Consider the following 392,448-nt stretch of genomic DNA (forward strand, 5'->3'; position numbering starts at 1 on the left):
GCGGTTCGGCCAGTTCATGTACGGCTATTACCCGCCGGAACTGCGCTGGCGCGTGGACCTGACCGTGTGGCTGGCTGTCATCGGTGTGGCCCCGCTGTTCATCTCGCGCTTTCACCACAAAGCCGTGTATGGCCTGAGCTTCCTGGTGTTGTACCCGATCATTGCCTACTTCCTGTTGCATGGCGGCATCTTCGGCCTGACCAACGTGGCGACCAGCCAATGGGGCGGCCTGATGCTGACCCTGGTGATCGCCACCGTCGGTATCGCCGGTGCGCTGCCGCTGGGGATTATCCTGGCGCTGGGCCGTCGTTCGAACATGCCGGCGATTCGTGTGGTCTGCGTGACCTTCATCGAATTCTGGCGCGGCGTACCGTTGATCACGGTGCTGTTCATGTCTTCGGTGATGCTGCCGCTGTTCCTGCCTGAAGGCATGAACTTCGACAAATTGCTGCGGGCACTGATCGGCGTGATCCTGTTCCAGTCGGCCTACGTGGCCGAAGTGGTGCGCGGCGGTCTGCAAGCGATCCCTAAAGGTCAATACGAAGCGGCCGCGGCGATGGGCCTGGGTTACTGGCGCAGCATGGGCCTGGTGATTCTGCCGCAAGCCCTGAAGCTGGTGATCCCCGGTATCGTCAACACCTTCATTGCGCTGTTCAAGGACACGAGCCTGGTGATCATCATCGGCCTGTTCGATCTGCTCAACAGCGTCAAGCAAGCCGCCGCCGACCCGAAATGGCTGGGCATGGCCACTGAAGGCTATGTGTTCGCTGCCCTGGTGTTCTGGATTTTCTGTTTTGGTATGTCCCGCTACTCCATGCATTTGGAACGCAAGCTGGACACAGGCCACAAGCGCTAAGTCGCTACCTATTTAGGAAGTTTCCCGATGAGCGAAGCAATCAAACAGCCTGTGAGCCCTGAAGGCATTATTCAGATGCAGGGCGTGAACAAGTGGTACGGCCAGTTCCACGTGTTGAAAGACATCAACCTGAACGTCAAGCAGGGTGAGCGTATCGTTCTGTGCGGCCCGTCGGGTTCCGGCAAGTCCACCACCATCCGCTGCCTCAACCGTCTGGAAGAACACCAGCAGGGGCGCATCGTGGTCGATGGCACGGAACTGACCAACGACCTCAAGCAGATCGAAGCGATCCGCCGTGAAGTCGGCATGGTGTTCCAGCACTTCAACCTGTTCCCGCACCTGACCATCTTGCAGAACTGCACCCTGGCGCCGATGTGGGTGCGCAAGATGCCCAAGCGCAAGGCCGAGGAAATCGCCATGCACTATCTGGAACGCGTACGCATTCCGGAGCAGGCGCACAAGTACCCGGGGCAACTGTCCGGTGGTCAGCAACAGCGTGTGGCGATCGCCCGCGCGTTGTGCATGAAGCCGAAAATCATGCTGTTCGACGAACCGACTTCGGCGCTCGACCCGGAGATGGTGAAGGAAGTGCTCGACACCATGATCGGCCTCGCTGAAGACGGCATGACCATGCTCTGCGTGACCCACGAAATGGGCTTCGCCCGCACCGTGGCCAACCGCGTGATCTTCATGGACAAGGGCGAAATCGTCGAACAGGCCGCACCGAACGATTTCTTCGACAATCCGCAGAATGATCGCACCAAGTTGTTCTTGAGCCAGATCCTGCATTGATCGGCACTTGGCAATGAAATAAACCCGGACGCTGTTCCGGGTTTATTTTTGCCCGCGATTCATGCCAGCGCACGAACCCTGTAGGAGCGAGCCTGCTCGCGAAGAACCTGGGAGCGCCGCAGGGAATCAGGTTACCCGCGTTATCGTTGACGACCATCGTCGGAACGCCGCCCGGAGACATGCAGGCTTCTACATATTTGTCACTGTTTCGTGCTCTTTGTGCACCGTATGCGTGAATCCCCTCAAATCTGCCCCTTCACCCAGTGACTTCGCCTCGGCCAACAAATACGGGTAGCGATCCAGAAGGCGCATCAGTAGCACCAGTGTTTTCGGAGGAAGTACTTCTCCGCGTTCGTAACGGGAAAATGCGTTATGCCCACCGCCGGACAGCAGTTGCACTGTTTCCTTTTGCGTCAGATGCAGTTTGCGGCGGATTCGTTTCATTTCCTCGCCGATCATCCGTCTTGCTGCCATGACCAGTTCGTCACCCGCCTGCGAATGTCGGTCTGAACAACAGTCGTCCAGTTCGACCTCCCCACACATCTGGCATTCCCAGCCGGATAAATCATCCACGCGTCGTTGCATTCCGTTGACACTCATGGTTTCACTGCGACCTTCAAAATGTCGCATTCCTTCTCTGGCTCCACAGCTGAAACATTGCTGGGTGTTCATTGGCATTTCTCCTTGAAGGAGATCACGGGCGGGCCACCGCATGGGCGATAGGTCACCTTGATGTAAATCTCCAGACCGCATGATTTGATGTGATACACGTCTTGCCAAACGCGATGGTCGTCATAAGTGGTCATGGACTTGTAAAGCATCTTTGCCTGGAGTTCGTATATGACCGCTCGCATTTCTTCGAGGTTGAGGCCGAGAGTCCTGCCGAATGCTTTTGCTGTACTGGTGAATGCTTTGTCTCCAAGTCGTCTGACGTCCGTCTTGATCATCGCCAAGTTGTAATGGGGCGTATTCTTTTCCATAAGAGCCCTTAACCCTGTCCCTGAAATTACCCTTAAAGGGTAATTTTGACTAATCGAAAATACCGCTCCTTTTCCCGCTCCTGACCGTAGGCGGTTGCCGTCCTAGACGAAGCTGATTAACCTGTCAGAAAATTCATCCTATGATTGGATGAAAGGGCGAATTCAATGTCAGACATTTCTCCATTAGTGAAACGATCCCTGGTCGATCAGGCCCTGGATCAGTTGCGTCAGCGCATCAATCAAGGCGTCTGGGTCGTTGGCCAGCGTTTGCCCACCGAACCCGAGCTGTCCGCCGAACTGGGCATCAGCCGCAATACCGTGCGCGAAGCCATGCGGGTGCTGGCGTTTTCCGGGTTGATCGAGATCCGCCAGGGCGACGGCAGTTACCTGCGAGCGGTGGTCGATCCGCTGGACACCTTGAAAGTGTTGTCGCAGTGCTCCCTTGAACAGGCCCGCGAGACCCGGCACATCCTTGAGGTCGAGGCGATCGGCCTGGCGGCAACGCGCCGCACCGAGGAAGACCTGGTGGCCTTGCGCGAGGCGCTGGGTGTCAGCGGCAGCCACTATCACGGCGATCTCGACACCTACATCGCCTGCGATCTGGTGTTCCATCGCCGCTTGGTGGACGCCGCGCACAACCCGACCCTCAGCGAGTTGTATCGCTATTTCTCCAGTGTCGTTGGTGCCCAGTTGCGTCACTGCCTGAACATCACGCCGCGCCGCCAGGAAGTGTTCGACCTGCATATCGAGCTGCTCGATGCCGTCGAGCAACGCGACCCGGAACGGGCCAAAGCCCTGTCGAGGCAGTTGATCAATGAACCTTGAAACCGAGAACGCCATGTCCAGCAGTAACCGCCAGATCACCGAAGCCCAACGCAAGGCGGAGCTCGAGGAGCTGCTGATCGATGCCGAAGCCGACGACGAACAGGTCCAGCAAAGTCATCCGGTCCTGCGGCGACCATGGCTGTTGCTGTTGGGGTTGATTCTGGTGGCGCTGAACTTGCGTCCGGCGCTGTCGAGCATGGCGCCGATGCTCAGTGAAGTGTCGAAAAGCCTGGGGTTGTCGGCGTCGCAGGCCGGTTTGCTGACGACACTGCCCGTGCTGTGCCTGGGGTTGTTTGCGCCACTGGCGCCGGTTCTGGCCCGACGGTTCGGTGCCGAACGGGTGGTGCTGGGTATCCTGCTGACACTCGCTGGCGGAATAATCCTGCGCAGTTCGTTCGGTGAAATCGGCCTGTTCGCCGGCAGCGTGCTGGCCGGCGCGAGCATCGGTGTAATTGGCGTGCTGCTGCCGGGCATCGTCAAGCGCGACTTCGCCAAACAGGCCGGCACCATGACCGGCGTCTACACCATGGCCCTGTGCCTGGGGGCGGCGATGGCGGCGGGTGCGACCGTGCCATTGAGTGAGCATTTCGATAAGAGCTGGGCAATGGGTCTCGGCTTTTGGGTGATTCCGGCACTGGCCGCCGCGGTTTTCTGGCTGCCACAAGTCGGCCAAAAACACGGCGCGCATAACGTTGCCTACAAAGTTCGGGGCTTGTTGCGCGATCCACTGGCGTGGCAAGTCACGCTGTACATGGGGCTGCAATCGTCCCTGGCGTACATCGTGTTTGGCTGGTTGCCGTCGATCCTGATCGGTCGCGGCTTGACGCCGACCCAAGCCGGTCTGGTGCTCTCGGGTTCGGTCATTGTGCAGTTGGCAAGTTCACTGGCCGCACCGTGGCTGGCCACCCGGGGCAAGGATCAGCGCCTGGCGATCGTGATCGTCATGGTGATGACCCTTGGCGGTCTCTTCGGTTGCCTCTACGCACCGATCGAAGGCCTGTGGGGCTGGGCGATCCTGCTCGGTCTGGGACAGGGCGCCACCTTCAGCCTGGCGTTGACCCTGATCGTCTTGCGCTCGCGGGACTCGCACGTCGCGGCCAACCTGTCGAGCATGGCCCAGGGCTTCGGCTATACCCTGGCGTCCATGGGGCCGTTCGCGGTCGGCATCGTGCATGACTGGACTGGGGGCTGGAACGCGGTGGGCTGGATCTTCGGCGTGATCGGTCTGGGCGCGATCATCGCCGGACTCGGTGCCGGACGGGCACTGTATGTTCAGGTGCTCAGCGAAAAAGTCTGAACTACAGGTAAACAACATCCAGTGTCGCCGAGCCGTCGAGTTGCACGTCGGCGCTCAGGTCCAGTTCGGATGTGGGTGCGATGACAGTTTCGAGGGTGACCCGGCTTGAAAGGTTCTGGATGGCCACCGGGCCGGCGCTGCTGCCGGCCACGTCGGTGAAACCCAGGTAGCTTCTGGCACCAATCGGAATGGAACGGCCGCTCGAGGAACTCCAGGCCACGCCACCGGTGGTGGAGTCGGTGCGATACACCTGCGACCACCCATCGACCACGGTGCTGGCGGGGTCGAAATTCAGCGAGTACAGGCCGATTTTGTTGCCGCTGTTGTCGAGGTTCAGGCCGTAATAAATCTCGCTGTTGACGATGGCCGAGCCGTCGCGGTTGTCGCGCATCAGCAGGGCGAACCGCGCGGGACCGTTGCACTGCAAGCTAAAGTCCAGCGTCTGGTCGCGCAGTTGCGTGCGCTTGTCGACGCTCAGATCCTGCCGCGAGATTTTGCCGTAGTCGACCAGGCCGTTATTCGACAGGCTGGGTGTGCAGGCGACAGGGGTGATGAGACCTTTGACGCTCAAATCCACCACGGACGCGGCGAGGACGTTGGGCGTGGCGCTGATCAATAGCATTGGCGCGAGTACGGCGAGGTGATTTTTCATCGCGTAAATCCTTTTCATGGGATTACTTTGTCGATTGCCGACGTTGCCCGGGGCATGATTCCGGGCACCATCGTTCGGCTTTACAGGTACTTCATTTCAAGTGTTGCCGACCCATCGATTTTGACTTCGTTGGTCAAATCCAGCCCGTCGGCCCTGTAAATGTAAGTTTGGAGTGCCAATTCCAGGGTGAGGTCCTGAACGCTGATCGGTTGGCTGAAATCATCCCGGGCTGCCACCGAGGCGTAGTCTCCCGGCATCCAGAGTAAATGACCGTGCCAGCCGGTTTGTCCGTCCTTGGATTTGATGGGCTGTGCGGCGACTCCGTCGGCAACAGCACTCATCATCAACACCGCGAATCTGCCGATGTTTTGAGTGCCGTTGATTTTGCCCAAGCCGAACATCGAATTCAGATTGCTCGAACCGATGCGATTGTCGATACCCTTGAGTGCGAACGTAGTGGTGGCGTCGCATTTCACCGACAGGGTCACAGTGCGATCTTCCAATCTGGTATTTGTGTCTTGATTCAAGTCTTTTGCCGAGATCTTGCCGTAATCCACCACTCCGTTACCGGATAAGGTCGGTAAACAGGCGTTTGGAATGATGGTGCCGGTGACAGTCAGGTCAGTGCTCGAAGCCGCCATGGCGAAAGGCGCGACACTGATCAGAGCGGTGACAGAAACTGTTGCAAGGTACTTTTTCATTTTCTTACTCACTTCTATGGTTGTTTTCCAGCCTGGCCCACGGCATTTCGCCCCGGGTTCAGCAGAGGGTTCAGGTGTTACAGGTAAATGATCTCGATCGTCCCCGCGCCGTTGAGGTGGATGGCGGAACTCAAGTCCAGGCTGTTGGTGGGGGCGATAACCGCGTCGACGGTGACGGTGGTACTGAGGTTCTGGATCATCACCGGGCCGGCGCTGCTGCCGGCGTTGGCGGTAAAGCCCAGGTAACTCTTTTGACCAATGGGAATCGGGCTGGCGCTGGACGTGCTCCAGGCCGTGCCACCGGTGGTGGAGTCGGTTCGATAGAGGCGCGCGAAGTTGTCGGCGTTGGCATCCGCCGGATCGAAGTTCAGCGAGTACAGGCCGATCTTGTTGTTTTGGCTGTCCATGCCCAGGCCGTAATAAACCTCGCTGTTGACCGTCGCCGAGCCCGAGCGGTTGTCGTGCATGATCAAGGCGAAAGACGTGGGCGCATCGCAACCGACCCTTAAGGTCAAGGATCGGGCTAGCAGGCGCGTGCTCTTGTCGGCATTCAAATCGCTTTTGGACAGCCTGCCGAAATCGACCACGCCGCCGTTGGAAAGCACCGGCTCGCACGCTGCGGGGGCGAAACGGGCGCGCAATGTTGCTTCGCGGCTGCGCCCGGCAGCGACGGCGTCGAACACACCAAGCGCCTCCCAAGTCACCGCGTCGCGCACCTGCATCCCTTGTTCCTGAACCCACGCCGTCACCTCCAGCTGCGCCGAGAAACTGCGGCCCTGCGATGGCACACCCGCTTTTACCGGAACAATTCCGTGATCCGGACGCCAGATCAGGGTCGATGCGGTGTGCGCAGGGGCTTGGCCGACTCCGGCAATCAAGCCGATTTCCACCGACTGACCGTCGAGCACTGCGTCGCGAATCCGCACTTGGTAGGTGCCGCGCTCGGCGAAGTGGAAGCGATTGGCCGTCGACGCCATGGCGCGATAAAACAGGCTCATGTCGATGGGGGCTGAACAACTCAGGTTCAGACTCAGATGACGTTCGCCGAGGTTTCGCTCCGGGACCGAGTCGGGGCGAATGGCGCGGTTCATCAGCCCGTAATCGAGCACCGGTTGGCTCAGGTTGAACTGACAGTCGTCGGCCGACGCCCAGGCGAACGGCGTGAATACGCTCAGCACCAAGGGAGTGAGGGTCACCATCAAATAGCGGGACAGGTTCATGCAATCATCCTCAAAGGGCTCGGCACTTGGCGGGGGCGGTTTCGTAATAGGCGTTGGTGTCGGCGTCCGCCGGCAGTTCGAAACGCAATTCGCAGCGTTCCAGCCCCGGCGCGCTGATCCACAACGCGCGGGTGTCGAGCACATTGGGCAGAAACACCAGGCCGCCTTCCTGTACCAGGGTGACGAAGTCGCCATCCTCGGTATTCACGGAGGCTCCGCGCCGCAGCGGGGCACCGTTGGCGGTGGTGACCTTGAGCAACACCCGACGGGTCATGGTGACGCCGAACTCGACCCTGTCGACGGCGCCGCGCCCGGCAGAAATCACCGCCAGGCCGTTGCTGATATCGGCATTGCGCGGCAGGGATTTGGTGTCGACTTCCACCGGGCTGCGACCGTAGGCCGATACCTGCGGGACCACCGCCTGACCTTGCCAGTCAGTCCACACCGGACCGCTCGGGGTCGAGACTTTGATCGCGCCCATGTCACCGACTGAAAGCAAAGCGAAGGTGTCGCTGACCGGATAAGGCGACAGCGTCAGGCCGCCGCCATGCAGCACCGCACCGCCTCGGGCACTGGCTTGATAGCTGGACCGATCGGCATCGGAGCGGGTGTAGTTCAGGTCCAGTTGGGTGTAGCGCGGCAGCATCGAAACGCCGGCTGTGGTTTGCACTTGCCTGTCACGGGTGTCGTGCTCGACGCCGACCCGGTAAGCCAATTGATCGTTGATCTGCTCACTCAAGCCCACGCCGCTGCGGTGATCGCCATCGGAACTGCGCACCCAGGTACGCGCCCGACGGTTCTCGCCCAGGGGAATGCTGAGGTTTACATACACGCTGTCGTCGTTGCGGTTCGCGCCGCTGACCTGCCATTCGGCGGTCGCGGAAACCGACACGCCGCGAATGTTGGTGCCCCAGGAGGCGAGGGCGCGGCTGCTGTTCTGGCCATCGAATGAATTGGACTGGCTGAAGCCGCCGCTGAAGGCTCCCAGCCATGGGTGGGACCAGGACAGCCCGGCGCTCTGCTGGTCGCGGTAACGGGATTTACTGTCGTCGGTCGTGTTGTCGAATACCGCATCCTCCAGCTCGCGGTAACCCAGGGTCCGGTAGGAGCTGCCGGCATTGAACGCCCACCGTTCGCTCAAACGGTGCGACAGGCTCAGGTCGGCCTGAAGTCCCTGGCTCGATTGCCGGCCGCTGGCATCCGCGCCGGTCAACGTGGATTGAACCTGAGTATCAGACGATGGCAGAAAACCCAGTCCCGCACCCGCCGCGCGATAGTCTTCGGCACCGGTCATGCCCGCACTGAACAACACCTGTGGATGGATCGCACCGCTCCAGCCAGCGCTGATAACCCATGGATCGCTGCCCTGTTCATCACCGATGTTGCGCACCCGACCCGCCCCCAGCGAATAACCGGGCGCTGGCAAACCGATGCCGAGCATGGCCGCCGGAATGGTGAAGCTGCGCTGGCTGCCATCGGCTTCCTTGATAGTGACTTCGACGTCGGAGCGGGTGTTGAGGCGTCGCACGTTGGTAAGTGCAAACGGGCCGGCGGGCACCACGGTGGAGTGGATCAGCGAGCCGTTCTGCCGAACCTCGACCTGGGCCTGGCTGTTGGCGATGCCTTCGATGACCGCGCTTTGCCCTTCGATTTGCAGTGCCTGTTCATTGAGTACTTGCACGCCAGTGATTTGCGTGCCGGCCAGCACCGGGTTGTAGAGGTTGATCTGGCCGGCCTGCAGTACCGCCTCAACGCTGGCGAAGGTGCGTTGGGCGTAGGCGGCGATGTGCGTCGTGCGTGAGACGTCGTCCTGCCAGGTTTGCACCTGCCGGCTGCGCACGATCCAGTCGCCGGCATTGAAGCCCAGCTCGGTGTTGGCCGAGGCGTAGCGGCTGGACTGATCACCATATTGGCTGTGCAAACCGGTGACGTCGTAGTTGAGCATCCCGGCGATGCCCCCGGTCTGATAGCCGGAAAAGTCCCGGGTGACAGGACGTATCGCATCGGTGGGAACGATCAGCGACAAAGCCAGATTGGAGGGATCCGGATCGATGACGGTTTGCGGCGAAGCGGCCAGAAAATCGTGACACGGGCCATCGCCCAGCATCTGGTCAGGCACATTCAGGTTGGCCGCGTCGAGCAGTGGGCGATCGAAACACAGTGCGCCCTCGCGATTGAACGCGACATCCACACGGCCCCGGCGCTGGCCATTGACGGAGAGCGTCACCGGGTGCCTGCCCGCGGTAAATCTCGGTGCTTGCATCAGCGAGGTCGCCAGTGCCGGATCAATACCGCGCTGCAGCAGCGTGTTTTTGTCGAACGCCGCCAGCAACAGGGCCTCGCCACGGGCGTCAGGCACCAGCAGTGTATTGGCCAGCAGCAACACCAGGGTGGCGCGCCGACGCAGCAAGCAGGGGCGAGCGGTCCGAATGACGGGCACGGCTTCGCCATCACGGTAAATCGATACTGTGTTCATGGGGTTCACTTGGGGTATGCCGGCGTCTGGCCGATGGGCTGTGGGTCAGACTTGCCTGTGGCAACGGTCGCACGACCGTCGCCTGAAAACTTTGGCGCTCAATGTTCCTTCACGGCGCTGTCAGGGTCGGGTTCAGGATTTGATCGGCGCCTCGTAATGCGGCACCGCGAAACCATAGACCGTGGCCGGTTGCAGCCGCACGGTGGTTGCGGCGGCGCCGTTGGTGGTCACGCTCAGGGTTTCCCCGGGCAGTACGTAAGTGCGCGGCAACAGCGCCGAACCGTTGCCTGGCAGCAACAGCAGTTCCTGGGCCAGACGCACCACATATGGCGTCGGGTTATGCACGCTCAACTGATTTTGTTCCAGGCGCCAGGTCAGGCCTGTCCAGGGTGTGCGGTTTTGCGCCAGGCCTTTGGGATGAATGATCACGGGAAGGTTTTGTCGCACGGTCACACCCACCCGCGCATGCCCGGCCTGAGCCGCCACGCGATCCTGGGGCATGCCTTCGAAAATCACCCGTTTCAGGCGTTGTGTGGTCAGGGGCGTAGACGATTGCAAGATGAACCGCACCAGTTGGCTTTTGGACGGTTCGACACGGGCCAGCGGCGGCGTGACGAACAACAGCGGTTCCTTGTCTTCGGGAATGTCTTCGAGGGTGACGTGCAGCAAAGCGAGGCTCGTGTCGGTATTGGTCACAGACACCGAGGCTTCGCCGTCGGCTTCGTTGACGATCACTACCGATGTGTCGGGTACCATGCCGTCGGCCTGCGCGCGACCGCACAGCACAAGGGCCAAAGTGCCCAGGCAAAACATCAGGCGACGAACGCCTTTGGAAAGGGTCATGGTTAAGGCCTGTATGGAAAAGGAAAAAATCAGCATGACTACAGGTATCTCAGATCCAGCACGATGGCGCCGTCCAGCGGCACTTCCTGATTCAGGGTCAGGAAGCTCGCGGCGTTGATTGAGGTGTTGATTTGCAGCGTGGCAACCAGCAGGCGATGGGGTTCCGGCAGCAGGGTGCCGGGCTTGGCAAAGCCCATGTAGTTATTCGGATAGGCATTGGCTTCCGGGAACCACGTCAGGCCCTGATTGCTTGAAGCCAGCACCAGCGCCGGTTGACCGTCGGCCACTGCGTTGCGAAAGGCGAGGCTGATCGTGCCCAGGCGTTCGTCCGGCGCATGGACGTTCCATCCCAGGCCATAATAAAAGCCCGGCCCCAGCGACGACTCTGCCCGGCTGTCCACGCCCACCAGCACAAACAGCAGCGGTTCGTCACAGCTCACGCTCAGGTCCAGTTGTCGGCCGGGCAAGGGGCTCAACTCGTATTGATTGAGCGTGCGGGCCGGCACCTTGCCGTGGTCGACCATGCCGTTGTCCGACAGCAGTACGTCGCAGGCGTTGGGAGTGATCTTGCCCACGACATTGAGCTCGACATCGGAAGCGGCCATCGCCGGCTTGCTGCTCAGCAGACAAAGCAGGGCGAGGAGGTGTGGCGTCGTTTTCTTCATTTCGGCCTGAGGTCCTTTTCAGCGCGGTGCGGGTGAGGGCGGAAAGGGCTCGCAGTCGTTGCTGCATGCCTTTCCGCTCTCCGGTTTATCGGTGAATCAGAGGTAACGCACGGTCAGGGTGACTGAGCCGTCGATGGAGACTTCGTTGGTCAGGGTCAACTGGTTCGCAGGTGCAATGCGTGGTTGAACGACCAGGTCGGAGGTAAACGACTGAACGGGTCTGGGTACCACTGTTCCGGTGTCGGCGACTGAAAGAATGTTGGTGCGGAACAGATAACGTTCGTTGTACCAAGTAGAACCGCCGTCTTCAGATGCGATGGTTGTGACCGATACGCCGTCGGCCAGGGGGGATAGCAGTTTCAACTCCATAACGCCGAGCTTTTCGCTACCGTTGATGAGTCCCAAGCCAAAATTATACGTATCGTCATCAAAGGCCGAGCCAGCGCGGTTGTCCTTGGACTCCAGAGCCATCAAGGTCGCTGCGTCGCAATTGACGTTCAGTTGAACCTGTTGTGCTGTCAGATAGGTTGGCAGGTCGGGTTTCAGATCCTTCGCGGATATTTTGCCGTAGTCCACCGTCCCGCCCTTGCTCAGGGTCGGGGTGCAGGCGCTTGGCGTAATGATCCCTGTTACGGTCAGATCAACGCTGGAAGCGGCGAAAACGCTGGCACTGCCGGTCAGCAACATGGCGCCCAGCAGGGGGGTGAGCATCTTGTTCATGGTGTAGCTCCTGTGTATGGAAGTGGATTGATTTACAAATACTTGAGTTGCATCGTGGCGTGGCCGTCGATGGGCAACTCATCGAGCAGGGTCAGGTCGCTGGCCGGTGCAATGATGGTGAAAGCCCGCAGGCGAGCATTCAGGTCTTTGATGGCGATCGGGGTGCGCGGATCGCCGGGGGCGGCAAACGATGTCAGCCCGGCGTGGCCCAGGTACGAAGAGGGCGCCCAACTGGCGCCACCGTCGCGGGACATGATGGTCAGCACCGGAACACTGTCGGCCTGTGGCTCGAACACACCGAACGCCACGCTGCCAAGCTTCTGGTCGTCGTTGACCACGCCCAGACCGTGGAATGCCGGATTGATCGCCGAGGTGCCTGCGCGGTTGTCCACCGTGGTCAGGGTGAAAAAGGTGGCGCCTTCGCAGTGAACCTGCAGCTGCATTTCACCGGCAGGCAGTCTGGTGGGCAGTAGCGGGTCCAGATCCTTGGCTGTCAATTTGCCGTGATCGACGATACCGCCGTCCGACAGTGTCGGCGCGCAGGCGCTGGGGGTGATTGTGCCTGTGACAGTCAGGTCGGTGCTGGACGCGGCGAACGTGGATGATGTTCCAGTCAGCAGCAACGCAGCAGTCAGAAGGGATAAACGTCTATTCATGTCTTGGCTTCTTTCCTTGAAGGATGATTGTTGGGGCAGCCCTTAACGACGAGGGCGCAATCTATCCATCGAAGTAACCAAGTGAAATGCAACTAATACGAAAACTAACGGGTTGATGTAAGAAAGCGCATCACCGTTTGCGAATCATCATCTTTCGTAACGTTGTCTGTAGTCCTTCTGCGTGACCTGCGTAGCTCAAAAGAGTAGGACTGTTCTGTTTGTTTTATAGGAGAAATACGAAGCGCCCGCAGGCGTGGGTCGGTGCGGTTTTGCGCTTGATTTTGGTCGTTGTGGTGGCACCGGGACAGCGCTATTTTTCGGACATTCCACTCATCAAACAGGATAAATCCGACAATGCGCGTAATCATCGCTGACGACCATCCTGTCGTTCGTATCGGCCTGCGAATGCTCATCGACCTGAACCGCACCTGCCACATCGTGGGTGAGGCCGATGGCCCGGACAGCCTGTTGAACCTGCTTTCCACCACGCCTTGCGACCTCTTGATCACCGACTTTTCCATGCCGGGCAATCAGCACTCCGACGGGCTGAAGATGCTGGGCAAAGTGCGGCGTTGCTACCCGGCGTTGCCGATCATTCTGGTCACGATGTTCTCCAACACACCGACACTGAAGGCGGCGTTTGCTGAGGGGGTGATGGCGATCATTGCCAAAGGTGCGTCGGCGAAGGAGTTGCCCATGGCGATCAAATCAGTGAGCGAAGGACGGCGCTTCACCAGCGAGTCTTTACGTGCGTCGCTGCTTCAGGCGAACGCTGCGGTAGCGTCCGGTCCTGCTGTGTTATCCGCCAAGGAACATGAAGTGGTGAGAATGCTCGCCAATGGCATGACGGTCAGTGAAATTGCCGGCTATTTCAAACGCAGCGTATCGACGATCAGCAAACAGAAAAACATGGCCATGCAGCGGCTGGGAATTTCCACGGATGTGGGGCTCTTCGCTTACGCCCGTGAAAACGGCATGGCGCATTAGGCTCCAGTGTGCCTGAGGGTATTCCCGCCACGAATGCCGGTAGTGTTCCTGGCATTTGTTGATTATCGTGCTGGCAATCTGCCGAAATGATTTTTTGAAAGCAGTCTTCAGAGAAAGTGAGCAACCCAGGGAGCTTTTATGAGTGATGCCCACAACGCAGTGATCACCCGATTCTACGAGGCGTTCCAGCGGCTGGATGCCGAAGCCATGAGCGCCTGCTACACCGACGACGTAGTGTTCAGCGATCCGGCGTTCGGCGAACTGCGTGGCCGTGATGCCGGCGACATGTGGCGCATGCTCACCACCCGGGCCAAGGATTTCTCCCTGACCTTCGATCATGTGCGCAGCGACGAGCGCACGGGGGGCGCCCATTGGGTGGCGACTTATCTGTTCAGCCAGACCGGTAATATCGTGGTCAACGACATTCAGGCGCGCTTCGTTTTCCGCGATGGCAAGATCTGCGAACACCACGATAGCTTCGATCTGTGGGCCTGGTCGCGTCAGGCGCTGGGTTTCAAGGGGCTGCTGCTGGGTTGGACGCCGCTGGTACGCAATGCCGTTCGCGCACAGGCCCTGAAGGGGCTGAAGGCTTTTCAGGCAGGTCGCTGATAAGATCGCGGCTTGTTTCCTTTCAAGTCTTGATCGTTGCATGAGCCCCCACAACGAAAATCCTGCCGACGCCGACCCTGCGCTGAGCAAACCCTGGTTCGTTTACCTCGTGCGCGCGGCCAATGGTTCGCTCTACTGCGGAATCAGCGACGACCCCGTGCGCCGGTTCGCCAAGCACCAAAGCGGCAAAGGCGCGCGTTTCTTCCTTTCCAGCCCGGCTGTGGCACTGGTTTATACCGAAGCATGCCGCGACAAAAGCGAAGCGCTGCGTCAGGAGCGGCTGATCAAAAAACTCAGGAAGAGCGCCAAGGAATGTCTGGTGGCCAGTGCTGCCCCGGCATTATCAAGCTGATTGATCGGTTTCCATCAGGCAGATCCGTATTCTGCCAATCGATTGCGCGCTAAGCTGCTGATACCTTTTGAGTGCGACGGAGCCGAGCATGTCCGAGTTGATTCTTCATCATTACCCGACGTCCCCCTTCGCCGAAAAGGCCCGATTGCTGTTGGGCTTCAAGGGCTTGTCCTGGCGCTCGGTGAAGATCTCGCCGGTGATGCCAAAACCTGACCTGACGGCGCTGACGGGGGGCTATCGCAAGACGCCGGTGTTGCAGATCGGCGCGGATATCTATTGCGATACGGCGCTCATCGCCCGTCGCCTGGAGCAGGAAAAAGCCTTGCCGGCGTTCTTCCCCGAAGGCCAGGAAATGATCGCCGCGACCTTCGCCGCGTGGGCCGATTCAGTGGTGTTCCAGCATGCAGTCAGCCTGGTGTTTCAGCCGGAATCGGTCGCTGTGCGTTTCGGCAATTTGCCGCCGGAAGCGATCAAGGCTTTCCTGGCCGACCGTGCGGGATTGTTCAGCGGCGGCAGCACTACAAAGTTGACCGCTGAGCAAGCGCGGCACCAATGGCCGACGATCATGGCGCGCCTGGAGCAACAGCTGCAGCGCGAGGAAGGTGATTACCTGTTCGGCGAGCCATCGATTGCCGACTTCGCCATGGCGCATCCGCTGTGGTTCCTCAAGGCGACGCCGGTGACATCACCGCTTGTGGATAACTATCCGGCGGTGTCGGCCTGGTTGGCGCGGGTTCTGGGTTTTGGCCATGGGGCGCCGAGCGAGATGACCTCGGAAGAGGCATTGGCGATTGCGCGCAACGCAACGCCGGCTGCATTGCCGGATGAGCAATTTATCGACCCGAACGGATTCGAAGCTGGTCAGCAAGTAGTGATCGCCGCGACCGACTATGGCGTCGATCCGGTGGCGGGGGCGTTGATGTTTGCCGGTGGCGAAGAGCTGATCCTGCGCCGCGAAGATCCGCGCGGCGGTGTGGTGCATGTGCACTTTCCGCGGTTGGGTTTTCGTATCGAGGCCCGCTGACACTGTGGGAGCAAGCGATGCGGCGACCCGACTTGCTCCCACAGGTAGGGTGTGACCGGATTAATTATTTCAACGCAGCCAGAATCGCATCCGGGTCATACCCGCGAATCAGCGTCCCGTTCACATCGATGAACGGGATCCCGCCGCCGCCCAACGCTTCGTAGGCCTTGCGCGCCTCGGTGTCTTTCTCGATATCGAATTCCTTGTACGTAATGCCTTTCTGATCGAGAAAACGTCGGCTCAGTTTGCAGTAGCCACACCATTCGGTGCTGTAGAGCACGACATTGGCCGTGGCCCGGGACTGCTCGGACAGCATTTGCGAGGGATTGAACACTCGCTCGATCTTGCCCCAGTGCTGGTAAACCACCACCACCAGCAGGATCAGCAGGCATTTCTTCAGTACGTTACCCAGCATCAATTGCGGCGCTTGAGCTGGTCGGTGAGCGAGGTCGGCAGGCCTTTGATGATCAGGGTACCGGCTTCTTCGTCGTACTCGATCTTCGAGCCCAGCAGGTGCGCCTCGAAGCTGATCGACAGGCCTTCGGCACGGCCGGTGAAGCGGCGGAACTGGTTCAGGGTGCGTTTATCGGCCGGGATTTCCGGCGAGAGTCCGTAGTCCTTGTTGCGGATATGATCGTAGAAAGCTTTTGGGCGTTCTTCGTCGATCAGTTCCGACAGCTCCTCAAGGCCCATGGGCTCACCGAGCTTGGCCTGGCTACTGGCGTAATCCACCAGGGTCTTGGTTTTTTCCCGGGCAGACTCTTCCGGCAGGTCTTCGCTTTCGACGAAGTCACTGAAGGCCTTGAGCAAAGTGCGGGTTTCGCCGGGGCCATCGACGCCTTCCTGGCAGCCGATGAAGTCGCGGAAATACTCCGAAACCTTTTTACCGTTCTTGCCTTTGATGAACGAGATGTACTGCTTGGATTGCTTGTTGTTCTGCCACTCGGAAACGTTGATCCGCGCCGCCAGGTGCAGCTGGCCCAGGTCCAGGTGACGGGACGGGGTCACGTCCAGCTCGTCGGTCACCGCCACGCCTTCGCTGTGATGCAGCAGGGCGATGGCCAGGTAGTCGGTCATGCCTTGCTGATAGTGAGCGAACAGTACGTGACCACCGACCGAAAGGTTGGATTCTTCCATCAGCTTTTGCAGGTGCTCCACCGCCACGCGGCTGAACGCTGTGAAGTCCTGTCCGCCATCGAGGTATTCCTTCAACCAGCCGCTGAAGGGAAAGGCGCCGGACTCCGGATGAAACAGACCCCAGGCTTTACCTTGTTTGGCGTTGTAGCTTTCGTTGAGGTCGGCAAGCATGTTCTCGATGGCGGCGGACTCGGTCAGTTCAGAGTCGCGAGCGTGGAGAACTGCGGGTGTGCCGTCGGGTTTTTTGTCGATCAGGTGGACGATGCAATGACGGATCGGCATGGGCTTCTCGGCTGATTGGAGAGAGCAGGGCGAGCTCCCCGAAAAAGCGCCCAGTGTACCGCAACCATTGGTTTTGGCGCGGGACGAAGGGCAATTCCCGAGTGACCGGCGGCGCTTATGCGTTTTTTTGCCGATTTAGAGCAATAAAGCTGACCAAATGGGTAGCTAGAGGCGGATATTTCCCCGTCTCTGTGCTAGTTTTGCCCGGTCTTGCGCGAAGTCACTGCGTTAAGCGTGCAGTCAGCAAATGTCAGGTCGAACCAAACCCTGATTTCGGCATCTATAACCCGACTCGTCGCGGTTATCGCCGAGGGTGCCGGATCCAGAAGATCGGGCTCGATGGCTGACACTGCACTCTGCAATCCATATGAATTTGATAGGGAAGGAACACTAAATGGCTCTTACTAAAGACCAACTGATCGCCGACATCGCTGAAGCTATCGACGCGCCAAAAACCACCGCGCGTAACGCTCTGGACCAACTGGGCCAAATCGTTGCCGATCAGCTGGAAAACGGCGGCGAAATCACTTTGCCAGGCATCGGCAAGCTGAAAGTGACTGAGCGTCCTGCCCGTACCGGCCGTAACCCTTCGACTGGCGCTGCCATCGAAATCCCTGCCAAGAAAGTGATCAAGCTGGTTGTGGCCAAAGGCCTGACCGACGCTGTGAACAAGTAAGACGCAGTGAAAAAAAACCGTGCGCCGGAGCAATCCGGGCACGGTTTTTTTGTGCCTGCTATTTGGCGATATTCTGCAAGCCACCTGATCCCATTGTGGGAGCGAGCCTGCTCGCGAAGGCGGTGTGTCAGTCGCTGAAGAAGTTGGCTGATCCACCGCTTTCGCGAGCAGGCTCGCTCCCACAGGGGATCTGTGTCGGTTACTCGGTTTTGCGCGCCCAGCGCTCGCGCCAGGCCTGCTGCTGGGCTGGAGTCTGGAAAGTCCACGCCACGAAACGGCTCTGCTTCTGGCCTTGGGACATTTCCACCACCTGGCTTTGCAGTGCGCCGGCCTTTTTCAGCGCCGTCTGGATCGCCGGCAGATTCGACGCTTTGGACACCAGGGTACTGAACCACAGCACCTGCTGACCTACCTGAGCGCTCTCGCCGATCAATTGCGTAACGAATCGCGCCTCGCCACCCTCGCACCACAACTCGGCCGCCTGACCGCCGAAATTCAGCACCGGCAATTTTCGTTTCGGATCGGCCTTGCCCAGCGCGCGCCATTTGCGGCTGCTGCCGCGTGTGGCTTCTTCCAGGGACGAGTGGAACGGTGGGTTGCACATTGTCAGGTCAAAGCGTTCGGTGCTCTCCAGCAAGCCCAGCAGGATCTGTTTGCGGTTGCCTTGCTGGCGAATCTGGATGGCCTTGTTCAAGCCATTTGACTGAATGATGGCCCTGGCTGCGGCAATGGCGGTGGCGTCGATTTCCGAGCCAAGGAACTGCCAGCGGTAGTCGCTGTGACCGATCAGCGGATACACGCAGTTGGCGCCCATGCCGACGTCCAGCACCTTCACTGCCGCCCCACGGGGGATCACGCCGTCATTGCCGCTGGCCAGCAGGTCGGCGAGGAAATGTACGTAGTCCGCCCGACCCGGAACCGGCGGGCACAGGTAGTCGGCGGGAATGTCCCAATGGGCGATGCCGTAGAACGACTTGAGCAGTGCCCGGTTGAACACTCGCACCGCATCCGGGCTGGCAAAGTCGATACTTTCCTTGCCATACGGATTGATGATCACGAACGTCGCCAACTCCGGCGTGCTTTTGATCAGCGCCGGGAAGTCGTAACGACCCTGATGGCGATTGCGCGGGTGCAGGCTGGCCTTTTCACGCGGTTCCACGGCTTTGGCCGGAGTCGCGGTGTCAGGCTTCTTGCGCGCAGGTTTGGGTGTACGAGGGGTGTTCATGGGCGTGGTCGATTCGGGCATGGCTGAAAGTGGCGGGCATTGTCCCACATCCTGCCGTTGTGAACCCAATCCCGCGGACGACCCATACCTACTGTGGGAGCGAGCCTGCTCGCGAAAGCGGTTTGTCATTCAACATTGATGTTGGCTGACATGGCCTCTTCGCGAGCAGGCTCGCTCCCACAAGGGAATTGTGGTGATAGGGCAATAGAGGCAGGCACAAAAAAGGGAGGCCACTTGGGCCTCCCTCTTTCATTGCGATTTGCCGTTACAGGCTGGCAATCCGCGCATGTTGCTCGGCCAATTTGCCCAAAGCCTGTTCGGCCTCGGCCAGTTTGGCGCGTTCCTTGTCGATGACTTCGGCCGGCGCCTTGTCGACGAAACCGGCGTTGGACAACTTGCCACCCACACGCTGCACTTCGCCTTGCAGACGCTGGATTTCCTTGTCCAGGCGCGCCAGTTCCGCACCTTTGTCGATCAGGCCGGCCATCGGCACCAGCACTTCCATCTCACCAACCAGTGCGGTGGCGGACAACGGTGCTTCTTCGCCGGCAGCCAGGACTGTGATCGATTCGAGGCGTGCCAGTTTCTTCAGCAATGCCTCGTTTTCGGTCAGGCGGCGCTGATCTTCGGCGCTGACGTTCTTCAGGAACAGCGGCAGTGGTTTGCCCGGGCCGATGTTCATTTCGCCACGGATGTTGCGCGTGCCGAGCATCAGGCCCTTGAGCCATTCGATATCGTCTTCGGCGGCCTGATCGATGCGCGCTTCGTTGGCCACTGGCCAAGGCTGCAGCATGATCGTCTTGCCTTCGATACCGGCCAGCGGCGCAATGCGCTGCCAGATTTCTTCGGTGATGAACGGCATGAACGGGTGCGCCAGGCGCAGGGCTACTTCCAGTACGCGAACCAGGGTGCGACGGGTGCCGCGCTGACGTTCGATTGGCGCGTTTTCATCCCACAGCACAGGCTTGGAGAGCTCCAGGTACCAGTCGCAATACTGGTTCCAGATGAACTCGTACAAGGCTTGCGCGGCCAGGTCGAAGCGGAACTGATCGAGTTGACGAGTCACTTCGGCTTCGGTGCGTTGCAGTTGCGAAATGATCCAGCGGTCGGCCAGCGAGAGCTCGTAGGCTTCGCCGTTCTGGCCGCAGTCTTCGCCCTTGTCCAGCACGTAGCGCGCGGCGTTCCAGATCTTGTTGCAAAAGTTGCGATAGCCTTCGACGCGGCCCATGTCGAACTTGATGTCGCGACCGGTGGACGCCAGCGAGCAGAAGGTGAAGCGCAGGGCGTCGGTGCCGTAGCTGGCGATACCTTCGGCGAACTCGTCGCGGGTCGCTTTCTCGATCTTCTTCGCCAATTTCGGCTGCATCAGGCCCGAGGTGCGCTTCTGCACCAGGGTTTCGAGCTCGATCCCGTCGATGATGTCCAGCGGGTCCAGGACGTTGCCCTTGGACTTGGACATCTTCTGGCCCTGGCCATCACGCACCAGACCATGCACGTAAACGGTCTTGAACGGTACTTGCGGGGTGCCGTCCTCGTTTTTGATCAGGTGCATCGTCAGCATGATCATCCGGGCAACCCAGAAGAAAATGATGTCGAAGCCGGTGACCAGTACGTCGGTGGAGTGGAATTTCTTCAGGAACTCGGTTTTTTCCGGCCAGCCCAGGGTGGAGAAGGTCCACAAGCCCGAGCTGAACCAGGTGTCGAGTACGTCGTTGTCCTGCTGCAGCGCAACGTCCGGACCGATGTTGTGCTTGGCACGTACTTCGGCTTCGTCGCGACCCACGTAGACTTTGCCCGACTCGTCGTACCAGGCCGGAATCCGGTGGCCCCACCACAGCTGACGGCTGATGCACCAGTCCTGGATGTCGCGCATCCAGGAGAAGTACATGTTTTCGTACTGTTTCGGCACGAACTGGATACGGCCATCTTCAACGGCGGCAATCGCAGGCTCGGCCAATGGCTTGGTGGACACGTACCACTGGTCGGTCAGCCACGGCTCGATGATGGTGCCGGAACGGTCGCCTTTCGGCACTTTCAGGGCGTGATCGTTGACGCTGACCAGCAGGCCGGCAGCCTCGAACGCGGCGACGATCTGCTTGCGCGCTTCGAAACGCTCGAGGCCGGCGTATTCGGCCGGGATCTTGCCGTCGATGCTTTCGTTCAGCGTACCGTCGAGGTTGAACGCCTGGGCGGCCGGCAGGACATTGGCGTTCTTGTCGAAGATGTTCAGCAGCGGCAAGTTGTGGCGCTTGCCGACTTCGTAGTCGTTGAAATCGTGGGCCGGGGTGATTTTCACGCAGCCGGTGCCGAATTCAGGGTCGCAGTAGTCGTCGGCGATGATCGGGATGCGGCGGCCGACCAGCGGCAGCTCGACAAACTTGCCGATCAGGGCTTTGTAGCGTTCGTCGTTCGGGTTAACGGCCACGGCGGAGTCGCCGAGCATGGTTTCCGGACGCGTGGTCGCGACGATCAGGTAATCGTTGCCTTCAGCGGTCTTGGCGCCGTCGGCCAGCGGATATTTCAGGTTCCACAGGAAGCCCTTCTCGTCGTGGTTTTCCACTTCGAGGTCGGAAATCGCCGTGTGCAGCTTGGTGTCCCAGTTGACCAGACGTTTGCCGCGATAGATCAAGCCGTCTTCGTGCAAGCGTACGAAGGCTTCTTTAACAGCTTCGGAAAGGCCGTCGTCCATGGTGAAGCGCTCGCGGCTCCAGTCCACGGACGAGCCGAGGCGGCGGATCTGACGGCTGATATTGCCGCCGGACTGATCCTTCCACTCCCAGACTTTCTCGAGGAATTTGTCGCGGCCCAGGTCATGGCGATTCTGGCCCTGGGCTTCGAGTTGACGCTCCACCAGCATTTGCGTGGCGATACCCGCGTGGTCGGTGCCCGGTTGCCACAGGGTGTTGCGACCCTGCATGCGGCGGAAACGGATCAGGGCGTCCATGATCGCGTTGTTGAAGCCGTGACCCATGTGCAGGCTGCCGGTGACGTTCGGCGGCGGGATCATGATGGTGTAGGACTCGCCCGCGCCTTGCGGGGCGAAGTAATTCTCGGACTCCCAGGTGTTGTACCAGGAAGTTTCAATGGCGTGCGGCTGGTAGGTCTTATCCATGCGCGGCGGGACCCTATTGGCATTTATTCAGGAAAAGCCGATGAGTATAGCGGGGATAAGTTGTTACGCGTAGAGCGAGGGGCCAATGGATGGGGGAAAATTCGCGACTGGTCGGGGATGTGTTTTGCCGGTCAAGACGCCATCGCGGGCAAGCCCGCTCCCACAGGGGTCGTGTCGATCACAAAATAGTGATACGACCTCAATCCTGTGGGAGCGGGCTTGCCCGCGATAGCTATCTATCAGGCAACCCGATTCAAATCGTTATGCCGCGTTTCCTTCAAGCACAGCACCGCCATCAAGCTCAGCACCGCCGCCCCGGACACATACCCACCCACATAGCTCAAACCCCCCATCGCCACCAGTTTCTGCGCGAAGAACGGTGCCGCCGAAGCGCCGACAATCCCGCCCAGGTTGTAGGCCGCGGATGCGCCGGTGTAGCGCACGTGGGTCGGAAACAGCTCGGGCAACAGTGCGCCCATCGGTGCGAAGGTCACGCCCATCAGAAACAGTTCGATGCACAGGAACAGCGCCACGCTCCAGGTCGAGCCCTGGGTCAGTAGCGGTTCCATCAGGAACCCGGAGAGAACCGCCAGCGCGCCACCAATGATCAACACCGGTTTGCGCCCGAAGCGGTCGCTGGCCCAGGCCGACAGGGGCGTGGCGGCGGCCATGAACAGTACGGCGAAACACAGCAGGCCGAGGAAAGTTTCACGGCTGTAGCCGAGCGTCGCCACGCCATAGCTGAGCGAGAACACGGTGGAAATGTAGAACAGCGCGTAACACACGACCATCGCACCGGCCCCCAGCAACACGGGCAGCCAGTATTGGCTGAACAACTCGACCAGCGGGATCTTCACTCGCTCCTCGCGAGCCACGGCATTGGCGAACACCGGCGTTTCGTGAAGCTTGAGGCGTACGTACAGGCCGACCATCACCAGTGCGGCGCTGAGCAGGAATGGAATGCGCCAGCCCCAGGAGCGAAACTGTTCGTCGTTCAAGGTCATGGCCAGCGTCAGGAACAGGCCGTTGGCCGCGAGAAAGCCGATGGAGGGGCCAAGCTGCGGGAACATGCCGAACCAGGCGCGTTTGCCCTTGGGCGCATTCTCCGTGGCCAGCAACGCCGCGCCGCCCCATTCGCCGCCCAGGCCAAGGCCCTGGCCGAAACGCAGCACGCAGAGCAGGATCGGCGCCCAGGCTCCAATACTGTCATAGCCCGGCAGCACACCGATCAGCGTAGTGCACACGCCCATCAGCAAGAGGGAAGCCACCAGCGTCGATTTTCGGCCGATGCGGTCGCCAAAGTGACCGAACAGCGCCGAACCCAGGGGGCGGGCGAGAAATGCGATGCCGAAGGTGAGGAAGGCTGAAAGCATCTGCGCCGTGCCGGAGGTCTGCGGAAAGAACACCGGACCGATGACCAGCGCTGCGGCAGTGGCGTAGACGTAGAAATCGTAGAACTCGATCGCAGTGCCGATGAAACTCGCCGTGGCCACGCGGGTGGCGGAGTTGGTCGGTTGTGCGGGTGTGGAATCGCTGTAAGTCGTGCTGGTCGTCATGCGGTTATCCCTGACAGTCATGTGCCCCAGTGGAGCGAATTATTATGGTCGAACACCCAGGGATGTGGGTTTGAAGCGGAGTGCGGGTAGCACGGGAGGGGGGGGCTGGGTAAGCGGCTCGATTATGCCACGACCATTGGCTCCCGCAGGGTGGCGATTTCAGGCGACGGTTTTTGCAGTAGCGTTATGCCAGATCAATACCCGGGTCACACGATTTTCTTCTGTCTCAAGAATTTCCAGTCGATAGCGGCCGATCTTCAGGCAGACCGCGCTATCGGGAATGGTTTCCAGCGCTTCGGTCACCAGGCCGTTGAGGGTTTTCGGCCCATCGCTTGGCAAATGCCAGCCGAGGCTCTTGTTCAGGTCGCGGATCGACGCGGCGCCATCGATCACCAGGCGCCCGTCGGCCTGTGGATGGATATGCGGGTTGTTCAGGCTTTGCTGGCTTTCGAACTCGCCGACGATTTCCTCGAGAATATCTTCCAGGGTCACGATGCCTAGCACTTCGCCGTACTCGTCGACCACCATGCCCAGGCGTCGCTGCTGTTTATGGAAGTTCAGCAATTGCAGTTGCAGTGGAGTGCTTTCGGGGACGAAGTAAGGTTCGCGGCTGGCCTCGACCAGTGCTTCCAGGGTCAGGCTGGCATCGGGGAGCAAATGGCCGATTTGCCGGGTGTTGAGCACCGCTTCGACCTGGTTGATATCACTGTGGAACACCGGCAGCCGTGTGCGCTTGTTATGGCGCAGTTGCTCGATGATTTCTTCGATAGGGTCGTCGAGGTTGATCCCGTCGACTTCACTGCGCGGGACCAGAATGTCGTTGACCGTGATGTTGTCCAGCGCATGGATGCCAGGCAGCGAGTGCGGGCGGCAGACGGCGGGTTCCTGATCGTCCTGCCGTTCCTTCGGCGCTTCGTCTTCGCTCTGTTGCACCACTTTGACTTTGCGGGCCAATGGTCGCATCAGCAGTTGGCTGACGGCATTGAGCAGCCAGGCGGCCGGATAGATGATTTTCAAAGGCACGGGAAGCAAGGTGTTGCCCAGGGCCAGGATCGCATCCGGGTGGCGGACGGCAAGGGCGCGGGGCAGGTAGTCGGCGAACACCAGCACAATGGCACCTGCACCGAGACAGGCAACCCACGGACCATTTTCGGCCCAGGTGAAAATCGCCAGCAAGGTACACAGGACGACAACCAGCGTGCGGCACAGGGTATTGCAGAAGATCAGGCTATTGAGCGGGAAGCTCAATCGGGCCAGCGGCTTGTCGCTGGATCGCGAAGCCACGCGTTTGGCCAGCAAATGCTGGTGCGCGGATTCAATGGCGGAAAACAGGCCCGACCACAAAATCAGCAAGACCACTACAGCGAGCATCGGCCCTAAGGGCAAGTCGTCCATAAATGCCGCCCGTCAGATGTGCAGGATGTATTCACGGACCAGCTTGCTGCCGAAATACGCCAGCATCAGCAGGCAGAAACCGGCAAGGGTCCAGCGAATGGCTTTGTGACCGCGCCAGCCGAGACGGTTACGCCCCCAGAGCAACACGCTGAAGACGACCCAGGCCAGGCAGGCCAGCAAGGTTTTGTGCACCAGGTGCTGGGCGAACAGGTTGTCGACGAACAACCACCCCGAGATCAGCGACATCGACAGCAGGGTCCAGCCGGCCCAGAGGAAACCGAACAGCAGGCTTTCCATGGTTTGCAATGGCGGGAAGTTCTTGATCAGCCCGGAAGGGTGCTTGTGCTTGAGTTGATGGTCCTGAACCAGCAGCAGCAAGGCCTGGAACACCGCAATGGTGAACATGCCGTAGGCGAGAATCGACAGCAGGATGTGGGCGAGGATGCCGGGCTCCTCGTCAATGATCTGCACGGTACCGGCAGGGGCGAATTGGGCCAGCAGCACCGTCGCGGCTCCAAGCGGGAACAGCAGGACCAGCAGGTTTTCCACCGGGATGCGTGAGCAGGCCAGCAGGGTCAGGGCGATGACCGCAGCGGCAATCAGGCTGGCGGCACTGAAGAAATCCAGTCCCAGGCCGATCGGCGTCATCAGGTGGGTGACCAGGCTGGCGCCATGGGCCAGCACGGCCAGTACGCCCAGCGTGACCAGCAGGCGTTTGTTCGCCTTGGCGCAGGCGGCCAGACGCGTGCCTTGATAGAAAGTCGCAGCGGCATATAAACAGGCGGCGGCGAGGGTGGTTAGCAAACTCGGTGACAAGGGGAGCATAAGTCCTGTTAGGCAAGCCCGAAAGGCGCTGAGTTTGGCATAGAACCCACGCGGCACGAAAGACCAGACAAGCTGACGGCGAGGTGTCCGCCAGACGCAGTCTTCGCTATAATCCGCGACCTGCCCACGCCGCAGGCTCGCCGAGCACATGTTTAGTCCGGTTCGGGCCGCCATTATCCCGGTCTACACAGGGCCTGAAAGGATCGCGCAATGTTTGAAAACTTAACCGACCGTCTCTCGCAGACGCTGCGCCATGTCACCGGCAAGGCCAAGCTGACCGAGGACAACATCAAAGACACCCTGCGTGAAGTGCGTATGGCGTTGCTCGAAGCCGACGTCGCCTTGCCGGTGGTGAAGGACTTCGTCAATTCGGTCAAGGAGCGCGCCGTCGGCACCGAGGTGTCGCGTAGCCTGACGCCGGGCCAGGCCTTCGTGAAGATCGTCCAGGCCGAACTCGAAAGCCTGATGGGCGCGGCCAACGAAGACCTGAACCTGAGTGCCGTTCCACCCGCCGTCATCCTGATGGCCGGTTTGCAGGGCGCCGGTAAAACCACCACCGCCGGCAAACTTGCGCGCTTCCTTAAAGAGCGCAAGAAAAAGTCGGTCATGGTCGTGTCCGCGGACGTGTACCGTCCGGCGGCGATCAAGCAGCTGGAAACCCTGGCCAGCGACATCGGCGTGACATTCTTCCCGTCCGACCTGAGCCAGAAGCCGGTCGACATCGCCCAGGCAGCTATTAAGGAAGCAAAACTCAAATTCATCGACGTGGTCATCGTCGATACCGCCGGTCGCCTGCACATCGATGAAGAGATGATGGGCGAGATCAAGGCCCTGCACGCCGCGATCAACCCGGTCGAAACCCTGTTCGTGGTCGACGCCATGACCGGCCAGGACGCCGCCAACACGGCCAAGGCCTTCGGTGACGCACTGCCATTGACCGGTGTGATCCTGACCAAGGTCGACGGCGATGCCCGCGGCGGTGCCGCCCTGTCGGTTCGCGCCATTACCGGCAAGCCGATCAAGTTCATCGGTATGGGCGAGAAGAGCGAAGCGCTCGACCCGTTCCACCCTGAGCGTATTGCTTCGCGCATTCTCGGCATGGGCGACGTGCTCAGCCTGATCGAACAGGCGGAAGCGACCCTCGACAAGGACAAGGCCGACAAGCTGGCCAAGAAGCTGAAGAAGGGCAAGGGCTTCGACCTCGAGGACTTCCGCGATCAGCTGCAACAGATGAAGAACATGGGTGGCCTCGGCGGCCTCATGGACAAACTGCCGAACATGGGCGGTGTGAACCTGGCGCAGATGGGCAATGCCCAGAGTGCGGCAGAGAAGCAGTTCAAGCAGATGGAAGCCATCATCAACTCCATGACCCCGGCCGAGCGTCGTGACCCTGAGCTGATCAGCGGTTCGCGCAAGCGTCGTATCGCCATGGGTTCCGGCACTCAGGTGCAGGACATCGGCCGCTTGATCAAGCAGCACAAGCAGATGCAGAAGATGATGAAGAAATTCTCCGCCAAAGGCGGAATGGCCAAGATGATGCGCGGCATGGGCGGTATGTTGCCCGGCGGTGGCATGCCCAAGATGTAAAGAATCCGCGCCGGTCATCGTACCGGCGCAGACCCGCAAGGAAGCGGGATCTCCAGCAAACCCGCACTTGGCGGGAGCTGACCGGCCGTTTTTACCGACGGCTCTATAGCAAATCTGGATGGCCGCCGAAAGGCAGCCGGAAAAAGTCATTTGCAAAAGTCCGGATATTCCTTAGAATATGCGGCCTTTCGGGCACCCATGCCCGCTGTGCCTTTAGATTTGCAGCACCGACTACAGGAACGATGTTCACATGCTAACAATCCGTCTTGCCCTTGGCGGCTCCAAAAAGCGCCCGTTTTACCACTTGACCGTAACCGACAGCCGCAACCCGCGCGACGGTTCGCACAAGGAACAGGTTGGTTTCTTCAACCCTGTTGCTCGTGGTCAGGAAGTCCGTCTGTCCGTGAACCAAGAGCGCGTTGCCTACTGGCTGAGCGTTGGTGCACAACCTTCTGAGCGCGTTGCTCAGTTGTTGAAGGAATCTGCTAAGGCTGCGGCCTGAGCAATATGAACGCGACGCCAGCTGTTGCTGATGATTTGATCGTTATCGGCAAAATTTACTCTGTTCACGGCGTTCGCGGCGAAGTGAAGGTGTATTCCTTTACTGATCCGATTAAAAACCTGCTGGACTACAAAACCTGGACGCTCAAGCGTGACGGTAATGTAAAGCAGGTAGAGCTGGTCAGCGGACGTGGGAACGACAAGTTCCTGGTCGCAAAGCTCAAGGGTCTCGATGATCGCGAAGAAGCTCGTCTTCTGGCCGGTTATGAGATCTGCGTGCCGCGCAACCTGTTCCCTGAACTGACCGACGGCGAGTACTACTGGTACCAGCTGGAAGGTCTCAAGGTCATCGACACCCTCGGGCAACTGTTCGGGAAGATCGATCACCTGCTGGAGACCGGCTCGAATGATGTAATGGTGGTCAAGCCTTGCGCTGGCAGCCTGGATGATCGCGAACGCCTGTTGCCCTATACGGAGCAATGCGTGTTGGCTGTCGACCTGGTCGCAGGCGAGATGAAGGTGGATTGGGATGCGGACTTCTAAGCGTGGCTAACTTGCGCGTAGAAGTGATCAGTTTGTTTCCCGAGATGTTCTCCGCCATCAGCGAGTACGGCATCACCAGTCGGGCGGTGAAACAGGGGCTCTTGCAGCTCACCTGTTGGAATCCGCGAGACTACACGACGGATCGACATCACACTGTGGATGATCGCCCATTTGGCGGTGGTCCGGGCATGGTGATGAAGATCAAGCCCCTGGAAGATGCTCTGGTTCAGGCCAAGGCAGTCGCCGGGGAGGGCGCGAAGGTGATTTACCTGTCGCCCCAAGGCCGCCAGCTGACTCAGTCGGCGGTACGCGAGTTGGCGAATCTGGATGCATTGATCCTGATTGCCGGCCGCTATGAAGGCATTGACGAGCGTTTTATTGATGCTCATGTCGATGAAGAGTGGTCGATTGGCGACTATGTACTGTCTGGCGGCGAGCTGCCGGCGATGGTCCTGATCGATGCGGTTACACGACTGCTGCCTGGAGCTTTAGGGCATGCGGACTCCGCCGAGGAAGATTCCTTTACGGATGGTTTGCTGGATTGCCCGCATTACACCCGACCGGAGGTGTATGCGGATCAGCGTGTTCCCGACGTATTGCTAAGTGGCAATCACGCGCACATCCGGCGTTGGCGTTTACAGCAGTCCCTTGGTCGGACCTATGAACGACGCGCCGATCTTCTGGAAAGCCGCTCGCTTTCTGGAGAAGAGAAGAAGCTGCTCGAGGAATACATCCGCGAGCGGGACGATAGTTAACAACGTATCGATGGTAGATCCGACGATTTACCTTAGGAGCACAGCATGACTAACAAAATCATCCTTGCACTCGAAGCAGAGCAGATGACCAAAGAGATCCCTACCTTTGCCCCGGGCGACACCATTGTCGTTCAGGTGAAAGTGAAGGAAGGCGACCGTTCGCGTCTGCAAGCGTTCGAAGGTGTTGTTATCGCCAAGCGTAACCGCGGCGTAAACAGTGCATTCACCGTTCGTAAAATCTCCAACGGTGTTGGCGTAGAACGTACTTTCCAGACCTACAGCCCGCAAATCGACAGCATGGCCGTTAAACGTCGCGGTGACGTACGTAAAGCCAAGCTGTACTACCTGCGTGACCTGTCTGGTAAAGCAGCTCGCATCAAGGAAAAACTGGCTTAAGTCCAGCTTCCCGATGCAGAAAAAAGCAGCCTACGGGCTGCTTTTTTGTTGCCCGCGATTTGTCCCGCCCCCTGTAGGAGCGTACCGTCAGGCACCACCGTTCTGGGGTTGAATCAACGCCAGCAACGTCCATCCCGCCCCAGGTTTGTGCGTGCTATCCGGCGTCACCACATGCACCCAGCCGTTGTTGTCACGCATGAACAGCAACGTCGCGCGAACACCATGCAGTGCCTGATAATCGTCCCAACCGAAGCCTTCCTTCAGTGTTGTGTTGTACAGCTCGGCACCCTGACTCAGTTGGCTGGCGAATTTCCCGTAGCTCAGCGCCTCGCTGCCCAGTTGATTGCCGCGATGCTCCAGGCTGGTTCGATGCTTGTCCGAGCGACGGCTTTCCTGGCCGCTGGCCAAACCGAACATTCGTTGATGGCCAAATTCGTGACGAAAGCGCATCAATGCCAGGGTGTTCATTTCGCCTGAAGGAGACAGTGCCAGCAAATGGCCAAGCCCCACCAGGTCCAGATGTGCGTCGGCATGTTGTGAAGCCGGATTACCAAAGTAGGTGGGCAACCCTTCCATGCGCGCCGCCCGGATATTTTCCCAGCTCGAGTCGGTCAGCAGCACCCGAATGCCCAAATGCTGCAACGCCTTGCCCAGTGTCCGTGCAGGGCCATTGGCGCCGATGATCAGAAAGCCGCTTGGCGCCGGTTCGGCAACGCTCAGCAGGCGCGCCAGTGGTCGCGCCGTGGCGCTTTGCAATACCACCGTGCCGATGATCACTGCAAAGGTCAGGGGTACCAGCAGCAGCGCCCCTTGGTGCCCCGCCTCATCCAGGCGAATGGCGAAGATGGCCGATACCGCAGCCGCGACAATGCCGCGGGGCGCAATCCATGCCAGCAGTGCCCGCTCGCGCCAGCCCAGGCTGGAGCCGGCCGTGCACAGCAACACGTTGAGGGGGCGGGCAATGAACTGAATGATCAGAAGCAGAATCAGTACAAGCGGCCCGAGAGCGAGCAAGGCATTCAGGTCCAGACGCGCTGCCAGCAAGATGAACAACCCGGAAATCAGCAGGACGCTGAGGTTTTCCTTGAAATGCAGGATATGCCGCACGTCCACGCCTTTCATGTTGGCCAGCCACATGCCCATCAAAGTCACCGCCAGCAGGCCGGATTCATTCATCGTTTCGCTGGCCGCAATAAAGATACCCAGTACAGCCGCGAGCGAAGCCAGATTGTGCAGATACTCCGGCAGCCAATGCCGACGAATGATAGTGCCCAGTACCCAGCCGCCAAGAATGCCGAACAGGCTGCCGCACAGAATCACCCCGCCAAAGGTCAGCAGGCTTTGCGTCAGGCCGTTACCCTCGGCGCTGGCAATGATGAAGCTGTAGACCACCACCGCCAGCAGGGCGCCGATCGGGTCGATGACAATGCCTTCCCAGCGCAGGATGTTGGCAATCGATGCTTTCGGGCGCACGACTCGCAGCATTGGCACGATGACGGTCGGTCCGGTGACCAGGGTCAGGCTGCCGAACAAAGTGGCCAGCATCCAGTCGAACCCCAGCAACCAGTGAGTGGCCAGGGCGATGACCACCCAGGTCGAGAGGGCGCCCAGGGTGACCAGGCGACGAACCACGCTGCCAATCTCGCGCCATTCCGACAAATGCAGGGTCAGGCTGCCCTCGAACAGAATCAGCGCCACCGCCAGGGATACCAGTGGCATCAGCAAGGGACCGAACATTTCCTGTGGATCGAGCCAGTGCAAAACGGGACCCACCAGAATGCCGGTCAATAACAGAAACAGAATCGCCGGCAGCTTCAAGCGCCATGCCAGCCATTGGCAGCCCAGCGCTGCCGCACCTATACCGCCAAACGCCAACAAAATCTGCTGTTCGCTCATTGCCGTTCCCTGTTCCTTGAAATAGCGGGCTATGAAAGACTAGCGGCCGTTTCTACCGTTCACGTTGATTTTTAGCGCGCAGTATCAAAGCTGCGCGCCCTGAGTGCCCATGCCTGCCATCGATCATCCTTTGATAGACCAGTTCCTTGACGCCCTGTGGCTGGAGAAAGGTCTTTCCGACAATACCCGCGATGCCTATCGCAGTGACCTCGCGCTGTTCCACGGTTGGTTGCAGGAAAAAGGCCTGGAACTGGCCAGTGCGGGTCGGGAGTTGATCCTCGATCACCTGGCCTGGCGTGTGGAGCAAAACTACAAACCCCGTTCAACCGCGCGATTTCTCTCGGGTGTGCGGGGGTTCTATCGCTACTTGTTGCGAGAAAAGTTGATCGCTGTCGATCCCACCCTTCGCGTTGATATGCCGCAGCTTGGCAGGCCGTTGCCCAAGTCCTTGTCGGAAGCGGATGTCGAGGCCTTGCTGGCGGCACCGGATTTGAGCGAGGCGATCGGGCAGCGTGATCGGGCCATGCTTGAGGTGTTGTACGCCTGCGGTTTGCGGGTGACCGAGCTGATCAGCCTGACACTGGAGCAGGTCAACCTTCGCCAGGGCGTGCTGCGAGTGATGGGCAAGGGCAGCAAGGAGCGGCTGGTGCCGATGGGTGAGGAGGCGATTGTCTGGGTCGAGCGTTACCTGCGCGATGGCCGTGGCGAGCTGCTCGGCGGACGCCCCAGCGATGTGCTGTTTCCCAGCCAGCGCGGCGAGCAGATGACCCGCCAGACGTTCTGGCACCGGATCAAGCATCAGGCCAAGGTCGCGGGGATCGGCAAGTCGCTGTCGCCGCACACCTTGCGCCATGCCTTCGCCACGCACCTGCTCAATCACGGCGCCGACTTGCGGGTGGTGCAGATGCTGCTGGGGCACAGCGATCTGTCGACCACCCAGATCTACACCCATGTCGCCCGGGCGCGGTTGCAGGATCTGCACGCCAAACACCACCCGCGCGGTTGAATGGAGATCCTTATGGGAGCGAGCCTGCTCGCGAATGCGGTCTTTCATCCAAAACAGATGTTGACTGTCAGATCGCCTTCGCGAGCAGGCTCGCTCCCACAGAAAAGCACCACAAAGTGCCTTGTATCACCGGCATTCGGCCCCACGGGCCTTATGTGGTAGGCTTTGCCGGTTTGCACGATGGGCGGTTATGACCCGGTGTTCCGGTGTCGGCGTTCTGATCGTCCCATTTGTCCGCCTTCAGGAGTTCTCATGCGTCTGACCCAGATTTTCGCCGCCGCCGCCATTGCGTTGGTCAGCACCTTTGCCGTCGCCGATGACGCGGCTGACAAAGCCATTCGTAAAAGCCTGGAAAACCTCCAGCTCGAAGTGCCGGTAGAGTCCATCACCGCCAGCCCGCTGCCGGGCCTGTACGAAGTCAAGCTCAAGGGCAGCCGGGTGCTGTACGCCAGTGCCGACGGCCAGTACGTGGTTCAGGGCTATATGTTCCAGCTCAAGGACGGCAAACCGGTCAATCTGACCGAGAAGACCGAACGCCTGGGCATCTCCAAACTGATCAACGAGATTCCGGTCGCTGAAACCGTGGTGTATCCGGCCATTGGCGAAACCAAATCGCACATCACGGTGTTCACCGACACCACCTGCCCGTACTGCCATAAGTTGCACGCCGAAGTGCCCGAGCTGAACAAGCGCGGCATCGAAGTACGTTACGTGGCGTTCCCGCGTCAGGGCCTGGGCTCGCCGGGTGACGAGCAACTGCAAGCGGTGTGGTGCTCCAAAGACAAGAAAGCGGCCATGGACCAGATGGTCGACGGCAAGGAAATCAAGGCCGCCAAGTGCGATAACCCGGTTTCCAAACAGTTTGCCCTCGGCCAGTCGATTGGCGTGAACGGCACACCGGCCATCGTTTTGGCTGACGGTCAGGTCATTCCGGGCTACCAGCCTGCGCCACAAGTCGCCAAACTGGCGCTGGGCGCGAAGTAAATTCGCATCGTCACGGCCAGCCTTGACGATCATGGTCCGGCAGCGACATCGCCGGGCCATTAATAGAGAGCCGCGAACCTGCGGCTGTTTTCACGGCCGGCCTCGAGTCGGCCGTTTTATGGGGAGTTCACAGTGAAACCGGTCAAAGTAGGCATCTGTGGGTTAGGGACCGTCGGTGGCGGTACCTTCAACGTACTTCAGCGCAACGCCGAGGAAATTGCTCGTCGTGCCGGGCGTGGAATCGAAGTGGCACAAATTGCCATTCGCACGCCAAAGCCTCAGTTCCAAACGACCGGTATTGCGATTACCAACGATGTCTTCGAAGTGGCCACGAACCCTGAGATCGACATCGTCATAGAGCTGATGGGCGGCTACACCGTTGCCCGCGAGCTGGTACTCAAGGCCATCGAGAATGGCAAGCATGTGGTCACCGCGAACAAGGCGCTCATCGCTGTTCACGGTAATGAAATTTTTGCCAAGGCACGCGAGAAGGGCGTGATCGTTGCGTTCGAAGCGGCCGTGGCCGGTGGCATACCGGTGATCAAGGCGATCCGTGAAGGTCTGTCAGCCAACCGCATCAACTGGGTCGCCGGCATCATCAACGGCACTGGCAACTTCATTCTCACGGAAATGCGCGAGAAAGGCCGGACCTTCGAAGACGTGCTGGCTGAAGCCCAGGCTCTGGGTTACGCCGAAGCCGATCCGACCTTCGACGTCGAAGGTATCGATGCGGCGCACAAGCTGACGATTCTGGCGTCCATCGCGTTCGGTATTCCGTTGCAGTTCGACAAGGCCTACACCGAAGGCATCACCAAACTGACCACCGCTGACGTGAACTACGCCGAAGCATTGGGCTACCGCATCAAGCACCTGGGCGTGGCGCGCAGCACCGCGACCGGTATCGAGTTGCGCGTACACCCGACGCTGATTCCGGCCGATCGCCTGATCGCCAATGTCAACGGCGTGATGAACGCAGTGATGGTCAATGGCGACGCCGCCGGTTCGACCCTGTTCTACGGCGCTGGCGCCGGCATGGAACCGACCGCTTCGTCGGTGATCGCCGACCTGGTGGACGTGGTTCGCGCCATGACTTCCGACCCGGAAAACCGCGTACCGCACCTGGCCTTCCAGCCGGATTCGCTGTCCGCCCATCCGATCCTGCCGATCGAAGCCTGCGAAAGCGCTTACTACCTGCGCATTCAGGCCAAGGATCACCCGGGCGTACTGGCCCAGGTGGCGAGCATCCTGTCGGAGCGTGGCATCAACATCGAGTCGATCATGCAGAAGGAAGTCGAGGAACACGACGGCCTGGTGCCAATGATCCTGCTGACCCATCGCGTGCTGGAGCAGCGCATCAATGATGCAATCGCCGCCCTGGAAGCGTTGGCGGGCGTGGTCGGTCCGGTTGTACGGATCCGCGTCGAGCATCTGAACTAAGCCGTTATCGTTCACCGGGCCCGCGCGCGGGCCCGGCTTTACGAACACTGTCCATTGGAGTCAGTCATGCGTTACATCAGTACCCGCGGCCAGGCACCGGCCCTGAATTTCGAAGACGTCCTGCTGGCTGGCCTTGCCACCGACGGCGGTTTGTACGTCCCGGAAAACCTGCCACGTTTCACCCAGGAAGAAATCGCTTCCTGGGCCGGCCTGCCGTATCACGAGCTGGCTTTCCGCGTCATGCGCCCGTTCGTCACCGGCAGCATTCCGGATGCCGATTTCAAAAAGATCCTTGAAGAAACCTACGGTGTGTTCGCCCACAGCGCCGTCGCGCCGCTGCGTCAGCTGAACGGCAACGAATGGGTTCTGGAGCTGTTCCACGGCCCGACCCTGGCGTTCAAGGACTTCGCCCTGCAACTGCTCGGTCGCCTGCTCGATTACGTGCTGGAAAAGCGCGGCGAGCGCGTGGTGATTGTCGGCGCCACCTCCGGTGATACCGGTTCGGCCGCCATCGAAGGCTGCAAGCACTGCGAAAACGTCGACATCTTCATCCTGCATCCGCACAACCGTGTGTCCGAAGTGCAGCGTCGGCAGATGACCACCATTTTCGGTGAGAACATCCACAACATCGCCATCGAAGGCAACTTCGATGACTGCCAGGAAATGGTCAAGGCGAGCTTCGCCGACCAGGGTTTCCTCAAGGGCACACGCCTGGTGGCGGTGAACTCGATCAACTGGGCGCGGATCATGGCCCAGATCGTTTATTACTTCCACGCGGCCCTGCAACTGGGCGGCCCGGCGCGTTCGGTGTCGTTCTCGGTGCCGACCGGCAACTTCGGCGACATCTTCGCCGGTTACCTGGCGCGCAACATGGGCCTGCCGATCAACCAGTTGATCGTCGCCACCAACCGCAATGACATCCTGCACCGCTTCATGAGCGGCAACCAGTACGTCAAGGAAACCCTGCACGCCACCCTGTCGCCATCCATGGACATCATGGTGTCGTCGAACTTCGAGCGCCTGCTGTTCGACCTGCACGGTCGCAATGGCGCGGCGATTGCCGGTCTGATGGACAGCTTCAAGCAGGGCGGTGGCTTCAGCGTCGAGCAGGAGCGCTGGACCGAAGCACGCAAGCTGTTCGACTCGCTGGCCGTGGATGATGCGCAAACCTGCGAGACCATCGCCGAAGTCTACGAGCAGACCGGTGAAGTGCTGGATCCGCACACCGCCATTGGCGTCAAGGCCGCACGCGAATGCCGCCGCAGCCTGGATATCCCGATGGTGATCCTCGGTACGGCCCATCCGGTCAAGTTCCCGGATGCCGTAGAGAAAGCCGGTGTAGGAAAAGCACTGGAGCTCCCTGTGCATCTTGCCGATCTGTTCGAGCGCGACGAGCGTTGCACTGTGCTGCCGAACGACCTCAAAGCGGTGCAGGCTTTCGTCAGCCAGCACGGTAATCGCGGCAAAGCGCTTTAAGCTGCGATAGCTAAACATCGCGAGCAGCCTTGCAAACCCTGTGGGAGCGAGCCTGCTCGCGAAAGCAGTCTTTCATTCAAAAATGATGCTGACTGATTCACCGCCTTCGCGAGCAGGCTCGCTCCCACAAGGGCGGCTGCTCAGCGAACCCGACAAACGCGACACCACTGTTTTTTCCCTGTCATCTTTGCCATGCATGCTCAATCAACCAGAGACGCAGCTTTCAGAACTTTCTTCTCGGGCCGGCGGTCATTTACTGTAGACACGCCCCAGGCACTTCGTTTTCGGACTATTGAGTGGTGATCGAGATGGAAAGTATCAGTCTCTTGCTCGGTGAGGCTCTGAGCCCGTACCAGGTGACATTGACCCCGTCAGGCCTTCACGGTGAATGTCGGGTGACATTGAAGAACGCGACCGGTGTAGTGGTCGTCGATCGGGAGTTCAATCAGGCGCAGTTGACCGACAAGCGTTCGCTGACCGATGTGGTCGATGGCTTGCATCGCGACGTGCTGATCGCGGAAGGACGCCTGGAACCCTGTGTCATCGCGGCCTTGCGCAATGCCGCGCAAGGCAAGCAACTGGCCAGCCGAAATTGAAGTGTCATTTGTGGGAACCTTCCTGCAGCCAGATCAGTCAGACCCTTTAACAGCAGGATCAAGCATTGTGCTCCGGTGCTTGTAGCTTGCTGCTACGGGTCTTTAGGTAGACCACGTTTAACCCCGAGTCGTCTCCCCACTTCTCGGGGTTTCTTTTTGCCTGGAATGTGTCAATTCCCGGCCTGCTGCTCGAAAAACTCCCTGGAGGCCTCAAGGTACGCGCTTCGACTTTCCGGATCGAGCCAGGCGGCATAGGCTTCGCTCAGGTGATCGCGGGGCAGGGTGCGCAGCAACCGGTTGATCTCGATGATTGCCTGCCGGCCTTGGGGTGTGTCGGTGCAGCCGATGTAGCCGGACAGGTATTTGCCCGTGCCGCGAATCGGGTAGAACCGCAATTCATCCTCCGCGATGCCTTGCTGCTGGGCCTGGTAGCGGATTTCCGGGCGATAACCCAGCAGCAACTGCAAGCGCCCCAGCCGTTGCATCTGCAACAGGCTGCCCAAGGCATCGCTGCCATAGTGGCGTGTCAGGGTGTTGGGGGAAGCCTGCGTGAGCAGCGTGTCGAGGTACTCGCCATAGTTGCGCTCGGCGACGATTCCCAGCGTCACGCTACCGGTGGCCAGCAGGGTCGCCAGGTCCACTTCTCCATCCTTGATGAAAGGCGCCAATACTTCGCGATCGACCCGCCGCACGGCCAGGCCGTTGCTCATGGCGCGAAACACCGGAATGGAGAACGCGATCCAGGTTTCGCGTTCCTTGCTCCAGTTCAGCGCCGCATCGCAGGTGAGGGATGGTTCATGGAGCATTTGCAAGCCGCGCGCACGATTGACCTTCATCACACTGTGCTGGTACTGAGGCATGCCGGCGATCAGCTCCGTCAACAGTTCATCGATGACTCCCTGGCCCTTTTTCGGACCTTCGAAAATGAACAGCGGCGGCAGATCGCGCTTGAGCCAGATGAGCGTGTCCTTGGGGTGCGCCCACGTCTGGGGCGCCAGTGCGAAGATCAGAAACAAACCCAGCCAAGTGCACAGCGCCCGTCCGTTGCCTGACAGGCAGCATTTGATGGATCGCGCCATCGGACGCTTTAGCTCAGATGGCTCCGTCTTTGCGTAGCTGAGTGATCTGCGACGCGTCATAGCCAAGTCCCTGGAGTACCTGGGCGTTGTGTTCACCCAGTTGCGGCCCGACCCATTCACAATCACCGGGTGTCTCAGAGAGTTTCGGCACGATTCCCGGCATCTTGAAGTCTTTGCCATCGGGGAGTTTGGCCTGCAGGAACATTTCCCGGGCGAGGTATTGCGGATCGCTGAACATGTCTTCGGCACTGAAGATCCGGCTGGCCGGCACGTCGGCCTTGTTCAGGTGTTCAAGGACCGTGTCCAGCGGCAGCGAGTTGACCCAGCGATCGATGACCCCGTAGAGCTCATCGCGACGGCTGTCACGGCCATCATTGCTGGCCAGCACCGGGTCATTGGCCAGGTCTTCGCGGCCAATGATCAGCATGAAGCGCTTGAAGATGGCATCGCCATTGGCGCCGATCTGCACATGTTTGCCGTCGGCGCTGGTGTGGATCGAAGAAGGCGTGATGCCGGGCATGATGTTGCCGGTGCGTTCACGGATGAACCCGAATACATCGAACTCCGGGACCATGCTTTCCATCATGGCGAAGATCGCTTCATACAGCGCCACGTCCACCATCTGCCCCTGGCCGCCATTGACCTCGCGGTGACGCAGGGCCATCAACGCACCGATCACACCCCAGAGCGCGGCGATCGAATCGCCAATCGAAATGCCGGTGCGCACCGGTGGTCGGTCTTCGAATCCGGTGATGTAGCGCAGGCCACCCATGGATTCACCGACCGCGCCAAACCCCGGCTGATCTTTCATCGGACCGGTCTGGCCGAAGCCCGAGAGCCGCACCATCACCAGTTTCGGGTTCAGTGCATGCAAGACATCCCAACCCAGGCCGAGTTTTTCCAGGACGCCCGGGCGGAAATTCTCGATCAGGATATCCGCCTCACTCAGCAGTTGTTTCAGAATCGCCAGGCCGTCCGGATGCTTCAGGTTCAGGGTCAGGGACTTTTTGTTGCGCGCCTGCACAAACCACCAAAGCGAAGTGCCTTCATACAACTTGCGCCATTTGCGCAGCGGATCGCCACCGTCCGGGGATTCGATCTTGATCACCTCGGCCCCGAATTCAGCGCAGATACGCGAGGCGAACGGGCCGGCAATCAAAGTGCCCAACTCAATGACTTTCAGACCTGAGAGCGGTTTGGCAGTGAACGGCATACGGGATCCTGTAGGAAGAGAGGTTGAGCGATTACAGACTTTTAACATAGCCGACTGTCAGCCGCTCACGGTAGATCGCCATCAATTCGATGATTGCCTGTCGCATCGGTTAGACTTGCCGCCTTTCCACGTATCAAGAAGCCCGTTCATGGCCCAGCCGTCCACGACCTACAAGTTTGAACTGAACCTCACCGACCTCGACCGCAGCGTCTACGAGAGCGTCAAGCAGACCATCGCCCGTCACCCTTCGGAAACCGAAGAGCGTATGACCGTGCGCCTGCTGGCCTACGCCCTCTGGTACAACGAGCAGCTGTCTTTTGGCCGTGGCCTGTCAGAAGTGGATGAACCAGCCTTGTGGGAAAAAAGCCTGGATGACCGTGTCCTGCACTGGATCGAAGTCGGCCAGCCGGATGCCGAGCGCCTGACGTGGTGTTCCCGTCGTACCGAACGCACCAGCCTCCTGGCCTATGGCAGCCTGCGTGTCTGGGAAGGCAAAGTGGTCCCGGCGGTGAAAAATCTGAAAAACGTCAACATTGCCGCAGTGCCCCAGGAAGTCCTGGAAACCCTGGCCAAAGACATGCCCCGCGTCATCAAGTGGGACGTGATGATCAGTGAAGGGACGATTTTCGTCACCGACGACCGTGGTCAGCACGAAGTCCAGTTGCAGTGGCTGGCCGGCGAACGCGGCTAATCATTCGCCGCCAGGCCGCGTCATCCGGATTTATCCTACGTATTGAAGAGAAGCTCCTGTCACCCCATGCGCATCGAACCTCGCCTGCTGCCCGATACCCTGCCATTCCTCGGTGATATTCCACCTCTGTTGACCCGCCTGTACGCGGCGCGGGGCGTGCAGTCCGAAGCCGAACTGGACAAAAGCCTGGCGCGGTTGATTCCGTACCAGCAGCTCAAGGGCATCGATGCCGCGGTGGATTTGCTGGTGATCGCGCTGGAGCAACGGCAGCGAATCCTGATCGTCGGCGATTTCGATGCCGACGGCGCCACGGCCAGTACCGTGGGGACGCTGGGCTTGCGCCTGCTGGGCGCTGCGCATGTCGACTACCTGGTGCCCAACCGATTCGACTACGGCTACGGCCTGACGCCGGAAATCGTCGCGGTGGCGCTGGAGCGCCAGCCACACTTGTTGATTACCGTGGATAACGGCATTTCCAGCGTCGAAGGCGTAGCGGCGGCGAAAAAGGCCGGGCTCAACGTGTTGGTCACCGATCACCACTTGCCCGGTGATGAACTGCCTTTGGCCGATGCCATCGTCAATCCGAACCAGCCCGGTTGCGCATTTCCGAGCAAGGCGCTGGCCGGTGTCGGGGTGATTTTCTATGTACTGATGGCCTTGCGCGCGCGCTTGCGCAGCCTGGGTTGGTACGAAAGCAAGCCGCAGCCGAATATCGGTGAATTACTTGATCTCGTGGCCCTGGGGAGTGTCGCCGACGTGGTGCCACTGGATGCCAACAACCGTATTTTGGTGCATCAGGGCCTGGAGCGAATTCGCGCCGGACGTGCCCGACCTGGCATCAAGGCGATTCTCGAAGTGGCCAAGCGTGACCATACGCGCATCACCTCGACCGATCTGGGGTTCATCGTCGGCCCGCGCTTGAATGCGGCGGGGCGTCTGGATGACATGAGCCTGGGCATCGAATGCCTGCTCACCGAAGATGCCGGCCTGGCCCGGGAAATGGCCGCGCAGCTGGACGGCATGAACCAGGACCGCAAATCCATCGAGCAGGGCATGCAGCGTGAAGCCCTCGCTCAGCTCAAGGACTTGCCGGTGGAATCGATGCCGTTCGGTTTGTGCCTGTTCGATCCCGAGTGGCACCAAGGTGTCATCGGTATCCTGGCGTCGCGTATGAAAGAGCGTTATTTCCGTCCGACCATCGCTTTTGCCGATGCCGGAGACGGCCTGCTCAAGGGCTCCGGGCGCTCGGTCCAGGGCTTTCATATTCGCGATGCCCTGAGCGTGGTGGCGGCGCAGCATCCGAACCTGATCACCAAGTACGGTGGCCATGCCATGGCCGCCGGCCTGACGCTGCCGGAAGCGAACTTTCCCTTGTTCGCCGAAGCCTTTGATGCCGAAGTGCGTCGCCAAATGCGCGAAGAAGACCTGACCGGGCGCCTGCTCTCGGACGGTACTTTGGCGGTCGAGGAGTTTCACCTGGAACTGGCCCGTGCACTGCGCCATGCCGGCCCCTGGGGGCAGCACTTCCCGGAACCGCTGTTTCACGGGGTGTTTCAACTGGTCGAGCAGCGCGTGGTCGGCGAACGGCACCTGAAGGTGGTGCTCAGAAGCGAGTGCGGCTCGGTCAAGCTCGATGGCATCGCTTTTGGTATCGACCGCGATATCTGGCCGAATCCGACCATCAAATGGGTGGAGTTGGCCTACAAGCTCGACGTCAACGAGTTTCGCGGCAACGAGACTGTCCAGCTGATGATTGCCCACATCGAACCGCGTTGATCCCTTCGCGAGCAGGCTCGCTCCCACAGGATTTACGCGAACCCTGTGGGAGCGAGCCTGCTCGCGAATGCAATTTCCCAGGCACCGAATCCTTCGGAACCCTGCACTGTTCCTTGATGTCGGCTAGGCTCTAAACACTGCTTGATAATCCTTGTGACGTCTTGTCGAATTTTTTGCCCGCGGGGGCGGGTGCTGTACCTTTTTCCTGTCACTCGTCGACTTTCAAACAGAACCCTGGAGCCTGCCCACTGATTCGAGAGGTGCCCCATGAGTCTGCTGCTTGAACCCTATACCCTTCGCCAATTGACCCTGCTCAACCGCATCGCGGTATCGCCGATGTGCCAGTATTCCAGCGTCGATGGCCTGGCCAATGACTGGCATCTGGTGCACCTCGGCAGCCGTGCCATCGGCGGGGCGGGGCTGGTATTTACCGAAGCCACGGCCGTCACTGCTGATGGGCGCATTACCGCGCAAGACCTTGGTTTGTGGAACGACGAACAGATCGAACCCCTGCAACGCATTACTCGCTTCATTGCCGCTCAGGGCGCTGTGGCGGGCATTCAATTGGCCCATGCAGGGCGCAAGGCCAGCACTTATCGGCCATGGCTGGGCAAACATGGCAGTGTGAAACCTGCAGATGGCGGCTGGCTACCGGTGGGCCCGTCACCGATCGCTTTCGACCCGGAGCACACTAAACCCACGCAACTCGACGACGATGCAATCGCCGCTGTCATTCAGGCCTTCGTCGACTCAGCCAAACGTGCGCTGATTGCGGGTTTCAAGGTGGTCGAAGTCCACGCGGCCCACGGCTATCTGCTGCACCAGTTTCTTTCGCCACTGAGTAATCAGCGGCGTGACCAGTACGGCGGTTCATTCGAAAATCGCATCCGTCTGGTGATGCAGGTTACCGAAGCGGTACGCGCCGTGTGGCCTGAAGAGTTGCCACTGTTTGTCCGGGTCTCGGCCACCGATTGGGTGGAGGATGGTTGGAATCCCGATGAAACGGTTGAACTGGCACGGCGTCTGAAAGCTCTGGGCGTGGACCTGATTGATGTCTCGTCGGGCGGTACGGCGGTGAATGCGGAAATTCCTACCGGGCCCGGTTACCAGACTCGCTTTGCCGAGCGTGTGCGCAAAGAGGCGGAGATCGCCACCGGCACCGTAGGCATGATTACCGAGCCCGCACAGGCTGAGCATATTTTGCGTACCTGTCAGGCAGACATCATTTTCCTGGCCCGAGAGTTGTTGCGCGATCCGTATTGGCCGCTGCATGCGGACGACGATCTCGGTGGCCACAAGGCCGTCTGGCCGGCGCAATATCAACGGGCGACCCATCGCGAACAGCCCATTCATGAATCGGACCTGCGCGACTGAACGCCGTAAAAAAGCCCCTGAATCGTGAGATTCAGGGGCTTTCATTTTTCCGGATATCCGATCAGGCCGCTTCGATCTTGCTGCGGTTCTGCTCGACCTTGTGCAGATAAGCCTTGAGCTTGTCCTGTTCCGCGGCCGTGGTGAACAAACCGAGCTTGCTGCGGCGCCACAGGATGTCGTGCGCGGTGGTGGCCCATTCTTCGCTGCACAGGTAATCGACTTCGCGGGTGTAAAGGCCGCCGCCGATGTGTTCACCCAGATCGCTCAGGGCTTGCACGCCTTCGAGCATGCGCCAGGTGCGACTACCGTAGGTAGTGGCCCAGCGACGGGAGATTTCGGTGGGAATCCAGTCAAACTTGTCGCGAATCTGCGAGCTCAGCGCTTGCGGCGTGGTCATGTTTTCGCCGCCCGGCAGGGTTTCATTGGCCGTCCAGCTCGGCTTGATGTGCGGGAAGTACGGTGCCAGTTGCGCCAGTGCCGATTCAGCCAGCTTGCGGTAGGTGGTCAGCTTGCCGCCGAAGACCGACAGCAGCGGTGCTTCTTCACTGCCGCCCGACAGTGCCAGGGTGTAATCGCGGGTGACGGCCGACGGGTTGTCGGATTCGTCGTTGCACAACGGACGCACACCGGAATAGCTGTGCAGGATGTCGTCGCGGCTGATCTGCTTTTTGAAGTGGGCGTTGACCACGTTCAACAGGTAATCGGTTTCGCCTTCAGTGATCGCCACTTTTGCTGGATCGCCGGTGTACTCGCGGTCGGTGGTGCCGATCAGGGTGAAGCGGTTCAGGTAGGGAATGGTGAACACGATGCGCTGATCTTCGTTTTGCAGAATGTGCGCGTGTTCACCTTCGTACAGCTTCGGCACGATCAGGTGACTGCCCTGGATCAGTCGGATGCCGTACGGCGATTCCATTTTCAGGTCATCCCGAATGAACTTGGCGACCCAGGGGCCGGCCGCGTTCACCAGCGCCTTGGCGCGGATCGAAAACAGGCTGCCATCGGCGCGTTCCAGATTCAGGTGCCACAGGCCTTTGCTGCGACGCGCACTGACGCAACGGGTCTGGGTGTGGACGTGAGCGCCTTTTTCCCGGGCCGTCATGGCGTTCAACACCACCAGTCGCGCATCGTCGACCCAGCAATCGGAGTATTCGAAGCCTTTGGTGATTTCGCTTTTCAGGGCGCTGTCCGGACCGAACTTCAGGCTTTTGGAGCCTTTGAGTTGTTCGCGTTTGCCGAGATTGTCATAGAGGAACAGGCCCGCGCGGATCATCCAGGCCGGCCGCAGGTGCGGGCGATGAGGCAGCACGAAGCGCATTTGCTTGACGATGTGCGGCGCCTTGGCCAGCAGCACTTCGCGCTCGGCCAGGGCTTCGCGCACCAGGCGGAATTCGTAATGTTCGAGGTAGCGCAGGCCGCCGTGGATCAGCTTGCTGCTGGCTGACGAGGTGTGGCTGGCCAGATCATCCTTTTCGCAAAGGAACACCGACAGGCCGCGGCCGGCTGCATCCGCTGCGATCCCCACGCCATTGATCCCGCCACCGATGACGGCGATATCGTAGACCTCGGCAAGAGGGGGCGCAGGCAAGGTAGAAGTGGGCATTGGCTGTGGCCTCGGAATTCTTTTATATTGAATTCGAACATTAATGTTCATTTGCGAAAATCTTAGCCCATAAAGACGCGCACGACCAGCCGGCCACGATTGAAAAAACTCATCGAAGGGGTGTGAAAGGAAAATATTCGAACATTCTGATGCGCGTAGAGGCGCAAAGGGGAGTGTTTTTGAGATCGCTTTCGCGAGCAGGCTCGCTCCCACAGGTTCAGTGTGATCCTTGTGGGAGCGAGCCTGCTCGCGAAGGCGTCAGTACAAATGATGAAAATTTACGACGGTTAAACAACCTCCAGCCGAACCTTGTGCTGATTGAGCAACTGCGCCAGCGCCGGGGAAGGTTGCTGATCGGTGACCAGGCAATCGACCAGGCTGATCGGCCCCAGGCGGATCATGGCGTTGCGCCCGAATTTGCTGGAGTCGGCGGCGAGGATCACTTTGCGGGCGTTGGCGATGATCGCCTGGGATACCCGCACTTCCTGATAATCGAAATCCAACAGGCTGCCGTCTTCATCGATGCCGCTGATACCGACAAGGGCGAAGTCGACCTTGAACTGATTGATGAAATCGACACTGGCCTGCCCGACCACCCCACCGTCACGTCGCACGTTGCCACCGGTCAGCAGCACGTCGAAATCGTCCTTGGCGCTGAGCATCGAGGCCACATGCAGGTTGTTGGTGATGATCTTCAGGTGATTGTGATTGAGCAGCGCGCGGGCTATGGATTCGGTGGTGGTGCCGATGTTGATGAACAGCGAGGCGTGATCGGGGATCTGCGCCGCAATGGCTTCGCCAATGCGTTGCTTCTCATCGCGCATCTGGTCGGCGCGCATCGCATAGGCGGTGTTTTCGACACTGGAATCGTAAGCCGCGCCGCCGTGGTAGCGACGCAGCAGATTGGCTTCCGCCAACTGATTGATATCGCGGCGGATGGTCTGCGGAGTAACAACGAACAGCGTGGCCATTTCCTCGATACTGACATAGCCGCGCTCGCGGACCAGTTCGAGGATTTGCTGCTGACGGGGAGGCAGATTCATGGGGCGTCCTTTGGGCTGCCGTGCAAAATTTGCCCATGATGCCGCAGGAACCTGTTCCCTGCCAGTTACATACAGATACGAGTAAGCAGGTCGGCTTACTCGGCGCCTTCCTGGGGCTCCCAATCGCGTGTGCGACTGACCGCTTTTTTCCAGCCGGCGTAGAGTTTTTCCTTCGCCGTTTCGTCCAGCGCCGGTTCGAATCGGCGCTCGATCACTGCCTTGCCGCGCAACTCTTCCAGGCTGCCCCAGAAACCGCAGGCCAGGCCTGCCAGGTAAGCCGCGCCCAGCGCCGTGGTTTCGCGCATTTGCGGGCGCTCGACCTGGGTACCGAGGATGTCGGCCTGGAACTGCATGAGGAAGTTGTTCGCGACCGCGCCGCCATCCACACGCAGGGCCTTGAGGCGTTCGCCCGCATCCTGTTGCATGGCATCGAGCACGTCGCGGGTCTGGTAGGCAATCGACTCCAGCGCGGCGCGGATGATGTGGTCCACGCGCACGCCACGGGTCAGGCCGAACAGCGCGCCACGGGCATAGGGGTCCCAGTACGGTGCGCCGAGGCCGGTGAAGGCGGGGACCAGGTACACGCCGTTGCTGTCCTTGACCTTGTTGGCGAAGTACTCGGTGTCGTGGGCGTCATTGATGATCTTCAATTCGTCGCGCAGCCACTGCACGGTGGAGCCGCCGTTGAACACCGCACCTTCCAGTGCATAGGCCACTTCGCCACGGGGGCCGCACGCGATGGTGGTGAGCATGCCGTGCTGGGATTTCACGGCTTTGTCGCCGGTGTTCATCAGCAGGAAGCAACCAGTGCCATAGGTGTTTTTTGCCTGACCGGCTTCGACGCACATCTGGCCGAAGAGCGCCGCCTGCTGGTCACCGGCAATACCGCCAATGGCGATGCCGCTTTTGGTATGGCCGTAGATTTCCGATGAGGATTTCACCTGCGGCAGCATTTCCCGCGGGATATCCAGCACCTCCAGCATCTTCGCGTCCCACTCCAGGGTGTGGATGTTGAAGAGCAGGGTGCGCGAGGCATTGGTGTAGTCGGTGACGTGCACCTTGCCGCCGGTGAATTTCCAGATCAGCCAGCTGTCGACGGTGCCGAACAACAGCTCGCCGTTGCGCGCGCGTTCACGACTGCCTTCGACGTTGTCGAGGATCCACTTGAGCTTGGTGCCGGAGAAGTATGGGTCGGTGACCAGGCCGGTGGTTTCGCTGATGTACTGTTCGTGGCCATCGCGTTTGAGCTGCTGGCAGATCTCGGTGCTGCGTCGGCATTGCCAGACGATTGCGTTGTAGATCGGCCGGCCGGTGTTCTTGTCCCAGACCACGGTGGTTTCACGCTGGTTGGTGATGCCGATGGCCGCGACCTGGTCGTGGTGCAGGCCGGCTTGCGCCAGGGCCTCGACCATCACGGCGCTCTGGGTGGCGAAGATTTCCATCGGGTCGTGTTCGACCCAGCCGGCTTGCGGATAATGCTGCGCGAACTCGCGCTGTGCAGTGCAGACCACGTTCGCGTCGCGGTCGAAAATGATCGCGCGGGAACTGGTCGTACCCTGATCGAGGGCAATGATGTAGTTCTTATTCTGAGTGTCGGTCATGTCGATTGCCTTGGACGAAAAAAGGGAGTGAGGTCTGGCGCGCGATCAATTTGGCAGGATCATGCGCCAACGGTATCAAGAAATTCGCGGTTTGCCGTCAACGGCCGGTGCTGTGTCCTGCGTAGCCGCTGCGGCGTTCGGCAGATGGCGGGCGATAACCCCGCGGTACGCCGCGGCACCGAGGCAGGCACCGACAATCGGTGCAAAAACCGGAATCAGGAAGTACGGAATATCGCGCCCGCCGGTGAAGGAAATGTCACCCCAGCCGGCGAAAAAAGTCATCAGTTTAGGACCGAAATCACGGGCCGGATTCATCGCAAAACCGGTCAGCGGCCCCATCGAACTGCCAATCACCGCAATCAGCAGGCCGATCAACAGCGGGGCCAGGGGGCCATTGGGCAAGCCATTGTTGTCGTCCGTCAGGGACATGATCACGCCCATCAGGATGGCGGTGATGATGACTTCGACCAGAAAGGCCTGGGACGTGGACAGGCTTGGGTTGGGGAAGGTGGAAAACACGGACGCCAATTCAAGGCTGGCTTCGGTGCCGCGAACCATGTGGTGGGTTTGTTCGAAATCGAAGAAAAGAGTGCTGTACAGCGTGTACACCAGCAAGGCACCGCAAAAGGCCCCCGCCACCTGGGCGCAAATATAGAACGGCAGTTTGCGCTTTTCGAAGTCGGCGAAAATGCACAGTGCAATGCTGACGGCAGGGTTGAGATGAGCACCCGAAATCCCGGCTGTCAGGTAGATCGCCATGCTGACGCCAACACCCCAGATGATGCTGATTTCCCACAGGCCAAAACTGGCACCCGCGACCTTGAGCGCGGCAACGCAACCCGTACCAAAGAAGATCAGTAGTGCAGTGCCCAGGAACTCGGCCATGCATTGGCCCGAGAGCGACGGTTGTTGTAGAGCAGTTGTCATTGAAACCTCTTTGTTTTTCTTGTCTGGCGCTTGCATTCCAGTGTGGTCAAAGCGCGTTTTTCACCGGAACAGAATCCCCATCCTGTCCCGTTTTACAGCAGGGCACTGCAGTAAGACTTTTCGTACAGTTTCAGAAACGAAAAAATATAGACAAGAAACACTGCTGTCAAAGGTCGAAAGTGAACCGTTGGTCACAAATAAACTATTAGTTCCATGAATGATCGCGTTGCCGAGCAATCGAAATCGGCTCAAATGAACGCGGCTGACATTTTGTAACGGGTGTGCGATAGAGCCTTTTGCGGATCAATGTCCTAGAATCCGGCGCAGTATTTTTTACTGCCGCCAAGTCTGGAGCTGTCATGACACCCGCATTGGATTTGCTGAAAAAGGTTCGCGCCGAACACCGAGTGCACAGTTACGAACATGACCCGAAGGCCGCGTCCTATGGGTTGGAAGCGGCGGAAAAGCTGGGGCTGGACCCGGCGCAGGTGTTCAAGACGTTGCTGGCGGCCAGTGAAAAAGGCGAGTTGCTGGTGGCGGTGGTGCCGGTGGGCGGAACCCTGGATTTGAAGGCCCTGGCCCATGCGGCCGGAGTGAAAAAAACCGAAATGGCCGACCCGGCTGCGGCGCAACGTTCGACGGGATACCTGTTGGGCGGGATCAGTCCGTTGGGGCAGAAAAAACGCCTGCGCACCTTCATCGATAATTCTGCCCAACCCTTCTCCAGCATTTTTGTGAGCGCCGGGCGACGCGGCCTGGAAGTGGAATTAGCTCCGGCGGTGCTGGCCGAACACACCCAGGCGAAGTTCGCCGATATCGGCCGAGCCTGAGGGAGACACATTGTAGGAGCGAGCCTGCTCGCGATGGATTCAAGAACACCGCGGGGAACCAGAATGCCCGCGTTATCGTTGACGACCATCGCGAGCAAGCTAGCTCCTACAAAAACAAAGGGAGAGTGTTATGCAACTTGAGTTTCATCAGGTCGACGCGTTCAGCGATCGCCCTTTCAGTGGTAACCCGGCGATGGTCTATAAGCTGGATGCCTGGCTCGCCGATGAGTTGATGCAAAAGATCGCCGCCGAGCACAATCTCGCCGAAACCGCCTTCCTGGTGCGTGAAGGGCAGGGCTGGCACATCCGCTGGTTTACCCCGACCACCGAGGTGCCGTTGTGCGGTCACGCGACCCTGGCCAGCGCTTACGTTTTGTTTGAAATCTACAAGGAGCCGGTCGAGCACCTGGCGTTCACCTGCAAGTCCGGCCCGCTGAGCGTGAGTCGTGAGGGGGGACGTCTGTGGCTGGATTTTCCGGCGATCGTCGCCTCGGAAGTGGGCGTGACCCTGGACGTCGAGCGCGCGCTCGGTGTTCAGGCCGTCGATGTGCTGGGTTCGAATGAGTTGTTTGTGGTGCTGGAGTCCGAGCAGGCCGTGCTCGACTGTCAGCCAGACATGGCTGCCCTGGCGAAGCTGCCATGGCTGGGCGCCATCGTGACCGCCCGTGGCAGCAAGCAGGATTTCGTGTCGCGCTACTTCGCGCCGGCCATTGGCATCAATGAAGACCCGGTGACCGGATCGACCCATTGCAGCCTGATTCCGTACTGGTCGAAACGTCTGGGCAAATCGAGCCTGACGGCCTACCAGTGTTCGGCGCGGGGCGGGGAGTTGTTCTGTCGGCTGGAAGGGGATCGGGTGAAGATTGGCGGGAGTGCAACGCTGGTGGCCAGCGGCACTTTGATGTTGAGTTAACGCAAAACACCTGTAGGAGCGAGCTTGCTCGCGATGGTCGTTAACGATAACGCGGGCATTCTGATTTCCCGCGGTGTTCTTGAATCCATCGCGAGCAGGCTCGCTCCTACAGGGGGCGTGATTTCAGTTGGCGGTGCTGTAACGCCGGACACCGGATTCGACGACCGGAATCTGCGCCGCCGTGCTGCCGGAAGCCTGGAACAACACCAGGTGTTCCGCCGCGACACGAATACCCACCTGCGCACCGACCTGATGATCGACATGACTCGGGAAGATCGACTCCAGCTGCGCGCCGGTCGGCATTTGCAGGCGATACAGCGTGGACGCACCCTGGAACGACTTGCCGACAATCCGCGCCCTCAAGGCACTGTCCGGCGCATAAACGATATCGTCCGGACGCAGCAGCACGTCCACTGCGCCACCGACCGGCCAGGTGTAGGCACGGTTGCCGCGCAATTCACCCAGTTCGGTCTGCACCGACTCCGGGCTGCTCAACTGGCCACGGATGAAATACCCCTGGCCGATGAAGCTGGCCACATAAGGCGTCAGCGGTTCGTGATACAGGTTGTAGGGCGTGTCCCATTGTTCCAGCCGGCCTTCCTTGAATACGCCGACGTGATCGCTCACCGCGAAGGCTTCTTCCTGATCGTGGGTGACCAGAATCGCGCTGGTGCCACGGGCCTTGAGAATATCGCGCACCTCGTGGCTGAGCTTGCGGCGCAACTCACCATCGAGGTTGGAGAAGGGTTCGTCAAGCAGCAGCAGTTGCGGTTCCGGCGCCAGGGCGCGAGCCAGGGCGACACGTTGCTGCTGGCCACCGGAAAGCTCATGGGGGAAACGCTTGCCGAGGTTTTTCAGGTTGACCAGTTCCAGCAATTCTTCGACAACGCGCTCCTTTTGCGGATGCTTGCGGATACCGAAAGCGATGTTGTCGGCCACGGATAAATGCGGAAACAGCGCGTAGTCCTGGAACACCATGCCGATCCGGCGTTTCTCCGGTGCAAGGGTGAAACCGGCGCTGGAGATCGTCTCGCCCGCCAGCTGGATATCACCTTCGTGCACCGGCTCGAAACCGGCAATGGCGCGCAGGGTGGTGGTCTTGCCGCAGCCGGAAGAACCCAGCAGGCAACCGATGTCGCCGGCATTCAAATGCAGGTTGAGGTTCTGCACCACGCGCTGGTCCTGATAGCCACAGGCGAGGTTGCGCAGGTTAAGCAGTAATGGCTGGCTCATGCGTGGTGATACGCCGGCGGAACGAGAAACTCAAGCAGGGCTTTTTGCGCGTGCAGGCGGTTCTCGGCCTGATCCCAGGCGACCGAACGCGGGTCGTCGAGCAGGTCGACGCTGATCTCTTCGCCACGGTGAGCCGGCAGGCAATGCATGAACAGCACGTCGCTGGCGCCCAGATCGAGCAGGGCGCGGTTGACCTGGTAGGGGGCGAACAGCTTCAGACGCTTGGCGGTTTCTTCTTCCTGGCCCATGGAGGTCCAGACGTCGGTACTCACCAGATGGGCGCCGCGAACGGCATCTTTCGGATCGCGAACGATGGTCACCCGATCACCGGCCAGGGCCAGGAACTTGGGGTTCGGCTCGTAGCCTTCAGGGCAAGCGATACGCAACTGGAAGTCGAACTGGATCGCCGCTTCTATATAGCTGTTGCACATGTTGTTGCCGTCACCGATCCAGGCCACCGTCTTGCCCTGGATGGAGCCGCGGTGTTCGAGGTAGGTCTGCATGTCGGCCAGCAGTTGGCACGGGTGCAGATCGTCGGACAGGCCGTTGATCAGCGGGACGCGCGAATTGGCGGCGAATTCGGTCAATGTGCTGTGGGCAAAAGTACGGATCATCACCACATCGAGCATGCTCGACATAACGACGGCAGCGTCGCTGATCGGCTCGCCCCGGCCCAGCTGGGTGTCGCGCGGCGACAGGAAGATCGCCTGGCCGCCGAGCTGGATCATGCCGGCTTCGAACGAAATGCGGGTGCGGGTCGAGGACTTCTCGAAAATCATCCCCAGCACGCGGTTTTTCAGGGGCTCGAACAGTACGCCGCGGTTACGCAGGTCCTTGAGCTCAACGCCTCGACGGATCACGCTGACCAGCTCTTCGGGCGTGCAATCCATCAGGGAGAGAAAGTGCCTTGCGCTCATCATTGACTACCTTTTTGCTACAAACCGCAGATGCTCAAAGCCTTGTCTAACGGAACAACGGGCGAGACCTGCGGCGTAAGCCGCACGGGGCGACGAAATAGGGGAAGGCGCGATCTTATAATTAAATGTCGCGTCTTACCAATAGGGCTACGGTTTTTAGGGGAGTTCAGAGGAGCTACGGGAGATCCGCAGTAGCGCTTTTGAAGCCTGTTTCCTGACGGCAGCCAAGCATTTGTACACCGTGCCCGCGCAGCTTGGCAATCGAGCGGGGCGGTGGCGGCGCGTTGACGGTCGGTTCCTGACCTGGCGTTCGCGGTCTTCGCAGGCGGTCTGCTCCATCTGAAACATTTGCTAATGCAAAGTGCTGGGTTATAAATAAATCACCCGCGACGCAGGAAGCTTCGACAATGGAATCGAAAGAACAGCAGCTAATGGAATTGCTCGGCCTCACGGCTCGCTCCCTGACACACCTGACCGCCTCCATGACGTCGATGTCGTTTGAACTGCTGCGCAGCAACGACCCGGTGACCCGGGACGCCGGTCGCCGCATGATCGATCGCATGGCCACCATCAGCACCGGGCTCGACGAGCACTGGCGGCTGATCGGCGAACTGACCGGCGTCCATGTCGCCCACGAGCAGATCGAAACCATCCAGGAGATCCAGCTGCAGGCGCCACCCAGGCTGCCGTCGAACTGATCATGAGGAGCCATCGGTTGGCCTGATGGTCACCAATTCACAGGACGAACGTCGCTGGCGCACTATCGGGGCAGGCGCCATAGTTTTGTTCCCGCGGCCTAAATCGCCCGCCCAGAACAAGACAGAGACTGGCCATGACCAAGACTCTCCACCACCGTGCCTGCCACCTGTGTGAAGCCATCTGCGGCCTGACCATCGAAACCACCGAGGTCGAAGCCGGCAATGTGCAGATTACTTCGATCAAGGGTGATCCCCTGGATACCTTCAGTCGCGGGCACATCTGCCCCAAGGCTGTTGCCCTGCAAGACATCCAGAATGATCCGGATCGCCTGCATCAACCCATGCGGCGCGTGGGCAACGAATGGCAGCCCATCGAGTGGGAAGACGCCTTCAACCTGGTTGCCGAACGTCTGGCGGAGATTCAGCAGCGTCACGGGCAAAACGCGGTGGCGGTCTATCAAGGCAATCCCAGCGTGCACAACTATGGGCTGATGACCCATAGCAATTATTTTCTCGGTCTGTTGAAAACCCGTAACCGTTTTTCCGCGACGTCGGTCGATCAATTGCCCCATCACCTGACCAGTCATTTGATGTACGGCCATGGTTTGTTGCTGCCGATCCCGGACATCGATCACACCGACTTCATGTTGATCCTGGGCGGCAATCCGCTCGCGTCCAACGGCAGCATCATGACCGTGCCGGATGTGGAAAAGCGCTTGAAAGCGATTCAGGGCCGGGGCGGCAAGGTCGTGGTGGTCGACCCGCGTCGCAGCGAAACGGCGGCCATCGCCGACCAGCATTTGTTTGTTCGCCCGGGTGGCGATGCGGCATTGTTGTTTGGCCTGCTCAACACGTTGTTTGCTGAAGGATTGACCCGCGACGGTCATTTGCCGGTGGAGGGGCTGGACCTGGTGCGCGAGGCGGTTGCGGATTTCACTGCCGAGGCCATGAGTCCGTTGTGTGCGGTGCCGGCCGAACAGATCCGCCAATTGGCGCGGGACTTCGCCGCTGCACCGAGCGCGGTGTGTTATGGCCGGATGGGCGTCTCGACCCAGGCATTCGGTACGCTGTGCCATTGGCTGGTGCAGTTGATCAACCTGGTCACCGGTAACCTTGACCGCGTGGGCGGTGCATTGTGCACCGAGCCGGCGGTGGATCTGGTGGCCTCCACGTCGGGTGGGCATTTCAATTTGTGGCAGAGCCGGGTGTCCGGGCGCCCCGAATACGCTGGCGAATTGCCGGTGTCGGCGCTGGCCGAAGAGATGCTGACCGAAGGGGAAGGGCAGGTACGCGCACTGATTACCGTGGCGGGCAACCCGGTGCTGTCCACGCCGAACGGCCGTCAGCTGGAACAGGCACTGGACGGGTTGGAATTCATGGTCAGTGTCGATTTGTACATCAACGAAACCACGCGATACGCCGACCTGATCCTGCCGTCCACCTCGGCGCTGGAAAACGATCATTACGACACGACATTCAATATGTTCGCGGTGCGCAACGTCAGTCGTTTCAACCGGGCAATTCTGGCCAAGCCCCAAGGCGCGCTGCACGACTGGGAAATTTTCGTCGGGTTGGCCAAGGCATTTGCCGCGAAGACCGGTAAGGAGCTGAAGCCGACTATTGCCCCGGCACAGATGATCGACCGAGGCCTGCGCATGGGGCTGTATGGCGATGCCTCGGAGCACAAGCTGTCGGTGGCGACGCTGTTCGACCATCCCCATGGTGTCGATCTCGGGCCGCTCAAGCCCAACCTGGCGCGGCGTCTGAAAACCGCCAATCAGCATGTCCAGGCTGCCCCCGCCGCCATCCTTGCCGACCTGGCGCGGTTCGCGGCATTGCGGGCACCGGCTGCCGATGAGTTGTTGATGATCGGCCGCCGGCATGTGCGTAGCAACAATTCGTGGATGCACAACTACCACCGTCTGGTGAAAGGTAAACCGCGTCATCAGTTGTTGATGCACCCGGATGACCTGGCCAGTCGCGGGCTGAGCGATGGGCAGCGAGTACGGGTGAGCTCGCGGGTCGGGGTGATCGAAGTTGAAGTGTTGGGCAGCCTGAATATGATGAAAGGCGTGGTCAGCCTTCCGCACGGTTGGGGGCATGCGAGGCCGGGTGTGCAAATGACCATTGCCAGTGGTCAGCCGGGATCCAGTGCCAATGACCTGACAGACGAATGTCAGCTCGATGAACTGTCGGGGAATGCGGCGTTGAATGGCGTTCCGGTAACCGTGGCGGCGGCTTGATCGTATCTGACGGAGAGACCGAGCATGGCCCTCGGCTTTCCGTTACAATGCGCCACCGTGCCGACCCATGAGTCGGAAAGTTCAGCCGAGGTGCTCCATGGATATCATCGAAACGATTAAAGAGCAGATTGCCAACAACACCATTCTGCTTTACATGAAAGGCTCGCCGAATGCCCCGCAGTGCGGCTTCTCCGCGAAAGCTGCGCAGGCTGTGATGGCTTGTGGTGAAAAGTTTGCGTACGTGGATATCCTGCAGAACCCGGAAATCCGCGCCAACCTGCCAAAATACGCCAACTGGCCAACCTTCCCGCAACTGTGGGTCGCTGGTGAGTTGGTCGGCGGTAGCGACATCATGACCGAGATGTCGGCTGATGGTTCGTTGCAGGCGCTGATCAAAGACGCTGCCGCAAAAGCTGCAGCTGCAAAAACCGAAGCCTGATCTGCTTATGTAGGAGCGAGCCTGCTCGCGAATGCAGTCTGCCAGCCACTATAGATGTTGACTGACACGACGTCTTCGCGAGCAGGCTCGCTCCCACAGGGATTTCGGCCAATGCGGAAATCCGGGCAATCAAAAAGCCCCGCCTCTTCAAAAGAGAGCGGGGCTTTTTATTGCATCGAAATTAATGGCGTAGAAGTTATTCGTCTTCGCCCATCTGCGATTGCAGGTAGTTCTCGATGCCGATCTTGTCGATCAGGCCAAGTTGGGTTTCAAGCCAGTCGATATGTTCTTCCTCGGACTCGAGGATATCTTCAAGCAGTTCACGGCTACCGAAGTCGCCAGCCGTTTCGCAAAAGGCGATAGCCTCTTTAAGGTCTTTGTGGCCGGCTTTCTCGATACGCAGGTCGCACTCAATCATTTCCTTGGTGTGCTCGCCGATGTGCAGCTTGCCCAGGTCCTGGACGTTCGGTAGGCCTTCCAGGAACAGGATTCGCTTGATCAGCTTGTCCGCGTGCTTCATCTCGTCGATGGATTCGTGGTATTCGTGCTTGCCGAGCTTGTTCAGGCCCCAATCTTCATACATGCGTGCATGCAGGAAGTATTGATTGATTGCGACCAGCTCATTGGCAAGGATCTTGTTGAGATGCTGGATGACTTTAACGTCGCCTTTCATGATGGGGTCCTGCCCTTTGTTAGCCGTCTATTAGGCAGAGTTTGAGCCGCGCAACTAAGGGTGTCAAACTTAAGTTATTGAATAATATATGAAAATTAATCGGAATAAGAATGTTTGTGTTCCGCGTCTAGAGTCTAAGCAGTTGATTTTCAGGCATAAAAAAACCGGACATCAGTCCGGTTCTTTGAATAAGTATCTTTTTATGCCGCTGTAAATTCTGCAGGAAAGGGAATCGCAGCCTGGGCTGTCTGCAGTGAGGTCAGGGTCTCGCGGACCACTTCCTTGGCGAGGCAGGCACATTTACCACATTGACTGGCAACGCCGGTGGCCTGGCGGACTTCCTTGTAGCTGCAGCATCCTTCATAGATCGCATCGCGGATTTGGCCGTCGGTGACGCCAGTGCAGAGGCAAACATACATAAGTGAAGACCGTCGCTTGTTTATGTCTCGAATGCGATGGATCTTAATGTTAACGAGAATGATTGTCAAAGTGCTTTGAAGCGGCTTTTTCCGAGGGCTGACGAACGGTACTCTTCAGTGAGGGCAAGAAACGAAATCCGCTCGGGGATTTTTACCTCTGCGGGAAAAACCGTTAAGGACAGGCCAAAAACGCAGTGTATGATGGCCGGTCTTTGCGAAACGGGTTCGTGTCACAGGGCTGTCGCCTGAGGGTGGCAGGCTGGCGCAAACCCGGTTTTTCACGTTTCTACACCAGGAGATATCCAATGAGCGTACTCGTAGGCAAACAAGCCCCTGACTTCACCGTACCGGCCGTACTCGGCAATGGCGAGATCGTTGACAGCTTCACCCTGTCCTCGGCTATCAAAGGCAAATACGGCCTGGTGTTCTTCTACCCACTGGACTTCACCTTCGTTTGCCCATCCGAGCTGATCGCTCTGGACAACCGCATGTCGGAATTCAAGGCCCGTAACGTTGAAGTGGTCGCTGTTTCGATCGACTCGCACTTCACCCACAACGCCTGGCGTAACACCCCGGTCAACAATGGCGGTATCGGCGAAGTCCGTTACACCATGGCTGCCGACATCAAGCAGGAAATCATGAAGGCCTACGACGTTCAGTCCGCTGACGGCGTTGCTTTCCGTGGCGCATTCCTGATCGACGACAAAGGCGTTGTTCGCTCGCAGATCATCAACGACCTGCCACTGGGCCGTAACATGGAAGAGTTGCTGCGCCTGGTCGACGCTCTGCAATTCCACGAAGAGCACGGCGAAGTCTGCCCTGCCAACTGGAAAAAAGGCGACAAGGGCATGAACGCTTCGCCAGAAGGCGTTGCGGCTTACCTGACCGAGCACGCTGCCGCGCTGTAAGGCACGCTCCAGGTACAAAAAAACCGGCCCTCGAGGCCGGTTTTTTTATGCGCGGTATAAACCTGGAACTCTGAACCTCTGTAGGAGCGAGCTCGCTCGCGATGGATTCAATAACACCACGGGAAACCAGGTTGCCCGCGTTATCGTTCACGACCATCGCGAGCGAGCTCGCTCCTACAAAGAACATTCAGTCGTCGAAGTCTTCCCAGCCGCCCATCTGTTTCCAGCGATTGACGATGCCGCAGAACAGCTCGGCGGTCTTCTCGGTGTCGTAACGAGCCGAGTGGGCCTCGCGACCATCGAAATCGATATCGGCAGCCTGACAGGCTTTGGCCAGCACCGTTTGGCCATAGGCCAGGCCGGCGAGGGTGGCCGTGTCGAAGCTGGAGAACGGGTGGAACGGATTGCGCTTCATGTCCAGGCGCGCAACGGCGGCGTTCAGGAAGCCCAGGTCGAAACTGCTGTTGTGACCGACCAGAATCGCACGTTTGCAACCATTGGCCTTGAGCGCCTTGCGTACGCCACGGAAGATATCGTTCAGGGCCGACTCTTCACTCACGGCCATGCGCAGCGGGTGATCGAGCTTGATCCCGGTGAACTCCAGGGCTGCCGCTTCGACGTTGGCGCCTTCGAAAGGCTCGACCCGGAAGAAGTAGGTGTGATCAGGGTAAACAAATCCCTTTTCATCCATGGCGATAGTGGTCGCGGCGATTTCCAGCAAGGCGTCGGTGGCCGAGTTGAAGCCACCGGTTTCTACGTCGACGACAACGGGCAGGTAACCACGGAATCGGGCGGCCATTGGATGACGGGAACCGCCTCCGCCGCCTTGACCTTCCTGTTCGTCGTCGAAATGGTCTTCACTCACGCGTGTTCCTCCAGCAGGCGCCAGCGCAGTTTTTCACCGGCGCGCAGCGGGATAACGGTCAGCTCGCCAAACGGCAGGCTGCTTGGGGCGGTCCACTCTTCGCGGACCAGGGTGATGCGATCGGTGTTGGCCGGCAGGCCATAGAACCGAGGCCCGTTAAGGCTGGCGAAGGCTTCGAGCTTGTCCAGCGCATTGCGCTGTTCAAAGGCTTCGGCATACATCTCGATCGCAGCAAAAGCGGTGTAGCAGCCGGCACAGCCGCAAGCGGCTTCCTTGGCGTGCTGGGCGTGGGGCGCCGAGTCCGTGCCGAGAAAGAACTTTTCACTGCCGCTTGTAGCGGCATCGAGCAGGGCCTCCTGGTGCGTGTTGCGCTTGAGAATCGGCAGGCAATAGAAGTGCGGCCGAATCCCGCCCACCAGCATGTGGTTGCGGTTGTACAGCAGGTGATGCGCGGTGATGGTTGCGCCAACGTTGGCCGAGGCCGAATTGACGAACTGCACGGCGTCAGCGGTGGTGATGTGTTCGAACACCACTTTGAGGGTCGGGAAGCGCTCGACCACGCGACGCATGTGCTCATCGATGAAGATTTTTTCGCGGTCGAACACGTCGACATCGCCGCGGGTGACTTCACCGTGGATCAACAAGGGCATTCCGACTTCGGCCATGGCTTCCAGGGCAGGGAAGATCTTGTCGATGCTGGTGACGCCAGAATCCGAGTTGGTGGTCGCGCCGGCCGGGTACAGCTTGGCGGCGTGAATGAAACCGCTGGCCTTGGCCTCGCGAATTTCTTCAGGCTGGGTGCGGTCGGTCAGGTACAGGACCATCAGCGGTTCGAACTGGCTGCCGGCCGGGCGGGCAGCGAGGATCCGCTGGCGATAGCCGTCGGCCTCAGCCGCATTGCGGACCGGAGGTACCAGGTTGGGCATGATGATGGCGCGACCAAAGGTGCGCGCAACATCCGCGACGGTATTGGTCAACACAGCACCATCGCGAAGATGTATATGCCAGTCGTCGGGACGCAGCAGGGTCAGGCGGTCGGACATGAGGGGATTCCAGGCGGGTCAAACTGAGGGGAATGCTACCGGAAAAGACTCTTGCAGGCACTCGCTATCAAGTTTTGCGGCAAGCTTCCGATATCCAACAGGTATGCCGTAAACATCTGTGTGTCGGTCTTTTTGTTGTAGAAGCCAGTGGAGCCTCCCGTGCGCCAGCGTTATTTAGCCTTGCTCAGTGTGTTTGCCAGCCTTCCTGCAATGGCGCTCACTTTCCAGACCCGTCTGGAGAGCATTGAGTGGACGGTCGAAGGCGACAAGTTCGAGTGCCGCCTGACCCAGCCGATCACCGACTTCGGCTCAGGGCAGTTCGTGCGTCGTGCAGGCGAACAGGCGACGTTTCGTCTGAATGCCTACAACGCCATGATGGGCGGAGGTTCGGCCACCTTGCTGGCCGCCGCCGCGCCTTGGCAGCCGGGACGGGGCGATATCAATCTGGGCACGGTGAGAATCGGCAGCGGCAACGTGTTGTTCAACAGCTCACAGGCCCAGGCCGGTCGTTTGATCAGCGGCTTGATGGATGGGCGCAGTCCGGTGGTCCGCCATTCCTCGGGCGATGGCCGGGTATCGGAAGTGCGCCTGTTACCGGTCAGGTTTAACAAGGCGTTTGCCGACTATCAGGGGTGCGTAGCCAAGCTGTTGCCGCAGAATTTCGATCAGGTGAAACAGTCGGAAGTCGGCTTCCCCGGCGGGGGTATCGAACTGGATGCTGCCGCGAAAGCCAGGCTGCAGGTGATGCTTGAGTACATGAAGGCCGATCCGACGGTCAATCACATCGAGCTCGACGGACATTCCGACAACAGCGGCAATCGCCTGACCAACCGCGATCTGTCACGCCGCAGGGCCCTGGCGGTCATGGAGTTCTTCAAGGCCAACGGCATCCAGGAGTCGCAGATCACGATGCGCTTCCATGGCGAGCGTTACCCGCTGGCGCCCAATACCAACAACGCCAACCGTTCGAAGAACCGCCGGGTTGCGGTGCGTCTGGAACGAGGTGCGCCACCGGAGCAAGTGGCTCCCCAAGCCACGAAGCCGGGTACCTCGGCAACGACATGACGTGTTGGTCATCGTCGCGCCCTCGACAGAATCTGTCGCTTCGTCGTCATAAGCTGTCGCGCCACTGTAAATTATCCTGCATGAGCGGTAGACTTCACGGCTTTCCGTAGAACCCCGTGGAGTGATGGCATGGCGGACGTAAACAAGGTTGTTCTGGCGTATTCCGGCGGCCTGGACACTTCGGTGATCCTCAAGTGGCTGCAGGATACTTATAACTGTGAAGTGGTGACCTTCACCGCTGACCTGGGTCAGGGCGAAGAGGTCGAACCGGCACGCGCCAAGGCTCAGGCCATGGGCGTGAAAGAGATCTACATCGACGACTTGCGCGAAGAATTCGTGCGCGATTTCGTTTTCCCGATGTTTCGCGCCAACACCGTTTATGAAGGCGAGTACCTGCTGGGTACTTCCATCGCTCGTCCGTTGATCGCCAAACGCCTGATCGAAATCGCCAACGAAACCGGCGCTGACGCCATTTCCCATGGCGCCACCGGCAAGGGCAACGACCAGGTTCGTTTCGAACTGGGCGCCTACGCCTTGAAACCCGGTGTGAAAGTGATCGCTCCGTGGCGCGAATGGGACCTGCTGTCCCGTGAGAAGCTGATGGATTACGCTGAAAAGCACGCGATCCCGATCGAGCGTCACGGCAAGAAAAAATCCCCGTACTCGATGGATGCCAACCTGCTGCATATTTCCTATGAAGGCGGCGTGCTGGAAGACACCTGGACCGAGCACGAAGAAGACATGTGGCGTTGGACCGTCTCCCCGGAGAACGCTCCCGACAAGCCGCAGTACCTGGAACTGACCTACCGCAACGGCGACATCGTGGCACTGGACGGCGTCGAAATGACCCCGGCCACCGTGCTGGCGACCCTGAACCGTATCGGTGGCGAACACGGTATCGGTCGTCTGGACATCGTCGAGAACCGTTACGTGGGCATGAAGTCCCGTGGCTGCTACGAAACACCTGGCGGCACCATCATGCTGCGCGCCCACCGTGCGATCGAATCGATCACCCTGGACCGCGAAGTGGCTCACCTCAAGGACGAGCTGATGCCGAAGTACGCCAGCCTGATCTACACCGGCTACTGGTGGAGTCCTGAGCGTCTGATGCTGCAACAGATGATCGATGCGTCGCAGGCTCACGTGAACGGTGTCGTGCGTCTGAAGCTGTACAAGGGCAATGTGATTGTCACGGGCCGCAAGTCCGACGAGTCGTTGTTCGACGCCAACATCGCGACTTTCGAGGAAGATGGCGGCGCCTACAACCAGGCCGATGCGGCGGGCTTCATCAAGCTCAATGCCTTGCGCATGCGCATTGCCGCGAACAAAGGTCGCAAGCTGTTCTGATCGCTTTGAACCTGTAACGGATGTGTGGCCTCGTCTTCGACGGGGCCACACATTTGAAAAGGGCATTTCAGGTCCGGGATTGTGATATAGCGATTTACATTTAAGCTGTTTGTTTCCTTCCTTCTGTTTCTCACTGATAAAACCTTCCTCACTGCTGATTGCCATGTGTCAGTTGGCAACGCTGATCCATGACCGTCACCCCTTGTGAACTCAAATTGTAAGCAACCCAGGAATGGGCGCTGCCACGTTTCTTTGTCTGTTTGAAATATTTGAGTACGCTGTCTTTCAGTAGCTTTTCCGATTCTGTCCCGGTAAGAAACAAAAAGACGTGTGCCCGTTTTTCCTGTGGTTTTTGTATCTTCCCCAGCAGAGTGCCGAGTTCCATTTTGTTTTTCATACAGCGTGTATCGATGATGCACAGATCCCTCAGTAATTCGGGTAAGCGAATCTGATGCTTAACCGAAAGGGAAGGCCGTAAGCCAACCTCGTCTGGAGGAGCCTGAGCCCCGGAGGGAGAGGCGGCTGGGTGCGAATCATCATCGTCCATGGCTTTCAGGAAGTGCTCGTCCTTTTCAAAGTCCGAAGGCGAGTAAAGCGATCGGTAATTGAAGTTGAGTGTGGCGAAGAAAAGGAACAGCAAATAAAAAGGGAAGCTGATCAGGAACCAGACATAGATTTCTCTTTCATCGTTGTCCAGGAATGGCAGAGAAATGGCGGCTGATGTCTCAGACAGTGTTGCGAATATCGCGATTATTGTCATGGGATTGGTGATTCTTTTTTTTAGTTTGATCATGTGTATTACTCATCGTATTTTATCTTTGCTCGTTGGGGTTGAGATGCTGGTGTCGTTTGTTGAAAGTTATGTTACGCCATACCTGTATTTCGATGTTTGTATGTAGGCTGTGGTTATTGGTTTTTTTCGATTGCGGTGTTCGTGGAGCCGTTTTTTAGTTTGATGCTGTTAATGATTGTGCATGTGGAATTTTTTGCTGTAAGAGCAAGTGGATGCTCGGTGTGTGATATTTCTGGCGTGAATTTTTTATTGGAAGGTGCCGCTTGCGTTTAACGGAGAATGCTCTGAAGTGAGGTGTTTCTTATAAGTATTAAATTTTATTTGGCAGTTTAAGTTGGCGAAAAAAATGTTTCACATCGTAATGCGTTCACATGGGTGCCATTTTTAATGGGCTGTATTCGGGGATGTTTTGTAGGACTAATCCGCGATTTTTGTAGGGAATGTCTCTCGGTGCGGGTCGTTGGGGGGGGCGGCATGCCATGGGTGAAACGACTAGGCTATTGTGCGGGCTCTAAAAATTCGAACAGCGAAAATTGGACTTGCCCATGAATAAAGTGCTGATCGTGGATGATCACCCCGTCATTCGTCTTGCGGTACGTATGCTAATGGAACGTCATGGCTACGAAGTTGTAGCTGAAACAGATAATGGCGTGGATGCATTGCAACTTGCTCGCGAATACATGCCGGACATCGTCATTCTGGATATCGGGATCCCGAAGCTTGATGGGCTGGAAGTTATTGCTCGACTTGCCTCGACAGCCTTGCCCATGAAAGTGCTGATATTGACTTCTCAGGCTCCCGGGCACTTTTCCATGCGTTGCATGCAGTCGGGTGCCGCCGGGTATGTCTGCAAGCAACAGGATCTCACTGAATTGCTCAGTGCAATAAAGGCAGTGTTGTCCGGTTACAGCTACTTTCCCAATCAAGCCTTGCATACCGTGCGTGCCAGTCTGGGGAACGCCAGTGAATCCGATATGGTGGATCGACTGTCAGGACGGGAAATGATGGTCTTGCAACAGCTGGCCAGAGGCAAGACCAACAAGGAGATTGCCGATGGGATGTTTCTCAGCAACAAAACCGTGAGTACTTACAAGACGCGCCTGTTGCTGAAACTCAATGCGCGCTCGCTGGTCGATTTGATCGAGCTGGCTCAACGCAATGGGTTGGTGTGATTGTATCCGGGGTGACGATGCGCGATGAACGGGCATTCATCGCGGCTCGCACAAAATAAAAAGCCTCCGTTTCGGGAGGCTTTCAGGTGTCATAAATCAAAATCGTAATCGGCCAATTGCTTTTGCAGTCGGCGCTCCTCCAGAAGATTGTCGATGGTACGGCGCTTGCTCAGGTTGGTTTTTGCTACCTCAACCACAGGTTCGGCATCATCAGCTTCAACGGGGGTGAAGTCGTCTTCTACGTCCAATTGCTCTTTGCCAGTGCTCATTTAATTACTCCAGGCTAAGAAGGCCTTTGGGGCTCCTTATATCGACAATCTCCCGATGGGTAAAAAAGATTTTTTCAATCGATGAATCAATAAATCCTATAGTGCCTCAATCGTCCGACGTCTTGTGCTTGTATTCGCACAAGTCTTCAATCCGGCAACTGCCGCAGCGAGGCTTGCGGGCCAGGCAAACGTAGCGCCCGTGCAGTATCAACCAGTGATGGGAGTCGAGCAGGAACTCCTTGGGCACGAACTTCATCAGCTTTTTCTCGACCTCGACCACATTCTTGCCGGGCGCAATGCCGGTGCGATTACTGACCCGGAAAATATGGGTGTCCACGGCCATGGTCAATTGACGAAATGCGGTATTGAGCACCACGTTGGCAGTTTTGCGCCCAACGCCGGGCAGTGCCTCCAGTTCCTCTCGAGTTTGCGGTACTTCGCCTGCATGGCGCTCCACCAGCAAGCGACAGGTCTCAATCACATTCTTCGCTTTGCTGTTGTATAGACCGATGGTCTTGATGTATTCCGACAGTCCCTCGACCCCCAGGGCATGGATCGCCGCGGGGGTATTGGCTACCGGGAACAGTTTTGCGGTGGCCTTGTTGACGCCGACATCGGTCGATTGCGCCGAAAGAATCACCGCAATCAGTAATTCAAACGGTGAGGAATAGGCCAGTTCGGTCTTGGGCTCCGGATTGTCTTCATGCAGCCTGCGGAAAATTTCCAGACGTTTTGCGGCATTCATGGGCGATGCATTTCCTAGAAAACTGTCAGTGTGTAGAGGGGGCGCGCTGTCGGGCCTGCCATGCGGCGACCAGCAATCCCAGGAGAATGAAACCACCCGGGGCCAGTGTGGCCAGGCGCAGGCCTCCGTCGGTGGTCAGCACCCAGCCCTGCCAGTCCGCTTGCGTCGCAGCCAGCAGCCACGGTAGATGACTACCGAGTGTCCCGTTACCCATGAGCTCGCGCAGCAAGCCCAGGCCCACCATCAATGCGCCGAACAGCCCACACAGGCGCAGGCGATCTCGCCAAGCCCTTTGGAAAAACCCAGCCTGCTCAAGCACGACACATTGCAAGGCGATCAACGCTGTATAGATTCCCGCCTGTTGATGCCATTGCAGTGACCAGACTTGCAGGCCGAGTTCCGCGCAACTGGTCAGCGTCGCGGCCAGCAGCACGCTGGCCAGTAGGTGCGCCCCCGGGAACAGGCGTGAGCGCAATGCATTCATGCCCAGGCCAAATACACTGATCACCACGATGAACATCAACCACAGGCCGAGGGCTGTCACCAGTGAGCCGGTGGCGCCGATGAGCGGTGCGAGCATCAATGAGTTCTGTAACAGCGGTGGTTTACTCATGGGAAGGACTCCCGAGCAGTTGTTGCCGGTGTTCGTCGAAGTAACGCAGCGCATCGTGGGTAGCGTTTATCACGGCTCTTGAGGTGATGGTCGCTCCGGCGATCTGGTCGAATTGTCCCTGATCCTTTTTCAAGGCCCAGCCTTTGTCGTCCGGATCGGTTCGGGACTTGCCGGAAAACATTTGAAGCCAGGCATTGGGCCAATCGGCAATTCGCCCGCCAAGCCCCGGGGTTTCCGCCTGCTTGAGGGTTTTGACGCCAATCAGCCTGCCGTTGAGGTCGATGGCGATCATCAAGTCGATGGCGCCCTCGTAGCCCAGGGTCTGGCTGCGCAGTAGCACGGCATAAGCATTGCCGGCCTTGGTCGCCCGGTAACCTGCCAGCAGTGTGCTGTTGCCCAGTGCCGTGTTTTCAAGCGTGAGCGGTTGTTCCAGCGGCTGATTGTCGTAGCTGTCGGGCGGTAGCAGGTCCAGTAGCTTTCGACTGTCGATCAGGCGCTGCTCAGTCGCGATCCGTGGCGCGCTGCTGTGCTGCACGAGCCAGGTCAAGCCGGTTCCGAGACTGGCCAGTAGTGCCAGGATGGCGACGCTGGAGGCGCGCTTCATGATGCAACTCGCTTTTGTCTGGCCGCGACAAATCGCTCCAGCGCCGGTACACAGAGGTTCATCAACAGCACGGCAAACGCCAGACCGTCCGGATAGCCGCCCCAAGTACGAATCAGATAGGTCAGCAGCCCGACACCCACGCCGAACAGCAGCTTTGCGCCGGGGCTTTTGGCGCCGGATACCGGCTCCGTCACGATGAAGAACGCTCCCAGCATGCTGGCACCGGTGAGCAGATGAAACAACGGTGAGCCATGGGAGTCGGAGCCCGTACCGTTCCAGCACAACAGGCTGATGACGAACAAGCTGGCAAGCATGCCCACCGGTGCATGCCAGCTGAATACCCGTCGTTGCAGCAGAAACACGCCGCCCGCGAGAAAGGCCAGGTTCGCCCATTCCACGCCGCGACCGCCGAAATGGCCAAACGCCGGATTGGTCGAGAACAGTTCGTCCATGGTCAGGCTTTTATTGATCCGCAGGCTGTCCAGTGCTGTGGCGCGGACCCAGGCATCCGGATTTGAACCGAAACCGAATACTTGCTGTACGCCACCCGACAGATCCATGCCGTGGGATGCCGGCCAGTGGGTCATCTGTTGTGGAAACGTCACCATCACCAGGGCGAAACCGAGCATCGCCGGATTGAACGGATTGCTGCCGACACCGCCATAAAGATGCTTGCCGAACAACATGGCGGACGCAGCAGCACTGACCGTCAGCCACCACGGGCAATAGGGCGGCAGGGCCAGGGCCAACAGGGTTGCACTGACCAGGGCGCTGCAGTCGCTCAAGGTTGGCTTGAGGGGGCGCTTGCGCAATTGCAGCACCGCCGCTTCAACGCCCAGCGCACTGGCGCCTGCCAGCATCAGGTTGATCAACACCCCCCAACCGTAGAACCAGAACAACGCCAGCATTCCTGGCAACGTCGCCAACAGAACCCATTTCATGGCCTGCTGCAGGCGCTCATCGACCGATTCAAGGGGCGGCATAGGCATTTACCTGGCGTTCGGCTTCGCTCAGTGCGCGCTCCAGGGCTTCGATCTGCTCGGCGGGCGCTTCGGCGGTCTGGGCTTTTTTGAGTTCGGCGCGGCGCATGGCCAACTGGATCTTCGCCCGATTCAGGTCGGCATTTTTCGCCGGCGCAGCAACGGGCGCCGGCACCGGGACGGACGGCACCGAATTTTCCAGCTGTGCCAAGGCTTGCTCGGCGGCTTCGTACTGCTGTTGCAGGACAATCAATTGCGACTGCTGTTCGAAGGTCGGCGGATGGCCAAACGCCTTGAGTGATTTGGTCAGTTGCGCCCGGCTCATCGCCAGATCGATTTTGGCTTTTTTCAACGCCGCATCGGCGTTGGCGGCTTTTTGTGCGCGGACGCGTTCGAGGGCCGCCTGCACCGGGTCGAGCGTCCCTTCACCGGGCTTGGCAGCGCGTTGCGCACGGGCCTGGCGCTCGGCGGCTTTTTGTTGCTCTTCGCGCTGCAAGCGGGCGTTGCGTTGCTCGAAACGGCGCCGTGCATGATTGCGTTTGGCGGCACGGGCCCGTTGCTCTTCAAGGCTGAACGCCATACCGCCGACAATTGGCAGCACCGTGGCTATCGGCAAGGGATGCATTTCGATGCAGTCCACAGGGCAAGGCGCCACGCAGAGGTCGCAACCGGTGCATTCGTCGATGATCACCGTGTGCATCAGCTTGGCCGCGCCGACGATGGCGTCTACCGGGCAGGCCTGGATGCATTTGGTGCAACCGATGCACTCGGCCTCGCGGATGTAGGCGATCTGCGCCGGAGCCGAGCCTCGGCTGACATCCAGCTCCAGCACTGGCACCTTCAGCAGCTCAGCCAGGGCGTTAATGGTTTCATTGCCGCCCGGCGGGCACTTGTTGATCGGCTCGCCGTTGGCGATGCCTTCAGCGTAGGGCTTGCATCCGGGGTGACCACACTTGCCGCATTGGGTCTGCGGCAAGAGGGCGTCGATGCGTTGAATCAGACTCATGTTTTGATCAGTCCACTGAATCCGAGAAAGGCCACTGCGATCAGACCGGCGCCGATCAGGTCGATCGGCAAGCCGCGAAAGGGCAGGGGAACATCGTTATCACGTGTGCGCTGGCGCAGGTCATTGAACAGACCCAGCACCAGCCAGAAACCCAGCCCGGCCCCCAGGCTCAGGGCTGCGGCAGCAAAGAATCCGTTGTCGCCCTGAATATTGAGAAGCGCCACGCCGAGCACACCCGCGTTGCCCAACAACAGTGGCCAGAGTCCTTCAAAGCACAGCGTCGAAAACACCCGTGACAAACCGTTCAGCAGCGGGGCGATCAGCAGCACGCTCAGGGGAAGGAACACGAACAGGCGCAGCGACGTCAGTTCCAGCGGGATGAGCAACCAATGATAGAGCGTGTAGCCCAGCAGGCCGACGATCAGCATCAGGCAGGTTGTCGCTATGCCCAGGGCATGGACTTGCCGACGCTCGGTGCCCAGCAGCGGATCGACACCCAGCGGCCAATGCAACACGAGGTTGTTGATCAGGGCGGTGCTGATAAGCGTAAGCAGTGTTTCGGTCATGATCGAGCCGACTTTTGTAGGAGCGAGCTTGCTCGCGATGAACCCAAGAGCGCTGCGTTCAAAAAAGCTTAGGCATTATCCGGCAAGGGCGGAGGGTGGGCCAGACATGAAAATCCCACAGTCGCGTCAGGCACGACTGTGGGATCGGTTTGCCGCCGTGCCTTACTTGATCCGCTGACCAGGCTTGGCGCCGCTGTCCGGGCTCAACAGGTAGATCTCTTCACCGCCAGGACCGGCCGCCATCACCATGCCCTCGGAGATACCGAATTTCATTTTGCGAGGCTTGAGGTTGGCGATCATCATGGTCAGCCGACCATTGAGCTTGGACGGGTCCGGATAAGCGCTCTTGATCCCGGAGAAGACGTTGCGTTGCTCGTCACCAATGTCCAGGGTCAGGCGCAGCAGCTTGTCGGCGCCTTCCACGTGTTCGGCCTTGACGATCAGCGCGACGCGCAAATCGACTGCTGCGAAGGTGTCGAACTCGATTTCCGGGGACAACGGATCCTTGGCCAGTTCGCCATTGCCGGCAGGTGCCGCTTCGCCGGTGTCGGTCTGGCTCGCAGTCAGGTCTTCTTTCGAAGCGTCGGTCATGGCCTGCACCTTGACCGGGTCGATCCGGGTCATCAGCGGCTTGAACTCGTTCAGCTGATGGTTGGCGAGCCAGAGGGTGTTGTCGTTCCAGGTCAATGGCGCGACGTTCAGGAACGCTTCGGCATCGGCAGCCAGCAGTGGAAGCACCGGCTTGAGGAAGATTACCAACTGGCGGAACAGATTGACGCCGGTGGCGCAGATGGCCTGGACTTCATCCTGCTTGCCTTCCTGTTTGTTCAACGACCACGGTGCCTTGTCGGCGATCCAGGCGTTGGCGCGGTCGGCGAGGGCCATGATCTCGCGCATGGCGCGGGCGAAGTCGCGGGCTTCATAGGCGTCGGCGATGCCAGGCGCGGCGGCCAGGAAGGCTTCGGTCAGCTCCGGCGCGGCGTTGGTGTCGACCATCACACCGGCGTTGCCCTTATGGATGAAGCCGGCGCAACGGCTGGCGATGTTGACGACTTTGCCCACCAGGTCGGAATTGACCTTCTGCACGAAGTCTTCGAGGTTCAGGTCGAGGTCGTCGACGCCACGGCTCAGCTTGGCCGCGTAGTAGTAGCGCAGGTATTCCGGCGACAGGTGATCCAGGTAGGTCCGGGCCTTGATGAAGGTGCCGCGGGACTTGGACATTTTCTGGCCGTTGACGGTCAGGTAGCCGTGCACGTTGATGCCGGTCGGCTTGCGGTAACCCGCGCCTTCGAGCATCGCTGGCCAGAACAGGGCGTGGAAGTTGACGATGTCCTTGCCGATGAAGTGGTACAGCTCGGCGGTGGAATCCTTGCCCCAGAACGCGTCGAAGTCCAGCTCCGGCGTACGGTTGCACAGGTTCTTGAAGCTCGCCATGTAGCCGATCGGCGCATCCAGCCACACGTAGAAGTATTTGCCCGGCTCATCGGGGATTTCAAAACCGAAGTACGGCGCATCGCGGGAGATGTCCCACTGTTGCAGGCCGGCGTCCAGCCATTCGGCGATCTTGTTGGCGACGGCGTCCTGCAGGGTGCCGCTGCGGGTCCAGGCTTGCAGCATTTCCTGGAAGTCCGGCAACTTGAAGAAGAAATGCTGGGAGTCCTTGAGCACCGGGGTGGCGCCGGAGATCGCCGATTTCGGATCCTTCAGGTCGGTCGGTGCGTAGGTCGCGCCGCATTTTTCGCAGTTGTCGCCGTACTGATCCTCAGTGCCGCATTTCGGGCAAGTGCCCTTGATGAAGCGGTCGGCCAGGAACATTTTCTTTTCCGGGTCGAAATACTGCGTGATCGAGCGCGTGGCGATGTGCCCGGCGTCGCGCAGCTTCAGGTAGATCTGGCTCGACAGCTCACGGTTTTCTTCGGCGTGAGTGGAGTGGAAATTATCGAAGTCCACCAGGAACTCGGCAAAGTCGGCGCTGTGTTCAGCCTGGACGTTGGCGATCAGTTGTTCCGGGGTGATGCCTTCCTTTTCCGCGCGCAGCATGATCGCCGAGCCGTGGGCGTCGTCGGCGCAGACATAAATGCATTGGTTGCCGCGGTGCTTCTGGAAGCGCACCCACATATCGGTCTGGATGTATTCCAGCATATGGCCGAGGTGAATCGAACCATTGGCATAGGGCAGGGCGCTGGTGACGAGGATCTTGCGTGGCTCGGACATGGGGCTCGGCTACTTGATGAAACGGAGGTCGGCCACTATAAAGCGCCGGCACATATTTTTCACCCTGTGAGCCTGTTTCATTGGATGAGTAACGGCTGATCGCCATTTTTTGAGCATCCCGCCGAACGCTCATAACAGGTACGATATCCGCCATCATTCCAAGACCTGTTTTCGGAGTTGCCCATGAGCGCCGTCAATCGCGCAGCGGTGGAAGCCGTCCTTCGCCAATACACCGACCCTTATCTGAACCAGGACCCGGTCAGCGCCGGGTGCGTACGCAACATCGATATTCAGTGCGAGCGCGTCAGCGTTCAGCTCGAACTGGGCTATGCCGCCGGTCTGTTCAAGAGCGGCTGGGCACAAATGCTGCAAATGGCCATCGAAGGCCTGGACGGCGTGACATCTGCCCGCGTCGACATCACCAGCGTGATTGCCGCGCACAAGGCCCAGGCGCAGATTCCGGGCCTGGCCAACGTCAAGAACGTGGTGGCCGTGGCATCGGGCAAGGGCGGTGTGGGCAAATCCACCACCGCCGCCAACCTGGCGTTGGCCCTGGCCCGCGAAGGCGCCAAGGTCGGCATTCTCGACGCCGATATCTACGGTCCGAGCCAGGGCATCATGTTCGGTATCCCCGAACGCACCCGGCCAGAAGTCAAGGACCAGAAATGGTTCGTTCCGCTCAAGTCCCATGGCGTGGAAGTGATGTCGATGGCGTTTCTGACCGACGACAACACACCGATGGTCTGGCGCGGGCCGATGGTCTCCGGTGCCCTGTTGCAACTGGTCACCCAAACGGCGTGGGGCGACCTGGATTACCTGGTGATCGACATGCCGCCAGGCACCGGTGACATCCAGCTGACCCTGGCGCAGAAAGTCCCGGTGGCCGGCGCTGTCATCGTCACTACGCCACAGGACCTGGCCTTGCTCGACGCGCGCAAGGGCGTGGAGATGTTCCGCAAGGTCAACATCCCGGTGCTGGGCGTGGTGGAAAACATGGCCGTGCACATCTGCTCCAATTGCGGACATGCCGAGCATCTGTTCGGTGAGGGCGGCGGGGTGAAACTGGCCAGCCAGTACGGTGTCGAGTTGCTGGCCTCGTTGCCGCTGTCGATGGTCATCCGCGAGCAGGCCGATGGCGGCAAGCCAACGGTGATCGCCGAGCCAGACAGCCCGATTGCGATGGTTTACCAGGAACTCGCCCGTCATGTCGGCGCGCGGATCGTGTTGCAGGAAGCGGCAACGCCGGCGATGCCGAACATCACCATCAGCGACGATTGATGGTCTGAAATGCGATCCATTGTGGGAGCGAGCCTGGTCGCGAAAGCGGTATATCAGTCACCATCGGTGGTGGCTGACCGGGCCTCTTCGCGAGCAGGCTCGCTCCCACATTGGTTTTGTGCCGGGCCTTAAATGCGCAACCCGCCATCCATTTCCAGAATCCGGCCGGTGTAATAGTCGTTCTCGAAAATGTACGCCGCCGAATGGGCAATCTCTTCCGGCTTGCCCATGCGCTTGAGCGGAATCCCGGACGTCATCTTCTCCAGCGCCTCAGGCTTCATGCCCAGCGTCATCTCGGTTTCGATGAAGCCCGGTGCAATGCCCGCCACGCGGATGCCATAGCGCGCCAGTTCCTTGGCCCAGGTCACGGTCGCGGCGGCGACACCGGCCTTCGCGGCGGAGTAGTTGGTCTGGCCGACGTTGCCGGCGCGGGAAATCGACGAGATATTGATGATCGCGCCGCTGTTCTTCAGCTCAACCATTTTTGCAGCGACTTCACGGGTGCACAGGAACACGCCGGTCAGGTTGACGTCGATGACCGCCTGCCACTGAGCCAGGCTCATTTTGGTCATTTCGCCGTCCTTGACCTTGAGCAACAGCCCGTCGCGCAGGATGCCGGCATTGTTGATCAGGCCATGGATCGCGCCGAAGTCTTCAGCGACCCGGGCGACCATGTGGGTCACTTGCTCTTCATCGGCCACGTTGCACAGGTAAGCACGGGCTTCTGCGCCCTTGGCCTGGCAGGCTGCCACGGTGTCATCGAGCTTTTCCTGATTGAGGTCCACCAGCGCCAGCTTCGCGCCCCTGGCGGCGAAATACTCGGCCATGGAACGGCCCAAACCCTGGCAACCGCCCGTGATAATGATTACTTTGTCAGTGAGTTGCATTCGCATGCCCCCGGTAGCAGGTCTGAGTGGTTTCCTTGAAGAGAGCCTCTCGATCTGCACCAGATGTGGCTTGGCTGCACATGAGAACTGCCCCGATGGCATGCTGGAACTATCACCAGCAGCCCGTCCGTTTTTTTGACGGATTCTATTTAAGGAGTCATAAATTGAGCGTTGAAGCAGCTAAGCATGCACGAGAATTGCTTCTCAAGGAATACCGTGGAGTGCTCTCGACGCACTCCAAATCGATGCCAGGATTCCCGTTCGGCTCCGTGGTTCCGTACTGTCTGGACGAGCTGGGCCGGCCGCTGATCCTGATCAGCCGCATCGCCCAGCACACCCACAATTTGCAGAAAGACCCGAAATGCTCGCTGTTCGTGGGCGAGCGTGGGGCGGAAGATGTCCAGGCCGTTGGTCGACTGACCTATCTGGCCGAAGCGCAGCAGCTTGAAGACGAAGCCGCCATCGAAAGCGCTTGCGAACGGTACTACCGCTACTTCCCGGAGTCGCAGGGCTATCACCAGGCCCACGATTTCGACTTCTGGGTGCTCAAGCCTGTACGCCACCGCTACATCGGCGGTTTTGGCGCGATTCATTGGGTCAACGACCTGAACCTGGCCAACCCCTTCGCCGGCAAGGCAGAAGTGAGCATGGTCGAACACATGAATGCCGATCACACCAAGGCCATTGCGCACTACGTCGACCTGGCGGGACTGCCGAACACCACACCAGCACAAATGGTCGGGATCGACTCCGAAGGCATGCATTTGCGCATTGGTCAGGGGATCTACTGGCTACCTTTCCAAGCCCCGTGTAATACGCCGACACAAGTTCGCGAGGCCTTGGTTTTCCTGGCCCACGCCGAACATTGGCCGAAAAATGCAGGGGCCGGCGCTTGAATTCACGAAACGGCGACGTCATCTAAGGTGAACTGGCAAGGCTTTCTTGCGTTGAGGAACCATTTGATGCGCCCTTTTTTGTTGCTCTTTCTGCTGTTTCCGGTGTTGGAGCTGTTCGTATTCGTCAAGGTGGCAGGGGCTATCGGGTTTTTCCCGGCCCTGCTGCTGATCATTCTCGGCTCGATGTTCGGTGTGTTCGTGCTGCGGATCGCCGGCCTGGCCACCGCGTTGCGTGCCCGTGAAAGCCTGAACCGCGGCGAGTTGCCCGCCCAGACCATGCTCGAAGGCCTGATGCTGGCATTGGCCGGTGGCCTGCTGATCCTTCCGGGTTTCATCAGCGACGTGATCGGCCTGATCATGCTGCTGCCGATCAGCCGCCGTCTGCTGGCCAATAAAATGCGCCAGCGCGCCGAGGAACAAGCGATCCGCCAGCGTGCGTTCGCCGATGACCTTCAGTCCCGTGGCGGCCCCGCGCCGCGTGAACCCCTGGGTCGTGAGCCCAATGTGATCGAAGGCGAGTTCGAACATCGCGATACCAAGTAACACCATGACCACACGGCACCTTCGGGTGCCGTGTTCGTTTGGGGGGCATCGGGATGAAAAATTTTCGATCCCCGCTCTTGTAATAAGCTTATGCGCCCTTATGTAACGGTCACCGCAAGGTTTCTGGCGATCACGCCAGACAGACTTCCGCGTCTCGCTCGTCGAGCCGCACCCGGCACCGCCGGACTTTGTTAAACCCGCCGGGACTACACCGGCCGATGAAAACCACAATTAGGAGAGATCGACAATGAAGCTTCGTCCTCTGCATGACCGCGTCGTCATCCGTCGCAGCGAAGAAGAAAAGAAAACCGCTGGCGGTATCGTCCTGCCAGGTTCGGCTGCTGAAAAAGCCAACAGCGGCGAAATCCTCGCTGTAGGCACCGGCCGCGTACTGGAAAACGGTGAAGTGCGTGCACTGTCCGTCAAAGTGGGCGACAAGGTTGTGTTCGGTCCTTACTCCGGCAGCAACACTGTGAAAGTCGACGGCGAAGATCTGCTGGTAATGAGCGAGAACGAAATCCTCGCTGTTATCGAAGGCTGATTCCCCGCTCATTTTCCCGTTACTACAAAGTATTTAAGGAATATCGATCATGGCTGCTAAAGAAGTTAAATTCGGCGATTCCGCCCGCAAGAAAATGCTCACCGGTGTCAACGTCCTGGCTGACGCGGTAAAAGCGACCCTGGGCCCGAAAGGCCGTAACGTGATCATCGAGAAGAGCTTCGGCGCTCCGACCATCACCAAGGACGGCGTTTCCGTAGCCAAGGAAATCGAGCTGAAAGACCGTTTCGAAAACATGGGCGCGCAGCTGGTCAAAGACGTTGCCTCCCGTGCCAACGATGACGCAGGCGACGGTACCACCACCGCTACCGTTCTGGCTCAGTCGATCGTCAACGAAGGCCTGAAAGCCGTCGCTGCCGGCATGAACCCGATGGACCTGAAACGCGGTATCGACAAGGCGACCATCGCCATCGTCAAAGAGTTGAAAGCCCTGTCCAAGCCATGCGCTGACACCAAGGCCATCGCTCAGGTCGGCACCATCTCCGCCAACTCCGACAACTCCATCGGCGACATCATTGCCGAAGCCATGGAAAAAGTCGGTAAAGAAGGCGTGATCACCGTTGAAGAAGGCTCGGGCCTGGAAAACGAACTGTCGGTTGTTGAAGGCATGCAGTTCGACCGTGGCTACCTGTCCCCTTACTTCGTCAACAAGCCAGAGACCATGACTGCCGAGCTGGACGGTCCGCTGATCCTGCTGGTCGACAAGAAGATCTCGAACATCCGCGAAATGCTGCCAGTACTGGAAGCCGTTGCCAAAGCCGGTCGTCCACTGCTGATCGTGGCCGAAGACGTTGAAGGCGAAGCCCTGGCGACTCTGGTTGTGAACAACATGCGTGGCATCGTTAAAGTCGCAGCCGTCAAGGCTCCGGGCTTCGGCGATCGTCGCAAGGCCATGCTGCAGGACATCGCCGTTCTGACCGGCGGTACCGTTATCTCCGAAGAGATCGGCCTGAGCCTGGAAAGCACCACCCTGGAGCACCTGGGCAACGCCAAGCGCGTCACCCTGTCCAAGGAAAACACCATCATCGTTGACGGTGCTGGCGTACAGGGCGACATCGAAGCACGCATCGGTCAGATCCGTGCCCAGGTTGCCGAGACTTCCTCGGACTACGACCGTGAAAAACTGCAAGAGCGCCTGGCCAAGCTGTCCGGTGGCGTTGCAGTGATCAAGGTTGGCGCTGGTTCCGAAGTTGAAATGAAAGAGAAGAAAGCCCGCGTTGAAGACGCCCTGCACGCTACCCGTGCAGCCGTTGAAGAAGGCGTGGTACCTGGCGGCGGCGTGGCACTGGTTCGTGCCCTGCAAGCCATCAGCGAGCTGAAAGGCGACAACGATGACCAGAACGTGGGCATCCAGTTGCTGCGTCGCGCTGTTGAAGCTCCACTGCGCCAGATCGTTGCCAACTCCGGCGACGAGCCAAGCGTTGTTGTCGACAAGGTCAAGCAAGGCGCGGGTAACTTCGGTTACAACGCTGCGACTGGCGAATACGGCGACATGATCGAAATGGGTATCCTGGACCCGGCCAAAGTGACCCGTTCGGCTCTGCAAGCGGCTTCGTCGATTGCCAGCCTGATGATCACCACCGAAGCCATGATCGCCGAGATCAAGGAAGACGCACCAGCTGGCGGCGGCATGCCAGACATGGGCGGTATGGGCGGCATGGGCGGCATGATGTAAGCCAGCCTTATCCCGTACGTAAAAACCCCGCCTGCGAAAGCAGGCGGGGTTTTTTATTGCCCGTATTCCGCGGGCGCCTCGATCCCAGAGTAGGAGCGAGCCTGCTCGCGAAAGCGGAGTGCCTATCAACCTATGCGATGAATGTTAAACCGCCTTCGTCGGAACGCCGCCCGGAGCCAGCCCGCTCCCACATTTTTGACCTGTGTTTCAGGCGTTGACCGGCTGTGCTTTGGCCATTGCTTCGGCTCTGGAAGCGGGGCGGTACAAAATCCAGTAATACGACCCCAGGCAAATCAGCCAGCAAAACACCGCCGTCCACACGTTGTGCGAGAAGAAGTGTGCGCCTTGCATCATCCGGCCGATGGAGAACACCGAACCCAGGGTAAAGGCGAAGACGAGCGCCGCCCTGGCCAGTCGTGGGCGACGATCGCGCAGCACGAAAAACAGCGCAAACAGGGTGAAGCCGGTCGCGGCATGGCCGCCTGGCCAGCAGCGGCCCGGTTTGTCAGAGTGCGGTCGATGGCTCAGCAATTCACTGTAGGTCTCATGGCCGCCGAATTGCTCCAGGCTCCACGGACACTGCACCGCCGTTACCGCTTTCATGGGGGTGACAAAAGACGTCGCCAGGCCCAGGGACAGCACCAGGCAGCCCAGTTCCCGTTTGAATGGCTTGAGCCTGGCCATGAAGAAGGAGCTGACAAAACCGAGGATGGCAAACACCGAGAAGGCGATGACCACTTGCTTGGCGCGGGTATGCAGGACGGTTTCGAGGAAGTAACTGTGCCGCCCGATAAAGCCTCCAGCGGCCGGGTCGTAGAACAGTTTGGCCAGGTCCATATCCAGTGAGGTCAGTTCGAGCAGTACGAGAATAATCGCCACAGCGGCGGGTACGCCCAGGAACACCCAGAAGTTGAGTGGGCGCGGGGCAGGGCGGACAACGGTTGATGACATGGTGGATCCTGAACAAAGGAAAACGCCCCGGGGCATCAGCCCGGGGCGATTCGGTTTTCATTCGCTGACTTTGGCTGTGCCCTCCATGGGCACTTTCCAGCCAAGCAGCTGTTGCTTGAAGCCATAACTGGCTGTTTGGTAGTACGTGATCGCGCGGGCGATCAACGGGTCACTGGAGTCGGAGCGGTACTCACGACTTTCGGTCAAGGCATCATCGTGACGACGCAAGCCCTGGCGGGGGCTCAGGATCGCAAGGTCTTTGCCATCGAACAACCCCAGGTGCTGATAATTACCAACGACCACTCGTGGAGGCAGCGGGTTGTCCTGCAACAGGTTACGCCCAAAGAACGTCGACTGGTAATCCAGGTTCAGCAGGCCCAACAGGGTTGGCGCGAGGTCGATCTGGCTGGCCAGCTGTGCAGTCTCGCGGGCTTCAATCAACTTCGGTGCATAGATGAACAGTGGAATCTGGTAGTTGCTGATTGGCAGGTCTTCCTTGCCCGCACTGCCGGCGGTGTGGTCAGCGACAAACACGAAAATAGTATTATCGAACCACGGTTTCTGACGCGCCTGGGCGAGGAACTGACCAATGGCGTAGTCGGTGTATTTCACCGCACCGTCACGCCCGTTGCCGGACTTGATATCGATCCGATTGTCCGGGTAGGTATAAGGACGGTGGTTGGACGTGGTCATCAATTGCAATAAAAAGGGTTGTTGCTTTGCATGGTCGGCGTCGGCCAGCTTGAGTGTCTGGTTGTAGAGATCCTCATCAGCCATGCCCCAGGCATTTTTGAAATGAATCTCTGACTCTTCGACACTGCTCTGGTCTACCACGCGGTAACCGTTGCCGCTGAAGAAGGCGTTCATATTGTCGAAGTAACCGCGCCCGCCATAGACAAACACGCTGTCGTAACCCACGGCGTTGAGTTGCTGGCCAAGGCTGGCAAAACCACTTTCGCGGCCCACACGCTTGACGATCGAACGTCCCGGCGTGGGCGGTATGGCCAGGGTTATGGCTTCCAGACCCCGATCAGTACGGGTACCGGTGGCGTAGAAATTGTTGAAGTACAGGCTCTGCTTGCGCAAGGCATCCAGATTCGGTGTCAGGTTGCGCTCGTCACCGTTGCTGCCCATGTACTTGGCGCTGAAGCTTTCAATGGTGACCAGAACAATGTTGGGCTTGCGTGGCTGGCCCGGATTGTCGATTTGGCGACGGATGTCTTGCGGGTCTTCGCCGATAAAGCGGGCATTGGGTTCGTTCAGCTCGGCACGAATCTGTTTTGCGACAACGGCCGATGGCAGGGTGCTGTAGAACTGCGGGTAGTCCAGTTCATTGTTACGAAAGGCGGCGAAAAATTGATACGGGCCATTGCTCGCCAATTCATTCTGGTAAGCATTGCCGCCCTGGCTGCGTGGCGCATCCTGGCTGAGCAACTGCAGGCTCAGGCCGGCGGCGATCAACAGGACCAGCGCATTCAACAGACGCCCGCGCAAGGGTGGCAACGGTGCATCGAGCGCGGCATTGAAGGGTTTGCGCAACGCGAAACTCAGCACCACGGCCAGCACGGCGAGAATCGTCAGCAGCGTGCCGATCGGGTACGACTCGAGCAGGTTGTTCAATACTTCGTCGGAATACACCAGGTAGTCGACGGCGATAAAGTTGAAGCGCACGCCGAACTCATCCCAGAAAAGCCATTCGGCCACCGAGGTGAACAGCATTGCAAACAGGCTGACCGTCAGCAGTCCCTGAAGAAACCAGCGATGCCCGCGACGACGCCAGAGGGCCGGTGGGCAAAGCAACAGATAGAGCCCCATGGGGAGCGCCGCGTAGGCAAGGAAGCCCAGGTCGTAGAGCACACCAATGCCGAAGACAGACAGGAAACCACTGCCGGCCTCATCCAGATGAGTCAGGAGTAAAACCGTTCGTGTAAGAAGAAAGATAACCAGCCATGAGCCGGTTACCAACAGCAAAAAGCGCATTGGCGCCGTCTTCAAATAGTCCATTGTCGACATTCCTTATAGCAATCGCGTGTCAGTCTCGACTGACCGCTGTAATCAGGGTGTGATTCGATAGTGAAAAGCTTGTAAAACCGGGCCGTTGGTAGAGCGGATTGATCTCCGCGTGGCCTTCCCCTAGCCGTGAGCCACACTTGGCCTTAAGCTGCGCGGGCCATGACGGCCGTTACTGTATACGGAGCAGATGCCCATGCGAATTTTATTGGTTGAAGACAACCGCGATATCCTGGCCAACCTGGCCGATTACCTGGGGCTCAAAGGTTACACCGTGGATTGTGCGCAGGACGGTTTGTCGGGCCTGCACCTGGCGGCCACCGAGCATTACGATTTGATCGTGCTCGACATCATGCTGCCCGGCATCGACGGCTACACCCTGTGCAAGCGCCTGCGCGAAGATGCCCGGCGTGACACGCCGGTGATCATGCTTACCGCTCGCGATCAGCTGGATGACAGGCTACAGGGTTTCAAGTCCGGTGCCGACGATTACCTGATCAAACCCTTCGCCCTGTCTGAACTGGCGGCTCGGGTCGAGGCAGTCATGCGCCGGACCCAGGGTGGCGGACGCCGCACCTTGCAAGTCGGCGACCTGAACTATGACCTCGACACGCTGGAAGTCACCCGCGAAGGCAAATTGCTCAAGCTCAACCCGGTGGGCCTGAAGCTGCTGGCGGTACTGATGCAGAAAAGTCCCCATGTATTGCGCCGCGAAATACTCGAAGAGGCGCTGTGGGGTGATGACTGCCCGGACAGTGACAGCCTGCGCAGCCACGTCCATCAGTTGCGCCAGGTGATCGACAAACCGTTCGCCAAACCGCTGCTGCACACCGTCCACGGTGTGGGTTATCGCCTGGCCGAGGGGCGCAATGGAGTTTAAACAGAGCCTTGCTCAACGGATCATCATTGCCTTTGCGCTGATGAGCGCACTGGTGGCGGGCGCCTTTGCCATGGGCATTGTGGCGACCGTGCACCTGGTGGAAGAAAAGCTCATTTCCGCAGGTCTGGGCGGTGATTTGCAGCGACTGTTGCTGATGGATAACGTCTCGGACTGGAGCCATCGCCCTGAACCGGACCAGTTATTCTATTTCAGCGGGGGGCGGGGGGATTTTGAGCTGCCCAAGGATTTGCGGAACCTTGATGCGGGTTTTCACGAGGTATTTCGCGAAAATCTGTCGTACCACGCCATTGTCGAAATCGTCGACGGACGGCGCTATGTGCTGTTGCAGGATCAAAGCGATTTCGAAGAGCGTGAACGGGTGCTGTTCGCCGTGGTGCTGGTGGGCTTCGTACTGAGCCTCGCGTTGGCGGTTTTCCTCGGTTGGGTCCTGGCGCGCAAGGTGATGGCACCGGTTGTACGGCTGGCCCGCCAGGTGCGTCATCGCGATCAGTTGCTGGGTCTGGCACCGCCTCTGGCGCCGGATTACGCTGCCGATGAAGTGGGCGAACTGGCGGTGGCCTTCGACGCGACCCTGGGGCGCCTGCGTCAGGCATTGACCCGGGAGCGTTTGTTCACCAGTGACGTCAGCCACGAATTGCGTACACCCTTGATGGTGCTCGCCAGTTCCTGCGAGTTGCTGTTGGAAAACCCGGGTATCGATCAGCGCGGCCGTGCTCAGGTAGAGCGAATCGCCCGCGCCAGTGAAGAAATGCGCGAACTGGTGCAAACCTTCCTGATGCTGGCCCGCGCTCAGCGTGAAGACGCCAGCATGTCGCCGCAACAGACGCTGAGTGAAGCGGCCGGCGGGCTGCTCGGGCTGTGGCGCACACCGATCGAGGAAAAGGGGCTGAAGTTGATTTTTGAGCCAGGCAAACCAGAAAGTACCCGGTACAACGCAACGTTCCTGCACGCGGTCATGGGTAATCTCCTGCGAAACGCACTGCATTACACCGAACAAGGCTTTATCCGCCTGACCTTGTCTGCCAACGGATTCGTGGTCGAGGACAGTGGTGTCGGCATACCTGAGGATAAGCGCGAAGCGATGTTCGAGCCTTTCGTGCGCGGCAACGAAAAACGCGGAGAGGGCCTGGGCCTGGGATTGTCGCTGGTGCAACGAATCTGTGAGAACCAGGGGTGGTGCGTCAGCCTGACCAACATGGAACCCAATGGCTGTCGTTTTGAGGTGGAATTGCAGACATCCAAGGGTCGCTGAGCGGCCTGAAATCGGGCATTTCGGCGCTCGTTGCAATCCTTGATGCCTCGAAACCATTCCAGGTTTTGCATCACGTTTTTTTCACAAGGGCATAACCTGACACTCACATGGCGCTACCTAAGGTGGTCGTTATCAGAAGTGCAGGAGGCCTCGATGAAGCCTGACCCGATCAAGCTTGATTTTTCCGAAAAGTACGCCGATGTGCACACGCAACCATGCCTGCTTGAACATCAGGATGGCGTCAGTCGAAAACTATCCCATTGGCGTTACGAGCAACTGGCGCGAAAAGCACTGATGCTGGCTGGCGAGCCAGGCCTGGTGCTTGATCTGCCATGCGGTGCGGGACGCTTCTGGCCGGTGCTGGCGGAAAAACTCAACCGGGTGATCATCGGCGCCGACAACGGCGAGTCGATGTTGAAGATCGCCATGCAGGCGCAGCCCGCTGACGTGGTAAAACGGGTACAACCCTTGCAGACATCTGCATTCGACATTGCCCTGCCTGATAACGCGGTCGACAGCATTTTTTGCATGCGCTTGCTTCAGCACATCGGTGAAGCCGAGCATCGAATGACCATTCTGCGCGAATTCGAGCGCGTTACCCGTGACAGCGTGATCCTTTCACTGTGGGTGGATGGCAATTTCAAGGCCTGGAAACGCAAGCGCCTGGAGAAAACCCGTGAGCAGGAAGGTTACCAAAATCGATTTGTGTTACCGGCTGCTACGGTAGAGCAGGAGTTTGAGGAGGCGGGTTTCCATATTCAGGAACGTTTGGACTTTTTCCCGCTCTATGCCATGTCGCGGGTTTATGTATTACGCAAGAGGTAACAGGATGGTCGATCTGGAGACATACCGTCAGCGCTTGAGCGCCAGACAAATGGCAGTCCATGACATAACGCCAGTGTTTCGCCACTCGTCGTTCCGCCCGACGAACCGGGGAAAACTCGACTACTTTTATAGGACGGCGTTTGGCAGCGCTATCAAAGGTTTAAAGCAATGAAACTCGAAGTTGCGCGAGGTTTGTTTCTTGTAGGAGCCTTGGCTGTTGCTTCACTGGCGGTGGCTGCGTGGGAGCAACCCCGCACACAAGTTCTTAGTTCAGAGCATGGCGATCATTGCCCATTACCACGGGTCGCCAAGGCTTCGGTGGCTACTCAACCCGATCATGATTTATTGCTGTTCATTTTCGGAATGTCGCAAGGATTGAGGCCGCAAAGTTGAAAAAATTGAAGCCCAAATAAAAGGCCTCGCTGATGCGAGGCCTTTTTTGTTGCCGCTAACTGGAATCTTGCACAAATCACTTTAGGGGCGAGCCTGCAACATAGAATCTCCCACAAGGTTGATCAGTGTTGTTTGGTCTTATCGGGTTTGCCAGCTGGGTGTACACACACGGCAACACAAACAACGTAAACAGCGTACCAATCGACATCCCCGTCGCGATTACCGTGCCGATATCGAACCGACTGACCGCACCAGCGCCCGTGGCGATGATCAACGGCACCATGCCGAACACCATCGCGGCGGTTGTCATCAACACCGGACGCAGACGGATGGACGCGGCTTCCTCCACAGCCTCGCGCGGTGACAGGCCTTTGTCTTTGCGCAACTGGTTGGCAAACTGGACGATCAGGATCCCGTGCTTGCTGATCAGCCCGATGAGTGTCACCAATCCGACCTGGGTGTAGATGTTCATGCTTGACCAGCCGAGAAACAGCGGAAGCAATGCGCCGCAGATCGACAGCGGTACGGTTACCAGAATCACCAGCGGGTCGCGGAAGCTTTCGAACTGGGCAGCCAGCACCAGGAAAATGATTGCCAATGCCAGGGCAAAGGTGACCCACAACGCGCTGCCTTCCTGCACGTATTGGCGCGACGCGCCGGCGTAGTCGAAGGCAAATCCCACCGGCGCTTCTTCCCGGGCGATCTGGCGCACGGTGTCGATGGCTTCCCCCATGCTGACCAGCGGCACCCCGGAAAGAATCGCCGAGTTGAGTTGCTGGAACTGGTTCAATTGCCGCGGCCGGGCCCGGTCGGTCACTGTAATCAGGGTCGACAGGGCCAGCAGTTCACCCTTGGTGTTCCTGACATAGTAATTGTTCAGCCAGTCAGGGTTATCACGATAGGGCCGTTCAACCTGCGCAATGACTTTGTAACTGCGGCCTTCGATGGTGAAGCGGTTGATCTCCGCCTCACCCAGCAAGGTTGCCAGCGTTCCGCCCAGGTCCTGCATCGATACGCCCATCTGTGCCGCCTTGGCTCGATCGATATCCACCACCACTTCGGGTTTGTCGAAGGCCAGGTCGACATCGATGAACGCGAATTTGCCGGACTCCAGCGCGCGTTTTTTCACCCGGTCCACCACTTGCAACAGCAACTCGTAATCGTTGGCGGTATTGACCACGAACTGAAAGGGCAGGCCCTCGCCGGTACCCGGCAACGAAGGCAGGTTGAAGCCGAAAATCTGCAACCCCGCGATGCTTTCCAGCTTGGCTTGAACATCGGGCAGGATCTGCATCTGGGTCCGGCTGCGTTCGTTCCAGGGCTTGAGCAGGAAACCGCCGATACCTGATTGCACACCGTTGAAACCGTTGATCTGGAACGATGAGTAGTATTCGGGAAACGTCTTGAAGATCGAGACGAACTTGTCGGTGTAGGTGTTCAGGTAATCGAGGTTGGTCGGTTGCGGGGCGTTGGCCATCATGAAAATGACGCCCTGGTCCTCATCCGGCGCCAGTTCCGATTTGGTGAACTTGAGCAGTACCGGAATCAGGCACAGCACGATGACGGCAAACACCAACACCACCGGTCGGGTGTTCAGGGTGCCGTGCAGCAGCTGTTGGTAACGGTGCTTGAGGCCTTCGAAAATCAGGTCGAGGCGGTGGGCCAGGCCGGTCGGGTTTTCATCGTGACGCAGCAGGAAGGCGCACATCATCGGCGACAGCGTCAGGGCAACGATACCCGAGATCACCACGGCCCCGGCCAGGGTCAGGGCGAACTCCTTGAACAGTGCCCCGGTCAGCCCTGTCAGGAAACCGATCGGGGCATAAACGGCCGCCAGGGTGATGGTCATCGATACCACCGGCATGGCGATTTCCCGGGCACCTTCAATGGCCGCGTCCAGCGGTGTCTTGCCTTCCTCGATATGACGGTGGATGTTTTCCACCACCACAATGGCGTCGTCCACCACCAGCCCGATGGCCAGCACCATCGCCAGCAGAGTCAGCAGGTTGATCGAATACCCCATCATCTGCATGAAGAACATCACGCCGATCATCGACAGCGGGATGGTGACCACCGGGATCACCACCGACCGCAGTGCACCCAGGAACAGGAACACGACCACGATCACGATCAGCACGGCCTCGAAGAGGGTTTTCACCACTTCGTCGATCGAAGCCTGGATGAACAGCGTGGCGTCATAGGCAATTTCACCCTTGAGGTTCGGCGGCAGCTGGGCCTCAAGATCGGGCATGATCTTGCGCACCTCCCTGATCACGTCCAGCGGGTTGGCACCGGGTGTGGCCTTGATGCCGATATACACCGAGGGCGTACCGCCGAAGGAACTGATGGTGTCGTAGTTTTCCGCCCCCATCTCAACCCGCGCGACGTCACGCAACAGCACACGACTGTCGCCCTCGACCTTGAGCGGGATCGCCGCGAAAGCTTCGGCGGATTTGAGTTCGGTACTGGCGTTGATACTCGTGACCACGTACTCGCCCTTCACTTCGCCGGCAGCGGAGAGGAAGTTGTACTGGCGCACCGCATTGGTCACGTCGCTGGCACTCAGGCCGAAACCGGCGAGTTTCACCGGGTCCAGCCACAGGCGCATCGCAAACACCTGGTTGCCGAGAATTTCGGCTTCGGCCATGCCCGGCAGGGTTGCCAGTTTCGGCTGGATCACCCGCGACAGGTAGTCGGTGATCTGCGGGTTGCTCAATTCCTCACTGAAAAAGCTGATGTACATCAGCGCCGAGGCGTCGGCGGCTTCCTTCTTCAGGACCGGGTCTTCGGCGTCCTGGGGCAACTGGTTCTTGACCTCGTTGGCCTTGGCCAGGAGTTCGGTAAACAATCGGTCGCTATTGGCGCCGATGCGTGCGTAGATCGAGATCACCGAAAAGTTCTGGCGGCTGACCGAGGTCATGTAGTCGATGCCCTCGGCGCTGGCCAGGCTCTGTTGCATCGGCTGGGTAATATAGCCCTGGATGGTTTCGGCGTTGGCCCCGGGGTAGGCGGTGGTCACCGTGATCAGGGCGTTTTCCATTTGCGGGTATTGGCGCAACGGTAACTTGCTCCAGGCCTGGAAGCCCAGCAGCACGATCAGCAGGCTGACCACGGTGGCGAGCACCGGGCGACGGATGAACGGGTCGGTAAAGGCCATTGGGGGTTCCTTGATCAGTCAGCGCGTGGCCGGCTGTTCTTTTCGGACAGCGTCTTGTCGTCGCTGATGGCGATGTGCGCACCGTTGTCCAGTTTGATCTGGCCGGCAGTCACCACCGTTTCGCCGTTCTGCAGGCCTTTGGTGATCATCACCACGCCCGTGCGGCGCTCGCCGGTTTCGACGAAACGTCGCTCGGCGATCAGGACAGGTTGGCCCTTGTCGTCTTTTTCCACGCTACCGTCTTCGGCTTTCTTTTGGACGGCGACATAGACCGAGTTGCCGTAGAGCGTGTAGGTGATCGCGCTTTCAGGCACGACGATGCGCCGCTGCGGGTCGGGCAAAATCACCTGCAGGCTGGCGAACATCCCGGGGAGCAATTTGCCATCGGGGTTGGCCAGGGTTGCGCGGACCTGCACGTTGCGCGTGCTGTTCTCGACTTTCGGGTTGATCGCACTGATGGTGCCGGGGAATTCCTCCGTCGGAAACGCCGCGACGATGATCTGCACCGGCTGGCCAACGGCGATCTTCGGCACCGATTGCTCGGGCACGAAAAAATCGACGTAGAGGCTGCTGAGGTCTTGCAGGGTAGCGATCATGGTGCCGGTGGCCACGTAGTCGCCGACATCGACCTGGCGAATGCCGATGGTCCCGCTGAAGGGCGCGAGGATGCTTTTTTTGCCAAGCGCAGCCTTGAGCTGGTTGACGGTGGCCTTGCTCTTTTTCAATACCGCCGAGAGTCGGTCGAACTCGCCTTTGGAAATGGCCTGGCTGCCCACCAGTTGACTGCCGCGGGTGTAGTCCACCTGGGCCAGCCCGAGGTCGGCGAGGGCGGTTTCGAGCAGGGCACTTTCCACGGCGCTGTCGAGCCGGACGATGGGTTGGCCGGCCTTGACCTTCTGTCCCGACTCGAACTGCACATCGACGACGGTGCCATCGGTCTCCAGGCTCAGATCCACACCTTGCAGTGCCTTGAGGGTGCCAACCGTAGGCAGGCGCGCCTGCCACGGCTGTTCGGTGGCCGTGGCCACGGCGACACTGATCGGTGGTTTCGGCTTGGAGAAGCCTTGGATCATCGTGTAGATGGAGAAGGCTTTGTACCCGGCCAGCACCAGCACGATCAGCAGAACTACCCCCAACATGATCAGCATGCGGCGACGCAGCATATTTCCAGTTCCTTGGAGTAAATCAGGTGAGACAGAGGGGCACATTACCGCGACTGGGAAGGGGAATCCAACTGGCACTTATTACAGGCAGATGCCAAATCTGTAGGAGCAGCCGGTCGACGCTCGATTGCTCGCGATAGCGGTATTTCAGTCAACACGATGTTGAATGTGCGGCCGCCATCGCGAGCAAGCGTTGCTCCTACAAAGAGCGAGTTGTTCAGATCAGGTGCAAATGGTTGTCCCAGAGCCCCGCCGGCAGTTCCAACGGTTTTGCAACCAGATTTGTCTGGCGGCAATCGTAGTACCGGCAGCGTCCCTGTCCCGAGGTCACGACAAAACCGTCGGCCACCGCGCCCACGCCGGCGCAATCGGGAAGTGGCGCGTCCAGGCGCACTTCACCGCTGTCCATATCCCAAATGAAAAAGCGGTTGCCCCGTGGCGCGGTCAACGCCACCAGGCGCAAGTCGCTGTGCACGGCGACGCTCGCGGTGTAGTGCCCCATGGCCTGCAACTGATGCTCGGGCACCGGGAACGCCACGAAGGGCTGACCGGGACGCTTGATGGCCAGCAGCTCCGAGCGCTCGTGCGATGCCCCCATGAATTGCTGGCCGGCGACGATGGTGCCGTCGCTGGCAATGCCCAGGTGACGCACGCTGTTCATCTGTTGGGCGAGGGTTTCCTTGCTCAGCAATGTTCCGTCGCGTTGCATCAGGACCAGGCTCGGCTCCATGGCGTCGAGGTTCATCTCGACACGGCTTTCAGCCTCGGTACGAATCCCGCCGTTGGCCACCACCAGGGTTTCGCCATCGGGCATCCACGACACCTGATGCGGGCCGATGCCGTGGGTGGAAATCTCTCCACTGTGGACCAGGCGTTCGCCTTCGAATTTGTATACGCCGAGCAGGCCGCGACCCGGATCTGTCGTGTCGTTTTCGGTGGCGTACAGCCAGTCGCCGCTGTGGTGAACCACCGCGTGACCGTAGAAGTGCCGGTTCGGCTGCGACGTCACGGTTTGCAGCAACGTACCGTCACGCAGGTCGATCAGGTAGCTCTCGGTGCCCGGTCGCCGGGCGACGAACAGCGCGATCGGCAGCGTCGGGTGGTTGATGATGTCGTGGCAGCGCTGGCCGACCCGGGTGGCAAATACCCGGGTGCCATCCAGCCGATAACCGACGGCATAGTGCTTGCCGTCGGTATCGTCCCGCGCTGACAGCAGCAACGGGCTTTGATCCTTGCGCTTGAACAGCGTCCAGCCGCCCAGTGTCACTGCTCCCAGCAGCAAACTACCTAAAGTCAGAGCCTGACGTCGCAGCATGGAAGTCGCCCTCATCAGTCACCGTCATTGGCGTTGAAGCCCAGTTGGATGCCCAGCGCCTTGGCCAGATCGCTTTCGTGCAGGCGGTGGACGACGTTAAGGCTGTCGTAAAGATCGTTGAGTTGCTGGCGACCGGCGTCGTCATTGAGCATTTCGGTCAACGAGCGCTGGTTGCTGGCAAACAGTTTCAACGATGCGGCATAAGCGGCGTCGATCTTGTCGGCCAGTGGTTTCTGGTCGCTCGGCAACAGACCGCGCAGACCTTTATTGTCGACACCTTCCCACACTGTTCTGGCGGCGGCGAGACTGGCTTCCATGCCCGTCAGGGACGATTGGCTGCGCCACGCGTCGGCCTGGAACGGTTGCGGCACACCCTTGGTCTGACGGCCCATCGGCGTGCCGAGTTTTTTCTTCAAACTGTCGAGGGCAGTGACCTGCACACGCAGCAGATCGGCGATCGCTTCGTGGGAGTCGGCATAGCGCTGGTTCGGGAATTTGCTCAACTGCGCGAGCATGCCGTCGGTGTTGTTCCAGGTTTGCAGAATCTCTTCGGCCAATTGTTTCTGACGCTCGCCGATGGCGATCAGCAGCGGGCAGTACTTGGCCTTCTGCTCGGCGTTGGTCACATCAGGCTTGCTGTCGAACAGAATGTATTCGTAGGCCGACAGGCCCTGAACCACAACGCTGGACTTGGCCAGCGCGGCGGCGTCGATCTGTGGCTGCGCGGCAACCAGTTGTTCGACCTGACGGCCGACAAGGTTTTTCTTGTCTGGCCAGAATTGTACCTGCCACGAACGGTTGCCTTCGGCCAGTGGCCCGATCAGTAGCGGTTGCAGCTCGGCCCAGGCTTTCTGCGCGTGCAGGAAATCGGCGCGGGCGGTTTCCAGGGTTTCCTTGCCTTCGCAATAGGCGAGGGCGCTGACGGCCAGTTGGCGATCGGCCTCAACCCAGCGGGTATAGGTCGGCAGAATCACCGACTTGGCGATGGCCGCCGAAGTGACGGCCTGCGGGTCTTGCGGCGAGCAGGCGCCCAGGGCGAGCGCGGCAAGGCTGGTGAACAATAATTTGGGACGGAACATGTCGGGCTCCCGCTGGAGTGCGAATTAAAGGGAATTCAAAAACGCCAGCAACGCAGCGCGCTGCCCGGCATCGAAAGACAAAACCTGTTGACGCGCAGCCGCAGCTTCGCCGCCATGCCAAAGCACGGCCTCGAGCAGGTTGCGGGCGCGGCCATCGTGCAAAAACTGGGTGTGACCACTGACCGCTTGCGTCAACCCGATGCCCCACAACGGCGGGGTACGCCAGTCGCGGCCACCGGCCTGGAATTCGCTGCGGTTGTCGGCCAGACCGTCGCCCATGTCGTGCAGCAGCAGATCGCTGTACGGCCGAATCACTTGATTGGCCAGTTCAGGTTCGGCGGCGTTGGCGGCGGTGGTGTATTTCGGTGTGTGACAGGACTGGCAACCGGCCTGGTAAAACAGGTTCTTGCCGGCCAGCACTTCAGGCGCGTTGACATTGCGGCGCGCCGGTACGGCAAGGTTGCGGGTGTAGAACAGCACCAGACGCAGGATGTTGTCGCTGACTTCCGGCTCGCCATCGGGACCGGCGCCGCTGGGTGCCTGTTTACAGGCGGTTTGTGCATCGGTGCAGTCATCAAAGGGTCTGAGGCGGGTCGTGAGGCCCATATCCCCGGAAAACGCGTGAACATTCTGTTGATTGAGATTGGGTTGCCCGGCTTTCCAGCCAAATCGCCCGAGGACGGTTTTCTGCTGGGCGTCATCCCAGACCCGGTTCGGGCGTCCGGTGATGCCGTTTTTCTCGTTCGCCTGGGCCTGGGCGTTCGCCAGAATGGCCTCTTCAGGGATGGCTTCCAGCAAGCCCAGGCCGATCATGGGTGGTGCAACCCGCGCCGAGAAACGTGTGTCGGGGTGCATCGGGCCGTAGCCTAGCTGGGTGATGTTCAAGGTCGGCTTGCGCAGCTCGACTTCGGTACCGTCCTTAAAGCGAACCGGCACCGGTGTGTAATCGACCCGCACCTTGCCTTCCGGGGCGACGCCGGGCACGGCCATGTCCTGGAATTGCCCGCCGTAGACCGGTTCGGGCACCACGCCCTGCTGCTCGATGATTCTGGCGTAGGCCGGGGTATCGGGGATCGACAGGCGCACCAGCATCGACACGGCGTTTTGTGCACCCGGCGCCGGCGGGTGACCGCGGCCGTCCTTGATATGGCAGCCCTGGCAGGCATTGGTGTTGAACAACGGGCCGAGGCCGTCACGGGCGGTGGTGGTCGACGGGGCGATCACCCAGGGGCTGCGAAAGAAGCTGTTGCCGACACTGAAATCCACGCGCCGCGATGGCGGCAGGTTGGCTGATGGCAGCGAGAAAGCGTTCTGGTCAGTCTTGCGCACGGTCGTACCGCCCCCGGAGCGGGCTTCACCGGGTTCTGCCTTGGTAAAACGCGGGGCGTCATCGCAGGCACTCAGGCCCAGGGCCAGAAACAGTGCGGACAAGCGAAGAAGCAGCGGGGGCATCAGACATCCTGCAAGACGAGTAAAACGGGGGCGCAAAGTCTAACAGGGGATGGGAATTTGAATAAGAGGAATTATCGTTTGCTTGATGTGGGGCAGGGTTTGAGATCGTGTCGCGGCCATCGCGGGCAAGCCACGCTCCCACAGGGATTGAAGGTGCTCACAGATGATGTGATCAGCACGGATACTGTGGGAGCGGGCTTGCCCGCGATGAGGCCATCAGCATCACCGCAAATATCAGGCATGAAAAAGGCGACCCGGAGGTCGCCTTTCTTGTTCACTCAGCCCGCGTTGATCAGAATTCGTGATCAGCGTTGTCCGGGTTCAGGTCGGCGATCCCCAGTTTGCCAGCAGCGGCTTCGATCGAACCGGTCTGCTTGACCAGCGAAGCAATGGCATCACGGACGATCTGGTTACCAGCGGTGTTGCCCGCGGCGATCAGTTGGTCGTAGTGCTCACCCTTGTTGGCGTGATCGACGATGACCTGCAACTTGGCTTCAGTCGCGGCCAGGTCGGCTTTCAGCGCGGTGTCGGCCGCCGGGTCGGCCTTGGCCACCAGCGACGACAGGCTGGCGCCGGTCATTTTGCTGCCGTCGGTGCGGGTGTACTCGCCCAGGTACACATTGCGAATGCCCTTGGCATCGTAGAAGTGCGAGTTGTGGGTGTTGTCGCTGAAGCAATCCTGCTCGTCTTCAGGGGAGTTGGCTTCCAGGGAAACCTTCATGCGCTCGCCTGCCAGTTCGCCCAGGGACAAGCTACCCATGCCGAACAGCATTTTGCGCAGGCCGCTTTCAGCCGGTTCGGCTTCCAGGGTGGCGCGGTAGTTGTCGGCCACGTTCGGCTTCCAGTTGCCGACCATTTCTTCCAGGTCGCTGACCAGCAGTTGGGTCACGGCTTTCAGGTAAGCGCGACGACGATCGTTGTGGCCGCCGGTGGCACCTTTGCCTTCCAGGTAGTCCGAAGCTGGACGGTTGCCGGCGCCTGGGCCGGTGCCGTTCAGGTCCTGGCCCCAGAGCAGGAATTCGATGGCGTGGTAGCCCGTGGCGACGTTGGCCTCGGAACCGCCCAACTCGTTCAGGCTGGCGAGTTTTTCCGGGGTGATGTCCTTCACGTCGACCTTGTCTTCGCCGATCTGGATTTGGGTATTGGCGATGATGTTAGCGGTGGCGCCCGGGTTACCCAGCGCGTGCTCGTAGGATTTGTCGACGTAGTCGATCAGGCCTTCGTCCAGTGGCCAGGAGTTCACCTGTCCTTCCCAGTCGTCGATGATGGTGTTGCCGAAGCGGAACGCTTCACTTTGCAGGTAAGGAACGCGGGCCGCGATCCAGGCCGCCTTGGCGGCTTTCAGGGTGTCGGCATTCGGCTTGGCGAGGAAGGCATCGACGGCGGTTTGCAGGGTTTTCGCGGTGGATTCGGCGTCGCTGTAAACCGCGAAAACCATGTCGGCATAGTGGGCGACAACGGCTTTGGCAGCGGCTTCATCGACTTTACCGGCCGCGGCAGGTGCAGCCGGGGCCGCAGCGGTGCTGGCAGCCGGCGCAGGTACGGCAGCTTTTTCCTTGTCTTTGCCTTCACCGCAACCGGCGAGAGAAATTGCGATGGCCAACAGACTGGCGGTAGCCAGAGGCATACGAATCATGGCGAACATCCTGCTTCGAGAGGGGTTGAATGGCGCGCCCGGCGCGCAAAGTGCCACATAATGCAAATCTTTCGCATTATGTGTAAAGAGTTGTTCTTGGAAATATTTCTTATTCGCGGGACGGATAGCGCGGATAAAAAAAACGCCGCCGTCTTTGCCCTCTGTAGGAGCGAGCTTGCTCGCGATGGGCGTGAACGATGACGCGGGCTTTCTGGAAAAACGCGTCACCTTCAAATTCATCGCGAGCAAGCTCGCTCCTACAGGGGGGCAAACGCGGCGGCAGTCTTTACATAATCGCGGCGTTGCTGCGCTGGGCCTGCTTCAGATAAGCGCCCAGCTCCCTTGCGGGCAGTGGTTTGCTGTAGTGATAGCCCTGACCTTCATGGCAGCCTTCGGAGATGATGTAAGCCTCCTGTTCGGCGGTTTCCACGCCTTCGGCGATCACCTGCATGCCCAGGCTCTTGCCCAGCTGGATGATGGCGCGAACGATGGTCGCATCGTCGTCGTCATCGAGCAGGTCCTGAACGAAGCTCTTGTCGATCTTGATCTTGTCCAGCGGCAGGCTTTTCAGATAGCTCAGCGAGGAATACCCCGTACCGAAATCGTCGATCGCGATCAGCGCGCCGGAACGACGCAGGCTGAGCAAATGCTGGGCGGCGGTGCTGATGTCTTCCATCAGGCCGGTTTCGGTGACCTCCAGCTCCAGGCTGCGCGGTGGCAGGCGATACATTTGCAGCAGGTTGTTGACCACCCTTGGCAACTCGGCGTGGTGCAGTTGCACGGTAGACAGGTTCACCGCCATGCGCAGGTCGCTGAAGCCCTGGTCGTGCCAGTCGCGCAACTGCTTGCAGGCCTGATCCAGTACCCACTCGCCGATGGCGATAATGGTGCCGTTCTGCTCGGCCAGCGGGATGAACAGGTCCGGTGGAACCAGCCCGTGTTCCGGGTGCTGCCAGCGAATCAATGCCTCGACGCCGACTACCCGGTGATCGCGGTAGCTGATCTGCGGTTGGTAGACGAGGTAGAACTGCTCGCGGGCCAGGGCGTCGCGCAGGTCTTTTTCCAGCTCGCGACGGCGGCGCATTTCGGTATCGACGCTGGCGATATAGAACTGATAGCGATTGCGCGAGCGGGTCTTGGCCAGGGTCATGGTCTGCTCGGCTTTTTGCAGCAGCTTCTCGGTGCTGTCGCCGTCTTCGGGGAACAAGGTGATGCCGATGGTGGCGCGCAGGCGGATTTCCTGATGATCGAGGGCAAACGCCGCTTCCAGGTCATCGAGAATGCTTTGGGCCAGTTCGGCGGCTTCGTAGGGCTGCTCGATATCGGCCTGGACCAGGGCGAACTGGTCGCCGCCGAGGCGTGCAAGGGCGCCGAGGCGTCCGCTATGCGCCCGCAGGCGATCGGCCAGGGCCAGCAGCAACTGGTCGCCGGTCTGGTAGCTGAATTGTTCGTTGATGCCCTTGAAGTCGTCGAGGCCGACGCACAGTACGGCAACCCGGCGTTGCAGTTTGCCGGCATCGACCAGAATCTTGTCCAGTTGCGTTTGCAATTGTTGGCGGTTCGGCAGGCCGGTGAGGAAATCGTACTGGGCCATGCGCAACAGGCTGTTTTCCGCTTCGTGGCGCAGATGGGTATTGCGTTCGATGGACTCCAGCAATTGGTTGGCGGTGTTGATCCAGATCCCCAGTTCGTTTTTCTCGTGGCCCTTGAGCAGCGGAATCTTGTGTTCGCTGGGACGATCCGGATTGATTTCGGTCAGGTGCTCGATGATCCGCGACAGGGGTTTGGTCAACAGCCAGTGATAAACCAGATACAGCACCAGCCCCATCGCCAGGGCGCGCAGCACGCCGGAAATGAAGATGATCACCGAACTGACGATAAAGCCTTGTCCGTAGGTGGCCGTGTCGAGGGTGATGCTCAAGTCACCGTAATACTCGCTGTACGGGCCGCGACCCACCAACTGGGTGGTGAACGTGCGTTCCTGCCCTAGGATCAGGTCGGTCAGCCAGCGACTGTTGGACTGCTGCAATTCGCGGGATTTTTGCGCGAGCATGGCTTCATTGGGATGGCCGATGGAAGCCTGGCGTACGGCGTCGTCCTGAAACAGGCCTTCGATAACCTGCATGCCCATTTCCCGGTCCAGGCTGTAGACGGCCTGGGTCGAGGGGTCACGAAACATGTCCAGAATGCGTTCGGCATCGCCGGCGACGGCCTGGCGTGTTTTATAGGCATCGAAAACGATCTGCGCGCAGCTCAAGACCACGCCGACGATCAATGCCGACAGGAGCACGACCCGGAGCAACTTCACCGACAAGCTGTTCTTGAGTTCCAGCTTCAAAAGGCTATTCCTTGTTCCGTGCGGGTAGCATCAAGTTGCCATGAGTATTGGCAATCCCGTGATGGCAGTCAAAGGGACAATCATCCTTGCGGGATTTTGCCTGCAGCTTGGCCGATAGGGTCTTGACTGGGGTAATTGTCCGATTAGTACTGTGTCGGTTGTCGAGTCCTTCAACTTGAGGGGGGAGGTGGAGATATTTTCCTTCTGGTTGATCTTAGACGGCTGTGGCGGGGGGGCAAGGGGGTGAAGGCTCGTTTCATCCTGGGGAATGGACCCGCTTTGTGTATTGGCGCGATTTTCCTGTAGGAGCTGGCTTGCCAGCGAAGACGGCCAAACAGCCGACCTGACCTTGTTGACTGAGTACATATCCGTTGCTGCGGTAACGGCCACTTGCGGTTTCGCCCTTACGGCGAGTCACTTGGAAAAGCCCCAAGTAACCAAGGGCTCTTGCCCCTTTCGTTCGGTGCCTCGCTAATGCTCGGCATACCCTCGTTCCGGTCCTGCTCCGTGGGCCCGCCGCGATCGGCCATCCCTGGCCGGGCGCGGCTAACCCGGCATCCATGCCGGGTTGCCCACTGCGCAGAACCTCCACTCGGCCTCTCGAGGTGGCAAGAAGATCAAAAGCCAAAGCAACGCGAGGCGGCCTTATAGCCGACCTGGCTTTCTCGGATGTACCCGTTCCCCTGTAGGCGCTGGCTTGTCGGGTCGCCGCATCGCAGCGATGACGGCCGAACAGTCGACCTGATTTTCGTGGATGTACCGACTCCCCGTGGGAGCTGGCTTGTCGGGTCGCCGAATCGCAGCGATGACGGCCGACCAAGCGCCACAACTCTTCGCTCATTACCCGGCCCATAAAAAACCCGGCATAAAAGCCGGGTTTTTTGACTGGCATCGAGCTTAAGCGGTGAAGGTCTTGCCTTCGAACTGCTCAGCCACGAACTTCCAGTTGACCAGGTTCCAGAACGCTTCAACGTACTTAGGACGCAGGTTGCGGTAGTCGATGTAGTAGGCGTGTTCCCAGACGTCGCAGGTCAGCAGCGGGGTGTCGCCGTTGGTCAGCGGGTTGCCGGCGCCGATGGTGCTGGCCAGGCCCAGGGAACCGTCAGCTTTTTTCACCAGCCAGCCCCAGCCGGAGCCGAAGGTGCCGATGGAGGTCTTGCTGAACTCTTCCTTGAACTTGTCGAACGAACCGAACGCAGCGTTGATGGCTTCAGCCAGTTTGCCGGTTGGTTGACCGCCAGCGTTTGGCGCCAGGCAGTTCCAGTAGAAAGTGTGGTTCCAGACCTGAGCGGCGTTGTTGAAGATACCACCCGAGGAAGTCTTGACGATCTGTTCCAGGGTCTTGCCTTCGAACTCGGTGCCTGGCACCAGGTTGTTCAGGTTCACGACGTAGGTGTTGTGGTGCTTGTCGTGGTGGTATTCCAGAGTTTCCTTGGAAATGTGCGGCTGCAGTGCATCGTGTGCGTAAGGCAGTGGCGGCAATTCGAAAGCCATGGTGGATCTCCTAATCAGGTCAGTTGCGGTGGGCGCAAGGCCGATCACGGGCGGCCAGACAAGCGCCGGGGAGTTTTATACTCTTTGCGGCGCAGGTGTCGGATCATAGCACCGGGGGTGCGGCATAACCACGCAACAACTGTGTGGAATAGAGGTTCCAGAGCCTTTTGGAATAAATCAGCCAGCCATGATCAGTTGCAGCGCTACAGCGAACATCATGACAGCCACCAGCAGATCGAGGATTCGCCAGGTACTTGGCCGAGCCAGCCACGGAGCCAGCCATGCGGCACCCAGTGCCAGCGTGAAAAACCACAGCAACGAGGCACTGGCCGCACCGACCACATAAGCGCCGGGCTCGGTTTGTTGCGCGCCAAGGGAGCCGATCAGCAAAACGGTGTCCAGATACACATGGGGGTTGAGCAGGGTCACGGCCAACGCACTGAGCATCACTGCCCGCAACGAACGAACGGTCTGATTTTCCCCCTGTTGCAGGCTTTGTTTTGAAAACGCCCGGCGCAACGCCTGACTGCCATACCAGATCAAAAACACCGCGCCCCCCCAGCGGGCGACCGCCAACAGGGTCGGGTTCTGCGCCAGCACCGTGGCCAGGCCGAACACACCAGCGGCCACCAGAATCGCATCGCACATCACGCACAGTGCCGCCACCGGCAGGTGATGCTCACGTCGCAGGCTTTGCGCCAGCACAAACGCGTTTTGCGTGCCGATCGCCATGATCAGGCCGAAGGCCACCAACAGGCCATTTACGTAGCTTTGCCACATGAGGGTTACTCCGCGTTCGCTGCCAGGTCGCGCAGCACTTGCATCGCGCGTTCGGCGTCGGCCTGGCCGACGAACAAATGGTCGTGGTAATAGCCCGCGATCACATTGCAGCTGATGCCCGCCCGGCCCAGCGCCGTGGCGAACGCGGCGGTCAGGCCGACGGCCTCGAGGGCCGAGTGCACGTTCAAAGTGATCCAGGCCGCGACGTAGTCGAAACTGAAACCGGCCCGTTCAGCGTGGGACCGTTCAAGAATGACCGTCAGGCCTTCCTGCTCACGGAAGCTGCCGACGATGTCCAGGCCTTGCGGCAATTGCCCGTCGCGCAGAGTGCAGAACACGTATTCGCCGGCATTGAGTTGCGGGCTCATGCTGCGCAGCAGCGTTGCCAAAGATGTTTCGCCAGCCATGTCGGTGTTTCCTGTTCAAGAGTTCTTGCTGGCCATTCTCTGGTACATCGCTGTATAAGAAAAACCAATAATGCTGATCGCTCATTAGGAAAACTGATGTTCGACTATAAATTGCTTTCTGCCTTGGCCGCGGTGGTCGAGCAGGCGGGTTTCGAACGGGCTGCGCAGGTCCTGGGTTTGTCGCAATCGGCAATTTCCCAGCGCATCAAATTGCTCGAAGCGCGGGTTGGCCAGCCGGTGCTGGTACGAGGTACGCCCCCGTCTCCAACCGAGATTGGCCGGCGTCTGCTCAACCATGTGCAGCAGGTGCGCTTGCTTGAGCGTGACTTGCAGAGCCTGGTGCCTGCGCTGGACGAAGAAGGTGTGCCGGAACGCCTGCGCATCGCGTTGAACGCCGACAGTCTGGCGACCTGGTGGGCGCAGGCCGTGGGGGATTTTTGCGCGGATCAGCATGTATTGCTGGACCTGATCGTCGAAGACCAGACCGTCGGCCTCAAACGTATGCGCGCAGGGGAAGTGGCGGCCTGCCTGTGTGCCAGCGAGCGGCCGGTGGCCGGCGCCCGCAGCGTGTTGCTGGGGGCGATGCGCTACCGGGCATTGGCCAGCCCGGCCTTTATTGCCCGACATTTCCCCCAAGGCGTACATGCCGGGCAGTTGGCCCGAACGCCGGCCCTGGTATTCGGCCCGGATGACTTCCTGCAGCATCGCTACCTGGCATCCCTGGGCGTCGATGGCGGATTCGAACACCATTTATGTCCGTCGTCAGAAGGCTTCATCCGACTCACCGAAGCTGGGCTCGGCTGGGGGCTGGTGCCGGAACTACAGGTACGCGAACAACTGGAACGCGGCACTTTGCTGGAGCTTTTGCCAGATAAACCGATCGATGTGCCGCTGTACTGGCATCATTGGCGCAATGGCGGTCAGTTGCTGGGTCTGCTCACCGATCAGTTGGTACGCGCGTCGAAGCAATGGCTGGTGCCGTTGGACTGACGGGCAGCGTCAAGACCTCACGCAATACGCAAAAAGAAATATTCGGAGCAATACATGAAAATTCTGGTCACCGGCGCAAGCGGTTTCATCGGCGGGCGCTTTGCGCGTTTCGCCCTGGAGCAAGGCCTGGACGTGCGGGTCAACGGTCGCCGGGCCGAGGGGGTGGAGCATCTGGTGCGGCGTGGCGCCGAGTTTATCCAGGGCGACTTGAGCGACCCGCAATTCACCCGCGAGCTGTGTTCCGATGTCGAGGCCGTGGTGCATTGTGCCGGCGCCGTCGGCCTATGGGGGCGTTATCAGGATTTTCACCAAGGCAACGTCCAGGTCACCGAAAACGTGGTCGAGGCCTGTTTGAAACAGCGGGTTCGGCGCCTGGTGCATTTGTCCTCGCCGTCGATCTACTTCGATGGCCGCGATCACTTGGGCCTGACCGAAGAACAGGTGCCCAAACGCTTCAAGCATCCCTACGCCGCGACCAAATACCTGGCCGAGCAAAAGGTGTTCGGCGCCCAGGAATTCGGCCTCGAAACCCTGGCACTGCGTCCGCGTTTCGTCACCGGTGCCGGCGACATGAGCATTTTCCCGCGTCTGCTCAACATGCAGCGCAAGGGCCGACTGGCAATCATCGGCAACGGCCTGAATAAAGTCGATTTCACCAGTGTGCAAAACCTCAATGAAGCGTTGCTCAGCAGTTTGCTGGCCAATGGTTCAGCCCTGGGCAAGGCTTACAACATCAGTAACGGAACGCCGATCCCGTTGTGGGATGTGGTCAATTACGTCATGCGCAACATGGAAGTCCCACAAGTTACGCGCTACCGTTCCTACGGTTTGGCCTACAGCGTCGCCGCCCTCAACGAAGGCGCGTGCAAGCTGTGGCCGGGTCGCCCGGAGCCGACCCTGTCGCGACTGGGCATGCAGGTCATGAACAAAAATTTCACCCTGGACATCAGCCGCGCCCGGCATTATCTGGATTACGACCCGAAGGTGAGCCTGTGGACCGCCCTCGATGAGTTCTGCGGCTGGTGGAAGGCCCAGGCTATTCGCTGAACAGCCCACACTGAACCGACTCCGGGGTTGAGGGTCAATCGGTGCGACTGTGGGGGTTATACTCGCCGCATCAAGCCATCACCGTTTCACAAAGGTTGACTCAATGTCCATGCGTAACGATGCCAACGACGACTTCGATGATGTACCGAGCCTGCGTGCCGACAGCCTCGACGACGATGACTATGTACCCACCGCGCGTACCACCGTGCATTCGCGCACCACACCTGTGGTCAAGGTCAAGAGCCCGAGCACCGGGCCGTTGTGGGCGCTGGTGGGCGCGTTGTTCTTTGCGTTTGCAGGCCTGGCCTGGTGGAGCTTCCAGCAGATTTCGCTGATGGAGCAGCAACTGGTGGCGACCCAGGAAAGTTTCGCGCGCATCAGTGAGGAAGCGGCGGGGCGCCTGCAGGACATTTCCGGCAAGGTTGTGGCCAGCCAGACCAACGTCACCAGCGACAGCGAAGCCTTGAAGCTGCAAATCAAGCAGCTGGAAAGCAAGCTGCAGGATCAGGGCAAACAGCAGCAAGGCGTGGCCGGTCAGGCTTCGGACCTGGACAAGCGCCTGGCGCAGATGACCGCGCAAACCACCGAACTGGACAAGCATCTGGCGCAGATCACGGCCCAGAACACTGAGCAACAGACGGCCACCATTCAATTGCAGGCTCAGGTCAAAGTCTTGAACAGTGATGTGGCCACGCTGAAAAGCGCCCCGGCGGACACGGAAAAATTCGACGCCCAGCTGAAAAGCCTCGGCGCCGACATCACCGCCTTGAAGAAACAAGGCAACCCGACCGCCGCCATCGATCGTCTGGAACAGGAAGTCGTCATCCTCAAGAGCCAGCAGGACAATCGCCCGGCGACCTCCCAAAGCTCGGCCAACATCGCGGAGTTCGACGCCTTCCGTGGCCAGGTCACCCGAAACATCAATACCCTTCAGGCGCAAATCCAGAACCTGCAACAGCAACTGCGCGCCCGTCAGTAAAACCGAGGGTATTTGTAGGAGCGAGCTTGCTCGCGATGGTCGTCAACGAAAACGCGGGGTTACAGGATAAGCGCGGCGCTCTTTAGTCCATCGCGGGCAAGCCCGCTCCCACAAGGACCGTGCAAATCCTGTGGGAGCGGGCTTGCCCGCGATGCAGGCGACGCGGTCTGGCTACCGAACTTTGTCCTCCCGCCCCCGCAGCAACCTGTTCGGCATCGCAATCGCCGCGGCCAGTCCCAGCAGCGACACCGCCGTGCTGACCATCAGCAAATGCCGGAAGGTCAACAGCAGTTCGGCGCGCAAGGCGTTCTGCGCATCCCCCGGTACGGCGTTGAGGCCGTCCAGCAGGACATTGCCCGAATGCCCTTCGTTGATCAGCGACGAGCCCGCCAGGTGCGCGAAGCTGGAGTCCTGCAACAACGCCAGCAAGAGTGCCGACATCAATGCCACCCCCACTGCACCACCCAGCGAACGGAACAGGTTGGTGGTGCTGGTGGCGACGCCGATGTCGCGCTGTTCCACCGAGTTCTGCGTCCCCACCAGCGAAGTCGGGAACTGCATGCCGCCGGCGATGCCGCTCAGTAGCATGAACAGGCTGCTCAGTAAGGTGGCGTTGGGTGGGCTGAAGGCCATGCCGAGAATCGAAATCGGCATCAGGATCGCGCCGGTGAGAATCTGCGGTTTGTAGCGACCGGTCACCGAGGTGCGACGGCCGGCGAAATAAGCGCCAATCGGCAGCCCCATGGCCAGCGGCAGCAAATGCAGCGCAGCGCTGTCGGCCCCGGCGCCGGTGACGCTCTGAAAGCGCAACGGCATCAGTACGATCAGCGAAATGGCCTGGAAACTGGTGAAGAAAATCGTGCACCAGCACAGCAGGGCGTTGCGGTTGGCGAACAGGTGCATCGGCAGCAATGGCTCCCGCGCGCGACGTTCATGCCAGACGAACACCGCCAGCACCATCACCGCGCAAGCGAACAGACCGAGCACTTCGCGGCTGCGCCATGAATGTCCCTGGCCGACCTGAGTGATCCCGAGCAACAGCGCAGTCAGTCCGATAATCATCAGCAGTGTGCCAAGGTAGTCGATGACCGGTTTGCGTTGCGGAATCGGCAGCCCCACCAGATTGCGGTTTGCCACCAGCCACGCGCCCAGCCCCAGGGGCAGGTTGATCAGGAACACCCAGCGCCAGGACAGGTATTCGGTCATGTAGCCGCCGAGTACCGGACCGGCCACGCTGGCCACTGCGTACATGCTGCTGAAATAGCCCTGATAGCGACCGCGCTCGCGCGGCGGCACGATATCGCCAATGATCGCCTGGCTGACCGAAATCATTCCGCCCGCGCCGATCCCCTGAAGGATCCGCGCCAGCACCAATTGCTCCATGCTCTGGGCCATGCCGCAGAACAGCGACGCCAGGGTGAACACGCCCATGCCGAACAGCATCAACTTGCGCCGCCCGTACAGATCGCCCAGTTTGCCGTAGATCGGCACCGCCACTGTCATGGCCACCATGTAGCCGGAAATCACCCAGGCCAGCAGGCTGACGTCCTTGAATTGCGCGGAAATGGCCGGCATCGACACGGCGACAATGGTCTGGTCCAGCGCGCCAAGAAAGATCGCCATCATCAAGGCGACCAGTACGCTGCGAATGGCCGGTTTGGACGTTTCGGGATGGTTGAGATTGGTCACGGGAGAACCTGCGGGCAGTGAGGGTCCCGCAAGGGGCATGGGCGAGCGGGGATGCTCGCCAGTGTAAGTCGGTAGGCAGCTATTCGATAGCCTCATAAGGAAGCCCGACGTAATTTTCTGCAATGGTTTTCCGGCCAGCCTCGGAATCGATGAAGTACTCCAGCTCCGATTCGGCAATACGCTGGCTGAAGGCATCGTGCTCCTCGAAACGGTGCAGCATCGAGGTCATCCACCAGGAAAAACGCTCGGCTTTCCATACCCGGCGCAGGCAGACCTCCGAGTATTTCTCCAGCAAATCGACACGGCCTTCGCGATACACCTTCAGCAGGATATTGAACAAGGTACTGACGTCGCTCGCCGCCAGGTTCAAGCCCTTGGCCCCGGTGGGCGGGACAATGTGCGCGGCGTCGCCGACCAGGAACATCCGCCCGTACTGCATGGGTTCCACCACGAAGCTGCGCAGTGGCGCGATGCTTTTTTCGATGGACGGCCCGGTCACCAGGTTTTCAGCCAGTTTCTCCGGCAGGCGAGTCTTGAGCTCATCCCAGAAGCGCTGATCGGACCAATCCTCGACGTTTTCATCGGCCGGCACTTGCAGGTAATAACGGGTGCGGGTCGCCGAACGCATGCTGCACAGGGCGAAACCGCGCGCGTGGCGGGCATAGACCAGCTCTTCGTGAACCGGCGGGGTGTCGGCCAGTATTCCCAGCCAGCCAAACGGGTAGACCCGCTCGAACACCTTCAGGCACTCGGCGGGAATCGACTGCCGCGCCACCCCATGGAAGCCGTCGCAGCCGGCGATGTAGTCGCAATCGAGGCGATACTGCTCACCGTCCTTCTCAAATGTGACGAAGGTTTCGTCGGTTTTCATGCCATGGGGAACGACATTGCCAGCCTGGTAAATCGTCTGCGCGCCGGCCTCCCGACGAGCGGCCATCAAGTCGCGTGTGACCTCGGTCTGGCCATAGATCATCACGGTTTTACCGCCCGTGAGGGCTTGCAGATCGATGTGCACCTGGCGCCCGTCGAGGGCCAGTTCGAAACCGCCGTGGACCAGGCCTTCGGCATCCATGCGCTGCCCCACACCGGCCTGGCGCAACAGCTCTACCATGCCTTGTTCAAGGACGCCGGCACGGATGCGCCCGAGTACATAATCCGGGGTCTGGCGTTCGAGAATCAGGGTGTCGATACCGGCTTTATGCAGCAACTGACCGAGCAAAAGGCCGGAGGGACCGGCACCGATAATGGCGACTTGGGTTATCAGCATTTTCATTGTTTTTAGGACTCGCAAGCTCCACGCGACCAGGGTCGGTGAATGATTTTTATGGATCGAGTGCTTGCATTTTTCCCTTGCGGGTCTGTCAATTGAAGGTGAAAACTGAGCCGATACCTGTACATTCTGCCAATCGGTGCGATTATCGCCCGTCATCTATTCCGAGGCCTGGATTGAAGTGATGAACAAGCCTGACGTGCCTTCGATTCCGGTGTTCAAGCTCTACGGTGAAAGCCTGGATTGGCCCACCCCGGACTTGCTGCACTGTGAAACCATCTCCAAACGCAGCCGCGAACATCAATGGGAAATCAAACCCCACCGTCATGCCGATTTATGCCAGTTGCTCTTCGTATTCAAAGGTCAGGCAGAGCTTGAAATCGAAGGCAAACGTACGCAACTGGATGAACCGTCGATTCTGGTCATGCCACCGTTGTCGATTCATGGCTATCGTTTTTCCGAAGACGTCGAAGGGTTCGTCGTGACCCTGGCCGCGCCACTCGTCGCCCATCTGCAAGCGCAATTGGGTAACTCGGTGAATGCCCTGGCCCAGGCCGAAAGTTACCCGGCCGGCAAGGACAGTGAGTACCTCAACAGCCTGTTTGCTGCCTTGCAAACCGAATACACAGGTCACCAACCGGCGCGGGAAATGCTCATGCATTCGCTGGTCAGCGTGATTATGGTGTGGGTCAGCCGTCAGGTGATCCAGCGACGTTCAGCCTCACAACGGCCACAGCGTGCCCGGGAATACCTCAACGGTTTCATTCAACTGGTGGAAGAGACCTATCGCCAGCACGTCAAGGTCGAGGATCTGGCCCATCGGCTGGGCATTTCCGTGTCCCACCTCAACGGCACCTGCCGCGAGCTGGCGGGGCAACCGGCGTTGCAGATCATGCACGAACGGCAACTGCTGGAGGCCAAGCGCTTGCTGACCTACACCAGCATGACCATTTATGAAATGTCCGACGTATTGGGGTTCTCGGATCCGACCAACTTCACGCGCCTGTTCCGACGCCGGGTGGGGATTTCGCCCAAGGCTTTTCGCGACCGCTTGAAGGCCGACCAGGACAATCAGGCCTGATCAGCTATCCCCCAACGGCATTCGTCAGCGCAGGGCGTTGAGGGTGGCGTTGTGGGGGATGCAACGTTCGAAATTGCAGCTGGCGTAATCACGGGGCAGGTTGCGCAACTGCTCCACACGCCAGGCTGCCGCGCCATACAACCCGAGCGTCACCGCGCAGGTGATGAAAATGGCGAGGTACCTTCTTGTTTTGATGCTCATGGCGCAGACCTCTGAACGAATACCCTTGGGTACTACCTTGAGCATAGGTCAGCGTCAGTGAGTTGCCAGCACTGATCACCCTTGTAGGAGCTGGCGTGCCAGCGAAGGCGGCCTCGAATCTTGCACCATTTTTCAGGGCCCCTTCGCTGGCAAGCCAGCTCGTACAGGGGCGGTGTTTACAGGCCAGCGTCCCACGCGGGTTCTTCAGGAAACCTCTCCACCAGAAAATCCAGCAAGCTGCGCAACGCCGCCGGCATGTGTTTGCGCGAGGCGTACACCGCGTACACGTTCATCCGCCGCGGTTCCGCCCGGGGCAGCAGGCGGACCAGTTCGCCATTGTGGATATGCACCCCGGCCTGATACGTGGGCAACATCGCCACCCCGGCACCGGCCATGGCTGCGCGCAGCAGTGTGCTGGCTTCGTTGGCGCTGATGTTCCCTTGCACGGGCACCGAGATCTGTTCGCCGTCCTGTTCGAAATGCCAGAGGCTCTTGCCGAAGTAGGAGTGGGTCAGGCAATTGTGCTGGCTCAAATCCTCGACCCGCTGCGGCGCTGGATGTTCGCGCAGGTAAGCGGGGGAGGCGCAGATCACCGAGCGACAGACCGTCAGCCGGCGGGCAATCAGGTTGGGGTCCAGGTCGTTACTGGTGCGGATCGCCAGGTCGATGCGCTCATCCACCAGGTTTACCGTGCGGTCGAGCATCTGCATGTCGATGCTGACGCCGGGGTAGCGCTTGACGTACGCCGCCATGGCATCGGCCAGTTGCGCCTGGCCGAACGAGGTGCTGACGCTGATGCGCAACAGGCCACGGGGTGCCTCGTCCGGCTCGCTGACGGCGGCTTGCAGGTCGTTGCACAGTTCCAGCATCTGTCGGCACCGGGGCAGGGTTTCGCTGCCGGCGGCGGTCAGGCTCAACTTGCGGGTGGTGCGGTGCATCAGGCGCGCGCCGACCCAGTCTTCCAGTTCCGCCAGGTACCGGGAAACCACCGGCCGCGACAGCTCAAGATGATCGGCGGCGGCCGATTGGCTGCCGAGGTCGACCACCGTGACGAACACCCTCATTGCTTGTAGACGATCCATGATTTGCCCGCTTTCAGAAACAAACTATGTTCAAGCATCGCATTTTTTGTACTGACCCATGCAACTAAGCTCTGCTTCCATGTACTTCTGTCCAACTGTGGGAGCGAGCCTGCTCGCGAAGGTCGTCAACGATAACGCGTGCAGACAGGGTTGAACGCGTTGCCCTTGCGACCATCGCGAGCAGGCTCGCTCCCACAAGGGGCGGTTTTTTCATTCCGATAACGGTGTAAAAAATGATCGGCTTCACCTCACTCAAACGTGTTTTCCTCGCCACCGCCCTCGGGTTTGCCGCCCATGCCAGCGCTTCGACGCTGACGCTGGACGTCTACAATCCCGGCGACAAGGCCATTTTCCCGGTGACCTCGGTGCTGGTCAGCGGTGAAAAAGACGCGATCCTGGTGGACGCGCAATTCGGCAAGTCCCAGGCCGAACAGGTGGTGGAAAAAATCCGCGCCAGCGGCAAGCAACTGACCACCATCTACATCAGTCACGGCGATCCGGATTATTACTTCGGCCTCGACACCCTGACCGCTGCATTCCCCAACGCCAAGGTGCTCGCCTCGCAACCAACCGTTGATCACATCAAGCAGACCGTCGAGGGCAAACGGGCGTTCTGGGGACCGAAGTTGGGGGCTGACGCACCGGCCAAGACCATCGTGCCGGACGTGCTCAAGGGCGACAGCCTGATCCTCGAAGGGCAGAAGTTGCAGGTGGTGGGCCTGGCGGGCAAGCAACCTGATCGCAGCTTCGTCTGGATTCCATCGATCAAGGCTGTGGTGGGGGGTGTGGTCGTCGCTGAAAACATCCACGTGTGGATGGCCGACACCCAGACCCCGCAGTCCCATGTCGATTGGTTGGCTACGCTGCATTCGATTGAAACGCTGCATCCGAAAACCATCGTGCCGGGACACTACCTCGGCGAGAGCACCCGGTCCCTGGCGGCGGTGCAGTTCACCGCGGATTACATCAAGGCCTTCGACGAAGAAACCGCCAAGGCCAAGGATTCCGCGGCGTTGATTGCTGCAATGAAAAAACGCTTCCCGGCATTGGGCGAAGAAAGCTCCCTTGAGCTGAGCGCCAAAGTCGCCAAGGGCGAGATGAAGTGGTAAGCCGCCATATCTGACACTGAAGAAGCTTTTGTGGCGAGGGAGCTTGCTCCCGTTCGAGTGCGTAGCAGTCGCAGGATTTTTGGGGCCGCTGCGCAGCCCAGCGCGAACAAGCTCGCTCGCCACAGGAAAGTTATCGAGTCATCCACAACTGGAGAACGTCATGAGCAAAATCGCAATCATCGGTGCCACCGGTCGTGCCGGTAGCCAACTGCTGGAAGAAGCCCTGCGTCGCGGTCACAGCGTCACCGCCATCGCCCGCGACACGTCGAAGATCGTTCCGCGTAGCGGTGTGGTGAGCCAGGCTGTCGATGCGCTGGATGCCGCCGCGTTGCAAGCGGCAATTGCCGGTCATGAGGTGGTGATCAGCGCGGCGCATTTCTCGACGCTGCCTGCCGCCGCCGTGATCGGGCCGGTGAAGCAGGCCGGGGTCAAACGCCTGCTGGTGGTGGGCGGTGCCGGTTCGCTGTTGTTGCCGGACGGCACCCGGGTGATCGACAGCGCAGGCTTCCCAGAGGCGTACAAGGCAGAGGCCGGCGCCGGTGCCTTGTTTCTTGAAAACCTGCGTCAGGAAAAGGTGCTGGACTGGACCTTCTTGTCGCCGTCGGCGGAGTTTGTCGAAGGCGAGCGCAGCGGGAAATTCCGGATCGGCAAGGACGACTTGCTGGTAAGCAGCGAAGGGCGCAGCTGGATCACGTTTGCCGATTATGCGATTGCGATGCTGGATGAAGTCGAAGCGCCGAAGCATTCACGGCAGCGATTTACTGTCGGCTACTGAGAACACAGTTCACCTGTGGGAGCGAGCCTGCTCGCGAAGGCGGATTTACATTCAACAGAGATGTCGACTGTCAGACCGCTTTCGCGAGCAGGCTCGCTCCCACAGGGTTGCAAGCCAGCCTTCGGAATCACCGTGACTGCGCCTGCTCCACCAACCACCCCGTCAATTCGCGCAACTTCGGCGAAGGTGCAGGTTTTTCCGGGAACACCAGGTAATACGACAGCCCGGTTTTCACCTTCAATTCAAAAGGCATAACCAACCGCCCGGCATTCAGGTCATCGCCGATCAACGACCAGTCGCCAATCGCCACGCCTGTTCCTTGGGAGGCCATCGACATGGCCAGGTCCAGCGTTTCGAAATGCTGACCCTTGCCGACATTGGTCAAGTGCACATCCGCGGCTTTCAGCCAGGTTTTCCAGTCCCGTTCATCGCGGGTGGGGTGCAACAACAAGTGTTGTTGCAGGTCGGCCGGCGTCTGCAGGGCCAACGATCCTTCCAGCATTGGCCGCGAACACACGGGTGTCAGTTGTTCATCAAACAGCAGGCACGACACCAGGGCACTGTCCGGTGGCGCACCGTACATCACTGCCGCATCGAATTGTTCGCGATGAAAATCCACGCCGTGCTTGACCGTGGTCGTCAGTTCCACCGGCACGTCCGGTCGTTCCTTTTGCCACTGCAACAGCCGCGGTAACAGCCAGCGCATGACACAGCTCGGTGCCTTGAGCTGCAAGGTTTCGCGCTTCTCGCCGATCTGTTCCACCGCTTCGTCGATCAGGCCGAAAATCTGCTGGACCCGCGGCAGCCACTCCCGCCCTTCGGCGGTCAGGTCCAGCCCTCGGGCCTGGCGGATGAACAGTTCATAACCCAGATGATCTTCCAGCCCGGCGATCTGTCGGCTCACTGCGCCTTGGGTGATGTGCAGTTGCTCGGCGGCCCGGGTGAAATTGCAGCACTGCGCGGTAATCAGAAAAGTGTGCAGCGCCGGCAGGGGAGGCAGTCGTTTCATTGGGATCCAAGGTATGACGTGAAGACATGGCTAGTATGACTTTTTATCCATTGTTGCGGCTACGTGTCGCCCGTTCCAATGAGGCCATCCCTGGACCTGCGAATCCATCATAAACATTGCACAGGTCCGGCGTCTCAATCGAACAAGAAGGGCAATGACATGGCGACGTGCGGCGAAGTATTGGTCAAGTTACTCGAAGGTTACGGGGTCGAGCAGGTGTTCGGCATTCCCGGGGTTCATACCGTGGAGCTGTATCGCGGGCTGGCCCGTTCGAGCATCAACCACGTCACGCCGCGTCACGAACAGGGCGCCGGCTTCATGGCCGACGGCTATGCCCGCACCAGCGGCAAACCGGGCGTGTGCTTCATCATCACCGGCCCTGGCATGACCAACATCACCACCGCGATGGGTCAGGCCTACGCCGATTCGATCCCGATGCTGGTGATCTCCAGCGTGCAATCGCGCAGCCAGTTGGGCGGCGGTCGCGGCAAGCTGCATGAGCTGCCGAACCAGGGCGCACTGTGTGCCGGTGTCGCGGCGTTCTCCCACACCCTGATGTCGGCGTCGGAATTGCCGGGCGTTCTGGCCCGCGCCTTTGCGCTGTTCCAGGCGGGTCGTCCGCGTCCGGTGCACATCGAGATTCCGTTGGACGTGCTGGTTGAAAACGCCGATGACCTGCTCGCCAGCGTTCCGGTAAACATCGACCGTGCCGGTGCTGCTCCGGCCGCCGTGAGCCGCATGACCGAGTTGCTGGCCGGCGCCAAGCGTCCGCTGATTCTTGCCGGTGGCGGTGCCATCGATGCTGCTGCCGAGTTGACCGAACTGGCTGAACTGCTGGACGCCCCTGTCGCCCTGACCATCAATGCCAAAGGCATGCTCGAGTCCGGCCACCCGTTGTTGATCGGTTCGACCCAGAGCCTGGTCGCGACCCGTGCACTGGTCGCCGAGGCTGACGTGGTGCTGGCCATCGGTACCGAGCTGGCCGAGACCGACTACGACGTTACCTTCGCCGGTGGCTTCGAGATTCCGGGCCAACTGCTGCGCGTTGACATCGACCCGGACCAGACCGTGCGCAACTACCCGCCGCACGTGGCGTTGGTGGCCGACTCACGCAACGCCGCCCAGGCTTTGCTCAGTGCGATATCCCACAAGTCGCTGGCCGAGCGCAGCAACGATTGGGGCCAGGTGCGTGCCGCCCGCCTGCGCGAAGAGTTGGCCGCCACCTGGGATGCGCCGACCCTGGCCCAGACCCGCTTCCTGGAAACCGTGTTGCACGAATTGCCGGACGCCGTATTCGTCGGCGATTCGACCCAACCGGTGTACACCGGCAACCTGACGTTCAACCCTGAGCGCCCGCGCCGCTGGTTCAACTCGTCCACCGGCTACGGCACCCTCGGTTACGCCTTGCCGGCCGCAATTGGCGCCTGGCTCGGTGGCAGCGTGGAAAGCGGTACGCGTCCACCGGTGGTGTGCCTGATCGGTGACGGCGGCCTGCAATTCACCTTGCCGGAACTGGCCAGCGCCGTTGAAGCGCGCACCCCGGTGATCGTGCTGCTGTGGAACAACCAGGGCTACGAAGAAATCAAGAAATACATGGTCAACCGCGCCATCGAGCCGGTTGGCGTGGACATCTACACCCCGGACTTCATCGGTGTCGCCAAGGCCCTGGGCTGCGCCGCCGAAGCGGTCAGTGACGTCGAACATCTGCGCCGCGCCCTGCGCGTGGCCGCCGATCGCCAGGGCCCGACCCTGATTGAAATCGATCAGACGGCGTGGACCAAGGCGGTGTCGAAATGAGCTTCTCTTTGACGTTGCCAACCACGCTCGACGGGCTGTTCATCGACGGTCAATGGTCCGCCGGCACCGAACACCTGCGCGTGATCAACCCGGCTACCGAAGCGCTGCTGACCACGGTCGTGGGCGGTGATGAGCAAGCGGTCGACCAGGCTGTCAGCGCGGCGACCCGCGCGTTTGCCGACTGGTCGAAAACCACCGGCGCCGAGCGCGGTGCGATCCTGCGCAAAATCGCTGCGGGCGTGCAGGCCGGTCGTGACCACCTGATGCATTTGCAGTCGAGCAACAACGGCAAGCCACAGTTCGAAGCGGCCATCGACGTCGATGACGTGATCGCCACCTTTGAGTACTACGCGGGACTGGCCGAAGGCCTGGACGCGAAACAGGACAGCGCCGTCGAACTGCCGAGCGATGACTTCAGCGCCCGCCTGCGCCGCGAACCCTGCGGTGTGGTCGGCCTGATCGTGCCGTGGAACTTCCCGATGGTCACCACCGCGTGGAAGCTCGCCCCGGCCCTGGCCGCGGGTTGCTGCGTGGTGCTCAAACCTTCGGAAGTGACGCCGCTGCCGGAACTGGAACTGGCGGCAATCATCGCGAACGCCGGCTTGCCTGCCGGTGTGTTGAACGTGGTCTGCGGTACGGGCCTGGCCGTTGGCGCGCCGCTGTCGGCGGACCCGCGCATTGCCAAGATTTCCTTCACCGGCAGCAACGCGGTGGGGGTGCAGGTCATGCAACGGGCGGCGGAAACCGTCAAAGGCGTGAGCCTGGAACTGGGCGGCAAATCTTCGCTGCTGGTGTTGGCCGATGCCGATATCGAACTGGCGGTGGACGTGGCCTGCGGTGGCGGTTTCTTCAACGCCGGGCAAATGTGTTCCGCCACCAGCCGCGTGCTGGTCGCCGATGAGTTGTTCGACGATTTCCTGAGCCGCTTGAAGGCCCGCGCCGAAGCCATTCGCGTGGCCGACCCGTTCGACCCGAACGTGGAAATGGGCGCACTGGTCAATCAGGCGCAATACCAGCGCGTGCTCGGTCACATCGATCGCGGCCTCAGTGCCGGTGCCACGCTGATTTGCGGTGGTAATCGTCCCGCCGACTTGCCACGCGGATATTTTTTGCAGCCGACGGTGTTCACCGACGTGCCCCTGGACAGTGCGCTGTGGTGTGAAGAGATCTTCGGCCCGGTGATCTGCGTGCGTCGCTTCAGCTCCGAATCCGAGGCGATTGCCCTGGCCAACGACAGCCAGTTCGGCCTGGTGGCCAGCGTGGTCAGTACCAGTGCCGAAACGGCGGATCGCGTCGCCAACGCTTTGCAGGCGGGGCTTGTGTGGATCAACGCGCCGCAGGTGATCTTCCCGCAGACCGCCTGGGGTGGCTACAAACAGAGCAGCATCGGCCGCGAATTGGGGCCGTGGGGCTTGCAGGCTTTCCAGGAAATCAAGCACGTGATCCGGGCTGTCTGAAGGCACGAAAAAGGTGAGCGCATGCCTCGTGTTGAGGCATGCACTCAGGTCATGGCTTCAATGAGTTTTTATCGATAGTCAGGTGTTTTACACAACCTCAGGATGAACCCGTCGGCTCAGTTAACACCCCGTAAATAAGGGGTTCCAAGCAGATCCGGCCGCGCGGATGCAACAGTTTCGACCAGCCTCATACCTACAAAAACAAAGGGAGTCCGTAATGGGCGAGCACGATCTGAATAGACGTCAATTCATCAAGACCGTGGGCGTAGCCTCGGTTGCCGCGGCGGCCATGAGCATGCCGTTCATCAAGGCCAATGCCAGCGATACACGTTTTGCCGGCAAGACCCTGAAACTGCTGACCTGGTCCGATGACACCGGCCTGGCGGCGTTGCGCAACATCGCTGCGACCTTCGAAGACAAGTACGGTTGCAAGGTCGTCGCCGACCGCACCGGCAGTACCTCGGAAATGGTCGCCAAACTGAAGGCCGGCGGTGATCGTCCGCAGTACGACATCATCACCCTGGCAGGCGTCGGCGCCGAAGGTCTGGCCGCCGCAAACCTGCTGGAAAAACCCGACCTCAACCGCATTCCCAACCTGGTCGACGTACCGGAGAAATACCGCACCGGCGCCAATGGCCACGGTATCGGTTACCTGCTGTGGTGCAACAGCCTGGTCTACAGCACCCGCACCCAGAAACAAGCACCGGACAGCTACGCGGCCCTGTGGGACCCGGAACTGGCCCCGAACATCTTCCTGCCGCCGCCGAACTGGACCGAGGCCATGGACCTGATCATCATCGCCGCCAAGCTGGCCGGTGGTGACGAGCACAACATCGAGCCGGGCTTCAAGAAACTCGCCGAGTTGAAAGATCGCGTGGTGACCCTGGGTGAAAACCCGAACCAGATCGCCGAACTGTTCCGCACCGGCTCCCTGGACATGGGCGGCCTGTACGCACCCGCATTCTTCCCGAAACAGATCCGTGATCCGAACTACGGCCTGGGCGCCACCTTCGGCATGAAGGAAGGTTTCTACACCGACCTGATGCTCTCGGTGATGCCGAAGAACCGTCCTGGCGACACCGACATGGCCTACGCCTTCATCAACCACTCTCTGGATCCGCTGGTGCAGGGCAAAATGGCCGAGGACATCTACAACGGTCCGGTCAACGCCAAGGCGATCATCTCCGCCGAAGCGCGCAAGAGCCCGTACATCCTCACGCCGGAACAGATTGCCGAGAAAGCGATCATGCACGACAACGCCTTCCTGGCCACCGTGCATGACCAATGGATTCGTCGTTACACGGAAATCTTTTCTTCCTGATTGAGTGACGTACACAGGCTTTTAGAACACCGCAACACTCTGTGGGGCGGCGGTGCGACGATTCGACTTGCCCGCGATGACGGTCTTCGTGTCGGCAAAGATAAATGACAGATCGCTTTCGCGGGCAAGTCGAATCGTCGCACCGCCACTCCCACAGGGTTTGTGGTGGTTTTCAAGGTTGTGTTTGTCAGCTGCTTTCCATTGACGAGACCCTTTGCTATGGAACACCAACCTCTGACCCATCCGGTGAGTGTCGCCCCCGTGCGCGCTAATCGGGGTGTTTCGCCCACGGCGCGCGCCTGGTTTTTCCTTTCGCCGTCGATGCTGTTTCTCGGCGTGCTGATTGCCGCCAGCCTGTTGGTACTGCGCATGAGCGTGGGCACCAAAGGCGCGGAATGGTCCGGGTTCAGCCTGGCCAGTTATGCCCAATTGCTGGAACCCTATTACCTCAAATCGCTGATCCTGACCCTGCGCCTGGCGCTGATCAGTGCGGTGATCGCGGTGCTGCTGGCAATCCCGGTGGCCTACACCATGTCGCGCCTGACTTCGCCGTTCGTACGCCGGATCTTCCTGGCCGCGGTGCTGCTGCCGTTGCTGGTCAACCTGTTGCTGCAAAGCTACGGCTGGCTGGTGATCCTCGGCCCGGGCGGGATGCTCAACCAGACGTTGATGGGCCTGGGCCTGATCAAGCGTCCGATCATGCTCCTCTACAACCAGAATGGCGTGTTGATGGGCCTGGTGCAAACCGCTTTCCCACTGGCGGTGCTGCCGATTGCCAGCGCCATGCGCGGTGTCGCCCGCAGTTACGAAGAAGCCGCCGCGACCCTGGGCGCCAGTCGCCTGCAGGTGTTTCGCCAGGTGGTGTTGCCGATGAGCCTGCCGGGGATCATCACCGGTGCGACCCTGGTATTCGCCTACAACGCCAGCAGCTTCGTCGTGCCGCTGCTGCTCGGTGGCCGTCGCGTACCGATGCTGGCGGTGATGGTGCATGACCAGATCGCCCCGCTGATGAACTGGCCCGCCGCATCCGCTGCCGGTGTGGTGCTGATCGTGACCACGCTCGCCATCATGACCTTGTCCGAATACATCACAGGCCGTCGTCGGCGCATGCTGGAGGCTTCGCAATGAGTTCCCTGACCAAGAAGCGCCAGTCGCTGCTGCCGGGTGAAACCGGCAAGTTCGCCGGCATCCTCTCCGGCTTCATCCTGTTGCTGGCGGTGTTGCCGATCCTGACCATGATCGTCATGTCCTTCAGCGGCTCGTCGAACCTCGACTTCCCGCCAAGCAGCTACAGCCTGCAATGGTACAAGGCGGCCTGGCACACCTTCGTGTCGCCGGATGCCAGCGATGTGCTGAGCCTGGGCAAGGCCATGACCACCAGCCTGATGGTGTCGTGCCTGACCATGATCTTCGCCACACTGATCGCGGTGCCGGCGGCCTATGCGCTGACCCGTTGTGAGTTCCGTGGCAAGGCCGTGGCGCTGCAATTGATGTCGCTGCCCCTGGTGTTCCCGATGGTGGTGCTGGGCCTGGCCTTGCTGCTGGTGTTCGACAGCCTGCCGTTCCAGATGACCACTTCGCGGCTGGTGATTGCCCACGTGATCCTCGCGTTGCCGTTCGTGGTGAAAAACTGCACGGCGGCGATGCTCTCCATCGGCAGCGAAGTCGAAGAGGCCGCGCAGATGCTTGGTGCTTCACCGCTGCGGGCGATTGTCGACGTGGTGGTGCCGTTGATGAAGTCGGGGATCCTGGCGGGAATGCTGCTGGCGTTCATCGTCTCGTTCAACGAGTTCACCGTGACCTATTTCCTCTACACCATCGACGTGATGACCGTGCCGATCTGGATGTACAGCCGCACCGTGTCCTCGCTTGACCCCACCGTATTCTCGTTTGCCGTGCTCATCGTGCTGATCGACTTCGTGCTCATTTGGGCGCTGGAGAAGTTGGTGGGTGAAGGCGGCGTTTCGTTCTGATTTCTTGAGGTGATTCACATGTCTGGTCTGATTCTGGAAAACGTCGAGAAACATTACGGCTCGGCCTGCGCGGTAACGGATGTAAACCTGCATTTGCCCGAGGGCAAACTGGTGTGTTTCCTCGGCCCTTCGGGCTGTGGCAAAACCACGTTGCTGCGCATGATTGCTGGTCTTGAAACCCTGACCGGCGGTGAGATCCGCCTGGATGGCGAGGACATCGGCAACACCCCGGCGCACCTGCGCAACTTTGGCATGGTGTTCCAGTCTTTGGCGCTGTTCCCGCACATGACCGTGGGCGAGAACATTGCCTATCCGCTGAAACTGCGCGGGGTCAGCAAGGCTGATCAGCGGGCGCGAGTGGTGGAGTTGCTGGAACTGATCCAGCTGCAAGCGATGATCGATCGCCCGGTGGCAAAACTCTCCGGCGGCCAGCGCCAGCGCGTGGCGATTGCCCGTGCGATCGCCAACAACCCGAAAATCCTCCTGCTCGACGAACCGCTGTCGGCGCTGGACGCCAAGCTGCGCGAGTCGATGCAGGTGGAAATACGCCAGCTGCAACAGCGCCTGAACATCACCACCATCATGGTGACTCACGATCAGCGCGAGGCCATGACCATGGCCGATATCGTCGTCGTATTGGGTGAACATCGGGTACAGCAGGTGGGCACGCCGATCGAGATCTATCGGCATCCGGCCAACGAATTCGTCGCCGACTTCATCGGCTCCGGCAACATCTTCCCGGCCACCGCGCTGGGCAACGGCAAGGTCAGCCTGCCGGGTGGCGATGCGCTGCAAGTGCCGATCTGCACGAGTATTGCGGCAGGGGAGAAGGTGAAGATGCTGATTCGCCCTGAAGACCTGCAACTGTCGCCCGCGCAGGCAACGGCGGGCAACCGCTTGCTGGGCAAGGTGACGTTCGTGCGTGATATCGGCGCAACTATCGAGACCACGGTTGAGTGTTCCGGGGTTTCGTTTACCGCGCTGAGCACGCCGTGCCAGGGGATTGGCTTGAGCATCGGGCATCCGGTGTCGGTGACCTTGCCGGCGGAGGCGTGCCGCGTTCTCGGCGCCTGATCGGATTTGATGGTGGTTTTGCTGGCCTCTTCGCTGGCAAGCCAGCTCCTACAGGGTTCGTCGGTGTTCACACAATTTTGTGATCACCCACAGCCCCTGTGGGAGCTGGCTTGCCAGCGATGAGGCCGGTACAAACAACACAAAACTTTGCTAGACCGACAGTCGCAACCGCGCCAAATCCCGCAACGGCGGCGCCCCGAACAACCGGCTGTATTCCCGGCTGAACTGCGAGGGGCTTTCATAGCCGACCCGGTAACCCGCCGCCGAAGCCTCCAGCCCTTCCGCCAGCATCAAGCGCCGAGCCTCCTGCAGGCGCAGCTGCTTCTGATATTGCAATGGACTCATCGCCGTCATCGCCTTGAAACGGTGATGCAGCGTCGAGACGCTCAGGTTCACTTCCTTCGCCAGATCATCGATGCGCAGCGGTTGCTCAAAGTTGCCATTGAGCCATTTGATCGCCTGGCTGATGCGATGGCTCTGACTGTTGGCGATGGCGATTTCGTACAGCCGATGGCCCTGCGGGCTGCGCAGCAACCGATAGAGAATTTCCCGTCGAATCAGCGGCGCGAGCATGGCGATGTCTTTCGGTGTGTCGAGCAACCGCGCCAGACGCAGCACCGCGTCGAGCATCGCGGTGTCGATGCGTTCCACATACAGGCCGCGCCCGGCGGGTCGGGTCGGCACGCCGATGGGGCCGGCATCGGCGATCAGCGCGGTGATTTCCGCCGGATCGATATCCAGCCGCACCGCCAGGATCGGTTCCTCGGACGTGACATTCACCACCCGACCGCTAAGAGGCATCGAGACCGATACCACCAGGTAATTCAGCGGGTCGTAATTGAAATACTCGTCAACCAGCCGAACTTCCTTGCGTCCCTGAGCCATGATGCACAGCGCGGGTTGCGCCAGCACCGGGGCGAAATCGTGGTTTTGGCTGTGGCGCGACATGAACAGCGAATCGACGGCGGTGGCATAACTGCCATCTTCGCCGGTGTTGCGACGAATGATTGCCGCCAGTTCAGCGCGCTGCTTTTCCATCTCGGCATCCAGCGGGTCTGGCTGCTGTTGAGAAAAGTGATCGAATGACGACATGCAAGGCATCCTCGCAAGGGCAGAAGTGATGGGGCAGAGCATATGTTTGTGCAAGCGGCAGCGGTAGACACATCCTGTCGAATGCTTGCCTGATTCTGCACGGGGTTGTTTTTTCACCCTGACAAGGCAGAGAGCAGGCGGGAAAACTTGCTTGAAACTCGTATGACAGTACCGTGACAGCGTTTTACACCTTGTTACAGCCGCACACTGCAGTCTCGCAGGATTGTGCAACGCACCGGCAGGAATCGACTAACGACACAGGCGTATCGGCCCTTAACCTTTGATCCTGTCGCAGCCCGTCCCAGGCTGCCACGCGACTCCCCGGGAGGGTTGAACATGTCAAAGCAAATCCCCGTCAGTCATATGGCCTTTGTCCGAGCGCGTGCCGGGCGTTCGCAAGAGCTGGGTGTGCGCCTGAGCGCGCTGATCGAACCGTCCCGCGCGGCGCCAGGTTGCCTGAACTTTGCCTTGCAGCAGTCGCAGTGCGATCCAGAGCTGTGGCTGGTGTCCGGCTTCTGGGTCAATCAAACAGCCATGACCGCCTACTTCAGTACCCCGGCCATGGAGATTTTTGCCGAGCTGGTGCAGGAACTGGTGGTCAACAGCCTGGATTTCCACACATTCAAGGAGGTGTCGGCGGCGCAGGCCCTCGGCCAGTCCGGGGTAGCGGTACACAAACTGGCCGGTTGAGGGTTTAATGGCAGCATTCTCAACCAGCCAGGATGCTCAACATGGCACGCAAAGCCTTTGAAACCTTCGAAGCCGTATCGGCCGTAGTACCCGGCGAGGGTGGTTACCATGCCGCCATTGCCGTCAAAGCGTTGGGTGGCTCCGGCGCCCCGCGTTTTCACAAGGTGCTGGAAGGCCAGATTTTCAAGACCGCCCATGATGCCGATCTGGCGGCCGCCAAAGAGCTGACCCGTCTCAAGAACGTCAAGGAAGATGCCGACCTGCTCTGGTGATCATTTGACCGCCCCCGGGCGATACATCTTGAACAACGCCTCAGGCCCCAGCTGGAAATAGTCCGCCGGTCCGCCGCCGCGCAGAATCGGTTCTGCCGCGGCGGTGTCGTACACCCCGTCCTTCAACAGCCACTTGGCGATATGCACGGCGACCACTTCGCCGAGAATCAGCCAGCTCGGCACCACATTCCCGTCCGCGCGCTGCAGCTGGATGATCTGCGTGACCTTGCACTCGAAGGACACCGGGCTTTCGGCAACCCGTGGCACCGCAATGATTTTCGAGGCAGCCGGGGTCAGTCCGGACAGCTCGAATTCGTCCACCTCTGACCCGACCATGGCGCTGCTCTGGTTCATCTGCCCGGCCAATGGCCGTGTGGCCAGGTTCCAGGCGAACTCACCGGTCTGTTCGATGTTGTTCAGGCTGTCTTTACGTCCGACGCTGGAAAAACCGATGATCGGCGGAATGTAGTTGAAGGCGTTGAAGAAACTGTAGGGCGCCAGATTCAAGCGGCCGTTGGCATCCTGTGAAGAAATCCAGCCAATGGGACGCGGGCCGACGATCGCGTTGAACGGATCGTGGGGCAGGCCGTGGCCATTGGCGGGTTCGTAGTAGTGGATGTCGTCGGGCATGGCCAGTCTTCCTGAAGGCTTGAATCGGAGGGGAGCCATAGTGCAAGGACGCGCCGCTGATTTCCACCCGTGGGCATAACCACCGCACTCGTGATTAATCCGCTCTTTTGCCTGTGTGACAGAATTTTCATAAAGCGCTTACCCATTTTTCACTGCCTCTGCTCCAGTCTGCGCCCCCGCGGCATAAGCCGAAGAAAATGCTTGTCATGACCACTGGAGCTCTATTGCCCGATGAATAAACTTCCTCAAATCACCCTGGCGTTCTGGGTGATGAAAATCTGTGCGACCACCTTGGGTGAGACCGCCGGGGACCTGCTGTCGATGACCCTCAATGTCGGTTACGCCGTCAGTTCGCTGCTGTTGATCAGCGTGTTCGTGCTGACATTGATCACGCAACTGATGTCGAAAACCTACAAGCCGGTGCTGTACTGGCTGGTGATTCTGTCGACCAGCACGGCGGGCACCACCATGTCCGACTTCATGGATCGCACCCTTGAACTGGGCTATGCCACCGGCTCGATGATCCTGATTGCGATCTTGCTGGGGATTTTCGCGGCCTGGCGCCTCAGTGGGGATTCGCTGAACGTGACCAAGGTCCAGACCTTCCGTGGCGAGATGTTCTATTGGACGGCCATTCTGTTTTCCAACACGCTGGGTACTGCCCTTGGGGACTACCTGGCCGATGATTCGGGGCTTGGTTTTGCCGGTGGCGCATTGCTGATCGGCTCGACCATTGCGCTGGTGGTGCTGCTCAAATACTTCACGAAGATTTCGTCGGTGCTGTTGTTCTGGGTGGCGTTTGTGCTGACACGACCGTTCGGTGCAACCTTGGGCGATTTCCTGACCAAACCCCATGCAAAAGGCGGCCTGGATTTCGGCACTATCGGTTCGTCGCTGGTGTTGGCGGGGGTTCTGGTGGTGATGATTGCGGGGGCTTCGTACGTGCAGAACAGGTTCGGGAAACAGGCGACTGCCGAGTTGACTTGATACCGAGGTGAACCCATCGCGGGCAAGCCCGCTCCCACAGGTTTCTGTGGCGTGCACAACATTTGTGACCAACGCCGAATACTGTGGGAGCGGGCTTGTCCGCGATGAGGCCAGTACAGCCACCCTCAAATGTGACTATTAGTCCGTCACAATCCGCGAATGCTTGCGGGTGTCTTTCATGGTGACGTACACCAGCAACGACACGGCAATACACGCGGTGACATACCAGTAGTAGCCGGTTTCCATGCCGATGCTCTTGAACCACAGGGCGATGTATTCAGCGGTGCCGCCGAAGATCGATACGGTCAGTGCGTAGGGCAGGCCGACGCCCAGGGCGCGGATTTCGGTCGGGAACAGTTCGGCTTTGACCACCGCGTTGATGGAGGTGTAGCCGCTGACGATGATCAGCGCCGCCATGATCAGGAAGAACGCGCCCCACCAGGTCTGGATGGTGTGCAGGGTCATCAGGATCGGCACAGTGAAAATCGTGCCCAGCACGCCGAAGGCGATCAGGATCGGGCGTCGGCCGATCTTGTCCGACAGGCCGCCGATAATCGGTTGCAGGCACATGAACAGGAACAGCGTGGCCGCAGAGATAGTGGTGGAGTCGGAAATGCTCATGCCGACGGTGTTCACCAGGTATTTCTGCATGTAGGTGGTGTAGGTGTAGAACGCCAGGGTACCGCCCATGGTCAGGCCGACCACGGTCATCAGTTCCTTCGGATGACGCAGCAACGTGCGCATCGCGCTTTCCTTGGCCTTTTCCTTCTTGGTGAACGACTCGGTTTCTTCCATGCCGCGACGCAGGTAGAGCGCGACCACGGCACACAGCGCGCCGATGGCGAACGGGATACGCCAGCCCCACGCATACAGCTGTTCGGTGGTCAGGGTTTGTTGCAGAAGGATCAGTACCCCCAGCGCGATGAGTTGGCCGGAGATCAGTGTCACGTACTGGAAGCTGGAGAAGAAGCCGCGACGTTCCTTGGTCGCCATCTCCGACAGGTAGGTGGCGGAGGTGCCGTACTCGCCGCCGACCGACAGGCCTTGCAGCAGTCGGGCGAACACCAGGAGGATCGGCGCGCCGATGCCGATGGTTTCATAGCCAGGGCTCAGCGCGATCAGCAGCGAGCCAAAGCACATCAGGTATACCGAGGCCATCAGCGCCTTTTTGCGTCCGACTTTGTCGGCATACAGGCCCATCAGCCAGCCACCGATCGGGCGCATCAAAAAGCCCACGGCGAAGATCGCAGCGGTGTTCATCAGTTGCGCAGTGGAGGAACCGGCGGGGAAAAAGGTCTTGGCAAAGTACAGGGAGAAGGCGGCATAGACGTACCAGTCATACCACTCGACCATGTTGCCGACAGAGCCGCTGAAAATCGATTTGATGCGGCTGGCAGTGGTTCTTGGTTTGGCCGTCACGGCAGCCGACCCAAGGGGCAGGGCGTTGGAGTTATCCATTGAAGGATCCTTCGTTTAATTGTTTTTGTGGAGCGCGGTTAAACGCAGCCTGCGGGGGCTATAGCAGGAGCTGTGCCAAGAGGGAGAGGGCCGGTTTAGAGGGGGTAGGACGTTCTGGTGAGCGGAAATCCGCTTATTCAGGATTGGGTGTGAGCGGAAAGTCGCTCATTCGGCTCGGGAGTTTTGTTGGATGTGCGGGCCCCATCGCGAGCAGGCTCGCTCCCACAATGGTAAGGCGTACACCGATCCACTGCAGGAGCGAGCCTGCTCGCGAAGAGGTCCGTCCAGACGCTACAGAAACATCTCCCGTGTAAGCCCATGCCGCTGCATCTTTTCATTGAAGGTGCGACGCGGCAGTTGCAGTTCTTCCAGCACCGCCTTGACGTCGCCCTTGTGCCGGGCCAACGCCGCGCGCAGACATTGCGCTTCAAAGGCTTCCTGCTGCGCCGCCAGTGACTGCCCGGGTTCGATACCCGCAGGGACAGGTTCACCCAGCCCCAGCACCTGGCGCTCGGCCGCGTTTGCCAGTTCCCGCACATTGCCTGGCCAGTCGTGGCTCAGCAGATGGCTCAATTGCGGCCCGCTCAACGGTGAAAAGGAACGACCCAGGCGCTCGGCGGCCTGTCGGGCGAAAGACTCGTACAACAGGGGAATGTCTTCGCGACGGTCGCGCAACGGCGGCAGGCGCAGTTCGGCGACGTTCAGGCGATAAGCCAGATCCTCGCGAAAACGTCCGGCCCGTGCTTCGTCGAGCAGGTCCGGTTTGGTCGCGGCGATGATCCGCAGATCCACGCGAATACTCTGGTTCGAACCCAGGCGTTCCAGCTTCTGCTCCTGCAACACCCGCAGCAATTTCACCTGCTGGGCCAGGGGCATGCTCTCGATTTCGTCGAGAAACAAGGTGCCGCCATCGGCGTATTCCAGTTTACCGATGCGCTTGCCCTGAGCCCCGGTGAACGCGCCGCTTTCGTGACCGAACAGCTCGGCTTCAAACAGTTGCTCGGGAATGGCCGCGCAGTTTAATGCGACAAAGGGTTTGTCGGCGCGCGGCCCGAAGTCGTGCAGGCAGCGGGCAACCAATTCCTTGCCGCTGCCGGTTTCGCCACGGATCAGTACGTTGACTGGCAGCGCCGCCAGGTCCAGCACTTGCCCGCGCAAGGTTTGCAGGCTTCGGGATACGCCGAGCAGCGTGGCATCGAGCTTGGCGCGGTTGTCGGCCTGTTCGTGCAGGGCACGGTTTTCCAGGACCAGCCGGCGCTTGTCCATGGCCCGGCGCAGGCTTCCGAGCAGGGTTTCGGGGCTGAAGGGTTTTTCCAGAAAATCGTAAGCACCCTCGCGCATGGCGTCGACGGCCATGGGGACATCGCCGTGACCGGTCAGCAGGATCACCGGCAGGTCGGCATCGCGCCGTTGCACTTCAGCCAACAGCTCCAGCCCGGTCATGCCCGGCATGCGCACATCGCTGAGAATCACCCCGGCAAAATGCTTCGGCAGTTGTGCCAGGCACTCATCGGCACGACTGAACAACTGCACTTCGAAACCCGACAGGCTCAGCCATTGCTCGACGGCGCTGCGGATGCTGCTTTCATCGTCGACCACCATCACTGAATTGAGCATGAGCCATGGGCCTCCAGATCGATGGGCAAGGTCAGGGTGAACACTGCACCGTTGGCGTGATTGTCGGCCGTCAGGCGCCCGCCCGATTCGTGAACGATAGCGAAAGAAACCGCCAGGCCGATACCCAGGCCATCGCCCACGGGTTTGGTAGTGAAGAATGGATCGAACACCTTGGGCAGATTCTCTTCCGAGATGCCGCTGCCGTTGTCGATGACGCTCAACCGCCACAGTTGTTCCTCGGCTTCGAGGCGGATTTCCAGGCGCTTGCAGGGTTTGTCCTGCATCGCATCCAGCGCGTTGCGCAACAGGTTGATCAGCACCTGCTCCAGGCGAATCGCATCGCCGCGTACCCAGGCCGGACGCGTCAGATGCAGCACTGTGCTGACCTGCTCGTCGCGCAGTCGCGTGTCGAGCAATTGCAGCGACTGGTCCACCACCGCCGCCAGGTCCAGGCGTTCGCGCAAGCCGCTGGGGCTTTTGCGGGCAAAGGTTTTCAGGTGGCCGGTGAGGGCGGCCATGCGTGTGAGCATCTCGTCCACGGGTTTGAGCGCCTTGTAGGCATCATCGACCCGGCCGTGATCGAGCAGCAGCCTCAAGGTCGCCAGCTGCATGCGCTGGGCTGTCAGCGGTTGATTGATCTCGTGGGCCAAGGCGGCCGACATCTGCCCGAGGGCGGCGAGTTTGGCCGATTGCACCAGTCCGTCCTGGGCCGTGCGCAGGTCACGGGTACGCTCTTCCACCAGTTGCTCAAGCTCCTCGCGACTGCGCTGGCGCAGTTTGGCCAGGCGCCAGCGCTGGTTGAGAAACAACAACAGAAACACCAGGGCCAGCCACAACCCGGCTGCCGCGAGTGCCGCGTTGCGGCTGTCTTCGAAGGCAACCTGGGGACGCCGGAGCAGGTGCAGGGTCCAGCCTTCGGCGGCCAGCGGCAAAGATTCCCATAGATAGTCGGCATTGCCGTCCGGACCCTCGACCCGTGCCAGTTCGCTGTTGTCGTCAAAGCGGCGCAACGATTGGAATTCAAGCGGCGTCAACGGTTGCTTGTCGTATTGGCGGGTGGTCTTGAGTTCGGCGTGATCGCTTTCGCTCAGCGGTTTCAAGTGGCGATAGCGCCAACCCGGCTGATTGGCGATGAAGATGATCCCGCGGGCGTCGCTGACCAGCAGCGTGTCGTTGCCCTGGCGCCACTCGCGTTCCAGTTCCGGAAACTCCAGTTTCACCACCATGGCGCCGAGAAACTGTCCGTCGTCATCGGTCACGGCGCTGGACAGGAAGTAACCCGGAATTCCACTGGTCACGCCTACGGCATAAAAGCGCCCGGTGCCTTGGGTGCGGGTCTGATTGAAATAGGGACGGAAGCCATAATTGTGGCCGACGTAGCTGCTGGGCAAACGCCAGTTGCTCGCGGCCACGGCGAGACCGGTGCGGTCGAGCAATTCCAGGGTCGAGGATTCGGCGGCGCCGTTGATCTTTTCCAGTTTTCGGTTCAGCAGCTCCTGTTGCTCGGGGCTGACCGGGCCTTTGAGCGCATCGCGCAATTGCGGATCCAGCGCCAGCACCGAGGGCAGGGCGCGGTAGCGTTCGATGAGGGTGTGCAGCGATGTGGCGTACAGCGCCAGTTGCTGGTTGGCCCGGGCCGCGTCTTCGACCATGGATTGGCGCACGGTATGACGCATGGCCAGGGTGGCCGCGAGGGCGGCACCGGCGATGATCAACACGGTATACAGCGTCAGGCGCAGGGAGCGGGAAGACAAGAACATGCAGGGCTTACACAAGGAATACGGAGGGGCCGCACGATAACATGAGCTTCCCCCTTCCCTGTAGGAGCGAGGCTTGCCCGCGAAGCTTTTGGCTCCCTCGAGGGACTCTTCGCGGGCAAGCCTCGCTCCTACAGGGAAGGGGGAAGGGTGGGCAATAAAAAAGGCGACAGGGGTAGCCCTGTCGCCTTTGCTTGTTCAGTCGAGGTGCTTACTGCACTTCCACCGCCAAACTTTCACTGATCTTTTTCTGCCAGATGGCAGGACCGGTGATGTGTACCGACTCGCCCTTGCTGTCGACTGCAACAGTCACTGGCATGTCTTTGACGTCGAACTCGTAGATCGCTTCCATGCCCAGTTCGGCAAACGCCACGACGCGGGATTTCTTGATCGCTTGCGCCACCAGGTAAGCCGCGCCGCCCACTGCCATCAGGTAAACGGCTTTGTGGTCCTTGATCGCGTCGATGGCGGTCGGGCCGCGCTCGGATTTGCCGATCATGCCCAGCAGGCCGGTTTGCTCAAGGATCTGACGGGTGAATTTGTCCATCCGCGTAGCGGTGGTCGGGCCGGCAGGGCCAACCACTTCTTCGCGAACCGGATCAACCGGGCCGACGTAATAGATGAAACGACCTTTCAGATCCACCGGCAGGGTTTCACCCTTGTTCAGCATCTCGACCATGCGCTTGTGCGCGGCGTCGCGACCGGTGAGCATCTTGCCGTTGAGCAGGACGGTTTCGCCCGGCTTCCAGCTCTGCACTTCTTCCGGGGTCAGGGTGTCGAGGTTGACGCGACGGGCCGAAGGACCGGCTTCCCAGACGATTTCCGGGTAGGCGTCCAGCGGTGGCGCTTCCAGCGAGGCCGGGCCGGAACCGTCGAGCACGAAGTGCGCGTGACGGGTGGCGGCGCAGTTCGGGATCATGCACACCGGCAACGAAGCGGCGTGGGTCGGGTAGTCCATGATCTTCACGTCGAGCACGGTGGTCAGGCCACCGAGGCCCTGGGCGCCAATGCCCAACTGGTTGACCTTCTCGAACAGCTCCAGGCGCATTTCTTCAATGCGGTTCTGCGGGCCGCGGGCTTTCAGCTCGTGGATGTCGATGGATTCCATCAACACTTCCTTGGCCATTACCGCGGCTTTCTCGGCAGTACCGCCGATGCCGATGCCGAGCATGCCCGGTGGGCACCAGCCGGCGCCCATGGTCGGAACGGTCTTCAGAACCCAGTCGACGATCGAGTCGGACGGGTTGAGCATGGCCATCTTCGACTTGTTCTCGGAACCGCCGCCCTTGGCCGCCACGTCCACTTCCACGGTGTTACCCGGAACGATGGAGTAGTGGATAACGGCCGGGGTGTTGTCCTTGGTGTTCTTGCGAGCACCCGCCGGGTCGGCGAGGATCGAAGCACGCAGGACGTTTTCCGGCAGGTTGTAGGCGCGACGCACGCCTTCGTTGATCATGTCGTCCAGGCCCATGGTCGCGCCATCCCAGCGCACGTCCATGCCCACGCGGACAAACACGGTCACGATGCCGGTGTCCTGGCAGATCGGGCGGTGGCCGGTGGCGCACATGCGCGAGTTGATCAGGATCTGCGCCATGGAGTCGCGGGCTGCCGGCGATTCTTCACGCAGGTAGGCCTCGTGCATCGCCTGGATGAAATCCACGGGGTGGTAATAGGAAATGAACTGCAGGGCGTCGGCAACGCTCTGAATCAGGTCGTCTTGCTTGATCACGGTCATGAGTCGCGCTCCTCTAAAAGACGGGAACATTCAATAAGGTGCTTGCAGCTTGGGTGCATCGGTCGGTTGCAAGCACCTTTCAAGGCACGCCGGGCATGCTGGCGCGACGCTAAAAAGGCGCGGCAGTATACCGCGCCTCGCTCAAGGGCACACGCGCCGGTAGTCAATCGTTGGTCGCATAGATACGCATAACCTCTTGTAGGAGCTGGCTTGCCAGCGAAAGCGACCTGACAGGCGATACAGTTGTCGTCTGACACGCCGTCTTCGCTGGCAAGCCAGCACCTACAAGGACGTGGGGGCCAGAAAATCGATGGTCATTTATCGGCCACGCCACTAAAGTGACATACGGTCTGTAGAGTAGGACGCTCTGTCAGTCTCCTTTCATTCGGTGAGTCAACGATTGACCCATAACGCCATCCAGCGACTGTTGCTCAAACGTTTTGCCCTTGCGGCCGGCACCTATGCCTTGGCTCTGCTGTTGCTGTGGCTGGCGTTTTTTACCGGTCACTTTCAGGACACGCTATCGGGCGTGGCCATTGGCAGCGCGCTGGTGGTGATCAGCCAGGCAACGCTGTTCGCAATATTCTATTCCGGCTGCAACCTGCGCTTCGCCGACCCCAGCCTGACCGAAACCCAGGTGTTGCTGGGGCTGGGTTGGCAAACCTGGCTGATTGCCCATCTGAACGATGCGCGCGGGGCATTCCTGGTTTTTTATGTATTGATCCTGCTGTTCGGGTTGTTCCACCTGTCCCGTCGCTCATTCCTGCGATGCGCCTTACTGGTGTTTTTCAGTTTCAGCGCGATCACGCTGTGGGAGGGCTATCACTTCCAGCTGCCCGACCCGGCCCTGGCGGCGTTGCAGGTGTGCGTGCTGTTGATCGTGCTGGTCTGGCTGGTGCTCTATGCCGGTTATGTCCAGGCCTCGCGCCACCGCATGCGCCAGCGCCGTTTTGCCTTGCAGGCTCACCAGGACACATTGCGCGGGATGATGCGCCAGCTCGAAGACCTCGTGGCCACCGACGAGTTGACCGGCCTGTTCAATCGCCGGCATTTCCTGCGCCTGGCCTCCCGCGAGCTCAATGCCATGGAGACCGGCGTTATGCATGGCCTGGCGCTGATCGATCTCGACCATTTCAAACGCATCAACGACCTGCACGGTCATGCCGCTGGCGATCAAGTGCTGCAAGCCTTTGCCGGCGTGGCCACCGCTTGCTTGCGCGAAGGTGACGTCCTGGCCCGCTACGGCGGCGAAGAGTTCGTGGTGCTGCTGCCCGACTGCGATGCCGACAGTTTGACCTTGTGCTGCGAGCGGTTGCGCATCGCGTTCACCGATGTCGAGTTGATCGGTCTGAACGTACGCAATCTCAGCCTGTCCGCGGGCATGACCCTGCTGGAGCCGGGCGAGGATCTCGACGAAGCCTTGCAGCGGGCCGATCAGGCGCTGTATCGCGCCAAGCGTGACGGGCGCAACCGTTGCGCGGCAGCGTGGGAAAACGTCGATGCCTGAGCTGCGTGTCGGCGAGCGCCATTGGTCGGTGGCGGTGGGCAGCAATTTGCTCGATGCCCTGAATCAGAACGGTGTGGCAGTGCCCTACAGCTGTCGCGCCGGCAGTTGTCATGCGTGCCTGGTGCAGTGCGTACAAGGGCTGCCGAGCGACAGCCGCCCCGATGCCTTGAGTCCGGAGCAACGCCAGCAAGGCTGGCGCCTGGCGTGCCAGTGCCAGGTGGTCGAGGACTTGCAGGTGCACACTTTCGACCCGCAACAGGACGGCCGCCCGGCCGAGGTCGCGGCCGTCGATTGGTTGAGCGACAGCGTGTTACGTTTGCGCCTGACCCCACAACGTCCTTTGCGCTACAGCGCCGGCCAGCATCTGGTGTTGTGGGTGGGTAATGTGGCGCGACCGTATTCCCTGGCCAGCCTGCCGGAAGACGACCGCTTCCTGGAGTTTCACCTCGATTGTCGCCTGCCGGGTGAATTCAGTGATGCCGCGCGTCAGCTGAACATCGGCGATCCGATCCGCCTTGGCGAATTGCGCGGCGGGGCCTTGCACTATGACCCGGACTGGCATGATCGACCGTTGTGGCTGATGGCCTCCGGCACGGGGCTGGGGCCACTGTTCGGTGTGCTGCGCGAAGCGTTGCGCCATGATCACCGGGGCGCAATTCGCGTCATTCACCTGGCCCATGATGGCAATGAGCATTATCTGGCCAAGCCGTTGCAAGCCATGGCTGCCAGCCGTGCGAACCTGAGTATCGAGCTATGGACCGCGGCCGAGTTGCCAGCGGTTTTGGCGCAACTGCGCCTTGTCTCCCGGCAAACCCTGGCCCTACTCTGCGGAGCCCCCGACAGCGTTGACGCCTTTGCCCGGCGCCTGTATCTGGCGGGACTGCCGCGCAATCAACTGCTGGCCGATGTCTTCCTGCCCCGTGGTTGAGCGCTGAATTCCAGACGCGAGACCGACCATGACCGATGCCATCCAGATTGAACGCGAACGCGGCCTGCTGACGCTGCGCCTCAATCGCCCGGAAAAGAAAAACGCCCTGACCCGTGCGATGTACAACCATCTGGCCGAAGCGCTGAAGCAGGCCGATAGCGACCCTGAAATCAACGCCGTGCTGATCACGGGCTCCAGCGAGTGCTTCACCGCCGGCAACGACATTGCAGACTTCATCCAGCAACCACCGAACAACCTCGACAGCCCCGTGTTCCGCTTCATGCTCAACCTGCTTGAATGCCGCAAACCGGTGATCGCCGCCGTGGCGGGCGCTGCCGTGGGGATTGGCACGACGCTGCTTCTGCACTGCGATCTGGTATACGTCAGCCGGGATGCGCGATTACGCATGCCGTTCGTCAACCTTGGCCTGTGCCCGGAATTCGGCTCCAGCCTGCTCCTGCCGCGTCTGCTTGGGCAGGCCAAAGCGGCGGAATTGTTGCTGCTGGGCGAAGGATTCAACGGTGAACAGGCTGCGGTATGGGGCATTGCGTCCGAAGCCTTGGGCAGTGGCGAAGAGGCGTTGGCCAAGGCTCGGGAGATGGCCCTGCGCTTTGAGTCTTTGCCACCTGAGGCGGTGCGGATCAGCAAGCAGTTGATGAAAGCCCCGGATCGGGAATTGTTGCGCAAGGTAATAGAAGAGGAGGGGGCGTTGTTTACCCAGCGATTGCGTTCGCCGGAGGCGATGGCGGCGTTGTCCGGGTTTATCAACAGGCATTGAAGTCTATGGTGACTGGGCCTCCCTCTTCGCGAGCAGGCTACGCCGTACCATTGTGGGAGCGAGCCTGCTCGTGAAAGCGTCAGCCCAGGCAACACAGCACCAGGATCAGAAAGCAAAAAGCCCCGCCATTCACATGGCGGGGCTTTTGTCTTTCAGCAACCGGTCACTCAGACCATCGGGTCGCCGACATGCAGGATTTTCATGCCGTTGGTACCGCCGGTGGTGTGGTAGCTGTCGCCCTTGGTCAGGATGACCCAGTCGCCTTTCTCTACCACGCCGCGCTTGACCAGCTCGTCGATGGCTTTCTGGCTGACTTCATTGGGTGCCAGCGAGGCCGGGTCGAATGGAACGGTGTACACGCCACGGAACATCGCCGCGCGGGCCTGGGCTTCGCGATGCGGAGTGAACGCATAGATCGGCACCGAGGAACGGATGCGCGACATGATCAGCGGGGTGTAGCCGCTTTCGGTCAACGCGATGATCGCCTTCACGCCCGGGAAGTGGTTGGCCGTGTACATGGTGGCCAGGGCGATGCTTTCGTCGCAGCGCTGGAATTCCTTGCCGATGCGGTGGCTGGAGGTCTTGCTGGTCGGGTGCTTTTCAGCGCCGACGCAGATGCGTGCCATCGCCTGTACGGCTTCCAGCGGGTACAGACCAGCGGCACTTTCGGCCGAGAGCATCACGGCGTCGGTGTAGTCGAGCACGGCGTTGGCTACGTCGGACACTTCGGCGCGGGTCGGCATCGGGTTCTGGATCATCGACTCCATCATCTGGGTCGCCACGATCACCGCCTTGTTGTGGCGACGTGCGTGCAGAATGATTTTCTTCTGGATGCCCACCAGCTCGGCGTCGCCGATTTCCACGCCCAGGTCACCACGGGCCACCATCACGGCGTCGGATGCGTTGATCAGGCCATCGAGGGTTTCGTCGTCAGCCACGGCTTCGGCGCGTTCGATCTTCGCCACCAGCCAGGCGGTGCCGCCAGCCTCGTCGCGCAGTTTGCGCGCGTATTCCATATCGGCTGCGTCACGCGGGAAAGACACGGCCAGATAGTCGACCTGCATTTCCGCGGCGAGCTTGATGTCGGCCTTGTCTTTTTCAGTCAGGGCCGGTGCCGTCAGGCCGCCGCCGCGACGGTTGATGCCTTTGTGGTCCGACAGCGGGCCGCCGATGGTCACGGTGCAGTTCAATTCGGTGGCGGTGGCGGTGTCGACGCGCATTACGACGCGACCGTCGTCGAGCAGCAGCTCGTCGCCTACACCACAGTCCTTGACCAGGTCCGGGTAGTCGATGCCGACTACTTGCTGGTTGCCTTCGGTCAGCGGATGGCTGGTGGAGAAGGTGAATTGATCACCGATCTTCAGCTCGATGCGCTTGTTGGCGAATTTGGCGATACGGATTTTCGGACCTTGCAGGTCACCCAGCAGGGCGACGAAGCGGCCGTGCTTGGCGGCCAGGTCACGCACCAGCTTCGCGCGAGCCTTGTGCTCGTCGGGGGTGCCGTGGGAGAAGTTCAGGCGGGCGACGTCCAGGCCAGCCAGAATCAGCTGTTCGAGAACTTCCGGCGAGTTACTGGCCGGGCCAAGGGTAGCGACGATTTTGGTACGACGGACGGACATGCAAAGACTCCTGAGTTCAAGCGCTGAGTGAGGCTACTATGGTCTCGGGGTGTAGTCATTGTTCGTTTGCACTACTTTTTTCTTTCTTTATTGAACGCGCAACTTTGTGCCAGGTGGCCTGAAGATTTGCGCCCTCGGGTCGATACAGCGTTCAAGACAGGAGATTTCCCATGCGATTCGTACACATTGCTGCCCTTGCCCTTAGTGTTGCAAGCGTCACGGGCTGCACCCGTTTTGCCATGAACCATCATTTGAACAATGCCTACAGCGCCTACGACCGTGGCAATTGCGAGCAGGTGATGCTCGAGTTGTCCAAGGTCGAGCGTGACAGCCGTGCACGGCCTTATGTCTGGCCGGAAGTGTCGATGATGCGCGGTCAGTGCCTGGAGCGGCAGAAAATGTTCATCGACGCCGCCCAGACCTATCAATTCATCATCGCTTCCTATCCACAAAGCGAATACGCCTACCGCGCCCGCGCCCGTCTGGAAACCTTGCAGAGCCTGGGTCACTACCCCACCCGCAGTGCCGCAGCGGTGCGCCCGACGCAGTTTTGATTCGGGTTGCCCTTCAATAGCTGGCCGACCGGCGGCGGTGAGCTATAGTCGAATAGACCAGTTTAGAGCCTAGTTTCTAAACTGACGTAACACCTGTGATCGGCAGGCGTAAGCGGCAGCGGTTGATGGACTGTCGCACCGGGAACGGGGAGAGCGGGCGGTTTATGCCTGGGTATCAGTAGGCTGGCCTGTTCCGAAGCATTAGTGCGGTCCTGCTTAAGGGCCTTGCGTAGCGAATTCAGCATGTTCACCGACCGCCGGATCGAGCGGCATCAACTGCCGTATTTTCTGAAAGTGTTCAACAGCATCACCGACAAACCCATCGGCTATCTGGGCAATGTCTCCGAAGACGGGCTGATGCTGATCAGCCAGTTGCCAATGATGATCGGCGCGGACTTCGATTTGCGCCTGAAGATCCCGGCCAGCGATGGCTGCCAACAGGTTATTGACCTGCGGGCGTGCTGCCTGTGGTGCCATGAAGACGCCACCCCCCGCCACTATGACGCCGGGTTCAGCCTGCAACAGGCGCCGCCGGAATATGCACAATTGGTGGGGGCGTTGAAGCAGTACTTCAGTTTTCAGACATTGCCGGCTTCGGCCTGAATGAGCTTCGCGAGCAAGCCCGCTCCCACAGTTGATCTATGTGTTCGCAAATACCATGTTCACTGAAGATCCCATGTGGGAGCGGGCTTGCTCGCGAAGGCGCCAGTGCAGACGATGGGCATCCAGCAGGCAGATCAAACACTCCCACTACGCTTCCAGCTCAAATACTGCGACACCAGTTTCGTACCCAACTCTCCGGGCCGCGCATCCAGCACCGGCACCCCATGTGCACTTAACCGCTCATGCAGTTCAACCCGTGCATTGAGGTAATCCACCGTGCCGCAATAGGCCAACGCCTCGGGCAAGGTCTGCACCGGTGATTCCCGAAGGTGGTCGAGCACGTTTTCGCGCAAACTGGCGACCAGTACCCGATGATGCTTGCCCAATCGTTTGACGGCCGTGAGCAGCTCTTCATCGTCCTCATCGCGCAGGTTGGTCACCAGCACCACCAGCGCCCGGCGTTTTTGTCGGGCGAGCAATTGGGTGATGGCCGCTTGATAGTCGGCGCTGCGCTGGCTGCTGCTGAGGTCGTAGACGGTGTTGAGCAGGACGTTGAGTTGGCCACTGCCCTTCACCGGGGCGAGGTAGCGCGGTTGATCGCTGGCAAAAGTGCTCAGGCCCACCGCATCGCCCTGGCGCAGCGCGATGTAACTCAGCAGCAGGCAGGCATTGAGCGCATGATCGAAATGCGCCAGCTCATCGTCCTGACTGCGCATGCGGCGGCCGCAATCGAGCATGAAAATGATCTGCTGGTCGCGTTCATCCTGATACTCCCGGGCAATCGGCGTACGTTGGCGGGCGGTGGCTTTCCAGTCGATTTGCCGCAGGCTGTCGCCCTCGCGAAACTCGCGCAGTTGATGAAATTCCAGCCCCTGTCCGCGGCGCTGGCGTTGGCGTACGCCAAGTTGGTTGAGCCAGTGGTCCACCGCCGACAGTTGGCCGCCATACAGGCGGGCGAAGTCGGGATAGACGCGCGTTTGGTCCGGTACCTGCAGCAAGCGTTTGTCGGACCACAGACCCAACGGACCAGGCAGGTTGACTTCACAGTGTTCGAAACGGAAGTGACCGCGTTTGAGCGGGCGCAGGCGATAACCGCTCAGGCAGCGTTGGCCGGGTTGCAATGACAGCGTCAGCGGCAGGTTTTCGAAGCCCAGGCCGTCCGGTACATGGTCGAAGAGTTTCAGGTCCAGCGGCTGAACGAAGTCATGTTCAAGCTCCAGTCGTACTTCCCCCCAGCGTCCCAGCGACAGGCTGCCGGGCATGTGCCGTCGCACGCGGGGTGAGGGCAAGCGTTTGAGGCGGATGGCATCGATTAGCGCTAGCGCGAGAAGCGCCAACAGCAGACCCCAATTGATCCGCGACAGGTAAGACGGCAGCGCAAAATCCAGTGCCTGCAAGGCGCCCAGCACGATGCCGATGACCAACAGCAGGGCCAGCCAGAGCAGCAGCAGGCGCGATGGTTTCACTGGCGCGGCGCCGGCACTTGATCGAGCAATTGCCGCAGCACCTGATCCACCTCCAGCCCCTCGATGTCCAGATCCGGTGCGATGCGCACGCGATGGCGCAGCACCGACAGCGCACAACCTTTTATGTCATCCGGAATCACGAACTCGCCACCGCGCAACAAGGCCCGCGCCCTTGCGCAACGGACCAGTGCAATCGAGGCCCGGGGCCCGGCACCGAGGGTCAGGCCTGGCCAGCTCCGGGTGGTGCGGGCCAGGCGCACGGCGTAATCGAGCACCTGTTCATCCATCGGCAAGTCACTGGCGATGCGCTGCAAGGCCAGCACATCCTTGGCCTGCAACACTGTGCGCAGCGGCTGCACGTCGAGCATGTCGGCGCGGGTCGAGCGGCTGACCTGGCGCACCATGTCCAACTCCTGCCCGGCGTCGGGATAGTCCATGCGCACCTTGAGCATGAAGCGATCCAGCTCGGCTTCCGGCAACGGGTAAGTGCCTTCCTGTTCGATGGGGTTTTGTGTGGCCAGCACCATGAAGGGTTGCGCGATGGGCAGGGCGCGACCTTCCAGGGTGATTTGCCGCTCCTGCATGGCTTCGAGCAACGCGGCCTGGGTTTTCGCCGGGGCACGGTTGATCTCGTCGGCCAGCAACAGGTTGGTGAACAGCGGACCCTTGCGCAGTTTGAATTGCTCGGTCTGCAAGTCGTACACCGCGTGCCCGGTGACGTCGCTGGGCATCAGGTCCGGGGTGAACTGGATGCGTGCGAATTCGCCGCCGAAGCAGCGCGCCAGTGCCCGCACCAACAGGGTCTTGCCCAGCCCCGGGACACCTTCGAGCAACACATGGCCGCCGGCAATCAATGCCGTGAGCACATCGTCGATCACATTGATCTGGCCGATCACGGCTTTTTGCAGTTCACCGCGTATGGCTTGCGCCAACTGGCTGGCGCGTTGTCGTTGCGCCGCGGCGTGACTGGCGGCGTCGGGCTTGATCGGTTCACTCATAACTTCCGGAACCCTGCTAACAGTTACATGTGTTTTATCTTCCATAAATCAGTCACTTACCTAATCTGACTTTTTTAACTTATTTTTTACGCGTGGAACGGGTGAACGACTGCCAATCTGCCTCATTGCAATCTCATGGCAACCCCTCACTTAAGCGTTCGTCAGAGGTGGAGGTTAGTCTACGACGGACAATGATTCAGCTGGGTCTATTCAGCCTTCGGAGCAAACGAAGCACTGAAGAATGTGAACCCCAGATTGCTCAGGGCTTTGCTGGCTCGCACCTGCCAGCTCGTGCGGACCGACATCCCCGGAAACCCTATCCAGATCGATTACAAAGTGCTGGCCAACGTGACGAAAGCCGAGGGGGGGTTGGCGCTGAAACCACTGGGATCGATATCAGATTCGACAATAAGTATCACTGCGCGATCATGAACGGTGCAGAAGTCCAATCGCACCGTTATTCAGACGCTTGCAAAGAGCTCTTGGAAAAGGTGCGATCGGTAGAAGCGTACATTCAGGAAGTGGAGAAGGAGGTGGAGGCCAAGGGCCAGCGTAACTGAGCACCTTCAATGAGGAACCTGCTATCGGGCAAGTTCCTTCGCTCACTAGACCAGGCTCAACAACATCTGGCCCGATTCATGGATGAGGTGGATAAACATCATGGGATGTAGATCTATCGCTGCTGGCCCCAGTAGATGCACCTTTGAAGATTCGGTCACCCTCTTTTTTGTCGATGGTTCAAAGCAAATAAAGGATGGCAATGGTAAACAACAAACCGATGCTGAAGATGATCGTCAGGAAGACAATCGTACGCATCAAGATGTGAATCCACATGACACTAGACTCCCATTACCGTTCTTTTATTTTAGGGTTTGGCAACATTTTGGGAGCTTCGAAACTCAAGAGCTCGTAGGAGTCCTAACGCAATAATTAAGCCATTTAAGTGAAGGCTGCCTGGATGCAAGCCTTGGACCTGTAGCGCGGCGTTCCAGGCGACTGCTTTCAGACGAAAACTGTCCCCGAGTTCCCCCCCAAAAAAATGAGGCTCCCCCGCCTATGGGGGGAACATGTGTTCGGACGCCACCCAGCGGGATTGGAATGCTAAGTCAACGCTTTGCCGCTGGGGGCACACGGCAGAGATGCTCCTGGGTCTAAACCGTCCTTGGTGGTTTCTATCCTGGCCTCCTATCGTCATCAAGGTAGGGCATAGAGCTTGAACAGCATCCGGGATGTATCGTTGACGCCTCCCAAATGCTTGTCGTATGCCCGTTCAATCGCTCCAGTACGGTACATTTCGCTTAGGGCGCGATCGACCAGCAGACGGAAGTTTTCATCGTCTCGATTGACCATCATTGAGGTCGTTGCGTACTCGAAAATGCGATCGAGCAGCACAAGATTCCCGGTGGCGTTGTTGTCGGCGAGTTCATGTTTAAGCATCGTGCGTTCGGCGAAGAAGACATCTGCCTTGCCTTCGGCAACGCGTTTGAGACCAGCGCCAGTGTCTTGCACCGTGACGAGCGTGGCGACCACCCCCAAGGATCGCATTTGTTGATTGATCCACTGCTCGGTGACACCGCCCGCGATCGTGGCATAAGTCATGTTGGCCAGTGCGCGATTGATGTCTGTGCGCCAGGTCGGGCCGGTTTTGGCCACTTCACCTTTCAGGGCAATAAGTAGCGAGTTAGGCGCTTTTTTGTTGACTACAGCCGAGAGGCCGGCCGTGTAGACAGGAATTGAGTAGCTGACTGTTTTACGACGCTCCAGAGTTACTGGCGTCGGCGTGCACAGAATGTCGACTTTTCCAGTACTGACGGCGCTGGTTTCTTCGCCCAACTGAACTGGCTGATAACGAACTTGCAATGAGGGCAGGTTCAACTCGGTTTTTATTGAGTTGAAGATGTCCTGACAGAGGTCGATCGCATATCCGCTGACCTTGTCACCCGCCTGGTTACTGAACGGTGCGAAGTCAGGCACATACCCCAGAACCACTGAATGACTGTTGCGCACCCGTTCAAGCGTGTCGGCTCCCGCGACTACGGGTACCAGGGAAAGTAGGCAGACAAGAAGCAGGTTGGCGGCTTTGATCGGTTGAGCGCTCATTTCTCATTCTCCCGTCTCGTATTTCTTTTGATAGGTGGTGAACCATCATTCAAATTATTTCTGGCGATACCACCCACACGCTGCAGGGCATCTTGTACAGCAGATGTTCCACGGTGCTGCCCACTAACCGCTCCATGGCGCGGTGACCTATGCGACCCATGACAATGACGTCAGTGTCATAAGCCCCGGCATAGCTGGAAAGCACCTTGGCCGGATTGCCCATAATCATGTGCTGGTGCTCCGGCGCAATCCCGTTGCGCTCCGAAAGCTCGCCGAACGCTTCAGCTTGAGCGTCGAACAGGGTCTTGGCTTTGCTCGAAGAAAAGAATGCGGAGCCATTACTGAAACCGAATTCATCTGCGCTGATGGATGAAAGGTCATGGGCGTAGATCACATCGAGCTCGGCGTTGCAGGTGGCGGCCAGTTTGGACGCCTCGCGCAGAATCCTGTCGTTGAAACCTTCGTATTGGTCATCACGATGAAAAGGGTCCACTGCGGCGACGATTTTGCGCGGCAATGCATGGTGCATATGACTGACAAAATGCAGCGGCACCGGGCATTCGCGCAGCAGATGGATATCCAATGGGGTAAACATCAGGCGTGACAGCAGGGATTCGTGTTCCAGCGCCTTGATCAATACGGCCATCGGCTGTTCTTTGAGATGAATGAGGATTTCCTGCAAGGGGTTCTCCACCCAGACCACTTCAGTGGTGACGTGAACCCCGATTTTGCGCAACGGTCTAGCCTGGTCCTCAAGCCATTGACGATGGCGCTCGACATAGCCCAGCCGCATCTGTTCCCGCGCTTGTTCGTTGACCATCCCGGCAGTCGCCAGCCCTTCGAGGTAATCGAACGCTACGATGTGCAGTGCCGCGTCCGAAGCCTTGGCCAGTGCGGCAGCCCGGTCGAAGGCAGGGCTGTTTTCCATCAACGGCGAGACAACCAGCATGAAACGTGATTGATCAGACATGGGAGGTCTCCAGTAGGTAAACGCGCAATGGCTTGCCGCAATGGCTGCGGTACTGGGCAATGAAGCCTTGCACTTATCCTGCTTTCGACTGGGGACAGAAGGTTGACATTTGTCAAATGGAATGGGGACGGATGATGTGGCCCGACGTGCGGTTGCCCGGGCCTCGTCCAGTGACGAAATTGTTGACCATTATCAATTTTTCGTCCGTCGCCCCGGCGCAGTCTTTAGGCGCGTGCTGAACGTTGGCTTGCGCAGGCAAAGGAGGGATCACCATGGCAACCATGAAAGCGGCTGTTTTCGTTGAACAGAACCGGATCGTGCTGGAAGACAAACCCATCCCGGAAGTCGGGCCGCAGGATGCATTGATCCGTATCACCACCACGACCATTTGCGGCACCGACGTGCACATCTTGCGCGGTGAATATCCAGTGGCCAAGGGCCTGACCGTGGGCCACGAGCCGGTGGGCATCATTGAGCGTCTCGGTTCGCAGGTGCGCGGCTTTGTCGAAGGACAGCGGGTGATTGCTGGTGCCATCACGCCCAGCGGGCAAAGTTATGCCTGCCTGTGTGGTTGCGGGTCACAGGATGGACCAGATACCCGCCATGGTTTCCGTGCCATCGGGGGCTGGAAGTTCGGCAACATTATCGACGGCTGCCAGGCCGAGTACGTGCTGGTACCGGATGCCATCGCCAATTTGTGTCCGATTCCCGACGGACTCAGTGACGAGCAGGTGTTGATGTGCCCGGACATCATGTCCACCGGGTTTTCCGGGGCAGAGCGGGGTGAAGTGACCATCGGCGATACGGTAGCCGTGTTTGCCTTAGGGCCAATAGGCCTCTGTGCGGTGGCGGGTGCACGACTCAAAGGCGCGACGACGATCATTGGTGTCGATGCCGTGGCTGAACGGATGAGCGTCGCACGACGGTTGGGCGCGACCCATGTCGTCAACTTCAAGGACGGTAACGTGGTCGAGCAGATCATGGCCCTGACCGATGGTCGGGGTGTCGATGTGTCCATCGAGGCACTGGGAACCCAGGGGACGTTCGAATCCGCGCTGCGGGTATTGCGCCCGGGTGGTCGACTATCCAGCCTGGGTGTTTACTCCAGCGATTTGCAAATTCCCCTCGATGCCTTTGCCGCAGGGTTGGGCGACTACAGCATCGTCACCACCCTATGTCCCGGCGGCAAGGAACGCATGCGCCGCTTGATGGCGGTGGTCCAGAGCGGTGGCGTGGACCTGTCGCCGCTGGTGACTCACCGTTTCAAACTTGATGATATCGAGGCGGCTTATGAGTTGTTTGCTCACCAACGGGACGGTGTGATGAAGGTCGCGATTACGCCGTGAGGGTATGCAGGGCGAATCTAGATGTCGAACGGAGGTATTTATGATCATTGATATCACGGAGAAACCGACATGCCATTGTTGGGTCGTGCGCATGGATGCCCTGCAAGTGAACTTCAATAGCCTGGGAGAAGCACAGGCTTTCGTTGGCCAACTCAAGGCACGCATCGAAGCGCCGCATGTCTGGCCAACTCCTCCTTCCCCGGTAGCGTTCACCAGACGGATGCCTGGCCCTGGGGCTCGGGCCGACCTCGTGGTGTAACCCTTTGGGCCAGCACGGGAGCCGCACGGGTTTGCTGATTGCGATCAGCAGCTATTCCATCAGCCAATCTGTGGTGGCGTGGGTCAGCGCTGGGTGATGGTTCGGTTGCGGACCAGATGTTGCTAACGCCGGCGATGTGGGGGGGCTGACGGACATCGCACGCGTAACTGACAAAAATCAAGTGGTCAGAACAGGTAACAATTAATCTATGGCTCTACTACCGGATTGAAATGAACGCGTGCGGAGGTGTCCCATGTCGCAGACTCAGCGTTTACTCTTGATCGCCCCTTCAGCCATGACTCGTACCCCGGCATTCGACCGGGCCGCGGCGTTGGCGCTGGCGATGCATTTGCCGTTGCACATCGTGGCGTTCGACTATTCACAGGCCTTGGCGGTAGCCGGGATGTTCGCCCCGGAACAGTTCAGCCTGGCCCGGGACGGCTATCTGCAAACCCATCGGCAATGGCTCGCGGATCAGGCCGGTTTGATGAGCAAGCATGGCGTGGAAGTCACCAGCGAGGTGGTGTGGGTTCAGCAGGCGTACGAGGAAATCCTGGCGTTCATTAATGAAATGCCGCTGACGCTGATCATCAAGGACGCGCAGGAAGAGTTGGCGTTAAAGCGCGTGTTTTTCACGCCGCTGGATTGGCAGTTGCTGCGCGACTGTCCAGTGCCGGTGCATCTGGTGACCAATTCCCTGAATCCCCGGCCACGTAACGTACTGGCCATCATTGATGTGTTGCGCGATGAGGAGCAGGACCGTGTGTTCAACGACCAGATTATCGACTCAGGGGCGAAACTGGCCGCGGTCTTTGATGCCAACCTTGAATTGCTGCACGTGTATGACTGGACAGCTGCATACGTGCAGGAGATGGGCTTTGCCTCGTTTGCGCTAGCCTCCGAGATCAATGAAGTGTTGGGGACGGCCCAACACGAGGCGTTCGCGGCCATCGCTGCACGCCACGGCGTGCCTGTGGAACATTGTCACTTCAAGGAAGGTGCCCCCGTGGCGAGTATTTGTGAATTCGCCGCCGAGCACGGCACGGATGTCATCGTCATGGGCACGGTGCAGCACAAGGGGTTGAGCAAACTTTTAGGTACCACGGCCGAGCAGCTCTTGCATCGGGCGCCGTGCAGTGTGCTGGCGATCAAGCCGGGACGAATGCTGCAATCCTGAGGGCGGGAATTGCCCCGCGATGGACCGTTGGCCGGAACATCGCGGGGCAATTTTTACAGGTAAAGACTATGGATGACCTGACGGGTGTCGTCGGGATCATTGTGCGTCTCGAAACCCAGTGCCTTGGCCAAGTCGCGCATTGGCAAATTACTGGAGGCGTCCACCGAATACATCTGGCGAAAGCCGTTTTTCCGGGCTGCCTTGATCAAATGGTGCATCAGTAATGTGCCTAGCCCCAGGTGCGTCCATTCGTCGGCGACCGTAACAGCGCATTCACAAACATGGTCGCCAATCGCCGCATAGCGGCTGACGCCTATCTCGACCAGTTCACCGTTGTCGTGAACCAGGGCGATGTAGGCTAGGCGCAGACTGTCGTCGGTATCCATCAATTGATTGAGCATCGCATCGCTGGGTTCGCTGAACTGCGCGAGAAAGCGCATGTGCCGGGATTCGGGCGAAAGCCGTTTGATGAAGGCATATTCACGGTCGCGATCCTTTTCCGTCAGCGGCCGGATCAGCACGTGGCGGCCGTCCCTGAGCGCTTCGATCCAGTATTGGCCGTTGACCGCAGCGTAGACGGCCGCTGCCCGATCATTGTGGTCTTTGACGGTGAGCATGGGGTATTCCTCCAGTGCGGTTTAAAAGGTGATCGGGCGGCAAAACGCCGCGATTGATTCCTTTTTTACGCCGCTGTCTGCGCTGGAATTTGATCTGGATCAGAGACGGGTGTCTGGGGCGTCAATTCGTGCCGGTTTGATGTAAATCAACCTGCTCGAAGTATCAGAGCGCAGTGTGGAAGCATGCCGGCAGGTGATGACCGGGTCGAACGGAGGTGTGTGATGAGTCAATATCAAAGGTTGCTGCTGATCGTCGATCAAAGCCTTCAGCAGTCCCCGGCGGTGCAGCGTGCCGTCGCGCTGGCCAAGGCCGCCGGGGCAGTTCTGGACGTGCGGGCCTTTGTAGAGCCGACGCCGGTGGTGCATTTGTGGGAGGAAAAAGTCGACGATGCAGAGCAGCAGCGCTATTTGCGTCGCTACCGCCGCTGGGAGGCCGAAGAGTTCGATCGGCTCAGCGACCTGGATCTGGAGGTGACGGTCAAAGCCGTCTTCACCACCCATCCGCTGCTGGATATTTTGAGGACGGTCGAAGACCTCAAGCCCGACCTGTTGATCAAGGATGTAACCCTTGAACCTGTGCTCAAGCGGGTGTTTATTACCCCGCTCGATTGTCACTTGTTGCGTGAGTGCCCGGTCGCCGTGCACCTGGTCAACCACGTCCAGTACAGCTTGCCCCACCGGATCGTGGCGGCAGTGGACCCGTTCGATCCGGCAACTCAAATCAGCGGTTTGAATGACACCATCATCCAGACCGCCAATGCCCTGGCACTGCAATGTGATGCGCCGTTACACCTGTTGTTCGCCTATGACTTGTCGCCCCTCTTCAACAGCGACGCGCCACTGGCCGGGGGAGGTTGGGGTGTGGACTTCATCGAGGAGATGCGTCAATCCTTGCACCAGGCGTTTATTACACTGGCGCAGCGTTACGGCGTGCCGCCTGAACGACGCCATTTCGTCATGGGGCTGCCGGTGCCGGTGATCAGTGGATTCGTCGAGGAATTTTTGGCCGATGTGGTGGTGATGGGCACTGTGCATCGGGTGGGAATCGACCGGCTGATTGGCAGCAATACAGAGCGGGCGCTGTATTCTGTGCCGGGGAGCATTCTGGCGGTCAGGCAGCACGTCAGGGAGTGAGCACGATTGCGCCGTTGAACTGGCCGGTCCGTAACCGTTCCAGCGCCGGATTGGCATCGTTCAGGGAAAGACGGGTGATGCCGCAGTTTACTGTCCGCGTCCACGGGCGATCTGGATGGCCAAGTGTGCCGCGCAGGCCAGGACGTTGATCAATAGTTGCCGTGAGCCAAGCGTTGGAATAGGGCGCTCTTGCGGTTGTAACGGCTGGCCGGGACGATGCAGGACCATGGCGCGCATGAAGATTCTCCAGGCGTCACTTCAGGTGACGTTGGCAGCCCACGATCAGTTGCTTGAGCCCGTCCAGGTCCATGATGTTGACGTCGCGTCCGGTTATTGCCACCAGTCCTTGGTCACGCAGGTGCGCGATGCCCCGACAGATGGTTTCGAGGCGCAGGCCCAGGTAGGAGCCTATTTCCTCCCGACGCATTTTCAGCACAAAGCTGCTGGACGAATAACCCCGCGTATTCAAGCGTTGTGACATATTCAGCAAAAAAGCGGCCAGGCGTTCATCCGAGTTCATGTTGCCCAGCATCATCAGCATATCGTGATCGCGAACGATTTCACGGCTGAGGATTTTGTTCAGGTTGTGCTGCAATGAAGGCAGTTCTCGGGCAAGTTTTTCCAGGTGAGCAAAATGGATGGGGCAGACCTCGCTGTCCTCCAGAGCTACCGCGTCGCAGGCATGTAGATCGGTGCTGATGGCGTCCAGACCGAGTATTTCACCAGAAATCTGGAACCCAGTGACTTGCTCGCGACCATCGATTGAAAGCACGCTGGTTTTGAACGAACCGATTCGGACGGCATAGAGCGAGCGCAACGGATCGCCTGCACGGTAGAGTGCTGCGCCTCTTTTGACCTTAAGTCGTTGCATGATCAGTGTGTCCAGACGCTCGATTTCCACACCGGTCAGGCCTAGTGGTAGACACAATTCCAACACACTGCAATTGGAGCATGCAGACTTGAGGTAGTGACTTTGAGACGGCTTGGCGTCCGACATAATCTGCATGCCCCGGGTAATTGGAATAAGCATAGGTGCTCTAATTGCCCAGCTTTTCATTAGATCCAACTTAATGTGGATGTAATAGACGAACGGGTCGGAGCGCCGTTCCGTTGGCAAAATGCTCCTTGGACGCCAGCGCCATTCAACTTAAACGCAATCTTTGAGAGTTGATGTAAATTAAGTCATGAACGCTTCAGGCTCTCAGAATCGAGGAAAGCTTCGATGCCAATGTTCCGGCTAAGCCTCATCAGGCGCCGGGATCTCGATCTGGCAGGCAGCATCGAGCGATGATTTGCCGACGTTCAGGATCGCAGCTTGCTTGAAATGATGATCTGACTGGAGTCCCATCATGAGCCAGTATCAACGGTTGTTACTCATTCTTAACCCTGTCCTGCGCTATTCCTCAGCCATGAACCATGCGGCAGCGCTGGCCAAGGCCAGCGGCGCGAGTTTGCATATCGCGGCGCTAATCCCCTCTTTCAAATGGTTATCGCTGCTTGAAGAAGGTGATCGAGAACCGGCTCGGGAGCGCTACCTTCAGGACCATCGCGACTGGCTCAAGACGCAGGCAAAAAGCCTGCGGGATAGAGATATTGACGTGACCACCGAGGTGGTTTGGGCCGAGGATATGAAACAGGACATTCTTGACCACGTTGTGGAGCTGCAACCCGACCTGTTGATCAAGGAGATTCAGCATGAGTCGGCGCTCAAACGGGCCTTTTTCACACCTTTGGACTGGCATCTGCTGCGCCATTGTCCGGTACCGATTTTTCTGGTGGGTGGCAGCGGCTTTGTGTTGCCGCGCAAAGTGGTGGCGGCGGTTGAGGTGTCAGACAATGAGTCAGCCGACAACGAACTGAATGAGCGGATTATCAAGCAGGCCTCCAGCCTTGCCATGCAGTGTGAAGCCGAGTTGCATTTATTGTACGCCTGCGATGTTGCGGCAGATTATCTGGCGGACATGGGTGGCCTGAAGCTCGCTGACCTTACCAAAGCGCTACGCAGGGACTTGGAAAAGTCCTTCCTGAGGTTGGCCTTCCACTTCGGCGTGCCCTCTGATCGTCGACATTTCATTCTGGGGCATCCGGTCTCGGCGCTGAGCGAGTTCGCTAATCAACACCACGTGGATGTGATCGTGATGGGCAGGGTCCAGTCCCATGGGGTGCACAAGCTTGTGGGCAGCACGACCGAGCATATCTTGTATCAGGTGCCATGCTGCGTCCTGGCGGTATAGATCGAATCGGTACGGGGCTTGATGTCACACCGTCAGCTCGACAATTTGTCGATAGCCTGCTCTTAGCGGCCGACAGTTGAATCTGATATGGATTGAAAAGGGATTATTTTCGTTTCCAGTACTTCTGCATTTCCAGAAACAGAAAGGATGCGGTCCACGTGATGAGTACCAACCCGGTCAGTGCTTGCAGGCCGGTCAAGTATTTGAGGTTGCCCACCGGCGAAATATCACCGAAGCCGATCGTCGTGTACGTCGTGAAGGAAAAGTAAACGCAGTCCATCAGCGAACCGTCGAAGTTGCCCGTCAGGCTACCCCAACGACCGGAGTGCACCATCAGGTAGTAGACCAATGCGAAACACCAGACCTCTGTGGCGTGGGCCAGCAGTGCGCCGAATACCCCAACGACAATTCTAAAACGGCTCCACAGCTTGAGTCGGGGCAGCCAATCATTCAGGCGCAGCAGACATTCGTAATGGATCACTACGACGATGATGACCACGAGCGTATTGATCAGCGTGACTGCCAGCATGGCGGATCTCCAGCGGTGTCGGGCTGGAATTCAAGCTATTCCAGACTGGTTTTACGCAGGCTCAAGTCGCTCATGATGACCTCCACTGTAAGGTCCGAGGGTTATGGCGAACTGTCATTGCCGGTCTGTGTTTTCTACGCCTGAGAACGGGAAAGTCGTTGAGGTAAATCAACAATGGTTTCATGAGCCGAAAGGAAGCGGTATTGCCAGCAATAGCCAACGATTTAATTGATAAAAATCAGTGTTCCCGCCGGATTACGCAAGATACTCGAACCACAGGTTTCCAGTTGCGATAGTCCGAGGGTGAAGATCATGAGCAAGAGTTTGTCCATTACATTGCTGGGCATTCTGCTGGCGACGACTGTCGGTTGCAGTCACAAGTACGCCCAGGAGATCGACGCACGTCTGGAGTCCGCCGAAAACAATGCTGCAACGGCACGACTCAGGGCCGATGAGGCATTCATAAAGGCGGAGCAGGCAACGGCAGCGGCCGCACAGGCGCAAAGCACCGCCGATGAGGCGAACGAACGTGCCAGGCGGATGCTGGAGAAGGCGAATCGCAAGTAGCAAGGGTTGCCTCGGGCCCAATGAAAGAAAGTCGGGCTTGCAAGCAGACAGGTCAATGGTTTCAGGGGGCGGTGTGTGATGCTCAAACTCAAACGCATTCTATTGATAGCCCCTAGCGAAATGACCCTGACTCCGGCGTTTGAGCGTGCGCGTGCCTTGGCTTGTGCAACCGGTGCGTTGCTGCACATCGTCGCGTTCGATTATGTTCCGGCGCTTGCGGTGGCCGGTCTGCTTGACCACGATGCGATGGCCCAGGCACGGGAAGGTTATCTCCAGGTACACCGGCATTGGCTGGAGCAGCAAGCCCGGTTTCAACGATGCACCGGCATGCAGGTGACCACTGAAGTGGTCTGGGCCCGGTCGAGCCTGGCGCACCTGCTGGAGTATGTGAATGACTTTCTTCCGGATCTGGTGATCAAGGATACCCATTACGTGCCGGCACTCGACCGGGCCTTTCACCGACCTTTGGACTGGCACTTGCTGCGCGAGTGTCCGGCCCACTTACACCTGGTGACCAGTGCTGCCAACCCTAAACCATTGAAAATTCTTGCTGCGATCGATCTATCCCATCTGGAAGAGATGACCCGGGGATTGAACGACCGGGTACTCGATCTGGCCTCTACGCTAGCGGCGGGCTGCGGTGCTGTACTGCACATGCTCAACGTCAGTCGTTGGTCTGTGATGAGCGATACGCCGATGAGCGTGCCGACAGGCAGTCTGGATGACAGTTTGAGAGACGCGATTGAGGATGCCCAGCAAGAGGCCATGGATGCGCTTGCCGAGCGCTATTGCATCAAGAATACACGCCGGCATTCACTGACGGGCATCCCCCACAAAGTCATCGGGCTTTTCGCTCAACAGAATGCCTTTGACATGGTGGTGCTGGGCACGGTTTATCCTCACGAACATAACCGGTTTATCGGCAGTACCGCTGAGAGCGTGTTGAACCGGGCACCGTGCAGTTTGATGATCGTCAAACCATTACCGCCACCAGATTGAAAGGGGCTCTGTTGAGCCTGCGGTTGATAAAAATCAATTGGCCCTGAACCAAAAGGAGCGATCAATAGCGCTCCCCTTGCCATGGCCTTGCCGCCACTGGCATCCACATGCACAAGGAAGTCCGCTTCGCGCTTGACGGTGCGCTCTTCATGGGGGAAGGGCAGACGCTCCACCCACCCCTCCTTCAGCGCGTATTCATAGAACGTGCAGATGTATGGAAATCGTACAGTGCGCGTCCGGTACTGGGCCAGGAACGCTTCGAACCCAATCCCATTCACGTTGACTGCGCTGACCCGTTAGGGCATGAATTCGCCCCTAAAGCGCATGAGCTTCTAAGTGACTGTTTCTAATCACAGCAATCCAACGCCTTCCAAGTGCCAGATCATAAGGCGTTCCTCAAGGTTTGCAGATGGGCGACCTGGCGACTGAATTCGGCGCTGGACAGTCGCTGCTTCGGTCGCGGGCCCATGGCCTGGCTGATGGCGAGTGTGGGTTGGCCGGTCAGGCGCGAAAGCACCCGCCATTGTTCGGCGACGCCGAGTTGGTCATAACCGGGATGGCGACGACGGACACGGCGCAGAATGTCTTGCTGCAACCCTTGCAGCAGGCTGTGCTGACCGCTGCGGCGCAACATGAAGTCGGCGCTGGCACGTAGGTGCTCCTGCAACTGCCGACGTGCTGTCGGTACCGGTTGCTGCATTGGCCCGTGGCGCACCCCGGCATGCCAGAAGCCCAGGCCGATCAGGGCCAGCAAGGCGACCAGTGCCTGGGGGAAATTGCGCAACAGCAGTGTCCACAGACTGTCGTGTTCGGTGTCATATAGCAGGGTCACGCTCGTGTCCGCCGTCAGGTACCAGAGCAACCACGCGTTGTCGTACTGGTCGATGGCCGGGGTTTTCCACAGGTCGGCATCGGTCACCACGATGATCGAACCGAGCCCATGGTTGAGTTGCATCATGTGCGTGGCCTTGCCGCTGTTGGCCCAAGCCTGGGCCAGGTTTTTCGGGTCTTCCAGATGGAACGCAGGATCGAAGCTGGCGTAGGCCGGCGCGTCTTCGTTTTCCAGGTACAGCTTGGTGAGATTCGGATAGGGATCGCTTTCATTGTCCGGCGGTGGCTCCTTCAGATCCTTGCTCAAGAATTGGTGCAGCTGTACCCGGTCGAGCAGCCGGTCATTGCTTTGCCCGGTCTTTTCATCCCACAACGACTGGGCGACGAACAGCAGCCGCCCACCGGCTCGAGCCCAGTTCATCACTTGATCAATTTGCCGTGGCGTCATGTTGTAGCGGTCCCCCAGCAACAACAGGCTGTGCCGATGCGGCTCCAGGCTGGGCAGTATGTCGAGGCTGTCGGCATGGTTGACGTTCAGGCCTTGCTTGCGCAGGAAGTGTTCGGCGGCCAGGTAGGGATTAGCCTGGGCTTGCGGCGAGGGGCCGTGATCGATTTCCACCGGATAGGGCGTAGCCTTGAGATACAGCCAGACACTCAGCGTACCCAGCAACACGGCGATCAAAGCGCCGAGCATCACTGGCCAGGCGCGCCGATTCAACGGCTTGTCCCCGGGCCGAACAAGGCACGCCAGCCGTCACACAGTTCCTGCTGCAAATGCGCGGGGGGCAGTCGGTGCCCGTAGGCCATGTTCTGCCAGTGACGGGTCAGGTTTTGGCTGAAAGCCAGCAAGGCCGGTTGTTGCAATTCTTCGACGCGTTCCAATACCTGGCCTTCGGTGTCGGCGGCTTTCAGTGCGATGTCGAAGTCGTGCAGCAAGTGGCTGAGCAGGGCGCGATAGAGCAACCCAAGCGCTTCCCGGGGGTGAGTTTGCCAGAGGTTTTCGGCGCTGGTGGCAATGTCGGTGGGCAAGGTTTCGCGGTCGATATCCAGGCCGAATGCCTGTTGCGGCACCGGTCGCGCGGCTTGTTTTCCAGGGCTTGGCCGACGACTGACGTAAGCCTGTAGCCAGTCGCGGTAATGCCAGATCAACAGACCGGCGGCTGCGATTACGGTGCCCCACAGCAAAGCCTCGATCAGCGTGGCCACGGCACCGAAGCGCTGGCTGCCAAACAGCTCGAACAACGCCCTGAGCCATTGCGGTGTGTTGCCATCTTCCGGGGTTTCGGTCGTGGCATTGTCCGTACCAAAGCGGTAACGGGTGACCGTCTCCCTGTTTTTAAACGGCGGCTGATCGAGGATTGCCTTAATGCTGTCCCGGGAGGCCTGACTGGTCAGTGGCTGCTCCAGCAACCGCGGGCTGTCGGGTGTAATGGCCGGCTCGGTGGCCCAGACGCTTTGTGCGGGCGGCATCAGCAGGATCACCGCCAGCAATAACGCGACGGCTGCGCTGCTCAGGCGTTGGCGCAGGCGACGGAACACCAGTTCGATGTCCCAGGCTTCCAGCACTGTGCGCCGGTTCAGATAAAGGCTGAAGCCGCAGGCCACGTAGATCGGTTCCCAAATCACCAGTACCAACGCATAGAAGGCATTGGTCAGGTGTTCCAGCCAGCGCCAGTCCTGGGTGGCGGCGCTCATCAGCGACTGCCAGTTCCAGTCGAGGGCCACCTGTTGCGGCAGGAGCAGATAGAACAGCACCATCAGCCCGATCCACAGGGCGGTTTCCAGGTGCACACCTATCAGCGTCAGCCATCGAGCCGCGCTGGCGTCGCGCTGCAACAGCACCTGCAATCGCTGTTGCCGAGCCTCACCCGACAGACCTTCGAGCTGCACCACCGGCAGCAGGAAGCTGCGACAAAGGCTCAGCCGTCGCCAGGTCAGACTGGCCAGCAGCTGCGGCTGGAGCAGTCGCGGCCATTGGTAAAGCGCCTGTTTCAATGTGGGCGTTTCACCGAACAGGGCCTTGGACAGGATATACAGCGGCAGGCGTTCGAAGGCCGGTTTCAGCCACCAGAAAATGAACACGGCGAGGGAGGGTGACTCCCACAGCAGCCAGGTCAGTAGCGCAAAGACCGGCAAGGTCACCATGGCCCAACTGGTCATCAGCAGGCGCCGGTGGCGCTGGCTCAGCAGCACTCCAAGGTCCATGGCTTCCCAGGTGGGGCGCGGGCGGATCACCACACTGGCGTCACTCAGGCGCATGACGAACCCGCCCCGCAAACAGCAGATAAACCGCGACCGACAGCCAGAGCGCCGTTCCGACCAGGTATTTGGTCATGGGTGCCGGTGTCGTCAGCGACGACCAGTACGCCTCGATGAACGCCGCAATCAGCAGAAACAGCATGACCCCGCAAATCAGCAAAACACTCTTGCGCGCCGCCAGACGCAAGGCCTCGCCACGTGGCAGGCGTCCTGGCGCAATCAATGCCCAGCCCAGTTGCAGGCCGGCGGCTCCGGCCAGGGCAATGGCGGTCAGTTCGAAGGCACCATGGCCGATCACGAAAGACCAGAAGGTGTGCCCGTAACCGATCTGTGTCAGATGCCCGGCCACCGCACCAATGGTCATGCCGTTGAAAAACAGGAAAAACGCACTGCCCAGGCCAAACAGCAAACCGCTGGCGAAGGTCTGAAAGGCGATGCCGATGTTGTGCATGATGTAGTAGCCGAACATCACCCAGTCTTCGCTGGCCGCCCGTTCTGCCGAGCGCCCCAGGTGACCGGCGTCGGGGTCGTACATGCTTTGCATGTCGCTGACCTGTTCGGCCGGGATCAGGTTGTAGACCAGGTCCGGAAACAGATAAACCAGCAGCGCGATACCGATCAGGCTGCCGAAGAACATCAGGCTGGCGGCAACCACGAAGCGCCACTGTTCGCGCACCAGCCGGGGGAAGTCCGCGAGGACGAACGCCAGCAAATGGGCGCCCGGTCTGCTGCGATGGCGATACAGCTGTTGATGCCCGCGCAGGACCCGTTGCTGCAACGAGTCGATGAGAAAGCTGCTGTAACCGCGTTCCCGCGCCAGTGCCAGGTGTTGACAGACACGCCGATAATCGCCGGGAAAACCCTCGACCCCGGTGGCGTTCCTGTTGCGCTCCAGGCGTTCCAGCAGGCCGTCGAATTGCTCCCATTGGGCCATGTGCCGATGTTCGAAAAAACTTTGCTTCATGCCGGACCCAACAGGCCATGGGCGATGCCGTTGAGTTCCGCCACGGCCTGCGGCGCGGGAACCTGTAGCGGCTGCGCGAGGATCGATGCCAGCTCATAGACCCTGGCATCGGAGAGCTCAGCCTGGCGTTCGGCAAAACCGAGGATGGCCCGTTGCTCGGCCAGTGTCGGGGTAAAGGCCGGGCGACGAGGCTGGGCGGGTGGGAGTTGCGGTCGGGTGAGTGGTTGTTCGCGGTAAATCACCAGGGTGCCGGCGGCGATGTCGCCGAGGCGCTTGAAATTGGAGTGTTGCAGGCAACTGATGGCCCCGAGGAAGTAACCGAAGGGCAGCAGGTCGACAAAGCGCAACAGGTTGCGCAACAGTGACGCAGACCAGCCAATGGGGGTGCCATCGTCCTGCACCACGCGCAGGCCCATCCATTGCTTGCCCGGTGAGCGCCCCTGGTTAAGGACCTCGAACAGCACCATGTACCACCAGCTCACGACGAAGATCAGCAGCGAGCCGAGTCCCGCACCGAGTTTTCCCAGCATCGCCAGGACGATGAACAGCACGCCGAGGATCAAGCCACGCATCGCCAGATCAATGGAAAACGCCAACGCACGAACCATCAGCCCGGCCGGGCGCAGAGGCAAATCGATGCCTTCCGGCGTTTCGACCTGATACCGCGTATCCAGTGGCGGGAACAGCGTCGCTTTCCGTGGCAGTGCTGTGGTCTCGAGCATGGGCAACCTGATGATGTGGCCTGATCGGGATTGTCTTGTCTCTCGATGCTAGCAGTCTCGCCGGGGAAAACGACATAACTCTGTATTGCGCGGTAATAAGGCAGGGGCGATTGAATGACAAGATTGCTGGCCGGAGCAGGACATGAACGCCTAGACTTCGCCGATCTTCAGTTCAGGATTAGCCCGTGACCTCCATCTTCTGGTACGACTATGAAACGACGGGCATCAACCCCCGTTGCGATCGCCCACTGCAAATGGCGGGGCTGCGTACTGACTTCGATCTCAATGAAATAGACGAGCCGGTCAACCTCTATTGCCAGCCCAGTGACGACATCCTGCCGCACCCGGCGGCCTGTGCGATTACCGGCATTACACCTGTCCGCTTGTCTGAGCAAGGCTTGAGCGAAGCCGATTTCATGACCCGGGTACATGCCCAACTGGCGGCTCCGGGCACCTGCGGCGCGGGATATAACACCTTGCGTTTCGACGACGAGATGACCCGCTACAGCCTGTACCGCAACTTTTTCGATCCCTATGCGCGGGAATGGCAGGGCGGCAACAGTCGCTGGGACCTGATCGATGTGGTGCGTGCCGCGTATGCCTTGCGCCCTGACGGAATTACCTGGCCAACGGATGACGAGGGGCGGGTGACGCTCAAGCTTGAACGCCTGACGGCCGCCAACGGTATCGATCACGGCAATGCCCACGAAGCGCTGTCGGATGTTCGCGCTACCATCGCCCTGGCGCGGTTGATTCGGGAAAAACAGCCGAAGTTGTATGACTGGCTGTTTCAGTTGCGCAGCAAACAAAAGGTGCTGGATCAGATCCGCCTGCTGCAACCCATGGTGCATGTGTCCGGGCGTTTTTCCGCGGCGCGTCATTACGTCGGCGTGGTTCTGCCTTTGGCATGGCACCCGAAGAACAAGAACGCCTTGATTGTCTGTGACCTGCACCTCGATCCGCAGGGCCTGCTGGACCTGGACGCCGAAGCCCTGCGCCAGCGCTTGTACACCCGTCGCGATAAGCTGGCCGAGGGTGAATTACCGGTGCCGCTCAAACTCATTCACATCAATAAATGTCCGGTAGTGGCACCGTTGTCCGTACTTCGCCCGCAAGATCAGCAGCGTCTGGGGCTGGATATGGCGCTGTATCAGCAGCGTGCACTGCGGCTAAGTGACGCGCCAACAGTCTGGCAAGATAAAGTTCAGGGAATTTACGCCCGCGAGGAGTTTGCCTCCAGCGAGGACCCTGAACAGCAGTTATACGATGGTTTTATCGGCGACCGCGATCGACGGCTATGCGAACAAGTCCGAACGGCCGACCCGCAGCAATTAGCGCAAGCGCATTGGCCTTTCGATGACGAACGTTTGCCTGAATTATTGTTTCGATATCGCGCACGCAACTTTCCCAATACGTTGAGTTTCGACGAGCAAGAGCGTTGGCGAATATTCTGTCAGAAACGTTTGTCAGCCCCTGAGTGGGGAGCGCCCAATACCCTGGAAAGTTTCATAGAGGCCGCAGCCCAATTGACCCTTACTGCGACATCGTTTCAGCAACAGGTGCTTGAGCAATGGCAGGTGTATATCCAGGACTTGCGCAAACGTTTGAATCTTTGAAATCGAAAACGAACGGAGGCTAAACTCCGGGCATAAAAAAACGCCAGCGCAATGCTGGCGTTATTTTTTGTCGCAGATTTATCTGCAACAAGCACTGTGGCTTAGCCCAGCAGGGTAGCCCAGCCTTCAACCACGTCACCGCCCCACTTGGCTTTCCACTCTTTCAGAGTCTTGTGGTTGCCACCTTTGGTTTCGATGACTTCGCCGTTGTGCGGGTTTTTGTATTGTTTAACTTTGCGAGCACGCTTGGTGCCGGTAGTTTTTACTGCGCCGCCGCGTGGTGCCTTGGTTTTGGATTCCGGATCCAGCAACGCGATGATGTCACGCAGGGACTTGGAGTATTCGCCCATCAGGGTACGCAGTTTGCCTTCGAACTCCAGCTCGGTTTGCAGTTTGTCGTCTTGGGACAGGTTCTTCAAACGGGCTTGCAGCTCTTTGATAGCTTCTTCGGTGGCGCGATATTCGTTGATCAAGGACATGATTACTACCTTATGCAGGAAACAGGATGGCAGGGACAGTGCGGCAATAATAGTCAGGGTATTTCATCAAGTAAACATTAAACCGGAGTTTATTTAATTTAAGTACGATGAGTTCGGTCTACATTGGATGAGCAGTTAAATACTTCGAAGCTTGCGCTGCAAATATTCACAATTGAATGCTGCTTGAGGGTTAACAACACTGCCAAGGCTAGCGCCTTGAGGGCTGAAAGAACCTGGCCGCCGGCCGTCGGGCAAGGCCTGGCATGATTCGATACTGCAGTTTTGCTGCGCAATCGCTAGAATGGCGGCCTTTGCGAAGTTCTGGAGTTTCCCCCTCATGCGCACCTTTCGGCTGGTGATCTCTTGCCCGGACCGCGTCGGCATCGTTGCTAAAGTCAGTAACTTTCTGGCGTCACATAACGGCTGGATCACTGAAGCGAGCCATCACTCGGACAATCTCAGCGGCTGGTTCTTCATGCGTCACGAAATTCGCGCCGACTCGCTGCCCTTTGGTATCGAAGCCTTTCGCGAAGCGTTTGCGCCCATTGCCGAAGAGTTCTCGATGGACTGGCGCATCACCGATACCGCGCAGAAAAAACGCGTGGTGCTGATGGCCAGTCGCGAATCCCACTGCCTCGCGGACTTGTTGCATCGCTGGCACAGCGATGAACTGGACTGTGAAATCGCCTGCGTGATCTCCAACCACGACGACCTGCGCAGCATGGTCGAATGGCACGGCATTCCGTATTACCACGTGCCGGTCAATCCGCAAGACAAGGAGCCTGCATTCGCCGAAGTCTCGCGCCTGGTCAAACAGCACGATGCCGAAGTGGTCGTACTGGCTCGTTACATGCAAATCCTGCCGCCTGAGCTGTGCAGCGAATACGCGCACAAGGTCATCAACATTCACCACAGCTTCCTGCCGTCGTTCGTCGGCGCCAAGCCGTACCACCAGGCGTCCATGCGCGGTGTGAAGTTGATCGGTGCCACTTGCCACTACGTGACCGAAGAACTGGACGCCGGTCCGATCATCGAGCAAGACGTGGTGCGCGTCAGCCACAGCGACAGCATTGAAGATATGGTGCGTTTCGGTCGCGACGTCGAGAAGATGGTACTGGCCCGCGGCCTGCGCTATCACCTGGAAGACCGGGTGCTGGTGCACGGTAACAAAACCGTGGTGTTCTGATCCCGTCACGACACGGTTGAAATTCGAAGGGCCTGGGCGTTCAATCGCTGCAGGCCCTTCGCCGTTTCTGCACTGAGGAAATCATCATGGCCGACCCACTGGATAAAGCGACTTCCAAAGCGCCCGCCACATTGGGCGAGGGCTGTTTGAGCCGGTACGACCCGGATGACATGAGTGCGGAAGATGGCACGGAGTTTCCGGGTGCCGCCGAGTTGTGGGAGCAGTTGCAGCAAGAGTCCGACGATAAGTCCAAGGATGCCGACCTGTAGGAGCCGGCTTGCCGGCGAAGGGGTTTCTGAGCCTTGCATTGATCTTCGACCGCCTTCGCTGGCAAGCCAGCTCCTACCAGGGGGGGACGATCAGGCCTGCTTGAGTTTCAACAGCTTCTTGAGCAGCGGTCGGCCCAGCATCAACAAAAACACCGGCCCGCCCACTAATAGATAGAAGTAATAGGTCACCGCCCGCCAGATCAGGATCGCCGCGGCCGCCGTGGATTTTCCCACCATGGGTGCCAACAGCGCCGCTGACGTCAGTTCTGCCGCCCCGGCCCCACCCGGTAACAGGCTGAATTGGCCTGCACTCAGTGACAGCATCTGGATCAGAAAGCTCCAGGCCCACTGCAAATCCGCGCCAAGCCCTCGCAATGCCAGATACAGCACGCTGTAACGCAAGATCCAATGCAGGCAGGTCAAGGCAAACACCGTGATCAATGTCTGGAAGGGCAGCTTCAGGGTGTCGGCAAACGCCGCCAGAAAGTGCAGCAGTTTTCGTGCCCAGCGCATACGCGTGGTGGATTGGACGTTGAAGCGATTGAGCAATCGGCCGCTCAGCCGAATCAGCAAGCGGTGATAGCGGGCCACCACGACGCAACAGACCAGGCCGCCGAACATCGAGATGGCGCTGACGATCAGCAGCCACTCCATGCGCTGGCTCAGGTGCTGGAACAGCGCATAAATCAGGATCGCGCCAAGCGCGCAAAGGAAAAACAACAGATCGCTCAACTGATCCATGGCGAACACGGCACTGCCTCTGGCCGGACGCACGCCGTTGCGCGCCAGCAATGCCATGATGGTCAGTGGTCCGCCGCTGCCGCCGGGGGTGGCGCAGTAGGCAAATTCGGCGGCCATCACCACACCGAGACTTTTGACCGGGCTTACCTTTGTGCGCTGGTCTCCCAGCAACAGGCGCAGGCGCAGGGTATTCACCACCCAGCACAGCAGGATCATGGCGAACATGACCAGCAGCCAACTCAGTGGAAAAGCGTTCAGTCGCGACCAGGTTTCGCTGCCACCCAATAACCAGGGAATCAGCACTGCGGCGAACAGGCCGATCAGCAATAGAATCCCGCGGCTCATGCGGCACGATCCCGGCGGTCGCCTTGCAGTGCCAGCCAGTGCGCCTTGGTCATCGGCACCCGGCCCTCATCGAGCAGGCGCCTGAGGGTATTGAGCCAATAAGTACGTGAAAATTCGTGTCGCATATCCACCGGGTGCAAGCCAAGGCGAATGACCGGTGCCTGCTGCCAGCGTTGTTCAAGTTGATCGCTGACCAGTTTCGACAAGCCCCGGCGCCACGCACTGCGCGCACTCCAGACCAAGCCGGGTGCATCGACGGTTGAGAAGTCCGGCAGGCGGTAGAGATGTTGTGCATCACTGGTGTAAGCCAGGGGAAGTTGGCGCAAGGCCTGGCGCGTGCCTTCGCTCATCAGCCAGGCCGGAGCGACGAAGCCCTGCAGCGGCCACTGATAACGGTGGAACATTTCGATACCGGCGCGCAGACGGGTGAGTGCGGCCTCCCGGGACAGGCTGTAGAACTCACCTTCGTGGGTGTAGATCCGGCGCATGAACCAGTCTCGGGGATTGCTCGCCATGGGTCCGTCATCGCAATGAAAATAGCCGTGCAACGCCAGTTCATCGCCGCAGGCTAGCCGTTTGTCGAGCCGGTGGCGAAATTCCGGGTGGGCTTGCAGGGCGTTGCACTTGTGGAAATCCGGCACCACCAGCCAGGTGATCGGCACAGTGCCGAGTGCGTCGACGGCTTCGACAAAGGGCTGGTAATCGACCCAGGTTGGCGGCGCGACATCGTGCAGCACCAGTAACAGGCTGGGTGCATTCATGGGCTCAACCATTGGCCGCCCGCGGCCATTGATTGCCGAGTACGGCGTGATAGTGGCCGAGCAAACTGTTGACCACGGTATCCCAGGCGTAGTGCCGCTCGACATGGTGTCGCGCTTGCTGGCCGAGGGCTGCACTGCCCTGGCTGAACAGTTCGCGCACGGCATTGGCCATGGCCAGCGGATCGTTAGGGGCACACAACACGCCACATCGATCGGTGATGATTTCCTCGAACGCGCCAGCTGCCACGGCCACCACCGGGATGCCGCAGGCCATGGCTTCGAGGACCACCAGGCCAAAGGTTTCCTGATCGCCGGCGTGCAATAGCGCATCGGCACTGGCCATCAGACGGGCAATCTGCGTGGCGGGACAGAACTCATCGATGACGGTGACATTGCCCGGCACGGTGGTCGGCATCGACGAGCCCACCAGCAACAGGTGATAGCGGCGGCCCAGGCGTTTCATGCAGGCGAGCAGGACCGGCAGGTTTTTTTCCTTGGAACCGCGCCCGGCGAAAATCAGCAGGTGAGTGTTTTCGTCGAGTCCCAGTTCGGCCCGCAGGCCGGTATCGCGAGCATCGGGATGGAACATCTGCAAGTCGACGCCCAGGGGTTGCACGAAAACATTCTTGACCCCCAGTCCGGTCAGCTTGTCAGCCATGACCCGGCTCGGCGCCAGCACCCGGTCGAAGTTGCCGTAGAGTTTGCTGACATAGGCTTCGACGTTGGGGGTAACCCAGTTGCCCATGCGGTTGCTGACCAGCAGCGGCAGATCCGAGTGATAAAAGCCAATCACCGGCACATCCAGTTGCCGGCGCGCATCCAGGGCGGCCCAGGCCGTGAGGTAAGGGTCGCCGACCTCGATCAGGTCAGGTTGCAGATCGTGAAGGACATTGCGCCAGGGCGCGAGACGCAACGGAAAGCGATAACCTTTGCCGAAGGGCAGGGCGGGAGCAGGAACGGTGTAGATGCCATCCTGTTCGCCGAAGGATGGCCCGGGAACCAGCAAACTATGGCGAATGCCCGGCCTTGTGCACAGGCGATGATGTTTGGCGTCCAGATACGTGCGCACGCCACCGCTGGCAGGGGCGTAGAACATGGTTATGTCCGCGATATGCACGATGAACATCCCTCCGGTCCGTTGATCTCCTTGGTTGACCTTAATGAAGAATAGATGTTCGGCTGGGGTTTTGCGGGTGGGGTGTCAGGAAGGTTTTGCGGGGTTTTACAGACCGCCTTCGCGAGCAGGCTCGCTCCCACATTTGACCGAGTTCTTCCAGTAGAACCGCGATTAAATGTGGGAGCGGGCTTGCTCGCGAAGGGGCCAGTTCAGGCGCTAGATACGGAAACTGCCTACCAATTGTTTGAGGCGCGCCGCCTGCTGCTCAAGGTCGGCACAGGCACGCAGGGTCGACTGCAAGTTTTCCACGCCCTCCTGGTTCAATGTGTTGATTTCGGTAATGTCGACATTGATCGACTCCACCACAGCCGTCTGTTCCTCGGTCGCCGTGGCCACCGACTGGTTCATGCCGTCGATTTCGCCGATGCGCAGCGTCACGCTGCTCAGGCGCTCCCCGGCAAGATTGGCGATTTCCACACTGTCCTGACTGTGGCGCTGGCTATCGCTCATGGTGCTGACGGATTCGCGGGCACCGATTTGCAGCTCCTCGATCATGGTCTGCACCTGTTGCGCCGACTCTTGCGTGCGATGTGCCAGGTTACGCACCTCATCGGCCACCACCGCAAATCCACGCCCGGCTTCGCCCGCCCGGGCCGCTTCAATGGCGGCGTTGAGGGCCAGCAGGTTGGTTTGTTGGGAGATGCTGGTGATCACTTCCAGAATCTGCCCGATATTCACGGTTTTGCTGTTGAGCGATTCAATGTTGCTGCTGGAAGCGCTGAGCATGGTCGACAACTGATTCATCGCGACAATGCTGCGATCCACCACTTGTTGGCCATCTTCTGCAAGGCTGCGGGCATCGCTGGCCTGATTCGAGGCTTGCGCGGCGTTGCGGGCGATTTCCTGGGCGGCAGCGCCGAGCTGGTTGATCGCCGCAGCCACGCTGCTGGTGCGCGAGGCCTGTTGGTCGGAGTTGAACATCGACGAGTTGGAAGCGGCCACTACGCGCAATGCCACTTCGTTGACTTGCCCGGTGGCGGAAGACACCTCGCGTATCGAGCCGTGGATGCGGTCGACGAAGCGGTTGAACGCGGTGGCGAGGATGCCGAACTCATCGTTGTTCACGATGGTCAGGCGTTTCGTCAGGTCGCCTTCACCATCGGCAATGTCAGCCATGGCGCGGGTCATGATGTTCAGGGGCTGGATCAGGATGCGGATCAGCATGCCCAGCAGGGCGATGATGATCGCCACGGCAATAATGGTCGCAATGACTGCCGAGGTGCGGAAGTCGCTGAGCATCGAGAAAGCTTTTTCCTTATCGACAGACAGACCGATGTACCAGTTGACCGACGACAGCCCCTTGATCGGGGTGAAAGTCACGATACGGGTTTTACCGTCAACCTGGATTTCGCTCATTTCGCTGCTGATGGCAGGCGTGTCCTGTGGGTAGACGTCCTTGAGCGTTTTCATCGCCAGTGCTTTGTCGGGGTGCACCAGGATCTTGCCGTCCGAGCTGACCAGGAAGGCATAACCCATGCCGTCGAAGTCCAGTGCGTTGAGGCTGTCGGCGATCACTTGCAAACTCAGGTCGCCGCCGACGACACCGATGTTTTGTCCGTCCTTGATGACACTGTTGACGATGGAAATCACCAGTTGGCCGGAAGCCAGATCCAGATAGGGTTCAGTCAAGGCCGAACCGCTGGTGCCTTGCGCGCTCTTGTACCAAGGGCGAGCACGGGGGTCGTAGCCGTCGGGCATCTTGCTGTCCGGGCGAATGATGAACGAACCGTCCTTGCTGCCCAGGTAGGCGCCCATGAACGATGAGGTCACGGCTTTTTGTACCAGCAATTTGGAAACGTTGTCGGCGTCGGAATTCAGGGCAACGGATTGTGAAAGGTTTTCAATCAGCAAGCTGCGCCCGTTGAGCCAGGTCTGGATATTGTTGGCAGTGACTCTGCCCATTTCCTGCAGATAATTGTCCAGGTTTTCGCGAATGGCGTTGCGCTGCAAATAGTCGTTGTACAGCGTGAACGAGGCAAAGGCGGCAATGACGATGAGGGCGGCGGCAAGCAGGATTTTATGGCTGAAACGTAGATTTTTGTTCATGGCTTGGGGTTCCGCTAAGGTCTTAATGCCCATCGCGTGCTTTTATAAAGGGACGCAATATGAGCAAGGTTGAAAGCAAGTGATATTTCCATCGCTCCTTAAGGGAAATGTCCGACCAGGTTGTGTCTGTCTGCTTTGTACTCATTCCTATCGGCCGTGCAGCACCAAAGATTAACCATGGGTGACCAAATGCCTGATTTATCGCAACTTGTTATCGGCGCCGACCTTTCAGGGCAGCCGATTGCCCAGGCCATGCGCCTGGCCAACCGTCACGGTTTGATCGCAGGCGCTACGGGGACCGGCAAGACGGTCACCTTGCAACGTATGGCCGAAGCCTTCAGCGATGCCGGCGTGGCGGTGTTCGCCGCCGATATCAAGGGTGACCTGTGTGGTCTGGGCGCCGCGGGAAACCCGCAGGGCAAGATCGCCGAGCGGATCGCCGGTATGCCGTGGCTGAACCACAAGCCGGCGGCGTATCCGGTGACGTTGTGGGACATACACGGTCAGTCCGGTCATCCGTTGCGCACCACCTTGAGCGAAATGGGGCCATTGCTGCTGGGCAGCCTTCTGGAACTGACCGACAGTCAGCAGTCGGCGCTGTACGCCGCCTTCAAGGTCGCGGACCGCGAAGGCCTGTTGCTGCTGGACCTCAAGGACCTCAAGGCACTGCTCAACCACCTCAAGGACAACCCGCTACTGCTGGGGGACGATGCCGCGCTGATGACCACCGGCTCCAGCCAGGCCCTGTTGCGGCGCCTGGCGACCCTTGAGCAGCAGGGCGCCGAGGCACTGTTCGGCGAACCGGCGCTGCAACTCGAAGATATTCTGCAACCGACCGCCGAGGGGCGGGGGCGCATTCATTTGCTCGACGCCAGTCGTCTGGTGCATGAGGCGCCGAAAGTCTACGCGACCTTTCTGCTGTGGCTGTTGGCCGAGCTGTTCGAGCAGTTGCCGGAACGTGGTGACGCGGATAAACCGCTGCTGGCGCTGTTTTTCGACGAAGCGCATTTGTTATTCACCGGCACCCCCAAGGCGTTGCAGGATCGTCTGGAGCAGGTGGTGCGATTGATCCGCTCGAAAGGCGTGGGCGTGTATTTCGTCACCCAATCGCCGGGTGATTTGCCGGATGACGTGCTGGCACAGCTCGGGTTGCGGATCCAGCATGGTTTGCGCGCGTTCACCGCCAAGGAACAGAAATCCCTTCGGGCGGTGGCTGACGGCTTTCGGCCGAACCCGGCGTTCGATACCTTGTCGGTTCTGACTGAACTCGGTATCGGTGAAGCATTGGTCGGCACCTTGCAGGACAAGGGCACGCCGGAGATGGTCCAGCGGGTGTTGGTGGCACCACCGCAATCACGGATCGGGCCGTTGACCGAGACCGAACGCACGGTGCTGATCGCCGGTTCGCCGTTCAAGGGGCGATATGACAAACCGATCGATCGTGAGTCGGCATACGAAGTGCTGATGGGGCGCAAGGGGCTGGCGCCGGAGCCCGACGCGGCGCCAGGCAAACCGGCACCGCAAGAGCCGAGTTTCACCGAGCAGGCCGGGGAGTTTCTCGGTACGGCGGCGGGGCAGGCACTTAAATCGGCGATGCGCCAGGCAGCGAATCAATTGGGGCGACAGTTGGTGCGCGGGTTGATGGGGTCATTATTAGGCGGCAGCAAACGCCGCTAGCGTAAAAACTGTGGGAGCGAGCCTGCTCGCGATGGCGGTCTGCTATTCAACGAATATGTTGACTGATAGTCCGCTTTCGTCGGAACACCGCCCGGAGCCGGCTCGCTCCCACAGGGGGGCTGTGTCAGGCCTTGGGTCTGGCATGGGCCGCCAACCGCTCCAGCGCCGCCCGCAGATTCGGATCGGTTATTCCGTCGGCCGTGGCCTGAATGGTCGCCGCCGCATCGTTGGACAAATCCATGGTATGCCCGGCCGCGCCTTGCCGAACGGTGGGCGGCTGCACTTTGAACAGGATTCGCGTGAGGTTGGTGAACTCGTCGAACATTTGCAGTTGCCGTTGCAGGCGCTTTTGCTGGTAGCGCAGGCGGGTGGCCCAATGACCGTCGGTGACAATCAGTAATAAACTGCCTTCGCGCCACGACGCCACATGGCAGTGTTCGCGGGCGGCGGGCTGCAATTGGCTTTCCAGCAGGCGTTGCAGATGGCCCAGGCGTTGGGCATGCCCGAGTATGGCTTTGAGCGGCTTGGCTTCACGAAGCAGGACGGCGGGTGCTCTGGCCGTAAGAGGGCGAAATGCCATGATCAGACACCTGAAGTAACAGAGCCGCCATGGTAGCAGAAAGCACCGGATGCGCCCGACCCATTGCTTTGCGCGCGCTTTACCCATTAAATCAACGAGTAGCTTCTGCCTTGTATGGCTTGAAGTTCAGCAATTTGCCCCTATTTTAAGTGAGCCCCGTCAAAGCGCTGTGCCAGCATCGTGGAATAACGCCACTTTCCTCACCATCGTTTCCGGGTAGAATGCTCGTTCGCATGCGGCCATGAGGGCTGCTCGGGCGACTCACGGGGCCGCCCTCCATCCCTTTAGTGTGGAAGATCCTGCCGATATGTTTGCGCCTTTGTTAAAGAAACTTTTTGGAAGCAAGAACGAGCGTGAAGTCAAACGCATGCTCAAGACGGTGCAACTCGTCAATGCCTTCGAAGAGCAAATGGTGGCCCTTTCGGACGATCAATTGCGTGCCAAGACAGATGAGTTCAAGGCCCGCATCGCCAAAGGGGAAAGCCTCGACAAGCTCCTGCCGGAAGCCTTTGCGGTCGCCCGTGAAGCGGGCAAGCGCGTCATGGGTATGCGCCACTTCGATGTCCAGTTGATCGGTGGCATGACCTTGCATGAAGGCCGCATCGCCGAAATGCGTACCGGTGAAGGCAAGACCCTGGTGGGAACACTGGGCGTTTACCTCAACGCGCTGTCCGGCAAGGGCGTGCACGTGGTCACGGTGAACGACTACCTGGCCCGCCGTGACGCCAACTGGATGCGTCCGCTTTACGAGTTCCTCGGCCTGACGGTTGGCGTGGTCACACCCTTCCAGCCGCCGGAAGAGAAGCGTGCAGCCTACGCTGCCGATATCACCTACGGCACCAACAACGAATTCGGTTTCGACTACCTGCGCGACAACATGGCGTTCAGCATGGAAGAAAAATTCCAGCGCGAACTCAATTTTGCCGTGATCGACGAAGTCGACTCCATCCTCATCGACGAAGCCCGTACTCCGCTGATCATTTCCGGTCAGGCCGAGGACAGCTCCAAGCTGTACATCGAGATCAACAAGCTGATCCCGCAGCTGGAGTTGCACGTCGAAGAAGTGGAAGGCGAAGTCACTAAGGCCGGCCACTACACCGTCGACGAGAAGACCCGCCAGGTCGAACTCAACGAAGCCGGTCACCAGTTCGTCGAAGACGCGCTGACCCGTCTCGGCCTGCTGGCTGAAGGCGAGAGCTTGTACTCGGCACACAACCTGAGCCTGCTGACTCACGTTTACGCCGGCCTGCGCGCGCACAAGCTGTTCCATCGCAACGTCGAGTACATCGTGCAGGACGGTCAGGTCGTACTGGTCGACGAACACACCGGTCGTACCATGCCGGGCCGTCGTTTGTCCGAGGGGCTGCACCAGGCCATCGAAGCCAAGGAACACCTGAACATCCAGGCCGAAAGCCAGACCCTGGCATCGACCACGTTCCAGAACTACTTCCGCCTGTACGAAAAGCTTTCCGGCATGACCGGTACGGCTGACACCGAAGCGTTCGAATTCCATCAGATCTACGGCTTGCCGGTCATCGTTATCCCGACCAACAAACCGCTGGCCCGTAAAGACTACAACGACCTGGTGTTCCTGACCGCCGAAGAGAAATACGCGGCGATCGTCAATGACATCAAGGAAAGCATGGCCGCTGGTCGCCCGGTACTGGTGGGTACTGCCACCATCGAAACGTCCGAGCACATGTCCAGCCTGCTCGTGAAGGAAGGCATCGAACACAAGGTTCTGAACGCCAAGTTCCACGAAAAAGAAGCCGAGATCATTGCCCAGGCCGGTCGTCCGGGTGCGCTGACCATCGCTACCAACATGGCCGGTCGCGGTACGGACATCCTGTTGGGCGGTAACTGGGAAGTGGAAGTCGCTTCGCTGGAAAACCCGACCCCCGAGCAGATTGCCCAGATCAAGGCCGACTGGCAGAAACGTCACCAGCAAGTGCTCGAATCGGGCGGTTTGCAGGTGATCGCTTCCGAGCGTCACGAATCGCGCCGTATCGACAACCAGTTGCGTGGTCGTGCCGGTCGCCAGGGTGACGCCGGTTCCAGCCGTTTCTACCTGTCGCTGGAAGACAGCCTGATGCGCATTTTCGCCTCTGACCGGGTGAAGAACTTCATGAAGGCCCTGGGCATGCAGCCTGGCGAAGCGATCGAGCACCGCATGGTGACCAACGCCATCGAAAAGGCTCAGCGCAAGGTTGAAGGCCGCAACTTCGACATTCGTAAGCAACTGCTCGAGTTCGACGACGTCAACAACGAACAGCGTAAAGTGATCTATCACATGCGTAACACGTTGCTGGCTGCCGACAACATCGGTGAAACCATCGCCGACTTCCGTCAGGACGTGCTCAACGCGACCGTCAGTGCGCACATTCCGCCGCAATCGCTGCCTGAGCAGTGGGACGTGGCCGGTCTGGAAGCCGCATTGCAGAGCGACTTCGGTGTGGCGCTGCCGATCCAGCAATGGCTCGACGAAGACGATCACCTGTACGAGGAAACCCTGCGCGAGAAGCTGATGAAGGAGCTCGTGGCGGCGTACAACGAGAAAGAAGACCAGGCGGGCGCCGAAGCGCTGCGCACCTTCGAGAAGCAAATCGTTCTGCGCGTTCTGGACGACCTGTGGAAAGACCACCTGTCGACCATGGACCACCTGCGTCACGGCATCCACTTGCGCGGCTATGCCCAGAAGAACCCGAAGCAGGAATACAAGCGCGAGTCGTTCACGCTGTTCTCCGAGTTGCTGGATTCGATCAAGCGCGACTCGATCCGTGTGCTGTCGCACGTTCAGGTGCGCCGCGAAGATCCGGCCGAAGAAGAGGCACGCCTGCGCCAGGAAGCCGAAGCACTGGCCGCGCGCATGCAGTTCCTGCACGAAGAAGCCCCTGGCCTGGAGCAGCCGGAAGCATTGGGTGAAGAGGTCGATGTGGCCCTCGCCACCGCTCCGGTTCGCAATGAGCAGAAGCTGGGCCGCAACGAGCTGTGCTACTGCGGTTCGGGCAAGAAGTTCAAGCATTGCCACGGGCAGATCCAGTAAAACCCGTTTCATACGCTGAAATACCCGCGCCGCGACCGGCTCCTGCCGTCGCGGCGTTTTACCATTCAAACCACCGCTCTTGCTGAAGCGGTGCAGACATCATCTATAAAGGAGCGCATTCATGGCTGTTGGTCTTGGTCCTTTGCCAACGTTGCACCCGGTTGCCGGTTTTGAACTCGGTATCGCCTCGGCCGGTATCAAGCGCCCGGGGCGCAAGGATGTCGTGGTCATGCGCTGCGCCGAAGGTTCCACAGTGGCTGGCGTGTTCACCCTGAACGCCTTTTGCGCCGCTCCCGTGATCCTGGCCAAGCAGCGTGTGCAAGGCCCGGTGCGTTACCTGCTGACCAACACCGGCAATGCCAATGCCGGTACCGGCGAGCCAGGCCTGGCCGCCGCCGAGCGCACCTGCGCCAAACTGGCTGAGCTGACCGGCGTGGACGCCAGCCTGGTGCTGCCGTACTCCACGGGTGTAATTGGCGAACCGCTGCCGGTCGAGAAAATCGAAGGCGCGCTGCAAGCGGCCCTCGACGACCTGTCGGTCAACAACTGGGAAGCGGCCGCCACTGGCATCATGACCACCGACACCCTGCCCAAGGGCGCCAGCCGCCAGTTCCAGCATGACGGCGTGACCATCACCGTCACCGGTATCAGCAAGGGCGCGGGCATGATCCGTCCGAACATGGCGACCATGCTCGGCTACATCGCCACCGATGCCAAAGTCTCCCGCGACGTGCTGCAAAACCTGTTGCTGGACGGCGCCAACAAGTCGTTCAACCGCATCACCATTGACGGCGACACCTCGACCAACGACTGCTGCATGCTGATCGCCACCGGTCAGGCTGCCCTGCCGGAAATCACCCGTGCCGAAGGCGAGCTGTTCGCCAAGCTCAAGCAAGCGGTGTTCGAGGTGTGCATGGACGTGGCCCAGGCCATCGTTCGCGATGGCGAAGGCGCGACCAAGTTCGTCACCGTTGAAGTCAATGGCGGCGGCAATCACCAGGAGTGCCTGGACGTTGGTTACACCGTGGCCCATTCGCCGCTGATCAAGACTGCGCTGTTCGCTTCCGACCCGAACTGGGGCCGCATCCTGGCCGCCGTTGGCCGTGCCGGCGTACCGAACCTGGACGTGAGCAAGATCGACGTGTTCCTCGGCGAAGTGTGCATCGCCAGCCGTGGCGCCCGCGCCGCGACTTACACCGAAGCCCAGGGCGCGGCCGTGATGCAACAGGAAGAAATCACCATCCGTATCGAACTGGGCCGCGGCGATTGCAGCGAAACCATCTGGACCACCGACCTGTCCCACGAATACGTGAAGATCAACGCCGAGTACCGTACCTAAGACCGAGTTGACCCATTCGCGAGCAGGCTCGCTCCCACACCGGATTTGCATACACCTCAAACCACTGTGGGAGCGAGCCTGCTCGCGATGGCGATTTGTCAGTCACCCGCTAGACTGGCTTGTCCCTATATTTAAAGGTCCCGAACATGTCCTTGCACCTGATCATCGGCGACAAACTGCTTTCCTCCTGGTCCCTGCGTGGCGCCCTGGCCCTCGATCTGACCGGCGCTGCCTATACCGAAGAACTGATCAAGCTGAACCAGCCGGATACCCGCGATCGCCTGCTCAAGCATTCGCCGACCGGCAAAGTCCCACTGTTGAAGACAGAACACGGCACCATCGCCGACTCTTTGGCGATTGCCGAGTACCTGGCGGAACAATTTCCCGACGCACAGCTGTGGCCCAAGGACATCGCGGCCCGTGCCCAGGCGCGTTCGGCGTGTGCGCAGATGCACAGCGGCTTTTTCGCCATGCGCGGCAACATGCCGTTCGACCTGAGCCACGACGCACCACTGGTGTCGGTCCCGGCGGATGTTCAGGTCGATATCGAGCGTATGTCGGCGTTGTGGGCCGAGTGCCGCGCCGCAGCCACCGAAACCGGTCCGTATCTGTTCGGTCGTGTATCGCTGGCCGACGTCTTCTTTGCACCGATTGCCGTGCGTCTGCGTACCTATCAGGTGAAGTTGCCCGCGATCGACGAAGCCTATATTGAAACCCTCTACCAATGGCCGGCATTCAAGGCCTGGCAGAAGGCCGGACTGGAGGAAATCGAGCGGTGAAACGAGTACACGTAGCGGCTGCCGTTATCCGTGACAACAGCGGCAAGATTCTCATCGCCCGCCGTGCCGACACACAGCACCAGGGTGGTCTGTGGGAATTTCCCGGTGGCAAGGTCGAGACCGATGAATCGGTAGAAAACGCACTGACCCGGGAACTGCAGGAAGAACTGGGTATTACGGTCAGTGCCGCGCGCCCGTTGATCAAGGTCCGCCACGATTACCCGGACAAGCAGGTGTTGCTGGATGTCTGGGAAGTCTCGGCGTTTACTGGCGAGCCTCACGGCGCCGAAGGCCAGCCATTGGCTTGGGTGTCGGCGCGTGACCTGTCGGGTTATGAATTCCCCGAGGCCAACCGGCCAATTGTCGCGGCTGCACGCTTGCCTGAGCAGTACCTGATCACTCCCGAAGACCTGGAAACCCCGGCGTTGCTGAAGGGGATTCAGAAAGCCATCGCCGGCGGTATCAAGTTGATCCAGCTGCGCGCGCCGAACGGTTACGACCCCAAGTATCGCGATCTGGCGGTGGATGCAGTGGGCCTGTGTGCCGGCAAGGCGCAGCTGATGATCAAGGGGCCGTTCGAGTGGCTGGGTGATTTCCCGTCCGCGGGCTGGCACATCACCTCGGCACAGTTGCGCAAATACGCGGCCGCCGGTCGGCCGTTGCCCGCATCGCGCTGGTTGGCAGCGTCCTGTCATGACGCCGAGGAACTGGCGCTGGCCGAGGAGATGGGCGTGGACTTCGTGACCTTGTCGCCGGTTCAGCCGACCCTGACGCATCCGGGGGCTCAGCCATTGGGTTGGGAGCAGGCTTCGACTTTGATCGAGGGGTTCAGCAAACCGGTGTTTCTGCTCGGTGGCGTTGGCCCTGCGGAAGTTCAGAAGGCTTGGGCGGCAGGTGCCCAGGGTGTGGCGGGGATTCGGGCGTTTTGGCCTGATTCTTTGGTGTAGCTAGTGATCCTTTCGCGAGCAGGCTCGCTCCCACAGTGGACCGCGTTTTTTCAGAAAAACAGCGATTAAATGTGGGAGCGAGCCTGCTCGCGAAGGCGGCTTGGCAGGCGCCGACTAAACCTCAGGTTTCGCAGCAGGCTGCCACAAAATCTCCGCAACCCCCTGGCGCCGGGCAATCACCCGTGCCACGACAAACAACAAATCCGACAACCGATTGATGTACGCCAAACCCACTCCGGCCAACGGCTCCAGCGCATTCAGATGCTGGCAGCGGCGTTCGGCGCTACGGGCCAGGCTGCGGCAGACGTGAGCCTGGGCAATCAGCGGCGAACCGCCCGGCAGAATGAAATTCTCCAGTGGGCCCAGTTCTTCATTCCACACATCGATCGCTGTTTCCAGGCGTTCGATCTCTGCGGTGTTCAATGCCTGATATTCCGGCATCGCCAGTTCGCCGCCGAGGTCGAACAGCCGATGCTGACAAGGTGCCAATACATCGATCACTTCCCTCAGCCCCGGATGCGCGACGCTTTCTGCCGCCAGTCCGGCCAGCAGCACACCCACCTGACTGTTCAGCGTATCGACCTCGCCGATGGCCTCGATCCGCGGGTGATCCTTGGGCACGCGGCGACCGTCGCCCAGGCCGGTTTCGCCTTTGTCGCCGGTGCGGGTGTATATCTTCGACAAGCGAAAGCCCATGGATTACCTCGATAGCTGGTTGAGTTCTTGAGAGACGAGCGGGGTGCCCGCCAGGGGCAGGCGCAAGGTGAAGCAGGTGCCTTGACCCAGGGTCGATTGCACTTCCATCTGACCCTTATGGTTGTTGGTGATGATGAAGTACGACACCGACAGGCCCAATCCGGTGCCCTGGCCAATTTCCTTGGTGGTGAAAAACGGTTCGAACGTACGCTTGCGCACGCTTTCGCTCATGCCGATGCCGTTGTCCTCCACCTGGATTTCTGCCCAGGGCGGATTGAGTCGGGTGCGCAGAATGATTCGCCCGGGTTCGCGGTCGTCTTCACGCTGGTGAATGGCTTGGGCGGCGTTTTTCAGCAGGTTGAGCAGCACCTGTTCCAGTTCGTTGGCTGTGCCGGGCACCGGGCCCAATGCAGGATCGAACTGGCGAATGATGGCCTGGCCCTTGAAGTCGAAACCGATCGCCAGGTCGAAGTCGTTGCTGGCGATTTCCACCGCTTGATCGATCAGCGCCGGCAAGTCGCACGGGGCCATTTGCCGGGTGCTGCGGCGACTGAAACTGAGCATGTGGGTAACGATTTTTGCCGCCCGGGCGCCAGCCTGTTGAATGCCATCGAGCAATTGCGGCACCTCCCGTGCTTGCAGGTAGTCGTTGACCGTCGACAGTTCGACGCCGACCTGTTCGGCCTGTTCGAGGTTCTTCGGCAGATCGGGGGACAGCCGGCGGCGAATGTTTTGCACGTTGTGCAGGATCGCCCCCAACGGGTTGTTGATCTCGTGGGCCATGCCGGCGGCGAGGCCGCCGACCGAGAGCATTTTCTCCGACTGCACCATCATCTCTTCCAGGGACAGTCGCTGGGTGATGTCGTCGATCCGGATCACCACGCCACGCCCGGCACCGCCCATCAGTGGGTAGAAAGTCAGGGCGTAATGCCGGGGGTCATCGTCCTTGACCCAGGTGACACGCTCGATCTTGGCCACCGTGTGCTGCTCGACAGTTTGCTTCAGTTGCGGAAGAAACGGCTTGAGCGGCTCGAAGGCGAGGAAAATCGGTTGATTCAGGGCTTCGTCCAGCCGAGTGCCGGAGAGGGCGCTGGCTTCCTGGTTCCATTGCGTCACGTACAGCTGTTCGTCGAGGGCGATCAGCGCGGACGGCATGGAGTCGATGATGCTGTTGAGGTAATTCTGGAACCCGGTGAGTTTTTTCTCGATCTTGCTGCGCACCTGGACTTCGAGTTCCAGTTTGCGATTGGTGTGGCGGGTTTCTTCGGCCAGGCCCTGTGCCTGGTCAAAAGCGGCCTGGGAGTCGTCCCGCGCCCGTTTGAGTTGCTGCTCCCGGGCTTCGATGCGTGAGAGCATGGTGTTGAAGGCTTCGGCGAGGCTGCCGATCTCATCGTGGTTGCCGCGGGAGGCGCGCAGGGCATAGTTTTCTTCCCGGGTCACTTGCCGGGACAGCTCTTCGAGTTGATGGATCGGCCTTGTGATCAGACGTTTGATCTGCCGGGCGATCACCAGCCACAACAGCACGCTGAAGATCAGGATGCCGAGACTGGCGGTCAGGGTCCCGGTATAGAACGCCATGGGCAGTTCGCTGCTGGCCACCAGCAAAAGATGCCCGGAGGCGGCGCCCGGACGGGGCAGGGTGATCACCTGATTGCTGCGAAACTCGGTGGCTTGCCAGGCTTCCATGTGCCGGTAACGCTCCGGCAGGTTCAGATGATCGCCATGTTGCAATTGCGCCAGGCGATCGCCCTTGCCGTCATACAGGGCGGCGGCACGCAGCGGCGAATAGCTGTTGAGTTCATCGAGCAGGCGCTGGGCGCTTTGTGGCGATGCCAGGGCTTCGGAGATCAGGCCCGGATTGGAGACCAGCCGGCCGATGGTTTGCAGGGCCTGGGGCGCCATGCTTTCCTGGGAGATGTAATACGCGGCACTGATAAAAGTCAGGTTGGCGACCAGCAGGACGGTGGTCAACAGCACCAACAGGGCGGCCAGCAGTTTCTGGCCGACAGGAAGGTTTTCAAGACGCTGGCGCAATGGCATCAGGTTTATCGCTACAAAGGAACAAGTGGCCAGCGTAGCCGCTGCTCAGTCGCTGGGCAATCCAAGGCTGTGCAGGCGGGCGATCAACCTGGACTCAAGCTGAGTGAGGTGCGGCAGGTTCAATTGATGGCGAGCGGCGACTTTGCAGGCATGGCCCAGCAGGTAGCTGATTTCGGTGCGGCGCCGGTGGCTGACATCCTGGTACATCGACGAGTAGTTGGCGGCGGTCGCATGGATCACCCGTTCGACTTCCTGTTGCAGGTTCTCGGCGGCAGCAGGCTGGCCACAACGTTCAAGCAGTTCGGTCAGTTCGCCGCAGAGGGTGGCGACTTCACAATGATGTTCCTGCAAACCGCCATTGCGACAATCGTGCAGCACCGTTAACGGATTGATCGCGCAATTGAGCGCCAGTTTGCGCCATAGTCGGGTCAGGATATCGGTGGTCCACTCATGGGGAATGCCGGCAGCGTCCAGGTCATCCAGCCAGATCGGGGCGACGGGATGGCTGGCGTCCCCCAGCCAGGTGAACCCGTGGCCGGCAAACACCACCCGCCAGTCGCCATCGCGAAAGGCACCTTCGGTGCTGGAGGCATACATGCAGCGCGCCTGGGGTACCTGCGCCGCCACGGCGTCCTGACTGCCGAGACCGTTCTGCAACAGAATCAGTTCCGCGCCGGGGGCCAGGCGGGGTGCCAATTGCGCCACGGCGTGTTCGGCGTCGTAGGCTTTGCAGGCGACCAGCAGGCGCTGGATGGGCGCTTGGCTGTCGGCTGTTTCGGCAGGCACCGGATAATGCTGTGCTTCGCCGTGTTCGACCAGCGTCAGGCCGCCAACCGCCTCATACGCCTGCAAGCGCATGGCATCGCGCACGATCAGTCGCACCGGCACTCCGGCCCGGGCCAGGCGGGTGGCCCACAATGTGCCGAGACTGCCGGCGCCCAGGATATGCCAGGTGATGGCCATCAGCTTTTTGCTCTGTTTAACGCGCGCATGGACGGCTCGCAGTGAATGATGGGAAAGACCCGTTATAATCAGCGCGGATTTTTACCGCAAGCCAGGCGTGCTCCATTGGTGCGCCTTTTATTTGGAGAGATTACATGCCGTCGTTCGACGTGGTATCCGAACTGGACAAACACGAAGTCACCAACGCGGTCGAGAACGCCGTCAAGGAACTCGATCGTCGCTATGACCTGAAAGGCAAAGGCAGCTTCGAGTTCAAGGAAAAGGACCTGACCGTCAACCTGACCGCTGAAGCCGATTTCCAGCTTGAAGCGATGATTGAGATCCTCAAGCTCTGCCTGGTCAAGCGCAAGATCGATGTGCAGTGCCTTGAGGTCAAGGACGCTTTTGCTTCGGGCAAGCTGATGAAGCAGGAAGCCGTGCTCAAGGAAGGTATCGACAAAGAGCTGGCCAAGAAAATCGTCGCTCACATCAAAGACGCCAAGCTCAAGGTCCAGGCCGCCATTCAGGGTGAGCAAGTGCGCGTCACCGGCAAGAAGCGTGACGATCTGCAGGAAGCCATTGCGGCACTGCGGGCCAAGGAATTCGGCATGCCGCTTCAGTTCAACAACTTCCGCGACTGACGTGGAACCTCTCGGCGTTTTCGGCGTCCGAGGCCCAAGCAACGGTAGAAACGGTTGACCCCGCGATAAGGGCTCGATCTTTTCTACCGTTTATTTTTCGCGTGCCGGATGGCCGGAAATCAGGAGAACGTAGATGGATTTGAATGCAGAAGTAGATAACCTGGTCAGGGTGTCCCAGGCCTGGATCCCGATGATCATGGAATACGGCAGCCGGGTGCTGCTGGCAGTGATCACCCTGGGCATCGGCTGGTGGCTGATCAACAAGGTCACGCAAAAGCTCGGTGGCCTGATCGCGCTGCGTAACGCCGACCTGGCGCTGCAAGGGTTTATCAGCAGCCTGGCGAACATCATTCTGAAGATCCTGCTGATCGTCAGCGTGGCGTCGATGATTGGCGTGGAAACCACTTCGTTCGTGGCGGCAATCGGTGCGGCGGGTCTGGCCATTGGCCTGGCCTTGCAGGGCAGCCTGGCGAACTTCGCCGGTGGCGTGCTGATTCTGCTGTTCCGCCCTTTCCGTATCGGTGACTGGATCGAAGCCCAGGGTGTTGCCGGCACTGTCGACAGTATCCAGATCTTCCACACCGTACTGCGCACCGGCGATAACAAAACCATCATCGTGCCAAACGGTAACCTGTCGAACGGCATCATCACCAACACCAACCGTCAGCCGACTCGCAAGGTGGTGTTTGATGTAGGCGTCGATTACGAGGCGGACTTGCAGAAGGCCCGTGAAGTGTTGTTGGAGTTGGCCAAGGATCCACGTGTATTGGCCGATCCGGCACCTCAAGCGGTGGTTTCTACGCTGGGTGACAGTTCGATCACTCTTTCGCTTCGAGTGTGGGTGAAGACGGCGGATTATTGGGATGTGATGTTCATGTTCAACGAACAATCCCGTGATCGTTTGAAAACAGCTGGTGTTGATGTCCCGTTCCCACAGCGGGTTATTCGCGTGGTTCAGGAATCCGCGGTGCAGTAAGCAACAAAAAAGGCCCATCCGAAGATGGGCCTTTTTTTATCGCAACGTACTAACTTTCGGCAATTACAGAACCGACAGCGGGTAGTCGACGATCAGACGGAACTCGTCAACGCTACCTTCGAACGCGTCGTCATGGTTGGCGCGGTGCCATGCTTGACGAATACGGAAGGACAGATCTTTAGCTGGGCCAGTTTGAACGACGTACTTGGCTTCAACGTTGGTTTCGTGGTGCTTGCCATCTTCACCGTAGAAGCCGGTGTAGGCGCTGCCCGCTGGAGTGTTGGTACCGTCGATGTCCCAACCTTTCACGTAACGGGTCATGAAGCTCAGACCAGGTACGCCGTATTCGGCCATTTTCAGGTCATAACGGACTTGTACCGATTTCTCGCCTGGGGCGTTGAAGTCAGAGTACTGGATGGAGTTGGCGAGGAAGATCGAGTCGCCACCGCGGTTGTTTTTACCCACGCCGACATAGTCGAACGGAGTATCGCCATTCACTTTCTGGAAGCCCAGGGTGACGGTGTGTGCTTTCAGGAACGAGTAAGCAGCGGCCAGCGAGTAGGCGGTGTTGTTGATTTCGCCTGCTTTAGCGCTACCGGTGTCCCGGGTGTTGTAGATGTTACCGTCGAAGTTGATCGAGTTGTCGCCACCCAGTGCCAGGGTGTAGTTCGCGTTGGCGTAGTACTGGTTCCAGATGTCTTCCAGTTTAGCGCCGTACAGCGAAACGCTCAGGTCCGGGGTGATGCCGTACTTGCCACCGAGGTAGTCGATGGAGTTGGCTTGCACGCCAGCGTAGTTAGCCCACAGGTCGCCGTTACGGGCGTTGCTGTCCTGGCTGGTCGCCGAGTAGAAGTGGCCGCCTTCGAGGTCGAGATCTTTGACTTCACTGCTCTGCAGTTGGATACCGCTGGCAGTTTGGTGAAGGATACGGGAGCCGCCAACAGCGAACACTGGAGCAGTGCTTGGCTGCATGTCGCCGACTTTCAACTCGGTCTTGGAGATGCGGAACTTGGCGGCAGCGCCGGCTTTGCCCTGGCTGTTGTTGACTTCGCCATCATTGCCAACGGTCATGTTGCCCGAGCCGGCATATTTGTCGGAGCCGTCCAGTTTAATGGCCAGTTGACCCCAAGCTTCAACGCCAACACCGATCAGACCTTGGGTGTAGCCCGAGCTGAACATGCCCTGGATCCCTTGGGTCCAGTCTCTGTCGTCGGTTGCGCCGTCTTTCTTGTTACGGTTGTAGTAGTAGTTGCGAACCAGCAAGTCCAGCTTGCTGTCTTCAACGAAACCTTTGGCTTCTGCCTGGTCGCTTACGAAAGGTGCGGCTACTGCCAACTGAGTACTGGCTGCTGCTGCAACTGCCAGTGCGATCATGCTCCACTTCATCACGCGCATCGTGATTTGCTCCTTTGGTTTTAGAAGAGTACTGCCGTCCCACCTGTTTTATTATCTGGGCGGCTCTTTCTTTTTGTGTCGGCGCAAACTTATATCACGCCGACAATGTTGGCGATACTTGCGCATCTAACCTTTCGGCATCTTTACGACCCTGTCGTAAACAGCTTGCTAGATGTCGCAAATTTACAGCCTGGATGCAACCGGGCCGACAACGTTAGTGCTGTTTTTTGGGGCTGGTGCATCGCTAAAAAGAGTCCCTGGTGAAACGTTTGAATCTCCATCGGGCGATCCTGCCACTGTTTTATTCAGTCTTGAGGCTCTCACTTCCAGCGATGCCTCATAGACGATGTGGGTGTTAATGCAACAAACGTGCACAAATCAGAAGGATTCCTGTTTTTTTTTCTGATGGGCCGCCTGACACTGTAAAAGCCTCATAAAATCGGGGGGATCATCCTGTTGGTATTTGGGCTTGACGCCATTCCTTGCATCGTGTTGACCCCTGTTGTTACCGCCGGGTGACACCCAAAAACGTTACCGCTTCACCCCGCCAGTGAGTAATTGGCGGATGTTCGAAGCAATCAGCGTAGACGCACTGTTCGGTTTTGGTGCAAAAATTTTTTAACGTTGTACTGAATTCATACAGTTCGACGTTTTTCGACGTTTGAACGAATCGTTGTCTGTCGGTCATTTAAGCGGTTTTCCAGGCCAAGCTGGTGCCGTATTGGTGCGTTTTGGCGGTGGTTGTCACATCTCGGGGCGGATGTGTGGCCGCTTGTCGGTCCTGTGGGTAGGCTTGAACCGTGGTTCCTCGTGAAGGCGTCTGCGTTCGCAGGTATGCTGCCTTCCTGTCGCTTGGCGCGCGATCTCTATGGATGGGCGCTAAGCTGAAAATGATGACCTGGCGGGAGTGCACGCAGTGTTCGCTTTAGATTCACGACTTCAACAAGACACCTTGCCGATCGGTGATTTCCCGCTATGTCGGTTGCTGTTGTCCAACGATTCGAACTATCCCTGGTTCATTCTGGTACCTCGTCGCGACGATATCAGCGAGATATTTCAGTTGGATGTCGCCGATCAGCAGCAGCTATGGCTGGAAACGACTGCGTTGGCAGAAACGCTCAAGGATTCGTTTGACGCAGACAAATTGAATGTCGCGGCGCTGGGTAATGTGGTCAGTCAGCTACATATGCATGTGATCGTGCGCAAAAGGGAGGATGCCGCCTGGCCGGCTCCGGTCTGGGGCAAACACCCGGCCAGGCCTTACACGGCCGAGCAGATTGCCGTGATTCGCGAGCGGCTGCGTCTGGTGTTGACCGATGACTTCACATTTCTGGAGGGTTGAATCATGAGCCTGGAAGAACGCGTTACCGATTTGGAAAGCCAGCTGGCGTTTCAGGATGACACCATCCAGGCATTGAATGACGTGCTGGCGACGCAGCAGCGGGTCGTTGAGCGCCTGCAGTTGCAAATGGCTGCGTTGCTCAAGCGCCAGGAAGAAATGGCCGGTCAGTTCGAGTCTTTCGAAGAAGAGGCGCCACCGCCGCATTACTAATAGACAGGCATTAAAAAACCGCGAACAGCCTGGCTGTTCGCGGTTTTTTTATGGCTTCGAATCAGCGTCGCGGCAGGGCGGCGATCACATCTTCGGCTTGCAGGCCTTTGTCACGATTCATGACGGAGAACTCCACGCGCTGGCCTTCGACCAGGACGCGGTGACCTTCGCCACGAATGGCCCGGAAGTGCACGAAGATATCGTCGCCGGAGTCACGGGAAATAAAGCCGAAGCCTTTGGAAGTGTTGAACCACTTGACGGTGCCGGTATCGCGGTTGCTCATGTCATAGCTTGGCGTGGCGGCGGCCGGAGACGATTTGTAGAAGCTGATGGCCAGATGAAGAACAACGGCGATCAGGGCTGCGACCAGGCTGAACAGTACGGCAGGTTGAGCGGCAATGACAGGCATCGGTGCGAGCAGCGTCAGGATTTGCAGAACCACAGCCAGGATCAGCAACGCGCTGACGAGGTTTTGCAATTGATGGCGCGGGCCTTTGTTCCAGTTGGGGATCACTGGAGCGAGGGTGAGGTTGAGCAGGCCGAACAAGGCCAGGTACAGCGCATCGGGTTGTTGCAGGTACGGTACGGCTTCGGTTCGCAGGCTAGGGATGAAGGACAACAGCAAGGCTGCTGCGCCCATTAGCAGGTGGACGATTTTCAACATTTTGAGTAACTCACGTTAAGACGGATCACAAGGAAGAGCTGATGAGGCACGGTTCGCTTCAGAACAATAAGAGGCGTTGAGCACGTACCCGATTATCAGCCTATGCGCAGTGCCCGGAAAATATGGGCGCCAGCGACACACTGCCTATTTAACAGCAAAGCTTGTGGCTACTCAAATCAAGGAGTCCAGCGGTGCATCGGGGGCAATTTGTCGCAGGTCGAGGTGGTATCCAGGGCAGAAGCGTGGCGACAGAATTGCCAGGACCGCAAGTCCATCGTCAACAGACTTTCGTGTCTGCTGTCGGACACTTATGTGCTTTATTTGAAGACCCATAATTTTCATTGGAATGTCACCGGTTCCATGTTTGAGCTGTGAATGACGCCCTGTGGGTGCTGTTCGCGCGTTGTCCTTGTCCTCGCGAAAAACACCTGTTTATTGAGTGAATTTTCGCCAGTCAGAGTAGGGAAAGTTCGGGCGTAGGACGCTCTCCATGATCTGCCTTCAGTTGTTGGCTTCTCCTACGCGGATGGTCAAAAAGTCATCTGGATATAACTTTGCTCTCGCGGTTCTATAAGTGAACAGGCTCTTATGGAAACCAGGGATGGCAAAGGAGTGTCAACGGTATGCTTTATGAAAACAGGCGAAAGGAGGTCAGGATCGGTCCACTCAAGAACACAAGGATTGATCCGTTTGTCAGTGAATTCGATATGGGGCTGGCTCAGCCCTTGTCCCGGTCGGTGCGCTTGAATGGCTTTGCGACCTGTTTGCGGCTTGAGCAGGTTTATTGGGACATTCTGGCTGAAATGGCCAAGGTTAATTGTTGCTCGGTCAGTGCATTGTTGTCTTACGTGGATCGCGAAGTGCATCTGCGTCATGGCGGGGTGAAGAATTTCAGTGGGCTGGTGCGGGTGGTTTGCGTCGTTCACAGCCTCAAGGAAGGCGGTTGTGTGGCCATGGCACCGTCCCGGCAGTGAAAGGGCAGCATGTCGATCTGTGCAGTCTTACGGCTGCACAGGCTGCATTTAATGGATATAATCCCGCTCTTTGCCGCAAAACCCAGCGTGCGCGGTAGCAATCTGATCGCCGAGACAACCCCCATGCCGATGTACGATTACCAATGTGCTTCCTGTGGTCATCAGTTGGAAGCCATTCAAAAGATCAGCGATGCACCGCTGGTCGACTGCCCTGCGTGCCAGGCAGCAGAGCTCAAGAAGATGTTGTCCATGCCGGGTTTCCGCCTCAGCGGTACCGGCTGGTACGAGACCGATTTCAAGACCGGATCCAAGAAGAACCTGGCTGGCGGCGACAAAGCTGACTAGGGTCCATGCTCTGGGCCGGGAGCCTTGAACTGAACCACACACGCGAGCGCTTGCATCCTCGGCCAGCCGATGTACGCAAGGTCTCCAACCGAATGACGAATTACGAGAAGTGAATCCACGACCATGATGCGCAGCCATTATTGCGGCCAACTGAACGAAAGCCTGGAAGGCCAGGAAGTTACCCTTTGCGGATGGGTCCACCGTCGCCGTGACCACGGTGGGGTGATTTTCCTCGATATCCGTGATCGTGACGGTCTGGCCCAGGTGGTGTTCGACCCGGACCGCGCTGAAACTTTCGCCGTCGCCGACCGTGTGCGCAGCGAATACGTGGTTAAAGTGACCGGCAAGGTGCGCCTGCGTCCGGCCGGCGCCACCAACGCCAACATGGCGTCGGGCATGATCGAAGTGCTGGGCTACGAGCTGGAAGTGCTGAACGAAGCGGAAACCCCGCCGTTCCCGCTCAACGACTACTCCGATGTCGGCGAAGAAACCCGCCTGCGCTATCGCTTCCTTGACCTGCGTCGTCCGGAAATGGCCGAGAAGCTGCGTCTGCGTTCGCGCATGACCACCAGCATCCGTCGCTACCTGGACGAGAACGGCTTCCTCGACGTCGAGACGCCGATCCTGACCCGTGCGACCCCGGAAGGCGCCCGCGATTACCTGGTGCCAAGCCGCACCCACGCCGGTTCGTTCTTCGCCTTGCCGCAATCGCCGCAGCTGTTCAAGCAACTGCTGATGGTGGCCGGCTTCGATCGCTACTACCAGATCGCCAAGTGCTTCCGCGACGAAGACCTGCGTGCCGACCGCCAGCCGGAATTCACCCAGATCGACATCGAGACCAGCTTCCTCAATGAAGAAGACATCATTGGTCTGACCGAAGGCATGATCCGCAACCTGTTCAAGGAAGTGCTGGGTCTGGAGTTCGGTGAGTTCCCGCACATGACCTTCGAAGAAGCCATGCGTCGTTACGGTTCGGACAAGCCGGACCTGCGTAACCCGCTGGAACTGGTCGACGTTGCCGACCAGCTCAAGGAAGTCGAATTCAAGGTGTTCAGCGGCCCGGCCAACGACCCGAAATGCCGTGTGACTGCACTGCGCGTACCGGGCGGGGCGAGCATGCCGCGCAGCAAGATCGACGACTACACCAAGTTCGTCGGCATCTACGGTGCCAAGGGCCTGGCGTACATCAAGGTCAACGAGCGTGCCAAAGGCGTCGAAGGCCTGCAGTCGCCAATCGTCAAGAACATCCCTGAAGCTGCCCTGAACGTGATCCTCGATCGCGTGGGTGCGGTCGATGGCGACATCGTGTTCTTCGGTGCAGACAAGTTCAAGATCGTCAGTGAAGCCCTGGGCGCACTGCGCATCAAGGTTGGTCACGATCTGAACCTGCTGACCTGCGAATGGGCACCGATGTGGGTCGTCGACTTCCCGATGTTCGAAGAGAACGACGACGGCAGCTTCACTGCCTTGCACCACCCGTTCACCGCGCCGAAGTGCACGCCGGCAGAGCTGGAAGCCAATCCGGCCACCGCACTGTCCCGTGCCTACGACATGGTCCTGAACGGCACTGAACTGGGTGGCGGTTCGATCCGTATCCACCGCAAGGAGATGCAGCAGTCGGTGTTCCGTCTGTTGGGTATCAACGAAGCGGAACAGGAAGAGAAGTTTGGCTTCCTGCTCGACGCGCTGAAATACGGCGCACCGCCGCACGGTGGCCTGGCCTTCGGCCTGGACCGTCTGGTGATGCTGATGACCGGCGCCCAGTCGATCCGTGAAGTGATCGCCTTCCCGAAAACCCAGAGCGCGGCGGATGTCATGACTCAGGCGCCGGGTCAGGTGGATGCCAAGGCATTGCGCGAATTGCACATTCGTCTGCGCGAAACGCCTAAGGCCGAGTAAGGCCGACCTGAAGGGCGCATCTTCGGATGCGCCTTTTCTTTATGGATAGGGTCGATATTTTTGTTTGCCGGCTGGCGCATCATGGCGTGGCGGGCAATGTTTCAAAGAGAATTCGGAGCGAGTTATGGCAGGTCATTCCAAGTGGGCGAACATCAAGCACCGCAAAGAACGTCAGGATGCCAAAAAGGGCAAGATTTTCACCAAGTGGATTCGTGAGCTGACCGTCGCTGCCCGTCAGGGTGGCGGCGATCCAGGCTCCAACCCGCGTCTGCGCCTCGCGCTGGACAAGGCCCTCGGTGCAAACATGAGTCGTGACATCATCGACCGCGCGGTGGCCCGTGGTGCCGGTGCTGCCGATACCGACGATATGGTTGAGCTGTCCTACGAAGGTTACGGCCCTGGCGGCGTGGCGGTGATGGTCGAGTGCATGACCGACAACCGAAACCGTACCGCGGCGGCTGTCCGCCATGCGTTCAGCAAGTGTGGCGGCAACCTCGGTACCGACGGTTCTGTGGCGTACCTGTTCGAGCGCAAGGGGCAGATTTCCTTCGCGCCCGGCGTCGATGAAGATGCGTTGATGGAAGCGGCCATGGAGGCCGATGCCGATGACGTCGTGACCAACGAAGACGGGTCCATCGACGTGTTCACATCGTTTGCCGGGTTCTATTCCGTGCGTAACGCGCTGGAAGCGGCCGGGTTCAAGGGCAATGACGCGGAAATCGTCATGTTGCCGACCACCAGCGCCGAGCTGGATCTGGAAGGCGCGGAAAAAGTCCTCAAGCTGATCGACATGCTCGAAGACCTGGATGACGTGCAGAACGTCTACTCCAACGCGGATATCCCGGAGTCGGTGGCCGCCCAGCTCGGTTAGGAGTGATTACGATCCAATGTGGGAGCGAGCCTGCTCGTGAATGCGGATTTTCAGGCAGCATCGTTGCTGAATATGAACCCGCTTTCGCGAGCAGGCTCGCTCCCACATTTGTCATTCGCTGTTTTTAATATCGTGCATTTACTTAACCCACAGGCGTTATGACTTTAATTCTTGGTATCGACCCCGGTTCGCGCATCACCGGGTATGGCGTGGTACGCGATACCGGGCGTGGCTGCGAGTACGTGGCCTCCGGCTGCATTCGCACCGGTGCCGGTGAGCTGCATGAGCGCCTGCAGATTGTCTATCGCGGGGTTCGGGAGATCATTCAGACCTACAAGCCTGTGACCATGGGCATCGAAAAGGTGTTCATGGCGCGCAACGCCGATTCTGCCTTGAAGCTGGGGCAGGCCCGCGGTGCCGCCATCGTGGCGGGCGCGGAGGAAAGCCTGGAGATTGCCGAGTACACCGCGACCCAGGTCAAGCAGGCGGTGGTTGGCACGGGGGCCGCCAACAAGGAACAAGTGCAAATGATGGTCATGCACATGCTGAAACTGACCAGTAAACCGCAAATCGATGCCTCGGACGCCCTGGCCATTGCCATTTGCCATGCCCACACCCGTTCCAGTCTGTTGCCCCATGGCCTGGGTTCGGCACGCAGTCGTGGCGGGCGCCTGCGTCTCTGATAGCATCGGCAGTCAATTTTATGGGATGAGGATTTGCGCCTGTTTTGTCGGCGCGCAATCCCTGCTCTGTCAGTCGCCGGCCTTGTGCTGGCCAACGCTCAAGGATCTGTAACGTGATTGGACGCTTGCGCGGCACACTGGCTGAGAAACAGCCGCCGCACCTGATTCTGGATGTAAACGGCCTGGGGTATGAGCTTGAAGTGCCCATGACCACGCTTTATCGCTTGCCGTCGGTCGGTGAACCGCTGACATTGCACACCCATTTGGTCGTGCGCGAAGACGCGCAGTTACTCTATGGCTTCGCCGGCAAGCGCGAGCGAGACTTTTTTCGCGAGTTGATCCGTCTCAATGGTGTGGGGCCGAAACTGGCCCTGGCCTTGATGTCGAGCCTTGAAGTCGACGAACTGGTTCGTTGCGTGCAATCCCAGGACACTTCGGCGCTGACCAAGGTGCCAGGCGTGGGCAAGAAAACCGCCGAACGCCTGTTGGTGGAGCTCAAGGATCGCTTCAAGGCGTGGGAAACAGTACCGGCCATGTTTGCCCTGGTACCGAACCAGCCGGACGGACCTGCGCCGGTCAATACCGCCGAGAACGACGCGGTCAGCGCGCTGATCTCCCTGGGCTACAAGCCGCAGGAAGCCAGCAAGGCGATTTCCGCGATCAAGGAGAAAGGCTTGAGCAGTGAAGACATGATTCGTCGCGCCCTGAAGGGAATGATCTAAGTGATTGAAGCTGATCGTCTGATCGCCGCCACGGGTGCTCCCCGTGACCGCGAGGAAGTCCAGGACCGGGCGATTCGTCCTGTCAGCCTGGCCGAATACATTGGCCAGCCGACGGTCCGTGAGCAAATGGAGTTGTTTATCCAGGCCGCCCGGGGGCGCAACGAGTCCCTGGACCACACCTTGATTTTCGGTCCTCCGGGATTGGGTAAAACCACCCTGGCCAACATCATCGCCCAGGAAATGGGTGTCTCGATCAAAAGCACTTCGGGGCCGGTCCTCGAGCGCCCGGGTGATTTGGCAGCGTTGCTGACCAATCTCGAGCCGCACGACGTGCTGTTTATCGATGAAATCCATCGCCTTTCGCCGATTGTCGAAGAGGTGCTGTACCCGGCCATGGAGGACTTCCAGCTCGACATCATGATCGGCGAAGGGCCGGCCGCGCGTTCGATCAAGCTCGATTTGCCGCCATTTACCCTGGTCGGCGCCACCACGCGGGCGGGGATGCTGACCAATCCGCTGCGTGACCGTTTCGGGATCGTCCAGCGCCTGGAGTTCTATAGCAACGCCGATCTGTCGACGATTGTCAGTCGTTCGGCGAGCATTCTCGGATTGCCACTGGACCCGGAGGGTGCATTCGAAATCGCCCGTCGTGCCCGTGGTACCCCGCGGATCGCCAACCGCTTGCTGCGCCGGGTGCGGGACTTTGCCGAAGTTCGCGCCAAAGGTCATATCACCAAGCCGATCGCCGATCTGGCCCTGAACCTGCTGGATGTCGATGAGCGTGGCTTCGATCACCAGGACCGCCGTCTGTTACTGACCATGATCGAGAAATTCGATGGCGGGCCGGTCGGGGTCGACAGTCTCGCTGCGGCCATCAGCGAAGAGCGCCACACCATTGAAGATGTGCTGGAACCCTATCTGATTCAGCAGGGCTACATCATGCGCACCCCGCGAGGGCGAGTGGTGACACGGCACGCGTACCTGCACTTCGGTTTAAACATTCCGTCACGATTGGGCGAGATGCCCGTGGTAGACGAGTTTCTCGATGCCGTGGACGATTAATTAACTTTTGCGTGCTGATTTTTCGGGCATTGTGCTGTCCCAGGACCGTACTTTTGCGAGAAAGCCGCAGAACAATGAAAAACAGTTGCCTGGCCGGATTGGCAACCCGAGGAGTAAGCACTAGAGTATGCGCGCGCAAAACGGGCTTGAGCCTTTCGCACATCGTTGTCGCGTTTATTACGAGGACACCGATGCGGGCGGCATCGTGTATTACGTCAATTACCTCAAGTTTATGGAACGGGCTCGAACCGAGCGGCTCCGAGAGCTGGGCTTTGCCCAATCGCAGCTGGCAGGGGAGGACCTGTTGTTCGTCGTGCATTCCAGCGAAGCGCGCTACCACGCGCCGGCGCGACTGGACGATGAGCTGCTGGTAAGCGCTGAAGTAATCGAATTGAACCGGGTCAGCCTGCGCTTCAAGCAGCAGGTCAGGCGGGCTACGGATAATGCACTGCTCTGCGAAGGGCAGTTTCTGGTGGCCTGTGTGCGCACTGAAAGTTTAAAACCCCGGGCCATTCCCGAAGCTCTACGAGCGGCCTTCGCCGACGTGAGCGGCGCGGGTACACACTCAAAGCAGGAGATAAAGCGTGGAAGCTAACGTCGTCGACCATTCCTCCATGTGGAGCCTGGTCAGCAATGCCAGTATCGTGGTGCAACTGGTAATGCTGACCCTGGTAGCCGCATCGGTGACCTCATGGATCATGATCTTTCAGCGCAGCAATCTGATACGTGCCGGTCGACGTGCCCTGGAGAGCTTTGAAGAGCGCTTCTGGTCGGGCATCGATCTGTCCAAGCTCTACCGTCAGGCTGGCAGCAATCCGGACCCGGACTCGGGTGTCGAGCAGATCTTCCGCGCCGGCTTCAAGGAATTCTCCCGTTTGCGCCAGCAGCCGGGCGTTGATCCGGAAGCAGTCATGGAGGGCGTTGCCCGTGCCATGCGCGTAGCCATTTCCCGTGAAGAAGAAAAGCTCGAGCAGAGCCTGCCGTTCCTGGCCACCGTCGGCTCTGTCAGCCCGTACATCGGTCTGTTCGGTACCGTCTGGGGCATCATGAACTCCTTCCGCGGTCTGGCGACTGCCCAGCAAGCGACCCTGGCCACTGTGGCGCCAGGTATCGCCGAAGCCCTGATCGCCACCGCGATCGGCCTGTTCGCCGCCATCCCGGCCGTTATCGCTTACAACCGCTTTTCTGCTCGCAGCGAAACCCTGCTGAGCCGTTACTACACCTTCGCCGACGAATTCCAGGCGATCCTGCACCGCAAAGTGCACACCAGCGAAGAATAAGCAGGTAATTTCCAATGGCTTTAATCGCTCGAGCTCGACACAAGCGCAAGCCGGTCGCCGAGATGAACGTGGTGCCTTACATCGACGTGATGTTGGTGCTGCTGGTCATCTTCATGGTGACCGCGCCGATGCTCAATCAGGGCGTGAAAGTTGATCTGCCGAAGGTTTCCAGCGAAGCCTTGCCGCAGGACAACAACACCCAGGTCCTGACCATTTCGATCAAGGCTGACAAGACCTATTACTGGAACCTTGGCAGCGAAGTCGACACAGAGAAGCAACAAGATCGCGCCATGACCCTGCCGCAGATGACGGACGCGGTCACCAAGATCATTCGCGCCGGCAACGAAGGCGGCAAGCGTACCCAGGTCTTCATTCGCGGCGACAAGAGCGTCGACTACGGTGCCGTCATGGGTGCCATGGGCGGGTTGCAGAAAGCCGGGGTCGGTAATGTTGGCTTGATTACCGAGGCGCCCTGATGCAGCAACAGCGAGAGCCGTCCGCCTCGGAAAGCTACTTCTGGCCTAGTGTCTGGGCGATTGGCTTGCACGTGCTGGTGTTCGGCATGCTGTTCGTCAGTTTTGCCTTCACACCGGAGCTGCCGCCGGCCAAACCGATTGTCCAGGCGACCTTGTACCAGCTGAAATCCAAAAGTCAGGCAACCACCCAGACCAATCAGAAGATTGCGGGTGAGGCGAAGAAATCCGCCGCACGCCAGACCGAAGAAGAGCAGTTGGAACAGAAGAAGGTTGAGCAGGAAGCAGTGAAGGCTGCGGAACAAAAGAAAGAAGAAGCGGCTCAAAAGGCCGAGGAAGCCAAGAAGGCCGACGAGTCCAAGAAAGCGGAAGAGGCGAAAAAGGCTGATGAAGCCAAGAAAGCTGACGACGCGAAAAAGGCCGCCGAAGCCAAGAAGGCAGAAGAGAAACAATTGGCTGATATAGCCAAGAAGAAAGCTGAAGAAGAAGCCAAGAAGGCTGCTGAAGAAGAGGCCAAGAAAGCGGCCGCTGAAGAAGCGAAGAAAAAGATCGTCGAAGACGCGAAGAAGAAAGCCGCGGAAGACGCCAAGAAGAAAGCTGAAGCTGAGGAGGCGAAGAAGAAAGTCGCCGAAGAAGCGAAGAAGAAAGCTGCTGCCGATGCTGCGAAGAAGAAATCGCAGGACGCGGCGAAAAAGTCCGCCGAAGACAAAAAGGCTCAGGCCCTGGCAGATTTGCTTTCCGACACGCCGCAGCGTCAGCAGGCCTTGGCCGATGAGCGAGGTGACGAAGTCGCCGGCAGTTTCGATGACCTGATTCGACTACGTGCAGCGGAAGGCTGGGCTCGTCCACCTTCGGCCCGCAAAGGCATGACGGTTCAGCTGCAAATCGGCATGTTGCCGGACGGTACGGTGACTTCGGTCAAGGTGCTCAAGTCCAGTGGCGACGGTCCGTTTGACGCTTCAGCCGTAGCGGCAGTGAAGAATATTGGACGTTTGACAGAAATGCAGGGAATGAAGCCGAGCGATTTTGCTCCGTATCGTTCATTCAAGATGACATTCACACCTGAGGATCTAGCCCCGTGAGAAACCTCCTTCGAGGAATGCTCGTCGTGATCTGCTGCATGGCAGGGATCGCGATGGCAGATGAGAAAAACATTCTGGTTACCAGCGGCAGCGATCGGGCCACCCCGATTGCAGTCGTGCCGTTCGGCAATCAGGGCGGCAGCGTGTTGCCGGATGACATGGCTGAAATCATCGGTAACGACCTGCGCAACTCGGGTTACTACTCGCCGATTCCAAAGCAGAACATGATCAGCCAGCCAAGCCAGGCCAGCGAAATCATCTTCCGTGACTTCAAGGCGCTGGGCGCCCAGTACGTCATGGTGGGCAGCATTGTTCCTGCGGGCGGTCGCCTGCAGGTGCAATACGCACTGTTCAACGTTGCTACCGAGCAGCAAGTGCTGACCGGCAGTGTGTCGGGTGGCGTCGATCAATTGCGCGACATGTCGCACTACATCGCCGACCAGTCGTTCGAAAAACTCACCGGTATCAAAGGTGCGTTTTCGACTCGCCTGCTGTACGTGACGGCCGAGCGTTTCTCCGAGAAGAACACTCGCTACACGCTGCAACGTTCCGACTATGACGGTGCCCGTGCGGTAACCCTGCTGCAATCGCGCGAGCCGATCCTGTCGCCACGTTTCGCACCGGATGGCAAGCGCATCGCCTACGTTTCATTCGAGCAGAAGCGTCCTCGGGTGTTCATGCAGAACATCGATACCGGTCGCCGTGAACAGATCACCAACTTCGAAGGCCTGAACGGCGCGCCAGCCTGGTCGCCCGATGGCAATCGCCTGGCGTTCGTGTTGTCGAAAGACGGCAACCCGGACATCTATGTCATGAACCTCGGTTCGCGTCAGATCACCCGCGTCACCAACGGTCCTGGTATCAACACCGAACCGTTCTGGGGCAAGGATGGCTCGACCATCTACTTCACGTCCGACCGTGGCGGCAAACCACAGATTTATAAAACCAGCGTCGGTGGCGGCGGTGCCGAGCGTGTGACTTTCGTCGGTAACTACAACGCCAACCCTAAGTTGTCGGCGGACGAAAAGACCCTCGTGATGATTCACCGCCAGGACGGTTTTACCAATTTCAAAGTGGCGGCTCAGGATTTGCAGCGCGGTAGTGTAAAGATCCTCACTGATAGCACTCTGGACGAGTCGCCTACTGTTGCGCCCAACGGCACCATGGTAATCTACGCCACCCGCCAGCAGGGCCGGGGAGTCTTGATGCTCGTGTCCATCAATGGACGCGTAAGGCTCCCACTTCCTACCGCACAAGGCGAAGTCAGAGAACCTTCCTGGTCCCCTTTCCTGAACTGACGCGGCGCTATACGTTTTACTTAACACACTGGGGTTCATTAGGAGTTTCACGATGGAAATGCTGAAGTTTGGTAAATTTGCTGCGCTGGCTCTCGCCATGGCTGTAGCTGTAGGTTGCTCGTCCAAAGGCGGCGACAATGCCGGTGAAGGCGCAGTAGATCCAAACGCTGGTTACGGCGCAAACACTGGTGCAGTTGACGGCTCCCTGAGCGAAGAAGCTGCACTGCGCGCTATCACCACTTTCTACTTCGAATACGACAGCTCGGACCTGAAGCCAGAAGCCATGCGCGCTCTGGACGTTCACGCCAAAGACCTGAAAGCAAACGGCGCTCGCGTTGTTCTGGAAGGCAACACCGACGAACGTGGTACTCGTGAGTACAACATGGCACTGGGCGAGCGTCGTGCGAAAGCCGTTCAGCGCTACCTGGTACTGCAAGGTGTTTCCCCAGCTCAGCTGGAACTGGTTTCCTACGGCGAAGAGCGTCCAGTTGCTACCGGCAACGACGAGCAGTCCTGGGCTCAAAACCGTCGCGTCGAACTGCGTAAGTAATTCGTCATGCGAACGTGCCGTCGTGCTGTAACTGTTTTGGCTCTCAGTCTCGCACCGCTTGCGGTGTGGGCTGCGGTTCCTGTGGTCGAAGACAACTCCGGCTATAACAATAGCGGGAGTAGTTATCCGCCTGCGGGTTACGGTACGAACGGCGCCTATGCCGGGGGAGGGGTTTCGGCCCCTGTCTCGGCACAGGGCGAGCTGTTCAACCAACTGCAATCAATGCAGCAACAAATCGAGCGCCAGCAAGGTGCAATCGAAGTTCTGCAAAATGATGTAGCGCGCATGAAGCAAGAGAACCTGGAGCGATACCAGGATCTTGATCGGCGCATAGGATCGGGCGTTGCACCAGCCGCGACTCCAGAAAATTCTTCCACCGGTGGTGATTTGAATGCCCCCGGTGCTGCAGCAGGTGCAGGCGCAGCCGCGGGGGCGGCAGCCGCTCAGGCACCTGCAGCGGGCAGCGAACCGGCAGACCCGGCGAAGGAAAAGCTCTATTACGACGCGGCCTTCGACCTGATCAAAGCCAAGGATTTCGACAAGGCCAGCCAGGCTTTCTCCGCATTCCTGCGCAAATACCCGAATAGCCAATACGCGGGCAATGCCCAGTACTGGTTGGGCGAAGTGAACCTGGCCAAAGGCGATCTGCAAGGTGCAGGTCAGGCATTTGCCAAGGTTTCGCAGCTTTATCCCAAGCACGCCAAGGTGCCTGATTCGCTGTACAAGCTCGCTGATGTAGAGCGTCGCCTTGGTCATACCGACCGGGTCAAAGGCATTTTGCAGCAGGTGGTTTCCCAATATCCGGGCACTTCCGCCGCTCAGTTGGCCCAGCGCGATCTGCAGAAAATGTAAGCCTGCTTGACCCGTTTCAAAGAAACCCGCGCTTGTCGCGGGTTTTTTCGTTAGAATTCACACCCTTTTTCTGAAACACGCTTTTTGGAATCTGCGCATTGCCGGGGTTCCTTGAAGTGCCTGACGGAGGCGGACAGCCTGTTTAGCTGTTACGCCCGTGGCGACTATGCAAGACACATTGAGAATCACCGAAGTTTTCTACTCGTTGCAGGGTGAAACTCGGACTGCCGGCCTGCCCACGGTTTTTGTGCGCCTGACCGGTTGCCCGTTGCGTTGCCAATACTGCGACAGCGCCTACGCGTTCACCGGCGGGACCATTCGCACGCTCGACGATATCCTCGAGCAAGTGGCCGGATTCCGCCCGCGTTATGTCTGTGTCACGGGCGGCGAGCCCCTGGCGCAACCCAACGCCATTCCTTTGCTCAAGCGGTTGTGTGATGCCGGTTACGAAGTGTCGCTGGAAACCAGTGGTTCGCTCGATATCTCGGCGGTGGATCCTCGGGTCAGTCGCGTCGTCGACCTGAAAACCCCGGGTTCTAAAGAAGCGCATCGCAATCGTTACGAAAACATTGAACTGCTCACGCCCAACGATCAGGTGAAATTTGTCATCTGCTCGCGGGAAGACTATGACTGGTCTGTTTCCAAGCTGATTCAATATGGTCTGGACCAGCGCGCCGGTGAGGTTCTGTTCTCGCCAAGCCATCACGACCTCAATGCTCGGGATCTGGCCGACTGGGTGGTAGCGGACAACCTGCCAGTACGTCTGCAACTGCAGTTGCATAAATATCTTTGGAACGATGAGCCGGGGCGCTGAAATGACGGAACAACTGAACACTGCGGAAAAACGTGCGGTCATCCTGCTGTCCGGTGGCCTGGATTCGGCCACTGTCGTCGCCATGGCACGTGCCGAAGGTTACAGCTGCTACACCATGAGCTTCGATTATGGTCAGCGTTCTCACGCCGAACTGTACGCAGCCGAACGTGTTGCCCGTGACTTGGGTGTCGTGGAACACAAGGTAATCGGCCTCAACCTGAACGGAATGGGGGGCTCGGCGCTGACTGATAGCAGCATCGATATTCCGGAAGAGTTGGGTGAGGGCATTCCGGTCACTTATGTGCCTGCGCGCAACACGGTATTCCTGTCCCTGGCACTCGGCTGGGCTGAAGTGCTGGGCGCACGGGACATCTTCATCGGCGTCAATGCCGTGGATTACTCCGGCTACCCGGACTGCCGTCCCGAATTCATCGAGTCGTTCGAGCGCATGGCGAACCTGGCGACCAAGGCGGGTGTGGAAGGTAATGGCTTCCGTATCCAGGCACCGCTGCAAAACCTCAGCAAGGCGCAGATCGTCCAGGCAGGTGTGAAGCTTGGGGTCAATTACGGCCTGACCGTTTCCTGCTATCAGGCCGACGATAACGGCCGTGCCTGCGGCAAATGCGACAGCTGCCGCCTGCGTGCTGAAGGCTTTGCGGCAGCCGGAATCAGCGACCCAACACCTTATTTTTGATTTATTTTAAAATAGGTGTTGAATAGTCCTTAAAAATCAGTATTATACGCGCCACCACACAGCGGGTCGTTAGCTCAGTTGGTAGAGCAGTTGGCTTTTAACCAATTGGTCGTAGGTTCGAATCCCACACGACCCACCATTTTCAAGCTGTTTTAAAAGTCTGGAAGGCCCACGAAAGTGAGGATTTCCGGATTTTTTTTTGCCCGCGATTTACCTCCGCCCGGTTCTTGGGCAGCACTGCACGACACAGGTCAGAATCATCTTTTGCATCCACGGGATATTCTGTAGCCTTGCGCAGCTTCAACGCTGTCCGTGCCTGATGAATACTCACTTTCCCGGCGGTACCCTGATGGGTCCGGAGCCGGGTGTATACTCGACTTTCGCGCGAATGCGCCTGCAGGTCTTGCGAACATGACGCAGATTTCCGAACGCCTTCTGGTTCAAGCCCACCTCGACGCCAAGCAGCCCAAGCCGCTGACAGCCGACGAAGAGGCCTATTACCGCGCCGCCATCGCTGCCGAGCTCAAGGCTCAGGACGCGGTGCTGGTCGCCCACTTCTATTGCGATCCGATCATTCAGGCCCTGGCCGAAGAAACCGGTGGTTGCGTCTCCGACTCGCTGGAGATGGCCCGCTTCGGTAATGCACATCCGGCCAAGACCGTAGTGGTCGCCGGCGTGAAGTTCATGGGCGAAACGGCCAAGATCCTCAACCCCGAAAAACGCATCCTGATGCCGACGCTGGAGGCGACGTGCTCGCTGGACCTGGGTTGCCCGGTCGACGAGTTTTCCGCGTTCTGCGACCAGCATCCCGAGCGCACGGTGGTGGTCTATGCCAATACATCGGCGGCAGTAAAGGCCCGGGCGGATTGGGTGGTGACTTCAAGCTGTGCGCTGGAAATCGTCGAAAGCCTGATGGATAACGGCGAAACCATTATCTGGGGGCCGGACAAGCATCTGGGCACCTACATTCAACGCCAGACTGGTGCCGACATGCTGCTGTGGGACGGTGCCTGCATCGTTCACGAAGAGTTCAAGTCCAAGCAGCTCGAAGACATGAAGGCGCTGTATCCCGATGCCGCGATCTTGGTGCACCCGGAATCGCCGACCTCCGTGATCGAACTGGCAGACGCTGTCGGCTCCACCAGTCAGTTGATTGCAGCGGCGCAGAGCCTGCCGAACAAGACCCTGATCGTCGCCACCGACCGCGGCATCTTCTACAAGATGCAGCAGTTGTGCCCGGACAAGGTGTTTATCGAAGCGCCCACGGCCGGTAACGGCGCCGCATGCCGCAGTTGTGCACACTGTCCATGGATGGCGATGAACACCCTTGAGCGCACGCTCAAGAGCTTGAAGGAGGGGGCAAACGAGATCTTTGTCGATCCTGCGCTGGTTCCTCAGGCCATTCGACCGCTCAAGCGCATGCTGGACTTCACCCAGGCTGCGCGGATGAAGTTGGCCGGGAACGCTTAATAGCTGTCAAATCGCAAAAAACTGTGGGAGCGAGCCTGCTCGCGAAAGCGGTGTATCAGCAACATTAATGTCGGCTGACACTCCCTCTTCGCGAGCAGGCTCGCTCCCACATTGGTTTGTGCTTTTCGGGATTACTTGGTCTTCTTGGGAATCCGCACCAGCCGGGTATTGGAGTACATGTCGTGCCAGCTGCGGTGCTGCTTGTCGAACAGCGACCAGAAGAACCCCAGGCCAACGCACAGCAGCGATGCGATCGACACCACGAAGCGCAACAGCGCTTGCCACAGGCTGATGGAGGAGCCGTCGGCGTTCTGTACACGGATGCACCAGACCTGCATACCCAGAGTCTGGCCGGACCAGGTCCAGAATTTGGCGAAAAAGCCAAACAGTACGAACAACAACACGGTCGAGAGCAGCGGGTCGCCATCAAGTGCCCCGGCCTCTGTGAGCGCGCGCATTTTGTCTTCGCCGATGATTGCCATCTGGATCATTTTGTAAATGCCACTGGTGACGATCAGCAGGGCGGTGCACAGCAGGAAGTCATAGAACATCGCGGCCAGACGACGACCCAGGCCAGCGGCAGGAAATTCGCCCTGGGGGTTAAGCAGGTGTTTCGACATGGCGGCTCTCGGCGAAAAAAGAAACCATTTTACGGATTTACGCGCACAAAAAAGCCCCTGATGTCAGCATCAGGGGCTTTTTCGTAACAGAAGATTAGGCTTCTGCTTGTACTTCGTCAGCCTGCATGCCTTTCTGGCCTTGCACGGCGATGAAGGTCACTTTCTGGCCTTCTTTCAGGCTCTTGAAACCGTTGCCCTGAATAGCGCGGAAATGTACGAACAGATCCGGACCGCTTTCTGGAGTGATAAAACCAAAACCTTTCTCGTCGTTAAACCACTTGACGGTACCGCTCTGACGTTGGGACATTTCTTATTTCCTTTGACGCTAAAATTAATGACAGTCTCCTTCTCATGAAAGAGTACTGGGGCTGGTTGCAGGAGAGTAAGAAGACGTCGAACGGGATGTAGCTAACTTGTAGGCTACTGCCCAGGTCACGATTCCAAGCGACCCATGCAAACACAGTGAACAAACTCTACGCCAACTATGGGAGAAAAAACAAGCCCCTGCCAAGCCCCGGATTTCCTCAGGTTGCTGGCAGTTTGTCGGCTCATGGTGGCTGCTTATTCGATACGCTTGTTCAATTGTTTTCGAACGTTATAAGCAAAGTTCATAATCGAAGCTTAGAGCCAAACGATGCACTCTTTTATGGCGGTTGCGTTACACATTAGTGCACTGTTAACGCAACCGCGTTACTTATAGGAACAATCAATCAGCCGCGATAGTAGCGTTGTGGAACAAATGGCATTTTGCTTACAAGCAAAGGAACCTTTTTCCCACGAACAATTGCCCATACCTGTGTATCGAGAGCGATATAAGCGCTGTCGAGGTAACCCATCGCCAAAGGACCGCCCAGGGTCGGCCCGAAACCGCCGCTGCAGACGCTTCCGATGATCTCGCCCGCTTCGTTGACGATCTCGGCACCTTCACGCACCGGGGTGCGTTCCTGTGGCAGAAGGCCGATGCGCTTGCGGCTGACACCGCCCTGTTGTTGGGCAAATACGCTTTCAGCCCCAGGGAAACCACCCGCACGTGCGCCATCGGCACGACGTGGCTGGGAGATGGCCCACAGCAGGCTGGCTTCGATCGGGGTGGTGTCGGTGTTCATATCGTGGCCGTACAGGCACAGGCCGGCTTCCAGGCGCAGCGAGTCGCGCGCGCCCAAGCCGATGGCTTCGACTTCCGGCTCCGCCAGCAGGGCGCGGGCAAGGGCTTCGGCACTGGCGGCCGGCACAGAGATTTCGAAACCGTCTTCACCGGTGTAGCCCGAGCGGCTGACAAAGCAGTCCACGCCCAGCAGTTTCACGCGAGCGAACTGCATGAACGTCATCTTCGCCACTTCCGGTGCCAGACGTGCCAGCACAGTGACCGCCGCCGGACCTTGCAGGGCGAGCAGGGCGCGCTCTTCGAACAGCGGTTCGATCGCGCATTGTTCGCCAATGTGTTTGCGCAGATGCGCCAGGTCCTGATCCTTGCAAGCCGCGTTGACCACCAGGAACAGTTCATCGTTACCCAGGTTGGCAACCATCAGGTCGTCGAGGATGCCGCCGGTCTCATTGGTGAACATCGCATAGCGCTGCATGCCTACCGGCAAGTCAATGATATCCACCGGTACCAGGGTTTCCAGGGCCTTGGCGGCATTGGCGCCGGTCAGGCGGATCTGGCCCATGTGCGAAACATCGAACAACCCGGCCTGATCACGGGTGTGCTGGTGCTCTTTCATCACGCCCAACGGGTATTGCACGGGCATGTCATAGCCGGCGAAGGGCACCATGCGCGCGCCCAGTTCGATGTGCAGTGCGTGCAATGGGGTTTTCAACAGTTGTTCGGTGGACATATTCAGCTCCTGAAAAAGTGCTTATGCAGGTGAGCGCACATCAGCACTCGATAATGTTGACCGCCAAACCGCCACGGGCGGTTTCCTTGTATTTGCTTTTCATGTCGGCGCCTGTCTGGCGCATGGTGCGGATGACCTTGTCGAGGGAGACGAAGTGCTGTCCGTCACCCCGCATGGCCATGCGCACCGCATTGATGGCCTTGACCGAACCCATGGCATTGCGCTCGATGCAAGGCACCTGCACCAGACCGCCAATCGGGTCGCAGGTCAGGCCCAGGTTGTGTTCCATGCCGATTTCCGCAGCGTTTTCCACTTGTTGCACCGTGCCGCCGAGGACTTCGCACAAGGCCCCGGCCGCCATGGAACACGCCACGCCGACCTCACCCTGGCAGCCGACTTCGGCGCCGGAAATCGAGGCGTTTTCCTTGTACAGGATGCCGATGGCCGCGGCGGTCAGCAGAAAGCGCACCACCCCGTCATCGTTCGCCGTAGGAATGAAACGCATGTAGTAATGCAACACCGCCGGAATGATCCCGGCCGCACCGTTGGTGGGGGCCGTGACGACACGCCCGCCATTGGCGTTTTCTTCGTTGACCGCCAGGGCGTACAGGTTGACCCAGTCCAGCACCGACAGCGGATCGCGCAGGGACGATTCCGGGTTCTTGCACAATTGCCGATACAGCGCGGCCGCCCGGCGCTTGACCTTCAGGCCACCGGGCAGAATGCCTTCGTTACGGCAACCGGCGGCGACGCAGTCCTGCATGACCTGCCAGATCTTCAACAGGCCGGCACGGGTTTCCGCTTCCGGACGCCATGCACTTTCGTTGGTCAGCATCACCTGGCTGATGGACAAGCCGTAGGTGGCGCAATGACCGAGCAGTTCCTTGGCGTTTTTGAAGGGAAAGGTCAGGGGGGTCGAGTCTTCGACGATGCGGTCGGCGCCGGCGGCGTCTTCATCGACGACAAAACCGCCGCCCACCGAGTAGTACTCGCGGCTGCGGATTTGCAGGCCCGCGGCGTCGAATGCGCGAAAAATCATGCCGTTGGGGTGATAGGCCAACGGTTTGCGAATCATCGCCAGGTGTTCTTTCTCGTTGAACGCAATGCTGTGTTCGCCGAGCAGGTTCAAGCGTCCGTTGCCGCGAATGGCTTGCAGGCGGGCGGCGACGGTTTCGGTGTCCACGGTATCCGGGTGTTCGCCTTCCAGGCCGAGCAGCACCGCTTTGTCGCTGCCATGGCCCTTGCCGGTGGCGCCGAGTGAGCCGTAGAGCTCGACCTTGACGCAGGTGGTGGCCGTCAGCAGCCCGTCACGGCGCAAGCCTTCGACGAAGCGCGCGGCGGCGCGCATTGGACCGACGGTGTGGGAGCTGGAGGGGCCGATGCCAATCTTGAACAGGTCGAACACGCTTAACGACATGGTTGTTCTCCGGTTTCTTGTTATAGGAATTGGCGGAATGTGAGACTTGGCACAACCCCTGTGGGAGCTGGCTTGCCAGCGATGGCGATCTCTCAGCCACGTCATGGGTGACGGTCAGGCCTTCATCGCTGGCAAGTCGAATCGTCGCACCGCAGCTCCCACAGGGTTTTGTGGTGTTCTTGAAAACGGGGGCGAGCGAACCCGCCCCTTTATTGCCTTAAGCGTAGCTTTCGATCGACGGGCAGGCGCAAACCAGGTTGCGATCGCCGAACACGTTGTCGACGCGACCGACCGGCGGCCAGTATTTGCCTTCGATCAGCGACGCGACCGGATACACCGCCTGCTCGCGGCTGTACGGGTGCGACCACTCGCCGACCAGCTCTGCCGCCGTGTGCGGGGCGTTTTTCAGCGGGTTGTCGTCCTTGTCCAGGGTACCGTTTTCCACCGCGCGGATTTCTTCGCGGATGCGGATCATGGCGTCGCAGAAGCGGTCCAGTTCTTCCTTGGATTCGCTTTCGGTCGGCTCGATCATCAGCGTACCGGCCACCGGGAACGACATGGTCGGGGCATGGAAGCCGAAGTCGATCAGGCGCTTGGCCACGTCATCGACGCTGATGCCGCTGCTGTCTTTCAGCGGACGCAGGTCGAGGATGCACTCGTGCGCCACCAGGCCATTGCTGCCGGTATACAGCACTGGGTAGTGCTCTTCGAGGCGGCGGGAAATGTAGTTGGCGTTGAGGATCGCCAACTGCGAAGCGCGTTTCAGGCCGGCGCCACCCATCATGCGGATGTACATCCAGGTGATCGGCAAAATGCTCGCGCTGCCGAACGGTGCCGCACAGACCGCGCCTTCCTTGCGTGCCATTTGCGCGTGGCCCGGCAGGAAAGGAGTGAGGTGCGATTTGACGCCGATCGGGCCGACACCCGGACCGCCACCGCCGTGGGGGATGCAGAAGGTCTTGTGCAGGTTCAGGTGCGATACGTCGCCGCCGAACTTGCCCGGCGCGCAGAGGCCGACCATGGCATTCATGTTGGCGCCGTCGATGTACACCTGGCCGCCGTTGTCGTGAATGATGCCGCAGATCTCGCGGATGCCTTCCTCGAACACACCGTGGGTGGACGGGTAGGTGATCATCAGCGCGGCGAGGTGTTCGCGGTGCTCGATGGCCTTGGCGCGCAAGTCTTCGATGTCGACGTTGCCGCGGGCGTCGCAGGCGGTGACAACCACACGCATGCCGGCCATTTGCGCGGTGGCGGGGTTGGTGCCGTGAGCCGACGACGGGATCAGGCAGATGTCGCGACGGTCTTCGCCACGGCTCTGGTGGTAGGCACGAATCGCCAGGAGACCTGCGTATTCACCCTGGGAACCGGCGTTCGGTTGCAGCGAGATCGAGTCGTAACCGGTGGCGGCGCAGAGCATCGCTTCCAGTTCGTCGGTCAGTTGCTGGTAGCCGGCGCTCTGCTCGGCCGGGGCAAACGGATGCAGCGCACCAAATTCGGCCCAGGTCACCGGGATCATTTCGCTGGCGGCGTTGAGTTTCATGGTGCACGAACCCAGCGGGATCATGGTGCGGTCCAGCGCCAGGTCCTTGTCGGCCAGTTTGCGCAGGTAGCGCATCAGCTCGGTTTCCGAGTGATAACGGTTGAACACCGGGTGGCTGAGGATCGGCGACTGGCGCACCAGCGCGGCCGGGATGGTGCTTTGTACCGAGGTGGCGACAGCGGCGAAGTCCGGCAGCGCCTTGCCGTTGGCCAGCAGGCTCCACAGGGTTTCGATGTCGGCCTGGGTGCTGGTTTCGTCGAGGGACAGGCCCAGACGCTCGGCATCGACCACGCGCAGGTTGATCTGTTGCGCGCGCGCTTTTTCGTGCAGCGCGGCGGTGTGGGCGCCGGTGTTCAGGGTCAGGGTGTCGAAGAAGCTGACTTGTTCAACTTGCAGACCGAGATTGCTCAGGCCCTTGGCCAGAATCGCGGTGAGGTGATGCACGCGATTGGCGATCTGCGTCAGGCCTTTCGGGCCGTGGTACACGGCGTACATGCTGGCGATGTTGGCCAGCAGCACTTGCGCGGTACAGATGTTCGAAGTGGCCTTCTCGCGGCGGATGTGCTGTTCGCGGGTCTGCATGGCCAGGCGCAGGGCCGGCTTGCCGAAACGGTCCACGGAGACGCCGACCAGACGGCCCGGCATGTCGCGTTTGAACGCATCCTTGGTGGAGAAGTACGCAGCGTGCGGGCCGCCGAAGCCCAGCGGAACGCCAAAACGTTGTGCACTGCCGATGGCCACGTCGGCGCCAAATTCGCCCGGTGGGGTCAGCAGGGTCAGGGCCAGCAGGTCGGCGGCTACCGCTACCAGGGCGTTGGCGGCGTGGAAACGTTCGGTCAGTTCGCGGTAGTCGAACAGGTCACCGTTGCTCGCTGGATATTGCAGCAGGGCGCCGAAGAACGGGGTCACGTCAGTCAGTTCAAGTTCGTCGCCCACCACTACTTCGATGCCCAGCGGCTCGGCACGGGTGCGCAGTACGTCGAGGGTCTGCGGGTGGCAATGCACGGACGCGAAGAATTTGTGGCTGCCCTTGTTCTTGCTCAGGCGCTTGCAGAAGGTCATGGCTTCGGCGGCGGCGGTGGCTTCGTCGAGCAGGGAGGCGTTGGCGATCGGCAGGCCGGTGAGGTCGCTGATCAGGGTCTGGAAGTTCAGCAGCGCTTCGAGGCGGCCCTGGGAAATCTCCGGCTGGTACGGGGTGTAGGCGGTGTACCAGGCCGGGTTTTCCAACAGGTTGCGCAGGATTGGCGACGGCGTGTGGGTGCCGTAGTAACCCTGGCCAATGTAAGTCTTGAACAGCTGGTTTTTGCTGGCGATGGATTTGATCAACGCCAGGGCGTCGGCTTCGCTCAGGCCGTCTTCGAGGCCGAGGACGCTGGTGCCCTTGATGCTGTCGGGGATGACGCTGGCGCTCAGGGCTTCCAGGGAGTCGAAACCGAGGCTGTTGAGCATGGCTTGCTCGTCGCCGGCGCGCGGGCCGATGTGACGGGCGATGAATTCGTTGGCAGTAGTCAGGTTGACCTGGGTCATGTCGGTGCTCCTCAGGCTTCGGCTTGGGCTTTGATCAGACGGTCGTAAGCGTCCTGATCCAGCAGTTTGGCGACAGCCGAAGCGTCAGCGGGTTGGAAGCGGAAGAACCAGCCTTCACCCAGCGGGTCTTCGTTGACCAGTTCCGGGCTGCTGTCCAGCGCCGGATTCACTTCCAGCACTTTACCGTCCAGAGGCATGTAAACGCCGCTGGCCGCCTTTACCGATTCCACGGTGGCCGCTTCAGCGCCCTTGTCGTAGGACTGCAGCTCCGGCAGTTGTACGAAAACCACGTCGCCCAGTGCGTTCTGTGCGAAAGCGGTAATGCCGACTGTGACAGTGCCGTCAGCTTCGGTGCGCAGCCATTCGTGATCTTCAGTAAAACGCAATTCGCTCATGGAAAACTCCTAAGGGGCCAGACTCGTCTGGTGGACGCGATTGAATGCTTGGGCATTTGCCCTGATTTATGAGTGGTTACTAAGCAAGAACACGGCCAATGTTTTTTTATTGTTAATAATCAACGACTTAGAATGTTTTCAGAAGGCGATTGATTTGCTTGCTGTAGCGAAATCGCTACAGATGCAAGTGAAGATAAAAGCTGAAGTGGATCAAAGCCTTGCAGGACGCTGATCGGAGAGGGGTGTAGCGATATCGTTCCGCTGTAGCGCTTTCAGTACAGGTGGAGGTCGTTTTTGAAGTGATTTTCAGGACAAACACACAATCTCTGTGGGAGCGAGCCTGCTCGCGAAGACGGAGTGTCAGTCGAAGCTTATTTGACAGTCACACCGCTTTCGCGAGCAGGCTCGCTCCCACAGGGTTTTGTGTTGGTAGCGGGATTACGGTTTGTTGGGAATACCGTACTTGCGCAATCGATGAGCGATCGCGGTGTGGGAGGTTTGCAGGCGGCTCGCCAGTTGGCGGGTCGAGGGGTAGCTGACGTAGAGTTTTTCCAGGAGGGTTTTTTCGAACTCGTCCATGGCCTGTTCCAGGCTGTCGATGTCCTGGTCGCTCTGGCGCGCCACCGACGTGCCGGCAATGTCGAGGTCGCCGATGTCCACCAGGCTGCTTTCGCAAATGGCCGCGGCGCGGAAAATCACGTTTTGCAGTTGACGCACGTTACCCGGCCAGCGATTACCCAGCAGGGCGGGATAAGTGCCCGGCGCCAGGCGACACACCGGGCGCTGGATCTGCGCGCAGGCTTGCTGCATGAAGTAGCGGGCCAGCAGCAGAATGTCCTGGCCGCGCTCACGCAGCGGCGGGACTTCGACATTGAGGACATTGAGGCGGTAAAAAAGGTCTTCGCGGAACTGGCCTTCGCTGACCATCTTTTCCAGGTTGCGGTGGGTCGCGCTGAGAATGCGTACGTTGACCTTCACTTCGCGATCGCCACCGACCCGACGGAAACTGCCGTCGTTGAGGAAACGCAGCAACTTGGCCTGCAAGTACGGCGACATCTCGCCGATTTCATCGAGGAACACCGTGCCCTGGTTGGCCAGCTCCATCAGCCCCGGCTTGCCACCCCGTTGTGCGCCGGTGAAGGCGCCGGGGGCATAGCCGAACAGTTCGCTTTCGGCGAGATTCTCCGGCAGCGCCGCACAGTTCAACGCCAGAAACGGTGAATTGTGCCGCGCACTGATGGCGTGGCAGGCCCGGGCCACCAGTTCCTTGCCGGTGCCGGTTTCACCCTGGATCAACAGTGGCGCATCAAGGGCTGCCACCCGTTGCGCGCGGACCTTGAGCGTGCGGATCACCGGCGATTCGCCCAGCAGCGCATCGAAACCTTCGGCGTGGTCGTGGTGCAGCGCCGACAGCTGTTCGCCGATGCGGTTCGGTTGATACAGGGTCAGCAGGGCGCCGGCGTCAGTGATCGGCGTGGCGTCCAGCAACAACGTCTGGCCGTTCACCGTGATTTCCCGCAGCGGCAAGCGAAAGCCGTGTTCGAGCAGGGTGTCGAGCAGCGCCGGGTCGCCGAACAGGTCGGCAACGCTTTCACCGGCCGGTTCGCGGCCATACAGGGCAATCAGCGCGGGATTGCCCAGCAGCACCTTGCCGGCACTGTCTAAAGCCAGCACCGGATCGGTCATGGCCGCCAACAGTGCATCGAGCTGCAGGTGCCGACGCTGGCCGGGCAGGATGTCGACCACTGTCATCGCCTGCACGCCGCGCACGCTGAGCAACGCATCGCGCAGCTCTTCGAGGACGTCCGGACTGAGGGTCGGCGCGTCGATATAGACGTTGGGCGGAATCATTTCCACCGCATCCAGATTGAGATTGCGCCCACCGAGCAAGGCCAGGACTTCCTGGGTAATACCGACGCGGTCGATGAAGCTGACGTGGATACGCATGGGGCGGTTTCAGGTTCTGGAGTGCGGAGGGTGGCAAGTATGCCTTGGGGCGGGCGTTTGGTGAAATCCTGCGCGCTGCAGGCAGGGATGTTTCCACTGTGGGAGCGAGCCTGCTCGCGAAGAGGGCGTGTCAGTCGACAGCAGTGTTGGCTGACACTCCGCTTTCGCGAGCAGGCTCGCTCCCACAAAGGATAGTCTGGTCACTTTGATCAATTTGAGGGACCACCATGAAGTTGTTGCTTGCGTATCAACCACCTTACGACTGGCCGGCGATGCTCGGCTTTTTGTCGGCGCGGGCAATTGCCGGAATGGAAGAAGTGGTCGACGGCGTTTACTCGCGCTCCATCGGCTTGAAAGGTGCTCACGGCAGCCTGTCGATCAAGCCTGCGACAGCGGACTCACTGGAGCTGACACTCGACTTCCCCGACCCGGCGGCCGTGCCCGAGATCGTCGCGCGGGTGCGACGGATGTTTGACCTGGATGCCGACCTGCCCTCGATTCATCAGCATTTGGCGGCTGATCCGCTGCTGGCGCGGTTGATTGCCGAGCGTCCGGGACTGCGTGTGCCGGGGGCCTGGGACGGACTGGAATTGGCGATTCGTGCGGTGTTGGGCCAGCAGATTACGGTGGGGGCCGCGATCAAACTGGCGGGGAAACTGGTGGCGCAATACGGCGTGCCAATGACCACGCCGCAGGGTGGCTTGAGCCACGTGTTTCCTGAGGCCGAGGTCTTGGCGATGGCGGATCTGGCGGCATTGGGGATGCCGAAAAGCCGTGGCCGCACATTGTCGGGCGTGGCCCGGGCATTGCTCGATGATCCGTTGCTGTTCGAACCGGGTCGGCAGGGCGGTGTGGCGCGCTTGCTGGCCTTGTACGGCATAGGTGACTGGACGGCGCAATACATTGCCCTGCGGCAGTTGCGCGAGATGAATGGGTTTCCCACGGGGGATGTGGGGTTGATCAATGCCTTGGCAGCGCTTGAGGGGCAGGGCGTGACAGCGCGGCAGTTGTCGTTGCGGGCTGAAGGGTGGCGGCCGTATCGGGGGTATGCGGCGCAGTTGCTTTGGACTTCGTTGAGTCGGTCGGATTGAGGCTGGCCCTGCTTTTGTGTTGATTGAACTGACGCCATCGCGGGCAAGCCTTGCTCCCACAGTAGGAGCGAAGACGATCAACTGTGGGAGCAAGGCTTGCCCGCGATGGCGTCCGGAAGGTCACCACCACTGCGGGCGATGGGAACCCAATTCAGAGGCCGCAATCGCCCACTGCAACGGCGTACCGGTGATTTTCAGCGGCACCTGCAACCGATGCGCCGGCCCCCAAGGCGTCTGTTCGACCAGCATCCCCTGATCGCTTTCATCCTCTGCCCGCAACGGCTGCCCGGTATCGGTGCCATTCTCGATCAACAACTTCGCCGTGCGCGCCAACGACAGCCGTGCCGAACCACCTTGTCCGCTGCGCAAGCGCTCTGCCAACAAGGTGATCGCGCTGGCCGCCATCAGATACCCGGTGGCGTGATCGAGGGCTTGCAGTGGAAGGGGCGTCGGTTTATCGGTTTTTTTCCACTGCATACCGGCTTCGGCAATGCCGCTGCTCATCTGCACCAGGCTGTCGAAGCCACGGCGATTCTGCCACGGGCCGCTCCAGCCATAGGCATTGAGGCAAACGTCGATCAGCCCGGGAGCCAGTTTTTGCCGGTCACGGACACCGTACCCCAAACCTTCCAAAGCATCGGCGCGGTAGCCGTGGATCACGATGTCGGCATCCTTGAGCAGGCTTTCGAACACGCTGCGGTCGGCTTTCTCACGCAGGTCCAGGCGAGCACAGCGCTTGCCCAGCGTCATTTCCGGTACGACACCCGGTTCGTTCCAGGTGGGCGGGTCGATGCGCAAGACGTCGGCACCCAGGCCGGCGAGAAAACGGCTGGCGACGGGACCGGCGAGTACGCGGGTCAAATCCAGCACCTTGATCCCGGCCAACGGTTGCGCCACCGATCCCCGCCAGGGTTTGGTGTTATGGCTATGGTGGGCGGCGAACTGAATCAACGGTTCGGCGTTCACAGCCTGGCCTTGTGGATGGACCTGCCACTGCTCCCGGCTGCGCATTTCGGCGGCGCAGCCACCGGCATCGACCACGGCCTGCTCCAGATCACTCTTGGCCCATTGCGCCACTTTGCTCGCTACCCCTGCACGGTCAGCGCAGGCGCCAAGCACCGATTCTGCGGCGGCGCGGTGATGGGGGGCATTGGTGTGCAGGCGAATCCAGCCATCCTTGGCGGCATAGTCACCGGCGATGGGGTCCCACAGTGGCGGAACACTCCAGCCCAACGGTCGGATCGAACTCGCGAACCAGAAGGAGGCCAGGCGCCGGTCGACTTCGAGGCCGGGCAAGCGTCCTGTTTGTTGGTGCAACAATTCACTGATGGCCTGGCCGGCGACGGCGATGCTGGCACAGGCCAGGTCCGTGACGGCAAACGCCGAGGGCAGGGCGCCCGTGGAAGTGAAGGGGATTGGCGTGTGCGGCAAGCCGAGTGCGGCTTGAATGGACGTGAGTAAATCAGTCATCGAAGGCCCTCCGGAGCGAGAGCCCGAGCATAGATCAAAATCCGTTCAGGCTTGATGAAAACCTTGTGGGAGCGAGCCTGCTCGCGAAAGCGGAGTGTCAGCCACCATTGATGTCGACTGATACGCCCTCTTCGCGAGCAGGCTCGCTCCCACACGGGATTTGCGGCGGGATCGCTAAACCCGGAACTGATCCATCAGTTTCATCTGGTGGGTGGTCAGGTTGTTGAGTTGGCTGCTGATCTGCGCCGATTCGGTGGCCTGTCCGGTCAGGGTTTCGGTGACGGTGCGGATCGCCGAGACGTTGCGGTTGACCTCTTCGGCCACGGCGCTTTGCTGTTCGGCGGCGCTGGCGATTTGCAGGTTCATGTCACTGATGACGGTGACCGCGTCGCTGATTTTGCTCAAGGCCTGCACCGCTTGCTGGATCTGTCCGGCGTTGCTGTGGGCCTGGGTCTGGCTCGAATGCATGGTGGCGACCACGCCGCGAGTACCGCTCTGGATGCGCTCGATCACCAGGCGGATTTCCTCGACCGAGTCCTGGGTGCGTTTGGCCAGGTTGCGCACTTCATCGGCCACCACCGCAAACCCGCGACCGCTCTCACCGGCACGGGCGGCTTCAATCGCCGCGTTCAGCGCCAGCAGGTTGGTTTGTTCGGCGATGCTGCGGATCACCTCCAGCACCGAACCGATCTGCTCACTGTTCACCGCCAGTGCTTCAACTTCACTTACGGCCTTGCTGACTTCGTCGGCCAGTTGATTGATGTCGCGGGTACTGCGCTCGATGATCTGCATGCCATCGCGAGCCGACTGGTCGGCGCCCTTGGCGGCATTGGCGGCGTTCGACGCACTGTTGGCAACGTCGTGGGCGGTGGCGCTCATTTCGTTGGACGCGGTGGCAACCTGGTCGATTTCGCGGAACTGCACCTGCATGCCTTCGCTGGTCTGGCGGGCGATTTCCGAAGACTGGTCGGCCGTGCCGCGGGCGTCGGTGATGCTCTGCTTGATTTGCGCGATGGTCGGTTGCAGCTTGTCGAGGAAGCGGTTGAACCAACTGACCAACTCGCCCAGTTCATCCTTTTTGCCGTAGTGCAGGCGTTGAGTCAGGTCGCCGTCGCCGCTGGCAATCGCCTTGAGCATGTCGGCCACGCTGTTGATCGGCCGGGTAACGCCCGAGGCGGTGAGCCAGATCAGCAGCAAACCGATCAGCCCGGCAATGATCGCCACACCCACTGCCTTGATCGTGCCGCTTTGCCGGGCGTCGTCGAGCACCGCTTGCAGTTTCACCGAGTCGGCCAGCAACACTTGCTTGGGCAGGTCGATCACCACGCCCCAGGCCTTGGCGTCGGCAATCGGGCTGACCGGGGACACCGCGCGGATCAGGTCACCTTGTTCGAGCACCTTCGGTGCGCCGACGCCCAGCAGTTGCAGCGCGTCCTTGCCAACTGCGCCGAGGGTATCGCCGATGCTTTTGCCGACCTTCGTTGCATCGACACTGTAGGCAGCCATGACACCCGTGCCGGAAACAATCAACATGTGCCCGGCACTGTTGAACAGTTCGCGCTGGGCGTCGACCGCCGCGGCTTGCAGGGCATCGAGGGCGATATCGATACCGACCACGCCGATGGATTTGCCCTCCACCAGCAGCGGCACGGAAATGGTGGTCATCAACACTTCCTTGCCGCCCACCGTATCGGCGTAAGGGTCGAGCAGGCAGGTGCGCTTGCTGTCCCGAGGGCAGGTGTACCAGACGTTGTAGGGCGTACCGCTGAGGTTCAGGGTGGTTTTGGTCATGTCCTCTTCGACCATGATTGTGTTGAGCGCTTCACCCCCGGCACGGCTCCAATAGGTCGCGAACCGGCCGATTTCGTTGGACTGGCGGGCGGCGTCACTGACGAACTCACTGTCCTTGCCGTCCAGGCCATTGGGTTCGAACGCCAGCCAGATACCCAGCACTTTGCCGTTGCGCTCGAAGGCGGTTTTCAGGCTCTGGTTCAACTCTTCACGCAGGGCACCGGGCTCAAGTGAACGCTTGGCGGCCATGGCGCGCATGTCCTTGATCTGATCCGCCAGGGCGGTCACCACAGTCAGGGTCTCGCCGAAGGTCTTCTGCACCCGCACCGCCTGCTCGGCCGCCTTGGCCTGCAACAGGTTCTGCACACTCTCGGTGAGCATCTTGCGGCTGGAGGCACTGACCAGCTCATCATTCTGGTTGGTCTGGTAGACGTTCATGCCCACGATCAACGTGACTACGCCGAGCAGGCACAGACCGGAGAGCAGGACAGTTTTCAGGCGGATGGACAGTGAGTCGAACATAGGGCGAACTCGCGAATGGGTGAGGTGTTGGCTGGAGTCGGGAACGACTCGTTACGCCAAATCCATTCAGCGCCATTCATGGCACATCGGCGTCGGTATGAGGTGCATGAGGCCGATGCCGACGAACGGTCATGGTTGAACGTTTGCGGGGGAAAATGTGCCGAAAAGCGGAAAAAAACGAGAAAAAACGCGGTGTGATTCAGGCCCGATTGCCCAGGCCCATCCCGCCCGGCTTCTTAACTGCGCCCCGACAAATACGTCGCGTAATCCGGAATCCGGTGCGTGTGCGCCTGATTCATCAATGGGCTGCTGAGCAGGTAGTCGGCGCTGCATTCGTTGCACGCCACCGGAATGTTCCAGACCGCTGCAACGCGAAGCAACGCCTTGATGTCCGGGTCGTGGGGTTGCGGTTCGAAGGGGTCCCAGAAGAACACCAGCATGTCGACCCGTTGCTCGGCGATTCGCCCGCCGAGCTGTTGGTCGCCGCCCAGCGGTCCGCTGATCATGCTCTCTACGGGCAGGTCGAGGCGTTGTTGCAACAACAACCCCGTGGTGCCGGTGGCCACCAGTTCGTGTTGCGCGAGCTTGTCTTTCTGCCGCTCGGCCCAGTCCAGCAGAAACACCTTGCAGTGGTCATGGGCGACCAGGGCGATGCGCTTGCGGGCTGCCATGGTCTTTTGAGTGAATGTGATTCCGATCATCGACGGTGCTCCGGAAATGGCACACACCCTGTAGGAGCGAGCTTGCTCGCGATGAACTGTCGAACACCGCGGGGCATCAGGTTCCCCGCGTTATCGTTCACGACCATCGCGACGGTGCGACGATTCGACAGGCTCGCTCCTACAGGAAGGGGGGCGAGGCTTATTCGGCGTTACACAACGCCAGGCAGTTATCGAGCATGCGGTTGGAGAAGCCCCATTCGTTGTCGTACCAGGCCAGTACCTTGAGCAGCTTGCCGCTGGATTTGGTGTGGTTGGCGTCGAAGATCGACGACAGCGGGTTGTGGTTGAAGTCGCTGGAGACCAGCGGAAGGGTGTTGTAGCCGAGGATCTTCGAGTGCTGGCTGGCATGCTTGAGCAGTTCGTTGACCTCTTCGGCCGACGCTTCACGCTTGAGCTGCACGGTCAGGTCCACCAGGGACACGTTGATCACTGGTACGCGCACCGACATGCCGGTCAACTTGCCCGCCAGTTCCGGCAACACCAGGCCGACCGCTTCGGCCGCACCGGTCTTGCTCGGAATCATGTTCTGGGTAGCCGAACGGGCACGGTACGGGTCGACGTGGTAGACGTCGGTCAGGTGCTGGTCATTGGTGTAGGCGTGGATCGTGGTCATCAGGCCGCTTTCGATGCCCAGCTCGCGATGCAGCACCTGGGCCACCGGTGCCAGGCAGTTGGTGGTGCACGACGCGTTGGAAATAATCTGGTGCGACTGGCGCAGAATGTCGTGGTTGACCCCGTAAACCACGGTGGCGTCGGCGCCCTTGGCCGGGGCCGAGATGATCACTTTGCGTGCGCCGGCCGTAATATGCGCGGCGGCTTTGGTCCGGTCGGTGAACAGGCCGGTGCATTCGAATACCACATCAATCTTTTCCGCGGCCCAAGGCAGGTCGGCCGGATTGCGAATGGCACTGACGGAGATACGGTCGCCGTTGACGGTGAGGCTTTCCTGATCATGCTGGACATCGGCGTCGAACGTGCCATGAACCGTGTCGTACTTGAGCAGGTGCGCATTGATCGCGCTGTCCCCCAAATCGTTGATGGCGACGATCTGCAGATCCTGACGATAGCCTTGGGTATAGAGTGCGCGCAGAACGTTACGGCCAATGCGGCCAAAACCATTGATAGCTATTCGTAGAGTCATTTGTCAGCGCCGCCGTCGTTTTGTTGTTGGAATAACAAGATTATTCGTAAAAAAATAGAAAACAAGCCTTTTTAATGGCAATATTTTGTTCAATCTACAACGAGTGACCTGAATCAACTGGTCCCAATGGTCAACAACGCCGTCTGTCATCCCATCGACAACGGTTGTTGATCAGCATAGACAATCAGGTCGCCACATCCGTTAGCCTGGAGTTCTACACATGCATCCCCGCGTCCTTGAGGTCACCGAACGGCTTATCGCCCGCAGCCGCGCCACGCGTGAGGCTTACCTTGCACTGATTCGCGGTGCGGCCAGCGACGGTCCCATGCGCGGGAAACTGCAATGCGCCAACTTCGCCCACGGCGTGGCCGGCTGCGGCAGCGATGACAAGAACAGCCTGCGGATGATGAACTCCGCCAACATCGCAATAGTTTCGTCATATAACGACATGCTCTCGGCGCACCAGCCGTACGAAGTCTTCCCGGAACTGATCAAAAAGGCCCTGCGCGAGATCGGCTCGGTCGGCCAGTTCGCCGGTGGCACCCCGGCCATGTGCGATGGCGTGACCCAGGGCGAGCCAGGCATGGAGCTGAGCTTGCCGAGCCGTGAAGTGATCGCCTTGTCCACCGCCGTGGCCTTGTCCCACAACATGTTCGACGGCGCGCTGATGCTGGGCATCTGCGACAAGATCGTCCCGGGCCTGATGATGGGCGCGCTGCGCTTCGGTCATCTGCCGATGATTTTCGTCCCGGGCGGGCCAATGGTGTCGGGCATTTCCAACAAGCAGAAAGCCGACGTGCGCCAGCGCTATGCCGAAGGCAAGGCCAGCCGCGAAGAGCTGCTGGAGTCGGAAATGAACTCCTACCACAGCCCCGGCACCTGCACCTTCTACGGCACCGCCAACACCAACCAGCTGCTGATGGAAGTCATGGGCCTGCACTTGCCGGGCGCGTCCTTCGTCAACCCGAACACGCCTTTGCGCGATGCCCTGACCCGCGAAGCGGCGCACCAGGTCACGCGCCTGACCAAGCAGAACGGCAACTACCTGCCGATCGGCGAAATCGTCGACGAGCGTTCGCTGGTCAACTCCATCGTCGCCCTGCACGCCACCGGTGGTTCCACCAACCACACTCTGCACATGCCGGCCATCGCCATGGCGGCAGGCATCCAGTTGACCTGGCAGGACATGGCCGACCTCTCCGAGGTGGTGCCGACCCTGAGCCACGTCTATCCGAACGGCAAGGCCGACATCAACCACTTCCAGGCCGCGGGCGGCATGTCGTTCCTGATCCGTGAACTGCTGGACGCCGGACTGCTCCATGAGAACGTCAACACGGTGCTGGGCCATGGCCTGAGCCGTTACACCCAGGAACCGTTCCTCGACAACGGTGAACTGGTCTGGCGCGAAGGCATCACTGAAAGCCTCGATGAAAGCATCCTGCGCCCGGTTGCTCGCGCGTTCTCCCCAGAGGGCGGCTTGCGGGTGATGGAAGGCAACCTCGGTCGCGGGGTGATGAAGGTGTCGGCCGTGGCCGTGGAAAACCAGATCGTCGAAGCACCGGCCATGGTGTTCCAGGATCAACAGGATCTGGCCGACGCGTTCAAGGCCGGTTTGCTGGAGAAGGATTTTGTCGCGGTGATGCGCTTCCAGGGCCCACGCTCCAACGGCATGCCGGAGCTGCACAAAATGACGCCGTTCCTCGGCGTGCTTCAGGATCGCGGCTTCAAGGTCGCACTGGTGACCGACGGACGTATGTCCGGGGCCTCGGGGAAAATCCCGGCAGCCATTCACGTCAGTCCCGAAGCCTATGTGGGCGGCGCTTTGGCGCGGGTGCAAGAGGGCGATATCATCCGCGTCGATGGCGTCAAAGGCACTTTGGAGCTTAAGGTGGACGCCGAAGAATTCGCAGCGCGCACGCCGGCCAAGGGATTGTTGGGCAACAACATCGGCACCGGTCGCGAGCTGTTCGGTTTCATGCGCATGGCCTTCAGCTCGGCGGAGCAGGGCGCCAGCGCCTTTACTTCTGCCCTGGAGACGCTTAATTGAAACTGGCTTTGGTCGGTGACATCGGTGGGACCAACGCACGGTTCGCGTTGTGGAAAAACCAGCAGCTGGAATCGGTCCAGGTGCTCGCGACGGCCGGCCATGCCAGCCCGGAAGAGGCGATCAGCCTCTACCTGAGCGGCTTGGGGCTGGCGCCGGGTTCGATCGGCTCGGTGTGCCTGTCGGTGGCCGGCCCGGTGAGCGGTGATGAATTCAAGTTCACCAACAACCACTGGCGCCTCAGTCGCCAGGGCTTCTGCCGGACCTTGCAGGTCGAGCAACTGTTGCTGGTCAATGACTTCTCGGCGATGGCCCTGGGCATGACGCGTTTGCAGCCGGGCGAATTTCGCGTGGTCTGCGAAGGCACGCCTGAGCCGCTGCGCCCTGCGGTGGTGATCGGTCCGGGTACTGGCCTTGGCGTAGGCACCTTGCTCGACCTCGGCGAAAGGCGTTTTGCCGCGCTGCCGGGGGAGGGTGGTCACGTCGATTTGCCGCTGAGCAGTCCGCGGGAAACCCAGTTGTGGCAGCACATCTTTAATGAGATCGGGCATGTCAGCGCGGAAACCGCGTTGAGCGGCGGTGGTTTGCCTCGGGTCTACCGGGCGATCTGTGCGGTGGACGGCCACACGCCGGTACTCGACACCCCGGAAGCGATCACCGCTGCCGGTCTGGCGGGCGACCCGATTGCCCTGGAAGTGCTCGAACAATTCTGCTGCTGGCTCGGTCGCGTGGCCGGTAACAACGTATTGACCACGGGTGCGCGCGGTGGCGTGTACATCGTCGGTGGCGTGATTCCGCGCTTCGCCGATTTCTTCCTCGAAAGCGGTTTCGCCCGGTGCTTTGCCGACAAGGGCTGCATGAGCGATTACTTCAAGGGGATACCGGTGTGGCTGGTGACGGCACCGTATTCCGGGTTGGTGGGCGCGGGTGTGGCGCTGGACCAGATGTAAGACCGAGTTGCCTTCATCGCGAGCAAGCATTGCTCCCACAGGGTCTGCAGCGAAACCTGTGGGAGCAAAGCTTGCTCGCGATGGGGCCGGAGCAGACAACATAGATTTACGCTCGATCAGGCATAATCCGCCCAATTCAAACAACAAGGACGCCGCCCCGTGAGCTCAGTCAACAAGTCGATTTTGTTGGTCGATGACGATCAAGAGATACGCGAGTTGCTGGACACCTACCTGACCCGCGCCGGTTTCCTGGTCCGCACCACGCCCGATGGCGCCGGGTTCCGGCAGGCGTTGAACGATCAGCCGAGCGACCTGGTGATCCTCGACGTGATGCTGCCGGACGAGGACGGTTTCAGTCTGTGTCGATGGATTCGCCAGCACCCCAAGCGAGCGCAGGTGCCGATCATCATGCTCACCGCCAGTTCCGACGAGGCCGACCGGGTCATTGGTCTGGAGCTGGGTGCCGACGATTACCTGGGCAAACCCTTCAGCCCCCGTGAATTGCAGGCACGCATCAAAGCCCTGTTGCGCCGGGCCCAGTTCGGGCAGGAACGAAACGGCGGTGAAGTGCTGGCTTTCGATGACTGGCGGCTGGACATGGTCAGCCACCGGTTGTTTCACATCGATGGCGAAGAGGTGATTCTGTCCGGCGCCGATTTCGCCTTGTTGAAACTGTTCCTCGATCACCCTCAGGAAATCCTCGACCGCGACACCATCGGTAACGCCACCCGGGGCCGCGAACTGATGCCGCTCGATCGCATCGTCGACATGGCCGTCAGTCGCCTGCGCCAGCGCCTGCGCGATACGGAAAAGCCGCCACGGTTGATTCGCACCGTGCGGGGCAGCGGCTACCAGTTGGCGGCCAATGTGATTGCCAACAATGGTCACTGAGTCCCTGCGCAAACTCGCCGCACGAGTACCGGTGCCGCGCTCGCTGCTCGGGCGCATGTTGCTGCTGACCCTGCTGGCGGTGCTGTTCGCCCAGGCGTTGTCGAGCGTGATCTGGGTTTCGCAATTGCGCGCCACGCAGCTTGAAGGCCTGGTCACCAGCGCCCGCAGCCTCGCCCATTCGATGACCGCCAGTGTCAGTTATTTCCGTTCATTGCCGGTGGCGTTCCGGCCGTTGGTGCTCGATCAGTTGCGCAGCATGGGCGGCACGCGGTTCGTGGTCACGCTCAACGACAAACCACTGGGCATGGAAGTCTTGCCGATCACGCCGCGCAAGGCGGCGGTGATCAAAGCGGTGGATGAAGTGTTGCGCCAATCCCTGGGCCAGGACACCGATATCTCGGTGACCTTTGTCAGCCCCGAGGACCTGCGGATCTTCAATGGCGGCCTGAAACTCGACGAGCTACCACGTTCCTGGGCGCACTACGCGTTGACGCTGGAACCGGTGAACCCGCCGGTGCTGGTGACGCAGATCCAGATGGCGCCCGGTGAATGGCTGTACATCGCCTCGTTGTTGCCCGAACCCTACACCAGTTTTGAAGAACAAGGCCTGCCGGCGCAACAGGTGTGGTTCATTGTCCTCACCAGCGGCTTTCTGCTGTTGTTCATTGGCCTGTTGGTGCATTGGCAGAGCCGTCCACTCAAGCGTCTGGCGCGGGCGGCGCGGGACTTGTCGCTGGGCGCCGACGTCGAGCCGGTAGCCGAGGGCGGCGGCAGTGAAGTGGTCGAAGTCGGCCGGGCCTTCAACACCATGCGCGAACGCATCAGCCGTTACCTGACCGAACGCAGTCAGTTGTTCAGCGCGATTTCCCACGACCTGCGCACGCCGATCACCCGGTTGCGGCTGCGGGTCGAATTGCTCGAAGACGAAAAACTGCAAGCCAAGTTCGGCCGTGATCTGGACGAATTGGAGTTGCTGGTCAAAGGCGCGCTGCAATGCGTGAAAGACACCGATATCCACGAAAACATCGAGCCGGTGGATCTCAATCATGTACTCCATTGTCTGGTGGAACCTTATCTGGCACCGAACGGCAACGGCCGCGTGACCCAGCAGGGGCGGGCACTGGCGGCTTATCCGGGCAAGCCGCTGGCGCTCAAGCGTTGCATCGGCAACCTGATCGACAACGCCTTGAAGTACGGACAGAACGCCCACCTGCACATCGATGACGATGACAGTGCGTTCGTGCTGCATGTCGACGACGAAGGGCCGGGGGTTCCCGAGCAGCGGCTGGAGCAGGTGTTCGAGCCACACTTCCGTCTGGCCGGGCAGCAACAGGGGTATGGGTTGGGGCTGGGGATCGCCCGGAACATTGCCCATAGTCATGGGGGGGAAGTGAGTTTGCAGAATTTGCGTGAAGGCGGGTTGCGGGTGACGTTGCAGTTGCCGCGCAGTGTTGATTAGTTAAACCGCGTTATCGTTCTTCGCGAGCAGGCTCGCTCCCACAGTGGTTTCGCGTCTAATACCAATCCAATGTGGGAGCGAGCCTGCTCGCGAAGGCGTCAGACCATGCAACACATTCTTCAAGGCAATTGTCACTGAACGGTGACATAACCCACCCCCTTCGTTACAAGCCCGCCCCGGCCCGTTGTTTAGACTCCCCTCAGTCATAACAACAAAAAAGGCCCCCCATGCACACCTTCCAACCCGCCTTCAGCAGTTGGCTGAACGCACCCGCCCATCAGCAATGGCTCGCCGCCGAAGGACTGCGCCTGCTGGCGTTTGCCAAGGCTTCGAAACTGCCTGAAGGCTTCGGCAATCTCGACGAACGAGGTCGTTTGCCGGCCGATGCGCAAGCCGAAACCATGAACACCGCGCGCATGACCCACAGCTTCGCCCTGGCCCATATCCAAGGCCTGCCGGGGTTTGCCGAGCTGGTGGATCACGGCATCCAGGCCCTGCGCGGGCCGTTGCGCGATGCGCTGTACGGTGGCTGGTTCGCCGTCGCCGAACACCGTGACGGCAACACCGGCAAGAACGCCTACCTGCATGCCTTCGTGGCGCTGGCCGCCAGTTCCGCTGTGGTTGCGCAACGTCCCGGTGCGCAAGCATTGCTCGACGATGCCATCGACATCATCGACACGTATTTCTGGAGCGAGGAGGAGGGCGCCATGCGCGAGTCCTTCAACCGTGACTGGAAAGCAGAGGAAGCCTATCGCGGTGCCAACAGCAACATGCACGCCACCGAAGCCTTTCTCGCACTGGCCGATGTCACCGACGACAAGCGCTGGCTGTGCCGGGCTCAGCGCATCGTCGAACGGGTGATTCATGGTCATGCCGCCACCAACGGCTACCTGGTGGTCGAGCATTTCGACCTCGACTGGCAGCCGTTGCGTGAATACAACCGCGACAACCCGGCCGACGGTTTTCGCCCGTACGGCACCACGCCTGGGCACGGTTTCGAATGGGCACGGCTGTTGTTGCACCTCGAAGCGGCGCGAGTGCGAGCCGGGATGCTCACTCCGGGCTGGCTGGCCACCGATGCGCAAAAACTCTTCGAGCAAAACTGCCTGCATGGCTGGGATGTCGATGGTGCGCCCGGCATTGTCTACACCCTCGACTGGGACAATCGCGCCGTGGTTCGCCACCGCCTGCACTGGACTCATTGCGAAGCCAGCGCCGCTGCCAGTGCCTTGCTCAAGCGTACGGGCGATGCGCAGTACGAACACTGGTACCGACTATTCTGGGAGTTCTGTGACCGTCATTTCATCGACCGCTGCGAGGGTAGCTGGCACCACGAACTCGATCCGTTGAACCGCCCGAGTGCCGATATCTGGGCGGGAAAACCGGATCTTTATCACGCCTGGCAAGCCCTGTTGATCCCGGGCCTGCCATTGGCGCCGAGCATGGCCAGTGCTCTGGCAGCGTTGTCCCAGAGCGCTCCTGTGTAACCATATGGTGACATTCGCGCGTCCCTTCGTTACCTGCCAAGGGTTGGCGCCTGTTTAAAATCCTATGCAGCGCAAGCAACAGACTTGCATGCATAACAACAAGAAAGGTGCTCCTAGATGAATGCGATTTCTCGCCTCGCTACTGTCATTTCTCTCGCTTCCCTGTCTGCGCTCCCCCTCAGTGTCCTCGCTGCCGAATCCAAGGGTTCCGTTGAAGTCGTTCACTGGTGGACGTCCGGTGGTGAAAAGGCAGCGGTCGATGTCCTCAAGGCTCAAGTCGAAAAAGACGGCTTCACCTGGAAGGACGGCGCAGTCGCCGGTGGTGGCGGTTCCACGGCCATGACCGTTCTCAAGAGCCGCGCCGTCGCCGGCAACCCGCCGGGCGTTGCCCAGATCAAAGGCCCGGACATCCAGGAGTGGGGCAGCACCGGTCTGCTCAGCACCGACGCGTTGAAAGACGTTTCCAAGGCGGAAAACTGGGATGGCCTGCTGTCGAAGAAAGTCTCCGACACCGTGAAGTACGAAGGCGATTACGTAGCCGTGCCGGTGAACATCCACCGCGTCAACTGGCTGTGGATCAACCCGGAAGTGTTCAAGAAAGCCGGGATCGACAAGGCCCCGACCACCCTCGAAGAATTCTATGCAGCGGGCGACAAGCTGAAAGCCGCCGGCTTCATCGCGCTCGCTCACGGTGGCCAGCCGTGGCAGGACAGCACCGTGTTTGAAGACGTGGTGCTCTCGGTTATGGGCGCTGACGGTTACAAGAAAGCCCTGGTGGATCTCGATCAGAAAACCCTGTCCGGCCCTGAGATGACCAAGTCGTTCGCCGAGCTGAAAAAGATCACCGGTTACATGGACCCGAACCGCGCCGGTCGTGACTGGAACATCGCCGCCGCCGACGTCATCAACGGCAAGGCCGGCATGCAGATGATGGGCGACTGGGCGAAAAGCGAATGGACCGCCGCGAAGAAAGTCGCCGGCAAGGACTACCAGTGCGTAGCGTTCCCGGGCACTGAAAAAGCCTTCACCTACAACATCGACTCCCTGGCGGTGTTCAAGCTCAAGGCCGATCGCAAGGGTGACATCGCTGCCCAGCAAGACCTGGCCAAGGTCGCATTGGGTACCGACTTCCAGAAAGTCTTCAGCATGAACAAGGGTTCGATCCCGGTGCGTAACGACATGCTGAACGAAATGGACAAGCTCGGTTTCGACGAGTGTGCCCAGAAGTCGGCGAAGGACTTCATCGCGGACGACAAGACCGGCGGCCTGCAACCAAGCATGGCGCACAACATGGCCACCTCCCTGGCTGTGCAAGGCGCGATCTTCGACGTGGTCACCAACTTCATGAACGACAAGGACGCCGACCCGGCCAAGGCCAGTGCTCAACTGGCGTCGGCGGTCAAAGCGGCCCAGTAATCCCTGACACAGTCTGTTCCTGGTTGGAATGGGGTTGTGTGGGAGCTGGCTTGCCAGCGATGCAGGCGACTCGGTTTGACTTTGAACCCGGTTGATCCCATCGCTGGCAAGCCAGCTCCCACAGGGTCCTGCATCCACCATGGATCACCGTGCCAGTTTCATTCCTCTAAACCTGGATTATCCCGATGAGCTCTGTGGCGGTTTTCAGCAAAGCCTCACCGTTCGATGCGCTGCAACGCTGGTTACCCAAGTTGGTACTGGCGCCGAGCATGCTGATCGTGTTGGTTGGCTTTTACGGTTACATCATCTGGACGTTCATTCTGTCCTTCACCAATTCCAGCTTCATGCCGAGCTACAAGTGGGTTGGCCTGCAGCAATACATGCGCCTGATGGACAACGACCGCTGGTGGGTCGCGAGCAAAAACCTTGCGGTGTTCGGCGGCCTGTTCATCGGCATCAGTCTGGTGTTGGGCGTGTTCCTCGCGGTGCTGCTGGACCAGCGCATCCGCAAGGAAGGCTTCATCCGCACCGTCTACCTGTACCCGATGGCGCTATCGATGATCGTCACCGGTACCGCGTGGAAATGGCTGCTCAACCCAGGCCTTGGCCTGGACAAGATGCTGCGTGACTGGGGCTGGGAAGGCTTCCGGCTGGACTGGCTGGTGGATCAGGATCGCGTGGTGTATTGCCTGGTGATCGCCGCCGTGTGGCAAGCCTCCGGTTTTGTGATGGCGATGTTCCTCGCCGGCCTGCGCGGTGTCGATCAGTCGATCATCCGTGCCGCGCAAGTCGACGGTGCGAGCCTGCCGACCATCTACCTGAAGATCGTACTGCCGAGCCTGCGCCCGGTGTTCTTCAGCGCCTTCATGATCCTCGCGCACATTGCGATCAAGAGCTTCGACCTGGTGGCGGCGATGACCGCCGGCGGTCCCGGCTACTCGTCCGACCTGCCGGCGATGTTCATGTATTCCTTCACCTTCAGCCGTGGCCAGATGGGCATCGGTTCGGCCAGCGCCATGCTGATGCTCGGTGCCGTGCTGACCATCCTCGTGCCGTACCTGTACTCCGAGCTGCGAGGCAAACGCCATGACTAATCAATTGGGCAAACCGGGGATCAGCTTCAGCCGCATCGCGATCTACACCACACTTCTGCTGGCCGCAGCGGTGTACCTGATCCCGCTGGTGGTGATGCTGCTGACCAGCTTCAAAACGCCGGAAGACATCCGCACCGGCAACCTGTTGAGCTGGCCGGCCGTGATCGACGGCATTGGCTGGATCAAGGCCTGGGATGTGGTGGGCGGCTACTTCTGGAACTCGGTGAAAATTACCGTACCGGCGGTGCTGATCTCGACCTTCATCGGTGCCATGAACGGCTACGTGTTGTCGATGTGGCGCTTCCGCGGTTCGCAACTGTTCTTCGGCCTGTTGCTGTTCGGCTGCTTCCTGCCGTTCCAGACCGTGCTGCTGCCGGCCTCGTTCACCCTCGGCAAGTTCGGCCTGGCGAACACCACCTCGGGCCTGGTGCTGGTGCACGTGGTCTACGGCCTGGCGTTCACCACACTGTTCTTCCGTAACTACTACGTGAGCATTCCGGATGCCCTGGTCAAGGCTGCACGCCTGGATGGCGCAGGTTTCTTCACGATCTTCTGGAAGATCCTGCTACCGATGTCGATCCCGATCGTGATGGTCTGCCTGATCTGGCAGTTCACCCAGATCTGGAATGACTTCCTGTTCGGCGTGGTGTTCGCCAGTGGCGATGCCCAGCCGATTACCGTGGCGCTGAACAATCTGGTCAACACCAGCACCGGGACCAAGGAATACAACGTTGATATGGCCGCCGCGATGATCGCCGGGCTGCCGACACTGTTGGTCTACATATTCGCTGGCAAGTATTTCCTGCGTGGGCTGACGTCCGGCGCGGTCAAGGGGTAGAAACATGGCAACTCTCGAATTACGCAACGTCAACAAGACCTACGGCGCCGGATTGCCGGACACCCTGAAGAACATCGAACTGAAGATCGATGACGGGGAATTTTTGATCCTGGTCGGTCCGTCCGGTTGCGGCAAATCCACCTTGATGAATTGCATCGCGGGCCTGGAAACCATCAGCGGCGGCGCGATCCTGGTGGATGATGCCGACATCAGCGGCATGAGTCCGAAGGATCGCGACATCGCCATGGTGTTCCAGTCCTATGCGCTGTACCCCACCATGAGCGTGCGGGACAACATCGCCTTCGGCCTGAAGATTCGCAAAATGCCGACTGCCGACATCGACGAAGAAGTCGCTCGCGTCGCCAAGCTGTTGCAGATCGAACACCTGCTCAACCGCAAGCCCGGTCAACTTTCCGGTGGTCAGCAACAGCGGGTGGCGATGGGCCGTGCGTTGGCGCGGCGGCCGAAGATTTATCTGTTCGACGAACCGCTGTCCAACCTCGACGCCAAGCTGCGGGTCGAGATGCGTACCGAAATGAAACTGATGCACCAGCGCCTGAAAACCACCACGGTCTACGTGACCCACGACCAGATCGAAGCCATGACCCTGGGCGACAAGGTGGCGGTGATGAAGGACGGGATCATTCAGCAATTCGGCACGCCGAAAGATATCTACAACAACCCGGCCAACCTGTTCGTGGCGAGCTTCATCGGTTCGCCGCCGATGAATTTCATCCCGTTGCGTTTGCAGCGCAAGGACGGGCGCCTGCTGGCGTTGCTCGACAGCGGCCAGGCCCGTTGCGAATTGCCGCTGGGCATGCAGGACGCCGGTCTTGAAGACCGCGAAGTGATCCTTGGCATGCGTCCCGAACAGATTGTCCTGGCCAACGGCGAGGCGAACGGTTTGCCGACCATCCGCGCCGAAGTGCAGGTCACCGAACCGACCGGTCCCGACACACTGGTCTTCGTCAATCTCAACAACACCAAGGTCTGCTGCCGCCTCTCACCGGATGTTGCACCGGCGGTGGGCGAGACCCTGACCCTGCAATTCGATCCGGCGAAAGTGCTGCTGTTCGATGCCAAGACCGGTGAACGCCTGGGGGCTGCAGGCCTGCCGAAAGCCGAGAGCCACGCTGACAACGTCGCCCAATTCAAAGGCCGCTGAAGATCAAAAACTGTGGGTAATCCCCCTGTGGGAGCGAGCCGGCTCCGGGCGGCGCTCCGACGAATACGGTCTGACATTCAACATAGATGTCGTCTGACACACCGCCTTCGCGAGCAGGCTCGCTCCCACAAGGGGCATCTCCCAACTGATGTAACCGCGTTAGATAAAAACAGTTAATAACAATAAGACGAGGATGTAGGGATGAAGAAGAACAACAACGCTCAGCTTATCTGCCAGTTATCGGCCGTTGCGGCCATGATGCTGGCCGGTAGCGTGCACGCGGCTGATGCGTTTAGCGCCGACTCCGAATGGATGACCGGTGATTGGGGTGGTGAACGGACCCGGCTGATCGAGCAAGGTATCGACATCAAGATGGACTATGTCGGTGAAGTGGGCGCCAACCTTCACGGCGGTTTCAACAACGACAAGACTGCGCGTTACTCCGACCAGTTTGGCCTGGGCGCGGCGCTGGACCTGCAAAAACTGCTGGGCTGGGATAACACCCAGGCCAAGATCCAGCTCACCAACCGTAACGGTGAGAACATCTCCAATGACCGCGTCGGCGATCCGCGTGCCGGCACCTTGAGTTCCTCCCAGGAGGTCTTCGGCCGTGGCCACATGGTCCGACTGACCCAGCTGTGGATCAAGCACCAGTTCCTCGACGGTAAACTGGACGTCAAGGCCGGTTACTTCGGCGAAGGCGAAGACTTCAACACCTTCCCTTGCGAGTTCCAGAACCTGGCGTTCTGCGGTTCCCAGGTGGGTAACTGGGCGACCAACATCTGGTACAACTGGCCGGTCAGCCAGGCCGCGATCCGTGTGAAGTACAACATCTCGCCTGAGTTCTATGCGCAGATCGGCGCGTACAACCAGAACACCTCGCAACTGGAGCACGGTAACGGCTTCAAGCTCAGTGGCAGCGGGACCAATGGCACCGTCTTGCCGGTCGAGCTGGTGTGGTTGCCGAACCCTGGCAACCTGCCGGGCGAATACCGTGTCGGTTACTACAAAAGCACGTCCAACGCCGACGACGTTCGCAAAGACGACAACGGCAATGATGCGGCCACCACCGGCAACGCCTTTCGCAGCCACGACAGCAAGCACGGCTACTGGTTCGTTGCGCAGCAACAGCTGACCAGCCACAACGGTGACAAGTCCCGCGGTCTGAGCGTTGCCGCCAACGCCACTTTCCATGACAAGGACACCAACATCGTCGACAACTACCAGTCGCTGATGTTTGTGTACAAGGGCCCGTTCGATGCGCGTCCAAAAGATGACGTCGGCATTGGTTTCGCCCGTATCCATGTCAACGATGACGTGAAGAAAAACGCCGAGCTGACCAACGCTGCCAATGGTGTCACCGAGTACGAGGACCCACTGTTCTCCCCGTTGCGTGAGACCGAGTACAACTACGAGCTCAACTACGGCTTCCACGTGACCAACTGGCTGACCGTGCGTCCCAACCTGCAATACATCACTCACCCGGGCGGTGTGGATGAAGTGGATAACGCACTGGTCGCTGGCCTGAAAATTCAGTCGGTGTTCTGACGTTGTTGCGATAAGCTCCTCTCCATGTGCGCATTTTGCGGACAGCCATGGCTGTCCGCTTTTTTTTGGGGTGGCGCACCCAGGTAAAGATGATTTTCAGGACCGTGGCACATGCTTGAGCATCCGCTACAACGCTTCTTCAAATCCTTGCGCGAACGGCCGGTGTTTGCGTGGGAGCGCTATCAGAAGCGCGACGTGTTGGTGATCGATCATCCGCTGTGTCAGGCGGTGTTCAGTCGTCAGGGCGCGCAGTTGTTGCATTTCCAGCCCAAGGGCCAGAAACCCTGGTTGTGGTGCGCGGCGAAGTGGCCGCAGGTCGGGGCCATTCGCGGTGGCGTGCCGGTGTGCTGGCCTTGGTATGGCCGCCATCCAAGCGAAAATGCCTGGCCTTCCCACGGCTGGGCACGTTTGCTCGACTGGAAGCTGATCGACAGCAGCAGTGAAAACGACGGCGTGCGCCTGCACTGGCAACTTCAGTTGTGCGACTGGCAAGTGGACCTGCACGCGCACCTCGGGGAGCGCATGGACCTGCGCTTGAGCACCGAGCATCACGACAGCCTTCCCTGCCAATTGAGTCAGGCGTTGCACGCTTACTGGCGTATTGGTGACGTCGGCGAGGTAGCGCTGTCTGGACTCGACGGCGCGCAAGGTTACGACCAGTTGAACCGGCAGGTTTGTCAGCAGGAAGGTGAGTTGCGCGTCGATGGCGGCTGTCAGCGGGTGTTCCAGCATGACGGCGAGCTGCAGCTCAATGATCACGCCTGGCAGCGGGCGCTGTGCATCGATACCGGCGATGCGGCGGACACGGTGGTCTGGCACCCGGGCTCGCGGCCGTTGCTGGGCGTGAGCTGGAATGAGATATCGGAGTTCGTTTGCGTGGAGGCTGCGAGCGGCGGGACTGACAGTCTGTGCCTGAAGCCTGGGGAGCGGGCGCATTTGAGTTTGCAGGCGCGGGTGGGGGCCTGATTTTGTGGTGGCGCCGCTGACGCCATCGCGGGCAAGCCCACTCCCACAGTAACCGCGGCGGTCACAGGTTTTGTGTTCGACGCAGACACTGTGGGAGCTCGCTTGCCAGCGAAGAGGCCCGCTCAGACAATGAAAATGCCGGATCAGTTGAACTCGTCACCCACCGGATACCGGCTCGCATTCAAGCTCTCTTTGATCTTGCGCAAATGCGGCTGGAAATCCACGCCCCGACGCAAGGTCATGCCGGTCGCCAGTACGTCCAGCACGGTCAGCTGGATGATCCGCGAGGTCATCGGCATGTAGATGTCGGTGTCTTCCGGCAGCGGAATGTTCAGGCTCAAGGTACTGGCCTTGGCCAGGGGCGAGTTCTCTGCGGTCAAACCGAGCACCGATGCGCCGTTTTCCCGGGCGATGCGTGCCACTTCCACCAGTTCGCGGGTGCGGCCGGTGTAGGAAATGATCACGAACAGCTCGCCGGTGTGTGCCACCGAAGCAATCATGCGCTGCATCAGCACGTCGGCGTGGGCGGTCACGGCCAGGTTGAAACGGAAGAACTTGTGCTGCGCATCCAGGGCCACGGGGGCTGAGGCGCCGAGACCGAAGAAGTGGATCTGCCGGGCCTGGATCAACAGGTCGACGGCGCGGCTGATCAGGTTCGGGTCCAGTGCCTGGCAAGCGCTGTCCAGGGACGCGATGGCGCTGCCGAAGATTTTCTGGGTATAGGCTTCCGGATTGTCGTCGGCCTCCACCGCGCGGCTGACGTACGCCGCGCCGCTGGCCAGGCTCTGGGCCAATTGCAATTTGAGTTCGGGGTAGCCGCTGACGCCGAACGAACGGCAGAAACGGTTGACCGTCGGCTCACTGACCGACGCGGCCTGGGCGAGGGCGGCGATGCTGAACCGGGTGGCCTGCTGTGGGTTGAGCAGGATCACCTCGGCGACTTTGCGTTCGGCCTTGTTCAGCTCTTCAAGGCGATTCTGGATCTGCTCCAGGAGATTTCGCACGCGGTCCATATGGATTTCCTTGATTCACCTGCGCCGATAAGCGCACGGCTAATGCAAAAAGGGCCTTTGATGCGGCCCGTAACGGTGGCCTATCCTACTGATGGCTCCGACCGACCACCACTCGGAATCTGTATTTTGCGAAAATGTTGTGGTTATTACTACATTTTCCCTTGAGTGATGCCTTGAAAAAAGGTATTTGTAGCTTAACTTGATAAAAGAACAAACATCATGCCTTCGATTACGGTTGAACCGTGCACCTTTGCCTTGTTCGGCGCCCTCGGCGATCTGGCCTTGCGCAAGCTGTTTCCTGCCCTTTATCAACTCGATGGTGCCGGCCTGCTGCACGAGGACACGCGGATCATCGCGCTGGCCCGTGAGGCTGGCAGCGAGCAGGAGCATTTGGCATTCATTGCCTCCGAGCTGCGCCGCTATGTTGGTGCCAAAGAGCTGGACGAAGCCGTGGTCGAGCGCTTCCTTGCGCGGCTGAGCTACCTGCACGTCGATTTCCTCAAGGCCGAAGACTATGTGGCCCTGGCTGAGCTGGCCGGTAGCGCGCAACGGGTCATTGCCTATTTCGCCACGCCGGCAGCGGTGTACGGTGCGATCTGCGAGAACCTGGCGAAGGTCGGCCTGGCGGAAAACACCCGCGTGGTGCTGGAAAAGCCGATCGGTTCGGACCTGGAATCCTCGCGCAAGGTCAACGACGCCGTGGCGCAGTTCTTCCCGGAGAACCGCACGTATCGCATCGACCACTACCTGGGCAAGGAAACGGTGCAGAACCTGATTGCCCTGCGTTTCGCCAACAGCCTGTTCGAAACCCAGTGGAACCAGCACTACATCTCCCACGTGGAAATCACCGTGGCCGAGAAGGTCGGTATCGAGGGCCGCTGGGGCTACTTCGACAAGGCCGGCCAGCTGCGGGACATGATCCAGAATCACCTGCTGCAACTGCTCTGCCTGATCGCCATGGACCCGCCGGCCGATCTGTCCGCCGACAGCATCCGCGACGAGAAGGTCAAGGTCCTCAAGGCGTTGGCGCCGATCAGTCCGGAGGGCCTGACCACCCAGGTGGTGCGCGGCCAGTACATCGCCGGCCATAGCGAAGGCAAGGCGGTGCCGGGTTACCTGGAAGAGCCCAATTCCAACACCCAGAGCGACACCGAAACCTTCGTCGCCCTGCGTGCCGATATCCGCAACTGGCGTTGGGCGGGTGTGCCTTTCTATCTGCGCACCGGCAAGCGCATGCCGCAAAAGCTGTCGCAGATCGTCATCCATTTCAAGGAACCGTCGCATTACATCTTCGCTCCCGAGCAGCGCCTGCAAATCAGCAACAAGCTGATTATCCGCCTGCAACCGGACGAAGGCATTTCCTTGCGCGTGATGACCAAAGATCAAGGCCTGGACAAGGGCATGCAACTGCGCAGCGGCCCGTTGCAGCTGAATTTTTCCGACACTTGGCGCAGCGCACGGATTCCCGATGCCTACGAGCGGTTGTTGCTGGAAGTGATGCGTGGCAATCAGAACCTGTTTGTCCGTAAAGATGAAATCGAAGCCGCGTGGAAGTGGTGTGACCAGTTGATCGCCGGGTGGAAAAAATCCGGTGATGCGCCCAAGCCTTACGCGGCAGGGTCCTGGGGACCGATGAGCTCCATTGCTCTGATCACGCGGGATGGGAGGTCGTGGTATGGCGATATCTGATTTGAAACTGCCCCGGGGCGTCAGCGCCCATTCGTTCAAGAGCTCCGTGCTCTTGGCCGAAGGCCTGGCACTGAACGTGGCCAAACAACTGAGCGAGGCTATTGACGCCCGGGGTACCGCGACCCTGGTGGTGTCCGGTGGCCGCAGCCCGGTGGCGTTTTTCCAGCACCTGGCCAAGCAGGCGCTGGACTGGTCGAACGTGGTGGTCAGCCTGGCTGACGAGCGCTGGGTGCCGGTGGAGCACGCCGACAGCAACGCCGGCCTGATCAAGAAATATCTGTTGCAAGGCCCGGCGGCCAAGGCGCAGTTCCTGAGCCTGTACAGCGCCAGCGCCAACCTGGAACAGGCGGCCGAACACGCCGACCGTTTGCTCGCCGAATTGCCGGCGATCGACGTGCTGGTGCTCGGCATGGGCGACGACGGTCATACCGCGTCGCTGTTTCCCGGCAGCCCGAACCTGGCCGAAGCCCTTCAGGCTGACGGCAGCCGTCGCTGCTACCCGATGCTGGCACCGACCGTGCCGCATCAGCGCCTGACCATGAGTCGTGCGCTGCTGGCTTCGGCCAAACATAAAATCCTGTCGATTTCCGGTCAGTCCAAGCTGACCACCCTGAGTTTCGCGCTGGCCGGTGACGATGTCGCCGAAATGCCGGTGCGCGCATTTCTGCAACCCACGTTAGAGATTTACTGGTGCCCATGAGCCAAGGAACAGCCGCTATGACAAACCCATCCCCGACCGTTTCCATGGCGGATAAAGTTGTCCTGATCGACAGCCTCTGCGCCAAGGCGCGAATCCTGCCGGTGATCACCATCGCCCGCGAGCAGGACGTCCTGCCGCTGGCCGATGCCCTCGCAGCCGGTGGCCTGACCGCCCTGGAAGTGACCCTGCGTTCGCAGTTCGGCCTCAAGGCCATCCAGATCCTGCGTGAACAGCGTCCGGAACTGGTGACCGGTGCCGGCACCGTGCTCGATCGCCACATGTTGGCCGCGGCCGAAGCGGCGGGCTCGCAGTTTATCGTCACTCCGGGCATCACCCGCGACCTGCTGGAAGCCAGCGTCGCCAGCCCGATTCCACTGTTGCCGGGCATCAGCAACGCCTCGGGCATCATGGAAGGCTACGGCCTGGGTTATCGCCGCTTCAAGCTGTTCCCGGCGGAAGTCAGCGGCGGCGTTGCGGCCATCAAGGCCCTGGGCGGCCCGTTCGGCGAGGTGAAATTCTGCCCGACCGGCGGCGTGGGACCTGCCAACATCAAGAGCTACATGGCGTTGAAAAACGTCATGTGCGTGGGCGGTAGCTGGATGCTTGATCCGGAATGGATCAAGAACGGCGACTGGGCCCGCATTCAGGAATGCACCGCCGAGGCCTTGGCACTGCTGGACTGATCGCTTCACCCGACACGTAGTTGTGTGTTTTACGGCTTTAACGGTGCGCTTGGTCGGTGCACCGTTTTTTTTTGCCTGCGAAAAAATGCTTGGCGCGAATCCTTGTGGGAGCGAGCCTGCTCGCGAAGGCGGCGTAACACTCAACATTTGTGGTGGCTGACACACCGCTTTCGCGAGCAGGCTCGCTCCCACAGGTCAGCGCAGCTCCGTCAATGCAGTGACCAGGCGCTTCATGTGCTCAGCCGTGGTGGTCAACCCCGGCGTAATCCGGATGCACGGGCCGCACGCCGCACCACTGCGCACCACGGTGAACAGGTTGTACTCGCTGAGCAGCCGCTCGACCATCGCCTGTTGATCATCCTGCGCGGTAAAGCGCATCGACGTGATGCCGCAATACAGTCGCGGATCATCCGGTGTCAGGACTTCGATGCCCGGCAGTTCGCGTACCTCGCGCACCCACAGGTTGCGCAGGTAGTTCAGTCGCGATCCCTTGGCCGCAGCGCCGCCCATGGCGTGATGCTCTTCCAGCACCAGCTGCAAAGTCAGCAGGGCAGGGATGTTCGGTGTGCTGTAGGGCGTGCGGGCGCGAATGTCGGTGACCGGGAAATGCATTTCGCCCATGTCCGGGTCGATGTCGGCCAGGCGCTCGGGGGCGATGTAGATAAAACCCAGGGTCAGCGGCGCACCGATCCACTTGTGCAGGTTATAGGCAGCAAAGTCGATGCCCAGGTCAATGAGATTGAATTCGAACTGACCCAAGGCATGGGCGCCGTCGAGGATCACATCGATGCCATGCTCCCTGGCGGCAGCGGCAATGGCCTGTACCGGCATTACCAGGCCGGTGCGATGGGTGACGTGGGTCAGGGCCATCAGCTTGAGTCGCGGATAACGGGCGAAGGTTTCACGGTAGGAAGCGAGCAAGCTGTCGAAGCTGGCGGGGTGCAGGTGTTCGATCTCGATCACCTCGACACCGCGATGTTTCGCCAGCCAGCGCATGGCGCCCTTGACGGTGTCGTACTCCAGATCGCAAATCAGTACCTGGTCCCCCGGTTGCAGGCGATTGTAGTTGCGGATCAGCGACTGCAAACCGTCCGACGCATTGCGGGTGAGGGCGACGGCCTGCGCGGGCACACCCATCAACCCGGCCACTTGCGCTTGTATCTTGAGGCTTTCACCCTGTTCGAAACGCTGGCGGACATGGACCGAATTACCGCGGTTGATCAGTTCGATGTTGCGCTGATACTCCTCGACCACGGTACGTGACATACGTCCGAAGTAACCGTTTTCCAGATTGATCGGTCCGGGTTGCAGGTCGTAGCGGTCGGCAAAGGTTTGCCAGAAGGCTTCGTCACGGGCGCGGCGGGTGTTATCGGGCATGGGGCTGCTCAATCAGAGGCGGGATGAGTGAATCAGTGGCGAGGCGCAGGTTTGCCATGTTTGGCGCGTAGCGGTTCAAGCAATTCCGATAAGCCGTTGTGATCGATTTCCTGCATCAGCGCCAGCAGGCCGCCCAATTCGCCATGGGGGAAACCTTCCCGGGCGAACCAGTTCAGGTACGGGCCCGGCAAGTCGGCAATGATTCGGCCTTTGTATTTGCCGAAGGGCATTTCACGGGTTACCAGCAGTTCGAGCTTTTCAGGGTTCATGACTCAGTCGTCTTGATTCAATGGTCGGGAAAATACAGGCATTCTGCATGCAGGCCAATTGACAGATCATGCAAAAAAAACGGATACAGATTTTTTGAATAAGTCTAAATGATTGATAAATAACGGTTAATTTTGCGGTCCGAAGCTGGCATGCAGGGTGCATCGTTTAATTGCATCTTTCATCAACCGCAAGGAATTGAAAAATGACCGATATGAATAAAGAAGCGATTTCTGTACTCAATGACCTGATTGAAACCAGCAAGGACGGTCAGGAAGGGTTCAAGACTTGCGCTGAAGACATCAAACACCCTGAACTCAAAACCCTGTTCGTGCAACGTTCCGCTGAATGTGCAAAGGCTGCCGCGGAACTGCAAAGTGCCGTGCGTTCGATGGGTGGCGATCCGGAAACGTCCACCAGTGTCAGCGGCGACATGCACCGTCGCTGGGTCGACGTTAAGTCGATGTTCACCGGCAAGGGCGAAGAGGCTGTGCTCAACGAAGCCGAGCGTGGTGAAGACCATGCACTGAAGGCTTATCGTGAAGCCATGGAAAAAATCAACAAGCACAACCTGGTGGGGATTCGTGACATCGTCGAGCGTCAGTATCACGGTGTGCAACGTAACCACGATCAGGTAAAAGCCCTGCGTAACCAGGCGCGTGCACGTTCATAAGCCTCGCCAGTAACAACTGTGGGAGCGAGCCTGCTCGCGAAAGCGGAGTGTCAGTCGACATCAATATTGACTGACACGGCCCCTTCGCGAGCAGGCTCGCTCCCACATTTTGATGTGCGGCGAATCAGCCGATGCTGATCGCCGGCAACTCGGTCAAGGTCACCGATTGCTGCTTGCGCGGCGCCAGGATTTCCGCCTCGCCATCCACCACCAGCTCATCGCGCTGGTTGAACACGCGAGTGGCAATGCGCACGCGGAATTTCGGCAGTTTTTCCAGGATTTCCAGACGCACGGTCAGGGTGTCGCCAATTTTCACCGGCTTCTGGAAGCTCATCTGCTGACCAATGTAGATAGTGCCCGGCCCAGGCAGTTCGCAGGCCACTGCCGCACTGATCAGCGCGCCGCTGAACATTCCGTGGGCGATACGTTCCTTGAACATGGTGCTGGCGGCGTATTCGGCATCCAGGTGCACCGGGTTGTGATCGCCCGACATCGCGGCGAACAGCTGAATATCGCGCTCTTCGACCGTCTTGCTGAAACTGGCGGTCTGGCCGATTTCGAGGGCTTCGTAGGGGGTGTTGGTAACCTGGGTCATCTGTCTCGATTCCTGTGACGAATAAAAAGATTCACAAAAAAACTATTCGGTTCGGTGTGGCCGGGGATTGCTCAGTGTCTGGTTGATCCAGGCCAGCACATCGGCGATCACTTCATCGCGGTTGGTTTCATTGAACAATTCGTGCCGAGCCTGCGGGTAAATGGTCAGTTGCAGGCTCTGGCTGCCGGCCTCGCGCAAGGCGCCGGCCAGATCTTTCAGACGCTTGCCTTCGCTCACCGGATCACATTCGCCACCGATCACCAGCAACGGCAGGCCCGGGTCGATCTGGGCGAGATTGGACGCTTTGCTGATTTGCTGCAACCCGCCGAGCAAATCGATCCATAGCTGATTGGTGCAACGGAAGCCGCAAAGCGGGTCGTTGGCGTACAGGTCGACTTCGGCCGGATCGCGACTGAGCCAGTCAAACTGGGTGCGTATCGGTTTGAATGGCTTATTGAATGAGCCGAACGTCAGCCACTCGATCAGCGCGCTGCGTCCCTTGGGGCCCTGGCGCAGACGTTCGAAACGGGCAATCTGGCGGGCAGCGCGATAAAGCGCCACCGGCTGGAAGTTCGAGCCGCTGAGAATGGCGCCGTGCAGGCTGGCGCTGTGATGCAACAGATACCCCTGGGCGATGTAGCTGCCCATGCTGTGGCCCAGTAACACGATCGGTGTGGCGGGATGCTGTTGGCCGATGTGCTGGTTGAGGCACGCCAGATCACCCACCACTTTGGCCCAACCGTCATTGTCGGCGAAATGGCCGAGCGTCCCGTTTTCGGCAGTTTTGCCATGTCCGCGCAGATCCGGGGCGTACACGCCGTAGCCCTGGGCACAGAGCTTTTCTGCCAGGCGCCCGTAGCGAGCGCTGTGTTCCGCCATGCCGTGAGCCAACAGGATCACGGCCCGGGGTTTGTCTGCGGGCAGCCACTGGTTGACGAAGAGACGGCTGCGGTCGCTGGTGGTCAGCCAGAATGTATCGTGGATCATCGCGATTCCTTTGTCGGGACATAGAGCTTGCCGCTTGCAGCTAAAAGCTTGCCGCTCAAGGTTATAGCGCATCCTTCACCGGACGCCTGATCAGGCCGCGTCGCGGCAGCAAGATTCACAAAATCAATGACACACATCCGCATATTTGCCTGATTCGACATAGCTGCTAGTGTCCGTGAAGCTCCGCTTTTCGCTTTCTGCTTTTTGAGCAACAAGAAAGAGAAATGACAGAAAAGCGGCCCGGATAGGCTCAGGTAAAGAGGACAAGAACAATGCAACCTGATTTCTGGAATGACAAGCGCCCGGCCGGCGTGCCCCTGGACATTGACGTCGCTGAGTACAAGTCGGTTATCGAGGTGTTCGAACGTTCCTGCAAGAAATTTGCTGATCGCCCGGCGTTCAGCAACATGGGTGTCACCCTGACCTACGCCGAACTGGAACGCTACAGCGCAGCGTTCGCCGGTTATCTGCAAGCTCACACCGACCTGGTGCCGGGTGATCGCATCGCGGTGCAGATGCCAAACGTCCTGCAATACCCGATCGCCGTGTTCGGCGCCTTGCGCGCCGGGCTGATCGTGGTCAATACCAACCCGCTATATACCGCGCGGGAGATGCGTCATCAGTTCAAGGATTCCGGTGCCCGAGCGCTGGTGTACCTGAACATGTTCGGGCAGAAAGTCCAGGAAGTGCTGGCCGACACCGACATCCAATACCTGGTCGAAGCGAAGATGGGCGACCTGATGCCCACCGCCAAGGGGTGGCTGGTCAACACGCTGCTGAGCAAGGTCAAGAAAATGGTTCCGGCCTATGCCTTGCCCCAGGCTATTTCCTTCAAAAGTGCGCTGCGCCTGGGCAAAGGCCAGCCCATCAAGCCGCTGAAGGTTGGCCTCAATGACATCGCCGTATTGCAGTACACCGGCGGCACCACCGGCCTGGCCAAGGGTGCGATGCTGACCCACGGCAACCTGGTGGCCAACATGCAGCAAGCACGGGCCTGCCTCAGTCAGTTTACCAATGACGGCCAGTCGCTGCTGCGCGAAGGGCAGGAGGTGATGATCGCGCCGCTGCCGCTGTACCACATCTATGCGTTCACGGCCAATTGCATGTGCATGATGGTGACTGGCAACCACAACGTGCTGATCACCAATCCGCGGGACATCGGTGGCTTTATCAAGGAGCTGAAAAACTGGCGGTTCTCGGCGTTGCTGGGGCTTAACACGCTGTTCGTGGCCCTGATGGACCATCCGGATTTCAAGACCCTGGATTTCTCCAGCCTCAAACTCACCAACTCCGGCGGCACCGCGCTGGTCAAGGCCACTGCCGAGCGCTGGGAGCAGTTGACCGGTTGCCGCATCACCGAAGGCTACGGCCTGACCGAAACCTCGCCTGTGGCTTGCACCAACCCCTATGGCGATCAATCGCGCATTGGCACGGTCGGCCTGCCGGTGCCGGGGACCACGCTCAAGGTGATCAACGACGAGGGCGTCGAACAACCGCTGGGCGAGCGTGGCGAACTGTGCATCAAAGGCCCGCAGATCATGAAGGGCTACTGGCAGAAACCCGAGGCGACCAACGAAGTACTGGACGCCGAGGGCTGGTTCAAGTCTGGCGACATTGCGGTGATCGACCCGGACGGGTTCGTGCGCATTGTCGATCGCAAGAAAGACATGATCATCGTCTCGGGTTTCAACGTGTACCCGAACGAAATCGAGGACGTGGTCATGGCTCACCCGAAAGTCGCCAACTGCGCGGTGATCGGTGTGCCCGACGAACGTTCGGGGGAGGCTGTGAAGTTGTTCGTGGTGGCCCGTGAAGCGGGGGTCAGCCTTGAAGAGCTGAAGGCCTACTGCAAGGAAAACTTCACGGCGTACAAAGTGCCCAAGCACATTGTCTTGCGTGAGTCGTTGCCGATGACGCCGGTGGGCAAGATTCTGCGGCGGGAGTTGCGGGATATCGCCTGATCGGTGAATGGCCGCGCTTCGCGCGTTCGCGAGCAGGCTCGCTCCCACAAGGATTTCGGTGATCCTGTGGGAGCGAGCCTGCTCGCGATTTTTTTTGGAGGCCCCGATTTACGGGGCTTTCAGCGACATATAGGTTTTTTACTCTAAAATGACTGATTGCCATTCTTGAGTCATAAATGTGACCGTAGAGGCCGCTTTTGGCTCTAGGCGACCCTATTCAAAGCTGCTACTCTCGGCGCGCTTTGTGACTTCTCGGCCTAGTAAAAAGCCAGACTCACCTATAGACAAACACCAATAATAATCGCATCAAATGCGGTGTTGAATTCGCGTTGCTGAGGAGTGGGCTTCCATGAACGAAGACTTTTGGAAGGATAAGTACCCAGCTGGAATTGCTGCCGACATCAATCCAGACGAGTACCCGAATATTCAGGCAGTGTTGAAGCAATCCTGCCAACGCTTCGCCAACAAACCGGCTTTCAGCAACCTGGGCAAGACAATCACCTACGGTGAACTGTACGAATTGTCCGGTGCCTTTGCCGCGTACCTGCAACAGCATACCGATTTGCAACCGGGCGATCGAATCGCCGTGCAATTACCCAACGTGTTGCAGTACCCGGTCGCCGTCTTCGGGGCCATCCGCGCCGGGCTGATCGTGGTCAATACCAACCCGCTGTACACCGCACGGGAGATGGAGCACCAGTTCAACGATTCCGGTGCCAAGGCCCTGGTCTGCCTGGCGAACATGGCGCACCTGGCCGAGGCCGTCGTGCCGAAAACCGGGGTCAAGCACGTCATCGTCACCGAAGTGGCGGACCTGCTGCCGCCGCTCAAGCGCCTGCTGGTCAACAGCGTGATCAAGTACGTGAAGAAGATGGTGCCGGCGTATCACTTGCCAAAAGCCGTCAAGTTCAACGACGTATTGAGCAAGGGCCACGGTCAGCCAGTGGCCGAAGCCAACCCGGCCAGCAGCGATGTCGCGGTCCTGCAATACACCGGCGGCACCACCGGCGTGGCCAAGGGCGCCATGCTGACCCACCGCAACCTGGTGGCGAACATGTTGCAGTGCAAGGCGCTGATGGGCTCCAACCTCAACGAGGGCTGCGAGATCCTGATCACGCCGCTGCCGCTGTACCACATCTATGCCTTCACCTTTCATTGCATGGCGATGATGCTGATCGGCAACCACAACATCCTGATCAGCAACCCGCGCGATTTGCCGGCGATGGTCAAGGAACTGTCGAAGTGGAAGTTCAGCGGTTTTGTCGGTCTCAACACCCTGTTCGTGGCCCTGTGCAACAACGAAGGCTTCCGCAAGCTGGATTTCTCGGCGATGAAAGTCACCCTGTCCGGTGGCATGGCCCTGCAACTGGCGGCGGCAGAGCGCTGGAAAGCGGTCACCGGTTGTGCCATTTGCGAAGGCTACGGCATGACTGAAACCAGCCCGGTAGCCACCGTCAATCCGATCCAGAACATTCAGGTCGGCACCATTGGCATTCCGGTTCCATCGACCCTGTGCAAAGTCATCAATGATTCTGGCGCTGAACAGCCCATGGGCGAAATCGGCGAACTGTGTGTGAAAGGTCCGCAAGTGATGAAGGGCTACTGGCAGCGCCAGGAAGCCACCGATGAAATCCTCGACAGCGAAGGCTGGTTGAAGACCGGTGACATCGCGCTGATCCAGCCGGATGGCTACATGCGCATCGTCGATCGCAAGAAAGACATGATCCTGGTCTCCGGTTTCAACGTGTACCCGAACGAGCTGGAAGACGTGCTGGCAACCCTGCCGGGCGTGCTGCAATGCGCGGCCATCGGCGTGCCGGACGAGAAGTCGGGCGAGGCGATCAAGATTTTCATCGTCGCCAAACCGGGCGTGACCCTGACCAAGGAACAGGTGATGGCGCACATGCGCGCCAACGTCACCGGTTACAAGGTCCCACGCTCCGTAGAGTTCCGCGATGCACTGCCGACCACCAACGTCGGCAAGATCCTGCGTCGGGAATTGCGCGATGAAGAGCTGAAGAAGATCAACGCGAAGAAAGCGACTGTGTGATCAAAAAAAGCCCCGCAGATGCGGGGCTTTTTGTTGGTCGGCTGGCAACACCGATCCTCTGTAGGAGCGAGCCTGCTCGCGAAATAGGCCCAGACAACACGGACATCCAGGCAGTCCGCGTCATCGTTGACGTCCATCGCGAGCAGGCTCGCTCCTACATGCGAAACGGCGCGAAATTGACGTTGGTGCCCGCCGGGCGCATGTCCTGCAGGTACGAGTCCTTGTCGGCGCTCAGTTCCAGGCTCAGGGCCGCCTTGCGCTTGCCCTGGTTACGCACCACCAGGCCTTCGAGCTTCTCGCGCAGGAACACCGTCGGCACTTTCAGGTGCAGCAGTTCGTCCGTATCGGGGGTATGCATCAGCAGGTGAATCCACTCGTACTGACCAACGGCCAGGCGCGACACCGGGATGTCGAACCACCAGATGTTGCGGTTGCGGTTCAGTTCGGTGAAGTGGCAGTTGTTGACGCCAAGCACAGCACCGCCGAGTTCCTGATTTCTGCGGGCAATGGCCTGCTTTTTATCGAGTTTCATAACATTCCTACGGGATTGGATCTTCAGCGCCAGGGCCTGAATACGTTGCGCATTCTCGGGGGTTGCCGGGCAAACATAAAGCCCAACCTGCATTGAACGATGAAATGTCCTGGTGAAAATAAATGAAACTCCGTGCAAACGCCCCCGGTCAACCTCATGTAACGACTTTTCTCATTGAATTGTTCACAGGAGAAACACCATGGGTAGCACAAGCGATAAAGTAAAAGGCATGGCCAACGAAGCCGCTGGCAACGTCAAGCAAGGCGTTGGCAAGGCCACCAATAACCCCAATCTGCAAGCTGAAGGCAAGGCTCAGGAAAGGAAAGGCGAGGCCCAGCAAGCCATCGGCAAAGCCAAGGACGCGATCAAGAAAGGTGTCGATAAAGCGTGATACGGCCTTCAAGGAGCGGAAGAAACGGCCATCCACGGATGGCCGTTTTTGTGTCAGCCTGAACTAGATCGACGAAATTGTTTCAAAGTCGCCAGGTAGGCTACTTTGATGAAAGAAAACGGCCCCTGAGACGCACCAATTCCACCCATCCTGTAATGCGGCGAATGGAGACGCGAATGATTTTCCCGGACATGAGAGGCCTGCCTTTGCACCGTGTGATGATGCGCACGGTCACCGAGTTCGTCGATGACGAGATGTCGACCTATGCCTCGGCGCTGGCCTATCAAATGCTGTTTTCACTGTTTCCTTTCATTCTGTTCCTGATCGCCCTGATCGGCTTCCTGCATTTGCCCGACTTCTTTTCCTGGTTGCGCCTGCAGTCGGAACTGGTGCTGCCGCCCCAGGCGCTGGAGCAGGTGAACCCGGTGATCGACCAGCTCCAGCAATCCAAGGGCGGATTGTTGTCCGTGGGTATCGTGATTGCCTTGTGGACGGCTTCGGCCGGTGTGCGCTTGATGATGAGTGCGATGAACGCCGCCTACGATGTGGTTGAAGGCCGGCCGGCGTGGAAACGTTTTCCGCTGTCGATCATCTACACCGTCGGCATCGCCGGCATGCTGTTGGTCGCCGCCGCGCTGATGGTGCTGGGGCCGCAGGTGATGAACTGGATCGCCGCGCAAGTCGGTCTTGAATACTTCATCGTCACGCTGTGGAACATCGCGCGCTGGCCGGTGATCGTGATTTTGCTGATGGTCGCCGTGGCGCTGATCTATTACGTCATGCCCGACGTCAAACAGGAGTTTCGCTTCATCACGCCGGGTTCGGTGCTGTCAGTGGTGGTGTGGATCATCGCGTCCCTGGGCTTCGGTCTGTACGTCAAGGAATTCGCCAACTACAACGCCATGTATGGCAGTATCGGCGCGATCATCGTGCTGTTGCTGTACTTCTATATATCCGCCGCGGTGCTGCTGCTCGGGGCCGAGATGAATGCGGTGATCGAACACATGTCGCGCGAAGGTAAAGACCCTGGCGAAAAAGTCGCCGGTGAGCACGGTCCCGTCCACGAAGAAAAACACCATGTTTCCGGGCTGGGCCGGGATCACTCCGTGAAGCCACCCACTGACGAAGTCATCAAATGATCCGTGAAATTCTGAAAATGGGCGATGAGCGCCTACTGCGCATCGCGCCACCGGTGCCGGCTGACATGTTCGACAGCCCCGAGTTGTGGCAACTGATCGACGACATGTTCCAGACCATGGAAAGTGTTGGCGGGGTCGGCCTGGCCGCGCCGCAGGTCGGCGTCGACCTGCAACTGGTGATCTTCGGTTTCGAGCACAGCGAGCGTTACCCGGACGCGGAAGCCGTGCCGCAAACGATTCTGATCAATCCCTTGATCACGCCGCTGAGCCCGATCATGGAAGAGGGGTTCGAAGGTTGCCTGTCGGTGCCCGGCTTGCGTGGCGCGGTGGATCGTTATCAACAGATCCGCTATGAAGGTTTCGACCCCAAGGGCGAACCCATCGTGCGCATCGCCTCCGGGTTCCATGCGCGGGTGGTACAGCATGAATGCGATCACCTGATCGGTCGCTTGTACCCGTCGCGCATTACCGACTTCAGCAAGTTCGGGTTCACCGAAGTGATGTTCCCGGACCTTGATCCGAATGCGGATGACTGAACTCACCACAAAACCCCTGTGGGAGCGAGCCTGCTCGCGAAGGCGATATGTCAGTCAATATTGATGTCGACTGACACTCCGCTTTCGCGAGCAGGCTCGCTCCCACATTTGAGTTCCGGGGAAGATCACACATTATCGGCGGTGGACCTGACTAACGGTTCCAGGCCCATGGCGATCATCGGCTTACTGCGAGCATAACGGCTCAAGCGCTCGACCATGGCGTAGGGCATCGGCGGGTCGAAGGTAAACCCACGGCGCTCATAAAACCCACGCAAGTCCGGATGGCAGAACAACCACACCGGCAGCTCAAGTCCTTTCACCGCCTCAGCGATCAAGGCAGCGGCGACACCTTGCTCGCGACAGGCCGGATCGACAAACAAACCCGTCAGCCAATGCCCACCCGACACCGGGCGCAAACACAGCGCCGCGATGATCTCGTCACGCCTTGCGACCCACAGTTGCGCGTCGCGCACCGCTTTCATCGACGATTGGTGGGCACGATAGAACTTGTTCATCAACGGCCAGAGGGGCTCATCGAGTTGGGCGTAATGGGTGCTGTGCATAGGACTAAACTGTTGGAGGGCAAGCGCGCGATTATAAAAGAACGCGCACGCCGGGATAGGTGTATACCTGATCTCACATCCCTCGCGAGTGGAGTACGCATCATGTCTAAAGGTATGGAATCAAAAAAAGAGCTGAAGAAAAAACCAGCGAAAACCGCCATTGAAAAACGTGCCGACAAAAAGGCCAAGAAGTTGAACGTATTCGGGCATTGATCCTGCTCCGATGGACCGCTCCCACGCTCTGCATGGGAGCGGTCATTTGAAAATAATCTGCAAGAAATCCCAGTGTCGTTGCACAGAAGGGGACTGGTCCCCGATCCGAGCAACGCCATGCCCCATTACTTCGATAACGCCCACCGAGAAGACATCGAAACCCTGCGCCAGCGCCTGACCGCCCGCACCGAGTGGCCGACCTGGTTGCTGTTGATCGGCGTGTACGGCGCCTGGTTCGCCATCGTTCTGAACAGCCATTCATTGGGTCTTTGGTGGTGCACCCTGTTGCTGATTCCCGTGGTGGTGCTCTGGCTGTCGGTGCAGCACGAACTGCTGCACGGTCATCCGACCCGCTGGCCGGCGCTGAACAAGGTCCTCGGCTATGCGCCGTTCGCCGTGTGGTATCCCTATACGCTGTATCGCGACAGCCATTTGCTGCATCACCGCGACGAAGACCTGACCATCCCGGGCCGCGATCCGGAAAGCCGCTACTTGAGCAGCGAACAGTGGCAGGGCAGTTCGCTGTTCGAACGAGGCCTGCACTGGCTGAACAAAACCGTGCTCGGCCGCTTCGTGCTCGGTGCGCCGCTGGCGTTGCTGGGGCTGGCTCGGGAGGAGCTGCATCGACTCAAGACCGGTGAGCGCCAGGCCTGGCTGATGTGGCTCAGCCATGGTGCGCTGACATGGCTGATGCTTGTGTTCATCGCGCACTACAGCGTATTGCCGGTGTGGCATTACCTGTTGCTGGTCAGTGTGCCGGCGCTGTCGGTTGCAATGGTTCGCTCCTACTATGAACATCGCCCGCACACGGCGCCGGAGCAGCGCACCGTGATCAACGAAGCGGCGTGGCCCTGGCGCTGGCTGTTCCTCAACCTCAATCTGCACCTGGTGCATCACGATTTGCCGGGGTTGCCCTGGTACGACTTGCCACGGGCCTACCGCGCGCGTCGCGAGCAATGGCTGGCGCGCAGCGGCGGGTTTCTGGTGCGGGGGTATGGGCAGTTGTGGCGGGAGAACGGGGTGAAGGCGATCGACAGCCCACGGCATCCGTTTCATTGATCTAAAGCCACCACTACTAACCCTGTGGGAGCGGGCTTGCCCGCGATAGCGATCAATAAGTCGCCAGATGTGTTGGATGTGAAATAGTAATCGCGGGCAAGCCCGCTCCCACAGGGTACTTCGTTGCATGGGACGAATCTGATGGCTCAAAAAATCGCCGAATTGCTGATGTATGTCGCCCCTGAACCCATTCGCCAGGCCAACGAACGCTGGCTGGGGCGCATCTGTGAGCGACTGGGCGCCACCCGCCGCGACGCTGAGGGTCTGTCGTTGATGGACCTTTGGCGGTCACCGCAGTTACTCCTGACGCAAACCTGCGGTTATCCGCTGATGACCGCGCTGCGTGGCCAGGTCCGGATCCTCGGGCGTCCACGCTACGAACTGCCGGACAGCAGCGACGGCAACCATTGCAGTCTGTTACTCAGTCGCGCCGACAATCCACGGCGAACCTTGCCGGACTTTCATGGCAGCCGTGGCGTGATCAATGGCGAAGACTCCAACAGCGGCATGAACCTGTTGCGCCATCGACTGGCGCCGTTGCATCGGGACGGGCAGTTTTTTGCCTGCGTCGGTATCAGTGGCAGCCACCGCGAAAGCCTGCGTTGGTTGCGCGAAGACCTTGCCGACCTGGCGGCCATCGACAGCGTGACCTACGCGTATCTGGCACGCTACGCCGCCGAGGAGGTGGCCGGGTTACGGGTTGTCGCTCGCAGTGCTTTGAGCCCGACGTTGCCGTACATCACCGCTGCGGGTGTCAGTGATGAACAGATTAAAGAAATTCGGGAGGTGATGAATCAGGCATTGGGCGATTTGCCGGAGGTGGCAGAGGTGCTTGGTTTGCGGGAAGTGTTGCCGGCCAGTGAAAGCGACTACCACGTTATTCTCGATTACCAGCAGGAAGCGCAAGCGTTGGGGTACGGGCGGTTGCGATAAGGTTTGAGGGTGGTGTCGACAGATCCCTTTTCGCGAGCAGGCTCGCTCCCACAGGTGTTCTGTGGACCTGTGGGAGCGAGCCTGCTCGCGAAAGCAATCGGCCAGGCACCTCTATTTTTATATTCCACAAAAGAATATAAAAATGAATTTTAAATATTATTAATGAATAAGGCTCCTTGCTAGGATCGCGTCACCGGACGACCGGACATTCAGCGACCCCTAACTTCTGGAGCCACTATGTCCGGCACCGACCTTTCCCATCGCAATGACGTGGGCCGACTGTTCCGCGCCCATTACCCCTGGTTGTGCGCTCGATTGCGCCACTACCTGGGCACCGCCGCCAGTGTCGAAGACATTGCCGCCGAAGCCTTCGTGCAGTTGCTCGAAGCACCGCAGCCGGTGTCGATCCGCGAACCCCGCGCCTTGCTGACCACCATCGCCCGTCGATTGATTTATCAACTGTGGCGCCGCCACGACCTGGAGCGCCGGCATCTGGATCAACTGCAACAGGTTGATCAACCTTCAACGCCTTCGCCCGAAGAACTGGCGCAACTGACCCAGGCGCTGCATGGCCTCGACCGCACGTTGGCGCGCCTGCCGGGCAAGGCCAGGGCCACCTTTCTGTTGTCGCGGGTCGATGGCCTGACCTACCCGCAGATCGCCGCCGAGTTGGGTATTTCCCTGCGTTCGGTCAGCGTCTACATGACCCGCTCCCAGGCCTTGTGCGACCGCCACAGCGCCAATCAATTCCTGAACCGCCTTACTGACAAGAGGTCCGCATGAGATCGATCAAAACCCTGCTCGGCAGTTCGCTGCTGGCCCTGAGCCTGATGGCCAACCAGGCACCGGCGGCAGAAAAAACCGCGCCCATCCACTTCGGTGACATCACTTGGGAAAGCGGTAGCTTCATCACCGAGATCCTGCGCCTGATCGTCGAAAAAGGTTATGGCTACCCGACCGATACTTTGCCGGGCAGCACCGTCAGCCTCGAAGCGGCGCTGGCCAAAAATGACATTCAAGTGATCGGTGAGGAGTGGGCCGGGCGCAGTCCGGCGTGGGTCAAAGCTGCCGCGGAGGGCAAAGTGTTCGGTCTGGGCGACACGGTCAAGGGCGCTACCGAAGGTTGGTGGGTGCCGGAATACGTGATCAAGGGTGACCCGGAGCGCGGCATCAAACCGTTGGCGCCGCAGTTGAAGTCCGTGGCAGACCTGGCGAAGTACAAGGACGTGTTCCGCGACCCCGAAGACCCGAATCGCGGGCGCTTCCTCAATAGCCCCACTGGCTGGACCTCGGAGATCGTCAACAGCCAGAAGCTCAAGGCCTACGACCTGACGGCAAGCTTCGTCAACTTCCGTACCGGTTCCGGCGCAGCGCTGGATGCCGAGGTGGCATCGTCGATCCGTCGCGGCAAACCGGTGCTGTTCTACTACTGGTCGCCGACGCCGCTGTTGGGGCGCTTCAAACTGGTGAAGCTCGACGAACCGCCGTTCGACGCCGAAGCCTGGAAAACCCTGGCCGATGCCAACAACCCGAACCCCAAAGGCACCCGTTCGATGCCGGCCAGTCTGGCCATCGGCGTGTCCGCGCCGTTCAAGGCGCAGTACCCGGACCTGGTGGCGTTCTTCGAAAAGGTCGACCTGCCGATCGATCTGCTGAACCGGACTCTGGGGCAGATGAGCGAAAAACGGCAGAAGCCCCGTGAAGTGGCCGAAGCGTTTTTGCGTGAGCAGCCGCAGGTGTGGAAGGGCTGGGTGCCGGGGGAGGTGGCCAGCAAGGTGAGTGCAAATCTGTAATTGAGTGGTACCTGACCCATAGCCTTCGCGAGCAGGCTCGCTCCCAGATTGGGTTTGTGAACGACACAGATCGAATGTGGGAGCGAGCCTGCTCGCTAATGGTCTCCAGCCTTACACCCAGTGTGCGACCAACGCTACCTCACCCCTGCCGCTGATCCTTCCTCTCTCGTAGCTGAACCGATTTTGTCCTCGATAGTGGCCGACTAGTGGCCTTGCTAAGCCCAGTCTCCTGTCTATGCTCACTCGTAACTAAATATGTCGGCCACAATCGGATGACAAGGATTGAGACCCCGAGAGTGCGCAAACCAAGGCACCCACACGGAACGACAGGGAGTGAAACGCTAAATGGAATTTTCTTATGAGCGCGTTAGGGCTTGCCCGGCTCCGGGCTATCGAGAAAGGGATGTCTTGATGAGGACGTCGCAATAGGGACCCTCCGATTCAACATCAAACAATGACCTGACAAGTCTCCTTCTTTTGGGGGGGGAGCGCGCGCACCTGTTCCCGCTAACGTAGTGGTGGATGTGAAAGACCCGTTACTTTCATTAATCAAAAGACCGCGCTCGGGGTGAAACGAACATGTTCAACCTGCATAACAAGGCTGACTTGCTGGAAATCGAACGCTTCAGTTGTGCGCTGACCGAAGCCAATGCCAAGTTGGCCGCAGTCAGTCGTTCAATGGCAATGATTGAGTTCACGCCCGACGGCTTCGTGCTGGATGCCAACGAAAATTTTTGCAACGCCATGGGTTACGGCGCCGACGAGGTACGCGGCAAACACCACCGGATATTTTGCGAAGAGGCCTTTTACCGCAGCGAGGAGTACGCCAAATTGTGGCGTGATCTGGCCCGTGGCGAAGCGGTCAGCGGCACCTTTTTGCGCCTGAACAAAAGCGGCAGGGAGATCTGGCTCGAAGCCAGTTATATGCCGGTGTACGGCCCAGATCGCCAGGTGGGCAGTGTGATCAAAGTCGCCACGGACATCACCGACAGGGTCAACAAGGAACACGAAAACGCAAGCAGGCTGGCGGCGATCGGTCGCTCCATGGCGGTGATTGAATTCACCCCGGACGGCAAGGTGATCACGGCCAACGAAAACTTCCTCAAGACCATGCATTACTCGCTCAATGAAGTCGTCGGGCAGCACCACAGCCTGTTTTGCCACCGTGCCGAAGCCGAGTCACCGGCCTACAAGGCATTCTGGGCGTCACTCAATCGCGGCGAATATCACTCGCACCGTTTCGAACGCAAGGACAAGCACGGTCATACAGTCTTCCTGGAAGCGTCCTACAACCCGTTGTTCGACGCCAAGGGGCGGCTCTACAAAGTGGTGAAGTTCGCCAGCGATATCACCAGCCAGATGACCACCCTGCAAACTGCCGCAGAATCGGCCCACAGCACCTCGGTGCAAAACGACGTCTGCGCGCGCAAGGGCTCCGAGGTGGTGCAGCAGACGGTGAAGATCATTCAGGACATCTCCAAAGACTTGAACGAAGCGGCGCTGAGCATTGATGCCGTGAGCAAGCAGTCCGACATCATCGGCACCATTGTGCAAACCATCCGTGGTATCGCCGATCAGACCAACCTTCTGGCGCTCAACGCCGCCATCGAGGCAGCCCGCGCTGGCGAGCATGGACGCGGATTTGCGGTGGTGGCCGATGAAGTGCGCAGCCTCGCTGCGCGCACCAGCCAGGCGACGGTGGAGATCGTTGATGTGGTGCGCAAGAACCACGATTTATCGGTGAGCGCCGTGTCGAGCATGCAGTCGAGCCTGAGTCGAACCGGGCTCGGCGTGGAACTGGCGAACGAGGCGGGGGAGGTGATTCTGGAGATTCAGCAGGGCTCGCGGCATGTGGTGGATGCGATCAGCCAATTCAACTCGACGTTGCAGTTGAATTAAAAGGCAACGTGAACCCTGTAGGAGCAAGGCTTGCCCGCGATAGCGGTCGTGAGATCGCCATCGCGGGCAAGCCTTGCTCCCACAGGTGCGGGGTTGTAGCCACCGATTAAAGCGAAGCCAGGAATTTATCCACCACCGGAACACCGTTTTTTTCACTGCCCTGGGCTTTCTCGGCCTCTGCAATCTGGCGCTTGTCTTCCATGCGCTGGGCAATCTCCTCACCCACAGCTTTTTGCTTCTCCGGCGGCATTTGATCGACCTCTTCCTGGGTCAGCCCCATCTCTTGCAGAACCGCATCGCGCATGCGCTGTTCCGGGGTCTTGCTCATATAATCCTTGAATTCGGAAGTGGCCGAGCCGTCCTTGATCCGATCCTTGACGCCATCGGGCAGTGGCGCATTGGCTGCTTGCAGGTTCACGCGGGTCTTGGCAAACGCCTCATCGACGTTGTCGCTGATCCGCGTGGCTTCGCTGACCTGTTGCGTGGCCTGCCCGGTGGCGGATTCCTGGACCTGTGTACTGGCTTGCGCGGTTTGCGCCTGCACATTGTTTTGCAGGGCCTGGGCCATGGCGCTTTGAAGCCCGGCGGCGGCTTCGGTGGTCGGGTCTTCGCCGGGACGTTTGGGGAGTGGTGTTACCAGGGTTGATTTTGCACTGACCAACATGATGAGCAGACCTTGTGGGTGATGGCGGTGCAGCGCTTTCAGCAAATACTGTGCCTTAAAATAAATTCCTTAAAAATCAATTGGTTGAAAATAAGGATTGCAAATGTCGACGGGCGATACCGGCAGAGGTTTGCCGACGAACGGCAAACGTGGCATTCAGGGCAAGCCATTGCAGCAATGTTTGAGAAACCCGGTTTGTGGCGCCAGACGCTTGAAATAGTCATCGATGGCAGGGAAGTCGGGACGCTCCATGGGGGGCATCAGCCAGCGATTGACGGACAGGCCGATGACGATATCGGCCAGGGTAAATCGGTTCCCGGCGACATACGCCTTGGTGGTCGCGAGTTGATGTTCGAGAATGCCCATTTTCTGGTTCCAGCCACGCACGCTGACTTCCACGCGATGCGGGTCCTGGAACTCCGGATCCTTGCGCACCAGTGCCATGAACGCGTAGCTCCATGACGAATTGAGATCGGTGGCCTGCCAATCCATCCACTGCTCCACCCGGGCGCGGGCGGCCGGCTCGACAGGCAACAGCTCGTTGTGATGATGGTGGTGCTTGCCGGCCAGGTAGCGGCAAATGGTGTTGGATTCCCAGAGCACCCCGTTCTCGTCGATGATCACCGGCACCTGGGCGTTGGGATTGAACCTGAGGAACTCGGGACTGTGGGTCGAGCCAAATCCGCTGCCCCAATCCTCGCGTTCGTAGGTAAGGCCCAGTTCTTCGCAGGTCCACAGGACCTTGCGCACGTTGATCGAAGAGGCTTTGCCGAGGATTTTCAGTGCATGGTCCATGTTGCTACTCCGTCAGCGAATCAAGGCGTCGGAGAAACATAGTGAGCCTGCCAACGGCTGACATCAAGCCTGTAGGAATGGTCTGTAGGCAAGGGATTTCAGAGGATTTCCGAAGAGTGTGAATTCTTGCGCGCCTGCCTACAACTAAGCCAGAATCCGCCGACTTGTGCGTCTGGTGTCCGGATTCTATTGTTCCGTGTCGCTGAAAATCAGCGATCGGGTCTAGCAGCCCGGACACTTTAGACGCATGGCGTCCACCGTTCGTGATGGGTTCACGTTATGGCGGCTGTGCGTGGGAAGACTTTCGGGTCTACCGGGTTCTAGAGTCCTGGTCTGCTAGCCCACGCGCGGCTGCCACCTTAATGTTCGTCTAGCAGCGAACAGTGGCAGCTCCATCACTCTAGGAGCATCGCCATGTTCAAACCCACGCCAAACCCCCCGTGCAATCCCAGTCCCATGTTCCTCATCGCCCCAGACATCAATAACGAAACCCTGCTGGCGCATGCCTGCGAATCCCTGGCCTCGGCGAGTGTCATGACCAATGACTTTGCTACTTTTCTGGAGGGCAGCCATCGCAATACGGCACTGGCGATTGCCCAGATCGTCATGCTGGCCGAACTGGCGGTGAATCGGGCGCTGGATAATCTCGATCCGCAGGATTGATCGCTGACCTGTAGGAGCCGGCTTGCCGGCGAAAGCGGTCTATCAGGCGCCATCAATGTCGATTGATGCGCCGCCATCGCCAGCAAGCCGGCTCCTACAGGTCAGGAACGGTCAGGTACTCTCGCGCACTTTCAACTCAAACCCCATGTCCTGCACCGGCTTGGCCACGGTATTGCCGGCCATCAGCGTCAGCATCTGTTCCGCCGCGCGGCGGCCGATGGCTTCACGCGGGGTGCTGATGCTGCTCAGGCGCGGGACCATGTGGGCCGAGGCGGGCAGGTCGTTGAAACCGAGAATCGCCACCTGCTCGGGGATCTTGATCCCGCAGCGCATGGCTTCGAGCAATGCACCCTGGGCCAGGTCGTCGTTGCCGAAGAAGATTGCATCGACGTCGGGATGACTGGCCATCATCTGCAGGAACAACTCGCCGCCCAGGCCGACCGAAGACGGGCGCGGCGTCAGCACTTCCAGCGCCGGGTCGTACAGACCGGCTTTTTGCAGGGCGCGGCAATAGCCTTCGCCACGCAACAATGTGCGCTGGTCGAGTTGCGCGCCGATGTAGGCCAGGCGTTTGCGGCCGCGGGACAGCAAATGCTCGGCGGCCGTTTCGCCGGCGGCCAGTTGTGAAAAACCGACGCAATTGAGGCCGGCGGCGCTGTCCAGTTCCATCATGTACACGCAGGGAATGTTGCTCGCCTCGATCATTCGTCGCGAACTTTCAGTGCGGTCGAAACCGGTGAGCAGCAAGCCTCGGGGCTGATAGGCCATGTAGTTGCGCAGCAGGTTTTCTTCTTCGTCGCGCGAATAATGGAAGTTGCCGATCAGCACTTCGAAGCCCTTGGGGCGCAAAACCTGATGGATGGCTTCCAGGGTGTCGATGAACAGCAGGTTGGACAACGATGGCACCAACACCACCACCGAACGGCTCTGGGCCGAGGCCAAGGCGCGGGCAGCAGAGTTGACCACGTAGTTGAGTTCAAGGGCCGCGTTCTGCACCTTTTCCACCAGTTCCGTGGCCACGGTGCTGACGCCGCGCAAGGCGCGGGAAGCGGTAATCGGGCTGACACCGGCCAGGCGCGCGACTTCGTTCAGGGTAGGGCGGCCAGTGGTGCGCGTATTTTTATCGTTCTTGGTTGAGGTCATCGACGGCTTGCCAAACAAAATTCAAGGCACTAAGGTAGCGCTGTCTCGATGCAGCTGCAAATGCGTGAGCGGGGGTTCGCCTGATCTTCGCTTTTTGGCGTTGAGACTTAACCTGCTGCAACCCATAAAATGACAAGAAAGGCGTCGGCAACTCCTGCTTTTGGTCTAGTGTCATAACTGGCAAAGGTAGCGCTGTCTGCGCGCTGAGGTGTTACATGAATCATCCCATCACCGCCCTGGTCATCATGGGCGTTGCCGGTTGCGGCAAGACGTGCGTCAGCGAGGCCCTGTGCCAACTCAGCGGCGCCACTGCCATTGAAGGCGACACTTTTCATCCTGCCGCCAACATCGAAAAGATGAGCGCGGGTATCCCCCTGAACGATGAAGACCGTGCCGGCTGGCTCGACAGCCTGTGCGATGAACTGCGCCGTGTCGATGCCATGGGCGAGCGCCCGGTGCTGACTTGCTCGGCCCTCAAGCACATTTACCGCGAACGTCTGCGCAGTGCCTTGCCTGGCCTGGGCTTCGTGTTTCTGGAACTGACTCCCGAAGTCGCCGCCGACCGCGTCTCCCATCGGCCGGGTCATTTCATGCCGTCGACCCTGATCGCCAGCCAGTTCGCCACCCTCGAATCCCCCATCGGCGAGCCGTTGACCCTGGCCCTTGATGCGTCGACCCACAGCGTCGATGAGCTGGCTGTGCAAGCGCACCACTGGTGGCTCGAGCACGGCCTGAAACGCGCCGGTTAAATTTTGCTTGCAGAGATAGCGCTGTCCTTATGGCTTTCGAATTACCCGCTTTAATAACAACAACAACCAGGAGACACCCCTAATGTTTGGCATGTCCCACGAGACGTTCCTGCTGCTCGATGCAGTGGTGACGGTGATCGGGCTTATCGTCCTGATCACCAAGTTCAAGTTTCACCCCTTCATTGCCCTGATCATCGCCGCCGCTTTCCTCGGGCTGACCTCCGGCATGCCGATCGGCACCATCATCAAGGCCTTCCAGGACGGCTTCGGTGGCGTGCTCGGGTTTGTCGGGATCATCCTCGCGTTGGGAACCATGCTCGGCAAAATGATGGCCGAATCGGGCGGGGCGGATCAGATCGCCCAGACCCTGATCCGCGCCTTCGGCAAGGACAAGGTACAGTGGGCGATGATGTTCGCCGCGTTCCTGGTGGGCATTCCGTTGTTCTTCGAAATCGGCTTCGTGCTGCTGATCCCACTGGTGTTCATCGTCGCCCGCCGCACCGGCGTGTCGATCATCAAAATCGGTATCCCGCTGCTGGCCGGCCTGTCCGCCGTCCACGGCCTGGTGCCACCGCACCCAGGTCCGCTGCTGGCCATTGGCGTGTTCGGTGCCGACATCGGCAAGACCATTCTCTACGGCCTGATCGTGGCGCTGCCGACGGCCATCATTGCCGGTCCGATTTACGGTACGTTCATCGCCAAGCACATCCCCGGTCATCCGAACCAGGAACTGGTGGATCAACTGGCCCGCGAGACGGACTCAGCCGATCTGCCGAGCTTCGGCATCACCCTGGTCACCGTGTTGTCGCCAGTGTTCCTGATGCTGCTCAAGACTTTTGCCGACGTGGTGCTGCCGGACGGTAATTTCTTCCGCACCTTCATGGACCTGATCGGTCACCCGATCTCGGCACTGCTGATCGCGCTGCTGCTGTCGCTGTACACCTTCGGTTACAAGCAGGGCATCGGCTCGCAACAGATCCTCAAATGGCTGGACGCCAGCCTTGCACCGACCGCCGCGATCATCCTGATCATCGGTGCCGGTGGTGGCTTCAAGCAGATGCTGGTGACCAGCGGCGTGGGTGATGTGATCGGTCATATGGCGGTCGCCGCGCAAATTTCGCCAATCCTGCTGGCCTGGCTGGTGGCGGCGGTGATCCGTATCGCCACCGGTTCGGCGACCGTGGCGACCATTACTGGCGCAGGCATCGTGGTGCCGGTGGTGGGGATGATTCCGGGTGTTAACCGTGAGCTGCTGGTGCTGGCGACCGGTGCCGGTTCGTTGATCCTGTCGCACGTTAACGATGCCGGTTTCTGGCTGGTGAAGCAGTATTTCAACATGACTGTGGCGGAAACCTTCAAGACCTGGACCGCGATGGAAACCATCCTGTCGGTGGTGGGCCTGGGCTTTATTCTGCTGTTGTCGTTGTTCGTCTGAATATCACTGCAAGACAAATGTGGGAGCGAGCCTGCTCGCGAAGAGGGCTTAACATTCAATGAAGATGTCGAATGTAAGTCCGCTTTCGCGAGCAGGCTCGCTCCCACAGTGTTTTGTGTTGGGTGTCAGGATTTGCTGACGAGCCCATCCGCCCGGAACATCCCGCGAATCCCGCGCACGGCCTGGCGAATCCGGTCCTGGTTTTCGATCAGGGCGAAGCGCACGTGATCGTCCCCGTATTCACCGAAACCCACGCCCGGCGAGACGCAGACCTTGGCTTCGGCCAGCAGTTTCTTAGCGAACTCCAGCGAACCCAGATGGGCATAGGCCTCGGGAATCTTGGCCCAGACGTACATCGAGGCTTTCGGGTTTTCCACCATCCAGCCCAATTCATGCAGGCCCTTGACCAGCACGTTGCGCCGCTGCCGGTATTGCTCGGCGATGTCGCGCACGCATTGCTGATCGCCTTCCAGTGCGGCAATCGCCGCGACTTGCAGCGGGGTGAAGGTGCCGTAGTCGTGGTAGCTCTTGATCCGCGCCAGGGCGTTGACCAGTTCCGGGTTGCCGACCATGAAACCGATGCGCCAGCCTGCCATGTTGTAGCTCTTGGACAGGGTGAAAAACTCCACCGCGATGTCCTTGGCGCCCGGCACCTGCATGATCGACGGGGCCTTCCAGCCGTCGTAGACGATATCGGCGTAAGCCAGGTCATGTACCACCAGCACGTCGTACTGCTTGGCGAGGGCGATCACCCGTTCGAAGAAGTCCAGCTCCACGCACTGGGCGGTGGGGTTGGACGGGAAGCCGAGGATCATCATCTTTGGCTTTGGAATCGAGCCACGAATCGCCCGTTCCAGCTCGGCGAAGAAATCAACACCCGGCACCAGCGGCACCGAACGCACCTGGGCGCCGGCAATCACGGCACCGTAGATGTGAATCGGGTAGCTCGGATTGGGCACCAGCACTGTATCGCCCTGGTCGAGGGTCGCCAGCATCAGGTGTGCCAGGCCTTCCTTGGAACCGATGGTGACAATGGCTTCGCTTTCCGGGTCGATGTCGACCTCATAACGATCCTTGTACCAGTTGGAAATCGCCCGGCGCAGGCGCGGAATGCCCTTGGACGTCGAGTAGCCGTGGGTGTCTTCGCGCTGGGCAACGGTGACCAGTTTTTCGACGATGTGCGGCGGGGTGGCGCCGTCCGGGTTGCCCATGCTCAAGTCGATGATGTCTTCACCACGACGACGGGCGGCCATCTTCAGCTCGGCTGTGATGTTGAAAACGTAAGGGGGGAGTCGATCTATGCGCGCAAAGCGGCGCGGCGAACCTTGTTCGGCCATTGTTGCCTCGATAACGTAAGCGCCCGGAACCGTCCGAGCGACGCTGGTCACTGCGGTGACCTGTGGCGGAATGTACGGGCAGCTGTGGCAGACTGTCCAGCCTCCATGTAAACAAATTTTTCCGAAGGAATTGGGTCGATGGAATTTACCAGTGGCTTCTTGCTGAGCCTTTCGCTGTGCCTGGACATCGGCGTCGCCAACATCGCGATGATCACCCTGGCAATGCAGCGCGGCTATTTTCAAGGCTTTGCACTGGGCCTGGGGACTTGTGTCGGCGACCTGATCTACGCGGTGCTGGCGCTGGCCGGCATGACCGTTTTGCTGCAATACGAAACCGTGCGCTGGGTGTTGTGGATCGGCGGCTCGGCGCTGCTGGTGTACTTCGCGGCGAAGATGATTTATTCGGCGATCCACCACGAGGCGCTGCTGGCCGAGACCCCCGAGGTCGGCCACAACTCCCACCGCAAGGAGTTCTTTCGCGGGATTTTCCTCGCCATGTCGTCGCCCAGTGCGATTCTGTGGTTCGCCGCGGTGGGTGGCACGCTGATCGCCCGATCAGGCGGTGGCGGATCCCTCAGCTCGGCGCTGTTTCTCGGCGGGTTTCTCTGCGCCGGGCTGCTGTGGTCCGCCGGCCTGTGCTTCGTGGCGAGCCACGGCGGCAAGTTGCTCGGCGACAAGTTGCTGCGCTATTCCTACATGGCATCGGCGGCGATCTTCTGCTATTTCGCGGTGTACGTGATCCTTTCCGGTTACAACGAGTTTGTCGGCGCCGCTGCCGTCGAGCAGTTGCACGCCCTGTGATTGGGCGAATCGGGTTTGGCTTCTATACTCCCAGCCGAACCCACTTTTTCCTTCCAGGAGTTGCATCATGGATGAACAAAAAGGCTTCGAACTGTCGGAACCTCGCTTCGAACACGGGCACTTTTTCCTGATTGCCGGTATGGGCGACCGCTTCACCCGGCAGACCATTCCCCGCATTCCGGCCCTTTGGGAGAAACTCATGCCCCATCTGGGTCAGATTCCGGGCCAGAAAAACGAAGTGATGTACGGCGTCGGTTACAACTTCGACGGCGAGGGCGGTTTTGACTACATCGCCGGGGTCGAGATCAGCAAGCTCGACGACCTGCCCGATACCTACCGCTGGGTAGAAATTCAGCCCCAGTATTACGCGGTGTTCGAGCACAAAGGGCCATTGACCAGCCTGCCGCAGACCTTCCGCTACATTTGTGACACCTGGCTTCCGCAATCCGGGTACACCGCAACCGACGCCCCGGAGTTCGAGCGCTACAGCGAAGACTTCAACCCGAAGCTGAACACCGGCAAGCTGGAAATCTGGATGCCGATCAAGCAATGACCCCGGCGTCGGGAGGCGCATCAAAGGATTCGCCTCTCGATGTCACGCGGCTGCTGATTTAAGATCCCCAGCCTTTCCCCGCCGATTCCGAGCTGCCATGAACACCGTCATTCGCAACGTCACGCCTGCCGATCTGGACCGCTGCTATGCCATCGAAACCGTTGCCTACGAAGGCGACGAAGCCGCGACCCGCGAGAAAATCGCCACCCGCATCGCCACTTGGCCCGAGGGTTTCATCGTTGCCGAAGTGGACGGTGTGGTCGCCGGTTTCATCAATTCCGGCGCGGCATTCCAGGTCGAAATGTCGGACGAGGCGTTCAAGGAACTGATCGGCCACGACCCGGCCGGCCCGCACGTGGTGATCATGTCGGTGGTGGTGCATCCGGATTATCAGGGGCTGGGCCTGGCCAAGCGCCTGATGGGCGAGTTCATCGAACGCATGCGCGCACTGAATAAAGTCAGCATCCACCTGATGTGCAAGGAGCGGCATATTGCGCTGTACGCCGGGTTTGGTTTTGCCTACATCAAGCCCTCGGCCTCCGACCATGGCGGGATGGCCTGGCATGAGATGGTGCTCAATCTCTGATTCAATGCACAGCCCTTGTGGGAGCGAGCCTGCTCGCGAAGAGGGAGTATCAGCCGGCATCAATGTTGCCTGATACACCGCTTTCGCGAGCAGGCTCGCTCCCACAGGGAAACTATGCCGGGATTCAGAATTTCAGCCCCATCCGCCGCTCATACCCGATCCGCCCCTTGTACGCCTCGCCGCTGTCGATGAACCCATACTTGGCATACAGCGCAATCGCCGATTCATTGTCCGCATCCACCGACAATTCCAGTCCCCTGATTTCCGGCCAGGCCTCACGGGCCGCTTCAGGCAGTGCTTGCAGGCAGGCCTTGCCATAGCCTTTGCCCTGAACCTTTTGATCGACCTGCAAGGCATGCAGCGTGGCGCTGTGTTCGTCGGCCCAGGCCGGCAGTACCGGCGGGCGTTTGAGCAGCAAAAAGGCCACGGGAATGTCATCGGCCAGCAGGGCGAAGCCTTTGACGCCGGGGCCGGGCCGGGACAGCAAGGTATGCAATGCACCGTGGATGTCACCGGAAAACCTGATTTGATCCGGATGCACTTCGATGGCCTCGACCTGTTGGCGCTGCAGCGCGTTCAGGCTTTCGTAAGGCACGAGTCGGGCTGTCACTGGAGTGTCCTTTTTCCAACAAAAATGAGTCTCGAATTCTAGCGATATTGCGTGGGTGGATTATTTTTATTTCGTCTGTCGATTTGCCGGATCGCCGGACGACTAAGGGTGTCTTCACAGTAAAAACCACGGAGAACCACCATGAACTCGCAAACCCAGATCCAGAACCTGATCGAGAGCTATCGCCAGGCCGTCATGACCAAGGACGTGGATAAAGTCATGGCCCTGTATGCCGAGGACATCGTCTCCTTCGACGCGGTCAAGGCCTTGCAATTCAAGGGTAAACCAGCCTATCGGGCTCATTGGCAGGCCTGCATGGAAATGTGCCCCGGGCCGCACATTTTCGAGTTCCACGAAGTGACCATCGAACCGTCCCAGGAGATCGCTTTCGCCCACTTTCTGGCGCATTGCGGCGGCACCAACGAGAAGGGTGAAACCCAGGCTTGCTGGATGCGTGTGACCCAGTGCTATCGGCAGGAAGCCGGGTTGTGGCAGATCGTCCACGAACACTGGTCGGCCCCGTTCGACATGACCAGTGGCGCGACCCTGTTCGACCTGCAGCCTTGATTATCCGGCTGTTGATCGGCAAGCCGGGCCAGAATGCCCATCTGCGACCATAGTTGTTCCGTTCGATCAGGAGAGCACCATGAAATACCTATGTCTGGTCTACAGCGACGAGCACCTGCTGCATTCGCTGCCGGAAAGCCCGCACGATTCAGAGTGCATGGCGTACGCCGAGTCGGTCCAGGGCAGCGGCCGGATGGTCGCCGCCGAGGCACTGGAGTCGGTGCAGACCGCCACCACGGTGCGCATGCGCAACGGCAAGCTGTCGATCACCGATGGCCCGTTCGCTGAAACCAAGGAGCAGTTGGCCGGTTTCTACCTGATCGATGCCAGGGATCTGAACGAAGCGATCCAGGTCGCCGGGGACATTCCGGCGGCCCGGGTCGGCTGTGTCGAAGTGCGCCCCGTTCGACAGTTGAATCCTTGAGATGCCGGGGCTTTCGGTACAGGCGCGGGTCGAGCAGGTTTATCGCCAGGAGTCGCGGCGCATTCTGGCGACGCTGATTCGCCTGCTCGGCGATTTCGACCTCGCCGAAGAGGCCCTGCACGAAGCGTTTTTCGTTGCGGTCGAGCGCTGGCAGCAGGATGGCGTTCCGGACAACCCGCGTACCTGGCTGGTGTCCACCGGGCGTTTCAAAGCCATCGATGTGTTGCGGCGGCGCGCCCGCTTCGCCGCCTCGCGACCACTGTTGATCGCGCAACTGGAGGCGCTGGAGCAGGCCGACTGGAGTGACGAAGACGTGGAAGACGATCGCTTGCGCCTGATCTTCACCTGTTGTCACCCGGCCTTGGCGGCGGACGCCCAGGTGCCGTTGACCCTGCGCGAAGTCTGCGACCTGACCACAGAAGAAATCGCCCGGGCCTTTCTCTCGGCGCCGGCCACCATCGCCCAACGCATCGTGCGCGCCAAGGCGAAAATCCGCGATGCAAAAATCCCTTATCAAGTGCCGTCCCTGGCGGAGTTGCCCGAACGCCTGGACAGCGTGCTGCGGGTGATTTACCTGGTGTTCAATGAAGGCTACTCGGCGTCCATCGGTGCGCAAGTGACCCGCGAGGACCTGACCCGTGAAGCGATTCGTCTCGGCCGGTTATTGATGGAGCTGTTGCCGGAACCGGAAGTCATGGGCCTGCTGGCGCTGATGCTGTTGCACGAGTCGCGACGGGTGGCCAGAACCTCCACCAGTGGCGAATTGATTTTGCTGGATGAGCAGGATCGAACGTTGTGGGACGGCGAGATGATTGCCGAAGGCTGTGCACTGGTGGAGCGGGCGCTGGGCACCCGACGCTTCGGTCCGTACTGCCTGCAAGCGGCAATTGCCGCGGTGCATGCCGAAGCGCCGTCGGTGGATGAGACCGACTGGACGCAAATCGTCGGGCTGTATGACGTGCTGCTGCGAGCCGTGCCGTCACCGGTGATCGAGTTGAACCGGGCGGCGGCACTGTCGAAACGCGACGGTCCGTTGGCGGGGCTGACCCTGGTCGAAGCAATACTGGATCGCGGTGAGCTGCTGGATTATCACCTGGCGCATTCGGCCCGAGCGGAATTTTGTCGGCAGTTGGGAAGGGTGGAGCAGGCCCGAGCGGCGTATGAACGGGCGCTTGAGTTGACGCAGCAAGAGCCGGAGCGGCGGTTTATCGAGGGGCGGCTCAGGGCGTTGGAATGATGTGATCTTGCGGGCCTCATCGCGGGCAAGCCCGCTCCCACAGGTTCAGGGGTGTGCATATATTTGTGTACGACTCGGACACTGTGGGAGCGGGCTTGCCCGCGATGGCGTCCGAACAGACACCGCTATTCCAGCATCTTGCCCAACAACCAGCTCCCCGCCGGCCCCGGCGGATTGAGGCGCGACCACAAGGCATCCACCGACACCGTTTTCGGCCAGCCGCGCACCTGCAATTCCTGCAGCGATCCCGGACCGAAACGTTCCACCAGCCAACGCGGCAACGGCGCCCAACCGAATCCGCCCTGGGCCATTTCCAGGAGCATCAAGTAACTCGGCGCCGACCAGACACGGCCCTTTGCCCGGCTTTCATAGGGATTGACGATGGTTGCCAGGCGCAGTTCGCGGTGCTGTTGCAGTATGTCCTGATCGATGTGTTTCAAGGTCGCCAAGGGATGGGCGGGAGAAACGAACAGGGCGATTTCCGTGCGTTCGTCCACCGTCGAATTGACCAGGTCCGGCGGATAGCCGTCCTGCATTTCGGCGAAGGCAACCTGTGCCCGGCCGCTTTGTACCAGCGCCACCAGGTCGTCGCATTCGGCGATCAGGCATTCGAGTTCCAGGTCCGGATAACGCTGCTCGAACGCACTGAGCGACGCTTCGAAACGGTCGGACTGGTAGGTGTCGGACAGCGCCACGGTCAGCTTCGCCTCGACCCCTTGAGACAATTGGCTGGCACTCATTTCCAGACGGCTGGTAGCGGCCAGGATGTCCTCGGCCCGTTGCAGCATCACGTGCCCGGCCGGGGTCAATGTGGGTTTGCGGCTACTGCGGTCGAACAGCGCCAGGTTCAGGTCGATTTCAAGACTGGCCACCGCGGCGCTGATGGTCGACTGGCTACGGCCCAACTTGCGCGCCGCGGCGGAAAACGAACCCTGCGTCGCCGCTTGGACAAACGCCTGCAACACTTCCTGAGAGGCCATGAACTATCGCCTTGATCGATGGTTATTGGTTATGAAGTATCGGTGTGATGTCGGACCATGGCAACCACAGTCACTCAGAGGAGTCTGGTCATGAGCGCCAACAAATCCATCACTGAACGTATTTTCCAGGCCATCGGTTTCGAACTGCTGGCCATCCTGATCTGTACCCCGTTGCTGGCCTGGATCATGGACAAGCCGATGATGGAAATGGGCGTGGTCACCGTCGTCATTGCCGCCCTGGCCCTGGCCTGGAACGTGGTGTTCAACGCCCTGTTCGACCGGGTGCTCAAGCGCTTGGCCATTGCGCATAACGCCTGGGTCCGCGGGGTGCATGCGCTGATGTTCGAAGGCGGCCTGGTGGCCCTTGGCGTACCGCTGATCGCCTGGTGGCTGAACATCAGCCTGTGGCAGGCATTCTTGCTGGACATCGGCGTGCTGCTGTTTTTCTTGCCGTACACCTACGTTTACCACTGGGTGTATGACGTGGTGCGCGAACGGCTCGTCATGCGTGAGCACAGCAACGCATAACCCTGTAGGAGCGAGGCTTGCCCGCGAAGAGGGTGTGTCAGGTACGACGCCTTCGCGGGCAAGTCGGATCGCCGCACCGCACGCTCCTACGGGTCTTGCGCTGATTACAAAAACATCCCGCCAGACGCTTCAACGCGCTGCCCATTGATCCACTGGCTACCCGGCGCCACCAGCAAGGCAATCGCGGCGCCGATGTCGTCCGGCTGACCGACACGACCCAGCGCGGTATTGCTCGCCACCAACTGGTTGATGGCTGCGTTATCGCGCACGGCGCCACCACCGAAATCGGTTTCGATCGCCCCCGGCGCCAGGATGTTCACCGTAATCTGGCGGGCGCCGAGTTCTTTGGCCTGGTAGCGCGTCAACACCTCCATCGCTCCCTTCATTGCCGCGTAAGCCCCATACCCAGGCAGGCTGAAGCGGGTCAGTCCGCTGGACACATTGATGATGCGTCCGCCGTCATTGAGCAGTGGCAGCAGGGTTTGGGTAAGGAAAAACGGCCCTTTGAGCTGGACATTCATCAGTAGATCAAACTGCTCGACCGTAGTGTCGGCGAAGTTCGCGTGCAGGCCGATGCCGGCGTTGTTGATCAGGAAATCGAAGTGCGTTTGATCGAAGTGCGTGCGTAATGCCTGGTCAACCTCGATGCCGAAGGCGGCGAAGTGTTCGCTCTGGCCGACATCCAGTTGCAGCATGGCGGCGCGACCGCCCAGGCTTTCGATTTCGGCGACCAGTGCTTGTGCCTCGTCGGCGCGGCTGTGGTAGGTGCCGATGATGTCGATGCCTTGTGCAGCCAAGTGCAGGGCTGCGTTTTTGCCGAGGCCGCGACTGGCGCCGGTGATCAATGCGATTTTGCGGGTCATGGGACTTCCTCAGGAGCAGTGGCTGTTGATGTGAGGAAGTTTATTTGTCCGGCTTTCGGTGATAAACATGGCGAAATCGGAATCACTGGTCGGTACAGCCGAACAATAGAGGGGCAGGCCATGAACAAGCTGGAACTGTTGCGCACCTTTGTCCGGGTCAGCGAAATGTCGAGTTTTACCCTGGCCGGGGAGAGTCTGGGGTTACCGCGCTCGACAGTGTCCGAACAGGTGCAGGCGCTGGAGGCATTGCTCGGCACGCGCCTGTTGCAACGCACCACGCGCAAGGTTCAGGCGACCCAGGATGGCCTGGTGTTGTATGAGCGCAGCAAGGATTTGCTGTCGCACATGGATGAAATCGAAGGGTTGTTTCGTCAGGACGAAGCGTCATTGGTGGGACGGATCCGCATCGACATGCCGAACATTCTGGCCCGGCGCGTGGTGATGCCGCGCCTGCCGGAATTCATGGCGCGACACCCGCTGCTTGAGCTGGAAATCAGCAGCACCGACCGTCGGGTCGATTTGCTCAGTGAAGGCTTTGATTGCGTGGTGCGGATCGGTGCGCAACCGGATCAATCGGTGGTCGCCCGCCACCTGTGCGACTTTGCCATGATCAACTGTGTCAGCCCCGGGTATGTGCAGCGTTATGGCATGCCCGAGCGCCCGGAAGATCTGGCGCAGCATCGGCTGGTCCATTACGTTGGTGTGTTGGGCGCGCGCTCTGAAGGCTTCGTGTACGAGGTCGACGGCAAGGTGCAGCGACTGCCGATGACCGGCAGCATCACGGTCAACAGCACCGATGCCTATGAGTCGGCATGCCTGGGCGGTTTCGGCATGATCCAGGCACCGCGGATGGGCATGCACGAATACCTGCACAGCGGTGCGCTGGTGGCGGTGATGCCGCAGTTCAACGCGCCGTCCATGGAGGTCTCGCTGCTGTATGCCCGGCAACGGCATTTGCCGTTGCGGGTGCGGGTGTTCATGGAGTGGTTGGGGGAGGTGGTGCGTTCCGCGATCTGATCAACATCACATAACCTAATGTGGGAGCGAGCCTGCTCGCGAAAGCGGCATGTCAGGCAATATCAATGTCGACTGACACAACGCCTTCGCGAGCAGGCTCGCTCCTACAGGGTTTTGCGGTGTTCTTTAGAACAGTTGGGTGAACAACCAATACAAACTCCCCGACAACAGGATCGCCGCCGGCAAGGTCAGGACCCAGGCCATCAGCAGGTTGCGGATGGTCTTCATCTGCAAGCCGCCGCCGTTGGCGACCATGGTCCCGGCCACGCCCGACGACAGGACGTGGGTGGTCGATACCGGCAGACCGAACATGTCGGCGGCGCCGATGGTCAGCATGGCCACGGTTTCCGCCGAGGCGCCCTGGGCGTAGGTCAGGTGGGTCTTGCCGATCTTTTCGCCAACCGTCACCACAATGCGTTTCCAGCCGACCATGGTGCCCAGGCCCAGGGCGATGGCCACGGCAATCTTCACCCACAACGGAATGAACCGCGTGGAGCTGTCGATCTGCTGCTTGAACAGTTGCAGCTTGCCGTTGGTGTCGGCGTCGAAATTGCCGACCTTGTTCTTGTCCATCAAGCGAATGGTTTCGCTGGTCAGGTACATGTCGTTACGCACGTTGCCCACGGCCTCGGCAGGGACTTTCGACAACGCGCCATAACCCTTGACCTGAGCACCGATGCTGCCGGTCAGCGCGGCGAGCGCCGGTACCAATTGTGGCGTCGCTTCCTTGCTGCGCACGTAGTCGGACAGCACCGGGCGCGGATCGACCGGGGCCGGCAGCGGCGCGCTTTTCACCAGCGCTTGCTGGGTGACTTCCGCCACGGCGGCAAATTGCAATGCCTGATCGGCGGGCATGGTGCGGTTCAATGCGTAGGCCATCGGCAGCGTGCCGACCAGGATCAACATGATCAGGCCCATGCCTTTCTGTCCGTCGTTGGAGCCGTGAGCAAAGGACACGCCGGTGCAGGTGAGGATCAACAGGCCGCGAATCCACCATGGCGGTGGCGTGTTGCCCTTCGGCTCCTTGTACAGCGCACGATTCTTGACGAACGCGCGCAGGGCCAGCAGCAACAACGCGGCGCAACCGAAGCCCACCAGGGGCGAAAGCAGCAACGCATAGCCGATCTTGGTCGCCTGCGCCCAGTCCACGCCGCTGGTGCCGTCGCGCCCGTGCATCAGGGCGTTGGCCACGCCGACACCGATGATCGAACCGATCAGCGTGTGCGACGACGAAGCCGGCAGGCCCAGCCACCAGGTGCCGAGGTTCCACAGGATTGCCGCGATCAGCAGGGCGAAGATCATCGCGAAACCGGCGGAGGAACCGACTTGCAGAATCAGCTCCACCGGCAGCAACGCAATGATGCCGAACGCCACCGCACCACTGGACAGCAACACCCCAAGGAAGTTGAAGAACCCAGACCAGACCACTGCGACATTCGGCGGCAGCGAATGGGTGTAAATCACCGTGGCCACGGCGTTGGCGGTGTCATGGAAACCGTTGACGAATTCGAAGCCCAGGGCAATGACCAACGCCACGCCCAAGAGCAGAAACGGCGTCCAGGTGGTCACCACGGTGCCGAGTTCGTTCATGTCGTGCATCAGGCTGTAGGCAGTAAACAACAGCCCCAAGGCCAGCACCGCGAAAAACACCACGAGGGTGAGCAGACCGGGTTTTTTATCGAACTGCGGTTTACCGCTACTGGTGGGCGCCTGGGCGGGGGAGAAGGAAGGCGTAGCCATGCCGGACATTCCTTTGGAGGGAAGGGGGGTATCCGCCATGATCGTTGCGAAATGTTACAGGGAGGCTGCTTTGGGTCAGGGTTTGGGCTTTTTGTGGATCCGATCATCCGAATCCACCACTCCTCTGTCGCGGTGAAACCTGAAACCTGTGGGAGCGAGCCTGCTCGCGAAAACGGTATTGGATTCAACAATTGTGTGTCTGACACACCGCTTTCGCGAGCAGGCTCGCTCCCACAGGATTTCAAGCGTGTTCAATAATCCCGTCGCTTACGAAACGCCCAACGCCCGGCAATCAGGGTAAAGGTGGCCACCAACGCCACCAGAATCCAGAATCCTTCCGGGTCCTGGGAAAGCGGCACGCCGCCGACGTTCATGCCGAAGAAACCGGCAATGATGTTGATCGGCAGCGCCAGCACCGTGACCACGGTCAGGGTGAACAGCGTGCGGTTGCTCTGTTCGTTGAGGTTGGCGGCGATTTCTTCCTGCAACAACTTGATGCGTTCGCTCAGCGCCGTCATGTCGTTGATGATCAGGGCGAACTCCTCGGTGGATTTGCGCAGCTCCTTGACGTCTTCCTTTTGCAACCAAGGCGGCGGGCGATTGAGCAGCCGCAACAGCGAGCCCGGTTCCAGCGCCAGCAGGCGTTGCAGGCGCACCAGCACCCGTCGGTTGGCGCCCAGTTCGGCGCGGTTGGTGGACAGGCGCGAGGACAGCAACTCGTCTTCGATCTGATCCACGCTCAGGCTGGTCTTGCGCACGATCTGCGTCAGCACTTCGCCCTGATCGCGCAGCAGGTGCACCAGCAATTCCAGGGGCGAGCGAAAGCGCTCGCCGGCCTTCACCGAGGAGCGCAACTTGTCTACCGAGTGCAGCGGTTGCAGGCGCGCACTGATGATCAACCGACTGCGCACGCACACCCACAGCGTCGAGACATCCGACGAGACCATGCTGCTGAGGTTGAACACCACATCGTTGACCACCGCCAACAATGCCGAATCGACATGCTCGATGCGCGTCGAGCGTGAACCTTCATGCAGCGCTTCGAAAAACTCGTCGGGCAATTCCAGATGGCTTTTCATCCAGCGCTCGCACGCGGCATGGGCGAGATTCAGGTGCAGCCAGAGGAATTCGTCGCTGTCGTCCGGTTGTTGCAGGCATTGCAATGCCCTGGCCGAGTCGATCTCCCGCCCGCGCTCGCCCGGGCGGAAACTGAAACCGTAGAGCAGGCCGAACAGATCCGTATCGCGATGGCTTTGATCGATGCTGTGGTTCATGAGGACTCGCAAGGGAAGGCGCCTGTCGCGGGTTTTACAGGTTCACTTGAGCCGCATCATCGCAAGGCTTCATGACGTTTTTGTGACGACAAAGTGAATGCAAAAAATGGCCATACCGGCGGTCGGATTCAGCTAAAGAACCGCTCTGGCACGCCGATCCCGCTTGAGGTAAGTTGCGCGCCCTTGGCCCAAAGCCAACGCCGCAGACAGGGATGTTTGAACACCTTTCACGCCTTCACCGGGCGTGTCTCATTCCTGCCACGAGTACCTTCCGATGCTTTTGCAAAAGTCCTTGAGAGCGCAAATTCTCGCCCTGTTGAGCGGCAGCCTGTTTGCGATGCTGTTGATCGCCCTGGCCTGTTTTCACTTTCTCTCCAGCGGCGTGCAGCGCTACGCCAACTTGATCGAAGGGCCGTTGCACACGTCGCAATTGATCGACGAAGCCAACCTGCAATTCAAGGTGCAGGTGCAAGAGTGGAAAAACGTTCTGTTGCGTGGCAAGCAACCGGCGGACCTGGACAAATACTGGAAGCAGTTCGAGGACCGCCAGCGCGATGTGCAGGGCATCCTCGGCGAACTGGCGGGGCAGAAGGACATCGAGCCGTCACTCAAGGCTCGCATCGAGCGCCTGCGCGATGAGCATCGCCAGTTGGGCGCCGCTTACCAGAAGGGCCGTGATGCCTACGTGGCGGCCGGCGCCGACCCGACGGTGGGCGACACCGCGGTCAAAGGCGTGGACCGCGCGACCAGCGATCAGATGAGTGAATTGGTCAACGAGTTGCGCAAGCAGGGCACCGAGCAATCGAAGCTGATCAGCGCCAGTGCCGACAACACCGTGATGCTGGGGATCATCGTGATGCTGGTCTCGGGTCTGCTGATCGGTTTGCTGAGCCTGTGGCTGGTCAACCGCAACCTGGTCGAGCCGATTCGCCAACTGATCGAATACGTGGCGCAACTCAGCCGGGGCAAGCTTGCCGAGCGCGTGGCCAGCACCCGTCAGGACGAACTGGGCAAACTGGCGATGGCCGCCAATACGCTGCGCGACTTTCTCGCCGAAACCTTCAACCGGTTGCAGCGCAGCGCCACGAATCTGGACAGCGCCAGCGGTGAACTGAATGCGATCGCGACCCTGATGGCGTCCGGCACCAATGAGCAGTTCAACCGTACCGATCAGGTGGCCACGGCGATGAACGAAATGTCCGCCACCGCCCAGGAAGTCGCCCGCCATGCCGCCGATGCGGCGCGTGCCGCCGATGACGCCGACCATTCGGCGCAGCAGGGCGAAAAAGTCATGCAGGGCACCATTCACACCATCACCCGGATGCGCGGCGAAATCGCCAACACCGCCACGGTCATCCGTCAGCTGGAAACCGACAGCGGTCGCATCGGCAAGGTGCTGGAAGTGATCCGCGGCATCGCCGAACAGACCAACTTGCTGGCGCTCAACGCTGCCATCGAAGCGGCCCGTGCCGGTGAAGCCGGGCGCGGTTTTGCGGTGGTGGCCGATGAAGTGCGCAGCCTGGCGCAACGCACGGCGGCGTCGATCATCGAGATCAACCAGATCATTCAGACCGTGCAAACCGGTGCGGTGGATGCCGCGCAGGCAATTGAAAGCGGTCAGTCGCGCAGCGAGGAAAGTGTCCAGCAAGTGACCGAGGCCGGCGCCATGCTGGAGCGCATCACCCTGGCCGTGGAAGCCATCCGCGACATGAACCGCCAGATCGCCACCGCCGCCGAAGAGCAGACCTCGGTGGCCGAAGACATCTCGCGCAACCTCACCGAAATCACCAGCATCGCCAGTACCAACCTGGACAACGTGCAGCGCACCGAAGCGGCGAGCAACAACCTGCACGGCTTGTCGGGAGAGTTGAACGAGGTGACGGCGCGCCTGAGCGCCTGATCCATCGGCCAGACGAAAAAAAGCCGCACGATCGGAACATCGTGCGGCTGGTGTTGAAGCGGATTTATTTGTCCTGTTTGTTTTTCAGAACCTTGCCGGTCGCGGCATCGATGTCCACGTCCCACTCCACGTTTTGGGCGTCGCGCAGTTCGATTTCATACTCGAAACCGTTGAAGTGGTTGTCCAGTTCGGTTTTGGTAATGGTCGCCCCCGGGTGCAGTTGCAGCGCGATCTGGTTCAGGTCTTCCAGTGGCTTGATCTTGCCGTCCTTGACCAGTTGTGGAATTTCGTCCACTCGTACATCGGCCTGGGCCAGACCGGCAGTGAGGGTCAGGGTTGCAACCGCGAACAGGGCAGTCAACGTTTTCATGAGCGTCTTTCCTGGGTGAGCTGTTTAAGTGGGATCAGGTTATCCGTGGCAACTTAATTCAGCCTTAAATCCCCTTTGTCCGAACTAAAGCCTTCGCGAGCAGGCTCGCTCCCACAGTGGTTCATTGGCTTACACAAATTCTGTGACCTACCAAGATCAAATGTGGGAGCGAGCCTGCTCGCGAATGCAAACACCTCGGTCCCGGATCAATACCCGTTGTTCTTCAACACCTGATCGACACTCACCGCCGCCGGGCGTTTGTAGAACTTCAACAACTCACTGGCACGGTTGGTAAAGATCCCATCAACCCCTGCTTCCATGACCTTCTGATAATCCACGGCATCGTCGATGGTATAGACGTGCACCAACAGGCCCTGATCGTGGGTGTACCGGTTCATCCACGGTTGCACCAGATCCGCGTAACTCTGATCGCCGCCCCCAGTCAGCGCCGCAGACGGCCCGGTGCCAATCGCGCCCTGAGCCTTGGCGTAGTCGACCCAGCGCTGGAACTCGGCTTTGTCTTTCGGCGCCTGTTTGGCGTAGTAGGCGGCCTTGTCTTTCTCGCCGGACTCGGCAAAGGTGACTTTCGAAGCAGGTTCAATGTTGCCCTCGCCGACCCACAGCAACAGGATCTTCGGCACCTGCGGCATTTCCTTTTGCAGCAGTTCGAGGCTGCTCTTCTCGAAGGTTTGCAGGATCACCTTGCCCGGCCCCTGACCGACCGCCGGCTCGCTTTTCGCCACTGCCGAACCGGCCGGGATCAGCCAGCCGCGCTCCTGAAGTTTCGCTTTCAGGTCATGCTCGATGCCGGGAAATTGCTTCGGCTCCTTGGTCTCGATGTACAGGCCCGGCCTGTGCTGGGGATTGCCCTGGGCGATGTCGATGATTTCATCGAGGGTCAGGATGTTCAGGCCCGCGTAGGAAGGGCGTGCGCGATCCGGGTATGCGGTGTTGAACCAGGTGCCGGCATCCAGGGTCTTCAGCTCGGCCATGGTGAAGGCGTTGGCGGGGCTGTCCTTGCGCTCGGGGAATTTGCGGGCGACGTCGGTGGTGCGTTGCAGGGTGTTGTCATGCAGGGCGAACAGCACGCCGTCCTTGCTGCGTTGCAGGTCCAGTTCCAGGTAGTCGGCACCGAGGTCGCGCGCCAGTGTGTACGCGGCGGCGGTGGATTCGGGGGCATCGAAGGACGCGCCACGGTGGGCGATCACAGCCGGGTGCGGGATGCCCGATCGGATCGCCAGCGCCGAGGGGGCTGGCTCGCTGGCGGCCTGGGCCTGGCCGAGGGCGAGCAGCAGACTCAATAACAGAGCGTTTTTAGTGAAGGTGACAGGCATGGTCGAGATCCTTTCGCGAGGGTGTTCAAAGACGTCCCTTTTAACAACTGAACGTTGCCAGCGCTATCGCGAGACCGACATAAACCTGTTTGAAGCTGATGTTCGTCAGGGTTTTTGTGCGTGCGTTTGCAGTAGGCTTGCTCCCGGCAATTTCCCCGGCAGAGGGAAAACCCTTCGCGAGCCCTGCGTGTAAACCAGAAATCACATCGTGTGAGGTTTACCATGCGCATCACTTCCCAGCTGATTTGCCAGGCTGCCGACCAACTCAAGGGTTTCGTCGGCCTCAATCGCAAGACTGGCCACTACATCGTCCGTTTCAGCGAAGATTCCTTCGGCATGGACGTGGCAGACGACGGCATCATCCCGGTCAGCGAATTCGTCTGGGTCGTCGGCCCGGAGCACACCATGACCCTCAAGCGCGAGTTGATTCAGCTGCTGCTGGATCAGAACATCGACGAGCGGATCAACATCACCGAACCGTTGCGGGTGTACATGAACCGGCGGGATGTGCCGGAGATTTCGGCGGTGCGGAGCCTGCTCGCGAAGACGGCCTGATAAACACCGCATCAACTACAGCGTGAACTCATAATCCCGCTCAACCTTGCACACCCGCGTACAACACTGCGCATACCAGGTAGACCGCCCCCGCTCCCGAATTTCACTGTGCTCCGGATGAAGCTTCCACGCCAAAATCGCCGCCTCGCTTGCCCAATACGAAACGGTAATCCCCACCCCATCATCACCCCGCGCCGACTCCACCCCAAGGAACCCCGGCTGCTCACGGGCCAACTCGACCATCCGCGCGGCAGCCTCGGCGTAACCCTGATCACCCTCAGTGCGCAGCGAGGTGAAGATCACCGCGTAATACGGCGCGGGCGGAGTATTGGCGATCATGACCGCCGCTCCGCGCATGCTTCAACCAAGGCCCGCACCAGCGGCGGCAGGGTGCCTGTGAGTGCAGCGCGTTCCGGCTGGAACAACGTGGCAACGAAGAACGGATGACCCTTGAGCTCCAGTGCGCGCAAGCTTTGCGCCGCATCGTGACCGACAGCATGTAGTTCGTGCTGGAGCAAGGCCTGCTCGAACAGCGGGTTCACACCAAAGCGGCAGCGATAGCCTTCACGAATCTCGGACGTTTCATACGCCTTGGCGATCAACGAACCTTTGCGCAAATGAATGCTATCGACCACCTCAACCAGTGAGCACGTCAGAGGCGTGAGCAATGCGCGGGCAGCGTCGGGAGATGTCTCGCCGTGCTCGGCATTCGACCAACCCAGTACGTTGCGCGCATATTCCAGCACGGCGTGTTGAAACCCGCCGCAGGTGCCCAGGAACGGTCGTTGTTGCTCGCGGGCAAAGCGAATCGCCCGCAATGCGCCGTCCATGCTGCGATAAGGGCTGGCTGGCACGCACCAGAAACCGTCGAACTCATCGAGCGACGTATAGGTGCTGATGCTGTCGGTGGCCAACCATAGCCCTTGTACATCCTTGCCGGTGTGTTCGGCGGCCATTCCGAGGGCCAAGGGGATGGCCTGATGAGCCGTAACTTGCGGATCGTAATCGCCGATCAGGGCGATGCGGATGACGGGGTTTTCCATGGCTGGCCTCAGCGCTTGTTGATTCCTGACGCCCACTATAGATTGGCGTTCACGCACTCAATATTGGCGTTACTCCAAGTGATCAATGCAGCGACGCACTATCGACTGGACTACCCGGACCTGGCCCTGATCCTTGCGCTGGTGCGCGGCGGCTCGCTGGCTCGGGCTTCGCAGCTGATGAAGGTCGATGTTTCGACGGTGTTTCGGGCCGTGCGTCGACTGGAAGCTGCATTGGGCCAACAGTTGTTCGAAAAAAGTCGCGCCGGCTACCTGCCCACCACCTTGGCGCAGTCGCTGGCCGAGCAGGCGGAACGGGCCGAACAGGCATTGGACGCGGCGCGCATCGGCGTGGAGCAGGGTGGTGAAGTCGTCAGCGGCACTGTGCGCCTGACCTGCACCGATTCGGTCCTGCAAGGTTTGCTGTTGCCGGCGCTGGCGCAGTTCATGCCCAACTACCCGGCGCTGACGATAGAACTCAGCACCTCCAACGACTTTGCCAATCTCAGCCGCCGCGATGCAGACATTGCCCTGCGCCTGACTCGCACACCACCGGAGCATTTGGTGGGGCGGCGCCTGGCAGACATTGCCTACCGGGTGTGTGCCAGCGCGGGTTACCTGCAATCGATCGATACGACAGACCTGGCTGCATTGACCTGGATCGCGCCCGATGACTTTCTGCCGGATCACCCAACGGTGGCGTGGCGCCGTCAAGCGCTGCCGGGCGTGATGCCGGGGTATCGCTGCAACAGCATGTTGTCGGTCACCGAACTGGTGCGGGCCGGATTGGGGGTGGCGGCGTTACCGGATTTTTTGATCGGTGACGGCTTGCAGACGCTGGGCGAGCCGTTGCACGGTTACGACACTGCGCTATGGCTGCTGACCCGCCCGGATTGCCGGGCGTTGCGCTCGGTGGTGACACTGTTCGACGAGTTGGGACGCGCGCTGAAATTGCCGTAAGGCCACTCAGGCCTTTGGCTGATCCTTGCGTACGAAATGCTGATGCATCTCCGTGGTCAGGGTTTCGATACGCTCGGTCAGTTCCTTGGTCATTTGTGTCAGTTGGGTGTTTTGCTCAAGCAGCTGAAGCAGTTGCGCGGTATTTTGCGCCGCTTGCGCCTGACGTTCACTGTTGGCAATCGCCAGCGCTTCGCGGTGCTGCGCATCGGCTTCGGACTGGGCTTTGTCACGCGCCGCCTGACGGGTTTGCGCCAGCAGAATCAAGGGCGCGGCATAGGCCGATTGCAGACTGAATGCCAGGTTGAGAAGGATGAACGGGTAGACGTCGAAGTGGGTGAAGCCGGACAGGTTAAGGCACACCCAGACCACCACGATCAGCGTTTGCGCACCGAGAAAGGTCGGGGTGCCGAAGAATCGTGCAAAGGCTTCGGCCCGCAGGGCAAATTTGTCGTTGCCAAAAGTGGGGGCCAGGTGGGCATGAGGACGATGAAAACGCAGGTGATCGACGGCGGCGGGGGCTTGGGTTTCGCTGGTCGTGCTGGTCATGATGCTCTCTGGATGGCGCTGGGACTGAGGCTCACTATAGCCCCGACGCCAGTTTCATTCAGAAACACATTGCCGTGTCTGATTTGGAACGGCGGACAGGTCGATCACTTGGCCAGAATTGTCATTTATTGCACTTGATAACAGGCCAAAAACATATCCAGCGCCGACTCCACCACGGTGCCCTGCATTTCGGCCGACAAACCCGGGAAACCCATGGAAATCTGCGGCCAGAAGGCGAAGGATTTGAGCAGGCCCTGAACCTGTTGCGCAGCAAAGTCGGGGGCGGCCGCTTTCAGGCGACCATCAGCCTGGGCGGCGCGAATCCACACGGTCAGGCCTTCTTCATGTTCACCCATACGCGCCACCATGTTCTGCGCGCGTTCCGGGGAATGGATAGCTGCCGCAATCGCCACCCGCGCCAGGTCGAGAAAATTGTCATCGCCCAGCATTTGCACCTTTGCCGCCAATATCGGACGCAGTTGCTCGCGCAGCGGCAAATCGGAGCGGTAGGGCGTTTCCTGTTCGGCCGTCACCCGCGCCCATAATTGATTGAGGATTTCGGCAAACAACTCTTCCTTGCTGGGGAAGTGGTTGTACACCGTGCGCTTCGACACGCCAGCGGTAGCGGCAATCTTGTCCATGCTGGTGATCTCGAAACCGTTGGCACGGAATTCGGCAATCGCCGCCTGAATAATGGCTTCGCGTTTTCGGTCGGTCAGGCGCTGTGGAGCTGTCATAAATGCGGCTTCGGCAGAGTGAATAGAAAATTACACTCGGTAGTTTACTTGTGAACGGCTTTGATGCAACCTTGAAACTACACTGTGCAGTGTAATGTTTTGTTAATCCTGCACGGTGATAACTAGAGTGTTCGGCTGATGCGTGCGTGCCTTGGCCATTTATCGTCCCAAGCGGAAAATCGTGAAACGAGCGGTTTTTCTGGAGTCATTCAGTCATGGCCAACTCAACTTCCCCGGCGGATGTCGCTGACACAGCCGAAGCTTCTCGTCGGACAGAAGGGCAATACCGCAACCATGCGCCGGTCAAACGCGAAGGTTTTCGCAAGACCTTGCGCATCCTGTGGAACGTGATCTTCCACAAACCGCGTGATACTCGCCCCAGCGCCCCGGTCCCGGTGCAACCCCTGACGCAAGCGGCACTGATTGCCGCACCGAACCACAGCGTCTATCGCCTCGGTCATTCCACGGTATTGCTCAAGTTGCGGGACAAGTTCTGGATCACCGACCCGGTCTTCGCCGAACGCGCCTCACCGGTGCAGTGGGCCGGCCCGAAACGATTTCACCAGCCACCCATCAGCCTGGAACAATTGCCGCCTATTGAAGCGGTGATCCTGTCCCATGATCACTACGACCACCTGGACCACCAGGCGGTGCTGAAGCTCGCCGACAAGACCCGATATTTCCTCACCCCGCTGGGCGTGGGCGACACCCTGATCAAATGGGGCATCGACGCCAGCAAGGTCCGGCAACTGGATTGGTGGCAAGGCACCGAAGTCGAAGGCATTCGCTTTGTCGCCACACCGTCGCAACACTTTTCCGGTCGTGGTCTGTTCGATGGCAACAGCACGCTCTGGGCCTCGTGGGTAATGATCGACGGCGATACACGGATCTTCTTCAGTGGCGACAGCGGCTACTTCGATGGCTTCAAACGCATCGGCGAACAATACGGCCCGTTCGACCTGACCCTCATGGAAACCGGCGCCTACAACGTCGAGTGGCCGCACGTGCACATGCAACCCGAGCAAACCCTGCAAGCCCACCTCGACCTCAAGGGCCGCTGGCTGCTGCCGATCCACAACGGCACCTTCGACCTGTCAATGCATGCCTGGTACGAGCCCTTCGACCGCATCCTGGCCCTGGCCTGGGAACGCAGCGTTTCGATTACCACGCCGCAAATGGGCGAGGCCTTCAACCTGATGCATCCACAGCGGGGTGGGGCCTGGTGGCTGGCGGTTGAGCAGCAGGTATTCGAGGATCAACAGAGCGTCGGGTAAGGCAACTACAAACAGAGGCGAACCTTCGTACGAGTAGCAGTGAGCCGTGATGACGGATAATTTCGGCCGCTTCTGTAGGCTGAAAAAACGGGTGAAATCATTCACTCGCAATCAGTCAGAAGGATGTCTACATGGACGTAACGTTAAACGGCTGCATGAAGCGGCTGGCCGGGATTGCCCTGTTTTCGATGGCGGCGAGTGCTGCCACTGCACAGTCCCCCGCGCCCGAAACCAGGCTGGAGTATTTGAGTGTCGATGAAATCAACCAGCGGATGGATCGCGGGCAACTGAATTCCGTGACGCTGGTCCGGCACTTATTGCAGCGGATCGAAAGGCTGGACAAAAACGGGCCGGCCATCAACGCGATCATCGAACTCAACCCCGATGCATTGGCCATGGCCGAGTCGCTGGACCGGGAGCGAAAGGGCGGCTACATCCGCGGGCCGCTGCATGGCATTCCGGTATTGCTCAAGGACAATATCGATACCTCCGATCAAATGCAGACCACTGCCGGTTCACTGGCCATGGTAGGTGAGCCCGCCGCGCAGGACGCCTTCATCGTGCAACGCCTCCGGGCGGCGGGGGCGGTGATTCTTGGAAAAACCAATCTCAGCGAATGGGCTGCCTTCCGCGATCCTGGACTCCCCAGCGGTTGGAGCGGGCGCGGCGGCCAAACCAAAAATCCACACCTGTTAAGTGGCGACCCCTGCGGTTCCAGTTCAGGCTCTGCCGCAGCCGTCGCGGCAGGTTTTGCGCCCTTGACCGTAGGAACGGAAACCTCTGGCTCGATCAGCTGCCCGGCGTCCATGAATGGTGTGGTGGGTATCAAGCCTACGGTAGGTCTGTTGAGCCGCAGCGGCATCATCCCGGTCACTCACAAGCTGGACACGCCCGGGCCGATGGCGCGCACGGTGCGCGACGCTGCACGCTTGTTGAATGCCATGGTAAGCAGCGATGCCGCTGATCCGGTGCCAAGGCCGCAGAATCTGGACACCGTGGACTTCACCGCCTTGTTGCGTCCAAACGCACTGGTCGGACGGCGAATCGGTTATCCCGCCAAATTTGATCGCAGCAATTTACCGCTCCTGACCGATCCGCAGTTTTCTAAAGCGTTGGAACTCATGCAGGCAGCAGGTGCAACGTTGATCCCCGTGGAATTGATCGCCCCGGTTTCAGAACGGGTAGAGGAGGCATTGCACATGGGGATCAAGCGAGACTTGCCTGGTTACCTGGCGACTCGAACCGGCGTTCCTGCCAAGACACTGGAAGATCTACTGCTGTTCAATGCCCCTAACTCCGAAGGTCATAACCAGGACACATTGATCGCCGCCAGCAAGGTTGTCTTTGACGAGCAAACCTACAATCAGCTCTGGCATAAAATCCAAAGCGAAAATGCCGCTGCCATCGATCAGTTACTGGCAACCCATCAACTGGATGCCCTCCTATCAGACGTCGCGTCACCGGCCATGAACGTCGTACCGCTGGCAGGATATCCCGGCATCATGGTGCCTTCCGGCATAGACGATGACGGCGTGCCCACTTCGGTTTACTTCTTCGGACCTCGCTGGAGCGATGCCAGGCTTCTGGCGCTGGCGTATGGCTATGAGCAGGTCTCTCATGCGCGGCGGACACCGGCGTTCAAGCCGTAGCGAGAGGGCGACAACGTGGCTGATCAAGGCGAATTGCCTATCAGGTAAAGACCACTTCGAGTCGGCCCTCTTTTCGTGATCGAGGGGCCGACTTGACCACGATCTGCACGTCACGCCCAAGCAACAGCAGGCACTCCATCATCTTGGCTTCACTGATCCCCCGAAACTTTCCACGTAGCATTTCGGAAAGCTTGGGTTGTGACAGACCCAAAATGTCTGACGCCTGAACCTGGGTCAAATGTCGAGCCTTGATGATTTCACCAATTTTTGCAGCCAACTGGGATTTGACCCGCATTTCACTGGCGTTGGGTGTTCCGAGGTCTTCGTAGACGTTCCCACTGCCTTCTTCGATTTCAACCATTTTTCAATCCTTTCGCATGATCCCGTGCTGCTTGAAGGCGCTTACTGATTAGATCGATGTCGCACTGCGCGGTCTTGATCCCGGTAGTCGACTTTTTCTGAAAGCAGTGCAGAACATAAATTGCGCTACCAAAACTAACGGTGTAAACGGCACGATAGGTGTTCGTATCGAAGTCCTCAATCAACTCAAGAACCCCCGCACCTCCAAAGCCCTTCAATGGCTTGGCGTCCGGATGCTTCTTGCCGCTTTGCGCCAGATGGAGAGCGTGACCAAAAACATCCTGTACATCTGAGGGCATCTGCTTGAGATCTTTCTTGCTGCTGCTAACCCACAGGAGTGACTTCCTTGTACTTATGCGAAAATATACCTATATGGGAATAATTGTCAATCGAAGCTTCTGCTCATTCAACCATCGCAAAATCCGCCCGCCCCACCGGATTCGGCGTCGACCCCTTCACATTCATCCCACGCCCCGGCGCAAACCCCGGGAAGAACACCAGCCCCTCCGATTCAAACCGATACGCCAACGTCAACCGCGTCACATCCAGCACCTCGCGCTTGGCCTCGAAACGCTGAATGGCCTCCACCGAAACCCCGGCCTCCCGAGACAGCTCTTCTACACTCCAACCCAGCATCGCTCGGGCCTGGGCGCAGTGGGCCGGGGTGAATTGGAAAAGGGCGATACGCTCCAGGGTGATTTTCATCGCTTGAGAGGCCATGGTGTTCTCCGGGCTCGGGGGTGTTGGTTCAAAATATACTGTGTTTTTGTACAGTTGTTTTGAGCCGGGAGCAAATTGATTTTTTGATTTTTTCTATCCCGTGCCTTCCAGCCGGACGGACGATTACTTCCCCTCCAACCCCGGCGCCTCTCGCACAATGAGGTGATCCAGATTCTCAATGTTGGCGCTGAATACCCTGAACGTCTGCTCGGGGTTTTTCTTGCTCGGCACCTGCTTCAACTCGGGCGCCACCCCATAAAAGAAGCAATACAACTCCCGCCCACTCTCGATGGCATGCTTGATCTCTTCCAGGAACGCCTTGCGCTTGCGGTAGGTGTCGATCAGCTTCTTGCTCAGGTAAACATTGACCGAATACGGCTTCTTCTCGAACCAGACCTTCTTCTCGAAATCGATGCGAAAGCTCTGGGTGTAGTCTTTGATCTCCTTGATCCTGCCCCAGTAAATCAGCCCGTTGTTGTCCTGTAGATATTCGATCTTCTTGAAGAACGCCCCGTAGGTTGCCGTGTGTTCACCGATCTTCAATGGCATGCGCTTGAGCAGCTCCTTGTCTTCGAAGTTCGAGACAAAACACTCCACGGGGTGAGCGAAGACACTGGTTTTGTCCGGTGCCGAATCCTGGGCTGGATGCTCGACGCTATTGTCCGCTGAAGACGTTATCGCCTCATCCCTGGCAACATCAGTCGTCACCGCTGGGCTGTGCGGCTTACGCACATACTGACGCCGGGTCAGCAGCAACTCCGACGGAAAATGTTCTTCAGGACCGTCTTCCGCTTCGGCCTCCATACCCGACGCCGGCGCCTTCAGGCTCACATAAGGACAACCCTCGACATGCCGCGTACTCGGCAGATTTTTGAAATGCGGTGTACGCACGAAATTCACATTCTTGGCATTGAACGTCCCCAACCCATTCGCCGCATCGAACGCCAAACGACAGGCATCGTTGGGGCACTGGAAATGCTCCTGGGCGGAATCGAACGCCATCGTCTCGTCGAAATTTAGATCGCGCACGTCATAGATCGACAGTTTGTCGTCGAGGCTGAGGCAGTAGGCGAGGTCGAATTTCATGGCAGGCTTGGGTCCGTGAGGGGGAAGGGTATTAATAGCGGGAGGCGGGGCGGGTTGCACTTACTGTTTTCAACACACTACAAAATCAACGGCAACCCACCAAACCTGTGGGAGCGAGCCTGCTCGCGATTCCCAAAATCACCACAGCCATCAAGCCAACCACCCACCTGTGGCGAGGGAGCTTGCTCCCGCTGGGCTGCGAAGCGGCCCTAAAACCAGCAAGCTCGGTACATCAGGTAAACCGCATCGCGCGGATTGGCGACTGCTGCGCAGCCGAACGGGAGCGAGCTCCCTCGCCACAGGTTTTTGTTCAACTCGCTCACTCGGGATTATTTTAGATATCGACTATCACTACAGGTTAAAAACAGAGTTAGGTTTTGTGGGAGTGATATGGAGCAAATTTTCTCGATTTCGCTTATTTGTTTTTTCGTCAGTTTGTAGTCGTACACATAATCTTCTTCACTTTTCCACCCCATTAATGCGGCTAGCTCGCCGGAGAATTGGGAGTGTTTTTTCATATGACGCGAAATCATCCCCATCACGTACCCCCATTACTGTGTGCTTCAAGGTTCTATACTCCGTGTCGGATCTGCACAAGCCCCTTGAGGACTTCATTGATGGATTTGAGGGCAGTCTCTGAGGCGATTGCGGTGGGAAAGCCAATCGGCTGTTCGGCCCCATAAATATCCTGATCTACTATTTTTCACGATAGATGAATGCCACCTGATAGTCATAGGAAGACAAGTGAATGATATGGAGGAAATGGGGTTGAAGCGTACTGACCCAATGGGGGGCAACGTCAAAACCACCGTTGTTTATATTTTTTTCGATAGGCAGGCCGAGTGTCTCAATCACAGAGCCGTCATCGCCAAAGTCTTGCGACAACTCCTCACCTTCGCCCAATTCGGTTTCCTTGTCGTACCATTCAAGTCTTATTTTCAGTCCCATAGCGCCCTCATAGGTATTTCGATACTGAGATTCTTTTATGGGGAGCTAGTTACTCATCCGTGGCGGGTGACGAAGCGAAACCCCGATCAGATGATTTATCGGGGTTCTTTTTTGACTAATTGTTGCGATGGATTTCACCGCTTGGCATAAGTGCCCATAAAGTACTCTAGGCCGTCAGGGAAACTGACGCCTAGAAGTTCTGATAGTGCCATTACCTGACTTTCGTTTAAAAGTAACTCTCCTGGTTCCACTTCGTTAAGTGGTTTCGATTCGATGAGCTGGGCAACTTTCTCATTGAGCTCAATGCCCTCGATATCCAGCTCAAACTGCAAAGAGTCATCCAGATTGTCATCCGGGTAAAAGCCAGTTATTGAAAGGTAGCGCATGCTGTAATCCTAATTTCTTGAGGTTTTTCTGCCAGGTTTTGCGGGTTTTGTTTGTTCGCCTGTGATGTGGTTGAATTCGCCCAAATGGATCCCGAGTTTGTCGTATTTTTCAACAGCATTACTTTTGTAGTCCCATTCATAAATTCGCCCCTTACGGTCAACCCAACGAGCTCGTTTCCTTCCTCCCCCTTGAACAGATGATTTCGACTTTACTCGGGTTGCATCTGGGAATGCCGGAAGCGTTTTCGGGTGGTCATAATACGAATGATCCCCGGTTTGACTGAGAACAATGTAAACCGGCTTCACCCCAGACCCCACCGGAAACACAAGAATGAAATCCTTGTACTCAGGCGGGTAAATCGGGTTCACGATAATGGCATCAGCCTGCTTCGTCGGCGGAAAGACCCATATATGCGGTGCCTGCGGGGCGGCCTCCAGCTTGGGAATGCCGAGAATGTCGGTGCCGTCCACGGCTGGGGTCCAGATCAGTTCGATGCCGTCGCCGAGATCGGCAATGTATTGGCTATCGCGCATCGCGATCTGCACGACATCGACCATTTCCCAGTCGCGATTCTTGCCGGTGTAGAACCCGTAACCCTTGAGACTGCCATCAGCCTGTTGTTCGATTTGCACGCGCACACGGGTGCGGGCCTGTTTGAGGGCACGCAGTTGATCTTCGGAGTAGAGGGCGCTGTCGCCCAGGCTGGGTGTCCAGAACACGGCGAGCAGGCCGGCCAATGTGGCGCTTGCGGCAGCGCCGATGGCTGGCATGACTGGCATGGCTGGAGCGCGCAGTGCCAGTCGCCCGACACCCAGCGAAAGAGTCGAACCGCTGATCGTTTGCAGATTCAGCAGCCCGCCATCGTCCACCTCGCGAGCACCGAGCCAGGCGATTTCACCGTAGTCCTCAAGGCTGTCGGTGGGCACCATGCCCGAAGGGTTGGAGTAGTTGATGACCGCGTCCGGCAACTTGCAGGATTTGGCGAAGACGCAGCCCGCTTGAACCGTTTTTTGTTCGACCGCGACGATCTGGCGCTTACGCATGTATTCGTCTTGCCTGGCGAGCATGGCCTCGTGGTCTTTTTGCCGGACCTCACGCTCGGCCAGTTCGCGGGCCGTCATAGGGCGGTAGGTGACGTGATGACCGTCACCGGATGGCGGGTTTCGAATTAGGGGAATGTCCTTGTTGCGAGCCACTGATTGTCCTTGTGTGTTCGTCCATCGACAGCCCCGAATAGGGGCTGCGCGACGTTAACGAATGGGACACAGTGTGGCTGTAGGACGGGTCGCTAATGACCCTGGGAAAAATCTCTGATGCTTAGGATGGCAGCAAGGAGCTTTTGCGATTCGCCACTTTTACAGGCATGAGGCTGCTGTCTGTTCTGCCACCGACGAAGGCCTAACCGGCACACAGGGCATGGAGGTCACCGTTGGAATCGGTGTGCTGATTGCTACCAATGACAACCCCTGTGGCGAGGGAATTTACAAGCGTCGAACCGCCTTGTTGTGGCGCGAAGTGCCCCCAGAACCAGCAAGCGCGATATGCCAAAAGTAATGAGTTGTTCGCTTGGCGGTCCCGAACGGAGGTAACCTCCCTCACCACAGAATTCATTTAACCCAATTACTCGAGTTTCAATCGTTTCACCTTTGTATAAAGCGAGGAGGTGAATTCGACTTTGTCGCTTGAAAGATGACAACGCCGATGACAGTTTGGGCACAGTGCGACAGCGTTAGTGATGCAATCCGATCCTTTTTGCGCCAAATGCTTAACGTGATGTACCTCAAGAAACGGTAGGCCATCGACTTCAAACGGCGCTTTCTGGCCGCAGCCTTCGCAAATGCCCTTGGCTAAATCAGCAACCCAAGCTCTAACTTTCGGGTCGCGAACATAGGATGTTGTGACAGTGCTAGCTTGTTGCGGGTTCGGGTTGCCAGCGGGCTCAACCTTAAGTCCCTGCTTTTGCAGCTTGGATGCTCGGTTTATCAAGGTCTCATGGTTGGCGGTTGGAGCGTACTCGCCCACACCAGGCACCACTTTATTGGCCAAAACCTTACGAATTCGCTCGCTAACCCCTGCGCCAATGTTCTTGGCAGGCCTATAGCCAATAATCTGCGGTAAATCCAATTGCTCCAACACGGCAGAAATGTTTTGCATGCGATACTCAACCGAAGAGGCGCTGCGTTTGCTTAATGGGCCTTCTCGTAAAAGTTGGTTATCAACTGACTTCTTAAACGTCTGACCGCTTTGTTCAAGGTTTAGCATCTTCAGATAAGCATCGACCGAAGCCTCGAGCTCCTGATCGCTCCAGCCACTTTTTTCCTTTTGGGTATCCATACAATCGCCGAAGGTTGAAAACCCTCAGACGATACTGATTGGCTATCGCAGCTGTCTACGAAAATTCCTACAGAAAATGGCGACGAATCTCGCGTGCGTTCGTACAAACTCATCGCCTAAGAGCGTCGAGATGAGTAAGATTTTTCTTATCCAATAAAAAAGCCCCGATCAGATCGGGGCCTTTTGTAATTCGATTTGTCGATTTACATCGTCAAATCATGGCAAGCTCAGAAATCAATCCCAGCTCAACGCCCCACCAGTCTGATACTCAATAACCCGCGTCTCAAAGAAGTTCTTCTCCTTCTTCAAGTCCATGATCTCGCTCATCCAAGGGAACGGGTTAGTCGTCCCCGGATACTCTTCCTTCAGACCGATCTGCGACAGACGACGGTTAGCAATGAACTTGAGGTAGTCCTCCATCATCGCCGCATTCATGCCCAACACACCGCGAGGCATGGTGTCACGAGCGTATTCGATCTCCAGTTGAGTGCCCTGCAGAATCATCTGCGAAGCTTCTTCCTTCATTTCAGCATCCCACAAGTGCGGGTTTTCGATTTTGATCTGGTTGATCACGTCGATGCCGAAGTTCAGGTGCATGGATTCGTCGCGCAGGATGTATTGGAACTGCTCGGCGACGCCGGTCATTTTGTTGCGGCGGCCCATGGAGAGGATTTGGGTGAAGCCGCAGTAGAAGAAGATGCCTTCCAGAACGCAGTAGTAGGCGATCAGGTTGCGCAGCAGTTCTTTGTCGGTTTCGACGGTGCCGGTTTCGAACTTCGGATCGGAGATCGAGCGGGTGTATTTCAGGCCCCAGGTGGCTTTTTTCGCGACCGATGGGATCTCGTGGTACATGTTGAAGATTTCGCCTTCATCCATGGCCAGCGATTCGATGCAGTACTGGTAGGCGTGGGTGTGGATCGCTTCTTCGAAAGCCTGGCGCAGGATGTACTGGCGGCATTCCGGGTTGGTGATCAGGCGGTACACGGCCAGGACCAGGTTGTTGGCAACCAGGGAGTCGGCGGTGGAGAAGAAGCCGAGGTTGCGCATCACGATGCGGCGCTCGTCGTCGGTCAGGCCTTCCGGGTTTTTCCAGAGGGCGATGTCGGCGGTCATGTTGACTTCTTGCGGCATCCAGTGGTTTGCGCAGCCGTCCAGGTATTTCTGCCAGGCCCAGTCGTACTTGAAGGGCACGAGTTGGTTGAGGTCGGCGCGGCAGTTGATCATGCGCTTTTCGTCAACGGCGACACGGGCGGAGGCGCCTTCGAGTTCGGCGAGGCCTTCGGCGACGTCGAGGGAATCCAGGGCAGCTTTGGCGCGGGCCACGGCAGCGGAGTCAGAGGCGGTCACGGCGCGAGCTTCCAGGGCTGCGGCACCGCCGGCGCTGTCGAGACGGTCCATATTGGCTTCGGTGGCGTGGCCGGCGTTGGCGCTCTTGGCCACTACTTCCGTGTCTTCTTTGTCGAATTCGTCCCAGCTCAGCATGACGTGTCGTCTCCTGCGTGAGGGCCAGTTGCCCGTGTGAAAATGAATAGGTCGGTTTTTCACACGGCCTTACTGGCCGCGTTGGATCTAAAGGAATCGTTTTTTGCAGCAGCTATACGCAGGCATCAAACAGAATTTTGTACGGGGTTCCGAGAGCCACTGATGGGCGCAGCAAGCTTTGATTGCTTGTGCGGGGCTTCAGACTGGCTTTTCATCCCTGTAAGGGAATATTGCAGGCCCGTTTACGGCCGCATTATAGGGAAGTTTTGCGTGCTGTGGTGCGACGAAATGGCTTGCGGATCGGTCGACGGCGACCGTTGTTCGGCCAGAGCGAGGGTTTACAGGGCTTTGAACGATGTTGGCGGGGAAAGATTTTTTTTCCTGATTTTTTGCCGTGGATTATTTTTGCTCAAGAAATAACCAAAAAAGGCTTTTTTCACTACATCTTGTGTTTCTGTGGGGGTTTCTCAGGCTCCAGACACAACTAAGCCCGACCGAAGTCGGGCCATGAAGTCGCGCTGGCGGCTCAGCTCAGGCGAGCGGCGCCAACGTGGTCGGTACCATCGGCGGCGAGGCGGGCGGCGCCAGTGTGATCAGAGCCGTCGGCAGCAAGTTTGCCTGCGCCAACGTGGTCTGCGCCATCGGCTGCGAAGGATGCTGAACCGGTGTGGTCGTAACCGTCGGAAGCGACAGCCGCTTCGCTGGTGTAGGCGGCCGAGCCGGTGCGGTCGTAACCATCGGCGGCGAAGGTGTTGGCAGCCAGGACGGAGAGGGTCAGGGCGAGGATCAGTTGGGTTTTCATGGTCTTTGCTCCAGTTTCGAGGGCGTTGTTTGTCTTGGGTTGAGATCGATACTACGCCGACTATTTCGATTAAAAAGCGCAAATAAATGCTTAAAATAATCGAAATATTCGATTGTTAAGGTTCGGCGCTTCATCTGCCTGATCGCGGCGGGTGGGTCGAACCTATTCGGGGGAGGGGTGAAGCAGGGGATCAGCCGTTAGAGCAACCGTTGCCCATCGCGCTGTAACGCAGGATATGCCGTTGACCGTTGGAATCTTCGTATTCCATTTTCATTGGCACAACTTCACAAACATTCGGGGCTTCGCTCATGGAGATCACTTTGGCGATGTCCAGGTTCATCGAGTAAGTGTATTCCTCAATGGGCGGTTGTTGCTGCGCGACATCAGTCGGGACCTCGCCTGCCATGGCACTTACGCACACGCTGCTGAGGGCCAGAACCAATAAAGCTTTCATTTGAATTTTACCTTTCTAAGGTCGAGTGGGTTCACGCAACCTTTTTGGGGTTGCGTGTGGAGCTGAACTACTTGGTTTGGGTTAACTGCCTTCGTGGGGGCTGTAACTGGGTTAACTCAGGTTGCCGGGTTGGCGTGGCAGATTTTAGGGGGGGCGGATACGTTCATATAGACGTGGTTTTGATAAACACCTTTGACAGATCCTGTAACAATCCCCGAATAACCTCTATTTCTCTGCGGGAGCGAGCTTGCTCGCGATGAACCTGAGATCTTCGCGGGGTGTAAGGCTGGGCGCGTTATCGTTGACGACCATCGCGAGCAGGGCTCGGTCCTACCAGGGGCGGTGGGCGGTTTAGAGCTATTCATGACAATTTGTATGGGCTTGTTACTACCATCGTCGAATGGTTCTATAGGCCCGGCCCGGCTAAAACGGGGGCCATACAAAAACAACTAATTCCACCGAGGTAAGAAAGATGAGTGCGGCTTCCCTGTATCCCGTTCGTCCCGAGGTCCTGGCCAATACGCTGACTGACGAGGCGACCTACAAGGCCATGTACCAGCAGTCGGTCGTCAACCCGGACGGTTTCTGGCGCGAGCAAGCCAAGCGCCTCGACTGGATCAAGCCTTTCACCACGGTCAAGCAGACCTCCTTCGACGATCACCATGTCGACATCAAGTGGTTCGCCGACGGCACCCTGAACGTTTCCTACAACTGCCTCGACCGGCATCTGGCCGAGCGCGGCGATCAGGTCGCGATCATTTGGGAGGGCGATGACCCTGCCGAAAGCCGAAACATCACCTACCGCGAACTGCATGAACAAGTCTGCAAGTTCGCCAACGCCCTGCGCGGCCAGGACGTGCACCGCGGCGACGTGGTGACGATCTATATGCCGATGATCCCCGAAGCCGTGGTCGCCATGCTGGCCTGCACCCGGATCGGCGCGATTCACTCGGTGGTGTTCGGCGGCTTCTCGCCGGAAGCCCTGGCCGGTCGCATCATCGACTGCCGCTCGAAAGTGGTGATCACCGCCGACGAAGGCATCCGTGCCGGCAAGAAGATCCCGCTCAAGGCCAACGTCGACGATGCGCTGACCAACCCGGAAACCAGCAGCATCCAGAAAGTCATCGTCTGCCAGCGCACCGGTGGCGACATCAAGTGGAACCAGCACCGCGACATCTGGTACGAAGACCTGATGAAAGTGGCCGGCACCGTGTGCGCGCCGAAAGAGATGGGCGCCGAAGAAGCGCTGTTCATCCTTTACACCTCCGGTTCCACCGGCAAGCCGAAGGGCGTGCAGCACACCACCGGCGGCTATCTGTTGTATGCGGCCATGACCCACGAACGTGTATTCGACTACCGTCCGGGGGAAATCTACTGGTGCACCGCCGACGTCGGCTGGGTCACCGGCCACAGTTACATCGTGTATGGCCCACTGGCCAATGGCGCGACCACGCTGCTGTTCGAAGGCGTGCCGAACTACCCGGACATCACCCGGGTGGCGAAGATCGTCGACAAGCACAAGGTCAACATCCTCTACACCGCACCGACGGCGATCCGCGCCATGATGGCCTCGGGCACGGCGGCGGTGGAAGGCGCCGATGGCAGCAGCCTGCGCCTGCTCGGTTCGGTGGGCGAGCCGATCAACCCGGAAGCCTGGGACTGGTACTACAAGAACGTCGGCCAGTCCCGTTGCCCGATCGTCGACACCTGGTGGCAGACCGAAACCGGCGGCAACATGATGAGCCCGCTGCCGGGCGCCCATGCCATGAAGCCAGGTTCGGCGGCGCGTCCGTTCTTCGGCGTGGTGCCGGCCCTGGTGGACAACCTGGGCAACATCATCGAAGGCGAGGCCGAGGGCAACCTGGTGATTCTCGATTCGTGGCCAGGCCAGGCGCGCACGCTGTACGGCGATCACGACCGTTTCGTCGACACCTACTTCAAGACCTTCCGCGGCATGTACTTCACCGGTGACGGCGCCCGTCGCGATGCCGATGGGTACTACTGGATCACCGGTCGGGTGGACGACGTGCTCAATGTCTCCGGCCACCGCATGGGCACCGCCGAGATCGAAAGCGCCATGGTCGCGCACCCGAAAGTCGCGGAAGCGGCGGTGGTCGGTGTGCCGCACGACATCAAGGGCCAGGGCATCTATGTCTACGTCACCCTGATCGCCGGCGAAGAAACCAGCGAGCAGTTGCGCCTGGAGCTGAAGAACTGGGTGCGTAAGGAGATCGGCCCGATTGCTTCGCCGGACGTGATCCAGTGGGCGCCGGGCCTGCCGAAAACCCGCTCGGGCAAGATCATGCGGCGGATTCTGCGCAAGATTGCTACCGCTGAATACGACGGGTTGGGCGATATTTCCACCCTGGCGGACCCGGGTGTGGTGCAGCATTTGATTGATACGCACAAGACGATGAATGTTGCGTAAGTAGCGTTTGGCGTCATCGAAGCCCCGCCCGATGTTGAGTCGGGTGGGGCTTTTTGTTGCCTGAGGTTTTTGTGTTGGCAGTTCTGGCCTCATCGCGGGCAAGCCTTGCTCCCACAGGTTTTGTGTTGTTCGCCGATCTTGGGCACGACGCCGACTCCGTGGGAGCAAGGCTTGCCCGCGATGACGGCCTGACAGATACCACATAAACACCAGCCAATAATTATCGGCTTCCTCTGTCAGTGCTTTCCCACTGTTACCCATCTGCTTTCAAGTAACTGAATGTGTAACCGCTCGCGCAGAGTCGGGGCATTGCGAAACGCCAGCGGCCAGCAATGGTGCATTTCGCACGCTCAAAAAATAACTCCCCACGCTACGCTTGCCGGATTAGAAGGGTTTGCCAATAATAGGCCCGCAATTTGCAACATAGATCGGTTTACCATCTTTTGCTCTTGCATGATTTTGCAAGGCTGTCAACGTGCCTAAACGGCTTTCTCGGTGCTTCTGTAACTAGTTGTCGCATTGAAGAAATATCGGCTTCGGGCCTGTCGTTAGAATGCCGATCATTCGCTCGTCGTTGCCCGTGTTGAAAATTCGCACACGCAATGCAGGACGCAGCAACGCTTTCCGGTTCCACTCATTCGCATATTGGGCTGTCGCTCACTCTGCCGTTTTAGCCCTTTTCCGATGGAGTCCCAAGATGAAGAAACTCGTGCTGCTTGGCGCCCTGGCACTGTCCACCGTGCTGTCCCTGCCAACCTTCGCCGATGAAAAACCTCTGAAAATCGGTATTGAAGCGGCTTACCCTCCGTTCGCATCCAAAGCACCGGACGGCAGCATCGTGGGTTTCGACTACGACATCGGCAACGCCCTGTGCGAAGAGATGAAGGTCAAGTGCGTGTGGGTCGAGCAAGAGTTCGACGGTCTGATCCCGGCGCTCAAGGTGCGCAAGATCGACGCGATCCTGTCGTCCATGTCGATCACTGAAGATCGCAAGAAGTCCGTGGACTTCACCAACAAGTACTACAACACTCCGGCGCGCCTGGTCATGAAGGCCGGCACTCAGGTCAGCGACAACCTGACCGAGCTCAAGGGCAAGAACATCGGCGTGCAACGTGGTTCGATCCACGAGCGTTTCGCCCGTGAAGTCCTGGCCCCGTTGGGTGCCGAGATCAAGCCGTACGGCTCGCAGAACGAAATTTATCTGGATGTGGCCGCTGGCCGCCTCGACGGCACCGTGGCAGACGCTACGCTGCTGGATGACGGTTTCCTGAAAACCGACGCCGGTAAAGGCTTCGCCTTCGTCGGTCCTGCGTTCACCGACGTCAAATACTTCGGCGACGGCGTCGGCATTGCCGTGCGCAAGGGCGACAAGGCTGAACTGGACAAGCTCAACACTGCCATCGCGGCCATCCGCGAAAACGGCAAGTACAAGCAAATCCAGGACAAGTACTTCGCCTTCGATATCTACGGCAAGTAACACGTCCCGGCGACAAGTCCTAAATGGCGCAAGCAACAGGATCTCTGAGGTTTGCGCCATTTTTTCATCCCAACTTTCGAGGACCTGAATCATGTTGAAAGGCTACGGGGCTGTCATCCTCGATGGCGCTTGGCTGACGCTTCAGCTCGCCTTGTCGTCCATGGCCCTGGCCATTGTTCTGGGCCTGATCGGCGTGGCACTGCGCCTGTCGCCGGTGCGCTGGCTGGCCTGGCTGGGCGATCTGTACTCCACGGTGATCCGCGGTATTCCCGACCTGGTGTTGATCCTGCTGATTTTCTACGGCGGCCAGGACCTGCTCAACCGCGTCGCACCGCTGCTCGGTTTTGACGAGTACATCGACTTGAACCCACTGGCTGCCGGTATCGGCACCCTGGGCTTCATCTTCGGGGCGTACCTGTCGGAAACCTTCCGTGGCGCCTTCATGGCGATCCCCAAGGGGCAGGCCGAAGCCGGCATGGCTTACGGCATGAGCAGTTTCCAGGTGTTCTTCCGGGTGCTGGTACCGCAGATGATTCGCCTGGCAATTCCGGGTTTTACCAACAACTGGCTGGTACTGACCAAGGCCACCGCGCTGATTTCGGTGGTGGGTCTGCAAGACATGATGTTCAAGGCCAAGCAGGCGGCCGATGCCACCCGCGAACCTTTCACCTTCTTCCTCGCAGTGGCGGCGATGTACCTGGTGATCACCAGTGTCTCGTTGCTGGCATTGCGTCACCTTGAGAAGCGCTACTCGGTAGGCGTAAGGGCGGCTGATCTATGATCTTCGACTACAACGTCATTTGGGAGGCCTTGCCGCTGTACTTCGGCGGCCTGGTGACCACCCTCAAACTGCTCGCGCTGTCGCTGTTCTTCGGCCTGCTGTGTGCCTTGCCGCTGGGCCTGATGCGCGTGTCGAAAAACGCGGCGGTCAACATGACCGCATGGCTCTACACCTACGTGATCCGCGGCACGCCGATGCTGGTGCAGTTGTTCCTGATCTACTACGGTCTGGCGCAATTCGAAACCGTTCGCGACAGCTTCCTCTGGCCGTGGCTGTCCAGCGCGACCTTCTGTGCGTGCCTGGCATTCGCCATCAACACTAGCGCCTACACTGCCGAAATCATCGCCGGTAGCCTGCGGGCCACGCCGAACGGCGAGATCGAAGCGGCCAAGGCCATGGGCATGTCGCGGGTCAAGATGTACAAGCGCATCCTGTTGCCGTCGGCTCTGCGTCGTGCGCTGCCGCAATACAGCAACGAAGTGATCATGATGCTGCAGACCACCAGTCTGGCGTCCATCGTGACCCTGATCGACATCACCGGTGCCGCGCGCACGGTCAACGCCCAGTTCTACCTGCCGTTCGAAGCGTACATCACCGCCGGCGTGTTCTACCTGTGCCTGACGTTCATTCTGGTGAAACTGTTCAAACTGGCCGAGCGTCGCTGGCTGGGCTATCTGGCCCCGCGGAAGCACTGATATGGAACGCATCGACCATGCATTGCCGTGGAGCCACCTCGGTAGCGAACGCCAGGTTTCGGTGTTCCGCTTCGGCAGTGGCGAGCGCAAGGCCTACATCCAGGCCAGCCTGCACGCCGATGAGCTGCCGGGCATGCGCACGGCCTGGGCGCTGAAAAAGCGCCTGGCCGAACTCGAAGCCCAAGGCTTGCTCAACGGCGTGATCGAACTGGTGCCGGTGGCCAATCCACTGGGCCTCGGTCAGTTGCTGCAGGGCAATCACCAGGGGCGTTTCGAGGCCGGCAGCGGCAAGAACTTCAACCGGGATTTCGTCGAGCTCAGCGCGCCTGTGGCGGCGGCGCTCGATGGGCATCTGGGCGATGACCCGCACGCCAACATCCGCTTGATCCGCCAGGCCATGAGTGATCATCTGGCTGCCTTGCCAGAGGCGAGCAGCCAGTTGCAAGGCATGCAGCGTGTGCTGCTCAGCCATGCCTGCACCGCCGATGTGGTGCTGGACCTGCATTGCGATTGCGAGGCGGCGCTGCACATGTACGCCTTGCCGCAGCACTGGCCGCAATGGCGTTCGCTGGCCGCGCACCTGAATGTGCGGGTCGGTTTGCTGGCGGAAGATTCCGGCGGCAGCTCCTTCGACGAAGCCTGTTCGCTGCCGTGGTTGCGGTTGTCCCGTTTGTTCCCGGAGGCGCAGATTCCGCTGGCGTGCCTGGCGACTACCATTGAACTGGGTGGTCAGGCCGACACCGGTCGCCTCGAGACCGAGGCGCACGCCGAGGGCATTCTGGCGTTCCTCGCCGAGCAGGGCTTGATCAGCGGCGATTGGCCTGCACCTGCTCAGGACGCTTGCGAAGGCCTGCCGTTCGAAGGCACTGAATTGCTGTTCGCGCCGCATCCGGGCGTGGTGAGTTTTCTGCGTAAACCCGGCGAGTGGATTGAAGCCGGCGACGAGATTTTTGAAGTGATCGATCCGCTGGCGGATCGGGTCAGCACGGTGTGTGCTGGTACCTCCGGGGTGCTGTTTGCCATTGAACGGCTGCGTTATGCCCAACCCGGTTTCTGGCTGGCCAAGGTGGCGGGGCGCGAAGCGCTGCGTCACGGGCGCTTGCTCAACGACTGACTGACTGCTTTTTGTGAGAACCGACCGCATGTACAAACTTGAAGTCCAAGACCTGCATAAACGCTATGGCAGTCACGAAGTGCTCAAGGGCGTGTCCCTGAAAGCGGCGGCTGGCGATGTGATCAGCATCATCGGCTCCAGTGGCTCCGGCAAAAGTACCTTCCTGCGCTGCATCAACCTGTTGGAGCAGCCGCACGCGGGCAAGATCCTGCTCAACAACGAAGAGCTGAAGCTGGTGGCGAACAAGGACGGCGCGCTGAAGGCCGCCGACCCGAAACAGCTGCAACGCATGCGTTCGCGCCTGTCGATGGTGTTCCAGCATTTCAACCTGTGGTCGCACATGACCGCGCTGGAAAACATCATGGAAGCGCCAGTTCATGTGCTGGGCGTGTCCAAGGCCGAGGCCCGTGAAAAGGCCGAGCATTACCTGAACAAGGTGGGTGTCGCTCATCGCAAGGATGCCTACCCGGGCCATATGTCCGGCGGCGAGCAACAGCGCGTGGCGATTGCCCGTGCGCTGGCGATGGAACCTGAAGTGATGCTGTTCGACGAACCGACCTCGGCCCTCGACCCGGAGCTGGTCGGCGATGTTCTCAAGGTGATGCAGGCCCTGGCCCAGGAAGGCCGGACCATGGTGGTGGTGACCCACGAAATGGGCTTCGCCCGTGAAGTGTCGAACCAGCTGGTGTTCCTGCACAAAGGTGTCGTCGAAGAAAGCGGCAACCCGCGTGAAGTGCTGGTGAACCCACAATCGGAACGCTTGCAGCAATTCCTCTCGGGCAGCCTGAAGTAATCAAGACTGCCGTTGTGCACCAGGATCGTGCATGCTTCGCAAATCAGAGGCTGGCTCCTGATCCCTTGTAGGAGCGAGCCTGCTCGCGAATGCGGTGTGACATCCAGCGTAGATGTTGACTGATCCACCGCTTTCGCGAGCAGGCTCGCTCCTACAGTTGATCTGTGTTGGTTTCGAGATTTGCGTCCACTTACGGGCTAGCATTGGCCCATGCCTTCATCACTGTTCTTCGCTTCGGATCGCCCACCCATGACTGCCCATCGAATTGGTTTCCTGATTTGGCCCAGCACTAAAGCACTGACGCTTGCGCTGGCTGAGGAGGCCTTGCGTGTTGCCCAGCGTGTGCATCCGGACGTGGTCTACGAACTGTCTTTCCTGCAGGCCGAACCTCCGGCCGAAAACGCCTGGCAATTGCCCGGCGAAGCCTGGACTGGCAAGCTCGAAAATTTCCAGAAACTGTTCCTGCTCGCCGACGAGCCACCGACCACCCTGGCGCCGGCACTCAGCAGTGCGCTGAAACAACTGGTGCGTTCGGGGTGTGTGATCGGTGGTCTGTCCGCTGGTGTCTATCCGTTGGCGCAACTCGGTTTGCTTGATGGTTATCGTGCTGCCGTGCATTGGCGCTGGCAGGACGATTTCGCTGAACGTTTCCCGAAAGTCATCGCCACCAGCCATCTGTTCGACTGGGATCGCGATCGCCTGACCGCCTGCGGCGGCATGTCGGTGCTCGACTTGCTGCTGGCGGTGCTGGCTCGCGATCACGGTGCGGAACTGGCCGGTGCGGTGTCGGAAGAGTTGGTGGTCGAGCGCATCCGCGAAGGCGGCGAGCGTCAGCGCATTCCGTTACAGAATCGCCTCGGCTCCAGCCATCCAAAGCTCACCCAGGCGGTGCTGCTGATGGAGGCCAACATCGAAGAGCCGCTGACCACCGACGAAATCGCCCAGCACGTGTGCGTGTCCCGTCGACAACTGGAGCGGATCTTCAAGCAATACCTCAACCGTGTGCCGAGCCAGTACTACCTGGAACTGCGCCTGAACAAGGCCCGGCAGATGTTGATGCAAACCAGTAAGTCGATCATCCAGATCGGCTTGTCCTGTGGCTTCTCCTCGGGGCCGCATTTCTCCAGCGCCTACCGCAACTTCTTCGGCGCCACGCCGCGGGAAGATCGCAACCAGCGACGCAGCAGCAGCCCGTTCGAGTTGTCCTCCGTGCCTTCCGAGCGCGGCTGATTTCTGCCTGATCAGTCCATGGCGCTATTGCCATGGATGACCTGTTAAAGCCTTCGCTCATCCTTCTTTATAGATGTCCGGCCGTTGTCGGCATCTCGCGATGCCTCGGTAAATCAAATCCTGCCAAGCCTGCCGTTAACTGTCTGGTCCAGTTAAACTGCGCCTTTGCGACCCTATATGTCGCATTGCCGTAAACCCGGGAAAATCCGGGGTTTGCGCTATAAGAAGTTGTCGCTTGGCGGCAAGGCCGGGCTGAAAACTGTCCTTACAATCCCCCCATCGCTCGCCAGTTTCAGGCGAGTGTTTTCTCTTCAGGAGACTCCGATGTCCGTTGAGCACGCTGCGGTACAACGCGCCGATTTCGATCAGGTTATGGTTCCCAACTACGCGCCTGCCGCCTTCATTCCTGTGCGTGGCGCCGGCTCCCGCGTCTGGGACCAGTCCGGTCGCGAGCTGATCGACTTCGCCGGCGGGATTGCCGTAAACGTATTGGGCCATGCGCATCCGGCGCTGGTCGGCGCCTTGACCGAACAGGCCAACAAGCTGTGGCACGTGTCCAACGTGTTCACCAATGAGCCGGCCCTGCGCCTGGCCCATAAGCTGATCGATGCCACCTTTGCCGAGCGTGCTTTCTTCTGCAACTCCGGCGCTGAAGCCAACGAGGCCGCCTTCAAGCTGGCCCGTCGCGTCGGTCACGACCGCTTCGGCAGCGAGAAGTACGAAATCATCGCCGCGCTCAACAGCTTCCACGGTCGTACCCTGTTCACCGTGAACGTCGGTGGCCAGTCGAAGTATTCCGACGGTTTCGGTCCGAAAATCACCGGTATCACCCACGTGCCGTACAACGATCTGGCCGCGCTGAAGGCCGCCATTTCCGACAAGACTTGCGCGGTGGTGCTGGAGCCGATCCAGGGCGAAAGCGGTGTTATCCCGGCTGAACTCGAATACCTGCAAGGCGCCCGCGAGCTCTGCACCGCGCACAACGCGCTGCTGATCTTCGACGAAGTGCAAACCGGCATGGGCCGTACCGGCAAACTGTTCGCCTATCAGCACTACGGCGTGATCCCGGACATCCTGACCAGCGCCAAGAGCCTGGGCGGCGGTTTCCCGATCGCGGCGATGCTGACCACCGAAGACCTGGCCAAGCACCTTGTCGTCGGCACCCACGGCACCACCTACGGCGGCAACCCGCTGGCGTGCGCGGTCGCGGAAGCGGTGGTCGACGTGGTCAATACTCCTGAGGTGCTGGCCGGTGTAAACGCCAAGCACGACAAGTTCAAGGCTCGCCTGGAGCAGATCGGCGAGAAGTACGGCCTGTTCACCAAGGTGCGTGGTCTGGGCCTGTTGATCGGTTGTGTGCTGAGCGACGCCTGGAAAGGCAAGGCCAAGGACATCTTCAACGCCGCTGAGAAAGAAGGCCTGATGGTGTTGCAAGCGGGGCCGGACGTGGTCCGTTTCGCGCCTAGCCTGGTGGTTGAAGACGCCGACATCGATGCCGGTCTGGACCGCTTCGAACGTGCTGCGGCAAAACTGACCCAAGCCTGAATTCAGGTCGCGTGACGCTCGGCGCCTATTCTCAAGGGTGGGCGCCGAGACAATTTTTCCGTGCCGGGCCTGCCCGACGCATGACCCCTGTAGGAGCTGGCTTGCCAGCGAAGAGGCCCGAAAGCCTCGCGGTGATCAAACGGTCGCCTTCGCTGGCAAGCCAGCTCCTACAGAGGGCGATGTGTTGAGCAACCCCGGTATTTTTTTCCCGTCGGCCAATCGGGTCGACCTGTTCTTGATTAAGGAGTGACACCATGCTGGTGATGCGCCCCGCGCAAATGGCTGATCTGGGCGAGGTACAGCGTCTGGCTGCGGACAGCCCGATTGGTGTCACTTCCTTGCCGGATGACGTTGAACGCCTGAGCGACAAGATCGCCGCGAGCGAGGCGTCGTTCGCTGCCGAAGTGAGTTTCAACGGTGAAGAAAGCTATTTCTTCGTCCTCGAAGACACGGCCACCGGCAAACTGGTGGGCTGCTCGGCGATCGTCGCTTCCGCCGGTTATTCCGAGCCGTTCTACAGCTTCCGCAATGAAACCTTCGTGCACGCCTCTCGCGAGCTGAAGATTCATAACAAGATCCACGTGCTTTCCCAGTGCCACGACCTGACCGGCAACAGCTTGCTGACCAGTTTCTACGTACAGCGTGAGCTGGTGGGTTCGCCCTGGGCCGAGCTCAACTCCCGTGGTCGCCTGCTGTTCGTGGCCAGCCACCCGGAGCGCTTTGCCGATTCCGTGGTGACCGAGATCGTCGGCTACAGCGATGAAAATGGCGACTCGCCGTTCTGGGATGCCATCGGCCGCAACTTCTTCGACCTCAATTACGCCGAAGCCGAGCGTCTTTGCGGTCTGAAGAGCCGTACGTTCCTGGCCGAGCTGATGCCGCATTACCCGATCTACGTGCCGTTGCTGCCGGACTCTGCGCAAGAAGCGATGGGCCAGGTGCATCCACGGGCGCAGATCACCTTCGACATCCTGATGCGCGAAGGCTTCGAGACCGATCACTACATCGACATTTTCGACGGCGGCCCGACCCTGCACGCCCGCGTCTCGGGGATCCGTTCGATCGCCCAGAGCCGCGTGGTGCCGGTGAAAATCGGCGAGCCGGTCAAAGGTGTCGGTCGACAGTACCTGGTGTCCAACGCGCAGTTGCAGGATTACCGCGCGGTTATGCTCGAGCTCGATTACGCGCCGGGCAAACCCGTCACTCTCGACCTGGATGCGGCCGAAGCCCTGGGCGTCGGTGAAGGTGCCAGCGTGCGCCTGGTAGCGGTTTGACACCTGACTGAAAAGAGTCTTGCAAAGCAGCGAAGTTTCGCGGGTGGCGTTGGCGGCCCGTTTGAGGAGATAGCATGATCGTTCGTCCCGTACGCAGCAGCGATTTACCCGCTCTGATCGACCTGGCCCGCAGCACCGGCACCGGCCTGACCACCTTGCCGGCCAACGAAGAGCGTCTGGCCCATCGGGTTGGCTGGGCCGAGAAGACCTTCCGTGGCGAAGCCGGGCGGGGCGATGCGGACTACCTGTTCGTGCTCGAAGACGACAACGCTCGCGTGGTGGGCATTTCCGCCATTGCAGGCGCCGTTGGCCTGCGGGAGCCCTGGTACAACTTCCGTGTCGGTCTGACCGTCAGCGCGTCCCAGGAACTGAACATCTATCGCGAAATCCCGACGCTGTTCCTGGCCAACGACCTGACCGGCAACTCCGAGCTGTGCTCGCTGTTCCTGCACGCCGATTACCGCAGTGGCCTCAATGGCCGCATGCTGTCCAAGGCGCGGATGCTGTTCATCGCCGAATTCCCGCAACTGTTCGGCAACAAGATCATTGCCGAGATGCGCGGCGTGTCCGATGACGCCGGGCGCTCGCCGTTCTGGGAAAGCCTGGGCCGACACTTCTTCAAGATGGAATTCAGCCAGGCCGACTACCTGACCGGCGTGGGCAACAAGGCGTTCATCGCCGAACTGATGCCGAAATTCCCGTTGTACACCTGCTTCCTGTCGCCGGATGCACGCAACGTGATCGGTCAGGTGCACCCGGACACCGAGCCAGCGCTGGCCATGCTCAAGAGCGAAGGTTTCAGCTACCAGGGTTACGTCGACATTTTCGACGCAGGCCCGGCCATCGAATGCGAAACCGGCAAGATCCGCGCCGTGCGTGACAGCCAGGCGCTGGTGTTGGCCATCGGCACACCGGGTGACGACGCCACGCCATTCATCATTCACAACCGCAAGCGCGAAGACTGCCGCATCACTGCCGCTCCGGCACGTCTGGCCGCCGGTACGCTGGTGGTCGACCCGCTGACCGCCAAACGTCTTCAACTCAACGCTGGCGATCAAGTGCGCGCCGTGGCGTTGTCCGCAGCTCGGGAGTCGAAATAATGAAGTCGCTATACATTGCAGGTGAATGGCTGGCCGGTCAGGGCGAAACGTTCCAGTCGCTGAACCCGGTGACCCAGCAAGTGCTGTGGTCGGGTGAAGGCGCCACCGCCGCTCAGGTTGAATCGGCCGTGCAAGCGGCGCGTCAGGCGTTCCCGGGCTGGGCCCGTCGGACCCTGGAAGAGCGCATTTCGGTACTGGAAGCCTTTGCCGCAGCCTTGAAGACCAACGCTGACGAATTGGCTCGCACCATCGGTGAGGAAACCGGCAAGCCCCTGTGGGAAGCGGCGACCGAAGTCACCAGCATGGTCAACAAGATTGCCATCTCGGTGCAGAGCTACCGTGAGCGCACCGGCGAGAAGAGCGGCCCGCTGGGCGACGCCACCGCCGTGCTGCGCCACAAACCCCATGGTGTTGTCGCCGTTTTCGGCCCTTACAACTTCCCGGGCCACTTGCCCAACGGTCATATCGTGCCGGCACTGCTGGCCGGTAACAGTGTGCTGTTCAAGCCCAGCGAACTGACACCGAAAGTCGCCGAACTGACGGTCAAGTGCTGGATCGAGGCCGGTCTGCCGGCCGGTGTGCTGAACCTGCTGCAAGGCGCCCGCGAAACCGGTATCGCCCTGGCGGCGAATCCGGGGATCGACGGGCTGTTCTTCACCGGCTCCAGCCGTACCGGCAATCACTTGCACAATCAGTTTGCCGGCCGTCCGGACAAGATCCTCGCGCTGGAAATGGGCGGTAACAACCCGCTGGTGGTCGATCAGGTCGCCGATGTGGAAGCCGCGGTGTACACCATCATTCAGTCGGCGTTCATTTCTGCTGGTCAACGCTGCACCTGCGCACGCCGCCTGTTGGTGCCACAAGGCGCCTGGGGCGATGCATTGCTGGCGCGACTGGTGGCAGTCAGCTCGACGATTGAGGTCGGCGCTTTTGATCAGCAACCGGCGCCATTCATGGGTTCGGTGATTTCCCTCGGTGCGGCCAAGGCGCTGATGGAGGCCCAGGAGCATCTGTTGGCCAACGGCGCGGTGGCGCTGCTGGAAATGACTCAACCCCAGGCCCAGGCCGCACTGCTGACCCCAGGCATTCTCGACGTGACCGCCGTGGCCGAGCGCCCGGATGAAGAGCTGTTCGGTCCGTTGCTGCAGGTGATCCGCTACGCTGATTTTGAAGCGGCGATCGCTGAAGCCAACGATACCGCCTACGGCCTGGCCGCCGGTCTGCTCTCGGACTCCGAAGCGCGTTATCAGCAATTCTGGCTGGAAAGCCGTGCCGGTATCGTCAACTGGAACAAGCAACTGACCGGCGCCGCGAGTAGCGCGCCATTCGGCGGCGTCGGCGCTTCGGGCAACCATCGCGCCAGCGCTTACTACGCGGCGGATTACTGCGCGTACCCGGTGGCCTCGCTGGAAACGCCGAACCTGGTGTTGCCAGCGGCCCTGACGCCTGGCGTGAAAATGGCGTGATGCCCATTCGCGGGCAAGCCCGCTCCCACAGGTTCGGTGGCGTTCACACATCTTGTGTACGACGCAATCACTGTGGGAGCTGGCTTGCCAGCGATGGCCGCGCCTCGGTCGTACTGAATAGTTACTGAAGCCTATAACAAACAGATTCTCGTGGAGCCTCGCTGATGAAATCCTATGAAGTCAATTTTGACGGTCTAGTGGGGCCGACCCATAACTACGGTGGCCTGTCCTACGGCAACGTCGCGTCCCAGAGCAACAGCCAGCAGTCTTCGAACCCGAAGGAAGCGGCCCTGCAAGGCCTGGCGAAGATGAAGGCGCTGATGGACATGGGCTTTCAGCAAGGCGTGCTGGCACCTCAGGAGCGCCCGGATGTGGCGGCTCTGCGTCGCCTTGGCTTTGGCGGAACCGACGCTGAAGTGATCGAGCGCGCTGCCAAAGAAGCGATGCCGCTGCTGGTCGCCAGTTGCTCGGCGTCGAGCATGTGGGTCGCCAACGCCGCTACCGTCAGCCCGAGTGCCGACACCGCGGACGGCCGCGTGCATTTCACGGCCGCCAACCTCAATTGCAAATACCACCGCAGCATCGAACACCCGACCACCAGCCGCGTGCTGGGGGCGATGTTCGCCGACCAGAAACACTTCGCACACCACGCCGCGTTGCCGGCCGTGGCGCAATTCGGTGACGAAGGCGCGGCCAACCACACGCGTTTCTGCCGTGAATACGGCGAAGCCGGCGTCGAGTTCTTCGTCTTCGGCCGCAGCGCGTTCGACACCCGCTACCCGGCTCCGCAGAAGTACCCGGCACGCCAGACCCTTGAAGCGTCCCAGGCCGTCGCTCGCCTGCACGGCTTGAAGGATGACGGTGTGGTCTACGCCCAGCAGAACCCGTCTGTGATCGATCAGGGCGTGTTCCACAACGACGTGATCGCCGTGGGCAACGGTGAAGTGCTGTTCTATCACGAGGACGCGTTCCTCGAGACCGAACAGATGTTGGCTGAATTGCAGAGCAAACTCGCCAAGGTCGGTGGGAAATTTCAGTCGATCTGTGTGCCACGTTCCGCAGTAACCGTCGAAGACGCGGTTCGGTCCTACCTGTTCAACAGCCAATTGCTGTCGCGTGCTGACGGCTCCATGCTGTTGATCGTGCCGGAAGAATGCCGTGGCAATGAGCGTGTCTGGCAATACCTGCAGAGTTTGACCAGTTCCGGCGGCCTGATCCGCGAGGTGAAGGTTTTCGATCTCAAGCAAAGCATGCAGAACGGCGGTGGCCCTGCTTGCCTGAGGTTGCGCGTCGCGCTCAACGAAACCGAACTGGCGGCGGTCAATCCAGGGGTTATCATGACGGCACCGTTGTACGGCACGTTGACCGAATGGGTTAACAAGCACTACCGCGACCGCATGACCGAAAACGATCTCGCGGACCCGCAATTGCTGCTTGAGTGCCGGACGGCACTGGATGAACTGACGCAAATCCTTAAACTGGGCGCGGTTTATCCATTCCAGATCAATTGATCGACGGCGCGCTTTCGGACACGACAGCGCGCCGCTTCATCTCAAACGAGAGCGTTATTACATGAGCGACAAACTGCAGCTGATCCTTGAAGACACCGACGGCACGCAATTGGAAACCTCCTGCACCCGCGTCGCGGTCATGTGGCAAGGCAAAGAGCTGTGGATCCAGCACGATGGCCGCGGGCAGTTGCTGATCGGCGTGGACGTCGAAGAAGGCGACGCCGAATACGCCAATCTGCTGCTGCGCCCATTGGCGACTAATCTGGTAAGTCTGCAACTGGAAATGGAACCGGCTGAAGTCGGCGACGAAGACCACGTTCACGGCCCGGATTGCAATCACGATCACTAAGGAAACCGCTCTATGCTCGCCCTCGGCAAACTGCTTGAACTGACCCTCGCCGGCCGCGAACCGGCGGAGAAGACTCAACTGACTGTCGAAGGCGTGCGCATGCGCTGGTTGAGCGAGGGTGCGCTGGAAGTCCGGCCGCCCGAAGCGCGTGACAATGGCCTGGATCTGCTGCTGTCCGCAGGGATCCATGGCAACGAAACAGCGCCGATCGAATTGCTTGATCGGTTGTTGCATGACATCGCTCGCGGCGATCTGAAGCCGTGCGCCCGTATTCTGTTCCTGTTCGGCAACCCCGAAGCGATTCGCAAGGGCGAGCGTTTCGTCGAGCAGGACGTCAATCGGCTATTCAATGGCCGTCACGAACAAAGCAGCGGCTCGGAAGCCTTGCGCGCCTGTGAGCTCGAGCGGCTGGCCGCCAGTTTCTTCAGCCTGCCGGATCGCCAGCGCCTGCACTACGACCTGCATACCGCGATCCGCGGCTCGAAAATCGAGCAGTTCGCGTTGTACCCCTGGAAAGAAGGGCGCCAGCATTCGCGCCAGGAACTGGCCCGCTTGCGCGCCGCCGGCATGGAGGCGGTGCTGCTGCAGAACAAGCCGTCCATCGTTTTCAGTTCCTACACCTACGACAAGCTCGGGGCAGAGTCCTTTACCCTCGAACTGGGTAAGGCGCGGCCATTCGGGCAGAACGACGGCGTTAACGTCTCGCTGCTGGAAAACCGTCTCAAGCAAATCATCGAAGGCAACGAGCCGGAGTCGACCGAGGCGGCGCTGGACGGATTGCAACTGTTCAGCGTGGCACGGGAAATCATCAAGCACAGCGATAGCTTCCGCTTGAACCTGCCAGCGGACATCGAGAATTTTTCCGAATTGGACGTGGGGTATTTGCTGGCGGAAGACATCGCCAATACCCGCTGGATCATCGAGGAGGAGGGCGCCCGGATTATCTTCCCGAACCCCAAGGTGAAGAATGGCCTGCGCGCCGGCATCCTGATCGTGCCAACCAGCGACGATAACCTCGCCTGATTACGAACTCGGGTTCGCCATGGAACCCATGTGGGAGCGAGCCTGCTCGCGAAGGCGTAGTGTCGGTCAACATCCATTCTGAATGTGACACCGCTTTCGCGAGCAGGCTCGCTCCCACAGGTTTTACAGTGCTTACACCGCTACTGCGCGGTGTTCAGTGCGACGCAATGCTCGTATTTTTTTCAACGTATCCGCACACGTCCTCGCCGCTTCCTGGCCTTTATGCACGAAATGTTCGAAGAAGAACTTGTGGTGCTCTTCGCCGGCATGGAAGTGGTGCGGGGTCAGGGACACCGAGAACACCGGCACTTCGGTTTCCAGCTGAACCTGCATCAAGCCGCTGACTACCGACTGGGCGACGAACTCGTGACGGTAGATGCCGCCGTCCACCACCAGGGCTGCCGCGACGATGCCGGCATAACGGCCGGTCTTGGCCAGCAACTTGGCGTGCAAGGGCATTTCAAAGGCGCCGCCGACTTCGAAGAAATCGATGTCGGACTCCTGATAACCCTGGGCAATCATTTCGGCGACGAAGCCTTTACGGCTCTGGTCAACAATATCCTTGTGCCAGCAGGCCTGGATGAACGCAACGCGCTCGCCCTGATGGTGTTTGCTTTTGCTGTCGATTGCGGTGGGTTGCATGTTCTGACTCCTGTTTGTGTGAAAAACAGGGCGTTATGAATCGAAGGGGATTTCAGGGTACGCGCGCTCGCACGAATGCTGCGCAGGGCCCATCGGTAACAATCCCGTTCTCTCTTCATCCGGACTATGACCGTCGGCCCCGGAATCACACCGGGTCTGCTGACCTTGCCGCCAGTCACCGCCGAAGCCGTGCCGTCACCAAGCGCTCGCGGGCTATGCGCGTTGCGCGCAATTACCGCCGGTGGGGAGTTGCACCCCGCCCTGAGAACGTTTTGCCGTCAGATTGTTTGGCGGCGCAGCTTTTTTAACACATATTTCTCACCTGTGCATCGCTGCTATCTGATGATTCTTATCGACTTTTTCGTCGGTTCAACAAGCCTTTTCCTACACAAGGGTTGATTATTCAGCGGCATGACCGCAGTAATTCCTACCTGAAAGGGATTTTCCCCTGCTAACCGAGGCCAGATTCATGAGCGTTATCGATCTTCGCAGCGATACAGTCACCCAACCCACCGCCGGCATGCTCGATGCGATGACCACCGCGGCCACCGGAGACGATGTTTATGGCGAAGATCCGACGGTCAATCGGCTGGAAGCTGAATTGGCAACGCGCCTGGGGTTTGCCGCGGCGTTGTTTGTCCCGACCGGCACCATGAGCAATCTGCTGGGGTTGATGGCCCATTGCGAGCGCGGTGACGAGTACATCGTCGGCCAACAAGCGCACACCTATAAATACGAAGGGGGCGGCGCGGCGGTGCTTGGCTCGATTCAGCCGCAGCCACTGGAAGTGCAAGCCGATGGTTCGCTGGACCTGGCGCAAGTCGCTGCCGCGATCAAGCCGGATGACTTCCACTTTGCCCGCACTCGACTGCTGGCACTGGAAAACACCATGCAGGGCAAGGTTCTGCCCCTGGAATACCTGGCCCGGGCCCGCCGCTTTACCCGCGAGCACGGGCTGCAGTTGCATCTGGACGGTGCGCGGTTGTACAACGCGGCGGTCAAGCTGGGTGTCGATGCCCGGGAAATCACCCGGCATTTCGATTCCGTCTCGGTCTGCCTGTCCAAAGGCCTGGGCGCGCCGGTCGGTTCGGTGTTGTGCGGCTCGGCGGAGTTGATCGCCAAGGCGCGGCGCCTGCGCAAGATGGTCGGCGGCGGCATGCGCCAGGCCGGAATCCTGGCGGCGGCTGGTTTGTATGCATTGGACAACAACGTTCAGCGCCTGGCCGACGACCACGCCAACGCCCAATTGCTGGCCGAAGGCCTGCGCGCGGCGGGTTATGAGGTCGAGCCGGTACAGACCAACATGGTTTATGTGAACATGGGTGACCGGGCCGAGGCGATCAAGGCCTTTGCCGCTGAACGCGGGGTCAGGCTGAGCGCCGCCGCACGCCTGCGGATGGTCACGCACATGGACGTCAGCGCTGCGCAAATCGAGCAGGTCGTCGCGACATTCGTCGACTTTTCACGTAAGTGATAGCGTTAGCCGTCCAATTGACCGTTTCTATCGTATAAACACGCTGTACCCCGCGCACAGGGCCGATATAATGCGGCCCTTTGCCGTCGTTTCGTCTGTTGACGTTTCGAACAGGCCTTTGGCCGCAGCCTCCGTGGAAGAACCTAATGAAAAGCGCAGAAATCCGTGAAGCCTTCCTTCGCTTCTTCGAAGAGCAAGGCCACACCCGTGTAGCCTCCAGCTCTTTGATTCCGGGCAACGACCCAACCCTGCTGTTCACCAACGCGGGGATGAACCAGTTCAAGGACTGCTTCCTGGGCCAGGAAAAACGCGCGTACACCCGCGCCGTCAGCAGCCAGAAATGCGTGCGCGCCGGCGGCAAGCACAACGACCTGGAAAACGTCGGTTATACCGCTCGTCACCACACATTCTTCGAAATGCTGGGCAACTTCAGCTTCGGCGATTACTTCAAGCATGACGCAATCACCTACGCCTGGAACTTCCTGACCTCCGACAAGTGGCTGAACCTGCCAAAGGAAAAGCTGTGGGTCACGGTCTACGCCAGCGATGACGAAGCGTATGACATCTGGACCAAGGAAATCGGTGTTCCGGCCGAGCGCATGGTTCGCATCGGCGACAACAAGGGCGCGCCGTACGCTTCCGACAACTTCTGGACCATGGGCGACACTGGCCCGTGTGGTCCTTGCACCGAGATTTTCTACGATCACGGCGCCGACATCTGGGGTGGCCCACCGGGCTCGCCGGAAGAAGACGGCGACCGTTACATCGAAATCTGGAACAACGTGTTCATGCAGTTCAACCGCACCGCCGATGGCGTGTTGCACCCGCTGCCAGCACCGTCGGTGGATACCGGCATGGGCCTGGAGCGGATCAGTGCCGTGCTGCAGCACGTTCACTCGAACTATGAAATCGACCTGTTCCAGAGCCTGTTGAGCGCATCGGCCAAGGCCATCGGTTGCACCAACGATGCTCAGGCTTCGCTGAAAGTCGTGGCCGACCACATTCGTTCCTGCGGTTTCCTGATTGCCGATGGCGTGCTGCCGTCCAACGAAGGCCGCGGCTACGTGCTGCGCCGGATCATTCGTCGTGCTTGCCGTCATGGCAACAAGCTGGGCGCCAAGGGCAGCTTCTTCTACCAGATCGTCGCGGCCCTGGTCGCCGAGATGGGCGAAGCCTTCCCGGAGCTGAAATCCCAGCAGGCACACATCGAACGCGTGCTGAAAGCCGAAGAAGAGCAATTCGCCAAGACCCTGGAGCAGGGGCTGAAAATCCTCGAGCAGGATCTGGCCGAGCTCAAGGGCGACGTGGTGCCGGGCGATGTCGTGTTCAAACTCTACGACACCTACGGCTTCCCGATGGACCTGACCGGCGATATCGCCCGTGAGCGCAGCCTGACCATCGACGAAGAAGGCTTCGAGCGCGAAATGGAAGCCCAGCGCGTCCGTGCACGTTCCGCCAGTTCCTTCGGCATGGATTACAACAGCCTGGTCAAGGTCGACGTGGACACCGAGTTCACCGGTTATACCGCTCACAGCGGTTCGGCAAAGATCGTTGCTCTCTATAAGGACGGGCAATCGGTCGACGTCTTGAATGAAGGCGAAGAAGGCGTGGTGGTTCTGAACCAGACGCCGTTCTATGCGGAATCCGGTGGTCAGATCGGTGATTGCGGCTTCCTCCAGGCTGGCGCTGCGCGTTTCGACGTGCGCGACACCACCAAGACCGGCGGCGCGTTCCTGCATCACGGCGTGCTTGACTCGGGCAGCCTGATTGTAGGTGCCCCGGTCGAGACTCATGTCGATGCCGAAGTGCGTCACGCGACGTCGCTGAACCACTCGGCAACTCACTTGCTGCACGCCGCATTGCGCCAGGTGCTGGGCGATCACGTTCAGCAGAAAGGCTCGCTGGTCGACAGTCAGCGCCTGCGCTTTGACTTCAGTCACTTCGAAGCCATCAAGCCTGAACAGCTGAAAGCGCTGGAAGAGATCGTCAACGCCGAGATTCGCAAGAACTCCGAAGTTGAAACCGAAGAAACCGACATCGAAACCGCCAAGCAGAAAGGCGCCATGGCGCTGTTCGGCGAGAAGTACGGCGACAGCGTGCGTGTGCTGAGCATGGGCGGCGATTTCTCCGTCGAACTGTGTGGTGGTATCCACGCCAACCGTACCGGCGACATTGGCCTGCTGAAAATCATCAGCGAAGGCGGTGTGGCTTCGGGTGTGCGTCGTATCGAGGCAGTCACCGGTGCTGCGGCACTGGCCTACTTGAATGCGGCGGAAGAACAACTCAAGGAAGCGGCCAACCTGGTCAAGGGTAGCCGCGACAACCTGATCGACAAGCTGTCGGCTGTGCTGGAGCGCAACCGTCTGCTGGAGAAGCAACTCGAGCAGTTGCAAGCCAAGGCAGCCAGCGCGGCCGGCGACGATCTGTCGGCGCAAGCGCTGGACGTCAAAGGTGTGAAAGTGCTGGCCGTGCGTCTGGACGGTCAGGACGGCAAGGCATTGCTGGCGCTGGTTGATCAGCTGAAAAACAAACTCGGTCGCGCAGTGATCCTGCTCGGCAGTGTCCATGAGGAAAAGGTCGTTCTGGTTGCAGGCGTAACCAAAGACCTGACTGGCCAACTCAAAGCCGGTGATTTGATGAAGCAAGCCGCTGCGGCAGTGGGCGGGAAGGGCGGTGGTCGTCCAGACATGGCGCAGGGCGGTGGTACTGACGCCGGCGCACTGGATGCGGCACTGGCGCTGACCGTTCCGTTTGTAGAGCAGGGTTTATAAGGCAGTGCTTGCGGCCCGCAGTCTAGTGGCGGGCCGCAACGCTGTTTGAGTGATTATTTGGGCGCCCTTCATGGGCAGAGGCGGCTTTGAAATGGCTTTGATCGTACAGAAATTTGGAGGCACCTCGGTCGGTACTGTCGAGAGAATCGAGCAGGTCGCCGACAAGGTTAAGAAATTCCGCGATGCCGGCGATGACCTGGTGGTTGTGCTGTCTGCAATGAGCGGCGAAACCAACCGTCTGATCGATCTGGCCAAGCAAATCAGTGGCGATGGCCAGCCGGTTCCGCGTGAACTGGATGTGATCGTGTCCACCGGTGAGCAGGTGACGATTGCCCTGTTGGCCATGGCGCTGATCAAGCGCGGCGTGCCTGCGGTGTCCTACACCGGCAACCAGGTACGGATCCTGACGGATAGCGCGCACAATAAAGCGCGTATCTTGCAGATTGATGACCAGAAGATCCGCGGCGACCTGAAGGCCGGTCGTGTCGTGGTTGTTGCCGGTTTCCAGGGCGTTGACGAGCACGGCAACATCACCACCCTCGGTCGTGGCGGCTCCGACACCACCGGCGTGGCCCTGGCGGCAGCCCTGAAGGCTGACGAATGCCAGATCTACACCGACGTCGACGGCGTATACACCACTGACCCGCGTGTGGTGTCCGTGGCACAGCGCCTGGACAAGATTACCTTTGAAGAGATGCTGGAAATGGCCAGCCTCGGTTCCAAGGTGTTGCAGATCCGTGCGGTGGAATTCGCCGGCAAGTACAACGTTCCGCTGCGCGTATTGCACAGCTTCAAGGAGGGTCCGGGCACCCTCATTACTATTGATGAAGAGGAAACCATGGAACAGCCGATCATTTCCGGCATCGCTTTCAACCGCGATGAAGCCAAGCTGACCATCCGTGGCGTGCCAGACACCCCGGGCGTAGCGTTCAAGATTCTCGGCCCTATCAGTGCCGCGAACATCGAAGTCGACATGATCGTGCAGAACGTTGCGCACGATAACACCACCGACTTCACCTTCACCGTGCACCGTAATGATTACCAGGCTGCGCAAGCCGTTCTGGAAAACACCGCTAGTGAGATTGGTGCCCGTGAAGTCGTTGGCGACACCAAGATCGCCAAGGTTTCGATCGTTGGTGTTGGCATGCGCTCTCACGCAGGCGTAGCCAGCCGCATGTTCGAATCCCTGGCCAAGGAAAGCATCAACATCCAGATGATCTCGACTTCGGAGATCAAAGTCTCTGTAGTGATCGAAGAGAAGTATCTGGAGCTGGCTGTGCGCGCCCTGCACACAGCTTTCGATCTGGACGCGCCGGCCCGCCAGGGCGAGTGATGCGTTTGCCAAAAGGCGCGGTCTGACCGCGCCTTTTGTTTTTTTGAATGGCGTGACCCCGAGGCTGTTCTTTTGCTCGCGCTAGTCAATACTCAGGCATGTAGGCCGCGACCGCTTTGGTTGTAGGTCGAGTGCCTTTTTTTTGCAGACTGTTGTCCCTGAAATGTAAGGCGTGAGGAGAAAGGTATGTTGATTCTGACTCGTCGGTGCGCAGAAAGCCTGATTATTGGTGATGGCGAAATCACCGTGACCGTGCTCGGCGTCAAAGGAAATCAAGTGCGTATTGGGGTGAACGCGCCTAAAGAGGTGGCTGTCCACCGTGAGGAAATTTACCTGCGCATCAAGAAAGAGAAGGACGAAGAACCAAGCCATTAATTTTTATCGTTTTTTATGTTTGCAAACGGGGAAGAAGCTGGTTAATATACGCCCCGTGTTGCGGAGAGCTGGCCGAGTGGCCGAAGGCGCTCCCCTGCTAAGGGAGTACACCTCAAAAGGGTGTCGGGGGTTCGAATCCCCCGTTCTCCGCCATTATTTGCGTAGTACGTTGTAATCTGGCTTCTTCGGTAAGTTGTTGAAATTACTAGAAAAAGTGTTTGACATAGAGATTAGACGGCCTATAATGCGCGGCAACAAATGCACTCGTAGCTCAGCTGGATAGAGTACTCGGCTACGAACCGAGCGGTCACAGGTTCGAATCCTGTCGAGTGCACCATTTAAGAGTTGTTTGCAGTGATGTGAGCTACTCTGTTTCAACCAGTTGTGGTCTGGTCTAAAAACACAAAATGCACTCGTAGCTCAGCTGGATAGAGTACTCGGCTACGAACCGAGCGGTCACAGGTTCGAATCCTGTCGAGTGCACCATACAAACAAAAAGCCCGCCTTTAAAGCGGGCTTTTTGCCGTCTGGGATTTGGTTTTTCCTTTCGTGCATCCTCTCTCATCGAATTCTATGTAGGCGCTACGACCTCGCTTGGTTTCGTAGCGGTAGCTCGTGCTCGAATTCCGAATACTGATCTTGCTCGGCTTGCCGAGAGCGCTTTCGACGTCTTGCTGAGTCATGCCTGCAATAATCCGTTGATTGAGAATGGCTTCGCGTCGCTCTCTCGCACTGATCTGGCTTCCACATTTGTCCTCTGTCTTACCGACAACGGTTGGATCTCTGTCTTGAATCTTCACGCCTGAAGTTGCGCGAGATTCGGCTTCGGGCATGAGGGTGGGCGCCACGCTGCCGGCTGTTGGTGTGAGGACTTCATGGGCCGTAAGGCTTTCGCCGATCGCACAGCTCAGCGTCGTATAGGTGATATGCCCGTTGGGTGCCTCGCATCGGTGAATGGTCGTGGCAAGCGCACAGGGTGGACAGAGTAGGGCGATAAGAAAACAGAACTGCGCGTTCGATGACATCAAGCGTCCTCCGTGACGATTGGCTTCAAGGGTAGCCGCCACATTTTTCCGCTGTGGTGTGTTTTCTTTTCAGGATGAGTCGTCGCAGTTTGAAGGATCAGGACGGCGCTCAAGTTTGTCTTGCAAGCGCTTGTTTCAGCCGCGATTTTTTAACATTTAAAACCGTCAGGCGGTGTATCATTGCGCCCGTCAGCCCCGCCGGGGCTTGTGGAATACCTCCATGGACTTACCCAGTAGTTACTCAGTAAACCGTTTTTCCAATCATGAATTGACTGATTGATCCTTCCGGCGTGCTCCACTGCTGGGAGTGGAGTTCGCCTATGTCTGAAATTGAAGTAAAGAAAACACAGGAAAGCTTGCAGGACCGCCTCGCTCAAGTTGTTGAGCTGTTGCAGCGTCAGCGAGTGGTTGAAGACCTGACTCACCGCCAGGAAGGCCCGCATCATGACCGGGTCGAAAACCTGGTTCACCGGCAGAACCTCGTCGAACTGCAGCGCAAGCTCGATGATCTGCACTCCGCCGACGTTGCCTACATCCTTGAAGCCTTGCCGCTGGACGATCGTCTGACACTCTGGCAATTGGTCAAGGCTGATCGCGACGGCGACATTCTTCTCGAAGTATCCGACTCGGTCCGTGAAACCCTGATCGCCGACATGGACGATCACGAGCTCCTGGCTGCGGCCAAGGACATGGATGCAGACGAACTCGCTGACCTGGCCTCCGAGCTGCCGCGAGACGTCGTCCACGAGTTGATGGAAACCCTCGATGCCCAGCAGCGCGAACGCGTACGGTCTGCTTTGTCCTATGACGAGGAGCAGGTCGGTGCATTGATGGACTTCGAAATGGTGACCATCCGCGAGGATGTCAGTCTCGAAGTGGTTCTGCGTTACTTGCGGCGACTCAAGGAGTTGCCTGGCCATACGGACAAACTGTTCGTGGTCGACTACGACGGTGTCCTCAAGGGTGTGCTTCCGATCAAGCGTTTGCTGGTCAATGATCCGGAGAAGCAGGTTTCTGAAGTCATGGCCAGCGACCCGGTGAGTTTTCATCCGGACGAAGAAGCCTACGATGCCGCCCAGGCGTTTGAGCGTTATGACCTGATTTCCGCACCAGTGGTCGATAAAAACGGCAAACTGATTGGTCGTCTGACCATCGATGAGATGGTCGACCTGATTCGTGAAGAGAGCGAAAACGAAGTTCTCAACATGGCGGGTCTGCGTGAAGAAGAAGATATTTTTGCATCGGTCTGGAAGTCATTGCGCAACCGTTGGGCTTGGCTGGCGATAAATTTGATCACCGCATTCGTTGCATCTCGGGTGATTGGTCTGTTCGAGGGTTCCATCGAGAAGCTTGTGGCGCTTGCGGCGTTGATGCCGATCGTGGCGGGTATCGGTGGCAACTCCGGTAACCAGACCATCACCATGATCGTTCGAGCCATGGCGCTGGATCAGGTGAGCACCGGTAATACTTCGCGACTTATGCGCAAGGAATTGGCGGTTGCACTGATCAATGGTGTGGTCTGGGGTGGGGTGATCGGCGTTGTTGCTTACCTGCTTTACGGCAGCTGGTCTTTGGGAGTGGTGATGACTGCTGCCATGACCCTAAACCTGTTGCTTGCGGCGTTGATGGGGGTTTTGATTCCGATGACGCTCGCGCGGCTTGGGCGCGACCCGGCGATGGGCGCGAGTGTAATGATCACGGCTATGACCGATAGCGGTGGCTTCTTTATTTTCCTTGGGCTGGCCACGATCTTCCTGCTCTGAGTTTCTTGCGAGAAAAAAACCCGCCATCCGCGGGTTTTTTTTATGCCCGAATTTCAGGCAAAAAAAAGCCAGCGATCAGGCTGGCTTGAGCTTTCAGTATTTGAATCAGGAGGCGTCAGCAGCCATCTCGGCATCATGGGCAATAAGTGAGACGAGAGCGTTTTGCTGGCGGTGAGAGAGTTGGCGGAAGCGTTGCAGCAATTCACGTTCGTGCAACGAGAGCTCTGGGCTGTCCAGGCGCATGCTTAGTTCTTCGCCCAGTGCGCCTTCCTGAATAAGGCTTTGCTCAAGGCGCGCGATGATTTCGGAGTTCATGCTGCGGTGATGATTGCGAGCCACCTCGGCAATGCGTTCACGCATTCCGTCTGGCAGACGTACGACGAACTTGTCAGCCGTACGGCTGGAATAAATTGCCTGTTTCAATGGGCGCATATATTTAACCGGTTAGTTCAGGGGAGCGGTTCTCGGGATTGGCCGCAGGATGTCTGATACGACAAGCGCAATGGCCAAATGTTCAACCTGAATTGATAGAGGCTGGCATCATGCCTCAAAGTTGCCAGATCATTGGCGTCAATTCTGTGACAAATATTGAACTGGATAAAGGCGTTATGCCAGCACCAATTATCAGAAATGCGGACTGGTTTGGAAAGCTGTCTGGGTCCGTATCGCTGACCGCGTCCTCAGCCCTACAGCCGAAGTCGAAATATCTGAGGGCATGTCATGCGGCTGTTCCTTACCTTTTACAGGATAGTGGCAAATGGCCGATTTACTAGAGGTGCGTGTGCAGTGAGGCCTATTTAGGATGGATGGCGAAAAGGGGGAGTGCCTCCGGGCCGACCACGACGGGGTCGTCTGGCCCGCTCGAATAGCAAATGCCTGGCGTTTCAGCTTGCTGCATGAGAGGAAAGTGAGAGGCTTACCGGTTTGCCTGGTAAAACTTCGCGGCTCAGTGGAGCATCTGCCTACACTTAAAAAGCCCACGGACGACATGACAAAGGCAGGCTTGCCCGTTAACATGCTCGCCGTCTACCGCTCTGCGTATCCTCGCAGACATTTGTGTCTCAGTAGCTCAATTGGATAGAGCATCCCCCTCCTAAGGGGAAGGTTGGCAGTTCTTATCAGGACATCAAGTTACTGCGCATTGGGATGTGTATTCTTTCCTTGTCTTAAGCCCCGTGAAATCTGGGGTTGTGTATGAGGTTACCGCCTTTTCTGCGCTGCGTATTCACGCAACGTTAGGGAGGGGGCTTCGCAACTGACTATGGCTTCGACAACTCAATTCTTACCCGGAGTACTCGCTGGGCTACCCTCGAATCGATTCTTTTTCCAGGGATTCAGAGGTTTGAGTCGAACGACTGTGTCTCTGGTGACGGGGCGCTGGCGAAAAATGTAGGAGCTCTGATTGTTTAACGCGTTGTTTTTCCTGTTCTTTGCTTGAATCTCGTCGCAAAAAAATCCAAGATGTATACGTTACGTCCTCTTAGTTCAACGGATAGAACGAGCCCCTCCTAAGGGCTAGATGCAGGTTCGATTCCTGCAGGGGACACATCCTTTCGCTAGCCATCCTTACGCATCGTTTTCTGTTACGGATGAATTTTGCTGCCTGGCGACGCCAGTCATTCCATCACGCGCCTAGCGTAGTGTTTAAGACCCAACCTCTTCGGAATGTGCTCTGAGCTCGGCTCGGTTTAAGTAGCGCCGAAGCTCATTTTTACCTACAAACCAAATACGAAAACCTGCCACTCTGATGAGTAGATAGGGAGCCTGGGTGTGATTCAGGCTAGGAAGGACGCATCGGTTAATAATGAGGAATTGGCGCGAGATGGGTCAGTGGTTGGATCACCGTAGGTTTTTGGCAGATCAGTCCTGACAGTCAGGTTCGGTAGAAAACGAAAGGCATCTGTGACAAGCGCTCGAAGGAGCCGCCCTTTTTTGCTGTCTTTCGATGCTGCCTATTTCAGCTTTCGCCATATCCGGTTGATAGTCGAAGTCGGAATACCAAGCGCGTCGGACGTTTCTTTCTGCGTCATCCCCTGTGCCTGGCAATGAAGCACAGCTTCTATTTTTTCGGGAGATGAGCGTTGGCCAGCCTTGCTAGGTACGAGTGAGCCATCAACGAATTGCTCGGGCAATCCTTTAATGACCCCCAAGTCGATGAGACCTTTTATCTCTACCCGGAGACCCTCTAGAACGTCGTCGTGAGTCAATTTTTTTTCAAAACATGATGCGACTATGAGGAGAGCCAACGGATCGACATTCAATGCTGAGGATGTCGTATTCAACATATCGAGGGTTATGCCGGTCTTGGCGTTCTCCAGATTGTATAGATGCTTGGGATCAATCTGGCCTTGAAGATCTTCCTTCGAAAGGCCCCGAGCAGATCGAACCAGTCGGAGTACTGCCGCCAGCGATTCCCTCATTGTCATGGCGAAACCTCAAAAGCGAGGATAAGGCCATATTGAGCAATCCCATGCCATGGAATATAATGCCTGAAATGGGATTGTGGTTCGCTTGGCTGTACATCCTGTAGGAGATCCTCAGGAAGCTCAGAATGACGGATCACTTTGGCTTTGGTGCGATAGGAGCTGATAAGTCATTTCGCCACCACCGGGTGAATTTCCGACTGCAATTTTTAAGGGACACATTTTCACTCCAGCGCGTTCGGTAGCTCTAATCAAAACATTAGTCATTAATTGACAGTGTGGATGGTCATTTTATGGGAGGAGATTCTGAAAATTCACTTGCTGTCAGACCTCCACCTCGAGTTCCAGGACTTCTCGCCTGCAACGCATGATGCGGATGTTGTCGTGTTGGCTGGGGACATCAATCTATTAGCCAGGGGGGTGGAGTGGGCGAACAAAGCGTTCCACTGCCCCGTGGTTTACGTCGCCGGAAATCACGAGTACTACAAAGGCCACCTTGATCGCACACTCCAAAAAATGCGTGAGAAGGCGCTCCCGCATGTTCACGTTCTAGAGAGCGATCAAGTAGTCATTGAAGGAGTGAGATTTCTTGGTACAACCGGCTGGACTGATTACGGGTCAACAGGAGACGTGACTGCTGCGCTTCATAGCGCCCAAGGATCTATGAATGATTACAGGCAGATCAGAACTGGAACTCAGTATCGGCGAGTCAAGCCAATCGAAGTCCTGAAAAAGTCGGAAATTGCGAAACGGTGGTTACTCTCGCAATTGTCCATAAAGCATCAAGGAAAGACAGTTGTCGTAACTCACCATGCGCCATCACCAGAGTGCGCCCCAGGTATTAAGTATGAGATGGGACACCTGGCCGCTGCCTACGTCAATGATTGGAAAGAATTTGCAGAATTCGATATAGACCTATGGGTTCACGGTCACACCCATGTTGGTTATCAAAAATCTATTCACGGCATACCACATGCATCCAACCCGCGTGGCTACCCGTTTGAAGACACGGGATTTGTATCTGATCTAGTGCTCACGATTTAAAGGTCAACGACGTACCAATAGAGTCTGTTTCCCAGGAGTGTGTTGTGTTCAGAACAAACGAGAGTCAGCTACAAGGCAGATTCAAAATGCCTAATGAAAACCTTCTTTTATGGAAAACCGTTGATCTTCCCCACAATCAAATTTCTTTCATTGTAGAAGGTGTAGGGTTCTTCGATGGGGCTCCCGGGCCAAGCATGCGCCTCTTCAGTGACGCAGAATCGGTTCAATCCATATGCAGTTCAGGAGACTCCGAATTTCTTGCTGTCACAAAAATATACCTCATCTCCCCGCCTTGGATGAACCGGCAGCATGAACGTCTGATGGAACCGCTTTCCGAAATCAGATTGCAAAGTTCTGACAAAGAACCACCGATCTATGAATTCGTCACTGCAGGGGGGCAAACCTACACAAGTGTTCGCGAGCACTCAACGACATGAGATGCGCATGGTGACTCTAAATGAAATCTCTCAGCTCCTATACGGTGCTGGAGAAGAGATACCTGGCTGGCTGGGATCTCAAGAAGACCTAATCGCTTTGGCAGCAAAGTCATTCCCAGGCAAAGCATTCTGTGTGGTGAAGCAATGGATTTTGATCGACCTCACCGTGACACCCGAAGAGAAGGAAAAGCTTACAAACCTAGGTCTGCTTCCCATGACGCTATTCGCTCACGAAGTCGTTTTCGATAGTCGAAATCGATTTCAGCCCAGCATGTGGGTACGCAGCAATTTCGGCGTGTCTTTCAGTGAGGCATGCATGTTTGAAACCAACAGCACGGTCTACCTCCTTTTGGGATCAGGCTTGAGAAAAGAGGCCAGTGTGGGTGCCGCTTTTTCCATGAAGGCCGGTTAAGCAATGACCGCCGCAATTACCTATCAAATCATTTTGGAGCTTTGGCCGGATGCCTGAAGTAATCGAATTGGAGTTTCATAGTAAGGATGTGAGCGACTTCCAGATGAGTCGCTTGGTGCGAGCAAGTCTTCGAAAATACAGCGTGCCCATCACAGCTTTTATCAGTGATGCGACGATCGCTGAGGACACATGCTTGGGGGTATCTTTCGATCACTCTGAGCATGATGATGCCTACCACAGAGCGGATGGTTCTATTCTCCGCACAGGTAAAATTCAGTCAGCAAGGAAAGAAGGGCGGTTTTGGGTGCTCGAAACTCAGGACGGTAATTACGTTATTGCTAGCTTCAAACGAGGCCTCGGTAGAGCGAGCTTTATCAAGCTACTCGAGTCCGCCGACCGTTTCTAAATGATGTTGAGAAATCCACTTTCTGATCTGGAGATAGGGGCCGGGACATGGCATATGAGCGATGGTCAGTAGCTCGGGCAATAGCTAATTTCGACGAGTTGCTTGATCAGGTAATCACGACTCGCAAACCGGTTTTCATCAAAGGTGAAAGTCGGACTGCGGTGCTCCTCTCAATGGATGAGTGGAAATCGATTCAGGACAAGCTCAATTCTCGAGCCCCGGCAGACCTCTGAAAATCGTTTGTTATGGCCTCTTACGGTTTCAATCGGCGCGCTCCGAGCCATGCGGAGCGCTTCAATCTGCCTCTATCCTGTGATGCCCATTTTGCCGTTAGACGGATTCACAGCTCGCCTTGGCTCAGTAACCGCATTCGTGCAGTAACCTCTGCAAAAAATCGCGCCGTCGTTGAACGATGCTCAAAATGAGATAGTCGCGGTCAGTGTCTCTCGCCGACAAATGTCCTGCGTCCACAAGACCATGGATGTAACCCTCGGCTCTGCCCCTTGCTTCGAGCAATGCCTCTTTGGATGTGCTTTTGTAGATGTCTTCAGCGATGAGCTGCCACCGCTTCATTTGACGCTGTCCAACCGCGTCGTCCGAAAATTTTGGTGCGTTGATCAGAGTGTTGAAATCGGCATGTGCGTTAGGTGTGTTCAAAGCGAAGTCTCGCAGCAGTTACGTCTCTGTCTAACCTACCATGCGCACACTTAATCGCTTGTTGCTGGCTGGCTTATCGGTTTCGATTTCCTGCAGGGGGTACCGCGACCACAAGGCTAGGCGCTTACGCGAAGAAGCGATCAAACCAGCGCGACATGCACATCGGAATGCATTAGTGATTTAGCTCTCATTGCCTCGGCACGATACGAGTTTTCGCTATCGACGGAGACGCTCGGGGACGCGGCAAAACTGAATTACCCCAAATTATGGATCAGCCATAATTATTGCTGAGCCATAATTTTTGCGTTCTCCGTTTAAGTTCGGTTGTCGCAAGCAGCGCCTGTAGCGATGATCGATTTGCAATATACTGTTAGGCAACTATCTAAAAGAGATCCGTCATGTCTAAGCTTGCAGAATTCCGTCAGCTCGAAAAAAATCTGGCCGAGCAGCTCCAAGCTCTCGAAGCCCTGAAAGACGATGCTGGCCTTAAAAAAGAAATTGAATTTGAGTCCAAGCTACGCGCTTTGCTAGCCGAGTATGGTTACAGCCTGAAAGACGTGATCAACCTACTTGATCCACAAGCTGGCCGTCGTGCTCCAGCCGTTGAGTCCAAAGCCGGCAGCCGCAAGCTGCGCCAAGTGAAGGTCTATAAGAACCCGCACACCGGCGAAGTTGTCGAAACCAAAGGCGGCAACCACAAGACGCTGAAGGAGTGGAAAGCACAGCACGGCGCCGCGACCGTTGAGTCTTGGCTGACCAAATGATTTTGTTTTGAGTACAAGAAAGGGCCCTTCGAGGGCCCTTTTCATTAGTGGGTTGGATATCTATGCGCTGGTTGAACACTGGTCATTGGCGAAGCAGTAAGCCATACAAGTGCTGCGGGTGTTGCGCCGCCACAAGGCTGAAGGCTGACTGGGAACCCCATCAGTGGGTGAGATCCGGTACCAGTCGGGCAACCTGCCGCTTGATGCTTTCCAAGTGCAGTCGGGCGCTCTCGGCATTACCTTCAAGCATCAATCGGCAAGCCTTGCTGGCCATTTCCTTGGCGACTGGCTTTAGTGTGCGACCACTGGCCATAGCTTTGAGTTGTACTTCGGCGGCGCGCTCCAGGTAATAGAGGTCATCCCATGCTTCGGCGATGGAGCTCCCTAGTACTAGCGGGCCGTGGTTCTTCAGCATCAACACGTCCGCATTTCCAACTGCGCGGGCAATGCGCTCACCCTCGGAGTTATTGAGCGCCAAGCCGTTATAGTCCTCGTCCACCACCAAGCGGTCATAGAACTTCAGCGCAGTTTGCCCAGCCCAGATAAATGGTTCACCTTCGAGCATGCAAAGCGCCGTGGCATTAGGCATATGGGTGTGAAACGCTGCCTTGGCCCTAGGATGCAAGCGATGCAGCTGCGCGTGGATGAAGAACGCTGTGGCTTCTGGTGTGCCTTCGCCAGCCACCACACGCCCATCGAAATCACAAATCAGCAGCGACGAGGCCGTCACCTCGGCAAACGCCAGTCCATAGGGATTGACCAGAAACAGGTTGTCGTAGCCGGGCACCACGAAGGAAAAGTGGTTGCAGATACCCTCGCCCATGCCCAGCAGCGCAGCCATGCGAAAGCAGGCCGCAAGATCGATACGCGCTTGGTGGATCGCTGGAGTGTCGAAACTTCCTGGAGGACGCTGATCAGCAGGGGTGGTGTTGACGTCGAATGCATGGGCCATGAGTGATCCTTTCGGGTAAACGAATAATCTGAAAAGCTGGCTAGCTAATTTTGCTAGCTGGACTCAGTTTCGCAGTTGGACAGCGCGCGCTTTATCCGTGAGCGTGTTCAGGATCCGCGTCGAATGGTCAGATCTGGAGTCGATCCGATTATTAGAACAATTGAGAATCTCCTGCTGCTCCGCGCGACAGGCCCGGATGTCAAAATCCCTCGGCCATGACTCTTCGACGATGCTAGCGTTCTGCACTTCAGACACATGAGTGTTCATTACACGCTCCTGGTATCAATCATTCGGGGAAGTATCACCACGTAGTCTAGGAACATCGATCTCTTGTTCATTTAGGCATTTCAACCACAATGACACAGAGTTTTTGTATCTTTTAACAACCACTGCCAAACGAAGAACAAGTATGTTCGAACTACGTCACGAGCTCGCGCAGAACATACGTCCAAGCGTAGATTCCAATCATCGAAGGTGCTGGCGGAAAGGCTTCCGCTTGGGATGATGGCACCGCAGCGCACCTCACCGCACCGCACCGCACAGAATGGTAGAGCTGTTGTAGCTTGTTGGGATTCTTCGCTGCATGACGTACTTCTTTCGATACCGCTGCAGCCTTTAGTTTTGTTGGAAGATGAGCTGAGGATGTCGAATGCTGAGCTTCTATGGATCAATAGAGCTGGCTACGGCGATAAGCGCCTATCGTGTACACCTCGAAAATTACTCAATCTCTGCTACCGAGGATGTCTTCTTTGTTGCAAGGAACGTAATCGGGGACTCATTTTTTCAGCTGATAAGCTTTGGCTCAGCATTCTTTGCCATTTGCAAATTTGCAAATTTGCAAATTTGCAAATCGGAAAGGCAAGAATGCGAAGTGTGCAAGCACAACAGCCCGCGTGAGCTTAGTTCTAGCCTAAAAATTACAGCTGGCACAACCTTTGCTCTTGCTCTCCTAACTTAGCCCGGAAGCAAGAGCAGGCCATGTACGAATTTGATTATCTAGTGATTGGTGGGGGATCCTCAGGCGGTGTAGTGGCTGCGCGATTGGCTGAGCTTCCGGGACTATCAGTCGCTTTGCTAGAGGAGGGGCCTGGCGATTGGTTTCCATGGATTCATATCCCAGGAATGCTCTATAAAACTGCCACGGGCGGGCTGCTGCGGCGTCTTCAGTATGATCATGGCAAGGAGGGCGTGGTACGGGCTGTAAACACGGTGCAGGGCGAGGTTTTAGGGGGAGGCAGTTCCGTGAACGGTATGTTGCACGTTCGCGGTACTCCCCAGGATTACGATCGGTGGGTGGAAGAGGGCGCGAGAGGGTGGGGCTACGCTGACGTCCTGCCTTTCTTCAAAAAAGCGGAAGGGAACGATACGTTCTCCAGTGGCGTACACAGCCCGGATGGCCCGTTGAAGGTTTCATCGCCGCGAACGCTACACCCGTTGACCAAAATTTGGGTTCAAGCGTGCCAAGAGGCTGGAATGCCCTTTAACCCAGACTTTAACTCCGGTGTACAACTGGGGTGTGGCTACTACCAAACCGCGACAGATAATGGACGACGCTCCAGCGTCGCAGGGGCTTATGTTCACCCTGCACGAAAGAAGAATGGTTTACACGTCGAAACATCGTGCAAGGTCATTCGGCTTCTATTCGAGAATAAGCGCGCAGTTGGTGTTGAGGCGATAAGTGGAGGCGAGCGTGTAGTCTATCGTGCTCGGAAAGAAATCATACTAAGTGCTGGATCATATAACTCTCCAAAGATCCTACTACGTTCAGGAATTGGGCCGGAAAAAGAACTGCGCGAAGCCAATATAGAAGTCGTGTGTGATTTGCCAGGCGTGGGGCGGAATCTTCAAGATCATATGGATGTATATCTGATCTTTGAACTCAATGGAATTCGTAGCTACGATCATTACAAAAAACCTTCGATGAAAATGATCGCTGGTATGGAATATGGACTATTCAAGAAGGGGCCTGCCGCATCCAATATCATTGAAGGCGGTGCCTTTTGGTGGGGTAGCAGTAATGACTATCTACCAGTGATTCAATATTGCTTCTTGCCAGGATCTGGTATTGAAGATGGCGTTGAGGCCATAAAAGGGGCTGATGGGTGCACGTTAAATATTTGCTTAACTCAGCCTAAGTCGCGCGGTTATCTAAAAGTCGTACCTGGAAGCAAAGGTGAGAGTTTTACAATTCGACCTAACTTTCTTTCCGAGTCTTCAGATATGGACAGAATGGTCGAGGGTATCCGGAATGGCTTTGAAATCATGAGTCAGCCCAGCATCTCTAAATATCTGAAAAGGCCGCACTCTCCGAGTCGACAACTTAAAAGTTACGAAGAAATTGCCAGTTATATTAAGGCCTATGCTCAAGGGGCTCTGCATCCTGTGGGCACATGTAAGATAGGCAGTGGCATAGATGCAGTAGTAGATCCTGAGCTAAAGGTTCGGGGTGTCGAAGGGCTTAGAGTTGCAGATGCATCTGTGATGCCAAGCCTTGTTTCAGGTAACACCAATGCGGCTTGCATAATGATAGGGGAGCGAGCAGCTCACTTTATTGCAAGCGAGCCTTTGTAGATCTAATTAGCGTGGTTAACTATGAAAATTGTATTCCTTGATAGTCAAACTCTGCCAACGCCGATGGCTCGTCCCGCCGAGGCGAGCATTTGGGAGGAGTGCCCTGCTACAAAAGATTCTGAGGTGATAAATGCTCTGGCCGGAGCGGAAGTTGCTATCACTAACAAAGTAAAAATCACTCGACATCATCTCGAAGCACTTCCGGATCTAAAGCTAATTTGTGTTGCCGCAACTGGCTATGACTGCATTGATATCGAGAGCTGTCGCGCACATGGCGTGCTGGTGTGCAATGTTCCAGCTTATTCGTCCAAAAGTGTTTCAGAGCACGTCATCGCGTCTATTTTTCAGCTTTATCGGCATATGCCTAGCTATGTAGCCGCCAGTCAAGAGTGGTATGCCTCTTCGCATTTTTGCGTACATAAAGCTCCGATGAAAGATGTTGCTGGCTCCGTCTTGGGCATTGTTGGGAAGGGTTCCATCGGTGGGGCTACGGCGAATTTAGCTCAAGCCGTTGGCATGAAGGTCGTTTACGCAGACCATAAAAATGCTACAGAAACCAGACCTGGTTATGTGGCGTTTGAGGAAATGTTAGCCCAAGCTGACGTAATTTCGCTTCATTGCCCTCTAACGGCCCTCACCAAGGAGTTAATTGGTGAGCAGGAAATTTCCAAGATGAAGCCTGGTGCATTTCTAATCAACACCGCTCGTGGTGGCCTGCTAAATGAAGAGGCAGTAATCGCTGGTCTCAAAAGTGGACAGTTAGGTGGAGCGGCTCTCGACGTTCTTCAGCAAGAACCACCACATGTTGATGCTGCATTAATTGCTTTTACGCACCCAGGCCTATTCATAACTCCCCATGTCGCGTGGGCTGGGGAAGCAAGCGTGGATGTTTTAAAGGAAACGTTGTTGAGCAACATTTCGGCATTCGTGAGTGGACGCCCGCAGAATGTTGTTTCCTGAGTCAAAAAAGCTGTTGAGATTGCTTTCGCAAGAAAGTTGCAAATAAGCAAATCAGTGTCGCGACTTTGCGAAAAAATAATCTCAGTTCCTTAGTTTAGTGCCCTATCTGTAGGGGTGTATAGACTTTTTCAACATGGCACACATGTTGCTATTTATCTAAATAACAGCAAATGTACTGCTGCTTAACCTGATAGGAGTCAAATATGAAGCTCGGAATGTTTATGATGCCCTTGCACAGTCCCGAAACGCCAATCGAGACCATGTTGGCTCAAGATCGTGAGGCAATCATCCTTGCTGACGAACTGGGGTATAGCGAAGCCTGGGTGGGTGAGCACTACACTTCTAACATTGAGCCAATCCCAAACCCGCTTCAATTTATGGCCACCCTGATTCACCAAACTAAACAAATTAAATTTGCAACTGGTGTATTGAATCTGCCTCAGCACCATCCGGCAACCATCGCCGGTGATGTTGCTCAATTTGACTATTTGTCCAATGGTCGGTTCATCATGGGTATTGGCCCCGGCGGCCTAGTGTCGGACATGGAGCTTTTTGGCTTGCGCGATAAAAATCGTGCGGAAATGACCGTTGAGTCTCTGGAAATTATTCATAAAATTTGGGCTAGTGATCCGCCTTACAATATTTCCGGGAAATACTGGAATGTAAAACTGGATGAAACTATCAACCCTCGCTTGGGCTTTGGCCCGCAGTTAAAGCCTCTGCAGAAGCCATTTCCACCAGTCGGTATTTCGGTCATGAGTCCGGCATCATCGACTGCTCGTCAAGCTGGCGAGCGCGGCTGGAGCGTAGTGTCAGCCAACTTTATTGCCGACCGAGTCGTGAAATCACACTGGGAGCAATATGTGATCGGCTGCGAAAATGCAGGTCGCCCAATTGATCCTTTGCAGTGGCGCGTAGCGCGTTCGGTATTTGTTGGTGAAAGTGACGAGCAAGTTCGGGATTATATCTACGATCCTAAGTCAAGCTACTCCCAATATTACGATTATATTATCGATGATATGGATAGCTTCAACATGCGCAATATCCTGGCGCCGTCTAAGGATACCCCGAACGAAGATATCACTGTTGAAAAATGCTTGGATTGGATGGTTTTGTCTGGTAGTCCGAAAACAGTGCTGGATAAGCTCGTTGCATTTGTAGATTACCTAGGCGTCCCGTTTGGAACACTCCTTCAAACTCACACTGAGTGGGATAAGCCTGAGTTGCATAAGCGTTCAATGTCTTTGTTGGCTCAGGAAGTAATGCCGAAGTTCCAAGATTATTGCCGTAACTACAAGAAGTGACTCGAATGTAGGCCTCCGGACAATAACAATACTAAGAGATGCGCTAATTCGGGCTTAGCCCGGTTTCTGTAAAAACTGTCTAAAGTCTATTTACATCTTGAGGACTGGGTTATGACCGAAAAAGTTGACGGGCGCGCTCGCCCCAATCTTATTGGAAGCGATTTGGAAGTAAGTCGCCGCAAGTTTTTATTGGGAAGTATGGCTGTTGCCGCAGGTGCAACCCTTGGCCGTTGGATTCCAACGGCCAATGCTGCGACGGGTGGCGGGCAACTTGAAATAATCACTTGGGAAGGCTACTCCACACAGAAAGAAGCCGCCCAGTGGTTGAGTCAAGCCGGTATTAATTTGAATGCCGCGACCATGGGCACGCAGGACGACGTGACTGCAAAATTGGTGGGTAATCCAGTCAGACTTGATGTTGCCGAATACGCTTATGGCTACAACGATGTTTATAAGCAAATCAAGGCATTAACACCAATCGACGTCGCCAAAGTACCAAACTACAACTCCAACGATATTATCGATAATTTTTACAAAGGCCAGACTTGGTTCTTTGATGGTCAACATTTTGGGATTCCGTGGTGCTGGGGGATGAACACCATCGTCTACAACCCGAGCATGGTGCCGGAGATAACCTCTTACAAAGACCTCCTCCGTAAAGAGTTCAAGGGAAAACTTGCATTTGTTGATGACACCACCGCAACCTGGCCTTTGATCGCGCGTCTTGCCGGGTATGGAGCGAAGTATCCTAACCTTACAAAGGAAGAGCTCGAGCATGCTTTTCAGGAAGTCATCCCTTATCGGGAGCAAAGTCGTGTCTTTGCCCCATCTAATGGCGATGTCGTTTCGCTCTTCGTTGCCGGTGAAATCGCAGCTTGTTTTTGCGTGTGGTCGGCCGTTCCAGTCCAGACCGCACTTCAAGGCGTTACCACCAAATACGTCATTCCTGAAGAAGGGGCAAACATTTGGGCGGACGCTTGGTTTATCCCTATGACTGCAGTCAATCGGGAGGCGGCCCTGAGCTTCATTAACCATTCTCTGGATCCTCAAGTGCAGGCTGATGTGTGCCGCAATAACTCCACAGGGGTTATGAACAGAAAGGCTGTTGCGTTGCTCGACGAGCAAACGAAGTCACTCTTTGACTATGAGAACTTAGACCGCGTCTTTGCGAAATCTCCAATGCAAGCACCACCTCCCCAGGTCTCGGGTCAATTCGCTACTTATAACGACTGGCTCCAAGCGTGGTCTGATTTTAAGTCAGGCTTCTGATCAGCTCACCTGCGTAGAGGGCCTTGCCGTGCATATCCGTCTTGAATCAAAGAAAAAGTTGCTAGGAGGAGCACTGGCGCTTTCGCCTGTAGCCTACCTCTTTGCGCTTTTCGTAATTCCATGTCTGTTGCTTGTGCTCTATAGCTTTTGGAGCTCAAGCGCATTTGTAATGAATTACAGTTTTACAATAGGTAACTACACCAAGATCCTGGCGTCGTCAGCCTTTTTATGGACTACTTGGGCTGGGATGGAAAATGGCTTATGGACAGCTTTCCTGTCAGTTATGTTTAGCTACCCGGTGGCCTACTATCTGACATACCGTGCGCGGGGCAACTGGATCATGTATCTAGTGCTCTTGTCTTGGTTCTCGAGTTATTTAGTTCGGGTTTATGCCTGGCGGACAATTTTGGGCACCAATGGCCTTTTGAATACGACGTTGATGAATCTTGGTCTAATTCATGAGCCCATAGAGTTCTTGCTGTTTAGCCAGTTTGCGACAGTTCTGACATTAATTCACATCATGTTTCCTTTTACGTTGCTCATGTTGGTCTCTGGGATGAAAGAAGTTACCCCGGACTACATCAATGCAGCTAAAGATTTGGGTGCTACAAAGTTCCAAATCTTTGTAAAAGTGGTGTTCCCCATGATGCATAAAGCTATCGTGGGGTCGTTCATGTTGGCATTCATTCTCGCAGCTGGCGATTACGTGACGCCGCAAATGTTAGGGGGGCGAGAGGGCGTAACAAGTGGCTTGCTGATTGCGAACCAGTTTCGCAGTGCCGGCAACTGGCCGATGGGGGCTGCAATGGCTCTAATCCTAGCGCTGATGTTCATGGTTACCTACATCATCGTCCTGAAGCTTCTGTCGCTCTTGCGCCTTGCGCCGGGCCGACGGTACCACTGAGGTTCATGACATGCTATTTGCCTATGTAATTGTTTATCTGGTTTTCCTGTATGCGCCAATTGTCGTAATCGGGCTGTTCAGCTTCAACGAATCATCTTCTCTAACGTTTCCCATAGAAGGCTTCAGCCTCCAATGGTACGAAAAGCTAATTTCGAATCCGGCTTTCTTGGCGTCATTGAAAAATAGCTTCATCGTGGCGACCAGCGCAGCAATAGTCACCACGATTCTTGGGAGCTTGGCGGCTTTGGCATTGCTTCGTTTACGTGGCCGCTGGAAGGCAGCTTTGGGGGCGATTGGCTTCGCACCCATTGCCTTACCAGGTCTATTTTTGGGGATAGGTCTTGTTGCCATGTTCGCCCAAGTTGGTGTCCAGCGATCACTTGTAACTGTTACTGCTGCCCACGTTCTTTTCGCACTGCCGTTCTTCATCGAGACCATGCGGTCGAGGATCGAGTACTTCGATCTATCCCTGGAGGACGCAGCTAAAGATCTTGGTGCCTCGACCATGCAGACATTCAAGCTCGTGACCCTGCCGATTATTGGCCCAAGCATCATTGGCGCCGCGATGTTGGTGTTCGCACTGTCCTTTGACGAATTCATCATCACCGTCTTCGTCAGCGGTAACGAATCCACTTTACCGCTTCTGATTTGGTCAATGATGCGGGTGACCGTTAATCCCGAGATCAACGCGGCATCAATGGTCGCTATGGCCCTGTCCCTACTGATAACTATGGGTGGTGGCTTGCTCTTTTGGGCCCAACGGCGCCGCGCTGTTTCCGCTAGAAAACTTTTGAACGGTGAGTGAGATGACCCAGAAAAATATTATCGAGCTCCAAGGCGTATCCAAGCATTACGGTGGACTGGCGGCCTTGAACAATATCGATCTGAATGTTCGCGACGGCGAGATCCTTACTTTGTTGGGCCCGAGTGGATGTGGCAAAACGACGCTAATGCGGATCATCGCAGGCTTCGACGATGCGTCCACAGGACGAATTATGTTGGCGGGAAAAGATGTCACCCGGGTAAGCGCCGAGCATCGCAACGTAAACATGGTGTTCCAGAAGTATGCATTGTTCCCTCACCTCGATGTGTTCGACAACGTCGCGTTCGGCCTTCGTCTGAAAAAGGTGGCCAAGGACGAAATAACTAAACAAGTGAATCAGATGCTTGAGCTGGTTCAGCTCGATGGGTTCGCTAACCGCTGGATTACAGAGCTCTCGGGTGGACAGGCGCAGCGTGTTGCACTCGCGAGAGCGCTCGTGAATCGTCCTGACGTCCTTCTGCTGGATGAGCCTCTGGCCGCGCTTGATCTAAAGATCCGCCACCACATGCTGAAGGAGTTGAAGCGGATCCATTCAGAAACTCACACAACCTTCATTTACGTGACGCATGACCAAGATGAGGCCATGATCTTGTCAGACCGCGTGGTGCTGTTGAACAGAGGCGCTATTGAGCAGTTAGACACTCCTCAAGCTATGTACACGCACCCGAAAACTCTTTTCTGCGCCCGTTTCCTTGGTGAGACAAATATCTTCGAGGGTGTTGTACAAGACGTCTCCAATGGAGAGGCAAGCATCCAATGCCAGGGGGGCGGAAGCTTTCTAGGAGCTGCGAGGGGAGTGAGTAGCGGCCATCGAGTACACATGTCGATCCGACCGGAGGCGATCATGCTTCGTACTGCAACAGAGATGGCTGCCAATGAAGTGTTGAACGGCATGCAGGGTAGCGTCCGCGAAGTGACCTACATCGGTAGTCGCGTCGTGTACCAAGTAGATTGTGGTAACGGGGTCAGTATTCAGAGTCAGACTCCCCGGCTTGCTAACTGCTCGCCTTATGAAGTGGGCGCAGCTGTACACCTGACTTGGCATCCAGATGCGGTAACTGTTTTGCAGCACTGAATGGCATCAAGCCGGTGAGTGAATGCGAGCCGGCTTCAATCGCCTTTGAGAGGAAATAATGTACGACTACATCGTTATTGGGGCTGGGCCGGCTGGGTGTGTTGCTGCAGGAAGGCTAAGCGAGGACGCCAACGTTTCTGTCCTCTTGTTTGAGCAAGGTGCCAAGGACAGCAACCCCTACATCCATATCCCTGCAACGTACTTCAAAACGTGCAAAGGTGTGAACCTGACCCACTACAAGACCACACCTCAGGCACATCAAAACAATGCTGTACACGACATGATCCAAGGACGGGTTCTTGGTGGTGGCAGCTCTGTGAACGCAATGGTGTCCATCCGAGGCATCCCCCAGGATTATGATGATTGGGCAAAGCTTGGTTGTGATCGTTGGTCGTACAAGGACGTTTTGCCATTTTTTAAAAAGGCGGAAAACAACGACACCTTCTCCGGTGAGGCGCACGGTGTCAGTGGCCCCGCCCACACCTCTGCGCAGCGTGCGACCCATTACCTCACCAAGGCTTGGGTGAAGGCTTGCCAGGAATACGGAATTCCCTTCAATCCAGACTTCAACTCTGGTCAGCAGGCTGGGGCAGGGTACTATCAGGTCGCGATGAAAGACGGCCGGCGCTGTAGTGCTGCTGCCGCTTATCTTACCCCGGCGCGCGGACGGACAAACCTGGATATCAAGACGGACACCAAGGTGACCCGTGTCTTGATCGAAAACAAACGGGCAATCGGTGTCGAGTATGTTGAAGACGGTGTGACGAAAACAGCTCGCGCCAAAAAAGAAGTAATCGTGAGCGCAGGAGCAATTGGTTCGCCGCATCTGCTCATGCTGTCGGGTATAGGCCCGGCTAACGAATTAAGAGCGGTTGGCGTTGAGGTCAAGCATGATCTCCCAGGCGTTGGTAAGAATCTTCAGGATCACATGGATGTGTTTTTGATCTACGACTTGAATGGCCAGCACAGCTATGACAAGTACAAAAAACTCCATTGGCAGGTGCCTGCGGGAGCTCAGTATCTAATGTTCCGCGACGGGCCAGCTGCTTCGAATATTTGCGAGGGGGCGCTTTTCTGGCACGCTGATCCAGAAGATCCTGAGCCGAATCTCCAGTACCACTTTTTGCCTGGCGCCGGCGTCGAACAAGGCACTGACACTGCGCCGAGCGGTAACGGCTGTACAATCAATATCTGCCAGACTCGTCCAAGGTCTGTTGGAACGGTCAAGCTGGTGTCATCGAATCCTGACGTGCATCCCAGTATCGATCCTAATTACCTTTCTGATCCTTATGACCTGGCTTGTCTTGCAGAAGGAGTTCGCCTGGCGGAAAAGGTCATGTCGCAACCTTCCATGTCGAAATATGTGAACGGAATCTGTCGTCCTTCCGCCAATTTCTCAAGTCAGGAAGCACGGGCAGATTTTGTGCGATCTACAGCGCAAGGAGCCTTGCACCCGTCAGGCACTTGTAAAATGGGCACTGACGACATGGCTGTCGTTGACCAGGAATTGCGCGTACATGGTATAGCAGGTCTGAGAGTTGCAGACACCTCAATCATGCCGAGGTTGGTATCGGGTAACACCACTTCTCCTGCTGTAATGATTGGTGAGCGACTGGCTGATTTTATCCGCAACAGCTCGAACTAAAAAATAGTTATTAGGAGGGGACAGGTATTCACCTGAGTCCCCTCTTTTTTTTGCCATGAAAACGGGGTCTCATAATTGCAAAACGATCTTGCAAGTTTGCGACTATTTTTGGCATGTACTTTTATATCTATATTGTAGCAATCTGAAATTGTGCGCTCCGAGATCTGGAGAGTTGCAAGTTCGCCCCACCGATCTGCATTTCTGCGACAAGAATTCGCATACTTGCAAATTTCCCGCAGGGTTTTGCTCTGTTCACAAGAATGGCACGACGCTTGCTCATGGTTTAGTAACGGTACACGGCGTTCTAGCCAAATTTTCTATATCGTTTTTAATAATTAGTTTTAAGCCTATAGGGGTTTCTATGTATCACTCACAACTTTTTATTGATGGGCGTTGGGCGTCGAGTTCTAGCGAGCGTCACCTGGACGTCATCAATCCTGCTACCGGTGAAGTAGAAGGTAGTGTTGCGCATGCAAACAAGGACGACATGGATCGTGCCTTGGCTGCAGCCGAGCGCGGATTTGAGATTTGGAGAAAAACGTCGGTTTTTGAGCGTAGCAAGATCATGCGTGCAGCTGCCACGCTTGTTCGTTCGCGTGCAGATATCATTGCGCCAATGATTGTCGCTCAGGCAGGTAAACCCCTGGCCGAAGCGAAAGCCGAGCTCGCTTCGGCAGCGGATGTTCTTGATTGGTTTTCCGAAGAGGCTCGCCGGACGTATGGCCGGGTCATTACGCCTCGTTTTGCTAACGTCACTCAGTCTGTAGTGAAAGAACCTGTGGGCCCGGTAGTCGGGTTTACCCCTTGGAACTTCCCGGTCGCACAGATCGTTCGCAAGGTCGGCCCAGCGCTGGCCGCTGGTTGCTCCATAATCATCAAAGGGCCAGAAGAAGCTCCGGCTGCTCCTGTTGAGTTTTTCAAATGTCTTCACGATGCTGGCGTGCCAGCTGGTGTTATCGGCCTGATCTTCGGAACGCCGGCGGAGATTTCTAGCTATCTAATTCCGCATCCCACGATCCGTAAGATCAGCTTCACCGGGTCAGTGCAGGTTGGTAAGCACTTGGCAGCAATGGCTGGGTCTCATATGAAACGGGCCACCATGGAGCTGGGTGGGCACGCCCCGGTAATTATTACTTCTGGCGTCAACCTCCAACAGGCAGCTGATGTCCTCTTGCCCACCAAGTTCCGACATGCCGGCCAAGCGTGCGTAGCTCCAACACGCTTCCTGATCGAGCGTTCTGTTTATCGGGAGTTCATCGATCTGTTCAAAGCTAAATGCGAGTCTCTGGTAATTGGTAATGGTACAGACGAGAAAACAACCCTCGGCCCAGTTAACAGTGCCCGCCGTTTAGAAGCGCTTGAAGCGTACGTAGGTGATGCCCTCGAGAAAGGTGCCACATTGGAATGTGGTGGCTCGAGGGTCGGTGATCAGGGCTACTTCTTTGCTCCCACCATCCTGAGCGACATGACGACTGATATGCGCATTATGAACGAGGAGCCCTTTGGCCCGATCGCGCTCATGATGGCTTTTGACAGTGTCGACGACGCTATCGCTGAAGCAAACCGCTTGCCCTTCGGTCTAGCTGCTTATGCCTGGACATCGGATCTGTGTATCGCAAACAAAATTTCCCGAAGCGTCGAGTCGGGAATGATCAGCATGAACCACTTCGGGCTTGCGATTCCTGAAACACCTTACGGTGGCATTAAGGATTCCGGTATCGGTTCAGAGGGTGGTCTGGAAGCAATTGAAGCCTACCTCAATACCAAATTTGTCACCCAAATGGATCCGGCGTAGTAACGCCGGTTTCCGCCCCCCCGTGAACGAGTGATGCAGAACAAGAGGTAATTAGTCATGAGCATTTTTGACGACTTCCGTAAAGCAATGGGGCAGTTCGCTGGAGCTGTTACCGCAATTACTACTACTGATGGTGATCAACCTGTTGGGTTGATCGCAACTGCGGTTTGCAGCCTTTCGGCAGAACCGCCCTCGATATTGGTCTGCGTTAACCGCTCGGCTTCGGCGCATGACGTAATCATCCGCAACGGCACATTTGCAGTGAACCTCCTACACCCTAGCCAGTGTGAGGTTGTTGAGTCGTTCACTAAGTTGAAAGGCCCTGAACGCTTCAATAGTTCGTCCTGGTGTTACGAAAGTGGTGTTCCGATGCTAGATAAGGCGTGCGTGTCGATGCGTTGCGAACTTAAAGAGGCCATGGACGGTTTTAGCCACAGTATCATGGTTGGTGTCATAAAAGAGATTCGATTCCGCGAAGTAGACGATGAAGGTTGTCTGTTGTGGAGGGGTAAGGGGTTGCATTGTGCTGTACCTATGGCAGAACTAGCGAGATAAGTTGGTTTGGTATTTTTGCGGAGCTCGTAAATGGTAAACTTGAAAGATCGGCCAGTTATAATTATAGGTGCTGGTATTGTTGGCTTGTGCTGCGCTTATTATCTTAGGAAGGCTGGCAAGCAGGTTTTGTTGGTCGACAAGTCCTTGCCTGGGACTGGCTGTTCGTTCGGGAACTCTGGGGCGATCTCCGAGAACTCGATCACACCTATTGGCATGCCAGGGGTAATGAAACAAGCCCCTGGAATGCTGATTAATCCAGAGAGCCCGTTGTCTGTACCTGTTAATTATATGATGAAGGCGGCTCCTTGGTTATACGAGTTCGTCAAGTCTGCAACTCTAGAAAATGTTACAAAGACTGCTGGGATAATGGCTAGTTATCTCGCGGGCTCGACGGAGCAACATACCAGTATTCTGAAAGAGATCGGGGCTTTCGATCTACTCCAGTCTGGTGGGCAGCTTCATGTATATCGCACCGAAGAAAGCCTAAACGGTGACAGTCTTACGTGGAGACTTCGAAGTGAACACGGATTGAAGTGTGAGCGTGTTAACCGTCAGCAATTGCTTGATCTGGAGCCGGCCCTGAGTGATCGTTACCACGCGGGTATTTTTTGCCCCGATCAAAGCTGGTTGGCCGATCCATACGAATACTGCAAGCGCCTGCTGATACACCTTCTCGAAAATGGTTGCCACTTTGTACATTCCGAGCTGGCGGACATTAAAAAGTATAGTGACGGATGGAAGGTTTCATTGAATGATGGGTTAGTGGTGTATGCGGACAATGTCATTGTCTGTGCAGGAGTCACCACTCGAAACATCATGGAGCGTTTGGGTACAAAACTTCCTTTGATCAGCCAACGCGGGTACCACGTTCATACCTGGAGTCCAGACGTCAAAATCAATCGTATTATCGCGCTCTCCGACAGAAAGGCATTTGTTTGTCCAATGGGGGACAGCATACGAATTGGCGGTACCGTCGAGTTTCAAGATCCGGATTATCCTCCGAATGACACGCGTGCAATGCACCTGGCCAACCATCTTGCTGGCGCTTTGGATGGCGTGAACATCCAACACTCCACCAGATGGATGGGAAATAGGCCTTGTAGTCCTGACTCGATTCCCTTGATTGGCTCGCCGAAGGAGCACCCAGGATTATGGTATGCGACCGGGCATGGACATCTAGGGCTAACAGGATCTGCCAATACCGGTCGGCTGATAACCGAGTCCATATTGTCGAAGCGACTGGCTCCTCAGCTAGCCCCATTGAGCGTAGAAAGATTTTCTGCCTGAAGCGTCGCGATGGTGCGGATGGTGACATTGCGCACCAGCGCAGATCATGCGTGGGAAGCATCTACACAAAACAAAATTTGGCTTTTTTTTGTTAAAAAAAACTTATATTTATCAAGTAGTTATGGATGCTTTAAATTGAAAAAGTAGTCCGTTTTTCGGCACCCATATTGCAAAAGCTTCTCCAAGTGTTTGGATCATAGGCAAAACCGGAAAAAACGGCTGCCTAGCTTGGAGAAGTCAGATGAAATCAAGCGACCATAGCTCCCGCATTTTGACCAGCGTGTCGGGTTCAGCAATTCAGCGGGATGCCATGTCATGGCGGCCATATTTGAGCTCTTGGAAGCGCTGCATTGACGATTTCCATCTTGATCCCTCGCAGCAGATTGACGTACCCGTACTCCAGAATTCTGACTGGCGAATCGCTCGAGAAAAACTTGGCGAGAAAACGCTTGGCTACGCCGTAGAAGAGCTTGAGGCGGTAATGTTGATAGCCTCAAATGCCGGCTATCAAGCGGCATTGGCTGATTGTGATGGGGTTCTTTTGGCTGAGGTTGCCGCGATACCAGAGTTCCGGTGTGATAACGAACGAATGGGGTCGGTATGGCAAGAACGTTTCGCTGGTACCAATGGGGTAGGCACCTGCTTACTCGAGCAAAGACCTGTTGCGGTCTTTCGCGAAGATCATTTTTTTGAGGAGTTCGTACCTCAGGCCTGTGTCGCTGCGCCGTTCTGCGACTCTAACGGTGAGCTACTCGGAGTTATAAATCTCACAACCCGTAATCCCCGTATTCTTGAGGAAACACACCGGGTTATATACCACGTTACTCAGCAGAGTGCGGCCCGCCTGGAGAAACGTTTCTTTCTTGAGGATCACACGGGCGATTACATCTTCTCCTTCCATCAACCTGGCATCGCAGGCGCATTTCTTGCTGTAAATGAAGATGGGTACATTGTTCGGGCAAATAATGCGGCCAAAAAGTATTTCCAACTATACGGAGAGTCTGGCTCAGTTTCCTTTTGGAGCCTTTTCGAAAAAGATGTCCTGTCAGGGGTTTCCGGGCTACCTATAGGGCATGTTCAACTTCGCTTACTGAAGGACGGTACTCTTTCAACTGCGCGCGTTCGGCATCCTGTTCGTCCTATCACATCATGGATCCAGCCAGCTAGGCAAAAGCCAAGCTCTTCAATCGCATTGTCGAGCACCAGATCACCAAGTTCTGCACCTGACCTTGAGGCTTGGGCAGGTCAGGACACAGGGATGCACAAACAACTCCGCTTGATTAAAAAGGTCGTGGGCAGTGGACTGCCTTTCCTTCTTCTAGGGGAAACAGGTGTAGGTAAAGACACAGTTGCCAAGGCAATACATGAACATAGCAATCGCCGTGATATGCCTTACATAGCTTTCAACTGTGCCGCCGTACCCGAATCATTGATTGATAGCGAATTGTTTGGTTACAGCAAGGGTGCATTCACCGGTGCCAATCGCGAAGGCAATAAGGGGCGCTTCCTGGAAGCTAATGGTGGTACTCTTTTCCTAGACGAAATAGGGGATATGCCGCTGTCTTTGCAGACGCGTTTGCTACGTGTATTGGAGTCTGGAGAAGTATCCCCGCTTGGGGCAGGTAAAGCCGTTAAGGTGGATCTTCAAATCATTGCGGCCACCAACCAAGACGTTCGGGAAAAGGTGGAAAGAGGAGAATTTCGTTTAGATCTCTACTATCGTTTGGCCGGACTGGTGGTTGATGTCACGCCCCTACGGGAGCGAGAGGATATCGATCTGCTGGCGGACAACATCCTAAAGCGGCTTTCTGCTGAGCAGCTCTCGCTCTCGCCTGATGCCAGGCATGCAATAGCAATGCATGATTGGCCGGGAAACATCCGCGAACTGAAAAATGTACTGCATCGAGCAGTGCATATTGCCGAGTCGAGTGAGATTACCGCAGAGGATTTGATGCTACCTGCGGCTCAAAACGTAAAATTCGGTACCTTGCCAGATTTATCTGAATCTACGCCATCTTCAGCGCTTGAGGATGCAGAGCGGTCGACCTTGGTGCAGGTGCTCATCCGCCATTCCGGCAACGTAGATCAAGCCGCTAGTTCGCTGGGAATTAATAAAGCAACGCTTTATCGTAAAATTAAGCGCCACAATATTGATGTTAAGTCGTTGGCAAGATAAGTAGTCATGAAAATACTAAGCCGGCATATTTGCCGGCTTTTTTTTGGTTTTGTATTTCGAAAGTATACTTTAGCTATTTTGTATCTGAAGCCGTATTTTTTAAAGGTAATCTTTTGAGGCGGAGGCAAGTCGTATGATGGCTTGCGCCTAGTCTACCTTCGCCTAATACAGGTGTCGGTCTATAGCGATGAAACTTCGTCGCGCCCACAAGTTGTTGATTGGAGACTACGAAGTGAGTGATATCGTAAGAATCGAAACAAATCAGCGTATGAGCCGTGCAGTGGGCTATGGCGGCCTTATTTTTGTCGGTGGCCAGGTTGCAGATGATCGCTCTCAAGATATCAAGGGCCAAACAGAGCAGGTTTTAGCTAAATTGGATGGTTATCTTGAAAAAATGGGTGTGGATAAGTCCCGTATTCTGACGGCTCAAATCTGGCTGAAAGATATAGCGCATGACTTCACTGGTATGAATGAAATTTGGGATGCTTGGGTGGCAGAGGGATTTGCACCTGCACGTGCTACTGTTCAAGCACAGCTGGGCACAACCGATATGCTAGTCGAGATTGCAATTACCGCTGCCGCTAAATAATCCCCCCCCACCACGCAAGCGGCAAGAAAACGCCCGGTTAACACCGGGCGTTTTCATTTTTTCGAAGTAGGCTTACCGCCGCCCTTAGTTTCAATGCTGAAGGTCAGGCGGGCTTTATCGAGACATTCCGTGGGTCAGCATTGCACTTAACCTCTGAAGCTGGAAGCTTGTGCTTGCCGCGCATGAGCAAAGGAGCAAACATGGCCAAAAGCCCGATCATCCCCAGTGGGAAGTACATGAGTTTTCCAAGCCCAAAATAATTGACGATAGTAGTGATCGCTGCGGGTGCGATAAGCATGCCTGAATAACCTATGCAATTAACGATTCCGATATTGCGCCCACAATTATCGGGGTCGTAAGCACCTGCAGCTGAGAGCATTAATGGGGCGATGCAGGAGATTCCTAGACCAAATAAACCAAAGCCCGCAATTGAGGTGACAGAAGAGCGTCCAAGGATAGAAAGCGAGAGCCCGGAAATTGCGATGAGGCTTCCTACGAATACCACCTGGCGTGGCCCAAAATGTCCCGCTAGCCGATCACCCAGCATTCGTCCTATGAACTCAGCTCCAGTAAATGTGGACACTGCAATCCCTGCAATCGACGCCGTTGTCATGAATTCTCGGCGCACGAACTCCTGTCCCCAGTCCGCAATCGCGCTTTCGCCAATCATGGCGGCTAGAAGCAAAAAGCCGAAACCCAACATCACTACAATTACAGCGAATTTGGTATCCACCTTACCTGATGTGCTGGTGGTCAGCAGGGTGGCGCTCCGTTGAGTCCACGCGGGGGCTTCACCTTTGTCCAAGAGCCAGCGACTGAGCAAGATTCCGATAACCAGAGTCGCTCCACCTAATACCGAAAACTGGACGGCCGCGCTCTCGGTGTAAATGGAGCTGAGCCAGCTACCAACTATTCCAAGCAGGAATCCTCCTAAGGCATAGCACGCATGGAAAGCAGCCAAAATAGGGCGATTGTAAAACCGCTCAACTTGAATGCCATGTGCATTCAGCGCCGTATCCAGAGCGCCTCTGAAAAGGCCTAATACGGCTCCGAAGCCGAGTGCGTAATGTACATTTGAGACTAGCCCCATAGGAATGATCGAGGCTGGATAGAGGATGATGCAGAGCGTTACAGCCGCCTTGGGCCCGAAGGAGTCAATAATCTTTCCGATGACCAGGGAGCCCACAGCGCTTCCGATACCAATCATCAGAGCTACGATACCAAAGTCAATGTCGCCAGCGTCTCCGCCTAGACCCAATTGCTCACGAAACGCCGATACGCCGGTCGACCACGTATACATTAGGCCGCCAAGCAGGATGAAACCGAGAAAAGTCGCTACTCGGGCCTTACGTATTCTTTTTGTAATCACAAGGGGTTCCTTACTGCCTCGACGGGAGAGCCGTCGAACGATCAACTTAAAATTTCTAGGCAAGTTGAGTTAATAGTTATTATTCGATTTTATTGTTCTGAAAAGATTTTCATTTTTAGACTTTAATTTTTCGAAGGCTAGCTTCCACCACGGGAGCCTTGCGGGTTGGCATTCAATGGAGTGAAGTGAGTCACTAACCGTGATGTGGACGATCTGGGCTTCGGCGTGGAGCACCGGCTTCACTTTGCGCAGACCCGCTACTGATGACAGAGCATGCATGGCAACACCTCATAGGTTCGGTATTGAAAAGATAGAAGCAAGTTCTCTGCCAAGAGATTCCGTACGCCATTTGCCTAGGCTTCAAAGCGATAGGCGCCTGTGAGGGGGCCTTGTTCTCCATGGAAAAGTCGCATAATTGCGACTTCCGTTCGCATGCCTGCAAGCGGGGGGCTTGAAACTGCTTCGTATTGTTAACGGCTGAAAGTCATTGGGTGACTCCAATGGCTTCAAGGAAGCGAGAGAGGATCAAGCTAGGCCGGCGCGATTTAGGCACGACAATAGAAATCGGGGTTTCATAGGCTAGCTTGGCTTGGTCTAACGCTCGCATTTGCCCCTTGCTGACCCAACCTGCGGCGTAGTGATCAGGTAGGAAGCCAAGATAGCCTCCGGTCAAGATGAGAAACGCGATCCCTTCTCGGTCGCTAGCAGTGGCTTTACCGTTCAGCTGCTGTAGCAACTCCATGGCTTGGGTAGGTACTGGAAAGGTCGGCAATACAGTGGGATGGGTGGGAAGCGCGGCCGACAGCTCATCCCCTTGGGAGTTGAACAAAGGATGTTCACTACTGCAATAGAGGTGGCAGTGTTCATCGTAAAGCGCATGGTATTCCAGGCCAGAAAGCTGAGATATGTGAGGAATCGCCCCAACGTGAAGGCGGCCATCTAACAAGCCTCGCTCAATATCTCCTGGGGTACTCATGCTCAGGTTGACCTTTACATCATCCAGTGCCTGGAAGCATTTAAGCGCGTCAGTGATCCTCATCCTAGGCTGTGTGACCAGGTTGTTCACGATCCCAACATTCAATTCGCCGCGAAGCTGGCGATGCAATTGATTGACCTCCGTCCGGAAGCTCTCAATTGCCGTGAGCACTGCTTCTCCAGCTTGCAGCACATGGCGGCCTTCGTCGGTGAGCGAAAATCCACTCCTGCCGCGCTGGCAAAGCCGGAGCCCCAACCTATTTTCGAGATCGGACATGTGGACGCTAATGGCTGATCGACTGATACCCAAGGCGGTCTCTGCGCCTGTGAAACTACCGCTTTGGACGACAGTCCGGAAGATCCGAAGAAGGCGTAATTCAAAGTCGCTGACCTGATTCAAGGTAATGGTCTTCATGCGTTCAAAATCCTGAATCTGAAGGTTTAAACGTTCGCATTTATTCAACGCATCACACCAATGCAAGCTCTGCGCCACTAACCAAACATTGAGCTGAGCCATGAATCTCAGGCTCTATGGCGTAAAGGTTTCTACGTTCGCTTCGGTGGCGACACGCTCCTGTTCGGGCTGATCTTCAACGGGGATGTTACCGATCTAGGTCGGATTTCGACGCGGTTGGTGAAGCACTGAAATCCAACGCTTAACTCCTGACTATTTAGGTATTCCCATGGAACGTGTTTCCCACTTCATCAACGGCTTCATGATCGACGCAAGCGAACGTGTGGCTGACATTTTCAATCCGTCCACTGGGGCAGTAACTCGACACGTTGGCCTCGCTTCTCAAGACACAGTCAAGCTGGCAATCGACGCTGCTTCTGCTGCTTTCCCAGCATGGCGCAACACTCCGCCAGCAAAGCGTGCTCAGGTGATGTTTCGCTTCAAAGGCCTCTTAGAGGCAAATGAAGAACGTATTGCACAGCTGATCAGCGAAGAACACGGCAAGACTCTTGAAGACGCTGCTGGCGAGCTCAAGCGTGGGATTGAAAACGTTGAATATGCCTGTAGCGCTCCTGAGATCCTCAAGGGTGAATACAATCGAAATGTCGGCCCTAACATCGATGCTTGGTCTGACTTTCAACCTATTGGTGTGGTTGCGGGAATTACCCCGTTCAACTTCCCGGCGATGGTGCCTTTGTGGATGTTTCCACTCGCAATCGTCTGCGGCAACACGTTCATCCTAAAACCTTCTGAGCGTGACCCGAGCTCCACCACATTGATCGCCAAGCTCCTTCACGAAGCAGGTCTTCCAAAGGGTGTTCTGAACGTGGTTCATGGTGACAAGCAGGCGGTAGATGCGCTGATTGATGCGCCTGAAGTCAGGGCATTGAGCTTTGTGGGCTCCACTCCAATTGCTGAGTACATCTACACGGAAGGCACAAAGCGCGGTAAGCGTGTTCAAGCTCTGGGAGGCGCCAAAAACCATGCGGTCATCATGCCGGATGCTGATCTGGACAACGCTGCCAACGCGCTGATGGGGGCTGCTTATGGTTCTTGCGGTGAACGGTGTATGGCCATCTCCGTTGCAGTGTGTGTTGGTGACCAGGTTGCTGATGCATTGATCACCAAGTTGCGTCCACTGATCGACACTTTGAAGGTAGGCCCGGGTACTCAAAATGGTTTGGATATGGGCCCCCTGGTTACCAAAGCTCATCTGAACAAAGTCGTTGGCTATATCGAGCAAGGTGTTGCAGCAGGTGCCGAACTTGTCGTTGACGGGCGTGGTATTGAGATACCTGGCCATCCGAATGGCTTCTTCGTCGGTGCCTGCTTGTTCGACCATGTAAAGGTCGAGCATTCGATCTACACAGACGAGATCTTTGGCCCAGTTCTTTGCGTCGTGCGGGTGAGCGATTTGTCTGAGGCAATGAAGCTGATCAATGACCATGAGTACGGTAATGGGACATGCATTTTCACCCGAGATGGAGAATCCGCTCGCCGTTTCTGTGATGAGATTGAGGTGGGGATGGTTGGGGTCAACGTGCCATTGCCGGTACCGGTTGCTTACCACAGTTTCGGGGGGTGGAAGCGCTCACTGTTTGGCGACTTGCATGCCTATGGGCCTGACGGTGTGCGGTTCTACACCAAGCGCAAGGCAATCACCCAACGTTGGCCAAAGGCTAAGGTTCAAGAGGTCTCTCAGTTTGCTTTCCCTAGCAACTGAGACTTTCTCCTGACAACGAATTCTTGAAGTGACTTGGCTTGCTCACCTCAAGACTCTTTAGCCCCAAGCGATTGGGGCTTTTTTTTGGTGCTTTCCGATAGAGATTTTACGATGCCAAAGTCCTTGTCGATTCGCTCAAAAATCGCTTTGCTTGCAGGAGCCTGTCTGTTCGCGATTATTGCCGGAATGATCGCAATGAGCGTCTTTCAAATCCACGCCAGCAACGAGTTGGTTGGGCAATCTAGTCAACGCACAATCATTGAAAATGCGCGCTCCCTTCTTCAAGCCAAGGCCGCCGAAAAAGGCGGGGCTCTTCAACGAATGTTCAGTGACAACCTTGTGCTCTCTACAACCGTTGCCGATCAGATTATCGACCTACGCAAAAATTGGCAGCAGCGATCAAGCTCTTCGGCCGTACTTCGAGAAGACGTTATCCAGGTCTTAAAAACCGCCTATCTGCGTAATACCAACGTCCTTGGCGTTTGGGCCGCTTTTGAGCCAGATGCGTTGGATGGCAGTGATGCCTTGTTTGCGAATGACCCTGCGCACGCAGGCAATGAGAAAGGCCGGTTTACGGCGTACTGGAGTCGGTTTAGCGGCAGCGACAGCCTCACTTTCAATAGCGAGGCCGACTTCACCCGCACCGATCCAGGTGCATCCGGACAACCCTATAACGCCTGGTATTCGTGCTCTGTACAAAGCGGACGTCCATGCCTAACCGAGCCATATACGGACACGATTAATGGTAGTACCCAAACACTGGCCACCCTTTCTGTGCCTTTGATCGCCAATGGAAAAATTATCGGTGCAGCGGGTGTCGACCTTTCACTTGCAGGGCTTCAACAAAGCGTTGTGGCGGGGCAACGGGAGCTGTTCGGTGGTCAAGCTCAAATGCTCGTTGTGTCTTCTCAAGGTGTGATGGCTGCACATGGATCTAATCCGCAAAGCGTTGGTAAGCAAGCCCGTGAAGTCATTGCAGGTGACGCCACAGCGATCATGAAGATGTTACAGGCTGGTCATCCTGAACTCGTTGAACGAGATAAAGCCGTGGGAGCTTTGTACCCAGTTCGTCCACTACCTGATGTGGCTCCTTGGGCCATCGCTTTGGATGTACCTCGTGATGTTTTGATGGCGGACGCGATCAAGCTTCGTTCGACGCTTGAAGCCTCACAGGCACAGGGAATCCTCTACACCGTTTGTATCGGCGTCGCGGCAGGCGTGGTGGGGTTGATACTGATATGGCTCATGGCATCTAGCGTGACCAAGCCCATAAATACGGTAGCCGCAATGCTTCAGGACATCGCAAGTGGTGAAGGTGATTTGACACGTAGGCTGACCTACGAGAGCAAAGATGAGCTAGGTGTACTTGCTGGTTGGTTCAATCGGTTCCTGGACAAGCTTCAGCCCACGGTTGCGCAAATTAAGCAGAGCATCGGCCAAGCTCAGAGAACTGCGGATCAATCGTCTGCAATTGCGAAGCAAACCAGCGAAGGTATGCAATTGCAGTTTCGGGAGATCGATCAAGTAGCCACTGCATCGAATGAGATGAGTGCTACAGCCCAAGAGGTAGCATCCAGCGCTTCTAGCGCCGCTGATGCTGCCCAAGGTGCGGATCAATCTGCCCGAGACGGGATGACCATTATCGAGCGCAGCACACGGGACATCACCTTACTGGCTGAAGAGGTGAGTCTCGCAGTGAAACAGGTAGAAGATCTCGCCGTAAACAGTGAGCAAATCGGGAGTGTGCTTGAGGTCATCCGGGCTATCGCGGAGCAAACAAACTTGTTGGCCCTCAATGCTGCAATTGAGGCTGCTCGAGCGGGCGAGAGCGGTCGTGGATTCGCTGTTGTGGCCGATGAAGTCCGTGGCTTGGCCCAGCGTACTCAGGACTCAGTGGAAGAAATTCGCTTGGTTGTCGAACGCATTCAGAGCGGTACGCGTGGCGTAGTAAACAGCATGCACACGAGCCATGCGAAAGCCCAGGAAAATGCCACAAAAATACATTTGGCCATGGACGCCTTACGACGCATTGGAGAGGCAGTTACGGTGATTAGCGATATGAACATTCAGATCGCCAGCGCAGCGGAAGAGCAGAGTCTAGTCGCCGAAGAAGTGAATCGAAATGTCGCAGCAATACGCCAAGTAACCGAGACGCTCACTGAGCAGGCGACTGAGTCTGCTCAGATTAGTAGTCAGCTCAATTCGCTAGCTGGTGAGCAGTTGCAGTTGGTGAATCAATTTCGGGTTTAAACAGAAAGTTCTATTAGGTTTTTTTGCTCCTCCGACTTGCGTTGGTATTACTTTCAAATATGGAGTTATAAGTGAGAATCGGTGTTCCTAAAGAGATGCATGCTGGCGAAGCAAGAGTTTCTGCTACGCCGGAAACCATCAAGAAGCTGATCAGCCAGGGTCATAAGGTCACTGTACAAAGCGGCGCCGGCGTTAATGCCAGCGTTGTCGACAGTGCCTATGAAGCGGCAGGCGCAAGCATTGGCAGCGCCAACGATGCGTTTGGTGCTGAGCTGATTTTGAAAGTGGTCGCGCCCAGCGACAGCGAGCTGGCGCTGATTAAAAGTGGCACCGTTGTAGTGGGCATGCTCAACCCGTTCAGCAATGAAACCATCGCCAAGCTGGCCGAATGCGGCATTACCGCCTTTGCCCTGGAAGCCGCGCCGCGTACCTCCCGCGCCCAAAGCCTGGATGTGCTGTCGTCGCAAGCCAACATCGCCGGTTACAAGGCTGTGTTGCTGGCCGCTCATTACTACCCTCGTTTCATGCCGATGCTGATGACCGCTGCGGGCACCGTGAAAGCGGCGCGCGTACTGATCCTCGGCGCCGGCGTAGCCGGCTTGCAGGCCATCGCTACGGCGAAACGCCTGGGTGCGGTGATCGAAGCGTCCGACGTGCGTCCTGCGGTTAAAGAGCAGATCGAATCCCTCGGCGCCAAGTTCGTCGACGTCCCTTACGAGACCGACGAAGAGCGTGAATGCGCCGTGGGTGTCGGCGGTTACGCCCGCCCCATGCCGGCCAGCTGGATGCAGCGCCAGGCTGCGGCCGTGCATGAACGTGCCAAGCAGGCGGACATCGTCATCACCACTGCACTGATTCCGGGCCGTAAGGCACCGACGCTGCTAAGCGCGGAAACCGTGGCCCAGATGAAACCGGGTTCGGTGGTCATCGACCTCGCGGCAGCCCAGGGCGGTAACTGCCCGCTGACCGTGGCCGACCAGGTGGTCGTCGAAAATGGCGTGACCATCGTTGGCCCGACCAACCTGGCCAGCGCCGTGGCGGCTGACGCTTCGGCGCTGTACGCACGCAACCTGCTGGACTTCATGAAACTGATCTTCACCAAAGAAGGCCAGTTCGAGATCAACCTTGAAGACGATATCGTCGCCGCGTGCCTGATGTGCCGCGACGGCCAGATCGTGCGCAAGAACGGCTGAGGATAAAACAATGGAAGACATGCTGATCTCTCACGGCATCTACAACCTGATCATCTTCGTGCTGGCCATCTATGTCGGCTACCACGTGGTCTGGAACGTTACACCGGCACTGCACACGCCGCTGATGGCGGTCACCAACGCCATCTCGGCCATCGTGATCGTCGGCGCCATGCTCGCCGCCGCCCTCACCGTGACCCCGCTGGGCAAGACCATGGGCACCCTGGCCGTGGCCCTGGCCGCAGTCAACGTGTTTGGTGGCTTCCTGGTGACCCGTCGCATGCTGGAAATGTTCAAGAAAAAAGCGGCCAAAGCTCCGGCAGCCAAGGCCGAAGCAATCAAGGCTGAGGTGCAGCAAGCATGAGCATGAATCTGGTTACTTCCCTGTATTTGATCGCCTCGGTCTGCTTCATCCAGGCGCTCAAGGGGCTTTCACATCCGACCACATCGCGTCGCGGCAACCTGTTCGGCATGCTCGGCATGGGTTTGGCGATCCTCACTACGGTCGGCCTGATCTACAAATTGGGCGCCGAGCTGGCCCATGACGGCATCGTCTACGTGATCGTCGGCCTGCTGATCGGCGGCACCGCCGGTTCGATCATGGCCAAGCGCGTTGAAATGACCAAGATGCCCGAACTGGTCGCCTTCATGCACAGCATGATCGGCCTGGCCGCGGTGTTCATTGCCGTGGCTGCCGTGGTCGAGCCGCAGTCGCTGGGCATCGTCCAGCAACTGGGTGACGCAATCCCGGCCGGTAACCGCCTGGAGCTGTTCCTCGGTGCCGCCATCGGTGCGATCACCTTCTCCGGCTCGGTCATTGCCTTCGGCAAATTGGCGGGCAAGTACAAGTTCCGCCTGTTCCAGGGTGCACCGGTACAGTTCGGCGGCCAGCACAAGCTGAACCTGTTGCTGGGCCTGGCCACACTGGCGCTGGGCGTGACCTTCATGCTCACCGGCGACTACGTTGCTTTCGGCCTGATGTTGGCGCTGGCCTTCGTGCTCGGCGTGCTGATCATCATCCCGATTGGCGGTGCCGACATGCCGGTCGTCGTGTCCATGCTCAACAGCTACTCCGGCTGGGCAGCGGCGGGTATCGGTTTCTCGCTGAACAACTCGATGCTGATTATTGCTGGTTCGCTGGTGGGTTCGTCCGGTGCGATCCTCTCGTACATCATGTGCAAGGCGATGAACCGCTCCTTCTTTAACGTACTGCTCGGCGGCTTCGGCAACACGGCCGACGCAGGTGGCCCTGCAGGCGCGATAGAAGCCCGGCCGGTAAAATCCGGTTCGGCTGACGACGCCACCTTCCTGCTGACCAACGCCGACACCGTGATCATCGTCCCGGGTTACGGCTTGGCTGTAGCACGGGCACAGCATGCGCTGAAGGAACTGACCGAGAAGCTGACCCATCGCGGCGTGACCGTGAAGTACGCGATCCATCCGGTTGCCGGTCGTATGCCAGGCCACATGAACGTCCTGCTGGCCGAGGCCGAAGTGCCTTACGACCAGGTGTTCGAGATGGACGACATCAACTCCGAGTTCGGCCAGGCTGACGTGGTGCTGGTGCTCGGCGCCAACGACGTGGTCAACCCGGCCGCGAAGAACGATCCGAAATCGCCGATTGCCGGCATGCCGATCCTCGAAGCGTTCAAGGCCAAGACCATCATCGTCAACAAGCGCTCGATGGCCAGCGGCTATGCCGGCCTGGACAACGAACTGTTCTACCTGGACAAAACCATGATGGTGTTCGGCGACGCGAAAAAGGTCATCGAAGACATGGTCAAAGCTGTCGATTAAAGCTCTTGGCCAAGGATGGCCATCTCTATGGCACCCGCGCTAACTTAGCTGCTATAGATAATCGCTTCCCGATTTACCCCCAGCGTCTAGTGGCAGACGTTCGCCGCGTGCTGCCTTCCGAGGGCATCGTTGCGCTGGATAATGGCATCTACAAGATCTGGTTTGCCCGCAATTACAAGGCCCACAAGCCCAATACCGTGCTGCTGGACAACGCGTTGGCGACCATGGGGGCGGCGCTGCCTTCCGCCATGGCCGCACATCTGGTGTACCCGGATCGTCCGGTGATATCCATGTGTGGGGACGGCGGCTTCATGATGAACAGCCAGGAGTTGGAAACGGCGGTTCGCCTGAGCATGAAATTGACTGTGGTCGTCCTGCGGGACGACGGCTACGGCATGATCCGCTGGAAGCAGGCCAACATGGGGTTCACCGACTTCGGCCTGGACTACGGCAACCCGGACTTCGTCAAATACGCTGAAGCCTACGGTGCCAACGGCCATCGCGTGGGAAGCGCCGAAGGACTACTGCCGCTCCTGGAGCACTGCATCAGGACGCCGGGAGTGCATGTGATCGACTGCCCGGTTGACTACTCCGAGAACGACCGCATCCTCAATGTCGAACTGCGGGAGCGAAGCTTGGCACTTTGACCCACGTAAGCATCAGCTCATTTGCGTGAGCTAATGCTTGGCCAATGGCACAGAAACCAAAGCATGTATGCCCCCCAAATTCGGCTCCACTGCATGCTGGTCATCCTCTACCCACCACAGTTACTTGTGAAAGTAAAAATGTAGTCGCAGGAGTACTGGCGGCCATCGCTTTGGGGAGTCAGGGAATGGAAATCGGCTGGTTTTCACCTTTCCAATTGAAATCATCCTAAGGTCAATGCAACGAAAGCTAATGGCATGGCTCATATAAAAACGGGCGATGCCACGCTAGCGGCTTGGCTGAGTGAAATTGATCAACAAATGGGGTGATTGTTTTCTATGACTTCGCCAGAGAAACAACATCTGAATTGGTTGGTTCAGCAATCAATGCTTAACGCTGCCAGGCAGCGGTCTAAGCTTTATTCCGGGCAGGGCCGCTTATGGCAGCAGCCGTATGCTCATACCAGACCCAGAGACGCCTCCGCACTTGCCTCTGTATGGTTCACGGCCTATCCAGCGTCAATTATCACGAGCGAAAATGGCACGGTGCTCGAAGCGCTGGGGAATGAAACCTTATGGCATGCGCTTTCGAACATCGGCATTCAGGGTATTCATAATGGCCCGCTTAAAAAATCTGGCGGCCTCAAAGGTACCGAACACACGCTAACCATTGACGGCAATTTTGATCGAATCAGTTTCGATATTGATCCGCTTTTAGGAACAGAGGCCCAACTGCAGGCACTGAGCCGGATTGCCGCTGCTCACAACGCCGTAGTAATCGATGACGTTATACCTTCCCATACTGGCAAGGGAGCTGACTTCCGTTTAGCCGAGATGGCATATGAAGACTATCCGGGTCTCTATCACATGGTGGAAATTCGGGAAGAGGACTGGCCGCTATTACCTGATGTCGCCGAAGGGCGAGATGCTCAGAATCTAACCCCGCAGCAGGTCGATGCTCTTCGAGATTTGCACTACATCGTCGGTCAGCTACAGCGCGTAATCTTCTTTGAACCAGGGGTGAAGGAAACTGATTGGAGCGCTACTCCGGTGGTGGTGGGGGTCGATGGTAAGCCACGACGCTGGGTCTACCTGCATTACTTTAAGGAAGGGCAACCGTCACTGAATTGGCTAGATCCCAGTTTTGCCGCGCAGCAAATGATCATAGGTGATGCGCTTCATGCTATCGATGTGATGGGTGCGAAAATCCTGCGATTGGATGCCAATGGATTTCTCGGTGTAGAGCGCAAACTTGATGGCACCGCTTGGTCGGAGAGTCATCCATTATCGATAACCGGTAACCAATTGCTTTCTGGTGCAATTCGCAAGGCCGGGGGGTTCAGTTTTCAAGAGTTGAATCTTACCGTGGACGACATTGCCGCAATGTCTCATGGAGGAGCGGATCTATCCTATGACTTCATCACTCGTCCGGCCTACCAACATGCATTGCTCATGGGCGATACGGAGTTTTTACGACTCATGCTGCGCCAGGTGCATGTGTTCGGTATTGATCCCGCGTCCCTTATCCATGCACTGCAAAATCATGACGAGCTGACCTTGGAGCTTGTGCATTTCTGGACTTTGCACGCTCACGATACCTTCCTGTATCAAGGGCAAACCTTTCCAGGGAACATTTTGCGTGAGCATATTCGCGAGCAGATGTATGAACGTCTTGCAGGAGAGCACGCTCCCTACAACCTGAAATTTGTCACTAATGGCGTTTCCTGCACCACTGTCAGCATCATCACCGCCGCATTAGGAATTCGTGATTTGGAGACGATTACCCCGGCGGATGTACAGCGAATTCGCCAAATCCATCTTCTACTGGTGATGTACAACGCCATGCAGCCGGGTGTGTTTGCACTCTCGGGATGGGACTTGGTTGGTGCTCTGCCATTGCCGCCTGATCATGTCGCTCACTTGATGGGGGACGGTGACACACGCTGGATTCATCGAGGAGCTTATGATTTGGTGGATCTCAATCCAGATGCAGAGCTCTCGGCCGGTCAAATGCCGCGCCCGAAAACCTTATACGGTAGCTTACCCACCCAACTGAGTGATCCGGACTCATTCGCTTCTCAGCTTAAAAAAATACTAGCTGTACGCCGTGCTTACGATATTTCGGCCAGCCGCCAAATCCTGATCCCTGATGTCGAAAATCCTGGCTTGCTTCTGATGGTTCACGAGTTGCCTGCGGGGAAGGGGACGCAGATAACCGCGCTTAACTTCAGCTCTCATCCATTCAGCGAAACAATTCATCTTCCCAATATTGCACCCGGCCCAGTGGTAGACATCATCAATGAGCGCGTTGAGGGGGATTTGACCGAAGGCGGTGAGTTTACCGTTACGTTGGATGCATACGAAGGTTTGGCGCTGCGAGTGGTAAGTCAGTCGCCGTTGATATAAATGTAGTAGTGCGTTTGATCAGTGAGGATGTGCTGAATGAGGCCTCTCTGAGGGTGAGCCCGTTCCGTTGTACCTAAGCGCAGCTTCAAATCATCATCTAGCAAGAAAAAAAGGGCCTTTAGTACGAACCAGGCCCTTTAATGTTTCCGAGAACTACACCCCTCTCAAGAAGCTTGGCGGCTAGGATTTTGTGCAGCTATCTGCTGCTTGCCTTGCTTGCCTTTCTTAAGCTGATTACGCATGAGAATGGGGCCAAAGATAGCCAGCGGTACAAGCAATAGCATTGGGAAGAACAGTAGCCGTTCAATGCCGAAGTAATTGACCACGGTCGCAATGGCTGCTGGGCCGAGGAGCATTCCTGAGTAGCCGATGCAATTTACAATGCCTATGTTACGGCCGGCGTTTAGTGGATCTTTCCGTCCTGCGCTGGATAACATCAATGGGGCGATACAGGATAAGCCAAGCCCGAACATAGCGAACCCAATCATGCCGAACAGCTGGCTGTGACCGATAACGGTAACCAGTAGGCCACCGATTGCGAGCAGCGCGCTGATGAAAACCATTCGCGAGGCCCCCAAATACTCCGCCAAGCGATCACCGATCAAGCGGCCAACACATTCAGCGCCGATGAATACCGAAACGGCCATACCAGCTGTTGAGATTGGGGTATCTAGCACGCGACGTATGTATTCTTGTCCCCAGTCAGCGATAGCTCCTTCACCGACCATGCTGCCCAGCAGAAGCACACCAAAGCCTACCATCAACAAGACCATCGCTTTGGTATTAGGGGCGGTTTTCCGCGGCGAGACAGGTACATCTTCCTTGGAGACAGGGGCTTCGGGGGCTATGTCGTGCTTGTCCAGCATAAAACGACCGACAATCAGTCCCACCACTACCATTGCCCCCCCGAGCACGGTAAAGGGCATCTGCGCACTATCCGTGAAGTGAGTAGCGAATGCGCTTCCGACCATACCCAAAAGGAATCCGCCGAGGGAGTAGAACGCGTGGAAAGCCGACATGATCGGGCGGCGATAATACCTTTCCACCTGAACACCATGGGTGTTGAACGCGGTATCGATCGCCCCTCTCAATAGGCCTAAAACCACACCGCAACCAAGAGCGAAGCTGACGCCCGTCGAGTACCCTAGGGGGATTATGGACAATGGGTAACCGACAGCTGTCACGTAGATGACAGTCTTCGAGCCGAATACGTCCAGGAATCTACCGACGAGAAACGAACCTGCAGCGCTGCCCAAGCCAATGCCGAATGCGATGATGCCGAAGTTAACGTCTCCGGCGTCTCCACTTAAACCGAGCTGCTCACGGAAAGCAGTTACCCCGGTCGACCAGATGTACATCATGGCGCCGACCATCATAAAGCCGGCGAAGGTCGCAATGCGCGCCCGGCGAATTCTTGGTGTAACTAGCGAATTATCTCTTTTATTCATTCGTACAACTTCCTGGCTGAGGTGCCTAATTGATAGGTGTCGCCCCATTCTTATTGGAAAAAAGTAGTCCAGCTGCTTACTGCTTACTGCTCACCTTCAGCGATGGTCGCCGCAACCCGGAGTGCGTTCGCAGCAATCGTTAACGCTGGATTCACTGCTGCCGAGGATGGGAATGACGAGCTATCTACGATCCATACGTTGTCGAGGTCGTGCATCTTGCAGTTGCGGTCTACAACACTTTTTAGCGGGTCGTTCCCCATCACTGCAGTACCGCACTGGTGCGAGTTTGTAGCGATGCCCATGCGCTCAGTGAGCACGAATGGATAGCCCGCCCTTCGCATAACTGCTGAGGTTTTCTCTACCAGACGCTTATGTGCCTCAAGGTTGTTGGGCGTCCAGAAAACCTTGATGGAGTTGTGTTCCTCATCAAAAACCACACGATTGTCTTGCGTGGGAATGTCTTCAGAGGTCAGGTACAGGTCAACGCTATGGTCTGTAATAAATCGCGAGATGGTTTTCGGTAGCCAAGGCCGCATAGGGGTAACCATCGGCTCCCGGATCTTCCCAAGCATCTGGACGTTTCCCAGCGGAAAAGCGTTGTCAGTGCCTGCGTGGTACCAATCGTTGATTGCCAAAGTCTTCTGGAATCGGACGTTGTTGGTGCGACGCGGGTCGACCGCGATCATGAATGTACTGTTGTGCACCATGTAGTTGCGCCCCAGTTGGTCTGAGCTGTTACCCAATCCACGGGGGTGATGCGGATTACGAGAACGAAAGAGTAGGGCGGCGCTGTTAACGGCTCCACATGCTAGAGCAACGCGTTTGGCGGTAATCCGTACTGCTTTGCCATCTCGCGTGCCTACGGCGGATGTGACGCGCAGCCCATCTTCCGAGGTGAGGAGTTTGTCGACTTTCGTGCGCGTCAGGAGCCTCACATTATTCGTTTGCAAAGCCGGCCGCAGCGCTGACATTTCAGCATCTGCTTTAGCGTCTAGCATGCAAGGATAACCATCGCACGTAGAGCACAGCACGCAACCTCGGTCAGGGCCATAATCTACTGCAGCTGGCATCGCGAACGGCTTCAAGCCGTCTTGGCGCATCGACTGCTCCAATTGCTCCAGTGCTGGATCATGTTTCAGGCCAGGCCATGGATAAGGTGCCGAACGCCACGGGTCTGTCGGGTCTTGGTTTTCGTTTCCGTGAACCTTATAGAGCGTCTCTGCCTTGCAGTAATAAGGCTCCATCTCGGCATAGGTAACGGGCCATCCTGGCGCGACACCTTCAGCATGCCTGACTTCACTGAAATCAGTTTCACGAAATCTTGGAAGCATGGCTCCATAAAATTTGGTATTTCCCCCGACGTAATAAAATACGCCCGGGCTGAAACTTTTGTTGTCCCTGTCCAACCATTGTTCGGCGTTACGATACCGGCCTTGGCCAAATACTGCTTCTGCTTCCCAGTTTTGTGCCTCGTGCGGGAGAAAATCTCCCCGCTCAACAATAAGGATGTCTATGCCTTTCTGAGCCAAGGCATGAGCAAAAGTAGAGCCGCCCATACCGGAGCCGATAATTAGAAAATCACATTCGATATTTCCGTTCTCATCAGGTTGAGCCGTCTGGATGAAGCGCCGGCTGACCGGCGCTCCTTCCAATGGGGCAGTCGCTGCATGAGTTGGTATCAATTCACTGCTCATTTAATGCCTGCCCCACACCTTACAGATGCTGTTCAGTAGCGCGGATCTGCCGGTATTCATCTTGACGTTCGTCAGTGATGTATTCCGGAACAGGGAAGTCCCACCAGCCTGGTACCCAAGGGCCAGCTGCGTCGCGGTCGGTTGGAACTTCGATCAGACAAGCTACGTTGGAGTCCAGGGCCTCTTGCAGAATCGGCTCAAGCTCCTCGTTGCTGTTGACCTTGAAGGATTTCAAACCGAACGCATTGCCGAGCGCCTCAAAATCAGGCGAGTAAGGTTCGCCATCAGGTGTGGTGAACTCACTGCCCAAGTGACGGCTGGTCTGCTTACGCTGGCCGCCACGAATGGACATGTAGCCTGCGTTGTTCTGGATGATGAAAATCACCGGAATATCATTGGTCTTGCAGATAGCGATTTCCTGAGAGTTCATCAGGAAGTCGCCATCACCCAAGATACAAACGACGGGTTGGTTCGGGGCTGCAAGCTTGGCACCGATAGCTGCCGGCACAGCCCAACCCATGGACGAGAACCCGCCCGAGGTCAGGTGGGTGCGCGGCTGGTAAACCGGGAAAGTCTGCTTAACAGCGCCCTGAGTGTTGCCCGAACCTACGACGACGATGGTGTCACGCGGGAATACCTTGCGTAGTGCACCAAGTGGGCGTTGAGAGGTGAAAGGGAAACGATCGGAATCGCGGCGGCCGGCCAGCTTGGATTCCCACTCATCCTGAGCCTGCTTGAGATCAGCCAAATACTCAGTTCGATCAACCGAATCCTTAGACAGCTCAACGACGATGTGGGCGAGAGCGTATTTGGCGTCGGAAACAATCCCTACCGCAACAGGGTAGTTTTTGCCGATCTCGTGCGGGTCGATGTCAATGTGAATCAACCGACCTGGTGGGATCGAGAAGGTAACGCCCTTGGCATAACTGGAGGAAGACCAGTCAGTAAAGCGGCAGCCAACTGCAAGGATGACGTCGGCAGAGGATGCAATCGTGTTACCACACAATGTGCCAGTCTGACCAACGCTGCCTGCAAACAGAGCGTGATCTTCTGGGAAGCCACCTTTGCCGTTCCAGGTGGTTACAACTGGGATCTTCCAAGCTTCAGCCAGGGCAAGAACTTCTTCGTGAGCTTCGCCAGTGATGACGCCACCACCAATCACGATTACAGGCCGTTTGGCTTCGCGCAGCACTTCAGCAGCACGCCTTACAGCCTCTGGGTCAGGGAACACCTTACCAACAGGGATTCGCTGGGCGAGATCATGCAGAGTTACCTCGGCAGCTTCAGCCTGGACGTCCATTGGGATTTCAATGTGCACAGGGCCTGGGCGACCGGTCAGCATAGAGCTGAACGCACGGTGCATGATGAACGGCATTTCTTCGGTGCGGGTTGCGACCCAGTGACGTTTCGAGACTGCTTCAGCGATCTTCGGAAAGTCGTTGTCGGTATAGCGCTCCAACTCTTGCAGCAGGCCGTGTCCACGCATATGAGTGGGTGGCCCACCGGTGATGAGCATGCAGCTAGTGGAGTCAGTGTACGCCGTCGCCATACCGATCACGGTGTTGGTTGCGCCCGCACCGATCGAAGTAACTGCGGCCATCGGTTTGCCGGCGACGCGATAGTAACCATCGGCAAGGTGAACAGCACTTTGCTCGTGGAATACTTGGATGAACTTCAACTTGGACTCTTCTTCCAAGAAGGCGTCCATAAGAGTCCAGATACCGTGGCCCGGAATACCGGCCACGTACTCAACGCCATAATTTTTTAGCGTTTGAGCAACAACCTGACTGGCTGTTAATTTAGGCATGCTAAAGCACTCCCTAGTTTATGAAGACGATGTTGGGCACCCGCCTCAAATAAGACGGGTTGAGTTTCTGCGACTTTCTACTTCCTTACTTGCGGGCAGCCCATTCCAGGCCTTGTTTAGTTAGGCGGCGAATATTAGGGTCTGCCAAATTGCTAGTGTCATGACCAACCGAGTGGTAGAACACTCGACCTTCACCCCAGTTGCGTACCCATGCTACTGGACTGCGATGACCCTTGAGCCATGGCATGGGATTACCGTCGAACGTCGTTTCGGCCAATACGTGGATGTTAGGATCCACCTGCATGTAATATTGTTCAGAGCGAACTTCGAAATCTTCCACACCTCGAGTAACTTCGTGGTTTTTGTCCACAAAGTTGACCATGTATGGATGGGGATAGCCTTCACCAGCTGGATGTTCCAGGAAGGATCCGCCTAGCATGAAGTGGTATTTGAGGCTTCCGCGGAAGGCAGCGCCAGCGCCGTGCCAACCAACGAGGCCTACACCGCTTTCTACCGCTTCAGATAAATGACGCTCTTGGGATGCCGTCAAGGTTTCGGTAGTTACAGCATTGTTCCAGCCGATGATGATGACATCATAACCTTTGAGGTCTCGATCTAAAGTGAAGATGTCAGTTGACTCTTCTACGTCCCAGTTTAACTCCTTGTAGAGCTCACGCGCCCAAGCAGCAATTTCATAGGGAAAATGGCCTGGCCAGCCGCCATAAAGATAAAGTGCACGCGTCACGGTATACCTCCACTTCTCTGTAGTAGTGAGTTCTTCGCTCATTTATAAAGCGCGCACGAAGTTTCACCATGCGTGCGCGCAGAAAGCTGCGTTACCACCTTAGTAGGCGATAAAAGTAATCTGGGCAGTTATTTCGCAGAGGCGTAGTCAACTGCTGACTGTGTACCCGGAGCTAGCGATGGGAGTAGTTTGTAGGATGTATTGAGCATTGCTTCTCCTGAGGCGCGGTGATTGCGCCATAGCTTGATCAAGCAAAGCAACGTTGCACTTTGCTGACGCCAGATAGCGCTCGATTTCACGAATGCAAATCCGAATGTAAGGGCAGGAAAAGCTGATAGTAAAAGTGACTGGCGACTCGTCTTGGCGCGAGGCGTCCAGCTAACCACGGCGTAACACCAGAGGGCTGGGTGATGCATCAAAGTGCTATCCATGGTTCACCTCATTATTTTTTTTGGTGATGGTTATACGTATAACCTTTGTGATCAAGATACCACCAGGTTGCTGGCTGTCAATACCCTTGTAAAAAACAGGGCAGCGACCATTCGTCCTGAATCTACAGCCAATTTTTTACATGTGATGGCTTGATCAATCACGCTTTACGAATAGCGTAAGCATGATTAAATATTTGATTTAAAAGGATAAAAATATAGAAATTCTTGCTTTTTATCTGCCGATTTATCGCATCGCATCCCTGGCTTCCTGATCATGCTAGGGGCCCGCAGGTCGCATTATTGAATCGCCGTTCATCGGAGGTTATACGTATGTGTTAGGCTTGCCGCAGAAGTCCTCCTATGGCACATTGCAACAGCGCTCATGGCCCCAGAGGGTAGGAGTCGCAATGGTAAAGTCTCGGTTTGCTAGGTGAGAGTGATTCAGTGCCTCATTCACAAAGTGTGTGATCCACTGCTCTGGGTTGGCCTCTAGTTTCAGAAATTGCCGGACGTCGGCCGCCTAAGCATTTGCTGACAAATGCCAAATTGATGATGGGTTGAACTGTGATGGTATCGATGAAGGATGTGGCCAAGGAGGCCGGCGTTTCCCAGCCCACTGTTTCGTACGCCTACAGTGGGTCGAGCAAAATTTCGGCCTCTCAGCGAGAGCACATTTTCTCTATAGCTGAGCGAATGGGTTACCCGGGGCCTAGCTTACGCGGTCAAAGCCTGCGTTCTGGGCGTGTTGGAGCAATTGGCCTCGTTGTCATGGATCAACTCTCGTATGCGCTTGAAGACCCTTGGGCCGTGTCATTGTTGAAGGGCATCAGCCGAGTAAACGAATTGGCGAACGTGGCACTGACCCTGTTTCCAATGAACAGCAAAAAGCTGGAGGAGGGCGGTCAAGAGGGGGCTGAATCTAATCTAGCCGTTCGTGGTTTGGTCGACGGTTTAATTGTTTCTACTTTGCCAGATGACCATCCTCTGGTTCCTTTCATCATCAAACGGCAAATTCCGCTTGTCGTTGTTGACTCACCAAAACTGCCAGGTATTGCATATGTTGGAATTGACGATCGTGCCGCAGCGAAGGCGCAAATGGAGCACATCGCTGAGCTTGGTCATCGACGCATTGGCATCCTTGTCGAGCGCTTACGGCCTGATGGTTACAAAGGTGCAGTGACTCGGGAGCGTTATCAGGAATCAACGGAAATGATCCAGCGCGAACGAGTCGCTGGCTACTTGGAGGGTGCTGCGGGCTTCGGACTGACCTTCGATGATCTGGAAATTATTGAAGCGGGCGGGTTCACTCAAGTGCTAGCAGAGGACGCGGCTCGTGTCCTACTCGGGCGCCAGGAGGTGACTGCAGTCATCGCGACTTCAGATGTGATGGCTCTAGGCTGTTTGGCTGTCGCAAAAGATCTTGAGTATCGAGTTCCTGAGGAACTGTCAGTGATCGGATTCGACGACATCCCGGATGCCGCTCGTTTTGATCTCACGACTATCAGGCAGCCATTGATTGAGAAAGGGGAGTGGGCGGCTCGGGTGCTTACCGAAATCATCGAGGCAGGGCCAAACTCTCGGTTAGAACCCCAAATCAAGCTTTACCCAACCAGGCTAATAGTTCGAGGCACAACCGCTAAGCTCAGCTAAGTCGATCTCTTCAACAATCTTGGAAAGTATTGCTACTGGGTACGTCATTAATGTTTTCTTACCTCGCCCCCTAATACTACTTGGGGGCGCCGGGTGTGTTTGCTCGTCACAAGGCTTGATCAGATGAATAGTATGGAACAGTCCTTCTTTACGTCTAAGACCCTATCAGCGTCGCGACTTACTTTTTTCCTCGCTGGAGTGGGAATGGGGGCTTGGGCGCCTCTTGTTCCGTTCGCTAAGGAAAGAGCTCAGATAGGTGAGGCGGAGTTAGGTTTACTGTTGCTATGTCTCGGTACAGGATCAATGTGCATGATGCCCTTTGTGGCGCGTCTCGCAAATTTCATTGGCTGCCGAAGGACTGTTTATCTGGCAAGCGCATTCACGGCCATTGCCCTCATTGGCTTATCTACCGCTACCTCATATTGGATGTTATTGGCGTTTCTGCTTTTGTTCGGGGCAGCTGTCGGTACTGCAGACGTTAATATGAACCTACAAGGATCCTTGGTCGAACGGCATCATGGCAAGCAAATGATGTCTGGCTTTCATGGGTTGTTTAGCGTAGGGAATATTGTGAGCGCTGGCGCAGTAAGCCTACTGCTTTGGCTTGGTTTAAGCCCTGTCGAATCAATCGTTGCCTTGATATTAGGAGGTGCGGCTGTGATTTTAAGTTATGGCCGGCACATGCTTCCATTCGCCGAGTTAGAGGGCGCACCTGCTAAAGCCAGGCCTACGAGGCTGGTGCTGTTACTTGGGATACTCTGCTTCATTGCATTTCTGGTAGAGGGTTCCATGCTCGATTGGAGTGCTGTGTATCTAACCTCCAGCCGTGATGTCCAGCCGAATGTGGCAGGAGTCGGTTATGCGGCCTTTTCTGTGACAATGGCCCTGGGACGCCTTTCAGGCGATTGGGTTGTCAACAGGCTAGGGTCTCGTGCCGTGTTGTTCTGTGGCAGTCTGTTAGCAATGGCTGGGATGGCTTTAGCGGTAAGCGTCAATCACTGGTTGATATCGGTCATTGGATTTGTCTTGGTGGGAGCAGGTATCTCAAATTTGGTACCAATTTTTTGCTCCAAGGCCGGCCATCAAACTGCACTGCCAGTCGCCCAAGCGCTCGCAATTATCAACGCTATTGGTTATATGGGTATTTTGATGGGGCCAGCAGCCATCGGATTTGTAGCACATGAAACATCGCTGGGCTTCTCTCTGCTGCTGACAGCGTTTTTATTGCTGCTTGTTATGGCCAGCGCAAAGGTTGCCTCCTATCCCAAAGCGTGACCAGCCGCATCCTCACTTATGTTAATTCGAATGTTCTTCTCCAGGGCTTCACTGTGGAGCATCTGATTAAAGCCGGCAGTGTGCTAAGAGCACAGACGGTATTGATTAATCGACTGCTAAATCCATCTTGAGTGCGTCTAACTACGTCAAGAGGATATCGGGTGCGACATTTGCCAACTGTTGTGATGTTAATAAGATGACAAGCTTCGACGCCAGATGTCTCTTTGTGTCGCGGGCGTTGAGCTGTTTACCTGTCCCTTAACGGGGCAGGCGCTAGGTTCCATTTTCATCACTTCAATGTTTTATGGAGATCGCGATGACTGCCACTAACGACATTTTACGAATAGGCTTGCAAGAGAGCTCGCTAATTTTTGAAAGCTTCGATGCTCAGATGGCATGGGAGTTGGGATCAAGCTTGAAAGCGCTCTGCGAGCAGCGAGGTTTGGCCGTTACAATTGAGATTCGAATCGCCCGCGAAACCATTTTTTTCTATGCGATGCCAGGCACGGCGCCGGAGAATGCAGACTGGGCTAGACGCAAACGCAATACTGTTGAGTTGATGAACCGTAGCTCATATGGTGTCGGTCTTTCGCTGCAAGAGTCCGGTGATTCATTAGAAGCGATGATGGGGCTCCCATTACGTGATTACTGTGTTCATGGTGGCGGCTTCCCTATTCAAACGAGGAGCAGCGGTTACGTTGGTGTTGTGACCATATCAGGGCTGCCAGAGCGCGAAGATCATGAGATCGTGGTAGAGATCCTGGCGGGCATGTGCGGCGTCTCGATTGCGTCTATCAAATTTGATACTTGAGCTCTTCAATTGGCGGGAATACGTTTGAACCCTTTGTGAGGCGGCCTGCTTGATCGTGCAGCGCTCACTCGAGCTGTCTGTTATGCCACCCCTTCAACAGATGTCTGGTGGCGCCAACTGCACGATCTCACTCGCTCGCTGCGTTGGCAGCCGCATCAGCACATCTTTGTTGGCTGGACGCTTACAGTTTAAATAGGACGTTGCCTGGACTGAGTTCGCTTCATGTCGAGCAATTTCGTCTAGTGAATCATCCTATCTTGTTAGCCACTACAGAGTGCGGTCTCCAAAAGCAAAAAAGGCTAGGCGAGTTACGTGGACTCACCTAGCCTTTCCTTATTGCTCGCTTAGATCAAAGCGCAGGTTCACCGTAGCCAACGTGCTTGCCGCCATAGCGACGTACACGGATATTGGCTTGCTCTGCATGGCCAACGAATCCTTCCATAAGGCACAGGCGCGAGCAGTATTCACCGATCAGAGTCGACGCCTCGTCAGTTACCACGCGTTGGTAGGTGCAGGTCTTAATGTACTTGCCTACCCACAGACCGCCGGTGTAACGCGCAGCTTTGTTGGTAGGAAGGGTATGGTTGGTACCAATGACTTTATCACCATAGGACACGTTGGTACGGGCGCCTACGAACAGTGCACCGTATGTGGTCAGGTTCTTCAGGAAGTAGTCGTCGTCCCGAGTCATGATCTGCACATGCTCAGACGCATAGTCATCGGAGAGCTTGGCCATTTCCTCAAAGTTTTCGCAAAGGATGATCTCGCCAAAGTTGTCCCAGGCTTGCCTTGCGATTTTTTCGGTCGGCAGCTTCTGAAGCAGACGCTCGACTTCTTTCAGAGTGTCGAGAGCCAACTCGCGTGAGGTAGTCAGCATCACTGCTGGCGAGTCTACCCCATGCTCGGCTTGACCGAGCAGATCCGTGGCGCACAGTTCGCCGTCGACCGAATCGTCGGTGATCAGCAAAACTTCAGTCGGGCCAGCAAACAGGTCAATGCCGACGCGGCCGAAGAGCTGACGCTTGGCTTCAGCGACGTAAGCGTTACCTGGGCCAACAATGATGTCTACTGCTTTAACGCTTTCGGTGCCCAGAGCCATGGCTGCTACAGCCTGAATGCCACCGAGGCAGTAGATATTATCTGCACCGGCCAAGTGTTGTGCGGCGACGATGTACGGAGCGGGTTTGCCCATGAACGGTGGGGCGGCAGTGGTAATGTTAGGCACGCCCGCGGATTTCGCGGTTACGATGGACATGTGAGCCGAAGCGAGCAGTGGATATTTGCCACCTGGGACATAGCAACCAGCAGCGCTTACGGGGATGTGCTTGTGACCAAGGATTACCCCTGGAATGCTTTCGATTTCAACGTCCAGCATGGATTTACGCTGGGCATCTGCAAAACGACGAACTTGTTCCTGGGCAAAAATGATGTCGTCATATTCGCGCTGAGTGAGTTTGGATACGGTCTCTTCGACTTCGGCGTCAGTCAGCCGGTAATCCGCGCGATCCCAATTGTCGAACTTAACCGATAACTCGCGGACGGCAGCATCACCACGGCGTTCGATGTCGAGGAGAATGCGGGAAACATCAGTCTTAACCTGCTCATTGCGCTCAACCTGCTGTTCAGTAGGTTTTGCTTTCTTGATCCACTCGGCCATATATCACCCGGTTTAAAGCGCAACTGGCATAGGTCAATTGCGAGAGTTAGGAACCATCTATGTATTTGATGGGATGCAACGTACGGTTCCAGCCAGCTGACGTGGTGATAACCGTTTGGTTGCTAAGGGCCAGTTTACGCTTGGGTGTGGCGCAGACAATTTCTCAATGCCACTCGATGTGACGCACTGTGACGCACTTTATGTGCGTAGCTGAACCGCTATGACGCATGTTTCGCTGTTCTTGAGTCGGAAATAACTTTTTCTGAGCTAGAAGGGATTGATGGTTGCCGTACCAGAACCGAGATAGTCTGCTACTTCCTTCGGTATCGAGGGGTCGTCGGGCGATAGAACGGTGGCCCGCTTAATATGCGCTTTGGTAATTAAGCCTTTGGAAACAAAATGCATGGCCACTTTTGCCGCTACCGGCTGACGTACCATTGTGGCTGCAATTCCGCTAGTTACTCCGAAAACGTACTTTTTAGCGTTCCGACTAACTGCTGCTAAATTGCTAAAGGTCAGCTCATTTTTTTGAATGGTTTCAAAGTCAATCGAGAAAATTCTACCGGCGATAAGGAACGTCAGGCCGTGATATTTAAAGTGGTAGTCAATTTTCCCGCTGCCATCCTGGTTTGGGAATCTCTCCACGTAGTAATGCATAAGAATATTGTTGCGTTCATATATGCAATAAATTGATCTAACGATTTTTCCGTTGTAGATAGATGAGTATTGGTATCTCTCGTATACGCCAACTAGCTCTGAATGATTGGTTTCGCCTCGATGTACGAGTTCATTGATGAACAAGAGCATTTTCGGAGCTTGGATCAAATTCCTAAAAATGTGAAAGTGTCCACCTTCCATCATCGATCGAAAGTCATTTGGGTTGGAATTAAGTATGTCGACACTCAATCCAAAAAAACTGGCAATCGCCCGAAGATTGGCTTTCGATGGAACATGTGTACCAGCAAGGTACTTATTGAACTGTTGGCGATTTATTCCTATGCGGCGACACATTTCCGAAACAGTGCCCACCTGCTCGCATAACATTTTCAGGTTTTCTTGAAAATTATCGTCGTTATCCATGAGCAGCTTCGTCAGAAATTCAAGGATTCAGTCTATGGTTGTTCGTTTTTTCGAGCAAGGCCGTTAGACGTGACAAGACAGCAAAGTCGCAATGAATACGTCACGGATGCCGATGCCCCGTCGCAGGGATGGGGCACCGGGTGAGCCGATCTAAGCAGGCATCAAAACAAAGCTATTAGGCTTCATGTTCAGCGCAACGCTCGTGCCGGGTGCGAGAGTATGACTACCAGGAGTAGGAAGCTGCTGGCATTTCAAGTCCAAAGTGCCGCCAGCAACCGTCACTCGGTAGATGACACGATTGCCGATGAAGGACGTGTCTTTAACCTCGCCGACGCAATGACTGGACGAAGCATCCGCGCTAGGGGTGATCGAAATGGTTTCTGGTCGTATGGAAACGCTCACAGCACCGTCTTTGGGAAGTGAGTGCCCATTCACCACAAAATTACCGAAGGGGAGGGAGAGTTTGCCTTCATCTTGTGAGGACTGTTGATACTCACCTTCGATGATGTTGGTATCACCAAAAAACTTGGCGGCAAATAGTGTCTTAGGCTTCCAATACATGTTCTCAGGCTCGCCAATCTGCTCAATACCACCTTTGTTGAGCAGAACTACACGATCGGACAAGATCATGGCCTCATCTTGGTCGTGAGTAACGTACACAAACGTCGTGGACGTTTCCTCATGGATGCGCTTGATCTCATTGAGCATATGATGGCGAATCTTGAGATCAAGTGCTGCTAGGGGCTCATCCAACAGCAATACTGCCGGACGATTGACTAGCGCTCGGGCCAGGGCGACACGTTGAGCTTGTCCACCACTGAGCTCTGTGATCCAACGGTTTTTGTAGCTTTCGAGTTGCACCAATTCAAGCGCCTTGTTCACCTCGGCGTTGATTGTTTCCTTCGGTACTTTTTTCAGCCGAAGGCCAAAGGCGACGTTGTCGAACACGTCCAAATGCGGGAACAAGGCATATTTCTGAAATACCATGTTCACCGGACGCTGTTCAGGTGCTAGTCCTGTCGAGTCCTTACCATCGATGAATACCTTGCCAGTCGTAGGTGTCTCGAAGCCGGCAATAATTCTCATCAGCGTCGTTTTACCGCAACCACTAGGGCCAAGGAGGGTGAGAATTTCATTCTTGTTGATAGTCAGGTCGAGGGGGCTAAGGGCGCTGAGGTTGCCATAGCTTTTGGAGATGCCTCGGAGTTCAATGCTGTGAATAGTCATGATCGTATATCCCAGATAATTAGGTGCGTTCGAGTTCAAGCTGGCGACGGCGGAATTTCATTACGAAGCCTGCCAACGCAATAATCAGGAGCGTCAAAACCAACATCGCAACGGATGCAGCGTTGATGGTCGGGTCAACGGTTCGGCGGATCATGGAGAGGATCAACAGTGGCAGAGTCGAATCCGTTCCAGTGACGAAGACTGTTATGAGGAACTCATCGAGGGAAAGCGCAACGGCCAATATGGCTGCCCCTAGAATTGTCGGGCGAATGATTGGGAACGTAACCAGCCGAAAAGCGGTTAACGGGCTTGCACCAAGATCCCGAGCGGCCTCTTCCAACGATAAGTCGAAATATCCTAGGCGGGAGCGAACGGATTCGACAAAGAAGGGGAATGTGAAAAGCGCGTGCCCGATAGTGATGGTGATCAGCGACCGTGGAAGGCCTATCAGTGAGAATAGGATCACCAACGCGATCCCGAGGAACAGGCCTGGCAGGGCAATCGGAACAAAATTGAGGAATGAGAATATCTGTTTGAAACGACCTTTCATCCGCATCAAGGCTAAGGCCGAGCATGTGCCTAAGACTGTTGTGATCAAGGTGGACGCTATGGCCACGATGACGCTATTTAAGAGGGCTGTGCGAAAGTCATAGCTGGTGAAGATAGCTTCATACCAACGCAGAGAAAACCCTTCAAAGGGGAAGGATAATGCCGGCGTAGAATGGAAGCTGAACAGCGTAATAAGCACTATGGGGGCGTAAAGGAATAACATGTAGGTATAGGTAAAGAGCCGAGTCATGACCATGTTCTCCAGTCGGTTAGTGATAGCGCTTGCCTGGCGCAAGCTTCAGCAGTCGTAGGCTTACGAGCAGCGCTACGTAGACGGCCATGAAAACAAGCAGTAGAACGAACGCCATCGCAGCACCGAGCGGCCAGTTCCCGGTAGTTCTAAATTGGTTTGCGATCAATAAGCCCGTGGTCATCGCGTCTCGCCCGCCTAAGAGTTGTGGCGTGACATAGTCAGCTGCCGCGAGAACGAAGGTGAACATAAAGGAACTGACGATGCTTTTATGGGCCATCGGGATGATGACTTTGGTTAGCGCACTAAAATGGCCACCACCTAAATCTGCACATGCCTCAAGATAATCTTTCTTGATATCACGAAGCCCTGATACAAGTAGCAGGAGAGTGAACGGAAGCATGATATGCACAAGAGTTATAATGACTGAGAATTTGCTGAAGACTAACCATTCCAGAGGTTGGTCTATCACTCCCCACTGCATCAGTGAGCTATTGATAAGCCCCGTAGACCCCAATATCGTTCTCCAGGCAAATACACGCACCAAATAGCTCGAAAACCATGAAACCAATGCAAGATACAAGACAGCATTGCTTTTTGTTTTATAAACGATGTAATAGGCGACAGGAAAACTTAGAACTGTCGAGAAAATAGCTGTCCAAAATCCATTCTGAAGAGAGAGCCAAATAGAGTCGTAAAAGCCCATGTTGGAGAGGGCTCGGGCGTAGTTGCTGATCGTCGCAGCGGGTACCATGCTGAAGGGTCTAGACAACCAGAAACTAGAAATCAGAAGCAATATTGAAGGGATAATGAAAAATACTACTAAAAATACAAGCGGTGGTGCGCTCAGGAAATATGGCGTCCAAGCCCTTCGATCTTTGGTTTTATTGGCTATGGGCTCTAGTGTGTTGCCATAGCCTGATTCTGGCTTGCTTTCATTTGCCACGTTCATCGCATTAATACCATTGTTGCGTGGTTAGTTCGCTCGGAAAAGCCATCTCACTGAGTGAGAGGTAATCCGTAAGCCCAATCTAGGTGTTCGGACTGATCGGAAACAATACCGATCAGTCCGTTGGCACTTAGACAGATCCTTTAAAGGTTGCCCACTGATCAACCCATTCCGAGTAGGTTACATATTTATCGGAATCGATCGGTGGTACGCCATAAAGTTTAGATTTAGCGAATAGCGCATCTAGGTCACGGTACAAAAACACGTCCTGCAGTTCTTGCGAGAGCATTGGAATTGCTTTCTTGTTGGTCACAGCAGCAAACATGCCAGTAGCCATTTCAGCTTGAACCTTTGGTTCAAGCAGTTTGTTCGCGTATTCCAAGGCGAGGGGGACGTTCTTTACTGTCTTAGGCAGGAACATTGCGTCGCACCACAACGCTACACCTTCTTTTGGGATCGCAAGTGCTGTATTGACACCACGCTTGGCGGTTTCAAACGGGCCGTAAGCCGATAGCGAGAAAACCGCATCCACCTCACCCGAGGTAAGCAACGAGACAGCATCCCCTACGGAGGAGGCAAATACACGGCACTGATCACGGTAAGGCTGCATTTTTTCGAATGCATCTTTGAATTCCGCATGCGTCAGGTTCGGATACTTCTCTCCGTAACCAGCAAGGATTGCGATCAGGCTCCAGGTGGAGAGCCCGTCATCGACGAATGTCAGCTTGCCTTTGAGTTTCGGATTCAGAAGATCTTTATACTCGGTTGGCTTCGCGAGCTTATCGACGTTGTAGACGATGGTGTTCATGCCCCAAAGCAAAGGGATGCCCCATTGCTTACCGTCCCAATACCAGCGTTTTCCCTGATAAAAAAGAGGGATAGTGCTATCCGCTGAATAATTGGGGATCTTGGACATATCGATCGGCGAGAGGATGCCCATCTCGTTGTAGATTGTCTCGTATCCGAGTGCGTACATCGCCAAATCTAGCTGTACAGGATCACTCCCTGCTAACCGCGCGGTAATGTCGTCTTGGGTGCTGGCGTAGCTCGACCTTACTGTCACGCCGTTCTGCTTGCGCCACTCTGCAAGCTGGGCATCGCCCGTCTCACCTTCCCACCCGAGGAACTCGAGCTGGCCACTTGCGGCCATACCGCTGGGGCTAAATGATCCAAAGTAGAGACCTGCAGCGGTTGCAGCCGTCCCCAACAAAAAGGAACGACGCTTGAGCTGTACATTGAACAGGCCACTTTCGATGGACGACTCTGGATTTTTATTCATTTTGTGCTCCATACCACACCCCTCTGATTAACAACGTTCGGACGATCGACTACGTGTTTCCTGGGTGCGGATGTGCACGCGCAGGGAACAGGAATTCGCACGGCATGATTTCGCCGAGTATTTCCATTTGAAATTGATTGGCAGATAGAAGTGTGAGCTAGAGCCTCTTAAGGCTATAAACCTCTGTGGATAGTAGCTGGAATTCCAGCGCGCTGGAGCGATTGGGATTGGGAGCCTAGGTCGTGCATCGCCGATAGATGCTACGTGTCTTGTAAGGCTTCTCGCTTATCGCAAATCGACAGCTGTTTTTGTTTTAGTTGGCCTGAGTATTCGCCTCACCAATTGCGCAATCAAGTTCGCAATTGTTGTTCACATGGCGCAGTGTGACGCACATCTTGTGCTCAGCCTTCGCACGTGAGATCTGTTCTCAAGATAGTCGCGCTAATAGCGGGGGATGGCCTCAGATTTTGCTTGCTGGCTTATAGCTTGATTGAAATTGCCATCGCCTGGTTTTTCCCGGTGCTTGGAGCAGCCGCGGCTACGCTGCGTAGCCACTGCAAAAAAAACGACGATTTGATGGATTGCGTCAGGTAGCGTCAGAAGGGCGTGCCTATGAGAAATTGTAGGGCCGAATTTCGCACTCTAGTCTCCCTCGCCTTCAAGGGCATACGTTTACACACTTGTTTTTAGGCCATATCCGATCAGATTAGCCGCGCCCAGAGCGGGAGCTAACGGTGTTTACGTGGGGAGGAAGTTGATGGACAACACTTTAAGCATGGAAGAGAAAGTAACCTCTAGTAGGCATGGGGGGTTATCGAAGGGGTTGAGCAGTAAGCAGATCACGATGATTTCTATCGGTGGGGTGATCGGTGCTGGCTTCTTTGTTGGATCTGCAAGCGCCATCAGCGCTGCAGGGCCTGCGGTGTTGATCTCGTTTGGGATCGCCGCAGTGTTGGTAATTCTTGTAATGGGGATGCTTGCAGAACTGGCTACTGCTAATCCCGATACTGGATCATTCTCGACCTATGCCCAGGACGCCATGGGGCGTTGGGCTGGATTTTCCATCGGTTGGCTTTATTGGTGGTTTTACGTTTTGGTGATACCTCTTGAAGCCATCGTCGCTTCGGACATCCTTGGTGGTTGGCTTGGCGTACCGTCGATGGCTGTCGGGGCTGTTTTGATCATAACGTTGACCTGCACCAATATCCTCAGTGTTAAGAATTTCGGGACTCTCGAATATTGGTTCTCACTTATAAAGGTGGTCACCATTTTGGGTTTCATTGTTCTTGGCGGGCTGGCGATCGCAGGTCTACTGCCTTCATCAAGTGCCTCGGGTGTAGGGCATCTATGGTCTGACGGAGGGTTCGCACCGACTGGTTTGCCAGGAATCGCATCGGCACTTGTGTTGGCATTATTTAGCTTCACAGGGATGGAGATCGTAACAATCGCAGCGGCAGAGTCTGAAGATCCTCGGGCCAACATTCGTCGAGCAATCAAGTCAGTAGTATGGCGAATGCTGATTTTCTACTTCGGCTCGATTTTTGTGATCGTCAGTTTGGTAGCCTGGAACTCACCGCGACTTGAAGTAGGTTCATTTCAATCTGCCCTTGAAGTGATGGGTATCCCGGGCGCTGCAACCATCATTCAGGCGGTCATTCTCGTCGGTGTGGCGAGTACTCTTAACTCCGCCATATTTACTGCATCCCGTATGGGGTATTCGTTGGCGATCCGTCGTGATGCTCCGCGCTCGTGGGCGAGTACCAGTGCTGCTGGGGTTCCTAAGGTGTCGGTGCTATACGCCAGTGCCGGTGCGCTGATTCTGCTTGTCGCGAATTACACGCTACCGCAATCCGTACTCGTTCCTCTCATTGCAACTATTGGGACTATCGCGTTGGTGATGTACTTAGTCATCGCAATCAGTCATGTAATTCTTAGGAAGCGCGCTCAGATTCAAGGTCGCGAACTTTTGGTTAAGTTTCCAGGTTTCCCTTTGCTGTCATATCTTACAATTTTAGCGATAGTGGCTTTTCTTGTGGTGATGGCTATCGTCCCAGGGCATCAAACCGAATTGGTGGTCTCTGCGATCCTTACCGTCGCTCTTGTAGTTGTGGGTGTAATCCTGCAAAAGAGGGACGCTTAAATAACGATCTGCTTGGTTGAACCAGTCATCTCTTCATGATTGGTCACCCTCCTTTGCCCATCCTCGGATGGGCTTTTTTGTGGGGGAGTGAGCAACCAGAAGTGAATAGCATTACCTTGCCGACTGGTTCCAAAGCATCAATCACGTTGCCCCCAACGTCACCCGATCCACGCTGCTTGATCCAGGGTGTGATCACCACCATGGCAGCATCGAGTGCGAACTGGATCTCGGATAACATCACATCTTCTCGCTGAATAGAGGTATCGACCGATGTCCATTGGCCTAGATGAAATTGCTGAGTATGAATCCTTCGCTGAGCAGCTAGCCGATGCTGCCGCCGCGGCTATTCAGCCGTACTTTCGCGCAAATCTTGATGTTGAAGATAAGGGCGGTCGAGTGTTCGACCCGGTTACCTTGGCCGACAGGGCTGCTGAGCGAGCCATGCGCGAACTGATCCAGGATCGGTATCCCGCACACGGAATCCTCGGTGAGGAGGAGGGCTCAGTCGTAGGTAGCAGTGAGTTGATTTGGGTGCTTGATCCCATCGACGGTACCAGAGCTTTTATTACCGGCTTACCACTATGGGGAACACTGATCGCTCTCAACGATGGTCAGCGTCCTGTGCTCGGAGTGATGAATCAGCCGTTCACTGGCGAGCGCTACATAGGCACTCCGGATGGTGCCTGGCGCAATGGCACGAAACTGCAGACACGCTCATGCCAAGGTCTTTCCTCAGCCACATTGATGTGCACCACGCCAGATATGTTCGACACCCCCGTGCGTCGAGAGGCTTTTCAATCTGTGGCAAGTCAGGCGAAGTTGGCTCGCTTCGGTGGTGATTGCTATGCGTACTGCATGCTCGCCTCAGGTTTCGTTGATGTGATTGTTGAGGCCAATCTGCAGCCCTACGACGTACAGGCCCTGATACCGATTATCGAAGGTGCCGGTGGGGTGATTACCGCCTGGGATGGCAGCACCGCTCAGAATGGCGGGAGTGTCGTTGCTTGTGGTGATCCTGTATTGCATGCCCAGTTGGTGGGTTTGCTCAGGCACGCAATCTGATTTGCGTAGTCTTTCCTTTGGGCCAATGAGGCCTGGCTATTATCTAGTTTTCTGATGCAGCAGGAAGCCAGTCAAAAAGCTGCTTAATTGAGATGCACCAAGTATTCGAGTATTGGCGTGCTTTCTGGCTTCCGCAGATTTTGGTCGGATGAGATTGGTCGCATGTCACCATAATAGTTTGTGCCTGCGATGATTAAGTGGCTGAAGCCTATTGATGCAAGACAGGCACCAAAACATCACCACTGACTTGATGCAGAACCTGCGTCTTTTAAGCCAGGGTAATCATCGAGCGCGAGGATAGGTTTGCCATCGTCCACCTGATCCTCCTTGGGTTTATGCATCACTCCGGCTTCAGCATCAGCACGCATCTGTTCTAGCTCTTTGTGGAATGCCTTGTCCTGAACCGTTGGCTTGCTGATGTAGGGCTTCAGCTCAGGGTCACGTTGCGCTGCATAAGTCGTTACCGCGTCTGGGTCGTGCTGTAGCTTTTCTTGAATTTGAGCCTCGAGCATTGCACGAAGCGCGTCTTTATCTGGGCGAGTTAGCAATTTCTAAGTCCTATCGATAAACCATCAGCCAGTAATCGACTGAGCAATTGGCCGGCTAGTAAAAAATGAAGTCGACATGTCGAGAATCTGGGCTGCAGTGCATTCGCCCGGGTTGCAGGTCGAGCGGGGCGCATAATCAATTTCTGCCAACATGGTGAAAGTGTCAAATTGGGTACATGCCTTGGTTAAGCCCGTAGTCGGCAGGGACGTAGGCATTGAGAGCAGGGCAGGAAATAAATCGCTTCTTTGCGGCGTATGCCGCGGCTAGATGTTTCTTTAAGCAACCTGAAAACCAGATCGGATTGTCGACGTACCTAGAGTTGAGCGAAGGACATCTTTAGGTTACCCAAGTCGAGGCCAGGTCACTCCGGCGCCATCAACAGCGCCAAAGGGAGCACCTACCAGGCTGCTGTACGCGCACTCGCGTTTAAGTGGATTCGGATTCTGTATCGGTGCTGGCAGACCAGGACGCTCTACGATGAAACCACCTATTTGAATGCCTTGAGGAAGCGTGGTTCACCGCTCCTGAAGAACCTCGATTTTGGTTGACTGAGTTCCTCAGGGCGTGAAGCTGCCGGTCAGAAGCGGCAGAGTTCGGCAATTTGTTGCCCTCCAAGACCGGCAGAAATCGTCCAACTAATGCCCGTCAATATTTGCAGTAACCAGGCACTGACCAGTGGATGGGAGACGTCTGCCTTGATATCGTCAGCTTCAATCCGGTTGTTGTCCAAACCGGAGCCACGACTGAACGTGAAGCGACAGGACTGGGTTGTTCAAGTAAACGCATCAAAACTTCTCACGAAGATTACGCATTGCGACGCTGTTCCTATCTGTGTCGTCAGGCAGAAGCTTTTCATCAATGATGCCTTCGATTCTTACGCCCGACTCTACTTTTTGAATGAGTTCCAGGATCGCAACTCTCATGAACCAGTGAGGCGTTCGGTCAAGATTTTCGGCGGCCATTTTCAGGCGGTTCTGTGTTTCAGATTTCAATTTGACACCAAGGGTCGTTGTGGTCATTTCAACCTCATCTGTTCTTCAATATCGAATTCATCAGAAGTGACGGCTACGTCTGTACTCACAACAACTGTGAGGCCAGGCGTAGACCTCAGAGATCACCTTGCAGGTGCCCGATGATTTTCCCGATTTTGCAGAATCACGCTCGCTTCTTCTGTGAAACCACTGATTCCGGAATCAGTCGAGCAAACAAGTCTTTAGGGTCAGTGAGTTCCGGTACCAACTCGATGGTGCTACCGATATCAAACTCCCGGGCGACCTCCAGCACATAACGCAGTGCCGAATAGTCCTCCAATGCAAAGCCAACCGAGTCGAACAGCGTGACATCCGCGGCATTTTCGCGACCGATGATCTCGCCGTTCACGACACGCCAGAACTCGGTGACCGGTGAATCTGCGGGCATTTGCTGAATTTCGCCTTCGATACGACTCTGCGGTTCGTACTCGACGATAACCCGGGACATTTCGACAATTTCACGCTGCAGTTCAGTCTTGCCAGGGCAGTCGCCACCCACCGCATTGAGGTGCATGCCGGGCTCTATCATTTCTGGTGTCAGGATGGTCGCGTAAGCTTTATCGGCTGTTACGGTCGTCACGATATCGGCACCGCGAACGGCTTCAGCGGCGGAGCGGGAAACCACGATCCGCAGTTCAGGATATCCCTTGAGATTGTTCGCCAGTTTTTGGGTGGCGTGCGGGTCGATATCGAACAGGCGGATCTCGTTGATACCCAGCATCTTATGGAAAGCGATGGCCTGGAATTCGCTTTGTGATCCATTACCGATCAGTGCCATGGTGCGCGAGTTAGGTCGGGCCAAGTAGCGAGCGGCCAGCGCTGAAGTGGCTGCGGTGCGAATCGCCGTGGTCAGCGTCATCTCGCTGAGCAATACGGGTTCACCGGTTTCGACATCACCGATCGCACCGAACGCCATGACCGTCAGCATCCCGTTCTGGGTGTTTTTGGGATGGCCGTTGACATACTTGAAAGCGTACAGCGAGGCGTCTGAGACTGGCATCAGTTCGATAACGCCTTCGGCCGAGTGATTGGCCAAGCGTGCGCATTTTTCGAAGTCATTCCAGCGAAGATAATCATCGCGAATATATTCGGCCATCTCGCAAAGAAAGGTACTGAGACCTTTGCGCGAAACCAGTTGGCTAAGGTCATTTACATCGATATATCGAGTCATCTCGTTACTCTCGGCAGCAGGTGAAAGTGGTTAACTTGATTTTTCAGGCACAACCCATCGCGCAGCCGTCAACGCTGCACTTATGAAAGCGCTGATTATTCGTTCGAAAGTTACCGCGCTTTTTAAGACTAGATATCCTTTGATAAATGCAAGCTCAATCCCTTGCGGTTAAGTATCCAGAGATAAACCAGCCCAACGATGATCCAGATAAAGCCCAATTTTTGCGCTTGAAGTCCCATGTTATACATGATCGCGAAAGTAATAATTAAACCCATCAGCGGCGTTATCAGGTGACGCCAGAAGGCGCGGGATTTCATGCGGCGCCAGTAATAGTTGATCACCGTGACATGAAGAATCATGAAGCCGCTTAGGGCGCCAAAGTTAACCAGTGAAGTCAATGTATCTACGGTATCGATGAACAGGTAGCAAATGACCATCGACAGCACCGCAACCAGATAAATGCTCACATAGGGTGTGCTGTATTTAGGGTGAACCTTGGCCAGAATCCTGGGCAGTTTTCCGTCACGCGCCATCCCGAACAGCAATCGCGAAACCGCGGCTTGAGAGGTTATGGAGACTGCGACGCCCCAAGCGAGGGCCGTGGCAATTGCAGTCAGCGAAGCCAGCCAACTTCCTCCGGCAATCTCGGCGATCTCATAGAAAGCCGAATCAGCTGATGTAAAACCCATACCTTTCGCCAGATCCGCGGCCAGCCAGGTCTGCGCGACGAAGATGCCACCCATCACCAGCAAACTGATCAACGCCGCCCGGCCCACGGCGCGGCCAGCGTCCCCCTTTGTTTCTTCCGCCAGCGTGGAAATGGCATCGAAGCCAAGGAAGGAAAGAACCGCGATCGAGACCGCCTGCATCATCAACGAGAAACTGAAGGTCTCGGGGTTGTACAGCGGCGCCAGCGTTAAGTGTCCGTTACCGGCCCCTGACTGTAAGGCGTTCCAGCCACAGGCCAGGAAAATGCCGAGAACGATCAGTTGTGCCAGTAAGAAGATGATGTTCATCCGGGCGGTGAATGTCATACCCCGCAGGTTGACCAGCGTGGCACTGATCAGGAATGCGATAATGAAGCCTGCCTTCGGAATGGCGGGATAAAGGTGGTTCAGGGCGATTGCCGCGTAGATGTACAGCAGCGGCGGAATCAGCAAGTAGTCGAGTAATAACAGCCAGCCGGCGACAAATCCGGCATTGGGGTGCAAACCACGTTGGGCGTATGAATAGACCGACCCGGCGATGGGAAAAGCGCGTGCCATGCTGCCGTAACTCAACGCCGTGAACAGCATGGCAACCATGCCAATGATGTAAGCCAGTGGCACCATCCCAAGCGCTTCGCTGTTCACATACCCATAGACGCCAAAAGGCGCGATGGGAATCATGAAGATCATTCCATAAATGACCAGATCAGCTAGTGACAAGCTGCGTTTGAGTTCTTGTTTATAACCAAAATCTTCAATAGCCATGATTTGGTACTTCCGTATGCAAGTTAGGCGGAACTTCAGCCATTCAATGAGAACGGCTGAAGTTTTTTGAACCTGGCAGGTTAAAAGACGCCCAAGCGGTTTTTTATAGTTGTATTACCGATTTAACAAGCAACAGCCTTTACAGCAGTGGAGCCAGATAGTCCGACCATGACTGAACAGCGTCCGGTTTTTTTAGTAAATCGTTGCGTACTTCAATGAGTGCCGCGTCAATGCCCCGTCGATCGCCGTGAAAAGGTACGGTCATGTCTTCAAATGCGTTGATCTCGTAGGGTTGGTTGCCGGCAACCCTCAGGTCGTGCGCAGCTAGGCCATGAATCAACGTTTGCGCGTAGGCATGGGCACGGTCAAACAGAATGCCGACTTCAAGCGTCCGTGGCTGTCCGTAATAGACCGGCGTGAAGCTGTGGACGCCAACCACCCGCACTTCGCGACCCGCTGCCAATCGGGCGTCGATCAGTTCGCTCAACTTTCGATGAAAAGGCTCGAACAAACATGCTTGTCGATACTGTCGTGTCTTTTCATCGAGTTGTTGATTGCCCAGCACCTCGTAAATCTCACTGCGAACGGGAATGCTATCGGGCGCTTCGAGCGGTCGATTAAGGTCTATCAGAAGCCTTGAGTAGTTGGCGCAGATCAAGGTTGCGTTGAGCGCCTGCGACAAGCTTTCGGCCAGCGCCAATGCACCGATATCCCATGCGATGTGTTCCTTGGCTTCTTTATCGCTCAGTCCCAAATCAGCCAATTCGGCTGGAATGTACGCACTGGCATGTTCACAGACCAGTATGACCGGGTGTTCGGCGTTTTCCCGGCTAACTGAATAGACTGGCTTGTCGTACAGGCCCCATTCCGGCGTTTCAGTAAAGGCGCGCATAGTGTTCACACAGCTCAACTGGGCTCATATTCTCTGTCGACTTAAGCTCTTCTGCCTTCACGGCAAAGTAAGCATCGAGCAGTAACTTCGGCATTTGCTCGATCAGCTCCTTGCTATCACGCAAACTGGCCAATGCATCGTTCAGGGAACCGGGCAGGGCGACAATGTTTCGAGCCTGGCGTTGCTCTTCGCTCAGATCGTCCGGAGCTTCATCGGCCGAAGACTCCAGAGCCAATTTATGTTCGATACCCAATCTGCCTGCCATCAGTACCGTCGCCATGGTCAAGTGCGGCGACGATGTCGCGTCGAGTGGGCGAAATTCCAGGTTGTATTGCTTTGCCGGAGAGCGATTGCCGATGGTGATGGTCGGACATATGCGCAGCGAAGCTTCACGGTTGCGCTGGCCAAGGTTGGCATATGCCGCACTCCAGTGATGAGGCTTCAAGCGCAGATAGGAAATGGGGGTTGGCGCACTGAACGCACAAAGTGCCGGCAGATATTTCAGAACACCCGCTGCCCAGTGCCGACCCAATGCCGAAAGGCCATTGCTCTCCTGCGCGCTATACATAACGGGGTGTCCCGCCTGATCCTGCAAACTGATATGCAGATGCACACCGTTACTCACGCCATCGGGTTGGAGTTTGGGCGCGAAACTGATTTCCAGGCCCATCTGCCGGGCGATTTCGCGGGTGATTTCCCGCACGTTCACGGCTCTGTCGGCAGCGGCGACGCCCTGGATGGGACGGCAGGTGACTTCATACTGCGCCTTGCCGTATTCCGGCAAAAACATTTCCGGCTCAACCCCGGCGGCTCTCAGGGCGCTGAGCAACCAGCCTCCGAATGACGCCGCGTGATGCTGGGCTGCTAGAGAAAAGGCGTGGTGCGAGTTCGCCGTATCCAGGTAGCCCAGGTTGAACTCATGTTCGAACGCTGCCGTGACCTCAAGTCCCAAATCGTCGCGATAGCGCTGGATTTCGTTGCGCAACAACGTACGCGGACAGGCCGCCCAGGGCTGACCGTCAGTTTCACAGATATCGGCGTGGATAAAATCCAGGCCTGGCGCATTGGCGTCGGGGCCATTAGGTACGCGTACACGGCTACTCATGTCCGGAATCAGGCGCAGGTCGCCAAAGGATCCCCATGGGTTATCCGCCGCAACCAGACCCTGAGGCGTCAAGGCGCTATTGGCGGGAACCCAGCCACACCCGGCGACTTGATAGCTCTCCAGTTCGTCAGTGGGAAACGAGCGTCCGCGAGTGATGCCAACCAGGTCTGTCGTGACAATCGTTGTCATGGCCGTTGGTGCGACAGGATTTTTGCTTTCACTGGACAGGCTCATGCTCCCATCTCCTGCAAACGGTCGATGACAGTCTGGGTATCGGTGATCCAGCAGTAACCCTTGATCGCCTCCAGACAGGCCTGATGCCTTGCTGCGGTGTAGGTAGCGCAAGCATCTTCGACCAGAGTGACCAGATAGCCCCGATCGGCTGCGTCGCGAACTGCCATGTCCACACATTGGTCAGTAACGATCCCGGCGATGATCAGGTGGCGGGTCTCAAGATTGCGCAGCACATAGTCGATGTTGGTCGAGTTGAAAACGCCAGAAGAGGTCTTGGGCAGGACGATTTCGTTTTCAGAGATCGCGAGCTCATCAATGATACCGGCCTCGTAGCTGCCCTTGGGCAAATGCATATCCGACAACTTGTGATCCAGTGAGCGGTCACGACCATCGGCGGTCAGGCTCTCGATGATGGTGTGCAGCACATTTTGCCGGGCGCCACGCACTGCGTTGAGTAGCTTGATCTGGTTGGGTATCACCTGAGCCTTGGTTCGAGTCAGGAAATACTCCGCCTGCGGCCCTTGCAGATGCGGATCAAGCTGAGGGTCAAGCCAGGCACGTTGCATATCGACCAGCAGCAGCGCCGTGTGACCCTGGCTGAAAGGCAAATCACGCGGAGAGTTATGGGGAAGGCTGAACATTATTATTTTTCCTCCAGGAGATGAGCGGCGAATCCGGCGCGCAGCGAATCGATGGCTTCCAGGCGATCATTGAGGTTGGAGCTGCGTTGAGTCAGGGTGGCGATCAAAGCTTCGACTTGGGCGAGGGCCGGAACCAGCGTGTCGAAGGCGGATACCGATTCGACCGGAGCACTGATGATCAAGTCGGCCAACTCGCGCAGGGGGGATACATAGACATCGGTGAACAGAACAATGCGGGCGTTGCGCGCCTTGGCTGCCGTGGCGACGCGAAGTGCCTGGGTCTGGTAGCGGCGATAGTCGAAAAGCAGTACGACATCCTGCCGCTGAATGTCATACATCCGATCGGGAAGCTGAGCGTTGTCTTCCAGCGTATGACAGCCTGGACGCAACAAGCGCAAATGACTGACCAGATAGCCGGCGAGAAAGCTGCTGAGTCGACCGCCGAAGCAATAAATCTGATGGCGACTGTCAAGAATCCAATCGACAAGGACGCGTACATCTTCAGGCTGGGTCAATGCTTGAGTTTCTTGAAGTGTACGGCCGCTGTCCTGCAGGTAGAGAGTCCAGGCATCGTCCTGACTATGGTGAGCGCGGGGCTGAAGCAAGGTGATGGGCGAGCGTAGTCGCTGATCCATCTCACTAAGCAAGGCTTCCTGAAAGTCAGGGTAACCGGCAAATCCAAGCTTCTTCACCAAGCGCATGATGGTCGGGTCGCTGACACCGGCCTGTTCCGCCAGGCGGGCCATCGAGCCCAGTCCACTTCGTGGATACTGATCAAGCAAAACACGGATTACCTTGCGTTCCGAAGGGGTTGGCTTCAGAGCGGCATCGGTAATTTTTTCACGTAAATTCGTCATTGAATTGCCTTTTGAAGCGCTGTTGTTTTTATTACAGAACCAGCTGAATTAATCCTATATGTAGCGTATCAAACATGTCTAGTGTTTTCTGATCCGCTTGTCGTATTCACTACAGCAGTAAAAAATCGCTTGGATAGGGCGCTGCGGCGCGTTTCGATCCCGGCGCTTATAGAGACAAGCAGGTCACTGACCTCCCGGCCTGGGATAGCTGGCGTGCGCGACTGGCGATGGCCGATAGCTTTAGCGCAAGGGAGCAAATGGAAAGAGAAATCGCGAGTTGATGCCTGCCATGGGCTTATGAATACCCGGCATCCAGTCATCTTATGCAGTTTGGAAATAGGTATGGCTATTGGCTAGGAATTGAAATGCGCGACCGGCAGCTTTTGGCCGATTGTCGCCTGTGGCGGAGGGCAACAGCTCGTAGCGTTCTGTACGAAGCTCACGACTAAAGACGATCTATCAGGCCGGGGAAGAAACCGAGGATGAGTGTCATCGAGCTAACCACGAACGCCTTCAAAACGTACTTTCGAAACGGGAATCCATGACTGCGCTATAAGCATTCAGCAGTCCTACAAAGCCATCGGCGCTCGGCGTTCAGAAACGAATGGATCATAGGCTTAGGGACGCACGACCTACGCCACTCTGACGAGGAAGCTTGGCATTTAGGAGCGAACAGACAGCCTCTGCCTCGACCCTGGCCTTGAACACACCGTGCTTGCTAGCAGAGCCTCCCTCGACGAGATCTACAACCCGATATTGCTTGATGCCATCGTCCAGTCTGGTTGTTTCGATGACCCTGAATCTTGAATGCATGGTGCGTTCCCTGCTGAAACTGGTGCTTTAGGAGTACCGGTATGACTCCATGATTTCAACAATTATGCAGGACTGAGCTGAGACAATTTATGACAAGGCGCAATGATTCTCTGCGTGAGGACAGATACTTCGCGGGAGGAGGGAGGGGTAGGTTGTGTTCAAATCATTGTGTGCGAGTCATCGCATGCCCATAGCTAAGCTGCGGGGTGACGTAAATGGAGAGGTCGCTTCTTCGGGACAATGGGCCCGGCTCGCTGATCGAACACATTTATCCAAAGTCGTAGTGAAATATCAAAACGACGCTGGTAATGTCCTGGCCACGTTCGCCAAACCATGAAGGGATGGAGGCGAAAATAGAAGCCCTGGAGCCGCGAACCTCCGGGGCTTCGTTTTTTCTGCCCGGCAACCACGTAGGCAATCAGCATATAGCTTCACAGCGGGCTCACGAGACTGGCTGCGGCAGCGTGGTTTACCGGGTCGCACTTGTAGGCGAAAACTGATTGTGAGCCAGGCGCTATAGACGGCTTAAGCCCACTCGGTGAGCATTGGTTCGTCAGCGAGCAAAGTAATCATGAGTAGGTGCTTTAGCGTAGCAGCAGGAGATGCGATCAACGTCTTGTCGATTGGAAACCAGCAATCAGAAAACCAAGCGATGGAGTCAACCAGGACATGCACTGTTGTGAAGCTCTGTGCTTAACAATGTGCACCAGTCGGAAGCGGTGCAATAGACTTTCGCATCCATTAGCTCAAGCTACTCGATTTGTTGGCCTCGGCAATTCGCATTATCGGAGCGTCTGCCCACTGCGCAGAAACTCGATTGGATCGCCGTCGCCGTGACAATCACCTCCAACTCGGGAGTCTGGACTTGCACACAGGATGAAGTCTCTCTGCTGCCGACTGGCACAAAGGCTGCAAGACTCACATCAGATTCACCTGGAGCGTATTCCTCAGGACAGCCCCCTCGGTCAACGATGATCGAATGGCCGAACAGGACATGGGGGCATTGGTGCATCGGCAGGGAAGACTGGCTTTAACACTGCAAAAGAACAGGCAAAGGCGCCTGGAACCGAATGGTTTCAGGCGTTTTTTTTTTGCGTTTTTATCCGTAATTATCCTCGGAGCCGTCCATGAAAACAGCCGCACAATTGCTGAAACTGAAGGTCATGCAAAACCAGCAGGTACATAGCATTGCGCCAGATCAGATGGTGTATGAAGCGCTGAAGATGATGGCTGAAAAGAACGTAGGTGCTTTGCCCGTAATAGAGGAAGGCCAGGTAGTTGGCGTTATCAGCGAACGCGACTATGCGCGCAAGGTCGTTCTACAGGGGCGATCTTCGGTCGGTACTCCAGTCCGGGCCATCATGAGTGCGCCCGTCGTGACGGCAGACAGTCAGCAGAGTATCGAGCGCTGCATGGCGGTCATGACCGACAGGCATCTGCGCCATTTACCGGTATTGGAAGGTGACCAACTGATTGGTCTTTTGTCGATTGGTGATCTGGTGAAAGAAGCCATCGTCGAGCAGGCCGACCTGATCCGACAACTGGAACACTATATTCGAGGACATTAGGTGACCTAGACTGCTGCTGACGGCTCCTGGAACTTTAAGTTCTCACATGTGATGCCCGTTGGGCAGGTATCAATCAAGGAGCATTTGATATGGCCAAAGGCATAGCGCAGCGTGACGTTGTCCGCGTGTCCACATGCTCTGAATCGGATGCGGGGATGGGAGAGGTAAAGGTCACAATCAATGTGGGATAACCGGACGCGTATTTTACAACGGCTTTAAGAATCTGAAAGTGTGCAAAAGCACTTTCACTGGTTACGACTAGAAGCCCTAGGATTAGACTCAGACTAAGTGTGGTTGGCAAAGGCTGAAGGGTGCGAACAATATTGTTTAGGGGGTGTAATGTGTTGCGGGTGATATGGCCAATCTGCTCTTTATGCAGTGTGGCTTGTACGACTCATCACCCGCGTAAGTCATTCAGGCTTCTTTCTCTAATTTACCCATGTAGTTGGGAATTAGAGACTCACTGAAACCAGAAAGGAAGCAAATGGAGAGCATCAGATAGGCTGCGGAATCACTGGTTTCAATAAACGAGAATATCAAGCCTGATTTGATGGTGGTGTAGGTTATTACGCCTGCGATGGCTGAAATAATGAGCCGTTCGGCACCATAAATGGCGTACATCCAATTGTTAATTGCTTGCTGTGCCCAAACATCCTTGGCTTTAAGTGATACGGAGAAAAAACCTCCAGCAGAGGCATAAGCTGCCGCGTACAAAAAATGTAGCAGGATATTATTGTTGGTGAAAAACTCTGCCCCCCTCCATATGTGTGCTAGTAGTGCGGAGATACAAACTAAAGTCCCTAGAACCATTGCACCTAATAAGTAAAAAATTCTTCCATAAACTCGTTGTTGAAAGTCTGCTTTTGCATCGCTTTCAATGTTGTCGAATATTTTATTTGCCTCGTCAACATTACCCATGATTGCGGTGACAAGTGCGGAGGCGGCGCGTTGTTTGTATGAAGAATTTGCGCTGTATTTGAATATGGAGGATTTTGTTTTGTCAAATCGATCTTTCACTTTTTGAAAGTTTTCGAGTGGTGTTATATCATCTTCTATCTTTGTGTGTATGTATACGCGAATTGATTCGATTGAATTGATTGAGTCTATTTCGTAAATTACATGTTCGTCGCCGCGTGCATATATTTTTTTTACGATACAGCCAGTTGGACACTCTTTTCCAACTTTTATGCTCTCAATAGCAAGTTTTTGTTCGCGGAGGTAGGCTTCCTCTTTAGTAATCGTCTCCTTCGATTTAATTGGCTGAACATTTGATTCTGGATCCAATTTACATCTCCATGTGTTTTTTTAGAGGTGGGAATTCGGTTTTTGTAATTGTCTGCGGTTAGGCAGATAGTAATCTATGGTGAGAGCTGCGAATGATGCCATATTGATATCGTTCGGTCTACATCCATACAAAATGGAGTGAGGTGCTGTATTGAATAATCGTAGGGATAGCGAAGGTTCTTTCAAAGGGGGACGCTCACATTTCTTACGCAATGTATATTTCCGTAAGGAGTCAAGTGCTTCTACCGCCAAGTCTGCACTTAAGTGAATGCTGTATAGGGACAAACCGGATGTGTGCTCAACCGACATGAAGCACTACGCGCCACCAAAGCTTCTCTCAATTCCAGCAAAGCTGCTCGAAATCGAGCGTCCTCACGTGGGGCGCCAGAGGTCGGCTTTAATTCGTCTACATGACAGCGCACGGCTTGCACATTGATTGTGTTGAGATCATAACAATCATATTGAGTCAGAGGTTTGGAGGTGGGGAGCTCGCATTAGCAGGTGAATCCGTGACTGAGCCTTTCGAGTTTAGCGTTACCAGTTCGTATCCCGCTTCAGTCTGAGCGAGCTTTAGTGGCGTGCCACCCTTGAGAGCGATTTTCGGTTGGGTCAGTCAGGTGTTTCCTTTGGTTTTGATGCGAATACATGTTGGCTTGATTCTGAATCAGCTCAACGTAATTCATATTCATATTCATATTCATATTCAGTTCAGGCTCTCGCGAGGCCTCTGGTCTTGGTGGTATTCAAGCGTAATCAGAGGTGAAGTAGGGATTGTCATTGACTCAGCGATGGTCTCAGTTCAGTTGCCAGCTTCAAGTTAACTGCATCCGACAAGTTACACCGAAATTCACTCCAATTTTTGTTTACCTGTCCCCTCGATCACGATAATTTGCGGTTAAGCTGGCACGGTGCCGCTATCGTGCATCTCTTGATCCACCTTGGCATACGCCTGTCTCTGCCCAACTGGTACCTACCCTGACTCAGGGCGGGACATCGATCGCGCGTAGTAACCGCATGAGGATTCGGCGGTTTGGCTCTTGTAGGAAGTGTTATGGACGGCGTCAGCTTCAAGCAGGTAGACCAATATGCCCTGTGTTGTGTCGAGAATTTTTCTGATGAGCTCAAGCTCGCGCTGAGGGAGAACCTCACACGGATCTGCCATGGTGCTGATCAGGCCAGCAAGGACAGGGCGATCTACAAATACCCTGCGACGATCAAGCATTTCTGGAACGAGCGCTACTCCAGGAAACCCTGGGAAACCCGGATCGGCATGCTGGGCGAACTTCTGTCCCACGTCATCATTCTGAAGCTCTTCCCCGACTTTGACGTCGTCTCGCCGTTCTTCAACATGGAAGAAAAGAGCATCCGGAAGGGATTCGATCTCCTCCTGTACGAGACCTCAACGAACAACGTTTGGATCACCGAGGTCAAGTCAGGCGGCAGAGGGGCGGACAAGACCTCTTGTTCGGCCACCAGCGCGCTGTTGCGCCTGGCTCGTGACGATCTCAAGAAGCGCTTGGCAGAGCCGGAGCTAAACCACTGGCTCAACGCGATCAATGCCGCTCGAAATGCCATCCACAACAAGGCCAAGTACCGAGACTCTGTCATTGAGATTTTGGAGCTCGAAGGTGACTTGGCCGAAGGAAATGGCGCCACAGCTTCGGACAACAATGTGTTTCTCATAGCTGCCCTGTTCAGTGATGTCTCCCAATCAGTCGCCGAGCAGACGGTGTCCAAATTCACCACTAAGCTGGTGAAGGACTCGGTGTTCAAGACGGTGTGGGTGCTGTCCCTTCACAAAGGAACCATGGAAAAGCTGGAAGCGTTTTTGAAAACGGAAGCGGGGCACTAACATGGAAGAGTTGACTATCAGGAAGCTGGCCAACACCAAATTTAAGGGTCTGTATTTTCAGCTTCTTAAGGGAGATGAGCTGGGGAACTCGGAAATCGTCAAGCTTCTGGCCATCGCGGTGCTGCTCTTAAATCACAAGACGCCCGAGATCCGACGTCTGGGCTACCGCATCATCCTGTTCTACGGTAACGCATCTGGCCAATATCAGGCACTGTACGATGTAGCGCTCAACAGCGGCCTGCACCCCATCTCAGCTGTGATCAGCAGCCATTTTTCCCAAGATGATCCTCGGAGCGAATCGTTCATCCAGAACATCGTGGGCAGCTACGTCGACACCTTCCGCGACCAAGGCATTGTGCTGACTGAGCAACAGGACGCCCTGCGGACATTTGTTCAGTCGGAGTACCGTAAATCCTCAGTCGTGGTTGCTCCGACCAGCTACGGAAAATCTGAGCTCATCATCCAATCGGTGAAGGAAAATCCGGAGCAGCGGATACTGATCCTCGTGCCCTCGAAGGCCCTGCTGGCCCAGACGAAGAAGCGGTTGATCTACGCAGACATTGAGGGGCTGGGTAAGGTAGTGACCCATCCCGAGATGTATTCGGTGGAGCGGAATAACAGGGCGTTTGTCCTGACTCAGGAGCGGCTCAACAGGCTCCTGAACGAGAACGCCGGGTTGAACTTCGATATGGTCTTCGTCGACGAAGCCCACAACCTGCTGCAGAGCGACCGCAGAAGTGAGTTACTCGCTGCCATGCTGTGCATCCTGGGGGCTCGTAACCCGGAGACGTCGTTCAAGTTCCTGACCCCCTTCCTGTGCGATGAGCTCAATGTTCGTGTCCGCTTCCTGGACATGATCCCGAGCGGATTCAAGATCGACGAGTACATCAAGTCTGAACGTTTCTACATCAAGGATTTTAGGGCGGGGAAGGGCCAGACAAAGCTCAAGCTCTATGACCATTTCCTGAATGACTGGATGGAGTTCGATAGGAAGTACGCCAACTGCTTCGAACTCATCAAGGGCGAAGCATTGTCCAAAAACATCGTTTACGGCAATAGGAAGAAAAGCATTGAGTCATTCGCAGTCGAGCTATCAGCAGTACTGCCGTCCGTGGATTGCCCGTTGATCCAAACGGCCTGCGACGAGCTCGAAGAGCTTTTCGATCGGCGCTACAAGCTGATCGGTTGTCTGCGCAAAGGGGTCATGTACCACCATGGTTCGATTCCTGACACCATCCGCCTGTACCTCGAGAGCCTGTTCAGCAGCTCCAAGCAGATGAGGTTTCTGGTCTGCAACTCCACGCTTCTGGAAGGGGTGAACCTACCGATTGAACGGCTTTTCGTCTTTGATTTTTTCAAAGGGAAGAAAAAACTGACGCCATCTCAGTTCAAAAATTTGGTGGGACGCGTCAACCGGTTCAGTGAGGTGTTCGCTCCTGGCGCTGAGGCTGCGTTGAGAAAGCTGGAGTCCAGCATCTATCTCTTGGGCGTTAATGGCTACACTCGCGAGAATGCAGCTCTTGAAAATTTCTACGATAAATCAGTCAACGTCTCCAAAGTAGTTAAAGACACCGTCAGCAACGTTCTGCTGGAGGCAACCAAGATCATCGATGGGAAGGTGTCAGATCTCTATGACGACGCCGTTGAGCGCCTGGAAAACCTACACCCTGGTGTGGTTCGAGATCGCGAGTGTAAGTACGTCACGACTGAGGTAGGCAAGCTCCTCATCGCGAATAGCGTCAGTGAAATCGATGTGTTCGAGCAGGAAGAGGCCATCGACAGCATTATCAAGCGGAGCGTTGAGGCGAACGGTGTCATCAATACCGTCGACAGGCTGATGGTTGCCATCTGGAAGTCTTTCGTCGAGTACTTTGACGAAAGCCGAGAGTACAGCGATCTGCTGCGACTTAAGCAGGAGCCAGCGCGGAATTTCTACGCCATGATCCTGGACTGGAAGCTGAAGAAATACAGTGTGAAGCAGACCATCCGGTTTACGCTCGATTACTGGAAGAAGCTGGTCGAGCAAAACCGTAGTGACCACGTGTTTGTGGGCAAGTGGGGAGACACGACCTATGGCGATAGCAAATTCGAGAATTGGGTAAGGATTTCCCAGAAGGACGACGCCGAGCGGATCAACCTGGCGATTGTCCGCCTCAAGGACGAGGACGATTTCTTCGACAACAAGATCTTCAAATTCGTCGAGGTCTTGAACGGCCTAGGCGCCCTGGATCCGGGGTTCTACAAACTCATCAAATACGGTACAGCTGATGACACCAAGATCAAGCTGATCCGAGATGGCTACAGTCATGGCCTTGCAGATCTAATGCTTGAGAGATACCCCGAAATTGTGCGGACAACACTCGGCGGCGAAGTCGAAGTGAGCCCTCGTCTCGTCAACATGATGGTCGTGAATGGGGAGAGCGATCTGCTGATATTTGAGGCCAAAATGAACCTCAAGCCAGCCTGACCGAAACTCCTAGTGAACGGCTGGTAGGTTGCTCAGAAAAGCCTACCAAGCGGTTCATCGCCGGTTGCTACTCGCGGTTAATTTGCGGGTAAGGGGCCGGTGAATCCCTCGTATCTATCTGGTGAAGTCAACTATCCCACCCTGCAAAGCCAAGACATGGCTTCCGTGGATACGATCGCCCTTAATGCGGGAGTTCGGTCGGTGTGTTGGCTGTCTGCTTACAAAACCTGCGACTGATCGACTCGCGGGCGGCGGAATAGGCCCTGTCAAAGAACGGGTCTGGAAGATACTGGTGGAAGCTGGCTTACTACTCAGAATCAGATAACCATCATCGACAAGGATTTCCCAAGTGGCTAAAAATCAGAAAGCCATACCGACTCTCGATGCAGCGAAGCTGCGCGAGAATGCCATCACTTCGATTCGCCTTGGTGTAGAAGATTTCCAGCGTAGCCAGGGTGGCGTGAGCCCCGACCCGGCCAGAGCGCTCTCCTCAATCCGGAACCTCTTTGCTGGGGTTTTGCTGCTTTTCAAGTACAAAATCGCGAATGGCGTTGTTGATCCAGCCGACGCGGCGGCCCTGATATTCAATCCTCCAGAAATTCTGCCGCACCCAGATGGTAATGGTGGAGTCACTTGGCAACCCGCTGCGCGTTTCAAAGATACGACCATTGATGTGGCAACGATCAAGAAGCGCTTTGATGCTTTCGGTATCGAGATCGATTGGGACGTCATATCCAAGCTTCAGTCTTGCCGCAACCATCTGGAGCACCTTCATCCAGCACATACTCTTGGCGAAGTCGCCGATTTTGTAGCGGAATTATTTCCGATACTGCGGGATTTCATCCACGACGAGCTTGAGGAGGAGCCTGCTGCCATTCTGGGTGATGCGTGGCAAATCATGCTGCTGCATCACGACTTTGTCGCGGACATTAAAGAGCAATGCGATGAGGCTTGGGCCGAAGCCGGTATTCCTGATGGCATGAGTGAGTGGCTTGAGGCATGCAAATGCTCTGAATGCGCCTCGGCACTTCTGAAGCCGGCTCCGGAAAACGTAGATGCTGGCGACACAGTGGAATCCGACGACGACCGATTCCTCGCAATGTGCGTAAAGTGTGGCCATCGAGAGCTGATCGCGCCTATGTTGCTGGAAGCGCTAGGCAAATCGCATACCTACGATCCACGTGATGGCGACGAACCCACTTTGGAACGGTGCCACGAATGTGATCGGGAAGCTTTCGTCGTCTTAGATCAGGCATGCCTATGGTGCCGCTGCGAACTCGATTACACCGAATGCGAAGACTGTGGTGATCCGCTAGGGCAAGAAGATCAAGTCAACGAAGGTCGATGCTCCTACCACGCTTATGCGTATGAAAAGTTCATGAGCGAAGATTGATCGTTGCGAATCCTTCGTACCCTTACGGGCATTTCTATATGACCTGAGCCTTGGAAGGTGTTGGATACACGAAGATTTTCTTCAGAATCTTCAAAGTAACCGAGCAAATGCCCCACTACAAAATGATGATGGCTGACCAATTCGTAGGCTTGGATGCTCTGCCAGCTTTAGCGGAAACTGAAGCGGCAACTGTTCCACAGCAGCAAACTGAGGAGGCAGTTGAGGTTTTCGACACTCACCAATCCATAATCGTTACACCGCAGTTGCTGCACGGTGGCGCTGCTGATGCTTCGACCGCCATGTTGCCGCCAGGCTCAATTTATCCAAATCCTCTGACCCCGAATGAAGACCCGGGGGATATACCCTTCTGAGTGGGTTAACCTGGTCAGAATATTGATGCCGATCCCGAAATGGTCTGGGTGTCGGCGCAAGACTTTAGAGCAATAAGCAAACCACCACACAGGCCCCTCTGCTGATCACGGAGGATCAGTCGCACTCCCGAAGGCCATGACCTCGATGGAGCCGGGCCAACGGTATTAATTGGAAACGGCCTCAGTGTCGAGAGGCCGGCTTTCAACGAGAAGCAGCTATTTGCAGTTGCCTGCCTTTTGATATCCCGCCGCCTGAGCCTCAGAATCAAAAGTTATTTGGTTTTTCGTGGAGACCTGACCAAAACCAGGGCACCCAATCGAGAGGTGGTAGACCTGACTTTCCGGTTACCAAGGATCGAACCCACTCCAGCTGCGCTCGGAAGGGATGGCTGGATTGGTGTCCGCGGAGGGTTGACTGGAACGGCGCTAACCACCGCATCTCCAACTGCCATGTATCCTTGCGTCCATCGACGGTCAATATCTGTGCGGTACTGAAATTTATTACGCGATGAGGATCCATTATACCAATTGCGTTTCGCATGTTGGGTTTGTGGTTTTTGTCCTGCAATGAGTATGTGTCAATACTTGCGTCTTGTATCGCTCGTTATGCTGTGCTGAGTATGTGTCAATTTATAGCAATCCTTAGATGCTCGCGCCTGTGTCAATTGAATGTATTTATTTAGCTGGCAATGCATGGGTATTGTTGGCGGACATTAATGTTTATATGTTGTGTTGCTGGCTTTTTTATTTTGACAACGGTTGCAAAGTCGTTGTAGCGTTGAAAAAAACACACAGTGTGAGCTATGAGAAATTTTGCATTTTTTGAAGTGATAATTTTAAGCGTAAGTACTTTGGGTCTGCGTGTAAAATTGGATGATAAATTAGTTAATGCAATAGAGATATTTGCAAGAGCGATGATATTGGCTGCAAGGCCCAGTAACACTGTTCGCGCATATATCAGGCATGTGGCGAAATATTTAGATTTCTTCGTGGAGATGACAAACTATCTATTGAGGAATGATCCAAGACTAGTCAGTCATGAAGAGCTGTTTGAATATTATATAGATGCCTTACGGAATGGGGCGATGTCAACAGATCCCAATGTGGTTCATGTGGTTGAAACCCTTCAGTGGAAGCGAGTTAAGGATGGAACCATCAATGCATATTTAGCTGCATTGACGGAATTTTTCACCGTATCAGAACGTTACTTTGATTCCAAAGCTCTATCTTATCTAGGGTCAGATGTAGGGGTACGAAGCTGGAATACAGGTGCGTTTCCTAGGCTGCAGTATGCGGAGAACAAAAGTGACAATAATCTTCGTAGGATAAATAGACAGTCAGCGATGGCAGGTTGTATCGCCGGTGGTATAGGGTTGGTGAAGCGAGGTTATTTACAGACTTTTTACAGTCAACAAACCTATTGGAATTACCAAAGTACGAGCTTGATTTATCTAGACTTGATTCCGCTGATTCGTTGTGTGTTGAGTCTTAGGGATAGGTGTTTGTATTATCTTTTGGTTGCGAGTGGGATGCGGGTGTCGGAGGCGTTGCAGATACTAAGGGCTGATATTGATCCGATTAAAAGAGAGGTAAGAGTCGAAAACCCTAAAGGGCGAAAAGAAGAATATTACAGAATGGGTCTAACCGCTATAGAGGTTAACTCCTTAGTTTTTAAAGGAAGAAAAAATAATGTCGTTTTTATGGTTGAACCCTATGCCGAGCTCTTTTGGTGTTCGTACGAGGAGCTATTGAATTCGTCAGATTTTCCATTATTTCGATCTGATGGAAAATTCGTTACTCATGATTTTGTGTTCTCCGCTCTTAAGGGAGATAGCAAGGGAAAGCCGTTATGCTTAACTTGTCGATCAGCAATCCGAAAAACGTTCAAAAGGAATTTTCAAACTGGCGATCAAGCGTCATCACAACACATACATGCTCTAAGGCATGCTTGGGTCACCTATGTCTGCAATGACCATCCCGCAGAGGATGGTTCGTCAGGTTTAGGAGTGGATCTAACATGCGAGGTGATTGGTCACTCAAATACTGAAGTGACGGCTGTATATAACCATACCGATATTTTGAAGCTTCAAAAAGAAGCAACAAAGGCATACCAAGTAATGGAGTTTTGGGGGAGTGTTGATTTTGATTAATTACACGCATCAACCAATCATCCATGAAAATGATCCCGAATTACTACATATGGCAATTAAAAGTTGCATCAAGGAAGCGGTTGAGTATTCAGAACGAACCGTTGATGTGCGGTCGCCATCAAGCTATGAGTCTATTACGGCTGATAAGTCAACATGCCAGTTTTATATGAAAAAATTCTTTTTTCTGGCTGTTGATGTGCATCAGCGAGTTTTCGGCCTGGAATGGATTCTGGAATGCTTCAGATATGTAAATGGGTCGAGTCAAGAAAGATCTAATGTTAATTTGGAATGTTTATTGGGTGAATGTCATGGGGATTATCGGCAGTCGGGAGGTGTGGCGTTACGGCGCGGATTATGGCTTGTGCTGGTCTTATTATTTAAGGCTGGAAAAATCCTGCTTCCAGCGGATTTTAAGGCGCTCCAGATGCGTAATCCTATTGGCGCAAACAAGACTCTAATCGATTACGGTTTTACACTTTATCCAGAGTTGATGTGGTTCTGTATATCGGCTCGTTATAAAAATGAAAAAAGCGAGTTTTGGCAGGGAGTTGATAAAAAAATATGTGAGAGAGTAGCGCAGTATGGGACTAGATTGTTTTTTATCATTGGTGCGCGCACGCCGGAGGAGATTAATTTCGATTCTATAATTGATGTTCACAGGGAGTACTATTATTTGGGGCGGAAAGGGGTGGGTGAAATACCTGTCAAAGCCATCATGGAGTACGTTTGTCACTACTATCAAGGTAGAGTGAAGTTCACCTACTTGCAATTTGTAGGTCGACTCAATGATTTACGTCTTAAGAGTGACGTAAGCATCAAGCATCGTGATACGCAAGAAGTCCAAAGAATTGATGAAAGAGGCATTCTTGATGAGGGGCAACTTATTGAGTGGTGTAAAACAACATATAAGTATAAATTTCGGTTTGACTCTATCTGCGAATCAGATGCAGTTCCTCGTGCTGCGAAAGTTGATAGTACTTTGTCACTGTGGATTGGTCTTCAAAAAAAGTATTTTGAAATTCAGCGTTATGAAAATTTAAAGTCAAGCAGCGCCGGTGTGACACTATTTAATATGTATATATTTGGATATTTGCCTCGCTGGTATAATATGTATGGTGATATGGCGCCAGTTAGTTACCCCTCCTTGGTACAGGATTTTAATCACGCTTTTTTTGTGCAGCTCGAAAGGTCTCCGGGCGCACCGATGTCTTTACTGCATTTTTTGGAACTAATCACTGTTGACAAAAAAACAACTCCGTATGTAGCAATCTCGCAGCTTGATAAATTTTTCGATTGGGTTGAGAAGCGGACTCCGCCAACTGCTGATGGTATGGCGTTTCGTAACTTGCTCACCAAAATGGATCGGCCCAGCTCCAACAGCCTCCAGGAAACTGACAAACGACCGTTTACAAAGTCAGAGTATCCGATAGCGCTAAATTATCTGTATAGATTATTTGAGGCGGTGAGGCTGATAAATAATGAAATTTTTATTGGGCGGGGTGTTGATTTTTCGATAAGTTATTTATATGGGTTGGCAGTAAGTTTGGGGTGGAAAAAAGATTTTTATATTGGGGGTCGAAAATATATCATTACCGAATTTCCAAGCATGCTTTTTAGGTCTTGGGTTTTTCCATCTGGTGGCCAATATATAAAAATTATTGCACCTCATATGGTTGTGCATCTGCTTGCTGCGTTAGATAGTGGTGCGAGACATCAAAGCATTCAGTGGTTATGTGTCGATTTTGATAAGTATGCGTCGGGCGATGTTTCGTCGAAGGATGCTCAGATTATTTGGATCTGTACAGATAAGGTAAAAGCTGATGGCTTCGATTCTGTAATTAGTTCTAAAACCCTAGAGGCTCTGAAATATCAAAAGCGAATCAGAGGTTATGTAGGTTCTGATGTTTTTGATAGGGAATTGCACTACAATGGAAATTCGAAGTCTAAGAAAGATATGCTTGTGCCATTGTTTTCTTGGGATTGCAATACAGGAATGCCATTTACCGATGCCAATTATTCAAAAACCTATAAAAATTTTCTGGTGGTATTTCAATCTTTTTTTGCGCAGCATGGTTTCGTTAAACGCTTTTATGAAATGAAGCCATACGGGTTCACATACGGTGAGAAAGTGATAGCTTCTAAGGTGGAAGTTATATTTGCAGATGCCCCTTATTGTAGGGTTAGAGTTGTTACAGATATGACGCCCCATCACACGCGGTCTAGTGCCGTGCGCGTATGGTGTGACCATATGTCAGATAGAGATACCGGTCTTTACAAAAGTGGGCAAACTGAGGAGACCGTTCGCTATTACAAACCAATGAACGAGGAGCGCATACAAGAAATAAAAACAAAAATGACTCCAATGATAGAGTCGATCTGGAACGGTACAGCAATCGACACAATTTCTTCAGCCTCCAATTTTCGAATTGCGATGAATGAGCGACCAAATGATGCGCTTGCGGATTTCAATTGTATTACGGTTTCAATGCGCCGAGATCATGCAGCGGACGGCATCGAGATGATCAGGCAAAATCGCCACAGCGGGCTTGCTTTCCATGCTACCCACATATGTGCAAGAAATAATCAGTGCACGGATAGTATGAAACTCGAAGGCCTTGAATACCGTTGTGGTCTGTGTGCATTTGCAGTAAAAGGGCTAGATCATTTAGAGGCAATTGACGTAAAAATTTTTGATCTGAGCGAGGAGGTTAGAGATCTTCACTCATTGGCTGACTCACTAAGTCCAGAAAATCAGCACGACCTAGAACGTATTGATGCAAGACTAGAAATCTGTACAGCTGATCTATTGGCCTGGACATGGAGTAGAGATGTCCTGATTACCAAGCATAAAGAATTATCTGAAAGAGGTGGTAAATTTATATCGTATCATCCAGAAGTATTGATGAAGTCAATCTCAGAAGAAAGGGTTTCGGTTGGTTGTATGAAGTACGTGCTTTCAAGGTTGTACCAGGCTGGTAACTATCCAAGTCTGCAAAGTGATGTTTTGAGAAGTAAGTTTAATATGTTGCGTATTGCACTCATGGGGAATCGGCGTGGTGTGGTTGATCTTTTCCAGAGCAGGGTTGGTGATCCGGTAGGTAGCTTGATTAATAATATTAAGTCCATGATGAAGGTCGGTGGGATTACAGTCTCTCAATTGTGCGAACGTTTGGATAAGCAAGAAAGTGCTGAGCTTTTTGATTCTTTTGAACCTTTATTGGTAGTAGTGGATGAGTAATTGCGGGCCGTGGCAGAAGAATAAAGTTTCTCTTCGATTTAAGCGTGTGGAAGAAGCGCTTAAGATTATTAAAGGATACAAGTCGAAGATCGTGCAGCCGACGGAGTTGTGCGTCTTAATCGCTCAACGCATTAGCTCTCTCGAACTTGATGATTGGAAGCGAGGGGCGCGGGAGGTTGTAAAGCCAAAACCCCTTACGCCAGAAACATTGCTTCGAAGAAAGGGGCCGTATCGAGTTTTAATTGATAATTACTTTTTTGATGTTCAAGGTGTGGGCAGCAACGTAGTTAAATTGCTTAAGGATCCTGTTGCTAATCGTATCGTGGGAATGAAAGATGTGGTTATCGGAAGGCACGAGGCAAAAATAGCAGAGCTTAACAATGTTATTGAAAGCCTTCGGGAATCGATGAAGACAAGATCTGGGGCGATATCCACATCAGTAAATCAGGAAGAATCTTCGGCATATGATTCGATGGCGTTTTGTGCAAATGCTTTTTTTGAGTTGTTGTTAAGCACAGGGTACGTAAATTTTGACGAGGTGCGAGGAGAGATTCTGCAGGTTTCACGGGCTAGAAAAGTGATTTTAGACTCTCGAAAAATCGGTGCATTTCTAAATTGGAGGGCTAGCAACATATAGCTCCTCGAACCCGACCTGCTCAAGCAACCGCTAGACTAGGTCGGTATGTATGCGGTGATCACAAATTCTACAAGGGGCATATTGAGCGTACCTTCAAGAATATATAAGGTGCTGTTTCTGTGGGGGGCTTGCTAACTGAAGACGAAGGATTACAGTCAGGCCGGCTAAGGATACAAAAAGCTGCGTTGGCGGTTTGAACGCTGAAGGTAATGGATGACCATAACGATGATTTTGATATTTAAGTGCTGAGGCACTGCATGAAGGGGCAGTAACTAGCGATTTATGCAGGCCAGTCTATTCCCTCATGAAACGCATGTATGCAACTCAGATTCGTACTGTCAACGTGCAGTTGTTTGCTCATGTATTGCATACGTTCGAACTGCCATGTTCTGCTGTTTAGGCGCGGCGTTCCACCTCCGCGACCAGATGTACCGCCGCACCCCAACGCTGCATCTACGCGACTCCGCAATGAGAAGGCCTACAAGGGTCTTTCCGCTACCTGTGGGTAGCTGTAGCGCCATGCCTGGGTTTTTGATTTCCATTTTCGCTTTGGATGCATCATTGGCGCCGGATGCGGGAGGACATCAGGAAATTTTCGCCGGGTAAGTTCGCGGAAACAGTTTGTCTGGAGTATCTGGTAAGGATGATCCGGTTGGCGGCATTTTGAAAGTCATAATCCCCTTCCTTTTGGTTGACCTATTTGAGTTTCGCTAGTGGAAGCTATGACTCGAACGCCGATCACGATTCTTGAGCGTCCGGCACAAACAATACCTCCGAGGGATCGTTCAAAGGTCTCACCTGCGCATGATCCCACCGGCAAGTGGTAGTCGACTGCCGCTACAGACGCCCCTCTGATCAGTTACTGTCCTTATCGAAGATCTGGGCGAGTGCCGATCCCCATACCGCTTCCTGCTAAATGGCTGTCACCTTCCTGGCGAACCTTTGGATCACGGCTGGCTGATCCTCTTCGTGGAGATGCTAATGCTTGGGGTATCGGCCGCGCTTGACACGATTCTCGAATGTATCGGCGCTGCTGACTATCTCGGCTGTCCTATTGGCCAATGCATCAGTAGCTGCGCATTCTAAGATATTGAAATCTAAGGATTTTATTTTTGTTTTTGGGCGTCCTGTCCCGATAAGAGTTCGAACCTGCCCTGGGACACCATATTATTCGCTACGTCCAACATTCATCATTTATCAGCTATGCGTCCATGGGGCAGGGCGGGTGCAATAGCGGGTGGATTTTCTCGATTTACCAACGATACGCAACCTCAATCAGTTCTGATTGAGGAGTCAGCTTCCCTGTCGAAAAAAACCATCTTGCGCCCTTCGCTTCGATAAGAGTCGCTCGCGGATCGATGTCCACCGCCTTTACTTAATATATGGAAAACCATATATTCGAAAGGCCATATGCGAGCTGAGCTTCACAAGGCGTTCTCACATATCGGTGTGAGTAGCGGAGGATTGCGCGGCAAGTCGATAGACGAATTTCGTGGTGAGCGTTTCGATTACGTCATCACCTTGTGTGAAAAGGCCGCAGCCGATTGCCTCTCGTTACCTGGAGCAGTAGAGGCGTTGGCCTGGAGTTTTGAAGACCCAGTGACCAGCACCAATCCGAGGCCTTCCGTTATGCCCTTCACGAAATTCATGAGCGCATCAAGCTGTTCGTTTTGGTCAAAAACAAGCGCTGAGAAACGATATGACTGACCATCTGATACCGACCACTGTTTTCAAATGCCTGGCTGACGATACTCGGGTACGCACGATGCTGCTTATCACCCGTGAAGGTGAACTGTGTGTTTGCGAGTTGACCTGCGCGTTGAACGAGAGTCAGCCAAAAATCTCGAGGCACCTCGCACAACTGCGGACTTGCGGCCTGTTGTCTGACCGTCGGCAAGGCCAATGGGTCTATTACCGGCTGCATCCAAATCTGCCGGACTGGGTTCATCAAATGCTGACTACGGTGCTCGATAACAACAAGCATTGGTTAAGTCCTGATGCAAAACGCCTTGATGAAATGGGTGATCGGCCTGAGCGGGCACTTGCCTGCTGTTGAAACCAGATCGTTTGATTCCTCCTTCCGCGCGCCATTCAACATCCTGCCCATATCGAATACATCAGCCAGTTCGACACCCAGTCGAACTCCCTCCGACAACAGATACAGAGCGCAACAACATGACTATCAAAGTTGGCATCAATGGTTTCGGTCGGATCGGTCGCCTCGCTCTGCGAGCAGCCTGGAGCTGGCCAGAGTTTGAATTCGTGCAGATCAATGATCCGGCCGGTGATGCGGTCACCCATGCACACCTGATCAACTTCGATTCTGTGCACGGTCGTTGGCACAGCGACGCCAGCGCAGAGGGCGATCATGTCGTGATCGGCGGCAAGCGCATCAAGGTGACCGCGAACAAGGCGATCGGCGACACCGACTGGTCGGGTTGCGATCTGGTGATCGAGGCCAGCGGCAAGATGAAAACCGTGGCGGTGTTGCAGGCCTACCTGGATCAGGGCGTCAAGCGTGTGGTGGTCTGCGCTCCGGTGAAGGAAAAGGGCGCGTTGAACATCGTCATGGGCGTCAACCATCAGCTGTTCAAGCCAGCTGAACATCGCATCGTCACCGCCGCTTCGTGCACCACCAACTGTCTGGCGCCCGTGGTGAAGGTGATCCACGAGAAGCTGGGCATTCGTCACGGCTCCATCACCACTATTCACGACCTGACCAACACCCAGAGCATCCTCGATCAGCCGCACAAGGATCTGCGCCGTGCGCGGGCTTCCGGCATGAGCCTGATTCCGACCAGCACCGGCTCGGCCACTGCCATCGCCGAAATTTTCCCGGAGCTGCGTGGGCGACTGAATGGTCACGCTGTACGCGTGCCGCTGGCCAACGCTTCACTGACTGACTGTGTCTTTGAGGTCGAGCGAGCCACCACTGTGGAGGAGGTGAATCAACTCCTCAAGGGCGCTTCCGAGAACGAGCTGAAAGACATCCTCGGTTTCGAGGAGCGTCCACTGGTGTCCATCGACTACCGCACCGACCCGCGCTCATCGATCATTGATGCGCTGTCGACCATGGTCATCAATGGCACCCAGGTCAAACTCTATGCCTGGTACGACAACGAATGGGGCTATGCCAACCGTACCGTCGAACTGGCCAAAATGGTCGGTCTGGCAGTCTGAGGAGCGGTCATGAAAGCGTTGTCAGCCCTCGCGCCCGAAGTGCGACAGTACCTGCTCGTGACCGGCAATTATTGGGCCTTCACCCTCACCGACGGCGCTCTGCGCATGTTGGTGGTGCTGCACTTTCACGCCTTGGGCTACAGTCCACTTCAAATTGCGGCGTTGTTTCTGTTCTACGAACTCTTTGGCGTGATCACCAACCTGGTGGGTGGTTATCTCGGCGCGCGGTTGGGCCTGAACCGGACCATGAACATCGGACTGGGCATGCAGGTCGCGGCGCTCCTGATGCTGACAGTGCCCTCGGCCTTACTGACCATCCCTTGGGTGATGGGCGCTCAGGCGCTGTCAGGAATTGCCAAAGACCTGAACAAGATGAGTGCCAAAAGCTCTATCAAGCTTCTGGTTCCCGATGGGCAACAGGGCAAACTCTACCAGTGGGTGGCCATCCTCACCGGCTCGAAGAATGCACTCAAGGGTGTCGGCTTCTTTCTTGGCGGGGCGTTGCTGGCATTGATCGGCTTCAAAGGCGCCTTGCTGGCCATGGCGGGTGTCCTGGCGTTGATCTGGATCAGCAGCCTGATCCTGCTGAAGAAGGATCTGGGTAAAGCGAAAGCCAAGCCAAAGTTTCGTGACATCCTGTCCAAGAGCCCGGCGATCAATATTCTTTCGGCGGCACGGATGTTTCTGTTCGGCGCCCGCGACGTCTGGTTTGTGGTGGCGTTACCGGTTTACCTGAGCAGCGTGTTCGGCTGGGATTTCTGGGAGGTTGGCGGCTTTCTGGCAGCCTGGGTGATTGGGTACGGCATCGTGCAATCCTTCGCGCCCAGCATCACCGGCAAGAAACGTGGGCATGTACCGGACGGTCGTGCGGCGTTTCTGTGGGCGTTGGCTTTGGCTGGGCTGCCTGCGGCCATTGCGCTCGGTCTGGATACCGGGCTGTCCCAGCAGGTATTGCTACTCGGTGGACTGATGGTCTTTGGTGCGCTGTTCGCGGTGAATTCGTCGCTGCACAGCTACCTGATCGTGTCCTATGCCAAGGAAGACGGCGTGTCGCTGGATGTGGGGTTTTACTACATGTCCAACGCCATGGGACGACTCATCGGCACGGTGTTGTCTGGTTGGGTTTATCAGGTCTATGGGCTGGAAGCATGCTTGTGGATATCGAGTGCATTCGTGCTGCTCGCAGCCTTGATTTCCATCGGGCTGCCCAAGCATTCGGTGTAGCGATCGCTGACTCCTTCTATATAGAAGGAAATGGATTGCTTCCGGTTTTCTGCACGTAATTAATAGGTCAGCCAAATTAGAGCTTGACGGCAGATTCTGGAAGCCTATAATTCGCCCCACTTCCGGCGCAGTCGAAACGGAAAACTCCTTGGTAAACAATGAGTTACGCAGTTTTTCGACAGTGGGTTGCTTCAGGTCATCGGAGCCGAAAGGAAGTTGAAAAAGAGGTGTTGACAGCAGCGAGTAACGCTGTAGAATTCGCCTCCCGCTGACGAGAGATCGACGGCGCAAGTGGTTGAAG

General features: G+C 57.7%; 355 protein-coding genes, 5 tRNA genes, 12 pseudogenes and 1 riboswitch (1 of these 373 only partly in view). Of the genes and pseudogenes, 212 read left to right on the top strand and 160 right to left on the bottom strand.

The genetic code is table 11. The features are described 5' to 3' along the window. Both BJ917_RS21850 and BJ917_RS21855 read left to right on the top strand, forming a co-directional pair. Positions 1–856 carry the 3' portion of an amino acid ABC transporter permease gene (locus BJ917_RS21850; protein ID WP_121104491.1) on the top strand. It extends 242 nt beyond the left edge of the window, so the window shows 856 of its 1,098 coding nt (coding positions 243–1,098); the start codon falls outside the window, past its left edge; its stop codon occupies positions 854–856. 27 nt (positions 857–883) lie between these two features. Then, positions 884–1,648, top strand: a complete 765-nt coding sequence (locus BJ917_RS21855) for an amino acid ABC transporter ATP-binding protein (protein WP_096509197.1) — start codon at positions 884–886, stop codon at positions 1,646–1,648. A 189-nt stretch (positions 1,649–1,837) separates the two neighbouring features. Here BJ917_RS21855 and BJ917_RS21865 read toward each other — a convergent pair whose 3' ends face one another. Both BJ917_RS21865 and BJ917_RS21870 read right to left on the bottom strand, forming a co-directional pair. After that, entirely contained in the window at positions 1,838–2,320 is a 483-nt protein-coding gene (locus tag BJ917_RS21865; RefSeq protein WP_096509198.1) for a type II toxin-antitoxin system MqsA family antitoxin, read from the bottom strand. Next, a complete protein-coding gene (locus tag BJ917_RS21870) occupies positions 2,317–2,628 on the bottom strand; it encodes a type II toxin-antitoxin system MqsR family toxin (protein ID WP_121104495.1) in 312 nt (103 codons plus the stop codon). Before BJ917_RS21870 ends, BJ917_RS21865 begins: the two co-directional genes overlap by 4 nt. 165 nt (positions 2,629–2,793) lie before the next feature. Between BJ917_RS21870 and BJ917_RS21875 the strand changes: the two genes are divergently transcribed. Together BJ917_RS21875 and BJ917_RS21880 are read left to right on the top strand one after the other, a co-directional pair. Next, entirely contained in the window at positions 2,794–3,453 is a 660-nt protein-coding gene (locus BJ917_RS21875; RefSeq protein ID WP_096509199.1) for a FadR/GntR family transcriptional regulator, read from the top strand. Further along, entirely contained in the window at positions 3,443–4,750 is a 1,308-nt protein-coding gene (locus BJ917_RS21880) for a CynX/NimT family MFS transporter (RefSeq protein ID WP_096509200.1), read from the top strand. The genes BJ917_RS21875 and BJ917_RS21880 overlap by 11 nt, the downstream gene beginning before the upstream one ends. 1 nt (position 4,751) lies before the next feature. On the opposite strand, the gene BJ917_RS21885 is transcribed toward BJ917_RS21880, so the two are convergent. From BJ917_RS21885 to BJ917_RS21920, 8 genes are all read right to left on the bottom strand, one after another. After that, positions 4,752–5,402, bottom strand: coding sequence for a DUF1120 domain-containing protein (locus BJ917_RS21885; protein ID WP_121104497.1), 651 nt, complete (start codon positions 5,400–5,402; stop codon positions 4,752–4,754). Between the two features lie 80 nt (positions 5,403–5,482). Then, complete coding sequence (locus BJ917_RS21890) at positions 5,483–6,103, bottom strand: DUF1120 domain-containing protein (RefSeq protein WP_121104499.1); 621 nt, start codon at positions 6,101–6,103, stop codon at positions 5,483–5,485. A gap of 77 nt (positions 6,104–6,180) precedes the next feature. Continuing rightward, positions 6,181–7,323 carry a DUF1120 domain-containing protein gene (locus BJ917_RS21895; protein ID WP_121104501.1) on the bottom strand — a complete coding sequence of 381 codons (1,143 nt, stop codon included), beginning with the start codon at positions 7,321–7,323 and terminating at the stop codon, positions 6,181–6,183. A 10-nt stretch (positions 7,324–7,333) separates the two neighbouring features. Next, positions 7,334–9,799 carry a fimbria/pilus outer membrane usher protein gene (locus BJ917_RS21900; protein ID WP_121104503.1) on the bottom strand — a complete coding sequence of 822 codons (2,466 nt, stop codon included), beginning with the start codon at positions 9,797–9,799 and terminating at the stop codon, positions 7,334–7,336. A 132-nt stretch (positions 9,800–9,931) separates the two neighbouring features. Continuing rightward, entirely contained in the window at positions 9,932–10,612 is a 681-nt protein-coding gene (locus BJ917_RS21905) for a fimbria/pilus chaperone family protein (RefSeq protein ID WP_121104863.1), read from the bottom strand. 68 nt (positions 10,613–10,680) lie between these two features. Next, entirely contained in the window at positions 10,681–11,307 is a 627-nt protein-coding gene (locus BJ917_RS21910; protein WP_096509205.1) for a DUF1120 domain-containing protein, read from the bottom strand. Positions 11,308–11,403: 96 nt separating this feature from the next. Next, positions 11,404–12,027, bottom strand: coding sequence for a DUF1120 domain-containing protein (locus tag BJ917_RS21915; protein WP_096509206.1), 624 nt, complete (start codon positions 12,025–12,027; stop codon positions 11,404–11,406). 32 nt (positions 12,028–12,059) lie between these two features. Further along, positions 12,060–12,683, bottom strand: a complete 624-nt coding sequence (locus BJ917_RS21920; RefSeq protein ID WP_121104505.1) for a DUF1120 domain-containing protein — start codon at positions 12,681–12,683, stop codon at positions 12,060–12,062. Between the two features lie 354 nt (positions 12,684–13,037). Here BJ917_RS21920 and BJ917_RS21925 point away from each other — a divergent pair, with 354 nt between their 5' ends. From BJ917_RS21925 to BJ917_RS21940, 4 genes are all read left to right on the top strand, one after another. Then, positions 13,038–13,670, top strand: a complete 633-nt coding sequence (locus tag BJ917_RS21925) for a response regulator (protein ID WP_121104507.1) — start codon at positions 13,038–13,040, stop codon at positions 13,668–13,670. A 138-nt stretch (positions 13,671–13,808) separates the two neighbouring features. Next, positions 13,809–14,279 carry a nuclear transport factor 2 family protein gene (locus tag BJ917_RS21930; protein ID WP_096509209.1) on the top strand — a complete coding sequence of 157 codons (471 nt, stop codon included), beginning with the start codon at positions 13,809–13,811 and terminating at the stop codon, positions 14,277–14,279. Positions 14,280–14,319: 40 nt separating this feature from the next. Continuing rightward, a complete protein-coding gene (locus tag BJ917_RS21935; protein WP_121104508.1) occupies positions 14,320–14,631 on the top strand; it encodes a GIY-YIG nuclease family protein in 312 nt (103 codons plus the stop codon). Positions 14,632–14,719: 88 nt separating this feature from the next. Beyond that, complete coding sequence (locus BJ917_RS21940) at positions 14,720–15,655, top strand: glutathione S-transferase family protein (RefSeq protein WP_096509211.1); 936 nt, start codon at positions 14,720–14,722, stop codon at positions 15,653–15,655. Between the two features lie 64 nt (positions 15,656–15,719). Here the strand turns inward: BJ917_RS21940 and BJ917_RS21945 are convergent, their stop codons facing one another. Together BJ917_RS21945 and yejK are read right to left on the bottom strand one after the other, a co-directional pair. Next, on the bottom strand, positions 15,720–16,070 hold the full coding sequence (locus BJ917_RS21945) for a glutaredoxin family protein (RefSeq protein ID WP_121104510.1): 351 nt from the start codon (positions 16,068–16,070) through the stop codon (positions 15,720–15,722). Continuing rightward, on the bottom strand, positions 16,070–17,074 hold the full coding sequence (gene yejK / locus BJ917_RS21950; protein ID WP_096509213.1) for a nucleoid-associated protein YejK: 1,005 nt from the start codon (positions 17,072–17,074) through the stop codon (positions 16,070–16,072). Before yejK ends, BJ917_RS21945 begins: the two co-directional genes overlap by 1 nt. Positions 17,075–17,468: 394 nt before the next feature. Between yejK and BJ917_RS21955 the strand changes: the two genes are divergently transcribed. Beyond that, the gene (locus BJ917_RS21955) at positions 17,469–17,750 is read left to right on the top strand and encodes an HU family DNA-binding protein (protein ID WP_003221909.1); all 282 of its coding nucleotides are present in this window, start codon (positions 17,469–17,471) and stop codon (positions 17,748–17,750) included. A 199-nt stretch (positions 17,751–17,949) separates the two neighbouring features. Here the strand turns inward: BJ917_RS21955 and rlmF are convergent, their stop codons facing one another. The 5 genes from rlmF to BJ917_RS21980 all read right to left on the bottom strand — a co-directional run bounded on the left by rlmF (position 17,950) and on the right by BJ917_RS21980 (position 25,863). Beyond that, positions 17,950–18,975, bottom strand: coding sequence for a 23S rRNA (adenine(1618)-N(6))-methyltransferase RlmF (gene rlmF / locus BJ917_RS21960; protein ID WP_121104512.1), 1,026 nt, complete (start codon positions 18,973–18,975; stop codon positions 17,950–17,952). 265 nt (positions 18,976–19,240) lie between these two features. Then, complete coding sequence (locus tag BJ917_RS21965) at positions 19,241–22,087, bottom strand: valine--tRNA ligase (protein WP_096509215.1); 2,847 nt, start codon at positions 22,085–22,087, stop codon at positions 19,241–19,243. A 239-nt stretch (positions 22,088–22,326) separates the two neighbouring features. Beyond that, positions 22,327–23,643 carry an MFS transporter gene (locus BJ917_RS21970; RefSeq protein WP_121104514.1) on the bottom strand — a complete coding sequence of 439 codons (1,317 nt, stop codon included), beginning with the start codon at positions 23,641–23,643 and terminating at the stop codon, positions 22,327–22,329. Between the two features lie 159 nt (positions 23,644–23,802). After that, positions 23,803–25,038 carry a CNNM domain-containing protein gene (locus BJ917_RS21975; RefSeq protein ID WP_121104516.1) on the bottom strand — a complete coding sequence of 412 codons (1,236 nt, stop codon included), beginning with the start codon at positions 25,036–25,038 and terminating at the stop codon, positions 23,803–23,805. Positions 25,039–25,050: 12 nt separating this feature from the next. After that, on the bottom strand, positions 25,051–25,863 hold the full coding sequence (locus BJ917_RS21980; RefSeq protein WP_121104518.1) for an inner membrane protein YpjD: 813 nt from the start codon (positions 25,861–25,863) through the stop codon (positions 25,051–25,053). 210 nt (positions 25,864–26,073) lie between these two features. Between BJ917_RS21980 and ffh the strand changes: the two genes are divergently transcribed. The 5 genes from ffh (at position 26,074) to rplS (ending at position 29,645) form a co-directional block, all read left to right on the top strand. After that, positions 26,074–27,450, top strand: a complete 1,377-nt coding sequence (gene ffh / locus BJ917_RS21985) for a signal recognition particle protein (protein WP_095193056.1) — start codon at positions 26,074–26,076, stop codon at positions 27,448–27,450. 250 nt (positions 27,451–27,700) lie between these two features. Beyond that, a complete protein-coding gene (gene rpsP / locus BJ917_RS21990) occupies positions 27,701–27,952 on the top strand; it encodes a 30S ribosomal protein S16 (protein WP_003198088.1) in 252 nt (83 codons plus the stop codon). 5 nt (positions 27,953–27,957) lie between these two features. Continuing rightward, positions 27,958–28,494, top strand: coding sequence for a ribosome maturation factor RimM (gene rimM, locus BJ917_RS21995; protein WP_077046480.1), 537 nt, complete (start codon positions 27,958–27,960; stop codon positions 28,492–28,494). A 2-nt stretch (positions 28,495–28,496) separates the two neighbouring features. Beyond that, positions 28,497–29,249 carry a tRNA (guanosine(37)-N1)-methyltransferase TrmD gene (trmD, locus tag BJ917_RS22000; protein ID WP_046820359.1) on the top strand — a complete coding sequence of 251 codons (753 nt, stop codon included), beginning with the start codon at positions 28,497–28,499 and terminating at the stop codon, positions 29,247–29,249. Between the two features lie 45 nt (positions 29,250–29,294). Next, entirely contained in the window at positions 29,295–29,645 is a 351-nt protein-coding gene (gene rplS, locus BJ917_RS22005) for a 50S ribosomal protein L19 (RefSeq protein ID WP_003175895.1), read from the top strand. 87 nt (positions 29,646–29,732) lie between these two features. Here rplS and BJ917_RS22010 read toward each other — a convergent pair whose 3' ends face one another. Beyond that, the gene (locus BJ917_RS22010; RefSeq protein WP_121104520.1) at positions 29,733–31,541 is read right to left on the bottom strand and encodes a sodium:proton antiporter; all 1,809 of its coding nucleotides are present in this window, start codon (positions 31,539–31,541) and stop codon (positions 29,733–29,735) included. 109 nt (positions 31,542–31,650) lie between these two features. Here BJ917_RS22010 and xerD point away from each other — a divergent pair, with 109 nt between their 5' ends. The 5 genes from xerD to BJ917_RS22040 all read left to right on the top strand — a co-directional run bounded on the left by xerD (position 31,651) and on the right by BJ917_RS22040 (position 37,040). After that, on the top strand, positions 31,651–32,547 hold the full coding sequence (xerD, locus tag BJ917_RS22015) for a site-specific tyrosine recombinase XerD (protein ID WP_096509220.1): 897 nt from the start codon (positions 31,651–31,653) through the stop codon (positions 32,545–32,547). A 252-nt stretch (positions 32,548–32,799) separates the two neighbouring features. Beyond that, positions 32,800–33,531 (top strand): bifunctional protein-disulfide isomerase/oxidoreductase DsbC, encoded by a 732-nt coding sequence (gene dsbC / locus BJ917_RS22020; RefSeq protein ID WP_096509221.1) that lies wholly within the window; start codon positions 32,800–32,802, stop codon positions 33,529–33,531. A 132-nt stretch (positions 33,532–33,663) separates the two neighbouring features. Beyond that, on the top strand, positions 33,664–34,968 hold the full coding sequence (locus BJ917_RS22025; RefSeq protein WP_096509222.1) for a homoserine dehydrogenase: 1,305 nt from the start codon (positions 33,664–33,666) through the stop codon (positions 34,966–34,968). 66 nt (positions 34,969–35,034) lie between these two features. Continuing rightward, on the top strand, positions 35,035–36,444 hold the full coding sequence (gene thrC, locus BJ917_RS22030; RefSeq protein WP_096509223.1) for a threonine synthase: 1,410 nt from the start codon (positions 35,035–35,037) through the stop codon (positions 36,442–36,444). 308 nt (positions 36,445–36,752) lie between these two features. After that, entirely contained in the window at positions 36,753–37,040 is a 288-nt protein-coding gene (locus BJ917_RS22040) for a DUF3509 domain-containing protein (RefSeq protein WP_121104524.1), read from the top strand. 170 nt (positions 37,041–37,210) lie between these two features. Here BJ917_RS22040 and BJ917_RS22045 read toward each other — a convergent pair whose 3' ends face one another. Together BJ917_RS22045 and BJ917_RS22050 are read right to left on the bottom strand one after the other, a co-directional pair. Next, complete coding sequence (locus BJ917_RS22045; protein ID WP_121104526.1) at positions 37,211–38,179, bottom strand: TIGR02285 family protein; 969 nt, start codon at positions 38,177–38,179, stop codon at positions 37,211–37,213. Continuing rightward, complete coding sequence (locus BJ917_RS22050) at positions 38,133–39,332, bottom strand: CaiB/BaiF CoA-transferase family protein (protein WP_096509226.1); 1,200 nt, start codon at positions 39,330–39,332, stop codon at positions 38,133–38,135. The genes BJ917_RS22045 and BJ917_RS22050 overlap by 47 nt, the downstream gene beginning before the upstream one ends. 148 nt (positions 39,333–39,480) lie before the next feature. On the opposite strand from BJ917_RS22050, the gene BJ917_RS22055 reads away from it, so the two are divergent. The 3 genes from BJ917_RS22055 to BJ917_RS22065 all read left to right on the top strand — a co-directional run bounded on the left by BJ917_RS22055 (position 39,481) and on the right by BJ917_RS22065 (position 43,173). Continuing rightward, positions 39,481–40,023: a YaeQ family protein gene (locus BJ917_RS22055; protein WP_007971297.1), complete on the top strand. Its 543-nt coding sequence runs from the start codon at positions 39,481–39,483 to the stop codon at positions 40,021–40,023. 66 nt (positions 40,024–40,089) lie between these two features. Next, on the top strand, positions 40,090–41,799 hold the full coding sequence (gene recJ / locus BJ917_RS22060; RefSeq protein ID WP_121104528.1) for a single-stranded-DNA-specific exonuclease RecJ: 1,710 nt from the start codon (positions 40,090–40,092) through the stop codon (positions 41,797–41,799). Between the two features lie 267 nt (positions 41,800–42,066). Then, on the top strand, positions 42,067–43,173 hold the full coding sequence (locus BJ917_RS22065) for an NADH:flavin oxidoreductase/NADH oxidase (RefSeq protein ID WP_096509228.1): 1,107 nt from the start codon (positions 42,067–42,069) through the stop codon (positions 43,171–43,173). A 61-nt stretch (positions 43,174–43,234) separates the two neighbouring features. On the opposite strand, the gene glpD is transcribed toward BJ917_RS22065, so the two are convergent. From glpD to BJ917_RS22085, 4 genes are all read right to left on the bottom strand, one after another. After that, positions 43,235–44,773, bottom strand: coding sequence for a glycerol-3-phosphate dehydrogenase (gene glpD / locus BJ917_RS22070; protein WP_096509229.1), 1,539 nt, complete (start codon positions 44,771–44,773; stop codon positions 43,235–43,237). A gap of 287 nt (positions 44,774–45,060) precedes the next feature. Beyond that, on the bottom strand, positions 45,061–45,816 hold the full coding sequence (locus tag BJ917_RS22075; protein ID WP_096509230.1) for a DeoR/GlpR family transcriptional regulator: 756 nt from the start codon (positions 45,814–45,816) through the stop codon (positions 45,061–45,063). 95 nt (positions 45,817–45,911) lie between these two features. Then, positions 45,912–47,417, bottom strand: coding sequence for a glycerol kinase GlpK (glpK, locus tag BJ917_RS22080; RefSeq protein WP_096509231.1), 1,506 nt, complete (start codon positions 47,415–47,417; stop codon positions 45,912–45,914). Between the two features lie 75 nt (positions 47,418–47,492). Further along, entirely contained in the window at positions 47,493–48,344 is an 852-nt protein-coding gene (locus BJ917_RS22085; protein ID WP_121104530.1) for an MIP/aquaporin family protein, read from the bottom strand. A gap of 359 nt (positions 48,345–48,703) precedes the next feature. On the opposite strand from BJ917_RS22085, the gene ybaK reads away from it, so the two are divergent. Then, entirely contained in the window at positions 48,704–49,174 is a 471-nt protein-coding gene (gene ybaK, locus BJ917_RS22090) for a Cys-tRNA(Pro) deacylase (RefSeq protein ID WP_096509233.1), read from the top strand. Between the two features lie 130 nt (positions 49,175–49,304). Then, the gene (locus tag BJ917_RS22095) at positions 49,305–50,087 is read left to right on the top strand and encodes a PhzF family phenazine biosynthesis protein (RefSeq protein ID WP_121104533.1); all 783 of its coding nucleotides are present in this window, start codon (positions 49,305–49,307) and stop codon (positions 50,085–50,087) included. Positions 50,088–50,210: 123 nt separating this feature from the next. Here the strand turns inward: BJ917_RS22095 and BJ917_RS22100 are convergent, their stop codons facing one another. Then, positions 50,211–51,320, bottom strand: coding sequence for an ABC transporter ATP-binding protein (locus BJ917_RS22100; protein ID WP_096509235.1), 1,110 nt, complete (start codon positions 51,318–51,320; stop codon positions 50,211–50,213). Next, positions 51,317–52,237: an ornithine carbamoyltransferase gene (argF, locus tag BJ917_RS22105; protein ID WP_096509236.1), complete on the bottom strand. Its 921-nt coding sequence runs from the start codon at positions 52,235–52,237 to the stop codon at positions 51,317–51,319. The genes BJ917_RS22100 and argF overlap by 4 nt, the downstream gene beginning before the upstream one ends. Before the next feature lie 407 nt (positions 52,238–52,644). On the opposite strand from argF, the gene BJ917_RS22110 reads away from it, so the two are divergent. The 3 genes from BJ917_RS22110 to grxD all read left to right on the top strand — a co-directional run bounded on the left by BJ917_RS22110 (position 52,645) and on the right by grxD (position 55,617). Then, the gene (locus BJ917_RS22110; RefSeq protein ID WP_121104535.1) at positions 52,645–52,935 is read left to right on the top strand and encodes a hypothetical protein; all 291 of its coding nucleotides are present in this window, start codon (positions 52,645–52,647) and stop codon (positions 52,933–52,935) included. A 134-nt stretch (positions 52,936–53,069) separates the two neighbouring features. Next, complete coding sequence (locus tag BJ917_RS22115) at positions 53,070–55,178, top strand: molybdopterin oxidoreductase family protein (protein ID WP_121104537.1); 2,109 nt, start codon at positions 53,070–53,072, stop codon at positions 55,176–55,178. A 97-nt stretch (positions 55,179–55,275) separates the two neighbouring features. Further along, the gene (grxD, locus tag BJ917_RS22120; RefSeq protein ID WP_007938922.1) at positions 55,276–55,617 is read left to right on the top strand and encodes a Grx4 family monothiol glutaredoxin; all 342 of its coding nucleotides are present in this window, start codon (positions 55,276–55,278) and stop codon (positions 55,615–55,617) included. Between the two features lie 196 nt (positions 55,618–55,813). Here grxD and bfr read toward each other — a convergent pair whose 3' ends face one another. Both bfr and BJ917_RS22130 read right to left on the bottom strand, forming a co-directional pair. After that, entirely contained in the window at positions 55,814–56,290 is a 477-nt protein-coding gene (bfr, locus tag BJ917_RS22125) for a bacterioferritin (protein WP_096509239.1), read from the bottom strand. Positions 56,291–56,490: 200 nt separating this feature from the next. Beyond that, positions 56,491–56,709: a bacterioferritin-associated ferredoxin gene (locus BJ917_RS22130; protein WP_096509240.1), complete on the bottom strand. Its 219-nt coding sequence runs from the start codon at positions 56,707–56,709 to the stop codon at positions 56,491–56,493. A gap of 305 nt (positions 56,710–57,014) precedes the next feature. Between BJ917_RS22130 and BJ917_RS22135 the strand changes: the two genes are divergently transcribed. Then, positions 57,015–57,617, top strand: a complete 603-nt coding sequence (locus BJ917_RS22135) for a peroxiredoxin (RefSeq protein WP_007971324.1) — start codon at positions 57,015–57,017, stop codon at positions 57,615–57,617. A 187-nt stretch (positions 57,618–57,804) separates the two neighbouring features. On the opposite strand, the gene rnt is transcribed toward BJ917_RS22135, so the two are convergent. Together rnt and pyrC are read right to left on the bottom strand one after the other, a co-directional pair. Further along, positions 57,805–58,482: a ribonuclease T gene (gene rnt, locus BJ917_RS22140; protein ID WP_096509241.1), complete on the bottom strand. Its 678-nt coding sequence runs from the start codon at positions 58,480–58,482 to the stop codon at positions 57,805–57,807. Then, positions 58,479–59,525 carry a dihydroorotase gene (gene pyrC, locus BJ917_RS22145; RefSeq protein ID WP_096509242.1) on the bottom strand — a complete coding sequence of 349 codons (1,047 nt, stop codon included), beginning with the start codon at positions 59,523–59,525 and terminating at the stop codon, positions 58,479–58,481. The genes rnt and pyrC overlap by 4 nt, the downstream gene beginning before the upstream one ends. 159 nt (positions 59,526–59,684) lie before the next feature. Between pyrC and BJ917_RS22150 the strand changes: the two genes are divergently transcribed. Continuing rightward, positions 59,685–60,590, top strand: a complete 906-nt coding sequence (locus tag BJ917_RS22150; RefSeq protein WP_096509243.1) for an OmpA family protein — start codon at positions 59,685–59,687, stop codon at positions 60,588–60,590. 129 nt (positions 60,591–60,719) lie between these two features. Next, a complete protein-coding gene (locus BJ917_RS22155; protein ID WP_007938916.1) occupies positions 60,720–61,937 on the top strand; it encodes an argininosuccinate synthase in 1,218 nt (405 codons plus the stop codon). A gap of 148 nt (positions 61,938–62,085) precedes the next feature. On the opposite strand, the gene BJ917_RS22160 is transcribed toward BJ917_RS22155, so the two are convergent. Further along, a complete protein-coding gene (locus tag BJ917_RS22160; RefSeq protein WP_121104539.1) occupies positions 62,086–62,730 on the bottom strand; it encodes a hypothetical protein in 645 nt (214 codons plus the stop codon). A 545-nt stretch (positions 62,731–63,275) separates the two neighbouring features. Between BJ917_RS22160 and BJ917_RS22165 the strand changes: the two genes are divergently transcribed. Next, positions 63,276–63,902 (top strand): response regulator transcription factor, encoded by a 627-nt coding sequence (locus BJ917_RS22165; protein WP_121104541.1) that lies wholly within the window; start codon positions 63,276–63,278, stop codon positions 63,900–63,902. An 89-nt stretch (positions 63,903–63,991) separates the two neighbouring features. Here the strand turns inward: BJ917_RS22165 and BJ917_RS22170 are convergent, their stop codons facing one another. From BJ917_RS22170 to metG, 8 genes are all read right to left on the bottom strand, one after another. Beyond that, entirely contained in the window at positions 63,992–64,171 is a 180-nt protein-coding gene (locus BJ917_RS22170; protein ID WP_007898493.1) for a PA3496 family putative envelope integrity protein, read from the bottom strand. Positions 64,172–64,277: 106 nt separating this feature from the next. Continuing rightward, positions 64,278–64,916, bottom strand: a complete 639-nt coding sequence (nth, locus tag BJ917_RS22175; protein WP_096509245.1) for an endonuclease III — start codon at positions 64,914–64,916, stop codon at positions 64,278–64,280. Between the two features lie 25 nt (positions 64,917–64,941). Further along, positions 64,942–65,529 (bottom strand): Rnf-Nqr domain containing protein, encoded by a 588-nt coding sequence (locus BJ917_RS22180; protein WP_096509246.1) that lies wholly within the window; start codon positions 65,527–65,529, stop codon positions 64,942–64,944. Then, positions 65,522–66,133 (bottom strand): RnfABCDGE type electron transport complex subunit G, encoded by a 612-nt coding sequence (locus BJ917_RS22185; RefSeq protein WP_121104543.1) that lies wholly within the window; start codon positions 66,131–66,133, stop codon positions 65,522–65,524. The genes BJ917_RS22180 and BJ917_RS22185 overlap by 8 nt, the downstream gene beginning before the upstream one ends. Next, positions 66,130–67,116, bottom strand: a complete 987-nt coding sequence (locus BJ917_RS22190; protein ID WP_121104545.1) for an RnfABCDGE type electron transport complex subunit D — start codon at positions 67,114–67,116, stop codon at positions 66,130–66,132. Before BJ917_RS22190 ends, BJ917_RS22185 begins: the two co-directional genes overlap by 4 nt. Next, positions 67,103–68,119, bottom strand: coding sequence for an electron transport complex subunit RsxB (gene rsxB / locus BJ917_RS22195; RefSeq protein WP_096509249.1), 1,017 nt, complete (start codon positions 68,117–68,119; stop codon positions 67,103–67,105). The genes BJ917_RS22190 and rsxB overlap by 14 nt, the downstream gene beginning before the upstream one ends. Beyond that, positions 68,116–68,685 carry an Rnf-Nqr domain containing protein gene (locus BJ917_RS22200; protein WP_121104548.1) on the bottom strand — a complete coding sequence of 190 codons (570 nt, stop codon included), beginning with the start codon at positions 68,683–68,685 and terminating at the stop codon, positions 68,116–68,118. The genes rsxB and BJ917_RS22200 overlap by 4 nt, the downstream gene beginning before the upstream one ends. Before the next feature lie 162 nt (positions 68,686–68,847). Further along, positions 68,848–70,899, bottom strand: coding sequence for a methionine--tRNA ligase (gene metG / locus BJ917_RS22205; protein WP_096509251.1), 2,052 nt, complete (start codon positions 70,897–70,899; stop codon positions 68,848–68,850). A gap of 183 nt (positions 70,900–71,082) precedes the next feature. On the opposite strand from metG, the gene apbC reads away from it, so the two are divergent. Next, positions 71,083–72,177: an iron-sulfur cluster carrier protein ApbC gene (apbC, locus tag BJ917_RS22210; protein ID WP_121104550.1), complete on the top strand. Its 1,095-nt coding sequence runs from the start codon at positions 71,083–71,085 to the stop codon at positions 72,175–72,177. A gap of 128 nt (positions 72,178–72,305) precedes the next feature. Here the strand turns inward: apbC and BJ917_RS22215 are convergent, their stop codons facing one another. After that, positions 72,306–73,064: an SDR family oxidoreductase gene (locus BJ917_RS22215; RefSeq protein WP_096509253.1), complete on the bottom strand. Its 759-nt coding sequence runs from the start codon at positions 73,062–73,064 to the stop codon at positions 72,306–72,308. A 164-nt stretch (positions 73,065–73,228) separates the two neighbouring features. Here BJ917_RS22215 and BJ917_RS22220 point away from each other — a divergent pair, with 164 nt between their 5' ends. From BJ917_RS22220 to groL, 4 genes are all read left to right on the top strand, one after another. Next, positions 73,229–73,960, top strand: a complete 732-nt coding sequence (locus tag BJ917_RS22220) for a HugZ family protein (protein WP_121104552.1) — start codon at positions 73,229–73,231, stop codon at positions 73,958–73,960. Positions 73,961–74,026: 66 nt separating this feature from the next. After that, positions 74,027–74,503 carry an FxsA family protein gene (locus BJ917_RS22225; RefSeq protein ID WP_121104554.1) on the top strand — a complete coding sequence of 159 codons (477 nt, stop codon included), beginning with the start codon at positions 74,027–74,029 and terminating at the stop codon, positions 74,501–74,503. 247 nt (positions 74,504–74,750) lie between these two features. Beyond that, positions 74,751–75,044, top strand: a complete 294-nt coding sequence (locus BJ917_RS22230; RefSeq protein ID WP_007985847.1) for a co-chaperone GroES — start codon at positions 74,751–74,753, stop codon at positions 75,042–75,044. 49 nt (positions 75,045–75,093) lie between these two features. Next, entirely contained in the window at positions 75,094–76,737 is a 1,644-nt protein-coding gene (groL, locus tag BJ917_RS22235) for a chaperonin GroEL (RefSeq protein ID WP_096509256.1), read from the top strand. A gap of 207 nt (positions 76,738–76,944) precedes the next feature. Here the strand turns inward: groL and BJ917_RS22240 are convergent, their stop codons facing one another. Beyond that, entirely contained in the window at positions 76,945–77,688 is a 744-nt protein-coding gene (locus tag BJ917_RS22240) for a phosphatase PAP2 family protein (RefSeq protein ID WP_096509257.1), read from the bottom strand. Positions 77,689–77,745: 57 nt separating this feature from the next. Beyond that, a complete protein-coding gene (locus tag BJ917_RS22245) occupies positions 77,746–79,692 on the bottom strand; it encodes an LTA synthase family protein (RefSeq protein WP_121104556.1) in 1,947 nt (648 codons plus the stop codon). A gap of 202 nt (positions 79,693–79,894) precedes the next feature. On the opposite strand from BJ917_RS22245, the gene colR reads away from it, so the two are divergent. From colR to BJ917_RS22265, 5 genes and pseudogenes are all read left to right on the top strand, one after another. Then, the gene (colR, locus tag BJ917_RS22250; RefSeq protein ID WP_096509259.1) at positions 79,895–80,578 is read left to right on the top strand and encodes a two-component system response regulator ColR; all 684 of its coding nucleotides are present in this window, start codon (positions 79,895–79,897) and stop codon (positions 80,576–80,578) included. Then, the gene (locus BJ917_RS22255) at positions 80,568–81,851 is read left to right on the top strand and encodes a HAMP domain-containing sensor histidine kinase (RefSeq protein ID WP_121104558.1); all 1,284 of its coding nucleotides are present in this window, start codon (positions 80,568–80,570) and stop codon (positions 81,849–81,851) included. The genes colR and BJ917_RS22255 overlap by 11 nt, the downstream gene beginning before the upstream one ends. A gap of 153 nt (positions 81,852–82,004) precedes the next feature. Next, positions 82,005–82,676, top strand: a complete 672-nt coding sequence (locus tag BJ917_RS22260; RefSeq protein WP_121104560.1) for a class I SAM-dependent methyltransferase — start codon at positions 82,005–82,007, stop codon at positions 82,674–82,676. Between the two features lie 4 nt (positions 82,677–82,680). Further along, a pseudogene (locus BJ917_RS32385) lies at positions 82,681–82,848 on the top strand (InaA protein); the annotation flags it as partial. Next, on the top strand, positions 82,845–83,069 hold the full coding sequence (locus BJ917_RS22265) for a hypothetical protein (RefSeq protein ID WP_121104562.1): 225 nt from the start codon (positions 82,845–82,847) through the stop codon (positions 83,067–83,069). The pseudogene BJ917_RS32385 and the gene BJ917_RS22265, both read left to right, overlap by 4 nt. A 76-nt stretch (positions 83,070–83,145) precedes the next feature. On the opposite strand, the gene BJ917_RS22270 is transcribed toward BJ917_RS22265, so the two are convergent. From BJ917_RS22270 to BJ917_RS22315, 10 genes are all read right to left on the bottom strand, one after another. Further along, entirely contained in the window at positions 83,146–86,226 is a 3,081-nt protein-coding gene (locus BJ917_RS22270; RefSeq protein WP_121104564.1) for a multidrug efflux RND transporter permease subunit, read from the bottom strand. Positions 86,227–86,240: 14 nt separating this feature from the next. Next, positions 86,241–87,389, bottom strand: a complete 1,149-nt coding sequence (locus BJ917_RS22275) for an efflux RND transporter periplasmic adaptor subunit (protein ID WP_096509264.1) — start codon at positions 87,387–87,389, stop codon at positions 86,241–86,243. Between the two features lie 217 nt (positions 87,390–87,606). Then, positions 87,607–88,704 (bottom strand): DUF1513 domain-containing protein, encoded by a 1,098-nt coding sequence (locus BJ917_RS22280; RefSeq protein ID WP_096509265.1) that lies wholly within the window; start codon positions 88,702–88,704, stop codon positions 87,607–87,609. 14 nt (positions 88,705–88,718) lie between these two features. Next, positions 88,719–89,783 carry an imelysin family protein gene (locus BJ917_RS22285; protein WP_096509266.1) on the bottom strand — a complete coding sequence of 355 codons (1,065 nt, stop codon included), beginning with the start codon at positions 89,781–89,783 and terminating at the stop codon, positions 88,719–88,721. A 24-nt stretch (positions 89,784–89,807) separates the two neighbouring features. Continuing rightward, positions 89,808–91,235 carry a di-heme oxidoredictase family protein gene (locus BJ917_RS22290; RefSeq protein WP_121104566.1) on the bottom strand — a complete coding sequence of 476 codons (1,428 nt, stop codon included), beginning with the start codon at positions 91,233–91,235 and terminating at the stop codon, positions 89,808–89,810. Positions 91,236–91,527: 292 nt separating this feature from the next. Beyond that, entirely contained in the window at positions 91,528–92,871 is a 1,344-nt protein-coding gene (locus BJ917_RS22295) for an imelysin family protein (RefSeq protein ID WP_121104568.1), read from the bottom strand. A 286-nt stretch (positions 92,872–93,157) separates the two neighbouring features. Further along, entirely contained in the window at positions 93,158–95,209 is a 2,052-nt protein-coding gene (locus BJ917_RS22300; RefSeq protein ID WP_096509269.1) for a bifunctional diguanylate cyclase/phosphodiesterase, read from the bottom strand. Positions 95,210–96,106: 897 nt separating this feature from the next. After that, entirely contained in the window at positions 96,107–96,703 is a 597-nt protein-coding gene (locus tag BJ917_RS22305; RefSeq protein WP_096509270.1) for a superoxide dismutase, read from the bottom strand. Between the two features lie 177 nt (positions 96,704–96,880). Further along, positions 96,881–97,483, bottom strand: coding sequence for a LysE/ArgO family amino acid transporter (locus BJ917_RS22310; RefSeq protein WP_096509271.1), 603 nt, complete (start codon positions 97,481–97,483; stop codon positions 96,881–96,883). A 5-nt stretch (positions 97,484–97,488) separates the two neighbouring features. After that, positions 97,489–97,890 (bottom strand): ACT domain-containing protein, encoded by a 402-nt coding sequence (locus BJ917_RS22315; RefSeq protein WP_096509272.1) that lies wholly within the window; start codon positions 97,888–97,890, stop codon positions 97,489–97,491. Between the two features lie 96 nt (positions 97,891–97,986). On the opposite strand from BJ917_RS22315, the gene BJ917_RS22320 reads away from it, so the two are divergent. From BJ917_RS22320 to BJ917_RS22330, 3 genes are all read left to right on the top strand, one after another. Next, positions 97,987–98,880, top strand: a complete 894-nt coding sequence (locus BJ917_RS22320; protein WP_096509273.1) for a LysR family transcriptional regulator ArgP — start codon at positions 97,987–97,989, stop codon at positions 98,878–98,880. A 54-nt stretch (positions 98,881–98,934) separates the two neighbouring features. Continuing rightward, a complete protein-coding gene (locus tag BJ917_RS22325) occupies positions 98,935–99,927 on the top strand; it encodes an NAD(P)-dependent oxidoreductase (RefSeq protein ID WP_096509274.1) in 993 nt (330 codons plus the stop codon). 103 nt (positions 99,928–100,030) lie between these two features. Continuing rightward, positions 100,031–100,906: an ATPase gene (locus BJ917_RS22330; RefSeq protein WP_121104570.1), complete on the top strand. Its 876-nt coding sequence runs from the start codon at positions 100,031–100,033 to the stop codon at positions 100,904–100,906. 171 nt (positions 100,907–101,077) lie between these two features. On the opposite strand, the gene BJ917_RS22335 is transcribed toward BJ917_RS22330, so the two are convergent. Both BJ917_RS22335 and pobA read right to left on the bottom strand, forming a co-directional pair. After that, a complete protein-coding gene (locus BJ917_RS22335) occupies positions 101,078–102,595 on the bottom strand; it encodes an MDR family MFS transporter (RefSeq protein ID WP_096509276.1) in 1,518 nt (505 codons plus the stop codon). A 79-nt stretch (positions 102,596–102,674) separates the two neighbouring features. Next, positions 102,675–103,859 carry a 4-hydroxybenzoate 3-monooxygenase gene (gene pobA / locus BJ917_RS22340; protein ID WP_177435608.1) on the bottom strand — a complete coding sequence of 395 codons (1,185 nt, stop codon included), beginning with the start codon at positions 103,857–103,859 and terminating at the stop codon, positions 102,675–102,677. A gap of 190 nt (positions 103,860–104,049) precedes the next feature. On the opposite strand from pobA, the gene BJ917_RS22345 reads away from it, so the two are divergent. Beyond that, a complete protein-coding gene (locus BJ917_RS22345; RefSeq protein ID WP_096509278.1) occupies positions 104,050–104,946 on the top strand; it encodes a helix-turn-helix domain-containing protein in 897 nt (298 codons plus the stop codon). Between the two features lie 24 nt (positions 104,947–104,970). On the opposite strand, the gene BJ917_RS32045 is transcribed toward BJ917_RS22345, so the two are convergent. Together BJ917_RS32045 and BJ917_RS22350 are read right to left on the bottom strand one after the other, a co-directional pair. After that, positions 104,971–105,147 (bottom strand): hypothetical protein, encoded by a 177-nt coding sequence (locus BJ917_RS32045; RefSeq protein ID WP_177435605.1) that lies wholly within the window; start codon positions 105,145–105,147, stop codon positions 104,971–104,973. A 176-nt stretch (positions 105,148–105,323) separates the two neighbouring features. Beyond that, entirely contained in the window at positions 105,324–106,229 is a 906-nt protein-coding gene (locus BJ917_RS22350) for a LysR family transcriptional regulator (protein WP_217910638.1), read from the bottom strand. Between the two features lie 233 nt (positions 106,230–106,462). Here BJ917_RS22350 and BJ917_RS22355 point away from each other — a divergent pair, with 233 nt between their 5' ends. Together BJ917_RS22355 and BJ917_RS22360 are read left to right on the top strand one after the other, a co-directional pair. Next, positions 106,463–107,338, top strand: a complete 876-nt coding sequence (locus BJ917_RS22355) for an MBL fold metallo-hydrolase (protein WP_121104574.1) — start codon at positions 106,463–106,465, stop codon at positions 107,336–107,338. 160 nt (positions 107,339–107,498) lie between these two features. Continuing rightward, positions 107,499–108,113: an NAD(P)-dependent oxidoreductase gene (locus BJ917_RS22360; protein ID WP_121104576.1), complete on the top strand. Its 615-nt coding sequence runs from the start codon at positions 107,499–107,501 to the stop codon at positions 108,111–108,113. A 127-nt stretch (positions 108,114–108,240) separates the two neighbouring features. Here the strand turns inward: BJ917_RS22360 and BJ917_RS22370 are convergent, their stop codons facing one another. Continuing rightward, positions 108,241–109,122, bottom strand: a complete 882-nt coding sequence (locus tag BJ917_RS22370; RefSeq protein ID WP_121104580.1) for a LysR substrate-binding domain-containing protein — start codon at positions 109,120–109,122, stop codon at positions 108,241–108,243. A gap of 159 nt (positions 109,123–109,281) precedes the next feature. Between BJ917_RS22370 and BJ917_RS22375 the strand changes: the two genes are divergently transcribed. The 6 genes from BJ917_RS22375 to BJ917_RS22400 all read left to right on the top strand — a co-directional run bounded on the left by BJ917_RS22375 (position 109,282) and on the right by BJ917_RS22400 (position 116,744). After that, complete coding sequence (locus BJ917_RS22375) at positions 109,282–110,919, top strand: 5-guanidino-2-oxopentanoate decarboxylase (RefSeq protein ID WP_096509283.1); 1,638 nt, start codon at positions 109,282–109,284, stop codon at positions 110,917–110,919. Positions 110,920–110,927: 8 nt separating this feature from the next. Then, entirely contained in the window at positions 110,928–112,376 is a 1,449-nt protein-coding gene (locus BJ917_RS22380; protein WP_096515208.1) for an aldehyde dehydrogenase family protein, read from the top strand. Positions 112,377–112,593: 217 nt separating this feature from the next. Beyond that, the gene (locus BJ917_RS22385; protein WP_096509284.1) at positions 112,594–113,697 is read left to right on the top strand and encodes an extracellular solute-binding protein; all 1,104 of its coding nucleotides are present in this window, start codon (positions 112,594–112,596) and stop codon (positions 113,695–113,697) included. Positions 113,698–113,916: 219 nt separating this feature from the next. Next, positions 113,917–114,825 carry an ABC transporter permease gene (locus BJ917_RS22390; RefSeq protein ID WP_096509285.1) on the top strand — a complete coding sequence of 303 codons (909 nt, stop codon included), beginning with the start codon at positions 113,917–113,919 and terminating at the stop codon, positions 114,823–114,825. After that, positions 114,822–115,670 carry an ABC transporter permease gene (locus BJ917_RS22395; RefSeq protein WP_096509286.1) on the top strand — a complete coding sequence of 283 codons (849 nt, stop codon included), beginning with the start codon at positions 114,822–114,824 and terminating at the stop codon, positions 115,668–115,670. Before BJ917_RS22390 ends, BJ917_RS22395 begins: the two co-directional genes overlap by 4 nt. Positions 115,671–115,688: 18 nt before the next feature. Continuing rightward, the gene (locus BJ917_RS22400; protein WP_096509287.1) at positions 115,689–116,744 is read left to right on the top strand and encodes an ABC transporter ATP-binding protein; all 1,056 of its coding nucleotides are present in this window, start codon (positions 115,689–115,691) and stop codon (positions 116,742–116,744) included. A gap of 150 nt (positions 116,745–116,894) precedes the next feature. On the opposite strand, the gene BJ917_RS22405 is transcribed toward BJ917_RS22400, so the two are convergent. Next, the gene (locus BJ917_RS22405) at positions 116,895–117,836 is read right to left on the bottom strand and encodes an AraC family transcriptional regulator (protein WP_121104582.1); all 942 of its coding nucleotides are present in this window, start codon (positions 117,834–117,836) and stop codon (positions 116,895–116,897) included. Between the two features lie 336 nt (positions 117,837–118,172). Between BJ917_RS22405 and BJ917_RS22410 the strand changes: the two genes are divergently transcribed. After that, positions 118,173–118,526, top strand: a complete 354-nt coding sequence (locus BJ917_RS22410) for a putative quinol monooxygenase (protein ID WP_096509289.1) — start codon at positions 118,173–118,175, stop codon at positions 118,524–118,526. Positions 118,527–118,567: 41 nt separating this feature from the next. Continuing rightward, positions 118,568–118,798: a hypothetical protein gene (locus BJ917_RS22415; protein ID WP_096509290.1), complete on the top strand. Its 231-nt coding sequence runs from the start codon at positions 118,568–118,570 to the stop codon at positions 118,796–118,798. Here BJ917_RS22415 and BJ917_RS22420 read toward each other — a convergent pair whose 3' ends face one another. Next, a complete protein-coding gene (locus BJ917_RS22420; protein WP_096509291.1) occupies positions 118,799–119,428 on the bottom strand; it encodes a flavin reductase family protein in 630 nt (209 codons plus the stop codon). A gap of 231 nt (positions 119,429–119,659) precedes the next feature. Between BJ917_RS22420 and BJ917_RS22425 the strand changes: the two genes are divergently transcribed. Continuing rightward, positions 119,660–120,415, top strand: a complete 756-nt coding sequence (locus BJ917_RS22425) for a hypothetical protein (protein ID WP_121104584.1) — start codon at positions 119,660–119,662, stop codon at positions 120,413–120,415. A 138-nt stretch (positions 120,416–120,553) separates the two neighbouring features. Here the strand turns inward: BJ917_RS22425 and BJ917_RS22430 are convergent, their stop codons facing one another. From BJ917_RS22430 to BJ917_RS22445, 4 genes are all read right to left on the bottom strand, one after another. Further along, the gene (locus BJ917_RS22430; RefSeq protein ID WP_121104586.1) at positions 120,554–121,873 is read right to left on the bottom strand and encodes an MFS transporter; all 1,320 of its coding nucleotides are present in this window, start codon (positions 121,871–121,873) and stop codon (positions 120,554–120,556) included. Between the two features lie 291 nt (positions 121,874–122,164). Further along, a complete protein-coding gene (locus BJ917_RS22435; RefSeq protein WP_121104588.1) occupies positions 122,165–123,490 on the bottom strand; it encodes a sigma-54 dependent transcriptional regulator in 1,326 nt (441 codons plus the stop codon). Continuing rightward, positions 123,475–125,250: an ATP-binding protein gene (locus tag BJ917_RS22440; RefSeq protein WP_096509295.1), complete on the bottom strand. Its 1,776-nt coding sequence runs from the start codon at positions 125,248–125,250 to the stop codon at positions 123,475–123,477. The genes BJ917_RS22435 and BJ917_RS22440 overlap by 16 nt, the downstream gene beginning before the upstream one ends. A gap of 208 nt (positions 125,251–125,458) precedes the next feature. Continuing rightward, positions 125,459–126,982, bottom strand: a complete 1,524-nt coding sequence (locus tag BJ917_RS22445) for a fumarate hydratase (RefSeq protein ID WP_096509296.1) — start codon at positions 126,980–126,982, stop codon at positions 125,459–125,461. A gap of 400 nt (positions 126,983–127,382) precedes the next feature. On the opposite strand from BJ917_RS22445, the gene BJ917_RS22450 reads away from it, so the two are divergent. Genes BJ917_RS22450 through BJ917_RS22460 form a run of 3 tightly spaced genes read left to right on the top strand, consistent with a single transcriptional unit; the run spans position 127,383 to position 130,195 of the window. Beyond that, positions 127,383–128,489: a GGDEF domain-containing protein gene (locus tag BJ917_RS22450; RefSeq protein WP_121104590.1), complete on the top strand. Its 1,107-nt coding sequence runs from the start codon at positions 127,383–127,385 to the stop codon at positions 128,487–128,489. Further along, a complete protein-coding gene (locus tag BJ917_RS22455) occupies positions 128,482–129,417 on the top strand; it encodes an iron-sulfur-binding ferredoxin reductase (protein ID WP_096509298.1) in 936 nt (311 codons plus the stop codon). Before BJ917_RS22450 ends, BJ917_RS22455 begins: the two co-directional genes overlap by 8 nt. A 28-nt stretch (positions 129,418–129,445) precedes the next feature. Further along, positions 129,446–130,195, top strand: coding sequence for an enoyl-CoA hydratase-related protein (locus BJ917_RS22460; protein WP_121104591.1), 750 nt, complete (start codon positions 129,446–129,448; stop codon positions 130,193–130,195). 167 nt (positions 130,196–130,362) lie between these two features. Here BJ917_RS22460 and pyk read toward each other — a convergent pair whose 3' ends face one another. Next, positions 130,363–131,814, bottom strand: a complete 1,452-nt coding sequence (gene pyk, locus BJ917_RS22465) for a pyruvate kinase (protein ID WP_096509300.1) — start codon at positions 131,812–131,814, stop codon at positions 130,363–130,365. Positions 131,815–131,984: 170 nt separating this feature from the next. On the opposite strand from pyk, the gene BJ917_RS22470 reads away from it, so the two are divergent. Together BJ917_RS22470 and BJ917_RS22475 are read left to right on the top strand one after the other, a co-directional pair. Further along, positions 131,985–132,368 (top strand): tol-pal system YbgF family protein, encoded by a 384-nt coding sequence (locus tag BJ917_RS22470; RefSeq protein ID WP_096509301.1) that lies wholly within the window; start codon positions 131,985–131,987, stop codon positions 132,366–132,368. A gap of 243 nt (positions 132,369–132,611) precedes the next feature. Continuing rightward, the gene (locus BJ917_RS22475; RefSeq protein WP_096509302.1) at positions 132,612–132,971 is read left to right on the top strand and encodes a PilZ domain-containing protein; all 360 of its coding nucleotides are present in this window, start codon (positions 132,612–132,614) and stop codon (positions 132,969–132,971) included. 134 nt (positions 132,972–133,105) lie between these two features. Here BJ917_RS22475 and BJ917_RS22480 read toward each other — a convergent pair whose 3' ends face one another. The 4 genes from BJ917_RS22480 to BJ917_RS22500 all read right to left on the bottom strand — a co-directional run bounded on the left by BJ917_RS22480 (position 133,106) and on the right by BJ917_RS22500 (position 138,505). Then, entirely contained in the window at positions 133,106–134,437 is a 1,332-nt protein-coding gene (locus tag BJ917_RS22480) for a DUF58 domain-containing protein (RefSeq protein WP_121104593.1), read from the bottom strand. Further along, the gene (locus BJ917_RS22485; RefSeq protein ID WP_121104595.1) at positions 134,434–135,435 is read right to left on the bottom strand and encodes a MoxR family ATPase; all 1,002 of its coding nucleotides are present in this window, start codon (positions 135,433–135,435) and stop codon (positions 134,434–134,436) included. The genes BJ917_RS22480 and BJ917_RS22485 overlap by 4 nt, the downstream gene beginning before the upstream one ends. Positions 135,436–136,629: 1,194 nt before the next feature. Then, the gene (locus BJ917_RS22495; protein ID WP_096509306.1) at positions 136,630–137,535 is read right to left on the bottom strand and encodes an amino acid ABC transporter substrate-binding protein; all 906 of its coding nucleotides are present in this window, start codon (positions 137,533–137,535) and stop codon (positions 136,630–136,632) included. A 49-nt stretch (positions 137,536–137,584) separates the two neighbouring features. After that, positions 137,585–138,505 (bottom strand): universal stress protein, encoded by a 921-nt coding sequence (locus tag BJ917_RS22500; RefSeq protein WP_121104597.1) that lies wholly within the window; start codon positions 138,503–138,505, stop codon positions 137,585–137,587. A gap of 272 nt (positions 138,506–138,777) precedes the next feature. On the opposite strand from BJ917_RS22500, the gene BJ917_RS22505 reads away from it, so the two are divergent. The 3 genes from BJ917_RS22505 to BJ917_RS22515 all read left to right on the top strand — a co-directional run bounded on the left by BJ917_RS22505 (position 138,778) and on the right by BJ917_RS22515 (position 141,287). Then, the gene (locus tag BJ917_RS22505; RefSeq protein ID WP_096509308.1) at positions 138,778–139,851 is read left to right on the top strand and encodes an NAD(P)-dependent alcohol dehydrogenase; all 1,074 of its coding nucleotides are present in this window, start codon (positions 138,778–138,780) and stop codon (positions 139,849–139,851) included. 40 nt (positions 139,852–139,891) lie between these two features. Then, complete coding sequence (locus BJ917_RS22510) at positions 139,892–140,110, top strand: hypothetical protein (RefSeq protein ID WP_121104599.1); 219 nt, start codon at positions 139,892–139,894, stop codon at positions 140,108–140,110. A 253-nt stretch (positions 140,111–140,363) separates the two neighbouring features. Then, positions 140,364–141,287 carry a universal stress protein gene (locus BJ917_RS22515; protein WP_096509310.1) on the top strand — a complete coding sequence of 308 codons (924 nt, stop codon included), beginning with the start codon at positions 140,364–140,366 and terminating at the stop codon, positions 141,285–141,287. 53 nt (positions 141,288–141,340) lie between these two features. Here the strand turns inward: BJ917_RS22515 and BJ917_RS22520 are convergent, their stop codons facing one another. Then, positions 141,341–141,904, bottom strand: a complete 564-nt coding sequence (locus BJ917_RS22520) for a GNAT family N-acetyltransferase (protein ID WP_121104601.1) — start codon at positions 141,902–141,904, stop codon at positions 141,341–141,343. Between the two features lie 222 nt (positions 141,905–142,126). Here BJ917_RS22520 and BJ917_RS22525 point away from each other — a divergent pair, with 222 nt between their 5' ends. Further along, complete coding sequence (locus tag BJ917_RS22525; protein ID WP_121104603.1) at positions 142,127–143,038, top strand: universal stress protein; 912 nt, start codon at positions 142,127–142,129, stop codon at positions 143,036–143,038. Between the two features lie 132 nt (positions 143,039–143,170). On the opposite strand, the pseudogene BJ917_RS22530 reads toward BJ917_RS22525, so the two are convergent. Both BJ917_RS22530 and BJ917_RS22535 read right to left on the bottom strand, forming a co-directional pair. After that, a pseudogene (locus tag BJ917_RS22530) lies at positions 143,171–143,275 on the bottom strand (alcohol dehydrogenase); the annotation flags it as partial. Between the two features lie 16 nt (positions 143,276–143,291). Then, positions 143,292–144,035 carry a helix-turn-helix domain-containing protein gene (locus BJ917_RS22535; RefSeq protein ID WP_096515210.1) on the bottom strand — a complete coding sequence of 248 codons (744 nt, stop codon included), beginning with the start codon at positions 144,033–144,035 and terminating at the stop codon, positions 143,292–143,294. A 352-nt stretch (positions 144,036–144,387) separates the two neighbouring features. Here BJ917_RS22535 and BJ917_RS22540 point away from each other — a divergent pair, with 352 nt between their 5' ends. Next, positions 144,388–145,272, top strand: a complete 885-nt coding sequence (locus BJ917_RS22540) for a universal stress protein (protein WP_121104605.1) — start codon at positions 144,388–144,390, stop codon at positions 145,270–145,272. A 103-nt stretch (positions 145,273–145,375) separates the two neighbouring features. On the opposite strand, the gene BJ917_RS22545 is transcribed toward BJ917_RS22540, so the two are convergent. Continuing rightward, on the bottom strand, positions 145,376–145,801 hold the full coding sequence (locus tag BJ917_RS22545) for a potassium channel family protein (RefSeq protein WP_121104607.1): 426 nt from the start codon (positions 145,799–145,801) through the stop codon (positions 145,376–145,378). Positions 145,802–146,113: 312 nt separating this feature from the next. Between BJ917_RS22545 and BJ917_RS22550 the strand changes: the two genes are divergently transcribed. After that, positions 146,114–146,368: an Lpp/OprI family alanine-zipper lipoprotein gene (locus tag BJ917_RS22550; RefSeq protein WP_096509315.1), complete on the top strand. Its 255-nt coding sequence runs from the start codon at positions 146,114–146,116 to the stop codon at positions 146,366–146,368. A 78-nt stretch (positions 146,369–146,446) separates the two neighbouring features. After that, the gene (locus BJ917_RS22555; RefSeq protein ID WP_096509316.1) at positions 146,447–147,367 is read left to right on the top strand and encodes a universal stress protein; all 921 of its coding nucleotides are present in this window, start codon (positions 146,447–146,449) and stop codon (positions 147,365–147,367) included. A gap of 382 nt (positions 147,368–147,749) precedes the next feature. Here the strand turns inward: BJ917_RS22555 and BJ917_RS22565 are convergent, their stop codons facing one another. Genes BJ917_RS22565 through BJ917_RS22580 form a run of 4 tightly spaced genes read right to left on the bottom strand, consistent with a single transcriptional unit; the run spans position 147,750 to position 152,143 of the window. Beyond that, positions 147,750–148,916, bottom strand: coding sequence for a DUF4350 domain-containing protein (locus BJ917_RS22565; protein WP_121104609.1), 1,167 nt, complete (start codon positions 148,914–148,916; stop codon positions 147,750–147,752). Then, positions 148,913–150,457, bottom strand: a complete 1,545-nt coding sequence (locus BJ917_RS22570) for a DUF4129 domain-containing protein (RefSeq protein WP_121104611.1) — start codon at positions 150,455–150,457, stop codon at positions 148,913–148,915. The genes BJ917_RS22565 and BJ917_RS22570 overlap by 4 nt, the downstream gene beginning before the upstream one ends. Continuing rightward, on the bottom strand, positions 150,444–151,421 hold the full coding sequence (locus BJ917_RS22575; protein WP_096509319.1) for a stage II sporulation protein M: 978 nt from the start codon (positions 151,419–151,421) through the stop codon (positions 150,444–150,446). Before BJ917_RS22575 ends, BJ917_RS22570 begins: the two co-directional genes overlap by 14 nt. Next, on the bottom strand, positions 151,418–152,143 hold the full coding sequence (locus BJ917_RS22580; RefSeq protein ID WP_096509320.1) for an RDD family protein: 726 nt from the start codon (positions 152,141–152,143) through the stop codon (positions 151,418–151,420). The genes BJ917_RS22575 and BJ917_RS22580 overlap by 4 nt, the downstream gene beginning before the upstream one ends. Before the next feature lie 185 nt (positions 152,144–152,328). Here BJ917_RS22580 and sbcB point away from each other — a divergent pair, with 185 nt between their 5' ends. Continuing rightward, positions 152,329–153,759, top strand: a complete 1,431-nt coding sequence (gene sbcB / locus BJ917_RS22585) for an exodeoxyribonuclease I (protein WP_121104613.1) — start codon at positions 152,329–152,331, stop codon at positions 153,757–153,759. A 101-nt stretch (positions 153,760–153,860) separates the two neighbouring features. Here the strand turns inward: sbcB and mvaT are convergent, their stop codons facing one another. Then, a complete protein-coding gene (gene mvaT, locus BJ917_RS22590) occupies positions 153,861–154,238 on the bottom strand; it encodes a histone-like nucleoid-structuring protein MvaT (protein ID WP_007933316.1) in 378 nt (125 codons plus the stop codon). A gap of 337 nt (positions 154,239–154,575) precedes the next feature. On the opposite strand from mvaT, the gene purU reads away from it, so the two are divergent. Next, positions 154,576–155,424 (top strand): formyltetrahydrofolate deformylase, encoded by an 849-nt coding sequence (gene purU / locus BJ917_RS22600; protein ID WP_096509322.1) that lies wholly within the window; start codon positions 154,576–154,578, stop codon positions 155,422–155,424. Between the two features lie 86 nt (positions 155,425–155,510). Beyond that, positions 155,511–155,693 (top strand): hypothetical protein, encoded by a 183-nt coding sequence (locus BJ917_RS22605; RefSeq protein WP_121104617.1) that lies wholly within the window; start codon positions 155,511–155,513, stop codon positions 155,691–155,693. 90 nt (positions 155,694–155,783) lie between these two features. Here BJ917_RS22605 and BJ917_RS22610 read toward each other — a convergent pair whose 3' ends face one another. The 5 genes and pseudogenes from BJ917_RS22610 to BJ917_RS32820 form a co-directional block, all read right to left on the bottom strand. Then, positions 155,784–156,779: a lysylphosphatidylglycerol synthase transmembrane domain-containing protein gene (locus BJ917_RS22610; RefSeq protein WP_121104619.1), complete on the bottom strand. Its 996-nt coding sequence runs from the start codon at positions 156,777–156,779 to the stop codon at positions 155,784–155,786. Further along, positions 156,776–157,552 carry a DUF2334 domain-containing protein gene (locus tag BJ917_RS22615; RefSeq protein ID WP_121104621.1) on the bottom strand — a complete coding sequence of 259 codons (777 nt, stop codon included), beginning with the start codon at positions 157,550–157,552 and terminating at the stop codon, positions 156,776–156,778. The genes BJ917_RS22610 and BJ917_RS22615 overlap by 4 nt, the downstream gene beginning before the upstream one ends. Then, entirely contained in the window at positions 157,545–158,666 is a 1,122-nt protein-coding gene (locus BJ917_RS22620; RefSeq protein WP_177435606.1) for a glycosyltransferase family 1 protein, read from the bottom strand. Before BJ917_RS22620 ends, BJ917_RS22615 begins: the two co-directional genes overlap by 8 nt. A 207-nt stretch (positions 158,667–158,873) precedes the next feature. After that, positions 158,874–159,638, bottom strand: a complete 765-nt coding sequence (locus BJ917_RS32815) for a methyl-accepting chemotaxis protein (RefSeq protein WP_372237754.1) — start codon at positions 159,636–159,638, stop codon at positions 158,874–158,876. A 93-nt stretch (positions 159,639–159,731) separates the two neighbouring features. Continuing rightward, positions 159,732–160,796, bottom strand: a pseudogene (locus tag BJ917_RS32820) (cache domain-containing protein); the annotation flags it as partial. A gap of 156 nt (positions 160,797–160,952) precedes the next feature. On the opposite strand from BJ917_RS32820, the gene BJ917_RS22630 reads away from it, so the two are divergent. Next, positions 160,953–162,440, top strand: a complete 1,488-nt coding sequence (locus BJ917_RS22630) for a helicase HerA-like domain-containing protein (RefSeq protein ID WP_096515214.1) — start codon at positions 160,953–160,955, stop codon at positions 162,438–162,440. 124 nt (positions 162,441–162,564) lie between these two features. On the opposite strand, the gene BJ917_RS22635 is transcribed toward BJ917_RS22630, so the two are convergent. After that, the gene (locus BJ917_RS22635) at positions 162,565–163,020 is read right to left on the bottom strand and encodes a DUF721 domain-containing protein (protein WP_096509326.1); all 456 of its coding nucleotides are present in this window, start codon (positions 163,018–163,020) and stop codon (positions 162,565–162,567) included. 307 nt (positions 163,021–163,327) lie between these two features. On the opposite strand from BJ917_RS22635, the gene secA reads away from it, so the two are divergent. From secA to BJ917_RS22655, 4 genes are all read left to right on the top strand, one after another. Continuing rightward, positions 163,328–166,063, top strand: coding sequence for a preprotein translocase subunit SecA (gene secA / locus BJ917_RS22640; protein WP_096509327.1), 2,736 nt, complete (start codon positions 163,328–163,330; stop codon positions 166,061–166,063). A gap of 121 nt (positions 166,064–166,184) precedes the next feature. Further along, positions 166,185–167,402, top strand: a complete 1,218-nt coding sequence (gene argJ, locus BJ917_RS22645) for a bifunctional glutamate N-acetyltransferase/amino-acid acetyltransferase ArgJ (protein ID WP_010457517.1) — start codon at positions 166,185–166,187, stop codon at positions 167,400–167,402. Between the two features lie 146 nt (positions 167,403–167,548). Further along, positions 167,549–168,181 carry a glutathione S-transferase family protein gene (locus tag BJ917_RS22650; protein ID WP_121104622.1) on the top strand — a complete coding sequence of 211 codons (633 nt, stop codon included), beginning with the start codon at positions 167,549–167,551 and terminating at the stop codon, positions 168,179–168,181. Further along, a complete protein-coding gene (locus BJ917_RS22655) occupies positions 168,178–169,128 on the top strand; it encodes a Nudix family hydrolase (RefSeq protein ID WP_096509329.1) in 951 nt (316 codons plus the stop codon). Before BJ917_RS22650 ends, BJ917_RS22655 begins: the two co-directional genes overlap by 4 nt. 114 nt (positions 169,129–169,242) lie before the next feature. On the opposite strand, the gene BJ917_RS22660 is transcribed toward BJ917_RS22655, so the two are convergent. The 3 genes from BJ917_RS22660 to BJ917_RS22670 are packed head-to-tail and all read right to left on the bottom strand — an operon-like array spanning position 169,243 to position 172,827. Further along, entirely contained in the window at positions 169,243–169,824 is a 582-nt protein-coding gene (locus tag BJ917_RS22660) for a cob(I)yrinic acid a,c-diamide adenosyltransferase (protein WP_121104625.1), read from the bottom strand. A gap of 3 nt (positions 169,825–169,827) precedes the next feature. Continuing rightward, positions 169,828–171,864 carry a HAMP domain-containing sensor histidine kinase gene (locus BJ917_RS22665; RefSeq protein WP_121104627.1) on the bottom strand — a complete coding sequence of 679 codons (2,037 nt, stop codon included), beginning with the start codon at positions 171,862–171,864 and terminating at the stop codon, positions 169,828–169,830. Positions 171,865–171,909: 45 nt separating this feature from the next. Beyond that, entirely contained in the window at positions 171,910–172,827 is a 918-nt protein-coding gene (locus tag BJ917_RS22670; RefSeq protein WP_121104630.1) for a putative 2-dehydropantoate 2-reductase, read from the bottom strand. Between the two features lie 134 nt (positions 172,828–172,961). Between BJ917_RS22670 and BJ917_RS22675 the strand changes: the two genes are divergently transcribed. Further along, positions 172,962–173,447, top strand: a complete 486-nt coding sequence (locus tag BJ917_RS22675; RefSeq protein WP_096509333.1) for a YajQ family cyclic di-GMP-binding protein — start codon at positions 172,962–172,964, stop codon at positions 173,445–173,447. 133 nt (positions 173,448–173,580) lie between these two features. Beyond that, positions 173,581–174,423, top strand: coding sequence for a mechanosensitive ion channel family protein (locus BJ917_RS22680; protein ID WP_096509334.1), 843 nt, complete (start codon positions 173,581–173,583; stop codon positions 174,421–174,423). A gap of 63 nt (positions 174,424–174,486) precedes the next feature. Here BJ917_RS22680 and BJ917_RS22685 read toward each other — a convergent pair whose 3' ends face one another. Further along, positions 174,487–175,818 carry an OprD family porin gene (locus BJ917_RS22685; RefSeq protein ID WP_096509335.1) on the bottom strand — a complete coding sequence of 444 codons (1,332 nt, stop codon included), beginning with the start codon at positions 175,816–175,818 and terminating at the stop codon, positions 174,487–174,489. A 916-nt stretch (positions 175,819–176,734) separates the two neighbouring features. On the opposite strand from BJ917_RS22685, the gene BJ917_RS22690 reads away from it, so the two are divergent. Both BJ917_RS22690 and BJ917_RS22695 read left to right on the top strand, forming a co-directional pair. After that, entirely contained in the window at positions 176,735–177,160 is a 426-nt protein-coding gene (locus BJ917_RS22690) for an HIT domain-containing protein (RefSeq protein ID WP_096509336.1), read from the top strand. Between the two features lie 3 nt (positions 177,161–177,163). Next, positions 177,164–177,370 (top strand): SlyX family protein, encoded by a 207-nt coding sequence (locus tag BJ917_RS22695; RefSeq protein ID WP_096509337.1) that lies wholly within the window; start codon positions 177,164–177,166, stop codon positions 177,368–177,370. A 61-nt stretch (positions 177,371–177,431) separates the two neighbouring features. Here BJ917_RS22695 and BJ917_RS32580 read toward each other — a convergent pair whose 3' ends face one another. Then, positions 177,432–178,034 (bottom strand): cold-shock protein, encoded by a 603-nt coding sequence (locus BJ917_RS32580; RefSeq protein WP_121104632.1) that lies wholly within the window; start codon positions 178,032–178,034, stop codon positions 177,432–177,434. A 273-nt stretch (positions 178,035–178,307) separates the two neighbouring features. Between BJ917_RS32580 and BJ917_RS32395 the strand changes: the two are divergent. The 19 genes and pseudogenes from BJ917_RS32395 to nadA form a co-directional block, all read left to right on the top strand. Next, positions 178,308–178,400 (top strand): annotated as a pseudogene (locus BJ917_RS32395) (DNA starvation/stationary phase protection protein); the annotation flags it as partial. Positions 178,401–178,657: 257 nt separating this feature from the next. Beyond that, complete coding sequence (locus BJ917_RS22705; RefSeq protein WP_096509339.1) at positions 178,658–179,008, top strand: ribbon-helix-helix domain-containing protein; 351 nt, start codon at positions 178,658–178,660, stop codon at positions 179,006–179,008. Positions 179,009–179,131: 123 nt separating this feature from the next. Next, positions 179,132–179,353, top strand: a complete 222-nt coding sequence (locus BJ917_RS22710; protein ID WP_096515216.1) for an FmdB family zinc ribbon protein — start codon at positions 179,132–179,134, stop codon at positions 179,351–179,353. A gap of 123 nt (positions 179,354–179,476) precedes the next feature. After that, positions 179,477–181,252, top strand: coding sequence for an aspartate--tRNA ligase (gene aspS / locus BJ917_RS22715; protein WP_096509340.1), 1,776 nt, complete (start codon positions 179,477–179,479; stop codon positions 181,250–181,252). Between the two features lie 124 nt (positions 181,253–181,376). After that, a complete protein-coding gene (locus BJ917_RS22720) occupies positions 181,377–182,123 on the top strand; it encodes a YebC/PmpR family DNA-binding transcriptional regulator (RefSeq protein ID WP_096509341.1) in 747 nt (248 codons plus the stop codon). 158 nt (positions 182,124–182,281) lie between these two features. Beyond that, positions 182,282–182,806 (top strand): crossover junction endodeoxyribonuclease RuvC, encoded by a 525-nt coding sequence (gene ruvC / locus BJ917_RS22725; RefSeq protein WP_096509342.1) that lies wholly within the window; start codon positions 182,282–182,284, stop codon positions 182,804–182,806. Between the two features lie 113 nt (positions 182,807–182,919). Continuing rightward, positions 182,920–183,528: a Holliday junction branch migration protein RuvA gene (gene ruvA, locus BJ917_RS22730; RefSeq protein ID WP_096509343.1), complete on the top strand. Its 609-nt coding sequence runs from the start codon at positions 182,920–182,922 to the stop codon at positions 183,526–183,528. Beyond that, positions 183,529–184,590, top strand: a complete 1,062-nt coding sequence (gene ruvB, locus BJ917_RS22735) for a Holliday junction branch migration DNA helicase RuvB (RefSeq protein WP_096509344.1) — start codon at positions 183,529–183,531, stop codon at positions 184,588–184,590. It begins immediately after the preceding gene. 127 nt (positions 184,591–184,717) lie between these two features. Continuing rightward, on the top strand, positions 184,718–185,185 hold the full coding sequence (ybgC, locus tag BJ917_RS22740; protein ID WP_008027788.1) for a tol-pal system-associated acyl-CoA thioesterase: 468 nt from the start codon (positions 184,718–184,720) through the stop codon (positions 185,183–185,185). Next, positions 185,175–185,870, top strand: a complete 696-nt coding sequence (gene tolQ, locus BJ917_RS22745; protein ID WP_060539647.1) for a protein TolQ — start codon at positions 185,175–185,177, stop codon at positions 185,868–185,870. The genes ybgC and tolQ overlap by 11 nt, the downstream gene beginning before the upstream one ends. A 23-nt stretch (positions 185,871–185,893) precedes the next feature. Continuing rightward, positions 185,894–186,346, top strand: a complete 453-nt coding sequence (tolR, locus tag BJ917_RS22750) for a protein TolR (RefSeq protein ID WP_172901655.1) — start codon at positions 185,894–185,896, stop codon at positions 186,344–186,346. Continuing rightward, positions 186,346–187,425, top strand: coding sequence for a cell envelope integrity protein TolA (gene tolA, locus BJ917_RS22755; RefSeq protein ID WP_096509346.1), 1,080 nt, complete (start codon positions 186,346–186,348; stop codon positions 187,423–187,425). The genes tolR and tolA overlap by 1 nt, the downstream gene beginning before the upstream one ends. A gap of 17 nt (positions 187,426–187,442) precedes the next feature. Continuing rightward, positions 187,443–188,723, top strand: a complete 1,281-nt coding sequence (gene tolB, locus BJ917_RS22760) for a Tol-Pal system beta propeller repeat protein TolB (RefSeq protein ID WP_172901656.1) — start codon at positions 187,443–187,445, stop codon at positions 188,721–188,723. A 52-nt stretch (positions 188,724–188,775) separates the two neighbouring features. Further along, entirely contained in the window at positions 188,776–189,273 is a 498-nt protein-coding gene (pal, locus tag BJ917_RS22765; RefSeq protein WP_003178634.1) for a peptidoglycan-associated lipoprotein Pal, read from the top strand. Between the two features lie 6 nt (positions 189,274–189,279). Next, on the top strand, positions 189,280–190,125 hold the full coding sequence (gene ybgF, locus BJ917_RS22770) for a tol-pal system protein YbgF (RefSeq protein ID WP_121104634.1): 846 nt from the start codon (positions 189,280–189,282) through the stop codon (positions 190,123–190,125). A 166-nt stretch (positions 190,126–190,291) separates the two neighbouring features. Then, entirely contained in the window at positions 190,292–190,939 is a 648-nt protein-coding gene (gene queE, locus BJ917_RS22775; RefSeq protein ID WP_096509349.1) for a 7-carboxy-7-deazaguanine synthase QueE, read from the top strand. Between the two features lies 1 nt (position 190,940). Further along, a complete protein-coding gene (gene queC / locus BJ917_RS22780; protein WP_096509350.1) occupies positions 190,941–191,633 on the top strand; it encodes a 7-cyano-7-deazaguanine synthase QueC in 693 nt (230 codons plus the stop codon). Between the two features lie 63 nt (positions 191,634–191,696). Beyond that, positions 191,697–191,772: transfer RNA gene (locus tag BJ917_RS22785), tRNA-Lys, on the top strand. 272 nt (positions 191,773–192,044) lie between these two features. Next, positions 192,045–193,103, top strand: a complete 1,059-nt coding sequence (nadA, locus tag BJ917_RS22790; RefSeq protein WP_096509351.1) for a quinolinate synthase NadA — start codon at positions 192,045–192,047, stop codon at positions 193,101–193,103. Between the two features lie 131 nt (positions 193,104–193,234). Here the strand turns inward: nadA and BJ917_RS22795 are convergent, their stop codons facing one another. The 6 genes from BJ917_RS22795 to gcvH all read right to left on the bottom strand — a co-directional run bounded on the left by BJ917_RS22795 (position 193,235) and on the right by gcvH (position 200,440). Further along, entirely contained in the window at positions 193,235–193,723 is a 489-nt protein-coding gene (locus tag BJ917_RS22795) for an RDD family protein (protein ID WP_096509352.1), read from the bottom strand. A 94-nt stretch (positions 193,724–193,817) separates the two neighbouring features. Next, positions 193,818–194,030, bottom strand: a complete 213-nt coding sequence (locus tag BJ917_RS22800) for a cold-shock protein (RefSeq protein ID WP_007977299.1) — start codon at positions 194,028–194,030, stop codon at positions 193,818–193,820. A 403-nt stretch (positions 194,031–194,433) separates the two neighbouring features. Next, entirely contained in the window at positions 194,434–195,558 is a 1,125-nt protein-coding gene (gcvT, locus tag BJ917_RS22805; RefSeq protein ID WP_121104636.1) for a glycine cleavage system aminomethyltransferase GcvT, read from the bottom strand. Positions 195,559–195,598: 40 nt separating this feature from the next. Next, complete coding sequence (locus BJ917_RS22810) at positions 195,599–196,975, bottom strand: L-serine ammonia-lyase (RefSeq protein WP_096509354.1); 1,377 nt, start codon at positions 196,973–196,975, stop codon at positions 195,599–195,601. 217 nt (positions 196,976–197,192) lie between these two features. Continuing rightward, positions 197,193–200,045 (bottom strand): aminomethyl-transferring glycine dehydrogenase, encoded by a 2,853-nt coding sequence (gene gcvP, locus BJ917_RS22815; RefSeq protein ID WP_121104637.1) that lies wholly within the window; start codon positions 200,043–200,045, stop codon positions 197,193–197,195. An 11-nt stretch (positions 200,046–200,056) separates the two neighbouring features. After that, a complete protein-coding gene (gene gcvH, locus BJ917_RS22820; protein WP_121104639.1) occupies positions 200,057–200,440 on the bottom strand; it encodes a glycine cleavage system protein GcvH in 384 nt (127 codons plus the stop codon). 40 nt (positions 200,441–200,480) lie between these two features. On the opposite strand from gcvH, the gene BJ917_RS22825 reads away from it, so the two are divergent. Beyond that, positions 200,481–200,672, top strand: a complete 192-nt coding sequence (locus BJ917_RS22825) for a hypothetical protein (protein ID WP_121104642.1) — start codon at positions 200,481–200,483, stop codon at positions 200,670–200,672. Positions 200,673–200,878: 206 nt separating this feature from the next. Here the strand turns inward: BJ917_RS22825 and BJ917_RS22830 are convergent, their stop codons facing one another. Beyond that, the gene (locus BJ917_RS22830) at positions 200,879–202,387 is read right to left on the bottom strand and encodes a sigma-54-dependent transcriptional regulator (RefSeq protein ID WP_096509357.1); all 1,509 of its coding nucleotides are present in this window, start codon (positions 202,385–202,387) and stop codon (positions 200,879–200,881) included. 227 nt (positions 202,388–202,614) lie between these two features. On the opposite strand from BJ917_RS22830, the gene BJ917_RS22840 reads away from it, so the two are divergent. Continuing rightward, positions 202,615–203,478 carry a DNA-3-methyladenine glycosylase gene (locus tag BJ917_RS22840; RefSeq protein WP_096509358.1) on the top strand — a complete coding sequence of 288 codons (864 nt, stop codon included), beginning with the start codon at positions 202,615–202,617 and terminating at the stop codon, positions 203,476–203,478. A 120-nt stretch (positions 203,479–203,598) separates the two neighbouring features. Here the strand turns inward: BJ917_RS22840 and BJ917_RS22845 are convergent, their stop codons facing one another. The 5 genes and pseudogenes from BJ917_RS22845 to gap form a co-directional block, all read right to left on the bottom strand. After that, positions 203,599–204,948, bottom strand: a complete 1,350-nt coding sequence (locus BJ917_RS22845; protein ID WP_121104645.1) for a CoA transferase — start codon at positions 204,946–204,948, stop codon at positions 203,599–203,601. Positions 204,949–205,122: 174 nt separating this feature from the next. Continuing rightward, a complete protein-coding gene (locus tag BJ917_RS32825; RefSeq protein ID WP_372237755.1) occupies positions 205,123–205,878 on the bottom strand; it encodes a methyl-accepting chemotaxis protein in 756 nt (251 codons plus the stop codon). A gap of 150 nt (positions 205,879–206,028) precedes the next feature. Then, a pseudogene (locus tag BJ917_RS32830) lies at positions 206,029–207,261 on the bottom strand (chemotaxis protein); the annotation flags it as partial. 236 nt (positions 207,262–207,497) lie between these two features. Beyond that, positions 207,498–207,962, bottom strand: coding sequence for a methylglyoxal synthase (locus BJ917_RS22855; protein WP_121104649.1), 465 nt, complete (start codon positions 207,960–207,962; stop codon positions 207,498–207,500). A gap of 160 nt (positions 207,963–208,122) precedes the next feature. Further along, a complete protein-coding gene (gap, locus tag BJ917_RS22860; RefSeq protein ID WP_121104651.1) occupies positions 208,123–209,124 on the bottom strand; it encodes a type I glyceraldehyde-3-phosphate dehydrogenase in 1,002 nt (333 codons plus the stop codon). Positions 209,125–209,344: 220 nt separating this feature from the next. On the opposite strand from gap, the gene edd reads away from it, so the two are divergent. The 11 genes from edd (at position 209,345) to BJ917_RS22915 (ending at position 222,982) form a co-directional block, all read left to right on the top strand. Next, complete coding sequence (gene edd / locus BJ917_RS22865; RefSeq protein ID WP_096509363.1) at positions 209,345–211,171, top strand: phosphogluconate dehydratase; 1,827 nt, start codon at positions 209,345–209,347, stop codon at positions 211,169–211,171. After that, positions 211,168–212,118: a glucokinase gene (locus BJ917_RS22870; protein ID WP_121104653.1), complete on the top strand. Its 951-nt coding sequence runs from the start codon at positions 211,168–211,170 to the stop codon at positions 212,116–212,118. The genes edd and BJ917_RS22870 overlap by 4 nt, the downstream gene beginning before the upstream one ends. Before the next feature lie 159 nt (positions 212,119–212,277). Further along, positions 212,278–213,009: a response regulator gene (locus tag BJ917_RS22875; RefSeq protein WP_096509365.1), complete on the top strand. Its 732-nt coding sequence runs from the start codon at positions 212,278–212,280 to the stop codon at positions 213,007–213,009. Next, on the top strand, positions 212,999–214,468 hold the full coding sequence (locus BJ917_RS22880; RefSeq protein ID WP_121104655.1) for an ATP-binding protein: 1,470 nt from the start codon (positions 212,999–213,001) through the stop codon (positions 214,466–214,468). The genes BJ917_RS22875 and BJ917_RS22880 overlap by 11 nt, the downstream gene beginning before the upstream one ends. A 227-nt stretch (positions 214,469–214,695) precedes the next feature. Further along, positions 214,696–215,955: an AGE family epimerase/isomerase gene (locus BJ917_RS22885; protein WP_121104657.1), complete on the top strand. Its 1,260-nt coding sequence runs from the start codon at positions 214,696–214,698 to the stop codon at positions 215,953–215,955. Positions 215,956–216,072: 117 nt separating this feature from the next. Then, positions 216,073–217,371, top strand: a complete 1,299-nt coding sequence (locus BJ917_RS22890; RefSeq protein ID WP_096509368.1) for an ABC transporter substrate-binding protein — start codon at positions 216,073–216,075, stop codon at positions 217,369–217,371. Positions 217,372–217,556: 185 nt separating this feature from the next. Further along, entirely contained in the window at positions 217,557–218,465 is a 909-nt protein-coding gene (locus BJ917_RS22895; RefSeq protein ID WP_121104659.1) for a carbohydrate ABC transporter permease, read from the top strand. Continuing rightward, positions 218,458–219,303, top strand: a complete 846-nt coding sequence (locus tag BJ917_RS22900) for a carbohydrate ABC transporter permease (RefSeq protein ID WP_121104661.1) — start codon at positions 218,458–218,460, stop codon at positions 219,301–219,303. Before BJ917_RS22895 ends, BJ917_RS22900 begins: the two co-directional genes overlap by 8 nt. Before the next feature lie 4 nt (positions 219,304–219,307). Further along, positions 219,308–220,468, top strand: coding sequence for an ABC transporter ATP-binding protein (locus tag BJ917_RS22905; protein WP_096509371.1), 1,161 nt, complete (start codon positions 219,308–219,310; stop codon positions 220,466–220,468). 201 nt (positions 220,469–220,669) lie between these two features. Continuing rightward, positions 220,670–222,016: a carbohydrate porin gene (locus BJ917_RS22910; RefSeq protein WP_096509372.1), complete on the top strand. Its 1,347-nt coding sequence runs from the start codon at positions 220,670–220,672 to the stop codon at positions 222,014–222,016. A gap of 111 nt (positions 222,017–222,127) precedes the next feature. Beyond that, entirely contained in the window at positions 222,128–222,982 is an 855-nt protein-coding gene (locus tag BJ917_RS22915; RefSeq protein WP_096509373.1) for a D-hexose-6-phosphate mutarotase, read from the top strand. 143 nt (positions 222,983–223,125) lie between these two features. Here BJ917_RS22915 and BJ917_RS22920 read toward each other — a convergent pair whose 3' ends face one another. Beyond that, positions 223,126–223,986 (bottom strand): MurR/RpiR family transcriptional regulator, encoded by an 861-nt coding sequence (locus BJ917_RS22920; protein ID WP_170948639.1) that lies wholly within the window; start codon positions 223,984–223,986, stop codon positions 223,126–223,128. A gap of 228 nt (positions 223,987–224,214) precedes the next feature. On the opposite strand from BJ917_RS22920, the gene zwf reads away from it, so the two are divergent. Genes zwf through BJ917_RS22935 form a run of 3 tightly spaced genes read left to right on the top strand, consistent with a single transcriptional unit; the run spans position 224,215 to position 227,067 of the window. Then, positions 224,215–225,684, top strand: coding sequence for a glucose-6-phosphate dehydrogenase (zwf, locus tag BJ917_RS22925; protein ID WP_096509374.1), 1,470 nt, complete (start codon positions 224,215–224,217; stop codon positions 225,682–225,684). After that, the gene (pgl, locus tag BJ917_RS22930) at positions 225,671–226,384 is read left to right on the top strand and encodes a 6-phosphogluconolactonase (protein ID WP_096509375.1); all 714 of its coding nucleotides are present in this window, start codon (positions 225,671–225,673) and stop codon (positions 226,382–226,384) included. Before zwf ends, pgl begins: the two co-directional genes overlap by 14 nt. Positions 226,385–226,401: 17 nt before the next feature. After that, a complete protein-coding gene (locus BJ917_RS22935) occupies positions 226,402–227,067 on the top strand; it encodes a bifunctional 4-hydroxy-2-oxoglutarate aldolase/2-dehydro-3-deoxy-phosphogluconate aldolase (protein ID WP_096509376.1) in 666 nt (221 codons plus the stop codon). A 195-nt stretch (positions 227,068–227,262) separates the two neighbouring features. On the opposite strand, the gene BJ917_RS22940 is transcribed toward BJ917_RS22935, so the two are convergent. After that, entirely contained in the window at positions 227,263–228,444 is a 1,182-nt protein-coding gene (locus tag BJ917_RS22940; protein ID WP_121104663.1) for an aminotransferase class V-fold PLP-dependent enzyme, read from the bottom strand. Between the two features lie 32 nt (positions 228,445–228,476). Next, positions 228,477–228,713, bottom strand: coding sequence for a DUF3820 family protein (locus tag BJ917_RS22945; RefSeq protein ID WP_096509378.1), 237 nt, complete (start codon positions 228,711–228,713; stop codon positions 228,477–228,479). 203 nt (positions 228,714–228,916) lie between these two features. Here BJ917_RS22945 and BJ917_RS22950 point away from each other — a divergent pair, with 203 nt between their 5' ends. Then, complete coding sequence (locus BJ917_RS22950; protein WP_096509379.1) at positions 228,917–229,384, top strand: PA2169 family four-helix-bundle protein; 468 nt, start codon at positions 228,917–228,919, stop codon at positions 229,382–229,384. 124 nt (positions 229,385–229,508) lie between these two features. Here the strand turns inward: BJ917_RS22950 and BJ917_RS22955 are convergent, their stop codons facing one another. Together BJ917_RS22955 and BJ917_RS22960 are read right to left on the bottom strand one after the other, a co-directional pair. Further along, on the bottom strand, positions 229,509–229,979 hold the full coding sequence (locus BJ917_RS22955; protein ID WP_096509380.1) for a MaoC family dehydratase: 471 nt from the start codon (positions 229,977–229,979) through the stop codon (positions 229,509–229,511). A 42-nt stretch (positions 229,980–230,021) separates the two neighbouring features. Beyond that, the gene (locus tag BJ917_RS22960; protein ID WP_096509381.1) at positions 230,022–230,966 is read right to left on the bottom strand and encodes an alpha/beta hydrolase; all 945 of its coding nucleotides are present in this window, start codon (positions 230,964–230,966) and stop codon (positions 230,022–230,024) included. Between the two features lie 272 nt (positions 230,967–231,238). Between BJ917_RS22960 and fadD2 the strand changes: the two genes are divergently transcribed. Both fadD2 and fadD1 read left to right on the top strand, forming a co-directional pair. Continuing rightward, on the top strand, positions 231,239–232,927 hold the full coding sequence (gene fadD2 / locus BJ917_RS22965; RefSeq protein ID WP_096509382.1) for a long-chain-fatty-acid--CoA ligase FadD2: 1,689 nt from the start codon (positions 231,239–231,241) through the stop codon (positions 232,925–232,927). Positions 232,928–233,276: 349 nt separating this feature from the next. Next, on the top strand, positions 233,277–234,977 hold the full coding sequence (gene fadD1, locus BJ917_RS22970) for a long-chain-fatty-acid--CoA ligase FadD1 (protein ID WP_121104665.1): 1,701 nt from the start codon (positions 233,277–233,279) through the stop codon (positions 234,975–234,977). 154 nt (positions 234,978–235,131) lie between these two features. Here the strand turns inward: fadD1 and BJ917_RS22975 are convergent, their stop codons facing one another. Further along, entirely contained in the window at positions 235,132–235,509 is a 378-nt protein-coding gene (locus tag BJ917_RS22975) for a hypothetical protein (protein WP_096509384.1), read from the bottom strand. Between the two features lie 199 nt (positions 235,510–235,708). On the opposite strand from BJ917_RS22975, the gene BJ917_RS22980 reads away from it, so the two are divergent. The 3 genes from BJ917_RS22980 (at position 235,709) to def (ending at position 237,575) form a co-directional block, all read left to right on the top strand. Next, positions 235,709–235,900: a CsbD family protein gene (locus BJ917_RS22980; protein ID WP_096509385.1), complete on the top strand. Its 192-nt coding sequence runs from the start codon at positions 235,709–235,711 to the stop codon at positions 235,898–235,900. 176 nt (positions 235,901–236,076) lie between these two features. After that, positions 236,077–237,039, top strand: a complete 963-nt coding sequence (locus BJ917_RS22985; RefSeq protein ID WP_096509386.1) for a YihY/virulence factor BrkB family protein — start codon at positions 236,077–236,079, stop codon at positions 237,037–237,039. Continuing rightward, on the top strand, positions 237,036–237,575 hold the full coding sequence (gene def / locus BJ917_RS22990) for a peptide deformylase (protein ID WP_121104667.1): 540 nt from the start codon (positions 237,036–237,038) through the stop codon (positions 237,573–237,575). The genes BJ917_RS22985 and def overlap by 4 nt, the downstream gene beginning before the upstream one ends. Positions 237,576–237,700: 125 nt before the next feature. On the opposite strand, the gene BJ917_RS23000 is transcribed toward def, so the two are convergent. Then, complete coding sequence (locus tag BJ917_RS23000) at positions 237,701–238,138, bottom strand: GNAT family N-acetyltransferase (protein ID WP_096509388.1); 438 nt, start codon at positions 238,136–238,138, stop codon at positions 237,701–237,703. 330 nt (positions 238,139–238,468) lie between these two features. Between BJ917_RS23000 and BJ917_RS23005 the strand changes: the two genes are divergently transcribed. The 6 genes and pseudogenes from BJ917_RS23005 to BJ917_RS32840 all read left to right on the top strand — a co-directional run. Next, positions 238,469–239,410 (top strand): fatty acid desaturase, encoded by a 942-nt coding sequence (locus BJ917_RS23005; protein ID WP_121104671.1) that lies wholly within the window; start codon positions 238,469–238,471, stop codon positions 239,408–239,410. 141 nt (positions 239,411–239,551) lie between these two features. Then, complete coding sequence (locus BJ917_RS23010; RefSeq protein WP_121104673.1) at positions 239,552–240,343, top strand: phosphate/phosphite/phosphonate ABC transporter substrate-binding protein; 792 nt, start codon at positions 239,552–239,554, stop codon at positions 240,341–240,343. Positions 240,344–240,580: 237 nt separating this feature from the next. Next, positions 240,581–241,126 carry a sigma-70 family RNA polymerase sigma factor gene (locus BJ917_RS23015; RefSeq protein WP_121104675.1) on the top strand — a complete coding sequence of 182 codons (546 nt, stop codon included), beginning with the start codon at positions 240,581–240,583 and terminating at the stop codon, positions 241,124–241,126. Continuing rightward, positions 241,123–242,136, top strand: a complete 1,014-nt coding sequence (locus BJ917_RS23020; protein ID WP_121104677.1) for an ABC transporter substrate-binding protein — start codon at positions 241,123–241,125, stop codon at positions 242,134–242,136. Before BJ917_RS23015 ends, BJ917_RS23020 begins: the two co-directional genes overlap by 4 nt. Positions 242,137–242,820: 684 nt before the next feature. Further along, a pseudogene (locus BJ917_RS32835) lies at positions 242,821–243,489 on the top strand (PAS domain-containing protein); the annotation flags it as partial. A gap of 141 nt (positions 243,490–243,630) precedes the next feature. Next, positions 243,631–244,035: pseudogene (locus tag BJ917_RS32840) on the top strand (methyl-accepting chemotaxis protein); the annotation flags it as partial. A gap of 106 nt (positions 244,036–244,141) precedes the next feature. Here BJ917_RS32840 and BJ917_RS23035 read toward each other — a convergent pair. Both BJ917_RS23035 and BJ917_RS23040 read right to left on the bottom strand, forming a co-directional pair. Beyond that, entirely contained in the window at positions 244,142–244,699 is a 558-nt protein-coding gene (locus tag BJ917_RS23035; protein ID WP_121104867.1) for a hypothetical protein, read from the bottom strand. Positions 244,700–244,855: 156 nt separating this feature from the next. Next, on the bottom strand, positions 244,856–245,494 hold the full coding sequence (locus tag BJ917_RS23040; protein ID WP_121104683.1) for a glutathione S-transferase family protein: 639 nt from the start codon (positions 245,492–245,494) through the stop codon (positions 244,856–244,858). A 414-nt stretch (positions 245,495–245,908) separates the two neighbouring features. Here BJ917_RS23040 and BJ917_RS23045 point away from each other — a divergent pair, with 414 nt between their 5' ends. Beyond that, on the top strand, positions 245,909–246,157 hold the full coding sequence (locus BJ917_RS23045) for a DUF6124 family protein (RefSeq protein ID WP_121104685.1): 249 nt from the start codon (positions 245,909–245,911) through the stop codon (positions 246,155–246,157). A 111-nt stretch (positions 246,158–246,268) separates the two neighbouring features. Here BJ917_RS23045 and BJ917_RS23050 read toward each other — a convergent pair whose 3' ends face one another. Beyond that, positions 246,269–247,300, bottom strand: coding sequence for a LacI family DNA-binding transcriptional regulator (locus tag BJ917_RS23050; protein ID WP_121104687.1), 1,032 nt, complete (start codon positions 247,298–247,300; stop codon positions 246,269–246,271). Positions 247,301–247,515: 215 nt separating this feature from the next. On the opposite strand from BJ917_RS23050, the gene BJ917_RS23055 reads away from it, so the two are divergent. After that, on the top strand, positions 247,516–248,049 hold the full coding sequence (locus tag BJ917_RS23055) for a gluconokinase (RefSeq protein ID WP_096509397.1): 534 nt from the start codon (positions 247,516–247,518) through the stop codon (positions 248,047–248,049). Positions 248,050–248,131: 82 nt separating this feature from the next. Continuing rightward, the gene (locus BJ917_RS23060) at positions 248,132–249,484 is read left to right on the top strand and encodes a GntP family permease (RefSeq protein ID WP_096509398.1); all 1,353 of its coding nucleotides are present in this window, start codon (positions 248,132–248,134) and stop codon (positions 249,482–249,484) included. A gap of 125 nt (positions 249,485–249,609) precedes the next feature. On the opposite strand, the gene alaC is transcribed toward BJ917_RS23060, so the two are convergent. Then, positions 249,610–250,821 (bottom strand): alanine transaminase, encoded by a 1,212-nt coding sequence (gene alaC / locus BJ917_RS23065; protein WP_096509399.1) that lies wholly within the window; start codon positions 250,819–250,821, stop codon positions 249,610–249,612. Positions 250,822–250,959: 138 nt separating this feature from the next. On the opposite strand from alaC, the gene BJ917_RS23070 reads away from it, so the two are divergent. The 3 genes from BJ917_RS23070 (at position 250,960) to BJ917_RS23080 (ending at position 252,761) form a co-directional block, all read left to right on the top strand. Further along, entirely contained in the window at positions 250,960–251,622 is a 663-nt protein-coding gene (locus BJ917_RS23070) for a LysE family translocator (protein ID WP_096509400.1), read from the top strand. Positions 251,623–251,689: 67 nt separating this feature from the next. After that, a complete protein-coding gene (locus BJ917_RS23075) occupies positions 251,690–252,175 on the top strand; it encodes a GyrI-like domain-containing protein (protein WP_096509401.1) in 486 nt (161 codons plus the stop codon). A gap of 97 nt (positions 252,176–252,272) precedes the next feature. Continuing rightward, on the top strand, positions 252,273–252,761 hold the full coding sequence (locus BJ917_RS23080; protein WP_096509402.1) for a GNAT family N-acetyltransferase: 489 nt from the start codon (positions 252,273–252,275) through the stop codon (positions 252,759–252,761). 124 nt (positions 252,762–252,885) lie between these two features. Here the strand turns inward: BJ917_RS23080 and BJ917_RS23085 are convergent, their stop codons facing one another. Further along, positions 252,886–253,371, bottom strand: a complete 486-nt coding sequence (locus tag BJ917_RS23085) for an N-acetyltransferase (protein ID WP_121104689.1) — start codon at positions 253,369–253,371, stop codon at positions 252,886–252,888. A 141-nt stretch (positions 253,372–253,512) separates the two neighbouring features. Between BJ917_RS23085 and BJ917_RS23090 the strand changes: the two genes are divergently transcribed. The 3 genes from BJ917_RS23090 (at position 253,513) to BJ917_RS23100 (ending at position 255,599) form a co-directional block, all read left to right on the top strand. After that, complete coding sequence (locus BJ917_RS23090) at positions 253,513–253,938, top strand: nuclear transport factor 2 family protein (RefSeq protein WP_096509404.1); 426 nt, start codon at positions 253,513–253,515, stop codon at positions 253,936–253,938. Between the two features lie 79 nt (positions 253,939–254,017). After that, a complete protein-coding gene (locus BJ917_RS23095; protein WP_121104691.1) occupies positions 254,018–254,362 on the top strand; it encodes a YciI family protein in 345 nt (114 codons plus the stop codon). 1 nt (position 254,363) lies between these two features. Then, the gene (locus BJ917_RS23100; protein ID WP_121104693.1) at positions 254,364–255,599 is read left to right on the top strand and encodes an RNA polymerase sigma factor; all 1,236 of its coding nucleotides are present in this window, start codon (positions 254,364–254,366) and stop codon (positions 255,597–255,599) included. Positions 255,600–255,724: 125 nt separating this feature from the next. Here the strand turns inward: BJ917_RS23100 and BJ917_RS23105 are convergent, their stop codons facing one another. Further along, positions 255,725–256,579, bottom strand: a complete 855-nt coding sequence (locus tag BJ917_RS23105; RefSeq protein ID WP_121104695.1) for a LysR family transcriptional regulator — start codon at positions 256,577–256,579, stop codon at positions 255,725–255,727. A 90-nt stretch (positions 256,580–256,669) separates the two neighbouring features. Between BJ917_RS23105 and BJ917_RS23110 the strand changes: the two genes are divergently transcribed. Next, positions 256,670–257,107, top strand: coding sequence for a multidrug/biocide efflux PACE transporter (locus tag BJ917_RS23110; protein WP_121104696.1), 438 nt, complete (start codon positions 256,670–256,672; stop codon positions 257,105–257,107). A 104-nt stretch (positions 257,108–257,211) separates the two neighbouring features. On the opposite strand, the gene BJ917_RS23115 is transcribed toward BJ917_RS23110, so the two are convergent. Beyond that, a complete protein-coding gene (locus BJ917_RS23115) occupies positions 257,212–257,970 on the bottom strand; it encodes an SDR family NAD(P)-dependent oxidoreductase (RefSeq protein WP_121104698.1) in 759 nt (252 codons plus the stop codon). A 120-nt stretch (positions 257,971–258,090) separates the two neighbouring features. On the opposite strand from BJ917_RS23115, the gene BJ917_RS23120 reads away from it, so the two are divergent. Beyond that, entirely contained in the window at positions 258,091–258,987 is an 897-nt protein-coding gene (locus BJ917_RS23120) for a LysR family transcriptional regulator (protein WP_121104700.1), read from the top strand. A gap of 126 nt (positions 258,988–259,113) precedes the next feature. On the opposite strand, the gene BJ917_RS23125 is transcribed toward BJ917_RS23120, so the two are convergent. Further along, positions 259,114–260,727: an inorganic phosphate transporter gene (locus tag BJ917_RS23125; RefSeq protein ID WP_121104702.1), complete on the bottom strand. Its 1,614-nt coding sequence runs from the start codon at positions 260,725–260,727 to the stop codon at positions 259,114–259,116. A gap of 251 nt (positions 260,728–260,978) precedes the next feature. Further along, a complete protein-coding gene (locus BJ917_RS23130; protein ID WP_096509412.1) occupies positions 260,979–262,001 on the bottom strand; it encodes a transporter in 1,023 nt (340 codons plus the stop codon). A gap of 274 nt (positions 262,002–262,275) precedes the next feature. On the opposite strand from BJ917_RS23130, the gene BJ917_RS23135 reads away from it, so the two are divergent. After that, on the top strand, positions 262,276–263,901 hold the full coding sequence (locus BJ917_RS23135; RefSeq protein WP_096509413.1) for a methyl-accepting chemotaxis protein: 1,626 nt from the start codon (positions 262,276–262,278) through the stop codon (positions 263,899–263,901). Positions 263,902–263,965: 64 nt separating this feature from the next. On the opposite strand, the gene BJ917_RS23140 is transcribed toward BJ917_RS23135, so the two are convergent. Together BJ917_RS23140 and BJ917_RS23145 are read right to left on the bottom strand one after the other, a co-directional pair. Next, complete coding sequence (locus tag BJ917_RS23140) at positions 263,966–264,271, bottom strand: PepSY domain-containing protein (RefSeq protein WP_121104704.1); 306 nt, start codon at positions 264,269–264,271, stop codon at positions 263,966–263,968. 206 nt (positions 264,272–264,477) lie between these two features. Next, positions 264,478–265,605 carry a glycerophosphodiester phosphodiesterase gene (locus BJ917_RS23145; protein WP_121104706.1) on the bottom strand — a complete coding sequence of 376 codons (1,128 nt, stop codon included), beginning with the start codon at positions 265,603–265,605 and terminating at the stop codon, positions 264,478–264,480. A gap of 222 nt (positions 265,606–265,827) precedes the next feature. Here BJ917_RS23145 and BJ917_RS23150 point away from each other — a divergent pair, with 222 nt between their 5' ends. Further along, on the top strand, positions 265,828–266,160 hold the full coding sequence (locus BJ917_RS23150; RefSeq protein ID WP_121104708.1) for a DUF2025 family protein: 333 nt from the start codon (positions 265,828–265,830) through the stop codon (positions 266,158–266,160). A 15-nt stretch (positions 266,161–266,175) separates the two neighbouring features. Here the strand turns inward: BJ917_RS23150 and BJ917_RS23155 are convergent, their stop codons facing one another. Together BJ917_RS23155 and BJ917_RS23160 are read right to left on the bottom strand one after the other, a co-directional pair. Further along, positions 266,176–266,499: an antibiotic biosynthesis monooxygenase gene (locus BJ917_RS23155; protein ID WP_121104710.1), complete on the bottom strand. Its 324-nt coding sequence runs from the start codon at positions 266,497–266,499 to the stop codon at positions 266,176–266,178. Then, positions 266,496–267,203, bottom strand: a complete 708-nt coding sequence (locus BJ917_RS23160) for a CTP synthase (RefSeq protein ID WP_096509418.1) — start codon at positions 267,201–267,203, stop codon at positions 266,496–266,498. The genes BJ917_RS23155 and BJ917_RS23160 overlap by 4 nt, the downstream gene beginning before the upstream one ends. A gap of 15 nt (positions 267,204–267,218) precedes the next feature. Here BJ917_RS23160 and BJ917_RS23165 point away from each other — a divergent pair, with 15 nt between their 5' ends. Next, positions 267,219–268,160 (top strand): LysR family transcriptional regulator, encoded by a 942-nt coding sequence (locus BJ917_RS23165; protein WP_096515219.1) that lies wholly within the window; start codon positions 267,219–267,221, stop codon positions 268,158–268,160. A gap of 6 nt (positions 268,161–268,166) precedes the next feature. Here the strand turns inward: BJ917_RS23165 and BJ917_RS23170 are convergent, their stop codons facing one another. Both BJ917_RS23170 and BJ917_RS23175 read right to left on the bottom strand, forming a co-directional pair. After that, positions 268,167–268,706 carry a DUF1003 domain-containing protein gene (locus BJ917_RS23170; protein ID WP_096509419.1) on the bottom strand — a complete coding sequence of 180 codons (540 nt, stop codon included), beginning with the start codon at positions 268,704–268,706 and terminating at the stop codon, positions 268,167–268,169. A 125-nt stretch (positions 268,707–268,831) separates the two neighbouring features. Next, on the bottom strand, positions 268,832–269,443 hold the full coding sequence (locus BJ917_RS23175) for a TetR/AcrR family transcriptional regulator (RefSeq protein WP_096509420.1): 612 nt from the start codon (positions 269,441–269,443) through the stop codon (positions 268,832–268,834). 215 nt (positions 269,444–269,658) lie between these two features. Between BJ917_RS23175 and BJ917_RS23180 the strand changes: the two genes are divergently transcribed. Beyond that, positions 269,659–270,717 (top strand): MBL fold metallo-hydrolase, encoded by a 1,059-nt coding sequence (locus BJ917_RS23180; protein ID WP_096509421.1) that lies wholly within the window; start codon positions 269,659–269,661, stop codon positions 270,715–270,717. Between the two features lie 131 nt (positions 270,718–270,848). Beyond that, entirely contained in the window at positions 270,849–272,366 is a 1,518-nt protein-coding gene (locus BJ917_RS23185; protein ID WP_121104712.1) for an amidase family protein, read from the top strand. A 40-nt stretch (positions 272,367–272,406) separates the two neighbouring features. On the opposite strand, the gene BJ917_RS23190 is transcribed toward BJ917_RS23185, so the two are convergent. The 11 genes from BJ917_RS23190 to BJ917_RS23240 all read right to left on the bottom strand — a co-directional run bounded on the left by BJ917_RS23190 (position 272,407) and on the right by BJ917_RS23240 (position 280,939). Then, positions 272,407–272,727 carry a helix-turn-helix domain-containing protein gene (locus BJ917_RS23190; RefSeq protein ID WP_096509423.1) on the bottom strand — a complete coding sequence of 107 codons (321 nt, stop codon included), beginning with the start codon at positions 272,725–272,727 and terminating at the stop codon, positions 272,407–272,409. Then, positions 272,720–273,082 (bottom strand): type II toxin-antitoxin system RelE/ParE family toxin, encoded by a 363-nt coding sequence (locus BJ917_RS23195; protein WP_096509424.1) that lies wholly within the window; start codon positions 273,080–273,082, stop codon positions 272,720–272,722. Before BJ917_RS23195 ends, BJ917_RS23190 begins: the two co-directional genes overlap by 8 nt. Positions 273,083–273,128: 46 nt before the next feature. Then, positions 273,129–273,446 (bottom strand): helix-turn-helix transcriptional regulator, encoded by a 318-nt coding sequence (locus BJ917_RS23200; RefSeq protein ID WP_096509425.1) that lies wholly within the window; start codon positions 273,444–273,446, stop codon positions 273,129–273,131. Positions 273,447–273,569: 123 nt separating this feature from the next. Then, positions 273,570–274,532 carry a hypothetical protein gene (locus BJ917_RS23205; protein WP_121104715.1) on the bottom strand — a complete coding sequence of 321 codons (963 nt, stop codon included), beginning with the start codon at positions 274,530–274,532 and terminating at the stop codon, positions 273,570–273,572. A gap of 696 nt (positions 274,533–275,228) precedes the next feature. Continuing rightward, positions 275,229–275,480, bottom strand: a complete 252-nt coding sequence (locus BJ917_RS23210; RefSeq protein WP_121104717.1) for a colicin E3-like toxin immunity protein — start codon at positions 275,478–275,480, stop codon at positions 275,229–275,231. Positions 275,481–275,614: 134 nt separating this feature from the next. Then, positions 275,615–275,866 carry a pyocin S6 family toxin immunity protein gene (locus tag BJ917_RS23215; RefSeq protein ID WP_121104719.1) on the bottom strand — a complete coding sequence of 84 codons (252 nt, stop codon included), beginning with the start codon at positions 275,864–275,866 and terminating at the stop codon, positions 275,615–275,617. A gap of 9 nt (positions 275,867–275,875) precedes the next feature. Next, positions 275,876–277,063 (bottom strand): S-type pyocin domain-containing protein, encoded by a 1,188-nt coding sequence (locus BJ917_RS23220; RefSeq protein ID WP_121104721.1) that lies wholly within the window; start codon positions 277,061–277,063, stop codon positions 275,876–275,878. A 424-nt stretch (positions 277,064–277,487) separates the two neighbouring features. After that, positions 277,488–278,201 (bottom strand): HNH endonuclease signature motif containing protein, encoded by a 714-nt coding sequence (locus tag BJ917_RS23225; protein WP_121104723.1) that lies wholly within the window; start codon positions 278,199–278,201, stop codon positions 277,488–277,490. 234 nt (positions 278,202–278,435) lie between these two features. Next, positions 278,436–279,683 (bottom strand): ribonucleotide-diphosphate reductase subunit beta, encoded by a 1,248-nt coding sequence (locus tag BJ917_RS23230; RefSeq protein WP_020800276.1) that lies wholly within the window; start codon positions 279,681–279,683, stop codon positions 278,436–278,438. Between the two features lie 526 nt (positions 279,684–280,209). Then, positions 280,210–280,485: a hypothetical protein gene (locus BJ917_RS23235; RefSeq protein ID WP_121104725.1), complete on the bottom strand. Its 276-nt coding sequence runs from the start codon at positions 280,483–280,485 to the stop codon at positions 280,210–280,212. A 190-nt stretch (positions 280,486–280,675) separates the two neighbouring features. Then, a complete protein-coding gene (locus BJ917_RS23240) occupies positions 280,676–280,939 on the bottom strand; it encodes a DUF2790 domain-containing protein (RefSeq protein ID WP_121104727.1) in 264 nt (87 codons plus the stop codon). A 472-nt stretch (positions 280,940–281,411) separates the two neighbouring features. Here BJ917_RS23240 and acs point away from each other — a divergent pair, with 472 nt between their 5' ends. The 14 genes from acs to astE all read left to right on the top strand — a co-directional run bounded on the left by acs (position 281,412) and on the right by astE (position 297,725). Next, positions 281,412–283,367, top strand: a complete 1,956-nt coding sequence (gene acs / locus BJ917_RS23245; RefSeq protein WP_121104728.1) for an acetate--CoA ligase — start codon at positions 281,412–281,414, stop codon at positions 283,365–283,367. A gap of 697 nt (positions 283,368–284,064) precedes the next feature. Then, positions 284,065–284,844, top strand: a complete 780-nt coding sequence (locus BJ917_RS23250) for an ABC transporter substrate-binding protein (protein WP_096509436.1) — start codon at positions 284,065–284,067, stop codon at positions 284,842–284,844. Positions 284,845–284,935: 91 nt separating this feature from the next. After that, on the top strand, positions 284,936–285,625 hold the full coding sequence (locus tag BJ917_RS23255; protein WP_047532379.1) for an ABC transporter permease: 690 nt from the start codon (positions 284,936–284,938) through the stop codon (positions 285,623–285,625). Beyond that, a complete protein-coding gene (locus BJ917_RS23260; RefSeq protein WP_096509437.1) occupies positions 285,622–286,320 on the top strand; it encodes an ABC transporter permease in 699 nt (232 codons plus the stop codon). The genes BJ917_RS23255 and BJ917_RS23260 overlap by 4 nt, the downstream gene beginning before the upstream one ends. A 1-nt stretch (position 286,321) precedes the next feature. Beyond that, a complete protein-coding gene (locus BJ917_RS23265) occupies positions 286,322–287,434 on the top strand; it encodes a M14 family metallopeptidase (RefSeq protein ID WP_121104730.1) in 1,113 nt (370 codons plus the stop codon). Positions 287,435–287,462: 28 nt separating this feature from the next. Continuing rightward, complete coding sequence (locus BJ917_RS23270) at positions 287,463–288,227, top strand: ABC transporter ATP-binding protein (protein WP_007971015.1); 765 nt, start codon at positions 287,463–287,465, stop codon at positions 288,225–288,227. A 249-nt stretch (positions 288,228–288,476) separates the two neighbouring features. Beyond that, positions 288,477–289,457 (top strand): transcriptional regulator ArgR, encoded by a 981-nt coding sequence (gene argR / locus BJ917_RS23275; protein WP_096509439.1) that lies wholly within the window; start codon positions 288,477–288,479, stop codon positions 289,455–289,457. A 324-nt stretch (positions 289,458–289,781) separates the two neighbouring features. Beyond that, entirely contained in the window at positions 289,782–291,002 is a 1,221-nt protein-coding gene (locus BJ917_RS23280) for an aspartate aminotransferase family protein (RefSeq protein WP_096509440.1), read from the top strand. 254 nt (positions 291,003–291,256) lie between these two features. Then, positions 291,257–292,276 carry an arginine/ornithine succinyltransferase subunit alpha gene (gene aruF, locus BJ917_RS23285; protein WP_096509441.1) on the top strand — a complete coding sequence of 340 codons (1,020 nt, stop codon included), beginning with the start codon at positions 291,257–291,259 and terminating at the stop codon, positions 292,274–292,276. A gap of 74 nt (positions 292,277–292,350) precedes the next feature. Next, on the top strand, positions 292,351–293,376 hold the full coding sequence (astA, locus tag BJ917_RS23290) for an arginine N-succinyltransferase (protein WP_096509442.1): 1,026 nt from the start codon (positions 292,351–292,353) through the stop codon (positions 293,374–293,376). Beyond that, entirely contained in the window at positions 293,373–294,842 is a 1,470-nt protein-coding gene (gene astD, locus BJ917_RS23295; protein WP_177435609.1) for a succinylglutamate-semialdehyde dehydrogenase, read from the top strand. Before astA ends, astD begins: the two co-directional genes overlap by 4 nt. Before the next feature lie 164 nt (positions 294,843–295,006). Beyond that, on the top strand, positions 295,007–296,353 hold the full coding sequence (astB, locus tag BJ917_RS23300) for an N-succinylarginine dihydrolase (RefSeq protein WP_121104734.1): 1,347 nt from the start codon (positions 295,007–295,009) through the stop codon (positions 296,351–296,353). A gap of 61 nt (positions 296,354–296,414) precedes the next feature. After that, positions 296,415–296,702, top strand: a complete 288-nt coding sequence (locus BJ917_RS23305; protein ID WP_047532370.1) for a hypothetical protein — start codon at positions 296,415–296,417, stop codon at positions 296,700–296,702. A gap of 12 nt (positions 296,703–296,714) precedes the next feature. After that, entirely contained in the window at positions 296,715–297,725 is a 1,011-nt protein-coding gene (gene astE / locus BJ917_RS23310) for a succinylglutamate desuccinylase (protein ID WP_096509445.1), read from the top strand. Positions 297,726–297,857: 132 nt separating this feature from the next. Here astE and BJ917_RS23320 read toward each other — a convergent pair whose 3' ends face one another. Beyond that, positions 297,858–298,367 carry a 6,7-dimethyl-8-ribityllumazine synthase gene (locus BJ917_RS23320; protein WP_096509446.1) on the bottom strand — a complete coding sequence of 170 codons (510 nt, stop codon included), beginning with the start codon at positions 298,365–298,367 and terminating at the stop codon, positions 297,858–297,860. Positions 298,368–298,469: 102 nt separating this feature from the next. Continuing rightward, a riboswitch (FMN riboswitch) is annotated at positions 298,470–298,640 on the bottom strand. Positions 298,641–298,836: 196 nt separating this feature from the next. Between BJ917_RS23320 and ltaE the strand changes: the two genes are divergently transcribed. The 7 genes from ltaE (at position 298,837) to BJ917_RS23355 (ending at position 304,806) form a co-directional block, all read left to right on the top strand. Next, positions 298,837–299,841 carry a low-specificity L-threonine aldolase gene (ltaE, locus tag BJ917_RS23325; RefSeq protein WP_096509447.1) on the top strand — a complete coding sequence of 335 codons (1,005 nt, stop codon included), beginning with the start codon at positions 298,837–298,839 and terminating at the stop codon, positions 299,839–299,841. 146 nt (positions 299,842–299,987) lie between these two features. Then, entirely contained in the window at positions 299,988–302,612 is a 2,625-nt protein-coding gene (gene alaS, locus BJ917_RS23330; protein ID WP_121104736.1) for an alanine--tRNA ligase, read from the top strand. Positions 302,613–302,703: 91 nt separating this feature from the next. Beyond that, entirely contained in the window at positions 302,704–303,945 is a 1,242-nt protein-coding gene (locus tag BJ917_RS23335; protein WP_096509449.1) for an aspartate kinase, read from the top strand. A gap of 186 nt (positions 303,946–304,131) precedes the next feature. Next, positions 304,132–304,320 carry a carbon storage regulator CsrA gene (gene csrA, locus BJ917_RS23340; RefSeq protein WP_002554426.1) on the top strand — a complete coding sequence of 63 codons (189 nt, stop codon included), beginning with the start codon at positions 304,132–304,134 and terminating at the stop codon, positions 304,318–304,320. A 62-nt stretch (positions 304,321–304,382) separates the two neighbouring features. Continuing rightward, positions 304,383–304,473 (top strand) — tRNA-Ser (locus BJ917_RS23345). A 107-nt stretch (positions 304,474–304,580) separates the two neighbouring features. Next, positions 304,581–304,657: transfer RNA gene (locus tag BJ917_RS23350), tRNA-Arg, on the top strand. Positions 304,658–304,729: 72 nt separating this feature from the next. Next, positions 304,730–304,806, top strand: a tRNA-Arg gene (locus BJ917_RS23355). A gap of 20 nt (positions 304,807–304,826) precedes the next feature. Here the strand turns inward: BJ917_RS23355 and BJ917_RS23360 are convergent. Continuing rightward, a complete protein-coding gene (locus tag BJ917_RS23360; protein ID WP_121104738.1) occupies positions 304,827–305,345 on the bottom strand; it encodes a cell envelope protein SmpA in 519 nt (172 codons plus the stop codon). A 320-nt stretch (positions 305,346–305,665) separates the two neighbouring features. Between BJ917_RS23360 and mgtE the strand changes: the two genes are divergently transcribed. Beyond that, positions 305,666–307,108 (top strand): magnesium transporter, encoded by a 1,443-nt coding sequence (mgtE, locus tag BJ917_RS23365; RefSeq protein ID WP_096509451.1) that lies wholly within the window; start codon positions 305,666–305,668, stop codon positions 307,106–307,108. A gap of 105 nt (positions 307,109–307,213) precedes the next feature. Here the strand turns inward: mgtE and BJ917_RS23370 are convergent, their stop codons facing one another. Next, the gene (locus BJ917_RS23370) at positions 307,214–307,540 is read right to left on the bottom strand and encodes an Arc family DNA-binding protein (protein ID WP_003178899.1); all 327 of its coding nucleotides are present in this window, start codon (positions 307,538–307,540) and stop codon (positions 307,214–307,216) included. 1,042 nt (positions 307,541–308,582) lie between these two features. On the opposite strand from BJ917_RS23370, the gene BJ917_RS23385 reads away from it, so the two are divergent. Next, positions 308,583–308,654, top strand: a tRNA-Arg gene (locus BJ917_RS23385). Positions 308,655–309,060: 406 nt separating this feature from the next. Here BJ917_RS23385 and BJ917_RS23390 read toward each other — a convergent pair. Next, positions 309,061–309,534, bottom strand: a complete 474-nt coding sequence (locus BJ917_RS23390) for a helix-turn-helix domain-containing protein (RefSeq protein ID WP_121104742.1) — start codon at positions 309,532–309,534, stop codon at positions 309,061–309,063. Between the two features lie 303 nt (positions 309,535–309,837). On the opposite strand from BJ917_RS23390, the gene BJ917_RS23395 reads away from it, so the two are divergent. The 6 genes from BJ917_RS23395 to BJ917_RS23420 all read left to right on the top strand — a co-directional run bounded on the left by BJ917_RS23395 (position 309,838) and on the right by BJ917_RS23420 (position 313,251). Further along, positions 309,838–310,575 (top strand): metallophosphoesterase, encoded by a 738-nt coding sequence (locus BJ917_RS23395; RefSeq protein ID WP_121104869.1) that lies wholly within the window; start codon positions 309,838–309,840, stop codon positions 310,573–310,575. 86 nt (positions 310,576–310,661) lie between these two features. After that, positions 310,662–311,012 (top strand): hypothetical protein, encoded by a 351-nt coding sequence (locus tag BJ917_RS31815; protein ID WP_147432583.1) that lies wholly within the window; start codon positions 310,662–310,664, stop codon positions 311,010–311,012. A 7-nt stretch (positions 311,013–311,019) separates the two neighbouring features. Further along, entirely contained in the window at positions 311,020–311,424 is a 405-nt protein-coding gene (locus BJ917_RS23400; protein ID WP_121104744.1) for a hypothetical protein, read from the top strand. A 49-nt stretch (positions 311,425–311,473) separates the two neighbouring features. Next, the gene (locus tag BJ917_RS23405) at positions 311,474–311,830 is read left to right on the top strand and encodes a hypothetical protein (RefSeq protein ID WP_121104745.1); all 357 of its coding nucleotides are present in this window, start codon (positions 311,474–311,476) and stop codon (positions 311,828–311,830) included. Positions 311,831–311,877: 47 nt separating this feature from the next. After that, positions 311,878–312,063, top strand: coding sequence for a type II toxin-antitoxin system prevent-host-death family antitoxin (locus BJ917_RS32845; RefSeq protein ID WP_121104747.1), 186 nt, complete (start codon positions 311,878–311,880; stop codon positions 312,061–312,063). A gap of 822 nt (positions 312,064–312,885) precedes the next feature. Beyond that, complete coding sequence (locus BJ917_RS23420; RefSeq protein ID WP_121104750.1) at positions 312,886–313,251, top strand: histone-like nucleoid-structuring protein, MvaT/MvaU family; 366 nt, start codon at positions 312,886–312,888, stop codon at positions 313,249–313,251. A 160-nt stretch (positions 313,252–313,411) separates the two neighbouring features. On the opposite strand, the gene BJ917_RS23425 is transcribed toward BJ917_RS23420, so the two are convergent. After that, positions 313,412–314,203, bottom strand: coding sequence for an aldolase (locus BJ917_RS23425; protein WP_121104752.1), 792 nt, complete (start codon positions 314,201–314,203; stop codon positions 313,412–313,414). Positions 314,204–315,181: 978 nt separating this feature from the next. Here BJ917_RS23425 and BJ917_RS23440 point away from each other — a divergent pair. The 13 genes from BJ917_RS23440 to BJ917_RS23500 all read left to right on the top strand — a co-directional run bounded on the left by BJ917_RS23440 (position 315,182) and on the right by BJ917_RS23500 (position 331,156). Beyond that, positions 315,182–316,774 (top strand): GMC family oxidoreductase, encoded by a 1,593-nt coding sequence (locus BJ917_RS23440; RefSeq protein ID WP_121104758.1) that lies wholly within the window; start codon positions 315,182–315,184, stop codon positions 316,772–316,774. 21 nt (positions 316,775–316,795) lie between these two features. Then, the gene (locus BJ917_RS23445) at positions 316,796–317,734 is read left to right on the top strand and encodes a D-2-hydroxyacid dehydrogenase (protein WP_121104760.1); all 939 of its coding nucleotides are present in this window, start codon (positions 316,796–316,798) and stop codon (positions 317,732–317,734) included. A gap of 203 nt (positions 317,735–317,937) precedes the next feature. Beyond that, entirely contained in the window at positions 317,938–319,038 is a 1,101-nt protein-coding gene (locus BJ917_RS23450; RefSeq protein ID WP_121104762.1) for an LLM class flavin-dependent oxidoreductase, read from the top strand. 111 nt (positions 319,039–319,149) lie between these two features. Next, positions 319,150–320,307 carry a PotD/PotF family extracellular solute-binding protein gene (locus tag BJ917_RS23455; RefSeq protein WP_121104764.1) on the top strand — a complete coding sequence of 386 codons (1,158 nt, stop codon included), beginning with the start codon at positions 319,150–319,152 and terminating at the stop codon, positions 320,305–320,307. Positions 320,308–320,335: 28 nt separating this feature from the next. Then, positions 320,336–321,211, top strand: a complete 876-nt coding sequence (locus tag BJ917_RS23460) for an ABC transporter permease (RefSeq protein WP_256658566.1) — start codon at positions 320,336–320,338, stop codon at positions 321,209–321,211. A gap of 10 nt (positions 321,212–321,221) precedes the next feature. Continuing rightward, entirely contained in the window at positions 321,222–322,016 is a 795-nt protein-coding gene (locus tag BJ917_RS23465) for an ABC transporter permease (protein ID WP_121104768.1), read from the top strand. Between the two features lies 1 nt (position 322,017). Next, positions 322,018–323,109 carry an ABC transporter ATP-binding protein gene (locus BJ917_RS23470; RefSeq protein WP_121104770.1) on the top strand — a complete coding sequence of 364 codons (1,092 nt, stop codon included), beginning with the start codon at positions 322,018–322,020 and terminating at the stop codon, positions 323,107–323,109. A 58-nt stretch (positions 323,110–323,167) separates the two neighbouring features. Continuing rightward, the gene (locus BJ917_RS23475; protein WP_121104772.1) at positions 323,168–324,754 is read left to right on the top strand and encodes a GMC family oxidoreductase; all 1,587 of its coding nucleotides are present in this window, start codon (positions 323,168–323,170) and stop codon (positions 324,752–324,754) included. Positions 324,755–325,115: 361 nt separating this feature from the next. Beyond that, positions 325,116–326,549, top strand: coding sequence for an NAD-dependent succinate-semialdehyde dehydrogenase (locus tag BJ917_RS23480; RefSeq protein WP_121104774.1), 1,434 nt, complete (start codon positions 325,116–325,118; stop codon positions 326,547–326,549). 57 nt (positions 326,550–326,606) lie between these two features. After that, positions 326,607–327,104, top strand: coding sequence for a flavin reductase family protein (locus BJ917_RS23485; protein WP_121104776.1), 498 nt, complete (start codon positions 326,607–326,609; stop codon positions 327,102–327,104). Between the two features lie 30 nt (positions 327,105–327,134). Further along, positions 327,135–328,391, top strand: a complete 1,257-nt coding sequence (locus BJ917_RS23490) for an FAD-binding oxidoreductase (RefSeq protein ID WP_121104778.1) — start codon at positions 327,135–327,137, stop codon at positions 328,389–328,391. 241 nt (positions 328,392–328,632) lie between these two features. After that, the gene (locus BJ917_RS23495; RefSeq protein ID WP_121104780.1) at positions 328,633–330,567 is read left to right on the top strand and encodes a sigma-54-dependent Fis family transcriptional regulator; all 1,935 of its coding nucleotides are present in this window, start codon (positions 328,633–328,635) and stop codon (positions 330,565–330,567) included. A gap of 187 nt (positions 330,568–330,754) precedes the next feature. After that, the gene (locus tag BJ917_RS23500) at positions 330,755–331,156 is read left to right on the top strand and encodes a RidA family protein (RefSeq protein ID WP_218570208.1); all 402 of its coding nucleotides are present in this window, start codon (positions 330,755–330,757) and stop codon (positions 331,154–331,156) included. 103 nt (positions 331,157–331,259) lie between these two features. Here BJ917_RS23500 and BJ917_RS23505 read toward each other — a convergent pair whose 3' ends face one another. Beyond that, entirely contained in the window at positions 331,260–332,588 is a 1,329-nt protein-coding gene (locus tag BJ917_RS23505) for an MFS transporter (RefSeq protein ID WP_372237752.1), read from the bottom strand. A 421-nt stretch (positions 332,589–333,009) separates the two neighbouring features. Continuing rightward, positions 333,010–333,915: a LysR family transcriptional regulator gene (locus tag BJ917_RS23510; protein ID WP_121104873.1), complete on the bottom strand. Its 906-nt coding sequence runs from the start codon at positions 333,913–333,915 to the stop codon at positions 333,010–333,012. Between the two features lie 268 nt (positions 333,916–334,183). Between BJ917_RS23510 and BJ917_RS23515 the strand changes: the two genes are divergently transcribed. The 8 genes and pseudogenes from BJ917_RS23515 to treS all read left to right on the top strand — a co-directional run bounded on the left by BJ917_RS23515 (position 334,184) and on the right by treS (position 343,964). Next, positions 334,184–335,677 carry a CoA-acylating methylmalonate-semialdehyde dehydrogenase gene (locus tag BJ917_RS23515; protein ID WP_121104782.1) on the top strand — a complete coding sequence of 498 codons (1,494 nt, stop codon included), beginning with the start codon at positions 334,184–334,186 and terminating at the stop codon, positions 335,675–335,677. Between the two features lie 321 nt (positions 335,678–335,998). After that, positions 335,999–337,069 (top strand): annotated as a pseudogene (locus tag BJ917_RS32850) (HAMP domain-containing protein); the annotation flags it as partial. Between the two features lie 102 nt (positions 337,070–337,171). Further along, on the top strand, positions 337,172–337,927 hold the full coding sequence (locus tag BJ917_RS32855) for a methyl-accepting chemotaxis protein (protein ID WP_372237756.1): 756 nt from the start codon (positions 337,172–337,174) through the stop codon (positions 337,925–337,927). A gap of 71 nt (positions 337,928–337,998) precedes the next feature. Beyond that, positions 337,999–339,120: a Re/Si-specific NAD(P)(+) transhydrogenase subunit alpha gene (locus tag BJ917_RS23525; RefSeq protein ID WP_121104786.1), complete on the top strand. Its 1,122-nt coding sequence runs from the start codon at positions 337,999–338,001 to the stop codon at positions 339,118–339,120. A gap of 10 nt (positions 339,121–339,130) precedes the next feature. Continuing rightward, positions 339,131–339,481, top strand: coding sequence for an NAD(P) transhydrogenase subunit alpha (locus BJ917_RS23530; protein ID WP_121104788.1), 351 nt, complete (start codon positions 339,131–339,133; stop codon positions 339,479–339,481). After that, entirely contained in the window at positions 339,478–340,914 is a 1,437-nt protein-coding gene (locus tag BJ917_RS23535) for an NAD(P)(+) transhydrogenase (Re/Si-specific) subunit beta (protein WP_121104790.1), read from the top strand. The genes BJ917_RS23530 and BJ917_RS23535 overlap by 4 nt, the downstream gene beginning before the upstream one ends. Positions 340,915–340,964: 50 nt before the next feature. After that, positions 340,965–341,561 (top strand): annotated as a pseudogene (locus BJ917_RS23540) (thiamine pyrophosphate-dependent enzyme); the annotation flags it as partial. A 336-nt stretch (positions 341,562–341,897) separates the two neighbouring features. Next, positions 341,898–343,964 carry a maltose alpha-D-glucosyltransferase gene (treS, locus tag BJ917_RS23545; protein ID WP_121104792.1) on the top strand — a complete coding sequence of 689 codons (2,067 nt, stop codon included), beginning with the start codon at positions 341,898–341,900 and terminating at the stop codon, positions 343,962–343,964. A gap of 164 nt (positions 343,965–344,128) precedes the next feature. Here treS and BJ917_RS23550 read toward each other — a convergent pair whose 3' ends face one another. From BJ917_RS23550 to BJ917_RS23565, 4 genes are all read right to left on the bottom strand, one after another. Next, positions 344,129–345,412 carry an MFS transporter gene (locus tag BJ917_RS23550; RefSeq protein WP_256658568.1) on the bottom strand — a complete coding sequence of 428 codons (1,284 nt, stop codon included), beginning with the start codon at positions 345,410–345,412 and terminating at the stop codon, positions 344,129–344,131. 83 nt (positions 345,413–345,495) lie between these two features. Next, on the bottom strand, positions 345,496–347,106 hold the full coding sequence (locus BJ917_RS23555; protein WP_121104794.1) for a GMC oxidoreductase: 1,611 nt from the start codon (positions 347,104–347,106) through the stop codon (positions 345,496–345,498). Between the two features lie 19 nt (positions 347,107–347,125). Continuing rightward, positions 347,126–348,913, bottom strand: coding sequence for a thiamine pyrophosphate-binding protein (locus BJ917_RS23560; RefSeq protein ID WP_121104796.1), 1,788 nt, complete (start codon positions 348,911–348,913; stop codon positions 347,126–347,128). Positions 348,914–348,998: 85 nt separating this feature from the next. Then, a complete protein-coding gene (locus BJ917_RS23565; RefSeq protein WP_121104876.1) occupies positions 348,999–349,658 on the bottom strand; it encodes a ThuA domain-containing protein in 660 nt (219 codons plus the stop codon). Between the two features lie 429 nt (positions 349,659–350,087). Between BJ917_RS23565 and BJ917_RS31925 the strand changes: the two genes are divergently transcribed. The 4 genes from BJ917_RS31925 to BJ917_RS23580 all read left to right on the top strand — a co-directional run bounded on the left by BJ917_RS31925 (position 350,088) and on the right by BJ917_RS23580 (position 353,825). After that, positions 350,088–350,243: a hypothetical protein gene (locus BJ917_RS31925; RefSeq protein ID WP_158602489.1), complete on the top strand. Its 156-nt coding sequence runs from the start codon at positions 350,088–350,090 to the stop codon at positions 350,241–350,243. 422 nt (positions 350,244–350,665) lie between these two features. Next, positions 350,666–351,739 carry a LacI family DNA-binding transcriptional regulator gene (locus BJ917_RS23570; RefSeq protein WP_256658569.1) on the top strand — a complete coding sequence of 358 codons (1,074 nt, stop codon included), beginning with the start codon at positions 350,666–350,668 and terminating at the stop codon, positions 351,737–351,739. A 132-nt stretch (positions 351,740–351,871) separates the two neighbouring features. Further along, the gene (locus BJ917_RS23575; RefSeq protein ID WP_256658572.1) at positions 351,872–353,014 is read left to right on the top strand and encodes an MFS transporter; all 1,143 of its coding nucleotides are present in this window, start codon (positions 351,872–351,874) and stop codon (positions 353,012–353,014) included. A 316-nt stretch (positions 353,015–353,330) separates the two neighbouring features. Beyond that, positions 353,331–353,825, top strand: a complete 495-nt coding sequence (locus tag BJ917_RS23580) for a heme-degrading domain-containing protein (RefSeq protein ID WP_121104802.1) — start codon at positions 353,331–353,333, stop codon at positions 353,823–353,825. Between the two features lie 349 nt (positions 353,826–354,174). Here the strand turns inward: BJ917_RS23580 and hisD are convergent, their stop codons facing one another. The 6 genes from hisD to BJ917_RS23610 all read right to left on the bottom strand — a co-directional run bounded on the left by hisD (position 354,175) and on the right by BJ917_RS23610 (position 360,816). Continuing rightward, positions 354,175–355,482 (bottom strand): histidinol dehydrogenase, encoded by a 1,308-nt coding sequence (gene hisD, locus BJ917_RS23585; RefSeq protein ID WP_121104804.1) that lies wholly within the window; start codon positions 355,480–355,482, stop codon positions 354,175–354,177. A 267-nt stretch (positions 355,483–355,749) separates the two neighbouring features. Beyond that, the gene (locus BJ917_RS23590; RefSeq protein WP_121104806.1) at positions 355,750–356,562 is read right to left on the bottom strand and encodes a helix-turn-helix transcriptional regulator; all 813 of its coding nucleotides are present in this window, start codon (positions 356,560–356,562) and stop codon (positions 355,750–355,752) included. Positions 356,563–356,712: 150 nt separating this feature from the next. After that, positions 356,713–357,789 (bottom strand): ABC transporter ATP-binding protein, encoded by a 1,077-nt coding sequence (locus tag BJ917_RS23595; RefSeq protein ID WP_121104808.1) that lies wholly within the window; start codon positions 357,787–357,789, stop codon positions 356,713–356,715. A 19-nt stretch (positions 357,790–357,808) separates the two neighbouring features. After that, positions 357,809–358,588 (bottom strand): ABC transporter permease, encoded by a 780-nt coding sequence (locus tag BJ917_RS23600; RefSeq protein ID WP_121104810.1) that lies wholly within the window; start codon positions 358,586–358,588, stop codon positions 357,809–357,811. A gap of 19 nt (positions 358,589–358,607) precedes the next feature. Beyond that, a complete protein-coding gene (locus BJ917_RS23605; protein ID WP_121104812.1) occupies positions 358,608–359,540 on the bottom strand; it encodes an ABC transporter permease in 933 nt (310 codons plus the stop codon). Positions 359,541–359,667: 127 nt separating this feature from the next. Then, positions 359,668–360,816 carry a PotD/PotF family extracellular solute-binding protein gene (locus BJ917_RS23610; RefSeq protein ID WP_121104813.1) on the bottom strand — a complete coding sequence of 383 codons (1,149 nt, stop codon included), beginning with the start codon at positions 360,814–360,816 and terminating at the stop codon, positions 359,668–359,670. Positions 360,817–361,573: 757 nt separating this feature from the next. Here BJ917_RS23610 and BJ917_RS23615 point away from each other — a divergent pair. Both BJ917_RS23615 and hisN read left to right on the top strand, forming a co-directional pair. Continuing rightward, the gene (locus tag BJ917_RS23615; RefSeq protein WP_256658570.1) at positions 361,574–362,956 is read left to right on the top strand and encodes an amino acid permease; all 1,383 of its coding nucleotides are present in this window, start codon (positions 361,574–361,576) and stop codon (positions 362,954–362,956) included. 270 nt (positions 362,957–363,226) lie between these two features. Then, positions 363,227–364,018 carry a histidinol-phosphatase gene (gene hisN / locus BJ917_RS23625; RefSeq protein WP_121104817.1) on the top strand — a complete coding sequence of 264 codons (792 nt, stop codon included), beginning with the start codon at positions 363,227–363,229 and terminating at the stop codon, positions 364,016–364,018. A gap of 236 nt (positions 364,019–364,254) precedes the next feature. Here the strand turns inward: hisN and BJ917_RS23630 are convergent, their stop codons facing one another. After that, the gene (locus BJ917_RS23630) at positions 364,255–364,566 is read right to left on the bottom strand and encodes a hypothetical protein (RefSeq protein ID WP_121104819.1); all 312 of its coding nucleotides are present in this window, start codon (positions 364,564–364,566) and stop codon (positions 364,255–364,257) included. A gap of 387 nt (positions 364,567–364,953) precedes the next feature. Here BJ917_RS23630 and BJ917_RS32400 point away from each other — a divergent pair. Next, positions 364,954–365,115 (top strand): annotated as a pseudogene (locus tag BJ917_RS32400) (IS110 family transposase); the annotation flags it as partial. Positions 365,116–365,352: 237 nt separating this feature from the next. Here BJ917_RS32400 and BJ917_RS23640 read toward each other — a convergent pair. From BJ917_RS23640 to BJ917_RS23670, 7 genes are all read right to left on the bottom strand, one after another. Beyond that, on the bottom strand, positions 365,353–365,586 hold the full coding sequence (locus tag BJ917_RS23640; protein ID WP_111286226.1) for a hypothetical protein: 234 nt from the start codon (positions 365,584–365,586) through the stop codon (positions 365,353–365,355). 136 nt (positions 365,587–365,722) lie between these two features. Next, positions 365,723–366,769 (bottom strand): ornithine cyclodeaminase, encoded by a 1,047-nt coding sequence (locus tag BJ917_RS23645; protein ID WP_121104821.1) that lies wholly within the window; start codon positions 366,767–366,769, stop codon positions 365,723–365,725. 128 nt (positions 366,770–366,897) lie between these two features. After that, positions 366,898–368,241, bottom strand: a complete 1,344-nt coding sequence (locus BJ917_RS23650; protein WP_121104823.1) for an APC family permease — start codon at positions 368,239–368,241, stop codon at positions 366,898–366,900. Positions 368,242–368,380: 139 nt separating this feature from the next. Further along, positions 368,381–369,133 (bottom strand): N-formylglutamate amidohydrolase, encoded by a 753-nt coding sequence (locus tag BJ917_RS23655; protein WP_121104825.1) that lies wholly within the window; start codon positions 369,131–369,133, stop codon positions 368,381–368,383. After that, on the bottom strand, positions 369,117–370,472 hold the full coding sequence (locus tag BJ917_RS23660; protein ID WP_111286234.1) for a glutamine synthetase family protein: 1,356 nt from the start codon (positions 370,470–370,472) through the stop codon (positions 369,117–369,119). Before BJ917_RS23660 ends, BJ917_RS23655 begins: the two co-directional genes overlap by 17 nt. Beyond that, positions 370,469–371,113: an isochorismatase family cysteine hydrolase gene (locus BJ917_RS23665; RefSeq protein WP_121104827.1), complete on the bottom strand. Its 645-nt coding sequence runs from the start codon at positions 371,111–371,113 to the stop codon at positions 370,469–370,471. Before BJ917_RS23665 ends, BJ917_RS23660 begins: the two co-directional genes overlap by 4 nt. Before the next feature lie 2 nt (positions 371,114–371,115). Beyond that, entirely contained in the window at positions 371,116–371,970 is an 855-nt protein-coding gene (locus tag BJ917_RS23670) for a MurR/RpiR family transcriptional regulator (protein ID WP_121104829.1), read from the bottom strand. 1,940 nt (positions 371,971–373,910) lie between these two features. Between BJ917_RS23670 and BJ917_RS23680 the strand changes: the two genes are divergently transcribed. After that, positions 373,911–374,351, top strand: a complete 441-nt coding sequence (locus BJ917_RS23680) for a CBS domain-containing protein (RefSeq protein ID WP_121104833.1) — start codon at positions 373,911–373,913, stop codon at positions 374,349–374,351. Between the two features lie 414 nt (positions 374,352–374,765). Here BJ917_RS23680 and BJ917_RS23685 read toward each other — a convergent pair whose 3' ends face one another. Then, complete coding sequence (locus BJ917_RS23685; RefSeq protein WP_121104835.1) at positions 374,766–375,635, bottom strand: hypothetical protein; 870 nt, start codon at positions 375,633–375,635, stop codon at positions 374,766–374,768. A 1,051-nt stretch (positions 375,636–376,686) separates the two neighbouring features. Between BJ917_RS23685 and BJ917_RS23695 the strand changes: the two genes are divergently transcribed. From BJ917_RS23695 to BJ917_RS23710, 4 genes are all read left to right on the top strand, one after another. Continuing rightward, positions 376,687–377,487, top strand: coding sequence for a hypothetical protein (locus BJ917_RS23695; protein WP_121104837.1), 801 nt, complete (start codon positions 376,687–376,689; stop codon positions 377,485–377,487). A gap of 1 nt (position 377,488) precedes the next feature. Then, a complete protein-coding gene (locus tag BJ917_RS23700; protein ID WP_121104839.1) occupies positions 377,489–379,954 on the top strand; it encodes a DEAD/DEAH box helicase in 2,466 nt (821 codons plus the stop codon). Positions 379,955–380,303: 349 nt separating this feature from the next. Further along, positions 380,304–381,347 (top strand): hypothetical protein, encoded by a 1,044-nt coding sequence (locus BJ917_RS23705; RefSeq protein ID WP_121104841.1) that lies wholly within the window; start codon positions 380,304–380,306, stop codon positions 381,345–381,347. Between the two features lie 50 nt (positions 381,348–381,397). Further along, the gene (locus BJ917_RS23710) at positions 381,398–381,718 is read left to right on the top strand and encodes a hypothetical protein (RefSeq protein ID WP_121104843.1); all 321 of its coding nucleotides are present in this window, start codon (positions 381,398–381,400) and stop codon (positions 381,716–381,718) included. 216 nt (positions 381,719–381,934) lie between these two features. Here BJ917_RS23710 and BJ917_RS32405 read toward each other — a convergent pair. Further along, positions 381,935–382,194: pseudogene (locus BJ917_RS32405) on the bottom strand (deoxyribonuclease I); the annotation flags it as partial. Between the two features lie 327 nt (positions 382,195–382,521). Here BJ917_RS32405 and BJ917_RS23720 point away from each other — a divergent pair. The 7 genes and pseudogenes from BJ917_RS23720 to arsJ all read left to right on the top strand — a co-directional run bounded on the left by BJ917_RS23720 (position 382,522) and on the right by arsJ (position 392,147). Beyond that, positions 382,522–383,868: a tyrosine-type recombinase/integrase gene (locus BJ917_RS23720; protein ID WP_121104845.1), complete on the top strand. Its 1,347-nt coding sequence runs from the start codon at positions 382,522–382,524 to the stop codon at positions 383,866–383,868. After that, a complete protein-coding gene (locus BJ917_RS23725; RefSeq protein ID WP_147432584.1) occupies positions 383,852–387,106 on the top strand; it encodes a hypothetical protein in 3,255 nt (1,084 codons plus the stop codon). Before BJ917_RS23720 ends, BJ917_RS23725 begins: the two co-directional genes overlap by 17 nt. Before the next feature lie 46 nt (positions 387,107–387,152). After that, positions 387,153–387,743: a hypothetical protein gene (locus BJ917_RS23730; RefSeq protein WP_147432585.1), complete on the top strand. Its 591-nt coding sequence runs from the start codon at positions 387,153–387,155 to the stop codon at positions 387,741–387,743. 1,410 nt (positions 387,744–389,153) lie between these two features. Beyond that, positions 389,154–389,434: pseudogene (locus BJ917_RS32410) on the top strand (hypothetical protein). Between the two features lie 8 nt (positions 389,435–389,442). Then, complete coding sequence (locus BJ917_RS23745) at positions 389,443–389,799, top strand: metalloregulator ArsR/SmtB family transcription factor (RefSeq protein ID WP_121104851.1); 357 nt, start codon at positions 389,443–389,445, stop codon at positions 389,797–389,799. Between the two features lie 119 nt (positions 389,800–389,918). After that, positions 389,919–390,923 (top strand): ArsJ-associated glyceraldehyde-3-phosphate dehydrogenase, encoded by a 1,005-nt coding sequence (locus tag BJ917_RS23750; RefSeq protein WP_121104854.1) that lies wholly within the window; start codon positions 389,919–389,921, stop codon positions 390,921–390,923. A 9-nt stretch (positions 390,924–390,932) separates the two neighbouring features. Next, on the top strand, positions 390,933–392,147 hold the full coding sequence (arsJ, locus tag BJ917_RS23755; RefSeq protein WP_121104855.1) for an organoarsenical effux MFS transporter ArsJ: 1,215 nt from the start codon (positions 390,933–390,935) through the stop codon (positions 392,145–392,147). Positions 392,148–392,448 lie beyond the last annotated feature (301 nt).

Origin of the sequence: Pseudomonas sp. WPR_5_2 (assembly GCF_003634475.1) — a bacterium.
Lineage (GTDB): Bacteria > Pseudomonadota > Gammaproteobacteria > Pseudomonadales > Pseudomonadaceae > Aquipseudomonas > Aquipseudomonas izuensis.

Bases quoted from the DNA above. Each gene is read 5' to 3' on its own strand.
- BJ917_RS21855 (WP_096509197.1), top strand. From the start codon at position 884: ATGAGCGAAGCAATCAAACAGCCTGTGAGCCCTGAAGGCATTATTCAG.
- BJ917_RS21865 (WP_096509198.1), bottom strand. From the start codon at position 2,320: ATGAACACCCAGCAATGTTTCAGCTGTGGAGCCAGAGAAGGAATGCGA.
- BJ917_RS21870 (WP_121104495.1), bottom strand. From the start codon at position 2,628: ATGGAAAAGAATACGCCCCATTACAACTTGGCGATGATCAAGACGGAC.
- BJ917_RS21875 (WP_096509199.1), top strand. From the start codon at position 2,794: ATGTCAGACATTTCTCCATTAGTGAAACGATCCCTGGTCGATCAGGCC.
- BJ917_RS21880 (WP_096509200.1), top strand. From the start codon at position 3,443: ATGAACCTTGAAACCGAGAACGCCATGTCCAGCAGTAACCGCCAGATC.
- BJ917_RS21885 (WP_121104497.1), bottom strand. From the start codon at position 5,402: ATGAAAAATCACCTCGCCGTACTCGCGCCAATGCTATTGATCAGCGCC.
- BJ917_RS21890 (WP_121104499.1), bottom strand. From the start codon at position 6,103: ATGAAAAAGTACCTTGCAACAGTTTCTGTCACCGCTCTGATCAGTGTC.
- BJ917_RS21895 (WP_121104501.1), bottom strand. From the start codon at position 7,323: ATGAACCTGTCCCGCTATTTGATGGTGACCCTCACTCCCTTGGTGCTG.
- BJ917_RS21900 (WP_121104503.1), bottom strand. From the start codon at position 9,799: ATGAACACAGTATCGATTTACCGTGATGGCGAAGCCGTGCCCGTCATT.
- BJ917_RS21905 (WP_121104863.1), bottom strand. From the start codon at position 10,612: ATGTTTTGCCTGGGCACTTTGGCCCTTGTGCTGTGCGGTCGCGCGCAG.
- BJ917_RS21910 (WP_096509205.1), bottom strand. From the start codon at position 11,307: ATGAAGAAAACGACGCCACACCTCCTCGCCCTGCTTTGTCTGCTGAGC.
- BJ917_RS21915 (WP_096509206.1), bottom strand. From the start codon at position 12,027: ATGAACAAGATGCTCACCCCCCTGCTGGGCGCCATGTTGCTGACCGGC.
- BJ917_RS21920 (WP_121104505.1), bottom strand. From the start codon at position 12,683: ATGAATAGACGTTTATCCCTTCTGACTGCTGCGTTGCTGCTGACTGGA.
- BJ917_RS21925 (WP_121104507.1), top strand. From the start codon at position 13,038: ATGCGCGTAATCATCGCTGACGACCATCCTGTCGTTCGTATCGGCCTG.
- BJ917_RS21930 (WP_096509209.1), top strand. From the start codon at position 13,809: ATGAGTGATGCCCACAACGCAGTGATCACCCGATTCTACGAGGCGTTC.
- BJ917_RS21935 (WP_121104508.1), top strand. From the start codon at position 14,320: ATGAGCCCCCACAACGAAAATCCTGCCGACGCCGACCCTGCGCTGAGC.
- BJ917_RS21940 (WP_096509211.1), top strand. From the start codon at position 14,720: ATGTCCGAGTTGATTCTTCATCATTACCCGACGTCCCCCTTCGCCGAA.
- BJ917_RS21945 (WP_121104510.1), bottom strand. From the start codon at position 16,070: ATGCTGGGTAACGTACTGAAGAAATGCCTGCTGATCCTGCTGGTGGTG.
- yejK (WP_096509213.1), bottom strand. From the start codon at position 17,074: ATGCCGATCCGTCATTGCATCGTCCACCTGATCGACAAAAAACCCGAC.
- BJ917_RS21955 (WP_003221909.1), top strand. From the start codon at position 17,469: ATGGCTCTTACTAAAGACCAACTGATCGCCGACATCGCTGAAGCTATC.
- rlmF (WP_121104512.1), bottom strand. From the start codon at position 18,975: ATGAACACCCCTCGTACACCCAAACCTGCGCGCAAGAAGCCTGACACC.
- BJ917_RS21965 (WP_096509215.1), bottom strand. From the start codon at position 22,087: ATGGATAAGACCTACCAGCCGCACGCCATTGAAACTTCCTGGTACAAC.
- BJ917_RS21970 (WP_121104514.1), bottom strand. From the start codon at position 23,643: ATGACGACCAGCACGACTTACAGCGATTCCACACCCGCACAACCGACC.
- BJ917_RS21975 (WP_121104516.1), bottom strand. From the start codon at position 25,038: ATGGACGACTTGCCCTTAGGGCCGATGCTCGCTGTAGTGGTCTTGCTG.
- BJ917_RS21980 (WP_121104518.1), bottom strand. From the start codon at position 25,863: ATGCTCCCCTTGTCACCGAGTTTGCTAACCACCCTCGCCGCCGCCTGT.
- ffh (WP_095193056.1), top strand. From the start codon at position 26,074: ATGTTTGAAAACTTAACCGACCGTCTCTCGCAGACGCTGCGCCATGTC.
- rpsP (WP_003198088.1), top strand. From the start codon at position 27,701: ATGCTAACAATCCGTCTTGCCCTTGGCGGCTCCAAAAAGCGCCCGTTT.
- rimM (WP_077046480.1), top strand. From the start codon at position 27,958: ATGAACGCGACGCCAGCTGTTGCTGATGATTTGATCGTTATCGGCAAA.
- rplS (WP_003175895.1), top strand. From the start codon at position 29,295: ATGACTAACAAAATCATCCTTGCACTCGAAGCAGAGCAGATGACCAAA.
- BJ917_RS22010 (WP_121104520.1), bottom strand. From the start codon at position 31,541: ATGAGCGAACAGCAGATTTTGTTGGCGTTTGGCGGTATAGGTGCGGCA.
- xerD (WP_096509220.1), top strand. From the start codon at position 31,651: ATGCCTGCCATCGATCATCCTTTGATAGACCAGTTCCTTGACGCCCTG.
- dsbC (WP_096509221.1), top strand. From the start codon at position 32,800: ATGCGTCTGACCCAGATTTTCGCCGCCGCCGCCATTGCGTTGGTCAGC.
- thrC (WP_096509223.1), top strand. From the start codon at position 35,035: ATGCGTTACATCAGTACCCGCGGCCAGGCACCGGCCCTGAATTTCGAA.
- BJ917_RS22040 (WP_121104524.1), top strand. From the start codon at position 36,753: ATGGAAAGTATCAGTCTCTTGCTCGGTGAGGCTCTGAGCCCGTACCAG.
- BJ917_RS22045 (WP_121104526.1), bottom strand. From the start codon at position 38,179: ATGACGCGTCGCAGATCACTCAGCTACGCAAAGACGGAGCCATCTGAG.
- BJ917_RS22050 (WP_096509226.1), bottom strand. From the start codon at position 39,332: ATGCCGTTCACTGCCAAACCGCTCTCAGGTCTGAAAGTCATTGAGTTG.
- BJ917_RS22055 (WP_007971297.1), top strand. From the start codon at position 39,481: ATGGCCCAGCCGTCCACGACCTACAAGTTTGAACTGAACCTCACCGAC.
- recJ (WP_121104528.1), top strand. From the start codon at position 40,090: ATGCGCATCGAACCTCGCCTGCTGCCCGATACCCTGCCATTCCTCGGT.
- BJ917_RS22065 (WP_096509228.1), top strand. From the start codon at position 42,067: ATGAGTCTGCTGCTTGAACCCTATACCCTTCGCCAATTGACCCTGCTC.
- glpD (WP_096509229.1), bottom strand. From the start codon at position 44,773: ATGCCCACTTCTACCTTGCCTGCGCCCCCTCTTGCCGAGGTCTACGAT.
- BJ917_RS22075 (WP_096509230.1), bottom strand. From the start codon at position 45,816: ATGAATCTGCCTCCCCGTCAGCAGCAAATCCTCGAACTGGTCCGCGAG.
- glpK (WP_096509231.1), bottom strand. From the start codon at position 47,417: ATGACCGACACTCAGAATAAGAACTACATCATTGCCCTCGATCAGGGT.
- BJ917_RS22085 (WP_121104530.1), bottom strand. From the start codon at position 48,344: ATGACAACTGCTCTACAACAACCGTCGCTCTCGGGCCAATGCATGGCC.
- ybaK (WP_096509233.1), top strand. From the start codon at position 48,704: ATGACACCCGCATTGGATTTGCTGAAAAAGGTTCGCGCCGAACACCGA.
- BJ917_RS22095 (WP_121104533.1), top strand. From the start codon at position 49,305: ATGCAACTTGAGTTTCATCAGGTCGACGCGTTCAGCGATCGCCCTTTC.
- BJ917_RS22100 (WP_096509235.1), bottom strand. From the start codon at position 51,320: ATGAGCCAGCCATTACTGCTTAACCTGCGCAACCTCGCCTGTGGCTAT.
- argF (WP_096509236.1), bottom strand. From the start codon at position 52,237: ATGAGCGCAAGGCACTTTCTCTCCCTGATGGATTGCACGCCCGAAGAG.
- BJ917_RS22110 (WP_121104535.1), top strand. From the start codon at position 52,645: ATGGAATCGAAAGAACAGCAGCTAATGGAATTGCTCGGCCTCACGGCT.
- BJ917_RS22115 (WP_121104537.1), top strand. From the start codon at position 53,070: ATGACCAAGACTCTCCACCACCGTGCCTGCCACCTGTGTGAAGCCATC.
- grxD (WP_007938922.1), top strand. From the start codon at position 55,276: ATGGATATCATCGAAACGATTAAAGAGCAGATTGCCAACAACACCATT.
- bfr (WP_096509239.1), bottom strand. From the start codon at position 56,290: ATGAAAGGCGACGTTAAAGTCATCCAGCATCTCAACAAGATCCTTGCC.
- BJ917_RS22130 (WP_096509240.1), bottom strand. From the start codon at position 56,709: ATGTATGTTTGCCTCTGCACTGGCGTCACCGACGGCCAAATCCGCGAT.
- BJ917_RS22135 (WP_007971324.1), top strand. From the start codon at position 57,015: ATGAGCGTACTCGTAGGCAAACAAGCCCCTGACTTCACCGTACCGGCC.
- pyrC (WP_096509242.1), bottom strand. From the start codon at position 59,525: ATGTCCGACCGCCTGACCCTGCTGCGTCCCGACGACTGGCATATACAT.
- BJ917_RS22155 (WP_007938916.1), top strand. From the start codon at position 60,720: ATGGCGGACGTAAACAAGGTTGTTCTGGCGTATTCCGGCGGCCTGGAC.
- BJ917_RS22160 (WP_121104539.1), bottom strand. From the start codon at position 62,730: ATGATCAAACTAAAAAAAAGAATCACCAATCCCATGACAATAATCGCG.
- BJ917_RS22165 (WP_121104541.1), top strand. From the start codon at position 63,276: ATGAATAAAGTGCTGATCGTGGATGATCACCCCGTCATTCGTCTTGCG.
- BJ917_RS22170 (WP_007898493.1), bottom strand. From the start codon at position 64,171: ATGAGCACTGGCAAAGAGCAATTGGACGTAGAAGACGACTTCACCCCC.
- nth (WP_096509245.1), bottom strand. From the start codon at position 64,916: ATGAATGCCGCAAAACGTCTGGAAATTTTCCGCAGGCTGCATGAAGAC.
- BJ917_RS22180 (WP_096509246.1), bottom strand. From the start codon at position 65,529: ATGAGTAAACCACCGCTGTTACAGAACTCATTGATGCTCGCACCGCTC.
- BJ917_RS22185 (WP_121104543.1), bottom strand. From the start codon at position 66,133: ATGAAGCGCGCCTCCAGCGTCGCCATCCTGGCACTACTGGCCAGTCTC.
- BJ917_RS22190 (WP_121104545.1), bottom strand. From the start codon at position 67,116: ATGCCGCCCCTTGAATCGGTCGATGAGCGCCTGCAGCAGGCCATGAAA.
- rsxB (WP_096509249.1), bottom strand. From the start codon at position 68,119: ATGAGTCTGATTCAACGCATCGACGCCCTCTTGCCGCAGACCCAATGC.
- BJ917_RS22200 (WP_121104548.1), bottom strand. From the start codon at position 68,685: ATGACCGAAACACTGCTTACGCTTATCAGCACCGCCCTGATCAACAAC.
- metG (WP_096509251.1), bottom strand. From the start codon at position 70,899: ATGTCCGAGCCACGCAAGATCCTCGTCACCAGCGCCCTGCCCTATGCC.
- apbC (WP_121104550.1), top strand. From the start codon at position 71,083: ATGAGCGCCGTCAATCGCGCAGCGGTGGAAGCCGTCCTTCGCCAATAC.
- BJ917_RS22215 (WP_096509253.1), bottom strand. From the start codon at position 73,064: ATGCAACTCACTGACAAAGTAATCATTATCACGGGCGGTTGCCAGGGT.
- BJ917_RS22225 (WP_121104554.1), top strand. From the start codon at position 74,027: ATGCGCCCTTTTTTGTTGCTCTTTCTGCTGTTTCCGGTGTTGGAGCTG.
- BJ917_RS22230 (WP_007985847.1), top strand. From the start codon at position 74,751: ATGAAGCTTCGTCCTCTGCATGACCGCGTCGTCATCCGTCGCAGCGAA.
- groL (WP_096509256.1), top strand. From the start codon at position 75,094: ATGGCTGCTAAAGAAGTTAAATTCGGCGATTCCGCCCGCAAGAAAATG.
- BJ917_RS22240 (WP_096509257.1), bottom strand. From the start codon at position 77,688: ATGTCATCAACCGTTGTCCGCCCTGCCCCGCGCCCACTCAACTTCTGG.
- BJ917_RS22245 (WP_121104556.1), bottom strand. From the start codon at position 79,692: ATGGACTATTTGAAGACGGCGCCAATGCGCTTTTTGCTGTTGGTAACC.
- colR (WP_096509259.1), top strand. From the start codon at position 79,895: ATGCGAATTTTATTGGTTGAAGACAACCGCGATATCCTGGCCAACCTG.
- BJ917_RS22255 (WP_121104558.1), top strand. From the start codon at position 80,568: ATGGAGTTTAAACAGAGCCTTGCTCAACGGATCATCATTGCCTTTGCG.
- BJ917_RS22260 (WP_121104560.1), top strand. From the start codon at position 82,005: ATGAAGCCTGACCCGATCAAGCTTGATTTTTCCGAAAAGTACGCCGAT.
- BJ917_RS22265 (WP_121104562.1), top strand. From the start codon at position 82,845: ATGAAACTCGAAGTTGCGCGAGGTTTGTTTCTTGTAGGAGCCTTGGCT.
- BJ917_RS22270 (WP_121104564.1), bottom strand. From the start codon at position 86,226: ATGGCCTTTACCGACCCGTTCATCCGTCGCCCGGTGCTCGCCACCGTG.
- BJ917_RS22275 (WP_096509264.1), bottom strand. From the start codon at position 87,389: ATGCTGCGTCGCCGCATGCTGATCATGTTGGGGGTAGTTCTGCTGATC.
- BJ917_RS22280 (WP_096509265.1), bottom strand. From the start codon at position 88,704: ATGCTGCGACGTCAGGCTCTGACTTTAGGTAGTTTGCTGCTGGGAGCA.
- BJ917_RS22285 (WP_096509266.1), bottom strand. From the start codon at position 89,783: ATGTTCCGTCCCAAATTATTGTTCACCAGCCTTGCCGCGCTCGCCCTG.
- BJ917_RS22290 (WP_121104566.1), bottom strand. From the start codon at position 91,235: ATGCCCCCGCTGCTTCTTCGCTTGTCCGCACTGTTTCTGGCCCTGGGC.
- BJ917_RS22295 (WP_121104568.1), bottom strand. From the start codon at position 92,871: ATGATTCGTATGCCTCTGGCTACCGCCAGTCTGTTGGCCATCGCAATT.
- BJ917_RS22305 (WP_096509270.1), bottom strand. From the start codon at position 96,703: ATGGCTTTCGAATTGCCGCCACTGCCTTACGCACACGATGCACTGCAG.
- BJ917_RS22310 (WP_096509271.1), bottom strand. From the start codon at position 97,483: ATGTGGCAAAGCTACGTAAATGGCCTGTTGGTGGCCTTCGGCCTGATC.
- BJ917_RS22315 (WP_096509272.1), bottom strand. From the start codon at position 97,890: ATGGCTGGCGAAACATCTTTGGCAACGCTGCTGCGCAGCATGAGCCCG.
- BJ917_RS22320 (WP_096509273.1), top strand. From the start codon at position 97,987: ATGTTCGACTATAAATTGCTTTCTGCCTTGGCCGCGGTGGTCGAGCAG.
- BJ917_RS22325 (WP_096509274.1), top strand. From the start codon at position 98,935: ATGAAAATTCTGGTCACCGGCGCAAGCGGTTTCATCGGCGGGCGCTTT.
- BJ917_RS22330 (WP_121104570.1), top strand. From the start codon at position 100,031: ATGTCCATGCGTAACGATGCCAACGACGACTTCGATGATGTACCGAGC.
- BJ917_RS22345 (WP_096509278.1), top strand. From the start codon at position 104,050: ATGAACAAGCCTGACGTGCCTTCGATTCCGGTGTTCAAGCTCTACGGT.
- BJ917_RS32045 (WP_177435605.1), bottom strand. From the start codon at position 105,147: ATGAGCATCAAAACAAGAAGGTACCTCGCCATTTTCATCACCTGCGCG.
- BJ917_RS22350 (WP_217910638.1), bottom strand. From the start codon at position 106,229: ATGGATCGTCTACAAGCAATGAGGGTGTTCGTCACGGTGGTCGACCTC.
- BJ917_RS22355 (WP_121104574.1), top strand. From the start codon at position 106,463: ATGATCGGCTTCACCTCACTCAAACGTGTTTTCCTCGCCACCGCCCTC.
- BJ917_RS22360 (WP_121104576.1), top strand. From the start codon at position 107,499: ATGAGCAAAATCGCAATCATCGGTGCCACCGGTCGTGCCGGTAGCCAA.
- BJ917_RS22370 (WP_121104580.1), bottom strand. From the start codon at position 109,122: ATGAAACGACTGCCTCCCCTGCCGGCGCTGCACACTTTTCTGATTACC.
- BJ917_RS22375 (WP_096509283.1), top strand. From the start codon at position 109,282: ATGGCGACGTGCGGCGAAGTATTGGTCAAGTTACTCGAAGGTTACGGG.
- BJ917_RS22385 (WP_096509284.1), top strand. From the start codon at position 112,594: ATGGGCGAGCACGATCTGAATAGACGTCAATTCATCAAGACCGTGGGC.
- BJ917_RS22390 (WP_096509285.1), top strand. From the start codon at position 113,917: ATGGAACACCAACCTCTGACCCATCCGGTGAGTGTCGCCCCCGTGCGC.
- BJ917_RS22395 (WP_096509286.1), top strand. From the start codon at position 114,822: ATGAGTTCCCTGACCAAGAAGCGCCAGTCGCTGCTGCCGGGTGAAACC.
- BJ917_RS22400 (WP_096509287.1), top strand. From the start codon at position 115,689: ATGTCTGGTCTGATTCTGGAAAACGTCGAGAAACATTACGGCTCGGCC.
- BJ917_RS22405 (WP_121104582.1), bottom strand. From the start codon at position 117,836: ATGTCGTCATTCGATCACTTTTCTCAACAGCAGCCAGACCCGCTGGAT.
- BJ917_RS22410 (WP_096509289.1), top strand. From the start codon at position 118,173: ATGTCAAAGCAAATCCCCGTCAGTCATATGGCCTTTGTCCGAGCGCGT.
- BJ917_RS22415 (WP_096509290.1), top strand. From the start codon at position 118,568: ATGGCACGCAAAGCCTTTGAAACCTTCGAAGCCGTATCGGCCGTAGTA.
- BJ917_RS22420 (WP_096509291.1), bottom strand. From the start codon at position 119,428: ATGCCCGACGACATCCACTACTACGAACCCGCCAATGGCCACGGCCTG.
- BJ917_RS22425 (WP_121104584.1), top strand. From the start codon at position 119,660: ATGAATAAACTTCCTCAAATCACCCTGGCGTTCTGGGTGATGAAAATC.
- BJ917_RS22430 (WP_121104586.1), bottom strand. From the start codon at position 121,873: ATGGATAACTCCAACGCCCTGCCCCTTGGGTCGGCTGCCGTGACGGCC.
- BJ917_RS22435 (WP_121104588.1), bottom strand. From the start codon at position 123,490: ATGCTCAATTCAGTGATGGTGGTCGACGATGAAAGCAGCATCCGCAGC.
- BJ917_RS22440 (WP_096509295.1), bottom strand. From the start codon at position 125,250: ATGTTCTTGTCTTCCCGCTCCCTGCGCCTGACGCTGTATACCGTGTTG.
- BJ917_RS22445 (WP_096509296.1), bottom strand. From the start codon at position 126,982: ATGACCGTGATCAAGCAAGACGACCTGATTCAGAGCGTTGCCGACGCC.
- BJ917_RS22455 (WP_096509298.1), top strand. From the start codon at position 128,482: ATGCCTGAGCTGCGTGTCGGCGAGCGCCATTGGTCGGTGGCGGTGGGC.
- BJ917_RS22460 (WP_121104591.1), top strand. From the start codon at position 129,446: ATGACCGATGCCATCCAGATTGAACGCGAACGCGGCCTGCTGACGCTG.
- pyk (WP_096509300.1), bottom strand. From the start codon at position 131,814: ATGTCCGTCCGTCGTACCAAAATCGTCGCTACCCTTGGCCCGGCCAGT.
- BJ917_RS22470 (WP_096509301.1), top strand. From the start codon at position 131,985: ATGCGATTCGTACACATTGCTGCCCTTGCCCTTAGTGTTGCAAGCGTC.
- BJ917_RS22475 (WP_096509302.1), top strand. From the start codon at position 132,612: ATGTTCACCGACCGCCGGATCGAGCGGCATCAACTGCCGTATTTTCTG.
- BJ917_RS22485 (WP_121104595.1), bottom strand. From the start codon at position 135,435: ATGAGTGAACCGATCAAGCCCGACGCCGCCAGTCACGCCGCGGCGCAA.
- BJ917_RS22495 (WP_096509306.1), bottom strand. From the start codon at position 137,535: ATGAGCGCTCAACCGATCAAAGCCGCCAACCTGCTTCTTGTCTGCCTA.
- BJ917_RS22500 (WP_121104597.1), bottom strand. From the start codon at position 138,505: ATGTCTGATCAATCACGTTTCATGCTGGTTGTCTCGCCGTTGATGGAA.
- BJ917_RS22505 (WP_096509308.1), top strand. From the start codon at position 138,778: ATGGCAACCATGAAAGCGGCTGTTTTCGTTGAACAGAACCGGATCGTG.
- BJ917_RS22510 (WP_121104599.1), top strand. From the start codon at position 139,892: ATGATCATTGATATCACGGAGAAACCGACATGCCATTGTTGGGTCGTG.
- BJ917_RS22515 (WP_096509310.1), top strand. From the start codon at position 140,364: ATGTCGCAGACTCAGCGTTTACTCTTGATCGCCCCTTCAGCCATGACT.
- BJ917_RS22520 (WP_121104601.1), bottom strand. From the start codon at position 141,904: ATGCTCACCGTCAAAGACCACAATGATCGGGCAGCGGCCGTCTACGCT.
- BJ917_RS22525 (WP_121104603.1), top strand. From the start codon at position 142,127: ATGAGTCAATATCAAAGGTTGCTGCTGATCGTCGATCAAAGCCTTCAG.
- BJ917_RS22535 (WP_096515210.1), bottom strand. From the start codon at position 144,035: ATGTCGGACGCCAAGCCGTCTCAAAGTCACTACCTCAAGTCTGCATGC.
- BJ917_RS22540 (WP_121104605.1), top strand. From the start codon at position 144,388: ATGAGCCAGTATCAACGGTTGTTACTCATTCTTAACCCTGTCCTGCGC.
- BJ917_RS22545 (WP_121104607.1), bottom strand. From the start codon at position 145,801: ATGCTGGCAGTCACGCTGATCAATACGCTCGTGGTCATCATCGTCGTA.
- BJ917_RS22550 (WP_096509315.1), top strand. From the start codon at position 146,114: ATGAGCAAGAGTTTGTCCATTACATTGCTGGGCATTCTGCTGGCGACG.
- BJ917_RS22555 (WP_096509316.1), top strand. From the start codon at position 146,447: ATGCTCAAACTCAAACGCATTCTATTGATAGCCCCTAGCGAAATGACC.
- BJ917_RS22570 (WP_121104611.1), bottom strand. From the start codon at position 150,457: ATGCGCCTGAGTGACGCCAGTGTGGTGATCCGCCCGCGCCCCACCTGG.
- BJ917_RS22575 (WP_096509319.1), bottom strand. From the start codon at position 151,421: ATGAAGCAAAGTTTTTTCGAACATCGGCACATGGCCCAATGGGAGCAA.
- BJ917_RS22580 (WP_096509320.1), bottom strand. From the start codon at position 152,143: ATGCTCGAGACCACAGCACTGCCACGGAAAGCGACGCTGTTCCCGCCA.
- mvaT (WP_007933316.1), bottom strand. From the start codon at position 154,238: ATGTCCTTGATCAACGAATATCGCGCCACCGAAGAAGCTATCAAAGAG.
- purU (WP_096509322.1), top strand. From the start codon at position 154,576: ATGCGCACCTTTCGGCTGGTGATCTCTTGCCCGGACCGCGTCGGCATC.
- BJ917_RS22605 (WP_121104617.1), top strand. From the start codon at position 155,511: ATGGCCGACCCACTGGATAAAGCGACTTCCAAAGCGCCCGCCACATTG.
- BJ917_RS22610 (WP_121104619.1), bottom strand. From the start codon at position 156,779: ATGAGCCGCGGGATTCTATTGCTGATCGGCCTGTTCGCCGCAGTGCTG.
- BJ917_RS22615 (WP_121104621.1), bottom strand. From the start codon at position 157,552: ATGGTTGAGCCCATGAATGCACCCAGCCTGTTACTGGTGCTGCACGAT.
- BJ917_RS22620 (WP_177435606.1), bottom strand. From the start codon at position 158,666: ATGTTCATCGTGCATATCGCGGACATAACCATGTTCTACGCCCCTGCC.
- BJ917_RS32815 (WP_372237754.1), bottom strand. From the start codon at position 159,638: ATGTTCAACTCCGACCAACAGGCCTCGCGCACCAGCAGCGTGGCTGCG.
- BJ917_RS22630 (WP_096515214.1), top strand. From the start codon at position 160,953: ATGCCTGATTTATCGCAACTTGTTATCGGCGCCGACCTTTCAGGGCAG.
- BJ917_RS22635 (WP_096509326.1), bottom strand. From the start codon at position 163,020: ATGGCATTTCGCCCTCTTACGGCCAGAGCACCCGCCGTCCTGCTTCGT.
- secA (WP_096509327.1), top strand. From the start codon at position 163,328: ATGTTTGCGCCTTTGTTAAAGAAACTTTTTGGAAGCAAGAACGAGCGT.
- argJ (WP_010457517.1), top strand. From the start codon at position 166,185: ATGGCTGTTGGTCTTGGTCCTTTGCCAACGTTGCACCCGGTTGCCGGT.
- BJ917_RS22650 (WP_121104622.1), top strand. From the start codon at position 167,549: ATGTCCTTGCACCTGATCATCGGCGACAAACTGCTTTCCTCCTGGTCC.
- BJ917_RS22660 (WP_121104625.1), bottom strand. From the start codon at position 169,824: ATGGGCTTTCGCTTGTCGAAGATATACACCCGCACCGGCGACAAAGGC.
- BJ917_RS22665 (WP_121104627.1), bottom strand. From the start codon at position 171,864: ATGCCATTGCGCCAGCGTCTTGAAAACCTTCCTGTCGGCCAGAAACTG.
- BJ917_RS22670 (WP_121104630.1), bottom strand. From the start codon at position 172,827: ATGGCCATCACCTGGCATATCCTGGGCGCCGGCAGTCTCGGCACATTG.
- BJ917_RS22675 (WP_096509333.1), top strand. From the start codon at position 172,962: ATGCCGTCGTTCGACGTGGTATCCGAACTGGACAAACACGAAGTCACC.
- BJ917_RS22680 (WP_096509334.1), top strand. From the start codon at position 173,581: ATGGATTTGAATGCAGAAGTAGATAACCTGGTCAGGGTGTCCCAGGCC.
- BJ917_RS22685 (WP_096509335.1), bottom strand. From the start codon at position 175,818: ATGCGCGTGATGAAGTGGAGCATGATCGCACTGGCAGTTGCAGCAGCA.
- BJ917_RS22695 (WP_096509337.1), top strand. From the start codon at position 177,164: ATGAGCCTGGAAGAACGCGTTACCGATTTGGAAAGCCAGCTGGCGTTT.
- BJ917_RS32580 (WP_121104632.1), bottom strand. From the start codon at position 178,034: ATGTTGAAAATCGTCCACCTGCTAATGGGCGCAGCAGCCTTGCTGTTG.
- BJ917_RS22705 (WP_096509339.1), top strand. From the start codon at position 178,658: ATGCTTTATGAAAACAGGCGAAAGGAGGTCAGGATCGGTCCACTCAAG.
- BJ917_RS22710 (WP_096515216.1), top strand. From the start codon at position 179,132: ATGCCGATGTACGATTACCAATGTGCTTCCTGTGGTCATCAGTTGGAA.
- aspS (WP_096509340.1), top strand. From the start codon at position 179,477: ATGATGCGCAGCCATTATTGCGGCCAACTGAACGAAAGCCTGGAAGGC.
- BJ917_RS22720 (WP_096509341.1), top strand. From the start codon at position 181,377: ATGGCAGGTCATTCCAAGTGGGCGAACATCAAGCACCGCAAAGAACGT.
- ruvC (WP_096509342.1), top strand. From the start codon at position 182,282: ATGACTTTAATTCTTGGTATCGACCCCGGTTCGCGCATCACCGGGTAT.
- ybgC (WP_008027788.1), top strand. From the start codon at position 184,718: ATGCGCGCGCAAAACGGGCTTGAGCCTTTCGCACATCGTTGTCGCGTT.
- tolA (WP_096509346.1), top strand. From the start codon at position 186,346: ATGCAGCAACAGCGAGAGCCGTCCGCCTCGGAAAGCTACTTCTGGCCT.
- tolB (WP_172901656.1), top strand. From the start codon at position 187,443: ATGCTCGTCGTGATCTGCTGCATGGCAGGGATCGCGATGGCAGATGAG.
- pal (WP_003178634.1), top strand. From the start codon at position 188,776: ATGGAAATGCTGAAGTTTGGTAAATTTGCTGCGCTGGCTCTCGCCATG.
- ybgF (WP_121104634.1), top strand. From the start codon at position 189,280: ATGCGAACGTGCCGTCGTGCTGTAACTGTTTTGGCTCTCAGTCTCGCA.
- queE (WP_096509349.1), top strand. From the start codon at position 190,292: ATGCAAGACACATTGAGAATCACCGAAGTTTTCTACTCGTTGCAGGGT.
- queC (WP_096509350.1), top strand. From the start codon at position 190,941: ATGACGGAACAACTGAACACTGCGGAAAAACGTGCGGTCATCCTGCTG.
- nadA (WP_096509351.1), top strand. From the start codon at position 192,045: ATGACGCAGATTTCCGAACGCCTTCTGGTTCAAGCCCACCTCGACGCC.
- BJ917_RS22795 (WP_096509352.1), bottom strand. From the start codon at position 193,723: ATGTCGAAACACCTGCTTAACCCCCAGGGCGAATTTCCTGCCGCTGGC.
- BJ917_RS22800 (WP_007977299.1), bottom strand. From the start codon at position 194,030: ATGTCCCAACGTCAGAGCGGTACCGTCAAGTGGTTTAACGACGAGAAA.
- gcvT (WP_121104636.1), bottom strand. From the start codon at position 195,558: ATGTCCACCGAACAACTGTTGAAAACCCCATTGCACGCACTGCACATC.
- BJ917_RS22810 (WP_096509354.1), bottom strand. From the start codon at position 196,975: ATGTCGTTAAGCGTGTTCGACCTGTTCAAGATTGGCATCGGCCCCTCC.
- gcvP (WP_121104637.1), bottom strand. From the start codon at position 200,045: ATGACCCAGGTCAACCTGACTACTGCCAACGAATTCATCGCCCGTCAC.
- gcvH (WP_121104639.1), bottom strand. From the start codon at position 200,440: ATGAGCGAATTGCGTTTTACTGAAGATCACGAATGGCTGCGCACCGAA.
- BJ917_RS22830 (WP_096509357.1), bottom strand. From the start codon at position 202,387: ATGCGTATCCACGTCAGCTTCATCGACCGCGTCGGTATTACCCAGGAA.
- BJ917_RS22840 (WP_096509358.1), top strand. From the start codon at position 202,615: ATGAAGTTGTTGCTTGCGTATCAACCACCTTACGACTGGCCGGCGATG.
- BJ917_RS22845 (WP_121104645.1), bottom strand. From the start codon at position 204,948: ATGACTGATTTACTCACGTCCATTCAAGCCGCACTCGGCTTGCCGCAC.
- BJ917_RS32825 (WP_372237755.1), bottom strand. From the start codon at position 205,878: ATGCAGGTGCAGTTCCGCGAAATCGACCAGGTTGCCACCGCGTCCAAC.
- BJ917_RS22855 (WP_121104649.1), bottom strand. From the start codon at position 207,962: ATGATCGGAATCACATTCACTCAAAAGACCATGGCAGCCCGCAAGCGC.
- gap (WP_121104651.1), bottom strand. From the start codon at position 209,124: ATGACTCTACGAATAGCTATCAATGGTTTTGGCCGCATTGGCCGTAAC.
- edd (WP_096509363.1), top strand. From the start codon at position 209,345: ATGCATCCCCGCGTCCTTGAGGTCACCGAACGGCTTATCGCCCGCAGC.
- BJ917_RS22880 (WP_121104655.1), top strand. From the start codon at position 212,999: ATGGTCACTGAGTCCCTGCGCAAACTCGCCGCACGAGTACCGGTGCCG.
- BJ917_RS22885 (WP_121104657.1), top strand. From the start codon at position 214,696: ATGCACACCTTCCAACCCGCCTTCAGCAGTTGGCTGAACGCACCCGCC.
- BJ917_RS22890 (WP_096509368.1), top strand. From the start codon at position 216,073: ATGAATGCGATTTCTCGCCTCGCTACTGTCATTTCTCTCGCTTCCCTG.
- BJ917_RS22895 (WP_121104659.1), top strand. From the start codon at position 217,557: ATGAGCTCTGTGGCGGTTTTCAGCAAAGCCTCACCGTTCGATGCGCTG.
- BJ917_RS22900 (WP_121104661.1), top strand. From the start codon at position 218,458: ATGACTAATCAATTGGGCAAACCGGGGATCAGCTTCAGCCGCATCGCG.
- BJ917_RS22905 (WP_096509371.1), top strand. From the start codon at position 219,308: ATGGCAACTCTCGAATTACGCAACGTCAACAAGACCTACGGCGCCGGA.
- BJ917_RS22910 (WP_096509372.1), top strand. From the start codon at position 220,670: ATGAAGAAGAACAACAACGCTCAGCTTATCTGCCAGTTATCGGCCGTT.
- BJ917_RS22915 (WP_096509373.1), top strand. From the start codon at position 222,128: ATGCTTGAGCATCCGCTACAACGCTTCTTCAAATCCTTGCGCGAACGG.
- zwf (WP_096509374.1), top strand. From the start codon at position 224,215: ATGCCTTCGATTACGGTTGAACCGTGCACCTTTGCCTTGTTCGGCGCC.
- pgl (WP_096509375.1), top strand. From the start codon at position 225,671: ATGGCGATATCTGATTTGAAACTGCCCCGGGGCGTCAGCGCCCATTCG.
- BJ917_RS22935 (WP_096509376.1), top strand. From the start codon at position 226,402: ATGACAAACCCATCCCCGACCGTTTCCATGGCGGATAAAGTTGTCCTG.
- BJ917_RS22940 (WP_121104663.1), bottom strand. From the start codon at position 228,444: ATGCCCGATAACACCCGCCGCGCCCGTGACGAAGCCTTCTGGCAAACC.
- BJ917_RS22945 (WP_096509378.1), bottom strand. From the start codon at position 228,713: ATGAACCCTGAAAAGCTCGAACTGCTGGTAACCCGTGAAATGCCCTTC.
- BJ917_RS22950 (WP_096509379.1), top strand. From the start codon at position 228,917: ATGACCGATATGAATAAAGAAGCGATTTCTGTACTCAATGACCTGATT.
- BJ917_RS22955 (WP_096509380.1), bottom strand. From the start codon at position 229,979: ATGACCCAGGTTACCAACACCCCCTACGAAGCCCTCGAAATCGGCCAG.
- BJ917_RS22960 (WP_096509381.1), bottom strand. From the start codon at position 230,966: ATGATCCACGATACATTCTGGCTGACCACCAGCGACCGCAGCCGTCTC.
- fadD2 (WP_096509382.1), top strand. From the start codon at position 231,239: ATGCAACCTGATTTCTGGAATGACAAGCGCCCGGCCGGCGTGCCCCTG.
- fadD1 (WP_121104665.1), top strand. From the start codon at position 233,277: ATGAACGAAGACTTTTGGAAGGATAAGTACCCAGCTGGAATTGCTGCC.
- BJ917_RS22975 (WP_096509384.1), bottom strand. From the start codon at position 235,509: ATGAAACTCGATAAAAAGCAGGCCATTGCCCGCAGAAATCAGGAACTC.
- BJ917_RS22980 (WP_096509385.1), top strand. From the start codon at position 235,709: ATGGGTAGCACAAGCGATAAAGTAAAAGGCATGGCCAACGAAGCCGCT.
- BJ917_RS22985 (WP_096509386.1), top strand. From the start codon at position 236,077: ATGATTTTCCCGGACATGAGAGGCCTGCCTTTGCACCGTGTGATGATG.
- def (WP_121104667.1), top strand. From the start codon at position 237,036: ATGATCCGTGAAATTCTGAAAATGGGCGATGAGCGCCTACTGCGCATC.
- BJ917_RS23000 (WP_096509388.1), bottom strand. From the start codon at position 238,138: ATGCACAGCACCCATTACGCCCAACTCGATGAGCCCCTCTGGCCGTTG.
- BJ917_RS23005 (WP_121104671.1), top strand. From the start codon at position 238,469: ATGCCCCATTACTTCGATAACGCCCACCGAGAAGACATCGAAACCCTG.
- BJ917_RS23010 (WP_121104673.1), top strand. From the start codon at position 239,552: ATGGCTCAAAAAATCGCCGAATTGCTGATGTATGTCGCCCCTGAACCC.
- BJ917_RS23015 (WP_121104675.1), top strand. From the start codon at position 240,581: ATGTCCGGCACCGACCTTTCCCATCGCAATGACGTGGGCCGACTGTTC.
- BJ917_RS23020 (WP_121104677.1), top strand. From the start codon at position 241,123: ATGAGATCGATCAAAACCCTGCTCGGCAGTTCGCTGCTGGCCCTGAGC.
- BJ917_RS23035 (WP_121104867.1), bottom strand. From the start codon at position 244,699: ATGTTGGTCAGTGCAAAATCAACCCTGGTAACACCACTCCCCAAACGT.
- BJ917_RS23040 (WP_121104683.1), bottom strand. From the start codon at position 245,494: ATGGACCATGCACTGAAAATCCTCGGCAAAGCCTCTTCGATCAACGTG.
- BJ917_RS23045 (WP_121104685.1), top strand. From the start codon at position 245,909: ATGTTCAAACCCACGCCAAACCCCCCGTGCAATCCCAGTCCCATGTTC.
- BJ917_RS23050 (WP_121104687.1), bottom strand. From the start codon at position 247,300: ATGACCTCAACCAAGAACGATAAAAATACGCGCACCACTGGCCGCCCT.
- BJ917_RS23055 (WP_096509397.1), top strand. From the start codon at position 247,516: ATGAATCATCCCATCACCGCCCTGGTCATCATGGGCGTTGCCGGTTGC.
- BJ917_RS23060 (WP_096509398.1), top strand. From the start codon at position 248,132: ATGTTTGGCATGTCCCACGAGACGTTCCTGCTGCTCGATGCAGTGGTG.
- alaC (WP_096509399.1), bottom strand. From the start codon at position 250,821: ATGGCCGAACAAGGTTCGCCGCGCCGCTTTGCGCGCATAGATCGACTC.
- BJ917_RS23070 (WP_096509400.1), top strand. From the start codon at position 250,960: ATGGAATTTACCAGTGGCTTCTTGCTGAGCCTTTCGCTGTGCCTGGAC.
- BJ917_RS23075 (WP_096509401.1), top strand. From the start codon at position 251,690: ATGGATGAACAAAAAGGCTTCGAACTGTCGGAACCTCGCTTCGAACAC.
- BJ917_RS23080 (WP_096509402.1), top strand. From the start codon at position 252,273: ATGAACACCGTCATTCGCAACGTCACGCCTGCCGATCTGGACCGCTGC.
- BJ917_RS23090 (WP_096509404.1), top strand. From the start codon at position 253,513: ATGAACTCGCAAACCCAGATCCAGAACCTGATCGAGAGCTATCGCCAG.
- BJ917_RS23095 (WP_121104691.1), top strand. From the start codon at position 254,018: ATGAAATACCTATGTCTGGTCTACAGCGACGAGCACCTGCTGCATTCG.
- BJ917_RS23100 (WP_121104693.1), top strand. From the start codon at position 254,364: ATGCCGGGGCTTTCGGTACAGGCGCGGGTCGAGCAGGTTTATCGCCAG.
- BJ917_RS23105 (WP_121104695.1), bottom strand. From the start codon at position 256,579: ATGGCCTCTCAGGAAGTGTTGCAGGCGTTTGTCCAAGCGGCGACGCAG.
- BJ917_RS23110 (WP_121104696.1), top strand. From the start codon at position 256,670: ATGAGCGCCAACAAATCCATCACTGAACGTATTTTCCAGGCCATCGGT.
- BJ917_RS23115 (WP_121104698.1), bottom strand. From the start codon at position 257,970: ATGACCCGCAAAATCGCATTGATCACCGGCGCCAGTCGCGGCCTCGGC.
- BJ917_RS23120 (WP_121104700.1), top strand. From the start codon at position 258,091: ATGAACAAGCTGGAACTGTTGCGCACCTTTGTCCGGGTCAGCGAAATG.
- BJ917_RS23125 (WP_121104702.1), bottom strand. From the start codon at position 260,727: ATGGCTACGCCTTCCTTCTCCCCCGCCCAGGCGCCCACCAGTAGCGGT.
- BJ917_RS23130 (WP_096509412.1), bottom strand. From the start codon at position 262,001: ATGAACCACAGCATCGATCAAAGCCATCGCGATACGGATCTGTTCGGC.
- BJ917_RS23135 (WP_096509413.1), top strand. From the start codon at position 262,276: ATGCTTTTGCAAAAGTCCTTGAGAGCGCAAATTCTCGCCCTGTTGAGC.
- BJ917_RS23140 (WP_121104704.1), bottom strand. From the start codon at position 264,271: ATGAAAACGTTGACTGCCCTGTTCGCGGTTGCAACCCTGACCCTCACT.
- BJ917_RS23145 (WP_121104706.1), bottom strand. From the start codon at position 265,605: ATGCCTGTCACCTTCACTAAAAACGCTCTGTTATTGAGTCTGCTGCTC.
- BJ917_RS23150 (WP_121104708.1), top strand. From the start codon at position 265,828: ATGCGCATCACTTCCCAGCTGATTTGCCAGGCTGCCGACCAACTCAAG.
- BJ917_RS23155 (WP_121104710.1), bottom strand. From the start codon at position 266,499: ATGATCGCCAATACTCCGCCCGCGCCGTATTACGCGGTGATCTTCACC.
- BJ917_RS23160 (WP_096509418.1), bottom strand. From the start codon at position 267,203: ATGGAAAACCCCGTCATCCGCATCGCCCTGATCGGCGATTACGATCCG.
- BJ917_RS23170 (WP_096509419.1), bottom strand. From the start codon at position 268,706: ATGACCAGCACGACCAGCGAAACCCAAGCCCCCGCCGCCGTCGATCAC.
- BJ917_RS23175 (WP_096509420.1), bottom strand. From the start codon at position 269,443: ATGACAGCTCCACAGCGCCTGACCGACCGAAAACGCGAAGCCATTATT.
- BJ917_RS23180 (WP_096509421.1), top strand. From the start codon at position 269,659: ATGGCCAACTCAACTTCCCCGGCGGATGTCGCTGACACAGCCGAAGCT.
- BJ917_RS23185 (WP_121104712.1), top strand. From the start codon at position 270,849: ATGGACGTAACGTTAAACGGCTGCATGAAGCGGCTGGCCGGGATTGCC.
- BJ917_RS23190 (WP_096509423.1), bottom strand. From the start codon at position 272,727: ATGGTTGAAATCGAAGAAGGCAGTGGGAACGTCTACGAAGACCTCGGA.
- BJ917_RS23200 (WP_096509425.1), bottom strand. From the start codon at position 273,446: ATGGCCTCTCAAGCGATGAAAATCACCCTGGAGCGTATCGCCCTTTTC.
- BJ917_RS23205 (WP_121104715.1), bottom strand. From the start codon at position 274,532: ATGAAATTCGACCTCGCCTACTGCCTCAGCCTCGACGACAAACTGTCG.
- BJ917_RS23210 (WP_121104717.1), bottom strand. From the start codon at position 275,480: ATGGGACTGAAAATAAGACTTGAATGGTACGACAAGGAAACCGAATTG.
- BJ917_RS23215 (WP_121104719.1), bottom strand. From the start codon at position 275,866: ATGCGCTACCTTTCAATAACTGGCTTTTACCCGGATGACAATCTGGAT.
- BJ917_RS23225 (WP_121104723.1), bottom strand. From the start codon at position 278,201: ATGGATACCCAAAAGGAAAAAAGTGGCTGGAGCGATCAGGAGCTCGAG.
- BJ917_RS23230 (WP_020800276.1), bottom strand. From the start codon at position 279,683: ATGCTGAGCTGGGACGAATTCGACAAAGAAGACACGGAAGTAGTGGCC.
- BJ917_RS23235 (WP_121104725.1), bottom strand. From the start codon at position 280,485: ATGAAAACCCAACTGATCCTCGCCCTGACCCTCTCCGTCCTGGCTGCC.
- BJ917_RS23240 (WP_121104727.1), bottom strand. From the start codon at position 280,939: ATGAAAGCTTTATTGGTTCTGGCCCTCAGCAGCGTGTGCGTAAGTGCC.
- acs (WP_121104728.1), top strand. From the start codon at position 281,412: ATGAGTGCGGCTTCCCTGTATCCCGTTCGTCCCGAGGTCCTGGCCAAT.
- BJ917_RS23250 (WP_096509436.1), top strand. From the start codon at position 284,065: ATGAAGAAACTCGTGCTGCTTGGCGCCCTGGCACTGTCCACCGTGCTG.
- BJ917_RS23255 (WP_047532379.1), top strand. From the start codon at position 284,936: ATGTTGAAAGGCTACGGGGCTGTCATCCTCGATGGCGCTTGGCTGACG.
- BJ917_RS23260 (WP_096509437.1), top strand. From the start codon at position 285,622: ATGATCTTCGACTACAACGTCATTTGGGAGGCCTTGCCGCTGTACTTC.
- BJ917_RS23265 (WP_121104730.1), top strand. From the start codon at position 286,322: ATGGAACGCATCGACCATGCATTGCCGTGGAGCCACCTCGGTAGCGAA.
- BJ917_RS23270 (WP_007971015.1), top strand. From the start codon at position 287,463: ATGTACAAACTTGAAGTCCAAGACCTGCATAAACGCTATGGCAGTCAC.
- argR (WP_096509439.1), top strand. From the start codon at position 288,477: ATGACTGCCCATCGAATTGGTTTCCTGATTTGGCCCAGCACTAAAGCA.
- BJ917_RS23280 (WP_096509440.1), top strand. From the start codon at position 289,782: ATGTCCGTTGAGCACGCTGCGGTACAACGCGCCGATTTCGATCAGGTT.
- aruF (WP_096509441.1), top strand. From the start codon at position 291,257: ATGCTGGTGATGCGCCCCGCGCAAATGGCTGATCTGGGCGAGGTACAG.
- astA (WP_096509442.1), top strand. From the start codon at position 292,351: ATGATCGTTCGTCCCGTACGCAGCAGCGATTTACCCGCTCTGATCGAC.
- astB (WP_121104734.1), top strand. From the start codon at position 295,007: ATGAAATCCTATGAAGTCAATTTTGACGGTCTAGTGGGGCCGACCCAT.
- BJ917_RS23305 (WP_047532370.1), top strand. From the start codon at position 296,415: ATGAGCGACAAACTGCAGCTGATCCTTGAAGACACCGACGGCACGCAA.
- astE (WP_096509445.1), top strand. From the start codon at position 296,715: ATGCTCGCCCTCGGCAAACTGCTTGAACTGACCCTCGCCGGCCGCGAA.
- BJ917_RS23320 (WP_096509446.1), bottom strand. From the start codon at position 298,367: ATGCAACCCACCGCAATCGACAGCAAAAGCAAACACCATCAGGGCGAG.
- ltaE (WP_096509447.1), top strand. From the start codon at position 298,837: ATGAGCGTTATCGATCTTCGCAGCGATACAGTCACCCAACCCACCGCC.
- alaS (WP_121104736.1), top strand. From the start codon at position 299,988: ATGAAAAGCGCAGAAATCCGTGAAGCCTTCCTTCGCTTCTTCGAAGAG.
- BJ917_RS23335 (WP_096509449.1), top strand. From the start codon at position 302,704: ATGGCTTTGATCGTACAGAAATTTGGAGGCACCTCGGTCGGTACTGTC.
- csrA (WP_002554426.1), top strand. From the start codon at position 304,132: ATGTTGATTCTGACTCGTCGGTGCGCAGAAAGCCTGATTATTGGTGAT.
- BJ917_RS23360 (WP_121104738.1), bottom strand. From the start codon at position 305,345: ATGTCATCGAACGCGCAGTTCTGTTTTCTTATCGCCCTACTCTGTCCA.
- mgtE (WP_096509451.1), top strand. From the start codon at position 305,666: ATGTCTGAAATTGAAGTAAAGAAAACACAGGAAAGCTTGCAGGACCGC.
- BJ917_RS23370 (WP_003178899.1), bottom strand. From the start codon at position 307,540: ATGCGCCCATTGAAACAGGCAATTTATTCCAGCCGTACGGCTGACAAG.
- BJ917_RS23390 (WP_121104742.1), bottom strand. From the start codon at position 309,534: ATGACAATGAGGGAATCGCTGGCGGCAGTACTCCGACTGGTTCGATCT.
- BJ917_RS31815 (WP_147432583.1), top strand. From the start codon at position 310,662: ATGCCTAATGAAAACCTTCTTTTATGGAAAACCGTTGATCTTCCCCAC.
- BJ917_RS23400 (WP_121104744.1), top strand. From the start codon at position 311,020: ATGGTGACTCTAAATGAAATCTCTCAGCTCCTATACGGTGCTGGAGAA.
- BJ917_RS23405 (WP_121104745.1), top strand. From the start codon at position 311,474: ATGCCTGAAGTAATCGAATTGGAGTTTCATAGTAAGGATGTGAGCGAC.
- BJ917_RS32845 (WP_121104747.1), top strand. From the start codon at position 311,878: ATGGCATATGAGCGATGGTCAGTAGCTCGGGCAATAGCTAATTTCGAC.
- BJ917_RS23420 (WP_121104750.1), top strand. From the start codon at position 312,886: ATGTCTAAGCTTGCAGAATTCCGTCAGCTCGAAAAAAATCTGGCCGAG.
- BJ917_RS23425 (WP_121104752.1), bottom strand. From the start codon at position 314,203: ATGGCCCATGCATTCGACGTCAACACCACCCCTGCTGATCAGCGTCCT.
- BJ917_RS23440 (WP_121104758.1), top strand. From the start codon at position 315,182: ATGTACGAATTTGATTATCTAGTGATTGGTGGGGGATCCTCAGGCGGT.
- BJ917_RS23445 (WP_121104760.1), top strand. From the start codon at position 316,796: ATGAAAATTGTATTCCTTGATAGTCAAACTCTGCCAACGCCGATGGCT.
- BJ917_RS23450 (WP_121104762.1), top strand. From the start codon at position 317,938: ATGAAGCTCGGAATGTTTATGATGCCCTTGCACAGTCCCGAAACGCCA.
- BJ917_RS23455 (WP_121104764.1), top strand. From the start codon at position 319,150: ATGACCGAAAAAGTTGACGGGCGCGCTCGCCCCAATCTTATTGGAAGC.
- BJ917_RS23465 (WP_121104768.1), top strand. From the start codon at position 321,222: ATGCTATTTGCCTATGTAATTGTTTATCTGGTTTTCCTGTATGCGCCA.
- BJ917_RS23470 (WP_121104770.1), top strand. From the start codon at position 322,018: ATGACCCAGAAAAATATTATCGAGCTCCAAGGCGTATCCAAGCATTAC.
- BJ917_RS23475 (WP_121104772.1), top strand. From the start codon at position 323,168: ATGTACGACTACATCGTTATTGGGGCTGGGCCGGCTGGGTGTGTTGCT.
- BJ917_RS23480 (WP_121104774.1), top strand. From the start codon at position 325,116: ATGTATCACTCACAACTTTTTATTGATGGGCGTTGGGCGTCGAGTTCT.
- BJ917_RS23485 (WP_121104776.1), top strand. From the start codon at position 326,607: ATGAGCATTTTTGACGACTTCCGTAAAGCAATGGGGCAGTTCGCTGGA.
- BJ917_RS23490 (WP_121104778.1), top strand. From the start codon at position 327,135: ATGGTAAACTTGAAAGATCGGCCAGTTATAATTATAGGTGCTGGTATT.
- BJ917_RS23495 (WP_121104780.1), top strand. From the start codon at position 328,633: ATGAAATCAAGCGACCATAGCTCCCGCATTTTGACCAGCGTGTCGGGT.
- BJ917_RS23500 (WP_218570208.1), top strand. From the start codon at position 330,755: ATGAAACTTCGTCGCGCCCACAAGTTGTTGATTGGAGACTACGAAGTG.
- BJ917_RS23510 (WP_121104873.1), bottom strand. From the start codon at position 333,915: ATGAAGACCATTACCTTGAATCAGGTCAGCGACTTTGAATTACGCCTT.
- BJ917_RS23515 (WP_121104782.1), top strand. From the start codon at position 334,184: ATGGAACGTGTTTCCCACTTCATCAACGGCTTCATGATCGACGCAAGC.
- BJ917_RS32855 (WP_372237756.1), top strand. From the start codon at position 337,172: ATGCAATTGCAGTTTCGGGAGATCGATCAAGTAGCCACTGCATCGAAT.
- BJ917_RS23530 (WP_121104788.1), top strand. From the start codon at position 339,131: ATGGAAGACATGCTGATCTCTCACGGCATCTACAACCTGATCATCTTC.
- BJ917_RS23535 (WP_121104790.1), top strand. From the start codon at position 339,478: ATGAGCATGAATCTGGTTACTTCCCTGTATTTGATCGCCTCGGTCTGC.
- treS (WP_121104792.1), top strand. From the start codon at position 341,898: ATGACTTCGCCAGAGAAACAACATCTGAATTGGTTGGTTCAGCAATCA.
- BJ917_RS23550 (WP_256658568.1), bottom strand. From the start codon at position 345,412: ATGAATAAAAGAGATAATTCGCTAGTTACACCAAGAATTCGCCGGGCG.
- BJ917_RS23555 (WP_121104794.1), bottom strand. From the start codon at position 347,106: ATGAGCAGTGAATTGATACCAACTCATGCAGCGACTGCCCCATTGGAA.
- BJ917_RS23560 (WP_121104796.1), bottom strand. From the start codon at position 348,913: ATGCCTAAATTAACAGCCAGTCAGGTTGTTGCTCAAACGCTAAAAAAT.
- BJ917_RS31925 (WP_158602489.1), top strand. From the start codon at position 350,088: ATGGTTCACCTCATTATTTTTTTTGGTGATGGTTATACGTATAACCTT.
- BJ917_RS23570 (WP_256658569.1), top strand. From the start codon at position 350,666: ATGAAGGATGTGGCCAAGGAGGCCGGCGTTTCCCAGCCCACTGTTTCG.
- BJ917_RS23575 (WP_256658572.1), top strand. From the start codon at position 351,872: ATGGAACAGTCCTTCTTTACGTCTAAGACCCTATCAGCGTCGCGACTT.
- BJ917_RS23580 (WP_121104802.1), top strand. From the start codon at position 353,331: ATGACTGCCACTAACGACATTTTACGAATAGGCTTGCAAGAGAGCTCG.
- hisD (WP_121104804.1), bottom strand. From the start codon at position 355,482: ATGGCCGAGTGGATCAAGAAAGCAAAACCTACTGAACAGCAGGTTGAG.
- BJ917_RS23590 (WP_121104806.1), bottom strand. From the start codon at position 356,562: ATGGATAACGACGATAATTTTCAAGAAAACCTGAAAATGTTATGCGAG.
- BJ917_RS23595 (WP_121104808.1), bottom strand. From the start codon at position 357,789: ATGACTATTCACAGCATTGAACTCCGAGGCATCTCCAAAAGCTATGGC.
- BJ917_RS23600 (WP_121104810.1), bottom strand. From the start codon at position 358,588: ATGACTCGGCTCTTTACCTATACCTACATGTTATTCCTTTACGCCCCC.
- BJ917_RS23605 (WP_121104812.1), bottom strand. From the start codon at position 359,540: ATGAACGTGGCAAATGAAAGCAAGCCAGAATCAGGCTATGGCAACACA.
- BJ917_RS23610 (WP_121104813.1), bottom strand. From the start codon at position 360,816: ATGAATAAAAATCCAGAGTCGTCCATCGAAAGTGGCCTGTTCAATGTA.
- BJ917_RS23615 (WP_256658570.1), top strand. From the start codon at position 361,574: ATGGACAACACTTTAAGCATGGAAGAGAAAGTAACCTCTAGTAGGCAT.
- hisN (WP_121104817.1), top strand. From the start codon at position 363,227: ATGTCCATTGGCCTAGATGAAATTGCTGAGTATGAATCCTTCGCTGAG.
- BJ917_RS23640 (WP_111286226.1), bottom strand. From the start codon at position 365,586: ATGACCACAACGACCCTTGGTGTCAAATTGAAATCTGAAACACAGAAC.
- BJ917_RS23645 (WP_121104821.1), bottom strand. From the start codon at position 366,769: ATGACTCGATATATCGATGTAAATGACCTTAGCCAACTGGTTTCGCGC.
- BJ917_RS23650 (WP_121104823.1), bottom strand. From the start codon at position 368,241: ATGGCTATTGAAGATTTTGGTTATAAACAAGAACTCAAACGCAGCTTG.
- BJ917_RS23655 (WP_121104825.1), bottom strand. From the start codon at position 369,133: ATGCGCGCCTTTACTGAAACGCCGGAATGGGGCCTGTACGACAAGCCA.
- BJ917_RS23660 (WP_111286234.1), bottom strand. From the start codon at position 370,472: ATGAGCCTGTCCAGTGAAAGCAAAAATCCTGTCGCACCAACGGCCATG.
- BJ917_RS23665 (WP_121104827.1), bottom strand. From the start codon at position 371,113: ATGTTCAGCCTTCCCCATAACTCTCCGCGTGATTTGCCTTTCAGCCAG.
- BJ917_RS23670 (WP_121104829.1), bottom strand. From the start codon at position 371,970: ATGACGAATTTACGTGAAAAAATTACCGATGCCGCTCTGAAGCCAACC.
- BJ917_RS23680 (WP_121104833.1), top strand. From the start codon at position 373,911: ATGAAAACAGCCGCACAATTGCTGAAACTGAAGGTCATGCAAAACCAG.
- BJ917_RS23695 (WP_121104837.1), top strand. From the start codon at position 376,687: ATGGACGGCGTCAGCTTCAAGCAGGTAGACCAATATGCCCTGTGTTGT.
- BJ917_RS23700 (WP_121104839.1), top strand. From the start codon at position 377,489: ATGGAAGAGTTGACTATCAGGAAGCTGGCCAACACCAAATTTAAGGGT.
- BJ917_RS23720 (WP_121104845.1), top strand. From the start codon at position 382,522: ATGAGAAATTTTGCATTTTTTGAAGTGATAATTTTAAGCGTAAGTACT.
- BJ917_RS23745 (WP_121104851.1), top strand. From the start codon at position 389,443: ATGACTGACCATCTGATACCGACCACTGTTTTCAAATGCCTGGCTGAC.
- BJ917_RS23750 (WP_121104854.1), top strand. From the start codon at position 389,919: ATGACTATCAAAGTTGGCATCAATGGTTTCGGTCGGATCGGTCGCCTC.
- arsJ (WP_121104855.1), top strand. From the start codon at position 390,933: ATGAAAGCGTTGTCAGCCCTCGCGCCCGAAGTGCGACAGTACCTGCTC.